Annotated in this window: 392 protein-coding genes, 6 tRNA genes, 3 pseudogenes and 3 riboswitches (2 of these 404 cut by a window edge); of the genes and pseudogenes, 195 read left to right on the forward strand and 206 right to left on the reverse strand. The window is 66.5% G+C overall.

The window, feature by feature from the left end:
• The 3 genes from SMCB_RS00290 to SMCB_RS00300 form a co-directional block, all read right to left on the reverse strand.
• Positions 1-673, reverse strand: the beginning of a protein-coding gene (locus SMCB_RS00290) for a DUF3375 domain-containing protein (RefSeq protein WP_045534234.1). The gene continues 800 nt to the left of window position 1, outside the view; the window shows 673 of its 1,473 coding nt (coding positions 1-673); its start codon is at positions 671-673; its stop codon lies off the left edge, out of view.
• Between the two features lie 175 nt (positions 674-848).
• Positions 849-1,112, reverse strand: coding sequence for a Txe/YoeB family addiction module toxin (locus SMCB_RS00295; protein WP_045534238.1), 264 nt, complete (start codon positions 1,110-1,112; stop codon positions 849-851).
• Positions 1,109-1,351, reverse strand: coding sequence for a type II toxin-antitoxin system Phd/YefM family antitoxin (locus tag SMCB_RS00300; protein WP_045534240.1), 243 nt, complete (start codon positions 1,349-1,351; stop codon positions 1,109-1,111). The genes SMCB_RS00295 and SMCB_RS00300 overlap by 4 nt, the downstream gene beginning before the upstream one ends.
• Positions 1,352-1,523: 172 nt before the next feature.
• On the opposite strand from SMCB_RS00300, the gene SMCB_RS00305 reads away from it, so the two are divergent.
• Both SMCB_RS00305 and SMCB_RS00310 read left to right on the forward strand, forming a co-directional pair.
• Complete coding sequence (locus tag SMCB_RS00305) at positions 1,524-1,787, forward strand: type II toxin-antitoxin system CcdA family antitoxin (RefSeq protein WP_045534241.1); 264 nt, start codon at positions 1,524-1,526, stop codon at positions 1,785-1,787.
• Positions 1,772-2,104: a CcdB family protein gene (locus tag SMCB_RS00310; RefSeq protein WP_045534243.1), complete on the forward strand. Its 333-nt coding sequence runs from the start codon at positions 1,772-1,774 to the stop codon at positions 2,102-2,104. Before SMCB_RS00305 ends, SMCB_RS00310 begins: the two co-directional genes overlap by 16 nt.
• On the opposite strand, the gene SMCB_RS12280 is transcribed toward SMCB_RS00310, so the two are convergent.
• Positions 2,067-2,486 (reverse strand): transglutaminase-like domain-containing protein, encoded by a 420-nt coding sequence (locus tag SMCB_RS12280; RefSeq protein ID WP_082027130.1) that lies wholly within the window; start codon positions 2,484-2,486, stop codon positions 2,067-2,069. The genes SMCB_RS00310 and SMCB_RS12280 overlap by 38 nt on opposite strands.
• Before the next feature lie 81 nt (positions 2,487-2,567).
• Between SMCB_RS12280 and SMCB_RS00320 the strand changes: the two are divergent.
• Together SMCB_RS00320 and istB (SMCB_RS00325) are read left to right on the forward strand one after the other, a co-directional pair.
• Positions 2,568-3,992, forward strand: a pseudogene (locus SMCB_RS00320) (Mu transposase domain-containing protein); the annotation flags it as partial.
• Positions 3,989-4,753: an IS21-like element helper ATPase IstB gene (gene istB / locus SMCB_RS00325; protein WP_045534247.1), complete on the forward strand. Its 765-nt coding sequence runs from the start codon at positions 3,989-3,991 to the stop codon at positions 4,751-4,753. The pseudogene SMCB_RS00320 and the gene istB (SMCB_RS00325), both read left to right, overlap by 4 nt.
• On the opposite strand, the gene SMCB_RS00330 is transcribed toward istB (SMCB_RS00325), so the two are convergent.
• The gene (locus SMCB_RS00330; protein WP_045534249.1) at positions 4,748-5,740 is read right to left on the reverse strand and encodes an IS481 family transposase; all 993 of its coding nucleotides are present in this window, start codon (positions 5,738-5,740) and stop codon (positions 4,748-4,750) included. The genes istB (SMCB_RS00325) and SMCB_RS00330 overlap by 6 nt on opposite strands.
• Before the next feature lie 296 nt (positions 5,741-6,036).
• Between SMCB_RS00330 and SMCB_RS00335 the strand changes: the two genes are divergently transcribed.
• Complete coding sequence (locus SMCB_RS00335) at positions 6,037-7,005, forward strand: arsenic resistance protein (RefSeq protein ID WP_284738211.1); 969 nt, start codon at positions 6,037-6,039, stop codon at positions 7,003-7,005.
• 50 nt (positions 7,006-7,055) lie between these two features.
• A pseudogene (locus tag SMCB_RS00340) lies at positions 7,056-7,582 on the forward strand (IS3 family transposase); the annotation flags it as partial.
• Here the strand turns inward: SMCB_RS00340 and SMCB_RS00345 are convergent.
• From SMCB_RS00345 to SMCB_RS00405, 13 genes are all read right to left on the reverse strand, one after another.
• A complete protein-coding gene (locus SMCB_RS00345; RefSeq protein WP_045534253.1) occupies positions 7,579-8,862 on the reverse strand; it encodes a D-amino acid dehydrogenase in 1,284 nt (427 codons plus the stop codon). The pseudogene SMCB_RS00340 and the gene SMCB_RS00345 overlap by 4 nt on opposite strands.
• Before the next feature lie 161 nt (positions 8,863-9,023).
• Positions 9,024-9,118: riboswitch (glycine riboswitch) on the reverse strand.
• Positions 9,119-9,219: 101 nt separating this feature from the next.
• Complete coding sequence (locus SMCB_RS00350; RefSeq protein ID WP_045534255.1) at positions 9,220-10,350, reverse strand: pyridoxal-phosphate-dependent aminotransferase family protein; 1,131 nt, start codon at positions 10,348-10,350, stop codon at positions 9,220-9,222.
• Between the two features lie 70 nt (positions 10,351-10,420).
• Positions 10,421-11,293 carry a class I SAM-dependent methyltransferase gene (locus SMCB_RS00355; RefSeq protein ID WP_045534257.1) on the reverse strand — a complete coding sequence of 291 codons (873 nt, stop codon included), beginning with the start codon at positions 11,291-11,293 and terminating at the stop codon, positions 10,421-10,423.
• On the reverse strand, positions 11,290-12,774 hold the full coding sequence (ubiD, locus tag SMCB_RS00360) for a 4-hydroxy-3-polyprenylbenzoate decarboxylase (RefSeq protein WP_034114071.1): 1,485 nt from the start codon (positions 12,772-12,774) through the stop codon (positions 11,290-11,292). Before ubiD ends, SMCB_RS00355 begins: the two co-directional genes overlap by 4 nt.
• A gap of 10 nt (positions 12,775-12,784) precedes the next feature.
• On the reverse strand, positions 12,785-13,402 hold the full coding sequence (locus tag SMCB_RS00365; RefSeq protein WP_034114073.1) for a UbiX family flavin prenyltransferase: 618 nt from the start codon (positions 13,400-13,402) through the stop codon (positions 12,785-12,787).
• Positions 13,392-13,775 carry a putative zinc-binding protein gene (locus SMCB_RS00370; protein ID WP_034114075.1) on the reverse strand — a complete coding sequence of 128 codons (384 nt, stop codon included), beginning with the start codon at positions 13,773-13,775 and terminating at the stop codon, positions 13,392-13,394. The genes SMCB_RS00365 and SMCB_RS00370 overlap by 11 nt, the downstream gene beginning before the upstream one ends.
• Positions 13,775-14,326 (reverse strand): ubiquinone anaerobic biosynthesis accessory factor UbiT, encoded by a 552-nt coding sequence (gene ubiT / locus SMCB_RS00375; protein WP_082027131.1) that lies wholly within the window; start codon positions 14,324-14,326, stop codon positions 13,775-13,777. Before ubiT ends, SMCB_RS00370 begins: the two co-directional genes overlap by 1 nt.
• Positions 14,327-14,336: 10 nt before the next feature.
• Positions 14,337-14,960, reverse strand: coding sequence for a PAQR family membrane homeostasis protein TrhA (gene trhA / locus SMCB_RS00380; protein ID WP_045534259.1), 624 nt, complete (start codon positions 14,958-14,960; stop codon positions 14,337-14,339).
• A 4-nt stretch (positions 14,961-14,964) separates the two neighbouring features.
• Positions 14,965-15,921 carry a U32 family peptidase gene (locus SMCB_RS00385; RefSeq protein ID WP_045534260.1) on the reverse strand — a complete coding sequence of 319 codons (957 nt, stop codon included), beginning with the start codon at positions 15,919-15,921 and terminating at the stop codon, positions 14,965-14,967.
• Complete coding sequence (gene ubiU / locus SMCB_RS00390) at positions 15,918-16,916, reverse strand: ubiquinone anaerobic biosynthesis protein UbiU (RefSeq protein WP_045534264.1); 999 nt, start codon at positions 16,914-16,916, stop codon at positions 15,918-15,920. Before ubiU ends, SMCB_RS00385 begins: the two co-directional genes overlap by 4 nt.
• Positions 16,917-16,996: 80 nt before the next feature.
• Positions 16,997-18,124 carry a YbdK family carboxylate-amine ligase gene (locus SMCB_RS00395; protein ID WP_045534265.1) on the reverse strand — a complete coding sequence of 376 codons (1,128 nt, stop codon included), beginning with the start codon at positions 18,122-18,124 and terminating at the stop codon, positions 16,997-16,999.
• Between the two features lie 2 nt (positions 18,125-18,126).
• The gene (locus SMCB_RS00400) at positions 18,127-19,347 is read right to left on the reverse strand and encodes a cation:proton antiporter (protein WP_045537273.1); all 1,221 of its coding nucleotides are present in this window, start codon (positions 19,345-19,347) and stop codon (positions 18,127-18,129) included.
• A 69-nt stretch (positions 19,348-19,416) separates the two neighbouring features.
• Positions 19,417-20,544, reverse strand: coding sequence for a 3-deoxy-7-phosphoheptulonate synthase (locus SMCB_RS00405; RefSeq protein ID WP_045534266.1), 1,128 nt, complete (start codon positions 20,542-20,544; stop codon positions 19,417-19,419).
• Between the two features lie 322 nt (positions 20,545-20,866).
• On the opposite strand from SMCB_RS00405, the gene SMCB_RS00410 reads away from it, so the two are divergent.
• On the forward strand, positions 20,867-22,840 hold the full coding sequence (locus SMCB_RS00410) for an ABCB family ABC transporter ATP-binding protein/permease (protein ID WP_082027132.1): 1,974 nt from the start codon (positions 20,867-20,869) through the stop codon (positions 22,838-22,840).
• On the forward strand, positions 22,837-23,940 hold the full coding sequence (gene pyrC, locus SMCB_RS00415; protein WP_045534267.1) for a dihydroorotase: 1,104 nt from the start codon (positions 22,837-22,839) through the stop codon (positions 23,938-23,940). The genes SMCB_RS00410 and pyrC overlap by 4 nt, the downstream gene beginning before the upstream one ends.
• 72 nt (positions 23,941-24,012) lie before the next feature.
• Here the strand turns inward: pyrC and SMCB_RS00420 are convergent, their stop codons facing one another.
• The 13 genes from SMCB_RS00420 to SMCB_RS00480 all read right to left on the reverse strand — a co-directional run bounded on the left by SMCB_RS00420 (position 24,013) and on the right by SMCB_RS00480 (position 43,811).
• Positions 24,013-26,535, reverse strand: a complete 2,523-nt coding sequence (locus SMCB_RS00420; protein WP_082027133.1) for an adenosylcobalamin-dependent ribonucleoside-diphosphate reductase — start codon at positions 26,533-26,535, stop codon at positions 24,013-24,015.
• On the reverse strand, positions 26,532-27,842 hold the full coding sequence (locus SMCB_RS00425; protein WP_082027134.1) for an NAD(P)H-dependent flavin oxidoreductase: 1,311 nt from the start codon (positions 27,840-27,842) through the stop codon (positions 26,532-26,534). The genes SMCB_RS00420 and SMCB_RS00425 overlap by 4 nt, the downstream gene beginning before the upstream one ends.
• A gap of 182 nt (positions 27,843-28,024) precedes the next feature.
• Positions 28,025-28,897: a peptidylprolyl isomerase gene (locus SMCB_RS00430; protein ID WP_045534268.1), complete on the reverse strand. Its 873-nt coding sequence runs from the start codon at positions 28,895-28,897 to the stop codon at positions 28,025-28,027.
• A gap of 58 nt (positions 28,898-28,955) precedes the next feature.
• Positions 28,956-29,675 (reverse strand): respiratory nitrate reductase subunit gamma, encoded by a 720-nt coding sequence (gene narI, locus SMCB_RS00435; protein WP_045534270.1) that lies wholly within the window; start codon positions 29,673-29,675, stop codon positions 28,956-28,958.
• Positions 29,672-30,376 carry a nitrate reductase molybdenum cofactor assembly chaperone gene (narJ, locus tag SMCB_RS00440; protein WP_034111589.1) on the reverse strand — a complete coding sequence of 235 codons (705 nt, stop codon included), beginning with the start codon at positions 30,374-30,376 and terminating at the stop codon, positions 29,672-29,674. Before narJ ends, narI begins: the two co-directional genes overlap by 4 nt.
• Before the next feature lies 1 nt (position 30,377).
• Positions 30,378-31,910 (reverse strand): nitrate reductase subunit beta, encoded by a 1,533-nt coding sequence (narH, locus tag SMCB_RS00445; RefSeq protein WP_045534273.1) that lies wholly within the window; start codon positions 31,908-31,910, stop codon positions 30,378-30,380.
• Positions 31,911-31,941: 31 nt separating this feature from the next.
• The gene (locus SMCB_RS00450; protein ID WP_045534275.1) at positions 31,942-35,760 is read right to left on the reverse strand and encodes a nitrate reductase subunit alpha; all 3,819 of its coding nucleotides are present in this window, start codon (positions 35,758-35,760) and stop codon (positions 31,942-31,944) included.
• 37 nt (positions 35,761-35,797) lie between these two features.
• Positions 35,798-37,180 (reverse strand): MFS transporter, encoded by a 1,383-nt coding sequence (locus SMCB_RS00455; RefSeq protein ID WP_045534277.1) that lies wholly within the window; start codon positions 37,178-37,180, stop codon positions 35,798-35,800.
• Between the two features lie 186 nt (positions 37,181-37,366).
• Positions 37,367-39,010 carry an MFS transporter gene (locus tag SMCB_RS00460; RefSeq protein WP_045534279.1) on the reverse strand — a complete coding sequence of 548 codons (1,644 nt, stop codon included), beginning with the start codon at positions 39,008-39,010 and terminating at the stop codon, positions 37,367-37,369.
• 30 nt (positions 39,011-39,040) lie between these two features.
• A complete protein-coding gene (locus tag SMCB_RS00465) occupies positions 39,041-39,511 on the reverse strand; it encodes a universal stress protein (protein WP_045534281.1) in 471 nt (156 codons plus the stop codon).
• 119 nt (positions 39,512-39,630) lie between these two features.
• Entirely contained in the window at positions 39,631-40,860 is a 1,230-nt protein-coding gene (locus SMCB_RS00470; RefSeq protein WP_231851265.1) for an MFS transporter, read from the reverse strand.
• A 333-nt stretch (positions 40,861-41,193) separates the two neighbouring features.
• Positions 41,194-41,928 carry a response regulator gene (locus SMCB_RS00475; RefSeq protein ID WP_045534287.1) on the reverse strand — a complete coding sequence of 245 codons (735 nt, stop codon included), beginning with the start codon at positions 41,926-41,928 and terminating at the stop codon, positions 41,194-41,196.
• On the reverse strand, positions 41,925-43,811 hold the full coding sequence (locus SMCB_RS00480) for a type IV pili methyl-accepting chemotaxis transducer N-terminal domain-containing protein (protein WP_034111578.1): 1,887 nt from the start codon (positions 43,809-43,811) through the stop codon (positions 41,925-41,927). The genes SMCB_RS00475 and SMCB_RS00480 overlap by 4 nt, the downstream gene beginning before the upstream one ends.
• A gap of 176 nt (positions 43,812-43,987) precedes the next feature.
• On the opposite strand from SMCB_RS00480, the gene SMCB_RS00485 reads away from it, so the two are divergent.
• Positions 43,988-45,268: an NnrS family protein gene (locus SMCB_RS00485; protein ID WP_045534288.1), complete on the forward strand. Its 1,281-nt coding sequence runs from the start codon at positions 43,988-43,990 to the stop codon at positions 45,266-45,268.
• A gap of 37 nt (positions 45,269-45,305) precedes the next feature.
• On the opposite strand, the gene SMCB_RS00490 is transcribed toward SMCB_RS00485, so the two are convergent.
• The 6 genes from SMCB_RS00490 to fdhD are packed head-to-tail and all read right to left on the reverse strand — an operon-like array spanning position 45,306 to position 51,390.
• Entirely contained in the window at positions 45,306-45,608 is a 303-nt protein-coding gene (locus SMCB_RS00490) for a formate dehydrogenase subunit delta (RefSeq protein WP_034111576.1), read from the reverse strand.
• Positions 45,605-47,740, reverse strand: a complete 2,136-nt coding sequence (fdhF, locus tag SMCB_RS00495) for a formate dehydrogenase subunit alpha (RefSeq protein ID WP_052468346.1) — start codon at positions 47,738-47,740, stop codon at positions 45,605-45,607. The genes SMCB_RS00490 and fdhF overlap by 4 nt, the downstream gene beginning before the upstream one ends.
• Positions 47,718-48,452 (reverse strand): 2Fe-2S iron-sulfur cluster-binding protein, encoded by a 735-nt coding sequence (locus SMCB_RS13260; RefSeq protein WP_420834896.1) that lies wholly within the window; start codon positions 48,450-48,452, stop codon positions 47,718-47,720. The genes fdhF and SMCB_RS13260 overlap by 23 nt, the downstream gene beginning before the upstream one ends.
• Complete coding sequence (locus SMCB_RS00500; protein ID WP_045534289.1) at positions 48,442-50,016, reverse strand: NADH-ubiquinone oxidoreductase-F iron-sulfur binding region domain-containing protein; 1,575 nt, start codon at positions 50,014-50,016, stop codon at positions 48,442-48,444. Before SMCB_RS00500 ends, SMCB_RS13260 begins: the two co-directional genes overlap by 11 nt.
• On the reverse strand, positions 50,013-50,531 hold the full coding sequence (locus SMCB_RS00505; RefSeq protein WP_082027136.1) for a formate dehydrogenase subunit gamma: 519 nt from the start codon (positions 50,529-50,531) through the stop codon (positions 50,013-50,015). The genes SMCB_RS00500 and SMCB_RS00505 overlap by 4 nt, the downstream gene beginning before the upstream one ends.
• A gap of 13 nt (positions 50,532-50,544) precedes the next feature.
• Positions 50,545-51,390 carry a formate dehydrogenase accessory sulfurtransferase FdhD gene (fdhD, locus tag SMCB_RS00510; protein ID WP_045530218.1) on the reverse strand — a complete coding sequence of 282 codons (846 nt, stop codon included), beginning with the start codon at positions 51,388-51,390 and terminating at the stop codon, positions 50,545-50,547.
• 482 nt (positions 51,391-51,872) lie between these two features.
• On the opposite strand from fdhD, the gene SMCB_RS00515 reads away from it, so the two are divergent.
• From SMCB_RS00515 to mobA, 5 genes are all read left to right on the forward strand, one after another.
• Positions 51,873-53,225 carry an MFS transporter gene (locus SMCB_RS00515; protein WP_045534290.1) on the forward strand — a complete coding sequence of 451 codons (1,353 nt, stop codon included), beginning with the start codon at positions 51,873-51,875 and terminating at the stop codon, positions 53,223-53,225.
• Between the two features lie 118 nt (positions 53,226-53,343).
• Complete coding sequence (locus SMCB_RS00520; protein WP_045534291.1) at positions 53,344-54,348, forward strand: sodium-dependent bicarbonate transport family permease; 1,005 nt, start codon at positions 53,344-53,346, stop codon at positions 54,346-54,348.
• A gap of 20 nt (positions 54,349-54,368) precedes the next feature.
• Entirely contained in the window at positions 54,369-54,683 is a 315-nt protein-coding gene (locus SMCB_RS00525) for a P-II family nitrogen regulator (protein ID WP_034111286.1), read from the forward strand.
• A gap of 60 nt (positions 54,684-54,743) precedes the next feature.
• Positions 54,744-55,364 carry a nitroreductase family protein gene (locus SMCB_RS00530; protein ID WP_045534294.1) on the forward strand — a complete coding sequence of 207 codons (621 nt, stop codon included), beginning with the start codon at positions 54,744-54,746 and terminating at the stop codon, positions 55,362-55,364.
• Between the two features lie 9 nt (positions 55,365-55,373).
• Entirely contained in the window at positions 55,374-56,096 is a 723-nt protein-coding gene (gene mobA, locus SMCB_RS00535; RefSeq protein WP_045534297.1) for a molybdenum cofactor guanylyltransferase MobA, read from the forward strand.
• Here mobA and SMCB_RS00540 read toward each other — a convergent pair whose 3' ends face one another.
• A complete protein-coding gene (locus SMCB_RS00540; RefSeq protein WP_045534298.1) occupies positions 56,097-57,692 on the reverse strand; it encodes a M48 family metalloprotease in 1,596 nt (531 codons plus the stop codon).
• A gap of 91 nt (positions 57,693-57,783) precedes the next feature.
• On the opposite strand from SMCB_RS00540, the gene moaC reads away from it, so the two are divergent.
• Complete coding sequence (gene moaC / locus SMCB_RS00545) at positions 57,784-58,296, forward strand: cyclic pyranopterin monophosphate synthase MoaC (protein ID WP_045534300.1); 513 nt, start codon at positions 57,784-57,786, stop codon at positions 58,294-58,296.
• Here the strand turns inward: moaC and SMCB_RS00550 are convergent.
• Positions 58,290-59,141: a 3-hydroxybutyryl-CoA dehydrogenase gene (locus SMCB_RS00550; RefSeq protein ID WP_045534301.1), complete on the reverse strand. Its 852-nt coding sequence runs from the start codon at positions 59,139-59,141 to the stop codon at positions 58,290-58,292. The genes moaC and SMCB_RS00550 overlap by 7 nt on opposite strands.
• A 239-nt stretch (positions 59,142-59,380) precedes the next feature.
• Positions 59,381-59,935 carry a phasin family protein gene (locus tag SMCB_RS00555; protein ID WP_045534302.1) on the reverse strand — a complete coding sequence of 185 codons (555 nt, stop codon included), beginning with the start codon at positions 59,933-59,935 and terminating at the stop codon, positions 59,381-59,383.
• Positions 59,936-60,220: 285 nt separating this feature from the next.
• On the opposite strand from SMCB_RS00555, the gene SMCB_RS00560 reads away from it, so the two are divergent.
• Positions 60,221-60,688, forward strand: coding sequence for a CopD family protein (locus tag SMCB_RS00560; RefSeq protein ID WP_045534307.1), 468 nt, complete (start codon positions 60,221-60,223; stop codon positions 60,686-60,688).
• An 86-nt stretch (positions 60,689-60,774) separates the two neighbouring features.
• Here the strand turns inward: SMCB_RS00560 and SMCB_RS00565 are convergent, their stop codons facing one another.
• Together SMCB_RS00565 and SMCB_RS00570 are read right to left on the reverse strand one after the other, a co-directional pair.
• Positions 60,775-63,447 (reverse strand): bifunctional acetate--CoA ligase family protein/GNAT family N-acetyltransferase, encoded by a 2,673-nt coding sequence (locus tag SMCB_RS00565; protein WP_045537291.1) that lies wholly within the window; start codon positions 63,445-63,447, stop codon positions 60,775-60,777.
• Positions 63,444-64,064 (reverse strand): DUF502 domain-containing protein, encoded by a 621-nt coding sequence (locus tag SMCB_RS00570; protein WP_045534309.1) that lies wholly within the window; start codon positions 64,062-64,064, stop codon positions 63,444-63,446. The genes SMCB_RS00565 and SMCB_RS00570 overlap by 4 nt, the downstream gene beginning before the upstream one ends.
• 141 nt (positions 64,065-64,205) lie before the next feature.
• Here SMCB_RS00570 and SMCB_RS00575 point away from each other — a divergent pair, with 141 nt between their 5' ends.
• Positions 64,206-64,595: a hypothetical protein gene (locus SMCB_RS00575; protein WP_045534311.1), complete on the forward strand. Its 390-nt coding sequence runs from the start codon at positions 64,206-64,208 to the stop codon at positions 64,593-64,595.
• Between the two features lie 76 nt (positions 64,596-64,671).
• On the opposite strand, the gene rsmI is transcribed toward SMCB_RS00575, so the two are convergent.
• Positions 64,672-65,622: a 16S rRNA (cytidine(1402)-2'-O)-methyltransferase gene (gene rsmI, locus SMCB_RS00580; RefSeq protein WP_045534313.1), complete on the reverse strand. Its 951-nt coding sequence runs from the start codon at positions 65,620-65,622 to the stop codon at positions 64,672-64,674.
• Between rsmI and SMCB_RS00585 the strand changes: the two genes are divergently transcribed.
• Entirely contained in the window at positions 65,621-66,112 is a 492-nt protein-coding gene (locus SMCB_RS00585) for a YraN family protein (protein ID WP_045534314.1), read from the forward strand. The genes rsmI and SMCB_RS00585 overlap by 2 nt on opposite strands.
• A gap of 110 nt (positions 66,113-66,222) precedes the next feature.
• Positions 66,223-66,894, forward strand: a complete 672-nt coding sequence (locus SMCB_RS00590; RefSeq protein WP_045534315.1) for a BON domain-containing protein — start codon at positions 66,223-66,225, stop codon at positions 66,892-66,894.
• A gap of 79 nt (positions 66,895-66,973) precedes the next feature.
• Here SMCB_RS00590 and SMCB_RS00595 read toward each other — a convergent pair whose 3' ends face one another.
• The 3 genes from SMCB_RS00595 to SMCB_RS00605 are packed head-to-tail and all read right to left on the reverse strand — an operon-like array spanning position 66,974 to position 70,111.
• Positions 66,974-67,876 carry an NAD(P)-dependent oxidoreductase gene (locus tag SMCB_RS00595; RefSeq protein ID WP_045534318.1) on the reverse strand — a complete coding sequence of 301 codons (903 nt, stop codon included), beginning with the start codon at positions 67,874-67,876 and terminating at the stop codon, positions 66,974-66,976.
• A 6-nt stretch (positions 67,877-67,882) separates the two neighbouring features.
• A complete protein-coding gene (locus tag SMCB_RS00600; RefSeq protein ID WP_045534320.1) occupies positions 67,883-69,019 on the reverse strand; it encodes a PilT/PilU family type 4a pilus ATPase in 1,137 nt (378 codons plus the stop codon).
• 48 nt (positions 69,020-69,067) lie between these two features.
• A complete protein-coding gene (locus tag SMCB_RS00605) occupies positions 69,068-70,111 on the reverse strand; it encodes a type IV pilus twitching motility protein PilT (protein ID WP_045534322.1) in 1,044 nt (347 codons plus the stop codon).
• Between the two features lie 33 nt (positions 70,112-70,144).
• Between SMCB_RS00605 and SMCB_RS00610 the strand changes: the two genes are divergently transcribed.
• Positions 70,145-70,849, forward strand: a complete 705-nt coding sequence (locus tag SMCB_RS00610) for a YggS family pyridoxal phosphate-dependent enzyme (RefSeq protein WP_045534324.1) — start codon at positions 70,145-70,147, stop codon at positions 70,847-70,849.
• On the opposite strand, the gene SMCB_RS00615 is transcribed toward SMCB_RS00610, so the two are convergent.
• Both SMCB_RS00615 and SMCB_RS00620 read right to left on the reverse strand, forming a co-directional pair.
• Positions 70,846-72,051, reverse strand: a complete 1,206-nt coding sequence (locus tag SMCB_RS00615; protein WP_052468347.1) for a PAS domain-containing sensor histidine kinase — start codon at positions 72,049-72,051, stop codon at positions 70,846-70,848. The two genes, SMCB_RS00610 and SMCB_RS00615, sit on opposite strands and share 4 nt — an antisense overlap.
• Positions 72,052-72,098: 47 nt before the next feature.
• Entirely contained in the window at positions 72,099-73,604 is a 1,506-nt protein-coding gene (locus SMCB_RS00620) for an FAD-linked oxidase C-terminal domain-containing protein (protein ID WP_045534325.1), read from the reverse strand.
• Positions 73,605-73,733: 129 nt separating this feature from the next.
• Here SMCB_RS00620 and SMCB_RS00625 point away from each other — a divergent pair.
• Positions 73,734-73,808: transfer RNA gene (locus tag SMCB_RS00625), tRNA-Val, on the forward strand.
• A 150-nt stretch (positions 73,809-73,958) separates the two neighbouring features.
• Here the strand turns inward: SMCB_RS00625 and SMCB_RS00630 are convergent.
• Together SMCB_RS00630 and purU are read right to left on the reverse strand one after the other, a co-directional pair.
• Positions 73,959-74,843: a LysR substrate-binding domain-containing protein gene (locus SMCB_RS00630; RefSeq protein ID WP_045534326.1), complete on the reverse strand. Its 885-nt coding sequence runs from the start codon at positions 74,841-74,843 to the stop codon at positions 73,959-73,961.
• 56 nt (positions 74,844-74,899) lie between these two features.
• Positions 74,900-75,748 (reverse strand): formyltetrahydrofolate deformylase, encoded by an 849-nt coding sequence (gene purU / locus SMCB_RS00635; RefSeq protein ID WP_045534327.1) that lies wholly within the window; start codon positions 75,746-75,748, stop codon positions 74,900-74,902.
• Between the two features lie 91 nt (positions 75,749-75,839).
• Here purU and glmU point away from each other — a divergent pair, with 91 nt between their 5' ends.
• Positions 75,840-77,384, forward strand: coding sequence for a bifunctional UDP-N-acetylglucosamine diphosphorylase/glucosamine-1-phosphate N-acetyltransferase GlmU (glmU, locus tag SMCB_RS00640; RefSeq protein ID WP_420834901.1), 1,545 nt, complete (start codon positions 75,840-75,842; stop codon positions 77,382-77,384).
• 46 nt (positions 77,385-77,430) lie between these two features.
• Here the strand turns inward: glmU and SMCB_RS00645 are convergent, their stop codons facing one another.
• Complete coding sequence (locus SMCB_RS00645; protein WP_045534331.1) at positions 77,431-77,889, reverse strand: SH3 domain-containing protein; 459 nt, start codon at positions 77,887-77,889, stop codon at positions 77,431-77,433.
• A 118-nt stretch (positions 77,890-78,007) separates the two neighbouring features.
• On the opposite strand from SMCB_RS00645, the gene glmS reads away from it, so the two are divergent.
• Positions 78,008-79,903 (forward strand): glutamine--fructose-6-phosphate transaminase (isomerizing), encoded by a 1,896-nt coding sequence (gene glmS / locus SMCB_RS00650; RefSeq protein WP_045534332.1) that lies wholly within the window; start codon positions 78,008-78,010, stop codon positions 79,901-79,903.
• A gap of 26 nt (positions 79,904-79,929) precedes the next feature.
• Here the strand turns inward: glmS and SMCB_RS00655 are convergent, their stop codons facing one another.
• Together SMCB_RS00655 and SMCB_RS00660 are read right to left on the reverse strand one after the other, a co-directional pair.
• Entirely contained in the window at positions 79,930-80,226 is a 297-nt protein-coding gene (locus SMCB_RS00655) for a type II toxin-antitoxin system RelE/ParE family toxin (protein WP_045534334.1), read from the reverse strand.
• Positions 80,223-80,450, reverse strand: a complete 228-nt coding sequence (locus SMCB_RS00660; RefSeq protein WP_045530301.1) for an addiction module protein — start codon at positions 80,448-80,450, stop codon at positions 80,223-80,225. The genes SMCB_RS00655 and SMCB_RS00660 overlap by 4 nt, the downstream gene beginning before the upstream one ends.
• 131 nt (positions 80,451-80,581) lie before the next feature.
• On the opposite strand from SMCB_RS00660, the gene SMCB_RS00665 reads away from it, so the two are divergent.
• The 5 genes from SMCB_RS00665 (at position 80,582) to SMCB_RS00685 (ending at position 86,515) form a co-directional block, all read left to right on the forward strand.
• On the forward strand, positions 80,582-80,761 hold the full coding sequence (locus SMCB_RS00665; protein ID WP_144400201.1) for a hypothetical protein: 180 nt from the start codon (positions 80,582-80,584) through the stop codon (positions 80,759-80,761).
• A gap of 186 nt (positions 80,762-80,947) precedes the next feature.
• Complete coding sequence (secA, locus tag SMCB_RS00670; RefSeq protein WP_045534338.1) at positions 80,948-83,710, forward strand: preprotein translocase subunit SecA; 2,763 nt, start codon at positions 80,948-80,950, stop codon at positions 83,708-83,710.
• A 62-nt stretch (positions 83,711-83,772) separates the two neighbouring features.
• Positions 83,773-85,002, forward strand: a complete 1,230-nt coding sequence (gene argJ / locus SMCB_RS00675; RefSeq protein WP_045534340.1) for a bifunctional glutamate N-acetyltransferase/amino-acid acetyltransferase ArgJ — start codon at positions 83,773-83,775, stop codon at positions 85,000-85,002.
• A gap of 64 nt (positions 85,003-85,066) precedes the next feature.
• The gene (locus SMCB_RS00680; protein ID WP_045534342.1) at positions 85,067-85,963 is read left to right on the forward strand and encodes an ATP-binding protein; all 897 of its coding nucleotides are present in this window, start codon (positions 85,067-85,069) and stop codon (positions 85,961-85,963) included.
• A 45-nt stretch (positions 85,964-86,008) separates the two neighbouring features.
• Positions 86,009-86,515, forward strand: coding sequence for a (deoxy)nucleoside triphosphate pyrophosphohydrolase (locus SMCB_RS00685; protein ID WP_045534344.1), 507 nt, complete (start codon positions 86,009-86,011; stop codon positions 86,513-86,515).
• Here SMCB_RS00685 and zapD read toward each other — a convergent pair.
• The 3 genes from zapD to SMCB_RS00700 are packed head-to-tail and all read right to left on the reverse strand — an operon-like array spanning position 86,512 to position 88,819.
• Positions 86,512-87,267 carry a cell division protein ZapD gene (gene zapD / locus SMCB_RS00690; RefSeq protein WP_045537295.1) on the reverse strand — a complete coding sequence of 252 codons (756 nt, stop codon included), beginning with the start codon at positions 87,265-87,267 and terminating at the stop codon, positions 86,512-86,514. The genes SMCB_RS00685 and zapD overlap by 4 nt on opposite strands.
• A 7-nt stretch (positions 87,268-87,274) precedes the next feature.
• Complete coding sequence (gene coaE / locus SMCB_RS00695; protein ID WP_045534347.1) at positions 87,275-87,907, reverse strand: dephospho-CoA kinase; 633 nt, start codon at positions 87,905-87,907, stop codon at positions 87,275-87,277.
• A gap of 15 nt (positions 87,908-87,922) precedes the next feature.
• Positions 87,923-88,819 carry a prepilin peptidase gene (locus SMCB_RS00700; protein ID WP_045534349.1) on the reverse strand — a complete coding sequence of 299 codons (897 nt, stop codon included), beginning with the start codon at positions 88,817-88,819 and terminating at the stop codon, positions 87,923-87,925.
• 183 nt (positions 88,820-89,002) lie between these two features.
• On the opposite strand from SMCB_RS00700, the gene SMCB_RS00705 reads away from it, so the two are divergent.
• Entirely contained in the window at positions 89,003-89,848 is an 846-nt protein-coding gene (locus SMCB_RS00705) for a KilA-N domain-containing protein (protein WP_034111989.1), read from the forward strand.
• A gap of 148 nt (positions 89,849-89,996) precedes the next feature.
• On the opposite strand, the gene SMCB_RS00710 is transcribed toward SMCB_RS00705, so the two are convergent.
• The gene (locus tag SMCB_RS00710) at positions 89,997-91,022 is read right to left on the reverse strand and encodes a 2-hydroxyacid dehydrogenase (protein ID WP_045534351.1); all 1,026 of its coding nucleotides are present in this window, start codon (positions 91,020-91,022) and stop codon (positions 89,997-89,999) included.
• A gap of 44 nt (positions 91,023-91,066) precedes the next feature.
• Entirely contained in the window at positions 91,067-91,861 is a 795-nt protein-coding gene (locus tag SMCB_RS12580; protein ID WP_171820264.1) for a Bug family tripartite tricarboxylate transporter substrate binding protein, read from the reverse strand.
• On the opposite strand from SMCB_RS12580, the gene SMCB_RS12585 reads away from it, so the two are divergent.
• Entirely contained in the window at positions 91,853-92,455 is a 603-nt protein-coding gene (locus SMCB_RS12585; RefSeq protein WP_171820265.1) for an IS1595 family transposase, read from the forward strand. The genes SMCB_RS12580 and SMCB_RS12585 overlap by 9 nt on opposite strands.
• Positions 92,456-92,812 carry a hypothetical protein gene (locus SMCB_RS12590; RefSeq protein WP_144400205.1) on the forward strand — a complete coding sequence of 119 codons (357 nt, stop codon included), beginning with the start codon at positions 92,456-92,458 and terminating at the stop codon, positions 92,810-92,812.
• A 169-nt stretch (positions 92,813-92,981) separates the two neighbouring features.
• Here SMCB_RS12590 and SMCB_RS12290 read toward each other — a convergent pair whose 3' ends face one another.
• From SMCB_RS12290 to SMCB_RS00745, 8 genes are all read right to left on the reverse strand, one after another.
• On the reverse strand, positions 92,982-93,659 hold the full coding sequence (locus SMCB_RS12290) for an RraA family protein (RefSeq protein ID WP_082027137.1): 678 nt from the start codon (positions 93,657-93,659) through the stop codon (positions 92,982-92,984).
• Positions 93,660-93,757: 98 nt separating this feature from the next.
• On the reverse strand, positions 93,758-94,930 hold the full coding sequence (locus SMCB_RS12295; RefSeq protein ID WP_082027138.1) for an alpha-hydroxy acid oxidase: 1,173 nt from the start codon (positions 94,928-94,930) through the stop codon (positions 93,758-93,760).
• A gap of 235 nt (positions 94,931-95,165) precedes the next feature.
• On the reverse strand, positions 95,166-96,443 hold the full coding sequence (locus SMCB_RS00720; protein WP_034111985.1) for a TRAP transporter large permease: 1,278 nt from the start codon (positions 96,441-96,443) through the stop codon (positions 95,166-95,168).
• Positions 96,444-96,457: 14 nt separating this feature from the next.
• Complete coding sequence (locus tag SMCB_RS00725; RefSeq protein ID WP_082027139.1) at positions 96,458-97,006, reverse strand: TRAP transporter small permease; 549 nt, start codon at positions 97,004-97,006, stop codon at positions 96,458-96,460.
• A 112-nt stretch (positions 97,007-97,118) separates the two neighbouring features.
• The gene (locus SMCB_RS00730; RefSeq protein WP_052468349.1) at positions 97,119-98,168 is read right to left on the reverse strand and encodes a TRAP transporter substrate-binding protein; all 1,050 of its coding nucleotides are present in this window, start codon (positions 98,166-98,168) and stop codon (positions 97,119-97,121) included.
• 91 nt (positions 98,169-98,259) lie between these two features.
• A complete protein-coding gene (locus SMCB_RS00735; RefSeq protein ID WP_045534353.1) occupies positions 98,260-99,735 on the reverse strand; it encodes an aldehyde dehydrogenase family protein in 1,476 nt (491 codons plus the stop codon).
• Between the two features lie 26 nt (positions 99,736-99,761).
• The gene (locus SMCB_RS00740) at positions 99,762-100,922 is read right to left on the reverse strand and encodes an iron-containing alcohol dehydrogenase (RefSeq protein ID WP_045534355.1); all 1,161 of its coding nucleotides are present in this window, start codon (positions 100,920-100,922) and stop codon (positions 99,762-99,764) included.
• 189 nt (positions 100,923-101,111) lie between these two features.
• The gene (locus tag SMCB_RS00745) at positions 101,112-102,038 is read right to left on the reverse strand and encodes a LysR family transcriptional regulator (RefSeq protein ID WP_052468350.1); all 927 of its coding nucleotides are present in this window, start codon (positions 102,036-102,038) and stop codon (positions 101,112-101,114) included.
• Positions 102,039-102,134: 96 nt separating this feature from the next.
• Between SMCB_RS00745 and SMCB_RS00750 the strand changes: the two genes are divergently transcribed.
• Positions 102,135-103,487 carry a glycerate kinase type-2 family protein gene (locus SMCB_RS00750; RefSeq protein ID WP_082027140.1) on the forward strand — a complete coding sequence of 451 codons (1,353 nt, stop codon included), beginning with the start codon at positions 102,135-102,137 and terminating at the stop codon, positions 103,485-103,487.
• Here SMCB_RS00750 and SMCB_RS00755 read toward each other — a convergent pair whose 3' ends face one another.
• The 5 genes from SMCB_RS00755 to SMCB_RS00775 all read right to left on the reverse strand — a co-directional run bounded on the left by SMCB_RS00755 (position 103,488) and on the right by SMCB_RS00775 (position 108,200).
• Positions 103,488-104,288 carry a metallophosphoesterase family protein gene (locus tag SMCB_RS00755; RefSeq protein WP_045534356.1) on the reverse strand — a complete coding sequence of 267 codons (801 nt, stop codon included), beginning with the start codon at positions 104,286-104,288 and terminating at the stop codon, positions 103,488-103,490.
• Positions 104,289-104,383: 95 nt separating this feature from the next.
• Positions 104,384-104,998, reverse strand: coding sequence for a diacylglycerol/lipid kinase family protein (locus SMCB_RS00760; RefSeq protein WP_045537303.1), 615 nt, complete (start codon positions 104,996-104,998; stop codon positions 104,384-104,386).
• A 44-nt stretch (positions 104,999-105,042) separates the two neighbouring features.
• A complete protein-coding gene (locus tag SMCB_RS00765) occupies positions 105,043-106,131 on the reverse strand; it encodes a DUF3616 domain-containing protein (RefSeq protein WP_045534358.1) in 1,089 nt (362 codons plus the stop codon).
• 39 nt (positions 106,132-106,170) lie between these two features.
• Positions 106,171-107,634 (reverse strand): tripartite tricarboxylate transporter permease, encoded by a 1,464-nt coding sequence (locus tag SMCB_RS00770; protein WP_045534360.1) that lies wholly within the window; start codon positions 107,632-107,634, stop codon positions 106,171-106,173.
• On the reverse strand, positions 107,631-108,200 hold the full coding sequence (locus SMCB_RS00775) for a tripartite tricarboxylate transporter TctB family protein (RefSeq protein WP_045534362.1): 570 nt from the start codon (positions 108,198-108,200) through the stop codon (positions 107,631-107,633). Before SMCB_RS00775 ends, SMCB_RS00770 begins: the two co-directional genes overlap by 4 nt.
• Before the next feature lie 291 nt (positions 108,201-108,491).
• Here SMCB_RS00775 and SMCB_RS00780 point away from each other — a divergent pair, with 291 nt between their 5' ends.
• Entirely contained in the window at positions 108,492-109,472 is a 981-nt protein-coding gene (locus SMCB_RS00780) for a Bug family tripartite tricarboxylate transporter substrate binding protein (RefSeq protein WP_045534365.1), read from the forward strand.
• Between the two features lie 129 nt (positions 109,473-109,601).
• Here the strand turns inward: SMCB_RS00780 and SMCB_RS00785 are convergent, their stop codons facing one another.
• Positions 109,602-110,714, reverse strand: a complete 1,113-nt coding sequence (locus SMCB_RS00785) for an ABC transporter ATP-binding protein (protein ID WP_045534366.1) — start codon at positions 110,712-110,714, stop codon at positions 109,602-109,604.
• Positions 110,715-110,848: 134 nt separating this feature from the next.
• Here SMCB_RS00785 and SMCB_RS00790 point away from each other — a divergent pair, with 134 nt between their 5' ends.
• Positions 110,849-111,970, forward strand: coding sequence for an HD-GYP domain-containing protein (locus tag SMCB_RS00790; RefSeq protein WP_338056278.1), 1,122 nt, complete (start codon positions 110,849-110,851; stop codon positions 111,968-111,970).
• 3 nt (positions 111,971-111,973) lie between these two features.
• Positions 111,974-112,111 (forward strand): hypothetical protein, encoded by a 138-nt coding sequence (locus tag SMCB_RS13225; RefSeq protein ID WP_338056279.1) that lies wholly within the window; start codon positions 111,974-111,976, stop codon positions 112,109-112,111.
• Positions 112,112-112,158: 47 nt separating this feature from the next.
• On the opposite strand, the gene SMCB_RS00795 is transcribed toward SMCB_RS13225, so the two are convergent.
• The 3 genes from SMCB_RS00795 to SMCB_RS00805 form a co-directional block, all read right to left on the reverse strand.
• Positions 112,159-112,233 (reverse strand) — tRNA-Arg (locus SMCB_RS00795).
• A gap of 59 nt (positions 112,234-112,292) precedes the next feature.
• Positions 112,293-113,483 (reverse strand): vWA domain-containing protein, encoded by a 1,191-nt coding sequence (locus SMCB_RS00800; protein WP_045534368.1) that lies wholly within the window; start codon positions 113,481-113,483, stop codon positions 112,293-112,295.
• 36 nt (positions 113,484-113,519) lie between these two features.
• Positions 113,520-114,362, reverse strand: coding sequence for an AAA family ATPase (locus SMCB_RS00805; protein ID WP_045534370.1), 843 nt, complete (start codon positions 114,360-114,362; stop codon positions 113,520-113,522).
• Positions 114,363-114,676: 314 nt separating this feature from the next.
• On the opposite strand from SMCB_RS00805, the gene SMCB_RS00810 reads away from it, so the two are divergent.
• The 3 genes from SMCB_RS00810 to SMCB_RS12050 are packed head-to-tail and all read left to right on the forward strand — an operon-like array spanning position 114,677 to position 119,020.
• Positions 114,677-116,665, forward strand: a complete 1,989-nt coding sequence (locus SMCB_RS00810) for a TonB-dependent receptor plug domain-containing protein (RefSeq protein ID WP_171820266.1) — start codon at positions 114,677-114,679, stop codon at positions 116,663-116,665.
• A 22-nt stretch (positions 116,666-116,687) separates the two neighbouring features.
• Entirely contained in the window at positions 116,688-117,674 is a 987-nt protein-coding gene (locus tag SMCB_RS00815) for a type 1 periplasmic-binding domain-containing protein (RefSeq protein ID WP_045534374.1), read from the forward strand.
• Complete coding sequence (locus SMCB_RS12050) at positions 117,671-119,020, forward strand: GGDEF domain-containing protein (protein WP_052468352.1); 1,350 nt, start codon at positions 117,671-117,673, stop codon at positions 119,018-119,020. Before SMCB_RS00815 ends, SMCB_RS12050 begins: the two co-directional genes overlap by 4 nt.
• A 45-nt stretch (positions 119,021-119,065) precedes the next feature.
• Here the strand turns inward: SMCB_RS12050 and argH are convergent, their stop codons facing one another.
• Entirely contained in the window at positions 119,066-120,544 is a 1,479-nt protein-coding gene (argH, locus tag SMCB_RS00825; protein WP_045534375.1) for an argininosuccinate lyase, read from the reverse strand.
• A gap of 220 nt (positions 120,545-120,764) precedes the next feature.
• On the opposite strand from argH, the gene SMCB_RS00830 reads away from it, so the two are divergent.
• The 5 genes from SMCB_RS00830 to SMCB_RS00850 all read left to right on the forward strand — a co-directional run bounded on the left by SMCB_RS00830 (position 120,765) and on the right by SMCB_RS00850 (position 126,315).
• On the forward strand, positions 120,765-121,661 hold the full coding sequence (locus tag SMCB_RS00830) for a LytR/AlgR family response regulator transcription factor (protein ID WP_338056280.1): 897 nt from the start codon (positions 120,765-120,767) through the stop codon (positions 121,659-121,661).
• Between the two features lie 95 nt (positions 121,662-121,756).
• A complete protein-coding gene (hemC, locus tag SMCB_RS00835; RefSeq protein WP_045534379.1) occupies positions 121,757-122,779 on the forward strand; it encodes a hydroxymethylbilane synthase in 1,023 nt (340 codons plus the stop codon).
• Positions 122,780-122,914: 135 nt separating this feature from the next.
• Positions 122,915-123,670, forward strand: a complete 756-nt coding sequence (locus SMCB_RS00840) for a uroporphyrinogen-III synthase (RefSeq protein WP_045534381.1) — start codon at positions 122,915-122,917, stop codon at positions 123,668-123,670.
• Positions 123,667-124,989 carry a uroporphyrinogen-III C-methyltransferase gene (locus tag SMCB_RS00845; RefSeq protein WP_045534383.1) on the forward strand — a complete coding sequence of 441 codons (1,323 nt, stop codon included), beginning with the start codon at positions 123,667-123,669 and terminating at the stop codon, positions 124,987-124,989. Before SMCB_RS00840 ends, SMCB_RS00845 begins: the two co-directional genes overlap by 4 nt.
• 21 nt (positions 124,990-125,010) lie before the next feature.
• Positions 125,011-126,315 carry a heme biosynthesis protein HemY gene (locus SMCB_RS00850; RefSeq protein WP_045534385.1) on the forward strand — a complete coding sequence of 435 codons (1,305 nt, stop codon included), beginning with the start codon at positions 125,011-125,013 and terminating at the stop codon, positions 126,313-126,315.
• A gap of 24 nt (positions 126,316-126,339) precedes the next feature.
• On the opposite strand, the gene SMCB_RS00855 is transcribed toward SMCB_RS00850, so the two are convergent.
• Positions 126,340-126,921, reverse strand: coding sequence for a DUF2062 domain-containing protein (locus SMCB_RS00855; protein WP_045534387.1), 582 nt, complete (start codon positions 126,919-126,921; stop codon positions 126,340-126,342).
• A 149-nt stretch (positions 126,922-127,070) separates the two neighbouring features.
• Here SMCB_RS00855 and SMCB_RS00860 point away from each other — a divergent pair, with 149 nt between their 5' ends.
• From SMCB_RS00860 to ntrC, 7 genes are all read left to right on the forward strand, one after another.
• Complete coding sequence (locus tag SMCB_RS00860; RefSeq protein ID WP_045537314.1) at positions 127,071-127,847, forward strand: 16S rRNA pseudouridine(516) synthase; 777 nt, start codon at positions 127,071-127,073, stop codon at positions 127,845-127,847.
• Between the two features lie 16 nt (positions 127,848-127,863).
• Entirely contained in the window at positions 127,864-128,802 is a 939-nt protein-coding gene (locus SMCB_RS00865) for an EI24 domain-containing protein (RefSeq protein WP_045534389.1), read from the forward strand.
• Entirely contained in the window at positions 128,799-129,620 is an 822-nt protein-coding gene (locus SMCB_RS00870; RefSeq protein WP_045534391.1) for a competence/damage-inducible protein A, read from the forward strand. The genes SMCB_RS00865 and SMCB_RS00870 overlap by 4 nt, the downstream gene beginning before the upstream one ends.
• A gap of 200 nt (positions 129,621-129,820) precedes the next feature.
• Positions 129,821-131,236 carry a type I glutamate--ammonia ligase gene (gene glnA, locus SMCB_RS00875; RefSeq protein WP_045534392.1) on the forward strand — a complete coding sequence of 472 codons (1,416 nt, stop codon included), beginning with the start codon at positions 129,821-129,823 and terminating at the stop codon, positions 131,234-131,236.
• A gap of 35 nt (positions 131,237-131,271) precedes the next feature.
• Positions 131,272-132,009 (forward strand): hypothetical protein, encoded by a 738-nt coding sequence (locus SMCB_RS00880; RefSeq protein ID WP_052468353.1) that lies wholly within the window; start codon positions 131,272-131,274, stop codon positions 132,007-132,009.
• 9 nt (positions 132,010-132,018) lie between these two features.
• The gene (gene glnL, locus SMCB_RS00885) at positions 132,019-133,113 is read left to right on the forward strand and encodes a nitrogen regulation protein NR(II) (RefSeq protein ID WP_045534394.1); all 1,095 of its coding nucleotides are present in this window, start codon (positions 132,019-132,021) and stop codon (positions 133,111-133,113) included.
• A gap of 89 nt (positions 133,114-133,202) precedes the next feature.
• Positions 133,203-134,831, forward strand: coding sequence for a nitrogen regulation protein NR(I) (gene ntrC, locus SMCB_RS00890; RefSeq protein ID WP_045534396.1), 1,629 nt, complete (start codon positions 133,203-133,205; stop codon positions 134,829-134,831).
• A 20-nt stretch (positions 134,832-134,851) separates the two neighbouring features.
• Here the strand turns inward: ntrC and xth are convergent, their stop codons facing one another.
• Complete coding sequence (gene xth / locus SMCB_RS00895) at positions 134,852-135,679, reverse strand: exodeoxyribonuclease III (protein WP_045534398.1); 828 nt, start codon at positions 135,677-135,679, stop codon at positions 134,852-134,854.
• Between the two features lie 155 nt (positions 135,680-135,834).
• Between xth and SMCB_RS00900 the strand changes: the two genes are divergently transcribed.
• Positions 135,835-136,866: a sensor histidine kinase gene (locus SMCB_RS00900; RefSeq protein ID WP_045534401.1), complete on the forward strand. Its 1,032-nt coding sequence runs from the start codon at positions 135,835-135,837 to the stop codon at positions 136,864-136,866.
• 36 nt (positions 136,867-136,902) lie between these two features.
• Here SMCB_RS00900 and miaB read toward each other — a convergent pair whose 3' ends face one another.
• A complete protein-coding gene (gene miaB, locus SMCB_RS00905; protein WP_045534402.1) occupies positions 136,903-138,264 on the reverse strand; it encodes a tRNA (N6-isopentenyl adenosine(37)-C2)-methylthiotransferase MiaB in 1,362 nt (453 codons plus the stop codon).
• Positions 138,265-138,325: 61 nt separating this feature from the next.
• A complete protein-coding gene (locus tag SMCB_RS00910) occupies positions 138,326-139,906 on the reverse strand; it encodes a CYTH and CHAD domain-containing protein (RefSeq protein WP_045534403.1) in 1,581 nt (526 codons plus the stop codon).
• 144 nt (positions 139,907-140,050) lie between these two features.
• Here SMCB_RS00910 and argB point away from each other — a divergent pair, with 144 nt between their 5' ends.
• The 12 genes from argB to SMCB_RS00970 all read left to right on the forward strand — a co-directional run bounded on the left by argB (position 140,051) and on the right by SMCB_RS00970 (position 153,026).
• Positions 140,051-140,968, forward strand: coding sequence for an acetylglutamate kinase (gene argB / locus SMCB_RS00915; protein WP_045537318.1), 918 nt, complete (start codon positions 140,051-140,053; stop codon positions 140,966-140,968).
• 128 nt (positions 140,969-141,096) lie between these two features.
• Complete coding sequence (locus tag SMCB_RS00920; RefSeq protein ID WP_082027144.1) at positions 141,097-141,777, forward strand: TetR/AcrR family transcriptional regulator; 681 nt, start codon at positions 141,097-141,099, stop codon at positions 141,775-141,777.
• A gap of 40 nt (positions 141,778-141,817) precedes the next feature.
• Positions 141,818-143,614 (forward strand): acyl-CoA dehydrogenase C-terminal domain-containing protein, encoded by a 1,797-nt coding sequence (locus SMCB_RS00925; RefSeq protein WP_045534404.1) that lies wholly within the window; start codon positions 141,818-141,820, stop codon positions 143,612-143,614.
• 31 nt (positions 143,615-143,645) lie between these two features.
• Positions 143,646-144,101: a DUF2147 domain-containing protein gene (locus SMCB_RS00930; protein ID WP_045534405.1), complete on the forward strand. Its 456-nt coding sequence runs from the start codon at positions 143,646-143,648 to the stop codon at positions 144,099-144,101.
• Positions 144,102-144,132: 31 nt separating this feature from the next.
• Positions 144,133-146,565, forward strand: a complete 2,433-nt coding sequence (locus tag SMCB_RS00935; protein ID WP_045534406.1) for a 3-hydroxyacyl-CoA dehydrogenase/enoyl-CoA hydratase family protein — start codon at positions 144,133-144,135, stop codon at positions 146,563-146,565.
• A gap of 19 nt (positions 146,566-146,584) precedes the next feature.
• On the forward strand, positions 146,585-147,820 hold the full coding sequence (locus SMCB_RS00940; protein ID WP_045534407.1) for an acetyl-CoA C-acyltransferase: 1,236 nt from the start codon (positions 146,585-146,587) through the stop codon (positions 147,818-147,820).
• Positions 147,821-147,852: 32 nt separating this feature from the next.
• A complete protein-coding gene (locus tag SMCB_RS00945) occupies positions 147,853-148,734 on the forward strand; it encodes an alpha/beta hydrolase family protein (RefSeq protein WP_045534408.1) in 882 nt (293 codons plus the stop codon).
• A 56-nt stretch (positions 148,735-148,790) separates the two neighbouring features.
• Entirely contained in the window at positions 148,791-149,555 is a 765-nt protein-coding gene (locus SMCB_RS00950) for an enoyl-CoA hydratase (RefSeq protein ID WP_045534409.1), read from the forward strand.
• Positions 149,556-149,568: 13 nt separating this feature from the next.
• Positions 149,569-150,063 (forward strand): thioesterase family protein, encoded by a 495-nt coding sequence (locus SMCB_RS00955; protein WP_045534411.1) that lies wholly within the window; start codon positions 149,569-149,571, stop codon positions 150,061-150,063.
• A gap of 131 nt (positions 150,064-150,194) precedes the next feature.
• Positions 150,195-151,712 (forward strand): hypothetical protein, encoded by a 1,518-nt coding sequence (locus SMCB_RS00960; protein ID WP_045534413.1) that lies wholly within the window; start codon positions 150,195-150,197, stop codon positions 151,710-151,712.
• A gap of 174 nt (positions 151,713-151,886) precedes the next feature.
• A complete protein-coding gene (locus SMCB_RS12055; protein ID WP_052468354.1) occupies positions 151,887-152,573 on the forward strand; it encodes a TorF family putative porin in 687 nt (228 codons plus the stop codon).
• Between the two features lie 132 nt (positions 152,574-152,705).
• Positions 152,706-153,026 (forward strand): hypothetical protein, encoded by a 321-nt coding sequence (locus tag SMCB_RS00970; protein ID WP_045537324.1) that lies wholly within the window; start codon positions 152,706-152,708, stop codon positions 153,024-153,026.
• Here SMCB_RS00970 and mpl read toward each other — a convergent pair.
• The 3 genes from mpl to SMCB_RS00985 are packed head-to-tail and all read right to left on the reverse strand — an operon-like array spanning position 153,020 to position 158,253.
• Positions 153,020-154,516, reverse strand: coding sequence for a UDP-N-acetylmuramate:L-alanyl-gamma-D-glutamyl-meso-diaminopimelate ligase (gene mpl, locus SMCB_RS00975; RefSeq protein ID WP_045534415.1), 1,497 nt, complete (start codon positions 154,514-154,516; stop codon positions 153,020-153,022). The genes SMCB_RS00970 and mpl overlap by 7 nt on opposite strands.
• Positions 154,517-154,525: 9 nt before the next feature.
• A complete protein-coding gene (locus SMCB_RS00980) occupies positions 154,526-156,928 on the reverse strand; it encodes a sensor domain-containing protein (RefSeq protein ID WP_045534417.1) in 2,403 nt (800 codons plus the stop codon).
• Entirely contained in the window at positions 156,925-158,253 is a 1,329-nt protein-coding gene (locus SMCB_RS00985) for a cyclic di-GMP phosphodiesterase (protein WP_045534419.1), read from the reverse strand. Before SMCB_RS00985 ends, SMCB_RS00980 begins: the two co-directional genes overlap by 4 nt.
• 101 nt (positions 158,254-158,354) lie before the next feature.
• On the opposite strand from SMCB_RS00985, the gene SMCB_RS00990 reads away from it, so the two are divergent.
• On the forward strand, positions 158,355-159,557 hold the full coding sequence (locus SMCB_RS00990) for an HD-GYP domain-containing protein (RefSeq protein WP_144400211.1): 1,203 nt from the start codon (positions 158,355-158,357) through the stop codon (positions 159,555-159,557).
• Between the two features lie 48 nt (positions 159,558-159,605).
• Here SMCB_RS00990 and SMCB_RS00995 read toward each other — a convergent pair whose 3' ends face one another.
• The 13 genes from SMCB_RS00995 to SMCB_RS01055 all read right to left on the reverse strand — a co-directional run bounded on the left by SMCB_RS00995 (position 159,606) and on the right by SMCB_RS01055 (position 177,519).
• On the reverse strand, positions 159,606-160,160 hold the full coding sequence (locus SMCB_RS00995; RefSeq protein WP_082027146.1) for a thermonuclease family protein: 555 nt from the start codon (positions 160,158-160,160) through the stop codon (positions 159,606-159,608).
• 36 nt (positions 160,161-160,196) lie between these two features.
• Entirely contained in the window at positions 160,197-161,114 is a 918-nt protein-coding gene (locus SMCB_RS01000) for a bile acid:sodium symporter (RefSeq protein ID WP_045534422.1), read from the reverse strand.
• A 36-nt stretch (positions 161,115-161,150) separates the two neighbouring features.
• Positions 161,151-162,941, reverse strand: a complete 1,791-nt coding sequence (locus tag SMCB_RS01005; RefSeq protein WP_052468356.1) for an AMP-binding protein — start codon at positions 162,939-162,941, stop codon at positions 161,151-161,153.
• 280 nt (positions 162,942-163,221) lie between these two features.
• A tRNA-Met gene (locus SMCB_RS01010) sits at positions 163,222-163,298 on the reverse strand.
• Positions 163,299-163,386: 88 nt separating this feature from the next.
• Positions 163,387-164,169 carry an enoyl-CoA hydratase gene (locus tag SMCB_RS01015; protein ID WP_045534424.1) on the reverse strand — a complete coding sequence of 261 codons (783 nt, stop codon included), beginning with the start codon at positions 164,167-164,169 and terminating at the stop codon, positions 163,387-163,389.
• 116 nt (positions 164,170-164,285) lie between these two features.
• Positions 164,286-166,301 carry a M61 family metallopeptidase gene (locus SMCB_RS01020; RefSeq protein ID WP_045534426.1) on the reverse strand — a complete coding sequence of 672 codons (2,016 nt, stop codon included), beginning with the start codon at positions 166,299-166,301 and terminating at the stop codon, positions 164,286-164,288.
• A gap of 19 nt (positions 166,302-166,320) precedes the next feature.
• Positions 166,321-167,025: a DsbC family protein gene (locus tag SMCB_RS01025; RefSeq protein WP_045534428.1), complete on the reverse strand. Its 705-nt coding sequence runs from the start codon at positions 167,023-167,025 to the stop codon at positions 166,321-166,323.
• Between the two features lie 169 nt (positions 167,026-167,194).
• The gene (locus SMCB_RS01030; RefSeq protein ID WP_082027147.1) at positions 167,195-168,427 is read right to left on the reverse strand and encodes an FAD-dependent monooxygenase; all 1,233 of its coding nucleotides are present in this window, start codon (positions 168,425-168,427) and stop codon (positions 167,195-167,197) included.
• Positions 168,428-168,477: 50 nt separating this feature from the next.
• Positions 168,478-170,016 (reverse strand): AMP nucleosidase, encoded by a 1,539-nt coding sequence (locus SMCB_RS01035; RefSeq protein WP_045534430.1) that lies wholly within the window; start codon positions 170,014-170,016, stop codon positions 168,478-168,480.
• 48 nt (positions 170,017-170,064) lie between these two features.
• A complete protein-coding gene (gene gorA, locus SMCB_RS01040; RefSeq protein WP_045534432.1) occupies positions 170,065-171,465 on the reverse strand; it encodes a glutathione-disulfide reductase in 1,401 nt (466 codons plus the stop codon).
• A gap of 70 nt (positions 171,466-171,535) precedes the next feature.
• A complete protein-coding gene (locus SMCB_RS01045) occupies positions 171,536-172,729 on the reverse strand; it encodes an ATP-binding protein (protein ID WP_045534434.1) in 1,194 nt (397 codons plus the stop codon).
• 90 nt (positions 172,730-172,819) lie between these two features.
• Positions 172,820-175,738 carry an excinuclease ABC subunit UvrA gene (gene uvrA, locus SMCB_RS01050; protein ID WP_082027395.1) on the reverse strand — a complete coding sequence of 973 codons (2,919 nt, stop codon included), beginning with the start codon at positions 175,736-175,738 and terminating at the stop codon, positions 172,820-172,822.
• Between the two features lie 305 nt (positions 175,739-176,043).
• Positions 176,044-177,519: an NADP-dependent isocitrate dehydrogenase gene (locus SMCB_RS01055; RefSeq protein WP_045534436.1), complete on the reverse strand. Its 1,476-nt coding sequence runs from the start codon at positions 177,517-177,519 to the stop codon at positions 176,044-176,046.
• 144 nt (positions 177,520-177,663) lie between these two features.
• Between SMCB_RS01055 and SMCB_RS01060 the strand changes: the two genes are divergently transcribed.
• Together SMCB_RS01060 and SMCB_RS01065 are read left to right on the forward strand one after the other, a co-directional pair.
• The gene (locus tag SMCB_RS01060; RefSeq protein WP_034114116.1) at positions 177,664-178,587 is read left to right on the forward strand and encodes a LysR family transcriptional regulator; all 924 of its coding nucleotides are present in this window, start codon (positions 177,664-177,666) and stop codon (positions 178,585-178,587) included.
• 79 nt (positions 178,588-178,666) lie between these two features.
• Positions 178,667-179,122 (forward strand): acyl-CoA thioesterase, encoded by a 456-nt coding sequence (locus SMCB_RS01065; RefSeq protein WP_082027396.1) that lies wholly within the window; start codon positions 178,667-178,669, stop codon positions 179,120-179,122.
• A 312-nt stretch (positions 179,123-179,434) separates the two neighbouring features.
• On the opposite strand, the gene SMCB_RS01070 is transcribed toward SMCB_RS01065, so the two are convergent.
• Positions 179,435-181,126 carry an AmpG family muropeptide MFS transporter gene (locus SMCB_RS01070; protein ID WP_197539307.1) on the reverse strand — a complete coding sequence of 564 codons (1,692 nt, stop codon included), beginning with the start codon at positions 181,124-181,126 and terminating at the stop codon, positions 179,435-179,437.
• Between the two features lie 26 nt (positions 181,127-181,152).
• Between SMCB_RS01070 and SMCB_RS01075 the strand changes: the two genes are divergently transcribed.
• Positions 181,153-182,064, forward strand: a complete 912-nt coding sequence (locus SMCB_RS01075) for a M48 family metallopeptidase (protein WP_082027148.1) — start codon at positions 181,153-181,155, stop codon at positions 182,062-182,064.
• 12 nt (positions 182,065-182,076) lie between these two features.
• Here SMCB_RS01075 and SMCB_RS01080 read toward each other — a convergent pair whose 3' ends face one another.
• The 3 genes from SMCB_RS01080 to SMCB_RS01090 form a co-directional block, all read right to left on the reverse strand.
• Positions 182,077-182,718: an MBL fold metallo-hydrolase gene (locus SMCB_RS01080; RefSeq protein ID WP_045534438.1), complete on the reverse strand. Its 642-nt coding sequence runs from the start codon at positions 182,716-182,718 to the stop codon at positions 182,077-182,079.
• 40 nt (positions 182,719-182,758) lie between these two features.
• Complete coding sequence (locus SMCB_RS01085; protein WP_231851267.1) at positions 182,759-184,171, reverse strand: TIGR03862 family flavoprotein; 1,413 nt, start codon at positions 184,169-184,171, stop codon at positions 182,759-182,761.
• Between the two features lie 152 nt (positions 184,172-184,323).
• A complete protein-coding gene (locus tag SMCB_RS01090; protein ID WP_144400213.1) occupies positions 184,324-185,982 on the reverse strand; it encodes a bifunctional aminoglycoside phosphotransferase/ATP-binding protein in 1,659 nt (552 codons plus the stop codon).
• 136 nt (positions 185,983-186,118) lie between these two features.
• On the opposite strand from SMCB_RS01090, the gene SMCB_RS01095 reads away from it, so the two are divergent.
• Positions 186,119-186,194 (forward strand) — tRNA-Asn (locus SMCB_RS01095).
• 118 nt (positions 186,195-186,312) lie between these two features.
• On the opposite strand, the gene SMCB_RS12915 is transcribed toward SMCB_RS01095, so the two are convergent.
• The 6 genes from SMCB_RS12915 to SMCB_RS01125 form a co-directional block, all read right to left on the reverse strand.
• Positions 186,313-187,035 carry an HNH endonuclease gene (locus SMCB_RS12915; protein WP_045534440.1) on the reverse strand — a complete coding sequence of 241 codons (723 nt, stop codon included), beginning with the start codon at positions 187,033-187,035 and terminating at the stop codon, positions 186,313-186,315.
• Positions 187,032-187,328 (reverse strand): hypothetical protein, encoded by a 297-nt coding sequence (locus tag SMCB_RS01105; RefSeq protein WP_045534442.1) that lies wholly within the window; start codon positions 187,326-187,328, stop codon positions 187,032-187,034. The genes SMCB_RS12915 and SMCB_RS01105 overlap by 4 nt, the downstream gene beginning before the upstream one ends.
• 1 nt (position 187,329) lies before the next feature.
• A complete protein-coding gene (locus SMCB_RS01110) occupies positions 187,330-192,018 on the reverse strand; it encodes an Eco57I restriction-modification methylase domain-containing protein (protein WP_045534444.1) in 4,689 nt (1,562 codons plus the stop codon).
• Between the two features lie 16 nt (positions 192,019-192,034).
• On the reverse strand, positions 192,035-193,555 hold the full coding sequence (locus tag SMCB_RS01115) for an ATP-binding protein (RefSeq protein ID WP_052468358.1): 1,521 nt from the start codon (positions 193,553-193,555) through the stop codon (positions 192,035-192,037).
• A 66-nt stretch (positions 193,556-193,621) separates the two neighbouring features.
• Positions 193,622-196,456: a helicase-related protein gene (locus SMCB_RS01120; RefSeq protein WP_045534446.1), complete on the reverse strand. Its 2,835-nt coding sequence runs from the start codon at positions 196,454-196,456 to the stop codon at positions 193,622-193,624.
• A 15-nt stretch (positions 196,457-196,471) separates the two neighbouring features.
• The gene (locus tag SMCB_RS01125; RefSeq protein ID WP_045534448.1) at positions 196,472-201,796 is read right to left on the reverse strand and encodes a DEAD/DEAH box helicase; all 5,325 of its coding nucleotides are present in this window, start codon (positions 201,794-201,796) and stop codon (positions 196,472-196,474) included.
• Between the two features lie 267 nt (positions 201,797-202,063).
• On the opposite strand from SMCB_RS01125, the gene istA reads away from it, so the two are divergent.
• Positions 202,064-203,677 carry an IS21 family transposase gene (istA, locus tag SMCB_RS01130; protein ID WP_045534450.1) on the forward strand — a complete coding sequence of 538 codons (1,614 nt, stop codon included), beginning with the start codon at positions 202,064-202,066 and terminating at the stop codon, positions 203,675-203,677.
• Entirely contained in the window at positions 203,674-204,438 is a 765-nt protein-coding gene (gene istB, locus SMCB_RS01135) for an IS21-like element helper ATPase IstB (protein WP_045534452.1), read from the forward strand. Before istA ends, istB (SMCB_RS01135) begins: the two co-directional genes overlap by 4 nt.
• 740 nt (positions 204,439-205,178) lie before the next feature.
• On the opposite strand, the gene SMCB_RS12060 is transcribed toward istB (SMCB_RS01135), so the two are convergent.
• From SMCB_RS12060 to SMCB_RS01145, 3 genes and pseudogenes are all read right to left on the reverse strand, one after another.
• A complete protein-coding gene (locus SMCB_RS12060) occupies positions 205,179-205,943 on the reverse strand; it encodes a hypothetical protein (protein WP_052468359.1) in 765 nt (254 codons plus the stop codon).
• Between the two features lie 466 nt (positions 205,944-206,409).
• Positions 206,410-206,550: pseudogene (locus SMCB_RS13265) on the reverse strand (hypothetical protein); the annotation flags it as partial.
• A gap of 283 nt (positions 206,551-206,833) precedes the next feature.
• The gene (locus SMCB_RS01145; protein ID WP_034114121.1) at positions 206,834-207,025 is read right to left on the reverse strand and encodes a YgaP family membrane protein; all 192 of its coding nucleotides are present in this window, start codon (positions 207,023-207,025) and stop codon (positions 206,834-206,836) included.
• 125 nt (positions 207,026-207,150) lie between these two features.
• Here SMCB_RS01145 and SMCB_RS01150 point away from each other — a divergent pair, with 125 nt between their 5' ends.
• Both SMCB_RS01150 and SMCB_RS01155 read left to right on the forward strand, forming a co-directional pair.
• Complete coding sequence (locus SMCB_RS01150) at positions 207,151-207,654, forward strand: arsenate reductase ArsC (RefSeq protein ID WP_034114123.1); 504 nt, start codon at positions 207,151-207,153, stop codon at positions 207,652-207,654.
• Between the two features lie 186 nt (positions 207,655-207,840).
• Positions 207,841-209,580 carry an alkaline phosphatase gene (locus tag SMCB_RS01155; protein ID WP_052468360.1) on the forward strand — a complete coding sequence of 580 codons (1,740 nt, stop codon included), beginning with the start codon at positions 207,841-207,843 and terminating at the stop codon, positions 209,578-209,580.
• Between the two features lie 104 nt (positions 209,581-209,684).
• On the opposite strand, the gene tldD is transcribed toward SMCB_RS01155, so the two are convergent.
• Both tldD and rodA read right to left on the reverse strand, forming a co-directional pair.
• Positions 209,685-211,145, reverse strand: coding sequence for a metalloprotease TldD (gene tldD / locus SMCB_RS01160; RefSeq protein ID WP_045534454.1), 1,461 nt, complete (start codon positions 211,143-211,145; stop codon positions 209,685-209,687).
• A 50-nt stretch (positions 211,146-211,195) separates the two neighbouring features.
• Entirely contained in the window at positions 211,196-212,353 is a 1,158-nt protein-coding gene (gene rodA / locus SMCB_RS01165; RefSeq protein ID WP_045534456.1) for a rod shape-determining protein RodA, read from the reverse strand.
• Positions 212,354-212,398: 45 nt separating this feature from the next.
• Here rodA and radA point away from each other — a divergent pair, with 45 nt between their 5' ends.
• The 3 genes from radA (at position 212,399) to SMCB_RS12065 (ending at position 215,424) form a co-directional block, all read left to right on the forward strand.
• Positions 212,399-213,799, forward strand: coding sequence for a DNA repair protein RadA (gene radA / locus SMCB_RS01170; RefSeq protein ID WP_045534458.1), 1,401 nt, complete (start codon positions 212,399-212,401; stop codon positions 213,797-213,799).
• Positions 213,800-213,963: 164 nt separating this feature from the next.
• Positions 213,964-214,518: a GspH/FimT family pseudopilin gene (locus SMCB_RS01175; protein WP_052468361.1), complete on the forward strand. Its 555-nt coding sequence runs from the start codon at positions 213,964-213,966 to the stop codon at positions 214,516-214,518.
• 186 nt (positions 214,519-214,704) lie between these two features.
• A complete protein-coding gene (locus SMCB_RS12065; protein ID WP_052468362.1) occupies positions 214,705-215,424 on the forward strand; it encodes a hypothetical protein in 720 nt (239 codons plus the stop codon).
• 29 nt (positions 215,425-215,453) lie between these two features.
• Here SMCB_RS12065 and SMCB_RS12070 read toward each other — a convergent pair whose 3' ends face one another.
• The 4 genes from SMCB_RS12070 to SMCB_RS01205 all read right to left on the reverse strand — a co-directional run bounded on the left by SMCB_RS12070 (position 215,454) and on the right by SMCB_RS01205 (position 219,326).
• Positions 215,454-216,749, reverse strand: coding sequence for an O-antigen ligase family protein (locus tag SMCB_RS12070; protein WP_082027151.1), 1,296 nt, complete (start codon positions 216,747-216,749; stop codon positions 215,454-215,456).
• Positions 216,746-217,657 (reverse strand): glycosyltransferase family 2 protein, encoded by a 912-nt coding sequence (locus SMCB_RS01195; RefSeq protein WP_045534464.1) that lies wholly within the window; start codon positions 217,655-217,657, stop codon positions 216,746-216,748. Before SMCB_RS01195 ends, SMCB_RS12070 begins: the two co-directional genes overlap by 4 nt.
• 3 nt (positions 217,658-217,660) lie before the next feature.
• Positions 217,661-218,314: a class I SAM-dependent methyltransferase gene (locus SMCB_RS01200; RefSeq protein WP_052468364.1), complete on the reverse strand. Its 654-nt coding sequence runs from the start codon at positions 218,312-218,314 to the stop codon at positions 217,661-217,663.
• A 76-nt stretch (positions 218,315-218,390) separates the two neighbouring features.
• Entirely contained in the window at positions 218,391-219,326 is a 936-nt protein-coding gene (locus tag SMCB_RS01205; protein ID WP_045534466.1) for a branched-chain amino acid transaminase, read from the reverse strand.
• A 203-nt stretch (positions 219,327-219,529) separates the two neighbouring features.
• Between SMCB_RS01205 and SMCB_RS01210 the strand changes: the two genes are divergently transcribed.
• On the forward strand, positions 219,530-220,318 hold the full coding sequence (locus SMCB_RS01210) for a hypothetical protein (protein WP_144400219.1): 789 nt from the start codon (positions 219,530-219,532) through the stop codon (positions 220,316-220,318).
• A gap of 28 nt (positions 220,319-220,346) precedes the next feature.
• Here the strand turns inward: SMCB_RS01210 and SMCB_RS01215 are convergent, their stop codons facing one another.
• The 6 genes from SMCB_RS01215 to SMCB_RS01240 all read right to left on the reverse strand — a co-directional run bounded on the left by SMCB_RS01215 (position 220,347) and on the right by SMCB_RS01240 (position 226,127).
• A complete protein-coding gene (locus SMCB_RS01215) occupies positions 220,347-221,441 on the reverse strand; it encodes a protein-glutamate methylesterase/protein-glutamine glutaminase (protein WP_045534470.1) in 1,095 nt (364 codons plus the stop codon).
• Positions 221,442-221,456: 15 nt separating this feature from the next.
• Entirely contained in the window at positions 221,457-222,083 is a 627-nt protein-coding gene (cheD, locus tag SMCB_RS01220) for a chemoreceptor glutamine deamidase CheD (protein ID WP_045534471.1), read from the reverse strand.
• Between the two features lie 6 nt (positions 222,084-222,089).
• Complete coding sequence (locus SMCB_RS01225) at positions 222,090-222,926, reverse strand: CheR family methyltransferase (protein WP_045534473.1); 837 nt, start codon at positions 222,924-222,926, stop codon at positions 222,090-222,092.
• A gap of 25 nt (positions 222,927-222,951) precedes the next feature.
• Entirely contained in the window at positions 222,952-225,231 is a 2,280-nt protein-coding gene (locus SMCB_RS01230) for a chemotaxis protein CheA (protein ID WP_045534475.1), read from the reverse strand.
• A gap of 69 nt (positions 225,232-225,300) precedes the next feature.
• Positions 225,301-225,663 carry a response regulator gene (locus tag SMCB_RS01235; protein WP_045534477.1) on the reverse strand — a complete coding sequence of 121 codons (363 nt, stop codon included), beginning with the start codon at positions 225,661-225,663 and terminating at the stop codon, positions 225,301-225,303.
• A gap of 68 nt (positions 225,664-225,731) precedes the next feature.
• Positions 225,732-226,127: a hypothetical protein gene (locus SMCB_RS01240; protein ID WP_045537347.1), complete on the reverse strand. Its 396-nt coding sequence runs from the start codon at positions 226,125-226,127 to the stop codon at positions 225,732-225,734.
• Positions 226,128-226,426: 299 nt separating this feature from the next.
• On the opposite strand from SMCB_RS01240, the gene SMCB_RS01245 reads away from it, so the two are divergent.
• Positions 226,427-227,518, forward strand: coding sequence for a hybrid sensor histidine kinase/response regulator (locus SMCB_RS01245; RefSeq protein ID WP_231851218.1), 1,092 nt, complete (start codon positions 226,427-226,429; stop codon positions 227,516-227,518).
• Between the two features lie 5 nt (positions 227,519-227,523).
• Positions 227,524-228,153: a response regulator gene (locus SMCB_RS01250; protein WP_045534479.1), complete on the forward strand. Its 630-nt coding sequence runs from the start codon at positions 227,524-227,526 to the stop codon at positions 228,151-228,153.
• 38 nt (positions 228,154-228,191) lie between these two features.
• Here SMCB_RS01250 and fliR read toward each other — a convergent pair whose 3' ends face one another.
• The 13 genes from fliR to fliF form a co-directional block, all read right to left on the reverse strand.
• Positions 228,192-228,959, reverse strand: coding sequence for a flagellar biosynthetic protein FliR (gene fliR, locus SMCB_RS01255; RefSeq protein WP_045534481.1), 768 nt, complete (start codon positions 228,957-228,959; stop codon positions 228,192-228,194).
• A gap of 26 nt (positions 228,960-228,985) precedes the next feature.
• Positions 228,986-229,255, reverse strand: a complete 270-nt coding sequence (gene fliQ, locus SMCB_RS01260; RefSeq protein WP_045534483.1) for a flagellar biosynthesis protein FliQ — start codon at positions 229,253-229,255, stop codon at positions 228,986-228,988.
• Positions 229,256-229,291: 36 nt separating this feature from the next.
• The gene (gene fliP / locus SMCB_RS01265; RefSeq protein WP_420834902.1) at positions 229,292-230,065 is read right to left on the reverse strand and encodes a flagellar type III secretion system pore protein FliP; all 774 of its coding nucleotides are present in this window, start codon (positions 230,063-230,065) and stop codon (positions 229,292-229,294) included.
• Positions 230,066-230,088: 23 nt separating this feature from the next.
• Positions 230,089-230,511: a FliO/MopB family protein gene (locus tag SMCB_RS12075; protein WP_052468365.1), complete on the reverse strand. Its 423-nt coding sequence runs from the start codon at positions 230,509-230,511 to the stop codon at positions 230,089-230,091.
• 45 nt (positions 230,512-230,556) lie between these two features.
• A complete protein-coding gene (gene fliN / locus SMCB_RS01275) occupies positions 230,557-230,967 on the reverse strand; it encodes a flagellar motor switch protein FliN (RefSeq protein ID WP_045534487.1) in 411 nt (136 codons plus the stop codon).
• The gene (fliM, locus tag SMCB_RS01280; RefSeq protein ID WP_045534492.1) at positions 230,960-231,961 is read right to left on the reverse strand and encodes a flagellar motor switch protein FliM; all 1,002 of its coding nucleotides are present in this window, start codon (positions 231,959-231,961) and stop codon (positions 230,960-230,962) included. Before fliM ends, fliN begins: the two co-directional genes overlap by 8 nt.
• A 47-nt stretch (positions 231,962-232,008) precedes the next feature.
• Positions 232,009-232,551 (reverse strand): flagellar basal body-associated FliL family protein, encoded by a 543-nt coding sequence (locus SMCB_RS01285; RefSeq protein WP_052468366.1) that lies wholly within the window; start codon positions 232,549-232,551, stop codon positions 232,009-232,011.
• A gap of 165 nt (positions 232,552-232,716) precedes the next feature.
• Positions 232,717-234,036 (reverse strand): flagellar hook-length control protein FliK, encoded by a 1,320-nt coding sequence (locus SMCB_RS12600; protein WP_045534494.1) that lies wholly within the window; start codon positions 234,034-234,036, stop codon positions 232,717-232,719.
• The gene (gene fliJ, locus SMCB_RS01295; protein ID WP_045534496.1) at positions 234,033-234,503 is read right to left on the reverse strand and encodes a flagellar export protein FliJ; all 471 of its coding nucleotides are present in this window, start codon (positions 234,501-234,503) and stop codon (positions 234,033-234,035) included. Before fliJ ends, SMCB_RS12600 begins: the two co-directional genes overlap by 4 nt.
• A complete protein-coding gene (fliI, locus tag SMCB_RS01300; protein WP_045537352.1) occupies positions 234,500-235,912 on the reverse strand; it encodes a flagellar protein export ATPase FliI in 1,413 nt (470 codons plus the stop codon). The genes fliJ and fliI overlap by 4 nt, the downstream gene beginning before the upstream one ends.
• A gap of 115 nt (positions 235,913-236,027) precedes the next feature.
• On the reverse strand, positions 236,028-236,744 hold the full coding sequence (locus SMCB_RS01305) for a FliH/SctL family protein (RefSeq protein WP_045534498.1): 717 nt from the start codon (positions 236,742-236,744) through the stop codon (positions 236,028-236,030).
• Positions 236,731-237,732, reverse strand: coding sequence for a flagellar motor switch protein FliG (gene fliG / locus SMCB_RS01310; protein WP_045534500.1), 1,002 nt, complete (start codon positions 237,730-237,732; stop codon positions 236,731-236,733). The genes SMCB_RS01305 and fliG overlap by 14 nt, the downstream gene beginning before the upstream one ends.
• Before the next feature lie 41 nt (positions 237,733-237,773).
• A complete protein-coding gene (gene fliF, locus SMCB_RS01315) occupies positions 237,774-239,495 on the reverse strand; it encodes a flagellar basal-body MS-ring/collar protein FliF (protein ID WP_045534502.1) in 1,722 nt (573 codons plus the stop codon).
• Between the two features lie 177 nt (positions 239,496-239,672).
• Between fliF and fliE the strand changes: the two genes are divergently transcribed.
• Entirely contained in the window at positions 239,673-240,008 is a 336-nt protein-coding gene (fliE, locus tag SMCB_RS01320; protein ID WP_045534504.1) for a flagellar hook-basal body complex protein FliE, read from the forward strand.
• A 50-nt stretch (positions 240,009-240,058) separates the two neighbouring features.
• Here fliE and SMCB_RS01325 read toward each other — a convergent pair whose 3' ends face one another.
• Positions 240,059-240,370, reverse strand: a complete 312-nt coding sequence (locus SMCB_RS01325) for a flagellar protein FliT (RefSeq protein ID WP_052468367.1) — start codon at positions 240,368-240,370, stop codon at positions 240,059-240,061.
• A 113-nt stretch (positions 240,371-240,483) separates the two neighbouring features.
• A complete protein-coding gene (locus SMCB_RS01330) occupies positions 240,484-240,831 on the reverse strand; it encodes a ComEA family DNA-binding protein (protein ID WP_082027398.1) in 348 nt (115 codons plus the stop codon).
• 225 nt (positions 240,832-241,056) lie between these two features.
• Here SMCB_RS01330 and SMCB_RS01335 point away from each other — a divergent pair, with 225 nt between their 5' ends.
• Both SMCB_RS01335 and SMCB_RS01340 read left to right on the forward strand, forming a co-directional pair.
• Positions 241,057-241,716 carry a CoA pyrophosphatase gene (locus SMCB_RS01335; RefSeq protein WP_045534506.1) on the forward strand — a complete coding sequence of 220 codons (660 nt, stop codon included), beginning with the start codon at positions 241,057-241,059 and terminating at the stop codon, positions 241,714-241,716.
• An 84-nt stretch (positions 241,717-241,800) separates the two neighbouring features.
• Complete coding sequence (locus SMCB_RS01340; RefSeq protein WP_045534508.1) at positions 241,801-242,742, forward strand: CobD/CbiB family protein; 942 nt, start codon at positions 241,801-241,803, stop codon at positions 242,740-242,742.
• A 93-nt stretch (positions 242,743-242,835) separates the two neighbouring features.
• Here SMCB_RS01340 and rsgA read toward each other — a convergent pair whose 3' ends face one another.
• Together rsgA and SMCB_RS01350 are read right to left on the reverse strand one after the other, a co-directional pair.
• Positions 242,836-243,777 carry a ribosome small subunit-dependent GTPase A gene (rsgA, locus tag SMCB_RS01345; protein ID WP_045534510.1) on the reverse strand — a complete coding sequence of 314 codons (942 nt, stop codon included), beginning with the start codon at positions 243,775-243,777 and terminating at the stop codon, positions 242,836-242,838.
• Positions 243,774-245,045: a M48 family metallopeptidase gene (locus SMCB_RS01350; protein ID WP_045534512.1), complete on the reverse strand. Its 1,272-nt coding sequence runs from the start codon at positions 245,043-245,045 to the stop codon at positions 243,774-243,776. Before SMCB_RS01350 ends, rsgA begins: the two co-directional genes overlap by 4 nt.
• 92 nt (positions 245,046-245,137) lie before the next feature.
• Here SMCB_RS01350 and orn point away from each other — a divergent pair, with 92 nt between their 5' ends.
• The 5 genes from orn to SMCB_RS01375 all read left to right on the forward strand — a co-directional run bounded on the left by orn (position 245,138) and on the right by SMCB_RS01375 (position 252,116).
• Positions 245,138-245,719: an oligoribonuclease gene (gene orn, locus SMCB_RS01355; RefSeq protein ID WP_045537358.1), complete on the forward strand. Its 582-nt coding sequence runs from the start codon at positions 245,138-245,140 to the stop codon at positions 245,717-245,719.
• Positions 245,720-246,098: 379 nt separating this feature from the next.
• Positions 246,099-247,805: a DEAD/DEAH box helicase gene (locus SMCB_RS01360; protein ID WP_045534514.1), complete on the forward strand. Its 1,707-nt coding sequence runs from the start codon at positions 246,099-246,101 to the stop codon at positions 247,803-247,805.
• 123 nt (positions 247,806-247,928) lie between these two features.
• On the forward strand, positions 247,929-248,798 hold the full coding sequence (locus tag SMCB_RS01365) for a motility protein A (RefSeq protein WP_082027155.1): 870 nt from the start codon (positions 247,929-247,931) through the stop codon (positions 248,796-248,798).
• Positions 248,795-249,682 (forward strand): OmpA/MotB family protein, encoded by an 888-nt coding sequence (locus SMCB_RS01370; RefSeq protein ID WP_197539308.1) that lies wholly within the window; start codon positions 248,795-248,797, stop codon positions 249,680-249,682. The genes SMCB_RS01365 and SMCB_RS01370 overlap by 4 nt, the downstream gene beginning before the upstream one ends.
• A gap of 79 nt (positions 249,683-249,761) precedes the next feature.
• Positions 249,762-252,116 (forward strand): UvrD-helicase domain-containing protein, encoded by a 2,355-nt coding sequence (locus SMCB_RS01375; RefSeq protein WP_045534516.1) that lies wholly within the window; start codon positions 249,762-249,764, stop codon positions 252,114-252,116.
• Positions 252,117-252,141: 25 nt separating this feature from the next.
• Here SMCB_RS01375 and SMCB_RS01380 read toward each other — a convergent pair whose 3' ends face one another.
• Both SMCB_RS01380 and SMCB_RS01385 read right to left on the reverse strand, forming a co-directional pair.
• Entirely contained in the window at positions 252,142-252,954 is an 813-nt protein-coding gene (locus SMCB_RS01380; protein WP_045534518.1) for a BPSS1780 family membrane protein, read from the reverse strand.
• Positions 252,951-253,907 (reverse strand): homoserine kinase, encoded by a 957-nt coding sequence (locus SMCB_RS01385; RefSeq protein ID WP_045534520.1) that lies wholly within the window; start codon positions 253,905-253,907, stop codon positions 252,951-252,953. The genes SMCB_RS01380 and SMCB_RS01385 overlap by 4 nt, the downstream gene beginning before the upstream one ends.
• An 81-nt stretch (positions 253,908-253,988) precedes the next feature.
• Between SMCB_RS01385 and polA the strand changes: the two genes are divergently transcribed.
• Positions 253,989-256,886: a DNA polymerase I gene (gene polA / locus SMCB_RS01390; RefSeq protein WP_045534521.1), complete on the forward strand. Its 2,898-nt coding sequence runs from the start codon at positions 253,989-253,991 to the stop codon at positions 256,884-256,886.
• 55 nt (positions 256,887-256,941) lie between these two features.
• On the opposite strand, the gene SMCB_RS01395 is transcribed toward polA, so the two are convergent.
• Positions 256,942-257,670: a hypothetical protein gene (locus SMCB_RS01395; RefSeq protein WP_045534523.1), complete on the reverse strand. Its 729-nt coding sequence runs from the start codon at positions 257,668-257,670 to the stop codon at positions 256,942-256,944.
• Between the two features lie 156 nt (positions 257,671-257,826).
• On the opposite strand from SMCB_RS01395, the gene SMCB_RS01400 reads away from it, so the two are divergent.
• Positions 257,827-258,918, forward strand: coding sequence for a nucleotidyltransferase family protein (locus SMCB_RS01400; protein WP_197539309.1), 1,092 nt, complete (start codon positions 257,827-257,829; stop codon positions 258,916-258,918).
• 8 nt (positions 258,919-258,926) lie between these two features.
• On the opposite strand, the gene SMCB_RS01405 is transcribed toward SMCB_RS01400, so the two are convergent.
• Positions 258,927-260,087 carry an aromatic ring-hydroxylating oxygenase subunit alpha gene (locus tag SMCB_RS01405; RefSeq protein WP_045534527.1) on the reverse strand — a complete coding sequence of 387 codons (1,161 nt, stop codon included), beginning with the start codon at positions 260,085-260,087 and terminating at the stop codon, positions 258,927-258,929.
• Positions 260,088-260,342: 255 nt separating this feature from the next.
• Here SMCB_RS01405 and xseB point away from each other — a divergent pair, with 255 nt between their 5' ends.
• The 7 genes from xseB to dut all read left to right on the forward strand — a co-directional run bounded on the left by xseB (position 260,343) and on the right by dut (position 267,847).
• Positions 260,343-260,588, forward strand: a complete 246-nt coding sequence (gene xseB / locus SMCB_RS01410; RefSeq protein WP_045534529.1) for an exodeoxyribonuclease VII small subunit — start codon at positions 260,343-260,345, stop codon at positions 260,586-260,588.
• 23 nt (positions 260,589-260,611) lie between these two features.
• Complete coding sequence (locus SMCB_RS01415) at positions 260,612-261,562, forward strand: polyprenyl synthetase family protein (RefSeq protein WP_045534531.1); 951 nt, start codon at positions 260,612-260,614, stop codon at positions 261,560-261,562.
• A gap of 15 nt (positions 261,563-261,577) precedes the next feature.
• Positions 261,578-263,437: a 1-deoxy-D-xylulose-5-phosphate synthase gene (gene dxs, locus SMCB_RS01420; RefSeq protein ID WP_045534533.1), complete on the forward strand. Its 1,860-nt coding sequence runs from the start codon at positions 261,578-261,580 to the stop codon at positions 263,435-263,437.
• 190 nt (positions 263,438-263,627) lie between these two features.
• Positions 263,628-264,770, forward strand: a complete 1,143-nt coding sequence (locus SMCB_RS01425; protein ID WP_045534535.1) for a TRAP transporter substrate-binding protein — start codon at positions 263,628-263,630, stop codon at positions 264,768-264,770.
• Between the two features lie 132 nt (positions 264,771-264,902).
• Entirely contained in the window at positions 264,903-265,538 is a 636-nt protein-coding gene (locus SMCB_RS01430) for a TRAP transporter small permease subunit (RefSeq protein WP_045534537.1), read from the forward strand.
• Entirely contained in the window at positions 265,535-267,382 is a 1,848-nt protein-coding gene (locus tag SMCB_RS01435) for a TRAP transporter large permease (RefSeq protein ID WP_045534539.1), read from the forward strand. Before SMCB_RS01430 ends, SMCB_RS01435 begins: the two co-directional genes overlap by 4 nt.
• 15 nt (positions 267,383-267,397) lie before the next feature.
• The gene (gene dut / locus SMCB_RS01440) at positions 267,398-267,847 is read left to right on the forward strand and encodes a dUTP diphosphatase (RefSeq protein WP_045534540.1); all 450 of its coding nucleotides are present in this window, start codon (positions 267,398-267,400) and stop codon (positions 267,845-267,847) included.
• Positions 267,848-267,868: 21 nt separating this feature from the next.
• On the opposite strand, the gene SMCB_RS01445 is transcribed toward dut, so the two are convergent.
• Positions 267,869-268,360: an FKBP-type peptidyl-prolyl cis-trans isomerase gene (locus tag SMCB_RS01445; protein WP_045534542.1), complete on the reverse strand. Its 492-nt coding sequence runs from the start codon at positions 268,358-268,360 to the stop codon at positions 267,869-267,871.
• 179 nt (positions 268,361-268,539) lie between these two features.
• Between SMCB_RS01445 and SMCB_RS01450 the strand changes: the two genes are divergently transcribed.
• On the forward strand, positions 268,540-269,607 hold the full coding sequence (locus SMCB_RS01450) for a cupin domain-containing protein (protein ID WP_045537363.1): 1,068 nt from the start codon (positions 268,540-268,542) through the stop codon (positions 269,605-269,607).
• 276 nt (positions 269,608-269,883) lie between these two features.
• Positions 269,884-270,117: a hypothetical protein gene (locus SMCB_RS12310; protein ID WP_082027159.1), complete on the forward strand. Its 234-nt coding sequence runs from the start codon at positions 269,884-269,886 to the stop codon at positions 270,115-270,117.
• Positions 270,118-270,218: 101 nt separating this feature from the next.
• On the opposite strand, the gene argA is transcribed toward SMCB_RS12310, so the two are convergent.
• Positions 270,219-271,565 (reverse strand): amino-acid N-acetyltransferase, encoded by a 1,347-nt coding sequence (gene argA, locus SMCB_RS01455; protein WP_045534544.1) that lies wholly within the window; start codon positions 271,563-271,565, stop codon positions 270,219-270,221.
• Positions 271,566-271,877: 312 nt separating this feature from the next.
• Here argA and hrpA point away from each other — a divergent pair, with 312 nt between their 5' ends.
• Positions 271,878-275,945, forward strand: a complete 4,068-nt coding sequence (gene hrpA, locus SMCB_RS01460) for an ATP-dependent RNA helicase HrpA (RefSeq protein WP_420834903.1) — start codon at positions 271,878-271,880, stop codon at positions 275,943-275,945.
• A gap of 87 nt (positions 275,946-276,032) precedes the next feature.
• On the opposite strand, the gene SMCB_RS01465 is transcribed toward hrpA, so the two are convergent.
• Genes SMCB_RS01465 through lptF form a run of 5 tightly spaced genes read right to left on the reverse strand, consistent with a single transcriptional unit; the run spans position 276,033 to position 280,769 of the window.
• Positions 276,033-277,205, reverse strand: a complete 1,173-nt coding sequence (locus SMCB_RS01465; protein WP_045534545.1) for a pyridoxal phosphate-dependent aminotransferase — start codon at positions 277,203-277,205, stop codon at positions 276,033-276,035.
• A complete protein-coding gene (locus SMCB_RS01470; protein WP_045534547.1) occupies positions 277,202-278,146 on the reverse strand; it encodes a CysB family HTH-type transcriptional regulator in 945 nt (314 codons plus the stop codon). The genes SMCB_RS01465 and SMCB_RS01470 overlap by 4 nt, the downstream gene beginning before the upstream one ends.
• The gene (locus tag SMCB_RS01475) at positions 278,143-278,511 is read right to left on the reverse strand and encodes a sirohydrochlorin chelatase (RefSeq protein WP_045534549.1); all 369 of its coding nucleotides are present in this window, start codon (positions 278,509-278,511) and stop codon (positions 278,143-278,145) included. Before SMCB_RS01475 ends, SMCB_RS01470 begins: the two co-directional genes overlap by 4 nt.
• Positions 278,512-278,544: 33 nt before the next feature.
• Complete coding sequence (lptG, locus tag SMCB_RS01480; protein WP_045537367.1) at positions 278,545-279,663, reverse strand: LPS export ABC transporter permease LptG; 1,119 nt, start codon at positions 279,661-279,663, stop codon at positions 278,545-278,547.
• Complete coding sequence (gene lptF / locus SMCB_RS01485) at positions 279,660-280,769, reverse strand: LPS export ABC transporter permease LptF (RefSeq protein WP_045534551.1); 1,110 nt, start codon at positions 280,767-280,769, stop codon at positions 279,660-279,662. The genes lptG and lptF overlap by 4 nt, the downstream gene beginning before the upstream one ends.
• Before the next feature lie 27 nt (positions 280,770-280,796).
• Here lptF and SMCB_RS01490 point away from each other — a divergent pair, with 27 nt between their 5' ends.
• Complete coding sequence (locus tag SMCB_RS01490) at positions 280,797-282,365, forward strand: leucyl aminopeptidase (RefSeq protein ID WP_045534553.1); 1,569 nt, start codon at positions 280,797-280,799, stop codon at positions 282,363-282,365.
• Positions 282,366-282,394: 29 nt separating this feature from the next.
• Complete coding sequence (locus SMCB_RS12080) at positions 282,395-282,883, forward strand: DNA polymerase III subunit chi (protein WP_052468369.1); 489 nt, start codon at positions 282,395-282,397, stop codon at positions 282,881-282,883.
• Between the two features lie 34 nt (positions 282,884-282,917).
• Here the strand turns inward: SMCB_RS12080 and SMCB_RS12315 are convergent, their stop codons facing one another.
• The 6 genes from SMCB_RS12315 to glnK form a co-directional block, all read right to left on the reverse strand.
• Positions 282,918-283,352: an SWIB/MDM2 domain-containing protein gene (locus SMCB_RS12315; protein ID WP_082027161.1), complete on the reverse strand. Its 435-nt coding sequence runs from the start codon at positions 283,350-283,352 to the stop codon at positions 282,918-282,920.
• Between the two features lie 224 nt (positions 283,353-283,576).
• Positions 283,577-284,404, reverse strand: coding sequence for a sulfite exporter TauE/SafE family protein (locus SMCB_RS01510; RefSeq protein WP_045534556.1), 828 nt, complete (start codon positions 284,402-284,404; stop codon positions 283,577-283,579).
• A gap of 352 nt (positions 284,405-284,756) precedes the next feature.
• A complete protein-coding gene (locus SMCB_RS01515; RefSeq protein WP_045534557.1) occupies positions 284,757-285,101 on the reverse strand; it encodes a cell division protein ZapA in 345 nt (114 codons plus the stop codon).
• The gene (locus SMCB_RS01520; RefSeq protein ID WP_045537373.1) at positions 285,098-285,316 is read right to left on the reverse strand and encodes a hypothetical protein; all 219 of its coding nucleotides are present in this window, start codon (positions 285,314-285,316) and stop codon (positions 285,098-285,100) included. Before SMCB_RS01520 ends, SMCB_RS01515 begins: the two co-directional genes overlap by 4 nt.
• A gap of 146 nt (positions 285,317-285,462) precedes the next feature.
• Positions 285,463-286,911, reverse strand: a complete 1,449-nt coding sequence (locus tag SMCB_RS01525; protein WP_045534558.1) for an ammonium transporter — start codon at positions 286,909-286,911, stop codon at positions 285,463-285,465.
• A 35-nt stretch (positions 286,912-286,946) separates the two neighbouring features.
• A complete protein-coding gene (gene glnK / locus SMCB_RS01530) occupies positions 286,947-287,285 on the reverse strand; it encodes a P-II family nitrogen regulator (protein WP_045534559.1) in 339 nt (112 codons plus the stop codon).
• A gap of 298 nt (positions 287,286-287,583) precedes the next feature.
• On the opposite strand from glnK, the gene SMCB_RS01535 reads away from it, so the two are divergent.
• Both SMCB_RS01535 and SMCB_RS01540 read left to right on the forward strand, forming a co-directional pair.
• On the forward strand, positions 287,584-289,131 hold the full coding sequence (locus tag SMCB_RS01535) for a YifB family Mg chelatase-like AAA ATPase (protein WP_045534560.1): 1,548 nt from the start codon (positions 287,584-287,586) through the stop codon (positions 289,129-289,131).
• Positions 289,132-289,855: 724 nt separating this feature from the next.
• Positions 289,856-291,730 carry a GspE/PulE family protein gene (locus tag SMCB_RS01540; protein WP_045537375.1) on the forward strand — a complete coding sequence of 625 codons (1,875 nt, stop codon included), beginning with the start codon at positions 289,856-289,858 and terminating at the stop codon, positions 291,728-291,730.
• A 5-nt stretch (positions 291,731-291,735) separates the two neighbouring features.
• Here the strand turns inward: SMCB_RS01540 and metH are convergent, their stop codons facing one another.
• Together metH and tyrS are read right to left on the reverse strand one after the other, a co-directional pair.
• Positions 291,736-294,435, reverse strand: a complete 2,700-nt coding sequence (gene metH, locus SMCB_RS01545) for a methionine synthase (RefSeq protein WP_045537377.1) — start codon at positions 294,433-294,435, stop codon at positions 291,736-291,738.
• 124 nt (positions 294,436-294,559) lie between these two features.
• Positions 294,560-295,813: a tyrosine--tRNA ligase gene (gene tyrS, locus SMCB_RS01550; protein WP_045534561.1), complete on the reverse strand. Its 1,254-nt coding sequence runs from the start codon at positions 295,811-295,813 to the stop codon at positions 294,560-294,562.
• A gap of 232 nt (positions 295,814-296,045) precedes the next feature.
• Here tyrS and SMCB_RS01555 point away from each other — a divergent pair, with 232 nt between their 5' ends.
• Both SMCB_RS01555 and SMCB_RS01560 read left to right on the forward strand, forming a co-directional pair.
• Positions 296,046-297,428: a M23 family metallopeptidase gene (locus SMCB_RS01555; RefSeq protein ID WP_045534562.1), complete on the forward strand. Its 1,383-nt coding sequence runs from the start codon at positions 296,046-296,048 to the stop codon at positions 297,426-297,428.
• Positions 297,429-297,430: 2 nt separating this feature from the next.
• Positions 297,431-298,573 (forward strand): anhydro-N-acetylmuramic acid kinase, encoded by a 1,143-nt coding sequence (locus SMCB_RS01560; RefSeq protein WP_082027163.1) that lies wholly within the window; start codon positions 297,431-297,433, stop codon positions 298,571-298,573.
• Positions 298,574-298,579: 6 nt separating this feature from the next.
• Here SMCB_RS01560 and erpA read toward each other — a convergent pair whose 3' ends face one another.
• The 3 genes from erpA to rplM all read right to left on the reverse strand — a co-directional run bounded on the left by erpA (position 298,580) and on the right by rplM (position 300,007).
• A complete protein-coding gene (gene erpA, locus SMCB_RS01565; protein ID WP_034111479.1) occupies positions 298,580-298,945 on the reverse strand; it encodes an iron-sulfur cluster insertion protein ErpA in 366 nt (121 codons plus the stop codon).
• A gap of 226 nt (positions 298,946-299,171) precedes the next feature.
• On the reverse strand, positions 299,172-299,564 hold the full coding sequence (gene rpsI / locus SMCB_RS01570; protein WP_034111481.1) for a 30S ribosomal protein S9: 393 nt from the start codon (positions 299,562-299,564) through the stop codon (positions 299,172-299,174).
• Positions 299,561-300,007, reverse strand: coding sequence for a 50S ribosomal protein L13 (gene rplM / locus SMCB_RS01575; RefSeq protein ID WP_034111483.1), 447 nt, complete (start codon positions 300,005-300,007; stop codon positions 299,561-299,563). Before rplM ends, rpsI begins: the two co-directional genes overlap by 4 nt.
• 249 nt (positions 300,008-300,256) lie before the next feature.
• Between rplM and SMCB_RS01580 the strand changes: the two genes are divergently transcribed.
• Positions 300,257-301,174 (forward strand): 23S rRNA (adenine(2030)-N(6))-methyltransferase RlmJ, encoded by a 918-nt coding sequence (locus tag SMCB_RS01580; RefSeq protein WP_045537379.1) that lies wholly within the window; start codon positions 300,257-300,259, stop codon positions 301,172-301,174.
• A gap of 71 nt (positions 301,175-301,245) precedes the next feature.
• On the opposite strand, the gene metF is transcribed toward SMCB_RS01580, so the two are convergent.
• Together metF and ahcY are read right to left on the reverse strand one after the other, a co-directional pair.
• Positions 301,246-302,079, reverse strand: coding sequence for a methylenetetrahydrofolate reductase [NAD(P)H] (gene metF, locus SMCB_RS01585; RefSeq protein ID WP_045534565.1), 834 nt, complete (start codon positions 302,077-302,079; stop codon positions 301,246-301,248).
• 114 nt (positions 302,080-302,193) lie between these two features.
• On the reverse strand, positions 302,194-303,630 hold the full coding sequence (ahcY, locus tag SMCB_RS01590; protein WP_045534567.1) for an adenosylhomocysteinase: 1,437 nt from the start codon (positions 303,628-303,630) through the stop codon (positions 302,194-302,196).
• Positions 303,631-303,703: 73 nt separating this feature from the next.
• Positions 303,704-303,812, reverse strand: a riboswitch (S-adenosyl-L-homocysteine riboswitch).
• 130 nt (positions 303,813-303,942) lie between these two features.
• Positions 303,943-304,208, forward strand: a riboswitch (cobalamin riboswitch).
• A 69-nt stretch (positions 304,209-304,277) separates the two neighbouring features.
• Here ahcY and SMCB_RS01595 point away from each other — a divergent pair.
• From SMCB_RS01595 to SMCB_RS01670, 16 genes are all read left to right on the forward strand, one after another.
• Positions 304,278-306,203 (forward strand): TonB-dependent receptor domain-containing protein, encoded by a 1,926-nt coding sequence (locus SMCB_RS01595; RefSeq protein ID WP_052468370.1) that lies wholly within the window; start codon positions 304,278-304,280, stop codon positions 306,201-306,203.
• 87 nt (positions 306,204-306,290) lie between these two features.
• Positions 306,291-307,106, forward strand: coding sequence for an ABC transporter substrate-binding protein (locus tag SMCB_RS01600; RefSeq protein ID WP_045537383.1), 816 nt, complete (start codon positions 306,291-306,293; stop codon positions 307,104-307,106).
• Positions 307,099-307,671, forward strand: coding sequence for a bifunctional adenosylcobinamide kinase/adenosylcobinamide-phosphate guanylyltransferase (locus SMCB_RS01605; protein WP_045534569.1), 573 nt, complete (start codon positions 307,099-307,101; stop codon positions 307,669-307,671). Before SMCB_RS01600 ends, SMCB_RS01605 begins: the two co-directional genes overlap by 8 nt.
• A 116-nt stretch (positions 307,672-307,787) precedes the next feature.
• Complete coding sequence (locus SMCB_RS01610) at positions 307,788-308,657, forward strand: ABC transporter substrate-binding protein (protein ID WP_045537384.1); 870 nt, start codon at positions 307,788-307,790, stop codon at positions 308,655-308,657.
• The gene (locus SMCB_RS01615) at positions 308,654-309,721 is read left to right on the forward strand and encodes a FecCD family ABC transporter permease (RefSeq protein WP_082027164.1); all 1,068 of its coding nucleotides are present in this window, start codon (positions 308,654-308,656) and stop codon (positions 309,719-309,721) included. The genes SMCB_RS01610 and SMCB_RS01615 overlap by 4 nt, the downstream gene beginning before the upstream one ends.
• A gap of 8 nt (positions 309,722-309,729) precedes the next feature.
• Positions 309,730-310,560 carry an ABC transporter ATP-binding protein gene (locus SMCB_RS01620; protein ID WP_045534573.1) on the forward strand — a complete coding sequence of 277 codons (831 nt, stop codon included), beginning with the start codon at positions 309,730-309,732 and terminating at the stop codon, positions 310,558-310,560.
• A 79-nt stretch (positions 310,561-310,639) separates the two neighbouring features.
• A complete protein-coding gene (gene cobO, locus SMCB_RS01625; protein WP_045534574.1) occupies positions 310,640-311,221 on the forward strand; it encodes a cob(I)yrinic acid a,c-diamide adenosyltransferase in 582 nt (193 codons plus the stop codon).
• 9 nt (positions 311,222-311,230) lie between these two features.
• The gene (locus SMCB_RS01630) at positions 311,231-311,578 is read left to right on the forward strand and encodes a nitroreductase family protein (protein WP_052468371.1); all 348 of its coding nucleotides are present in this window, start codon (positions 311,231-311,233) and stop codon (positions 311,576-311,578) included.
• A 1-nt stretch (position 311,579) separates the two neighbouring features.
• Entirely contained in the window at positions 311,580-312,605 is a 1,026-nt protein-coding gene (gene cbiB, locus SMCB_RS01635; protein ID WP_420834897.1) for an adenosylcobinamide-phosphate synthase CbiB, read from the forward strand.
• A complete protein-coding gene (locus SMCB_RS01640) occupies positions 312,602-313,666 on the forward strand; it encodes an aminotransferase class I/II-fold pyridoxal phosphate-dependent enzyme (protein ID WP_045534576.1) in 1,065 nt (354 codons plus the stop codon). The genes cbiB and SMCB_RS01640 overlap by 4 nt, the downstream gene beginning before the upstream one ends.
• Positions 313,663-315,141 (forward strand): cobyric acid synthase, encoded by a 1,479-nt coding sequence (locus SMCB_RS01645; protein ID WP_045534577.1) that lies wholly within the window; start codon positions 313,663-313,665, stop codon positions 315,139-315,141. Before SMCB_RS01640 ends, SMCB_RS01645 begins: the two co-directional genes overlap by 4 nt.
• 32 nt (positions 315,142-315,173) lie before the next feature.
• Positions 315,174-316,304 (forward strand): nicotinate-nucleotide--dimethylbenzimidazole phosphoribosyltransferase, encoded by a 1,131-nt coding sequence (gene cobT / locus SMCB_RS01650; protein WP_231851221.1) that lies wholly within the window; start codon positions 315,174-315,176, stop codon positions 316,302-316,304.
• Positions 316,291-317,193, forward strand: coding sequence for an adenosylcobinamide-GDP ribazoletransferase (locus SMCB_RS01655; protein ID WP_338056282.1), 903 nt, complete (start codon positions 316,291-316,293; stop codon positions 317,191-317,193). The genes cobT and SMCB_RS01655 overlap by 14 nt, the downstream gene beginning before the upstream one ends.
• Positions 317,194-317,215: 22 nt before the next feature.
• A complete protein-coding gene (locus SMCB_RS01660; protein ID WP_082027165.1) occupies positions 317,216-317,896 on the forward strand; it encodes a histidine phosphatase family protein in 681 nt (226 codons plus the stop codon).
• 166 nt (positions 317,897-318,062) lie between these two features.
• Positions 318,063-318,332 (forward strand): hypothetical protein, encoded by a 270-nt coding sequence (locus SMCB_RS01665; protein WP_045534579.1) that lies wholly within the window; start codon positions 318,063-318,065, stop codon positions 318,330-318,332.
• 1 nt (position 318,333) lies between these two features.
• Entirely contained in the window at positions 318,334-319,953 is a 1,620-nt protein-coding gene (locus SMCB_RS01670) for a sodium/solute symporter (protein ID WP_045534581.1), read from the forward strand.
• A 78-nt stretch (positions 319,954-320,031) separates the two neighbouring features.
• Here the strand turns inward: SMCB_RS01670 and SMCB_RS01675 are convergent, their stop codons facing one another.
• Positions 320,032-321,501 carry a putative nucleotidyltransferase substrate binding domain-containing protein gene (locus tag SMCB_RS01675; protein WP_045534584.1) on the reverse strand — a complete coding sequence of 490 codons (1,470 nt, stop codon included), beginning with the start codon at positions 321,499-321,501 and terminating at the stop codon, positions 320,032-320,034.
• Positions 321,502-321,705: 204 nt separating this feature from the next.
• Here SMCB_RS01675 and SMCB_RS01680 point away from each other — a divergent pair, with 204 nt between their 5' ends.
• Positions 321,706-322,713, forward strand: a complete 1,008-nt coding sequence (locus SMCB_RS01680) for a lytic transglycosylase domain-containing protein (RefSeq protein WP_082027167.1) — start codon at positions 321,706-321,708, stop codon at positions 322,711-322,713.
• Positions 322,714-322,779: 66 nt separating this feature from the next.
• Here SMCB_RS01680 and ppsR read toward each other — a convergent pair whose 3' ends face one another.
• A complete protein-coding gene (gene ppsR / locus SMCB_RS01685) occupies positions 322,780-323,586 on the reverse strand; it encodes a posphoenolpyruvate synthetase regulatory kinase/phosphorylase PpsR (protein WP_045534588.1) in 807 nt (268 codons plus the stop codon).
• A gap of 217 nt (positions 323,587-323,803) precedes the next feature.
• Here ppsR and ppsA point away from each other — a divergent pair, with 217 nt between their 5' ends.
• Positions 323,804-326,194: a phosphoenolpyruvate synthase gene (gene ppsA, locus SMCB_RS01690; protein WP_045534590.1), complete on the forward strand. Its 2,391-nt coding sequence runs from the start codon at positions 323,804-323,806 to the stop codon at positions 326,192-326,194.
• Between the two features lie 57 nt (positions 326,195-326,251).
• On the opposite strand, the gene SMCB_RS01695 is transcribed toward ppsA, so the two are convergent.
• The 3 genes from SMCB_RS01695 to mutS all read right to left on the reverse strand — a co-directional run bounded on the left by SMCB_RS01695 (position 326,252) and on the right by mutS (position 331,251).
• On the reverse strand, positions 326,252-327,721 hold the full coding sequence (locus tag SMCB_RS01695; protein WP_045534592.1) for a TolC family protein: 1,470 nt from the start codon (positions 327,719-327,721) through the stop codon (positions 326,252-326,254).
• A gap of 13 nt (positions 327,722-327,734) precedes the next feature.
• A complete protein-coding gene (locus SMCB_RS01700; RefSeq protein ID WP_045534594.1) occupies positions 327,735-328,433 on the reverse strand; it encodes a protein-L-isoaspartate O-methyltransferase family protein in 699 nt (232 codons plus the stop codon).
• Positions 328,434-328,509: 76 nt separating this feature from the next.
• On the reverse strand, positions 328,510-331,251 hold the full coding sequence (gene mutS / locus SMCB_RS01705) for a DNA mismatch repair protein MutS (protein WP_045534596.1): 2,742 nt from the start codon (positions 331,249-331,251) through the stop codon (positions 328,510-328,512).
• 328 nt (positions 331,252-331,579) lie between these two features.
• Here mutS and SMCB_RS13230 point away from each other — a divergent pair, with 328 nt between their 5' ends.
• Together SMCB_RS13230 and SMCB_RS01715 are read left to right on the forward strand one after the other, a co-directional pair.
• The gene (locus SMCB_RS13230) at positions 331,580-331,714 is read left to right on the forward strand and encodes a hypothetical protein (RefSeq protein ID WP_338056283.1); all 135 of its coding nucleotides are present in this window, start codon (positions 331,580-331,582) and stop codon (positions 331,712-331,714) included.
• A complete protein-coding gene (locus tag SMCB_RS01715; protein WP_338056284.1) occupies positions 331,708-332,337 on the forward strand; it encodes an EAL domain-containing protein in 630 nt (209 codons plus the stop codon). The genes SMCB_RS13230 and SMCB_RS01715 overlap by 7 nt, the downstream gene beginning before the upstream one ends.
• A gap of 67 nt (positions 332,338-332,404) precedes the next feature.
• On the opposite strand, the gene SMCB_RS01720 is transcribed toward SMCB_RS01715, so the two are convergent.
• Entirely contained in the window at positions 332,405-333,256 is an 852-nt protein-coding gene (locus tag SMCB_RS01720) for an inositol monophosphatase family protein (protein WP_045537397.1), read from the reverse strand.
• A gap of 600 nt (positions 333,257-333,856) precedes the next feature.
• Here SMCB_RS01720 and SMCB_RS01730 point away from each other — a divergent pair.
• Positions 333,857-335,418 (forward strand): IS3 family transposase gene (locus tag SMCB_RS01730; RefSeq protein ID WP_144400224.1). Its coding sequence is split into 2 segments (ribosomal slippage): positions 333,857-334,295 and positions 334,295-335,418, totalling 1,563 coding nucleotides; the frame shifts between segments, so codons are not numbered across the junction.
• 88 nt (positions 335,419-335,506) lie between these two features.
• Here SMCB_RS01730 and SMCB_RS01735 read toward each other — a convergent pair.
• Positions 335,507-335,974, reverse strand: a complete 468-nt coding sequence (locus SMCB_RS01735; RefSeq protein WP_045534602.1) for a helix-turn-helix domain-containing protein — start codon at positions 335,972-335,974, stop codon at positions 335,507-335,509.
• Positions 335,975-336,231: 257 nt separating this feature from the next.
• Between SMCB_RS01735 and SMCB_RS13015 the strand changes: the two genes are divergently transcribed.
• Positions 336,232-337,107: an RNA methyltransferase gene (locus SMCB_RS13015; protein WP_284738128.1), complete on the forward strand. Its 876-nt coding sequence runs from the start codon at positions 336,232-336,234 to the stop codon at positions 337,105-337,107.
• An 11-nt stretch (positions 337,108-337,118) separates the two neighbouring features.
• A complete protein-coding gene (gene cysE, locus SMCB_RS01745) occupies positions 337,119-337,892 on the forward strand; it encodes a serine O-acetyltransferase (RefSeq protein WP_045534603.1) in 774 nt (257 codons plus the stop codon).
• A gap of 98 nt (positions 337,893-337,990) precedes the next feature.
• Here the strand turns inward: cysE and mog are convergent, their stop codons facing one another.
• Both mog and yjgA read right to left on the reverse strand, forming a co-directional pair.
• Positions 337,991-338,590 (reverse strand): molybdopterin adenylyltransferase, encoded by a 600-nt coding sequence (mog, locus tag SMCB_RS01750; protein ID WP_045534604.1) that lies wholly within the window; start codon positions 338,588-338,590, stop codon positions 337,991-337,993.
• A complete protein-coding gene (gene yjgA, locus SMCB_RS01755) occupies positions 338,587-339,258 on the reverse strand; it encodes a ribosome biogenesis factor YjgA (protein ID WP_045534606.1) in 672 nt (223 codons plus the stop codon). Before yjgA ends, mog begins: the two co-directional genes overlap by 4 nt.
• 21 nt (positions 339,259-339,279) lie before the next feature.
• Between yjgA and pmbA the strand changes: the two genes are divergently transcribed.
• Positions 339,280-340,743, forward strand: a complete 1,464-nt coding sequence (gene pmbA / locus SMCB_RS01760) for a metalloprotease PmbA (RefSeq protein ID WP_045534608.1) — start codon at positions 339,280-339,282, stop codon at positions 340,741-340,743.
• Between the two features lie 40 nt (positions 340,744-340,783).
• Here pmbA and murI read toward each other — a convergent pair whose 3' ends face one another.
• Together murI and rpsU are read right to left on the reverse strand one after the other, a co-directional pair.
• Positions 340,784-341,662 carry a glutamate racemase gene (gene murI, locus SMCB_RS01765; RefSeq protein WP_045534611.1) on the reverse strand — a complete coding sequence of 293 codons (879 nt, stop codon included), beginning with the start codon at positions 341,660-341,662 and terminating at the stop codon, positions 340,784-340,786.
• 221 nt (positions 341,663-341,883) lie between these two features.
• A complete protein-coding gene (gene rpsU / locus SMCB_RS01770) occupies positions 341,884-342,096 on the reverse strand; it encodes a 30S ribosomal protein S21 (RefSeq protein ID WP_029463041.1) in 213 nt (70 codons plus the stop codon).
• A gap of 210 nt (positions 342,097-342,306) precedes the next feature.
• On the opposite strand from rpsU, the gene pap reads away from it, so the two are divergent.
• Entirely contained in the window at positions 342,307-343,824 is a 1,518-nt protein-coding gene (pap, locus tag SMCB_RS01775) for a polyphosphate:AMP phosphotransferase (RefSeq protein ID WP_045534613.1), read from the forward strand.
• A 37-nt stretch (positions 343,825-343,861) separates the two neighbouring features.
• Here pap and prmC read toward each other — a convergent pair whose 3' ends face one another.
• The 3 genes from prmC to hemA are packed head-to-tail and all read right to left on the reverse strand — an operon-like array spanning position 343,862 to position 347,209.
• Complete coding sequence (prmC, locus tag SMCB_RS01780; protein ID WP_045537402.1) at positions 343,862-344,782, reverse strand: peptide chain release factor N(5)-glutamine methyltransferase; 921 nt, start codon at positions 344,780-344,782, stop codon at positions 343,862-343,864.
• 26 nt (positions 344,783-344,808) lie between these two features.
• On the reverse strand, positions 344,809-345,924 hold the full coding sequence (gene prfA / locus SMCB_RS01785; protein WP_045534614.1) for a peptide chain release factor 1: 1,116 nt from the start codon (positions 345,922-345,924) through the stop codon (positions 344,809-344,811).
• Between the two features lie 7 nt (positions 345,925-345,931).
• Positions 345,932-347,209, reverse strand: a complete 1,278-nt coding sequence (gene hemA / locus SMCB_RS01790) for a glutamyl-tRNA reductase (RefSeq protein ID WP_045534616.1) — start codon at positions 347,207-347,209, stop codon at positions 345,932-345,934.
• Positions 347,210-347,284: 75 nt separating this feature from the next.
• Here hemA and SMCB_RS01795 point away from each other — a divergent pair, with 75 nt between their 5' ends.
• The 3 genes from SMCB_RS01795 (at position 347,285) to SMCB_RS01805 (ending at position 352,266) form a co-directional block, all read left to right on the forward strand.
• Entirely contained in the window at positions 347,285-347,584 is a 300-nt protein-coding gene (locus SMCB_RS01795) for a hypothetical protein (RefSeq protein WP_338056285.1), read from the forward strand.
• Positions 347,585-347,725: 141 nt separating this feature from the next.
• Positions 347,726-351,733, forward strand: coding sequence for a DUF3683 domain-containing protein (locus SMCB_RS01800; protein WP_045534620.1), 4,008 nt, complete (start codon positions 347,726-347,728; stop codon positions 351,731-351,733).
• 101 nt (positions 351,734-351,834) lie between these two features.
• The gene (locus SMCB_RS01805; protein WP_045537404.1) at positions 351,835-352,266 is read left to right on the forward strand and encodes an HIT family protein; all 432 of its coding nucleotides are present in this window, start codon (positions 351,835-351,837) and stop codon (positions 352,264-352,266) included.
• A gap of 30 nt (positions 352,267-352,296) precedes the next feature.
• Here SMCB_RS01805 and SMCB_RS13210 read toward each other — a convergent pair whose 3' ends face one another.
• Entirely contained in the window at positions 352,297-353,883 is a 1,587-nt protein-coding gene (locus SMCB_RS13210; protein WP_045534622.1) for a methyl-accepting chemotaxis protein, read from the reverse strand.
• A 310-nt stretch (positions 353,884-354,193) separates the two neighbouring features.
• Here SMCB_RS13210 and ubiE point away from each other — a divergent pair, with 310 nt between their 5' ends.
• The 18 genes from ubiE to SMCB_RS01900 all read left to right on the forward strand — a co-directional run bounded on the left by ubiE (position 354,194) and on the right by SMCB_RS01900 (position 371,067).
• Positions 354,194-354,925 carry a bifunctional demethylmenaquinone methyltransferase/2-methoxy-6-polyprenyl-1,4-benzoquinol methylase UbiE gene (gene ubiE / locus SMCB_RS01815; RefSeq protein WP_045534623.1) on the forward strand — a complete coding sequence of 244 codons (732 nt, stop codon included), beginning with the start codon at positions 354,194-354,196 and terminating at the stop codon, positions 354,923-354,925.
• A 24-nt stretch (positions 354,926-354,949) separates the two neighbouring features.
• Complete coding sequence (locus SMCB_RS01820) at positions 354,950-355,951, forward strand: Tim44 domain-containing protein (protein WP_045534624.1); 1,002 nt, start codon at positions 354,950-354,952, stop codon at positions 355,949-355,951.
• Between the two features lie 48 nt (positions 355,952-355,999).
• Entirely contained in the window at positions 356,000-356,602 is a 603-nt protein-coding gene (locus SMCB_RS01825; RefSeq protein ID WP_082027168.1) for an SCP2 sterol-binding domain-containing protein, read from the forward strand.
• Positions 356,602-358,155, forward strand: coding sequence for a ubiquinone biosynthesis regulatory protein kinase UbiB (gene ubiB / locus SMCB_RS01830; protein WP_045537409.1), 1,554 nt, complete (start codon positions 356,602-356,604; stop codon positions 358,153-358,155). The genes SMCB_RS01825 and ubiB overlap by 1 nt, the downstream gene beginning before the upstream one ends.
• A gap of 140 nt (positions 358,156-358,295) precedes the next feature.
• Positions 358,296-358,601 carry an FmdB family zinc ribbon protein gene (locus SMCB_RS01835; protein WP_045534625.1) on the forward strand — a complete coding sequence of 102 codons (306 nt, stop codon included), beginning with the start codon at positions 358,296-358,298 and terminating at the stop codon, positions 358,599-358,601.
• A gap of 128 nt (positions 358,602-358,729) precedes the next feature.
• Positions 358,730-360,529 carry an aspartate--tRNA ligase gene (gene aspS, locus SMCB_RS01840; protein ID WP_045534626.1) on the forward strand — a complete coding sequence of 600 codons (1,800 nt, stop codon included), beginning with the start codon at positions 358,730-358,732 and terminating at the stop codon, positions 360,527-360,529.
• Positions 360,530-360,580: 51 nt separating this feature from the next.
• A complete protein-coding gene (locus SMCB_RS01845; protein WP_045534628.1) occupies positions 360,581-360,892 on the forward strand; it encodes an ElaB/YgaM/YqjD family protein in 312 nt (103 codons plus the stop codon).
• 24 nt (positions 360,893-360,916) lie between these two features.
• A complete protein-coding gene (locus tag SMCB_RS01850) occupies positions 360,917-361,321 on the forward strand; it encodes a phage holin family protein (protein ID WP_045534630.1) in 405 nt (134 codons plus the stop codon).
• Positions 361,318-361,608, forward strand: coding sequence for a YqjK family protein (locus SMCB_RS01855; RefSeq protein WP_045534632.1), 291 nt, complete (start codon positions 361,318-361,320; stop codon positions 361,606-361,608). The genes SMCB_RS01850 and SMCB_RS01855 overlap by 4 nt, the downstream gene beginning before the upstream one ends.
• Positions 361,609-361,666: 58 nt before the next feature.
• A complete protein-coding gene (gene motA / locus SMCB_RS01860) occupies positions 361,667-362,527 on the forward strand; it encodes a flagellar motor stator protein MotA (protein WP_045534636.1) in 861 nt (286 codons plus the stop codon).
• Between the two features lie 46 nt (positions 362,528-362,573).
• Positions 362,574-363,578, forward strand: coding sequence for a flagellar motor protein MotB (motB, locus tag SMCB_RS01865; RefSeq protein ID WP_045534637.1), 1,005 nt, complete (start codon positions 362,574-362,576; stop codon positions 363,576-363,578).
• 62 nt (positions 363,579-363,640) lie between these two features.
• Positions 363,641-364,024 carry a chemotaxis response regulator CheY gene (gene cheY, locus SMCB_RS01870; RefSeq protein WP_045534639.1) on the forward strand — a complete coding sequence of 128 codons (384 nt, stop codon included), beginning with the start codon at positions 363,641-363,643 and terminating at the stop codon, positions 364,022-364,024.
• A 29-nt stretch (positions 364,025-364,053) separates the two neighbouring features.
• Positions 364,054-364,698 carry a protein phosphatase CheZ gene (locus tag SMCB_RS01875; protein ID WP_045534640.1) on the forward strand — a complete coding sequence of 215 codons (645 nt, stop codon included), beginning with the start codon at positions 364,054-364,056 and terminating at the stop codon, positions 364,696-364,698.
• Between the two features lie 119 nt (positions 364,699-364,817).
• A complete protein-coding gene (locus tag SMCB_RS01880) occupies positions 364,818-365,972 on the forward strand; it encodes an EscU/YscU/HrcU family type III secretion system export apparatus switch protein (protein WP_045534643.1) in 1,155 nt (384 codons plus the stop codon).
• A gap of 27 nt (positions 365,973-365,999) precedes the next feature.
• The gene (flhA, locus tag SMCB_RS01885; RefSeq protein ID WP_045534645.1) at positions 366,000-368,096 is read left to right on the forward strand and encodes a flagellar biosynthesis protein FlhA; all 2,097 of its coding nucleotides are present in this window, start codon (positions 366,000-366,002) and stop codon (positions 368,094-368,096) included.
• The gene (gene flhF, locus SMCB_RS01890; RefSeq protein ID WP_045534647.1) at positions 368,093-369,643 is read left to right on the forward strand and encodes a flagellar biosynthesis GTPase FlhF; all 1,551 of its coding nucleotides are present in this window, start codon (positions 368,093-368,095) and stop codon (positions 369,641-369,643) included. The genes flhA and flhF overlap by 4 nt, the downstream gene beginning before the upstream one ends.
• Positions 369,636-370,376, forward strand: a complete 741-nt coding sequence (locus SMCB_RS01895; protein ID WP_144400226.1) for a hypothetical protein — start codon at positions 369,636-369,638, stop codon at positions 370,374-370,376. Before flhF ends, SMCB_RS01895 begins: the two co-directional genes overlap by 8 nt.
• Positions 370,351-371,067 carry an RNA polymerase sigma factor FliA gene (locus tag SMCB_RS01900; RefSeq protein ID WP_045534651.1) on the forward strand — a complete coding sequence of 239 codons (717 nt, stop codon included), beginning with the start codon at positions 370,351-370,353 and terminating at the stop codon, positions 371,065-371,067. Before SMCB_RS01895 ends, SMCB_RS01900 begins: the two co-directional genes overlap by 26 nt.
• 29 nt (positions 371,068-371,096) lie before the next feature.
• On the opposite strand, the gene SMCB_RS01905 is transcribed toward SMCB_RS01900, so the two are convergent.
• The 3 genes from SMCB_RS01905 to flgA form a co-directional block, all read right to left on the reverse strand.
• Positions 371,097-371,546, reverse strand: a complete 450-nt coding sequence (locus tag SMCB_RS01905; RefSeq protein ID WP_045534653.1) for a hypothetical protein — start codon at positions 371,544-371,546, stop codon at positions 371,097-371,099.
• The gene (flgM, locus tag SMCB_RS12320) at positions 371,543-371,896 is read right to left on the reverse strand and encodes a flagellar biosynthesis anti-sigma factor FlgM (protein WP_082027169.1); all 354 of its coding nucleotides are present in this window, start codon (positions 371,894-371,896) and stop codon (positions 371,543-371,545) included. Before flgM ends, SMCB_RS01905 begins: the two co-directional genes overlap by 4 nt.
• A gap of 103 nt (positions 371,897-371,999) precedes the next feature.
• The gene (flgA, locus tag SMCB_RS01915; protein WP_052468373.1) at positions 372,000-372,677 is read right to left on the reverse strand and encodes a flagellar basal body P-ring formation chaperone FlgA; all 678 of its coding nucleotides are present in this window, start codon (positions 372,675-372,677) and stop codon (positions 372,000-372,002) included.
• Positions 372,678-372,957: 280 nt separating this feature from the next.
• On the opposite strand from flgA, the gene flgB reads away from it, so the two are divergent.
• The 11 genes from flgB (at position 372,958) to SMCB_RS01970 (ending at position 383,271) form a co-directional block, all read left to right on the forward strand.
• Positions 372,958-373,386, forward strand: a complete 429-nt coding sequence (flgB, locus tag SMCB_RS01920; RefSeq protein ID WP_045534657.1) for a flagellar basal body rod protein FlgB — start codon at positions 372,958-372,960, stop codon at positions 373,384-373,386.
• A gap of 12 nt (positions 373,387-373,398) precedes the next feature.
• Positions 373,399-373,806, forward strand: a complete 408-nt coding sequence (flgC, locus tag SMCB_RS01925; RefSeq protein ID WP_045534660.1) for a flagellar basal body rod protein FlgC — start codon at positions 373,399-373,401, stop codon at positions 373,804-373,806.
• Positions 373,807-373,826: 20 nt separating this feature from the next.
• The gene (locus SMCB_RS01930; protein WP_045534662.1) at positions 373,827-374,483 is read left to right on the forward strand and encodes a flagellar hook assembly protein FlgD; all 657 of its coding nucleotides are present in this window, start codon (positions 373,827-373,829) and stop codon (positions 374,481-374,483) included.
• A 31-nt stretch (positions 374,484-374,514) separates the two neighbouring features.
• On the forward strand, positions 374,515-375,789 hold the full coding sequence (gene flgE, locus SMCB_RS01935; protein WP_045534664.1) for a flagellar hook protein FlgE: 1,275 nt from the start codon (positions 374,515-374,517) through the stop codon (positions 375,787-375,789).
• Between the two features lie 38 nt (positions 375,790-375,827).
• Positions 375,828-376,571: a flagellar basal body rod protein FlgF gene (locus tag SMCB_RS01940; protein WP_045534666.1), complete on the forward strand. Its 744-nt coding sequence runs from the start codon at positions 375,828-375,830 to the stop codon at positions 376,569-376,571.
• A 30-nt stretch (positions 376,572-376,601) separates the two neighbouring features.
• Positions 376,602-377,384, forward strand: coding sequence for a flagellar basal-body rod protein FlgG (flgG, locus tag SMCB_RS01945; RefSeq protein WP_045534668.1), 783 nt, complete (start codon positions 376,602-376,604; stop codon positions 377,382-377,384).
• A gap of 90 nt (positions 377,385-377,474) precedes the next feature.
• Positions 377,475-378,197 carry a flagellar basal body L-ring protein FlgH gene (locus tag SMCB_RS01950; protein ID WP_045534670.1) on the forward strand — a complete coding sequence of 241 codons (723 nt, stop codon included), beginning with the start codon at positions 377,475-377,477 and terminating at the stop codon, positions 378,195-378,197.
• A gap of 206 nt (positions 378,198-378,403) precedes the next feature.
• On the forward strand, positions 378,404-379,483 hold the full coding sequence (locus SMCB_RS01955; RefSeq protein WP_171820313.1) for a flagellar basal body P-ring protein FlgI: 1,080 nt from the start codon (positions 378,404-378,406) through the stop codon (positions 379,481-379,483).
• 2 nt (positions 379,484-379,485) lie between these two features.
• Positions 379,486-380,385 carry a flagellar assembly peptidoglycan hydrolase FlgJ gene (flgJ, locus tag SMCB_RS01960; protein WP_045534672.1) on the forward strand — a complete coding sequence of 300 codons (900 nt, stop codon included), beginning with the start codon at positions 379,486-379,488 and terminating at the stop codon, positions 380,383-380,385.
• A gap of 12 nt (positions 380,386-380,397) precedes the next feature.
• Positions 380,398-382,308: a flagellar hook-associated protein FlgK gene (gene flgK / locus SMCB_RS01965; RefSeq protein ID WP_045534673.1), complete on the forward strand. Its 1,911-nt coding sequence runs from the start codon at positions 380,398-380,400 to the stop codon at positions 382,306-382,308.
• Between the two features lie 12 nt (positions 382,309-382,320).
• Positions 382,321-383,271, forward strand: coding sequence for a flagellin N-terminal helical domain-containing protein (locus SMCB_RS01970; RefSeq protein ID WP_045534674.1), 951 nt, complete (start codon positions 382,321-382,323; stop codon positions 383,269-383,271).
• Between the two features lie 115 nt (positions 383,272-383,386).
• On the opposite strand, the gene groL is transcribed toward SMCB_RS01970, so the two are convergent.
• From groL to ampD, 3 genes are all read right to left on the reverse strand, one after another.
• Positions 383,387-385,033, reverse strand: coding sequence for a chaperonin GroEL (gene groL, locus SMCB_RS01975; RefSeq protein WP_045534675.1), 1,647 nt, complete (start codon positions 385,031-385,033; stop codon positions 383,387-383,389).
• A 43-nt stretch (positions 385,034-385,076) separates the two neighbouring features.
• Entirely contained in the window at positions 385,077-385,367 is a 291-nt protein-coding gene (groES, locus tag SMCB_RS01980; RefSeq protein WP_029463242.1) for a co-chaperone GroES, read from the reverse strand.
• A gap of 175 nt (positions 385,368-385,542) precedes the next feature.
• Positions 385,543-386,100 carry a 1,6-anhydro-N-acetylmuramyl-L-alanine amidase AmpD gene (gene ampD, locus SMCB_RS01985; RefSeq protein WP_045534676.1) on the reverse strand — a complete coding sequence of 186 codons (558 nt, stop codon included), beginning with the start codon at positions 386,098-386,100 and terminating at the stop codon, positions 385,543-385,545.
• 167 nt (positions 386,101-386,267) lie between these two features.
• Here ampD and pssA point away from each other — a divergent pair, with 167 nt between their 5' ends.
• The 3 genes from pssA (at position 386,268) to SMCB_RS02000 (ending at position 390,381) form a co-directional block, all read left to right on the forward strand.
• Positions 386,268-387,131, forward strand: a complete 864-nt coding sequence (pssA, locus tag SMCB_RS01990; protein ID WP_082027172.1) for a CDP-diacylglycerol--serine O-phosphatidyltransferase — start codon at positions 386,268-386,270, stop codon at positions 387,129-387,131.
• A 220-nt stretch (positions 387,132-387,351) separates the two neighbouring features.
• Complete coding sequence (locus SMCB_RS01995) at positions 387,352-388,902, forward strand: 2-isopropylmalate synthase (protein ID WP_045534677.1); 1,551 nt, start codon at positions 387,352-387,354, stop codon at positions 388,900-388,902.
• Positions 388,903-389,085: 183 nt separating this feature from the next.
• Positions 389,086-390,381 (forward strand): D-alanyl-D-alanine carboxypeptidase family protein, encoded by a 1,296-nt coding sequence (locus tag SMCB_RS02000; protein WP_052468374.1) that lies wholly within the window; start codon positions 389,086-389,088, stop codon positions 390,379-390,381.
• 79 nt (positions 390,382-390,460) lie between these two features.
• On the opposite strand, the gene SMCB_RS02005 is transcribed toward SMCB_RS02000, so the two are convergent.
• The 4 genes from SMCB_RS02005 to nth form a co-directional block, all read right to left on the reverse strand.
• The gene (locus SMCB_RS02005; protein ID WP_045537416.1) at positions 390,461-391,267 is read right to left on the reverse strand and encodes an IclR family transcriptional regulator; all 807 of its coding nucleotides are present in this window, start codon (positions 391,265-391,267) and stop codon (positions 390,461-390,463) included.
• Between the two features lie 185 nt (positions 391,268-391,452).
• Positions 391,453-392,199 (reverse strand): arginyltransferase, encoded by a 747-nt coding sequence (locus tag SMCB_RS02010; protein WP_045534678.1) that lies wholly within the window; start codon positions 392,197-392,199, stop codon positions 391,453-391,455.
• Complete coding sequence (gene aat / locus SMCB_RS02015) at positions 392,196-392,981, reverse strand: leucyl/phenylalanyl-tRNA--protein transferase (RefSeq protein WP_045537417.1); 786 nt, start codon at positions 392,979-392,981, stop codon at positions 392,196-392,198. The genes SMCB_RS02010 and aat overlap by 4 nt, the downstream gene beginning before the upstream one ends.
• Positions 392,978-393,634 (reverse strand): endonuclease III, encoded by a 657-nt coding sequence (nth, locus tag SMCB_RS02020; protein ID WP_045534679.1) that lies wholly within the window; start codon positions 393,632-393,634, stop codon positions 392,978-392,980. Before nth ends, aat begins: the two co-directional genes overlap by 4 nt.
• A gap of 47 nt (positions 393,635-393,681) precedes the next feature.
• On the opposite strand from nth, the gene SMCB_RS02025 reads away from it, so the two are divergent.
• Positions 393,682-394,899, forward strand: coding sequence for an aminotransferase-like domain-containing protein (locus SMCB_RS02025; RefSeq protein ID WP_045537419.1), 1,218 nt, complete (start codon positions 393,682-393,684; stop codon positions 394,897-394,899).
• A 20-nt stretch (positions 394,900-394,919) separates the two neighbouring features.
• On the opposite strand, the gene SMCB_RS02030 is transcribed toward SMCB_RS02025, so the two are convergent.
• The gene (locus SMCB_RS02030) at positions 394,920-395,486 is read right to left on the reverse strand and encodes a redoxin family protein (protein WP_045534681.1); all 567 of its coding nucleotides are present in this window, start codon (positions 395,484-395,486) and stop codon (positions 394,920-394,922) included.
• Positions 395,487-395,642: 156 nt separating this feature from the next.
• Here SMCB_RS02030 and SMCB_RS02035 point away from each other — a divergent pair, with 156 nt between their 5' ends.
• Positions 395,643-397,016 carry a TrpB-like pyridoxal phosphate-dependent enzyme gene (locus SMCB_RS02035; RefSeq protein WP_045534683.1) on the forward strand — a complete coding sequence of 458 codons (1,374 nt, stop codon included), beginning with the start codon at positions 395,643-395,645 and terminating at the stop codon, positions 397,014-397,016.
• Here SMCB_RS02035 and serB read toward each other — a convergent pair.
• From serB to mfd, 4 genes are all read right to left on the reverse strand, one after another.
• Positions 397,013-397,741, reverse strand: a complete 729-nt coding sequence (gene serB, locus SMCB_RS02040) for a phosphoserine phosphatase SerB (protein ID WP_045534685.1) — start codon at positions 397,739-397,741, stop codon at positions 397,013-397,015. The two genes, SMCB_RS02035 and serB, sit on opposite strands and share 4 nt — an antisense overlap.
• Positions 397,738-398,175 carry a type II toxin-antitoxin system VapC family toxin gene (locus SMCB_RS02045; protein ID WP_045534687.1) on the reverse strand — a complete coding sequence of 146 codons (438 nt, stop codon included), beginning with the start codon at positions 398,173-398,175 and terminating at the stop codon, positions 397,738-397,740. Before SMCB_RS02045 ends, serB begins: the two co-directional genes overlap by 4 nt.
• A 4-nt stretch (positions 398,176-398,179) precedes the next feature.
• Complete coding sequence (locus tag SMCB_RS02050) at positions 398,180-398,431, reverse strand: hypothetical protein (RefSeq protein ID WP_045534688.1); 252 nt, start codon at positions 398,429-398,431, stop codon at positions 398,180-398,182.
• A gap of 118 nt (positions 398,432-398,549) precedes the next feature.
• On the reverse strand, positions 398,550-402,164 hold the full coding sequence (gene mfd, locus SMCB_RS02055) for a transcription-repair coupling factor (protein WP_045534689.1): 3,615 nt from the start codon (positions 402,162-402,164) through the stop codon (positions 398,550-398,552).
• A 300-nt stretch (positions 402,165-402,464) separates the two neighbouring features.
• On the opposite strand from mfd, the gene ispF reads away from it, so the two are divergent.
• On the forward strand, positions 402,465-403,913 hold the full coding sequence (gene ispF, locus SMCB_RS13270) for a 2-C-methyl-D-erythritol 2,4-cyclodiphosphate synthase (protein WP_045534691.1): 1,449 nt from the start codon (positions 402,465-402,467) through the stop codon (positions 403,911-403,913).
• Positions 403,914-403,952: 39 nt separating this feature from the next.
• Here ispF and SMCB_RS02065 read toward each other — a convergent pair whose 3' ends face one another.
• Both SMCB_RS02065 and ompR read right to left on the reverse strand, forming a co-directional pair.
• Positions 403,953-405,329, reverse strand: coding sequence for an ATP-binding protein (locus SMCB_RS02065; protein WP_045534693.1), 1,377 nt, complete (start codon positions 405,327-405,329; stop codon positions 403,953-403,955).
• Positions 405,316-406,062, reverse strand: coding sequence for an osmolarity response regulator transcription factor OmpR (gene ompR / locus SMCB_RS02070; RefSeq protein ID WP_045534695.1), 747 nt, complete (start codon positions 406,060-406,062; stop codon positions 405,316-405,318). Before ompR ends, SMCB_RS02065 begins: the two co-directional genes overlap by 14 nt.
• Positions 406,063-406,287: 225 nt before the next feature.
• Here ompR and SMCB_RS02075 point away from each other — a divergent pair, with 225 nt between their 5' ends.
• On the forward strand, positions 406,288-407,061 hold the full coding sequence (locus tag SMCB_RS02075) for an SIMPL domain-containing protein (protein ID WP_052468375.1): 774 nt from the start codon (positions 406,288-406,290) through the stop codon (positions 407,059-407,061).
• Positions 407,062-407,117: 56 nt separating this feature from the next.
• Here the strand turns inward: SMCB_RS02075 and SMCB_RS02080 are convergent, their stop codons facing one another.
• On the reverse strand, positions 407,118-407,897 hold the full coding sequence (locus SMCB_RS02080; RefSeq protein ID WP_045534697.1) for a 3-hydroxybutyrate dehydrogenase: 780 nt from the start codon (positions 407,895-407,897) through the stop codon (positions 407,118-407,120).
• A gap of 99 nt (positions 407,898-407,996) precedes the next feature.
• On the opposite strand from SMCB_RS02080, the gene SMCB_RS02085 reads away from it, so the two are divergent.
• The 3 genes from SMCB_RS02085 (at position 407,997) to SMCB_RS02095 (ending at position 411,379) form a co-directional block, all read left to right on the forward strand.
• Positions 407,997-408,980, forward strand: a complete 984-nt coding sequence (locus SMCB_RS02085; RefSeq protein ID WP_045534699.1) for an alpha/beta fold hydrolase — start codon at positions 407,997-407,999, stop codon at positions 408,978-408,980.
• Positions 408,977-411,265 (forward strand): RelA/SpoT family protein, encoded by a 2,289-nt coding sequence (locus tag SMCB_RS02090; protein WP_045534701.1) that lies wholly within the window; start codon positions 408,977-408,979, stop codon positions 411,263-411,265. Before SMCB_RS02085 ends, SMCB_RS02090 begins: the two co-directional genes overlap by 4 nt.
• Before the next feature lie 37 nt (positions 411,266-411,302).
• Positions 411,303-411,379, forward strand: a tRNA-Val gene (locus SMCB_RS02095).
• A gap of 228 nt (positions 411,380-411,607) precedes the next feature.
• Here SMCB_RS02095 and SMCB_RS12920 read toward each other — a convergent pair.
• On the reverse strand, positions 411,608-412,051 hold the full coding sequence (locus SMCB_RS12920; RefSeq protein WP_082027174.1) for a cysteine-rich CWC family protein: 444 nt from the start codon (positions 412,049-412,051) through the stop codon (positions 411,608-411,610).
• A 30-nt stretch (positions 412,052-412,081) separates the two neighbouring features.
• On the opposite strand from SMCB_RS12920, the gene SMCB_RS02105 reads away from it, so the two are divergent.
• The 13 genes from SMCB_RS02105 to dnaQ all read left to right on the forward strand — a co-directional run bounded on the left by SMCB_RS02105 (position 412,082) and on the right by dnaQ (position 424,820).
• Complete coding sequence (locus SMCB_RS02105) at positions 412,082-412,348, forward strand: helix-turn-helix domain-containing protein (protein WP_045534705.1); 267 nt, start codon at positions 412,082-412,084, stop codon at positions 412,346-412,348.
• Between the two features lie 75 nt (positions 412,349-412,423).
• A complete protein-coding gene (locus tag SMCB_RS02110; RefSeq protein ID WP_045534707.1) occupies positions 412,424-413,521 on the forward strand; it encodes a PDDEXK nuclease domain-containing protein in 1,098 nt (365 codons plus the stop codon).
• Positions 413,517-415,616 (forward strand): excinuclease ABC subunit UvrB, encoded by a 2,100-nt coding sequence (uvrB, locus tag SMCB_RS02115; RefSeq protein ID WP_082027405.1) that lies wholly within the window; start codon positions 413,517-413,519, stop codon positions 415,614-415,616. Before SMCB_RS02110 ends, uvrB begins: the two co-directional genes overlap by 5 nt.
• Positions 415,617-415,670: 54 nt before the next feature.
• The gene (locus tag SMCB_RS02120) at positions 415,671-416,327 is read left to right on the forward strand and encodes a LuxR C-terminal-related transcriptional regulator (RefSeq protein WP_171820270.1); all 657 of its coding nucleotides are present in this window, start codon (positions 415,671-415,673) and stop codon (positions 416,325-416,327) included.
• Entirely contained in the window at positions 416,324-418,273 is a 1,950-nt protein-coding gene (locus SMCB_RS12085) for a sensor histidine kinase (RefSeq protein ID WP_144400230.1), read from the forward strand. Before SMCB_RS02120 ends, SMCB_RS12085 begins: the two co-directional genes overlap by 4 nt.
• A gap of 208 nt (positions 418,274-418,481) precedes the next feature.
• On the forward strand, positions 418,482-419,015 hold the full coding sequence (gene iscR / locus SMCB_RS02130; protein WP_045534712.1) for a Fe-S cluster assembly transcriptional regulator IscR: 534 nt from the start codon (positions 418,482-418,484) through the stop codon (positions 419,013-419,015).
• The gene (locus tag SMCB_RS02135) at positions 419,012-420,232 is read left to right on the forward strand and encodes an IscS subfamily cysteine desulfurase (protein ID WP_275451290.1); all 1,221 of its coding nucleotides are present in this window, start codon (positions 419,012-419,014) and stop codon (positions 420,230-420,232) included. The genes iscR and SMCB_RS02135 overlap by 4 nt, the downstream gene beginning before the upstream one ends.
• A 42-nt stretch (positions 420,233-420,274) precedes the next feature.
• The gene (gene iscU, locus SMCB_RS02140) at positions 420,275-420,706 is read left to right on the forward strand and encodes a Fe-S cluster assembly scaffold IscU (protein ID WP_045534716.1); all 432 of its coding nucleotides are present in this window, start codon (positions 420,275-420,277) and stop codon (positions 420,704-420,706) included.
• Between the two features lie 26 nt (positions 420,707-420,732).
• Complete coding sequence (gene iscA, locus SMCB_RS02145; RefSeq protein ID WP_045534718.1) at positions 420,733-421,056, forward strand: iron-sulfur cluster assembly protein IscA; 324 nt, start codon at positions 420,733-420,735, stop codon at positions 421,054-421,056.
• Positions 421,057-421,141: 85 nt separating this feature from the next.
• Positions 421,142-421,654, forward strand: coding sequence for a Fe-S protein assembly co-chaperone HscB (hscB, locus tag SMCB_RS02150; protein ID WP_045537424.1), 513 nt, complete (start codon positions 421,142-421,144; stop codon positions 421,652-421,654).
• A 9-nt stretch (positions 421,655-421,663) separates the two neighbouring features.
• Complete coding sequence (gene hscA / locus SMCB_RS02155) at positions 421,664-423,574, forward strand: Fe-S protein assembly chaperone HscA (protein ID WP_045534720.1); 1,911 nt, start codon at positions 421,664-421,666, stop codon at positions 423,572-423,574.
• A gap of 33 nt (positions 423,575-423,607) precedes the next feature.
• Positions 423,608-423,946, forward strand: coding sequence for an ISC system 2Fe-2S type ferredoxin (fdx, locus tag SMCB_RS02160; protein ID WP_045534722.1), 339 nt, complete (start codon positions 423,608-423,610; stop codon positions 423,944-423,946).
• 7 nt (positions 423,947-423,953) lie between these two features.
• Complete coding sequence (dnaQ, locus tag SMCB_RS02165; protein ID WP_045534724.1) at positions 423,954-424,820, forward strand: DNA polymerase III subunit epsilon; 867 nt, start codon at positions 423,954-423,956, stop codon at positions 424,818-424,820.
• Between the two features lie 73 nt (positions 424,821-424,893).
• Here dnaQ and SMCB_RS02170 read toward each other — a convergent pair.
• Positions 424,894-424,970: transfer RNA gene (locus SMCB_RS02170), tRNA-Pro, on the reverse strand.
• A 267-nt stretch (positions 424,971-425,237) separates the two neighbouring features.
• On the opposite strand from SMCB_RS02170, the gene SMCB_RS02175 reads away from it, so the two are divergent.
• Genes SMCB_RS02175 through SMCB_RS02215 form a run of 9 tightly spaced genes read left to right on the forward strand, consistent with a single transcriptional unit; the run spans position 425,238 to position 437,750 of the window.
• Positions 425,238-425,924, forward strand: a complete 687-nt coding sequence (locus SMCB_RS02175; protein WP_045537426.1) for an LSm family protein — start codon at positions 425,238-425,240, stop codon at positions 425,922-425,924.
• Entirely contained in the window at positions 425,921-427,438 is a 1,518-nt protein-coding gene (gene nusA, locus SMCB_RS02180) for a transcription termination factor NusA (protein ID WP_045534726.1), read from the forward strand. The genes SMCB_RS02175 and nusA overlap by 4 nt, the downstream gene beginning before the upstream one ends.
• Before the next feature lie 29 nt (positions 427,439-427,467).
• Positions 427,468-430,518, forward strand: a complete 3,051-nt coding sequence (infB, locus tag SMCB_RS02185) for a translation initiation factor IF-2 (protein ID WP_045534728.1) — start codon at positions 427,468-427,470, stop codon at positions 430,516-430,518.
• A gap of 32 nt (positions 430,519-430,550) precedes the next feature.
• Entirely contained in the window at positions 430,551-430,922 is a 372-nt protein-coding gene (gene rbfA / locus SMCB_RS02190; RefSeq protein WP_045534730.1) for a 30S ribosome-binding factor RbfA, read from the forward strand.
• A gap of 55 nt (positions 430,923-430,977) precedes the next feature.
• Positions 430,978-432,000 (forward strand): tRNA pseudouridine(55) synthase TruB, encoded by a 1,023-nt coding sequence (truB, locus tag SMCB_RS02195; RefSeq protein WP_045537428.1) that lies wholly within the window; start codon positions 430,978-430,980, stop codon positions 431,998-432,000.
• A complete protein-coding gene (typA, locus tag SMCB_RS02200; protein ID WP_045534732.1) occupies positions 431,997-433,823 on the forward strand; it encodes a translational GTPase TypA in 1,827 nt (608 codons plus the stop codon). The genes truB and typA overlap by 4 nt, the downstream gene beginning before the upstream one ends.
• 3 nt (positions 433,824-433,826) lie before the next feature.
• Positions 433,827-435,227, forward strand: a complete 1,401-nt coding sequence (locus SMCB_RS02205) for a phosphomannomutase/phosphoglucomutase (protein WP_045534733.1) — start codon at positions 433,827-433,829, stop codon at positions 435,225-435,227.
• A 2-nt stretch (positions 435,228-435,229) separates the two neighbouring features.
• A complete protein-coding gene (locus tag SMCB_RS02210; protein ID WP_045534735.1) occupies positions 435,230-436,291 on the forward strand; it encodes a glycosyltransferase family 4 protein in 1,062 nt (353 codons plus the stop codon).
• Positions 436,260-437,750 (forward strand): 3-deoxy-D-manno-octulosonic acid transferase, encoded by a 1,491-nt coding sequence (locus SMCB_RS02215; RefSeq protein ID WP_231851222.1) that lies wholly within the window; start codon positions 436,260-436,262, stop codon positions 437,748-437,750. Before SMCB_RS02210 ends, SMCB_RS02215 begins: the two co-directional genes overlap by 32 nt.
• A gap of 19 nt (positions 437,751-437,769) precedes the next feature.
• Here SMCB_RS02215 and SMCB_RS02220 read toward each other — a convergent pair whose 3' ends face one another.
• On the reverse strand, positions 437,770-438,333 hold the full coding sequence (locus tag SMCB_RS02220; RefSeq protein ID WP_045534736.1) for a dihydrofolate reductase: 564 nt from the start codon (positions 438,331-438,333) through the stop codon (positions 437,770-437,772).
• A gap of 121 nt (positions 438,334-438,454) precedes the next feature.
• On the opposite strand from SMCB_RS02220, the gene alaS reads away from it, so the two are divergent.
• Positions 438,455-441,106: an alanine--tRNA ligase gene (gene alaS, locus SMCB_RS02225; protein ID WP_045534738.1), complete on the forward strand. Its 2,652-nt coding sequence runs from the start codon at positions 438,455-438,457 to the stop codon at positions 441,104-441,106.
• A 76-nt stretch (positions 441,107-441,182) separates the two neighbouring features.
• Here the strand turns inward: alaS and SMCB_RS02230 are convergent, their stop codons facing one another.
• The 8 genes from SMCB_RS02230 to SMCB_RS02265 form a co-directional block, all read right to left on the reverse strand.
• The gene (locus tag SMCB_RS02230; RefSeq protein ID WP_045534740.1) at positions 441,183-442,127 is read right to left on the reverse strand and encodes a pseudouridine synthase; all 945 of its coding nucleotides are present in this window, start codon (positions 442,125-442,127) and stop codon (positions 441,183-441,185) included.
• Between the two features lie 94 nt (positions 442,128-442,221).
• Positions 442,222-443,424 (reverse strand): bifunctional diaminohydroxyphosphoribosylaminopyrimidine deaminase/5-amino-6-(5-phosphoribosylamino)uracil reductase RibD, encoded by a 1,203-nt coding sequence (gene ribD / locus SMCB_RS02235; RefSeq protein WP_045534742.1) that lies wholly within the window; start codon positions 443,422-443,424, stop codon positions 442,222-442,224.
• 10 nt (positions 443,425-443,434) lie between these two features.
• Complete coding sequence (gene trmB, locus SMCB_RS02240; protein WP_082027176.1) at positions 443,435-444,310, reverse strand: tRNA (guanosine(46)-N7)-methyltransferase TrmB; 876 nt, start codon at positions 444,308-444,310, stop codon at positions 443,435-443,437.
• 65 nt (positions 444,311-444,375) lie between these two features.
• Positions 444,376-445,410, reverse strand: a complete 1,035-nt coding sequence (locus SMCB_RS02245) for a glutamyl-Q tRNA(Asp) synthetase (RefSeq protein WP_231851223.1) — start codon at positions 445,408-445,410, stop codon at positions 444,376-444,378.
• Entirely contained in the window at positions 445,407-446,516 is a 1,110-nt protein-coding gene (locus tag SMCB_RS02250; protein ID WP_045534744.1) for an NAD(P)/FAD-dependent oxidoreductase, read from the reverse strand. Before SMCB_RS02250 ends, SMCB_RS02245 begins: the two co-directional genes overlap by 4 nt.
• 141 nt (positions 446,517-446,657) lie before the next feature.
• The gene (locus SMCB_RS02255) at positions 446,658-447,068 is read right to left on the reverse strand and encodes an ExbD/TolR family protein (protein ID WP_045534746.1); all 411 of its coding nucleotides are present in this window, start codon (positions 447,066-447,068) and stop codon (positions 446,658-446,660) included.
• A gap of 17 nt (positions 447,069-447,085) precedes the next feature.
• Positions 447,086-447,847 (reverse strand): MotA/TolQ/ExbB proton channel family protein, encoded by a 762-nt coding sequence (locus SMCB_RS02260; RefSeq protein ID WP_045534748.1) that lies wholly within the window; start codon positions 447,845-447,847, stop codon positions 447,086-447,088.
• Positions 447,848-447,856: 9 nt separating this feature from the next.
• A protein-coding gene (locus tag SMCB_RS02265) for an energy transducer TonB (RefSeq protein WP_082027407.1) crosses the window boundary here: on the reverse strand, positions 447,857-448,307 show its 3' portion. 425 nt of this gene lie beyond the right edge of the window; the window shows 451 of its 876 coding nt (coding positions 426-876); its start codon lies off the right edge, out of view; the stop codon is at positions 447,857-447,859.

Below are 448,307 nucleotides of genomic sequence, written 5' to 3' on the forward strand. Positions count from 1 at the left end.
CCCCCTTGCTGCCCTCCCAGAGCGCGATTTTTTCGCGCACCTTGCGGTCAAGCTGGCGAAAGTTGTGCTCCACCTCGCGAAAATCGGCCAGCAGCTCGCGCGCCACCTGCTGGAACTGCTGGAAGCGGTCTTTGACCGCGGTGTCGTCCAGCAGCGGCAGCTCGCCCGCCTGCACCCGGGCGATTTCGGCATCGAGCGCGTCGCGCTTGGCGCGCAGATCGTCCACGCGCTTGACCGGGTCGGCTTCGGTGCCGGCGCTGATCTGCTCGAGCAGCGCAAACAGGGTGAGCAAGCGCGATTCGGTGCCGACAAAGGCGCGCTCGCTCAGCTGCCCCAGCCAAGCGATGGCTTTTTCGGTGGCCGGCGTGAGGTCAAACTGCGCCTCGTCGGTGCCCGGCTTGTAGAACTTGCGCAGCCAGCCCTTGTCGGGCGCGGCCCAGTCGTTCAAGTAATCCAGCGCGCCCTTGGGGTAGGCCTCGGGCCCCAGCTGCTCACGCAAGGCGTAAAGCTCGTCTTCCAGCGCCTCGGCCAGATCGGCGGCGTTCATCAGGCGCACGTTGGGCAGCACGAACACCCGGTGCAAAAAACCCGCCACCAGCGGCGCGTGCGCCGACGCCAGCAGCCGCCAAGCGGGGTGGCGCTCGCGCAGGGCGCTCAGGGTGTGGTGGTCCATGGGCCGGGGGGTGTGGCTGAGCCCGGTGGCTAGCGTGGGTTTTGCAGGGGGGGCTAAAGGGCGGGGTGGCCGCGTAGTTTATCCGGGGCTATGGGGGTCGAGCGCGCGTGCCGGGTGCGCGACAGGGGCAGGCTAATCAGCGATGGCGGCAGATGGCCCCTACGCCAGCGTGCAGCTACTCGTAGTGCGTCCACATGCGCAACACTTTGACTATTTTGGACTCTGGCAGCACTTGGTACACCAGCCGATGTTGAATGTTGATGCGCCGCGAATACGCTCCCGACAGATCGCCTACCAGCTTTTCAAGCGGTGGCGGGCTGCGAAAGGGGTCGTCTTTGAGCAGCACGAGCAATGCTTGGGCCTTGCCTTTGAGGCCGCTGGCTGCAATTTTCTGGGCGTCTTTGAGTGCGTGCTTGGTGTAAACGACCTTCCAGCTCACCAGTCCAACTCCTGGACGCAGGCCTCTGGGGCCTGATCCATGCCTTCCTTGATGGACTCACGCATACCTGGCACGGCGAGCAAGTACAGCGTTTCTTGGATGGCCTGCCAGTCTTGGGCGGAAATCAGCACGGCGTCAGAGTGCTTGCCGGTGATGGCGATGGGCTGATGCGACTCGGCTGCCTGATCCATGAGGCGGTACAGGTTGGCGCGTGCTTGGCTTGCGGTGAGTGTGTGCATGATAGGCTCCGGTCGCGCAAAGCGTACGCCAAATGATACGTTTGGTCAAGCGGAAAATCTGCGAGTCGAATCACGGCGCCCAAAGGAAAGCCGGGCTTCAGGCCAAGATTTATCCAGCAAGCGAGTCGGTGGGTTAAGATGTGCGCATCCACACATGCGCACGAAGCTCGCTATGCCCGACCTGCACTCTACTCGCCGCCCGCGCACGGGCACGTCGGTCAAGCGCGCAACCAACCTGAGCCTGAGCGCGGATGTGCTCGAGGGGGCCAAACAGCTCAATATCAACATTTCGCAGGTCTGCGACAACCACTTGCGCGAAGTCGTGCGGCGCGAGCAGGGGCGCAAATGGCGACTAGAGCACGCCGATTTCATTGGCGCCTACAACGCCAGCATCGAGGCCGAAGGCTTGCCGCTGGACGAGTGGAAGAGTTTTTGACGGCGCGCTTCGATGTCTATGCCAACCCTGGCAGCCATGCGGTTACCACGCCCTACCTGCTTGATGTGCAGAGCGATTTGCTCGATGGCCTTGAGAGCCGGATGGTGATCCCGCTGCGCAGCCTCAAGCACTTTCCCCAAGTCAAATTCCCAGATCGGCTGACTCCGGTATTCACCATCGAAGGCCAAGAGCTCCTGCTCGAGACGCCGAAGATGGCCGCAGTTCCAAGGCGCCTGCTGAAGCCGCCCGTAAGCTCTCTGGCGCACGCGCAAGCGCAGATCACCGCTGCGCTGGATTTTTTGTTCCACGGCTACTGATGCTGCGGAACAATCGGTGCCCGAAAAATTGAGAACAGGCTACGACTTCCTCAACCCAGCAAAGCCTCGAACTCGTCTTCCGGCGCCACCGTGACGGCAACTTTCTGATGTGCGCGAAGTCTTGGCACACGCCTTTGCGCTGCTCCAGGGCTTGCAGCACCGGGGTGTGGATGTCGGTGCTGGCGCTCTCGTAGCGGCAGTCTTGGTGGATGCGCTCCATCAGCGCCCGGCAGGCTTGCAGCAGCAGCGGGCGCTTGGCCGGGAAGGCCTTGCGCGCGTAAGCCGCCAGCGCGTCGTGGCGGGGGATGTAGGGTGATGGGTAAATGAACTCGGCCGCCGGCTGGTGCGGCTGGTGCGCGTGGTACTGCAACGCGGCGCGCACACGCCCTGATGGCCACCCAAATTCCCCCGGTTATGGCCACCTCAAACTCCCCCACCTGACCGCCAGCGCTGGCTGCAGCAGCCGTCAATTTCCCCCGGGGTGGCCACCGGCTCGGCCGAGCAAATTCCCCCACCCTGGCCACCGGCTCCTGTGCCGGCGGCCACCTCCCTATGCGAACCCCTCCGCGAGTTCATCGAAGCCCAGTTGCGTCTGAAGCGCAACGCCACGGCCATCTTCCAAGACCTGGTCGACCAACACGGCTTTGCCGGGCAGTACAACTCCGTCAAACGGTTCTGCGCCAAGCTGCGCCACAAGGAGCCCGAGCAGTTCGACCGCCTGTCCTTCCTGCCTGGCGAGGAGATGCAGGTGGACTACGGCGAGGGCGCGCCCACCCGAATGCCCGGCAGCGAGCGGTACCGCAAGCCCCGCTTGTTCGTGGCCACGCTGCGCTATTCCCGTGCCAGCTTGCGGCGCGTGGTCTGGAAGTCCAGCCAGCAGATCTGGGCCGAGCTGCACGAGCGGGCCCTGCGGTACTTCGGCGGCTGCCCGCAATACGTGGTGCTGGACAATCTGAAGGAAGGCATCCTCAAGCCCGACCTGTACGAGCCCGATCTCAACCCGGTGTACGCCGCGGCCCTGAAGGGTCGTCGCTTTGAGTCCATCGAGGCCCAGAACGAGTTCCTCGCCCACTGGGAGAAGAACTGGGCGGCCAAGCGCATCCACGGCACCGAGCGGCGCCAGGTGCAGGCCATGTTCGAGGAGGAGCGCACCCACCTCAAGGCGCTGCCGCTCTTGGGCATGCAGTATTTCAATGAGGCGGTGCGCACCGTCTGCGACGACAGCTGTGTGCGGGTGGATCACAGCAGCTACGCCGCGCGCCCGGCAGCCATCGGCTCCAAGGTCTTGGTGCGCATCTACGCCCAGCGCATCGAGATCCGTGACATCCACACCGGCGCCCTGCTGCGCACCCACGCCAAGGCCGAGCGGCCCGGCACGGTGGTGCTGCCCCAGGAGGAGCGGGTGTTCAATCCCTCGCGCGAGACCCGTCTGATCCTGCGCCAGGCCAGCGAGATCGGTGAGCACGCCAGCCGGCTGTGTGAGCTGCTCTTTGCCATTGAAGGCCGGGTGGGCCAGCGCAAGCTCTGGGGCATCGTGGGTTTGGTGCGGCGCTACCCCGCGCACTGCGTCGAAACCGCCTGCGCCCAGGCCCTGGAGCAAGGGGGCTACAGCTACAAGCGCGTTCTGGCTTTGGCAGAAGTCATCTTTGCCCAGGCACTGGCGGCCATCGAGACCGAGTCCACCGGTGCGTCCAGCAGTGCGTCCGCCGCCGGGGCCCGAACGCTGACCCAGCAGCATGAGCTCATCCGCGACGCGGATGAGTACGCAGATCTGTTTGCGCACGCTGCGGCCGTCACAGCCACGAGCACGCTCGCCGCCGCCACTGCAAACACCACCACCACCACCACCACCAACACCAACACCAACACACCTGGAGTTCAGCCATGAACATGATCGAGATCGAACGCGCGCTGCGCGAGCTGCGTCTGTCCGGCATTGCCGAGACCCTGTCCACCCGCGTGATGCAGGCTCAGGCCGCTCAGGAGCCCTTCCTGGAGACCTTCGCCGCCATGCTGCAAGACGAGCTGGACCGCCGGCGCTCTCGCCTGACCGAGCGCCGCTTCAAACGCTCGGGCCTGGATGAGCGTCCCTCGCTGGTTGACTTCGACTGGCGCTTCAACCCGAAGCTGCCGCGCAGCGCCTGCTTCGAATTGCACACCCTGAAGTTCATCGGCGAGGGCGCCAATGCGCTGATCATCGGCAAGCCGGGCACCGGCAAGAGTCATGTGGCCAAGGCCGTGGCCTACCAGGCCACGCTGCAGGGCTATGACGCGCGGTACCTGCAAGCCGACACCGAGTTTGCTCACTACGCGTTGGCCAGCGACTCAGAGCGCACCGAGCTGCTCAAGGACTGGGTCGCGCCGGACCTGCTCGTCCTCGATGACCTGTTCCTGGCCAGGCGCATCAGCGAGCACGCCGCCGAGGTGCTGCAGGCCATCGTGCACCAGCGCTACAAGCTGCGCCGCTCCATCGTCATCACCTCCAACCGCGTGGTGCAGGACTGGGGCAAATATCTGGGCGACGCCACCATGGCCACCACCATCCTGGACCGACTTATGCACCGCTGCGCGATGCTGGAGTTCGAGGGCAAGAGCTACCACCTCAAGGAGGCCGCTGCACGCATCGCCGTTGGACCTGAGTCGTCATAATCCGGCGGTCCTGCCTGGGGTGTCACATCCCGGACGATCATACGGGCGTTTATGGAACAGATCAGGGCGAGAAGCGTACCATTCTTTCATGGCTTGCATCGGCGTTTTGCTCTTCAACGCTGACTGTGGCAGTTGGTGGTTGTACAAAGTCACGTAGCGCATCAAGGTCTGCTCCAGATCCTGCCCACTGTGGAAGTGATGCGTCTTGAGCACATCGGCAATGCGGCCGTTGAAGCGCTCGACCATGCCATTGGTTCTGGGCGTTCTGGGTTTGGTCAAGCGGTGTTCAATGCCCAAGGCTTGGCACAACTGATCAAACTCATGTTGACCCGTGGGCTGCCTGGCACGCGAGGCAAAGAGCCTGTCCGTGAACTCTTTGCCGTTGTCAGTCAACAACTTATGAATCTTGAGCGGACAGGCTTTGTGCAAGGCGCCAAGGAAAGCCTTGGCACTGGCTGCGGTCTTGTTGCTCTTGATCGCCACGTACACCCAGCGCGTGGCGCGGTCGATGGCCACGAACAGGTAGCGCCACTTTGTCTCATCGGCCATTTGCGGCAGGTACTTCACGTCGACGTGCAGGTAGCCCGGCTCGTAGCTATTGAAGCGCTTGTGGGGCTCACGGGGCGTGGCGGGCTTGAGGGCATTGAGGTTGCCCACGCCATGGCGGCGCAGGCAGCGGTCAATACCAGAGCGGCTGGCTTTGGAGCAGAGAAATTCGCGCGTGACGGCAAGCAGGTCGTCCAGAGGCAACAGCAGGGTGCGCCGCAGTTGCACGACCACATGCTCTTGGGCAGGCGTGAGGGTGGTCTGAAGACGGTGTGCGGTGTGCGAACCGTCCTGCACGCTGCTGCGATTTTTCCACTTGTAGACCGTGGCTAGGGTGATGCCAAAGCGCTGGGCTAGGCTGGCGGCACTGGCGCTGCTGGCAGCGATTTCTGCGCGGATGGCGGGCGTGGTGCGCGCGTTCTTGTGCAGGGCTATCATCATGTAGACTCTCCTTGAGCTTGCGTCAGATCGTACACCAGCGCCCTCATCGCCTCACGAGCGATGAACAACGGATAACGCTTCGAGTCTATACAATCATCGGGGATGCGACAGCTATCCGCAATCGCTTCCTCGGTTTCTTTCCGTCCCATCACACCCCCACACTGAAATTGTCTTGCTCGGATCATTGAGGTTATCACTTGGAGCTAGGTTCGGATAGATTGTGCTTTTGCAAATGAGCCTGCCGGGTTAGAGTGGGCGCGTTTAGTTATACCCAAATGAACCGAAGGGAAAGTGCGTTGACAAACATCAGCCTGGCGCTCCGAGATCGCCTAGAACACCATCAAATCATCATCTACTTCGCGGCCGTCGTAGTCGCGGCGGCCGTCGCGCTCCTGGTACCGGGCACCGACGCGCTGGAAGGGGCGATCAATCCGGCGCTGGCCCTGATGCTCTTCGTCACCTTCTTGCAGGTGCCGCTTGCTGACCTGGGCCGCGCCTTCACACGCATTCGCTTCTTGGGTGCGTTGCTGACCACCAACTTCCTGATCGTGCCGTTGCTGGTCGCGCTCCTGGTGCAGTTCCTGCCGGCCGACCCGATGGTGAGGCTCGGCGTGCTGCTCGTGCTCCTGACGCCCTGCATCGACTACGTGGTGACGTTCTCGCACATCGGCCGCGCCGACGCCCGTTTGCTGCTGGCCGCCACCCCGATGCTGCTCATTGCGCAAATGCTGCTGCTGCCGGCTTACCTGCGCGTGTTCCTGGGCGACGCAGCGGCCGAGCTGGTGCATCTAGGCCCGTTTGTTCATGCGTTTGTGTGGCTGATCGCCATCCCGCTTGTCCTGGCCGCCCTGGTGCAGTTATGGGCGGCCCGCAGCGGGGCCGGCCAGCGTGTCGCGGCGGGCCTTGGTCTGCTGCCGGTGCCGGCGACGGCGCTGGTTCTGTTCGTCGTCGTGGCTGCGATGGTGCCCCAGCTCGGGGCCGCCATCGAACCCGCTTTGCGGGTGATTCCGCTCTATGTGGCGTTCGCAGTGGTCGCACCCCTCATTGGCTGGACGGTTGCCCGTCTATCGCGCCTCGATGCACCGGCTGGCCGGGCCGTGGCGTTCAGTGCGGGCACGCGCAATTCCCTGGTGGTGCTGCCGCTGGCCCTGGCGGTGCCGGGAGCTATTCCGGTGCTGCCGGCCATCATCGTGACGCAAACGATGGTCGAGCTGGTCGCCTCGGTGATCTACATGCGCCTGATACCGAGGCTCGGGGTGGCCTGAACCGCCCCGGGAATTGAGGAGGCTCCAACGTCTGAGAAGATGGAGCCATGACCACGCCAGACAAGTCGGCACCGTGTCCGCTGGACCATGTCAACCGGCAGTTTCAGGCCAGCCGACCCAATGAGCTGTGGGTGTCAGACTTCACCTATGTCTCCACCTGGCAGGGCTGGTTGTACGTGGCGTTTGTCATCGATGTCTACGCCCGGCGCATCGTGGGCTGGCGGGTCAGCCGCAGCATGCAGACGGACTTCGTGCTGGACGCGCTTGAACCGGCGCTGTATGACCGCCAGCCGGCAGCCCATGCTTTGACGCATCATTGCGACAGGGGCAGTCAATACGTCAGCATTCGCTACACCGAACGCTTGGACCAGGCGGGCATACAGCCCTCGGTTTGATTCACCGCCGGGGACCCTGGAAGACCAAGGAATCCGTGGAGCTGGCCACCCTGCAATGGGTGCACTGGTTCAACCTCGTCCGACTGCTCACGCCAATTGGGGGCATCCCTCCGGCAGAAGCTGAGGCAAACTACTGGGGGCAACTCGCCAACAGCAACACCTCTGAAGAGGTGTCAACTTAAACCAATCGGCCTCCTCGATTCCCGGTGCGGTTCACCGGCGCTACAGTATGCGCGGTGGCTGAGCCGCTGGCACTGGCGACCAAGCCCGCGACCCAATCGGCGGTACCGGCCGACAGCGTCCAGCCCAAGTGGCCGTGTCCGGTGTTGTAGTAAACGTTGGGTTTTTTGCCTCGGCCCACGCGCGGCATCATGTCGGGCATCATCGGGCGCAAACCGGCCCACGGCACCACTTGGCGCGTGTTCACGCCCGGGAAGCACTGGTTCACCCAATCGATCAGGGGCTTGATGCGGTCCGCCCGTATGTCTTTGTTGGCGCCGTTGAATTCGGCTGTGCCCGCGACGCGAAAGCGGTCTGGGCCCAGGCGGCTGGTCACCAGTTTGGTTTCATCGTCCAGCAGGCTCACCCACGGGGCAGCTTGCTGGCTGGCTTCGTCTGGCAGCTGCACGGTGATGGAATAGCCTTTGACCGGGTAGATGTTGACGCGGTCACCCAGTTGGGCGGCCAAGTCGCGGCTGGTGATGCCGGCGCACACCACAAGGCCGTCGAAGCGGTGGGTGGTTTCCCCGGCAGCGTCTTGGGCTGTGACCCAAGCGCTTTGGCCGTCGCTGCGCAGGCGGCGCACTGGCTGCCCGTAGCGGATCGCTGCGCCCAAGCGCTCGGCCGCAGCGGCCAAGCCCACGGTGTATTTGTGGATGTCGCCGGTGGAATCGCTTTCGGTGTAGTAGCCGCCGTAGTACTGGCCAGCCAGCGTGGGTTCGATGGCGCGGATTTCTGCCGGCGTGACGGCCCGGCGCTGCAAACCGCCCGCGGCCAGCAGCTGGCTCACGCGGCCGGCGTGCTCAAAGCCGTTTTGGTCGCGGTATATGTGCAAAATGCCGCGCTTTTCGCTGTTGAAATCTAGCCCTTCGGCGTCGGCCCAAGCAAAAAAGTGCTCGCGCGCGGCAATGGCCAGCTTGGCGGTTGCGGTGGTGTTGCGCTCATAGTGCGGGATGTTGGCCATGAACTCCAGAAACCACGACAGCTTGTGCCAGCTCGGCTTGGGGTTGACCAGCAGCGGTGCATCGCTTTTGAGCATCCACTTGAAGCCCTTGAGAATGGTGGACCAGTGCGTCCACACCTCGGCGTTGGAGGCCGACAACTGACCGCCGTTGGCAAACGAGGTTTCCATGGCCGCGTAGCGGTTTTGCTCGAATAGGGTGACGCTCAAGCCGCGCTTGGCCAAGGCGTAGGCCGTGGTGACGCCGGTGATGCCTCCGCCAACGACTGCGATCGACTTCATGAGTGGGCTCCAAAGTGTCAGAAAGGGCAGGCACACTCCGCTCTGTGCGGAATGCGCGCCCCCTCTGTTTGGAACCTGAGAGATTCATGACCCGTGGCTTTGGGTCACTTGCTCCTGCGGTGGGTCGGGCGATGAGGCCGACCACTCTTCAGAGATTTGCATGGCAAGCGCCGGTCCTTTGGCCTGAGAGTTTCCGGGGCGGTTGCTCCTTCGGCGCCCACCTCAATGAAGGGTGGATCTCTCCCGACGCTTGTGCAGGTAGTGATACCGCAGATGTTACTGCAATACCGGGATTTGTGGCTTAACTGTAGAAAAAAATGCTGGGGCAAGCCCCAGCCCCAGCCCCAGCCCCACCGCCTACAACCCGAGCTGATCGAGCGCCGCCGCGAGTTGCGCCACGCTGCGCTCGGGCTGCGCCAGTTTGTCGAGGCCAAACAGGCCAATGCGAAAGGTGCGCCAGTCGGCCGGTTCGTCGCACATCAGCGGCACACCGGCGGCGCTCTGGATGCCGACGGCGCGAAACTTTTGCCCGTTGTGCAGCAGCGGGTCGCTGGTGTGGCTCACCACCACGCCGGGCGCCTGGTAGCCGGCTGTGGCGACGCTGCGCAGGCCGCGCGACTCGAACAGGGCGCGCACTTGCCGACCGAGCAGGTTTTGCTGCGCACGCGCGCGCTCGAAGCCAAAAGCCTGGGTTTCGAACATGACCTCGCGCAGCCGCACCAGCGCGTCGGTGGGCATGGTGCTGTGGTAGGTGTGGCCGCCGGCTTCGTAAGCCTGCATGACTTGCAGCCATTTTTTCAGGTCGCAGGCAAAGCTGCTGCTGCGCGTGCCCTCGATGGCGGCGCTGGCGCGTTCGCCCAGCACCACCATGGCGCAGGCGGGCGAGCCGCTCCAGCCTTTTTGCGGCGCGCTGATGAGCACATCGACGGCGCAGGCCTGCATGTCCACCCACAGCGCCCCCGAGGCGATGCAGTCGAGCACGAACAGGCCATCGACGGCGCGCACCGCTTCGCCGACGGCGCGCAGGTAGTCGTCGGGCAACAGCAGGCCGGCGGCGGTTTCGACGTGCGGGGCAAACACCACGGCCGGGCGCTCGCGCGCAATGGTGGCCAGCACCTCGTCGAGCGGGCACGGCTGCCAAGGTGCCTGCGGTTCATCGGCGCAGGGGCGGGCTTTGAGCACCAGTTCCTGCGCCGGGATGGCGCCCATCTCGAAAATCTGCGACCAGCGGTAGCTGAACCAGCCGTTGCGCAGCACCAGCACCTTGCGCCCACCGGCAAACTGGCGCGCCACCGCTTCCATGCCAAAGGTGCCGCTGCCCGGCACCAGCGCGGTGGCGTGGCCGTTATAGACCTGTTTGAGCAGGGCCGAGATATCGACCATCACGCGCTGGAAGCGCTGCGACATGTGATTCAGGGCGCGGTCGGTATAGACGACCGAGAACTCGAGCAGGCCGTCGGGGTCGATTTGGGGCAGCAAAGCGGGCATTGGGGCTCCTGTCCTGAAAAAGGGGGGCGTTTGGAGCTTAGCACGTGGCGCCGGGCTGCCGTGCAAGGGCCTACGCGGCTGCGGTGGAATGCCCGGGCGCCGGCACGCCGAAACGCTGCTGCAACGGCGGCAGGTTGAACTGCTCCAGCACCTGCAGCAGGCGCTGGCGCGCGTGGGCGCGTGGCGGGCCGACTTTGCGCGCCAAAATCAGTTCGTTTTTCAGTGAATGCTCCCAGCCCACCAGTTCGGTCACCGTGACCTGGTAGCCATGGGCCTCGAGCTGCAGGCAGCGCAGCACGTTGGTCAGGTGGCTGCCAAACTCGCGCGTGTGCAGCGCGTGACGCCAGAGTTCGCTCAACGGCGCGCGCGGCTGGGGCGCAGCCGCCGACAGGCCCTTGTACTGGCGCAAGGCGGAGGCGACTTCGGCCTGGCAGCACGGCACCAGCACCAGGTGTTGCGCCCGGTGCGCCAGCGCAAAGGCGATGGCGTCGTCGGTGGCGGTGTCGCAGGCGTGCAAGGCGGTGACCACATCGACCACCGGCGCCAGCTCGGCCTGCAGCGCCTGCTGCACCGTGGCGGCGACAAAGCCCATGCGCGCAAAGCCCAGCCGCTGCGCCAGCGCCTGCGCGCTGTGCACCAGTTCGGCGCGCGCCTCGACGCCGATCACCCGGCCTTGGCTGCGCGCCTTGAAAAAACGGTCGTAGAGCAGAAAACCCAAATAGGATTTGCCGCAACCGTGATCGACCAGCGTCACGTCGCCGCGCCGCTGCAGCACGTCGAGCAGCAGCGGCTCGATAAAGTGCAGCAGATGCTGCACCTGCTTGAGCTTGCGCCGGCTGTCCTGGTTCAGGCGGCCGTCGCGCGTAACAATGTGCAGGTGCTGCAGCAGCTCGATCGACTGCCCGCTCAGCAGCGGGTCGGGGGTGTGGGGCGGGGGGCTCATAAGCCCAGCGATTGTGCCAGCGCGTCCATGCGCTGGGTTACCGCGGGGCTCATGTGGATGCTGCGGCCCCATTCGCGCGTGGTTTCGCCGGGCCATTTGTGGGTCGCATCCAGCCCCATCTTGCTGCCCAGGCCGCTGACGGGCGAGGCAAAGTCGAGGTAGTCGATCGGGGTTTGTTCCACCAGCATGCAGTCGCGCGCCGGGTCCATGCGGGTGGTGATGGCCCAGACCACCTCGCGCCAGTCGCGCACGTCGATGTCGTCATCGACGACGACGATAAACTTGGTGTACATGAACTGGCGCAAATGGCTCCAGATGCCCATCATCACCCGCCGCGCGTGGCCGGCATACGCCTTGCGGATGCTGACCAGCGCCAGGCGGTAGCTGCAGCCCTCGGGCGGGAGATAAAAATCCACCACCTCGGGCAGGGCGCGTTGCAGCAGCGGGATGAAGAGCTCGTTGAGCGCCTGCCCGAGCACGGCCGGCTCGTCGGGCGGCTTGCCGGTGTAGGTCGAGTGGTAGATCGGCGCCGTGCGCTGGGTCAGGCGCTGCACCGTGAACACCGGGAACTCGGCGCGTTCGTTGTAGTAGCCGGTGTGGTCGCCATAAGGGCCTTCGAGCGCGTGCTGCCAGCCGCTGGGGTGCAGGGGATCGGGCAGGATATGCCCTTCGAGCACGATTTCGGCTTGGGCCGGCACCTGCAGCGGCACGCCGATTGCGGACGCGACTTCGGTGCGGGCGCCACGCAGCAGGCCGGCAAATTGGTATTCCGAGAGCGCGTCGGGCACCGGTGTCACGGCACCGAGCAGGGTCGCCGGGTCGGCGCCGATGGCCACGGCCAAGGGGAAGGGCTGGCCCGGATGCAAGCGGCAGTGGTCGCGAAAGTCGAGCGCGCCGCCACGGTGCGCCAGCCAGCGCATGATGAGCTGGTTGCGCCCGAGCAGCTGCTGGCGGTAGATGCCCAAGTTCTGGCGCGGCTTGTGCGGCCCGCGTGTGATCACCAGGCCCCAGGTCAGCAGCGGGGCCACGTCGTCGGGCCAGCAGTGCTGTATGGGCAACTGCTGCAGATCGACGTCGGGGCCCTCGAACTGCACCTGTTGGCACGGCGGGCGCTGCAGCACCTGGGGCCGCATGCGCCAAAGCGCGCGCGCCATGGCCGCCAGCTGGGGGGCGTCGCGCAGGCCGCGCGGGGCCTCGGGCTCTTTGAGCTGGGCCAAAAGCTGGCCAAACTGGCGCAGCCCCGCCACCGAATCGAGGCCGCAGGCGCGCGCCACCCGCGCCGGGGTGCCAAACAGGTTGGCCAGCACCGGCATCGGGTAGCCGCTCGGGTGTTCAAACAACAGCGCCGGGCCGCCGGCGCGCAACACCCGGTCGCACAGCGCCGTCATTTCGAGCTTGGGCGAGACCGGCGCGGCGATGCGGCGCAACTCGCCCGCCGCTTCGAGCTGGCTCATGAAGTCGCGCAGGTCGCGGTAGGGCATGGTGGTGTTTTTAAGTTCCGGCGTGGCTAGGGGCCGCGCTGCTGAGCCCGGTCCAGCGCTGGGCGCGTGGGTGCGCCAGCCCGAGCAAGTCGAGCACGCGCATCAGGCTGGCGTCCACCAGATCCTCGATGCTGCGCGGGTGCTGATAAAAAGCCGGCATGGGCGGGCAGATGATGCCGCCCATCTCGGTGACTTGGAGCATGTGGCGCAGGTGGCCCAAGTGCAGCGGCGCTTCGCGCGGCAGCAGGATCAGGCGCCGGCGCTCTTTGAGCATGACGTCGGCGGCGCGCACGATCAGGTTGTCGGCCAAGCTGAGGGCGATCGCTGCCAGGCTGCGCATCGAGCACGGGGCCACCACCATGCCGTGGCAGCGAAAGGAGCCGCTGGCGGGCGCGGCCCCGATGTGGTGCACGTCGTGCAGTTGCGCCACCGCTGCGCGCACATCGTCTGGCCCGAGGTCCAGCTCGTGCTGCAGGGTCAGCCAGCCGGCATCGGAGACCAGCGCATGAACCTCGAGCGCGGGCAGTTCGCGCAGCAGTTGCAGCAGCCGCCAGCCATACACCGCCCCGCTGGCCCCGGTGATGGCCACCAGCAGGCGCTGCACGCTGGGTGGGGCCTCAGGCTGCATGGGGCTGCAGGTGCTCCAAGCCGCGCCGCACCCGGTACAGCACGGCTTCGGCCTGCTCGGGGTCGAAGTCTTCGTGGCGGCGTTTGCGCACGCCGTAAATCTGCAGCTGATGGTGTTGCGCCGGCTCAATGCCGTGGCGGCGCAGGCAGTGCGCGGCGCATGACAGCGGGCAACCGTCGAGCACGACGATCGGGCGCTGCGCGTGGGCGAGCTTGAGCAGCGAGGGCACGTCGCCGCCGACGCCGGCAATGCACGACATCTCGGCCACGCCGCTGCGATCGAGCCGCAGCGCCACGTGGTTGGCCAGTTGCGCGGCACTCGAGCAGCCCGAGCAAGCGTAGATCAAGGGCTTGGGTTTGGAGTCGGGTGCCATTATTGGGCCTGTTCGTGGGGTGCGGGGCGGGATGGGGCGCGAGGTGGCGGCGGGGCTGTGGCGCAGCGGGCATCGAGGCGCTGGCGCAGCCGCTGCAGCAGCGCCGGGGGCGTCCAGTCCGCGTGCCCAAACAGCGGCCAGTCGAGCGCATCGAGCGCGTTCTTGACCACCAGCCCGAGTTCGGTGTCGCCCTGCAGCGACAGGCGGCGGTTGAAAAACAGCGTGTCAGGGTCGTCTAGGCGCTGGGCCAGCCGCAGCAGGTCGCAGGCGTCGGCGCTCAGGGTCAGGTCGGGCTCGGGTTGTGGCGCACAGGGCAGAAACAGGCTGCGCTGCCAAGCGAAGTCAAAGCGCAGACCGGCGTCGCGCACCTGGATGCAAAAACGCTTGCCCTGCATGTGCGCGGCGACGTCGGGCGGCAACTGGCGCGCCAGCACCGCGTTCAAGCCCAGCACCAGCAGCAGCGAGCCGGGGTAGCGCGGCAGCCGGGACAAGACGGCCGCCAGCGGGGCCGGAACGCGCGGGCGCGCAGCGGGTGCCAAGCTGGGGTTCATATGCAGTCGTTCATCCGTTGAGGTAGAGCAAAAGGGCCACAAAGTGGCAGGCGCTGCCACCGAGCACAAACAGGTGCCAGATGCCGTGGCTGTGGCGGATGCGCTCTTTGGCGACATAAAACAGCACGCCCAAGGTGTAGAGCACGCCGCCGCCGAGCAGCCAAGACAAACCGGCCCAACCCAAGGCTTGCCAAAGCGGCCCGATCACTACCAGGGCCAACCAGCCCATGCCTAGGTAGATCGCCAGCGAGAGGATGCGTGAGCCCCGAGCCAGCGGACTGAGCTCGAGCGCAACCCCTAGAGTCGCCAGCGACCAAGATGCAGCCAGCACGAGCCAGCCGGTGCTGCCGGGCAGCGCCAGCAGCGCAAACGGCGTGTAGCTGCCGGCGATGAACAGGTAGATGCTGCAATGATCCAGCTTCTGGAACACGGCTTTGGCCTTGCCACGCAGGCTGTGGTAGAGCGTCGAGGCCAGAAAGAGCGTGACCAAGGTCGCGCCGTAGATGCTGAAGGCCACGATGCGCCAAGGGTCGCCGCTGAGCGCGGCCAAGGTGATGAGCAGCGTGGCCCCAATCAAGGCCAGCGCAGCCCCGACCAAGTGGCTGATGCTGTTGAAGCGTTCGCCGCTGTACATAAACTCAGCTCCGGGCCCAAGGGGCGGTGGCGACACGCGCCAACCCGGGCTGGCCATGCCAGTAGCCATTGCAGTCGGCGCTGGGCAGCAGCTCGAGCAGGGCGCTGCGCGCCGCGGCTGCATCCAGCTGGCCGCTGCGCACGGCGTGGTACAGGTCGATCACGTCGGCCGTGTGCAGCGCCTGCGGCACGATGCGCGCCACTTCCACGCCCAACGCCACCAGATCGGCCCAGCAGTCGATCAGGCTGTGCACTTGCGCCGACTGGGTTTGCAGGCCGTTGAGCACCAAAAACTCGCTTTGCTCGCGCGTGCGCAGCAGCAGGCCCTCGGGGTGTTCGAGGCAGCGAAACTGGCAATCGTCTTTGGGCAGGCGGTGGTGCCGGGCGGTGAAGCAGCGCGCCGAAAAGGCCAGCGGCAGGCGGCCGTGCACCAGCACCTCGGTCTGCAGCGCCGCCGGGCGGCGCGCTTGCAGCAGCGCCAAATCCTCGCGCCGCAGTTCGAGCGCCGCCACCCAGCGCTTGGCGCCTAGGGCGGCGATCCACTCCAGCGCCGGGCCGTTGTAGAGGTTGAGGTGCGGCCCAGCGACGAAAGGCAGCCCCGCAGCCGACAGCACGCCGACCGCGCCCATGTCGTTGGCCTCGACCTCGAACTCGCCATTGGCGACGACGCGCTGCATGGCGCTGACCTCGGAGCCCGATTCGAGCAGCACCTGGGTGGACAGCAGCACCGTCTTGCCGCTCGAGCGCAGCAGCCGCGCGAGCTCGATCCAGTCGCTCAAACGCAGCTCGTGGCGGCGCGAGCACACGGTCTCGCCCAGATAGACCAGATCGACGGGCGTGGCGGCGATGGCGGCGTAGAAATCAAACACCTGCGCGCGCGGCCAGTAGTAGGGCAGGGGTGCCAGCGCCAGCGCCGGGGCGGTGGCCGCAACGGGGCTCGGAGCCAAGGCGGTGGCGCTCATTTCCAGGCCCTCTGATAAGCGCCCAAAGTGTGTTGCTGGCCTTCGGCCACGGCGTCGAGCGCGGCCAGCCACTCGCCCCGCGGGCGGTAGTGCTGCGGCTGGGCCTTGCAGGCGTCGATGGCGGCGCGCCAGACCTGCGTCACCTGCGCCACGTAGGCCGGGCTGCGCTGGCGGCCCTCGATCTTGATGGCGCGCACCCCCATCTGCAGCAGTTGCGGCAGCAGGCTCAGGGTGTTGAGGCTGGTGGGCTCTTCGATGGCGTAGTCGTGGGCGCGCTCGGCGACGTCGTAGCGGCCCTTGCACAGGGTCGGATAACCGGCGTTCTCGTCTGGGCCGTAGCGGTCGATCAGCACCCCGCCTAGGCGCGCTTCTAGGCCAGAGGGTGTTTCGTGCCAGCGCACCGCCTTGGCCGGCGAGCACACGCCGTGGGTGTTGGGCGACTCGCCGGTGACAAAGGACGACAGCGCGCAGCGGCCCTCGACCATCACGCACAGGCTGCCAAAGCCGAAGACCTCGATCTCAACCGAGGTCTTTTGCACCACCTGGCGCACCTGTTCGAGCGCCAGCACGCGCGGCAGCACGGCGCGCACGATGCCAAACTGGCGCTGGTAAAAGTTGATGGCCTCGAAGTTGGTGGCCGAGCCCTGCACCGACAAATGCAGGCGCAGCCCCGGGTGGCGCTGGCAGGCGTAGCGCAGCAACCCCGGGTCGGCCAAAATCACGGCATCGACCCCCAGCGTGACGGCCTGATCCAGCGCCTGCTGCCAGCGCTCGGGCTGCGCCGCTTGGGCGTAGGTGTTGATCGCCAGGTACACTTGGCAACCGCGCGCGTGCGCGTAGGCCAAGCCGCTGGCCAAGGCCGCTTGGTCGAAGTTTAGGCCGGCGAAGTTGCGCGCATTGGTGGCGTCGCGCAGCCCCAGATAGACCGCGTTGGCACCGTGGTCCACGGCTTGCTTGAGCGCGGCCAAGCTACCGGCAGGGCAGATCAAATCCATGCCAGCCACTATACCCCCAGCGCAGGCTGCACAGCGGGGGTAGTAGTGCCTCAGGACGATAGGCCTAGGGGATGATGCCGCTACCGTGGCCCCAAGCGCAGGGCATCGACGGCAGCGCGCACCACGGCCTGGACGTTGCCGTTGGCGCCAAAGCTGCGCCGCAGATAGGTGGCGTGGTTGCCGTCGCGGCCGGCTACGCGCTCGATCTCGTCCAAGCCGGCTTGCGACTCCAGCGCTTGGGCATGCGGGGCCAGCCGGCGCAGCGTGGCCAAGATGTCTTCCCGGATGCTGATGGGCTCGCGCGTCTTGGGGTGCACCAGCAAACCGTCGAGCCCAAAGCGGCAGGCCTGAAAACGGTTGTAGGTGTAAACCAAGTAATCGTCTTCGGCTGGCGGCTCCTCGAGCCGATGCAAGAGGTGGCGGCACAGGGTTTGCAAATAGGCCGCCAAGGCGGCGGCGCGCTCGACCGTCAGCGGCGTGTCGCAGACGCGCAACTCGATGGTGCCGTATTCGGGCTTGGGCCGGATGTCCCAGTAAAAATCTTTCATCGAGCGCACCACGCCGGTCGATTCCATTTTGCTGAAATAGCCTTCGCTGAACTCGTCCCAGCGCAGCACGAAAGGGGCGCGGCCGCTGAGCGGGAAGGCAAAGACCGAGTTCAGGCGCGCCGAATCGAACAAGGTGTCCACCCCTTGCGAGTAGGGCGATGAGGCCGACAAAGCGATGAAATGCGGCACAAAGCGGTTGAGCGAGTGCAGCAAAAACAAAGCCTCGTCGGCCGACTCGCAGCCGATGTGGACGTGCTGACCAAAAATCGTGAATTGCTTGGCCAGATAGCCGTACAGGTTGGAGAGCTGCGCGAAGCGCGGGCGCGCAAAGATGCGCTGCTCGAACCAGCGCTGAAACGGGTGGGTGCCGCCGCCTGCGATTTCAAGGTTGAGCCGGTCGCAGCCCTGCACCAGCGCATCGCGCATGGCGTGCAGTTGCGTCAGCAAGCCGGCGTGGCCGGTGTGGATGCCGGTGGCCACTTCGATCATGCTCTGCGTCATCTCGGGCGTGACCGTGCCCGGGAAGGGCTTGCGTGCGAGCAGCTCGAGCAGGTCGTCGGCGCTGCTCGAGAGGTCGTGGTCGTAGGTGTTGACGAGCTGCAGCTCGAGCTCGACGCCCATGGTCAGGGCGTTGCTGGATTTGAAGGCTTCGAGTCCCATGGTCAGTCTCGGGGTGGGGTTGCAGGGTGGTCGGTCGCCGCCGTCACGTGGGTCTCACGGGCGGCTCTCAGGCAGAGCTGGGTCACCCAGGGCCCGAGCAGGCCCAAGAGCACCATCAGCGCCGCCATGGCGGCAAAGGCGCTCTGGGCGGGCTCGAAGCCGTACAGGCGCGTCTGTTCGAGCAGCAGCACGAAAAAGGCCGACAGCGGCACGAGCGCCAAGCCGCTGAGCAGCCCTTTGCGCAGGGTGATGCCGCTGATGCGGGCCACGGCCAAGCTGCAGGCGGTTTTGCTCAACAAGCGCAGGCCCAGCAGGACCAAGGCGATCCAGATCGATGACCAGACGTCGGCCCAGACGATCAGCGAACCCACATAGACGAACAAAAACACGCCCAGCAATTCACCGATGGAGCCAAAGCCGCGCTGAGCGTTGGTGAGCTGGATGCGGCGCTCGCGCGCCACGATGCCAAACACCAGCGCCGCCAGCAGCGGCGACAGCATCAGGGCGTAGGCGGCGGTGGTCAGCAGCAGCACGGCGAGCGCAAACACCACCGACAGGCTCTGGCTGTGCGCGGCCACGCGGCGCAGCAACCAGGGAATGGCCACACCGATGGCGGCTCCAAGGGCGACCGAAACCGCCAGCGCGTAAACGCTGCCGATGGCGGCGGCCTGCCAGTCGCCGACAGCACGCACGTGCCACAGGCCCACCACCAGTTTGACCAGCAACACCGCCACCAGGCAATTGATGGCGCACAGGTGCATGATGCGCTCGGTCACTTGACCGGCGGCGCGGGTTTCGTGGGCCACGCGCAACAACACCGCCGGCGAGGTCGAAACCGCCAACGCCGCCAGAATCAGCCGCACCTCGAGGCTGAGCTCGAACCAGCCGGTGGCCCAAAACACCACGGCAAAAGTCAGGGCCGACTCAACCAAGCCCAGCAACAGCACCCAGGGGTTGTGGCGCAGCCAGCGCAGGTTGATGCGGTAGCCGAGCTCGAACAGGATCAGCGCCAAGGCCAGGTTGGCCAAAAACGACAAGCCGGTGACGGCGGCGGTCAGGCCGTGCAGGTTGAGCCAGCCGCCCAGCAGGCCGACGGCAAAGTAGGTGCTCACGCGCGGCACGCGCCAGAGCGTGTGCAGGCGTTCGCCGGCCAGCCAAGCCAGCAGCAAGGCCAGCGGCCAGCCCATGGCCTGTACGAAGAAGGGCAGTTCTTGTAGCTGCATCAAATCCATGCTCCTTGCTGTCAAGCAAAAGGTGGTGAGCGATGGCCGGGCGGTACGGCGCCAGCGGGCTTAAGTCTGCTTGCGTCGCGCCGCCACGGCGTCGGCCAGTCCTTGCAGCAGGCCGACGGTGTCGTCCCAGCCGATGCAGGCGTCGGTGATGCTCTGGCCGTAGCACAGGGTGCCGATGGCGTCTTGGCCAGGCGTGAATTTTTGTGCCCCGGCGCACAGGTGGCTTTCGACCATCACGCCCATGATCTGGCGCGATCCGGCGGCGATCTGCTGTCCGATGTCGGTGGCCACTTCGAGCTGGCGCTGGTGCTGCTTGCTGCTGTTGGCGTGGCTGCAGTCTATCATCAGGCGCGGCGTGAGTTTGGCGGCGGCCAATTCGGCGCAGGCGCTGGCCACGTTGGCGGCGTCGTAGTTGGGCGCTTTGCCGCCGCGCAAAATCAGGTGGCAGTCGGGGTTGCCCTTGGTCTGCACGATCGCCACCTGGCCGTTTTTGTGCACCGACAAAAAGTGGTGCCCGCGCGCCGCCGCCAAAATGGCGTCGCTGGCGATGCGGATGTTGCCATCGGTGCCGTTTTTGAAGCCGATGGGCGCGCTCAGGCCCGAGGCCAGTTCGCGGTGCACCTGGCTTTCGGTGGTGCGCGCGCCGATCGCGCCCCAGCTGATCAGGTCGCCGATGTACTGCGGGCTGATGACGTCGAGGAACTCGCTGCCGGCGGGCAGGCCGAGGCGGTTGATGTCGATCAGCAGCTGGCGCGCAATGCGCAAGCCCTCGTCGATGCGAAAGCTGCCGTCGAGGTAGGGGTCGTTGATCAGGCCCTTCCAGCCGACGGTGGTGCGCGGTTTTTCGAAATACACCCGCATCACGATCTCGAGCTGCTCGCGGTGCTGCTCGCGCAGCGGCTGCAGGCGCCGGGCGTAGTCGAGCGCGGCGGCGGGGTCGTGGATCGAGCACGGGCCGACCACCACCAGCAGCCGCTCGTCTTGCCCTTGCACGATGCGGTGGATGTTGCGCCGCGTCTGGCCGATGAGTTGCTCGACCGCGGTGCCACGGATCGGGAAAAAGCGGATCAGGTGTTCGGGAGGCGGCAGCACGGTGATGTCCTCGATGCGTTGGTCGTCGGTCAGGCTGGTGCGATCGATCGGGTGCGTGTGCCAGTAGTCGGCGGGGGCGGCGGCGGTAGTGCTCATGGTCAAACTCCTTGAAGGGGGTGGCTGCGAAAGGGGTGGGGTGTCGCTTAGGGGCGAGGGCAAAAAAAAACCGCCGGAGGGTTTCCGACGGTTTTTTGGGCGCCTGCGGCCGGTTTTATGGGGCCGCACTCATCGCTCTCTGCCGTCGGTGACGCGTGAGAACCAAAAGCTGGCAAAATAAAAGCGGGCGGCTTGCATGGGCGACAATGTAGCACATTTGCAGTGCCCCAGCCTGCTGCCTTCGTATCCCCCGCGCGCTCCCCCGGTGCTGCCTGCGCGGACCCTTACACGGGCCGGCAAAGCGGGTAGAGTGCCCACCCTGATGAGACCCAGCCCCCCAGCCACCGCCGCCGCGTCCACCGACAGCCCCAGCCCCAGCCCCAGCGATGACGCAGCCCCCGTCGCGGCCGGCGTGAAAACGCCTGCCCCCGAAGCCCACGCCAACTGGTCGGCCCTGCGCCGCCTGCTGCCTTACCTGTGGCAGTACCGCTGGCGGGTGGCGGCGGCGCTGGCCTTCATGGTGGCGGCCAAGCTGGCCACGGTCTCGGTGCCGCTGCTGCTCAAAGAGCTGGTCGATACCCTAGTCCCGCCCGGTGGGCCGAACCGGCTCGGGCTGCCCGAGGCCGGGGTGGCGCTGGTGGTGCTGCCGCTGGGGCTGCTGCTGGCCTACGGGGCGCTGCGCTTTTGCACTGCGCTCTTTACCGAGCTGCGCGAGCTGGTCTTTGCCAAGGCCACCGAGGGCGCCACCCGCGCCATCGCCTTGCAGGTGTTTGGCCACCTGCACGACTTGAGCCTGCGCTTTCACTTGCAGCGCCAGACCGGCGGCCTGACGCGCGACATCGAGCGCGGCGTGCGCGGGGTGCAGTCGCTGGTGTCGTACCTGCTCTACAGCATCGTGCCCACGATCCTCGAAGTCACGCTGGTGCTGCTGCTGCTGGGTTTGAAGTTCGACCTCTGGTTTGTCTGGATCACGCTCGCTGCGCTGGTGCTGTACGTGTTTTTCACGCTGCGCGTGACCGAGTGGCGCATGGAGCTGCGCCGCCACATGAATGAGGCCGAGTCGCTTAGCCAGAGCCGCGCCATCGACTCCTTGCTCAATTACGAGACCGTGAAGTACTTTGGCAACGAGGGCTTCGAGGCGCAGCGCTACGACGCGGCGTTGGAGGGTTTGCAGCGCACCCGACTCAAAACCCAAGCCACCCTGTCGCTGCTCAACGCCGGGCAGCAGCTCATCATTGCGCTGGCGCTGGTGGCCATGCTTTGGCGCGCCACCGAGGGCGTGCTGGCCGGGCGCATGACGCTGGGCGACCTGGTGATGATCAACGCCTTCATGATCCAGCTCTACATCCCGCTCAATTTTCTGGGCGTGCTGTACCGCGAGATCCGCCAAGGCCTGATCGACGTCGAGCGCTTGTTCACGCTGCTCGACAGCCAGCGCGAGATCGCCGACCGCCCCGATGCCACCGAGCTGCAGCTGCAGCAGGCGCCCGAGATCCGCTTCGAGGACGTGCACTTTGGCTACGAGCGCGAGCGCGAGATTTTGCGCGGCCTGAGCTTCACCATCCCGGCTGGGCAGACGGTGGCGGTGGTGGGGCCGTCGGGCGCGGGCAAATCGACGCTGGCGCGGCTGCTGTACCGTTTTTATGAGGTCGGGCAGCCGGGGCAGGGGCCGCAGGCGTCCGGGCGCATCACCATCGACGGTCTAGACCTGCGCGCTTGCACCCAAGCCAGCCTGCGCCGCGCCATCGGCATCGTGCCGCAAGACACGGTGCTGTTCAACGACAGCATCGAGTACAACATCCTGTACGGCCGCCCCGATGCCGGGCCCGAGGAGGCACGGCGCGCAGCGCAGGCGGCGCACATTCACGACTTCATCAGCGCCCTGCCGCAGGGCTACCAGACCGCGGTGGGCGAGCGCGGGCTCAAGCTCTCGGGCGGCGAAAAGCAGCGCGTGGCCATCGCCCGCACCCTGCTCAAAGACCCGCCGATCCTGATCTTCGACGAGGCCACGTCGGCGCTGGACTCGGCCAACGAGCGCGCCATCCAGGCCGAGCTGCGCCAGGTGGCGCGCAACAAGACCACGCTGGTGATCGCGCACCGGCTCTCGACCGTGGTCGATGCGCACCAGATTCTGGTGCTGGAGCAGGGCCGGATCGTCGAGCGCGGCCGCCACGCCGACTTGCTGGCCGCCGGGGGCCGCTACGCGCAGATGTGGGCGCTGCAGCACCACGGCGCTGGCGCGGCGAGCCCCTCGCCTGAGCTGCCCGGACACGAAGCTGCGACAATTCCGCCATGACCGACGCCGCTGCCCCAACCCCTGCTTCCACCGCTGTTTCCACTGCGGCCTCGCCCGAGGCCCTGAGCCTGATTCGCCCCGACGACTGGCACCTGCACGTGCGCGACGGCGTGGCGCTGCAAGCCGTGCTGGCGCACTCGGCGGCGCAGTTTGGGCGCGCCATGATCATGCCGAATCTGAACCCGCCGGTGCGCACGCTGGCCGACGCCAGCGCCTACCGCGAGCGCATTTTGGCGGCGCTGCCACCGGGCTCGAACTTCGAGCCGCTGATGACGCTGTACCTGACCGACCAGACCGCGCCCGACGAGATCGTGCGCGCCCAAGCCAGCGGCATCGTGCACGGTGTGGGCGAGGCCTTTTTGGCCGGCGCCACCACCAATTCGGCCTTTGGCGTGAGCGATTTTGCGCGCTGCGACGAGGTCTTTGCCGCCATGCAAGAGGTCGGCCTGCCGCTGTTGCTGCACGGCGAGGTCACCGACCCGGCGGTGGATGTATACGACCGCGAGCGCGTGTTCATCGACCTGCACCTGAGCCGCATCGTGGCGCGCTTTCCGCGCCTGAAGGTGGTGCTCGAGCACATCACCACGCGCGAGGCGGTGGAGTTCGTGACCCAGGCCGGGCCGCTGGTGGCGGCCACCATCACCGCGCACCACCTGCTCTACAGCCGCAACGCGCTCTTTAGCGGCGGCCTGCGCCCGCACTACTACTGCCTGCCGGTGCTCAAGCGCGAGCAGCACCGCCTGGCCCTGCTCGAGGCTGCCACCAGCGGCAACCCGAAGTTTTTTCTGGGCACCGACAGCGCCCCGCACGCGGCCCACCTCAAAGAGCACGCCAGCGCCTGCGCCGGCTGCTACACCGCGCACGCCGCGCTCGAGCTCTACGCCGAGGCCTTCGAGTCGGTGGGGGCGCTGGAGCGGCTCGAGGGCTTTGCCAGTTTTTACGGCGCCGATTTTTATGGCTTGCCGCGCCACACCGAGCGCGTGACGCTGCGGCGCCAGCGCTGGGAAGTGCCCGCTTCCTACCCCTTTGGCCAAGCCGAGCTCAAGCCGCTGCGCGCCGGCGAGGCACTGGACTGGCGGCTCGACAACACAGCGGGTTGAATTAAGAAAGAAGCGGCCCCCACAAGTAGCAGGGGCCGCAGGCGCCCACGCCCTGCGGCTGGGGCGCTGCGCCTAGCCGCAGACGCCGACGTGGCCGCAGGCGGTGCAGTAGTCGCAGCCGTCGCGCCGGATCATGGCGTGGGCGCCGCACTCGGGGCATTTCTTGCCCGCCATCAGGCCCGGGCCGCTGGGTGCGGCGGCCGGTTCGGGCTCGGGGTCGGCCTCGGGCTCGGGCAGCGCCAGGCTGAGCTGGTCGGCGTTCAGGTTGCGCCGGGCGCGCAGCTCGAGGATGTTCTGGATCGCGTAGGCGATGGCCGCCACTTCGGAGTCGTGCCACAGCGGCACTTGGGTGCCATCTTCCTTGATCTTGTGGCCATGGCGCACCGGGCCGCGGTCCCAAGCGACTTTGCGCATGTCGCTCAGCGCCCGCTCCAGAAAACCGCCGCGCGCAGCCAGCGACAGCAGCCGCATGCTGGCCGTGATCCACTGCTGCGATTCGCCGTACTGGCCCACCGGCATGAAAAACTCGATGGCGCGATCGACGTGGCCCGAGCCATCGGGGCGCGGCAGGGGCAGGAACGAGACGATCAGGTACAGGCGTTTGTGGCCTTCGTGGGTCCAGTACTCGATTTTTTCGGCCACGGCGTCGAGCGCGCCCTTGGGGCGGCTCTCGATCACGCTGCGCATCGGGTCGGCTGGGGCGGCGGGTGCGGGCGCGGCGGCCGGGGCTGGGGTGGCGGCGGGGCTTTCCGGCAGGGTTTCGAGCACCGAACCCAAGATGGCGTTCGGGCGGTAGGTGGCCAGCCCTTTGAGGCCGGCGCGCCAGGCGTGCAGGTACAGGTCTTTGAAGTCGGCGTAGGGGTAATCGGCGGCGACGTTGACGGTTTTGGAGATCGCGGTATCGACAAAGGGCTGCACCGCCTCCATCATGGCGATGTGGTCGTGCGCGCTCATCTCGAGCGCGTTGACGAAGCAGTCGGGCAGCTGGCGCGTGTCGTGGCCGAGCGCGCGGTACAGGCGCCAGGCGTGGTCTTGCACCTCGTATTCGCTGCGGCTGCCGTCGGCTTCGCGTTTTTTGCGCAGATAAGTCCAAGAAAACGCCGGCTCGATGCCGTTGGAGGCGTTGTCGGCAAACGCCAGGCTGACGGTGCCGGTGGGCGCGATGGAGAGCAGGTGGCTGTTGCGGATGCCGTGGGCGCGAATGCTGGCTTGAATGTCGGCCGGCAGGCGGCTGGCGAAGCTGCCGGCCTCGAGGTAGCGTTCGGCGTCAAACAGCGGGAACGCGCCTTTTTCGCGCGCCAGCTCGACCGAGGCGCGGTAGGCGGCGTCGCGCATGCAGGCCGCGATTTCGCGCGCCATCTCGCGCCCGGCGGCGCTGTCGTAGCGCAGCCCCAGCAGCACCAAGGTGTCGCCTAGGCCAGTGAAGCCGACGCCGATGCGGCGCTTGGCCTGCGCCTCGCGCTGCTGCTGCGGCAGCGGCCAGTGCGTGAGCTCGAGCACGTTGTCGAGCGCGCGCACCTGCACGGCCACGCAGTCGGCAAAGCGCTCGAAGTCAAAGCGCGCCGTGCCGCCGTGGTCAAAGGGGTGCAGCACGAAGCGCGGCAGAATCACCGGCCCAAGGTCGCAGCAGCCGTAGGGGGGTAATGGCTGCTCGCCGCACGGGTTGGTGGCTTCGATGCTTTCGCAGTAGCGCAGGTTGTTGTCGCGCGCGATCTGGTCGAGGAACAGGATGCCGGGCTCGGCAAAGTCGTAGGCCGAGCGCATGATGGTGTCCCACAGCGTGCGCGCCGGCAGCTGGCGATAGACCCACAGGCCATCGGCGCGTTGCTGGGCGCCAGCGGCCACTTGGTCGGCGCCGGGGGTGGCCGGGTGCACCAAGTCCCACGGGCGGTCGTGCAGCACGGCTTCGATGAAGGCGTCGCTCACGCCCACCGAGACGTTGAAGTTGTTCCAGCGCCCCGGGGTGCGCTTGGCGGTGATGAACTCGAGCACGTCCGGGTGGTCGATGCGCAGCACGCCCATCTGGGCGCCACGGCGCGCGCCGGCGCTCTCGACCGTGGCGCAGGACTGGTCAAAAACGTTGATGTAGCTGCAGGGCCCGCTGGCGGTCGAGGCCGTGCCCTTGACGCGCGCGCCCTTGGGTCGGATGCGCGAAAAATCGTAACCGACACCGCCGCCGCGGCGCATGGTCTCGGCGGCTTCGCGCAGCGCCTCGTAGATGCCGGGGTAACCAGCGTCGTCCATGCCCTGGATGCAGTCGCCCACGGGCTGTACAAAGCAGTTGATCAGGGTGGCGCTGATGCCGCTGCCGGCCGCGCTCATGATGCGCCCGGCGCCGATGCCGCCGGCGGCGAGGTTGCGCCTAAAAAGAGCCTCGAATTCGGCGCGGCGCTCGGGCGCCTCGACGCTGGCGAGTGCGCGCGCGAGGCGGTCAAACAGATCGTCGGCGTTGCGCTCGTCGCCCTTGAGGTATTTTTCGCGCAGGACGTCGAGGCTGATCGGTTGCGGCGGCAGGTCGGGCAGCGCGCCAGCGCGGGGAGCGGGGCTGGAAATAGAAGCGGTGGGGGCGGAGGAAGTGGGGGTAGCAGAGGTCATAAGGGCAGCGTGAGTCGGGCTGCGGTGATTTTAGGCTGCAAGCACCGGGCGGGCCGGGCGTAGGGTTGGGCAGGCTCGAGCTCGGCCAACCAAGCCGCTTTGGGGTCGCCGCTGACGCCTTCGCGCACGCCTTCGATGAGCCAGCGCAGCAGGTCGCGCACTGGGCGGATCTGGTCGCCAAAGGGCAGCGGGCCGGCGCCGCGAAAAAACAGGCCGCGCTGCGCGTCGCCCTCGAGCGCGTGCCCGAGCTGCTGGTCGATGCAAAACTGGCCCATCTCGGCCTTGCCGTCGCGCAAGCCGCAGTGGGTGAGGCAGTCAAAGCCCATGTTGCAGTGGCCCTTGGCGTGCGCCACCGCCTTGAGCTTGGGCTCGATGCGCAGGTATTTGCTCAGCCAGTGGTTGCGCACCCCGCGCGCCGGCAGCCCAGCGACGCTGATGAACTCGGCCAGATCGCGTGGCCGCGCCCGCGCCAGAATGTGCTTGAAGCCCAGATCGGCATCGCATTCTTGGGTCACGGCAAAGGCGGTGCCCAGCTGCACCGCATCGGCTCCCAAGCCCTGCAGGCGCTGCACATCGGCGCGCTCATAGACGCCGCCGGCGGCGATCAGGGGGATGGCGCGCTCGATGCCAGCCGAGCGCAAAAAGGCGCGCACCGCCGGCAGCACCTGCTCGAAGTCGAAGCGGCTGTCGCGCAAATCTTCGACCTTGGCCGCGCCCAAGTGGCCACCGGCCCAGCGCGGGTGCTCGATCACGATGGCGTCGGGCAGGCGGCCTTTTTTCTCCCACTTGCGCACGATCAGCTGCACACCGCGCGCGTCTGACAAAATCGGGATGAGCGCGGTTTTGGGGTGGTCTTGCGCCATTTCGGGCAAATCCAGCGGCAGCCCGGCCCCCACCACCAGCGCGTCGATGCCGCAGGCCAGCGCCTCGCGCACGTGCGCGCTGTAGGCGCTGATGGCCTTCATGATGTTGATCGCCAGCAGGCCGCCGCCTTGTGCGAGATCGCGCGCGCGCGCGATCTCGCGCCGCAGCGCCACGATATTGGCGGCGTCGATCAGCGGCCGCGCCTCGGGGCCGGTGCCCAGATGCGCGGTCTGTTCCATCAGGTCGGGGTGTTTGCGCCGCAGATCGACCGACGACAGCGTGCCCACCGCCCCCAGCGCCGCCACGTTGCCGGCCAGGCTCGAGGCCGATACCGCCACGCCCATGCCGCCTTGCACGATCGGCAGCAGAGTGCGGCCAGCCAGTAGCAGCGGCTGCAAGCCGGTTTGGGAGAGCCATTCGGTGACGCTGGGCGTGCTGGGCATGGGGTTCATTTCGGGTGGGTCGTTGTGGTTCCCAGGCCAGCTCAGGGGTCCGGAGGGCTTGGCGTCGGTTAATTCTACGCGCATGGCACGCGCCTGCGGCTGCGCTGGCGCATCAAGGCCAGCCGTGGGGCTTCATCGGGGCGCAAATACGCCCGCCCCTCGTCGGCTGGCGGCGTTGCCCCTCACTGCAGCAGCGGCGCGCTGCTGGTCTCGAGATCGAGGCCCTCGATCTGCGCCGCGCCGGCCAGCAGCAGCATGTAGTGGCGCAGCGCCGTGGCGCGCGACTTGAGGCGCAGCTGGCGTTCGATGCGCTCGCGCACTTCGTCGAAAGCGAGCTGGCGGCCCTTGCGCCTGCCCAGCACCTCGACGATGTGAAAGCCAAAGCGCGTGTGCACCAAGCGCGGGTGCAGCCCCATGCCGCCGAGTTGGTCGGTCTGGAAGAACAGCTCGTTGGCCAGTTCGAGTGCGCAGTCGTCGGGGCCGATCCAGCCCAGTTCGCCGCCTTGGGCGCCGCTGGGGCAGTTGGAGAGCTCGCGCGCCAGTTCGCCGAAGCGCTGCGGCGCGGCTTCTTTGCGCGACAGCTCCAGCAACGCGGTTTCGGCGCGCTGCGCCAGCGCGTGCACATTCACCCCCGGGGTGACGGCAAACAGGATGTGGCGCAGGTTCACCGCCTGCCCGACCACGAACTGCAGGCTCTGGGCCTGGTAGGTGCGCTCGCACGCCTCGAGGTTGGGCTCGGGCGTTTGCACCTCGGCCTCGAGCATGGCTTGGATGCACTCCTGCTGCGCCTCGTCCAAGGTCGGGGCCAGATCGGTGTGCTCAGCGGCGGGCAAGAGGCCACGGCGCACCGCCTCTTGGCGCAGCAGCTCGGCGTAAGCGCGCTCGCGCAGTTCGGGCGGCGACAGGGCCTCGTCGGCGCGTTGCAGCGCCACGCCGTTGATGCGCGGCAGCGGCGGCGCGGTGGCGGCCGCTGCCTCGGCGGCTTGGGCGGCACACTGGCAGCCACCACCACCGCCACCGCAACCCGTGCGCGTGGCTTCAGTCAAGTCGTTCATAGTGGGTCTGGCTTTCAGGTTTGGGTGGGATGTCCGTGGTTGTGGGGGTGCAGGCGGTTCAGCGTGGCGCGTCCGAGCGCTCGCCCAGACCCAAGCGGCGGCTGCGCACCAGTTGGTAGGGGCGCCGCAGGTAGGCCAAGGTGCCAAAGCCGCTCCAGACGTGCACCAAGCGGCTGAACGGAAACACCAAGAACAGCGTCATGCCCAGCACCAAGTGCGCCTTGGTGATCCAGCCGATATCGACCAGCAGCTCGGCGGCGCCGGCGCGCAAGGTCACGATGTGCTGCGCCCAAGCCGACAGCTGCGCCATCTTGGCACCATCGAGGTGGTACTGCACCGAACCCCAGATCGTGGCCAAGCCGAGCGCGAACTGGGCCCACAGCAGCCACAGAATCAAGATGTCGGCGCCCTTGCTGGTGGCGCGGATGCGGGGATCGCTCAGGCGCCGGTGCAGCAGCAGGCTCAGGCCGATCAGGCCCAGCACCCCAGCCACGCCGCCGACGCTGATGGCCATGAGCTTTTTGTCGGCGGTGCTGATAAAAATCTCATAGATCCAAGGCGGGGTCAGCAGGCCGACGGCGTGGCCAAAAAAGATCACCAGAATGCCGATGTGAAACAGGTTGCTGCCCCAGCGCAACTGGCCGGTGCGCAGCAGCTGCGACGAATCGGTCTTCCAGGTGTACTGGTCGCGATCGAAGCGCAGCAGGCTGCCGACCAAGAACACGGCCAAGCAGATGTAGGGGAAGTAGCCAAAGAAGAACTGGTGCAGCGAGTTCATGTCTGCGCTCCTTGATGCGACGGTTTGGACGGCTTGACAAAGCGTATCGGTTGCGGCTGATCGGGCCGCGTTTGGCCGCTGCTGGCGCAGCCGTCAAACGCCGCCGGCTCGGCCCAGGCCTGATCGAGATCCGGGTCGGCGGCCACCGGCACCGGTTCGGCGGCCTCGCCGGCGAGCTCGAGCACCGCCGCCAGCACGCAGGCGTAGGGGCTTTGGCGCTTGAGCAGGGCGCTGAAGATGGCGCGCACGATGTGCGCGGTCTCGTGCAGAAAGGCCCGCGCTTGCTCGGCCGGCTGGGTCGAGGCGAACTCGAGCAGCACCGGCAGGTAGTCGGGCAGGTCGTCGGCGTCCAGGTACAGGCCGGCTTGCTCGTAGGTTTGCAGCAGGTCGATCATGGCCGGGCCGCGGTCGCGGCTGTCGCCGTGCACGTGCTCGAACAGGTGCAGCGCCGTGCCACGGCCGCGGTCAAAGAGCTCGACGTACTCGGCCTCGACCGTCAGGCCGCTGCTGTGCTGCAGGCGCTGCAGCAGCTGCTCGAGCTCGGCCAAGCGCGGCGCGGCGAGCGCGGCCTCTTGTTGCAAGGCGGCGCGCAGCTCGGGCAGGTGCGCGCGCAGGGCCGCGTCGGGGTAGCGCAGCAGGTGCGCCAGCGCGCGCAGCGTCAGCTGCATGCTCGGGGCCAGTGGGGGGCTGTGGTGGCTCATCTCAGGCTCCTACCTTGATGGGGATGGTGCGCTTCTTCTCGGCCCCGAACAGGCTGGTTTCGGTTTCGCCGTCGGAGCAGCCGTTGCCAAAACTGAAGCCGCAGCCACCGCGCAGGTTGTAGGCGTTTTCGGCGTACTCGCGGTGCGTGCTCGGGATCACGAAGCGGTCTTCGTAGTTGGCGATGGCCATGATGTGGTACATGTCTTCGACCGTGGCCGCATCGAGCCCGACCTGATCGAGCACCTCTTGGTTCACCACGCCCTCGACGTGCTTGGCGCGCTGGTAGGCGCGCATGGCCAGCATGCGCTCGAGCGCCTTGACCACCGGGAACGGGTCGCCGGCGGTGAGCAGGTTGGCCAGATACTTGACCGGGATGCGCAACTGGCTCACGTCGGGGATGACGCCGTTGAGGTTGAGCGCGCCGGCGTTGGCCGCGGCGCTGATGGGCGACAGCGGCGGGATGTACCAGACCATGGGCAGGGTGCGGTATTCCGGGTGCAGCGGCAGCGCCACCTTCCAGTCCATCGCCATCTTCCACACCGGGCTCACACGGGCGGCGTCGAGCCAGTTCTGCGGCACGCCGTCGCGCAGGGCTTGGGCGATGACCTCGGGGTCGTTGGGGTCCAGAAAGACGTCGAGTTGCGCCTGGTACAGGTCGGTGTCGCGGGCCACGCTGGCGGCTTGCTCGATGCGGTCGGCGTCGTAGAGCAGCACGCCGAGGTAGCGGATGCGGCCCACGCAGGTCTCGGAGCACACCGTGGGCTGGCCGGCTTCGATGCGCGGGTAGCAGAAGATGCACTTCTCGGCCTTGCCGCTTTTCCAGTTGTAGTAGATTTTTTTGTACGGGCAGCCCGAGACGCACATGCGCCAGCCGCGGCACTTGTCTTGGTCGATCAGCACGATGCCGTCTTCTTCGCGCTTGTAGATGCTGCCCGATGGGCAGGAGGCGACGCAAGTCGGGTTCAGGCAGTGCTCGCACAGCCGCGGCAGGTACATCATGAAGGTGTTTTCGAACTCACCCACCATGGCTTTCTGCGCCGCCTCGAAGCTGTCGAGGTTGGAGTCCTTGCTGCGCTTGGAGAACTCGCCGCCCAGGATTTCTTCCCAGTTCGGGCCCCATTCGATCTTCTCCATGCGCTGGCCGGTGATGAGCGAGCGCGGGCGTGCCGTGGGCGCGGTCTTCATTTCGGGCGCGCTGTGCAGGTGCTCGTAGTCGAAGGTGAAGGGCTCGTAATAGTCGTCGATTTCGGGCAGGTTGGGGTTGGCAAACAGCTTCATCAGCAGCGACCACTTGCCCCCTTGGCGCGGCACGATCGAGCCGTCGCTCTTGCGGGTCCAGCCGCCGTTCCAGCGATTTTGGTTTTCCCACTCCTTGGGGTAGCCGATGCCGGGTTTGGTCTCGACGTTGTTGAACCAGGCGTACTCGACGCCGGGGCGGTTGGTCCAAACGTTCTTGCACGTTACCGAGCAAGTGTGGCAACCGATGCATTTGTCCAAGTTCAGGACCATGCCGATCTGTGCGCGTACTTTCATTGCATTGCTCCTTGTTCGCGGTGCGTGGGCATCAGGGGTTTTCGCCCTGCGACAAGACGGCGCTGGCGCGCTGCGGGTCGTCCGGGGTGTCGAGCCAATCGACCTTGTGCATCTTGCGCACCACCACGAACTCGTCGCGGTTGGTGCCGATGGTGCCGTAGTAGTTGAAGCCCCAGCTCAGCTGCGCGTAGCCGCCGATCATGTGCGTCGGCTTGGTGACGGCGCGCGTGACCGAGTTGTGGATGCCGCCGCGGTGGCCGGTGATTTCGGAACCCGGCGCGTTGATGATCTTCTCTTGCGCGTGGTACATCATCACCATGCCCTGGTTGACGCGCTGGCTGACCACGGCGCGCGCCGAGATGGCGCCGTTGACGTTGAACAGCTCGACCCAGTCGTTGTCTTCGATGCCGGCGGCCTTGGCATCGACTTCGGACAACCAGATCACCGGTCCGCCGCGGTTGAGCGTGAGCATCATCAGGTTGTCGGAGTAGGTGCTGTGGATGCCCCACTTCTGGTGCGGGGTGATGAAGTTGAGCAAAATCTCCTTGTTGCCGTTGGGCTTGCGGTTGTGGATGGCGTCGGTGGTGTTGAGGTCCACCGGCGGCCGGTAGCTCGAAAAGCCCTCGCCAAAGGCGCGCATCCAAGCGTGGTCTTGGTAGAACTGCTGGCGCCCGGTCAGGGTGCGCCATGGAATCAGTTCGTGCACGTTGGTGTAGCCGGCGTTGTACGACACCTTCTCGGATTCCAGCCCGGACCAGATCGGCGAGCTGATGATCTTGCGCGGCTGCGCCTGGCAGTCGCGGAAGCGGATTTTTTCGTCCTCGCGGTGCAGCGCCAGGTGCGCGTGCTCGCGCCCGGTGACCTTGGACAGCGCCTCCCAAGCCTTGACGGCGACGTGGCCGTTGGTCTCGGGCGCCAGCTGCAAAATCACTTCGCAGGCGTCGATGTCGCTGACGATGCGCGGCATGCCTTTGGTCGGGCCTTCTTCCAGCGTGATGCCGTTGAGCTCGCCCAGCTGCGTGACTTCGGTCTCGGTCTTCCAGGCCATGCCCTTGCCGCCGTTGCCCAGTTTGTTGAGCAGCGGCCCGAGCGCGGTGAAGCGCTTGTAGGTGTTGGGGTAGTCGCGCTCGACCACGGTCATGGCCGGTGCGGTCTTGCCTGGCACCAAATCGCACTCGCCTTTTTTCCACTCCTTGACGTCGAAGGGCTGCGCCAACTCGGCCGGGCTGTCGTGCATCAGCGGCGTCAGCACCAGCTCTTTTTCTACGCCCAAGTGGCCGACGCAGACCTGGCTGAACGCTTTGGCCAGGCCCTTGTAGATCTCCCAGTCGGAGCGGCTCTGCCAGACCGGATCGACCGCCACCGACAGCGGGTGGATGAAGGGGTGCATGTCGCTGGTGTTGAGGTCGTTTTTCTCGTACCAGCTGGCCGTGGGCAGCACGATGTCGGAGTACAGGCAGGTGGTGCTCATGCGAAAGTCGAGCGTCACCAGCAAGTCGAGCTTGCCTTCGGGCGCTTGGGCGTGCCAAGCGACTTCGGTCGGCTTGGCGTCGGCGGCGCCGAGGTCTTTGCCCTGCACGCCGTTTTGCGTGCCCAGCAGGTGCTTGAGGAAGTACTCGTGGCCCTTGCCCGACGAGCCCAGCAGGTTCGAGCGCCAGACGAACAGGTTGCGCGGCCAGTTTTGCGGCGCATCCGGGTCTTCGCAGCTCATCTGCAGGCTGCCGTCCTTGAGCGCCTTGACGGCGTAGTCCTTGGGGTCCATGCCGGCGGCGGCGGCGTCCTTGACCACCTGCAAGGGGTTGGTCTTGAGCTGCGGTGCGCTGGGCAACCAGCCCATGCGTTCGGCGCGCACGTTGTAGTCGATCAGGCTGCCGCCGTAGGCTTTGGGGTCGGCCAGCGGCGACAGGATGTCGGCGACGCCGATCTGCTCGTAGCGCCACTGGTCGGTGTGGGCGTAGAAGAACGAGGTCGAGTTCTGCTGCCGCGGTGGGCGCGCCCAGTCGGTGGCAAAAGCCAGCGGAATCCAGCCCGACTGCGGGCGCAGCTTCTCTTGCCCGACGTAGTGCGCCCAGCCGCCGCCGCTTTGGCCGATGCAGCCGCACATCATCAGCAGGTTGATGACGCCGCGGTAGTTCATGTCGGCGTGGTACCAGTGGTTCATGGCGGCGCCGATGATGACCATGGATTTGCCGTGCGTCTTGTGCGCGTTGTCGGCAAACTGGCGCGCCACCGTGATCACCTGCTGACGCGGCACGCCGGTGATGGCCTCTTGCCAAGCCGGGGTGTAGGGGGCGTTGTCGTCGTAGTTTTTGGCCCCGCTGCCCAGCCCGCGGTCGATGCCGTACTGCGCCACCTGCAAGTCGAACACCGTCGCCACCAGTGCTTGGGGCGCGCCGTCTTCTTTACTCAGCGGCAACTTGACCACCGGCACGCGCACGCGGTTGATGTCTCCTCCGCCCATTTTGTTGGAACTGAAATGCGGCACGTCGCGGCCGGCGAAGTAGGGCAGGGCCACTTCGGCGATCTGGTGTTCTTGGGCGCCGTCTTCAAGCACCGAGAGCTTGAGCCGCACTTCTTCGTTGGTGCGCGCTTCTTTGGCTTCTAGGTTCCACTTGCCGAGGTCTTCGCGGCCTTCGGGGCCCCAGCGAAAGCCGATCGATCCGTTGGGCAGCACCGCCTTGCCGGTGGTGTCGAAGGCGACGGTTTTCCACTCCGGGTTGTTGCTTTGGCCGAGCTTGCCGGCAAAGTCGCTGGAGCGCAGGTAGCGGTCCGGCACCAGCGTGGTGCTGCCGTCGGCTAGGGTGTGCTCCTTGAGCAGCACCAGCAAGGGCAGGTCGGTGTAGCGGCGCGCGTAGTCGTCGAAGTAGGCGCTGCGCACGCCGCTGTCGGGGAAGTAGAACTCCTTCAACACCACATGGCCCATGGCCATGGCGAGTGCGGCGTCGGTGCCCTGCTTGGGGTGCATCCAGATGTCGGCCAGCTTGGCGACTTCGGAGTAGTCGGGTGTGACCGCCACCGTTTTGGTGCCCTTGTAGCGCACCTCGGTGAAGAAGTGGGCATCCGGGGTGCGCGTCTGCGGCACGTTGGAGCCCCAGGCGATGATGAAGCCCGAGTTGTACCAGTCGGCCGATTCGGGCACGTCGGTCTGCTCGCCCCAGATCTGCGGGCTGGCCGGGGGCAGGTCGCAGTACCAGTCGTAAAAGCTCATGCTCACGCCGCCGAGCAGGCTCATGTAGCGCGAGCCGGCTGCGTAGGAAACCATCGACATGGCCGGAATGGGCGAAAAGCCGATGATCCGGTCCGGCCCATACTTCTTGATCGTATAGACGTTGGCGCTGGCGATGAGCTGGTTGACTTCGTCCCAGGTCGAGCGCACGAAGCCGCCCATGCCGCGCACCTGCTGGTAGTCGCGCCGTGCTGCCTCGTCGTCGGCGATCAGCGCCCAAGCATCGACCGGCGTCTTGGCCACCTTGAGCGCGGCGCGCCAGCGCTCCAGCAGCCGGCCGCGCACCATCGGGTACTTGACCCGGTTGGCGCTGTACAGGTACCAGCTGTAGGAGGCGCCCCGGGCGCAGCCGCGCGGCTCGTGGTTGGGCATGTCCCAGCGCGTGCGCGGGTAGTCGGTCTGCTGGGTTTCCCAGGTGACGATGCCGCCCTTGACGTAGATTTTCCAGCTGCAGGAGCCGGTGCAGTTGGTGCCGTGGGTCGAGCGCACGATCTTCTCGCTCGCCCAGCGGTTGCGGTAGGCGTCTTCCCAGGTGCGGTCTTCGGCGGTGGTGCGGCCGTGGCCGTCGGCAAACGGTTCGCGTGCCAGCTTGAAGAAGGTCAAACGGTCAAGGAAATGGCTCATGGCTGGGTCTCCAGTGTGAAAGGTGGCTTGGGCGGGATCAGCAGGGCTTCTCGGCGCCTTTGCGCCAGTAGTACCAGTAGTTGAGCGCGATGCCCACGAAGTACAGGAAGGCGAAGAAATAGAGCGCGGCATTGGGGCTGCCGGTCATGGCAAACGAGCGACCAAACAGGATCGGCACAAAAAAGCCCAGCAGCAACACCGCCATCGCCGCCGTAAAGCCCAGCACCGGGCTGGCTTGCTTGGGCTCGAAGATCATCACGATCTGCTTGAACACGCTGGCGTTGCCGATGCCAGCACCCAAGAAGATGCCCAGCAGCACGATGAAGAACAGGGTGAACTGCTCGGATGAAGTCGGTGCGGTGAGGAAGGTCAGGCCGATGGCCGAGCTGGCCATGATCGCGAACACCAGCATGGTCATGTTCGAGCCGCCAAACTTGTCGGAGAAGATGCCGCCGATGGGCCGAATCAGCGCCCCCACCAGCGGCCCGATCCAAGCGTAGGCGAGGGGGTCGGGGGCGTTGGGCAGGCCGTGGAACACTTCGCGGATCAGCAGCGGCGTCGAGGCGACAAAGCCCGAAAAGGTGCCGAAGGTGAAGGTGTAGAGGATGGTCTGCACCCAAGTGTGCTTGAGCTTGACGATCTGCATCTGCTCCATGAAGTCGCCGCGCGCCGGGTGGTTCTTCATGCCAAACAGCACCAGCACGGCCATGATCAGGGTCGGGATGAGCCAGATGTAGGCCGCGTTTTGTGGGTACATCAGAACCTCGCGCACCACCTCGCGCGTCGCTGGGTTGAGCACCCTGAACATCATCGAGTCGCCGGCAATGGCGCCAAACAGCCCCACGCCGATGGCGGCGGGCACCAAGAACTGCGCCGTCGAGGCCCCCAGGTTGCCAAAGCCGATGGTGAAGCCCAGCGCCGAGCCGCCGATGCGCTTGGGAAACCACAGGCTGATGTTGGCCGCGGTAGAAGAGATCTGGCCACCGGCACACAGCCCCGCGACACCGGCCCAGAACAGCAGCACCCAGAACGGTGTGGTCGGGTCTTGCACCACGTGCCCGATGCCAAAGATCGGGATCAGCAGCGCCAGCGTGAAGATGAAGGTGGTCCACATGCCGCCGATCTTGAGCACCAAAAAGGTGTGCGGAAAGCGCGCCACCGCGCCCATGAGCAGCGCCATCGCCGGCAGCCAGAAGCGCTGATCGACGGTGAGCTGAAAGCCCAAGCCCGGCAGGCGCACCACCAGCGCGCTCCAGGTAAACCAGACCGCAAACGCCAAGTGCAGCGCCAAGAAGGCGATGATCAGGGTGCGGATCGCCAGCCACTTGCGGCTGTTCCAAAAAACCGGGTCCTCGGGGCGCCATTCGGTCACGTTGGGCGACCAGATCGGTTTCGACTGGGCGCTGGTTCGGTTGTTCATACTGTGCTCTCCGTTAAAAATGAGCTGCAGCGCGTGCGTAATCGGTTGCAGGCGCTGGGGGCGCAAACGCCCCGGTGGCTGGGTTCGACTGTGCCGCTTGCGGCACGACTTGAACATCCTTCGAAGGGGCTGGCGCGCCGACTCTGAAAGAGCGATGGCACGCGGCGCCGCCATCGGTCGAAGGAACTAATGCCCTTTGAGGCCCTTTTGCTCGAGTTGCTGCACCAAGGTGCGCAGGTCGTCGAGGTCGCGGAACTTGGCCGTGAGTTGGAAGCCGTCGTTCTTCTGGCTCAGCTCCACGCCTTGGTTGCCGGCTAGGAACTGGCCCAAGCGGCTGCGCGCGTCTTCCTTGAGCCGGTTCTCCTCGGCGATCGCGTGGTCCACCGACGACAGCACGTAGTTCTCGTCAAAGCCGCCCTTGGGCTCTTGCAGCCAGATCACGCACACCAGCCAGCTGAAGAAGGCCCCGGCGGCGATGATGAAGAAGAACTGCTGCGGCGTGACGTACATGAAGATGAACAGGTAGAACACCGCACCGGCGTTGCCGTAGGCCCCGCACATGCCCGAGATCTGGCCGGTCACGCGCCGCTTGATCGAGGGGATGATGCCGAACGTCGCCCCTTCGGCACCCTGCACGAAGACCGAGAACAGGATCGTGAAGCAGACCGCGATCACCAGCGGCCAGCTGCTGTCGAGCAGGCCCATCAGCACCGCACCGATTCCGATGCCGAACATGTAGGCCGCCATGACGAAGCGCCGGTTGCCAAAGCGGTCTGAAACCAGCCCGCCCAACGGACGCGCCACCAGGTTGACGAAGGCGAAGGTCGAGGCCACCAGACCCGCCTGCACCGGCGACAAACCCCAGGTCATGAGGAAGAACATCGGCAGGATCGAGACCACGGCGATTTCGGCGCCGAAGTTGGCGAAGTAGGTCACGTGCAGCGCCGCCACCGACTTGTAGGGGTAGCGGTCGTCTTCGGGCACGCCGCGCTTGAGGATGGGCAGATTGACGCGCAGGATCTGCACCACCTGGTAGATGATGATGAGCGCGATGCCCAGATAGAGCGCGTAGGACAAGTTGTCGCCGATGAAGCCCGACAGATGGATGCGATAGACCACGATCGCCAGCACGCCGGTGAGGAAGATGGTGAACAGGATGTGCAACACCATGTCGCCGTAGGACGAGACTTCCAGCGCCGAGGCCTTGCGCGGCTTGCGCTGGGTGCCGGGCTTGGGGCCGTCGGTGATGGCGAACCAGTAAAACACGCCATACAGCGCCATCACCGTGCCCGACATGGCGATGGCGTAGCGCCAGCCGTCGTCGCCGCCAAACACGTACATGGCGATCGAGGGGATGGTGAGCGCCGCCCCGGCCGAGCCGAAGTTGCCCCAGCCGGCGTAGAAGCCTTCGGCAAAACCGATGTCGCGCGGTTTGAACCACAGCGCCGTCATGTGGATGCCGATCACGAACGAGGCCCCGACACAAGACATGACCAAGCGCGAGACGAACAACACCTCGCGGCTGTCGCCAAAGGCGAAGACGAAGGTCGGGATGGCCATGACCACCAGCAGGACGGAGAACACGCGCCGCGGACCCCAGCGGTCCAGCGCCATGCCGACGAAGACGCGCGCCAGAATGGTCAGCGCGACGTTGGCGATGGCAAAGATCTGGATGTCCTCGCGCGTCAGCCAGTCTTCGGACTGGAGCATCATGGCCGCCAGCGGCGCCATGTTGAACCAGACGTAGAAGGTCATGAAAAAAGCGATCCACGTCAGGTGGAGGGCTTTGATTTCCGGGTTTTTGTAGCGAAATAAGTCGGCGACTTGCATGATGGGTATGGGCTGGCGGGTTGTTGGCCCTTAGCCTTCTTGGGTCGGGATGATGAGCAAGGGGCACTGGGCGCGGCGCGCCAAGAAGGCGCTGACGGTGCCAAAGGTCATGTGGTCGAGCTCGTCGAAGAGCGCGTCGATGCGCCGGGCGATGAAGTTGCCATCGGGCTTGTACGAGTGGCGCGCGATCACCAGCACGTCGGGCCGGTGCTGCTCGGTGGCTTGCAGCAGCATCTTGCGCGCGTCGCCCTCGGCCACCAGCACCCGGGTCGCAAAGCCGGCCAAGGCCAGTTCGGCGGCGGCCGCTTCGGTGCCGGCTTTTTGCTCTTGGTACTGGGCGCTGAACAGCTCGTCACCCGAGTTGGCGTTGCTGCCGGGCTCCTCGATCACGGTGACCAAGGTGACGCGGGGCAGTTCGCGCGCCATGAGAAACATTTTTTTCACGGCCTCAAGCGCAATGCGGGCATTGCGTGAGTGGTCGTAGGCCAACATCACTTCCATAAGATTCCCCTCGGGTTAAGCCACGGCCATAAAGCGGCCGGGGTTGGGCATCAACTCTGCCGCTTTGGCAGGGTTTTGCCCATTCTCCCGAAGGGCGCCTGGGGTGTTGTGCCGAAGAACTAGGGTGCGGTGGCGGGCGCGGGGGTGTGGGCTTTGGGGCGCTTGAGGTAATCCGAGTTGCGCACTTCGGTCCAGTACATCCAGATCAGCGACACCCAGACCACGCCAAACAGCAGCATGAAGGCGGTCGAGCGCACGCCGGTCAGGTCTTGCAGCATGCCGAACATGATCGGCAGCACGAAGCCGCCGAGCGCGCCGATGCAGCCGACGATGCCCATGATGACGCCGATGTTGCTCGGGTAATCGTCGGCGATGTATTTGCACACCGATGCCTTGCCAAAAGCCCAGGCAATGCCGAGCACGAACATCAGCACCGTGAAGCTCCAGACGTTGTGCGCGAGCGTGAAGGTGACGGGGCCGCCTGCAGTTTGGATGGTGTAGGTGGTGGCCGGGTACGAGAGCAGGAACAAACAGACCCAGCTCACCCACATCACCCACCAGGTGGTGCGGTGGGCGCCGTAGCGGTCCGACAGCCAGCCACCGACGCCGCGCAGCACGCCGCCGGAGAGCGAAAACACCGAGGCCAGCAAGGCGGCGATGCGGATATCGAGGCCGAACTCGCCCACGTAGTACTGCACCATCCACAGCGACAGCGCGACGTAACCACCGAGCACCACCGAGTAGTACTGGCAGTATTTCCAGACCGTGGGGTCTTTGAGCGCCTGCAGTTGCTCGCGCCAGGTGATGCGCGCATCGACTTTGTGCTGCGGGTCGCTGTAGGTCAGGAACCAAAACAGCAAGGCCATGGCCAGCATCGACAGCGCATAGACCTGCGGCACGAAAATCCAGCCAAAAGCCACCAGCAGGCTGGGTGCCACCAGTTTGCCCAGCCCCGCGCCCATGTTGCCGGCGCCAAACACGCCCATGGCAAAGCCCTGGTTGCGCGGCTCGAACCAGCGCGCCACGTAGGGCGTGCCGACCGAGAACGAACCACCGGCCAGGCCGACGAACAGCCCGAGCACCAAGAATTGCCAAAACTCGGTGGCGTGGCTGATGAGCCAGATCGGCACCACGGTCGAGAGCATGAGCAGGAAAAAGACGATGCGCCCGCCGAACTTGTCGGTCCACATGCCGAGCGGAATCCGGATCAGCGCGCCGGTGAGCACCGGGGTGGCGGTGAGCAGGCCGAACTCGGTCGCGCTCAGTTGCAGCTCTTGCTTGATCGGCACACCGATGACGCCAAACATCATCCAGACCATGAAGCAGACCGTAAAGGCGAGCGTGCTCATGATCGCCACCGACAATTGCTTGCGCCTGAGGCCGGTGCCGCTGTGCGTCTGCGTCTGCGCCTGAACGTGAACTGGGCGCGGGTTCATGGGGTGGCCCTCGTGCGGGGTGGGTGGGTGGGCATGGTTTGGGCTCCGTTGGGCTGGGGAGCGGGCACGGGTGGCTGCTTGCCTAGGATGCAGCGTTGAGTGGGCCCGCAACCCGCACTGTGTCCGCTGCCGCCCGCTTTGCCCATCCTGCTCAATGATGTCGGGCGCCCCTGCCGCATGGCCGACCCCGGGGCATGCCTACCCTGGCCGTTGGGAGTAGATCGGGTGCAGGAGCAGGGCGCAGCGCTAGCTCAGCCCGCGCTCGCTGGCATAGACGGCGGCGTGGACGCGGTTGCTCAGGTTGAGCTTGCGCAAAATGTGCTGGACGTGGATTTTGACCGTGGTCTCGGCGATGCCCAGCGCGCGCGCGATGTGCTTGTTGCTGTCGCCCTTGGCGATGAGCTTTAGGATTTCGCTTTCGCGCGGCGACAGGGTGTGGATCGGGTCTTTGGGGTTGAGCGCGTGCAGCGCTTGGCTGCGCGCCGCCGCCGGCGCGGAGTCAGCGGCCGGGTTGGCTGGAGCAGCGGATGGGGTGTCGGGGGGGTGGCGCAAAAGCCCGACCAGTTTGCCCATCATCTCGGGGCTGATGACCGAGTCGCCGTCCCAGACGCGCTGGATCGAGTCGCACAGGGCGTCGGTGTTGATGGTCTTGACCAAGTAGCCGTCGGCACCGGCGCGCAGCCCGGCGGCCAGGTCTTCGACGTTTTCGCTCACCGTCAGCATGAGCACGCGCACGCCCGGCTGGGCGCGCTTGAGGTCGGCAATGGCCTGCACCCCGAGCACACCCGGCATGTGGTTGTCGAGCAAGACCAGATCGGGGCGCTGCTGGCCCAGCACCTGCAGGGCTTGCGAGGCGTCGGCGGCCTCGCCCACGACTTCAAAGCGCGCATCCTGCGCCAGCAGCGCGATCAGGCCGCGTCTAAACAGGTTGTGGTCATCGACCACCAGCAGGCGGATGGGCGGGGTGGGGGCTGGGTTCATGCGGCGTTGCTTTGAGTGGCGGTTGGGAGTTCGAGGCAGACTTCGGTGCCGTGCGCCGGGCGCGATTCGATCTGCACCCGGGCGCCGATGCGCTCGGCGCGTTCGCGCATGATATGCAAACCGACGTGGGTGTCGTCGGCAGCGGGTGGCTTGGGCTCGAAGCCGCAGCCGTCGTCGCGCACCTTGAAGCGCCACACTGGGCCGCGTTCGACGCTGAGCCAGACCCGGTTGGCGTGGGCGTGCTTGCGCACGTTCGACAAGGCTTCCTGCAGCACATGCAGCACCTGCAGCTGCACGTCGGAGGGCAGCTCGATCGCCTGGCCCTGCAGCTCGAGCTCGGTTTTGATGCCGCTTTGGTGCTCGAACTTGCTCAGGGTGGCGCGCAGGGCCTGCGCCATGTCGTCGCTGTTGGTGCGGGTGCGAAAGTGCACCAGCAGTTCGCGCACGTCGCTGGTGCTCTCGCGCACGCCGGCGTCGATTTCCTCCAGTGCCTGCTGCACCAGCTGCGTGTCGGCGCGCTGCAAGGCCTGGCGCAGCAACGTGACCTGGATCTTGAGGAAAGCCAGCGACTGGGCGATCGAGTCGTGCAGTTCGCGCGCCAGCAGGGTGCGCTCCTCGCTCACCGCAGCTTCGCGCAGCAGGGCGGTGTTGCGCAGGTGTTCGAGGGCGGCGGCCAGTTGGCTGGCTAAGGCTTCGTAGAGCGCGCGGTCGGCCTCGGTCAGGGTGGCCGGGTGGCGAAAGAACAGGTCGATCTCGCCCAGCAAACGCTCCTGGACCCGAATCGGTACCGTGATCAGGCTGACAAAGCCGGCCTTGGCGCAGTTGCCCAAGCGCGCGTCGGTGGCGCTGACGATGGGTATCACGCGTGTGCGCGCCTGCTCGGGCAACTGGCCGCAGGCGCAGGCGCCGGCCTCGATGCAGTGTTCGCCCTCGACCAGTTCGGGCGGCAGGGCCTCGCTGCCCAGCATCAGGTAGCGCTGGTTGGCCGGGTCGGTCCAGCGCAGGGCCAGGCCATCGGCCTGGCTGAAGGCGCGCACGCGCTGGGCAAATCCGCGCGTGATTTCGTCCATCGAGCGGGCGTCGATCAGAAAGCTGCTGACTTCGTACAACACGCGCAGGCGCTCGCGCTCGGCGCGCAGGTCGCGCGTCTTGTTTTCGACCCGGCGCTCCAGCCCTTGGTAGAGCTCGCCCAAGGTCTGGGTCATGTGGTTGAAGCCGGCGGCGAGCTGGTTGAACTCGTCGTGCGCCTCGGGCGGAATGCGCGCGCCGAACTCGCCCGCTTGCACCCGGTTCTGGGCCTCGATCAGGCGGCGCACGGGGAAGGCGACGTACAAATGACCCATGTAGAGCGCCAAGATCGCCCCAGCGACCGCCAGCGCCATCATCACGAACTGAAACAGGGTCAAGAGGGCGCCAAAGCGCACCAATACGCGTTCGATCGCCAGCACCAACAGGTCCACCTCATCGACGAAGGCATCGACCTCGGTGACCAATTGCCCATGGCCGAGCGCTGGGCCGTATGCGCCCGATAGCACCGGACGCAGCTGCAGCCAAGAGGTCTGCAAGGCTTCAAACTTGGCCCGGGTGGCGGCGTTCCAAGGCACGAGCAGGGGGCGTTGCGGGTCGCCCCGGCGCAGCAAATCCAAGCTGTGCTCGAACTCCTGCACCAGCACGGCGCGCGCCTGCAGGTCGTGCTGCGCCAGTTCGGCGCTCAGCAGGCGCCAGGCTTGCATGCGCAAGCGCCCGGCTTCGTTCACGGCGGCGGCGCCGCCGTCGAGCTTGCGCGTGACCCACATGGTGGAGGCGATGGAGACCAGCGCCAAACCCAGCAGCGCCAAGCCCAGCACCAAAAACTGGGTCGAAAGTCGGCGTTTGGGCATCATAGGGGCGTACTCGGGGGCTATTGTCGCCGCTGGGGCCGCCCTGGGTTCTAGTTCCAAAGAACTAGGGCGCAACCCGCAGCATCCTCCTCTTGCACGGCACAGGCCCGGCCGCAGAAGGATGGCGCCGTGTCGGTCTGGGTGCCATGATGGCGCGTGATGTGCATCGATTATTTGCCATGAACGCGCCGCCCCCACCTGCTGCTGCGCCAGCGCGCTGGAGTTGGCGCGCCCTGTACTGGGCGCCGCACCGGCTGGCCTTTGCGCTGGCGTGCGTGCTGCTGATTTTGTCGAGCCTGTGGTGGCTCAACGTGCAGCTGGTGCGCAGCGCCTGGCTGCCCGAGGCGCTGGTGTGGCCGCTGGTCTGGTACCCGAGTCTGGTTCATGGCGCGGTCATGACCTATGGCTTCGTGCCGCTGTTTTTTCTGGGGTTTTTGTACACCGCCGGGCCGCGCTGGCTCGGCATCGAGGGGCCGACGGCGCGCCAGATCGCGCCCGGGCTGTGGCTGCAGGGGTTGGGGTGGTGCCTGTGGCTGCTGGGAGCGCAATTGGGCGGCACGGTTGCCTTGGTTGGGGGTGCCCTAGCGTGGCTGGGGCTGTGCGCGGGCCTGTGGCATTTGCTCGCCATGCTGCGCCAAAGCCGGGTGGCCGATCAGGTGCACGCGCGCCTGATCGCTGGCGCTTGGGGCCTAGGGCTGCTGTGCTTGGCCGGTATGTTGCTGGCGCTGGCTTGGGACCAGCCCTCGCTGGCGCGGGCGTGGCTGACCAGTGGCTTGTGGGGCTTTGTGGTGGTGGTCTATGTGACGGTGGCGCACCGCATGATCCCGTTCTTCACCTCCAGCGCCTTGCCCATGATCAGCATCTGGCGCCCGCTCTGGGTGCTGCTGTTTTTGCTGCTGGCGATCGCGCTGCGCCTGCTCATGGTCTGGGTCGAGTGGCTGGAATGGGAGCTGCGCCTGTGGGCGGCGCTGGGCAGCTTTTGGTTGTTGGTCTCGGGCATGGTGCTGCTGGGGCTGGCCTTTGTCTGGGGGTTGGTGCAGAGCCTGCGCATTCGGTTGCTGGCGATGCTGCACATCGGTTTTTTGTGGCTCGGGCTGGCGTTTTTGATCGATTCGATCGGCCACTTCTGGATGCTGCTCTCGGGCGATGCGCCTTGGACGCTGGGGGCCATGCACGCCATCACCATGGGTTTCATGGGTTCGCTGTTGCTGGCGATGGTGACCCGGGTCTCGTGCGGGCACAGCGGGCGCTTGCTGGTGGCCGACCGGCTGGTGTGGAGCCTGTTTTGGTTGCTGCAGCTGGCCACGGTGCTGCGGGTGGTGTCGGACTTGGTCGATCTGCGCTACCTGCTGGGCCTGACGCTGGCCGCCGCGCTGCTCTGGACGCTGGCACTGCTGCCGTGGGCGCTGCGCATGCTGCGCTGGTACGGCTTGCCGCGCATCGATGGTCGGCCGGGCTGAGGGGCAGCATGGCTCACGCCCGCCCCCCGCACCAGCCTCAAGCCTTGGGCGGCCCGTAGTAGCTTTTTTTTGCCGCAGCCTCGTCTTGCAGCAGGCGCGCGCCGGCCACCACTTGGGGCGCTAGGCCGTGGGCGCCGGCTTCGATGTGCGCCAGCAGCGCCGCGCGCATGCGCGGCTCCCAGTAGCTACGCAGGTGGTTGCGCACGCCCTCGGCGGCGCGCTCGGGCGGGTAGGGGGCAAAGAAATCGCCGATCTGCCCGGCCATGGTCAGCAGGCGCTCGAGCTCCATCACGGCCGGCTCGGCGCTGGGTGGGGCGTGGAGGTGCGCGGGGCTGCTCATGCCAGCACCTCGCTGGCTTGGGTGCTGGCAGCGCTCACGCCCGCCGGCGCGGCGACGCGCAGCACCTCGACCGCCGTGACCTTGTACTCGGGGCAGTTGGTGGCCCAGTCGGAGCGGTCTGAGGTGAGCGCGTTGACGCGCGACTCGGCGTGGTGGAAGGTGGTATAGACCACGCCCGGGTTGACGCGCTGCGAATACACCGCCTTGAGCTGCGTGCTGCCAAAGCGGCTGCTCACTTGCACCTGCTCGCCGTCGCGGATGCCGCGCGCGATGGCGTCGGCGGCGCTGATTTCGAGCACGTCTTCGGGGTGCCATTGGCTGTTGGCGCTGCGCCGGGTCTGGGTGCCGGCGTTGTATTGCGTGAGGATGCGGCCGGTGGTGAGCAGCAGCGGGTAGCGCTCGCTGCTGCGCTCGGTGGTGGGCACGTAGCCGGTGAGCATGAAGGTGCCCAAGCCGTTGGCGCGCGGGAAGCGCTCGAGGTGCAGCACCTCGGTGCCCTCGGGCGCCTTGGCATCGACCGGCCACTGCGCCGAGCCGACGCGCTCGAGCAGCTCGAACGACAGGCCGCTGTAGGCGGGGGTGAGGCTTGCCAGCTCCAGCAGCACCTCGCCGGCGTCGCGGTACTGGGTGGCGTAGCCCATGGCGTTCATCAGCCGCACCACGACCTCCCAGTCTTGCAGGCCGGCCAGCGGCGGCACCACCTGGCGCACCCGACTGACGCGGCGCTCGGCGTTGGTGAAGGTGCCGTCTTTTTCGAGCGCGGAGCTGCCCGGCAGCAGCACGTGCGCGTACTTTGAGGTTTCGTTGCGGTACAGGTCTTGCAGCACCACAAACTCCATGTTGCGCATGGCGGCGATGACGTGGTTCTGGTTCGGGTCGCTCTGCACCGGGTCTTCGCCCATGATGAACATGCCGCGAAAGTCGCCGCCCACGGCGGCGTCAAACATATTGGGCAGGCGCAGACCCGGCTCGGGGTCTAGGGCCACGCCCCAACCGGCTTCGAAGCTGGCGCGCACCTCGGGGTCGGAGACGAAGCGATAGCCCGAATAGACGTGTGGCCAGCTGCCCAAGCAGCTGCCGCCCTGCACGTTGCCCTGCCCGCGCAAGGGGTTGACGCCCACGCCTTCGCGGCCCAGCATGCCGCAGGCCAGCGCCAGGTTGCCCAAGCACATGACGCCGGTCGAGCCTTGCGAATGCTCGGTCACGCCCAGGCCGTAGTAGATGGCCGAGTTGGGGCCGGCGGCATAGCGCCGCGCCAGCGTGCGGATGGCCTCGGGGTCGAGCCCGGCCTCGGGGCCGGCGACTTCGGGGGCGTAGCGCGGGTCGGATACCAGCGCCTGCCAGCGCTCGAACTCGGGCCACTCGCAGCGCTCGCGCACAAAGGCTTCGCGGTACAGGCCTTCGGTCACGATCACGTGCGCCACGCTGTTGAGCACAAGCACATTGGTGCCCGGGCGCAGCGCCAGATGCACCGTGGCCTGGCAGTGCGGCGACGACACGGTTTCGGTGCGCCGCGGGTCGATCACCAGCAGCGTGGCGCCTTGGCGCACGCGGCGCTTGAGCAGCGAGCCAAACACCGGGTGCCCCTCGGTGGGGTTGGCTCCCACCACCAAAATCACGTCGGCTTGCAAGATCGAGTCGAAATGCTGGCTGGCCGCGCCCGCGCCGATGGTGGCCGAGAGGCCAAACTGGGTCGGGGAGTGGCAGATGCGCGCGCAGTTGTCGATGTTGTTGTTGCCAAACACGGCCCGCGCCAGTTTTTGCGTCAGGTAGATTTCTTCGTTGGTGCAGCGCGAGCTCGAGACCGCGCCGATCGAGCGCACACCGTGGCGCTGCTGCACCCCGCGCAGGCCGGCGGCGGCAAAGGCGATGGCCTCGTCCCACGAGGCTTCGCGCCAAGGTTCGTCGATCGAATCGCGGATGAGCGGCGTGCGCACCCGGTCCGGGTCGTTGTAGTAGTTGTAGGCAAAGCGGCCTTTGACGCAGCTGTGGCCGTGGTTCGATTTGCCCTCTTTCCAAGGCAGCATGCGCACGATGCGGCCGGCTCGGGTTTGCGCCTCGAGGGCGCAGCCCACGCCGCAGTAGGCGCAGACGGTGACGACGCTGCGTTCAGGTTGCAGTGGCAGTGGCATGATCGTTGGCTCCATCAAAAAGGCTTTTTTCAACTAGGGCTTGGCTCGGGCAGCTCTGCACACAGGCACCGCAGCTGACGCAGTCGGATTCGAAAAAGGGCTGGTTCTGCCCGGCCACGACTTGGGTGTCGAAGCCGCGCCCTTGCAGGGCCAGGGCAAAGGTGCCCTGGATTTCTTCGCAAGCGCGCACGCAGCGGCTGCAGACAATGCACTTGGCCGGGTCGAACAAAAAGTAGGGGTTGGACTGATCGACTGGCGCCCCGGCGTGGCTGGCCCCGTTGTGGCCGTAGGGGTGGCTGCGCACACCCACTTGCTCTAGGGTTTGGTGGAATTCGCTCCAGCCGCCCGCGATTTCGTCGGCCGGAAAGTCGGACAGGTACAGCTCCAGCACACCGCGGCGCAGCGCCTGCAGCCGCGGCGTGGCGGTGCGCACCACCATGCCCGCTTCCACCGGGGTGGTGCAGCTGGCCGGGTAGCCGCGCTTGCCCTCGATCTCCACCAAGCAGACGCGGCAGCTGCCAAAGGGCTCGAGCGTGTCGCAGGCGCACAGCTTGGGCACCTGCGAGCCGGCCTCGGTGGCCGCCAGCAGCACCGAGCTGCCCGCAGGCACCGTGACCGCCACGCCATCGATCTCTAGGGCCACCGGGGCGCCGTCGCGCGGTGGTGTGCCGTAGTCGGTATCGGCTTTGAGCCGGCGCAGTTCACTCCACATGGGCGCTCTCCTTGGCTGGGTTGGGGCGGGGCAGGCCGAAGTCGGCCGGGAACAACCGGATCGCCGAGCGCACCGGGTAGGGGGTCATGCCGCCGAGCGCGCACAACGAGGCGTGTTCCATGAGGTCGCACAGCGCTTCGAGTTCGGCCGCCCGTTCGGCGGCCTGTGCGGGCGCGTGCTGCATGCGTTCGATCAGCTCGCGCCCGCGCACGGCGCCGATGCGGCACGGCGTGCACTTGCCGCAGCTCTCGATGGCAGTGAAGTGCATGGCATAGCGCGCCAGTGCGGCCATGTCGGCGCGGTCGTCAAAGACCACGATGCCGCCGTGGCCGACCATGGCCTGATGCTGCGCCAGCGTTTCGTAGTCGAGCGGCAGGTCGAGCTCGGCCGCGCTCAGATAGGCACCGAGCGGGCCGCCGATCTGCACCGCCTTGACTGGCCGGCCACTGGCGGTGCCGCCGCCAAAGTCCTCGATCAGCTCGCGCAGGCTGACGCCAAAGGCCTTCTCGACCAGGCCCGGGGTGCGCAGGTTGCCAGCGAGTTGGATGGGCAGCGTGCCGCGCGAGCGCCCGGCGCCGTAGTTGGCGTAAAAGGCGGCGCCGCGCGCCACGATCACCGGCACGGTGGCCAAGCTGATGACGTTGTGCACCAGCGTGGGCTGGCCAAACAGGCCGCGCACAGCGGGCAGCGGCGGGCGCGCGCGCACGAGGCCGCGTTTGCCCTCCAGGCTTTCGAGCAAGGAGCTCTCTTCGCCGCAGATGTAGGCGCCGGCGCCCACGCGCAGCTCGATGTCAAAGGCAAAGCTGCTGCCGGCCACGCGCGCGCCCAGCCAGCCGGCGGCGCGTGCGCGCTCCAGTGCCTGCTTGAAGGTGGCGATGGCGTGCGGGTATTCCGAGCGCAGATAGACGTAGCCCGAGCTGGCGCCGACGGCATAAGCGGCGATGGCCATGCCCTCGATCAGCTGGTAGGGGTCGCCCTCGATCGCCATGCGGTCGGCGTAGGTGCCCGAGTCGCCCTCGTCGGCGTTGCAGACCACGTATTTGGGCGCTGCCGTTTGTGCCGCCACGGTGCGCCACTTGATGCCGGCTGGAAAAGCCGCGCCGCCGCGCCCGCGCAAGCCCGATTGCGCGATTTCTTCCACCGTGGCAGCTGGGCCCAGCTCGAGCGCGCGCAGCAGCCCGGCCCAGCCGCCGTGGCGCGCGTAGTCGTCTAGGCACAGCGGGTCGGTCAGGCCGGCGCGGGCAAAGGTCAGGCGCTCTTGGCGCTGCAACCAGTCGAGGCGCTCGACCAGCCCGATGCAGCTCGGGTGCGCGCCGCCATGCAGAAAGTCGGCGTCGAACAGCGCCGGCACCTGCTCGGCGCTGACGCGGGCGTAGCCCACGCGCCCAGCGGGCGTATCGACTTCGAGCAGCGGCTCGTGGCTGTATAGGCCGCGGCTGCTGTTGCGCACCAGCCGCAACGGGCTGCCGCGGCGCAGAGCGTGCAGCTGCAAGGCGGCGGCGAGCGCGTCGGCACCCAGCGCCAGCGCCACCGAATCGTTGGGTACATAGACAGTGGGGCTCATGCGCGCTGCTCCTCGGTGTGCTGGATCAGGGCCTGGGCTTGCTCCAGCCCGACCCGGGCGTGCAGTTGGCCATCGAGCATCAGCGCCGGCGAGGCCGCGCACAGCCCGAGGCAATAGACCGATTCGAGCGCCCAGGTGCCATCGGCGCGGGGCTGGTCGAGCTTGCAGCCCAGGCGCTGCTCGAGCGCGGTGGTGAGCGCTTGGCTGCCCATGGCCTGGCACGATTCGGCTTGGCAGACGCGCAACCGGTGCTGCGCCGGCGGTTGGCTGCGAAAATCGTGATAGAAGCTGATGACGCCGTGCACCTCGGCGCGCGAGAGCCCCAAGGCACGCGCGATGCGCGGCACGGTGCTGGAGGGCACGTAACCGAAGGCGGCTTGCACCTCGTGCAGCAGCGGCAGCAGGCCGCCGGGCACCTTGCGCCAGCGCTCGAGCAGCGGAGTCAGCTTGTCGGGCGCCGCTTGGTCGGGATGGGGTGCGGCTGGCGCGGCCGCGGGGCTTGGTAGGGTGCTCATGCGTCTCCTTGGGCTAGTTGTCGATGGGGGCGGTGAGGGAGGTGTAAATGGGTTCGAGCGCGGCGATGCGCCCGGCCGCGCTGTAGGCGGTGAACGAGCGGCCACGGGCAAAGCCGATCAGGGTCTGGCCGCACTGGTTGGCCAAGCTGACGCCGAGCTTGGTGGGTGCCGACACCGCCACCAGCACCGTGATGCCAAAGGTGGCGGCCTTTTGCACCATCTCGAAACTGGCGCGGCTGCTCACCAGGGCAAAGCCGCTGGCCGGGTCGGTGCCGCGCGCGGCCAGGGCGCCGATGAGTTTGTCCAGCGCGTTGTGGCGCCCCACGTCTTCGCGCACGCAGCAGATGCGGCCGTCAGGCTGGCACCAGGCGGCGGCATGCGTGGCCCCGGTGCGGTTGCGCAGCGCTTGCAGCGGCTCCAGCTCGGTCAGCGCGCGCTCGATGGCCTCGGTACCCAAGCGCGGGCCGCGACCGCGCAAATCGGGCAGCGGCCGCAGCACGCCGGGCAGGCTTTCGGTGCCGCACAGGCCGCAGCCGCTGCGCCCCACCAGGTTGCGCTGGCGCAGCGCCAGCAAAGGCTCCAGCGCCGGTGTGGCGATCTCGATCGCCAAGCGCGCACTGCTGCTGCCCACCCAGGTCTGCACGGATTCGTATTGATCCTGCCGTGCAATGCCTTCGCTGAGGGTGAAGCCGAGCGCCAGATCGTCTAGGTCGGCCGGGCTGGCCATCATCACCGCGAAAGGCGTGGCGTTGTATTCGATGGCCACGGGGATTTCCTCGGCCAGTTCGTCCAGCGCAGCCCGGCGCGTGCCGTCGCGCCAACACCAGACCGGTTGAGTGCTTGCACTAGAATAGCTCATGGGGGAAACCCTAATTAACGCATTCAAAAACCAAAGCTTGTATTCGCGGATTTTATCCAATAAAAAAACCTGCCGTGTTGTGTGTCTTTTGTAGGGTCGCGAAAGCGTCAACAAGATTGGCTTGCAGTGCGGATGCAAATGACCTGGAAGTCGCGAAAAATTCAGAAAAAGCTTATATATTTCTTTTCTGAGAACTTTAGTTCCGATTAAATAGATTGGGACTTTCCCTAGTGTGTTTTTGATGCTTCTAGGGCATATATTCGCACGTCCGCAGGGCAAGCCCAGCGGCGCGTTTAAGCTCTGGTCTTGCTGATCCATCCACTTGTCGCTGTTCGGGTTAAGTGTTGATGGGTGCTTGATGAATACCAGCAAGTCCCTGAATCACAAGGTTTTTTTCAATCAGATGTGGTAGGCGAACTGAGGGGCATCAGCTCACTTGTCCATGCCTAACCTGAACAGCGCCATCCACTTGAGGAGACACAATGAAATCCAACGCCTCCCCGGCCCCCACCTGGCTGGGTATCGATCTGGTTAAAAACCGCTGGATCTTTCCCCTATTGGGCGCGCTCACCACCTTGATCGGTGGCGCCGCCTATGCCTTTAGCGTGTTTGTGCGCCCGCTCGAAGCCGAATTCGGCTGGACCCGCGCCGAAACCGTTGCCGCCTTTTCCACCGCCATGTTCGTGTTTGGCATTCTGATGTTCGTCGGCGGTTATTTCGTGGACAAATACGGCCCAAAAATCGTGTTCTTTGTGGGCGCGGCCTTTTTGGCCACGTCGCAGATTCTTTCGGCGCAAATCGACACCGTGGTTGAACTGGTGCTGACCTTTGGCGTGGTCGGCGGCATCGGTTTGGGCCTGACTTACACCGCGGCCACGGTGGCGGTGAGCTCGCGCTGGTTCCCGGACAAAAAGGGCACGGCGATCGGCTTTGCGGTGCTGGGTTTTGGTTTGGGGGCGGCGGTGGCGGGGCCGGTCTGGACCGCCAGCATCGCCGCCATCGGCTGGCGTGAAACCTATATGTGGACTGGGGCCGTGTTTGCAATCGGTCTATTCATCATCGGCACGGTACTGCGCTTTCCACCCGCCGACTGGCATTTCGTGCCCGGCCGCGGCTGGGAGCCCATGGACGATGCCACCGCCGCTGCCGCCCGTGGCAAAAACGAGGTCGCCATCAACCCGAACGACCTAACCTTCGCCGAGGCCGCACGCACACCGCAGATGTGGCTCACCGGAGCCATGTTCTTCCTGAGCATCTTTGGTGGCCTGATGGCGGTTTCGCAACTGGCGGCCTTTGCCCGCGACGCCCAGCCGACCGGCATCGGCATGGCCGCCGCCGCCGCCGGCTTGGTGGTGATGACCATGGCCATCTTCAATGGCGCGGGGCGCCCGACTTGGGGCGCCATCTCCGACATCATCGGCATCCGCAACGCCTACATGATCGTGATCTGCCTCATGATCGCCGCCATGCTGACCCTGAGCATCGCCGCCACGCCGACCGTGATGTTCGTGGCTGCTGGGCTCACCGGCTTTGCCTTTGGCGGCATACTGGCCCTGAACCCGATCCTGACCACGGCCTTCTTTGGCTCCACCTACGTCGCGCGCATCTACGGCTTGGTGTATTTGATCGGCTTTGGCGGCGGCGGCTTCTTCGGGCCGATGGTGGGCGGCATGGTGCGCACCCAAACCGGCAGCTACGACATGGCCTTCCTGAGCGCGGCCGCCACCGCCACCGTGGCGCTGGTGCTGGCCTTTTTCCTGGTGCCTAAGAGCGGCCAGGAACACCTCAAGCGCCCGGGTGCGGCGCCTGCTCCGCGTACCGATGTGGCGGCCTGAGCCCCCACGGTTACACTCAAGAGCCGCGCCCACCACTGCAAGCCGTGCAGTGGTGGGCGCGCGCGCGGCGCACCAAAGGGCAGCCGCTTGATCAACGGCCTGAGGTGAGGCGCTGTCCATGGATGTTTTGCTCGAATTTTTCCACACCTTCCTGACCCAGTTCCAAACCCCCACGCTGGCGTTTTTGCTGGGGGGTATGTTGGCGGCGGCATTGGGCAGCAAGCTCGATATTCCAGACGCCATCTACCGCTTCTGCGTTTTCATGCTGCTGATGCGCATCGGCATTCAGGGCGGCATGGAAATACGCGGCGGCGACATCGGCGCCATGCTGTTGCCGGCCTTGTTCAGCGCCGTAATCGGCATGACGATCGTGGTATTGGGTTGGTTGACCTTGGCGCGCATGAATGGCGTAAAAAAAGACGATGCCCTGGCCACCGCAGGCCTATTTGGCGCCGTCAGTGCGTCCACCATGGCTGCGGCCATGTTTATGCTCGAAGACGAAGGCATTTATTTCGAAGCCTGGGTGCCGGCTTTGTATCCGTTCATGGATATTCCGGCGCTGGTGCTGGCCATCGTATTGGCCAATATGTACTTGAGCAAAAAGGACGGCTCCACCAAGCGGGTGGCGATTTGGCCCATCGTCAAAGAAAGCCTGCAAGGCCCAGCGCTGTCGGCCATGCTGCTGGGTGTGGCGATCGGGCTGTTTACGCGCCCCGAGGCGGTATTTGAAGGCTTTTACGACCTGCTGTTTCGTGGCCTATTGACGGTGTTGATGATCACCATGGGCATCGAGGCCTATCAGCGCCTGAACGAATTGCGCAAGGTCGCGCATTGGTACATCGCCTACGCCTTCGTGATGCCGATCGTGCACGGTTTGATTGCATTTGGTTTGGGTTACGTGGCGCACGTGCTGGTGGGTTTCAGCCCCGGGGGCGTGATCTTGCTGGCGATCATCGCTGCGTCCAGTTCCGACATCTCGGGCCCGCCCACGCTGCGCGCCGGCATCCCCACGGCCAACCCGTCGTCGTACATCGGCTCATCGACCGGCATCGGCACGCCGGTGGCGATCGCCATCTGCATCCCCTTGTTCTTGATCCTCGGGCGCTGGGTTTTTGACCTATGATAAGGATTTTGGGTACAGAAATGCTGAACAAGGCCAAGAAGGTGGTGGTGGTCACCGAAAAGATTTTGCTCGACAAGGTGGTGACGCTGGCCATGGCAGCCGGGGCCACCGGTTACACGGCGGTGTACGCCAACGGACAAGGGCACCGCGGTGTGCGCTCCGACGCCCTGAGTGGGCATGGTGAGATTTTTAGCAACGTCAAGATCGAATTCATCACCGCCAGGCCCGAGGTGGCGCAAAAGATCATCGATGGGGTGGTGTCGACCTATTTCGGCAACTACTCCGGTATCTCGTACGTGGAAGACGTCGAAGTGGCGCGTACAAGCCAGTTCTGACGGGCACCCTAGCGTGCCCTGCGCGGTCCAGCGACGGCGACAAAATCCAAACCAGCTTCGATGCAAGACCGCACCGCCAGCGACCATGGGCACTGGGCCCAAGCCCTGATACAGGGCCGACACAGCACCTCGCCTAGGCGCCTGTGCGCGCCGGGGCCCGACGCGGCGCAGCAGCAGCTGATCTTGGCGGCGGCGGCGGCCGGGCCCGACCATGGGCGCATTTTGCCGTGGCGCCTGATTGAGGTGCCGCTGGCGCAGCGCGCGCGCTTGGGGGCGGCTTTTGCGGCGGCCTTGCTGGAGCGCGACCCCCAAGCCAGCGCCGAGCAACTGGCGCAGGCCGCCGACAAAGCGCAGCGCGCGCCTTGGCTGCTGCTGGCGCTGCTGCGCCTGAATGCTGCGGGGGCCGAGATTCCCCAAATCCCCGATCACGAGCGCCTGTTGTCGGCCGGCGCGGCCTTGCAAAACATGCTGCTGCAAGCCAGCGCGCTGGGCTTGGGCTCGAGCCTCACCAGCGGCCAAGCGTTGCAATCGGCCCCGCTGCGGCGTTTGTTTGGCTTGGCCGACGATGAAATGGCGCTGTGCTTTGTCAACATCGGCCATGTGGTGCAGCCCCGGGCAGTGCGCGAGCGGCCCGCCGTGGACGCTTACTTTAGCCGCTTGGCTGCGCCGACTCCAAGCTGACGCGCCGCAATGACCTTGGCCTCTGATGCAAACTGGCCCGTGACGGCCTTGGTGCTGGCTGGCGGGCGCGGCAGCCGCATGGGCGGGGTGGACAAGGGGCTGGTGCGCTTGCAAGGGGTGCCGCTGGTGCAGTGGGCGCTGCAGCGCTTGCGCGCGCAAGTCACCGATGGCGCCGATGCTGGAGCCGGGCCGCTGCAACTGGCGATCAATGCCAACCGCGAATGGGCCGACTACGCCGCCTTCGGGCTGCCGGTGTGGCCGGATCCGGTGGGGCATTTTGCCGGCCCGTTGGCGGGTTTTGCCGCCGGTTTGCAGCACTGCCGCACGCCTTTGCTGCTCACGGTGCCCTGCGATGTGCCGTTGTTTCCGCTCGATCTGCTGCGGCGCTTGCACCACGCCCTGCTGCAGGAACAGGCCGACATGGCGCTCGCCGCTGCGCCCGATGAGTGCGGAACCCTGCGCTGGCAACCGGTTTTTTGTCTGATGCGCGCCAGTCTGCGCCCCAGTCTGCTCGATTACATCGCCCAAGGGGGCGGCAAGGTGCAGGCGTGGGCGCGCACGCAGCGTTGCGCCGTGGTGCCCTTCGATGCCCCCACCGACAACCCGCTGGCTTTTCGCAACCTGAATACGCCGCAGGAGCTGCGCGAGTTGGAGGCGCAGCTGGCCGCGCTCGGCGCGGGGGCCGGCCTCCCGTTGGACCGACCGATGGCACCGCAACCGGCGCCGGGGTGATCATTGCCAGGGCAATGCCTGCAAGCGCGCCACTTCTTCAACGTGGCGCAGCCGCGCATCGATGATCGACTGCTCGATGTGATCGGCGGCACCCGGTGCCTGTCCCAACCGGCGCGCGGCGCGCAACCGCTCCAGGGCGCCGGGGGCGTCGAGCAGGGCCAGCCGGGCCTCGGCTTCGGCGCGGGCGGCGCGCACGGGCTGCTGCTGCGCCAGATGCAGCCCGGCCAGGGTTTGCCAAGCCAAGGCGTCGTTGGGGTGCAAGCTGGTGCGCGCTTGAAGGCGCGCGATCGCCAGCCGCTGCAGTTCGGTGCCGTGCTGCAAGCTGGCTTGGGCCCCGAGCAGCAGCGCAGCCCGGCGATCTGATTGCAGCGCGGCTTGCAGCAGGGTGCCGAGCTGTTGCTGTTGTGCCAGGGGCAGCGCCTGCGCTGGCAGCAGCAGCAACAGCTCCAGCTGCAACCAGCGCAACTTCTCTTGGGTGGCGGGTTCGGTGGGGGCCAGCGCCTGCAAGCGCTGCAAGCCGTGCAGCGCCAGCGCCGGTTCGCGCAACCGCGCCGCAGCCAAGGTGGCGGCGTAGAGGCGGCCCAGTTCCTCATTCTCTAGGGCCGTTGGCAAGTGGCTGGCTGACCGCCCAGCGCTGGACGCGCGCAGGGTGGCGGCCAAGGCTTGCAGCCGATCGCTGCCGGTTTCAGACAGCACACGCGCCCGCGCGGCCATGAGCGCGTGCACCGGCGCCGGTACCGGGCTTTGGGCTTGGCGCGCCGGCCCCAGATCGTGCAACCGTGCTTCGATGTCGGCGCTGCGCTCGGCGGTCATGGGGTGGGTGCGCAGGTAGGGGAAGGACCCGCCGTCGTTGAGCCGCGCAGCGGCTTGCAGTTTGCTGAACAGGGTGACAAAACCGCGGCCATCGAAGCCGGCTTCGGCCATGATGTCCAGCCCCACGCGGTCGGCCTCGCGCTCCATGTCGCGCGAAAACGCGAGCTGACCTTGCAGCGCCACCGCTTGCCCGCCGGCCATGGCGGCGTTGGCGATGTCGGCGTTGCGCGCGGCGTTGGCGGCCAGCGCACCCAAAATCATGGCCCCGATCACCCACGGCGTTTGCTGCTGGCCGTGCTCGATGCGGCGCGCGATGTGGCGCTGCGACACATGCGCCAGCTCGTGCGCCAGCACGGCGGCGATTTCGTCGGCGCTGGTGCTGATGGCCAGCAGCCCCAAGTGCAGGCCCAAGTAGCCACCCGGCAGGGCAAAGGCGTTGACGCTGCGCTCGCGGCTGAACAGCAGCTCCCAGGCAAAGCGCTCGGCCAGCTCGGGCGAGACTTCGCCGCGGCGCTGGGCCGCTTGCATCAGCGGCTGCCAAATGCTTTGCAGGTAGTCGTGCAGCAGCGGGTCGTCGATGAAGTCGGGGCTGCGGTAGAGCGAGCGCGCGATTTCGTCGCCCAAGCGCCGCTCCTGCGCCAACGACAGCGCGCTGGCGCCGCCCAAGGCGGGCAAATTGGGGGTGGCCGCCGCAGTGGGTAGCGTGGCTGCAGGCAGCACCAGCACCGCCAGCCCCAAGACCAACAACCATGGGCGGCAGCGTTGCAACAGGTTCGTTCTCATGGCCGTATGATGCCAGCATGGCGCAAAAGTGCGCTCCATCCGTCGTCGCCAGCCCTCCAGGCCCCTGCACCACCCCTCTTGCCGCCAGAACATGTCCGAGCCATCAACCCATTTAACCCATTTCGACTCCCAAGGCCAAGCCCACATGGTCGATGTGGGGGCCAAGCCGGCCAGCCACCGCGTGGCGGTGGCTCAGGGCCTGATCCGGCTCGAAGCGGCCACCTTGGGGTTGATCGAGGCCGGCAGCGCGAAAAAAGGCGATGTGTTGGGCGTGGCGCGGCTGGCCGGCATCATGGCGGCCAAAAAAACCAGCGATCTCATCCCACTGTGCCACCCGGTGGCGCTGAGCCACGTCGGGCTCGATTTCGAGCTCTTGGCCGAAGGGCCGGCCGTGCGCTGCACCGCCCGCGCCGAGACGGTGGGGCCGACCGGGGTCGAGATGGAAGCGCTCACTGCCGTGCAAGTGGCGCTGCTGACGATCTACGACATGTGCAAGGCGGTGGACCGGGGCATGGAGATCACCGGCGTGCGCCTGCTGCACAAAGCCGGCGGGCGCTCGGGCGACTACCGGGCCCCAGACCGGCCCGCCGCAGAGGTTCAGTAGCTAAACACGCCGCGCCCGCTCTTGCGGCCCAAGCGGCCGGCGGCCACCAGTTCTTTGAGCAGCGGGCAGGGGCGGTATTTGCTGTCGTTGAACTCGGACACAAAGACGTTCATCACCGCCAAGCAGACGTCGAGCCCGATCAGGTCGGCCAGCGCCAGTGGCCCAATGGGGTGGTTGCAGCCCAGTTTCATGCCCGAGTCGATGTCTTCGGCGCTGGCCAGCCCTTCGGCGAGCACAAAAAAGGCCTCGTTGATCATCGGGATCAGCACCCGGTTGACGACAAAACCGGGCGCGTTTTTGACCGTGATCGGCGTTTTGCCGAGCTTGAGCGCGAGCGCATGCACGGCGGCATGGGTGGCGTCGCTGGTCTGCAGGCCACGGATGAGCTCGACCAGCGCCATCATCGGCACCGGGTTGAAAAAGTGCATGCCAATGAAGCGCTCGGGCCGCCCGCTCAAGGCCGCCAGCTGGGTGATGCTGATCGAGCTGGTGTTGGTGGCGACCACGGTTTCGGCCGGCAGCAGCGCGTCGAGCTGGCGCAGGATGCTGAGCTTGAGCTCGAGGTTTTCGGTGGCGGCTTCGATCACCAGTTGCGCCCCTTGCAGCGCGGCGTAGTCGGTGCCGACCTGGATGCGCGCCAGCGCGGCGTCTTTGTCGGCGGCGCTGATTTTTTCTTTTTTCAGCAAGCGATCGAGGTTGCTGGTGACGGCGGCCAAGCCTTTTTGCACCGCAGCGGCGTTGATGTCAACCATCACGACCGCGACGCCGTTGAGCGCGCAGACCTGCGCGATGCCGTGGCCCATGGTGCCGGCGCCAAGGATGCCGACGGTGTGGATTTCGCTCATGTGTGCTCTCCTGAAGGGTTGGATAAGGCGGTTGGCAATAGGGTCATTATGCCGTTGCGCGCTCCCCGAGCATGACAATTCGGTGGCGCCAGCGCGTCCCTTTGGCGCCATGCCGCGCGCCCAAAGCCAAAGCCCCGAGGGCGGTGACGCACTCGGGGCTTTGGGGCCACCTCACCAAGGCACGGAAATCATCCGGCCTAGGTGGGGAGCAGATCGGTGCCGATCAGGCAACCGATAGATCAGGCAGCCGATTTGCTGGAACGGGCAGCCGGTTTGGCGCTGGCAGCAGCGGTGCTGGTGACGGCGTTGAAGTTGGCTTCGGCCAGCTCGGTGGCTTGCTTGACGCCTTTTTGCACCAATTCCATGGCGGCGCTGGCGGTCGAGACGGCGCTTTTCACGGCAGCCACGGCCGACTCCGAACCCTGGGGCGCGTTTTTCACGGCGCTGTCCACGGCGGCGACGAACTGCTTTTGCGCGTCCGAGGCTTGGGCTTCGGCGACTTTGCTCAGCTCGGCGCCCATGCCGGTGGCGATTTCGTACAGGTGGCGGCTGTAGGAAGCGGCTTTTTCGGCCAGGGGTTGCAGTGCGGCGCTTTGCAGGGCGACCACGTCTTGCAGGTCTTTGGCACCCAGCACGGCTTGGGCGTGGCTGGCGCTTTCCGACAGCGAAGCGCGGGCGGCTTGCAGGTTCAGCTCGTTCAGGCGCTCGACGCTGGCCAGCGCCTTGCTGCTCAGATCAAACAGGGTGGAGACTTGGGCTTTTTGGGCGGCGAGGATTTGTTCAACGGTCAACATGGCAGGGTTCCTTAAAAAAAGGGTGAGGGCAAAAGATCTGACAGTTCGAAAACTGTAGCGCGCGTTTGCTTCAAAACCGTGTCAGCCCGGATTTGCTGCGCTGCAACATGAAACGAAGTATAGGGGCTGTGGCGCGCTTTGCAAGTCTTTTTTGTTGCGGTGCAACAAAAACCCCCAAAAACCCTCAGAGCACGTGCCCGACCGGCTTGTGCCACAGTCAAAGGGAACTCTGCCGCTGGGCGGTGTCGAATCGCAGCCTCTCAACCTCAACCTCACAGGATCTTTATGCTCTACGCCTCCCTCAAAACCGTGCACCTGCTGGCCATCATCGTTTGGCTGGGCGGCATGGTGTTTGCCATGTTCTTCTTGCGCCCGGCGCTGGCCACGCTCGAACCGTCGGTGCGCCTGCCGATCATGCACGAGGTCATGCGGCGCTTTGCCAACGCGGTGGTGGCGGTGTCGCTGGTCGCGCTGTTTACCGGGTTGTGGATGATCGGCAACGTGGCGCGCGCCGCTTCCGAGGGCGGGGGCAGCTTCACCATGCCGCTGGACTGGAAAGTGATGTCTACTTTGGGCGTTCTGATGCTGCTGATCGTCGGCCACATCCGCTTTGCCCTCTTTAAGCGCTGCGACAAAGCGGTGCAAGCCAAAGACTGGCCAGCCGCCGCGGCGGTGATGGACAAAGTGCGCACTTGGGTGCTGGTGAACTTGGCCATCGGCGTGTTCATCGTCGGCTTTACGCTGCTCAACTAAGCGCTGAACCCGCTGCCCCTTGGGCAGCAGGCTACAACCAGCCGCCTCCAGAACCCACCCGCAACGTGCCCTCAGAGCGTCTGGCTTTAGGCGCGTTGGGCGGTCTGCAGCGGCAGCTCGAGGTGGCGCAGATCCGGGTCTTCGGGGTGCACGCTGATGTGAAAGCCGAGCTTGCGCCCCAGCCCCAGCATGCCGTCGTTTTCGCGCAGCACCGCGCCCACGATGCGCTGGGTGCCGTGGGCGCGCAGGTAGCGGATCAGTTTGTCCATCAGAATCCAACCCAGCCGGTGCCCCTTCATGTCGGAGCGCACCAGCACGCCGAATTCGGCCTCGAGGTTGTCGGGGTCGCCTAGGCCGCGCACGTCGCCGATCATCTCCTCGCTGCCGTCGGGCAGGGGCAGGGTGGCGATGAAGGCCATCTCGCGCTCGTAGTCGATCTGCGTCATGCGCGCCAACTCGCTGTGCTCGAAGCTGCGCCGGCTGTAGAACAGGCGCAGGCGGATGTCTTCGGGGTCGAGTTGCTCAAAAAAGCGCTCCAGCAGCCCCTCGTCCTCGGGCCGGATCGGGCGCAGCGTGAGCGTGCGGCCGTCGGCAAAGGGCAGGGTTTCGATCAGCTCGAGCGGGTAGGGTCGGATGGCAAAGTTGGCCGCTCCGGCCGGGCGCTCGCGGCTCAGGCGTAGCCGCGCATCGAGCACCAGCGCGCCCTCGGGGTTGAGCAGCAGCGGGTTGATGTCGAGTTCGGCGATTTCGGGCACCTCGGCCAGCAGCTGCGACACCGCCACCAGGGCGTCGATGAGCGCCTCCAGCTTGGCCGCGGGCACGTTGCGGTAGCCCTGCAGCAGCCGCGCCACGCGGGTGCGCTCGACCAGCGAGCGCGCCAGCTTGCCGTTGAGCGGCGGCAGCGCCACCGAGCGGTCCGACAGCACCTCGACGGCGACGCCGCCTTGCCCGAACACCATCACCGGGCCAAACAGCGGGTCGATGCGCGCACCGATGATCAGCTCATGCGCGTGCTGGCGCCGCACCATGGGCTGCACGGTGAAGCCTTCGATGCGCGCCTGCGGCAGGAGTTGCAACACGCGCTCGAGCATCGAGCGCGCCGCTTGCTCCACTTCGGCGGCGTTGTGCAGGTTCAGGCGCACGCCACCGACATCGGACTTGTGCGTGATGTCGTGCGACAAAATCTTGAGCGCCACCGGAAAGCCCAGCGTGCCGGCAGCATAGACGGCCGCCTCGGGTTCGGGGGGCACGACCCGGGTGGGCGTGACCGGCAAGCCGGCGCGTTTGAGCAGTTCTTTGGTTTCGGGCTCGGTGAGCCACTCGCGCCCGTCGGCCAGCACGAACTCGACCAGTTCGCGGATGCCGGGCAAGTCCATGCGGCTGTGCAGCGGCGCAGCGGGCGGGGTCTCCATCAGGTCGATCTGGTGGTGCCGGTGCAGGCGCAGCGAGGCGAAGGCGCGCACCGCGTCTTCCGGGGTGTCGTAGTCGGGGATGCCGGCAGCACGAAACAGCGCGCTGGCCTCGGCCACGGCCTGCGTGCCCAGCCAGCAGCCAAGCACGCGCACCGGTTTTTCGCTCGCCAGCGGCAGCAGCGCCTGGGCGATGTCGAGGCTGGGCACGTGGCCGGTGGGGGCGTGCACCAGCAGCACGGCGCAGTCGCGCTCGCGCAGCAGGATGCGCAGGGCGTCGAGGTAGCGCTGCGGTGGCGCATCGCCGCCGATGTCCACCGGGTTGGCGCGCGACCAGCCGACGGGCAGCACCGCGTCGAGCTCGGCGATGCGCTCGGGGCTCAGGGGCGCCAGCTGCACGCGGGCGTAGTCGGCGGCGTCGGCGGCCAGCACGCCGGCCCCGCCGCCGTTGGTGAGCACGATCAGCTGTTCGCTGCGGTTGTCGCGAAAGCGCGCCAGCAGCTCGGCCGCCATGAACAGGTGCTGCAGCCGGAACACGCGCAACATGCCGGCGCGCGACACGGCGGCGTCAAAGACGCGGTCGCTGCCGGCCAGTGCCGCGCTGTGCGTCGAGGCGGCCTGCTGGCCCTGGCCCGAGCGCCCGCCCTTGACCACGATCAGCGGTTTGTTGCGCGCCGCCACCCGCGCGGCGGACAAAAATTTGCGCGGCTCGTCCAGCGTCTCGACGTAGAGCATGATGGCGCGCGTGCGCGCATCGCTGGCGAGGTAGTCGAGCACGTCGGCAAAATCGACGTCGGCGTGCTCGCCCAGGGCAATGAAGTGCGAAAAGCCGATCTGGCGCGAACTGGCCCAGTCCATCATGGCGGTGACCAGCGCCGCCGACTGCGACACGAAAGCCACCGACCCGGGTTGTGCGCCCACCTGCGTCAGGCTGATGTTGAGCCCCAGGTGGGGCACCAGCAGGCCGGTGCAGTCGGGGCCGAGGATGCGCAGCGCGTAGGGCTGGGCCGCCGCCAGCATGGCCTGCTTTTGCGCCGCGCTCAAGCCCGTGCTCACCACCACCGCCGCCTTGCAGCCGCGCGCGCCCAAGGCACCGATCAGGCTGGGTACGGTCGCCGCTGGGGTGCAGATCACGGCCAGATCGGGCGTTTGCGGCAACTCGGCCACGCTGTGCCAGACCTTGTGCGCGCCCAGCTGGCGCAGGCGCGGGTTGACGGCATGCAGCGTGCCCTTGAACTCGGCCGCAAGCCGGTTCCAGATCGCGGTGCCGTCGCGCTGTGGCCGGTCCGAGGCCCCAAAAACCGCGACGCTGCGCGGGGCTAGCAAGGCGTGCAAATGGCGGGTCATCATGGTGGTTTGCGCGGTGGCATCCAAGCGATCAGGGCCGAGCGCATGGCTTCTTCGACGCTCATGTCGATCGGTGTCAGCCAAGCGCGCGGAACGAACACAGTGTAGCCGCCGATCATGTAGCCCATGGGCAAATAGACCGCCACCCGGTCGCCCTGCAAAAAACCGGTGGGCAGGCCGGCGACGTGGTTGCGCGTGACCAAGCCCACCACTTCGAGCGGCTGCTCGGGCCAGCGCACAATCACCACCTGCTGCGTGGTTTCGCCGGGGCTTTGCGGTGAAAAATAGTCGGCAAAGCTTTTGAGTGAGTTGTAGATGCTGCGCACCACCGGGATGTTGGTGAAGGGCAGCTCGACCCAGTTGAGCAGGCGCGATGTGTCTTGGCGCGAGATCAGGTAGCCGGTCAGAATGATGATGCCGATGGCCACCAGCAGCCCCAAACCGGGGAGGTAGAGGCTGCCCAGCAGCGGGCGAATCAGGTAGGAAGCCAGCGACTCCGACCATGCCACCAAGGCAAACAGCAGATAAACGGTGAGCAACAGCGGCAAAATGGTGATCAGGCCGCGCAGAAAGTACTGCGGCAGGCGTTTGACGAGGGCGGTCGGGCGGGTGGAATCCATGTGAGGCGCTCGGTTGAAAGCCGCAAGCATGACAGTTTCATGCAGCAGAGCCGATTGTGCGCGATGATTGCAAGCCGGTGTCGATGGCACGCGGTCGGGTGTCTGTGGGTGGCAACGGGCCAATCGGCCAAGAAAGGGGATATGGGCAAATTGCTGGATGGCTTGGCGTGGCTGCTGGGCGCGTTGCTGCGCCTGGTGCTGTGGCTGTTTTTGATTGGGATCGGGGTTTTGCTGCTGGTCGTGGCGCTGCCTTTGCTGCTGCTGGGCGCTCTGTGGGCCTTGCTGCGCGGGCGGCGCGTGGCCGTGCCGCTGGCCGCCGAGCTGCTGCGCCGGCAGATGCAGGAGCGGATGCGCGCACGCGGGCGCGGTTGGGGTGGGCGGGCCGGTCGCGGCCCCGGCGCTGCCGCTGGGCGTGGCGACGAGGTGGTCGATGTGGAGGCGCGCGATGTCGAGGTGCGCGAGGGCCAGACCCCCAACCCGACCTTGCCCGGCGACGGCCCAAGCAGGCCCCCCGACGACCCGCGCCCATAACAGCGGCCGACGGCGCCACCACGCCGGCCCCTCTAGGCTGTGTGCGGCCGCAGGGCAGGGCGCAGAGGGCTTTGGCCTAGCTGGCTTGGAGCGCTTGGCGCTGCAGCGCCGCCTCGTAGAGCGCGTTGCGCGGCGCGCTGGTGATCTCGGCACACAGGCGCACGGCGGTTTTCAGGGGCAGTTCGGGCAGCAGCAGATCGAGCACGCGCAGCGCCTCGGCACCTAGGCCGGCATCTGGGCCGGCCTCGGGGTCGGTGGCCGGCGTGGCCTCGGGTGGGTGCAGCAGCAGGGCAAATTCGCCGCGCAGGCGCTGCGGCTTGGCCGCCAGCCAAGCAGGCAGGTCGGCGCAGGGCAGGGTGGCGATTTCTTCGAACTGCTTGGTGAGCTCACGGCCCACGGTGAGGCGCCGCGCACCCAAGGCCGCCAGTTCGCGCGCCAGCGCCGGGATGCGGTGCGGGGCCTCGAGCAGCACGCCGGTTTGCGGCAGCTGCGCCAGCCGGCGCAGCGCGCGCTCGCGCGCCGCCCCCTTGGCGGGCAAAAAACCGAGGAAAACAAAACCCGGCGCCGCCTCGCTCTCGACCCAACCGGCCACGCTGAGCAAGGCGGTGAGGCTGCTGGCGCCAGGCAGCGGCACGCAGCGCAGTCCGGCGGCGGCCACGGCCTGGCACAGCCGGGCGCCGGGGTCGCTGATGCCGGGGGTGCCGGCGTCGCTCACGTAGGCGATGCGCGCGCCGGCTTGCAGCCGCGCCACCACGGCGGCGGCGGCTTCGCGCTCGTTGTGCTGGTGCAGCGCCAGCAAGGGGCGCTCGATGCCATAGGCGCGCAGCAGCGCGGCGCTGTGGCGCGTGTCTTCGCAGGCCACGGCATCGACTTGCTGCAGCAGGTGCAGCGCGCGCAAGCTGATGTCGGCCAAGTTGCCGATCGGGGTCGCCACCAGGTACAGGGTGGCAGGCGGATAATGCTGCGCACCGGCCACTGCTTGGGCGGCTTGCAGGGCAAGTGCGCCCGAGGGGTTGACAGAGACCATGAGCGAAATCTTAAAACCGGCCACCGATGCGGCAACCAAGGCAGCGGAAACCAAGCCGAGGCCAGCCAAGCCAGCGCCAGCCGCCACGGGACAGAAGGCTCAGAGCACCAAAGCCCCAAGCACCAAAGAACGGGGCGCCGCCGCCGAGGCGCTGGCCCTGGCCTTCCTGCAGCGCCAAGGCTTGCGCCTGCTGGTGCGCAATTTTCGCACGCCGGGGCGTGGCGGCGGCGAGATCGACCTGATTCTGCGCGAGCGCGACGGCACGCTGGTGTTTGTGGAGGTGCGTCAGCGCCGCCAGCGCAGCCACGGTGGTGCGGCGGCGTCGGTCTCGGCGCTCAAGCAGCGGCGCCTGCTGTTTGCGGCGCGGCATTATTTGCTGCGCTGGGCGCAGCTGCCGCCGTGCCGCTTCGATGTGGTGGCCGTGCAAGGCGAAGGCGAGGCGCTGGAAATCGAATGGTTGCGCGCCGCCTTCAACGCCGACGGCCTTTAACGGATGCTGTCCGCAAACAAAGGGTTACGCCTGCAGCGCGGGGCCAAGGTGGGCGCTGCCCACCGCACAGGTATCATAGGCGGATTGATTCATCTGTAAGGAATTTGGCCATGGCTTTAGACAAGGGTTCGCACAACGCACGGCTGTTGGCGGTGGCGGCGCTGGTGCTGGCGGCGGCGATGGGCCTGTCGGCCTGCGCGCCGCTGATCGCGGGCGGCGCGGTGGCCGGTACGGTGCTGGTGGCCACCGACCGCCGCACCTCGGGCGCCATGGTCGAAGACCAAGGCATCGAAATGCGCGCCGCCAGCCGGCTGCGCGCCGAGATCGGCAACCGCGGCCGCGTCAACGTCACCAGCTACAACCGGCGCGTGCTCATCACCGGCGAAGTGGCCACCGAAGCCGACCGTGCGCTGGCGCTGCGCGTGGTGGCCGGGGTGGAAAACGTGCTGGCGGTGGTCGATGAGCTGGCCGTCATGGGGTCGCCTTCGCTCACCGCGCGCTCGGCCGATCTGCTAGTGAGCGCGCGCGTGCGCGCTGGCCTGATCGACGCCGCCGACCTGTCTTCCAACGCGTTTTTGATCGTCACCGAGCGCGGCACCGTCTATCTGCTGGGCCGGGTGACGGCGCGCGAAGCCGACCGGGCCACCGAAATCGCACGCCGCACCGCTGGCGTGCAGCGCGTGGTGCGGGTGTTCGAGCTCATCACCGAAGAAGAACTGGCGCGCATTGCACCGGCACCGGCGCCGGCCAGCGCGGCCCCCCGAACCCCCGCAGGCAACTAAAGGGCGCAGGGAAAGAGCGCAGGGAAAGGGCGCAGAGGCAGAGGAGACGCGCGGGCAACAAGCGCGCCCCGCAGCGCCTCTAGCGCAGCCGCCGCACCAGGCTCGAGGTGTCCCAGCGGCCGCCGCCTATGCGCTGCACGTCGGCGTAGAACTGGTCCACCAACGCCGTCACCGGCAGCGAGGCGCCGTTGCGCTGCGCCTCGGCCAGCACCAGCCCCAAGTCTTTGCGCATCCAGTCCACCGCAAAGCCGAAGTCGAAGCGATCGGCCACCATGGTCGGGCCGCGCTGCTGCAGCTGCCAGCTCTGCGCCGCGCCTTGGCCGATGACCTCGAGCACCTGCCCCATGTCCAGCCCGGCGCGCTGGCCAAAAGCCACCGCCTCGCTCAAGCCCTGCAGCAGCCCAGCGATGCAGATCTGGTTCACCATTTTGGTGAGCTGCCCGGCGCCGCAGGGCCCCATCAGCGTCACGGCGCTGGCGTAGGCCTGCAAGGTGGGGCGCACGCGCTCGAAGGCCTCGGGTGCGCCGCCGCACATCAGCGTGAGTTGCCCGTTTTGCGCCCCCAGTTGGCCGCCCGAGACCGGGGCGTCGAGAAAATGCAGCCCGCGCGCCCGTGCCAGCGCGTCGAACTCGCGCGCCAGCTCGACCGAGGCGGTGGTGTGGTCCACCAGCAGCGCGCCCGCGGCCAAGCCGGCCATGGCGCCGTGCTCGCCCAGCAGCACCGCGCGCACGTCGGCGTCGTTGCCCACGCAGCACAGCACCATGTCAGCCCCAAGCGCGGCCAGCCGCGGCGTGGGCTGGCTGGCGCCACCGAACTCGGCCACCCAGGCCTGCGCCTTGGCGGGGTTGCGGTTATAGACCGTGACCTGGTGCCCGGCTTGCGCCAGGTGGCCGGCCATGGGAAAGCCCATCGCGCCCAAGCCGATAAAGGCCAGCTTGAGCGGCGCCACAGCGGCGTGGGTTTTGGGGTTCAGACTGGGCATGGTGGTTTAGAGGATTTGCAGGTGTTCGGTGCCCGCCCCCAGATCGGTGTTGCGGGCGCGCTGGCTTTGCAGCTTGATGCGCAGCTTGAGGTCGTTTTGCGAGTCGGCGTTGCGCAGGGCTTCTTCGTAGCTGATCAGGTTGGCCTCGAAGGCCGTAAAGAGCGACTGGTCGAAGGTCTGCATCCCGACCTCGACGCTCTTTTTCATGGTCTCCTTGAGCTCGTTGATCTCGCCCTTCATGATCTGGTCGGCGATCAGGCCGCTGTGCAGCAAAATCTCGACCACGGCGTAGCGGCCCTTGCCGTCTTGGCGCGGCAGCAGGCGCTGCGCCACCATGCCGCGCAGGTTGAGCGAGACGTCCTTCAGAATCTGGGCGTGCACCGCTTCGGGGAAGAAGTTGATGATGCGCTCCATGGCCTGGTTGGCGCTGTTGGCGTGCAGCGTGGCCAAGCACAAGTGCCCGGTTTCCGAGAACGAGATCGCGTGCTGCATGGTTTCGCGGTCCCGGATCTCGCCCATCAAAATCACGTTCGGCGCCTGGCGCAGCGAGTTTTTGAGGGCAACGTCCCAGCCGTCGGTGTCGAGCCCCACTTCGCGCTGCGTCACGATGCAGTTTTTGTGCTGGTGCACGAACTCCACCGGGTCTTCGATGGTCACGATGTGCTCGTGCGTGTGCTCGTTGCGCCAGTCCACCATGGCGGCCAGCGTGGTCGATTTGCCCGAGCCGGTGCCGCCCACCAAGATGCAGATGCCGCGCTTGGCCAGCGCCAGGTTTTTGAGCACCTGCGGCAGCCCCAGGCTGTCGATGGTCGGGATTTTGGCCGGAATGGTGCGCATCACCAGACCGACCTTACCCATCTGCACAAAGGCGTTGACGCGAAAGCGCCCAATACCTCCGGGGGAAATGGCAAAGTTGCACTCCATGGTGCGTTCGAACTCGGCCGACTGCTTGTCGTTCATGAGCGCGCGCGCCAGCGCCTGCGTGTGCTGGCCCGAAAGCGGCTGCGGCGAGACCTTGGCGATCTTGCCGTCGACCTTGATCGCCGGCGGGAAGTCGGCGGTGAGAAACAAATCGCTGCCGTTGCGGCTCACCAGCAGGCGCAGCAGGTCGTTGACGAATTGGCTGGCTTGATCGCGTTCCATGGCGGCCTCTTTGGGGGGTAACTAAGCGGGGTTGGGGCTGGGCGGGGTTCAGCCGGGGAAGTTTTCCGGGATTTTGGCTTTGGCACGGGCCTCTGCCACGTGCACGCGGTTGCCACGCACCAGGTTCATCAGGCTCTGATCCAGCGTCTGCATGCCAAAGCCGTTGCCGGTCTGGATGGCCGAGTACATCTGCGCCACCTTGTTTTCGCGGATCAGGTTGCGGATCGCCGGCGTGCCCATCATGATCTCGTGCGCGGCCACGCGGCCGTTGCCGTCGGCGGTCTTGAGCAGGGTCTGCGAGATCACGGCCACCAGCGACTCCGACAGCATGGCGCGCACCATCTCTTTTTCTTCGGGCGGAAAGACGTCGATGATGCGGTCGATGGTCTTGGCCGCGCTCGAGGTGTGCAGGGTGCCAAACACCAAGTGCCCGGTTTCGGCGGCGGTCATGGCCAAGCGGATGGTTTCAAGGTCGCGCATCTCGCCCACCAGCACCACGTCCGGGTCTTCGCGCAGGGCCGAGCGCAGCGCCGCCGCAAAGCTCAGCGTCATGGTACTGACTTCGCGCTGGTTGATCAGGCTTTTTTTGGATTCGTGCACGAACTCGATCGGGTCTTCGATCGTCAGGATGTGGCCGTAGTCGTTTTCGTTGCGGTGGTTGACCATCGCCGCCAGGGTGGTCGATTTGCCGGAACCGGTCGGGCCCGTGACCAGCACCAAGCCGCGCGGCTTGAGCGCGAGGTCGGCAAAAATTTTGGGGCAGTTGAGGTCTTCGAGCGAGAGGATTTTGGATGGAATGGTGCGAAACACCGCCGCCGCGCCGCGCTTTTGGTTGAAGGCGTTGACACGAAAGCGCGCCAAGCCCTCGATTTCGAATGAGAAATCGACCTCGAGGAACTCCTCGTAGTGCTTGCGCTGGGCGTCGTTCATGATGTCATAGACCATGGCGTGCACCTGCTTGTGCTCGAGCGGCTCGACGTTGAGGCGGCGCACGTCGCCGTGCACCCGTATCATTGGCGGCAGGCCAGACGACAGGTGCAAGTCTGAGGCTTTGTTTTTGTGGCTGAAGGCCAGCAGCTGGGTGATGTCCATCGACTCGTCCAAATTTGATATGACCACAACATTATGACAACGATTGACCACCGGCTGCTGCAGGTGCGGGCGCGCATCGCCCGGGCCTGTGCCCAGCACGGCCGCGATCCGGCCGGCGTGGCCTTGCTTGCGGTGAGCAAAACCATGAGCCCGGCGGCGGTGCGGGAGGCGGTGCACGCCGGTCAGCGCGCCTTTGGCGAGAACTACGTGCAAGAAGGGGTGGACAAAATCGCCGCCTTGCGCGCCTTGGGTTGCACCGGTTTGCAGTGGCATTACATTGGCGCGCTGCAAAGCAACAAAACGCGTGCCGTGGCCGAGCACTTCGACTGGGTGCACGGCATCGAACGGCTGGCCATCGCCCAGCGCCTGAGCGCGCAGCGCCCGCCCGGGCTTGCGCCGCTGCAGGTGTGCATCCAGGTCAACCTCGACGGTGGGCGCAACAAGGCCGGCGTGTCCGCGCCCGAGGCGCTGGCGCTGGCGCAGCAGCTGCTGGAGCTGCCGCGCTTGCGCCTGCGTGGCTTGATGTGCATCCCCGAGCCATTGCCCGACTTTGCCGCCCAGTGCGCGCTGTTTGGCCAGCTGCGCGCGCTGCTGGCCCAGCTGCAAGCGGCGTGGCCGCCGGGTGCGGCCGCGCTCGACACCCTGTCGATGGGCATGAGCGCCGACCTCGAGGCGGCCGTCGCCAGCGGCAGCACGCTGGTGCGCGTGGGCAGTGCGATCTTTGGCCCGCGCGCTTAAGGGGTTGTGGCAGCGCCCGCCTCGGGCAAGGAGAAGTAGAAGGTGCTGCCTTGGTCGGGGGCGCTGTCGGCCCAGATGCGACCGCCGTGGCGCTCGACGATGCGCCGGCACAGCGCCAGCCCGATGCCCACGCCCTCGAAGTCGCGCGCGCGGTGCAGGCGCTGGAACACGCCAAACAGGCGCTCGGCGCGCTGGGTGTCGAAGCCGACGCCGTTGTCTTGCACCCAGAACACCAGCTCGGGCGCGCCCTCGGGGCTGGTCTGCGGGCGCCAGCCGACGCGGATTTCCACCCGCGGGCGCGGTCGGCTGTATTTGAGCGCGTTGGCCAGCAGGTTGTCCCACACCTGGCTGAGCAGCCGTGGGTCGCCTTGCACCTGCGGCAGCTCGGGCGGCAGCTGCCAGCACAGGCTGTCGCTGGGGCGTTGCAAGGCGGGGTCGTGCAGCACGCGGTTGCGGCTGGAGTGCAGCAGGTCGGTCATCGACAGCTCGCGCCGTTGCAGCGCCGAGCGGCCCAAGCGCGAAAAGGCCAGCAGACCGTCGATGAGCTGGCCCATGTGTTCGGCCGCCGAACCGATGGTGGCCAGGTGCCGCTGCACCTCGGGCCCCAGTTCGGGCCCCAGGTCTTCGCGCAGCAGCTCGAGGTAGCTGCTGATGTGGCGCAACGGTGCGCGCAGATCGTGCGACACCGAGGCGCTGAAGGCTTCGAGGTCGTGGTTGATTTCTTGCAACTGGCGCGTGCGCTCTTGCACCCGGGCTTCGAGCGCGCTGTTGAGCTGCTCGAGCAGCTCGAGCAGGCGCTTGGTCTCGGTCTGGTCGCGCATCAGGCAGGCGTAGCCCTGCAGCTCGCCCGCCTCCGGGTCGTGCAAGGCGGTGAGCACGGTCTGGGCCCAGAACAGGCTGCCGTCGGCGCGCTGCTGCCAGCCCGGGGTTTCGCTCTGGCCCAGCAGGGTGGCGCGCTCGATGCCCAGCGTCATCGGGTCGGCGGCGTCGTCGGCTTGCGGACCGGGCTCGGTGTGGGGCTCGGCACCGGGCTGCGTGCCGGGCTGGGTAGCGCTGGCCTGCGGCTGGCGCACCGGGGCAAAGCAGGCCACGCTCTGGCCCAGCATCTGCGGCGCGCTCCAGCCCAGCAGGCGCTCGGCGCTGGGCGTCCAGTCGCTGACGCGGCCGTCGGCGTCGAGGAAAAAAATGGCCGCGTCGCGCAAGGCCTCGGCCAGCAGCGTCCAGTGCTCGGCCCGGGTCTGGGTGCGGTTCAGAAGCGCTCCAGTTCGGGAAAGGCCAGGCGGCCGCCGCGCACCAGCATCTTGCCGTATTCGGCGCAGCGGTGCAGCGTCGGGATCACCTTGCCGGGGTTGAGCAAGCCCTTGGGGTCAAAGGCGCGCTTGACGCCAAACATCTGCTCGCGCTCCTCGGGGCTGAACTGCACGCACATGCTACTGAGTTTTTCCACCCCCACGCCGTGCTCGCCGGTGATGGTGCCGCCCATGGCGACGCTGGTCTCCAAAATGTCAGCCCCGAACAGTTCGCAGCGGCGCAGTTGGTCCGGGTCGCTGGCGTCGAACAAGATCAAAGGGTGCAGGTTGCCGTCGCCGGCGTGAAACACGTTGGCGCAGCGCAGCCCGTACTTGATCTCCATGGCCTGGATGGCGAGCAAGATGTCGGCCAAGCGCTTGCGCGGGATGGTGCTGTCCATGCACATGTAGTCGGGGCTGATGCGGCCGCTGGCCGGGAAGGCGTTTTTGCGCCCGCTCCAAAAACGCAGCCGCTCGGCTTCGTTCTGGCTCACGCTGATGGCACTGGCACCGCATTCGCGCAGCACCGCGCTCATGCGCCCGATTTCTTCTTCCACCTCTTCGGGCGTGCCGTCGCTCTCGCACAGCAGAATCGCCGCCGCCGACAAATCGTAGCCGGCGTGCACGAAGTCTTCTACCGCCGCCGTCATGGGCTGGTCCATCATCTCGAGCCCGGCCGGGATGATGCCGGCGGCAATCACCGCCGCCACCGCGTCGCCGGCGGCGCGCACGTCGGCAAAGCTGGCCATGATGCAGCGCGCCAGTTGCGGTTTGGGTGTCAGGCGCACCGTGACTTCGGTCACCAGCGCCAACATGCCCTCGCTGCCCACCAGCAGCGCCAGCAAATCCAGCCCCGGGCTGTCGAGCGCCGTGCCGCCGAAGCGCACCGGCTCGCCGGCCATGGTGTAGCCATCGACTTGCAGCACGTTGTGCAGCGTCAGGCCGTACTTGAGGCAGTGCACGCCACCCGAGTTTTCGGCCACGTTGCCGCCGATGGTGCAGGCGATCTGACTGCTCGGGTCGGGTGCATAGTACAGGCCATGCGCCGCCGCCGCTTCGCTGATGGCCAAGTTGCGCACCCCGGCTTGCACCACGGCGGTTTGCGCCAGCGGGTCGATGCGCAAAATGCGGTTGAACTTGGCCAGGCCCAAAGTCACGCCCAGGGTGTGCGGCATGGCCCCGCCCGATAGCCCCGTGCCAGCGCCGCGCGCCACCACCGGCACGTCCAGCAGGTGGCAGGTGCGCAGCACGGCCTGCACCTGGTCGTAGTTTTCGGGCAGCGCCACGCACAGCGGCCGCTCGCGGTAGGCGGTCAGGCCATCGCACTCGTAGGGCGTGGTGTCTTCGGGGGTGTAGAGCAGCGCGTGCGCCGGCAGCACGGCGGCCAGCGCGCGCACCACCTCGGCTTGGCGCTGGGCGCGCACGCCGGGGCCGGGTCGATTAGGGGTGAGGGTGGCGGTTGCCATGGCGGGCCTCTGGGGTTGGTTGCATGTTCCCTGCTCCTGACTGCTTTTTTGGGATTCTATCTGTCTGGTTGAGGTGTGGATTAGGCCAGGCCAAAGCGGACGAAATTGCGCTATAATTTGAGGCTTGATGGGTGATTAGCTCAGCGGTAGAGCACTGCCTTCACACGGCAGGGGTCACATGTTCGATCCATGTATCACCCACCACCAAGCCCTTGCTGCGCAAGGGGCGGCCAAGCCGATTCAGCGCTGGTGCCGGTGCCTTCTTCACATCCCAAATCCTGCTTCGCTTTTGGCGCAGCTGTGCCCGCGCCGCCCGCCTTGCCGGGGCTGCGCGCCGATCGAATCGGATCGGCTTTAATCCAAAGCTTTCTTGAGCCACTCGGCAAAAGCCGCACATTCCCAGCGGTCCATGGTGCCGGTGCGCCAGCACAGGTAGTGCGCGTGCGGGCTGGGCACCGGGGCGCGAAAGGCGTCGGCTTCCCCTAAGCGCACCAGCGCGCCGGTCTCGAGCCAGGGTGCGCCTAGGCGCAGCCGCACCAGCGCCACGCCCATGCCGGCGGCGGCGCCGTCGCACATCAGGCCGATGTCGTTGAACTGCGAGCCGTCGCTGGGTTCGGGCCAGTCGAGGTGCTGGGCCGCAAACCAAGTGCGCCAGGGCTCGAGCGGGCTGCGCAGCAGCGGCACGCCTTCGAGGTCGGCGGCGCAATCGAAGGGGCCGTGCGCGCGCACAAAAGCCGGTGAGGCCAGCGGCAGCACCGCGTCTTTGACCAGGCAGATGTGCTCCACGTCGGCGTAGCGCCCGGTGCCGAAGCGGATGGTGAGGTCGGCGTCTTCGGCCACCACGTCGAGCAGCGGGATGCTGATCTGTAGCGTTAGGTCGATCTCGGGGTAGGCTTGGGCAAACTGCTGCAACCGCGGCATCACCAGCGAGCGCGCAAAGGTGGGCGTGACCGCCAGCCGCAGCTTGCGCCGCCCCGGGCTGGGCTGGTGGCTGGGAAAGCGCTGCAGGGCCAGCAGGCCCTCGCGCACGTGCGCCAAGTATTCGCTGCCCTCGGTGGTGAGCGAAAAATCGGCGCGGCCAAAGAGCTTGACGCCCAAAATCTGCTCGAGTTGCTTGACGCGGTGGCTGACCGCGCTGGGGGTGACGCACAGCTCTTCGGCCGCCTGCGTGACGCTGCGCAGCCGCGCCAGCGCCTCGAAGGTGAGCAGGCACTGGATGGGGGGGATGCGGGCGGGCATGGGTCGGATTTTGTGGGTGCGATTTCGGCCGTTGGGCGCAGTTGCCTCTAGGCCCCTCAGCGAAAGACCACGGTCTTGTGGCCGTTGAGCAGCACCCGGTGCTCGCAGTGCCACTTGACGGCGCGCGCCAGCACCGCGCATTCGGTGTCGCGCCCCTGCGCGGCCAAATCGTCCACCGTGAAGCTGTGGTCCACCCGCGCCACGTCTTGCTCGATGATCGGGCCTTCGTCGAGCGCCGCCGTGACGTAGTGCGCCGTGGCGCCGATGAGCTTGACGCCGCGCTCGTGCGCCTGTTGGTAGGGCTTGGCGCCCTTGAAGCTGGGCAAAAAACTGTGGTGGATGTTGATCGCGCGCCCGGCCAGCTGCTCGCACATCGGGTCGGACAAAATCTGCATGTAGCGCGCCAGCACCACCAGTTCGGCCTGTTCTTGTTCGATGAGCTCGAGCTGGCGCGCCTCGACCTCGGCCTTGAGCCCCGGGCGCAGCGGCAGGTGGTGAAAGGGGATGTTGTAGCTGGCCGCGAGCTGGTAAAAATCGCGGTGGTTGCTCACAATGGCGCGGATGTCGAGCCGCAGCAGGCCGCTTTTCCAGCGAAACAGCAAATCGTTGAGGCAGTGGCCCTGCTGACTGACGAAGATCACGCAGCGCATGGGCTCGTGCCAGGCGTGCAGCGCGCAGCGCATGGCGTGCGCCTGCGCCAGCGCCTGCACCTGCAAGCGCAATTCGGGCTCGCTCAAGCGCGCACACACAAACTGCACGCGCATGAAAAACAAGCCGGTGGTGTGGTCGTTGTACTGCGCCGCTTCTTCGATGTTGCCGCCGTGCTGCAGCAAAAAGCCCGACACGGCGTGTACGATGCCGGGTTTGTCGGGGCACGACAGCGTAAGCACATAAGTCGCATTCATGGGCCGATTGTCGCCGAACGGGCTGGGCCCAAGAGTCCGCAAGCAATCTAAAAGGAGTATCTGGATGCAGGGTGTAGTCGATGTGGTGATCATGGCCGCGGGCAAGGGCACGCGCATGAAAAGCAGCCGCCCCAAGGTGTTGCAAACCCTGGGCGGGCAGCCGCTGCTGGGGCATGTGCTGGCATGCGCGGCCCAGCTCGGTGCGCGCCGCGCCGTGGTGGTGACCGGCCACGAGGCCGAGGCGCTGGAGGCGGCCTTGCCGGCTTTGCTGGCGTCGGCGTCGGCCAGCGTGCCGCTTGGTGTGCCGCCTGGTGCGGTGTTTGTTGCGGACTCTGCTGCGGCGCAGTCCCTGCCCGGCCAGCCCCTTGCGCTGCAAGCCGTGCGCCAGCAGCCGCAGCTGGGCACCGGGCACGCGCTGCAGCAGGCGGTGCCGCTGCTGGCCGACGACGGCCTGACGCTTGTGCTCTCGGGCGACGTGCCCCTGACCGAGCCCGCCACGCTGCGCGCGCTGCTGGCCGTGTGCACCGGCGCGGCCGGGGAAAGAGCAGCGCAGGCGCAAGGAGCCGGTGCCGGAGCCACAGCGCCCGCAGCCGAAGGCGCCGCCGCAACCGACGGCGCCGCCCTGAGCCTGCTCACCCTAACCCTGCCCGACCCCAGCGGCTACGGCCGCATCGTGCGCGGCGCGGGTGGCGAGGTGCGCGCCATCGTCGAGCACAAAGACGCCAGCCCCGAGCAGCGCGCGCTGACCGAAATCTACAGCGGCATCATGGTGGCACCGACGCGGCTGCTGCGCGGCTGGCTGGCGCGGCTCGACAACCGAAACGCCCAGGGCGAGTACTACCTGACCGATGTGGTGCGGCTGGCGGTGGCCGACGGCTGCCCGGTGCGCGCGCACCGCATCAGCGACGCGCTGCAGGTGGCCGGCGTGAACAGCCCGGCGCAGCTGGCCGAGCTCGAGCGCGCCTTGCAGCGCCGCCGCGCCCAAGCCCTGCTCGAGCAAGGCGTGCGGCTGGCCGACCCAGCGCGCCTAGACGTGCGCGGGTGCCTGCACTGTGGGCAGGATGTGGAGATCGACGTCAACTGCATTTTTGAGGGCACGGTGCAGCTGGGGGATGGGGTGCGCATCGGCGCGCACTGCGTGATCGCCAACGCCCGCATCGAAGCCGGGGCGCAGATTCTGCCCTTCACCCACATCGACGGCGGTGCCAGCGGTGTGCGCGTGGGGCCGCTGGCGCAGGTCGGGCCCTTTGCGCGCTTGCGCCCGGGCACCGAGCTCGGGCCCGAGGTGCACATCGGCAATTTTGTCGAAGTGAAAAACAGCCAGCTGGCCGCCGGGGCCAAAGCCAACCACTTGGCTTATTTGGGCGACGCCACGGTGGGCGAGCGCGTGAACTACGGCGCCGGCTGCATCACCGCCAATTACGACGGTGCCACCAAGCACCGCAGCGTGATCGAGGCCAACGTGCACGTGGGCAGCAACAGCGTGCTGGTGGCGCCGCTCACGCTGGGGGCGGGCGGCACCGTGGGGGCGGGATCGACCCTGACCAAAAACACGCCACCGGGCGCGCTCACCGTGGCGCGCAGCAAGCAGATCAGCCTAGCCAACTGGCAGCGGCCCAAGAAGGGCAAGGGCTGAGGCAGCGCTAGGCGCGCCCCCTGGGTGGCGCTGGCGCAAGCGGTGGCTACCAGCCCCAGAGCAGCTCGCTGGCCACCCAGGCGTTGCCGCGGCCGTCGGGGCGCTGCACCTGCACCCAGTCGCCTTGGCGGCGCACGGTGCGCAAAATGTCGCCATAGACGGCGGTGTGCACCACGCGGTGCTGGGTGCCGGGGCCGGCGCGCAGGTTGGCGCGCGGGCTGCGCACGATGTGGTGCGGGGTGTCGCCCACCACGCTGCGCGCCACCCAGCCTTGGTCGCCTTCGAAGTCTTGCACGCGCAGCCAGTCGCCACGGCGCTCGAGCACCTGCAGCGGGTAGCCTCGAGCAAGGCGCCAGAGCACCTCGGCATCGGTGCTGGGGGCGGCGCGCATGTTGATGGTCGGGTTGCGCGCGCTCACCAAGTCTTGCGCCCAAACCGGGGCCAGCGCGGCCAGCCCCAAGGCGGCGGCAAGAAACAGAAGGCGGATGTGGGCCAGCCAGGACATGCGTGAAACTCCTCGAGACACAGGGGGGGCGGGTCGGGCGGTGAAGCCGGGCGGTGCGCGCTGTTTTTGCCGTTAGCATCGTGACCTCTGAATTCTATTCTCAAGAAGGCTATTTCCTATGTGCGGCATCGTGGCAGCGGTTTCGGGTAGCAATGCGCTACCGATCTTGGTTCAGGGTTTGCAGCGGCTCGAGTACCGCGGCTACGACTCGTGCGGTGTGGCCGTGCACACCAGCGCTGGCCTGGTGCGCAGCCGCAGCACCGCGCGCGTGGCCGAGCTGCGCGCCCAAGTGCAGGCCGACGGGCTGGTGGCGGGCACCGGCATCGCCCACACCCGCTGGGCCACCCACGGCGCCCCGGCCGAGCACAACGCCCACCCCCACTTCAGCCACGGCCCAGGCTCGCTGGCCGCTGTGGCGCAGCAGCCGGCGCGGGTGGCGCTGGTGCACAACGGCATCATCGAAAACCACGAAGAGCTGCGCGCCGAGCTGCAAGCCCAAGGCTACGCCTTTGCCAGCCAGACCGACACCGAGGTGATCGTGCACCTGATCGATGCGCTCTACCAGGGCGACTTGCTGGCGGCGGTGCGCGCAGCGGTGGCGCGGCTGCACGGCGCCTACGCGATTGCGGTGCTGCACCAGGCCGAGCCCGAGCGCGTGGTGGGTGCACGCGCCGGCTCGCCGCTGGTGTTGGGTGTGGGTGCGGCCGATGCGCCCGGGGCCGCGCACTACCTGGCCAGCGACGCCATGGCGCTGGCCGGCGTGACCGACCAGATCGTCTATCTGTCCGAGGGCGACGTGGTCGATCTGCGCCTAGGCAGTTATCAGATTTTTGCTGGCAGCGGCCAGTTGCTCGGTGCCGCCGAGCGCCCGCTGCGCACGGTGCAGGCGCACACCGGCGCGGCCGAGCTCGGGCCCTACAGCCACTACATGCACAAAGAGATTTTTGAGCAGCCGCGCGCGCTCGCCGACACGCTCGAGGGCGTGGAATCGATCGGCCCCGAGCTGTTCGACGGCTTGGGCGAGCAACCGGCCAAAGCGGCGGCGGTGTTCGCGCAGATCGACCGCGTGCTCATTTTGGCCTGCGGCACCAGCTACTACAGCGGCTGCGTGGCGCGCTACTGGTTGGAAGACATGGCCGGTGTGCCGACCACGGTCGAAGTGGCGAGCGAATACCGCTACCGCACCAGCGTGCCCGACCCGCGCACGCTGGTGGTGGCCATCAGCCAGAGCGGCGAAACCGCCGACACCCTGGCGGCGCTGCGCCACGCCCAAAGCCTAGGGATGCGGCACACGCTGGCCGTGTGCAACGTGGCCACCAGCGCGCTGGTGCGCGAAACCGCGCTCAGCTACCTGACGCGCGCCGGGGTCGAGATCGGCGTGGCCAGCACCAAGGCCTTCAGCACCCAGTTGGCTGGGCTATTTTTGCTCACGCTGGCCTTGGCCCAAGTGCGCGGGCGGCTCGACGCGCAGCAGCAGGCGCAGCAGCTCAAGGCCATGCGGCATCTGCCGCTGGCACTGCAAGCCGTGCTGGCGCTCGAGCCACAGCTCATCCATTGGGCCGAGGCCTTTGCCCAGCACGAGCACGCGCTGTTTCTGGGCCGCGGCATGCACTACCCGATCGCGCTCGAGGGCGCGCTCAAGCTCAAAGAGATCAGCTACATCCACGCCGAGGCCTACCCGGCCGGCGAGCTCAAGCACGGCCCGCTGGCGCTGGTGACCAAGGAAATGCCGGTGGTGGTGGTGGCACCGAATGACGCGCTGCTGGAAAAGCTCAAGAGCAACATGCAAGAGGTGCGCGCCCGCGGCGGCGTGCTCTACGTGCTGGCCGACGCCGACAGCCACATCCGCAGCGCCGACGGTCTGCACGCGATCCGTCTCCCCGAGCACTACGGCCACTTGAGCCCGATTTTGCACGTGGTGCCGCTGCAACTGCTGGCCTACCACTGCGCGTTGGCGCGCGGCACCGACGTGGACAAACCGCGCAACCTGGCCAAAAGCGTGACGGTGGAGTGAGGGGGCTTGGGTAAGTGCGTACGGGATCAGTCGCTGCGCAACTGGCGCCGGGTGGTGCTGGGGCGCTGGCGACAATCCAGCACGCGCCAGACTTGGATCTCCTCGCCCTCGAGGCGGTAGTAAATGGCGTACGGAAAGCGGCGCGACAACGCGCGGTAGCAGCCCAAGACCTTGGCGTGCACGCCGGCGTAAAGCAGCAAGGATTCGATGTCGGAGTACAGGGAATCGAGAAAATAGTCGCCCAAGCCGGCTTGCTGGCGTTCGTAAAAGCGCCGTCCAGCGTCCAAGTCATCGAGCGCCAAGGACAGCAGGCGGATGGTCATGCCCGGCTGCGCGCACTCAAGATTTGTTTGGCGGCTTGCCAGTCGATGAACTCGGCTCGGCCCGCGCGCAGCGCAGTTTCAGCCTCCTGCAAGGCCTGCGCATGCCAATCCGGGGCGGCCTCGCTGTCGGGGGCGTCTAGGGTTTGGGACAGCGACTCCCACAGCGCCTCCATCAAACGCAGTTTTTGGGCCACCGGCATGGAGTCGATTTCGATAGCGTTCATGGAAGCAACCTATGGTGCGGTAGTGTGGTTTGGTGGCGCCATGGTAGCAAAATCCCATGCTGTTTGGGTTTTTGGGTGCGGGCCAAAAGCGTGACGGTGTAGCAGATCAATGCTTCCGTAAAAAACCCGCTTTGGTCGAAGAAGGCGCCGCCGCTGCTGAGAGCCTGCATGGCCAAGCGCTGCGCCTAGGCGAGGCTTTGGCGGTGTACCGAGCCGATGCAGAGCAGGCCCCAAGCGCACGGGCAGCGCAGCCCCAACGCACCCAGTCCACAGCCAAGGCACCCCTGCGGCTGGCGGCCAAGGCGGCCTGAGCCACGGCACCAGACGCAGTGCGACGCAGCGCGGGCTCTGGGCAGCGCAGGCTTTGGGCGGGCTGGGTGGACGGGGGCTAAAATGCATGTTTGGTGCGCTCGCACGGCGTGCGCGCACCCAGCCCGGCCCGGTCGGCCGCTTTATTGAACCGCTTGCGCCGCCGGACGCGAGACCAGCTTTTTGCCATGCCTCTTCAATTCCTGACCCAGCTCTTTGGCAACCGCAACGAGCGCCTGCTCAAAACCCACCGCAAGACGGTGGCCCGCATCAACGCCCTCGAGACCGAGTTCGAGCGCCTGAGCGATGCCCAAGTGCAAGCCAAGACGGCCGAATTCAAACAGCGGCTGGCGCAGGGCGAGACGCTGGATGCGCTGCTGCCCGAGGCCTTTGCCACCGTGCGCGAGGCCAGCAAGCGCGTGCTCAAAATGCGCCACTTCGACGTGCAGCTGATAGGCGGCATGGCGCTGCACAGCGGAAAGATCGCCGAAATGCGCACCGGTGAGGGTAAAACCCTGACCTCGACGCTGGCGGTCTATCTCAACGCCTTGGCCGGCCAAGGCGTGCACGTGGTCACGGTCAACGACTACCTGGCTGGGCGCGACGCCGAGTGGATGGGCCGCATCTACAACTGGCTTGGGCTCTCGGTCGGGGTCAACCGCTCGCAGACCACGCGCGAGCAAAAGCAGGCCGCCTACGCCGCCGACATCACCTACGGCACCAACAACGAATACGGCTTTGACTACCTGCGCGACAACATGGTCTATGAGGCCCGCGACCGGGTGCAGCGCGGGCTGTATTACGCCATCGTCGATGAGGTCGATTCGATTCTGATCGACGAGGCGCGCACGCCGCTGATCATCAGCGGCCAGGCCGAAGACCACACCGACGAATACATCGCCATCAACAAGCTGGTGCCGCACCTCGAGCGCCAAGAGGGCGAAGAAGACATGCGCACCGGCGAGGGCGTGATCAAGCCGGGTGATTTTTTGGTCGATGAAAAGGCGCAGACCGTCAACCTGACCGAGAGCGGGCACGAAAAAGCCGAGGCGCTGCTGGCCCAAGCCGGCCTGCTGCCCGAGGGCGCTTCGCTCTACGACCCGGCCAACATCGCGCTCATGCACCACCTGGTGACGGCGCTCAAGGCGCAGCACCTGTACCACCGCGACCAGCAGTACGTGGTGCAAAACGGCGAGATCATCATCGTCGATGAATTCACCGGCCGCCTGATGGTCGGGCGGCGCTGGAGCGAGGGCCTGCACCAAGCGGTGGAGGCCAAAGAGGGCGTGCGCATCCAGCCCGAGAACCAGACCCTGGCCTCGATCACCTTTCAAAACTACTTCAGGCTCTACGCCAAGCTCTCGGGCATGACCGGCACCGCCGACACCGAAGCCTTCGAGTTCCAAGAAATCTACGGTCTGGAAACCGTGGTGGTGCCGCCCAACCGGCCCAGCCAGCGCAAAGACGAGCTCGATCGCGTGTACAAAACCACGCCCGAAAAATACGTCGCCGCCATCGCCGACATCCGCGAGTGCCACGAGCGCGGCCAGCCGGTGCTGGTGGGCACCTCGTCGATCGAAAACTCCGAGATCATCGCCGATCTGCTCAAAAAAGCCCAGCTGCCATTTGAGGTGCTCAACGCCAAACAGCACGAGCGCGAGGCCGACATCATCGCCCAAGCCGGCCGGCCCGGCGCCATCACCATCGCCACCAACATGGCCGGGCGCGGCACCGACATCGTGCTCGGCGGCAACCTAGAAAAAATGTGCGCCGCCATCGAGGCCGACCCGGCGCTCGACGAAGCGGCGCGGGCGAGCAAGATCGCCGCTGCGCGCGCCCAATGGCAGCTCGACCACGAGCGCGTGGTGGCGCTGGGGGGCTTGCGCATCATCGCCACCGAGCGCCACGAGAGCCGGCGCATCGACAACCAGCTGCGCGGCCGCGCCGGCCGCCAGGGCGACCCGGGTTCGAGCCGCTTCTACCTCAGCCTCGACGACTCGCTGATGCGCATTTTTGCCGGCGACAAGGTGCGCGCCATCATGGAGCGCTTCAATATGCCCGAGGGCGAAGCGATCGAGCACCGCATGGTGACGCGCTCGATCGAGAACGCGCAGCGCAAGGTCGAAGCGCGCAACTTCGACATCCGCAAGCAGCTGCTCGAGTACGACGACGTGGCCAACGACCAGCGCCGCGTGGTCTATCAGCAGCGCAACGAGTTCATCGACACGCAAGAGGTGGGGCCACAGATCCGCAACCTGCGCAGCGGCGCGCTCACGCATGTCGTGCGCCAGTTTGTGCCGGCCCAGAGCGTGGAAGAGCAGTGGGACTTGCCTAGCCTAGAAAAAGCCTTGGCCGAGGAGTGGGGCCTGCCCCTGCCGCTGGTGCAAGAGGTGCACGCGGCCAGCGAGATGGACGACGCCGATGTGGTGGAGAAGGTGCTGCAAGCCGCGCACGCCCACTACGAGGCCAAGGTGCAGCTGGCCAGCCCGGGCAGCTTTGCCGCCTTCGAGCGCGTGGTGCTGCTGCAAAACCTCGACAGCCACTGGCGCGACCATTTAAGCGCCCTTGACTACCTGCGCAAAGGCATCCACCTGCGCGGCTACGCGCAAAAGCAGCCCAAGCAGGAGTACAAGCGCGAGGCGTTCCAGTTGTTCTCGCTGATGCTCGACCAAGTGCGCGGCGAGGTCACGCGCATCCTCATGAACGTGAAGGTGCAGACGCCCGAGCAGGTGAGTGCCGCCGCGCAGGAGCTCGAAGCCGCCGCCGAGCGCTTCAGCAACGTCACCTACACCGCCCCGAGCGAAACCGGCGAGGCCGAAACCGTGGCCGACCGTGGCCTGCTCGGTGGTCGCGCCACCCCGGCCGGCGCACTGCCGCGCGTGGGCCGCAACGACCCCTGCCCCTGCGGCAGCGGCAAAAAATACAAGCATTGCCACGGCAAGCTGGCCTGAGAGGTCTTAGTGGCCTAAGTGGCTAGAGCTTAAGCGGCCCAAAGGCCCAAAGGAGTAAAACCATGCCCGTCAACTGGAGCGCCCCTGCCGTCGAGAGCCTGCTGCCCGTGCCCGGGGTGCGCATCGGCGTGACCGAAGCCTGGGTGCGCAAGCCCAACCGCAAAGACCTGACCGTGCTGCTGCTCGACCCCGGCAGCGCCGTGGCTGGGGTGTTCACGCGCAACCGCTACTGCGCCGCACCGGTGCAGGTGTGCCGCGAGCACCTCGAGGCCGGCGCGGCGGTGCGCGCGCTGCTCATCAACACCGGCTGCGCCAACGCCGGCACTGGTGAGCCGGGCCTTGCGCACGCGCGCCAGAGTTGCGCCGCCCTGGCCGCGCTGCTGGGCCTAGCACCCGAGCAGGTGCTGCCCTTTTCCACCGGCGTGATCATGGAGCCGCTGCCGATCGAGCGCATCGTCGCTGGCCTGCCGGCAGCGCTGGCCGACGCCCAGCCCACGCACTGGCTGCGCGCCGCCGAAGGCATCATGACCACCGACACCGTGGCCAAGGCCGCCAGCCGCCAGCTGCAGCTCGGTGGCCAACGCGTGACCTTGAGCGGCATGTCCAAGGGCGCCGGCATGATCCGGCCCAATATGGCGACCATGCTCGGCTTCGTTGCCACCGACGCCTGCATCGCACCCGCGCTGCTGCCCGAGCTGGCACGGCGCTTGGCCGACGCCTCGTTCAACCGCATCACCATCGACGGCGACACCTCGACCAACGATTCTTTCATCCTGATCGCCACCGGGCAGGCCGGGCACGCCCCCATCACCGACCTAGCCAGCCCAGACGGCGTGGCCTTGCAGGCGGCCCTGACCGAGCTGGCGCAGACGCTGGCGCACGCCATCGTGCGCGATGGCGAGGGCGCGACCAAGTTCATCACCGTGCGCGTCGAAGGCGGGCGCCACGCCGATGAATGCCTGCAGGTGGCCTACGCCATCGCGCATTCGCCGCTGGTCAAAACCGCGTTTTACGCCAGCGACCCGAATCTGGGCCGCATCCTCGCGGCGGTGGGCTACGCCGGCATCGCCGACCTAGACCAAAACCGGATCGAGCTGCACCTCGACGACGTGCACGTGGTCACGCGCGGCGGCCGCCACCCCGGCTACACCGAAGCCGAGGGCGCGCGCGTCATGCGCCAGAGCGAGATCACCATCCGCGTCGGCCTGGGCCGGGGCGCGGCCACCGAGACCGTCTGGACCTGCGACTTCAGCCTCGACTACGTGCGCATCAACGCCGATTACCGTTCTTGATCCGCTCCTGATCCGCTTTGGATGCCCTTCGCCTAGCCCCAGATCAAAGCCCTGACCGCAACCCATGAACGAAGCCTTTGAACGCGTGCTGCTGCGCGCCGAAGCACTCCTGGCGCGCCTCGAGACCGTGCTGCCGCAGCCGCTGGCTGCCCCCGACTGGGGCGCCGCCGTGGCCTGGCGCTACCGCAAACGCGGCGGCCACGGCCTGCTCGAGCCGGTGCGCCACATCGGGGCCATGGCGCTGTCCGATTTGCAGGAAATCGAGCCGCAAAAAGAGCGTCTGGTGCGCAACACCGCGCACTTCGTGCAGGGGCTGCCGGCCAACAACGTGCTGCTCACCGGCGCGCGCGGCACCGGCAAAAGCTCGCTCATCCGCGCCTGCCTAAACGCCTTTGCGGCCCAAGGCCTGCGCCTGATCGAAGTCGATAAAGCCGACCTGGGCGATTTGCCCGACTTGGTGGCGCTGGTGGCCGAACGCAGCGAGCGCTTCCTGATTTTTTGCGACGACCTGAGCTTCGAGGACGGCGAGAGCGGCTACAAGGCGCTCAAGTCGATCTTGGACGGATCGGTGGCCGCCAGCAGCCCCAACGTGCTGATCTACGCCACCAGCAACCGGCGCCACCTGCTGCCCGAGTACCTGCGCGACAACCTGAGCCACCGCCGCGACGAGGACGGCGAACTGCACCCTGGCGAAGCGGTGGAGGAAAAAATCTCGCTGTCCGAGCGTTTCGGGCTGTGGATCAGCTTTTACCCTTTCGGTCAAGACGAGTATCTGAGCGTGGTGCACCAGTGGCTGGGGCACTTTGGCGTGCCCGAGGCAGCGATCGAGGCCGCACGATCGCAAGCGCTGGTCTGGGCGCTCGAGCGCGGCGCGCGCAACGGCCGCGTGGCCTACCAGTTTGCGCGCGATTACGCCGGCAACCACCCGAGCAGCGCCGTCGCGGGTTCGGCGCTGGCCTAGCCCCCTTATCCTCTAGCCATCCCCAGCCAGCCTGTGGCCCCATACATGAGCCTGCCGCCGCCGTTGCCAGAGTGGACCTTGCCAAACGTGCCACCGGCGCTGGTGGTGGACGCCGAGCGACCGCGCGCCCCGGGCCACGGGCAGCGCCTGATCGAAGTCGCGGTGGGCGTGCTGGTCGACGCCCAAGGGCGCGTTTTGCTCACCACGCGCCCGCCGGGCAAAGCCTATGCCGGTTGCTGGGAGTTCCCCGGCGGCAAGATCGAAGCCGGCGAGAGCCTTGAGGCGGCGCTGCGGCGCGAGCTGCAGGAAGAAATCGGGCTGCAGATCGGCGCCGTGCAGCCTTGGCGCAGCCTCGTGGTGGACTACCCGCACGCCTTGGTGCGCCTGCAGGTGTGCCTGGTGCGCGACTGGAGCGGCACCCTGCACATGCACGAAGGCCAAAGCTGCGCTTGGCAGAGCCTGCCGGTGCAGGCGGCACCGCTGTTGCCGGGTTCGGTGCCGCTGTTGCAGGGGTTGCAGGGACTGGTGCTACAGCCCCCCTTGGCCCCTTAAGCGCAGAGCGTGAACTCCAGCTCGGCCTCGCTCTCGCTGGCCAGGTGCAGCTTGCCGTCGACGCCGCGCTGCAGCAGGCGCACAGCAAACAGCATCCGGTTGCCGCTGATCTCGGGCACCAGGCTCAGCTCTGGGGCGATCCACAGCCGCAGCATCTGGTAGCTTTTGCCTTGGGCCAGGTTTTGCTGGAACTGGCCGTGGCTGGCCCAGACCTTTTGCGCTTGGGCCGAGTTGCGCAGCACGTTCATCAGCAGCTGCACCGGTTCGAGCAACGGTTCTAGGGTCTGCGCCCACGGCTGCAGATCTTGCTGGCGCAGCTCGGGGCTGCGCTGTTGCCAGTCGTGGTAGGCGGGCAAGTCGAACTCGAAGCTGCCGCCGGGAATGGCCAAGCGGCTGCGCACCGCTGTCAGCCATTCGTTTTCGGCCAGCGACTGCCCGACCTTGCCGCACTCCTGCAAGGCGGCGTAGCAGCCTTCTAGGCGGGCGATGAACTGCTCCAGCGCGGCCTCGGAAATGGCCGGGTTGCCGCGGTAGCCCAGGTACTGCTGCTTGAGGCGCTCGAGGTCTTTGAGGATTTCGGATTTCAAATCGGAGCGCGCCCCGATTTCGAGCAGCTCGAACAGGGTGTGCAGCGCAAAGTGGTGATCGAGGGCGCTGGGGCGCAGCAGCAACTGGCCCAAGCGCTCGGCCAAGCGCTCGAGCCGCAGGTAGGTGCGGATGCGTTCGTTGAACGGGTACTCGTAGAGGATCACCGCTCGATCATAGCCCGAAAAGCTGGCGCTGCCGGGCATAAGCCGCCGCCACTTGCGCTTGCAACTGGGGCAGGGTGGTGGTGGCGTCGTTGTCGAGCACCGTGTCGGCCAGCGCCAGCCGCTGCGCGCGGCTGGCTTGGGCGTCGAGCACGGCTTGTATTTGCGCCCGCGGCCAGCCGTTGCGCGCGCGCACGCGCTCAATCTGCGTTTGCGCGCTGCAGTCCACCACCCACACCGCATCGACTTGCTGCAGCCAATGCGCCGATTCGGCCAGCAACGGGATGTCGAGCACCACGCAGTCGCTGTGGCCTTGCAGCTGTGCGCAGGCCTGCTCGATCGCGGCGCGCACGAGCGGGTGCACGATCGCCTCCAGCCGCTGGCGCGCCGCGGGCTGGGCAAAAACCAGCGCCCGCATCTGCTCGCGGTCCAGCGCCCCGTCGGGCCCGATGTATTGCGGGCCAAAGGCGGCGCGGATGGGCTCGATGGCGGTGCCACCGGGGGCGGTGCAGGCGCGCGCCAGAGCGTCGGCGTCGAGCACCGGCGCGCCCAGCGCCTGCAGCATCGCCGCCACCGTGCTCTTGCCGCTGCCGATGCCGCCGGTCAGACCGATGCGCCAAGGGGGCTGGGGGTGGGCGCGCATGGTGGGCGGTGCGGTTTAAAGCCCGATCCAGCCCAGCAGCGTGGCCGGCCCCAGCGCCAGCGCCAGCAGGCCGCCAAAAGCCAGGAACGGCCCAAAGGGCACGTAGCCGCCCTCGCGCAAGCCGCTGCTGTACTTCATGGCGATGCCCACGACCGCGCCCAGCACCGAGGCCAGCAGCAGCACCGGCAGGAGCGCCTGCCAGCCCAGCCAGGCCCCGAGCGCGGCCAAGAGCTTGAAGTCGCCATAGCCCATGCCCTCTTTGCCGGTGAGCAGCTTGAAGGCCCAGTAGATCGACCACAGCGTCACGTAGCCCACCACCGCACCCCACAGGGCGGTGCCGAGGTCGATGGTGTTCCAGCCCAGCGCGGCCACGATCAGCCCGGCCCAAACCAGCGGCAGCGTGATGTCGTCTGGCAGCAAGGTGGTGTCCCAGTCGATGAAGGCCAGCGCCAGCACGGCAGCGACGAAACCCATCCAGGCCAGAGTGGCCAAGCCCGGGCCGTGCAGGTGCATGACCCAAGCAAAGCCGATGCCGGTGAGCAACTCCACCAGCGGGTAGCGCAGCCCGATCGGGGCCGCGCAGGCGCTGCAGCGGCCGCGCAGCAGGGCGTAGCTGAGCAGCGGCAGGTTGTGGTACCAGGCGATGCCGGCACCGCAGGCCGGGCAGCGCGAGCGCGGCGTGATTAGGTTGAGCGCCGGGGCTTGCGCCGCCGTGGCCGGGGCGGCCAGCCCTGAGCCCGGCAGGGTGGATGGGGCGGTGGCCGGGTGCATCTCGGCACACTCAGCGGCCCAGCGCCGCTCCAGCATGAGCGGCAGCCGGTGGATCACCACATTCAGAAAGCTGCCGATCAACAGGCCCAGCACGGCGGCCAAGGCGATGCCCAACGGGCCAGTGAGGGTGTCCAGTGGCATGGTGCGATGGTGGAGTGGTGGAGGTGTGGGGAGTGTAAACGGGGGTGGTGTGTCACAGGGCAGTTGATTAATGATAAAGTCACACGAGCAGAACGGCGCCTTCTGGGTGTCGTGCGCAGTTTGATAACTCTTTGATTTAATTATTTAAGCCGGTTTGTTTGAGGCTCATCGAACGGATTCAGGATGAAGAATCGCATCATCAACGTCAAAGGTACAGAGGTTACGATCGCCACCCGGAACGAGCACGACTACCTTTCGCTGACTGATATGGTGAGGAACTTCGACGGCGGCAGCGCCCTGATTGAGCAATGGCTCAAGAACAAGGACACCGTGCTGTTCTTGGGCGTGTGGGAGCAACTCAACAACCCAGGGTTTAATTCCATCGAATTCGAGGGAATTAAAAACGAGGCTGGGCGCAACAGCTTCTTCCTGTCGGTTAAAAAATGGATCGAGGGCACCGCCGCCATCGGCCTGCATGCCAAGGCTGGACGGTATGGCGGAACCTATGCCCACAAGGACATCGCTTTCGAGTTCGGCTCTTGGCTCAGCCCGGAGTTCAAGCTCTACCTCATCAAGGAGTTCCAGCGCCTCAAGGATGAAGAATCCCGCACCACTTCCTTGGAGTGGAGTTTTCAGCGTACCTTGGCGAAGGTCAATTACAAGATTCACACCGATGCCATCAAGGAGCGGCTGATCCCGCCGCTACTCACGCCGAAACAGACTGGCATCATCTACGCCAGCGAGGCCGACTTGCTCAATGTTGCCCTGTTCGGCATCACGGCGGCCCAGTGGCGACAAGTCAATGCAGACCAGAGCGGCAACATGCGGGATGCGGCCACACTGGAGCAACTGGTGGTGTTGTCAAACCTCGAAAGCATCAATGCGGTGCTGATTCACCAAGGGCTGGCCGCTCCAGAGCGGCTGGCGCAGTTGAACGCCATCGCCATCAGGCAGATGCGTTCGCTGGTTGGCCTCAATGAAATCAAGCAACTGAGTGGCCCCAAGGCCGGTGAAAGGCGTAGTCGGTGACTGAATTCGCTTTGACTGCCACCGCCCCCCTGCTACGCCAGCTCTTTGCCGCCGCCGTGGCCGCTGCGCAACCGGCGCTGTGCCTGCCGCCGCGATGGCGCAGGCGGTCGAGGCGGACTTTGCCGACAGCCCTCCAGTGCGCTTCGACTTACACCTGATTGCAGGCCTGAATCGATTTGATTGGAGTCAAAATTTCTCCTTTTTCATGAAAGGCGATCAAGTTGTCCGCCGCCAGCAGCGCCATGGCAAGCCGGGTGCCCCGGGTGGCGCTGGCGATGTGCGGCGTGAGCACCACGTTGATGAGCGCCAGCAGCTCGGGCCGCACCTGCGGCTCGCCCTCGTACACATCCAAGCCGGCGGCGGCAAGCTGGCCGCTTTGCAGCGCCTGCGCCAGCGCCAGCTCATCGACGATGCCGCCGCGCGCCAAGTTGACCAAGGTAGCGCTGGGTTTCATCTGCGCCAGCTCGGCCGCGCCGATGGCGTGGTGGTTGGCCGGCGTGTAGGGCAACACCAGCAGCAGGTGGTCAGACTGGCGCAGCAGCTCGGCTTTGCTCACCCAGCGGGCGGCGCAGGCGCGCTCGGTGGTGGCGTCGAGCGGGTTGCGGTTGTGGTAGATCACCTGCATGGCAAAACCGTGCGCGGCCCGGCGCGCAATGGCTTGCCCGATGCGCCCCATGCCCAAAATGCCGAGCGTGCTGTGGTGCACCTCGGCCCCCAGCAGCATGTCGGCGGCCCACTGCTTCCAGCGCCCGGCACGCAGGTAGCGTTCGCCCTCGGTGATGCGCCGGGCCGTGGCCAGCAGCAGCGCCAGGCCAAAGTCGGCGGTGCTCTCAGTCAGCACGTCCGGGGTGTTGCTGGCTTGCACGCCGTGGCGCTCCAGCGCGTCAAGGTCGAGGTTGTTGTAGCCGACCGCCATGTTGGCGACCACGCGCAGATCGGGGCAAGCGGCCAGCACGCTGGCGTCGATGCGATCGCCCTGCGTGGCCAGCACGCCCCACTGGCCTTGCAGGCGCTCGATCAACTCGGCTGGGCTCCAAACCACATCGTCCGGGTTGTCGCGCAGCTCGAAGTGCTCACCCAAGCGCTGCTGCACCTCTGGGAACAGGCGGCGTGTGATCAACACGCCGGGCCGTTGAGTCACCTTTTGACCTGAATAGTTTGATTCAGTTGGCATGAAAAAATCAATGAAGTGTTGTGAATCAATTAGCTGCCATAAATTTAATCCCCTACAATTTTTCTGGTTTCGATGATTTGCTTCCACCGACTGAATTCGGATTGTTGAAATGTAGCGAACTCTTCAGGAGTGCTTAGCACGATTTCCAAGCCTTGTTGGGTAAGTCTAGAGTGCATTTCTGGATTTCTAAGTGTAGCGGATAGAAGTTCATGCATACGACGCCTTGCCTCAGCTGGAATTCCTCTCGGGCTGGCAAATCCCTGCCAAGAATAAGAAGTAAAGTTAACACCTTGTTCCATTAACGTGGGCACCTGTGGTAGCGCAGATGATCTAGTGGCGCTACTGATAACTAGGGGACGAAGCCGGCCAGACTGAATATGAGGCATGACAGCGTTGATACTCATGAAAAGAGCATTAACTTCACCGCCCAGTACAGCAGTCACGGCTGGAGCGCCACCTCGATAAGGTATATGAATGCCAGTAGTCCGAGTTTCCTGCCAGAAAAGCTCTGCGGTTAGGTGGTCGCTACTGCCATTACCCGCGGATGCAAAAGATGCACTCCCTGGATTAGCCCGCTTCCAACTGATAAAATCCGAAAGATTTCTATGTGGAGAAGCTGTAGGTACAACTAGGACCTTCGCCGCCCGAACAACGAGTGAAATCGGTTCGAGATCCCGAACGGCATCATATTGAACTCTCATTAGGTGTGGCGCAGTCACAAATGGAGCCATGCCAGCAACCATGAAAGTGTAACCATCTGGAGGTGAGCGGCTGAGTTCGCTTAAACCGTGTACACTCCCATGGAGTTCATTTTTCCCAGGAAAATCAACATGGAACAAGCCCAGTACAAGCAGTTGGTGGCCAGCATCGAAGGTCTGACACAGGCGCAGCTTGATGAGCTGCGACAGACCCTGCGCCAGCGCCAGGAGGCCGACGGTGTGCAGCGCCTGCTCATGGCGCGCATGGCCGAACAAGGCTCTTGCCCGCGCTGCCAAAGCACCCGCAAATACAAGCACGGCACCGAGTTTGGCTCGCAGCGCTTTCGCTGCAGGGACTGTGGCAAGACTTTCACCGCCACCACAGGCACCCCGTTTCACCGTCTGCGCGACAAGGCCAAACTGCTGGAGAACGCCGCTTGCATGGCCGATGGTCTGTCGGTGCGCAAGACCGCTGCGCGCATGGATATCTCGGTGCAAAAGGCCTTTCGCTGGCGGCACAAGTTTCTGGCTTTCCTCAACCAGCAAAAACCCAGCGCCCTCGCTGGCATTGTGGAGGCCGATGAAACCTTCTTCCCCGTGTCCTACAAGGGTCAGCGCAAGGCCATGCCGCGACCACCGAAGGAGCGCGGCGGCAAGGCCCGGGACGGCTCTGGCACCGACAAGACCGCGGTGGTCGTGGCGGTGCAGCGTGGCACACAGGTCGCCTTTGACTAGGTGCTGGAGCGGGCAACGGCCCATGCGCTGACCGAGGCGTTGCGCCCGCTGCTGGGCGCAGATGCGGTGCTCAGCACCGACGGCAACGCCTCTTACTGGACGGTGGCCGAGCAACTCAAGGTGGAGTCTGGCTTCTTTGTTTCGCAGTATCACGGCAAGGGCGGAAATGGCCCTTGGCATGTCCAGAGCGTCAACCGCTACGACTCCAGTCTGAAGTCCTGGATGACGCGCTTTCGCGGTGTCGCCACCAAATACCTGGCGAACTACCTGGGCTGGCGCCGTCTCTTGGACCGCTTCAAGGACAACCTCACACCCGAACAATTCATGTTTCATGCGTTGCGGACTTCATATCAATGACGGTGTACACGGGTAACACGAACTCAGCCTTTTGTTGGCCATGCCATAGCCGTTGATGCTGCTATTGCAGATACTAAGCCAAAAAGAAATTTGCGGATAGTCATCAGTGTCTCCTTGATGTGGTTGAGCCGAGGCAAAGGGTGGTGAGAAATTTGAATCTGCGTGTTGTTTACTGCGGCGTTGGGTCGCAGCCCAGTGACTTTAGGCGTGCGTCAACCCAAGAAGTGTCATGCACTCCAGCAGCAATGTTTGCCATTGTTATTTGTTCTTGTTTTAGTTTCTCGAGTGCCGCTTGTAATACTTGATCTGCATCGTCGATTTTGATGCATAAAAATCCATCAAAATCACCAATAATAAGGTCGCCTGGATGAATCACCATGCCATCAATGGCAATCGGCACATTGATTTCTCCTGGGCCGTCCTTGTATGGGCCGCGGTGCGTCACGCCTGCAGCATAGACTGGTAAGCTGCTGGCTGCAATATCTTTTGCATCTCGGATTGCGCCATTCAGCACAATACCACCAATTTTGCGGGTAATTGCATAATTTAACATTATCTCGCCAAAAAGTGAATTGGTTAGATCGCCGCCAGCATCTACTACGATAATATCCCCGGGTGCAGCCATGTCCAGTGCCTTATGGATCATTAGGTTATCGCCGGGGCGCGTCTTCACTGTTAAGGCAGGGCCTGCAAGGCGGCCGCTTTTGTGCATAGGCCGAAGCCTAGGTCCACCAGATGTAATTCGCATCATGCAGTCGCTCACATTGGCAACCGGAATATCAAAGAAGGCTCGAATGAGTTTATCGCTCACTTGGCGGGGGCGATGGTGGATTTGAAAACCAATCATGTTATGAATCCTTTGATATAGAGCAGTGGGGTTGAAGGGAACTGTTTCAGAAAAATACCGAGCTGTTGGTTGTCTTGCGACATCAACTCAAGACTGCATCATGGTAAATCTTTACTGTCTCCTCCAAGGAGAAAACTTGCATCCAGTTCGCTTAAGTGATTGATGCCTAACATTGCCATATCACGCGATATTTCATCACGTAGTAGTGAAATACCTTTACGCACTCCGACCGAACCACCAACTGCACTTGCGTAGTTAAAAGGTCGGCCCAGAAAGACGAACTTTGCCCCGAGCGCTAGTGCCTTAAGTACGTCAGTACCACGTCGGAGACCGCTATCGATCATTACCGGAACCTCGGAGCAGGAACGTACGATTCGGGGTAGAACTTGTAGCGGTGCCACTGTGCCATCTAGTTGGCGACCGCCGTGGTTTGAAATAATGATGCCGTCAACACCGGAGTCCACCGCCAGTCGCGCATCGCGAAAATCTAGGATGCCTTTGATCACCATTTGGCCTGGCCACTGTTTGCGAAGCATACGTAAATGGCTCCAATTTAGGTGGCCACGATCAGAGAAATCCCGTGATACGTTGGGCGACATGATTGGTGCACCCCGGTGTGCAAAATTATTTTCAAAGTGTGGCATACCGTGGAGAGCGATCGTTTTAAGGAATGTGCCAAACAGCCAACGTGGGTGTGTGAGCCCCTGCCAAGCGAGAGAGAGGCTCGGACGCATCGGGGTAGAAAATCCAGCTCTGATGTTATGCTCACGGTTGGCGGCAATCGAAGCGTCTACTGTGATGACAAGGGTACGGTATCCTGCAACCTTGACACGCTCTACGAGTGCCAGGATATTTTTTTCGTCGCCAGGTAGGTATGCTTGGAACCAAGCGTTTGGGTTGACCTTTATCACTTCCTCCATCCGTATCAGTGAGGAGCCACTCATGATCATTGGGATATTTTCACGTTCAGCTGCCTGAGCTAAGACGATATCGCCGCGGTAAGCTGATAAAGCGCAAATTCCCATCGGGGCGATGCCGAAAGGTGCAGAATACTGCATTCCTAACACGGATGTTGAAGTGGTGCGCTTGGATATGTCGATCAAAACCCTTGGAAGGAACTCGTATCTCTCGAATGAGGTGGCGTTCGCTCGCAGCGTGTGGTTTCGTTCTACTCCACCAGAAATATAGGCGTAAATTGGCTTTGGAAGGTGCTGTTTAGCAGCCTTATCAAAGTCATCTAAGCAAAGAATGTGCTCAAGGCCAGATGGCATTTTTTTAATACCGTCAGAATGTGGTTTTGTATTATTGGCCTGTCTAGGCAAAGTGGCTACTTCGCTGATTGAGTGGTTCTGTTTTTTCATTGATGATGGCAATTTGTGAATAGTGCAATGTGATGCGGAAGGTTCATGCATTCAAAATTATACAAGTGTAGGAATTTCGTGCTCGTGTTTCATTTGCGTTACAGAGTTTTGATCAATAGCAGTAGATGGTGTTGCATCTAAAATCTTATCGCATTAACAGAGTGGGTAGAAACAGAACCAGTTCTGGCAGAAAGGTGACTGTAAGAAGAGTCGCGAGCAGCGCGAGCAGGAATGGCCATATCTCGCGTACGAAATCCAAGATATTTACCTTGAGGAGGTTGCATACCACAAACATCACGATTCCGAATGGCGGTGTCACTAGACCGATCATTAGGTTCAAGACAACCACCACACCCATGTGAACTGGGTCTAGGCCGAGTGCAGCAAATACCGGCACTAGTACAGGGACCACGATGATCAGAAGCGCAGTAGCATCAAGGAACATGCCGAGCACCAGCAGAATTGCGTTGAGGAGTAGAAGGAACACAATCTCGTTGTCGCCGATCAATGCCAGCATTTGCACCACATCTTGGCCCACTTGCTCGCGCGCTAGCAACCAGCTGAACGGGGAGGCGGCGGCAATCACAAGCATGATCACGCCTGTTTGGACGCTTGTTTCCAGCAGGACTTTGGGTAGGTCCGCAACTCTCAGGCTGCGGTAAAACATCGTCGTCAGGACTATGGCGTAAAGGACTGCCACCGCTCCAGCTTCAGTTGGAGTGAATACTCCTGAAAGAATGCCGCCGATTATGATCACCAACATCATCAGTGGTGGCCCTGAAGTGCGCAGCGCCCCTAAGATCCTACTCAAGTTAGGCTGCTCTCCGCGTGGTAAATTACGTCGGCGAGCAATCACATTTACTGCGATCATGAGAAAAACTCCCATCATGATGCCAGGTACGACACCTGCCAAGAACAGCTGTCCAATGGAGGTTCCTGCAATTGATCCGTAAATGATGAAGGGAATGCTGGGTGGGATCATAGGCGCAATTGCTGCAGACGCGGCGGTAAGGGAGGCAGCAAACCGGGGACTGTAGCCGGACTTCAGCATAACAGGCACCAAGATCTTACAATCAGACACCGCGTCGGCGATTGCTGAGCCGGTCATGCCTCCCATCATCATGCTGTTTACAACATTGACCTGTGCCAGCCCGCCTCGAAGGTGCCCCACCAGTGCTAGGGCTAGGTTGCTCAGTTTTTGTGTCAAGCCACCACTGATCATTAGGTTGCCAGCCAGCAGGAAGAACGGGATCGCCATCAGGGGAAAGCTGTCCGCGCCGGTCAGAATGCGTTGTGGAAGCACCATCAGAGGCACGTTGCCTAGGAAGAGGAAGGCGGCCGCTGCGCTTAACACCATGGCGAAGGCGACGGGCATGCCGATTGCGAACAGCAGAAGGCTGCTTACCAGTAGAATGGTGACCATGTTGCTGCGTTTCCTCAGGCAAGCGAAGTGGGCTTTGCGCTCTTGATTTTGCGAATGGTGCGTTCAACCTGGTAGGCCAACATAATGGCTGCGCTCACGGGGATGGCTGCGAACACCCACGACATTGGAATCTCTAGCATCGTCGCTTTCACGCCTGAAGTCACCTCCATGATTTTCAGACCTTGAACAAGCAAGATCAAGAGGGCAACCACGATCAGCACATCCACCACCCAAGCCAATATTGATTGCGCACCACGGGGTAACATCATTACGAGGGTGTCGATTACAATGTGACCGCCATGGCGGAAGGCTACCGCAGCGCCGAGAAAAGTGATCCACACCAACGAGTAGCGCGCTAATTCCTCGCTCCAAGCGAGCGGGTCGTTTAATACGAAACGAAAGAACACCTGCAAAATGATGGTGCCTACCATAATTGCCATCAAACAAGTGACAACTGTCTCTGTGCCCCAGCGCCATGCTAGAAGCGCAGCCTTCAGGGGAAGGCGGATCCATTCAGTGCCATCGTTTGGCTGCGGCTTGTAGTGAGGTTCCTGTTCTTTCATGATTTTAACCTCTGATGTAATTGGCAGCCAAATTTCAGATCAATGGGCTAAGCTTGGCCTTTGCTGATGCGCTCCTTGCAGCCGAAACCCTAGTGACAAGTATGCTTCAGGCTCATCCTGCGGTCCTGATGACCGCGTCCAGCAGACCGGGTAGCCATCTGTCTGCAAACCTTGGCGGTACCTCGCGTTGCACCACGGTTGAGAAGGCATTGATGTCGGGTTCAATAACGTTCATCCCTCTTTGACGCAAAGTTGCGAGCAGCCCGACTTCCCGTTGCGCAATTTGTTCATCTGCGTGCGCGGAGGCGTCGTTTACCGCCTGCTGCAGCAGCCTACGGTCTGCTTCGGTCAATGATTGCCAGAAACGCTCACTGGCGATCATCCAGCCATTACCGCGCACGTGTGTCGTCAGCACGAGATGCCTCTGCACTTCATGAAAACTATTTCCATGAATGGTCGACAACGGGTTCTCTTGGCCGTCGATCGTGCCCTGCTGAAGCGCAGTAAACACTTCAGGAAAAGCCATTGGGGTTGGGCTCGCCCCTAGAGCACGCCATGCAGCCAAATACACGGCTATTTCGGGTACACGCAGCTTAAGCCCCGCCAAATCAGCCGGAGTCCTTACGGGGCGGTTGCTGGTGGTAAGGTGGCGTGGTCCGCGGTTCACGATGCCCAGCACGCGTATGCCCCTCCGCGTTAGAAATTCTTGGTGCATGGCCTGACCGATCGGTCCGGAGAGCACGTTGCGCAGATGTTGCTGGCTGCGAAACAGGTATGGCATATCCAGTGCAGCATACAGAGGGGCAGCCACGCTGATGATGAGTGAGCCAGAACGGCCCATTTCAATGGCCCCGATCTGCATCGAGTCGTACATGTCTCTCTCCGCGCCAAGCTGACCAGAATGGGTGTTCTGCACTTGGATACGTCCGTTGGTGCGTTCTGCAAGCAGACTTTTGAGTTTCTCAGAAAAATGGTAACCGTCGCCACCTGGGCCGTCGGTATGGTTGAAACGGATGGTGATCTGACGTGCACCGAAGACAGGGCTACTGCTGAGTCCCACTGTTGCAGCGACACCCATCGCGGCGAGGACATTACGCCGATTAAGGCGCATCTGAAAGGACGTGTTCATCTTTGTCGTCTCCATTTTAATGACTTTGCTCATGAAAAAGAAAGTGGGCAGAGCCGTTCGGCTTCGGCGCACTGCTTTACGCGCCCAGCCACTGCCTTGGCTGTTTTCACTGTGTTTGACACGGTCAACCTTGGAAGTATGCAACCTTTAATTTGGTGAAGAATTCAAGATTGCTGTGGCCGATCGAGAAGGCACCTAACCCTGAGCCCTTCATGCCACCGAAAGGCATGTGTGCTTCGCTGTTGGTCCCATGGTTTACATGCACCATGCCGCTTTCGCTCTCTCGAACGAAGCGCAATGCCTCGTCAACATCACGGGTAAAAACGGATGCGGCGAGACCGTATTCGACCGAGTTCGCTACAGCGATCGCCTGCTCCGAGTCTCGAACGGTGATGAATGAAAGTACCGGGCCGAAGATTTCCTTGTTAGCCAGCAAGTTTTCCGGGGTAATGTTCTCAATGAGAGTAGGCTCTAGGAAGTTGCCCTGCGCTAGTTCGCCTTCTTCTGGTACGCGGCCGCCGTATCGGATGCGGGCACCTTGGTTGAGGCCAGCGGCAACGTTGCGCAGTACTGACGTGCGATGCTGATCAGATATGAGGGGCCCCATCGTGCTAGACGATTCCCATGCAGGACCGATCTTGATCAACGACATCTCCCCAACGAGTGCCTCACTTAATTCGTCCGCGAGGCTCTGAAGTACGATGACGCGGCTGATAGCGGTGCAACGCTGTCCGGAGGTGGTGAACGCGGCCTGCGCGATCTGTCTTGCTATGGTTCCAGCGTCCCTGTAGCTCAGAACGATGGCTGGGTTCTTGCCGCCCATTTCGAGTTGAGATTGAACCATTCGTTGCCCGGCTAGAGCGTTGATGTCAGACCCTGTCTTTGTTGAGCCCGTGAAGCTTATACCACGCACGTGCGGGTGCATGACCAGTGCCTCACCAACCTCTCGACCAGTTCCGAGCACCAAGTTCACTACACCCTTCGGTGTTCCAGCTTCCCGGAACAGCTCGACCAGCTTAACCGAGCACCATGGGGTTTGATTGGAGGGCTTCAAGACTGTCGTGCAGCCGTAGGCCAGCGCTGGTCCAATTTTTCGGACCGGCGTTAGCAACGGAAAGTTCCACGGTACTATAGATGCAATGACACCCACAGGCTCTCGAAAGCTCATGGCTAGGCCATTGCGCTTTTCACTGGGAAGGGTGTAGCCCTCCATGCGGCTGGCCTCACCAGCAACGAATCGCAGCTCTTTAACCGCTCGGATAACTTCTCCTCGCGACTCGGATAAGATCTTGCCCTGTTCGGCGGATACAAGAAAAGCAAATTCATCAGCGCGCTTCTCAATCATTTCAGCTACCCGAAACAGAATAGATCCGCGCTCAGGGCCAGGTACATTGCGCCATTCCTTCCAAGCACAGTAGGAAGATTTGACAGCGCGGTCAACGTCTTCCCTTGTGCCTTCGGTGAAATGGCCGAGTATTTGGTCGCGGCGGGCTGGGTTGGTCAATGTCATCGCATTAGACCTTGCCTCTTCCCATTCGCCATCGATGTAGTTGCCGTAACGCTTACCTATGTGATCGTTGAGCCAAGTTTGCATATCCATGGGGGGGGTTCCTCGTTATTGGTGTGCTACAGCTCGGCGCGTAGCAGCGTTTTGATATCTTCCAGCGTAGGCTGGCGCGGATTGACCGGGACATTGCCCGATAACATTGCATCTGCCGCTACGTCATTCAGGTCGGACTCGGTCATGCCGAATTCACCGAGCCTAGCGTTTATACCTATGTCCAATTTCATCTTTTCAATGGCGGACACCGAGCGCTCGGCCGCTTGCTGCAGGCTCAGCCGCTCTATGGGTTCACCGAATATTTGCGCGATCCGCGCGAACTTGGCCAAGCTTCCCGGTAGGTTGTAGCGCATTACCCCGGGTAGCATGATTGCGTTGACCAGCCCATGAGGGATATGGAAGCGTGTTCCGAGCGGCATGGCGAGGGCGTGTACCAAGCCGAGTCGGGTACTGTTAAATGCCATTGCAGCGATGGTGCTTGCCAGCAGCATATCGGCACGAGCTTGGCGGTTGCCCGGTTGCATGACGGCCAAGCGTAGGCTGCGGGCAATCAGTGTCATCGACTGCTCCGACATCGCTTCAGAGATTGGCTGAGTCGTCGTGTTTACGTACGACTCCAGCGCGTGGGTCAAGGCATCGATGCCAGTGGCGGCCGTGATGGCAGGCGGTAGCGACATCGTCAGCTCGGGGTCTAGCAGGGCAATGCGCGGACAGTTTAAGATGCTACCAATACCAAATTTCTGGTTTTTCTCCCGGTCGGAAAGCACCGACCAGATAGTCATCTCACTGCCCGTACCAGAGGTGGTTGGGATCGCGATCACGGGAACGCCGGGCTTGCTGATCTTCCCCATGCCGGCGTAATCGCGGATGTTGCCTGGGTTGGTTAGCATCACCCCGATCGCCTTGGCTACATCCATTGCGCTGCCACCGCCAATACCTATGATCACGTCGCAATTCCAAGGCTTCGCCAGTTTTACGCCAGCGTCAACAGACCGGGCATCGGGGTCGCTTTCAACCTCTGTGAAGGTTATTACCGGAATGTCGTCACCCAAGGCAGCTATCACCCGGTCTACTAGGCCGGCCTTGTGCACGCCTGGGTCGCCAACCACCAGTGCCCGTTTGCCGCCGAGGTTCTTCACGAGTTCAGGGAGGCGGGCAAGTGCACCCATGCCAAACTCGATCGCCGTTGGGTTGTGGAAAGAAAAGGGGGCAATGCAAGCACTCATGCTGTCTCCGGTCTTTTTTGTTTGGCATTGCTGCTTTTCGAGCAGCCAGTCATCAGAACTTTATACTGCACTAGAACTAAAGTCCAATGCATAATATGTGGCGTATTGATGCGCTAAAAGCATCAATGCGGGAAGAGACTGCCTGCGCCCTGTGGACGCGCCATGCGTCGTATGCGATAGGGCGGGGGGTTATGACCTTTGCGTTCTTACTTGGTCTTTACCGCCAAGCTGGGCTGCCACTGCTAGTGTTACCTCGCGAAAGACGCGAATGGATGGCGTGTCTCCCTTGCCGCGCAACCAGCTGAGCCCGACCTGCAAGGGTTCAGGGCGGTCAAGGATCTCAAGGAACTGGACCCCCTGCGGCTGCAGATTGCGGGCGGAACCAGGGATGATTGCTAGGCCGACACCAGCACTGACCAGTCCAGCTACAGTGTGAATTTGGGTGGCTATTTGTGCCACGCGTGGTGTGAACCCAACACGTTCGCACATCGCCACTATCCGAGAATGAAACAGCGGGCTTCCGCGTGAGGAGAACATCACCATCTCTTCTCCTTTGAGCTCTGACAAGCTTACTGCGGTCTGCGCCGCCAGCCGGTGCGAGTGTGGTACGGCGACGAGGAAAGGGTCCTCCAGCACCGGTTGAAACTCCAAATCAGCAGGTGCTGGTTGAATCCGCAAGAGCCCGATGTCGATCACGCCCCGTACGAGGGCCCCATGCTGTTCAACAATGGTCATTTCTTGCAGTTCGAGTTCGATGGCCGGATAGAGGTGGCGGAAGCGCTCGATGATCAAGGGAAGTATCCCGTAAGTTGATGAGTGAATGAAGCCTACCAACAGACGACCCAGCTCCCCGGCGCCCGTGCGCCGCGCATCGATCACCGCTCGCGCCACGTCTTGGAGTACCAAGTTGCTTCGGTCTAGTAGCAGTTGTCCAGCCGGCAGCAGCTCAACGCGTCTTTGTGTGCGCAGCAACAGTGGTGTCCCGATTTCAGATTCCAACTGCTGAATTTGTCGTGACAGCGCAGGTTGTGAAATGTGCACCCGTGCAGCCGCTCGCCCGAAGTGGAGTTCTTGGGCGACGGCTTGAAAATACCGAAGATGTCGTAGGTCTATCATTTGATGCCATATTATGTGAGATCAGGGTGAGTACCTTAACAGCACGCTGCGCTTTCGGCTACAGTGGTAACGGTGTACTTAACCCACCCGCAACCTATGACCACCACTTCGCACACTGAAACATTGCTGCATTCTGCGCATGTTGCAACCGACCACTTTGGCAGCGCCCCCGCCCCCCTGCTGCGCCAGCTCTTTGCCGCCGCCGTGGCCGCTGCGCAACCGGCGCTGTGCTTGCCGCCGCACCTGCCGCGCGCGGCCGAAATCGGCTCTGGCCGCCTGTGGGTGGTAGGGGCGGGCAAGGCCTCGGCGGCGATGGCGCAGGCCGTGGAGGCGCACTGGGATGGCGACCCGCAGGCCTTGGGTGGCTTGGTGGTGACGCGCTACGGCCACGAAGCGCCGTGCTCGCGCATTGAGATCGTGGCTGCGGCGCACCCGGTGCCCGACTTGGCGGGCTGGCGTGCCGCCGAGCGCGTGCTGGCCAGCGTGCAGGGTTTGAGCGCCGCCGATACCGTGCTGTGCCTGCTCTCGGGCGGGGGTTCGGCCTTGTGGCCGCTGGCGCTGCCCGGCTTGGGGCTGGCCGAGCAGCAGGCGCTGGCGCGCGCCATGTTGGCCAGCGGGGCCCGCATCGGCGAGATCAACTGCCTGCGCCGCCACCTCTCGGCGCTGCAGGGTGGGCGGCTGGCGGCGGCTTGCTACCCGGCGCGCGTGCTCACACTGCTGATCTCGGATGTGCCCGGCGACGACCCGGCCGACATCGCCTCCGGCCCCACCGTGCCCGACCCCAGCACCTGCGCCGATGCGCTGGCGATCGCGCAGCGCTACCGCCTGCCCCTGCCAGCGGCGGCGCTGGAGCTGCTGCACAGCGGGCGCGGCGAAACGATTAAACCGGGTGATGCGCGGCTGGCACGCAGCGAGCTGCGCTGGCTCGCCACCCCGCAAATGGCGCTGGAAGCCGCGGCCAGCGCCGCGCGCGCCGCCGGTTTTGAGGCGCACATACTGAGCGACGCGCTGCAAGGCGAGGCGCGCGAAGTGGGCAAGGTGCTGGCGGCGCTGGCGCGCCAGATCGCGCAGCGCCAGCAGCCCTTTGCCGCGCCGTGCCTGCTGCTCTCGGGCGGCGAGACCAGCGTCACGCTGCGCACCCCCAGCCCCGGCCAAGGCGGGCGCAACGTCGAGTGCCTGCTGGCTTGCGCGCTCGAATTGGTCGGCCAGCCGGGTGTGCATGCCTTGATGGCCGACACCGACGGCATCGACGGCAACGGCCCCGCCGCCGGAGCCCTGATCGGCCCCGACACGCTGGCGCGCGCGCAAGCCCTGGGGCTGGATGCGCAGCACATGCTCGACCAGCACGACGCGCACGGCTTTTTCGCCGCCTTGGGCGACGCGCTGCACAGCGGCCCCACGCGCACCAATGTGAACGACTTCCGGGCGCTACTGATTGCTCCGCCCTGATCAGGCCCGCGCCGGCCGGACTTCGGTGACGGCTGCGCGCACAAAGGCGCGCTGCGCGGCGGCGTAGTCCCATTGCTCGATCTGGCAGCAGCCCGGGCTTGCATGCGGTGCGCCCCAACGCAGCAGATTGACCGAATTGGGCAGGCCTTCGCGCACCCGCGCCGACACCGCCGTGCCCGCCTGCACCGCCCACAGCGGCCGCGCCAGCCCGTCAACGGCCCGCACATAAGGCAGGTGGATGTGTCCGCCCAGCACCAGATCGGCACCGGCGGCGGCCCAGCGCTGCAGCGCCGCTTCGTGCCCGCGCAGAAGGTTCACCACATCGCTGCTCCGGATCACGGCCACCGGCTGGTGCACCACCACCACGCGCAACTGCGCCGCAGTGGCCGCTTCGAGCCGCTGGGCCACGCGCTCGATCTGTGCCGCCGACACCTCGCCATGCTTGTGCCGCCAGGGCCGTGTGGTGTTGAGGCACAGCACCAGCAGCTCGGGCGAACTGTGCAGGGGTTCGAGTTCCGGCCCAAAGGCCGCCAGATACCTGGCGTAGGGGCGACGCAGGCGCGTCCAGAGGTCGAGCAGCGGGATGTCGTGGTTGCCCGGAATCGCCAGCAGTGGTGCGCCCAGCCGGTCCATGAAGGCGCGGGCGGCGCGAAACTGCCCCGGCCGCGCGCGCTGTGTGATGTCGCCCGAGAGCACCGCCAAATCGGGGCGCAGCTGCTGCGCCAGCGCCGCCAGCGCCTCGAGCACCGGGGGCTGTTCGGTGCCAAAGTGCGTGTCCGAGACCTGCAGCACGAGGCTCACGGCTGCGTCCTAAGGTCGGGGGCAGGGGGCGGCTTGAGCAGCAGCAGCGGTTGTTCCAGCACGCGAAAGTCGAGCGGTGCGCGCATGCGCGTCACTTACAGCACCAGCGTGCGCACATCGCGGGCCTCAATGCCCTGTTCGATGTGCAGGCGCAACTGGCGCTGCGCGCGCAGCAACGTGACGCAGGCAGACCAGAACGCCACCCAGCGGCTGCGCCCGAAGCGCGCCTTGTAGGCCTCGCGGTCTTCCAGCAGATCGGTGTACAGGCCCATGCTGGCGTTGACCAGGAACAGGCGCTGGTTGATGGCCGCCACCTGCACCGGTTGCGCGGCCCAGCCCAGCAGCCCACGCACCGCCTCGGCCGGGTCGGTGGGTATGCCGTGCGTGCGCGCAAAGTAGTTGAAGGTGCCTTGGGGCACGGCCCCCATGGGGCAGCCGGCCGCGTGCGCGTACTGCGCCACCGTGTTCAGGGTGCCGTCGCCGCCCACGGCCACCACCGCCGTGCCGGTGGCCAGCGCCTTGGCCGTGGCTTGTTGCGCCACCGCGCTCAGCTCAGCCGGCTGGCAAAAATGCAGCTCCCCGCGCCGTCCAGCGGCCTGCAACACGCTGTCGATGAGCGCGCCCTTGGCGTCGGCGGCGCTGCGGCCCGAAGCCGCGTTGATGACGAGCTGCAGCGCCGCGGCGGGGTCGATGGTGGGGCTGGGGCTCATGGCGCGCACGCCATCCGGGTGGAGACGATCGGATGCAAGCGAATTCAATCGTGGCGCAGCAGGTCGCCAAAGACGGTGTGCTCGCCCTCTCGGCGATCGGCACCGGGTGCGTCGTACAACACCAGCCAGCTGGGCTTGCGCCCCGCAAGGTCGGCCGGCAGATCGCAGATCGCTTCGGCGCGGTTGCTGCCCTGGCCATGCGGCAGCACCACCGATTCGCTCAGCGCCGACTCGAACCGCACCGGCTCCAGGTTGGCTTCGAGAAGCAGCCGCGCGGCCGGCCATTTATAGACGCGGATTTCGCCGTTGAGCACCATCGTCGGGCCGGCCAGCAGGTACAGGTCGTCGCCAGAAAAATGCAAATCGCGCACACCCAAGCCATCGAGCTGCAAAAAGTGTTTGCGCAGCAGCGTGCCGTTGTCGTCCAGCGGTACCAGGCGCAGTTCGTCGCCGCGCGCCTGCACTTCGATCTCGAGCAGCGCCGACCAGCCGCGCAGCACCGGCCCGCGCAGGCCCAGCAGCAGCCGGCGCCCGAACACCGCCAGGCCTTCGATGTCAAAGCCGTTGTCCTTGCCCGGGATTTGCAGGTAGGGCCCGAAGTGCGGGTCGTCGGCCAGCGCCCGCGTGAGCAGGTTGTGTTGGGCATCGCCCTTGATGCGCAGGGCGCGGCGGCCGTCGGCGGCCAAGCGCACCAAGCAAGGCGCGCCGCTGGCGTCGGGCTCGATCGGCAGGCAGGCCAGCAGGCGCCGGTTGCCGTCTAGGGCCAGCTTGGCCAGCCGCCGGGCGTTGTCGGCGTGGCTGCGCTCGGGTTTGGCGTTTTTGCGCTTCAGGCCATGCGAGCCCACCAGCCACAAAAAGCCGTCCACCACCGCCATGCCCTCGATGTCGGCCTCTTCGTCGGGGGCGCCGGGCAGATCGAGCAGGTCGGCCAGCGGGAAATCGCACACCTCGCCAAAGCGCAGCGTCTCGCGTCCCACCGGCTCGAGCCGGCGCAGGCGCTCGACGCCACAGGCTTCGTCGCCCGCCACCCAAAGCCAGTCGCCCGTAAAGGCCGCCCCCGAGAGGTTGGTTTTAACCAGGCAGTCGGCGCTGAACTCCAGCCGCACGGCATTGGCGCTTCGGGTGTTGGGCATGGGGGGCTCCGGGGTTGGTGGCGTGCACGGACGCACGGTTTAGCGCTGTATAGCATACATTTTGCGCCAGCGCGCCAGCAGCGGCCACAGCAGCAACAGCAGCGCCAGCCCCAGTGCCGGCAGCACCAGCGGTTGCGCCAGCAGCACCAGCCCATCGCCGCGCGCGTGCATGAAGGCGCGGCGCAGGTTGTCCTCGAAGATCGGCCCGAGCACGACGCCAAAGACGATCGGGGCCAGCGGATAGTCGGCCTTGCGCAACACATAGCCCAGCAGACCAAAACCGGCCAGCAGCGCGACATCGAAGGCCAGCCGGCTTTGGGCATAGACCCCAAGCACGCCCACCAGCACGATCAGCGGCGTCAGCCAGCCCAGCGGCAGCGCCAGCAGCCGCACCCAGAGCCCGATCAGCGGCAGATTGAGCACCAGCAGCGCCAAGTTGGCCAGCACCATGCCCCAGATGATGGCCTCGAACAGCTCCGGCGAGCGCTCGAACATGACAGCGCCGGGGGCGATGCCGTGCAGCATGAAGGCCCCCAGCAACACCGCCATGGCCGGGTTGCCGGGCAGCCCGAGGCCGATCAGCGGCACCAGCCCGGCTTGGGCGCTGGCGTTGTTGGCGGCCTCGGGCCCGGCCACGCCCGACAGCGCGCCGTGCCCGTACTGGGCGCGGTCACGCGCCACGCGCCGCTCCAGCGCCAGGCTCATCATCGAGGCCAGCAGCGTCTTGCCGCCCGGCAGCATCCCCACCAGTGCGCCCACCGCCGTGCCGCGCAGCGCCGGCGCCAGACTGGCACGCAGTTCGCTCACGCGCGGCCAGATGCGGCCGATGGGGGCGATGCGCGTGCCGGCGCGCAGCCCGGCGTGGCTGGCCAGCACCTCGCCCAGACCAAACAGGCCGACGATCAGCGGCACGAGGCCGATGCCGTCGCGCAGTTCAGCCAGCCCGAGGGTAAAGCGCGGCGCCCCGCCGCCGAAGTCGGTGCCCACCAGCCCGAGCATCAATCCCAGCAGCAGCATGGCCAGGGCCTTGAGGCGCTGCGGCTGGCCGATGCAGACCAGCGCCACCGCCGCCAGCAGCACCAGCGCGGCCACATCGGCCGGCCCCAAGCCCAGCGCCAGCCGCGCCAGCGCCGGTGTCAGCGCCGCCACCAGCGCCGCGGTGATGAGGCCGGCCAGAAACGAGGCCAGCGCCGCCACCGCCAGCGCCACCCCGGCCTGCCCCTTGAGCGCCAGCCGGTGCCCTTCTTCGGCCGTGACCACGCCCGAGGCCTCGCCCGGCAGCTTGAGCAAAATGGCGGTGGTCGAGGAGCCATACTGGGCCCCGAAATAGACCCCACACAACAGCACGATGGCCGCCTGCGGCTCGAGCAGAAACGAGGCCGGCAACAGCAAGGCCATGGTGGCCGCCGGCCCGATGCCGGGCAACACCCCAACCAGTGTCCCCAACCCGGCGCCGAGCAAGGCCGGGCCCGCCAGCGCCCACGCCAGTTCGAGGCTCATCATGGATGCAAGGCCGCTGCCAGGGCCGGCGGCAGCAGCTGAAACGGCACCTGCAAGCCGAGCACAAACACCAGCAGCCAGAGCAGGCTCAAGGCCGATCCGATCAACAGCGCGTGCGGCCAGCGGTTGGCGGCGGCGCGCGCCGCCAGCAGCGCCAGCAACCAGGTGGCCAGCGCCACCCCCAGCACGGGCACCAGCAGAGCAAAGCCCAGCACCGCGGCCAGCGTCAGAGCGGCGGCGCGCGGCTGGCCGGCGTTGGGGGCCTCGGCGGCGCAGACCGCCGATTCGGTATCAGCGGCGCAGACCGCAGATTCGGTCTCAGCAGCGCCGGCCGCCGTTTCGGCCTTGGCCCAGCCGGCCCGATGGCTGCGCCAGAGCAGCAGCAGCGCCACGCCCAGCAGGGCAACGGCCAACAGCCCCGGCCAGTAACCCGGCCCCATGCGCGTGAAGCTGCCCAGCGCCAGTTCGGGCCGCTGCCCGACCTGCGTCAGCACCCACACCGCCAGCAACAGCAGCGCCCAAGCCACCGCGCGCAGGCCCCAGAGCTGGGCGGTGGGTGCGAGCTCCAAGGGACCTAAGGGGGCCGAGGAGGTGACGGTGTTCCTACTGCCGGCCGCATCGCCGCTGCCAGACCAAGCCCAAGCCGCAGCGCCAACCGTTGTGTGGGCCGGGCTGCAGGGGGCATCGGGTGGGGGTGCGGGCGCGGGGTTATCTGACGGCCGCATACTGATCAATAACAAGAACCATTCGCATTAGCGTTATTTTATGGTCTAATGCCGTTTCCGTCAAGGGACAGACTGTGGCCGTTTGCGCTGCCGATCGTCGCCTCACCCAAAGCTAATTTTTTCGGAGTTGTCTGCATGAGCACCCGCCGTACCCTACTCAAATCATCGGCCGCTGCGGCGGCCCTGGTCGTCGCCCCAGCGATTGTGCGCGCCCAGAATTTTCCTTCGCGCCCGCTGCGCCTGATCGTCGCTTCGGCGGCCGGTGGCAATGCCGACGTGGTCACGCGCCTGATGGCGCCCGAGCTCGAGCAGCGCCTCGGGCAGCGCATCGTGGTTGAAAACCTCGCCGCTTCGTCGGGCATGCAGGGCACCGAGGCGGTGGCGCGCGCCGAGCCCGACGGTCACACGCTGCTGGTGGGCACCGCCTCGCAACTGGTGTTCAATCTGGCGCTGTTCGACCCCATGCCCTTTGACCTCGTGGGCAGCTTGCGTGGCGTGGCCATGATCAACAAGGTGCCGCTGGTCATGCTGGTCAACCCCAATGATCCGGCCGCCAACATGCGCGACTACATCGCGCGCCTGCGCGCTGCACCGGGGCGTTACCAGTACGGTTCGGGCCCGCGCGGCACCACCACCCACATCACTGGTCTGATGTGGGCGCGTGCGGCCGGGGTCGAAGTCCAACACGTGCCCTACCGCGCCGGCGCCGAGGGGCTGCGCGATCTCATGGCTGGGCGCATCTCGCACCAGTTCGACGTCGCCGTGACCGCCATCCCGCACGTGCAGTCGCGCGCGCTGCGTGCGCTGGCCGTGACCAGCCGCCGCCGCTTGCAGGTGCTGCCCGATGTGCCCACGGCCGCCGAACAGGGCCTGCCAGGTTTCGAGGGCTTTACCTGGAACTCGATCGCCGCGCCGGCGGGCACGCCGCAGCCCATCGTCGAGCGCCTGAACCGCGAAATCGCGGCCGTGCTCGAAGTGCCGGCGCTGCGCGAGCGCCTCGTGGGCTGGGGCAGCGAGTTCACCGGTGCCATGAGCCCGTCGCAGGTCGATGCCTTTTACGCCGAAGACCGGCGCATCTGGGTGCCGCTGGTGCGCGAAGCCAGCCGGGCGGTTTAGGCGCTTCGATTCACCCCAGCAGGTGCGCAGCCGCAGGCGCATGCATCTGCTTGGGCTCTTGCACCTGTGCGCGCTCCCGGAGATGCCGGCGGTTACAGGACCGTGTTGGTGTGCAGGCCGCCGGGGGGCCTAGCCGCCGTTGCAAACCACCGCCTGCGCCGGCGGTGCGCCAGCCGCAGCGCCGCGCTCGAAGGTGACGACGTGATCCACCGCCGCCTTAATCCCGATCCACTCGCCGACGGCGTGGTCGTGGTGCGAAGGCACGTGCGTCATCACCGTCTCGCCGCTGTTCAGTTGCAGGGTGTAGAGGAACTCGGAGCCGCGAAACGATTTGCGCACGATGCGCGCCTTCACCGGTGCGGCGTCGTCGTGCACGATGTCGTCGGCGCGCAGCAGCACGTCGCACAGGCCGTCGGGGTAAGCGCTGGGCAGCGGGCACGCGGCCACGTCTTGCAGCGGCCCTAGGGGGGTTTGCACCTGCACCTCGGCGCCCAAATGGGCGATCTGCGCCGGGGCAAACACGCCGTGGCCGATGAATTCGGCCACGAAGCGCGTGGCCGGGCGGTGGTAGAGCGTGTAAGCGCGGTCCCACTGGTGCAGCTCGCCCTGGTGCATCACGCCGATCATGTCGCCAATAGCAAAGGCTTCGAGCTGGTCGTGCGTCACCAGCAGCGCGGTGGCCCCGGCGGCCTTCAAAATCCCGCGCACTTCGTGCGCCAGGCGCTCGCGCAGGTCCACGTCGAGGTTGGAGAAAGGCTCGTCGAGCAGCAGCAGGCGTGGGCTGGGGGCGAGTGCGCGCGCCAGCGCCACACGCTGCTGCTGGCCGCCCGAGAGCTCGTGCGGGTAGCGCCCGTGCAGCCCCTCGAGCCCGACCAGCGCCAGCACCTCTTGCACCCGCTGCAGCCGCGCTGGCTTGGGCAGATGGCGCAGCCCGAAGGCCACGTTGGCGCGCACGTCAAGGTGCGGAAACAGCGCGTAATCTTGGAATACCATGCCGACGCGGCGCTGCTCGGGCGGCATATGCGTCTGGGCGTTGCTGACCACTTCACCCCCAAGCGCGACTTGTCCACCGCTGGCGCGCTCGAGCCCGGCCACGGCGCGCAGCAAGGTGGTTTTGCCGCAGCCCGAAGGGCCGATCAGCACCCCGATCTGGCCCGCCTCGAGGCCGAAAGAAACAGAGCGCACCGCAGGCTGGGCGGTGTGGGGGTATTGAACCGAGAGTTGGGACAGGGTCAGGAACATGGTGCTTTATTCTAGACGATTGTTGTTCTCATTCATAATGATGAAAGAGCGTTTCTCGCCTCCGTTTACCCTGCGTCGGCCCACCTCCCGCTTTATACTTTGAGGGCATTTACGCGCCGCTCAACCCGATTCCCATGGCCAAACCCAAGCTGAAAAAAATTCCGACTGCCCAAGTGCGGCTCGGTATGTACATCGAGGGTTTTTGCGGCTCTTGGATGGATCACCCGTTCTGGCGCAGCAAGTTCGTCATCACCGATGCGCACGATCTGAGTTTGGTGCACGGGTGCGCGATCAAGGAGGTGCTGATCGACGTCAGCCAGGGCTTGGATGTCGCACCAGCCGCCGCCACCAACGCCGATCCCGCTTCCGTCGCCGCAGAGCCCCAGCCGCCTGCCGCCAGCCCTGAGGTGCTTGCCAGCTCCGACACCGAGGCGGTCTCGATGCGCGACGAGTATCAGCGTGCAGCCGCCATCTGCAAAGCCGCCACCGGCGCGGTGCGCCACATGTTCGCCGAGGTGCGCATGGGCCGCGCCATCGACCCAGAGGTGGCGCGCCAAGTGGCCGAGGAGATCACCGATTCGGTGTTGCGCAACGGCGGCGCCCTGATCAGCCTCGCGCGCCTGAAAAGCGCCGACGGCTACACCTACATGCACTCGGTGGCGGTGTGCGCGCTGATGGTGGCGCTGGCGCGTCAGTTGGGTTTGAGCGCAGCCGAGACGCGCGCGGCGGGCTTTGCGGGCCTGATGCACGACCTAGGCAAGGCCGACGTGCCGCTGGAGGTGCTCAACAAAGCCGGCCGCCTGACCGAAGCCGAATTTGCCCAAGTGCGCCTGCACCCAGAACACGGGCACCGGCGCTTGCTCGCCGCCGGCGTCGATGACCCGATGGCGCTCGACGTCTGCCTGCACCACCACGAGCGGCTCGACGGCAAGGGCTACCCAAAGCGGTTGGCGGGCGAGGCCATCAGCCGCATGGCGCGCATGGGGGCGGTGTGCGATGTCTATGACGCCATCACCTCGAACCGGCCCTACAAAGAGGGCTGGGACCCGGCCGAATCGCTGGCCAAAATGGCGCAGTGGACCCACGGCCACCTCGATGCCGCGATTTTTCAGGCCTTTGTGCGCAGCCTCGGCATTTACCCCACGGGTTCGCTGGTGCGGCTGAGCAACGGCAAGCTGGCGGTGGTGGTGGAGCAGTCCAAGGCGTCTTTGCTCAAGCCGGTGGTTAAAACCGTGTTTTCCACCACGAGCAATTAGCGCGTGCAGCCGCAACTGATCGACCTCTCGGCACCCGACTGCCGCTGGCAGATCGAAAAGCGCGAAAACCCCAAAGACTGGAAAATCCCCGACCTCGACGCGGTCTGGATGGATGAGCTGGCGAATCCACAGGGCGCATAGGGTGGGTGCAGCAATAGCGGCACCTGGATCCGAGAACTGGCAGGGTGTGGCCCCACCGACAGGAATCGAACCTGTATTTGCCGCTTAGGAGGCGGCCGTTCTATCCATTGAACTACGGCGGGTGGTAGCTGCGCAAGATTATCCCCGATGCCCGCTGCTGAGGGCGACATTGCTGGGGGCGCTATTTCGAGAGCACCCGCGTGGCCTCTTCGAGCCCGCGCAGCGTCAGCGGGTACATGCGCTGGCCAAGGATTTGCTGGATCAGCTCGATGCTGCGCTGGTAGGGCCACAGGCCCGCCGGTTGCGGGTTGATCCAGGCGTGGCGCGGGTAGTGGTGCGCGAGGCGCTGCAACCAGTCGGCCCCGGTTTCGGCGTTGGCGTATTCGACGCTGCCGCCGGGCTGCAGGATTTCGTAGGGGCTCATGGTCGCGTCGCCGACAAAAATCAGCTTGTAGTCGCGGTGGTAGGTGTGCAGCAGGTCGAGTGTGGCGGTGCGCTCGCTGTGGCGGCGCTGGTTGTGCTTCCAGACGAAGTCATAGACGCAGTTGTGGAAGTAGTAGATTTCGAGGTGCTTGAACTCGGCCTTGGCGGCCGCAAACAGGGCCTCGACCTGATGCACGTGCTCGTCCATGCTGCCGCCCACGTCGAGCAGCAGCAGCACCTTGACCAGGTTGTGGCGCTCGGGCACTTGGCGCAGCTCGAGCCAGCCGGCGTTGGCAGCGGTGGCCCGGATGGTGTCGGGCAAGTCGAGCTCGAGCGCGCTGCCTTGGCGCGCGAATTTACGCAGCCGCCGCAGCGCCAGCTTGAGGTGGCGCGGCCCCAGCGGCGCGCTGTCGTCGTAGTCGCGCCAGAGGCGCTGCTCCCACACCTTGAAGGCGCTGCGCTGGCCGCCGGGGCCGCCGATGCGGATGCCCTGCGGGTTGTGGCCGCCGTGGCCAAAGGGGCTGGTGCCGCCGGTGCCGATCCACTTGCTGCCGCCGGCGTGGCGCTCGGTTTGCTCGGCCAGCCGCTGCTGCAGGGTGCGCATGAGTTCGTCCCAGTCGAGCTTCGGGGCGTTGGCCTTTTGCTCGTCGCTCAGCAGCCGTTGCAGCTCCTGTCTTAGCCAGTCGGCTGGGATGGCGCGCGCGCCCTCGCCCGCCACGGCCTGCACGCCTTTGAAGTGGGCGGCAAAGGCGCGGTCGAAGGGGTCGAACAGGGATTCGTCCTTGACCAGCGTGGTGCGTGCGAGGTAGTAGAAATCATCGAGCGAGCAGGCGTCGGGGTTGGCCGGGCCCACGAGGCCGGATTGCAGCGCCTGCAGCAGCGTGAGGTATTCGCGCACCGACACCGGCAGCCGGGCGGCGCGCAAGGCATAGAAAAAATCGATCAGCATGGGTGGGCTGGGCTGGGTTGAGGGCGCCAAACCGCCTCAGCGGTGGCGCTGGTTCATGAACACCAGGCGCTCGAGCAGGCCGGCATCCTGCTCGTTTTTGAGCAGCGCGCCCGCCAGTGGCGGCACCACCAGCTGCTGCTCTTTGCCGTGCAGCGCCTGGGGCGGGATGTCTTCGGCCAGCAGCAGCCGGATCCAGTCGAGCAGCTCCGAGGTACTGGGCTTTTTCTTCAGGCCCGGCAGCTGGCGCAGCTCGAGAAAGGCTTTGAGCGCCGCCGTGAGCAGCTCGTCTTTGAGGCCGGGAAAGTGCACGCCCACGATGCGGCGCAGCGTGGCCGGGTCGGGGAACTGGATGTAGTGGAAAAAGCAGCGGCGCAAAAAGGCGTCGGGCAGCTCTTTTTCGTTGTTCGAGGTGATGAACACCAGCGGCCGGTGCCGCGCCCGGATGGTCTGGCGCGTCTCGTAACAGTGGAACTCCATGCGGTCGAGCTCGCGCAGCAAGTCGTTGGGGAATTCGATGTCGGCCTTGTCGATTTCGTCGATCAAGAGCACCAGCGGCTGCTCGGCCGTGAAGGCCTGCCAGAGCACGCCTTGCACGATGTAGTGGCCGATGTCGCGCACGCGCTCGTCCCCGAGCTGCGAGTCGCGCAGGCGGCTCACGGCGTCGTACTCGTACAGGCCCTGCTGCGCCTTGGTGCTGCTCTTGATGTGCCATTGCAGCAGCGGCAGCCCCAAGGCCGCCGCCACCTCTTCGGCCAGCAGGGTTTTGCCGGTGCCGGGTTCGCCCTTGATGAGCAAGGGCCGCTGCAAGGTGATGGCGGCGTTGACCGCGAGCAACAAATCGGGGCTGGCGACGTAGTGGGGGGAGCCGGAGAATTTCATGGGCAAGAAAGGAGCTTCAAGGAGGTGGGCTGGGTTGGCCAAGGGCCGGAGGAGCCCATTGCTGGCGGGTGGTGCAGGTCGTTGGCGGGGTGCCAAGCCAGATGGTAGGCAGGAAGTGGGTAACTTGCAACAGCCTATGGTAGCGCCAAAGTACCCAAGCAGCATAGAATCACAATTTCCATCTTCCAGCCCCCCCCTTGCAGCGCATCATGCAGCCACCCAGCCCCAGCCTGCGGCCACCTGCCGCCTGCCACCGGCCCTGCAGCCGTGGTGAATGCGCCAGCCTGCGCGCGCATCAAGCTATGCAGGCATGGATGAGCGTGCTGGTTTTTTTGGCCACGGTTGCGGGCGCGACGGTGCATGCCCAAGCCCTGCCCGGGGCGGCCGATTCTGCGCAAACGCCCCTACTGGCCCAAGGAGTACAAGCTTCCCAGTTTGATTTGATGGCGCAAGCCGAGCCCGATTTTTTTGCCGATCAGGCGCCGCTGCAGGTGCTGTCGGTCACGCGCTTGGCACAGCCGCTGGCCGACACCCCCGGTGCCGTCACGGTGCTCGACCGCCAGACCCTGCGCCGCTCGGGTGCGCGCAATATCACCGAGGCGCTGCGGCTGGTGCCGGGTTATATGGTGGCAGGCCTAAACGGTGCCAACTTGGTGGCGGCTTACCATGCGCCGGTGGACGAATACGGGGTGCGCAGCCTGATTTTGGTCGATGGGCGCTCGCTATACAGTCCCAGTTACTTTGGTGGCGGCTTTAGGGCGCTCAACGCGGTGCCGATCGAGGAGGTCGAGCGCATCGAGGTGCTGCGCGGCAGCAACTCGACCGCTTTCGGCGCGCACGCCCTGTTTGGCGTCATCAACGTGGTGACGCGCCACACGCTCGACACGCTCGGTCAGGCGGTGAGCTTCACTGCCGGTGGCGGTGGTGTGGCCGACGTCTACGCTCGCATCGGCTGGGGAGCGCCGGGGCTGGCGCAGCGCCTGAGCGTGAACCGCAGCGCCGACCACGGCCTGCGCGACCTGCGCGACAGCCACGAGCGCGTGCAGCTGCTTTGGCGTGCCGACCTTAAGCCCCGCCCCGCTACCGAGTTGATGTTCCAAGCCGGCTTGAGCGAGTTGGATGCTGGTCATGGGTTTGCGAGCAATCCCGACGACCCGCAGCGTGACGTGGCGTTGCGCAAATCCCACGCGCTGCTGCAATGGCGCCATGCCGATGGCCCTGAGGCCACGTGGAAGGCCACCTTGTCGTGGGACGAAGAGCGCCTCAGCGATCCGAGCCAGACGGATTCGATTGGATTTAGTTTTTCGCCCACACCAGACATCGCCGACCTAATCTACCACGAGCAGCGGCTGGCGCTGGAGCTTGAGCACACGCGCGTGATCTCGCCGAGCTGGCGCTGGGTGCTGGGGGGTGGTGTGCGCGACGACAGCAGCTTTGCGCCGGTGTTGTTTACCACCACCGAGCGCGTGGGCGTGCGCGATTGGCGGGTGTTCGGGCATGCGGAATGGGCGCCGGCACCGCGGTGGCTGCTCAACGCCGGACTGTTTGCTGGCTACCGCAGCGACACCGGCAGCTACTTGGCCCCGCGCCTGATGCTCAACCACGAGCTTGCGCCCGGCCACACGCTGCGCGCCGGGCTGACGCGCGCCGAACGGCCGCCGCTGTTGTTCGAGCGCAGTTCCGATGTGCGCGCTTACATCAACCGTACGCCAGTCGGTACGGTCCACCGCCCGAACCCGGCTTTGCGCAACGAGGTCTTGCAAGCGCAGGAGCTGGGCTACCACGCCAGCTTGGCCGAGGGGCGCGTGAATCTGGATGTGCGGCTATACCAAGAGCGCATGGGCGATTTCATCCAGTTTCGCTCAGGTGTGCCGCGCCAGTACGTCAACGCCCCCGGCTTCACATTGCGCGGGCTCGAGTACCAGCTGATCTGGCGCCCCAGTGAGCGCACCGAACTGCGCCTGAACCAGTCCTTCAACCAGATGCGCTGGCACCAAGCCGGGCCTATAGGCCGCGAGCCGCCCGCCCGTCTGAGCACCGTGGCCTGGTTTCAGCGGCTGGACGACGGCTGGGACGTGGCCCTGATGCTGCACGAACACAACGGCATGTCGTGGCGCCCACCGGCCAGTGCGGTGGGATCCGTCACCCGCGTCGATGCCCGCCTAGCGCGCGCGTTCGACTGGGGTGGCGCGCGCGCCGAAGCCGCCTTGGTGGTGCAGTCGCTCGGCGGCGACATCGACGAATTCGTGCCCAATCGGCTTAGCAACCGGCGCGTCTATGCGAGCCTGCGCCTCGAATTCTGATCCCGAACAGCCCGCCCGGCGCATGGGTTTGCTGGCCGGCTTGGGGCTGCTGGGCTTGGGCCAGCTCGCCAGTGCCGACCTGTGGGCGCAAGGGATAGCCCCCGCTGTGGCGCAGCCCGCCACAAATCCAAATCCTTCGCCCCTGTGGGTGGTGATGTCAGAGCGCAACGCGGCCCAGGACGAGGCGCTGCGCGTGCTGCGCAGCGGTGCGGCGCTGCCCTTGCAGGCGGGCCTGTGGTCCGATTGGGCGCAGTGGGAGCAGCTGGCTTCGGGTTCGGCCCTGATGCTGTTGGGTGCGCGCGCGCTGGCGGCCTGGGCGCAGCGCCAGCCCCCCGCCTTGCCAGCCATGCCGTGGGTGGCGGGGCTGCTGTCGCAAGCGGCATGGGCGGGATTGCCCGCTGCGCTGCGCGGCCGCACCCACGTGGCTTGGTTGGATCAGCCGCTGCCGCGCTTGGCCGAGCTGCTGCGGCTGGCCTTGCCCGATCGCTCGCGGGTGGCTGTGCTGTTTGGCCCCGCCACCCGCGTCTGGCGCGAGCCGCTGCAAGAGGCCCTGCATGCGCGCCACTGGCAGATGCAAGCGGCGCAGTTGCACGAATCCGACGGGCCGGCCGAGCTCTTTGCCGCCCTGAGCCGTGTGCTCGATAGCAGCGAGGCGCTGCTGCTGTTGCCCGACGCCCAAGTGGTGCAGCCCAGCCAATTCCAGAATTTGCTGATCGCAGCCTACCGCCAGCGCCTGCCGGTGGTGTCGTTCTCCCAGGCCCATGTGCGTTCGGGAGCCTCCTTGGGCTTGTACACCACCCCCACCCAAGCGGCGCTGCAGATGCTCGACCTGCTGCGCAAAGCGCAGCAGCCCGGGGTGCGCTTGCAACAGCAGTGGGCCAGCCAGTTCGAACTGGCCATCAACGAGCCGGTGGCACGTTCGCTCAACCTCCTGTTGCCCTCGGTGGCCATGCTGGCCGGGGCGCTGATGCAGCGCACCGGTGCCGCGCCAGAGGGGGGTGCTCGATGAACCCCGACCCCATGCTGCGCCAGATGCGCCTGCGCCTGTGGCTGGCTGCCGCCTTGCCGGCGGTGCTGGTGATGTTGGTGCTTCTGGTGCTGTTCGTGCAGCGCCACAGCTTCGAGCTCCTCCAAGCCCAGCAGCATCAGGCGCAAGCCGTGGCCAAGCAACTGGCCAGCCAAGCCGAGTTTGCTCTGTTTGCCGCCGACGTGCAGACCCTGCAGCGCCTGGCCGGCGCCACCAAAGACAGCGACGACGACTTGGTGGCGGTGGCGCTGCGCGCCGCCAACGGGCATTTTCAGGCCGGAGCAGGGCGCTTTGGCGCCCAATTGCCCGATTTTTCAGGCAACCGCGTGCACCTCAATGGCGACCGCTTGTGGGTGATCTACGAGGTGCGTTCGCAATTGATGGCGGTCGATGATCCGCTGGCCGCCGGCTTGCTGGAGTCTGGGGTGGCAGAGTCGGTGGTGCTCGGTTACGTGGCGCTCGAATACGACCTGAGCGCGCTCCAGCGCAGCAGCCGGCAGTTGCTGCTTTGGGCGCTGGCGGCCACCGGCCTAGCCTTGGTGTTGGCGGCGCTGCTGTCGGCCCTGATCGCCTCCAGCGTGACGCGGCCGGTGGCCCACATCAGCGACGTGGTGCGCCGCATCGGCGGCGGGCAATTGCAGGCGCGCGCCGACGTGGAGCGCTGCGGCCCGATGGCCCAGTTGGCCAGCGGCATCAACCGTATGGCCAGCCAGGTCGCCGTGACGCAAGAAGAGCTCATGCAGCAGGTGCAGCAAGCCACCGACGAACTGCGCCTGCAAAAGCTCGAGGCAGAGCGCACGGCGCGCACCGATGGCCTGACGGGTTTGCTGCGCCGGCGTGCCTTCATCGAGTTGGCCGAGGCCGAAATCCAGCGCAGCCTGCGCTACGAAGATCCGCTCTCGTTCATCATGTTCGACGTAGATCATTTCAAGTTTATCAACGACAACCACGGCCACCCCTGTGGCGACGCAGCCCTGGTGCACTTGGCTGAGCTGTTGCGCGAGCAGATGCGCGATTCCGATCTGCCTTGCCGCTGGGGTGGCGAGGAGTTCGTGGTGTTGCTGCCGCGCACCAGCGCCGACGTGGCGCGCCACGCGGCCGAGCGCATCCGCAGCCATTTTGAGGCCAACCCGGTGCGCTGGAAAGATCGCAGCCTGCGTGTGACGGCCAGCTTCGGCGTGGCCGCCTTTGATGCGCGCGACATCAGCCTGTCGAGCATGGTGGCGCGCGCCGACACAGCCCTGTACCGCGCCAAACGCAACGGTCGCAACCGGGTCGAGGTGGCCGAAGGCGGTTTTGCTGCGGGCTTGGAGCAGCCGACGGCTTAAGGCGGCTCGCGCAAGGGACACCGCGCAGCAGCAGCGGCGCGGTTTTTAGGTGGGTGTGGTGGCCGGTGCATCCAACCCGAGCCGCGCGCGCTGGCACGCCAGCTGCAGCCGCACTTGGGCCGGCGCCGTGCCGCCCACGGTCGAGCGCGCCTCGAGCGAGCCGCGCAGGCTCAGGCAGTCATAGACATCGGCCTCGATCAGCGGGTGAAAGCCTTGCAGCACCGCCAGCGGCAGCTCGGCCAAGCCGCAGGCGTGGCTGCTGGCGGCCTTGACGGCGTGCGCCACGCACTCGTGCGCGTCGCGAAACGGCAGCCCCTTTTGCACCAGGTAGTCGGCCAGGTCGGTGGCGGTGGCGTAGCCTTTTTGCGCCGCCTGCTCCATGGCAGCGGCGTTGACGCGCAAGCCCCCTTGCTTGAGGCCGGTGGCCGCATCGGGCGTGCCACCGATCATCTCGGCAAAAATGCGCAGCGTATCGCGCAGCGTGTCCACGGTGTCGAACAGCGGCTCTTTGTCTTCCTGGTTGTCTTTGTTGTAGGCCAGCGGCTGGGCTTTCATGAGTACCAGCAGGCCCATCAGGTGGCCGATCACGCGCCCGGTCTTGCCGCGCGCAAGTTCGGGTACGTCGGGGTTTTTCTTTTGCGGCATGATCGAACTGCCGGTGGTGTAGCGGTCGGCCAGCGCCACAAAGCCAAAGTTTTGGCTCATCCAGATGATCAGCTCTTCGCTCAGGCGGCTCAGGTGCACCATGCACAGGCTGGCGGCGGCGCAGAACTCGAGCGCAAAGTCGCGGTCGCTCACGGCGTCGAGGCTGTTGAGGCACAACTGCGGCTGGCCGTGCTCATCGACCATGCCCAGCGTGCGCGCCACGCGCTCGCGGTCCAGCGGGTAGCGGGTGCCGGCCAGCGCCGCGCTGCCCAGCGGCAGCCGGTTGGTGCGCCGGCGCACGTCGGCCAAGCGCTCGGCGTCGCGCGCAAACATCTCGACATAAGCCAGCAGATGGTGCGCAAAACTCACCGGCTGCGCCACTTGCAGGTGGGTAAAGCCGGGCATGATCACGTCCACGTGCTGCTCGGCCACCTCGACCAAGGCGCGCTGCAGTTGTTGCAGCAGCGCCTGCAGGCCGTCGATCTCGTCGCGCAGCCACAGGCGCACGTCGGTGGCCACTTGGTCGTTGCGGCTGCGCCCGGTGTGCAGGCGCTTGCCGGCGTCGCCCACGAGCTGCGTCAGGCGCGCTTCGATGTTCAGGTGTACGTCTTCGAGCTCGAGCTTCCACTCGAAGCGCCCAGCTTCAATCTCGGCCGCGATGCCGGCCATGCCGCGCTCGATGGCGGCCCAGTCGGCGGCGCTGATGATGCCTTGCGCCGCCAGCATCTCGGCGTGCGCTAGGCTGGCGCGGATGTCGGCGCGCCACAGGCGCTGGTCAAATCCCACGCTGGCGGTGTAGCGCTGCACCAGCGCGCTCACGGGTTCGCTGAACAGGGCCGACCAGGCCTGGGTTTTGGAGTCGAGTTGGCTGGCAGTCATGGTGCGGGTGTGGGGCAGGGTGGGGGCAGGGTGCGGAAGCTCAGGGCGTGCAAGGCGAGCGGGCAACAGGGCGCGGGCAGGGCAAAATTGGCGAAAATGGATGCGGCTGTAAACGCCAGCCCGAATTTTACGTGGCCCGGCTGGGCTGAGCAGGCTGAGCAAGCCGAGTGGGCTGAGCAGGGTGTACGGGCTGTACGTGTGCGGAGAAAGGGCTGCCGTGGTGTTGCGGGTGTTGCTGGTGGATGACGAGGCGCTGGCGCGGGCGCGGCTGCGGGCGCTGCTCGATGAGCTGAGCTTGGCCGAGGCGGGCGCGCCGCTGGAGGTGGGCGAGGCCGCCAACGCGGTGCAGGCCATGGAGCGCTTGCAGCACGCCGCTTGGGATGTGCTGCTGCTCGACATCCAAATGCCAGGCCTCAACGGGCTGCAACTGGCCGAGCGCTTGCGCCATTGGCCCAGCGACTGGCCGGCGCCGCCGGCGCTGGTGTTCGTGACTGCGCACACCGCGCACGCGCTGGCGGCCTTCGAGCTGCAGGCCATCGATTACCTGACGAAACCGGTGCGGCGCGAGCGCCTGCAGCAGGCGCTGGTCAAAGCGGCGCGCTGGCGGCAGGCGGCTGGGCAGGCGGCGGCTGGAGTGGCCGTGGCTGATGTGGCGGCTGCCGCAGCTGCCGTGGCGGGCGGCTCCCCGCCCCCCGCGCCGGCGCCCGCCCCGCTGCCCGAGGCGCTCACGATCCACGACCGCGGCAGCCTCGTGCGTGTGCCGCTGGCCGATATCCTGTACATCAAGGCCGAGTGCAAGTACCTGACGGTGCGCACCGCCGCCCAGAGTTACCTCTACGAGGGCGCGCTGAACGAACTGGACCAGGCTCACCCGGGGCGCTGGCTGCGCATCCACCGCAACGCGCTGGTGGCGCGGCACCGCGTGCGCACGCTCGAAAAAGCCGGTGCGCACAGCGGCCACGACGAGCCCGAGGGCTGGTGGTTGCGCCTCGATGCGGTGCCCGAGGCGCTGGCAGTATCCAGGCGCCAGTTGCCGCTGGTGCGCGAGCTGCTCAATGGCTCGCGCCCGCAGGCTGGGGCCGACAAGCCCGCCAAGCCTGGTGCCGGCAGCGGATAATTGCAGGCGTAGGTCCCAAGTCCTACGGTCGGGCGTGGTGCCTGCGCTGCGGCCCCGACCCGTATTTGGCCCCATTTTTCGCTTGTGCCCGCCCTATGACCCTTGTCGCCTCCCGCTCACTTACCATCGCCACCCGCGAAAGCCGCCTAGCGCTGTGGCAGGCCGAACACGTGCGCGCCCTGCTGCGCCAGCGCGGGCACGTGGTCGAGCTGCTGGGCATGACGACGCTGGGCGACCAGATCTTGGACCGCTCCTTGAGCAAGGTCGGCGGCAAGGGCCTGTTCGTCAAAGAGCTGGAGCTGGCGCTGGAGCAGGGCCGTGCCGACTTGGCGGTGCATTCGCTCAAAGACGTGCCCATGGAGCTGCCACCCGGCTTCGAGCTGGCGGCGGTGCTGCCGCGCGAGGACGCGCGCGATGCCTGGGTCTCGCCGCACTGCGCCAGCTTGGCCGAATTGCCCCGTGGTGCCGTGGTGGGCACCTCGAGCCTGCGCCGGGTGGTGCTGCTGCGCGCCCTGTTGCGCGATCTGGGCCGCGACGACGTGCGCATCGAGCCCTTGCGCGGCAACCTCGATACGCGGCTGCGCAAGCTCGACGCCGGCCAGTACCATGCCATCGTGCTGGCGGCGGCGGGCCTCGTGCGGCTGGGGCTGGAGGCACGCATCCGGCAGCGCTTCGAGCCCGAGCAGATGCTGCCCGCCGCCGGGCAGGGCGCGCTGGGCATCGAGGTGCTGTGCAGCCGCCCCGAGCTGCTGCAGGCGCTGCAGCCGCTGGCCCACGCGCCCACTTGGGCGGTGGCGACGGCCGAGCGCGCCGTCTCGCGCACCTTGGGCGGTAGCTGCTCCATGCCGCTGGCGGCCTACGCCACTTGGGCGCAAGCGCCCGCGCAGGAGCACCTGCCAGCCGGGGGCACGCTGCATTTGCAGGCCGCCTGGGGCGAACCCGAAGGTGCTGCTGCTGGGCAGCCGCCGCTGCTGCGCGCCAGTGCCAGCGCTTGGGTCGATAGCCTGGAGGCGGCAGACGCGCTCGGGGTGCAGGTGGCGCAGCAGCTGCTGCGTGCCGGAGCGCGGGCGGTGGGGGCGTTGGGTGTGGCCGCCCAGGCCCGCGCCAGCGGCGCTTGAGCGCCCCCGAAGCCGAAATCGACACCTTCCTCGCCCCACAAACGCGGCAAACCCCCCGTCACGCCAGGCCAGACTTCTTTCATGCCTCAAGATAGCCCTGCGACCCGCCTTGCGAGTGGCCACTCCCACCGCCGCATGTTGCTCGTGACGCGGCCGGCGCCCGAGGCCACCGCCTGGGTGCAAGCCGTGCAAGCCGCCGGTTGGCCGGCTGAGGCGCTGGCGCTGATTGAAATCTCCTCCGCGCTCGACCCGCAGGCCCGCCACCAAGCGCACCTGCAGGCGGCGGGCTGCGATGCCCTGATGTTCGTCAGCACCCAAGCAGTGCGGCACTTTTGCAGCCCCGATGGGCCACCGATCACCGCGCGTTGCTGGGCGCCGGGCCCGGGCACGGCGGCCGCGTTGCAAGCGGCCGGAATCGCGCCCGAGCAGATCGACCAGCCGCCGGCGAATTCGGCGCAGTTCGACTCCGAAGCCCTGTGGGCCGTGGTGCAGCCCCAATTGCACCCTGGCCACCGCTTGTGGGTGGTGCGCGGTCAGTCGGCCGATGGCCGTTTGGGCCGCGACTGGCTGGAGCAGCAATGCCGGGCGCACGGCGGGCAGGTGCACAGCTGCGTGGCCTACAGCCGCCGCGCGCCGCAGTGGGATGCGGGTACCGCCGAACGGGTGCGCGAATGGGTGCGCAACGGGGCGGTGTGGTTGCTCAGCAGCTCCGAGGCGATACAGCATCTGCAGCAACTGCTGCCCGATGGACCGTGGGCGCAATCGGTGGCGCTGGTGTCGCATCCGCGCATCGCGGCGTCAGCCAAACGACTGGGTTTTGGCGAAATAATGGCTCACCGCCCGACAATCGACGATTTGTTGCGCGCCTTGTCCGAATTGCCTGCCCCATGACCGAACCACCCAGCCCCGATCGGCCCGCGGCCCCTCCTGCTGCTGCGGCCCCCGCGCCGTCGCCAGAGCCGGCGCGGGCGTACAGCGCGAGCAGCCTCAGCGGCCCAAGCAGCGGCGAGGGCACCAGCGCGACCCCGCTAGCCGCCGCCGCCGCTTCGCGCCCAGAGCGAGCCAGTGGGTTTTCGTCCCCGACGTGGCTGCTGGGCTTGGCTTTGGTGTTGGCGCTGGTGGCATTGGCCTGGACCTACACGCTGGTGCAACGGGTGGAGCGCAGCGAGCAGGAGATGGCGCGCCGCGCCGCCGACAGCTTGGCCGAGGCGGTGGCGGCACGCGAGCTGGCTGCTGCGGCCGAGGCACAGTCCAAAGACCTGGCAGCGCGCTTGGGCTTGGCCGAGTTGCGCTTGTCCGAAGTGGCGTTGCAGCGCAGCCAGCTCGAGGAGCTCATGCTCGCCGTGGCGCGCACGCGCGACGACTCGCTGGTGCACGATCTCGAGTCCAGCGTGCGCTTTGCCCAGCAGCAAAGCCAACTCACGGGCAGCGTGCAGCCGCTTATTTCGGCCTTGCGCGGAGCCGAGCAGCGCATCGCCCGCGCAGCGCAGCCGCGCCTCAATCCGGTGCAGCGCGCGATCGCCGCCGACATCGAGCGCCTGCAAGCCGCCCAATGGGCCGATGCCCCCGCGCTGGCGCAGCGGCTGGACGCGCTGGCGCGCCGAGTCGATCAGTGGCCGCTGCTCAATCAGCCCTTGCCGGCTGCAGCGCTTGCCCCGGGCCCTGCAACGCTGCTGCTGGCCGCTCCAGCGGCCCAGGCCCCTGCCGAGGCAGCGGTTGTGGCGGCCAACGCGGCGGCCCCAGCGGCCAATGAACCGGCCCCGGTTGCCGCCGATCCGACCCCAGCAGTTCCCGAAGAGGCCTCGATTTGGGCCCGCGCCTGGGGCTGGGTGGGGCAGACGGGCAGCGGCGTGGGCGCAGCGCTGTGGCAGCAACTGCGCCATAGCAGCGCCGACCTGATCCGCATCAGCCGCATCGACGAGCCCGAGGCGGCCCTGTTGGCGCCCGAGCAGGCCTATTTTTTGCGTGAGAACATCCGCATCAAATTGCTCAGCGCGCGCTTGGGCGTGTTGACGCGCCAGTTCGACGCCGCCCGGGCCGACGTGCAAGCGGTGCAGGCGCTGATGCAGCGCTACTTCAACCCCGACGCCCCCGAGACCCAACGCGCGCTCGAACAACTGGCGCAACTGCAAGCCGACATGCAACAGCCCGATCTGCCCCGGCCCGACGCCACGCTGGCGGCGCTGCAGATCGCCGCGGGCGGCCGCTGACCACGGGGGCCCGGTACCGACATGAAAAACGTGCTCTGGTTTTTGCTGCTGGCCGCCGTGGCGGTGGTGGCAGCCTTGCTGCTGGGTGACAACCAGGCGATCGTGAGCGTTTTCTGGCCGCCGTGGCGCGTCGATTTGTCGCTCAACCTGGTGCTGATCGGCTTGCTGCTGGGTTTCGTGCTGCTGCATCTGGCGCTGCGCGGCATTGCCCTGCTGCGCGCCTTGCCGCAGCGGGCCCAGCGCTGGCGCCAGCGCCAGCAAGAAAAGGCGGTCTATGTCGGGCTGCTCGAGGCCTTGGTCCAGCACTGGGCGGGGCGGTTTGTGCGCGCCCAAACCAGCGCCGAGCAGGCGCTGCAGGTGCTCGAGCGCTTGCCCGAAGGCACACTCGCGCACCAGGGTCGCTGGCTGCTGCTGGCCCGCCTGCTGCTGGCCGAGAGCGCCCACAGCTTGGGCAACACCGGGCGGCGCGACGCCACCATCGAAGCCGCGCTGGCCGGCGCTGGACCCGATGCGGCGGCGGCGCGCGAGGCCGCCCTGCTGCGCGCCAGCGCCTGGGCGATCGAGGCCCGCGACGCGGTGCAAGCGCGCCACTGGTGGCAGCAATTGCCCCAAGGCGCGGCGCGGCGCATCCAGGCGCTGCGGCTGCGCCTCAAGCTGGCGCAGCTCGAGCGCGACAGCGTGGGCGCGATCGAGATGGTGCGCCAGCTCAAAAAACACAAGGCTTTTTCCAGCGCCATCGCCGCGCGCTTGCTGCACACGCTGGTGAGCGAGGCCTTGCAGCAAACCCACGACGCCGAGCAGTTGCTGCGCGTCTGGAAAGGACTGGACGCCCGGGAGCGCGCCGATGCCGGGCTGGCGCTGGAGTTTTTGCAGCAGGGGTTGCGTCTGTGGCCCCAGGGGTCTGAGGGAAGCGATGGGGTTGCCGGCGTTGCTGCGGCTGTGCCCCTGCCCGAGGCCTATCGCTGGCGCGACGAGGCCCTGCAAACCCTGCTGGCGGCCTACCCGCAACTCGAGGGCTTGGCGCAGCAGCGCAGCATCCGGGTGTTGCAAGACTGGCTGCCCGCGCTCGATGCGCGCTGGTTGGCGCAGCTGGATGCGGTGCAGGCCGCCCGCCCAGCCGACGCCGGGCTGCAGTACCTCTGCGGCCTGGCCTTGCTGCAGCGCCAGCTCTGGGGCAAGGCGGGCCAGATGCTGCAACAAGCCAGCCGCAGCCTGCAAGATGCCGGATTGCGCCGCCGCGCTTGGTGTGCGCTGGCGCAACTGGCCGAGCAGCGCGGCGACGAGGCGGCGGCGCAACAGGCCTGGAAGCAAGCCGCTGCCTGCTGAAGGAGGAACCCGCCGGCGGCCGAGTCAATCGGGGTTGCGCATTTTGCGCAAGCGCTGCCGGCGCGCTAGGCGCACCCGCAGCGTCCAGATGGCGCTGACCCCAAAATACACCGTCAAACCGAGGGTAACGGCCAAGATCGACAGCCCCAAGATCAGCGGTCTGCCTATTTCGCCCAATCTGCTCCAGCCTTGTTGGATCTGCTGTGTCAGGGTCAGCTCGCCGGCCTGCACGTGGTCCTCGGCTTTGCGCTCGACGATGCGGGCCAACTCCTCTTCGGTGGCGGCGCTCTCTTGCAGGATCACCCGGCCCAGTTCATACGCGGCGTAGTACACCGGGGCAAAGGTGACGGGGTTGGTCACCAGCGTGCTGGCCGCCGCCGCAGGCAGGTGCGCGCGCAGCAGCACCGAGACCACCGCCGAGGCCGGAATTTGCGCCACCGGGATCAAAAGCCCAAAAAAAACCCCGATCGCCATGCCCAGCGCCACACCCTTGCGGCTCAGGTGCCACAGCCGTGGGTGCCCCAACCAAGGCCTTAGCCAGCGCAGCCAGCGGTTTTGCTGCAGGCGTTCGCGCTCGGGCATGAGCTTTTTGAGGCGGTCGAGCATGGAGGGGGAGGGATAAGGCGCTGGCTTGCGCTCAGTCCACCTATTGTCGTCGAAGGGCTATCAGGGCAGACGGCGCAAAACGGAAAAATCGGCCCCACAGAGCACAGCTGTGGCATTGGCGCCGGTCAAAGCCCGCTATGCTCGCCCCCATGCAACTGCAAGAAATTTTGTATAGCCAAGGCTTTGGCACGCGGCGCGTGTGCAGCGGACTGGTCGAGCAAGGTTGGGTGGCGCTGGGCGAGCCCGCCCAGATCTGCCGCGACCCGTGGCTGGAGTGCGAGCCCGAGGGGCTGGTGTTTTGGGTGCAAGGCCAGCGCTGGACGCACCAGCGTCTGGCGTATCTGATGTTGCACAAGCCCGCCGGCTACGAATGCTCGCAAAAACCGGGCGCGTGGCCCAGCGTTTATAGCCTGCTGCCCAGCCCCCTGCGCCAGCGCCCGGGGGGCGCGGCCAGCGGCGTGCAGGCGGTGGGCCGGCTCGATCAAGACACCACCGGCCTGCTCTTGCTCAGCGACGATGGCGCCTTCATCCACCGCATGGCCTCCCCGCGCCACCACGTGCCCAAGGTGTACGAGTTGACTTGCAAACACCCGCTGCAGGCGGACCAGATCGAGCGCCTGCTGCAAGGCGTGGTGCTCGACGACGACCCGAAGCCGGTGCGGGCCGCGGCCTGCGAGGCGGTGGACGCGCACCACCTGCGCCTGACGCTCACCGAGGGAAAGTACCACCAGGTCAAGCGCATGCTGGCGGCCGTGGGCAACCGGGTCGAGGCCCTGCACCGCAGCCGCATCGGCCCCGTGACCCTGCCCGACGACCTTAAAGCCGGCGAGTGGCGCTGGTTGACGCCGGAGCAGGTGCAGTCCTTGCAGGCCCGTCAATCCACCCCCCTTGTGGCGGCGGCGCACGTGCACCCCGACGCTATCTGATACACAATGGTTCCCTATGCGCTTGGCCCTCGACTCCTTCTGGCGCGCGCTGGCCTATAGCCTGCACCCGCGCGTCATCGCTTGGTCTCTCATCCCGCTGCTGCTGATGGTGCTGGCGGCCTTTGCGCTGGCCTATTTTTTTTGGGATGGAGCCATCGCTTCGGTGCAGCTCTGGCTCGAGCAGTGGGCGCTGGTGGTGTTTGCCCTGCAGTGGCTGGAGTCGGTCGGGCTGGGTTTTCTGCAAGCCGTGCTGGCGCCGCTGATCGTGCTGCTGCTGGCCACGCCGCTGATCGTGCTCGCCACCTTGCTGCTGGTGGCCGTGGTGCTCACGCCGGTGGCGGTCGAGCTGGTGGCGCGGCGCCGCTTTGCCACCCTAGAGCGGCACCGGGGCGGCTCGTGGCTGGGCAGTTTGGGCTGGTCGCTGGGGCACACCGTGCTGGCGCTGCTGGCGTTGCTGGTGTCGCTGCCGCTGTGGCTGGTGCCCCCGCTGGTGCTGGTGCTGCCGCCCCTGATCTTGGGCTGGCTGAGCTACCGCGTGCTGGCCTTCGACGCGCTGGCCGAGCACGCCAGCCGCGCCGAACGGCACGAGCTGCTGCGCCGCCACCGCACCGTGCTGCTGCTCATGGGCGTGTTCAGTGGCCTGCTGAGTGCGGCCCCCGGTTTGCTGTGGGCCTCGGGCGCCATGTTCATCGCCATGGCCCCGCTGCTGGTGCCGGTGGCGGTGTGGGTGTACACGTGGGTGTTTGCGCTGGCCGCGCTGTGGTTTGTGCACTACTTGCTGGCGGCGCTGCAAGCGCTGCGCGCTGAAACCATTACCAGTGCCGCCTTGCAGCCCGATCTGCAACTGGCCCACGCCGCCACGGTCGAGCCCGAGCCAGAAGCTGCCCAGCCCGCCGCCCTGCCATTCAACCCGCCCGACGCCGCGGCCCCGGGCTTGCCGCCACAGCGCCCATGAGCCCGGTTCCGCGTTTTGGTTTGCTCGTCGTCGGCGATGAGATTTTGTCGGGCAAGCGCGCCGACAAGCACATGCCGCGGGTGATCGAGCTGCTGGCCGCGTGCGGTCTGGCTTTGGCTTGGGTGCGCTTTGCACCCGACGACCGATCCGCCCTGACCCACACCTTGCGCGAGGCATTGGCGGGCCGCGACGTGGTATTTGCTTGCGGCGGCATCGGCGCCACACCCGATGACCACACCCGCCAAGCGGCGGCCAGCGCGCTCGGGGTGGGGCTGCAGTTGCACCCGCAGGCGCGCGAGCTGATCGAGGCGCGCTCGCGCCAGTTGGCGGCACTCAAGGGTCACGCCTTTGAGCCCGAGCACCCCGAGCACCTGCAGCGCCTGCAAATGGGCGAATTTCCGCAGGGCGCGCGCATCATCCCCAACCCCTACAACCAGATTCCGGGTTTCAGCTGCACCAGCCCCAGTGGTGCCACCTTGCACGCCGTACCCGGCTTTCCCGTCATGGCTTGGCCGATGATCGAGTGGCTGCTCGAGCAGCACTACGCGGCCCATTTTCAGCGCGGCGCGCAGGGCGAGCGCTCGGTGATCGTGTACCAGGGCATCGAGGCCCAGCTGACGCCGCTGATGCGGCAGATCGAGGCCACGCACCCGCAGTGCAAGGTGTTCAGTCTGCCCAGCGTGGACCATCCCGAATACGGCCGCCACCTCGAGCTCGGGGTCAAGGGGCCGTTGCAGGCCGTGCAGGCCGCCTACGCCGATTTGCTGGCCGGCTTGCGTGCCGCTGCCGCCCACCTAGGCCCCGAAGTGGTGCGCTAGGGCCGCTGGAGCGCGTGCGCCCCACGGTGGTGCGCGTGCGCACCAAAAAAGTGCGCAAGGGCGGCTTGTGCGCGCGATGGCTTGTCCGCCGCAAAGCGCCGCACCGGCCGCTGGGCAGTCACCAAGTTGGCACAGTTGCTGCTATAAACTGTGCACAGATTTCTGGCCCCCCTTTTTTCAACGCAACCGGAGTATCCCAAATGAGCAAAAGCGTCGCCGACGTGATGAGCATGGTGCAAGAAAACGAAGTCAAGTTCGTTGACTTTCGCTTCACCGACACCCGTGGCAAAGAGCAGCACGTCACCGTGCCGATTTCGCACTTCGACGAAGACAAGTTCAGCTCGGGCCACGCCTTCGACGGCTCGTCGATCGCTGGCTGGAAGGGCATCGAGGCCTCGGACATGCTGCTGATGCCGGACCCGAACACGGCCCAGATCGACCCGTTTTTTGAAGAAACCACGGTCTTCATCCAGTGCGATGTGGTCGAGCCCAGCGACGGCAAGGCCTACGACCGCGACCCGCGCTCGATCGCCCGCCGCGCCGAATCCTACCTTAAGGCCTCGGGCTTGGGCGACACCGCCTACTTCGGCCCTGAGCCCGAGTTTTTCCTGTTCGACAACGTGCGCTGGAGCACCGAGCCCGGCCGCAGCTTCTACGAAATCGAAGAATACGAAGCGCCTTGGAACACCGGCACCAAGCTCGAAGGCGGCAACCGCGGCCACCGCCCGCGCACCAAGGGCGGCTACTTTCCGGTGCCACCAGTCGATAGCACGCACGACATGCGCGCCGAGATGGTGCTGATCCTCGAGAGCCTGGGCATCCCGGTCGAGGTCTTTCACCACGAAGTGGCCGGTGCTGGCCAGTGCGAGATCGGCACCAAGTTCAGCACCTTGGTCGAGCGCGCCGACTGGACGCAAAACCTGAAATACGTGGTCTGGAACGTGGCCAACAGCTACGGCAAAACGGCGACCTTCATGCCCAAGCCCTACCACGGCGACAACGGCAGCGGCATGCACGTGCACCAGTCGGTCTGGAAAGACGGCAAAAACCTGTTTGCCGGCGACGGCTACGCCGGCCTGAGCGATTTTGCGCTCTACTACATCGGCGGCATCATCAAGCACGCGCGCGCCCTCAACGCCATCACCAACCCCGGCACCAACAGCTACAAGCGCCTGGTGCCGCACTTCGAGGCCCCGGTGAAGCTGGCGTACTCGGCCAAAAACCGCTCGGCCTCGATCCGCATCCCCTACGTGGCCAACCCCAAAGGGCGCCGTGTGGAAGCGCGCTTCCCCGATCCGCTGATGAACCCCTACCTCGGTTTTGCCGCGCTGCTGATGGCCGGGCTCGACGGCGTCGAGAACAAAATCCACCCCGGCGAAGCCGCGACCAAAGACCTCTACCACCTGCCGCCCGAAGAGGACAAGCTGGTGCCCACGGTCTGCCACAGCCTCGATCAAGCGCTGGACTACCTGGACAAAGACCGCGCCTTCCTGACCAAAGGCGGTGTGTTCAGCGACGCCATGCTCGACGCCTACATCGAGCTCAAAATGGGCGAAGTCACGCGCGCCCGGGTCGAAGTCACGCCGACCGAGTTCGATCTGTACTTCAGCAACTAAAGGCGGGGCGCGCCGCCTGCTGCTATCATGGCCGGATGATGAGCAAGGCCTTGAAAACAGTGGGTGCGCGCAGGCTGCGGCTGCTGGCTGGGGCGGCTGCTGCGGCCGCCGCTGCCATTCTGGTGGCGCCCCCGGCGCTGGCGCAGGGGCAGATCTGGCGCTGCGGCAACGAGTACACCAACCAGCCCGGCGAGCGGCCGGAAGCCCGCGGCTGCCGCTTGCTTCAAGGTGGCAACCTGAGCATCGTCGAGGGCCGCCGTCCGGCAGCGAATCAGGCGGCGGGTGCGGCTGCCAGCAGCCCCGTTGCCTCCAATTCCGCTCCGCGCGCTCCAGCCAGCACCGAGCCGCGCCCCCCGAGCCAGCGCGTGGATCGCTCCGAGCAACAAGCTCGGGACCGCGATGCGCGCCTGATCTTGGAAACCGAACTGCGCCGTGCGCAAGAGCGCGTGCGTGAACTGCAAGCCGAATTCAACCAAGGTCGACCGCAGCCGCTGCCCAGCGAGCGCGGCGACGAAGCCCGGCTGGCGCAGCGCACCGAGGAGCTGCGGCGCCGGCTCGAGCGCGCCCAAGGCGACGTGACGGCGATCGAGCGCGAAATCGGCCGCTTGCCGTCGGTGCAAACGACCGCTGCTGCTGCTCAGGGTGGCGCTGCGGCGGGCCCCTCGGCCAGCGTGGTCGGTACTGGAACTGCGGCGCGGGCGGTGGCTGGGCCAGCGGCTGGGCAGTTTATTCCTCTGCCCGCAGCGCCCTCTGCGTCTGGCCCTGCCCGTTAGGTCCGGCGCATGAAGGCCACCACGCGGCCACGTACTGTGCCCGCCGTCGCCGGCGGGCCCCATTACCAAGCCCTGGATCGGCTCGCCACCCTGGTGGCGGTGGTCGATGCCGGCGGCGCCATCCGCTACGCCAACAACGCGCTCGAAGACGCGGTGGGTCTGTCGCGGCGCACGCTGGCAGGCTTGCCCCTGGCCGACTGGTTTACCGAGCCAAACCTGCTGCAAAATGCCGTTTCAGGCGCCAACAGCCACGAATACGCCGTCATCCGCTACGACGCGTGGCTGGTGCGGCTCAACAACGAGCCGCTGCCGGTGCATGTGGTGCTGGCCAAAACCGAGCACGGGGGCGAGTTGGTGGTGGAGCTGCTGCCGCTGGAGCAGCAAACGCGCCAAGAGCGCGAGCAGCGCCTGCTCGAGCAGGCGCACGCCAACAAAGAGCTGATTCGCAACCTCGCGCACGAGATCAAAAACCCCCTGGGGGGCATCCGCGGCGCGGCGCAGTTGCTGCAGCTCGAACCCGATGCGCGCGAATTGGCCGAATACGCCCAAGTCATCATCCACGAAGCCGACCGGCTGCAGGCCTTGGTCGATCGCTTGCTGGCGCCGCACCGGCGTGCCCGGGTGGTGGACGATGTCAACATCCACGAGGTCTGCGAACGCGTGCGCGCGCTGGTGCTGGCCGAGTTTCCGCGCGCCTTGCGCGTGCAGCGCGATTACGATCCTTCGATCCCCGAGTTTCGCGGCGACCGCGAACAGCTCATCCAGGCCGTGCTCAACCTGGCGCAAAACGCCGCCCAAGCGCTGCGCGCACGCATCGCCGCCGGCGACGCCGAGATCGTGCTGCGCAGCCGGGTGCTGCGCCAGGTCACGTTTGGGCGCCAGCGCTACCGCCTGGCATTGGAATTGCATGTGATCGACAACGGGCCCGGCGTGCCCGAAGCGATCAAAGACCGCATCTTCTACCCCCTGGTGTCGGGGCGCGAAGGCGGTTGCGGCTTGGGGCTGACGTTGGCGCAGACCATCGTGCAGCAACACCACGGTTTGATCGAGTGCGACAGCGCGCCGGGCCGGACCGATTTCAAGCTGCTCATCCCCCTGCCTTGAGCGCGTGCCGGCTGCCGGTTCAGGCCGCAACCGAGGCCGCAACCGGGCTGGCTGCAGGGGGGCACCCAAACGACGAAAGGAACGCAGGCATGAAACCCATCTGGATCGTCGATGACGACCAATCGATCCGCTTCGTGCTCGAAAAAGCGCTGCAGCGCGAGGGCCTGCCCACGCGCAGCTTCAGCCAGCCGCGCGAGGTGATGGAGGCGCTGGTGGCGGGCGACGACGCCGGCCCGCAGGTACTGGTGAGCGACATCCGCATGCCGGGCGGCTGCGGGCTGGAGCTGTTGCAACAGGTCAAGCAGCACCTGCCGGGTCTGCCGGTGATCATCATGACCGCCTATTCCGACCTCGACAGCGCCGTGGCCTCGTTCCAGGGCGGGGCCTTCGAATACCTGCCCAAGCCCTTTGACCTGACGGCGGCGGTCGAGCTGATCCGGCGCGCCATGCAAGAGAGCCAGCGCGAGCAGGTGGCCGATGAGGGCGCGGCCGGCGCGCCCGAGATGCTGGGCCAAGCCAGCGCGATGCAAGACGTGTTTCGCGCCATCGGGCGCCTGAGCCAAAGCCTAGTCACGGTGATGATCACGGGCGAATCGGGCACCGGCAAAGAGCTGGTGGCGCGGGCGCTGCACAAGCACTCGGCGCGCGCGCGCGGGCCGTTCGTGGCCATCAACACCGCCGCCATCCCCAAAGACCTGCTCGAGAGCGAGCTCTTTGGCCACGAACGCGGTGCCTTCACCGGCGCCCAGACCATGCGCCGCGGCCGCTTCGAGCAGGCCGAGGGCGGCACCTTGTTCCTCGACGAAATCGGCGACATGCCTTTTGAGCTGCAAACGCGGCTGCTGCGCGTGCTCTCCGACGGGCAGTTCTACCGCGTCGGCGGCCACAGCGCCGTCAAGTCGCAGGTGCGGGTGATCGCCGCCACGCACCAAAACCTCGAGCAGCGGGTGCGCGAAGGCGCCTTTCGCGAAGACTTGCTGCACCGCCTCAACGTCATCCGCCTGCGCCTGCCGCCGCTGCGCGAACGGCGCGAAGACGTGCCGCTGCTGACGCGTTTTTTCTTGCAGCAAAGCGCCAAGCAGCTCGGGGTCGATCCCAAGCGCATCAGCACCCCAGCGCTGAACGCCTTGGCCGCCTTTGATTTTCCGGGCAATGTGCGCCAGTTGGAGAACATCTGCCATTGGCTCACCGTCATGGCGCCGGCCCAAGTGGTGGAGCGCAAAGACTTGCCGCCCGAGGTGCTGCAGGCCTTGGCGGCTTCTGGAGCGGGTGCTTCGGCTGCGGCTTCGGCTGCAGTGGGAGCGGGGGCTGGCGCGGCTGGGGTAGGGGATGGGGTTGGTGCGGCCGGTGCGGCGGATGGGGCGGGCTCAGCAGGTGGGGTGGGTGCAGCGCTCGCCGCCAGCGGCACGGGCTGGGTCGGCGCGCCACAGGACAGCGCATCGCCGGGAAGTGCGCCGCCGGGAAGCGCATCCCAGAGCAGCGCACCATCGGCCTGCGCCGACGGCGCGGCGTGGGAGGTGGGCCTCTATGCCCAGGCGCAAGCCCTGCTGGCGGCCGGCCACGACGGGGTGTGGGACGAGCTGCTGCACCGTTTCGAGGCGCGTTTGCTCGAGGCCGCGCTGGCGCACACCCAAGGCCGGCGCATCGAAGCGGCGCAGCAGCTGGGCATCGGGCGCAACACCCTGACGCGCAAGCTGCACGAGCTCGGTCTGGGCTAGCAGGGAGCCAGCCCCCCGGATCAAAGCCCTTGCAACTGCACCCACAGCGGCGCGTGGTCGCTGGGTTGTGGGTTTTTGCGCGGGCTGCGGTCGATCTGGCAGGCCGTGGCCAGCGGGCGCAGCGCATCGCTGAGCAAAATGTGGTCGATGCGCAGGCCGCGGTTTTTTTGAAAGCCGAGCTGGCGGTAGTCCCACCACGTATAGCTCTTGGGCGGCTGCGCAAACAGGCGGTGCGCGTCGTGCAAGCCCAGCGCCAGCAAGGCCTGCAACTGCGCGCGCTCCACGCTGCTGCAGTGGATGCTTTCGCGCAGGCCCTCCGGGTCCCAGACGTCGGCGTCGTCAAAGGTGATGTTGAAGTCGCCCAGCAGCAGCAGCCGTGGGTGGCGCCGCATTTCGTCGGCCAGCCAAGCGCGCAGCGCCTCGAGCCAGCGCAGCTTGTAGGCAAACTTGTCGCTGCCCAGCGCCTGCCCGTTGGGAAAATAGGCGCCGACCACGCGCAGCGCGGGCGCGCTGGCGCCCCCTTCGCTGCCTTGCGTGTCATCGGCGCCAAGGGTGGCGGCGATCAGCCGCGCTTGCTCATCCTCAAAGCCGGGGAGGTTGCGCTGCACCGCGTTGAAAGGCGAGCGCGCCAGCAAGGCCACGCCGTTGTAGGTTTTTTGGCCGTGCCAGACGGCGTGGTAGCCGGCCTGCTCGAAAGCGGCGGCGGGAAACTTGTCGTCGCTGAGCTTGAGCTCTTGCAGCGCCAGCACCTCCACCGGCGCACCGGCGCTGGCCTGCGCCGCCAGCCAGTCCAGCACCTGCGGCAAGCGCACGGTGAGCGAGTTCACGTTCCAGGTGGCGATTTTCATGGTCGAGGCAAGTATAGGGCCCCGGCAGATAGCGCTGTGTGCGGCTCCTAATCGCGCGTCCAGACAGGGTGCGCTCTGGCCACAGCGCACGCCCCAAACGCCTGCAGCCAAGCCGCGATCGGCCACAATGGAGCGTGTCCCTGCACCAGACGCCCATGAAACCCCCCGCCACCCTGCCCGATTTTCGCAACCTTGGGGTGTGGCTGCGCATCTTGCTGCTGGCGCAGGCGCTGCGGTTGGCTTTTGTGGTGCTGGGTGGGCCCGGCGGCCAGCCGTGGCTGGAGCAGCTGCTGCAGCAGTCGGTGCGTTTTGATCCGCCCTTGTTGGCGACCGTGTTGCTGCTCTATCTGCTGCAGCCGCTGCTGGCACGAACCAGCTACCGGCGCGGGCTGGTGCTGGTGCTGTTGCTGGCGGCGAGCGTGGCGGCGCTGTGGCACGTGGCGGTGGAGCAGGGGCTGGGGCTGGCGCTGGCCGGGTCGGCGGCGCACAGCGCCAGCGTGGCCGCGCTGCTGACCGGGGCGCTGTTGTTTTATTTCGATTGGCGCCAGCAGCGCCTGTCGCCGGCGCTGGCCGAGGCGCGGCTGGCGGCGTTGCAGGCGCGCATTCGGCCGCATTTTTTGTTCAACAGCCTCAACAGCGTGCTGGCGCTGCTGCGCCGCCAGCCGCAGCAGGCCGAGGCGGTGCTGCACGATCTGGCCGATTTGTACCGCGCGCTGCTGTCGGATGCGCGCACCCTGGTGCCGCTGGGGCAGGAGCTGGCGCTGGCGCGCGCCTACATCGAGATCGAAACCCTGCGCTTGGGCGCGCAGCGTTTGCGCATGCAGTGGCGCACCGAGCACGCGCCGCTGCAGGCGCTGGTGCCGCCGCTGCTGCTGCAGCCCTTGCTCGAAAACGCGGTGCGCTACGGCGTCGAGCCCGCGCCCGAGGGCGCCGAGGTGTCGTTGGAGGTGTACCTAGACGGCAGCGAGCTGCGCCTGTTCGTGCGCAACACGCTGGCGCCGGGGCCGTTGGCGGCGGCAGCGGCTGCCGCCGGGGGCAACCACATGGCGTTGGGCAATATCCGCGAACGGCTGCAGCTGCATTTCGATGCCGAGGCGCAGATCAGGCGCTACCACACCGACTGCGAGCACGTGGTGCTGGTGCGGTTGCCGCTGCGCAAGGGCGCGGCTGAATCAGCGGCTGAATGAGTTGCTGCAAGGGCGTAAAACCGACGGCAGGCGGGTTCAATGCGCCAGCACAGCCTCGGTCAAACACAGCTCACCGCGCAGCGAATGCGCCCGCGCCTCGGTGATGCGCACGTCCAGCAGCTGCCCGATCAGGCGCGTGCCTTGGGTGCCGGCGTCGAAGTTGACGCTGCGGTTGCACGCGGTGCGGCCGGTGAGCTCGTGCGCGTGTTTGCGCGATGGGCCTTCGACCAAAATGCGCTGCACGCTGCCCACCAGGCGCTCGGCGATGGCCTGCGCTTGCTGCTCGAGCAGGGCTTGGAGTGTGTGCAGGCGCTGCAGCTTGAGCGCCGGCGGCGTGTCGTCGGGCAGATTGGCTGCCGGGGTGCCGGGGCGCGGGCTGAAGACAAAGCTGAAGCTGGAATCGAAACCCACATCGCGCACCAGCTTGAGCAGCTGCTCGAAATCGGCCTCGGTCTCGCCGGGGAAGCCGACGATGAAGTCGCTCGACAGCGCCAAGTCGGGCCGCACGGCGCGCAGTTTGCGCACCGTGCTTTTGTACTCGAGCGCGCTGTAGCCGCGCTTCATGGCCGCCAGCATGCGGTCGCTGCCGTGCTGCACCGGCAGGTGCAGGTGGCTCACCAGCTTGGGCAGGCGCGCGTAGGCTTCGATCAGGCGCGGCGTGAACTCTTTGGGGTGGCTGGTGGTGTAGCGGATGCGCTCGATGCCGGGGATTTCGTGCACGCACTCGAGCAGCAGCGCAAAATCGGCAAAGTCGGCCACATCGGCGCTGGGCGCCATGGCGCCTTGGTAGGCGTTGACGTTTTGCCCCAGCAGCGTGACTTCTTTCACGCCCTGCTCGGCCAAGGTGGCGACTTCGAGCAGCACCTCGTCGAGCGGGCGGCTGAACTCCTCGCCGCGGGTGTAGGGCACCACGCAGTAGCTGCAGTACTTGCTGCAGCCCTCCATGACGCTGACAAAGGCGCTGACGCCTTCGACCCGCGCCGGCGGCAGGTGGTCGAATTTTTCGATCTCGGGAAAGCTGATGTCCACTTGCGGCCGCTGCTGCGCCGCCCGCGCCTGCAGCAGCTCGGGCAGGCGGTGCAGGGTCTGCGGGCCAAACACCACATCCACATAGGGCGCGCGGCGGATGATTTCCTCGCCTTCTTGGCTGGCGACACAGCCGCCGACACCGATGAGCACGCCCTTTTGCTTCAGGTGGCGCACCCGGCCCAGGTCGGAAAACACCTTTTCTTGCGCCTTTTCGCGCACCGAGCAGGTGTTGAAAAGAATCAGGTCGGCCTGTTCCACGTCGCTGGTGGGCTCGTAGCCTTCGGCGGCGGCGAGCACGGCGCCCATTTTGTCCGAGTCGTACTCGTTCATCTGGCAGCCGAAGGTTTTGATATAGACTTTTTTGCTCATGGCGGGCAGCGGTTCGTGGTGTAGATCCAGAGGCTGTCGGGGGGCAGCAGGGTCGCGGATTTTAGCCCGGGCTGGCGGCTTCCTGCGCGGCGCGCTCCATGGCTGCGGCCACGCCTTGCATGAAGCCCAGCAAGGCGGGCGGAGCGTGGGTGTGTTGCTGCAGCAGCAGGGCCAGCTGCCAGGCGTCGCGCGCCTGCCCGATGCGGGTTTGCCACAGGGTGGCATCCTTGACCCACTGCTGGCTCTGGCGCAGTCGCTTGGCCGGAAGGGTGCTGGCCATGGCCTCGCTGCCGTAGCGCAACCGTTTGGCCAGCAGGCGCGCTTCGTGCAGGGTGGCCACGTCGAGCAACTGGGCCTTTTCGCCTTGCAGCAGGCGGTGCAGGCGGCGGTTCCAGCTTGCGAGCCTTGCGCCGATAGCGCGTTTTTCGATCGCCATGGGTTGCTGCCCCGCCTGCCACAAATAGCGCGTCAGCGCCAGCAGCGCTTGGCCGGTGGCGGGCTCGAGCAGGGTCTGGCGCAAGCGCGTGCGCTGGGCGCTGCGCGCCGCTTGCAGCTCGGCCAAGGCTTGTGCGCAGGCGTTGGTGGTGGCGTCATCGGGCGGGGGCGACAAGGCTGCCTCGCCGCCGGCTGCGCCGGCCTGCGCACAGGCCCAGGCACCGCTCCAAGCGGGCAGGGTTTCGCTGCAGCCCACGTCGAGGTTGCGCTGTGCGCCCAAGGCATCGAGCAAAGGGCGCAGCTCGGTGAAATCGGGGCCGGGCCCCACCCACGGGCGCAGCAGGCGCAGCAGGCTGCGCCAGCGCCGCCAGCCCACCCGCGCCTGGTGCACCCATTCGGGCGCATCGCTGTGCAGCAGGCCCTCGAGGTTGCGCAGAAATTGATCCTGCGCCTCGCCCAGCACGCGCAAGGCCAGCGCCGGCAGGGCCTCGCCGCGCTGGCGCTCTAGGCGGCGCGCGCGCACCGGCTGCAGCAGTTGCCCGTTGGCCAGCAGACCGGCGCGCTCGGCCTTGCTCAGGTTGCAGGGCAGGCAGGGCAGGCGCCGGGCCAGTTCGTCGGCCAGATCGAACAAGACCGTGGGCGCGCCGGCCAAGAGTTCGAGCTCGAGCTCGAGCAGCGGCTGCGTCTGCCCGTCGGCGAGCACTTCGCCGGCGTCGAGCGAGACTTCGAGCAGCGTGCCGTCGCGGCGCGCCACCAGCCAAGTGGTGCGCAGGCAGCGGGTTTCGAAGCAGGGTTGCAGGCGCTCGAACAGCGCGCCATCGGGGTCGAGCGCGTCCCAAGCGGTGCCGCGCAGCCCGGCGCGCTCGGGCTGGTCGGTTGCCACCAGGCACTCCCACTCGCCGCGCTGGCTTAAACCCGCGCTGGATGAGCCCGCCGTCTTGAGGGTTTGCACCCACACCGAAGCGCCCGTGATGGTGTCGCCCTCGGAGCCCGTGCCGGCGTGCACGTCGCGGCGCTGGCGCACGCGCAAGGCGCAGCGCTGCTGCTGCAGCAAGCGCTCGGGGGTGTCGAAGTAGCGGTTCACCAGCTGCTGCTGACGCAGCTTGCGCCGCGCCAAGCTGGGTGCGCGGCGCAGCAACTGCAGGGCCGCCGCGGCCGTCAGGCCCGGCACCAGCAGCTTGAGTTCGATTTCTTGCGGATTGCTCATGTCGGGTCTGTGGTGCTTGGGGGCCGAAGGTTCCTCTGCCTGTTCATTATGGGCCGGCGGGTGGTCTTTTGGCAAGCTCAAAGCAGCGGCCAAGCACGGGCTAGGCAACGGCCAAAGGGATGCGCTTGCGGCACAATGCGCAGCATGGATGCGACCCCACCACCCCAACCGACCCCAACTCAGCCCACCCTAACCCCAGCCGAGCGCGCCGCCGTGCTGGCCGAGCTGTTGCCCAGTTTGCGCGCGCAGCAGGGCCAGACGCTGGTCATCAAGTACGGCGGCAACGCCATGACCGAGCCCGCGCTGCAGCTCGCTTTTGCCCAAGACGTGGTGCTGCTGCAGCTGCTGGGCATGCGCCCGGTGGTGGTGCACGGGGGCGGCCCCCAAATTGAAAACCTGCTGCAGCGCCTAGGCAAGCAGGGCCGTTTCGTGCAGGGCATGCGCGTGACCGACGCCGAAACCATGCAGGTGGTCGAGTGGGTGCTGGCCGGCCAAGTGCAGCAAGAAATCGTCGGCCTGATCAACCAAGCCGGGGGCCGGGCGCTGGGGCTGACCGGGCGCGACGGCGGCCTGATCCGCGCCCAGGCGCTGCGCCTGCCCGACGCCACCGACCCCAGCCGCTGGCACGACATCGGGCAGGTGGGCGATATCGTGGCCGTCGATCCGGCTTTGCTGCACACCGTGCAGGCGCAGGGCTACATCCCGGTGGTGAGCCCGATCGGCTATGGCGCCGGCAACGAGCGCTTCAACATCAACGCCGACGTGGTGGCGGCGCGGCTGGCCACCAGCTTGCAGGCCGACAAGCTGCTCATGCTCACCAACATCCCCGGCGTGCTCGACCGCCAGGGTCAACTGCTGGCGCGCCTGAGTATGGCGCAGATCGAGGCCCTCATGGCCGACGGCACCATCAGCGGCGGCATGATCCCCAAGATCGCCGGCGCGCTCGAGGCCGCCCAGAGCGGCGTCAAGGCGGTGCACATCATCGACGGCCGGGTGCCGCACGCCATGCTGCTCGAGGCGCTGGGCCAGCACGCCTGCGGCACCACCATCTGCGTGGATTGAGCATGGGCCCCGCCACGGGCCAGCAAAGCCGAAAATTTAGGGAAAACCCTAGGCATATGGGGTGCGCTGCGCGCCTTGACAGGCTGCGGCTTGGGCATAAAATAGCACGATCGTTCGTATTTTTTGCCATGCCCTTGATGCCTCCCGTCCCTAAAGCCCAAAACGCAGTCGCCCAGCGCTCGCGCAGGGCGGCCGCTGTGGGCGCCCGTGCCGGGCGGGCGTTGCAAAAGGGCCAGCAAACGCGCGCCGCCATTCTGGATGCGGCGCTGGCGCTGGCGGCGCCGGTCGGGCTCGAGGGCTTGAGCATCGGGGCCATCGCCGAGGTGATGGGCATGAGCAAGTCGGGCGTGTTTGCCCATTTTGGCTCGCGCGAAGAATTGCAGATTGCGGTGGTGCGCGAATACCACCAGCGCTTTGAGCGCGACGTGTTCTACCCGGCGCTGCAGCAGCCGCGCGGGCTGCCGCGGCTGCGCGCCCTGTTCGATTTGTGGATGCACCAAACGGCGATCGAGATCGATGCGGGTTGCGTCTACATCAGCGGCGCGGTCGAGTTCGACGATCGCCCTGGCCCGGTGCGCGACGAGCTGGTGCAGACCGTCAAAACCTGGCAGGATGCCATCCGGCGGGCGGTCGAGCTGGCCATCGCCGAAGGACATCTGAAACCCAGCGCGCAGCCGCAGCAGATCGCTTTCGAGATCCATGGCCTGATCCTGGCGCTGCACTACGACGCCCGTTTTTTGCGCAATCCGCAAGGGTTGAGCCTGGCTCGGCAAGGCTTTGAGCACTTGCTCGAGCGCCACATCTGTTGACTCCCTTTCCACCGTCCTTTTCCATCAGGAGATCTGTCCCATGCCCGCTTACACCCCGCCGCTGCGCGACATGCAGTTCGTGTTGCACGAAGTGTTGCACGCCGTTGATGCGCTCAAGGCTTGCCCGGCGCACGCCGACGCCGATGTCGATACCCTCAATGCGGTGCTCGAAGAGGGCGGAAAATTTGCCGCCGAGGTGGCGTTTCCGCTCAACCTCAGCGGCGACCAAGAGGGTTGCACGCTGGACAAAACCACGCACGAGGTGCGCGCGCCCAGCGGTTTCAAGGCCGCCTACGAGCAGTACGTGGCCGGCGGTTGGCCAGCCCTGAGCTGCGACCCCGAATACGGTGGCCAAGGGCTGCCGTTCGTGGTCAACCAGTGCTTTTACGAAATGCTCAACAGCGCCAACCAGGCTTGGGCCATGTACCCGGGCCTGAGCCACGGCGCCTACGAGTGCCTGCACGCCCACGGCACCCCCGAGCAGAAAAAAACCTACTTGGCCAAGCTCGTGAGCGGCGAGTGGACCGGCACCATGTGCCTGACCGAACCGCATTGCGGCACCGACCTCGGGATGCTGCGCACCAAAGCCGAGCCGCTGCCCGATGGCACCTACCAGATCAGCGGGCAAAAGATATTCATCAGCGCCGGTGAGCACGACCTCACCGCCAACATCCTGCACTTGGTGCTGGCGCGCTTGCCCGGCGCTCCGGCGGGCAGCAAGGGCATCAGCCTGTTTCTGGTGCCCAAATACCACGTGCAGCCCGACGGCTCGCTGGGCGCGCGCAACCCGATCTACTGCGCCGGTCTGGAGCACAAAATGGGCATCCACGGCAACTCCACGGCGCAGCTGGTGCTCGACGGCGCCATCGGCACGCTGGTCGGGCAGCCCAACAAGGGTCTGCAAGCCATGTTCGTGATGATGAACGCCGCCCGCTTGGGCGTGGGCAACCAGTCGCTGGGCCTGACCGAGGTCGCGTACCAAAATGCGCTCGCCTACGCCAAAGACCGCATCCAGATGCGCTCGCTCTCGGGCGTCAAGGCCAAGGACAAACCGGCCGACCCGATCATCGTGCACCCAGACGTGCGCAAAATGCTGCTCACCGCCAAGGCCTACGCCGAAGGCGGGCGCGCGCTCATGAGCTACTGCGCGCTGTTGCTCGACCAAGAAATCAACCACCCCGACGAGAAAGTGCGCAAAGACAGCGCCGAGCTGCTGGCGCTGCTCACGCCGATCGCCAAAGCCTTCGTGTCCGACAACGGCTGGCAAGCCACGGTCATGTGCCAGCAGGTGTACGGTGGCCACGGCTACATCAAAGAGTGGGGCATGGAGCAATACGTGCGCGATGCCCGCATCAACATGATCTACGAAGGCACCAACACGGTGCAAAGCCTGGATCTGCTTGGGCGCAAAGTGCTGGGCAACAACGGCGCCTCGCTGAAAAAATTCGGCAAGCTGGTGGCGGCGCTGGTGGAGCAAGAAGGCACCAACGAGAAGATGGCCGAATTCATCAACCCGCTGGCCTACCTGGGCGAGCAGATGACCAAGTTCACGACCGAAATCGGCTTCAAGGGCATGCAAAACCCCGACGAAGTGGGCGCGGCGGCGGTGGACTACCTGCGCGTGGCCGGGCACTTGGTGTTTGCCTACTTCTTTGCCCGCATGGCCTCGGTGGCGCTGCGCCAGATCGCCACCGGCAGCACCGATCCGTTTTACACCGCCAAGCTGCAAACGGCGCGCTTCTACTTTGCCAAGCTGCTGCCCGAAACCGCTATGCTGATGCGCACCGCGCGCGCCGGCAGCGCCGCGTTGATGGACACCGAGGCCGCCTTGGCCTGATGACCTGCCCACCCCACCCCGGAGATACGACATGAAACACGCACTTCGCACCCTTGGGCGCTCGTCCCTGCTGGCCGCTGGCCTGTTGTTGGCCGCATCGGCCTGGGCCCAGATGACCCCGGTCGGCACTTGGCAGTCGATCGACGACCAGACCAACCAGCCGCGCACCGAAGTGGTGATCAGCGAGCAGGGCGGCGTGCTCAGCGGCCGCATCACGCGCCTGCTGCGCCCGGGTGCCGACCAAGCCGCGCGCTGCACCGCCTGCACCGACGACCGCAAGGATCAACCCCTGATCGGGCTCGAGATCATCCGCGGCGCCCGCCAAGCCGAAGGGCGCGCCGTGTGGGAGGGTGGGCGCATCCTCGACCCCGAAGACGGCCGCAGCTACACCCTGCGCCTGACGCCGATCGAAGAGGGGCGCAAGCTGCAAGTGCGCGGCTCCATCGGCCCCTTTGGCCGCACCCAGACCTGGGTTCGCGTCCAGTGACGGCAGCCCGCTTTAACGCAAGGAACATTCCGTGAGCCGATTTCAAATCAAACAAGTCGCCGTGCTCGGCGCCGGTGTGATGGGGGCGCAGATCGCGGCGCACCTGGTCAACTGCAAGGTGCCGGTCATTTTGTACGACCTGCCCCAAGCCGATGCGGGCACGGGCGACCTGAACGCCATCGCCAACCGCGCCATCGCCAACCTCAAAAAGCTCAAGCCCGCGCCGCTGGGTGTGGCCGACGACGCCGAGCTGATCGAGGCCGCCAACTACGAGCAGCACCTCGAGCGCCTGCGCGGCTGCGACCTGATCATCGAGGCCATCGCCGAGCGCATGGACTGGAAGCGCGAGCTCTACGCCAAGATCGCGCCCTTTGTCGCCGAAGGCGCGCTGCTGGCCTCGAACACCTCGGGGCTGTCGATCGGTGCGCTCTCAGATGCGCTGCCGGCCCAATTGCGCGCGCGCTTTTGCGGCATCCACTTCTTCAACCCGCCGCGCTACATGCCGCTGGTCGAGCTCATCGCCACCCCAGGCACCGGGCCGCTGGTGCTCGATCAGCTCGAGACCTTTGTGACCAGCGTGCTGGGCAAGAGCGTGGTGCGCGCCAAAGACACGCCCAACTTCATCGCCAACCGCATCGGCATCGCCGGCATGCTCTCGACCATGCAAGAGGCCGAGCGTTACGGCCTGACGTTCGACGTGGTCGATGACCTGACCGGCAAGCGCCTCGGGCGCGCCAGCAGCGGCACCTTCCGCACCGCCGATGTGGTGGGCCTGGACACGATGGCGCACGTCATCAAGACGCTGCAAGACACCCTCAGCCCGGCCACCGACCCGTTCTACCCCAGCTTCCAAACCCCCGAGGTGCTCAAGGCCCTGCTAGAACTCGGGCACCTGGGCCAAAAAACCAAGGCCGGTTTTTTCAAGAAGGTGGGGCGCGACATCCACCGCTTCGAACTCGAAAGCCGCGACTACGTGCCCTGCGCCGACGGCAAGGGCCAGAAGGCCGACGAAGTCTATGGCCGCATGCTCAAAAAGCCGGCGCCCGAGCGCCTCAAGCTGCTGCGCAACGCCGAAGGGCCGCAGGGGCGTTTTCTGTGGGCGATACTGCGCAACAGCTTTCACTACGCCGCGCTGCACTTGGCCACCATTGCCGACTGCGCGCGCGACGTCGATCAGGCCATGCGCTGGGGCTTTGGCATGCAGCAAGGCCCATTCGAGCTCTGGCAAGAAGCCGGCTGGCTCGAGGTGGCGCAGATGGTGCAAGCCGACATCGACGCCGGGCTGGCGCTGTGCCGCACGCCGCTGCCCGATTGGGTCTTTAACGGCCCGGTGGCCGCGCGCGGTGGCGTGCACCAGCCCGAAGGCTCGTGGAACCCCAGCCTGGGCCAGTTCCAGCCCCGGCGCGAACTGCCGGTGTATGGGCGCCAGCTGTTCCGCGAGACCTTGCTCGGCGAGGGCGCTCAGACCTTCCACAGCGCTGGCCAAACCGTTTACGAAGACGCCGACATCCGCCTCTGGACGCTGGAGCAAGGCGACGTGGCTGGCGTGCTCATCGCCAGCATCAAGAGCAAGATGCACGCCATTGGCCCCGGTGTCACCGAGGGCTTGAGCCGCGCCGTCGATCTGGCCGAGGCCGGCTACCAAGGCTTGGTGATCTGGTCGGGCGACGAGCCGTTCAGCGTCGGCGCCGATTTGCAAGCCGTGATGCCGGCCTTTTTGGCGGCGGGCGTGGCGGCGATCGAAGACGTGGAAGCCGAGCTGCAGCGCGTCATGCTCAAACTGCGCTACGCCCAGGTGCCGGTGGTGGCGGCGGTGCGCGGCATGGCGCTGGGCGGCGGCTGCGAGCTGCTGCTGCACTGCGCACACCGGGTGGTGCACCTCGAGAGCTACATCGGGCTGGTGGAAGTGGGCGTGGGCCTGATCCCGGGTGCCGGCGGCCTGACCTATATCGCCCGGCGTGCGGCCGAAAACGCCCGCGCCAGCACCGGCACCGATATGCTGCCGTTCCTGAGCGAAGGCTTCAAGGCCGCGGCCATGGCCAGCGTGGGCACCAGCGCCCTCGAGAGCCGCAAGCTCGGCTACCTGCTGCCCAGCGACACCATCGTGGCGCACAAAGACGAGCTGCTGTACGTGGCCATCGGGCAGGCGCAGGCGCTGCAGCGCGCCGGCTACCGGCCGCCGCTCAAGCGCCTGTTCCCGGCCGCAGGGCGCTCGGTCAAAGCCACCATCTTGGGCTCGCTGATCAACATGCGCGACGGCGGCTTCATCAGCCAGCACGACTTTTACATCGCCAGCCAGATCGCCCACGTGGTCTGCGGCGGCGAGGTCGAGGCTGGCACGCTGGTGAGCGAGGAGTACCTGTTGCAACTCGAGCGCCAGGCTTTTTGCAGCCTGATCGTGCACCCCAAAACGCAGGCGCGCATCATGGGAATGCTGCAAACCGGCAAACCGCTGCGCAACTAAATACCCGGAGCCCTCCCCGATGAAACCCCTACAAGACGCCTACATCGTTGCGGCCAAGCGCACGCCGATCGGCAAATCGCACCGCGGTTATTTCAAGCACACCCGCCCCGACGACCTGCTGGCGCATGTGCTGCGCGCCGTGCTGGCCGAGGTGCCCAACCTCGACCCGGCGGCAATCGAAGACGTAATCTGCGGCTGCGCCATCCCCGAGGCCCAACAGGGCCTGAACGTGGCGCGCATTGGCGCCGTACTGGCCGGCCTGCCCGACAGCGTGGGCGGCATCACCGTAAACCGCTTTTGCGCCTCGGGCCTGAGCGCGGTGCAAATGGCGGCCGACCGCATCCGCGTTGGCGAGTCCGACGTGATGATCGCCGCCGGCGTGGAGAGCATGAGCATGGTGCCGATGATGGGCAACGCGCCCAGCCTGTCGCCAGCGGCGTTTCGCAACACCGAGCGCATTGAAGACTACGGCATCGCCTACGGCATGGGCCTGACGGCCGAAAAAGTGGCGCAGCAGTGGAAGGTGAGCCGCGCTGACCAAGACGCCTTTGCCCTGCAATCGCACCAGCGCGCGCTGGCGGCGCAGGCGGCGGGCGAATTCAGCGCCGAGATCACGCCGGTGACGGTCACCGAGCGCAAGCTCGACCTCGCCAGCGGCCAGGTGCACGAAAAACAGCGCGTGGTGAGCCTAGACGAAGGCGCGCGCCCCGACACCTCGCTCGAAGGGCTGGCCAAGCTCAAGCCGCCGTTTGCGGTGCCGCGCCGCGCCGACGGCAGCCCGACCGGGCTGGGCAGCGTCACCGCCGGCAACAGCTCGCAGACCTCCGACGGCGCCGGGGCGCTGCTGCTGGCCAGCGGTGCGGCCGTGCAGCGCTTTGGCCTCAAGCCGCTGGCCCGCTTTGTGGGTTACGCCTCGCGCGGCGTGCCCTCGCACCTGATGGGCATCGGCCCAATCGAGGCCATCCCGGCGGCGCTCAAGGCCGCTGGCATCGGCCAGCACGACCTGGGCTGGATCGAGCTCAACGAAGCATTTGCCGCGCAGGCGCTGGCGGTGTTGAACACGCTCGGGCTCGATCCGGCGCGCGTCAACCCCATGGGCGGGGCCATCGCCCTGGGGCACCCGCTGGGGGCCACCGGCGCCATCCGCGCCGCCACCGTGGTGCACGCCCTGCAGCGGCACCAGTTGCGCTACGGCATGGTGACCATGTGCGTGGGCATGGGGCAGGGCGCAGCCGGCATTTTTGAGCGGGTTTAAGCTGCCATTCCTCCACCAGATACCCACACCACGTGAGAACGCAACAGATCAAGGCCAAAGACGGTTGCAAGCTCGGGGTGCGGGTGTTCGAGTCCACAGGGCCGGCGGCGGGCAGCGTGGTCATCGCGGCGGCCATGGGCGTGCGCCAAGATTTTTACACCCCCTTTGCCCAGTGGCTGGCGGCGCAGGGCTGGCGCGTCCTGAGCTTCGACTACCGCGGCACCGGTGATTCGCTGCCCGCCGGGGTGCGGCTGCGCGGCTTCAAGGCCGATCTGCACGACTGGGTGCGCGACTTTGAGGCGGTGATCGACTTTGCCCACACCGACCGCCCCAAGCTGCCGCTGCTGCTGCTGGGCCACAGCTTGGGCGCGCAACTGCCGGGGCTGCTGGCCAACGCCAACAAGGTCAGCGGCTTGTTGAGTGTGGCCGCCGGCAGCGGTTACTGGCGCGAAAACACGCCGCGGCTGCGCTTCGTGGTGCCCTACTTTTGGTTTTTCGTGGTGCCGCTGGCCACGCGCCTGTGCGGCTACTTCCCTGGCCGCAGCCTGCGCATGGTGGGCGACATTCCAGCCGGCGCCATGCTGCAGTGGCGCCGCTGGTGTCTGCACCCGCGCTACAGCGTGGGCGCAGAGGGCGAGGCCGCACGCCAGCGCTACGCCGGCGTGCGTTTCCCGCTGCTGGCGCTGTCCATCAGCGACGACGAGCTGATGACCCTGCAAGGCACCCGCAGCCTCGTGCGCTTATACGAAAACGCCCCGAGCGAGGTGCGGCGCATCGTGCCTGCCGATCTGGGGCTGCGCCGCATCGGGCATTTTGGGCCCTTCAAGGCCGAGCACGAGCTGGGGCTGTGGCCCCTGATGCAGCAGGCCCTGCACGAGTTGTTGCAGCGGCCCGTGCGGCTGGGGCAAGATTGATTCACGCATTGATTTTAGGCATTGATTCCAAGCACATACCCAAGGAGACCGCTTCCATGTCCGACATTCTGAACCACCTCGAAAGCGGGGTGCAAACCCTGACCCTGAACCGCGTGGCACGCAAAAACGCGCTCACCGGCGCCATGTACAGCCAACTGGCCGAGGTGCTGGAGCAGGCCGCCACCGACCCCGCGGTGCGCGTGCTGGTGCTGCAGGGCGACGCCACCGTGTTTTGCGCCGGCAACGACCTCAATGACTTCTTGCACAGCCCGCCGCTGGGCGCCGATTCGCCGGTGCTGCGTTTTTTGCGCGCCATCGCCAGCTTTCCAAAGCCCTTGCTGGCGGCGGTCTGCGGCCCGGCGGTGGGCATCGGCACCACCTTGCTGCTGCACTGCGACCTGGTCTATGCCGGCGACAACGCAGCCTTCTCGATGCCCTTCGTAAACCTTGGGTTGTGTGCCGAAGGGGCTTCGAGCCTGTTGCTGGCGCAGCTTATGGGGCAGCAGCGCGCCGCCGAGGCGCTGCTGCTCGGTGAACCCTTTTACGCCGAAGCCGCGCTCGAAGCTGGGCTCATCAACAAGGTGCTGCCCCCGACCGAGGTCAACGGCTACGCCCAGAGCGTGGCGCGCAAGCTCGCCGCCAAGCCGCAGCCCTCGCTGCTCGAAACCAAGCGCCTGATGAAGCAAGGCCAGCAAGCGCTGGTGCTGCAAACCATCGAGCAAGAGGCGATGGTGTTTGGCCGCATGCTGCGCGAGCCGGCGGCGAAAGAGGCTTTTGGCGCCTTCATGCAAAAGCGCCAGCCGGATTTTTCGCGTCTGTGAGCCGCACACCTTCATGAGCAAAAACCCATCCGGCGCAGCGCCAGCGCCGCACGTTTTCGAGCCCGAATTCATCGACGGCGTGCGCGAGATTTTCGAGCGCCGCATCCTGTTCAACGCCTTGCTGGGTTTGCAGATCAGCGCCATTAGCCCCGAGCTGGTGACGGCGCAGATCGCCATGCGCCCCGATCTGATCGGGCACTTTGCCCACAACCGCATCCACGGCGGCGTGATCAGCGCTGGGCTCGACGCCATGGGCGGGCTGGCGGTGATGGCCGCCATCGGCGCGCGCCACCTCGACGAGCCGGTGCTGGCGCGCCTGCACCGCTTTGCCAAGCTGGGCACCATCGATCTGCGCATCGACTACCTGCGCCCCGGCATCGGCGAGCGCTTCGAGCTGCGCGCCGAGGTGCTGCGGCTGGGCTCGCGCGTGGCCTCCACCCGCATGGGTTTTCACGCCGCCGACGGCAAGCTGCTGGCCACCGGCGCGGCGGCCTACATCGTGTCCTAGAACTCTGTCGGAATTTGGGGGGCTGCTGGCTGCAAACCGGCCGCAGCGCGCGGTGTCATGGGCGGCACGCGCGGGCTTGTTATGCTTGGCGGCTAAAGCCCCGCCCCTAGCCACCCACGGAGAGCCTCGCCTTGCCGCAATTCGACCTGTTCAACCAGCTCTGGCTGACGCTGTTTCTGGTCATCCCCATGGTGCTGATCGCGCGCACCGTGGTCGCCGGTTCGTGCTATTCGCCGATCCTGATCATCGTCATCTTTGGGCTCGCGCTCGGCCATGTGCTGGTGGCCACTGGGGCCGGTGCGCCGGGTTTGGCCGAGTTCTCGCTCTTGGGGCTGCTCAGCGGCACCACGGTGGTGGTGCTGACGGCGGCCTTTTTTGCCGGCGGGCAGCAGTTGCGGCGCATCTTTGGCCAGTTGCAGGTGCCCCCCGACGACTCGATGCAGCCTTGCACCGAAGAAACCCTACTCGGCACCAACCGCACCCAGCTCATGTTCGTGCTGCGCTCGGTGTTTTTGCTGCTCGGCATCGAGGCCGCCCGGCGTGTGCTCATGGGTGCCGACAGCGGGCCGCTGGTCGCCTACTACCCGCTGATCGCCTACATCGGTCTGTTGCTGGCCTTCATCCTGATCGACCACAAGGCACAGCTGCGCAACAAGCGCGAGTACTTGGGCAAGGGCGTGCTCGAACTCGGTGCGCTGGTGGCGCTGCTGCTGGCGGCTTGGCTGCTGGCGCAAAGCGTGCGCCCCCTGATCGCGCTGCCGACCATCTTCTTTGCCATGCTGCTGGCTTGTGGCATGGGCGCGCTGGCTTGGCGCTGGCAGTTTGGCCCGACGCTGCGTGCGCTGTTGTTTGCCGGCATCCCGGTGGTGCTGGCGGCCAACTTCGTCATCGGCGGCTCGCGCATCGCCGATGCGTTCCAGATCGAGGGCATGAACGCGGTGCTGGCCTACGGCTTCTTTGGCCAGATGCTGTGGATGTTTGGCGGCATCGCGCTGCTGATGTGGTTGGGGCGCACCAATCAGGTGCGCAACCTCGCACCCGGAATGGCCGGCGCGCTCTCACACGCCGGCCTGACCGGGGCCTGCACGGCGGGCGACTTGGGGCCTACGGCGGCGCAGCGGGCGCCGATCATGATCAACGTGCCCTTTGTTGGCCACATCTTCGTCTTTTCCATTCTGGCCGTCAGCATGGAGTATGGGCAGTTGCTGTGGCCGGCGGCGCTGGCGGTGCTCGTGGGCGGGGTGCTGCTCACGGCGCTGGCGCTGCGCAGCCTGAGCCGCGCCGATGGGGCCGATGCGCAAGAGGTCAAGGGCCTGATGCAGTTCTCGCTCGGCTGGCAGCTCACGGCCATGTTCGGCGGCTTGCTGCTGCTGGCGCTGTTTGCCATGCCGCTGGAACATTCGGCCTTGGCCAAGGCGGCCTCGATGTCGCATTTTGGGCTCTTTGCTGCCACCCAAGACGGCATGTTTGGCGCCGAGGCGGCGGGGCTGATCGCGCTCATCTTCTCCATGCCCTTTTTGGTGCACCCGTTCGTGTTCTTCATGTTTGGCCGCGCCATGGCCAACGGCGGCGCCATGCCGCGCTGGCCGGTGTTCGTGCTGGCGGGCGTGGGGCTGCTGGGGGTGGCGCTGACGCTGGCGCGGTTTTGAGCGCAGGGCGGGGGCAGGCCACGCTGGGGCGCAGCCGACCGGGAGCAGGAAATTTGCGCGGCTTGTGGCAGCCCAGCCACAGTCCGGTCCCTTGCTGGTTTTCGTGATTGCACGTTGGCACTTTTTTTGCTTCAATCTGCTGGCGTAGTCCCGAATTTTTACTAGGAGCTTTCCATGCGCACTTTCCCTTTTGCCCTCTCTGCTCTGGCTGTTGCGGCGGCCTTGGCCCTGCCCGCTGCGGCGCAGGCCCAGCTCTCGTTCAACATTGGCGCGGTGTCGCTGTACAAATACAACGGCATCGATCAAGACAGCCGCCAAGGGGAGCGTGCGCGCGACTTCCGGCCGGCCTTGCAAGGCGGGGTCGATTACGATTTCGGCAACGGCTTCTACATCGGCAACTGGAACTCCACCGGGCGCTTTGGCGAGGCCAACCTGGAGATCAACCTCTACGGCGGCTACAGCGGCGAATTCGCCAACGGCATGGGCTTCGATGTGGGCTACATCGCCTACATCTACCCCAACAGTGGCGCCAGCTTGAACGGCAGCGAGGTTTATGGCAGCCTGAGCATGGGCATTTTGACGACCAAGCTCAGTTGGGGCACCAGCGGCTCAATCGATGAGCATGCACGCCTGAGCTTTTTGATCGAGCAGCCCCTGACCGAGCGCCTGACGCTCGAGGCCGGCGTGGGTTTTCGCAACCGCGAAAACCTCAACTCGGGCGCCACCGACTACCGGCTCGGCCTCACCTACGCCCTCACCGAAAGCCTGAGCACCTCGGCGATCTGGTCCGGTGCCGACACCGACCGCGCCGGCCCCGCGGGCAAAGGCCGCTTGGTGCTGGGTCTGACGCAGTCGTTCTGATGTGCTGATTCTGAGTGACTTCGGGTTGTTGCCAGTTGCCGCGCTGCAACACGCAGGGCACAATGGGCCCTGGTGCATCCCGGCATGGGGCCGGAGGTGCGCCGCTTTCAAGCACCACAGGAGCCCGGTTTCATGCGCAGTCAAGTCATCGTCAGTTGGGGTGAGGCCCAAGAATACAAATTCGACTTAGAAGAAATGGAGCCCATGCCCAACGGTTTGGCGCGCGAGTGGCTGGACCAGCAGTTCGTCGATCTGGGGTGCGAGCCGTTGCGCCTGTCGGGCAAGGTGTTGCTGGCCGACAAGGTGGCGGTGATCGCCCGCACCGCTGGCGAGGCCCATTTTTCCGACCCGGCCCATCGCGCTTGGGCGCAGGCCTTTGCCCAAGCCGCCAGCGCCACGCTGGCGCGGCCCGTGGTGCACATCGATGTGCCCACGATGACCGTGAGTTACTGAGCGCTTTTGGGCTTGGCGCAAGCGGGCGCATCAAAGCGCTGCCGCAGCGCTTGCAGCAGCTTGTGGTGCACGCCGCCAAAGCCGCCGTTGCTCATGCACAGCAGGTGGTCGCCGGCTTGCGCGGCGGCCACCGCTTGCTGCACCAGGCTGTCGATGTCGGCGGCCACCACGGCCCGCTCACCCATGGGGGCCAGCGCCGCAGCGGCGTCCCAGCCTAGGCCGCCGCTGTGGCAAAAAGCCAAGTCGGCGCGTTCTAGGCTCCAAGGCAGTTGCGCCTTCATGGTGCCCAGCTTCATGGTGTTGGAGCGCGGCTCGAACAGCGCCAGGATGCGCTGCCCACTGCCGCCGCGGCGGTCGAGCTGGCGCCGCAGGCCATCGATGGTGCTGCGCATGGCACTGGGGTGGTGCGCAAAGTCGTCATAGACCGTGATCGGGCTGGCCTCGTGGGCATTCTCGGGAGCAGCCCCGGCGCCTGCGGGCAGCCCCGGCGCGGGCTTGGCCACGTGCACCCGCCCGCGCACTTCGAGGCGCCGTTTCACGCCCGCAAAGCGGCCCAGCGCCTCGGCCGCCAGCGCCACCGGCACGCCCAAGTGCTCGGCGGCGGCGGCAGCAGCCAAGGCGTTGAGCTGGTTGTGCACCCCGCTCAGCCCCCAGCGCACGCGGCCGCTGGCGTGGCCGCGCTGGCGCAGCACGAAGTCGTCGGCTTCGCCTTCGGCAAAAAAATCGCTCACCGCGCTGCCAAAGCTGCGCTGTTCGCTCCAGCAGCCCTGGTGGAGCACGCGCGCCACGCTTTCTTCGAGGCCGTTGTAAATCACGCGGCCGCTGGCCGGAACGGTGCGCAGCAGGTGGTGAAACTGGCGCTCGATGGCCGCGAGGTCGTCGAAGATGTCGGCGTGGTCGAACTCGAGGTTGTTGAGCACGGCGGTGCGCGGCCGGTAATGCACGAACTTGCTGCGCTTGTCAAAGAAGGCGGTGTCGTATTCGTCGGCCTCGATCACGAATGGGGCCGAGGCCGCCCCCAGCCGCGCCGAGACGCCAAAGTTTTGCGGCACGCCACCGATCAAAAAACCTGGCTGCAGCCCGGCATGCTCCAAAATCCAAGTCAGCATGGCGCTGGTGGTGGTTTTGCCGTGCGTGCCGGCCACCGCCAGCACGTGGCGGCCGTGCAAGATGTGCTCGCTCAGCCACTGCGGGCCGCTGCTGTAGCGCGCGCCCGCATCCAAAATGGCTTCCATGAGCGGGAATTTGGGCGCACCGTCGGGGCCCCGGGCGCGTGACACCACGTTGCCCACCACGTACAGGTCGGGCTGCAGCGCCAGTTGCTCGGCTCCAAAGCCTTCGATCAGCTCGATGCCGAGCGCCTGCAGCTGCTCGCTCATGGGAGGATAGACGCCGGCGTCGCAGCCGGTGACGCGGTGCCCGGCGGCGCGCGCCAAGGCGGCCAGACCGCCCATGAAAGTGCCGCAAATGCCTAAGATGTGGATGTGCATGGAGCGCGATTATCGCGGCTGGAGCCAGCAGGCATGGAACTCCGACGCGGGCACGGCACGCGAGCACAAAAAACCCTGATACTGGTCGCAACCGAGCTCACGCAGGTGCTGTCGCTGTTCTTCCAGCTCCACCCCTTCGGCCACCACCTCCATTTTGAGCGCCCGCGCCAACTGGATGATCGAGGTGACGATGGCGGCATCCACCGCGTCGCTGTGCATGGTGGCGATGAAGCTGCGGTCGATCTTGATCTGCTGCAGCGGGAAGCGCTTGAGGTAACCCAGGCTGGAGTAGCCGGTGCCGAAGTCGTCGAGCGAGAGCCGCACGCCCAAGGCGCGCAGCTCCTGCATCCGCGCCAGCGCTTCGTCGGCGTCCTCGATCAAAATCGACTCGGTCAGCTCCAGCTCCAGCAGATGCGCTTGCAGCCCATAGGTGCTGAGCAGCTGCTGCACCCGCATGACCAAGCCGCCTGGGTGAAATTGCAGCGCCGAGAGGTTGACCGCCACCGGGCACGGCGTGCCCGCGTCCTGCCAGGCGGCAGCTTGGCGCACAGCTTGCTCCAGCACCCAGTCGCCCAAGGCGACGATGAAGCCGGTTTCTTCGGCCACGCCGATGAACTCCCCCGGCAACACCAGGCCGCGCTCCGGGTGTTGCCAGCGCAGCAGCGCCTCGCACGAGCGCATTTGGCCGTTGTGCAGGTCGATGCGCGGCTGGTAGTGCAGCACAAACTGCTGCGCCCGCAAGCCTTGGCGCAGGGCGTGATCGAGCTGCAGGCGCGCCAGCAGGTTGGCGTTCATTTCGGGCCGGTAAAAGCGGTAGTGGCCTTTGCCGCGCCCTTTGACCTCGTACATGGCGGTGTCGGCGTGGCGGATGAGTTCGTCGAGCGTGTCGCCGTCGTCTGGATAGAGCGCAATCCCTAGGCTGCACGACAGGTTGAAGTGCATCTCGTCGATCTCGATCGGGCGCACCATGGCGTCGATCAGCCGCTGGGCGCTGATTTCGGCCCCGATGGCATCGGTCTCATGCAGGTGGACGACGAACTCGTCGCCGCCAAGGCGGCACAGGGTGTCGGTCTGGCGCAGACAGTGCTTGAGCCGGCTGGCGATCTCGATCAGCACCTTGTCGCCAAACAGGTGCCCGAGCGAGTCGTTGATGCTTTTGAAGCGGTCCAGGTCGAGGAACAACACGGCAAAGCCCAAACCACTGCGCTGCGCCAGCCGGATCGCGTGCCCTACGCGTTCGGTCAGGGTCAGGCGGTTGGGCAGGCCGGTGAGCGCGTCGGTGTAGGCGAGCTGTTCGATGCGCTGCTGCGCCGCCACTTTCTCTGATAAATCCTTGGCAAACAGCACCGTGTTCAGCGTCCGCCCCTCGGCGTCGCGCAGCACCACCCAGGAAACCTGCAGGGCCAGCGCAGCACCGTCGGCACGGCGGTGCCAGAGCTCGCCTTGCCAGTAGCCCGCGCCCTCGAGATGCTGGCGCAGAATCTCTAGCCAGTCGATCTGGCTGGGGGCAAAAAACAGCGAGGTGGCAGGCGTGCCCAACAGATCGCTTTCCTGGGTTCGCGTCAAGCTCAGCGTCGCCGGGTTGCAGGCCAGGATGCGTTGCTGTGGGTCGGTGATGAGTATCGCATCGAGGCTGGACTCGAACACCTTGGCGGCGAGCTTGAGCTGTGACTCGGTGGCGTAGCGTTCGGTGATGTCGCGAAAGGCGTAGATGCGCCCGATCGGGCGCCCGCGCGCCAGTTGCGGCCGCGTGATGCGCTCGAGCAAGCGCCCGTTCTGCAACAGCAGCACGTCGGTGGTCTGGAGCAAGGGCGAGCGCTGCAGCAGCCCGAGCTGCAGCCGGTAGCCCTCGGGGTCGGTGACACGGCTTGCGAGCCAGCGGTGGATCGATTCGTCGTTTTGTTGCGTCAGCAGCGTGTTGGGCAGATCCCACAGTTGCGCAAACAGGCGGTTGAAAGCGCGGATGCGGCCGTCGAGGTCGCACACCAGGATGCCGTCGGCGGTGGATTCGAGCGTGGCGCGCAGTTCTGCCAGCAGGTGTTCGAGCCGTTGCTGGGTGGCGTGTTGAACGCTGAGGTCTTGTATGGCGACCAGGCGCAAGGTCGTGTCGGGGTCGTTGGGCAATGCAGTGATGCGACGCAACACCTGCACCGTGCTGCCATCGCGGCGGCGCAAGAGGGTTTCGGATTGCAGCAGGGTCTGCTCAGGCTGCGCCAGTGTGTCCCAGTAGAGCGCGTCTTCGGGGCTGACGGTCCAGTCGGTGACCAAGGTGCCACAGATTTCTTGCGCTGGTGCACGCTGCAGGACCGAGGCGGCTTGGTTGGCATACAGGATGCGCCGTGTCTGCGCATCGACCAGCCACACCGCTTCGAGCAAGCCTTCGATCAAGGGTGGCCAATGAAAAAAACTCATTCGGGCTCCGCGGGGCGCTCGGCGGGGCTGAGTGCGCGCTCGAAAAAATAACAGTAACGCGGTTTGGGCGAAAGGCACAGCAGCACAGGACGCGGCAGATGCTGTGGCCGCAGGCTGCGCGCAATGCTCAGTTGCGGTTCTTGCTGCAAGTCGAGCAGGTGCACCACATCGGGATTGTCGGTTTGGCGCTCGTAGACCATTACCTCGGGTTTGAGCGGACGCGCTGCGTTGACCGACACCACCACGGCGTAGCGCTCGTCGCTGAGTTGCACCACCGAGCCCGGAGGATAAATCCCCATCATGCGGATAAAGGCGCTTAAGGTGCGGTGATCGTGCTGCGCCTTGTGTTTGGCAAACAAAATCGACAGTGCCTCGTGCGGCGTGACGGCGCGCAGCGGGTTGTGCGGGTTGCACAGGGAATCGTAGTGGTTGACCAGCGCCAGAATACCGCCGGCAGCGCCAATCTGCTCGGCGCGCAGGCCCTGCGGGAAGCCGCTGCCGTCGGCGTATTCGTGGTGCTGCGAGATGGTCTGCAGCACCGGCTCGGTTAGGCCCATGCGCTTGCCCCAGGCTAGGCTATGCCCAACGTGTTCTTGGTAGACCTTCAGGTGGGCGGCGCTAAGGTCTGGGTCGCGGTAGCGGACCAACGTAGGCAAGTCGAATTTGCCGATGTCGTGCAGCAAGCCTGCCAAACCCAGGGTATGCAGGTCGGCTTCGGGCAGCTGCAGCGCCCGCCCCAGCAGCAGGCAGAGCACCGAGACGTTGAGCGCGTGCTGGGCACGGTGATCCGAAGAAGTGTCGGCCAGCAGGCGCAGGGCCGACTCCTCTTGCCCGAGCATCTCATCGAGCAGGTTTTGCACCAGTTGCTTGCTCGCTGTGCCGGCGCTGGCCGGGTTGGATTGAAGTTGCGCGAAAACCGCCTTGACGGCGCGGCTGGTCTGGGCGTGCTGGCGCTCGCAGTGGCTACAGGATTTTTTCCAGGGATCTGAAAGCGTTGAGTTGCTTTGGGGAGTGGTTGCACCAACGGGTGCGGGGGGTGCTGGTGCCGCAGCGAGCGCAGGGCTGACAGGGGTGGCTGCGGCCGTCTGGTCGGTGGGGCCAACTTCTGGTGCCGCAGCGCCGGGCAGGGCGTGTGCATCGCTGAGTTCGGGGGCGTAGCGCAGCGACTGCAGCCCGAGAGAGCGGATGGTGTCGATCTGCTCTTGCGTGCTGATCTTGAAGCGGTTGAGAGGGAAGGGGTGGTCCATCCAACCCAGGTCGAGATAGACGTATAACCCCAGGCGCAGATCGGAAACTGCGATGGTGGGGGGGAGGGCTTCAGGCACGAATCGGGTTCCTCGAGTGAAACGGGGTTTTCTTGCATTATCTTCAAAACCGACGGCCCGAGCAGGGCGCATGTGGCTGTGCCTACTGCTAGCATACGCGCATGCGTGTCCCCTTGTCATTGGATCAGATCGAGCTCGAGGCGCCATTGCCACTGAATATCTGGGACGGCAGTGGCGTGCTGCTGCTGCGCCGCGGAGAAGTCATCCGCAACTTCGAGCACCGGGAGTTGCTGCGGTCGCGCGGCCCGATGGTTGACGAGGAGGAGTATCGCCAGTGGACCTTTCGGTATACCGCCGAAATCGACCGCAAACTGCGCGGCAACGCCAGCTTGGAGAGCATTGCCAGCGTGGCGCGCCCCATGGGGCTTGGGCCTGATCGCGACGAGCAAGCCGTGCCCGTGCACATGCGCTGGGCCGATCTGCACACCAGCCTCGGGTTGCTGCTGCACCAAGGTGAGCAGGCGCAGGATTTTTTGCGCCGCTTGGGGCTGATCCGCATGCGCATCGACGAGGTGCTGCAGTCGCGCACCGACGACAGCTTGTTCGTGCTGGTGCAGATGCTTCTTGATCGCACCCTGGGCTACAGCACCGGTCATGCCTTGCTGTGCGGGCTTTTGTGCCGGATCGTCGGCAAGTTGCTGCTCAAAGAGCCCAGCCAGATCGATGCCCTCATCAACGCCGCGCTGACCATGAACATCGGCATGACGCGCCTGCAAGACGAGCTGGCCTTGCAAGCCGAGCCGCCCAGTGTCGAGCAGCGCATTCGCATCGAACAGCACCCATTGCTTGGAGAGCGCTGTCTGCAGCACCTGGGTGTGCAGGACCCAACCTGGTTGCGCTTGGTGCGACTGCACCACACCAAGCTCCACGCCATGGGCAGCCTTGAGGGCGCCGAGCCGCTGTTGCTGATGGCACATCTGATCAGCTTGATCGATGTGTTTGTGGCGCGCATCAGCCCACGTGTCAGCCGCAAGGGCTTGCCTTCGCAGCGGGCGGCGCGCGACGCCTACCTGGCCGCCGACGGCCAGCCCAACCCCCTCGGAGCGGCGCTGATCAAGGCCGTGGGTGTCTACATCCCGGGCAGCTATGTGCGGCTGGCCAGCGAAGAACTGGCGGTGGTGGTGCGGCGTCAGCGCCGCGCCAACGAACCGTTGGTGTTTGCACTGGTCGGGCGCAGCGGTATGCCGCTGGGTGAGCCGGCGCTGCGCGACACCAGCGAGGCGGCGTTCGAAATCAAGTCCGGCGTGGCGGCCGACGAGGTGCGGGTGCGCGTGCAAAGCGCCAAGCTGCTGGCGCGGCTTTGAGGCCGGAGCAGCGCAGCGTTTGGTGAGTTCGCAGCCGGGCCACCCCGCTTAGCGCGGCTTGGCCCGCTGTTGCTGGCGGTATTCCCACGGTGGCGTCGGGGCTGGGTCGGCCCAGAGTCCACGCCGTTCGCGCTGCGCTCGGCGTTCGGCGCGGGCGTAGCGCCAGCGCTCCAGCCATTTTTGTTCCTCGGCATAGCGCTTGTAGTGCCAAGCCAGCCCGGCGCGCAGCAGTTGCAGGTTCACGTCCTGCCCCTGCAGACGCAGCGTGCCGACCAAACGACCATGGCGGTCGGTCTTGGCAAAGTCCACCTGCACCTCGTGCTGCAAGACCAGGGCTTTAAGGTGCGCGCCCGCTTCGGCGCCCCAAGGCTGCGCTTGCTCAGGCGCGTCGATGCCCAGCAGCCGCACCCGGTGGCGCCGTTGCTGGGCATCGAGCACGGTGACGCTGTCGCCGTCGGCCACCGCAATCACCCGGCCGTGCAGCGGGCTGGATATGGCTTGGGCCCGCAGTGGCGCGCTGCCCAGTGCCAAGCCGGCGGCCAACCACAGCCAGAGCCAATTCCGAGGCAATGGCGTCAAGGCGGCGGCGCGGACAGCGTTCATCCGCCGCAGTTTAACCCGCAGCTTTGACGCGTGGGATCAACGCCCAGCTTGCAGCATGCTGCCGGTTTTGGCTTGGTCACGGGCCAGCGCTTCGCGGTCGGCGATGCGGCGAAACGCCAGCGTGACGATGGTGCTCGTGATCACGATGAAGAGCGAGTACAGCACCGGGATCAGCAGCACGTCTTGCTGCATGGTGCCGGTGAAGGTCAGGGTGACGATCAGCACCGCCAGCGGGCCGTTCTGAATGCCGGTTTCGAGCGCGATGGTGCGGCTGCGGCTGCGGTCTTGGCGCAGCAGGCGCGACAGCCAAAAGCCCAGCGCCATGCCGATCAGCCCCAAGCCGATGACCGCAAAATAGACCGAGAACGGGGTCGCGGCCAGCAGCATGTGGTTGCGCGGCACCCAAGTCACCACCAAGAACAAGATCACAAAAACGCCCATAAAGCTGCCGATCAGCTCCATGGTGGCGCCGATGTTGGGATTGAGCTTGCGCGTCACCATGCCAATGATCGTGGGCACCAGCAACACCAACAGCACCTGCGCCACGTTGCTGGCGGGCACCGCAAATTCGCTGCCAATACCGGCCACACCGGTGTAGAAAGCCAGCAGAGCTGGCACCGCCACCAGCGCCACCAAGGTCGAGATGCTGGTCATCATGATCGACAACGCCAGCACGCCTTTGCTGAAGTAGGCAAAGATGTTTGACGTGGTGCCGCCCGGCATGCAGCCCATCAAAATCAGGCCCACGGCGAGCGCGGGCGGAAAGTTGAGCACGATGGCCAGCGTAAAACCCAGAAAGGGCATGATGCCGTACTGGCACACCAGGCCCACCAGCACGCCTTTGGGTTTGCGAAAGGCGATTAAAAAGTCGCGGTAGGTGAGCGAGGCGCCCATGCCCAGCATGATGACCATCATCATCAAGCCGAGCAGCTGGGTTTCAAATTCGGTAAGCATTTTGTGTGGTCTCCGGTTTCTTGGGGTTGCAGGCGTTTAATGCTGCAGGTTGGCTTTGAGTTGTGCTTGCCATTCGGCCTTGACTTCGGCCTTCAGGTTTTTGCGCAGCACCTTGCCGACCGCCGTTTTGGGCAGTTCTTCGCGGATCACAATGCTCTTGGGTACCTTGTAAGCGGCCAGAAACTTGCGGCAATGGGCGATCACGGCGTCGGCTTGCAAAGCCCCGTCGTGTTCTGGGTTGTGCACCACGTAGGCGCGCACCGCTTCGCCGGTTTTTTCGTCGGGGGTGCCCACCACAGCCACCTCGAGCACGGCGTCCATCTGGGCGATCACGTCCTCGATCTCGTTGGGGTAGACGTTGAAGCCCGAGACCAGGATCATGTCTTTCTTGCGGTCGACGATGTGCATGAATCCCTGGTCGTCCATCTCGGCCACGTCGCCAGTGGCGAGCCAACCGTCGCGCAACACCTCTGCGGTTTCGGCCGGTTGGTGCCAGTAACCCTGCATCACTTGTGGGCCGCTGACGTAAATTTCGCCGGCTTGCCCGAAGGTTACATTTTGGCCGTCTTCGCCCACCAGTCGGATGTCGGTGCCTGGAGCGGGGATGCCGATGCTGCCCAAGCGCGGCTCACCATGCAGCGGGTTAAAGCTCACCACGGGCGAGGTTTCAGTCAAGCCGTAACCTTCGGCGATCGGCGTTTTTGTGACTTCGCGCCAGCGCTTGGCCACAGCGCTGTGCAGCGAGGTGCCGCCCGCGATGGAGGCCTTGAGCTTGCGCGGCGGATAGGCGACGAACCACTCCTCATTGAGCAGGCCGTTGTAGAGCGTGTTGACGCCCGTCATCCAAGTGATGGGGTAGTTCTCAATCGCGCGCTGCAGGTTTTGCACCGGGCGCGGGCTGGGGATGAGGATGTTTTGCGCGCCGATGGCGAGAAATCCCAGCAAATTGGCGGTAAAAGCGAAAATATGGTAAATTGGGAGCGCGGTCAACACGCATTCCTTGCCGGGCTCCATGTGCGTGCCCCCCATGGCCAGCATCTGCTGCACGTTGTGCAACAGGTTGCTGTGGCTGATCATGGCGCCCTTGCTCACCCCGGTGGTGCCGCCGGTGTACTGCAGCAGCGCGAGTTCGTGTGGCTGGATGCCTTTCCAGTAGTTCTGGGCGTGCACGCGACCGCCGGCTTTTTGCAACGCGGCGCGGCCTTGGGCCAGCGCGGCGGCCAAGCGCGTGTGCGGCACCGTGACCGGGGGCAGCACCTGCGCCCAGACCTTTTGCACCCCACGGATGATGAGCTTGGGGATGATCGGGAAAAACTCCGGCACCCCAGCCAGCACCACGTGCTTGACGGTGGTCATGGCCAGCACCGAGGGCAGTTTGTCGGCAAACATGTCGATCAGCACCAAGGCCTTGACGCCGGCATCTTTGTACTGATGCACCATTTCGGCCGGGGTGTAGAGCGGGTTGGTGTTGACCAGCACACAACCGGCCTTGAGGATGCCAAATACCACCACCGGATAGGACAGGCCATTAGGCATCTGCACCGCCACCCGGTCGCCCACGTGCAGGCCCAGTACCTCGCGCAGGTAGGCGGCAAAATAGTCTGACAACTCATCAACCTTGGCAAAGCTCAGGCTGCCGTTCATGCCGTTGGGCACCACGCAGGTGAAGGCGGCCTTGACCTTGCTCTCGCGTGCCCAGCGCGTGCAGGCATCGTGAATGAAGGCCCCCAGGTTGGGGTGGCTCAAAGGCGGCAGTTCAGGCGCAATGCCAACTTCTCGGTACACGGCTACCCAAGGGCGAGGCGTGTAGGTGAACGGGTGTTGCATGATCGGTAAGGGGGTGAAGCGAACGATCGTGCTATTTTGCCTGAAGCCGGGCCGCCTTGAACAAAAAAATGTCATTGCAATGGCTTAATTGCACCATTTGATGATAGGTGTAAACCCTGATAGCTGGCGACGGTATAGCGAGCAGATGCTAAATACTGTCTGCTTTGAGGTGTGCTGCGATGGAGCAACTTTGCAGCTTTTGTGCTCCCAGCCCCTTGGGGATGGTGGCAAACCTGAACGAAAAAAGCCCGCGTCTTTGAGGATGCGGGCATTGGTGTCATGGTGGCGCTTCAGGGATTCGAACCCCGGACCTGCGGATTATGATTCCGTCGCTCTAACCGGCTGAGCTAAAGCGCCACTAGCCCTGCATTGTAGCAGGTCTGCGAAGCGGTACGCCAGCACCGCGGGCGCCAGCGCATGAGCCCGCACCTGAGCCGGCGCTGCCTCACTGATGCTTGAACTGCGCCGGGCGTTTTTCGACGAAGGCGGCCATGCCTTCTTTTTGGTCGGCGGTGGCAAACAGGGCGTGGAACAGGCGGCGCTCAAAGGCCATGCCGTCGGCTAGGGTGCCCTCGAAGGCTTTGTTGACCGCCTCTTTGGCCGCCATGACGGCGATCTGCGAGTAGCCGGCGATGGTCAGGGCGGCGGCCAGGGCTTCGTCTTGCAGTTTGTCTAGGGGCACCACGCGGCTGGCCAAGCCGGCGCGCTCGGCCTCGGCGGCGTCCATCATGCGGCCGGTGAGCACCAGCTCCATGGCCTTGGACTTGCCGACGGCGCGCGGCAGGCGCTGGGTGCCGCCGGCGCCGGGGATGATGCCGAGCTTGATTTCGGGCTGGCCGAACTTGGCGTTGTCGGCGGCGATGATGAAGTCGCACATCATGGCCAGTTCGCAGCCGCCGCCCAAAGCAAAACCGCTCACCGCGGCGATGATGGGCTTGCGGATGCTGCGCATGGTTTCCCAGTTGCGCGTGATGTAGTCGCCTTTGTAGACGTCGGCAAAGCTGTACTGGGCCATGGCGCCGATGTCGGCGCCGGCGGCAAAGGCTTTTTCGCTGCCGGTGAGCACGATGCAGCCGATGTCGGCGTCGGCATCGAAGGCCTTGAGGGCGGCGCCGAGCTCATCCATGAGCGCGTCGTTGAGGGCGTTGAGTTGCTTGGGGCGATTCAGGGTGATGAGGCCGACGCGGCCCTCGGTGCGCACCAAAATGTTTAGGTAAGTTTGGCTCATGGGTGGTGTCTCTGGTTCAAGGTTCGGCGGGAGCTGCCACTATAGCGCGCCGGCAAGGCGGTTCTAACGCGGCTTGGGCCGGATTTAGGGCGGGATCAGGACAGAACTGGGGGGCGCTAAGGGCGGTCGCTGGAACTCGCAGCTAGGGGCCAGCCTAAAAGGCTGACGGGATGGGCGCCAGCAGCTTGGGTGGGTGTTGGGCTGGCCGGTGCAGGGCTGGCCGGTTTAGATGGGCGCTGCAACCGCACCGTGTGCGCTTGCGGCTGCTCGGGCGTGGGCCAGCGCAGCGGCAGGCGCAGCAGCCGGCCGTCGCGCGCCACCAGCGCTACGACGCTGTGCTGCCCGTGGGCGTGGCGCGCAGTTTCGTCGAGTTTGCGCACGCGCCACGCGCTGGGGGTGGCGCTGGTGCTGCCGTTGCTGCAGCCGTTGCTGCAGCCGTTGCTGCAGCCGTTGCTGCAGCCGTTGCTGCAGCCGTTGCTGCTTGCGCTATCCACTTCCAGGCCCAGCCATTCGTCGCCAGCGGCCAGCCCGGCCTGCTCGGCCAGCGAGCCGCGCAGCACGTTTTTGATCATTAGGCCCTCGGTTTCACTCACGCGCAGCCCCAGCCGCTGCGCCAGCGGCGCGGGTTCGGTGAGCCAGTCTATGCCTTGGGTGCGCAACAAATCGGGCAGCGGCAGATCGGCGCAGCCACGCACCCAGGCCGCGATTTCGGGGGCGTAGCTGCGCCCGCCACACTGCTCGAGCACGGCCAGCAGGTCGGCCTCGTGCATCGGGCCGCCTTGGCAGCGCCCATAGAGCGCGCGCAGCACCGCGTCGAGGCTGCTGCGGCCCTCGGCGCGCAGTTGCAAGTCGAGCGCCAGCGCCACCAAGGACCCTTTGGCGTAGTAGCTCACGGTGGCGTTGGGGCTGTTTTCGTTGACGCGGTAGTACTTGGTCCAGGCCTCGAAGCTGGATTGGGCCAAGCTGTGCACCAGCCGACCCGGGCTGTGCAGCACTTGGTTGAGGGTTTTGGCGAGCAGCTGCAGGTAGCAGGCTTCGTCGATCAGGCCGGCACGCAGCAGCAGCAGGTCGTCGAAGTAGCTGGTGAAGCCTTCGAACAGCCACAGCAGCTCGGTGTGCTGTTCGCCGTCGTAGTCGTAACGGGTGTATTCGGCCGGGCGCAGGCGCTTGACGTTCCAGGCGTGAAAGTATTCGTGGCTGATCAGGCCCAGCAGGCTGGTGTAGCCGTCGCTGGCGCCAAGCGTGGGTGCTTGGGCGGGCGCTGGGGCGCCGCCTAGGGGCAGCTGCGGCAGGTCGGCGCGGCGGCAAATGAGGGCGGTGCTGTGGCGGTGCTCGAGCCCGCCGTAGCCCTCGTGGCGGGCGTTGAGCATAAACAGGTAGTGGTCGAAGGCAGGAGCCTCGTGTGCGCCGTGCCAAAAGCCGATGGCAGCCTGGCAGATGGCTTGGGTGTCGCGCAGCAGGCGTTCGCCATCAAAACCCGGCCCGGCGCCGCTGACTACGAGCCGGTGCGCGACGCCGCGCACGCTGAACGCTGCGCTCCAGAACCGGCCCAGCTCGAAGGGGCTGTCGGCCAGTTGGTCGTAGTCGGCGGCCTGCCAGCGGCCTAGGCTGTGGGGGGCGTCGGCATGGGCCGCATTGGGGGTGACGGGCGCCAAGGCCGTGGCCACTTGCCAGCCCAGGGTGGCGGCGCTGCCCCAGAGCTCGAGTGTGTGCGCCAGCGCTTCCTGCCCGTGCACGCGCAGGCACAGGCTGGTGGGGTTGAAAAAGCCACGTTCGGCGTCGAGCCAGGCGCTGCGCACCGAGGCGTCGTAGGCATAGACCTGATAGCGCAGCCGCAGCACTTGGGTGCCGGCTGGGGTGGTGGCTTCCCAGGTGTTTTTGTTGAGCTGGCGCAGCGGCACGACGCAGCCGTCGCAGCCGTCGCAGTCGGCGTGCAGGCCGTGCAGGTGCTGGGCGAACTCGCGCACCAGATAGCTGCCGGGAATCCACACCGGCAGGCTGACGCGCTGCTGCCGCGCCGGTTGGCTGATGTGCAGGGTGAGCGTGTACAGGTGGGCGTGCAGCTCGACCAGTTCGACGCGGTAGTGTGGGCCGGAGAGGTTTGAAGGACGGGCGCAGGCAGTGGTGGGCATGGGCGAGGGCGAAAGCCGATCAACGCGCCGCCGCCGCCGCGCTCAGGCGCTGCTCAAGCAACTCGAAGCCGGCAGCGCCCGAAAGGCGCGAGCCGTCGGCAAAAAAGGTGGTGGGGGTGCCGGTGATGGCGTGCCGTTGACCAAACGCCATGTTGCGCTGCAGCGCGGCGGTGTCGCAGGTGGCGGCAGGCGGATCGACGTTGCGCAGCATCCAGTTCTCCCACACTTGGGAGCGGTTGCGCGCGCACCATATATGCTGCGACTTGGCGAGCGAGTCGCGCCCCAGAATCGGGTACAAAAAGATGTGGATGGTGACGTGGTTCAGGCGGCTCAGGTCGCGCTCGAGCCGTTTGCAAAAGCCGCAGTTGGGGTCTTGGAACACGGCTAGGCGGCGCTGGCCGTTGCCGCGCACGATGGTGAAGGCGTCGCGCAGCGGCAGCTGGTCGAAGGCGATGGCGTTGAGTTGCTCGATGCGCTGCTCGGTCAGGTTGTTGCGGCTGCGGGTGTCGATCAGTTGGCCTTGGATCAGGAAGTTGCCCTCGGCATCGGAGTAAAAAATCTGGTTGGCGCCGATGCGCACCTCAAACAGGCCGCGCATGGGTGCGGCGCGCACCTCTTCGATCGGGGGCAGGTTGGGCAGCCGCTCGGCCAAGTTGGCGCGGATGGTGGCTTCGTTGGCGCTGGCCAGCGAGCCCAAGGTGAGCAAGGCGGCTAGGGCGGCCATGGCGCCGGCGCGCCAATACGATCGCCACCCACCAAGCCACCCGGTGCATCGCGCTGGCGCCGGGTGCGCGGTTTGAGCCGCTGGTGCCGCGGCGCTGCAGTAGGCATGGGCGGCAGCGCTGCGAGTTGGGGCGGCGGTGACGGTGGGTGAGCTGTGCATCTGGAGGAGGCTAGGGTGGGGTGGGGGCCCAAGCGGCTGCGGAGGGCGCAGCAGGTGGTTGGCCAGAGGCGGTAGCAGAGGCCGCAAAAGCAGCGGCAGCAGGAGCAGCAAACGGCGCGCAGGGCGAATCCACCTCAGGGCCGCCCATCGCTAGGCGGATGGCGTGGTGTTTGAGCGGCGTGAGGCCATCGAAGCGCCGCAGCCCCCAGCGCCGCAGTGCGCCTACGCGATCGTCGCCATGGCCAAACAGGCTGTAGAGGCCGTCGGTGAGGGTGGCCATGCGCTCGAAGTCGGCGCGGCGCGCGCGCTCGTAGCGCCGCAACAGGCGCCAGTCGCCGGGGCTGCGCCAGTATTCGCGCTCGCGCAACACGCGGCCCAGTTCGGCTACGTCACCCAAGCCCATGTTCAGCCCTTGGCCGGCCAAGGGGTGCATGGCGTGGGCGGCGTCGCCCGCCAGCGCCAAGCCGGGCCGCACCCAATGCCGGGCGCGCGACAGCTGCAAGGGCCAGCCAGCGGGGGTGCCTTCGGTGCTCATGGTGCCCAAGGCGTGGTCGCAGGCTTGGGCTACGGCGGCGGCAAAGGCGGGCGCGGATAAGGCCAGCAGCTCGGCCGCGCGCGCGTGCGGCACCGACCAGACCAGGGCCACGAGGTTGCCCTCGGGGCCGTCCATGGGCAACAGCGCCAGCACCTCGCCGTGCCGGAACCACTGCCGCGCCACGCCCTCATGCGCGCGCGCGCAGCGCAGCCGCGCCGCCACGGCGGTGTGGGCGTAGGGCTGTACCTCGTATTCGATGCCAAACTGGGCCCGCGTGCGGCTGTGCTTGCCCTCGCAGATCACGGTCAGTTCGGCCGGTGGGGCGCTGCTGACGAGGTCGATGCCACTCTGAAACGGCAGCGCTTGCGCCAGCCGCTGTTCCAGCGCCGGCACATCCACGATCCAAGCCAGCGGTTGCTGCGCGGTGAGTGCGTGCAGGTTGAGGGCGGCAGGCCGCTCGGCGTCGGGCTCGCAGACCCACATTTGGCGCACAGCCGTGGTGGCCGGGGCCTCGGGCCAAACGCGCAGATCGCTCAGCAGCGAGACCGCGGCTTGGTTGAGGGCGTAGGCGCGGATGTCGGGGCCGGCCGCCGGGGCCGCTGGCTGGCTCAGCAGCGCCACCCGCAAGCGCTCGCGCGCCAGCAGCAGCGCCAGCGTGTGCGCCACCACACCGCTGCCCAAAATGGCTACGTCGTACCGTGGGTTCATGTGCGCATTGTAGGCCGGGGCGTCACCTTTTGGGCCTCAGGCGGTGGGCATCATTGAAACGCCACCTCGGCAAAGCTGCGCAGCTTGCGGCTGTGCAGCTGATCGACGCCACCGGCGCGCAGGCGTTCGATGGCGCGCAGGCCGATGCGCAGGTGCTGATCGACGCGCTCGCGGTAAAAGGCGTTGGCCATGCCGGGCAGCTTGATTTCGCCGTGCAGCGGCTTGTCGCTCACGCACAGCAGGGTGCCGTAGGGCACGCGCAGCCTGAAGCCGTTGGCGGCGATGGTGGCGCTCTCCATGTCGAGCGCCACGGCGCGGCTCTGGCTGAAGCGGCGCTGCGGCGTCTGGCCGGGCAGCAGCTCCCAGTTGCGGTTGTCGGTGCTGGCCACGGTGCCGGTGCGCAAAATGCGCTTGAGTTCGGCGCCGCTCAAACCGGTCACGTCGGCCACTGCGCCTTCGAGCGCGAGCTGGATTTCGGCCAGCGCGGGGATGGGCACCCACAGCGGCAGTTCTTCGTCCAGCACGTGGTCTTCGCGCACGTAGGCGTGGGCCAGCACGTAATCGCCCAGTTGCTGGCTGTTGCGCAGCCCGGCGCAGTGGCCCAGCATCAGCCAAGCGTGCGGGCGCAGCACGGCGATGTGGTCGGTGATGGTCTTGGCGTTGCTGGGCCCAACGCCGATGTTGAGCAGCGTGATGCCGCTGCCGTCGGCGCGCAGCAGGTGGTAGGCCGGCATCTGCGGCAGGCGCGGCAAGGCGCGGCCCGGTTGGCCTAGTCCGAGTTCATGCAACAGCTGTTGTTCGGCGGCGCTCAAACCCGCGCGCGGCGTGAGCACGTTGCCGGGCTCGACCAAGGCCAGGTATTCGCTCTCGGGGTTGGCCAGCGCCTCTAGCCCGAGGCGGATGAACTCATCGACGTAGAAGGGGTAGTTGGTAAACAGCACGAAGCCCTGAAACCAAGCCGGCGCGGTGCCGCTGTAGTGGCGCAGCCGCTGCAACGAGTAATCGACCCGCGCCGCGCCAAACAGCGCCAGCGGCTGCGCCTCGTGAGCGGCGCTCTGGTGCGTGCCGTTGGCGATGCCGTCGTCCATCAGGCTCAGGTCGGGCAGGTCGAAGCAGTCGCGCAGGGCGGCGCGCTGGGCCGGGTTCAGCTCGCCCTCGAGGTGCTCGTGCTCGGCCAGCGCGAAGTGCAGCGGGATCGGCTGGTTGCTCACCCCCACCTCGAGCGCACCGCCGTGGTTGTGCAGCAGCAGTTCGAACTGCTCTAGGTAGTAGCTGGCAAACAGATCGGGGCGAGTGAGGGTGGTTTCGTAGCGGCCGGGGCCGGCGACGAAGCCGTAGCTCAGGCGGCTGGGCGCACCCGCGCCGGGCCCGCCGTGGGCGTGCTGGCAGTGCAGGCGCACGAAGGGGTAGCAGGCGCGCACGCGCTGGGGTGCGTTGGCGCCGCCGGCGCGCACGTACTGGTGCAGCGCCTGGCGCAAATGCGCCACCGCGCGCTGGTACAGCGCCTGCACCTGAGCCAGCGCGGCGGCGGCGTCGGTGTAGCTTTGGGGCGGGGTGAAGGGTGGGCTGTGGGGCGGGCTGTGCGGCATGGTGGGGGCATTGTGGCGCAGGTGTGTGGCGGTGCGCTGGATTGCACATCAGCCCCCACCCACCGGCGTGCGCAAGGTCACGAACTCCTCGGCCACGGTCGGGTGGATGCCCAGCGTGGCGTCGAACTGCGCTTTGGTGGCACCGGCTTGCAGCGCCACGGCAAAGCCTTGCACGATCTCGCCGGCTTCGGCGCCGACCATGTGCAGACCGAGCACGCGGTCGTCGGCGTCGTTGACGATCAGCTTGATGAGCGTGCGCTCGCTGCTGGCGCTCAGGGTGTGGCGCAGGGCGCGAAACTCGCTGCGATAGACACGCACGCGCTCGCAGCGCTGGCGCGCCTGCTCCTCGCTCAAGCCCACCGTGGCCAGGCTGGGGTGGGTGAACACGGCGGTGGGCACCAGATCGAGGTCGAGCGCCGGGCGAGCGTGGCCGCTGCCGTAGAGTTGATCGATCAGCCTCATGGCCTGCGCCAGCGCCACCGGGGTGAGTTGCATGGGCCCGGTGACGTCGCCCAGCGCATAGACGCTGGGCACGCTGCTTTGAAACTGCGCATCGACCACGATCTCGCCTTGCGCCCCCAGCGCCACGCCCAGCTCCTCGAGGCCCAGCCCCTGCACGTTGGGTCGGCGCCCGGTGGCGTAGAGCGCGGCATCGACCACCAGGTGGTTGCCGTCTTCCAGCGCCACGTGCAGGCCGTCGGCGTGGCGCTCCAGCCCCAGCACGCCGGCTTGCAGGCGCAGATCCAGACCTTTTTTCAGCAGTTCGGCGGCCAGGAAGTGGCGCAGCTCGTCGTCGAAGCCGCGCAAAATCTGCTCGCCGCGGTAGAGCTGCGTCACCTGCGCGCCCAAGCCATGAAAGATGGAGGCGAACTCGCAGGCGATGTAGCCGCCGCCGACCACCAGCAGCCGCTGCGGAAAGGGCTCGATCTCGAACAGATCGCTGGAGTGCAGGGCGTGTTCGCGGCCTTTGAAGTGCGGCAGATGCGGCGCGGCTCCGGTGGCCACGAGGATGCGCGCGGCGCTGAAGCGGCGCTGGCCCGGCGAGCCGTCGGCGTTGAGCGTGGCCAGGCTCACCGTGTGGGGGTCGAGCAGGCGCGCCCAGCCTTCGAGCAGCGCCACGCCGCTGGCGCGCAGCAGATCGGCATAGACGCCATTGAGCCGCGCCAACTCGCGCGCGCGGTTGGCCTTGAGGGTGGCCCAGTTGAGCCGCGCCGGCGCTGCCTCCCAGCCGTAGCCCTGCGACTCGCGCTGCGCGGTCGCGTAGTGCGCGGCGTAGCCGTAGAGTTTTTTGGGGATGCAGCCGGCGTTGACGCAGGTGCCGCCCAGCCCGGCCTGGCCGTGCGCCTCGGCCAGCGCCACGCGCACACCGCGCTGCGCCGCCATGCGCGCGGCGCGCACACCGCCGCTGCCGCCGCCAATCACAAAAAGGTCGAAGTCGTAGGGGTTCATGGCGGCTGTGGTGGTGGGGTTGCTAGGGGGAAATTATGCCGCGCTGTGGGCGCTGGCAAAGTGTGCCGATTCAGCGCCAGCTTGCCGTGAGCAGGGCTTCGAATGCGCTGTCGGCATGCAGCGTGCTCAAGCTTTGCAGCGGCAGGGCGCTGATGCCATCGGCCAAAGGGGCAATGGGCCCGTCGCCGTGGCAAAGCACATACAGATGGGTTAGACCCAAGGCTTGCTGTGCGGAGCGCATGGACGGGGTGGCTTTGGGCGAGCGGGTGAGCTTGACTTCAAAGCCTAGGCGCTGACCTTGTCTTTCGATCAGCAGGTCGAGCTCGGCACCCGAGTGCAGGCCCCAGAAGTGCGCTTCGTCGCGCCCCGCGCCGATCTTGTGCATGATTTCGCGCACGGCCAGCCCCTCCCACGAGGCGCCGCATTTGGGGTGGGCCAGCAAGTCGTGCTCGGCCGCGATGCCCAGCAAGCTGTGCAGCAAGCCGGTGTCGCTCAGGTACACCTTGGGCGCCTTGACTTCGCGCTTGCCTTGATTGCCGTGCCAAGGCCGCAGGCGCCAAGTCATGAAGGTGCCCTCTAGAATGTCGAGGTAACGCGCTACCGTCTTGTCGCTCACCCCCAAGGCCCGAGCGAGTTCGCTGCCGTTCCAAGTTTGCGCGTGGTAGTGGGCCAGCATGGTCCAGAAGCGACGCAGCGTCAGTGCCGGCAGGTTGATACCGAGTTGCGGCAGGTCGCGCTCCAGATAGGTGCGTATGAATGACTCGCGCCAGGCGCGGCTGGCCGCGTCGCTTGGGGCCAGCAGCGAGCGCGGGAAACCGCCACGCAGCCAGCGCGCATCGAGCATGGGGCTGGGCAATTCATCCAGCATCAGGCCCTCGAGCTCGTGGAACACCACCCGCCCGGCCAGACTTTCAGCGGTGTTGCGCAGCAACTCGGGCGCCGCGCTGCCGAGCAGCAAAAACCTAGCCGGTGTATCGGCCCGGTCAGCCAGCACGCGCAGCAAGGGAAACAGGTCGGGCCGCAACTGGATTTCGTCCAGCACCACCAAACCCGTGAGGCGCCTGAGCACAAATGAGGCGTCGCTCAAGCGGGCTTGGTCCTCAGGGTCTTGTAGGTCGAAATGGTGCGCGGGTTCGGTCCACTCCTTGGCCATCTCGCGCGCCAGCGTGGTTTTCCCTACCTGACGGGCGCCCAGCATGGCCACGACCGGGAATAGGCTCAAGGCGGTGCGGAGGGCCTGCAGATGACGGCTGCGGTGAATCATCTGCGCATCTTACCTTGAAAATTCGGATTGAGAGTCCGAGATATCGTGGTGAATGACTGGCGGCCCGTTTCAGCCGGCTGCTGGCTGTGCCTAAGCCACCGCCGCGCTGCCCGCAGCCTGCGGCCCAAGCAGGCCACGCTGCAAAAAGCGCCCGGTGTGGCTGCCGGGGCAGGCCGCCACTTGCTCGGGGGTGCCGCAGACCAGGATCTGGCCGCCGCCGGCACCGCCTTCGGGGCCGAGGTCGATGAGCCAGTCGGCGGTTTTGATCACGTCCAGGTTGTGCTCGATCACCACGATGGTGTTGCCGGCGTCGCGCAACTGGTGCAGCACCTTGAGCAGCAGCTCGATGTCGGCGAAGTGCAGGCCGGTGGTGGGTTCGTCCAGCACGTAGAGGGTGCGGCCGGTGTCGCGCTTCGACAGCTCGAGCGCCAGCTTGACGCGCTGCGCCTCGCCGCCCGAGAGCGTGGTTGCGCTCTGGCCCAGGCGCAGGTAGCCCAGCCCCACGTCGAGCAGGGTTTGCAGTTTGCGCTGCAGCGCCGGCACGGCCTGAAAGAAGGCGCTGGCCTGCTCGACCGTGAGCTCCAGAATCTGCGCGATGTGCTTGCCCTTGTACTGCACAGCCAGCGTTTCGCGGTTGTAGCGCTGGCCCTGGCAGACCTCGCACGCCACATAGACATCGGGCAGGAAGTGCATCTCGACCTTGACCACGCCGTCGCCCTGGCAGGCTTCGCAGCGGCCGCCGCCGGCTGACTGCGCCACGTTGAACGAAAAGCGCCCCGGGCCGTAGCCGCGCTCGCGCGCCGCCGGCACCTCGGCCAGCAGCTCGCGGATGCCGGTAAAAAGGCCGGTGTAGGTGGCCGGGTTGCTGCGCGGGGTGCGCCCGATCGGGCTTTGATCGACGTTGATGACCTTGTCGAAATGCTCCAGCCCCTCCAGGCCCTGGTGCGGCGCCGCTTCGTCGTGGCTGCGGTAGAGGTGGCGCGCCACGGCGCGGTACAGGGTGTCGTTGACGAGGGTCGATTTGCCCGAGCCGCTGACGCCCGTGACGCAGGTGAACAGCCCCACGGGGAAGGCGGTGCTGACCGCGCGCAGGTTGTGGCCGCTGGCCTGCAGCAGGCGCAGCGCCGGGCCGCTGGCCGGGTCGAAGGCTTTGCGTTGCTTGGGCACCTCGATGCGCCGCGCGCCCGAGAGGTAGGCGCCGGTGAGCGAGCCCGGCGTGGCCATGAGCTGGGCGCAGCTGCCTTGGGCCATGACACGCCCGCCGTGCACGCCGGCGCCGGGGCCGAGGTCGATGACGTGGTCGGCGGCGCGGATCATGTCTTCGTCGTGCTCGACCACCAGCACGCTGTTGCCAAGCTCGCGCAGACGCATCAGGGTGCCGATCAGGCGCTCGTTGTCGCGCTGGTGCAAGCCGATGCTGGGCTCGTCGAGCACGTACAGCACGCCCGAGAGCCCAGAGCCGATCTGGCTGGCCAAGCGGATGCGCTGCGCCTCGCCGCCGCTCAGGGTCTCGGCGCTGCGCTCGAGGCTCAGGTAGCCCAGCCCGACGTCGTTGAGAAAGCGCAGCCGCGCCGCGATTTCGCGCTGCACCCGGGCCCCGATCTCAGCTTTGGCGCCCTGCAACTGCAACTGTTCGAACCAGTGCAGCGCTTGCGCCAGCGTGATCTGGCCGATCTGGTAGATGGCGCGGGCTTGCTCGCCTTCGCCAATGTACACGTGGCGCGCTTGCGGCCGCAAGCGGCTGCCGTGGCACTGCGGGCAGACTTGGGTGCTGCGCAAGCGCGCCAGTTCTTCGCGCACGGTCGGGTTGCTGCTCTCGCGCCAGCGCCGCTCGAGGTTGGGCAACAGGCCCTCGAAGGGGTGATTTTTGCGCACCGTCTGGCCGGCGTCGAAGGCGTAGTCGAAGCCGATGGCTTGCGCGCCCGAGCCGTGCAGCAGCACCTGGCGCACCGGCTCGGGCAGGTTCTCCCAGGGGGCTTCGAGGTCGAAGCCGTAGTGCGCGGCCAAGTTTTGCAGCACGCCAAAGGCCTGGGCGTTGCGCCGATCCCAGCCTTTGATGGCGCCAGCGGCCAAGCTCAGGCTGGGGAAAGCCACCACCCGCGCCGGGTCGAAGCGCTCCACGTGCCCCAAGCCCTCGCAGCCGGGGCAGGCCCCGAGGGGTGAGTTGAACGAGAACAGGCGCGGCTCGAGCTCATCGAGCGCGTAGGCGCACAGCGGGCAGGCAAAGCGCGCGCTCAGAACGTGTTCGCGGCCGCTGTCGAGCTCGAGCACCAGCGCCTTGCCGTCGCCCAGCCGCAGCGCGGTCTCAAAGCTCTCGGCCAACCGCTGGCGCTGGTCGGCGGCTTCGTCTGGTGCGGGCGTTGCGCCCAAACCGGCTTCGGGCGCGCGCACCTTGAGGCGGTCGATCACCACGTCGAGGTCGTGTTTGCCTTGGCGCTTGAGTGCCGGCAGGCGCTCGGCCTCGAGCACTTGGCCGTCGAGCCGGAAGCGCACGAAGCCCTGCGCTTGCAGCTCGGCCAAGGTGTCGGCAAACTCGCCCTTGCGGGCGCGCGCGATCGGGGCCAGCAGCAGGATTTTGCTCCCCGGCGGCAGCGCCAGCACCTGATCGACCATCTGGCTCACGGTTTGCGCCCGCAGCGCCTGGCCGTGCTCGGGGCAGTGCGGGCTGCCGATGCGGGCGTAGAGCAGCCGCAGGTAGTCGTGGATTTCGGTCACCGTGCCCACGGTCGAGCGCGGGTTGTGGCTGGTGGCTTTTTGCTCGATGGCGATGGCCGGCGCCAGGCCGTCGATGCTGTCCACGTCGGGCTTGTCGAGGCGCTGCAAAAACTGGCGCGCGTAGGCGCTCAGGCTCTCGACGTAGCGGCGCTGGCCCTCGGCGTACAGGGTGTCGAAGGCGAGGCTGGATTTGCCCGAACCCGACAGCCCGGTGATCACCACCAGCGCGTTTTTCGGGATGTCGAGGTCGATGTTTTTCAGGTTGTGCGTGCGCGCGCCACGCACGCGCAGCATCGGCAGCGCAGCCGGCTGGCGCAGCGCCTGCGCCAGCGGCAAGCCATCGTCGGGCGGCGCGGCTGCGGCGACGCTGGAGGCAAGGGCAGCAGCGGCGGTGGAGGGGTCGGGGTTCAAGGGCTACTCGATCAGGGGCAAACCCTTGATCATAGGAGCTTAGGCGCAGCGGTGCGCGGCCCAAGCCCTGTATCCCGCGCGGTTGCTCGTCGGTGTGCTGTGGCATCGACCGGCGCGCGCAAGCCTGCCGGCAAACCCACCATCTCGGGCGGCGGGCTTGCGCCCCACCGCCGCCCGTGGCGTACCCCTTACTGCCCCTGCCCGAGCGCGAAGCCGCGTTCGCCGTCGAAGGTGCAGAGGTTTTCGGTCTTGATGAAGTCGATGCCGCGATGCGCCAGCACCTGCATCAGCTCGATCAGGTCGGTGTGCGTCACGCTGGTGCCGTTGGCGGCGACGAAGCGGCAGCGCCAGTGGTCGGTGCAGAAGGTTTCGGGGAAGCCGCCCGGCCAGACCTTGACGCCGCGGTTGGTGATCATCTGCAGGTGAAACGCCGGTGTCACCAGCGCGCTCAACTGGCCGGCCAGAAAGTCGGCGCTGCAGCGCGCGTTGACGAACACATCGACCCCCACCAGCGCCTTGACCGAGACCGGGTCGGGCAGTGGCGCGTGCAGCCCCGAGTTGGCGGCCGCCGCCGAGGCCTCGAGGGCGGTTTGGGTGGGCGTGACGTAGCGCACCGGCTTGAGCTTGGTGGGCTCTTGGCCCAGGCGGTCGATCACGGCGTCGGCAAAGTCCATGCTGCCAAAGGGCCGGCCGACGCTGAGCGAGCCGCGCAGGTCGGCGGTGATGATGCCGTCTTCGATCGTGCGCAGCCAGGCGTTGTGCACCTTTTCGGCCACTTCGGACTGGCCGATGTGGATCAGCATCATCACGCCCGCCAGCAGCAGGCCCGAGGGGTTGGCGATCCCTTTGCCGGCGATGTCGGGGGCGCTGCCGTGGATGGCCTCGAACATGGCGATGCGCTCGCCGATGTTGGCGCTCGGGGCCAGCCCGACCGAGCCGGTGATCTCGGCCGCGATGTCGCTGATGATGTCGCCGTAGAGGTTGAGGGTGACGATGACGTCGAAGCGCTCGGGCCGCGTGGCCAGCCGTGCCGCGCCGATGTCGATGATCATGTGCTCGGTTTCGATCTGCGGGTACTCTTTGGCGATCTCGTCGAAGACCTTGTGGAACAGGCCGTCGGTCATCTTCATGATGTTGTCTTTGGTCATGCACGTGACCTTGCGCCGCGCGTTGTTGACCGCGTACTCAAAAGCGTAGCGAATGATTTTTTCGCAGCCGGGCCGGGTCACGAGCTTGAGGCACTGATAGACCTGATCGGTCTGGCGGTGCTCGATGCCGGCGTAGAGGTCTTCTTCGTTTTCGCGCACGATCACCAAGTCCATCTCGGGGTGCAGCGTCTTGACGAAGGGGTGGTAGGTGACGCAGGGGCGCACGTTGGCGTACAGGCCCAGCGTTTTGCGGATGGTCACGTTCAGGCTCTTGAAGCCGCCGCCTTGCGGGGTGGTGATGGGGCCTTTGAGCAACACGCGGGTGCGGCGCAGGCTGTCCCAGCTCTCGGGTGCGATGCCCGAGCTGTGGCCGGCCAGATACTGCGCTTCGCCGACGCTGATGGTCTCGGGCGCGATCTGCGCTCCGGCGGCGCGCAGCACGCGCAGCGTGGCTTCGGTGATCTCGGGGCCGATGCCGTCGCCCGGGGCGACGGTGATGGGAACCAGGTTGCTCATGGGGGATGCTCCTCTTGGGGGTGGGTGAACCGATGCGGACTGGGGCGCAGCAGCGCTTGTGGGCTGCGGGCCAACGCGAAGTATGGCGCCTTTTTGCATCGCAAACCAATTATGATTAAGCATAATATGCATAGATCTTAAGCTATGAATAAACTGCGCCCGCCCCGCGTCACCTTTGCCCAAATGCGCACCTGGGAGGCGGTGGCGCGGCTGGGTTCGATCACCGCCGCGGCGCGCGAGTTGCACCTGGCGCAGCCCACGGTGTCGGCGCAGGTGCACGAGATGCAGACGGCACTCGGGCAGCCGTTGCTGGCCCCAGCCGGGCGCGGCGTGCGCGTCACCGACAGCGGGGTGCTGCTGCGCGAGGCGGTGCTGGATATGTTCACGCGCTGGCAGGCGCTGCAAGAAGAGCTGCTGGCGCTGCAGGGGCTCAAGCGCGGCACGCTGCGCATCGCCGGCGTGACCACCACCGAGTATTTCATCGCCCAGTGGATCAGCGCGTTTGCGCAGGCGCACCCGGGGATCGACATCGAACTGGCGGTGCACAACCGCGACGCCGTGGTGGAACTGCTGCACAGCGAGCGCGTGGATCTGGCGCTGATGATGCGCCCGCCCAGCTTTCCGCCGCTGCACGCGCTGCCGGTGCTGGACAACCCGCTGGTGCTGATCGGCCCGGCCGGGCACCCGTGGGCGCAGCGGCGCCGCTTGCCGCTCAAGGCGCTCAAGGGCCAGACGCTGCTGTGGCGCGAGAGCGGCTCGGGCACGCGCCAGGTGGTGTTGGAGCACCTGCGCGCCCACGGCCTGGAGCCCGACGAGCGCCTGACGCTGGGCAGCAACGAGGCCATCAAGCACGCTGTGGCCGCCGGGCTGGGGCTGGCGGTGCTGTCGCGCCACGCGCTCGATGCCGATCCGGCGCAAGAAGGGCTGGCGCTGCTGCCCATGACCGGGTTCCCGATCTGCCGCACCTGGCAACTGGTGTGGCGGCGCGACCGCCGCCTGCCGCTGGCGGCCAGCGCTTGGATCGAACACTTGCGCGCCGCCCTGCCGGCCGGGCTCGGGGTGGGCTGAGAGGCTGAGAGGCAGGGCCGCGTGCCCGCCCAGCGTGACCATGCTGCCCTGTTCCCTGCCAATGCCCGACAATGCGGCCATGAACACGACCCCTGCTTCACCCGCTCCCGAAGGGGGCGCTGCGCCCGCACACAGCGAGCGCCCCGCCCACATCCCCCGGCCCGCCTCCGAGCACGAACTGGTGCTCAAGGTCATCCCCATGCCGGCCGACTGCAACCCCAACGGCGACATTTTTGGCGGCTGGGTCATGGCCCAGGTCGATCTGGCCGGTTCGGTGCTGCCGGCGCGGTTGGCGCAGGGGCGCATCGCCACCGTGGCGGTGAACCAGTTCATCTTCAAGCAGCCGGTGCGGGTGGGCGATATTTTGAGCTTTTACGCCACCCTGACGCGCATCGGCAAGACCTCGATCACGGTGCAGGTGGAGGTCTATGCCGAGCGCTTTGCGGCACAGGGCAGCTATGTCAAGGTGACCGAGGCCTCGCTCACCTACGTGGCGATCGACGAGCAGGGGCGGCCGCGACCGGTGCCCAAATAGACGGCCAGCACTCACGCAGAAGCCACGCGCTGCACGGTGACTTTGCCATGCGGGTAAAAAAAAGCCGCCCGAAGGCGGCAATGACGTCCATCAAGGCGTCGTTGGGAAACCATGTAGTCCTCTAGTGGCGGCCATCTGAGGGCCTCCAAACCCTGCGGGCAATCTGTTGCGCCCTTCATCCGACTGTGTTGACAGCGACAGGTGCCGATTGTGCAGGTGCAGCAAAGGCTTGACTATCCCCTGTTTGGGGGAGCGCAGGGCGATAAGCGCCAGGGTGGCTTAAGAATCGTCTTAAGTGCCGATGTTCCGGCTTTATGGCGGCCGCTCGGCGATTTGCAGCCGCTGCTTGGCCAGCAACACCAGCGCGATCACCGGCACCCCGAGCAGCGCCGTGAGCATGAAGAAGCCCGGGTAGCCCATGCCATCGACCATGGCGCCCGAGTAGCCGCCCAGGGTTTTGGGCAGCAGCGTCATGAGCGAGCTAAAGATCGCGTACTGCACGGCGGTGAACTGGATGTTGGTCAGGCTCGACAAAAAGGCGACAAAGGCGGCGCTGGCAAAGCCGGCGGCGAGGTTGTCGAGCGACACCACCCAATAGAGCAAAGTCAGGTCGCGCCCGGCGTAGGCCAAGGCGATGAAGGCCAGATTGGTGAGGGCAGACAGAATCGCGCCCCAGAGCAGCGCCCGCATGACGCCGATGCGGTAGGCCAGAATGCCGCCCAGAAAGCCGCCAAAAATCGTGATCGCTAGGCCGTAGGTTTTGACCGCCGTGGCGATTTCGGGCTTGGTGAAGCCCATGTCTTGGTAGAAGATGTTGGAGATCACGCCCAGCACGATGTCGGAGATGCGGTACAGCCCCACCAGCGCCAGCAGCAGCGCGGCCGTGTGCCAGCCGTAGCGCTTGAAAAAGTCGAGCAGCGGCTCCACCCACGTGATGCGCGCCTGTTCCCGGTCGGCCAGCCCGAGCCGAATCAGCACCGCGCCCAGCGCAAAGGCGCTGCCCAGCGCCAGCGCCATGCGGCTGGCCTCGAGCAGCAGGTTTAGCAGCGCGCCGGCGCCGCGCTCCGACTGCCAGCCCAGCGTCCCCAGGCCCCAAAACACGCCCACAAAGCCGGCGACGCTGAACAAAAACACCCCCAGCAGCCGCAGGTGCTGCCCCGCGGGCGCCAGCTGCGCCTGCTGGCGCGAGCTCTCGGGCTCGGGCGTGAGCAAGGTGGTGAGCATGCCGATGCCCATCACCGCCGCCATGATCAGGTAGGCCGACTGCCAAGCCTCGAACTGGTAATTGTCGCGCGAGGTGCCCCAGTGCGCGGCCAGAAACAGCACCCCGGCCCCGGCCACGATCATGCCCACGCGGTAGCCGGCGATGTAGGCCGCCGACAGCAGGCCCTGCTGCTCGGGGCGTGCGATCTCGATGCGGTAAGCGTCGATGACGATGTCTTGCGTCGCCGACATGAAGCCCAGCATGACCGCAAACAGCGCCATCGCCACCAGCGCCTGCGGGCCTTGGGCCGGATCGGTCATGGCCATGCCGACGATGGCGCAGGCCACCCCGACTTGCGCCAGCAACATGTAGGCGCGCCGGCGCCCCAAGCGCGCGGTGAGCCACGGCAGCGGCAGCCGATCCACCAGCGGCGCCCAGACGAACTTGAACGAATAACCCAGTGCCGCCCAGCTAAAAAAGGTCACGGCGCGGCGCTCGACACCGGCCTCCATGAGCCAGAGTGAGAGCGAAGAAAAGATCAGCAGCAGCGGCAAGCCGGCAGAAAAACCCAGCATCAGCAGGCTCAGGACGCGCCAATCCCACAGCGCTCGCAGGGTCTCGCCCCAGGTGTGCAGGGGGGGGGCTGCGGCGGAGTCGGCGTCGGGCGCGCCGGCGGGTGCGCCGGCGGGCAGGGCCACCGAGGGCGCATTGCCGGAAAGCGCGGCAGGGGGCACCGCACCGGCCGTGGCCAAGGTCGGGTCGGCCGGGCTGGGGTTTGTTACAGAAGCTGACACACGCATGCCGCGATTGTGCCTATGATTGCGCCATGTGCTGGCTATGTGAACTCAAAACTCCGCTTGCCCCCATCGCGCCGCTGGCGCACGCCGATGATGGGGCGCCCCCGCAGCGCTGGACTTCGCGCCGCGGCTTCATGCTGGCCGCTGCGGCCGGCACAGCCACGGTCGCCGCCGGCGGTTTGTTGCCCACGGCGGCGAAGGCCCAAGTCAGCGTGGGCGAGGGCTCGCGCCTGCGCCACTTGGTGCCGGCGGCCCAGCTCGAAGCGGCGGCGGCGCAGCAGTACCGCCAGATGATGGAGCAGGCGCGCCAGCAGGGCGCGTTGGCCCCGGATTCGGACCGTCAGTTGCGCAATCTGCGCGCCATCGCGCAGCGCCAGATCCCCTTTGCCCACCCTTGGAACGCGCGCTCGCGCCAGTGGCAGTGGGAGGTGAACCTGATCCGCAGCGAGCAGATCAACGCCTTTGTCATGCCCGGCGGCAAGATCGCTTTTTTTACCGGCATCCTCGACCAGTTGCGCCTGAGCAACGACGAGATCGGCATGATCATGGGCCACGAGGCCGCGCACGCGGTGCGCGAGCACGCCCGTGCGCGCTTGGCCAAAACCCAGGCCACCAGCCTCGGGCTATCGCTCGGGGCGCAGCTGCTGGGCTTGGGCGATTTGGGCAACGTGGCGGCCAACCTCGGCACCCAGTTGCTGGCGTTGCGCTTTAGCCGCGAAGACGAATCCGACGCCGATCTGGTGGGTCTAGAGATCGCCGCCCGCGCCGGCCACCACCCGCAAGCCAGTGTGACGCTGTGGGAGAAGATGATTGCGCGCAACCGCAGCGCGGGCATCAACTTTTTGTCCACGCACCCGGCCGGGCCTGAGCGCATTGCTCAATTGCAAGCCAATGCGCCCAAGGTCATGGGCCTGTTCGAGCAGGCGCGGCGGCGCGGCTGAAGGGCAATAGCCTCAGAGCGGGTCGCGCACGTAGGGGTTGCTGCGGCGCTCGCGCCCAAAGCTGCTCTCGGGGCCGTGGCCGGGGATGAACACGGTCGCGTCACCCATCGGCCACAGGCGCTCGCGGATGCTGGCCAGCAGTTGCTCGTGGTCACCCTGCGGAAAATCGGTGCGCCCAATGCTGCCGGCAAACAACACATCGCCCACAAAAGCGCGCCCGATCTCGGGGCTGTGAAACACCACATGGCCGGGCGTGTGGCCGGGGCAGTGGCGCACCTGCACGCTGCTGCGTCCGAGCGTGACCGTGTCGCCGTCGTGCAGCCAGCGCGTGGGCGTGAAGGGGCGCGCCTGCGGGAAGCCAAACATCTGGCTTTGCTGCGCCAGCGCGTCGATCCAGAACTGGTCGCCCGGGTGCGGCCCGATGATCGGCAAACCCAGCTGCTGCGCCAGCTCGCCGGCGGCCCCGGCGTGGTCGATGTGGGCGTGGGTGAGCCAAATCTGCTCGAGCTTGAGCCCCAGGCGCTGCACCTCGGCCAGCACCTCGTCGAGGTCGCCACCGGGGTCGATCACCGCCGCGGCTTGGGTCTGGTCGCACCACAGCAGGCTGCAGTTTTGCTGAAACGGCGTGACGGTGATGGTGTGGTAGTGCAGCATGGGCTGGATTGTAGGCAGGGCGGCGGGCGGTGGGGGCGCATCAGCCCAAAGCAGCAATGTCCCCTGTGATGTTCGGGGGCGGTTGCTCGGCGGTTTGAGATGCAGCGGCTGTAGGCGCGCAGGTTGAGGCAGAAGTTGGCTGCGCCTGCAGCCAAGCCGCCAGCCCCAAGCCCGCCACGCGCCCGCTGGCCATGCAGGCGGTGAGCAGGTAGCCGCCGGTGGGGGCTTCCCAGTCCAGCATTTCGCCGGCGCAGAACACGCCGGGCAGGGGTTGCAGCATCAGGGCGTCGTTCAGGCGCTCCAGCGCCACCCCGCCGGCGCTGCTGATGGCCTCGGCTATCGGGCGCGGGGCCACCAAATCGATCGGCAGGTTTTGCAGGGTGGCCGCCACGTGGGCCGGGTCGTGGCGCTGTTCGGGGGGCAGCACCTCGTGCAGCAGCGCCACTTGCGCGGGGGGCAGGCCCAAGCGCTTGCGCAGCAGCGTGCCCAGCGACTGGCCGCTGCGCTCGCGCTCCAGCTCGGCTTGCAAGCGGCTGCGGCTCCAGTCGGGCTTGAGGTCGAGCGCGATGCGCACCCGGCCTGCGGTTTCAATGGCGTCGCGCAGTTGCGCGGAGGCGGCGTAGATCAGGCTGCCTTCGAGCCCGGTTTGAGTCAGCACGCATTCGCCCCGGCGCTCGAAGGCCTGCCCGTTGGCGTCGGTGAAGCGCAGCAGCACGCCCTTGAGCGCGGCGCCGGCAAAGCGCTGTTGCAGGTGCGCGCTCCAGCCTAGGCGCGTGCCCACGGCCACGTCGAAGCCGCAGTTGCTGGGGCGCAGCGGTTGCAAGGCCACGCCGTGCTGTGCCAGCCACGGCATCCAAGCGCCGTCGGAGCCCAGCCGGGGCCAGCTCGCACCGCCCAGCGCCAGCAACACGGCGCGTGCGTGCACCTCGGTCTGGCCCTGTGGGCCCTGCAGGTGCAGGCAGTAGCCGGGTGGCGCGGCGTGTGCGCTCTGGGGTGTGGTGGGTGTGGTGGGTGTGGTGGGTGTGGTGGGGGGTGTCGAAGGCGTTTGCTGTGGCGCTGCTGGGGCCAACGGCTGCAAATGGCCGCTCCAGCGCTGGCGCATGTGAAACCGCACCGGCACGCCGCTGGCTGGATGGCGCAGCCGCTGCAACCAAGCGCGCAGCAAGGGCGCGGCCTTCATGTCGCGCGGGAACACGCGCTGTGAGCTGCCCACAAAGGTGTCTATGCCCAGCCCGGCGGCCCAGTCGCGCAGCGCCTGCGGGCCAAAGACGTCGAGCCAGCGGCCGCAATCTGCAGCGCGGGCGCCGTAGCGGGCCTTAAAAGCCGGCAGCGGCTCGGCGTGCGTCAGGTTCAGGCCACCGATGCCGGCGAGCAAGAGCTTGCGCCCCACCGTGGGCATGGCGTCGAACAGGTGCACCTCAAAGCCGGCGGCGCTCAAGACCTCGGCCGCCATGAGTCCCGCCGGTCCGGCACCGACGATGGCCACCGGGCAGTGCAGGGGGGGGTGGGGGGTGATGCCGATAGGCACCGCGTGGATCGCCCCACCGGTCGTGGGCGGGGGCAACGGGCTCTGCGCCGCCGCGCTGATTGAGCTGTGGGCACTCATCATGACGCATTCCCCTCTCGCAGGGCGGTGCGCACTTGCGCTTCTAGCGCCACTAGGTCGCCGTCGTTGTGCAAGCGCCACAGCCCAGCTTCTTCGCTGGCCTCGAGGGGCTCAAAAAACCTTTGCTGCAGCGCCAGAACGGCCGCGTCGGCGTCGGAGGGGTCGTGGTTGTCGGCCTGGCGCGCGGCCATGCGCCGTTGTGCCTGCTCGGGGTTGGCGCTGCAATGCCATAGGTGAAACGGCACCTGCTGTTGCGCAGCCAGCGCGCGCAAGGCCTGGCGCTCGTGGCGGCGCAGGCAGGCGGCGTCGATCAGCACCGAGCAGCCAGCTTGCAGCAGCTGCTGCGCCGCTTGCTGCAGCCGGGCGTAGGTGCGCTGCGTCGTGTCTGGGTGGTACCACTGCGCTTGCTGCGCCGCACTCGGGCGCGCCGTGGCGGCCACGCCCAGCAAGCGCTTGCGCTCAAGGTCGGAGCGCAGACACAGGGCGGCGCGCCCCTGTTGCGCCAGGGCATCGCGAAGCAGCCGCGCCACGGTCGATTTGCCGCTGCCGCTCAGCCCCATGATCAGCCACACGCCGGGTGGCGCGGGTGCGGCCAGCAGGGCTTGGGCGCAGGCGAGGTAACTGGCGTGGGGGGCTCCGATGAGGGCGGTGGCGGTGTTGTTGCTGCTGGTATAACAATTGCCGTGGTCGTTTTGGTCGATGCACTCACAGCAGGCGCCGCTGTCATCGGTAGCAGCGCTGCCGCACGCAGCCCCCGGCCCACCGTAGCCACTCAGCAAAGCCACGCGCGCGCGCACCAGCGCACGGTAGGCGGCCCATGGGCGCAGGGCGCGCACGCCGTCGAAATCGCCCGTGGCATCCAGGTAGCCGTTGAGGAAGCGCCACGCCAACGCCGGCAGTTGGTACTGAAGCAGATCCATGAAGGCAAAGGCGGCGTCGTGCATCACGTCGAGGGCGCGCAGATCGGGCTCGAATTCGAGTGCATCGAAAGCGCGCACCCCGCCTTCCCACTCGATCAGGTTGCCCAGATGCAAGTCGCCGTGGCACTCGCGCACTTGCCCCGCAGCCGCGCGCGCCTGCATCCAAGGGTGCAATGCCTGCAATTGCGTCTGCAGCGCAGCACCTAGCGCCTGCACGGCAGCCCGCTCCGGTGCCGCCAGCGCCGGGTGCGCCAGCATGGCCTGCACGCTTTCATGCGCCCAATGGGCGGTGTCGCGCTGCGGCAGCGCCTCGAGCGGCAGCGGTGCCAGCGACTGATGAAAGGCCGCCACGTGGGCCGCCAAGGCGTCGATGGTTTGCGGGCGCAAGCAGCCACGGCGGGCCTGCTCGGCCAGCAGCGCATCGGGGGCAAAGCGGCGCATGCACAGCACCCAGTCAAGCGCGGTGTGCACGCTGCTGGCGTGCAGCGCGGCCTCGGGGTCGGCGGCAAACACCTCCCAGCTGGTGCTCAGAGGGCGCAGCCCCAAATACAGCTCGGGCGCCGTGCGTCGGTTCAGGCGCAGTTCTTCCAGCCCAAACCAGCGCCGCCGCTCCGTGCTGGAAAAATCCAGAAAAGGCAGGCGCAGCGGCTTTTTGAGCTTGTAAGCGCACGCGCCATGCAGCAGCACGCGCGAAATGTGGGTCTCGATGCACACGGTCATGTGGGCAGTGTAGGGCACAGAGTAGGCCAAAAGCGTGCAGCCAGTACCATCAGTGGGCTGAGAGGCTGGGTGGCAGCAGGCCTCGCGCCAAGGTGCTGCACGACAAGCTGCCGCGTCCAAAGTGGCCGAAAAACGGTGCTACAATGCGGGTTCTTCCCCGATAGCTCAGTCGGTAGAGCGCCGGACTGTTAATCCGTAGGTCCCTGGTTCGAGCCCAGGTCGGGGAGCCAGATATACAGTGTCTTAAGCTGTTAGAAACAAAGGCCTTTATCGAAGGGCCTTTGTCGTTTCTGGCGATAGCACAGGCTGTGTCGCTGCATTGATAGCGCGACTGATAGCGATAGCGCATCAGTCATATCGAAGCTCGTTCTCGCGGTGATAGGCCAAGTACACCATATGAGCACTCTTCAGACTTTTGATGGACCAACTGGGGTCGATGCCAAGTTGGGTACGCGCAGCTGCACTCAACAGCTTGGAAACCAACATCCCGCCCTGTTCAGAGAATGAAATCCATCCACCATCAAAGAGGGCATCAAGGTGGGGTGCCAGCAACAAGCCATTGAATACATCCAGCCTTTCGTCGTCAGACTCGCACTTGGCCCAGGGCTTGATGTGAGACGCCCTCAACAGTGACGGTACGGCCAGGCCGGTGACGCAGCAACGACCCTGCCAATAGTCAAGCAAAGCACTGCGGAACAGGTCTTGGCCGACACGCTGTACCACTAGGCGCTCGGCCTCGGTCGATTTGGGTAGGGTCTTTGTTTTGGCTCGGAACTGGTCAGCAACCCGATTTGGCATGGTGCGCGCAGTGGCAGCCGCGTGCTGTAGTGCTTGGTAAAGCTGCTCAATGCCTTCAACCAGCAGCACGCCATCGCCAGAACCAGTGGCAAGCAAAGTGGGCACCGATACCGTCAACTGGTAGCCCAGCGGTGTTGCTACACGAACAAACACGACTTCAGGGAACGTGGCCGACCTAAGTTCCAGTTGGCCGTTTTGATTCAAGATGGCTTGGCGTTCAAAGCCGCAGTCGGAAGCAGCCTTCTCGATACGAATGCGTTCAAGCGGTGTCACTTGTCTTCATCCAGCAACTTATGATAGCCCGCTCTGATGACGCCTGCAATCAAAGGGCGGCGTGCTTTCAAAAAGTCGTCGTAGGAAAGCGTCCACCAGTCGGCGGGCAACGCGTGCCAGTTTGCCATTGCGGTCAACTCGGCATCTGTAAAGCGCTTGGCGTATTCAGGCCAGTACGCAGAGGGAGGACCGTCAGAGATGGCGACGTTGTCGCCCCACTCCACCAAGGCGTAGTTGGCTATCTGGTTGATGTCACGGACACTTTCAATGCCTTTTTTCTTCAGGTATTGCATGTCACCTACCGGAGTTCAAAACATCCCACGCCGCCAGCACCAGCCGTTGTGTTCGGTACTCGCCAAACTCGCGCAGCTCGTTGTTTTTGAGGACGCGGAAGGTTTCGCTGGGGTAGTCGTCGCCCATCATATCGGCGGGGTCGAGGATGTAGCGGAGTTCGTCGCGTGTGAGGCCGTACAGGCGGGCGTAGTAGGCGTCGAGTTCGGCGCGCAGTTGGGCGCGGCGATTGGCGTTCCAAGGGAATGGGGGCAGTGGCGTGCCGTGTTGCTCGGGCGGGCGCGGGTCGGCGCTGGGCAAGGCGGCCAGCAGGTCGTCGGCCCAGGCTTGCATGTCGTGGGCGGTGTGGGTGAGCTCCAGCACACGCGGGACGATGTAGGCCAAGTCGGTGGGGGTGTAGCGGTTGGGGGGTAGGACGGGGAGCTGTTTCGGGATGAAGAAATTGAAGTTCGCGCCACCAATCTTTTGTCGCGCCACGAAATCAAATACGAGGGAAGTCACATTTCCCACAAGCCCGCTGACCAAGGCTGCGGAGTGAACGTGAGACGGTGTGACGATATGGATGCTGTTCCCCATACCCGCACGAGGCATAACAGATGGAATCACACTGCGTTCGTCAGTTGTCCGTGCGATGCCGCGCCACCCCATCAACCACCTAGGGCTACGCCGGTCCATCCAGACGTCCAACCACTGCAGTTCAAAGCCTTTGCTGTCGGGGCCTTGCAGGGCTGCCAATTGGGCGAGTTCGTCGGCACTCAGGCCCAGACCTTGGGCCCGGTCGTCTTGCAGCGCCCATTTCTGGAACAGCGGCAGGGCTTTTTTGCCGGTGGTGCCGTCGGCTTTTAGGGCGTCGGCCAACCGGCGGTGTTGCTTGGCCATCTGGGCTTCCGCTTGCTGTGTCAGTGCCCAAGCGGTGGCGGCGTTGGTCAGGCAGGCCAAGGGGCTGGTGGCGATTCCCGCTGGGGTGCTGGCCGCCTCGTCGATAGCAGGTGCGGCAAACAAGTTGGCTGTGACCGATGCTGATGGCGAGGGCGCGTGGGCCATGCCTTCGGCACGCGCTCGCAGCAGTGCGCCGGCCACCCACTGCGCCACGGCCAAGGTCAAGGTGGTGCGGCAAGTGGCCAGCGCCGCCAGCTCGTCGTCCCCGCCTTCGTCGCTCAAGGCAGCATCGGTGGCGGTTTTGAAGGCCAACCAGGCGTTGGCCACACGGCTGGGCACGCGGGCGATGCGGGCCAGCACCTCGCGCTCGTCCACCCAGTAGCGGGGGCGTACGGTGAAGGCGGGGTCGGCTTTCTGCGCCCGGGTCACGTCGTCGGTGTCTAGGCCGTTGGGTTTGTCCGGGTTGTCCACGTATGTCGCCCAGCGGTGGTCGAACTGGTGAATCATCTTTGCCTCGTACAGCGGCAGGCGCTTGGGTGCGTTGCCGGCGTCTGCGTCGGCTGGGTTGTCGGCAAAGAGGTGGCTGTCGTTGGACATGTGGAACATCGTTGAAAAACGAATGCCCCACGGGTTGTCTTCGGGCGCGATGCAGCGGGCGTGTTTGCCCTCGCCATCCCATTCGGCCTCGCGGATGAGCACAGGCGCGGCGCGGTAGAGTTTTTTGGTCAGCTCGGCGTCGCGCTGGCTGCGGAACACCGGGCAGGTGCGGGTGTTGGGGTTGATGAGGCGGAATTCGTCGGGCGTGAGGGTGAAGCGGCGGCGGGCGTCGGTCACCTGCGGCACCTGGGTGGCAAAGCAGACGAATTCTGAAACCTCGGCGGCTCCCAGTGTCATCAGGCTGAATTTGTAGCTTCGGTGGACGGCCGGGAAGATGGCGTCGCTGTTTTCAAAGTCCACCAGACTGACCAATCTCCCCGTTTGCGACACATGGCCGAAGTAGGCTTTTGTGGAATCGTCGGTGGCGATGCCGGTGGGCACGATGAAGCCCGCGCGGCCCTGCGGGGCGGTGAGCTGGAACAGGCTTTCGGCAAACAGGGCGTAGGTGTTGACGTCGCCCACGCCGGTGAGTGGGTAGCGGCCACTGTCGTGCGCGTACAGGCTGGCGGCTTCGGCCCCACGGCGGGCAGCGATGAACTCTTCGTGCAAACGCATCTCAGCCCGGTTGGGTGGGCTCAAGCCTTCGGCGGCTTCCACGTCGGGGTACAGGGTGTGCAGCAACAGGCCCTGGCGCAGCAGTTCGATGCGCTTGGCCCGTTCGGCCTTGTTTTTGGCGGCGGCCACCAAGGGGCTTCGGGTGGCAAAGAACTCTTCTTCTTGCAGCTTGATGCGCTCCCACGGCGGGTTGCCCAGCATGACAGCAAACCCGCCCTTGGCCGCCACTTGCGGAAAGGCCAACCACCAGTGGAACACGCTGTGAGTGCGGCACAGGTCGTGCGCGGCCTCGGCCAGCTCGGGCTTGGCCGCGTGGTGCGGGTTGGGGTGCAGCAAGCTCCACAGGTGGCCCGACAGCGGAATTTTCCCCTGGCCTTGCGGCACTTTGGGGGCCAAAAATGCGGCCACGTAGGTATCGGCCAGCTTGGCTAGGGTGCTTTGCTCCGCTTGCTGGTGAGCGTGGGCCCAAGCGCTGCGCTTGGCGGCAATGCCGTCCAGCGTGTCGTCGGCCAGGTGTTCCACGGCATTGGCGTCTTGCACCAGCGTGGTGGCGGCAAACAGGTCGCTGGCCACCACTTGCTTCCAGCTTTTCAGCTCGGCTTTGTTTTGCTTCTTCAGGGCGGCGGCGGTGGCTTTGTCGTCGCCGCTGAGCACAGCATAGGCTTCGTCGGGGATGCCGTGTTCCAGAATTTTGGGGTCCAGCACGCCCAGCAGCGCATCGCCCACTTGCAGGTGGTGGTCGATGAAGGTGAGGGGCCGGTCGGGGGTGTAGGCTTCTAGCCACAGAGCGGTTTTGGCCAGGGCAATGGCCATGGGGTTTTTGTCAACTCCGTAGATGCAATGGCCCACCACGTCACGCAGGGCGTGGCGGTAGTCGGCCGGTGTGGGGGCGCCGCCGTTGGCAGCGGCGCGCAGATTGGCCACTTCGTCTGCCAAACGGCGAGCGGCGGCCAGCAGAAAGTGGCCACTGCCGCAGGCCGGGTCGCACACGGTGAGCGCTAGCAGGGCCTGCACCGGATTGGTGGGGTTGGTTTGCAGGGTTTGCTCAATCACCGGCTCCAGCGCGCTCTTGATGAGTTCCTGCACCAGGCTGTCGGGCGTGTAGTAGCTGCCGGTGAGCTTGCGGGCGTTGCCTTTGTTGCTGGCATCGTCGTCATCGCCCACAAAGGCCAAGCGGGCGGCATGGGGCTGGCTCAGGTGTTGCAGGTCGGGCACCAGCTCCAGCAGGCTTTCGTACACGCTGCCCAGTTCTTCGGCGCCCATGTCGCGGTAGTTGACGCGGGTCAGGCCCGTGGGCTGGCGGAAGAAGCCCAGCTCAAACACGGCGGCTAGCAGGTGGCGGTTGTCGATGTGCGACCCGTTGAGCAAGGGGCACTGCTCGGTGGCGAACAGCCCACCCAAGGCAGGCAACCCCAGGGCGGGCTGGCCGGTGGCGAGGCCGTTGAAGGTGATGCTGAGGGCTCGCCACAGGTCGCTGTGGGTATCGTGAGCGCTGCGGCGCACGGCACGCTCGCGCAGCCAGGTGAGGCTGTAGCCTTGCCAGTAGCGTTGCTGCTGCTCTTTGGTGGAGTCGGGCGTGAAGATGAGCGAGCGGCCCGTGCTGGGGTCGGTGCGGTCTTCTACCGTGGCCAGGAAGATGAAGCGGTACACCAAGCTGAGCAATTCTTCGAAGAAGGCCTGCTTGGTGGCGCTGCTGGTGTCGGGGTGTTGCAGTTGGGCGCGCAGGTCGGCATTGGCCGGGTGGCTGACGAATCCGGTGCCCAAGCTACGCAAGGCCTTTTCCACTTGGAAGCGCAGGTTCATGCGAACCGTTTCGCCGCTCTTTTGGCCGGCGTTGCGCCACCGCTCCCAGGGGCAGTCGGTGGGTTCGGTCGCGGTGCCGCTGGGCAGGGTTTTGCCAAAGCGGCTGGCGTGGGCAAGCAACCAGAAAGCGGTGAAGTCGGCGTACAGCTCTTCGGTGAAGATGGCCTCGAGGTCCACCTCCACGTAGGCCGGGCGGGTCAGGCTGGGGTTGTCGCGCAGGATGCGCAGCTTCAGCCCGTTGGTGACGATGGCCCACAGCGCTTTGTCAGAGGCGTTGAGCGCCTCTTGCGCCAGCATGTAGGGGCTGCGTTTGCGGGTGCGGCCGGTCTCGGGGTTGGTGTCACCAAAGCGTTCGGCGGCTTGGTCCAGCGGTTGGTCGTGGCCGGCCATGATGACGGGCAAGCGGCCACCCAAGGCGGCATGGCCTATGTTGTAGGCTTGCTGGCCACTGGTTGCTGCCACGCTGCTCACACTGGTGAGGTCGCCCATGCCCAACACGTGGCGACACAGGGGCAGCAACCAACCGAATTCGGTGACCTGGTGGGCGCGAGCGTCTTGCCGTATGCGCTGCTGCTGGAAGTCTTGCCACAGGTGCTGGGCAATTTTGAAATGGCGCGCGATTTCATCGCGCAGCTTCAGACCTTTGGGGATGTCGTAATACGCCTCGGTCTGCTCGGTGGCCTCGGGCGCAGCCAGGGCGGTCAAGCGGGTGAGCTCTTCGGCCGGAATCAGGCCGCCCTCGATTCGGATGGCGGTGTAGGCCAGTTGGGTGGCGGTGCGCTTGGTGGGGCGTGACATGAAGGCGTGGCAAAGATTAGGTGCACAGCCAGGTGCGGTAGTCCATCAAGTCCACGCAAGTCCAGCCCTGTTGCTGCAGGGCCTTGCGGTGGTCGGCTGAGAACCGTGGGGCGTAGAGAGCTTTTTCCTGCTTCCAGTATTTGAAGCGTTTGCCACTGCTGGTGGCCAGAAAGTCGTGGATGTGCTGTTCGGTTTTGGCCAATGAAGCGCGGTCGTGTTTGGTTTCCGAACGCTTGCAGCTGCCAAATCGCACGGTTTGGTTGTCGTTGTTGACGGCAACGATGTCGATTTCAATCAGCCTCGTCGAGTCGCGGGGGCGGTTCCAGTAGCCCGTGACCATGTCGGTCAAGGCAAAATCCCCCACATCCCGGCGTGAGGCTTCGGCCATGAGTTTGCGCACCATGCGCTCAAACACATGCCCTTCGTGGGTGGCCAGTTTGCTGGACGTGATGGTCAGGGCCCTGGCAAGGGGCTGCACCCTGGCGGCTTGTACCCCCGGCTCTACCGCCGCCAACCAGGCGGCCAGAAAGTTGTCGCTTATTTGGTAGCGTGCCTGGCGACTGCCGGTGGTTTGGGCAAACACGGGTTGCTGCCGTTCAATGAGCCGGTAGCGGTCAATCAGGGTATTGAGGTAGTTGGCAATGGGTTTTTCGTCGCCAGTGCTGTGCTGGTAGGCGTCGCTGAGCTGCTGGTGGGCACACGGCTGCTGCTGGGCCAGCAGGCGCAGGATGGACACGCTGGCACCACGCAACTCTCGCATGAACCAGGTACCGGCTTCTTCGGCCAAGGGGGCCGAGGCGGAGAAGAACAAGGCTTGGACGGCCCGCATACCCAGGTGCGGCTGCGAGGCTTGGGCCTGGTCGGCAAAAACGTTCTGATTGGAGCAGTCGCGGTAGAACTTGGGCACTCCCTCGAACAGACCCCACAAACTCAGCCAGTCTTCGGGCTCGGTCACGTACTGGTCATCAAACACGTCGAACAGGGTACGAAAGTCCCAGTGGTCGAGCGCCATGCGGTCGGTCACCCGCGCGTAGAGCGGGGAGCCGCGGTCTTCGAGCAGCGCCGTCATTTCGGTGTGGATGGAGCCTAGGACAAAGACACCGCCTTGGGCACTACCGGTGAGCTGGTCCACCTCGGCCTGCAGCAACGAGGTGAAAGCCGACAGCGACTTGCGGTTGAAATACTGGAACTCATCCAGGATGACGACCCAGCCAGCACGGCACAGGACACCGATAGCCTTGGCCATGTCCGAGAACCGGCGCAGCTGGGCCGGCTGGACCTCAGGGGGTAAACCCAGTGGGGCCGCGGCTTTGAGCGCATCGGCAAACACCGAGACGACGTCGCGCTCGTCACTGTCGGGGACTTGCAGGTACACCGCCTGGCGGGCCTGTGGTAACGATTGCAAGGCTTCGCGGATGAGCGACGTTTTGCCAATCCGACGTCGACCGCTGATGGCGCAAAAGAACCAGCGGGGCTGAGACAGCAGCTTGCGCATGCTCTGCAGCTCGGTGTTGCGGCCGTAAAATTTCCAGGTCATAGATTAAGATGATTTGTTTATTGCTATTTGATTTTCGGCTATATTTATTTATTTATCAATGGTTTATTAAGTAGGTTCACGCGTCGGTTGTGCTGGCACCAGCACATAAACCCCCATCACATCCACCGGCAAGCTGGCGGTGACTTGGTAGCTGCCGCGGGCCTCGGCGGCTTCACGCACGCGTCGGTGGTCGGCCAAGAGGGCTTGAGCACGGGCTTTGGCGATGTCTTCCAGGGCGCCCTGCCAGCCGGGCAGGCTCTCGACCGCTTGCTGGATGTGGCGGTCGCGAATAACGGGGGGCATGTTGCGAACGGCTTCGGTACCCAGCAAGGTACGGGCTTCGTTGAGACTGAGTTCAGCCAGACCCGCTGTGCCCGCTGCACTGACAGCCACGGTTTCTTCACACAGCATGAGCCGGGTGTTGCCTTCGCGGGTGACGCTGAGCTGGTGACGCAGGCGCAGCAGCAGCACCGTGGTTTTGAGCGTGACGTTGCCCACAAAGGCGGCGCCTGCACGGGCCACGCCATCGGCGTCCTCGTTCTGGCTGTCTAGAGCCTGCTCCAGCAGGGTATCGGCCAAGGCCGCCACCAACGGGTGGGTGCGCTGGATGAGCACAGCACCTTGGGCGGCAGGTTGTTTGAAGTCGATACGGATGGTGCCCGCCATGCCTTCGGCAGCCAAGCGTTCTTTCAAGGCAAGTGGTAACTCGCCCAGCGGCGCCTTGAAGTGGCTTTTGTAGGCTTCCAGACCTGCGCCGAGTTTGGACATGGCGCGGATGACGAAGCGTTGAACCTCTTCTGGTCCGCCCAGTACGGCTGCGGACTTGCGCCATTCGGGCAGCACGTCTTCTGGCTTCAAGCGGCGCTGAGCAAAGATGGAGCGGTTCTTGGCGGCCTTTTCGCGGGCGCTTTGCCAGGCCGTTTCAATCTGCTGTGCAGGCTCGCCAAAATCAAAGCCGATTTGGGCTTGCTTCCCCACCGTGTTGTGCTTGCGCAGCAGCACGGCGTTGAGCAAAGCCTGGGTGAGCTTGCCTTCGTCGTCGGGCATGGGCACCAACACACCCAGCTCTTTGCGGATGCTCTCAGCCTTGCGCAGGATGACCTGAAGCACCGCGCCATCGACCGGGTTGTCTTCGCCGTACAGCATGGTGCTGCGCACCTCTTTGGCCTGCTGACCAAAACGGTCCACACGGCCCTCCCGCTGTTCGTGGCGGGTGGGGTTCCAGCTCAGGTCGTAGTGCACCACCGCCGTGAACAGGCTTTGGAGGTTGATACCCTCCGACAAGCAGTCGGTGGCGACCAGGATGCGTTGCTCGGTGTCGCCCAGTTCGGCCACTGCGGCTTCGCGTTCGCCAGGGGTGAGTTCACCGGTCACGGCCTTGACCGTGGCATGTTTGAACTTGCCCCGAAGGAAATCGGCCAGGTAGTGGGCTGTGGCGATGTAGCGGCAGAACACCACGGGCTGGAAGCCTTCTTTGACCAGGCCTTGCAGGTGGTCGTAGAGCTTGGCCAGCTTGGGGTCGTTGGCGGCGCCGGCCAGTTTGTCGGCGGCGGCAATGAGGTCTTGCAAACGGGCGGTGTCTTCGGTTTGGGCTGCTGGTTCGATGTCGTCGGTGGACAAGGCGTCGTCTAGGCCGTCCATGACACGTTCGCTGGCTTGGGCTTCCAGCTCCTCCAACGACAGGTCGTCATCCTCTTGCTGGCCACTTTTGAGACGGGTACGCAAGGCGTTGACCGCTGCTTGTGGCGATGAGGAAATGCAACGCAACAGGGCCAAGGCGGCCCACCAGTTCATGCGCTGTTCGCGCTGGCCTTTGCCTTCAGACCGCTCCACCAGCTCGCGGGCGTAGTCGAGCACATCATTGAACAGTTGTCCCCAAGCACCCGTCAGGCGGTAGGTGATTTCCGCTGTCTTGCGGTCGGGGAACATGCTTGAGTCCTGCCATTCGGCAATGTCCGGGCGGCGGCGCTGGACGAAATGGCGCGACAGGTCTTCGCGCAAGTCGGTACGGGCGCTAGGCGGCAGGTCTTTCAGCTGGGTGAAATCGGTACGCAACAGGCCCAACAGGTTGAAGAAGGCGTCTTCGTCGCCGCTGTGTGGTGTAGCGGTGAGCAGCACCATGTGACGCTGGGTGTTTTCAGCGAGGCCTTTGAGCAGTTGGTATCGCTGCTGACGACCCTGGCCCCCTTGGGTGCAGGTGTGGGCTTCGTCCACGATGACGAATTCAGGGCAGAAGCGCTGAAACGCCTCGCGGCGGCGTTCGGACTTGATGTAGTCCAGACTGACCACGGTAAAGGGGTGGGCGTCGAACACCGATGTGCCCGGGGGCAGGTCTCTTTCCAGCCGGGTAGCGGAGCTGGTTCGCACCACCACGGCCTGGATGTGGAAGCGTTCTTCCAGTTCGCGTTGCCACTGTTCGCACAGGTGGGGCGGGCACAGCACGGCCATGCGCTGGATTTCGCCACGGTCGAGCATTTCGCGGGCAATCAGGCTGCCCTCGATGGTCTTGCCGATACCCACGTCGTCGGCAATCAGCAGGCGTACGGTGCTCTGCTTCATAGCCATCAACAGTGGCACCAACTGGTAGGCACGGGGTTCCACCGCGATGTTGCCAAAACTGCGGAACGGGCCAGCACCACTGCGAAGCTTGAGCTGCAGGGCGTCCATCAACAACTGGCTGGCCGAGTGGTTACGGGCTTGCTCGACCGTGGGCCATGGAAAGGTGGCCGGACCGACAGGTTGGCGCTCCAGCGGCAGGTAGATGAGGGACTCGTCTTTTTCGCCGCCACCCAGTGGGCGAAGGCGCAAAGTGTCGGTGGTGGATTCGGGCAGCACTATCCATTCGCGGCCACGGGCTGAGACGAGATTGCCAGGGTAAAACTCAGCAACGGGGGCGTTCATTCAGGTTGCTCAGGTTCAGTTGTTCATGCCAAGACCAAACAGGTCAGCGTTGGCTTTGAAGATGGAAGGCCACTGCTCTTGTTCTTTGGGAAACCGCACGACTATAAGCCCCAAGTCTTCCAGTTTGCGGTTGGCTTCAGCATCCTTGGCCTTTTGGCTGTCGGAGTCGTGGTGGGGGCCGTCGATGAATACCGCTAGGCTGTAGTCGTCGTAATAAAAATCGGCATTGACCCCGGCAGCGGTCAGTGTGTGCTGCGCCCGGTCGGGCTTGAGGTAGCCGTGTGCCTCCACATGAGCAAGCCAGGCCTTTTCCAATGAGCTGGAAGACGAGCGTTCTAGCTCCGCGCTGTGTTGCTCAGGCGCACGGCCCTGGGAGCCTAGCGCCGAGGTGGATTCGGTCAGCCGGCACAGGATGTCGAGCAATTGACCGCCAGCCTGCTTGTCCTGGCGGTCAATCAACGGATGGTCGGGCTGGTTGTAGTACGACAGCAGGCAGCGGTAGCAGCCTGCCTCGCACATCGGTTGACCGTGCTCGTCCAGTTCCTGGGTGAGTTCGGACTTCGTCCAACCCGTGCCTTCGGACCCCTTGCGAAAGTGCATGATGCTTAGCGCTTCTGCCGCTACCGCCCGCAGGGCTAGAGGTTCGGTGGCGATGCGCGTGAGGACGCCTGCGCCGCCCTCTGCCGCCTCGAAGAACAGAATCGATTGGCGGTTGCTGCGCCCGGGCAGCGGCTCAGCCACGAGTTCGCTTTCCTCTAACTGATAGACCGCCTCAATGCCGCGCTTCAAGGCGTACTGCAAGGTGGTCATGGTGGACTCTTCCAGCACACCCAAACGGTGGTGCGGCATCACCACCAGGATGTTGCGGCGGTCTTCCACGAAGGGCACGATGCGTTGGGGCGGGGTTTTATCTGGCGGCGCATCCTCGCCTTCACCATCTCCGGCTTCGTTTTCGCCACCGACCCAGTGCCCGGTGACAGGGTTAATCATGAACCCGAGAACCTTTTTGTCCTTGCGCCGCTTCCAGCCGTAGTTCATACGCCAGATGGTCGCCGCAGGGCCGTACTGGAGCTCCAGCAATGGGCCTTGCTCATCGGAGACGATGGAAGTGACCATTTGCAACTTACCGTCGGCCTGAGCGAACTGCAGGGTGGTCTGCATTTCGTAACCCTGGCGCATCCGCTCTTCTTCGTTGGCGGTGATGCGCTCCGCCCGCTTGGTGGAGACGTTTTCGATGCGGTAGAGGTTCTTGACCTCTTCTGCGCCGTCCAAGGATGCGCCACAGGACACACAGCGGTCGGCATCCCGCTGGGTACGGAAATGGCCATAACCACACATGGGGCACAAGCGCGCCACCTCGGTGGGCAACTTGGCGCCGTCGGCCACCTGGTCCTGCCCACTGATGGTGAGCAAGGCTTTGGTGACCCTGTACTGGCTGCCTTCGTGATAAATCAGGCTGTACGGACCAAATTCGCTCAAGGCTAGGAAGCGGGGGCGAGACAGGAAGCTCTCGCGCCCGATGTTGCCGCGGCGAGCCGGAATGTAGGCCATCAGCGGCAGGCGTGGGAAGTTGTATCCCGGCAGGAAACCCTGACTGGCCAGGTAGCGGTAGGTGTAGAAATCGCTGTTGAAGGCGCTGTCACCTGCCAGCAGCAGGTCGCGCTGCTTGCGGGCCTCGTTGTGGCGCTGCTGAGCCTCACGCCGCTCACGCTCGCTGGCTGCGGGGTTGTTTTCTTTCTTGTAGTTGAGTTCGATGGCTTGAGCAGTAGCCTTATAAAGGTCACGCCAGCGGTCCAGCGACTTGTCGAACTCGTTGAAGGCGCGCTGAAATACCGATTCTGGCCAGGTCGGCGTGAACCAGGGAGCTCGCTCGGGCGTGAGCTCGTCTTTGAGCATGCCAAGCACGGCCAAGCCGCGCTCGTGGGCCTTGCGCTGGGCAGCTGGCTTGGACAGCTCGTCTGCCAGGTCTGTAGTGAGCGGCAGGTCCTGAGGCTTCTCCATGTCGAGCAGGTCGCGAATGCTGTTGCCCAACTTCTTGCCCGTCTCGGCCAGCCAGATGGCTTGAAGATGGCTTTGCACCAACTCCCGATTGGCCAAATCCAGTGTTGGGGCGTTGACCTGACCGTGCACCATGCGAACAGGGTCACGGAAGTAATACTGGTCGTGTGGCGACTGACTGGCACAGTAGGTGATGACCAACGCAGGCTGCCCTGCACGGCCTGCACGACCGCTGCGCTGAGCATAGTTGGCCGGCGTGGGCGGCACGTTGCGCATGTAGACCGTGTTGAGCGAGGAAATGTCCACGCCCAGTTCCATAGTGGGTGAGCAGAACAGCACGGGCAGCCATTCGAGCTCATGCCCCTCCTTCGCTCGCCACTCTTCCCGGTCTTTGTCGGTAAAGCGGAAACGCGCTTCACGCTCCATGCGGTCGCCTTGTTCGACCTGGGCCGTGTGTTCGCGGGCTTCGAAATCGAACAGTCGGTGCGCCGGTTCACTTAGCAGCTTGGCGATGTTGCGGTAGAGATTGCGGAAGAACGCGTTTTCATGGGCTTGGCGGCCAGCGGTACCGTCACCGATGGTCCACAGCATGGCACTTCCATTGAGCTGCCAGCCCGCCAACCCGAAGTCGGTTTCTTCCTTTCGGACCAAGCCATAGCTTTCTGCCGCCTTGAGTAAGGCCCAGATGACATCGCCGTAATTGGCGTCCTTGATGTCTTTGTAGTAGGGGTTGCCACCAACCCAGGTGCTGCCTTTTTTGAGCTCTTTGCCGAGGCGCGAACGGCTGGAGCCGATGACGAGGTATTCCTCCAGCTTTTGCCGCTTGATACGCGCGTTGGTGTCGTCTTTCGGGCGGCTGGTGACAAACCACTTGGCAGGTACCGGACGCTCGTCCTCGGTAAATCCCCAGGGCTCGCACAGGTTAGCGAAGCTGACGGTGCGCAACTGGTCGAGTTCCGTGCGGTCTAGGTAGCGGGATGCTACGCACAAGCCCTCACGCATGAAGCCAAACAACAAACGCAGCACATGTGCTCGCTCCGCCGGCCTCGCCGCGCGAAGAACCTGGGGGGCTTCGCTCCATTCCTGTTCGTCGGAGGCTAGGTCATCAATGTCTTGGTACTGGATTTGCATCAACCCCAGCTGTTCCAAGTTGGGGTTGTTGAAGCGCCAGCCCCTACGCAGGTCGTAAAACGCCCGATAGCCCAGAATGGACCGCATGGCGTCTTGCACCTGACGACGGCTGTTGCCCTTGACCTCGGGCTGCTGCATGTACTCAGCGCGGACGGCATGGTCGTCGCGATGAAAGCCCAGGGCCTCAAACACCGCATTCGCAATATCTTTTTCTGACAGGGTTTGCTGCGGCGCCGCCTCCAAGGCAGAGAACAAGGCTGCCCGGGTTAGAAGAACCTGCAGAAAGTCGTTGAAGTGACCCGCCTGCAAGGCAGCGTCTTGGCGGTTGTCTGAGAAGCCCAGGACCTTTTTGGCCTCGGGCGACAGCTCATGGTCTTGCTCGTACAGGTAACGCAATGACGCCAAGGTCAGCATGGTGGTCGCTGAACTCCGGCCCTCGCCAGACAATGACGTCAACCTAAGCGCGTCCTTTCCATTGCTGGTGTGGGTCACACCACAGGACAAGCAGAAGCGGAAGCTGCCTGGTATGAACCAGGCAGATAAGCCGCCCTCGTGAGTCAGAACACCGTCCGACCAAACTTTGACCGCCTGGGGAACAAATTTCTTGTAAGTAGGCTTCACGCGCCACTCACCATCGGCGCGCTCTTCCACCCAGGTCTCGGGGTAGTTTTCGGGATTGGCCTCGTCCCAGGCACGGGCCACATCGGGCATAAGGAAGCCGGCCTTGATACCGTCGTCTTCGTGCTCGCGCTCTTCGATGCTACGGACCGAGAAAGTCCGCCCCTCTACGGCGTCTTGGTCCCAAACTGGGATGTACTCCTGTCCACAATCCCGACAAAAGTGGACTTTGTAGAGGTTCCGGCTTCTGTCGCCAGAGACATATTGCTGACCATCCAGCGTGACCGTACGGTGGCCAGGGGCCTCCAGAGTGGCAAAAACCTTACCCCCACCAGAGATGAATTGGTGCAGCTTGAAAGCGAACAGTGACTTGCCCGAAGGGTCTGGAACGTTGTAGGCTCGGAGCAAGAAGCGTTGCAGGTAGTCGCTGCATTGCGCTTTATCAAGCCCAGATGCATCTGCCAGCAACTGTGCAGCATCGTCCAGGGTTTTTGGCTTAGCGCGCCGGGGTTTTCCGCTCTCGTAGGTCAAGCCCAGCGTGAGCTCCACCCAAATCGATACTGGGTGCTGCGCCATGGCAGCAAAATCGAGGTCTTGGGGTGCCCCTGCTTGGATGGCCTTCGCTAGCTTAGGGGTGACTGTTTCGAGGGTCTCAGTCTCTGGTGTGGTGCGCTTGAGCGTTTCGGTGATGATGTTGGTCACCGGAATCTTGGTGCCAAACAAGCGACTAGCCACCTCTGCCACCTTGGCATTGCGCTCCACCTCAGTGCCATCGGTGGCCATGGTGGCCGACGTTCCGATACAGACCAACTGGTCAGCCAAGGTCTCTCGAACCCGGCGTACGAGCAGTGCCACATCTGCACCCTGTCGGCCACGGTAGGTGTGCAGCTCGTCCAGCACCAAAAATTTGAGTCCTTTGGCATTGGCAATGACTTGCTGGTCTATCGCGTTTTGCCGGGTGAGCAGCAACTCCAGCATCATGAAGTTGGTCAGCAAGATGTCCGGCGGATTGGCCTTCACGGCCTCCCGCTCTTCGGTGCTTTCTTGCCCCGTGAAGCGGCCAAATGTGACTGGACGGGTGCCCGGGTCAGCGCCGAGGAATTTTTTCAGCTCCTCGAGCTGGCTATTGGCCAACGCGTTCATCGGGTAGACCACGATGGCTCGAGTTCGAGGGGTCTTGTCGACCTGCCTGGCTTTGAGGCAATGGTCAATGATGGGGATGAAGTACGAGAGGGACTTGCCAGAGCCTGTGCCGGTGGTAAGGACGTAGCTTTCGCCTGCTGAAGCGAGGCTGATGGCTTCGACCTGATGCTTGTACAGGGGCAACGAATGGCCGGCCGAGGCTGCGCTTTTGCCGAAACGGAAAATCTGGGCGCAGGCTTGACTGAGCTGCCCCGCCTCGCACAGGGACTCGACCGTGCCGCCTGGTTGAAAGTTGGGATTGACTTGGACGAGAGGCTCTGGCCAGTACTTTTGGGACGCGTACTCTGTGTCTACGAAAGCACGGATGTCATCGGCCTTGATGCGCGTGAAGCTTCGAGTGAACTCGGCGTACTCGTTGACTAGGTTCTGGCGAAACTCAAAAACGTTCAAAGTTTGCTCCCCGCATTTTCAGTTGAGCCAAGCAGTCCAAGGCGCTTGACTTTTAATCACTTGGCTCACTATATCAAGTCCAGCCTTGGAAGCTGAACTCGTCAGTGTGAGCCCCCGGCGGCCACCCAAAGTGCCCCACTTATGGCCACCCAAACTGCTCCACCCGGCTGGGGGTGACCTGATGCATTGAGCTTGGCATGTTGGTCGCCTAAAGGCCGATGGGCAGGACGTTACTTTCACCCCCTCATCAACGAGGGGACCACTGGAGTGAACGTCTTGAAGCCACATCTGCAAACCACCATCTGGACTCTGCTACGGGCCAACGCCAGCCAGCGAGAGATCGAGCGGGTCACGGGAATTTCCCGCCACACCATCCGCACCTACCAACAGCGCTTTGCTGCCGAGCGGGCAAACTGCCCCGGGGTGGCCACCGGCTCTGAGACTGTGGCCAGTCAAACTTCCCCACCCCGGCCACCGGCGTTTGCTGCTGCCCCGGCACCGGTGGCCACCTCCCTGTGCGAACCCTACCGCGAGTTCATCGAAGCCCAGTTGCGTCTGAAGCGCAACGCCATGGCCATCTACCAGGACCTGGTCGACCAACACGGCTTTACCGGGCAGTACAACTCGGTCAAACGGTTCTGCGCCAAGCTGCGCCAAAAGGAGCCCGAGCAGTTCGACCGCCTTTCCTTCCTGCCTGGCGAGGAGATGCAGGTGGACTACGGCGAGGGGGCCTACACCTTGGTGCCGGGTTCTGATCGATACCGCAAACCCCGCCTGTTCGTGGCCACGCTGCGCCACTCGCGTGCCAGTTTCCGGTACGTGGTCTGGAAGTCCAGCCACCAGATCTGGGCCGAGCTGCACGAGCGGGCCTTTCGCTACTTCGGTGGCTGTCCGCAGTACGTGGTGCTGGACAACCTCAAGGAAGGCGTCATCAAACCCGACCTGTACGAGCCCGAGCTCAACAAGGTTTATGCCGCCACGCTGGCGCACTACGCCGTGGTGGCCGACCCGGCACGGGTGCGCGACCCCAACCGCAAGGGCACGGTGGAGCACGCCATCGGCCACACCCAGGCCACGGCCTTGAAGGGGCGACGCTTTGAATCCATCGAGGCCCAGAACGAGTTCCTGACGCACTGGGAGAAGAACTGGGCGGCCAAGCGCATCCACGGCACCGAGCGGCGTCAGGTGCAGGCCATGTTCGAGGAAGAGCGGTCTCACCTCAAACCCTTACCGCTGCTGGGCATGCAGTATTTCGACGAGGCTGAGCGCACCGTCTGCGACGACAGCTGTGTGCGGGTGGATCACAGCAGCTACGCCGCGCGCCCGGCCGCCATTGGATCGAAGGTACTGGTGCGCATCTACGCCAAGCGCATCGAGATCCGGGATCTGGCCTCAGGTGCCTTGCTGCGCACCCACGCCAAGGCCCAGCGCCCTGGCACGGTGGTGCTGCCCATGGATGAGCGGGTGTTCAATCCTTCCCGCGAGACCCGTCTGATCCTGCGCCAAGCCAGCGAGATCGGGGAACACGCCAGCCGGCTGTGCGAGCTGCTCTTTGCCATCGAGGGCCGGGTGGGCCAGCGCAAGCTCTGGGGCATTGTGGGACTTATGCGCCGTTACCCGGCGCACTGCATCAATGCCGCCTGCGCTCAGGCCCTAGAGCAAGGGGTCTACAGCTACAAGCGCGTTCTGGCTCTGACCGAAGCCCTCTTTGCCCAGGCGATGGCGGCCATTGAGGCCGAGTCTAGCAGTGCCCCCGCCGCCGGTGCCCACGCGCTGACGCAGCAGCATGAGCTCATCCGAGACGCTGAGGAGTACGGCGATCTCTTCGCGCACGCCGCCGCCGCCACCAACACCAACATCGCACCTGGAGTTCAGCCATGAACATGATCGAGATCGAACGCGCTCTGCGTGAGCTGCGCCTGTCGGGCATTGCCGAGACCCTGTCGACCCGCGTGATGCAGGCCCAGGCCGCCCAGGAGCCGTTCCTGGAAACATTCGCTGCCATGCTTCAGGACGAGTTGGACCGTCGGCGCTCACGCCTGAGCGAGCGCCGCTTCAAGCGATCCGGGCTGGATGAGAAGGTCAGCCTGGCCGATTTTGACTGGCGTTTCAATCCGAAACTACCGCGTAGCGCCTGCTTCGAGTTGCACACCCTGAAGTTCATCGGCGAGGGTGCCAACGCGCTGATCATTGGCAAGCCCGGCACCGGCAAGAGCCATGTGGCCAAGGCCGTGGCCTACCAGGCCACGCTGCAGGGCTATGACGTGCGTTACCTAGAAGCCGACACCGAGTTCGCCCGTTACGCGTTGGCCAGTACGGCAGAGCGCACCGAGCTGCTCAAGGACTGGGTCGAGACGGACCTGCTCGTACTCGATGACCTGTTCCTGGCTAGGCGCATCAGCGAGCATGCCGCCGAGGTGCTACAGGCCATCGTGCACCAGCGCTACAAGCTGCGCCGCGCCGTTCTCATCACGTCCAACCGGGTGGTGCAGGACTGGGGCAAATACCTGGGCGAGGCCACCATGGCCAGCACAATCCTGGATCGGCTCATGCACCGCTGCGCGATGCTGGAGTTCGAGGGCAAGAGCTACCGCCTCAAAGAGGCAGCCGCTCGCATAGCCATCAGCCCGGAATCGTCATAATCCACCCTGTCCTGCCTGGAGCAGTTTGACCGGCCATAAGTGGAGCAGTTTGGGGTGGCCATCGGGGGTGTGAGCTTCTGCAGGAACACATATTTTTAAGCTTTTTCCTTGGCTGCGCGTATCTTTTTTCTGCTTCTACTCTCAGCCAGTTGTAGCCACTATAGACCAACGCCTAGTTCGACCTAGGCTGGGCCCCTAGATGGACGGCGGTGAGGTTGATTTTTGGGCAAAACTCCCCCCACCCGCCGCAAGACAGGTAGCGAGGTTTTACCCAAATGAATCTGGACGGCGGAGCCGGCGTCATTACGGGCGTCACAGACACGCAGCTGCTGTGACACGACTAGACTTTGACTGTTGCTGCACAGCCCCATCTGCCCCTCTGGTCGTTCCTCCCAGGGCTGCACCCTCGATGCCCGCTCGGTGCCATGGCTGCGCGCGGTGTGTTGAGCCCCCTCCAGCAGCCTTACATACAGCGAACGGTGTTTATCTGACGACCTGACCACCGACCCTGCCGCTGCTGGTGCGCCCAAGCTCTTGCCATGAGGCTCAAGATGGGTACAAACGGGACGTCGCCGCCAAAAGCATTTGATAGCGCTGTTGATAGCGATGGGGCCGTCGGCGGGCTTCGGACGACTGCGGAGCAAGACGCGCCGGTTCGCGTGTCAACCCAAAGTAGAAATGTCCCCTATTTGCACAAAGTAGAAATGTCCCCTTGCTGTGAGGCCAAGCGTGCTCAAGACTCAGCCGCTGGGGCAGGCTGGCGCAGGGCGTAGCCCGTAGCGGGCCTGCCCCAGCGGGGGCGGGCTGATGTGGGTGTCGGGCTGCAAGATGCCCTGCTGGCGCATGGCGTCTTGCATCTCGACTTGCGCCCTGACCTTAAGCGCTCTGCGATCCTCTGCGCTCAACGCATCCACACGCTGGTTGACCTCCTTGTCGTCGGCCACCTTCTTGTGGCGCAGGTGCTCGTGCACCAAGTAGCCTTGGTAAGCCAAGGGCTGGCCGCGGTAGAGCAGCTCCAGCCGCCCGTCGCCGTACTGGGCGATATCCACCTTGGCCTTGGCTTTGGGCGCATGGGCCTGCCCCGGGGTGATCCACAACTGACTGCCCTCGAACTGGCACGACAACTGCGCACTGAGCTGGCGCTGGTGGTGCCGCGCACATATGCGCGCCAACGCCTCTGGCGTCCCTGTATAGGGCCGGTGGGCGTCTTCAGGCGCTTGGGGCTGGATGGCAAAGCGTGCGTTGTGCTGGGCGATGTAACCACCCAGCCACGCATTGGCGTCTTGCATGGTGCTGATGCCCGCCAACCGCATGGCTTTGCACAACCGGTCTTGCAAGGTCTGGAACAACCGCTCCACGCGGCCTTTGGCCTGTGGGCTGTGGGCGCAGATGGGCTCGATGCGCAGTTGCAGCAGCGCACGCTCGAACTGGGTCGGGTCGGGGTCTTCGCTGTCGTGTTTGGGTGTTGATGCTGTGGCGGTCGCTGTAGTAGGCCAGCGGCGCACCCAAGGTGCCTACGTGCTCTTGCAGCAGCGCCAGGTACGCCTGCGTGGTCTCGGCCGCTGAAAAGCGCGCGGCCAGCACCCGCCCGGTGGCGTCGTCGATGAAGGCGATTAGGCAGCATTTGTCGCAGCGCCCCTCGAACCAGTCGTGGTGGCTGCCGTCGATTTGCACCAGCTCGCCTAGGCGCTCTCGGCGCGCACGTGGGCTGTGCTGGCGCACTGGCCGGCGCTGCTTGGCCCTCCACAAGCCCGCTTCGATCATCCAGCCTCTGAGGGTCTCGGCGCTGATGCGCTGGCTGTGCTGGCTGAGCAGGTACTCGCTGGTCAGCTGCGGGCCAAAATCAGCATAGTGCTCGTGCACCAAGCTCATGATGGCGTCTTTGCGCTCAGGACCTATGCGCCGCTTGCTGGGCTGTCCGCGCAGCTTGTTGACCACGGCCTGCGCCCCTAGGCTGCGCACGCCTTGGCACAAGCGCTTGACTTGGCGCACCGATAAACCCAGTTGCTGCGCAGCCAAACCCTGCGTCAGCTCTCGCCCTAATACCCGCCGTATCACCAGCAACCGTTCGGCTTCCTGCACACTCATCATCACCCTCGCTTGCACCACCATCCGCTGCCCCTTCACACATGAAAGGGGACATTCTTATCTGGGGCAAAGGGGACATTACTACTTTGGGCTGGCAGACGCGCCGGTTCGCGTAAGATTTTGATATAATTAGACTTGCGATGACGCGGATGGTGGCGTCACAGCCTTTGTTAAGCACTGTTAATCCGTAGGTCCCTGGTTCGAGCCCAGGTCGGGGAGCCAAAAAAGTCGAGCACTCAGCCCAGTTTCTTAGCTGGGCTTTTTGCTTTCAGGAGCTGGCTGCATTGTTGCCAGCGCCCGCCGGCGATCAATCCCGGGTCTTGCAGGTGTTGATGCCAAAGGGCAGATAAGCCGGGCACCAGCCCACTGCCGCAGTCAGGATCGGCACGACGCCGATGTAGCCCCAAGCGCCCACGGTGCCCGTGGCGGCCAGCGCGATCAGCGCCACCCCACCCACCACGCGCACGATACGATCTGCGCTGCCTACGTTGGTTTGCATTGCTGCTCTCCTGAATAAACGAAACCGTTTCATTTTGGCACAGCCATTCTGGCCTTGCTCAGGGCGCAGTCTTTATACTTGAGCGGCTTAGGCGAGCACACTCAACCAGCCAAGGGGATACGACCATGATCAAGCCGCTCAACGTCCTGTTTTTGTGCACCCACAACGCCGCGCGGTCCATCATGGCCGAGGCGGTGCTCAACCATCTGGGTGGGCATCGTTTCCGGGCTTATTCGGCTGGCACGCAAGCCCGTGCTGACCATCGGCCGCACCCGCTGACGCTCGAGGTGCTGCGCGCGGCCAGTGTGTCCACCGACGGGCTGCGCAGCAAGAGCTGGACCGAGTTCAGCGCCGCCGATGCGCCCGCGATGGACTTGGTGGTCACGGTGTGCGATATGGCTGCTGGTGAGTCGTGCCCGGTCTGGCCAGGGCACCCCGCCACAGCGCACTGGAGCTACCCGGATCCGTCCAAGGCGGCAGGCGATGTGGAGCAGCAACGCGAGGCCTTCCGCCAGACCCTGCACGCACTGCACCAGCGGCTTGAGCTGCTGGTGCAACTGCCGCTGTCTGGGGTGGACCGCTTGGTGTTGCAAAGCGAGGCGCGCCGCCTGGGACAAAAAACCCCATGAGCAATTGCGCCCAGCACTCCATCTGCCCCGACACATGACACGCTTTTGACGCTGAAGCGTCACGCAATTTTCATCAATTCGCTTTACGCTCCAAACGGTGCAAAACAATGCGGCGCTGCTTGCGGGTGCGCCGGGGTTTTGTGCGTTTTTCATCCCCCAAAAAATCGTGTCGCAAGGAGCGCATTGATGTTTAACTTGAATCTGCGTGCGGTTTCAGCCGCTTGTGTGTTGGCGCTGGCCACTGGTGTGGCTGCAGCCAGCGCGGCCAGTGCGGCGCGCGCCCCGGCTGCCGACCCAGGCCGTGCTGCTATGACGCAAGCGGTGCCCACCGGCAACGTGATCTTCTTTCACCCCGACGGCACCGGGCTTAACCACTGGAATGCCCATCGCATGTACTTCCACGGTCTGGACGGCATTTCCAACAAAGACCGCCTGCCCCACATGGCGGTCTATCGCGGCCACATGCACAACCTGATCAACGGCACTTCGCACGCTGGCGCCACCACGCACGCCTTTGGCTACAAGGTTGATGCCTTTGGCTCCTTTGGCATGGACGGCGACGGCAACGCCAACCCGCCGACCAACCGCGCCATCCGCAGCCTGTCGGGCTTTCGCGGCTCGGTGATGCGCGAAGCCGCCAACGCCGGCATCCCGGTGGGGGTGGTCAACGACGGCCACGTCGGCGAGCCCGGCACCGGCGCCTTCTTGGCCGAAGTGGGCAACCGCGACAACTGGCAGGAAATCACGCGCCAGATGATTTTGGGCCGCCCCGGCATGAACGACACCACGCCTTGGGTCATCATGGGCGGTGGCGAGGCCGACGCGCTGCCGCAGGGCACCACCACCGTGCACCGCAACGTCAACGAAGAGCGCCGTGCCCCGGTCAACAGCCGCCAAAGCCTGCGCACCGACGACCTCAACCTGATCGCAGCCTGGAACGCCATGGGCAGCGGCAACCTGAGCAACGACCCGACTCAGCGCGACGATTTCATCGTGCTGCGCACCCGGGCCGAGTTCGAGCGCCTCAAGCAAGCGCTGCAAGCCCACCCGCGCTATGCCCCGCGCGTGCTGGGCCTGTTTGCCTTCCAAGACACCTTCAACGACCGCAACGAGCAAGACCTGATCAACCGCGGTTTCGTGCGCGCGGGCATGGCGGCTGGCACCACCGGCGCGGGCCCGCAAAAGCAAAGCCGCCTGGTGCTGTGGGGCGACCACGACGCCGCCGAGCCGGGCTTCAACCCGCCCACCTTTGCCGAGATGACCGAGGTCGCCCTCACCATCCTGAGCCGTGCCGCCGCACAGCGCCCGCAAGCCGCGCAGCGCCGCTTCTTCCTCGTGGCCGAGCAAGAGTCGATCGACAACTTTGGCAACAACACCAACGCCATCGGCATGTTGCACGCCATGCAAGACACCGATCGCGCCATCGGTGCAGCGCTAGACTTTTTGCGCCGCAATGAGCGTACCCTGATCGTCACCGCTGCCGACAGCGACGCCGGCAGCATGACGGTGGTTTCGGGCCAAGTGTCGGGCATCACGCCCCCGACCAACATCCTGCCGGCCGGGCGCGCGCCCGACAACGTGGCCTCCGTGGCCACCAACCCGTCGTCGGCCATCCCTGCGGGTGCCACCGGCCCCGACGCTGCGGTGGTCAACAACTTCCTCGACGGCGTCGAGGGCCGGCAGTCGCCGATGTTTGTCACCGAGCCGGATCAGTTTGGCAACCGGATGCAGTTTGGCATCGCTTGGCCGGGCACGGCCGACTACTTTGGCGGCGTGTTGTCGCGCGCCGCCGGCCTAAACGCCGGCCTGCTCAACAGCCGCTTCAGCCAGCGCTTCGACAACGTGGACGTCTATCGCCTCAAGCACGCCACCCTGTTTGGCCGCATGCTCAACTACCCCACCGCCACCGAGGCGCCTGGGCGTTGATTTTTTAGCTTCGGGAAAGCGCGTGGGCTCTAGCCCACGCCTTGATGCCGCCTGCTCCTGCATGGGGTGGGCGGTTTTTTTTGGTGTTGCGCTCAGGCTCAGGCTCAGGCCGTGCCGCCCACCGTCAGCCCGTCGATGCGCAGCGTCGGCTGGCCCACGCCCACCGGCAGGCTCTGGCCTTCTTTGCCGCAGGTGCCTACGCCGCTGTCGAGCGCGAGGTCGTTGCCGATCAGGCTCACTTTTTTGAGCGCTTCGGGGCCGCTGCCCACCAGGGTGGCGCCCTTGACCGGGTATTGCAGCTTGCCGTCTTCGACCCACCACGCTTGGCTGGCGCTAAAGACGAACTTGCCGCTGGTGATATCGACTTGGCCGCCGCCAAAGTTGCTGGCGTACAGGCCGCGCTTGATGCTGGCGATGATTTCTTGCGGCTCTTTGTCGCCGGCCAGCATGTAGGTGTTGGTCATGCGCGGCATGGGCAGGTGGGCGTAGCTCTCGCGCCGGGCGTTGCCGGTGGGGCCCACGCCCATGAGGCGCGCGTTCAGGCTGTCTTGCAGGTAGCCGCGCAAAATGCCGTCTTCGATCAGCACGTTGCGCTGGCTGGCGCAGCCTTCGTCGTCGATGTTGAGCGAGCCGCGCCGGTCCGCTAGGGTGCCGTCGTCGAGCACGGTCACGCCCTTGGCTGCCACCCGCTTGCCGATGCGGCCGGCAAAGGCGCTTGAGCCTTTGCGGTTGAAATCACCCTCGAGCCCGTGCCCCACGGCCTCGTGCAACAGCACGCCCGGCCAGCCGGGGCCCAGCACCACCGTCATCTCGCCCGCCGGGGCGGGGCGGCTCTCGAGGTTGGTCAGGGCCGACTGCACCGCCTCGCTCACATACTGCGCGATCTGCGCTTCGTCAAAGCGCGCCAGCCCAAAGCGGCCGCCACCGCCAGAGGAACCCGATTCGCGCCGCCCGCCCTGTTCGGCGATCACGGTCAGCGACAAGCGCACCAACGGGCGCACGTCGGCGGCCAGGGTGCCGTCGGCGCGCGCCACCAGCACCACGTCGTACTCGCTGGCCAGGCTGGCCATGACCTGCACGATGCGTGGGTCGTGCGCCTTGGCCAGCGCCTCGACGCGCTCGAGCAGTGCCACCTTGGCGGCGCTGTCGAGGCTGGCGATCGGGTCGTGCTCGGGGTAGAGCGAGCGCGCCTTGGCGACTTTGCGCGCGCCCACCTTGGTGCGGCCCTGCTGCCCTTGGGCGCCGATGCTGCGCACGTTTTGCGCCGCGTCTTGCAGGGCGGCCCACGACAGGTCGTCGGAGTAGGCGAAGGCGGTTTTGTCGCCGCTCACGGCGCGCACGCCCACGCCTTGGTCGATGCTGAAGCTGCCGCTCTTGACGATACCTTCTTCGAGGCTCCAGCCCTCGGAGCGGGTGTATTGGAAGTAGAGGTCGGCGTCATCGACCCCGGGGGCCATGAGCAGGCTCAGGGTGCGGCGCAGATGGGTTTCGTCGAGCCCGTAGGGTTCGAGCAACAGGCTGTGGGCAGTGGCCAGCCGGGCCAGGGTGGGTTCGCGTGCGATCATGGGCCCCATTGTAGGAACTTGCGCCCGCCGCTGCAGCGCGCGCGTAAGGTCTAGGACTGCAGCAGCCGCTTGGAGCGCCCGATGGCGAGCAAAATCCCCAAGCTGGCGCCGAGCGTGAGCATGGCCGTGCCGCCAAAGCTCATGAACGGCAGCGGCAGCCCGACCACCGGCAAAATGCCGCTGACCATGCCGATGTTCACAAAGGCATAGACAAAATGCACCAGCGTCAGCGCGCCGGCCAGCAGGCGGGTGAACAGGGTCGGGGCTTCGAGGGCGATTTTGAGGCCGCGCCAGACCAGATAAAAGTACGCTCCCAGCAGCAGCAGCACACCCAAAAAGCCAAATTCCTCGGCGTAGGCGGCAAAAATGAAGTCGGTGGTGCGCTCGAGCACGAAGTCGAGCTGGGTCTGGGTGCCTTGCAGCAGCCCTTGGCCCCAGAGCCCGCCCGAGCCGATGGCGATCATGCTCTGGATGATGTGAAAGCCGTTGCCCAGCGGGTCGGCGGTGGGGTTGAGCAGGGTGCAGACGCGCACCTTTTGGTAGTCGTGCAGCAGCACCCAGTCCACCCCGCGCTGGCACCAGTGCGGCTCCATCACCACCAAGGTGACGATGCCCGCCAGCCCCAGCAGCACCGGCGGGACGATCAGCTTCCAGCTCAAACCGGCAAAGTAGATCACGAACAGGCCCGAGGAGGCGATGAGCAGGCTGGTGCCGAGGTCGGGCTGGCTCATGATCAGCGCCGTGGGCATGGCCACGATCACACCAGCCACCAAAAAATCGGGCCAATGCAGCTGGCCCTCGCGTTTGTGAAACCACCAAGCCAGCATCATCGGCATGGCCAGCTTCATGATCTCGCTCGGTTGCATGACGATGAAGCCAAGGTCGAGCCAGCGTTGCGAGCCATTGCGCTCGATCCCCACCAGTTCCACCGCCAGCAACAGCAGCAGGCCGCCCACGTACAACGGCGCAGCCAGCGCCAGCCAGCGCTGCGGCGGAATCTGCGCCACCACGAACAGCGCGGCGGCGGCGATCAGCAGGTTGCGCACATGCAGCTCAAAGCGCCCTGGCATTTCGAAGGCGGCCGAATACATGGCCAGCAGCCCGAGCGTGCTCAGGAGCGCAATCGCCAGCAGCAGCGGGCCATCAAAGCCCTGCACCAGCGGCAAGGCCCGGCGCCACAAAGGAGGGTTTTGGATCACGACGGCCATGGCGGCGCATTATCCTCTGTGCGCGGCGCTGTTACATTGCGCCCCATGGCCAAAGACAAGTCCCACTACAGCTGCCAGCAATGCGGCGGCACGACGCCGCGCTGGCTCGGCAAATGCCCGCACTGCGGGGCCTGGAACAGCCTGCTCGAAACCGCGCCCGAGCCGCAAACGGCGGGCAAAAACCGGCTTAGTGCCGCGGGGCCTACCGGGTTGGTGGCGGCGGCCGAACTGGCGCCGATCTGCGATATTGAGGCCAGCGAGGTCGCGCGCACCCCCACTGGGCAAGAGGAGCTGGACCGCGTGCTCGGCGGCGGCATCGTGGCTGGGGGCGTGGTGCTGATCGGTGGCGACCCCGGCATCGGCAAATCGACCCTGCTGCTGCAAGCGCTGGACGCCATGCAACGCCAAGGCCTGCCCACGCTGTACGTGAGCGGCGAAGAGAGCGCGGCCCAGGTGGCCCTGCGCGCGCGCCGCCTTGGGCTGGCGGCCAGCCCCGTGCCGGTGCTGGTCGAGATCGGGCTCGAGGCCATATTGGCCACGCTGGCGCGCGAGCGCCCGGCGGTGGCGGTGATCGACTCGATCCAGACCCTGTACTCCGATCAGCTCAGCTCGGCGCCCGGTTCGGTGGCCCAGGTGCGCGAGTGCGCCGCCTACCTGACGCGCGCCGCCAAGGCCAGCGGCAGCGCCATCGTGCTGGTGGGGCACGTGACCAAAGAGGGCACGCTGGCCGGGCCGCGCGTGCTCGAGCACATGGTCGATACGGTGTTGTATTTCGAGGGCGACAGCCACGGCCCCTACCGGCTGATTCGGGCGATCAAAAACCGCTTTGGCGCGGTCAATGAGATCGGCGTCTTTGCCATGACCGAGCGCGGGCTCAAGGGCGTGAGCAACCCGAGCGCAATTTTTTTGAGCCAGCACAGCCAGCCGGTGCCTGGCAGTTGCGTGCTGGTGACGCTCGAGGGCACGCGGCCGCTGCTGGTCGAGATTCAGGCGCTGGTGGACAGCGGCGGCCCGAGCCCGCGCCGCCTGAGCGTGGGGCTGGAGCGCGAGCGCCTGGCGATGCTGCTGGCGGTGCTGCACCGCCACGCCGGGGTGTCGTGCAGCGACCAAGACGTGTTTGTTAACGCCGTGGGCGGGGTGCGCATCAGTGAGCCGGCGGCCGATCTGGCGGTGCTGCTGGCGATCGCCTCGTCGCTGCGCAACCGCGCCTTGCCGCAGGGTTTTTTGGCGTTTGGCGAGGTCGGGCTGGCGGGCGAGGTGCGCCCGGCGCCGCGCGGGCAGGAGCGGCTGCGCGAAGCGGCCAAGCTGGGTTTTACGGCCGCTCTGTTGCCCAAGGCCAACATGCCCAAAAAGTCAGATCTGGCGCAAAACAAGGCGCTGGCCGGCATGACGCTGCACCCGGTCGAGCGCATCGAAGAGGCGCTGGACTTGGCGCGCGGCTTTTGATGAGCCCAGGTGGCTCCCAGCTAGGCCGCGGACGGTGTCGGCCCATGCGCTGGTGCGTGTCTAGGATCGCCCTGCTGTAGTCTGCAAAAGAGGTATGAGCCTGGTGGGGGCTTGTGCCGCTTTTCTTGCTGGCCTACACTGGCCCCAAACACAAGGGAGGGCAGATGAAGCGCATGCGCACGGCTGGGGCGGGGGTGACGTTGATCGAGTTGTTGGCGGTGCTGGGGTTGCTGGCCATTCTGGCGGCGCTGGCTGCTCCGGCGCTGGGGCAGATGGTGCTCAACCAGCGCCAAAGCACGGCTGCCAGGGACATTTGGCTTGCGTTGGCGCTCACGCGCAGCGAAGCCATCCGCCAAGGTCGCCGCATGGTTTTGTGCCGCAGCCCAGACGGCAGCGGCTGCGCGCCAGCTGGCGATTGGTCGCAAGGCTGGATCCTGTTTGCCGACCCCAACCACAATGCACAACGCGATGCGAGTGAAGCGGTGCTGCAGGTCTGGGCCGCGGTCGCGCCAGGCGTGCGGGTGCGAGGCAACACCCCGGTCATGCGCTACGTCTCCTACATGCCTCAGGGGCATACCGAATTGGTCAGCGGCGCCTTTCAGGCCGGCACCATCACCGTCTGCCGTGCCGGCGCCAGTTCGAGCCCGGCGCAGCAGATCGTGATCAGCCGCAGCGGGCGCCCTCGCTTGCAACAGAGCACCGTCGGTTCATGCCTTTGAGGGGTGGAAGCTTGTGCGGCAGCTGCCTGGCGCCGGTCTGTGCATCGACCTGAGCTTTCTGGCTGCCTTGTTCATGCCGCACCCGCCGGGCCTTGTGCCAAAATCCCGACCACAATCTTGGCCTGCTCCAAGCCTGCACACCCCACCCCCAACTCCCTGAGATTCCAAGCCGCTGGTGCCCTGAACATGATTGCAACCCCGCTAAACCCGATCAGGCGCCTGTGCGACACCGTGGTCTGCGTCTGCAAGAGCGGTGGCGAATACGGCGTGGCGCAGGTGCAGGCGCTGCAGCGCCAGTTGCGGCGCCATGCGCCCGGCGCGCGCCTGATCTGCCTGAGCGACCTGCCGAGCATGCCCGAGGGCGTCGAGTTGCGGCCGTTGCGCCACGATTTGCCGGGCTGGTTTTCCAAGCTCGAAATCTTTGCCTTGCCTGAGCGCTGTTTTTTGTACCTCGACCTCGACGTGGTGATCACGCGCAACCCGTTGGTTGACGCACCGCCTGGGCTGTGGCTGCTGCGCGGCTTCAAGGGCCACGACTACAACTCGAGCCTGATGCTGGTCAACGGCAACTTTGGCTCGATTCTGGAAGACTTTTTGCTCGATGTGCAGGGCCATATCGCAGCCTATTCGGGCGCCAAAGGCTGGGGCGACCAAGACTTCATCCGCGACAGCGGCCTGGTGAGCGGCAGCCTGCAAAAGCTGCACCCCAATCTGGCGGCTTCGTGGAAGGTGGACTTGCGCTACCGCATGGACTGGATCGAGCCCGCGCCCGCCGTGCTGGTGTTTCATGGCCGCCCCAAACCCGAAGAGCTGCGCATCGACAACCCCCGGCCCGGCCGGGTGCGGGTGCGCAGTTGGCGTTACCGGTTGCTGAGCTGGCTCAAGGCGCTGCGGGCACGGATGTAGCTGGCGGGGCGGGCGTGCCCTGCGGGGCTTCAGATCGAGCGCGATACCGGCTGGGTTGAGGCAGAAGCTGCCACGGGGCGGCTGCCCAAGGTGCAAACCGCCAGCAGCCAAAGCAGCGACAGCCCGAGGTTGGCGTCGCGAAACGGGGCGTTGACTAGGGTGGTGAGCAGCAGCGTCCAGAGCAGCAGCTGGGCCACGCCGGCTAGGGGGTCGCCGCGCTGGCGCAGGCTGTGCCAGCCCAAGGCCGCCAGCAGCGCCAGCAGCAACAGCAGGCCAGGCACGCCTTTTTCCATGCCGGTGAGCAAAAAATCGTTGTGCGGGTTGTTGATTTCCCCCATGGCTGGGTTTACCTCGGCCATGGTAGCGCGCCAGCTGGGCAACCAACTGCCCAAGCCGGTGCCCAGCAGCGGCTGCGCGGCCATGCCCTCGAGGGCGTGCTGGTACATGCGCAGACGCACGCTGGTGCTGCCGTCAAAATTGCCGGTGGCGGCAAAGTGCTGCACCTCTTGCGCGGCTTGCTCGAAGCGCGGCTGCACCGTGGGGCTGAACTGCCAGACCAGCAGCGCGCCCAGCAGCAGAGCCACCGCAGCGCTCAACAGCGGCCGCCAACTGTGCCAGCGCAGCACAAACACCGCCAGCGGCAGCAGCAGCAACAGCAGTTGTGCGTTGCGCGAAACACCAAAAATCGCCACCATGGCGGCAAACAGCAGCCAGCCCAGCAGCGCCAGCGCCCGCTGCGCAGGCCGCAAACCCGGCTGCAGCGCCAGCCAGAGCGCGGCAGCGGCGGCGGCAGCGAGCAGGATGAACTTTTGGCTCGTGCTGTTGCCCGTGGTGCCGCTGACCAAGGCGCGCCAGAGCGCGGCGTCGGGCAGCGGCCAGACCTGGTGCAGCAGCAGCAGGGCGCTGGCCAAAACGGCCCCGGCCAGCAAGCCATAGAGCGCGTACCAGCGCTCGGCGGGCAGCAACATCAGCCCCAAGCCCAGCACCAGCGCCACCCGCAGCAGGTGAAACAGGCGCGAGGCGCTGTCTTCGTGCCAGCCCTGGGTGGCCAGCACCAGCAGCGCCCACAGCAGCGGCAGCAGCAGCAGCCACAGCCACGGCCGCAGTTGCTGCCAGCGCGCCTGCCACTGCGGCCGATCGAGCAGCAGCAACAGCAGCAGCACGAGCAAGCCGAGGTAGCTCAAGCCCACCGGAAAAAAGGTGAAAGCGCCCAGCGCACACGCCACCCAAGCGATGCTGCGACTAGAGCCGGCGGCGCGGTGGCTGGGGGTGGCTGCAGCGCTGGGGGTAGCGCCAAGGGCGGCGTTTGGGGGGGCTGGATTCATGGCGCGGGATGGGGTTCGGGGGCTTTGACGAAGCCGTCGGCGCGCCAGCGCCACAGGCCAGCCAAGCGGCCCAAGGCGCGCGCCACCAAGCGCGGTGCCGGCAGCAGCAGCCGCAGCAGCAAGGCCGCCAGCGCCAGCACCAAGGCACGCTGGCGCTTGCGCTGCGCCGCGGGCACGCCGGCGTATTTGGCCAAGTAACGCAGCTTGGACTGGGCGTGGTGCAGCCCGCGCGCGTACTCGCTGCGCCAAGGGGTGGGCGAGCGCGTTGAGCCGCGCGAGTGGTGCGCGATCCGGATGGCGGGCTCGAGCACGATCGGCAGGCGCGCAGCCAGCAGGCGCGCACACAGGTCGTCGTCTTCGTAGTACAAAAAGAAGCCGGTGTCAAAAAAACCGATGGGGCGCAAGGCCGCCAGCCGCAGCAGCATCACGGCACCGCACGCCGCACCCACGCAACACGGGGCATCGGCCGCTGGGCCGCTCGGGGCCCAGAGGTGGCGCGGCCAGCCGTAATTGAGGGTTGGCCGGCCGCGCGCGTCGAGCAGTTGCGGCACCAGCAGCGCCGCCTCGGGCCAGCGCTGGGCCGCTTGCATCAGGGCAAGCACGGCGGCTTCGGTCAGGGCGCAGTCGGGGTTGAAGAGCAAGGCATAAGGGGTCTGCACCCGCTCAAGGGCCAAATTGTTGGCGCCGCCAAAGCCGAGGTTGCTGGGGCTGGCCAACACCAGCGCCTGCGGCAGGGTGCGTGCCAGCTCGGCGCGGGTGCCGTCGGCGCTGGCGTTGTCCACCACGATCAGGTGCGGCAGCGCCGCCAGCGCGCCGGCCAGCGGCGCCAGGCAGTGGGCGCTGTGGTGGGTGACCATGATGAGCGTGACCTGCTCGAGCAGGGCGCGCGGGTCGGCAGCGGCGGCCATGCGCTAGTGCGGCGGCTTGAGGGCGCGCCACTCCCAGACCAGGTGCGCGGCTTGGCCCGTGAGGCGGTCGGCGCCGCGAGCCAGCCAGCCGCCCAGCGCTGGCCGGGCGGGTTCGTAGTCGCGCTTGAAGCGGCAGCGGGTCTGGCGCAGCTGCTCAAACTCGCCCTTGAAGCCGTACATGCGCGCCCCGAGTTCGGGGCGGCAAAAGTAGCGCCAGGTCTTGGGCGTGATCGGGTTGACGTGGGTCGGGTCGCGCCACATTTTTTCGTGGTCGAACAGCGGCGTGACGGCGTACAGGCGGCCATCGGGCTTGAGTACGCGCCAGATTTCGTTCATCAGCTCGATGAATGGTAGCCGGCTGCTGCCGCTGGCCACGTCGAGCGCCACGCGCGGAATGTGCTCGATGAAGTCGTAGGCCGAGACGCTGTCGAACTGCGCGTCGGCAAAGGGGATGGCTTGCAGCGCCAAGTTGGCTGCAACGATGGCTTGTACGCCGGGGGCTTGCAAGCCGGAGCGGATGTCGATGCCGTAGAGCAGCGGCGCCGCGTAGGGGTTGCGCGGTCGGGTGCCACAGCCGAGGTCGAGGTGGCGGCGCTGTGTGGACGTGTCCGATCCAGTGCCCGGCCGGTCAGCCGTCGCGGGGCTGGGGGGGTTCATGGTGCTGCTAATGGGGTGTGGGGTGGGGCCAGCGGTTGGGTCGGGTTGCAGGCAGTCTAGGCGCGACAGCCTAGCCTCAAACCGCCGTCAGCCAGTGCGCGTAGTCGGGGTTGCGGCCGCTGACGATGTCGAAGAACGCGCTCTGGATGCGTTCGGTGATCGGGCCGCGGCTGCCGCAGCCGATCTCGATCCGGTCGAGCTCGCGGATGGGGGTGATTTCGGCGGCGGTGCCGGTGAAGAAGGCCTCGTCGGCGATATAGACTTCGTCGCGCGTGATGCGCTTTTGCACGACCTCGAGGCCGAGGTCGCGCGCGATGTGGAACACGGTGTTGCGCGTGATGCCGTTGAGCGCGCCGGCGGATAGGTCGGGGGTGTAGATCTGGCCGCCTTTGACGATGAACAGGTTCTCGCCCGCGCCTTCGCTGACAAAGCCGCTGGCGTCCAGCAGCAGCGCTTCGTCGTAGCCGTCGTCGGTGGCTTCCATGTTGGCCAAAATGCTGTTGGTGTAGTTGCTCACCGCCTTGGCCTGCGTCATGGTGATGTTGACGTGGTGCCGGGTGTAGCTGCTGGTCTTGACGCGGATGCCGCGGCGCAAGCCTTCTTCGCCCAGATACGCGCCCCAGGCCCAAGCGGCGACCATCAGGTGCACGCGGTTGCCTTTGGGGCTGACGCCGAGTTTTTCGCTCCCGATCCAAGTCAGCGGGCGCAGGTAGCCGCTGGCCAGGCCGTTGGCGCGCACCACTTCGCACTGCGCGGCGTTGACCTGCTCGGGCGTGAACGGGATTTTCATGCGCAAAATCTTGGCGCTGTTGAATAGGCGCTCGGTGTGCTCTTGCAGCCTGAAGATCGCCGGGCCGTCGGCGGTGGCGTAGGCGCGCAGGCCCTCGAAGGCGCCGCAGCCGTAGTGCAGGGTGTGGGTGAGCACGTGCACTTTGGCATCGCGCCAGTCGATGAGCTGGCCGTCGAGCCAGATTTTGCCGTCGCGGTCAGACAGGGGCAGGGGGGCGTTCATGGGCGGGGTCTCGCTTGCTTGGAGGTGTAAGAGTTGGGCTGCGCAGCCATTTTAATCGGCTGGCGCGGCAGGCCGGTGGGTTTTCTGGCTGCAGCCGGGCGGGCACAAAAAACCGCTAAGGGCCTAAAGTTTGGGCTTCGGTGGCCGAAATACCACTTGAATGCCGTGAGTCCGTCCGGCGCTCACCCGTCTTGGAGTCTGCCATGTTGAACATCTCATCTGTAGCCGTAGCTCCTGTGCCAGCCCAAGGGCCGGTGTCGGCGCGTGTGCAGCCCACCACACCCGCCCGCGCCAGCGAACATGTGTCGCCGCGCAACCAAGGGGTGAATGCGCCGGTGGCGCCGGCCGGTGAGGGTTCGCGCACTCAGGCGGTGTACGCCCCGCCGTCGCTGCCCCCGGTGAACCCGACCGACCAGGCACTGCGCGCCAACATGTACGACAACGCGGCGGCGCCCGAGCGCTTCAACTTTCAAGCCAGCGTGGCAACGGCCCATATGGCATCTTCCGTGGTAGCGCAACGACAAGCGCTCGCGGTGCCTGCTCAGGCAGCAGAGCAGGGGCTGTCTGAGCAGCGGATTCCAGAACAAGGCACGGCAGAACCAGACCGTGCCGCACTGGGCTTGGGTCAGCTGGCCCCGAATCCACAACGCGCAGAGCAAGAACGCACCGAGCGCACGCGCACGCAGGACGCGCGGCAGACGCAGGCGATCGAAGGTCAGATGCCGCCACCGCCACCGAACCCGGTCGATGAGGCCCGGGCCAACCAGATTCGCGATCTGCTGCCCAATGTCTGGAGTGCCAGCCGCTTTGCCGCCGACCAGTTGATCGGCGAAGAAGCGCGCGAGGCGGCGCAGCGGCGCGCCGAATTGCTTGCCCCGGCGCAGCCTACACCGATCGAGCGCGCGCTCGAAGCCGCCGCCGAGAATTACCAGCTCACCTCGTCGTTGCCGCTGCCGCCCAGTGCCGGTGTCAACGTCGATCGCCTGATTTGACGCGGCCGCAGGCAGCCTAAGGCTGCACTTAAATTCGGTGCCGCACGCCGGCGCTCTGCAAGCGCTCCAGCAGCGCCTTGGCGATGCTTTTGAGTGGCAGCACCTCGCTGGCAGCACCGTGCTGAATGGCCACCTTGGGCATGCCAAAGACCACGCAGCTGGCTTCGTCTTGCACGATGTTGTGGCTGCCGGCGTCGAGCATTTCTTTCATGGCCGCGCCGCCGTCGCCGCCCATGCCGGTGAGCATGACGCCGATGGCGTTGGGCCCGAGCACGCGCGCGCAGGATTTGAACAGCACCTCGACCGATGGCTTGTGGCGGTTCACGGGCGGTGAATCATCGACCACCGCCACGTAGTTGGCGCCGCTGCGCGCCAATGAAAACTGTTTGCCGCCGGGCGCAATGTAGGCGTGCCCGGGGAGGATGCGCTGCCCATCGACCGCCTCTTGCACGCGAATGCGGCACAGCGAATCGAGCCGGGCCGCAAAGCTGGTGGTGAAGCCCGGCGGCATGTGCTGGGTGATGACGATGGCGGGGGCGTCGGCTGGCAATTCGACCAGAATTTCCTTGATCGCCTCGGTGCCGCCGGTGGAGGCGCCGATGCAGATGATTTTTTCGGTCGACAGGCGGCTAAAGCTGTTTGCGTTGGGGGCGGCGCTGGTGCCGCCTTCGGGCGTGCGCACCGCAGTCGGCGTGGGGGCTGCTGCCACGTGGCGCCTCACGCGCGCCTGGCTCGCGATGCGGATTTTTTCTACGATCTCAGTGCCTAGGGCTTTGAGGCCGCTGCTCACGCCGATGCGCGGCTTGGCGACGAAATCGACCGCCCCCATTTCGAGCGCGCGCAAGGTGGTGTCGGCGCCCTGCTCGGTCAGGGTCGAGACCATCACCACCGGCATCGGACGCAGCTTCATGAGGCGCGAAAGGAACTCGAGCCCATCCATTTTGGGCATTTCAACGTCGAGGGTGATCACATCCGGGTTGAGCTCGCGGATCATCTCGCGCGCTTGCAGCGGGTCGTTGGCCGCTCCGATGCACACCATGTCGGGCTGCTGGTTGATGATTTCGGTGAGCAGGCTGCGCACCAGCGCCGAATCGTCCACCACCACCACTCTGATTTTTGCCATGGGGGTTTACCAGCCTTAGAACAGATCGACCGAACCGCCGGCCGTGGACTGCACCACTTTGGTGGCCACACCTTGGCGCTCTTGGGCTTCGAGCGTGTCGGGGTGGGCGTGCGCCAGGCGCTTGACCATGGCTTTGCCGGTCACGGGGAAAAACACCACTTTGCGCGGGTAGATGTCGAGCACGTCTTTGGACACCACCGGAATGCGCTCGGTGGCCAAATAGTCGAGCACGAACTTGGTGTTGCGCTCACCCACATTCATGGTGGTAAAGCCCGCGATCACCGCGCCGCCGCCAAACACCTTGGCCTGCATGTAATCCCGCGTCGAGCCCTTTTTGATCATTTCATTGATCAGCAGCTCCATGGCGTAGGAGCCGTAGCGGCCGCAGGCGTCGGCGCCACCTTCGGGCAACATGAAGTGGTTCATGCCGCCGATGCGCAAGCGCGAGTCCCAGATGCAGGCGGCGATGCACGAGCCGAGCACGGTCATGATGACCAAGTCTTCTTGGGCCACGAAGTACTCGCCCGGCAGCACCTTGGCAGCGTTGTACTTGAAGTTCTGGTCGTGAAAGAAAAACGACGCTTCGCCCGGCCGGCGCGCGCGGGTTTTAAGGGTCTGCAAGTATTCGAGGCTGCGGTGCATGGGGCTTCAGACTTTTTCGTAAATGGTTTTGCCGCGCAGGACGAACTGGGACTTGAGGTCGGAAAAGTTCTCGGCATGCCCCACGAACAGCATGCCGCCGGGCTTGATGAGGCGGTGCATGCGCGTCAGCACCTGGCGCTGGGTGGCGTGGTCGAAGTAAATCATGACGTTGCGGCAAAATACCACGTCAAAAGTCTCGCGCAGGCTCCAGTTGTCTTCGATCAGGTTGAGGCTGAAAAACTCGATGTGCCGCTGCAGCTCGGGGCGCACCCGCGCCAGCCCGGCGTTGTCGCCTTTGCCCTTGAGAAAGTATTTCTGCAGCTGCGCCTGGCTGAGGTTTTTCAGGCCCTCGAGCTTGTAAACCCCTTGCGCGGCGGTGGCCAGCACTTTGGTGTCGATGTCGCTGGCCCAGATCTGAAAGCGCCCGCTTAGGCCGAGCGCGTCGGCCAGGGTGATGGCGATCGAGTAGGGCTCTTCCCCGGTGGAGGCGGCCGAGCACCAGATTTTCCATTCGTGGCCGGGCGGGGCCTCGCGCACCATCCGAGCGAGTTCTTCGAAGTGGTGGTTTTCGCGGAAAAACGAAGTCAGGTTGGTGGTCAGCGCGTTCACAAAGGCCTGCCACTCGTCGGCATCGCCTTGGGTCTCGAGCCACTTGATGTAGTCGGCAAAGCTGCGGTGACCGGTGTCGCGCAGCCGCCGCGAGATGCGGCTGTAGACCATGGCCTGCTTGCCCTCGTGCAGGCTGATGCCCGCATGACGGTAGATCAGGTCTTTGATGCGGTTGAAGTCGGCCGCCGTCCAGGTGAATTCCCGGCTTTGTGGTGCGGCGCTGGCGTCGTTCATTTGGGGGCGAGCAAAGGTTTGGGTTTTAGTGGCGCGAGCGCCGCACCAAGGTCGAGGTGTCGAGGATCAGCGAGACGCTGCCGTCGCCCAAAATGGTGGCACCAGACACATTGGGCACTTTTTTGTAGTTCGATTCGAGGTTTTTGATCACCACCTGCTGCTGCCCGAGCAGCTCATCGACCATTAGCGCCACCCGGGCGCCATCGGATTCGATCACCACCATGATGCTGTTGGCGCTGGCATCACCCGCTTGGCGCGGCACGCCAAAGGTGCGGTCGATCTCGATCACCGGCATGTATTCTTCGCGCACCTTGACCAGACGCGAGTTTTGCGCCACGGTGTTGATGGTGTTGGATTCGACCTGGAACGATTCGACCACCGACGACAGCGGCAGGATGTAAACCTCGTCGGATACACGCACTGTCATGCCATCCATGATGGCCAAGGTGAGCGGCAGCCGCACCTTGACGCTCATGCCAAAGCCCTCGGCCGAATCGAGCTCGACCGTGCCGCCCAGCGAGGCGATGTTTTTCATCACCACGTCCATGCCCACGCCGCGGCCCGAGACGTCGGTGACCACGTCGGCGGTAGAAAAACCGGGCGCAAAGATGAGCTGCCAGACCTCTTGGTCGCTCATGTCGTCTGGGGCGTCGATGCCCTTGGAGCGCGCTTTGTCGATCAGTTTTTGGCGCGACAGGCCCTTGCCGTCGTCGCGCACCTCGATCAGGATCGAGCCGCCCTGGTGCGCCGCGCTCAGGGTGATGGTGCCGGTTTCGGGCTTGCCACGCGCCAACCGGTCGGCGGGCAGTTCGATGCCGTGGTCGCAGCTGTTGCGGATCAGGTGGGTGAGGGGGTCGGTGATTTTTTCGATCAGGCCCTTGTCGAGCTCGGTGGCTTCGCCTTGGGTGACGAGATCGACTTTTTTGCCTAGCTTGCTGGCCAGGTCGCGCAACATGCGCGGGAAGCGGTTGAAGACAACCGACATCGGGATCATGCGGATCGACATGATCGACTCTTGCAAGTCGCGCGTGTTGCGCTCGAGGTCGGCCAAGCCAGCCAGCAGTTGCTGATTCAGCCCAGCATCGAGGGCGCGGCTGTTTTGCGCCAGCATGGCTTGGGTGATGACGAGCTCGCCCACCTGGTTGATGAGCTGGTCGATTTTGCTCACCGACACGCGCAGCGTGGTGGCCTCGGGCTGGGCGGCCATGGCGGCAGCGGTCGCTGGGCGAGCGGCTTTGCTGGCTTCGGCCGGCCTGGCATCGGGGCCGTTGTCGGCGCCGCTGGCGTGCGGTGTTTCTTGCAGCAGGGTCTGGGCATGGATTTGCGGCGTGAGCGGGTTGCCCGGCGCGCCGGCAAACAATCCGTAGCCCTGCACCAGATCGGGCTCGGGCACCGTGGCGCCGCTGGCCGTGACGCTGCTGCCCGGCACCGGGCTGCCCGGCGCGCCGGCAAAGAGGCCGTAACCTTGCTCGATGACGTCGGAAAAGCTTTCCGGTGCCGGGTTTGGGGTGTTGTGGCTGGCGCTGCTGTGGCCCGTGGTGCCTGGGCTGGCTTGCAAACGGATGGCGTCTTTGGCGACGTGGAAGGCGAACAGGTCGATCAAGTCGGCATCGCTGCTGGTGGTTTCGATCTCGTACACGCGGCAGCCGTCTTGTTCGCTCTCAGCGCAGATTTGGCCCAAGCCCACGATCTCACGAAACAGGTCTTTGATCGGGTCAGCCAGCCGGATGTCGCTCAAGGGTCCGATCACGGCTTGCAATTGGCGCAGGGCTCCGGGGGCGCTGGCCGCTGGCATGCCAGCCGGGCCGGCCGGAGCGGGAGCGGGAGCAGGGGCCGGGGCCGGGGCAGGAGTGGGGGCCGGGGCTTTGGCCGGTGCGGAAGCTGGCGCAGGCGCAGGCGCCGCACCGCTGGCCAGCACGCGGATGCGCTGCACCAGAGCGGTGGTTTCGGGCGCGGCGCCGCCGGTGCCTTGGTGTCGAGCCAGCAGGCCCTTGAGCGCGTCGGACGACTCCAACAACACATCGACCATGGGCGCGGTGGGCTTGAGCTCGTGGCGGCGCAGCTTGTCGAGCAGGCCCTCCATTTGGTGCGTGAGCTCGGCCACGTCTTCAAAGCCAAAGGTGGCGGCGCCGCCCTTGATCGAGTGGGCGCAACGAAAGATGGCGTTGAGCTCCTCGTCGTCCACCGTGTCGAGGTCGAGCTGCAGCAGCTGCTGCTCCATCTGCTCCAGATTCTCGCCGGCTTCTTCGAAGAAGATCTGGTAGAACTGGGTCAGGTCGAAGGCGTCGTTTTTCGCTTCTGCCATGGTCTGAATGTCTCGTTCGATGCGGTTGTGGGCGCAGAGGGGCTGCGGGGGGATTCGGGCGCGGCTGGTTTAGGCGATCACTTTGCGGATCACCTCGATGAGGCGGCTGGGATCGAAGGGCTTGACCAGCCAGCCGGTGGCCCCGGCGGCGCGCCCGGCCTGTTTCATCTGGTCGCTCGATTCGGTGGTCAGGATCAGGATCGGGGTGGACTTGAAGTGCGGGTGCTCGCGCAGTTTGCGCGTCAGGCCGATGCCGTCGAGGCGCGGCATGTTCTGGTCGGTGAGCACGAGGTCGAAGCTTTGCTTTTGGGCTTTCTCGAAGGCGTCGATGCCGTCGATGGCCTCCACCACCTTGAAGCCGGCGCTGACCAGGGTGAAGGAAACCATCTTGCGCATGGAGGCCGAGTCGTCAACGGCAAGGATCGAGTGCATGGGGAAGTGCCTTGGAGTGGTGTGGGGTGGGGTTGCGTTGTGGGTATCGGGCTGCGCTGCAGCGGTGATCAGAACAGCTCGACCGAACCGGCGTCCATCTCGCTTTGCGTGACCGGATTGGGGTTGCGCGGCATGTGGGTCACCACCAGACCGGTTTCGTCGGCGTCGGGCTCCAGTGCCTGATCGGCCAAGACGTAGGCGCAGCCCTTGAGCATTTTGCCGATGTGCACCAGCAGCTGCGAAGACATGTCGTGAAATTGCAACTCGGTCACGGCCTGGTGCAGGTTGGCCTGCAGCGCGCTGCGCTGGTCGGCATCGGGCAGCTGCTCGACTGTGAGCAAGGCGCTGTTGAAGCGGTCCAGCAAGTTGGCGGTGGCGTGGTCGAGCAAGCCTTCGAGCCGCTTGAGGTCGTTCATGGCCACCAGCAGCGAGTCTTGCAGGTCGGCCAGCACCGACACCGACATCTGGACCACCGGCTCGTCGCTGGGGACAACGGGAAAGGGCTCGACGCAGGTGTACTCCTCGCGCGGCCAGCGTCGGTGTTCGTGCGTGGCGGTTGGGGTGGTAGGCATAGGCGAGTGCGGCGCTTGGGTGTCAGATCGGTTGCTTGATCCCGTATATTAGCCTGCGCCGGGGGTATAAACTCCAGACTGCACCCACCCGTTGTTTCAGTAAATGCAAAAAACCCCTGCTTCGTGGCCCGCTAGGGCGTTGGCGATGCGCTTATTGGTCGGTCGCGGAAGCTTCGATTGCGGGGTGTTCCTTGGCTGAGCTGCATCTGCTGCACTTGGAAGACAACCCCGCCGACCACGAGTTGCTGCGGCGCTGCCTGCAGCGGGCCGATTTTGAAGCGCGCCTGACGCTGGTCGAGACGCTGGAAGAATTTGCGGCGCAGATCGAAGCCGGTGGCGTGGATGCGGTGTTGGCCGACTACCACTTGGCGGGCTTCAGCTGCCTGCAGGCTTGGGACTGGTTGCAGGCGCGGGGGCTGGAGCTGCCCTTTGTGATTGTCTCGGGGGCCATCGGCGAGGCCACGGTGGCCGAGGCGCTGCTGCGCGGGGCGAGCGACTACGTGGACAAAAACCGGCTGGCGCGCCTGCCGGCGGCCTTGCAGCGGGCGCTGGAGCTGCACGCCACGCGCCGGGCCCAGGCGCAGGCGCAGGCCGAGCTGGCCGAATCGCGCCGTCGCCTGGTGGATTTGACCGAGCATTTGCAGCTCGGGCTGGAGCGCGAGCGCGCCGACATCGCGCGCGAAATTCACGACGACATCGGTGGCGCGCTGGCGGCGGTCAAGCTCGATCTGGCGTGGCTCGGGCGGCACGTGCCGCAGCCCGAGGCGCAGGCGCACGTGCGCGCGGCGCTGGAAATGACCGAGCACGCGCTGCTGGCCAGCCAGCGCCTGATGCGCAACCTGCGCCCGGCGGTGCTGGACCAAGGCCTGCAGCCGGCTTTGCAGTGGCTGGTGCACACCTTTGCCGAGCGCACCGGGCTGGCGCTGCGGCTCGAGGGCACGCTGCGCGCCCCGGTTGATCCGCAGCGGGCGATGGTGGTCTATCGCACCGCGCAAGAGGCGCTGACCAACGTGCTCAAACACGCGCAGGCGCAGTCGGTGCGGCTGGAATTGAGCGACCTCGAGGGCGTGCTCACGCTCGAGGTGAGCGACGACGGCCGCGGCGCCAGCGCCGCCGAACTGGCCAAACTGCAGTCCTTTGGCCTGCTGGGTTTGCGCGAGCGCGCGCAGGGGGCCGGTGGCTGGATCGACGTGGTTACGGCGCCGGGGCAGGGCCTGACGCTGATTTTGTCGCTGCCTCTGGCTGGGGCGCAGGCCGACGCAAAAGCCACAGACTGGAAATGAATTCGATGATTAAAGTAATTTTGTGTGACGACCACGCCATGCTGCGCCGCGGGGTGCGCGACACGCTGGCCGAGGCCACCGATGTGCGCGTGATCGGCGAAGCCGACGGCTACGCCAGCCTGCGCGAGCTGCTGCGCCAGCAGCGCCCCGACGTGCTGCTGCTCGACGTCGATCTGCCCGGGCGCAGCGGCCTAGAGATTTTGTCGGCGCTGCAACTGGAGCCGGCGCCGCTGCGCACGCTGATGGTGTCGATGTACCCCGAAGACCAGTACGCGCTGCGCTGCCTCAAGGCCGGAGCCATGGGCTACCTCAACAAGGGTGGCGACCCGGCGGCGCTGCTCACGGCGGTGCGCACGGTGGCGCAGGGGCGCAAATACATCACGCCCGAGGTGGCCGAGCTGCTGGCCAGGCACCTGAGCGCGCCCGAGGCGGCGCAGCTGCACGACATTCTGTCGGAGCGCGAGCTGCAGACGCTGCGCCTGATCGCCTCGGGCAAAATGCTGGCGCAGATCGCCGAGGAGCTGATGATCAGCCCCAAAACGGTGAGCGTTTACCGCGCCCGCACGCTGGAAAAGCTGGGCCTGAGCAACAACGCCGAACTCACCGTCTATGCGATCCGCAACCAGCTGGTGTAGCGCGAGGCAGGCACAACCGCCCTTCAGCAGCCCATGTTTTAGCCGCCCATGAACAGGTCGGTGACCACGCGCATGAGCTGCAACACCGGCTGATCGAGCAGCGGCAACGTGAAGGCGATGCCCACCAGCCCGACCGAGAGCGTGAGCGGAAAGCCGATCGCAAACACGTTCATCTGCGGCGCGATGCGCGTGATGATGCCCAGCACCAGGTTGACGAACAGCAGCATGCCGATCATCGGCAAGGCGATCCACAGGCCGTAGTAAAAGATCAGCCCCCCGAGCTCGTGCAGGCGCATGGTTTGCACCACCGCCAGCATGTCGCCCCCCACCGGAAAGGTGTGAAAGCTGGCGGCCACCGCCATGATCAGCATCAGGTGGCCGTTGAGCACGACGAACAACAACATGGCCATGTTGCCGAAGTAGCGCCCGACCGGGCTCGAGGCGGCGTTGGTGGCGGGGTCGAAGAAGCCGGCGAAGTTCAGGCCCATCTGCAAGCCGATGATCTCGCCCGCCATTTCCACCGCTGCAAAGACGATGCGCACCGCCAGCCCGATCGAAATGCCGATGGCCAGTTGCTGGATCACCGCCGCCAGCGCCTCGGGGCTGGTGAGCGAGAGCATGGGCGGCTCGGGCAGGGCCGGCTGGATACAGACCGCGATCAAAAACGCCAGCGCCACTTTGAGGCGCATGGGCACCGAGCGCGAGGAAAAAATCGGGGCGCTGGCGAACACACCCAAAATGCGCAAAAAAGGCCAGAAGATGGGCGCCACCCAGGCCATGATCTGGGCCTCGGTGAAAGTGATCATGGGGCCGTCCACGGCTGCCCCTGCGCCTAGACCGCATACTCGGGGATCGAGAGCAGGATGCGGCGCAGAAAGTCCACCAGCGTCGTCAGCATCCACGGCCCCGCGACCGCAAACACCACCACCGCCGCCACGATCTTGGGCACAAACGAGAGCGTGGCTTCGTTGATCTGCGTCAGCGCCTGAAACAGGCTCACCACCAGCCCGACCACCAGTATCACCGCCAGCAGCGGGGCCGAGACCGCCAGCAGGATGAACAGGGCGTTTTGCCCGACGGCGAGGGTGGCTTGGGTATCCATGGCGTTTTTATCAATTTTTGGATAAAATGGGCGCAGCTAGACCACGAAGCTCGCCGCCAGCGACCCGATCAGCAGGTTCCAGCCATCGGCCAGCACGAACAACATCAGCTTGAAGGGCAGCGCCACCAGCACCGGCGAGAGCATCATCATGCCCAGCGACATCAGCACGCTGGCCACGATCAGGTCGATCACCAAAAAAGGAATGAAGATCAAAAAGCCGATCATGAAGGCGGTTTTGAGCTCGCTGATGACGAAGGCCGGCACCAGCACCCGAAAAGGGGCGTTTTGCACCGTCACGTTTTCGTCCAAGCCGGCCAGGTTGGCGAACATGCGGAAATCGGACTGGCGCGTTTGCTTGCTCATGAACTCGCGCATCGGCGCTTCGGCGCGCTGCACCGCCTGCTCGAAGCTGATCTCACCCCGGGTGAAGGGCTGGTAGGCCTCGGCGTGCACGCGGTCTAGTGTGGGCGCCATGACGAACAGGGTGAGGAACAAGGCCAACCCGACCAGCACCTGGTTGGGCGGCGCGGCCTGCGTGCCCAGCGCCATGCGCAGCAGCGAGAGCACGATGATGATGCGCGTAAAGGCCGTCATCATCAGCAGCACCGCCGGCAAAAACGACAGCGCGGTGAAGAACAGCAGGGTTTGAATGGGCACCGAGAAGCTGGTGCCGCCCGCGCCTTGGCCGATCAGGATCGGGAACGCGCCTGGGGGTGCGGCGGGGGCAGCGGGCGGCGCCACCTGCGCCAAGGCCAGCGCGCAACCGCCCAACAGCAGCGCCGCCAGCGCCGCCTGGGCGCCAGCGCGCACCCAGCCCCTTGGGGAGGCAGTTTTCACGCGCGGGGCTCCGCAGGGGTTGGGCGGTTGAGCGAGCGCGCCAGCTTTTGATACAGGGTTTCGGGGGCGGGCGGGGTGGTTGCGGCCATGGCGGCAGCAAAGGTCTCGGCGTGGGCGGCAGCGGGCGCGGTCGCAAGCAGCCTAGGGGCATCCAAGCCCTGCACGTACAGGGCGCTGATGTGTTGCGGCGTTATGCCCAATGTGAGCTGCACCGGGCCGGTGGGGCCGTTGACTTCGACCACCGCCACGCGCTGCTGCGGCCCCACCATGAGCTGCGACACCAAGCGCAGATCGGCGCCCAAGCCGCTGCCTGCTGGGGTCATGCGCTTGCGCACCCAATGCACGCCCCAAGCCAGCAGCGCCATAACCAGCAGCAAGCCCAAGGCCGGCAGCATGGCGGTAAAGATCGATTGGTTCATGGCAGGGGTTCAGGCAGGCACAGCCGCGGTCGGCATCTCAACGGCTTAGTTTCGACTTAGGCGGCGCAGCCGTTCCGAGGGGGTGACGATGTCGGTCAGGCGGATGCCGAATTTTTCGTTCACCACCACCACCTCGCCTTGGGCGATCAGGTAGCCGTTGACGAGCACGTCCATGGGTTCGCCGGCCAGCGCGTCGAGCTCGACGATCGAGCCCTGTGCCAGCTGCAAGATGTATTTGATCGGCACCTTGGTGCGGCCGAGCTCGACCGAGAGCTGCACCGGGATGTCGAGCACCATCGAGATGTCGTTGGGGCTGCTGACGGCGCTGCTAGGGCTGGCATCGAAGTGCGGCGCACCGGCGGCCAAGTCATCGGTCGCGCCCTTGGTGGATTGCTCTTGCAGTGCCTGCGCCCAGTCGTCGGCGATGGCGTCGTTGGGGTCTTGCTCGTTACTCATGTTGATCTCCGTGCCAGGTGGACGATTGCTCGCGCCGCAATTGCACCACCTTGAGGGCGTATTTGCCGTTGTGGGTGCCGTACTCGGCCTGCAGCACCGGCACGCCATCGACGCGCGCCTCGATCACGCGCTCGCGTTCGAGCTCGATGAAGTCGCCCACTTTCATGGCCAGCAACTGCTCGACCGTGGTGCGGGTGCGCGCCAATTCGGCGCAGAGCTCGATTTCGGCCGACTGGATTTCTTGGCCCAGCAGCCGCACCCAGCGCCGATCCACCTCCATCGAGTCGCCCTGCGAGGTGGAGTAGAGCAGATCGCGGATCGGCTCCAGCGTGGCGTAGGGGATGCACAGGTGCAGCGAGCCGGAAATGTCGCCGATTTCGAGCGTGAAGCTGGTGCTGATGACGATCTCGCTCGGGGTGGCGATGTTGGCAAACTGCGGCTGCATCTCGGAGCGCTGATACGCCAGTTCGAGCGGGTAGACGCCTTTCCAGGCTTTTTTGTATTCTTCCGACACCACGTCGACCAGCCGGTTGATGACGCGCTGTTCGGTGGGGGAGAAGTCGCGCCCCTCGATGCGGGTGTGGAACTTGCCGTTGCCGCCAAACAGGCTGTCGATGACACCAAACAGCAGCGTGGGCTCGCACACGATCATGCCGCTGCCGCGCAGCGGGCGCACCGCCATGATGTTGAAGTTGGTCGGCACCACCAACTCGCGCAGGAACATGCTGTACTTTTGCACCTGCACCGTGCCGACCGAGATTTCGGGGCTGCGCCGGATGAGGTTGAACAGGCCGACGCGCAGGTTGCGGGCGAAGCGCTCGTTGATCACCTCCATGGTGGGCATGCGCCCACGCACGATGCGCTCTTGCTTGGAGAGGTCGTAGCCGCGCACTGAGCCGGAGTCGACCTCCTCTTTGGCGAGTTTTTGGCTCTCGCCCGTGACGCCCTCGAGCAGGGCGTCGATCTCGTCCTGGGACAAAAAAGCGTCGCTCATGGTGCGGGTATGCGGGGCGGTTGAGGTGTCTGCAAAGGACGGCGGGTTTACTGCACGATCAGGCTGGTGAACAACACCGCCTGCACCGGGCTGGGGGTGGTGCCCCGATCGGGCAAGCCTGTGGTTTCGCGCACCATGGCCAAGATGTCAGCGGCCAGCGCGTCTTTGCCGGCCGGGGTGAGCAGTTCGGTGGCACTGCGCTGGGCTGCCAGGCGCAACATGCCGTTGCGGATCGCCGGCATGAAGGCGGTGACGCGCGCCGAAGTGGCGGCATCGGCCAGCTGCAGCGTGACGCCGAGCTGCGCAAAACGCATGGCACCCGGGTCGGCCAAGTTGACGACCATGTTTTCAAGTGGCAAAAAGGCCGGGGGTGCCTGCGGGGCGGCAGCGGCAGCGGGCGCCAGTGGCTGGCCGTCGGGGCCCAGTTCTTCTTCAGCCGCTGGCTGCAGCAGGAAAAAAGCAGCCACCGCCAGAACCAGCAGCAACGCCACAGCACCCAAAATGATGATGAGCAGCTTTTTGCTCTTGGGTTTGGCCGGTGCCGCGTCGGCGTTGGCGGCGGGTGCAGAAGCGGAGGGTTTGGCAGCCATGGGTTTTGCCTTTAGGTTCTAGCAAGCACAAAGAGCGCGCGGATTCGGTCGAATCCGCAGACCGCCTTATTGTGTCACGGCTATTGTGCCGGGCCGACGGCGCCGGCTTGAGCAGGAAAAGCAGGCGCTTGGGCCGGCTATTTGCGATTTACTGCCGCACGTCGATCAGGCGTACACGCTCAGGCCGGCACGACCGGCACCCAGTTGCCATTGCAGCGTGGGCGCTTGGGCCGCCGAATCGGCTTGCTCGGCCCCATCGGAACGGGCCTGAGCCCATTCAGGGCGCGGCTGCGCCGGGCGGTCCGATTGGCCCGAGGCGCGCGAGCCGATCGACAGGCCCACCAGTTCGAGCCCGCTCTGACCCAGCAGTTCGCTCAAGGCCTCTGGTGCCTGGGCTTGCAGGGCTTCGAGCAGCGCCGCGTCGTCGGTCAGGAAGTCGAGCCGGGCCTGGTTGCCGTCGAGCTGCATGCCGATTTCCAGCGGTTGGCCCAAGCCCTCGTGCAGCACCAAGTTGGCGCGTTTGACCTGCCCGGCCAGCCATAGGCTGATGTGCTGGTTGAGGGGTTCTAGGACCGCCTCTAGCCCCTGGCCCGCAACCTGCTGCTCGAGCAGTTGGCCAAACTCTGCGCCGACCGCCGAGGCTTCGCCCGCGCTCGCGCTTGACGCTTGGTTGTCGACCCAGGTTTGGGCGGCGTCGCCGCCGCGTGTGCCTTGGCCCGAACCCTCGCGGGAGCCGGCGTCGGAGCGTGCGCTGGAGCTTGCGGTGGTCAACGCGGTGGCGCCGGCTTCGTCTGCCATGCCGGCGGCGGAATCGGTGCTGGCCCAGGCGTACTGGGTGGCCACTGCGGCCGACCCGGCCGCGGGTGCCGCAAAACGCAGGGCAGCGGCTGCAGCCGGACCTGCCGCAGCCAGGAAGTTGGCACTGGGGGCGGCGGGCAGTTCGGCGCCCGGCTTGGGCGCTGCCGCAGCGCCGGCATTGGCGCCGGCTGAGGCGCGCGCCCTAGCCAGTGTGGATACCCATGCGGCTGAGGCTTGGGTGGCCCCGGCTTTGCGGCCCGCAGGGCCTTCGGCGCTTGCGGGACCGGCAGGCGCTGCTGTGGTGGCCTGGGCATCCGGTGCAGCCGGAGTGGCTGGGGTAGGTGCTGTAGCCGGTGTTCCGTTGGCTTTGGGTTCCAGGCGGGCCATGAGTGCGGTGGATTCGGCCGGGTCTGAGCGCGGCGGCGCCTGGACGGTGGTGGCGGGGTCGCTGGATTTGCCTTGAGAGAGCTCGGGGTCTGGGCTGGCCTTGGGGTCGGCTTGGGCCAGGGGTGCCGGGGCTTGAGCCTCGTGGCCTGCGTCGGCAGCGAGCAACATGGCGGCAAAGGCGCAGCTTGAGGCACCCGCTTTGGGTGTGCCTGGGGTCGCCGCCGAGGCTGCCGCAGCCGCTGCGGTGCGGCGCGGCGCGGGCTCGGGCGTGCGCGGGCTTTGGGGGGAATCGGTTCTCATGGCGTGGACCTCCAAGGGTGCGAATCGGCGTGCAGGCGGTGTTGCACGGCAGCCATTTCGTCGTTGCTCTTTTGCTCTTTGCGTTGCTGCTGCAGCAGCCAAACTTGGTGGCGGCGCTGCTGAAATTTGCGCAGGCTGGCCAGCTCGCGTTCGGCCTCGTACACCCTTTGCTGGCCCTGCTGCAGCCGGTGCGCGATCTGCTCCAACACGGTTTGCTGGTAGTTTTGCGCGTGCTCGAGTTTGCCCATGAACACCCGGTGGGTGTGCAACTGCACGCCGTCGAAACCGTTGGCCGCGCGCTCGCTCCAGCGCACGTGGGTTTCGGCGCAGTAGCCTTGCAGTTGGTTGAGCTGCAGCAGCGCCTGGCGTTGCTCGTGCTGGATCTGGGCCAGCGCCTGCAGGGCCTGGTCGCGCTTGCGCAGTGCGACGTCGAGCACCACGCTCAAATCTTGCTCTGCGGTTTTCATGGTTGCGCGTTGAAGGAGTGGGTGCCGCGCCCGGGGGCGGCTTCGCCTATGGCTTGGGCCAACTGCTGCACGCTGGCCTCGAAGGGGGCTTGTTCGCGCATGTCTTGCATCAAAAACTGCTGCAGGGCCGGGAAGAGGGCGATGGCGCGGTCGGTTTCCGGGTCGCTGCCGGCGGCGTAAGCGCCCAGCTGGATCAGGTCGCGGCTTTTTTGGTAGCGGGCATAGAGCTGGCGGTAGCGCCGCGCCCACTGCTGGTGCGCAGCGCTGGTGACGTTGTGCATCACGCGCGAGGCCGAGGCCTCGATGTCGATCGCCGGGTAGATGCCGGATTCGGCCATGCTGCGCGAGAGCACGATGTGGCCGTCCAAAATGGCGCGGGCGGCGTCGGCGATCGGGTCTTGCTGGTCGTCGCCTTCTGAGAGCACGGTGTAGAAAGCGGTGATCGAGCCCTTGCCCTGGGCGGCGTTGCCGCTGCGCTCGACCAGTTGCGGCAGCTTGGCAAAGCAGCTCGGGGGGTAGCCCTTGGTGGCCGGGGGCTCGCCGATGGCCAGTGCGATTTCGCGCTGCGCCATGGCGTAGCGGCTGAGCGAGTCCATGAGCAGCAGCACGTCGAGCCCGTCGTCGCGAAAGCGCTCGGCGATGGCGGTGGCGTAGTGCGCGCCTTGTAGGCGCAGCAGCGGCGGCGAGTCGGCCGGTGCCGCCACCACCACCGAGCGCGCCAGCCCGTCGGCGCCCAGAATGTCTTCGATGAACTCTTTGACCTCGCGCCCGCGCTCACCGATCAGGCCGACCACGATCACGTCGGCGCGGGTGAAGCGCGCCATCATGCCCAGCAGCACGCTTTTGCCCACGCCGGAGCCGGCAAAGAGCCCGATGCGCTGCCCACGCCCGACGGTGAGCAAGGCGTTGATGGCGCGCACGCCGGTATCGAGCGGCTGGCGCACCGGGGCGCGTTCCATGGCGTTGATGGGGTTGCGCTCGAGCGGGTCTATGGCCACCGCGCGCAGCGGCCCTTGGTGGTCGAGCGGTTGCCCGCGCGCGTCCACCACCCGGCCCAGCAGCCCGGCACCGAGCGGCAGGCGCAGCACGCCACGGTCGTTGGGGGGCTGCGGCTTGAGTGGGTCGCCCAGGCGCGGCTGTGGCCGGTAGGGGGGCAACTGGCGCACCCGCGCGCCGCTGGCTAGGCCTTGCACGTCGCCCGCTGGCATCAGGAAGGCGCGGTCGCCGTTGAAGCCCACCACCTCGGCCAGCACCGCGCTGTCGGGTTCGCCAGGGGTGTCGATCACGCACTGCGAACCCACCGGCGCGCGCACGCCTTGGGCTTCGAGCACCAAACCGGCCAAGCGCATCAGCCGGCCGCTGGTTTCCAGCGCGGTGTGCTGGGTGGCGGCTTGCTGCGCCAGCGCCATGAAGCTTGCCCAGCGCGGCGGCAGCGCCGGGCTTGGGGGCGCTGCGGCCAGGAGTTCAAAGGCGTGGGGTTCAGCGGCTTGGAGTTCAGGGGCTTGGAGTTCAGGGGCTTGGAGTTCAGACATCGGCTTGCCCTCCGGGCTGCCAGGGCTGCTCAAGCCCCAAGTTGGCCAGCGCCCGCTGCCAGCGTTTTTCGAGCCGTGCATCGACGCCGCCGTGGGCGCTCTCGACCACGCAGTCGCCCGGGCTCAGGGTGGGGTCGGGGTGCACCTGCACCGGCGTCTGCAGTGCCATGCCGTGCGCCTCCAGGGTTGCTTGATCGGCCAGCAGCGCGGCATCGAGCGGGTGCAGGCGCAAGGTGGCCGGGCGACCGTCGTCGATCAGCAGCGCCAGCGCTTCTTGCACCACGCTGCGCAAGGGTGGCAGCGGGGTGCTCAGCTCGCACCGCACCACCTGGCGCGCTAGCGCGCAAGCCAGCTGCAGCACCTGCTCGGCCAGCGCTTGCTCGAGCAGATCAAAACCCGCTTGCGCCTGGCGCAGCATGGCGTCGATGCGCTGCACCTGCTCGCGCTGCACTTGCAGGGTTTGCTGCTGCAGTTCGGTGCGCGTGCGTTCGGCGCCAGCCAGCAGGCCGGCTTCGTAGCCTTCGTCCCAAGCCTGCTGGCGCAGGGCCAGTGCCTGCTGGACATCGAGCACCTGTTCGGCATCGGTGGCTTGGGTCTCGCGGCCGGGTGTGCCGTCGCCGATGGCACCAAACAGCACCGCCTCTACCTCTTGCACCTCCTCTTTGGGGATGAAGCGCTGGTAATGCGAGGCGCGGCTAGACGAAGGCATCGTCGCCTCCGCCACCGATCGTGATTTGGCCCTCGTCGGCCAGGCGGCGCACCACTTTGAGGATGTCTTTTTGTTGCGCCTCGACCTCGGACAAGCGCACCGGCCCGCGCGACTCCAGGTCTTCTTTGAGCGCTTCGGCGGCGCGGCTCGACATGTTGCCGAGGATTTTTTCTTTGAGCTCGTTGCTCGCACCCTTGAGGGCGATCACCAGCGCATCGGAGGACACCTCTTTGAGCACCGACTGGATGGCTTTGTTGTCGAGCTTGTTCACGTCTTCGAAGGTGAACATCTTGTCCATGATTTTTTGTGCCAGGTCGGGGTCGGATTCGCGGATGGAATCGACCACGCTGGTCTCGAGGCTGGTGCCGAGCAGGTTGATGATCTCGGCCGCTGCCTTGGCACCCCCGAGCGAGCTTTTGCGGATTTTGTCGCCGCCGGCCAGCACTTGGTAAAGCGCTTCGTTGAGGTCTTTGAGGGCCATCGGTTGAATGCCCTCCATGGTGGCGATGCGCAGCATGACGTCGTTGCGCGTGCGCTCGGTGAACTGTTTAAGGATGCTGGCAGAATGGTCTTGGTCGAGGTGCACCAAAATGGCAGCCAGAATCTGCGGGTGTTCGTTGCGCAGCAGTTCGGCGACCGAGTTTGGGTCCATCCACTTCAGGCTTTCGATGCCGGAGACGTCGCCGCCTTGCAAAATGCGGTCGATCAGCAACGCCGCCTTGTCGTCGCCCAATGCACGCTTGAGCACGGCACGCACGTAGTTGTCGGTGTCCGAGACCAGCAGGCTTTGCGAGGCCGCTTCGGCGGTGAACTTGTCGATCACCCCATCAACCTTGTCTTTGCTCACGGCGCGCATGCGCGCAATCGTCTCGCCCAAGCGCTGCACCTCTTTGGGCGAGAAATGCTTGAATACTTCGGCCGCTTCCTCTTCGCCGAGCGACATGAGGAAGATGGCCGCGTCCTGCAGTCCGTCGTCTGTGTCAGCCATTGCGCGCTACCTTTGGGCTTGTCAAGGTCTTGATTGTCGCCTCAGCTGGCCGTCGCTGTCGATTCTCCGGTCATCCAACCGCGCACGATGTTGGCCACGGCCATCGGGTTTTCGCGTGCCAGCCGACGTGCGTCTTCAAGCCTCAGCTGCTCCACAGTCGTTTCGTTGGATGCCGGCGCGGGCAGGCCTGGGCGCTGGGGTGTATCGTCCACCAAGGCGTTGAGCTGGCTGCCGGGTGGTGCGCCCTCTGCGCCGGCCTCTGGGGGCGGCGCCGCCATGAGCTTGAGCGAGGGCCGCACCATGCCCAAGAAGACGATCAGAGCCAGCAGCAGCAAGCCCAACGGCCAAACCAGGGAGCGGATCAGGTCTTGCAGCCAAGGCTGCTGCCACAGCGGCAGCTCGACCGTTTCGACCACGGTGCGGTTGAAGGCGGCGTTCATCACGTTCACGGTGTCGCCGCGCGGTTCGCTAAAGCCGATGGCTTCGCGCACCAGCGCGTTGATCTGCGCCATCAGCTCGGGCGACAAGGCGGTGGTGGTGGGTTCTCCGCGCCGATCGGTGCCCTCAGCGTGGTTGAGCACCACGGCGGCGCTCAGGCGCCGGATGTTGCCGGTGGCCCCCCGGGTGACGGCCACGGTGCGGTCGACCTCGAAGTTGGTCACTTGCTCGCGCCGGCGGTTGGCTTCGGCGCTGCCGCCGGGCACGTTTTGCCCGGGCACCACACCCAAGGGGCCGGCGTCGGGGGCGTTGATCGGAGCCGCTGCGGCCCCCGGGGGCAAGTTGGCCACGGCGCCCGGCACGCCAGCCGGCGTTTGTTCGGTTTGGCTGCCGCTTTCGAGCAACTGGGCGCTGCGCACCGCGGCTTCGTTGGGGGCTTGGTTGGGGCGGAACTGCTCGCTGGTCTGGTCGGTGACCGAAAAATCGACGTCGGCCGTGACTTGGGCGCGCACGTTTTGGCGCCCGACCAAGGGCTCGAGCAGATCCAGGATGCGCTGGGCGTACATCTGCTCGACCATGCGCCGGTATTCAAGCTGGCGCGAGTCGATGCCGCTTTGGGCGCCGTCGGCGCTTTGCGACAACAGGTTGCCCTGCTGGTCCACCACGCTCACCGCCGCCGGGCGCATTTCGGGCACGCTGCTGGCCACTAGGTGCACGATGCCGGCGACTTGGGCGCGGTCGAGCACGCGGCCGCCGTGCAGGGTGAGCAACACGCTGGCCGAGGGCTTTTGCTGTTCCCTAAAAAAACCGGTCTGATTCGGCAGGGCCAGGTGCACGCGCGCCTCGGCCACGGCGTTGAGCGACGAGATGGAGCGCACCAGCTCGCCCTCGAGCCCGCGCTGAAAATTGAGCCGCTCCTGGAACTGCGTCATGCCCAGCCGGGCGGTGTCCATCAGTTCAAAGCCGACCACGCTGCCGCGCGGCAGGCCCTGCGCCGCCAGCTGCAAGCGCACATCGTGCACCCGGTCAGCGGGTACCAAAATGGCGGTGCCGCCTTCGGAGTGCTGGTAGGGTACGCCCAGTTGCGACAACTGTTCGATCACCGCGCCGCCGTCTTGAGGCGAGAGGTTGGCGTAAAGCACCCGAAACTCGGGTCGGCCGGCCATCAGGGCGGCCGCCACCAGCAGCGCCAGCAAGGCGGCCGCGCCCAGCCCGAGCATGAGCTTGCGGCCGCTGTCGAGGCGCGCAAAGCCCTGCACCAAGCGGTTGGGTGGGCCCGCAGTTTGGAGGGGTGGGGCGTCAACGGTGGCGACGGCGGTGTTCATGCGGGTGGGTGCGGGAGGACGGTTTTGGGGGCTGAGGGCATTGTGTGTGGCCCGGCCCCGAATCTAAAGCGGAAAAAGCCCTGCGAACGGGCGCTTTATCGGCCTCAAGTCGGGGTGTGAGCGGCCGTAGCATTGCCACTCATCGCATTGAGCCACCCGCCCTGCAAGGATCTAGCCATGGAATTGCGCCTCACCCCTCCCACGACCGTCGGCGCAGGCGCCCCGCGCCCCGCACGCCTGCCCGGCTTGGACTCGGGCGCCGGTGGATCGGCTGGGGCGGTGCCCGAAGCCGGCGGCTTTGGACAAGCCTTCAAGACCGCATTGCAAAACGTCAGCGCCGCCCAAGAGCGCGCGAGCCAGCTGCAGACCGAATTCCAGCTCGGCAACCCCAACGTGAGCTTGGAGCAAACCATGCTTGCGATGCAAAAATCACAGATCGGCTTTCAGGCCGCCTTGCATGTGCGCAACCGCATGATGCAGGCGTACACCGATGTGATGAACATGCAGGTATGAGGGCGTTTGTATGTTTCTAGATGGTGCGGCTGCAGCCCGATAAGGGAGCGTCAATGCAGCAGAGTGGACCGAGTCGGCCCCAGGTTGGCCCACAAATCATCGACGCAGGGCTCAACCAGTTCCCGAATCTGGGCATCATGGCGCAGCAGCGTGAGCATGATGCGTTGTTTGCGGGCGCGCTCTGTGGGCGTCAAATCTCCCTCTTGGCCGAGTTCGCGCAGGCGTTCGATCAGCACGGCGCAGGCGCTTTCGAGCCGCATCACGGCGTCCCAGTCGTGCGCCTGCGCGGCGTCGAGCATCGCTTGGCTGGTTCTTTCGATCGCTTGGTAGTGCTCGAGCAGGTCAGTAGGCATGGTGGACATGGTGGGCAGGTGGGTCGAAGGGCCAGATGAGATCTGTACAAATTCTCAAGTCGTGCTATCTATATCGTAGTGTTCTGCGCCAACTTGAGCGCTTACTGGGTGGAATGTGCCGCTCAGTTCTGGGCTTTGGTGGCTGCGCTGGCAGGGTGCACCGGCTCCAGCGGCTGCGGCACCATGGGTTGCCAACGCACCGGATTGGTCGGTGCATCCTGCCCCAAGGCTTTGCCATTGACCCGCAGACCGTTGGCTGACAGACGCGCGGCGGTGGTGGGGCCGACTCCACGCACCCGGTTGGAGAAATCGCTCCAGTTGGCGAATGGGCGCTGTTGCCGCGCCGCCACGATGCGCTCAAGCATCACCGGACCGATGCCTTTGATCGCATCCAAGTCGGAGGCGGAGGCGCGGTTGGCCTCTACGGCGTTGGCACCGGCCGAGGCCAGCAACAGCAAAACGCCGATCATCAACGCTGCCGCCACCAGGCTCCACCTCGATTGCCGCTGCACACGCCACTGCAATGGCCTCTGCAGCCCCCTGCGATTTACTGCTTTGCCTACGTAGACCATGGCTGCCTCTCCTGTGGTGCATACCCCGACACTGCACAATTCGAAGATCTTAACTGCAGCGGGCGCCTTGGGGCTGATTGGGGCGCCTGGTGCCTGCAGCGCCGACGCCCCCACCAACCGACGATGTTTGACCCCACCCAAGTGCCTGTGCTGGGCACCGATGCGCATCTGCCCGCCGTGGCGCCCGCCGAGTGCCAGCCGCTGGCGCTGCGGCGCCGTTTGGCGGCGCCGCCGCCGTGGCAGCCCGAGCTGTGGCATGAACCCCGCTTCATCGAGCGTGCGCCCAGCCGCGCTGCGGTGCTGATGGCGGTGCGCACCGGGCCGCAACCCACGCTGCTGCTCACCGAGCGCAGCCCCGAGTTGCCCGACCACCCCGGCCAGATCGCCTTTCCCGGCGGCAAGATCGACGCCAGCGACGCCAACGCCCAAGCCGCCGCTTTGCGCGAAGCGCAAGAGGAAATCGGGCTGCCACATCAGGTGGTGGAGGTGCTGGGCCAGCTGCCCGACTACACCACTGGCAGCGGCTTCATCGTCACGCCGGTGCTGGCCTTGGTGCCTGCCAGCCAGCGCCTACAACCCGACCCGCGCGAGGTGGCGGCGGTGTTCGAGGTGCCGCTGGTCTATCTGATGAACCCGGCGCACCACCGCCGCCACGAACTGCTCTGGCAAGGCCGCCGCCGGCAGTGGTTTTCTATGCCGTGGCACGACGGCACGCGCGAGTGCTACATCTGGGGCGCCACGGCGGCCATGCTGCGCAACCTGTACCGACTTTTGAGTGCTTGAGCCTAGGGCGCACCGCATCAAGCTGCCGGGCATGGCTGGCCCAAAGCTGGCCCAAAGCATCCGCGCTGGTTATGATGCCGACCCATGACCTTGTTTGCCCTCATTTTTGCATTGGTGCTCGAACAGGCGCGCCCCTTGCACGACGACAACCCGGCGCATGCTGCGTTGCGCGCGTGGGCGGCTGCGGCCCGGCGCTGGCTTGATGCCGGGCAATGGCACCACGGCTGGCTGGCGTGGGCGCTGGCGGTGCTGGGGCCGGTGGTGCTGGCGGTGTTGATCTACGGGCTGCTCAACTGGGTGCACGGCCTGCTCGGTTTTGCGTGGGCGGTGTTGGTGCTCTACCTGACCTTGGGCTTCAGGCAGTTCAGCCACCACTTCACCACCATCCGGGTGGCGCTGGAGTCGGGCGACGAGGCCGCGGCGCGGGCCGAGCTGGCGCGCTGGCAGGGGGTGGAGGTGGCCGAGCTGCCGCCGCAAGAGCTGCTGCGGCACGTGATCGAGCACTCGGTGCTGGCCGCGCACCGCCATGTGTTTGGCGTCATGGTGGCGTTCGTGGCCTTTGCCGCCATCGGGCTGGGGCCGGCGGGGGCGGTGTTGTACCGCATGGCCTTGCACTTGGCGCGCCACTGGCCGGTGCGCACCACGGTGCAGGCCGAAGACGCCTCGGCCGCGGCGGCGCGGCGCGGCTGGCACGTGGTGGATTACTTGCCGGTGCGTGCCACGGCGCTGGCTTTTGCGGTGGTGGGCAATTTTGAAGAAGCGATCGCCAACTGGCGCCAAGACGGCGCCCTGAACAAGGGCAACGATGGCTTGCTGCTGGCTGCCAGCGCCGGAGCCATGAACGTGCGCCTAGGCAGCGGCCCCCCGCTGGGCGAGCCCCTGTACACGCCCGAGCTGGGCTGGAGCGAGTCGGACGCACGCGTGCCCCAGCTGGCGCACCTGGCCAGCATGGTGGGGCTGGTGTGGCGCGGCGTGCTGCTGTGGCTGCTGCTGCTGGCGCTGGCGCTGTTTGCCCGCGCTTGGTAGAGAGGTATGAGAGCTAAGGGCTGGGCTGGGCGCGTTTAGGGGGTCTAGGCCTTGGCCCCTGCGTGTGCAAACCCGTGCGCACCACCGCCGGCGTCAATAGCGCGGCGCCGCGCTGAGCTCGCGGTGCAAATCCACATAAAGCCGGTAGCGCTGCTCGTGCACCGCCTGGCCCACGGCGGCGCGCACCGCGCAACCGGGCTCGTGCAGGTGGGTGCAGTTGTAAAAGCGGCACTGCCCGCAGTGCGCGGCCAAATCGGGCATCAGCTGCGCCAGTTGCTGCGGCTCGAGGTGGCGCAGGCCAAACTCCTGGAAGCCGGGGGAGTCGATCAGCGCCGAACGCCGTTGCCCATCGAGCCAATACCAGCTGCTGCTGGTGGTGGTGTGGCGGCCCGAATTGAGCGCCCGCGACACCGCCCCCGTGGCCGCCATGGCGCTGGGGATGAGCCGGTTGATGAGCGTGCTTTTGCCGGTGCCCGAGGGGCCCAGCACCAAGGTCGTGCGGCCTTCTAGACGCTGGCGCAGGGCATCTAGCGTGCTGGGGTCGCTGCCCTCGTGCAGGCACAGGGGCAGCACGTCTTGCCCAAAGGCGCGGTAGGGTGCCAAGCGCTGCCAGGCGCTGTCGAAGGCCGGGCCCAGGTCTAGTTTGTTGAGCACCACCAACGCGTCGATATGGGCCGCAGCAGCCGCCACCAGCGCCCGGTTGAGCTGGCTTTCGGAAAACACCGGGTCGGCGGCCAGCAGCACCAGCACCAAGTCGAGGTTGGCGGCAAAGGATTTGGTGCGCAGTTCGTCTTGCCGATACAGCACGTTGCGCCGCGGCAGCGTGCGGCTGATCGAGCCGCCGTCGCCGCTGGGCTGCCAGCAGACCCGGTCGCCCACCAGCGGCGCGTCTTTGCGGCCAGGCAGGTGGCACAACAGGCGCCGGCCGTCGTCGGTCTCGATCCAGCAGTGGCGGCCGTGGGTGCCTACCACCAAGCCTTGCAGCTCGTCGCCCAGCGCCGCGCCGCCGGAAGCGCCGCTCGGTGGGAGCCTCATGCGCCCAAGCGCGCCAAGCGCTCGCTCGCCGGCGGGTGCGAGTAGTAAAAGCGCACGTAGAGCGGGTCGGGGGTGAGGGTGCTGGCGTTGTCTTGGTACAGCTTAAGCAGGGCGCTGGCGAGGTCGCGTGGGTCGGCGTGCGCCGCCGCAAAGGCGTCGGCCTCGAACTCTTGCCGGCGCGACAGCGCGCTCATCCAAGGCGAGGCAAAAAAACCGACCAGCGGCGTCACCAGCAAAAACAGGATCAGCGCCAGCGCCCCGTTGGGCTGCATCAGGTTGGGCGTCACGCCCAAGCCGGTGTAGAACCAGACTTGCTGCGCCAGCCAGCCCAGCAAGGCCAAGGCGCCCAAGCTCAGCACGGCCATGAGCACAATGCGCTTGAGGATGTGGCGGCGCTTGTAGTGCCCGAGCTCGTGCGCCAGCACGGCGTCGATCTCGCCGGGCGCGAGTTGCTGCAACAGGGTGTCAAAAAACACCACCCGCTTGGCGGGCCCAAAGCCGGTGAAGTAGGCGTTGGCGTGGGCGCTGCGCTTGCTGCCGTCCATCACGAACAAGCCTTGGGCCTTAAAGCCGCAGCGCGCCAACAGGGTTTCGATGCGGGCTTTGAGGGCCGGGTCTTGCAGCGGCTCGAAGCGGTTGAAGAGCGGGGCAATCAGGCTCGGGTACAGCACCAGCAGCAGCAGATTGAAGGCCATCCACAGCGCCCACGCCCACAGCCACCACAGCGGGCCGGCGGCCTGCATCAGCCACAACAACAAGGCCACCACCGGCAGGCCGATCGCCGCCCCAACCAGGGCTCCTTTGAGGCCGTCGCTGAGCCACAGACGCGGCGTCATGCGGTTGAAGCCGTGTTTTTGCTCGAGCACGAAGGTGCGGTACCACGACAGGGGCAGCTCCAGCAGCGCACCCAAGGCGGTGAAGGCCGCCAGCAGCGCCACCTGCTGCAGCAAGCCCGGCCCCAACCACGCCAGCAAGGCCAAGTTGAGGGCATTGAGCCCCCCCAGCAGCGTCCAGCCGATCAGCAGCGCGGCCCCGAAGCTGCCCTCGAGCAACCCGAGGCGGGTTTTGGCGATGGTGTAGTCGGCCGCTTTCTGGTGCGCCGCCAGCCCGATGCGCTCGGCAAAGGCGGCGGGCACGCTGGCGCGGTGTTGCGCCACGTGGCGCATCTGGCGCCCAGCCAGCCAGAGCCGGGTGAGCAAGCCGGCGGTGAGCAGCAGGCAAAACACGGCCGTCCACAGCAGGGGGGCATAAGCAGCTAGAAAATCCATAGGGTGCAAGTATAGGAGCCGGCGCAAAAGGCTGCAGGAGTTGGCTGCAGGGAAGGCGCAGGGATGCGATTGAATCGGCGAGAATGCGGGCCATGCAAACCCCCGACGAACCCAAGGCCGCAACGGCCGAACTGCACCACAGCGACCAAAACCTGGTCTGGATCGACTGCGAGATGAGCGGGCTCGACCCGGAAAAAGAGCGCCTGCTGGAGATCGCCGTGGTGGTGACCGGGCCGCAGCTGAGCCCGCGCATCGACGGCCCGGTGCTGGTGCTGCAGCAAAGCGAGGCGCTGCTGGCGGCAATGGACAACTGGAACAAAGGCACGCACGGCAAGAGCGGCCTGCTCGACAAGGTGCGCGCCAGCCGCCTGAGCGAGGCCGAGGCCGAAGCCGAGCTGCTGGCCTTCCTGCGCCGCTATGTGCCCAAGGGCGGCTCGCCCATGTGTGGCAACAGCGTCGGCCAAGACCGGCGCTTTTTGCTCAAGTACCTGCCCAAGCTCGAGGACTACTTCCACTACCGCAACCTCGACGTGAGCACGCTCAAAGAGCTTGCCAAACGCTGGCGCCCCGAGGTCTATGCGGCCTTCAAAAAACAACAGCGCCACACCGCGCTGGCCGATGTGCACGAGTCGATCGACGAGCTGGAGCACTACCGCCAGCACCTGCTGCGCTAAATAATTCTTGCACGCCGCGCGAAAATACGCGATAATCAAAGGCTGCGCTGCAAAAGCAGCGTAAACCTTGCATCTGCCTCACGCTTTTTGGGGGTGGTTTCATGGGGAAGTGGTTGGGCCTTGCTTGATTTGCATGCGCCCGATCGGGCAGTCAGCAGTGGCTGCCCGCAGCCCGGCTTTCGAGCGGCGGCTGCCTGGCCCCATCCAACCCCAGCCCGGTCGCACTGCCCCAAATAGGGCAGAGTCCTCCGGGCCGATTTGTTTGTGGTCGATGTGTTTTTTCACCACGAACGAATCGGGCGCACCCGCGCAGCCTGTCACGGCTGGGCGGCCTTCCGTTTTTGTTCCTTTGCGCCCACAGTGCGCATGGACGAACGACATGACAGACATCACCTGCAACCCTGCGGCCATCGACGCCGCGACCCCGTTGGCCACTCCTTTGGCCACCCCCACCACGCCTTCGGCTTTTGCCGCGCTGGGCCTGGCACAGCCGCTGCTCAAAGCCGTGGCCGACCTGGGTTTCACCCAGCCCACGCTGGTGCAACAAGCCGTGATCCCCAAAGCCATGCAGGCCGAAGGCAGCGCGCGCCCGGGCGGCCACGCCTTCACCGACCTGATGGTCTCGAGCCAGACCGGCAGCGGCAAAACCGCCGCCTTCCTGCTGCCGGTGCTGCACACCCTGCTGGTGCAGATGGAGCAACAAGAGGCCGCCGAGCGCGCCGAATGGGAGCGCCTGCAGGCCGAGGCCGCTGCGGCCGGCCAGCCCGCGCCCAAGCGCGCCAAGCGCCAAAACCCGCTGCTGGCGCGCCACTTCAAGCCCACCATTCCGGGTGCGCTGGTGCTGTGCCCGACGCGCGAGCTGGCGCAGCAGGTGGCCAACGACGCCATCGACCTAGTGCAGCACTGCCGCGGCCTGCGCATTGCCAACGTGGTCGGCGGCATGCCCTACCAGATGCAGATCGCCAAGCTGCAAAACGCCAACCTCGTGGTGGCCACGCCGGGCCGCCTGCTCGATTTGCAGCGCAGCGGCCAGCTGGTGCTCGATCAGGTGCAGTTTTTGGTGGTCGATGAGGCCGACCGCATGCTCGACCTCGGCTTTGCCGACGACCTAGCCGAAGTCAACCGCCTCACCGCCGCGCGGCGCCAGACCATGATGTTCAGCGCCACCTTTGCGCCGCGCATCCAGGCGCTGGCCACGCGCGTCATGCGCGAGCCGCAGCGGGTGCAGATCGACACCCCGCAAGACCGCCATGTGAACATCGAGCAGCGCCTGTACTGGTGCGACAGCCCGGAGCACAAGCGCCAGTTGCTGGATCACTGGCTGCGCGACGCCAGCATCGAGCAGGCGATCGTGTTCTCCAGCACCCAGATCGAGTGCGACGCGCTGGCCGCCGACCTGCAGCAAGCCGGCTTTGCGGCCGTGGCGCTGCACGGCGCACTCAGCCAAGGCTTGCGCAACCGCCGCCTGACGGCGCTGCGCAGCGGTCAGGTGCAGATTCTGGTGGCCACCGACGTGGCCGCGCGCGGCATCGACGTGCCCAGCATCACCCATGTGTTCAACTTTGGGCTGCCCATGAAGGCCGAAGACTACACGCACCGCATCGGCCGCACCGGCCGCGCCGGGCGCCAAGGGCTGGCGGTGACCATGGCCGAAATGCGCGACCGGCGCAAGATCGGCGAAATCGAAGCCTACAGCCAGCAAGTGATCGACACCCACACCGTGCCCGGCATGGAGCCACGCAAGCCCGTGTACGAGAGCCGCGATACCCGTCGTGCCCCCGGCGGCCGCCCGCCAGCCGGCCGCGGTGCCCGCCCGGGGCCCTACAGCGGTCCGCGCGAAGGCGGTTTTGGCGCCCGCCCCACACAGCATCAGCCGCACCACCCACCGCGCACCCCCGGCGAGGGGCCGCGCCACGGCTTTGGCAAACCGGCCCCGGCACGCCAGGGCGACCGCCCGGCCTTTGGCGACCGTCCGGCGTTTGCCGAGCGCCCATCCTTCGGCGACCGCCCGGCTTGGGGCGACAAGCGCGAGCGCCCGCAAGGCGGGGCCAAGCCCTTTGCCGGCAAAGGGCGCCCGAGCCGCTGAGCCCAGCCTGCCCTGACCCCAGCACCTAGGGGGGGGGCGGTGGCGCTGGCGCTGGCGTGCCCCGATGCGGCACAATGGTGGCTCAAAGGCGGCGTGCATGTGCCGCGCTAGGAGCCCCTCCAGATGAATCCCTCCACCCTGATCGGGATGGTGGCCAGCGTGCTGCTGCTGGTCGTCGTGATGATTTTTGCGGCCGAAGACCCGCTGCTGTTCATCGACCTGCCGGGCTTGGGGATCGTGCTCTTTGGCACCTTGGCCGCCACCTTCATGAGCTACCCGCTGCGCGAGGTGCTGCGCGTGTTCAAGCTCTTTGGCACCGTGATCCGCAACGAGCGGCTCTACACCCAGAGCGCCATCGACGAGCTGGTCGATGTCTCGCGCTTGTGGATACGCGACGACCTCGCCGCGGTCGAGCGCGCGCTCAAAAATGTCAACAACCCCTTTTTGCGCACCGGGGTGCAGTTGGTGATCGAGCGCACGCCCGAGGCCGACATCTTGGACCTGATGCAGTGGCGCATCTCGCGCCTGCGCGCCAAAGAGGCGGCGGAAGCGCAACTGTTTCGCGTCATGGCCAGCTACGCGCCCGCCTTTGGCATGATCGGCACCTTGGTCGGGCTGGTCAACATGATGGACATTCTGGGCACCGGCGACATGCTGGTGATCGGCGGCCATCTGGCAGTGGCCCTGATGACCACCTTTTACGGCATCTTGCTGGCCAATCTGGTCTTCAAGCCGGTGGCGGTCAAGCTCGAGCGCCGCACCGAGCAGCGCGTGATCTTGATGAACATGGTGATGCAGGGCATCGCCATGATGACGGCGCGGCGCAGCCCGTCGCTGATGCGCGAAACGCTCAAATCCTTTGCGGCCCACCACGAGGATGAAATTTTTGACGGTGCGCAGCCAGCGGCCCGATCGGGGGGCTGGTGGCCCTTTGGGGCGCGCAAGTCCAATCCAGCCAGCAAACCCGGCCCCAGCGCAGCCGGGCGGCCATGAGCCCTCCGACTTTGCTCGAAAGCATGCTGGCCCGAATGCCCTCCGGGCCGGGTGCGGCGGCCAAAGCCGCGCCAGGCCAAAACGCGGCCTCGCCCAGCGAAGGCAGCGCCAACCAGTCCATCAGTGCCTTGCACAGTGGGCGCTTCGAGCGCTGGCATGTGGACCCAGCGCCGGTGCAGGAGGAAGAAACCTGGCTGATCACCTACCTCGACGTGGTCACGCTGCTGCTGGCGATGATGGTCGTGATGCTGGCTTTTTCCGAGCCGGTGAGCGAAGCCTTTAGGGGCGAGCGGCGCGAAATCGCGCTCGACCGCATGCACCCGCAGGTGCAGGCCGCGGCCGATGCGGGCACCACCATTTTGCCGCCGGTGCCGCTGCCGCACCCGGCCACGGCCCCGGCGCGGGTCGAGGGCGACCCGGTCGATATCCGCGCCGCCCCGGTGCCGCCCGAGCCACCCGCGCTCAATGTGGGCGAATTGGGCGAGAACGTGGAAGTGGTCACCGAAGCCAAGGGGGTGACGCGCTTTCGCATCAGCAGCGAGCTGCTGTTTGCACCCGGCCAAGCCGCACTCACTCCGGCCGGCCAGCGCGTGATCGACGAGCTGCTGCCGGTGCTCAACCAAGCCCTGGGCCACACCATCGTGGTCGAGGGTCACACCGACAACGTGCCCATTGCCACCGCGCGCTTTCCCTCCAACTGGGAGCTGGCGGCGGGTCGCGCCGGCGCCGTGGTGCGCCACCTCGAGACGCGCGGCGTCAACCCGATGCGGTTGCGCGCCACCGGCGTGGCCGATACGCGCCCGCTGGCCGACAACGCCAGCGCGCAGGGGCGGGCGCAAAACCGGCGCGTCGAAATCGTGCTCGAAGCGCCGCCGGTGAATTAGGCTCCCACAGCCAAGGCCAAGCGCACCAGGCCCTAGCGCAACAGCCCAAGGGTGCGGGCCAGCAGCCGATAATCGGCGCATGACCCTTCAATTTGCGCCCGAAACCGCTGCCACCCCAGCCACCCTGCCGCCGCTGCTGCAAGCGCTCAACCCCGAACAACTCGCCGCCGTCACGCTGGGGCCGGAGCCGGCGCTGATTCTGGCCGGGGCCGGTTCGGGCAAAACCAAGGTGCTCACCACCCGCATCGCGTGGTTGCTGAGCACCGGCCAGCTCAGCCCGGCCGGGGTGCTGGCCGTGACCTTCACCAACAAGGCCGCCAAAGAGATGCTCACGCGCCTGGGGGCGCTGCTGCCGCTGAACGTGCGCGGCATGTGGATCGGCACCTTTCACGGCCTGTGCCACCGCATGCTGCGCGCCCACTGCAAGCTGCTCAACCTGCCGGCCACGTTCCAGATTCTGGACATGCAGGACCAGCTCAGCGCCATCAAGCGGCTGCACAAACAGCTCGCGCTCGATGAGGAGCGTTTCAAGCCCAAGGAGCTGCAGTGGTTCATCAACGCCTGCAAAGAGGAAGGCCAGCGCGCGCACCAGGTGCCGGTGCGCGACGCCGATCAGCGCCACAAGGTCGAGTTTTACCGCCTCTACGAGGAGCAGTGCCAGCGCGAAGGCGTGCTCGACTTTGGCGAGCTGCTGCTGCGCAGCTACGAACTGCTGCGCGACCACGACCCGGTGCGCGAGCACTACCAGCGCCGTTTCAGGCACATCTTGGTCGATGAATTCCAAGACACCAACAAGCTCCAGTACGCTTGGCTCAAGCTGCTGGCCGGGCGCATGGAGGGCGGCCGCTTCGTGCCCGCCGGCAACGCCGTGCTGGCGGTGGGCGACGACGACCAGAGCATTTACGCCTTCAGGGGCGCGCGCGTGGGCAATATGGCCGACTTTGTGCGCGAATTCGGCGTGCGCCAGCAAATCAAGCTCGAGCAAAACTACCGCAGCCAGGCGCACATCCTGGAAGCCGCCAACCGCCTGATCGAGCACAACCAAGGCCGGCTGGGCAAAAACCTGCGCACCGACCAAGGCTGCGGCGAGCCGCTGCGCGTCTATGAGGCGCCGAGCGACTACGCCGAGGCCAACTGGGTGGTCGATGAGGTGCGCCAGCTCATCGGCCGCGACGGCTTGCCCGCGCACGAGGTGGCGCTGCTCTACCGCAGCAACGCGCAGAGCCGGGTGCTCGAGACGGCGCTGTTCAACGCCGGGCTGCCGTACCGGGTGTACGGCGGGCTGCGTTTTTTCGAGCGCGCCGAGATCAAGCACGCGCTGGCTTATCTGCGCCTGATCGACAACCCGCACGACGACACCAGCCTGCTGCGGGTGGTCAATTTTCCGCCGCGCGGCATCGGCGCGCGCAGCATCGAGGCCTTGCAGGCCGCTGCGGCTTCCGCCGGTTGTTCGCTGCACGATGCGGTCAGCGCCGTGCCGGGCAAGGCCGGCTCCCACTTGGCGGCCTTCGTGGCCTTGCTCGACGTGCTGCGCGAGGGCAGCCAGGGCCAGCCGCTGCGCCAGATCGTGGCGCTGGTGTTGCAGCACAGCGGCTTGCTGGCGCACTACCGCGCCGAGCGCGACGGCAGCGAGCGGGTGGAAAACCTCGAGGAGCTGCTCAACGCCGCCGAGAGCTTTGTGCTGCAACAAGGCTTTGGCCGCGATGCGGTGGCGCTGCCGCTGGACGAGACCGCCGCCGCCGAAGCCCGCGCTGCCGCCTCCGATTCGGGCTTTGAGGAGCCCAGCGGCGAAACCCTCAGCCCCTTGCAGGCCTTCCTGAGCCACGCCGCGCTCGAGGCTGGCGACAACCAGGCACAGAGCGGGCAAGACGCGGTGCAGCTGATGACGGTGCACGCCGCCAAGGGGCTGGAGTTCGACGCCGTGTTCATCACCGGGCTCGAAGAGGGGCTGTTCCCGCACGACAACTCCAGCGCCAGCCCGCAGGCGCTGGAAGAGGAGCGGCGGCTGATGTACGTGGCGATCACGCGCGCGCGCCAGCGGCTCTACCTGAGCCACGCCCAGACGCGCATGTTGCACGGCCAAACGCGCTACCACCCGCGCAGCCGCTTTGTGGACGAACTGCCCGCGCAGTGTCTGCAATGGCTCAGCCCCAAGCCGGGCAGCGGCTTGGGCGCAGCGGGCTTGGGCAAAGCGGCAGTCGGGCTGCAGCCGGCTTGGGGGCGCAGCGCCTTGGTGTCCGAGGCGCCCAGCCGCGCGGCGGCAGACGCAACGCACGGCCTCCGCGCCGGCATGCAGGTGTTTCACCCAAAATTTGGCCAAGGCCAGGTGCTGGCGGTCGAGGGGCGCGGCGACGACGCACGGGCGCAGGTGAGCTTCACGCGCCACGGCAGCAAGTGGCTGGCGCTGGCGGTGGCCAAGCTCACGCCGCTGTGACGCTCAGTGGCTGAGCTTGGGCCGCTCAGGCCGGGGGTTGCCCCTCGTCGGTCTCGAAGCTGTCGCGGAAGGTGAAGTAGAGCGAGGTGAAAAAGATCGCGCTCATGAGCATGGCCACCGGAAACAGCAGCATGCTGATGAAGCGTGGCCCACCCACCAAGCTGCCCAGCAGCACCAGCACCAAGGCCACACCGAAGAACACCGCGGCCCAGCCCAAAAAGTAATACAGCAGCGCCGCCTTGTTGGTCCAGCAGGCCAGCGCGCTGAAAAACAGGCTCTTGAGCGGCGACACCCCGTGCCAGTGCACCAGCGCCGGGGCGTGCCAAAACAGCAGCCCGAGCGGCACGTGCAGCAGCGCGCTGACGAGCATGCGGTTGATGGCCTCGGGTGCGAGCATCAGGTCTTGGGGCGTGGGGCTGGCACCGGGCTCCACCGGCACGGCCGCTGGGTCTGGCAGCACCGCGGGCGCGGCCGCGCCGCCGGTGATCAGCAGCGTCAGGCCCAAAATCAGCAGCGATCCGGCGGCGTAGATCAGGCCCAGCACCAGCATGGCGCGCGCGCGCTCGCGCCCGGCGGCAAAGGCGCTGGCCAGCACCGCGGGCATGGGGAACTGGCCCGAGTTTGCGATGCGCGTGGCTGCCATCAGGCCCAGCGTGGCGGCGGGCAGCAGCGCCAGCGCCAGCGCCTGCCCGAGCAGCGGCACCAGCGACAGCACCGAAACCACCAGCATGAACAGAAAAAACAACCCGGCCAGCGCCAGCGGTTGCTTGAAAAACGTGCTCAGGCCCAAGCGCACCCACATCAATCCGGTGCGCGCCGGTACGCGGTGCAGCCTCATGCGTGCGCCACCCGCGCGCACAGCACGCGCTCAAAGTGGGTGGGGTCGTGCGGCACCAGCATGGCGGCATCGCGTGGCAGATACCAGTCCCACAGGCGCGAGAGCCAAAAGCGCAGCGCCGCAGCGCGCAGCAGCAGCGGCAGCAGCTCGTGCTCGGCGGCGCTCAAGGGGCGCAGGTTTTGGTAGGCAGTCAGCAGGGCGTGACTGCGCGACGCGTCGGGCTGGCCGCTGGCCAGGTCGATGCACCAGTCGTTCAGGGCCACGCTCAGGTCGAACAACCAAGTGTCGCAGCCGGCGAAGTAAAAATCGAACACACCGGTGAGCCGGTCGCCCTCGAACAGGGCGTTGTCACGGAACAGATCGGCGTGCACCGGGCCGCGCGGCAGGCTGTGGTAGCGCGGCTGCTGCGCCAGCTCGTTTTGCAGCGCCAGTTCGCTGCGCAGCAAAGCGGCTTGCGCCGGGCTTAAATGCGGCAGCACCTCGGGGGCGGTCTGGTTCCACCACGCCAAGCCGCGCAGGTTGGGCTGCTGGCGCGGGTAGTCGAGTGCCGCCAAGTGCATGCGCGCCAGCAGGGTGCCCAGTTGCGCGCAGTGCGCGGGGTGCGGCGCCAGCACGCTCTGGCCGGGCAGCTTGTTGACCAGCGCCGCCGGTTTGCCGAGCAGCCGGTGCAGGATCTGGCCGCTGGCGTCTGGGGCCGGGTTGGGCACCGGGATGCCCTTGGCGGCCAGATGCTGCATCAGGCAGAGGTAAAAGGGCAGTTGCTCAAAGCCCAGGCGCTCAAACAGCGTCAGCACGTATTCGTGCCGTGCGCCATCGGGTGCCTGCACCGAGGCAAAGTAGTTGGTGTTCTCAATGCCGCCGGGGCAGCCGCGCAGCTCGAGCAGTTCGCCTAGGCCCAACTGCTGCAGCAGCGCCGCGGCTTGGGCCGGTGTGACTTCGGTATAGACCGCCATGGCTAGGGGGAGCAGGGCGCGCGCAGGGCGCCAGACAGGGGGGCTTGCATAGGCTGCGATTGTAGGCGGCACAATGCGGGCATGACTGAATCTCCCCCCACCCTGCTGCTGGTCGATGGCTCGAGCTACCTCTACCGCGCCTTTCACGCCATGCCCGATTTGCGCGCCGTGCCCGGCGACCCCAGCAGCCCGGCCACCGGCGCCCTGCGCGGCCTCATCAACATGGCGCAGGCGCTGTTGCGCGAGCACCCGGCGCAGAGCGCCGCCTTTGTGTTCGACGCGCCCGGCCCCACCTTTCGCGATGCGCTCTACCCGGCCTACAAAGCGCAGCGCAGCCCCATGCCCGACGATTTGCGCGCCCAGATCGAGCCCATCCACACGGTGCTGCGCCTGCTCGGCTGGCCGGTGCTGTGCGTGCCCGGGGTCGAGGCCGACGATGTGCTGGGCACGCTGGCGCAGCGCGCCGCCGCGGCCGGGGTGCAGGTGGTGATTTCGAGCGGCGACAAAGACATGAGCCAGCTCGTGGGGCCGCGGGTGATGGTGATCGACACCATGAGCGGCAAGCGGCGCGACGTGGCCGGGGTGCAGGCCGAGTTTGGCGTGCTGCCGCAGCAAATGGTGGACTACCAGTGCCTGGTGGGCGACACGGTCGATAACGTGCCCGGCGTCGAGAAGGTGGGCCCGAAAACCGCCGTCAAATGGCTGCTCGAATACGGCTCGCTCGAGGCCATCGTGGCCCACGCCGAGCAGATGCCCGGCGCCGTGGGCGCCAAGCTGCGCGCGGCGCTGGACTGGTTGCCCACGGCGCGCCAGCTGCTGCGCATCAAAACCGACTGCGACCTGAGCGCGCACCTGAGCGCGCCGGACGTGCAGCAAGCGTTGCGCTTGCAAGCCCCCGATCGGGCGGCGCTGCGCGATTTTTACCAACGCTACGGCTTTAAGACGCTGGTGCGGGCGCTGGAGGAGGGCGGGGCGGCTGATGGGGCGCAGCGGGAGGCAGGGGCCAAGCCGGGGGGCTGGGCTAGGCGTGGAGAAGGCGCCAAACTGGCTGGCGTCGAAGCGGCCAGCGCCGCGCCCGCCGACCAAGCCTCTATGTTTGACATCGCCGGGCCAGATGCCGCATCAGCTTCAGCTCAGGCCGCCGAGGCGGAATCAGCACACGCCCCCACCCCCCCACCGCGCCACTACCAGACCGTGCTCACCTGGGAGGCGCTGCACGCCTGGTTGCCGCGGCTGCAGGCGGCGCCGCTGGTGGCGCTCGACACCGAGACCACGGGCCTCGACCCCATGCGCGCCGAAATCGTCGGCCTGTCGTGGAGCCTCGAAGCCGGCGCGGCCGCTTATCTGCCGTTGGCGCACGACTACCCCGGCGCGCCCGAGCAGCTGCCGCGCGCGGCGGCGCTGGAGTGCCTGCGCCCTTGGCTGGAAAACCCGGCCGCGGCCAAACTCGGCCAGCACCTCAAGTACGAGCGCCACGTGTTCGCCAACCACGGCATCGAGCTGCGCGGCCTCGAGCACGACACGCTGCTGCAAAGCTATGTGCTCGAAGCACACCTGCCGCACAGCCTCGAGAGCCTGGCCGAGCGCCACTTGGGCCAGCGCGGTTTGAGCTACGCCGAGCTGTGCGGCAAGGGCGCGCAGCAGATACCGTTTGCGCAAGTCGATATCGAGCGCGCCAGCACCTACGCCTGCGAAGACAGCGATTTCACGCTTCAGGTGCACCAGCGCCTGTGGCCGCGGCTGCAGGCCGAGGCGCCGCTGCGCGCCGTCTATGGGCTCGAAATCGCGTGCTCCGAGGTGCTCTACCGCATCGAGCGCCACGGCGTGTTGATCGATGCCGCCACCTTGGCGCGTCAGAGCCACGAATTGGGCCTGCGCCTGGTCGAGCTCGAGGCGCGCGCCCACGCCTTGGCCGGCCAGCCGTTCAACTTGGCCAGCCCCAAGCAGCTGGGCGAGATTTTGTACGACCGGCTGGGCCTGCCGGTGCTCAAAAAAACCGCCACCGGCGCGCGCAGCACCGACGAAGAAGTGCTCGAAAAACTGGCCGAAGACTACCCGCTGCCGGCGCAGATTTTGCAGCACCGCTCGCTGGCCAAACTCAAGGGCACCTACACCGACAAGCTGGCGGCGCTGGCGCACCCGCGCACCGGGCGCGTGCACACCCACTACGCGCAGGCCGTGGCCGTGACCGGGCGCTTGTCGAGCAACGAGCCCAATCTGCAAAACATCCCCATCCGCACGCCCGAGGGCCGGCGCGTGCGCGAGGCGTTCGTGGCCGCGCCCGGGCATCTGATCGCCAGCGCCGACTACTCGCAGATCGAGCTGCGCATCATGGCGCACCTGAGCGACGACCCGGCCCTGCTGCGCGCCTTCCACGACGGGCTGGACGTGCACCGCGCCACCGCCGCCGAAGTCTTTGGCCTGGCGCCCGAGCAGGTGAGCGCCGAGCAGCGCCGCTACGCCAAGACGATCAATTTTGGCCTGATCTACGGCATGAGCAGCTTTGGGCTGGCCAAGGCGCTGGGCATCGACACCGGGGCGGCGCGCAACTACATCGAGCGCTATTTTGAGCGCTTTGCCGGCGTGCGCCGCTACATGGACGCCACCCGCGCCGAAGCCAAAGCGCGCTGCTGCGTGCACACGGTGCTGGGCCGGCGCCTGCACCTGCCCGAGATCAACTCGCCCAACGCCGCGCGCCGCGCCGCCGCCGAGCGCGCCGCCATCAACGCCCCGATGCAGGGCACGGCCGCCGACCTGATCAAGCTCAGCATGGTGGCGGTGCAGCAGGCGCTCGACGCCCAAGGCCGCGCCAGCCGCATGATCATGCAGGTGCACGACGAGCTGGTGTTCGAGCTGCCCGCAGCCGAGCAAGATTGGCTGCGCACCGAGGTGCCGCGCCTGATGGCCGGCGTGGCCGCGCTCAAGGTGCCGCTGCTGGCCGAAGTGGGTTTTGGCGCCAACTGGGAGCAGGCGCATTGAGAAGCTGGTGGGGCTGGGAGGCTGAGCGGTCCGAAGGCTGGGGCCGGCACGCGCCCTAGCGCCGCGCCGCGGTCGAGGTGGCCAGCCCTAGGGCCAGCGCTTGCTCCGGGCCGAGGCGGGCCGAGCCGTTGCAGTCGGCGGCCAGCACCTGGCGCAGCACGGTGCTGGAGGTGGGTTCGGGCAGCATGGCGTTGAGGTAGCGCGCCAGCGTGAGCTGCTGCGCCGCGTTGGGTTCGCTGCGGCAGCCGCGCTGGCCAAAATCGGCGTCGGGCGGCAACTGGGTGATGGCCAGTTGCGCCGGTTGGGCGCCGTGCGCCAGCGTGCGCTGGATGCCGGCCGCAAACACCAGCAGGCACGGCGTGTCGCAGACCCGGCCCGCCGGCACCAGGGTGTCGAACCGGCGGTTGCGCAGCATCGCCCCCAAGGTGATGGCGCTGCCCACCTGAGCCGCGCCGGTTTCCAGTTGCAGCAAGCGCTGCGCGCAGCGTGCAGCCTCGATCCGCTGCATGGCGCTGTGCATGCGCCGCACGGTGTCTTCGTGGATGGCGCCGCTGAGCGTGATGCGGCAGGCCGTGGTGCGGGTATCGACCAGCAGGCTGCCGCCGTCGAAGCCGATGGTGTGCAAGCTGCCGGGCGCGGGCACGGGGGGCGCCGCCGCTTCGGGTGCCGCGCGCGGGGGCTGGGTGACGGGCGCCGCACAGCCGGCCAGCAGCGCAGTCAGCAACAGGAGCGCAGCCCCGAGCAGGGCGGGCCAGCGAGCCAGAAAACGGGGTCTGATCGACATCGGGGGTGGGATATAAGGGCGCCAGAGGCGTGCAGGCAGCGGGATCGCTGCCCCAATGTGCTGCATTCTCGCCGATCGGGCGCTGCCGTATGATCGCCGGGTTTAAACGGTTTCCGGCTCCCACGCCGGCTCGCGAGCGCGCACATGGCAAAAGCAATGATCCTGGCCGCTGGCCAAGGCACCCGGGTTCGGCCCCTGACCAAAGACCTGCCCAAACCGATGGTGCCAATTTTGGGCAAGCCGGTGATGGAATACCTGATCGAGCATCTGGCGCGCCACGGCGTGACGCAGATCATGGTCAACGTGGCCTACAACCACCGCAAAATCGAGGAGTATTTTCGCGACGGGCACCGCTGGGGCGTCGAGATCGGCTACTCCTACGAGGGCGTTTATGACCACGGCGACATCTTGCCGCGCCCGCTGGGTTCGGCCGGCGGCATGCGCCACATCCAAGACCAGAGCGGTTTTTTTGACGACACCACGCTGGTGCTGTGCGGCGACGCGCTGATCGACCTCGACCTCGGGGCCGCGCTGGCCCAGCACCGTGCCCAAGGCGCGCTGGCCAGCGTGGTCACGCTCGAGGTGCCGCGCGATCAGGTGAGCAACTACGGCGTCGTGGTTGCAGACGCCAGCGGCCGCGTGCAGTCGTTCCAAGAAAAGCCGCAGCCGCACGAGGCCAAATCGACCTTGGCCAGCACCGGCATTTACATCTTCGAGCCGGCGGCACTCGAGCTGATTCCGCCCCGGCAGGTGTTTGACATCGGCAGCCAGCTGTTCCCGCTGCTGGTGCAGCGCGGCCTACCCTTTTACGCCCAGAGCCGACCGTTCAACTGGATCGATATCGGGCGCGTGAGCGATTATTGGTCGGTGCTGCAGCGCGTGCTGCGCGGCGAAGTGGAGCAGATGCACATGCCCGGCACCGAGGTGCGCCCGGGGGTCTGGGTGGGGCTCAACACCCGCATCGACTGGGCCACGGTGCAGGTGCAAGGGCCGGTGTATTTTGGCTCCAGCGTGCGCCTCGAGCCCGGCTGCAGCGTGATCGGGCCGTGCTGGATCGGCCACGGCAGCCACTTGCGCGCCAGCTCGCGCGTCGAGCGCAGCATCTTGTTCGAGTACACGCGCATCGGCGCCGGCATGTTGTTCCAAGACATGATCGTCTCGCCCAGCTACTGCGTCGATCGGCTGGGCAACGCCACCTACGTCGGCGACGACCGCTTTCCGCTGCGCTGGGGCGACGCGCGCGCTTAAAACGCCGCTCAGCCCAGCAAGCGCGCCCCCATGCGCGCGCGGTACCACTCGTGGAAGTGCTGCATGCCGTCTTCCATCGGGCTTTGGTAGGGGCCGACTTCGTTCTCGCCGCGCGCCAGCAACGCCTTGCGTCCGGCGTCCATGCGCTCGCCGATCTCGTCGTCTTCGATGCAGGTCTCCATGTAGGCGGCGCGCTGCGCGGCCATGAACTCGGGCTCGAAGGCGGCGATGTCTTCGGGGTAGTAGAACTCGACCCGGTTCAGGGTTTGGTTCACGCCCAGCGGGTGCACGGTCGAGACCGTGAGCACGTGCGGGTACCACTCGATCATCAGGTGCGGGTAGTAGGTGAGCCAGACCGCGCCGCGCTCGGGCAACTGGCCGTTGCGGTAGCGCAGCAGCACCTCGTGCCAATGTTTGTAAACCGGGCTGCCGCCGCCTTGTTGCAGGTTTTGCACGCCCACGGTTTGCACCGAATACTCGGGCTTGAAGGTCCAGCGCAGGTCGTCGCAGGTCACGAAATGACCCAGCCCGGGGTGGAACGGCACCACGTGGTAGTCCTCGAGGTACACCTCGATGAAGGTTTTCCAGTTGTAGTTGCACTGGTGCAGCTCCACATGCCCAAGCACCATGCCCTCGAAGTTGAGCTCGCTGATCTGCTCGAGGCCAGCCAGGTCGGCGCCGATGTCGCGCCCGTTGTCCTCGAACAACAAGCCGTTCCACTCGCGCAGCGGGTAGCGCTGCAGGTTCAGGCAGGGGTCGTGCGCAAAGTGCGGTGCGCCCAGCAGTTGGCCAAGGCGCTGCCCCGGCTGGGCCGCGCCGCCGCCGTCGTAGGTCCAGCGGTGCAGCGGGCAGACGATGTGGCCGCTGGCGTGGCCACTGCCACTTTGCTGCAGGTTGCCGCGGCCTTTGAGCATCACGGCTTGCCGGTGGCGGCAGACGTTGCTCACCAGTTCCACGCCCTGCGCGGTGCGCACCAGAGCCCGGCCCTCGCCTTCGTGCGGTAGGGCGTAGTAGTCGCCCACGTTGGGCACCGAGTTCACATGCCCCACGTAGCGGGGCCCGCGCTGAAAGATATGCTCCAGCTCGCGCTGCAACAGCGCCTCGTCAAAGTAGCTGGAAACGGGCAATTGGCTTGTGGCCTGCTGCAATGGAAGACTCAAATCAGACATGATGGTCCTGACCTCAAGAGACTCCCCCTATGAAGGGGCAGGGAAAGCGCGTGTCGGTGCGGGGCAGCGGTTCGGCGCGAACTAAGGGTGTGTACAACTCCCATCGAGTTGAAAACAAGGGAGCGCGATTGTACCCCTGGGGTTCCCGTGGCTGGGTGCTTTTTAGGCAAATCCGCACCCAAGCGGGCGCGAGCGCCTAAAATCCGCAGTTCATTGTCGCCGCCTTGGCGCAACCCCGGTTTACTTGCCATTCCCATGCCCAAACCCAAAGCTGGCCAAGCCGCTGCCGATGTCCCCCCATCGTACGAAGCCGCGGCGCAAGAGCTCGACGCCCTGCTGGCCCGGCTCGATGGCGGCCAGTTGCCGCTCGACGAGTTGCTCACGCAGCACCAGCGCGGCAACGAGCTGCTGGCCTACTGCCGCGCCCGGCTCGAGGCGCTGGAGCAGCAGCTCACGGTGCTCGAAAACGGCGCCGAGCGCCCCTGGACGCCCCAGCCGTGAACGCCGCGTCTATGCAGACCCCCATGCAATCCGCATTGCAAACACCCAACCCAGCACCTACCACGGCCCCAGCCCCTGATTTCAGCGCCTGGAGTGCGGCCCGCTTGGCCGAAGTGGAGCGCGCGCTGGACGCTGCCTTGGCGCCGCAGGCGCCGGCCGCGCTGGGTTTGGCGATGCGCTACGCGGTGCTCGACGGCGGCAAGCGCCTGCGGCCGTTGCTGGTGTGGGCGGCGGCCGAGGCCGCAGCCGGTGCGCCCGCAGCCGCCTTGGCATCAGCCACGCACACTGCCGTGCTGCGCGCGGCGTGCGCCGTCGAGCTGATCCACGCCTACTCGCTGGTGCACGACGACCTGCCCTGCATGGACAACGACGTGCTGCGCCGCGGCAAGCCGACCGTGCACGTGCAATATGGCGAGGCCACGGCGCTGCTGGCTGGCGATGCGTTGCAGGTGCTGGCGTTTGAATTGTTGCTGGAGCAGCCCGATGCCGCCCTGGGGGCCGCGCTGGCGCTGCAGTTGGCCCGGGCTGCCGGGCACCTAGGCATGGCCGGCGGGCAGGCGATCGATCTGGCCAGCGTCGGCCGCCGCCTGAGCCTGGCCGAGCTCGAAGACATGCACCGCCGCAAAACCGGCGCCCTGCTGCTGGCCAGCGTGCAGATGGGGGCGCTGGCCGGTGGGGCCGATGCCGCTGCGCTCGCCGCCCTCACGCGCTATGGCCAGGCGCTCGGGCTGGCGTTTCAAGTCATCGACGACGTGCTCGACGTGGTGGCCGACTCCGGCACCCTGGGCAAAACCGCCGGCAAAGACGCCGCCGCCGACAAACCCACCTTCGTCTCCCTCATGGGGCTGAACGGGGCGCGCCAGTACGCCCACGACCTGCTGGCACAGGCCCACGCCGCCTTGCACGAGCGCCCCGTGGCGGCGGCGCAAACCCTGCACGATCTGGCCGACTGGGTGCTGCACCGCTCTCACTAAAACCCCTCACACCCCATGACTGGCTTGCTCGACACCATCCAATCCCCGGCCGACTTGCGCCGCCTCACGCGCGCCCAGTTGCGCCCGCTGGCCGACGAACTGCGCCAATTTTTGCTGCACAGCGTGGCCCAGACCGGCGGCCACCTGAGCTCCAACCTCGGCACGGTCGAGCTCACGGTGGCCTTGCACTACGTCTTCAACACGCCGCAAGACCGGCTGGTGTGGGACGTCGGGCACCAGACCTACCCGCACAAAATCCTCACCGGCCGGCGCGAGCGCATGCACACGCTGCGTCAATTGGGGGGGGTGAGCGGCTTTCCGGTGCGCACCGAGAGCGAGTACGACACCTTTGGCACCGCGCACTCGTCCACCAGCATCTCGGCCGCGCTGGGCATGGCGGTGGCGGCGCAGCAGCAGGGCGCCGACCGGCACGCCGTGGCCGTGATCGGCGACGGCGCCATGACGGCCGGAATGGCCTTCGAAGCCCTCAACAACGCCGGCGTGCTCGAGCAGACGCGGCTGCTGGTGGTGCTCAACGACAACGACATGTCGATCAGCCCGCCGGTGGGGGCGCTCAACCGCTACCTCGCGCAGCTGATGAGCGGGCGTTTTTACTCGGCCGCCAAGCAGGTGGGCAAACAGGTGCTGGGGGTGGCGCCGCCGCTGCTCGAGCTCGCCCGCCGGCTCGAGGAGGGCGCCAAGGGCATGGTGGTGCCGATCACCCTGTTCGAAAAATTCGGCTTCAACTACATCGGCCCGATCGACGGCCACGACCTCGACGTCCTGATCCCGATGCTGGAGAACCTGCGCCGCCTCAAGGGGCCGCAGTTCCTGCACGTGGTGACGCGCAAAGGCCAAGGCTACAAGCTGGCCGAAGCCGACCCCATCGCCTACCACGGCCCGGGCAAGTTTGACCCGGCGGTTGGCCTGCCCACCCCGCCATCCAGCAGCAAGCTCACGTTTAGCCAAGTATTCGGGCGCTGGCTGTGCGACATGGCGGCGCACGACGAGCGCTTGGTCGGCATCACCCCGGCCATGCGCGAAGGCTCAGGCATGGTCGAGTTTCACCAGCGCTTCCCCGAGCGCTACCACGATGTCGGCATCGCCGAGCAGCACGCCGCCACCTTTGCGGCTGGGCTGGCTTGCGAGGGCCTCAAGCCGGTGCTGGCGATCTACTCCACCTTTTTGCAGCGCGCCTACGACCAGCTGATCCACGACGTGGCCCTGCAAAACCTGCCGGTGGTGTTCGCGCTCGACCGCGCCGGCATCGTCGGTGCCGACGGCCCCACCCACGCCGGCGCCTACGACATCGCTTTTCTGCGCTGCATCCCCAACGTGTCGATCGCCTGCCCGGCCGACGAGGCCGAGTGCTACCAACTGCTGTGCACCGCCTATCAGCAAGCGCACCCGGTGGCGGTGCGCTACCCACGCGGCAGCGGCGCCGGCACCGCCTTGCCGAGCGACTTGCAGGGCCTGCCCTTTGGCCGCGGCGAACGGCGCCGCCAAGGCAAGCGCGTGGCGCTGCTGGCGTTTGGCACCTTGCTCTACCCGGCCTTGCAAGCGGCCGAGCGGCTCGACGCCACGGTGGCCAATATGCGCTGGGCCAAGCCGCTGGACCGTGAGCTGCTGCTCGAGCTGGCGCAGCAACACGACTGCCTGGTCACAGTCGAAGACGGAGCGCTCAATGGCGGCGCAGGTTCGGCGGTGCTGGAGGCGCTGCACGAGGCCGGCCTGCTGCGCCCGGTGCTGCGGCTGGGCCTGCCCGACCGCTTCATTGAGCACGGCGATGCGGCCAAACTGATGGCGCTGCTGGGGCTGGATGCGGCGGGCATCGAGGCCAGCGTGCGCGCTTGGCCGGCCTGCTCAGGCTTGTAGGGCACAGCGGATGCTTGAAAGCCGGTTCTGTTGAATTGATATTTTTTCAACCCGCAACGCCTTTCCCTAGGGTTTACACGGCCAAAACCGGCTCTGTGCGGGTCCTACAATGCCCAGCAGCCATCCATCAGCCCAGCACATGGGGTGGTCGGTGGTAGCTAACCCAAAACCAGTCTATCGGAGTCAATTAATGGATCGTCGCTCAATCATCGCCGGCACCGGCGCAGTTGGTGTAGCCGGCTTGTTGGCCGCTTGCGGCCCACGCGAACAAGCCGCTGCTCCGGCGGCCGCCCCCGCAGCCCCCGCGGTCATCACGGGTGAGACCGTGCGCTGGCGCTTGGCTTCGACCTTCCCGCGTGCGCTCGACACCATCTGGGGTGCGGCCGAGGTGTTCGCCAAGGCCGTCTCCGACGCCACCGGCGGCAGGTTTCAGGTCAGCACCCACCCGGCTGGCGAACTGGTGCCCGCCATGGGGGTGTTCGATGCGGCGCAGGCCGGCACCATCGAGTGCGCCCACACTGCCAACTACTTCTTCTTCGGCAAAGAAGACGCGCTGGCACTGGCCAACGGCGGCATCTCCTTTGGCCTCAACGGGCGCCAGATGACCTCTTGGTTCTACGAGGGCAACGGGCTGGCCCTGAGCCGCGAGCTGCTCGACACCTTCAACCTCGTCAACTTTGCTTGCGGCAACACCGGGGCGCAGATGGGCGGCTGGTTCCGGCGTGAAATCCGCTCCCCCGCCGATTTGCAGGGTATGCGTTTCCGTGCCGGTGGTTTCGCTGGCCGGGTGCTGGAGCGCCTGGGCGTGGTGCCGTTGGCCATGCCGGCTGGTGAAATCTATCAGGCGTTGGAGCGCGGCACCGTCGATGGCGCCGAGTTCGTCGGCCCCTACGACGACGAAAAGCTGGGCTTTCACCGCGTGGCCCCGTTCTACTACTACCCCGGCTTCTGGGAAGCCGGCACGCAGCTCGACTTGCTCATCAACAAGACCGCGTTCAACGCCCTGTCGCCCGAGTACAAGGCCATCGTCCACAACGCGGCCGCCTTTGCGCACACCACCATGCTGGCGCGCTACGACGCGCTCAACCCGGCGGCGCTCAAGCGCTTGGTGGCGGGCGGCACGCGCCTGATGCCGTTCCCGCGTTCGGTCATGGACACCGCGTTCCGTGCCGCCCACGAGCTCTACGCCGAGCTCAACGCCACCAACCCGCGCTGGAAGAAAATCTACGACGACCAAATCGCCTTCCGCCGCGACCAGGTCTTGTGGCACGGTCTGGCCGAAGCCAGCTTCGACAGCTACATGCAGTTGCAGGGCCGCAACAACCGGCTCTGATCGGGGTGTTCGGGCCTAGTGCCTAAGCAGTCCACGACGCCCCGCTGCTGGGAAGCGGGGCGTTTTTGTATCCTAGGAACGTTGGGTTCAAGAATAAATCACAGTGCCTACCGGCTGTGAAGGTTTGCTCTTATGAAATACTTGATGATGTTTTCGCGCGCCATCGATGCCCTCAATGGGGGCTTGGGCAAGGTGCTGATGTGGCTCATTTTGCTCACCGTGCTCATCAGCGCCGCCAACGCGATCAGCCGCTACGCATTCAGCATCAGCTCCAACGCTTGGCTCGAAATCCAGTGGTACCTGTTTGGGGCCGTGTTTTTGCTCGGTGCCGGTTTTGCTTTTTTGCGCAATGCCCACGTGCGCATCGACGTGGTCTCGAGCCGCCTGTCGGCGCGCGCGCGCAACTGGATCGATATCGTCGGCATCTTGGTCTTCTTGCTGCCGCTGTGCTACCTGATGATCGCGCTGGGCTGGCCGCTGTTCGAGCGCTCTTGGGACACCGGCGAAATGTCGCCCAACGCCGGCGGTTTGATCCGCTGGCCGGCCTACCTGATGATCCCGCTCGGCTTTGCGCTGCTGGCGCTGCAAGCCCTGTCTGAGCTCATCAAGCGCTTCAATTTCCTCTACTTTGGTGGCCCCGATGCGCTGGCCCAAGGGGTGTCGAGCGACGTGCAGCAACTGGCGCGCGAACTGGCCCTGACCGAACACGATCGGATCGAGGGCGAATTGGCTGCGCGTGCGCAGGCCCAGGGCGCGAGCAAGACATGATCGAATTCATTATCAGCATCTTCGTGCCCCTGATGTTTCTGGGGCTGATCTTCTTTTTGCTCACCGGCTTTCCGGTCGGCTTTGCGCTCTCGGCCGTGGGTTTGCTGTTTGGCTTGCTCGGGATGGAGCTCGGGCTGTTTCCGGCCACCCTGTTTCAGGCGCTGCCGCTGCGCGTTTTTGGCATCATGCAGAATGAAATCCTGCTCGCCATCCCCTTCTTTACGCTGATGGGCATCATTCTCGAGCGCAGCGGCATGGCCGAAGACTTGCTCGAAACCGTGGGTCAAGTCTTTGGCCCGCTGCGCGGCGGCCTGGCGGTGGCGGTGGTGCTGGTCGGGGCGCTGATGGCAGCCACCACTGGCGTGGTGGCGGCGGCGGTGATTTCGATGGGCCTGATCTCGCTGCCGATCATGCTGCGCTACGGCTACAACCGCCCCATCGCCGCCGGCACCATCACCGCTTCGGCCACGCTGGCGCAGATTTTGCCCCCGTCGCTGGTGCTGATCGTGCTCGCCGACCAGCTTGGCGTGTCGGTGGGTGACATGTACGCCGGCGCCATGCTGCCGGCGTTGATGCTGATCGGCATCTACCTGTTGTTCGTGATCGGGGTGGCGATCGTCAAGCCGCAGTGGGTGCCGCCGCTGCCGCCCGAGGCGCGCATCTACAACGAGGCCAACGGCGCCAGCGGCCACAAATCGCTGATCGGGGTAATGGTGCTGGCCGTAGCCGCCGGCTACGCCTGGTCGCAGGTGCACAACCAGATGATGCACCGCTGGTTCGATCGCATTGCCGATGCCCCGGGCGACGAAACCTTCATCATGTCGATGCTCGCTGGTGCCCTGTTGGCGCTGGTGCTGGCGCTGGCCAACAAGGGTTTGCGTCTGGGCCTGCTGTCCAAGTTGGCCGAGCGCGTCACCTTTGTGCTGATCCCGCCGCTGGTGCTGATCTTTCTGGTGCTGGGCACGATCTTTCTGGGCATCGCCACGCCCACCGAGGGCGGCGCCATGGGGGCCGTGGGAGCGCTGATCATGACGCTGGCGCGCCGGCGTCTGAGCCTGCCGCTGTTGAAGCAGGCGCTGGAAAACAGCGCCCGGCTGGCGATCTTCGTGATGTTCATCCTGATCGGCTCGACCGTCTTTGGCTTCACCTTCAACGCCGCCGACGGCCACATCTGGGTCAAGGAACTGTTCAGCGGGCTGCCGGGCGGACAGCTGGGCTTTTTGATCTTTGTCAACACGCTGGTCTTCCTGCTGGGCTTTTTCATCGACTTCTTTGAGATCGCCTTCATCGTCGTGCCCTTGCTGTTGCCGGTGGCCAAGATGCTCGACATCAACCTGGTCTGGTTCGGCATCATCCTGGCCATGAACCTGCAGACCTCGTTCCTGACGCCGCCCTTTGGCTTTGCGCTGTTTTACTTGCGCAGCGTGGCGCCGCGCAACGACTACCTCGACTCCATCACCAAAAAACGCATCGCCGGCGTCACCACCGAGCAGATCTACAAGGGCTCGATCGCTTTCGTGTTGATGCAAGTGATGATGGTGGCGGTGCTGATCACTTACCCGAACTTGGTCACGGGGCAGTTGGAGCAGGTGGAGTTGGCCGATGAGGCCGAGGTGCAGCGGCGTTTGCAGCAGATCCCCGGTTTCATGGGGGCCGGCGAAGGGGCCAACCAAGAGCCCGGGCAGGAGCAGGGGCAGTGGGGCGGGCCCGGCATGTGGGATGAGCCCGCTCCGGCCGAAGGTGCAGCGCCGGCCGATGCGCCTGCGGATGCGGCGCCCGCCGATGCAGCGCCCCCCCAAGGCGGCGCGCCGGATGGGCCGGCCGGCGCATTGCCGGCGCGTTGAGGGGGTACCTAGCGCATGCGCATAGATTGCCGCTTGCTCGATGCGCGCTTGCGCCAGTTCCAGCCCGCCTACGCCACCGGGGGCAGTGCGGGGCTGGACTTGCGCGCCTGCATCGAGGCACCACTCACACTGGCCGCCAACGCCTGCAGCCTGCTGCCCACCGGGCTGGCGATCCACCTGGCCGACCCGGGCTACGCGGCGCTGATCTTGCCGCGCTCGGGGCTGGGGCACAAGCACGGCATCGTGCTGGGCAACCTGGTGGGGCTGATCGACAGCGACTACCAGGGCCAGCTCATGGTCAGCGCTTGGAACCGCAGCAGCCAGCCCTACACCATCGAGCCGCTCGAGCGCATCGCGCAGTTGGTGATCGTCCCGGTGCTGCAGGCGCAGCTCAACTGGGTCGATGATTTTGAGCAGCCGAGCGCGCGCGGCGCCGGGGGCTATGGTTCCACCGGCCGGGCTTGAGCCCGCTGCCTAATGCCCAGTTCAGGCTTGCAGCCTGAAAAAACCCGCGCCGAGGCTGCCGCGGCCCACTTCTTCCTCGGTGGCTTCGCGCACGGCGTGGATTTTGAGGTCGAGGCGCAGCGCGATGCCGGCCAGCGGGTGGTTGGCGTCGAGCACCACGTGTTCGGGGTAGATTTCGCTCACAAAATACAGCCGATCGGGGCCGGCACCGGCGCTGCAGCCCGGTGGCAAGCCCTCAAAGGCCATGCCCACTTCGAGTTCGGCCGGAAAAGCGCTGCGCGGCTCGAGCAGCAGCAGCTGGTCGTCAAAATCGCCAAAGGCGCGCTCGGGCTCCAGGTGCAGCTCCATTTCCTCGCCCGCGCCGTGGCCTTGCAGGGCGGCTTCGATAGACTCTAACAGGTCGCGCCCGCCGAGCAAAAACTCGACTGGCTCGTCGAGGGTGTCCAGTTCTTCGCCCAAGGTGTCGGAAAGCGTCCAGGTGAGGGCGGCGACGCATTGCGGGGTGATTTTCATCGCACAATTGTCCCATGAGTTCTCAGCCCAAACCCAGCACCACGCCCTTGGCCGCCGTCCAAGTCCCCAAACGCTCCAGGGCGCGTAGCGGCCAGCCCTTGGCGCCGCCAGCACCCCCCGCGCTCCCTGCGCCTGATGTGTCCACGCCCTTGCTCGGCGGCCTGACGCCGCAGCAGTTCATGCGCCGCCACTGGCAGAAAAAACCGCTTTTGGTGCGCCAGGCCGTGCCCGGCTTTGCACCGCTGCTCAAGCGCCCCGAGCTGTTTGCGCTGGCGCAGCAAGACGGCGTAGAGTCGCGCCTGATTGTGCGCGAGGGTGATGATTGGAGCCTGGCTTCGGGCCCGTTCAAGCCGCGCCAGCTGCCGCCGCTCAAGCAGCCCGGCTGGACGCTGCTGGTGCAGGGGGTTGACTTGCACCACGACGCGGCGCACCAGTTGTTGCAGGGTTTCCGCTTCGTGCCCGACGCGCGCCTCGATGACCTGATGATCTCGTGGGCCACCGAGGGCGGCGGCGTGGGGCCGCATTTCGACAGCTACGACGTGTTCCTGCTGCAAGCCAGCGGCCGACGGCGCTGGCGCATTGGGCGCCAGCGCGACCTGACGCTGCAGCCCGACAAGCCGCTCAAAATCCTGCAACACTTCGAGCCCGAGCAGGAGTGGGTGCTGGAGCCCGGCGACATGCTGTACCTGCCACCCGAGTGGGCGCACGACGGCGTGGCGCTCGACGACGGCTGCATGACCTACTCGGTCGGTTTTCGGGTGCCGCAACGGGCCGCGCTGGCCGCCGAGCTGGTGCAGCGCTTGGCCGAGGATTGGACGGATGAGTCGCTCTACCGCGACCCGCAGCAGCGGGCTTGCGCGCATCCAGCCGCCGTCCCCGACGCGCTGACCGACTTTGCAGCGGCGGCGCTGCAAGCCCTGCTGGCCGACCGCAAGGGGCTGCAGCTGGCGCTGGGCGAGGTGCTCAGCGAGCCCAAGCCGCTGGTGTGCTTTGAGCCGCAGCAGCAGCCGTGGGCGCTGGGCGCGGTGGTGCTGGATCGGCGCACTCGCATGCTCTACGACGAACGCTGCATCTACATCAACGGCGAGGCGCTGCGCGCCAGTGGCCCAGACGCGCGCCTGATGCGGCGTCTGGCGGATCGGCGCTGGCTCAAGGAGCGTCAGGTGCTGGCGGCGAGCCCGGCTGCGCAGGCTGCGCTGGCCGATTGGTACGCGGCGGGCTGGTTGCGGCGCGGTCTGGCGGGCTGAAACAGGGTACAAGCACAGCCACTAGGGTGCCAGAGAAAAAAGCCGGCACCAGCGCAGTCAATTTGTATCTATTTTGCAACAACCCTTTGGTTCAGTAAAATTTTTCCACCTAGGGTTATCCCGGCGCCTGACTGTCAATTATGATGCCGATGTGTGGCAGACACTTGGGTCTTTACAGGTGTCGTAGCCGCCGTGGATCGAGCGCTGAGTTTGCTTGTAGAACCCTGTGTATCGTCCAAAATCGCCTAATCCCCAACTCTTTCGAATGACATCCCCATGAAAATCTCCGCCCTGCTCGCCGCCCTGTTCGCCGCCGTTGCCCTGACCGCTTGCGGCCCGCAAGCTCCTGCACCAGCCCCGGCTCCGGCCCCTGCACCGGCTCCGGCTCCGGCTCCTGAGCCAGCCCCGGCTCCAGCTCCGGCTGCTCCTGCCGACGCTGCCGCTCCGGCCGCTCCTGCTGCCCCGGCTGACGCTGCTGCTCCAGCCGCTCCTGCTGCCCCAGCTCGTTAATTCTCGAGCCCTCTGGGTGGGCACTTCCTCCGGGAAGTGCTCAAAAAACCGCCTTGCGTACGCTGGGCGGTTTTTTTACGCCTGTACAAGATGGCTGCGGTTCAAAGCCGCTTCACCAGCACCCGGCTGCGCCGGTCCCAGTTGTACTTGCGTTTGCGCGCCTCGGGCAGCCAGTCGGCATCCACCGGCGCAAAGCCGCGTTTGATGAACCAGTGCATGGTGCGCGTGGTGAGCACGAACAGGCTCTCGAGCCCCATCAGGCGCGCGCGCTGCTCGATGCGCTTGAGCAGTTTTTCGCCGTCGCCCTGGCCTTGCGAGTGCGGTGACACGGTGAGCGCGGCCATTTCGCCGGTCTTGGCCTCGGGGTAGGGGTAGAGCGCGGCGCAGCCAAAAATCACGCCATCGTGCTCGATCAGGGTGTAGTTGGCGATGTCGCGCTCGATTTCGGTGCGGCTGCGCTTGACCAAAGTGCCGTCTTTCTCAAACGGCTCGATCAGTTGCAAAATGCCGCCGACGTCGTCGGCGCTGGCTTCGCGCAGGCTTTCGAGCTTTTCATCGACCACCATGGTGCCGATGCCGTCGTGCACATAGACCTCGAGCAGCAGCGCGCCATCGACGGCAAAGGGGATGATGTGGCTGCGCTCGACCCCGCCCTTGCAGGCCGCGACGCAGTGCTGCAGATAAAAGCCGGGGTCGGTGGGCAACTGGCTGGGCGGCAGCTCGGCCAGCAGCTGCTCGGCTTGGGCCAGCGGCAGCTCGGTGTCGATGGGGTTGTCGTCGCTGGGCGGCTGGTGCGGCTGCACGCGGATGCCCGGCACCTCGGTGACAAAAATCAGCTTGTCGGCCTGCAAGGCGATGGCCACGCTGGTGGCGACTTCTTCCATGTTGAGGTTGAAGGCCTCGCCGGTGGGCGAAAAGCCAAAGGGCGAGAGCAGCACCATGGCGCCCATGTCGAGCGTGCGCATGAGCCCTGCCACATCGACGCGGCGCACCAGCCCGGAATGCTGGAAATCGATGCCATCGACGATGCCCAGCGGGCGTGCGGTGATGAAGTTGCCCGACAGCACGCGCACTGTGGCCCCGGCCATGGGGGTGTTGGGCAGGCCCTGGCTGAAGGCGGCCTCGATCTCGTAGCGCAACTGACCGGCGGCCTCTTGGGCGCAGTCCAGCGCCACCTCGTCGGTGATGCGCGTGCCCTGGTGGCTGCGCGCCGGGTGCCCCTTGGTGCGCAGTTGCTCGTTAACCTGCGGCCTGAAGCCATGCACCAGCACCACGCGCACGCCCATGCTCTGGATCAGCGCCAAGTCTTGGGCCAGATTGGGCAGCTTGCCGGCGGCAATCGCCTCGCCGGCCACACCGACGACGAAGGTCTGGTTGCGAAACTTGTGGATGTAGGGCGCCACCGAGCGAAACCAGGGCACGAAGGTGAAGTTGAAGACCGTGGACATGGGCGGCTGTGTGGCTGGGGCGATGAGGGCTTGGGCGCGAGGGACGGAGTTAAAAGGCGAGCAAGCTGCGAGCATACGCCAGACCCGGGCTGCAGACTAGGCTAGGGGCGCCGATCCTGCAGGCGCGAGAGAGCCCCCGGCTGGCCACACGCGCTGCTTTAGTGCCCCTAGGCGTTGCTTGCATCCCAAAGGCACCGACGCTGTGCGCCAAGGTGCGCTGCCTTATGGGCAATCTCGGATAATCGCACAGCCCCATCCCCCCTGTACGGTCTGCCCGCCGCCCGCGCCTTGATTATCGAATTTCCCGAATCCCTGCCTGTGAGCGCTCAGCGCCAGGCGATCGAAGCCGCCTTGCGCGCGCACCAGGTGATCGTGGTGTGCGGCGAGACCGGCTCGGGCAAAACCACCCAGTTGCCCAAAATCGCGTTGAATATGAGGCGCGGCCGCCTGCACGCGCGCCCGGGCGAGCGTGGGCGCTTGATCGGGCACACGCAGCCGCGCCGCATCGCCGCCAGTTCGGTGGCCAGCCGCATCGCGCACGAGCTCGGCACGGCGCTGGGCGAGGTGGTGGGCTACAAGGTGCGTTTCCAGGATCGGCTCAGCCCCAAGGCCTCGATCAAGCTCATGACCGACGGCATTTTGCTCGCCGAAACCCAGACCGACCCGTTGCTGCAGGCCTACGACACGCTGATCATCGACGAGGCGCACGAGCGCAGCCTGAACATCGATTTTTTGCTCGGCTACCTGCGGCAAATCCTGCCGCAGCGGCCCGATCTGAAGGTGGTGATCACCTCGGCCACCATCGACGCCGAGCGCTTTGCGCAGCACTTCGCCTCGGCCCAGGGGCCGGCGCCGGTGCTCAACGTGGCCGGGCGCAGCTACGCGGTGGAACTGCGCTATCGCCCCTACGAGGACAGCCGGGACTACGGCCTGAACGAAGCGATTGCCGACGCCGTCGATGAGCTCTGGCGCGGCGGGGCGCTGGCCGGCGATGTGCTGGTGTTTTTGCCCGGCGAGCGCGAAATCCGCGAGTGCGCCGACCATTTGCGCCAGCACCTGAGCCACCAGCCGGTGCTGCGCGACACCGAGGTGCTGCCGCTGTACGCGCGCCTGAGCCAGGCCGAGCAAGACCGAATTTTTAGGCCCAGCGGCGCGCGGCGCATCGTGCTGGCGACCAACGTGGCCGAAACCTCGCTCACCGTGCCCGGCATCCGCTACGTGATCGATTCGGGGCGCGCGCGCGTCAAGCGCTACAGCCTGCGCAGCAAGGTCGAGCAGTTGCTGGTCGAGCCCATCAGTCAGGCGGCCGCGGATCAGCGCGCCGGGCGCTGCGGCCGTGTCGCCGACGGCGTCTGCATCCGCCTCTACGATGAGGCCGAGCACCTGGCGCGGCCGCGCTTTAGCGCCCCGGAGATTTTGCGCTCCTCGCTGGCGGCGGTGATTCTGCGCATGAAGTCGCTGCGCCTCGGGGCGGTGGAGGATTTTCCTTTTCTCGAGGCGCCCTCGCAGCGCGCCATCAGCGACGGCTACCAGCTGCTGCAAGAGCTGGGCGCGCTCGACCACGCCCAGCAGCTCACCGCGCTGGGCAGCGAGCTGGCGCGCCTGCCGCTCGATCCGCGCCTGGGGCGCATGATTCTGGAGGCGCGCGACCGGCACGCGCTCGACGAGGTGCTGGTGCTGGCCAGCGCGCTCACGGTGCAAGACGTGCGCGAGCGCCCGCTGCAGGCGCAGGCGCAGGCGGACCGGGCGCAGGCGCCGTTTGACGACGACAAGAGCGAGTTCGTGGGCTACCTCAAGCTCTGGCGCTGGCTGGAGCAGGCGCGCAGCGGCAAGCCCAGTGTGGGTGCGGTGGTTGAAGCGGATGCTGCTGGAGCTGGAGCAAGCGCAAGCGCAAGCGCAAGCGCAAGCGCGGGTGCGGGTGCAAGCGCGGGTGCGGGTGCGGGTGCGGGTGCGGGTGCGGGTGCGGGTGCGCGCCTAGCCGCCAAAGCGGGAAGAGCCGGGCAGCCGGGGCAGCAGAGGCAGCCAGGGCTGCAGCCACCGCCCCAGCACAAGCCCAGCCAGCGCCAGTACGAGGCGCTGCTGCGCCAGCACTACCTGAACCCGCGCCGGGTGCGCGAGTGGCGCGACATCCACAGCCAGTTGCACACCGTGGTGGCCGAGCACGGCTGGAAGCTCAACACCGCGCCGGCCAGCAGCGAGCAGTTGCACTTGTCGCTGCTGGCGGGGCTGCTTGGGCACGTGGGCTGCAAGCACGAGAGCGAGGCGCATTACCAAGGGGCGCGCGGCATCCGTTTTTACCCGCATCCGGGGGCGCGGCTGAGCAAAAAGCCGGGGCGGTGGATCGTTTGCGCCGAACTGGTCGAGACCACGCGCCTGTTTGGCCGCGGCATCGCCGCCATCGAGCCGCAGTGGCTGGAGCAGGTGGGCGCGCATTTGCTGAGCAAGCAGGTGCTCGATCCGCGCTGGGAAAAAAACGCCGCGCGCGTGGTGGCCTCTGAGCGCGCCACCCTGTATGGCTTGCTGATCTACAGCCAGCGCCGCGTCGACTACGCGCGCGTCGATCCGGCCGGGGCGCGCGCGATCTTCATCCGCCAGGCGCTGGTGGCGGCTTTGCAAGATGACGTCTGGCCGCCCGAGTTCGAGCGCCGCCTGCCTTTTCTGGCCGCCAACCGGCAGGTGCTGGCGCAGGTGCAGGCGTTGGAGCACAAATCGCGCCGCCAAGACGTGCTGGTCGATGAGGAGCTGATCTACGCCTTTTACGACAGCCAGTTGCCGCCCGACCTGAGCAGCGGCACCGAGCTCGAGCGCTGGTACCGCGCCCACGTGCGCCAGCAACCCGAGCTGCTGCGCCTCAAGCGCGAGGAGCTGATGCGGCATCAGGCCGCGGGCGTGACCAGCCTGGCTTTTCCGCCCACGCTGGCGCTGGGCGGCACCGAATGCAGCGCCAGCTACCTGCACCAGCCAGGCGAGGCGCGCGACGGCCTGAGCGTGGCGCTGCCGATCTTCGTGCTCAACCAGGCCAGCGAGGAGCGCTGCGAGTGGCTGGTGCCGGGGATGCTCAAAGACAAGATCGCCGCCTTGCTCAAGAGCCTGCCGCAAAAGCCGCGCGCGCGCCTGCTGCCGCTGCCCGAGACCGCCGCGCAACTGGCCGCCGAGCTGTGTCAGCCCGAGCACTGGGCCCAGGGCAGCCTGATCGAGGCCTTGCTGGCGCGGGTGCGCGCGCGCAGCGGGGTCGATGTGAAGCGCAGCGACTTCAAGCTCGACCAGCTGCCCGCGCACCACTTCATGCACCTGCGCGTGCTCGACGAGCACGGGCGCCAACTGGGCCAAGGGCGCAGCTTGGCGGCGCTCAAAGCCGAGCTGGGCGCGCAGGCGCGCGGGGCCTTTCAGGCGCTGGCGGGCTTGCAGCTGGCGCTGCGCACGGGGGAGGGTGCAGCCCCCGCATCGGCGCCTGCCTCTGCGCCCGCATCGGCTCCGGCACGGATGCAGGTCGTCCAAGCTGTGCCAGCCGCCCCAGCACCGCAAGCCGCCAGCGAGCGCCACCGCGCCTGGACTTTTGGCGACTGGCCCGAGCTGATGGAGCTGGCCAGCGGCGAACACACGGTGATCGGCTTTCCGGCGCTGCTCGACGCCGGCGACGCCGTCACGCTGGCGGTCTATGACGAGCCCGAAACGGCGGCACGCAAGCACCGCGCCGGGCTGCGGCGCCTGTTTGCGCTGCAGCTGCGCGAAGCGCTCAAGCAGCTGGAGAAAAGCCTGCCCGGGTTGCAGCAGATGGCGGTGTCGTACATGGCGCTGGGTTCGCTCGAGGAGTTGCGCAGCCAGATCATCGAGGTGGCGCTGGAGCGCGCCTTCATGGCCGAGCCGTGGCCGCGCACGGCCGCCGAATTCCAACAGCGGCTGGAGCAAGGGCGCGGCCGCCTGGGGCTGATCGCGCAGGAGGTGGCGCGCCAGACGGCGGCGGTGTTGCTCGAATACGCCGCCGTGGTGCGCAAGCTCAAAGAGGGCAAGTTCGAGGCCCAGCCGCTGGCCGACGTGCGCGAGCAGCTGGGGCAGCTGGTGGGCCCGCGCTTCGTGGCCGAGACGCCGTGGGCGGCGTTGCAACACCTGCCGCGCTACCTGAAGGCGATCTTTTTGCGCCTCGACAAGCTGCGCGCCGACCCGGCGCGCGACGCCGCGCACATGGCCACGGTGCGCGCCCAAGAGCAGCGCTACACGCGCCTGCTGGCCGAGCGCAAGGGTGTGCCCGATGCGCGCCTAGACGAGCTGCGCTGGCTGCTGCAAGAGCTGCGCGTGAGCCTGTTTGCGCAAGAGCTGCGCACGCCGCAGCCGGTGAGCGTCAAGCGGCTGGACAAGCTCTGGGCGCAGCTGGTGGTTTAAGGAGGCTGTGGGGGGCAGGCGTTGATGCTCGCCCCGCCTTGACGCAGCCAAATTACCGCCTACGGCTGCCGCCTAAAGCGCACAAGCTCACAAGCGCGCCAGCCGCGCCAGCGCCGCATCCAAGGTGGCTTCTTGCTTGGCAAAGCAAAAGCGGATCAGGCGCTGCGCCGCCGGCGGCTGGGCATAAAAGGCCGACAGCGGGATCGCCGCCACGCCGACGGCGCGCGTGAGCCAGCGGCAAAAGGCATCGGGCTCCAGATCGCGCTCGGGCACGGCCAGCGCGCTGTAATCGACGCACTGGAAGTAGCTGCCCTCGCAGGGCAGGAGCCCAAAGCGCGTGCGCGCCAGCCCAGCGCGAAAGCGATCGCGCTTGGCGGCATAAAAATCTGGCAGTTGCAGGTAGGGCGCTGGGTCGTGCAGGTACGCCGCCAGCGCGTGCTGCATCGGCGTGTTGACGGTAAACACGTTGAACTGGTGCACCTTGCGAAACTCGGCCATCAGCGGCGCCGGCGCCAGCACGCTGCCCACCTTCCAGCCGGTGACGTGAAAGGTCTTGCCAAAGCTGCTCACCACCAGCGCGCGCGCCGCCAGATCGGCAAAACGCGCTGCGCTCTGGTGCGGCTGGCCGTCGTACACCATGTGCTCATAGACCTCGTCGCTGATCAAAATCACCTCGGTGCCGGCCAGCAGCGCCTGCAGGCGCAGCATATCGGCCTGCTGCCAAACGCGGCCGCTGGGGTTGTGCGGGCTGTTGATGAGCAAGGCGCGCGTGCGCGGCCCGATGGCGGCGGCCAGGGCATCGAAGTCGGGCCGGAAATCGGCGCCCAGCGGCACCCGCACCGGCAGCGCGCCCGCCAGTTCGATGTTGGGCACGTAGCTGTCGTAGCAGGGCTCGAGCACGATCACCTCGTCGCCCGGCTGCACCACGGCCAAAATGGCGCTGAAAATGGCTTGCGTGGCCCCGGCGGTGACGGTGATTTCGTGCTCCGGGTCGTAGCGGCGGCCATACAGCGCTTCGGTTTTGCGCGCCAGCGCCTGGCGCAGCGCCGGCACGCCGGGCATCGGCGGGTACTGGTTGTGGCCGGCGCGCAGGGCCGCCTCGACCGCGTCCAGCAGGCGCGGGTCGCAGTCGAAGTCGGGGAAGCCCTGCCCGAGGTTGACGGCTTGGCACTCGGTGGCCAGCGCCGACATCACGCTGAAAATCGTCGTGCCCACGTGGGGCAGGCGGCTGCAAACCGCGGGGGTGTGGGCGTGCGTCATAGCTCGTAATCCGTGCCGCCACCGAGCATCGCTTTGTGGATCAGCTCACGCGACAGGCGTTCGCTCAAAAACTCGGCAAAGCGCAGCACAAACTGGCGCAGGTAGGCGCCGCGCTTGAACGCCACCCGGCTCACGTTGTGCCCAAACAGGTAGCCGAGCGGGCGCGACACCAGATCTGGGCTGCGCTCGTCGCCCTGCATGGCCATTTCGGCCACGATGCCCACGCCCAGCCCGAGCTTGACGTAGGTCTTGATGACGTCGGAGTCGATGGCGTCGAGCACGATGTGGGGCTTGAGTTGGCGCTGGGCAAACGCCTGATCGATGCGGCTGCGCCCGGTGTAGGAGGGGTGGTAGGTGATCAGCGGCACCTGCGCCAGGTCTTCGAGCGCGATGCGCTCGCGCTCCAGCAGTGGGTGGCCGGTGGGCAGCACCAGCGCGTGCTGCCAGTCGTAGCAGGGCAGGGTGATGAGCTCGGGGTGGTCGGCCAAGGCCTCGGTGGCGATGCCGATGTCGGCCACGTCGTCGAGCAGCATGCGCGCCACCTGCTCGGGCGCGCCTTGGTGCAGGCTGATGGACACCTTGGGGTAGGCGTGGCGCAGCTTGGCCACCGCCGCCGGCAGCACGTAGCGCGCCTGGGTGTGGGTGGCGGCGATGCTGAGCGTGCCGCTGTCTTGGGTGGCAAACTGGGCCCCGATGCGCTTGAGGTTGCTGACCTCGCGCATGATGATCTCGATGCTGCGCAGCACCTCGTGCCCGGGTTCGGTGACGCGCTTGATGCGCTTGCCGTGGCGGGCGAAGATGTCGATTCCCAGCTCGTCCTCGAGTTCGAGGATGGCCTTGGACACGCCCGGCTGCGAGGTGTGCAGCGCCTTGGCTGCTTCGGTCAGGTTGAGGTTGCGGCGCACCGCCTCGAGCACGAAGCGGAATTGGTGCAGGTTCATGGCGGCGATTCTGCCACGGCCAATTCGGCCAGCAACGCCAGCAGGCGCGGCTGCTCGGTGGGCGTGGGCAGCCACTCGAAGCGCACCTGCGGGTGCGCCTGTTGCAGCGCCTCGGCCAACAGGGGCAGGTCTTGCCGTGCGTGCTTGCCCAAGCCAAAAAACAGCGGCAGCACGCGCAGCCGGGTGGCACCCTCGGCCACCAGCCGCGCCGCGGCCTCGGGCAGCGTGGGCGCACACAGCTCGAGGTAGGCGCAGCACACCCTGGCCTCAGGCAGGCGCGCGGCCACGGCCTGGGCCACGGCCTCGATGGGCCCAAACCACTGCGGGTCGCGCGAACCATGCGCCAACACGATCACTGCCAACATACAGCCATTCCCTTGCAAAAGCGGCCAACGGCGCTAACGGCGCAGCACCAACCAACCAAAAGCCCCGAGCGAGGCCACCGAATACAGCAAGGCCGGTGCGGCCGCAGCCAGCCACGGCCGCCAGGCCAGCAAATTGCCGATGTAAACAAACATGTTGCTCAGCAGCACAAAGCTCAAGCCCAGCATGACGCCGACAAACACATAAGCCGCCAGCCCCTTGGAGCGAAAGTGCAGGTAGGCAAAGGGCAGCGCCAACACCACCATCACCACGCAGCTCAAAGGGAAAAACAGCTTGCGCCAAAGCTCGATTTCGTAGCGCTGCGTGGCTTGGCTGTTGGCTTGCAAATGCTCGATGTACTGGTACAGGCCCCAGGCGCTCATGCGATCGGGGCGCAGCAGGGCCACCGAGACCATGTCGGCACTGAGTCCGGTGGGCCAATCGAGGCTGGGCAGTTGCTGCACCAGCAGGCGCGGTGGGTCGGCCTGGGTGTCGAACTGGTGCAACTGCACCTGGTGCAGCTGCCACAGCCCGCGCTCGGGCACCACGGTGGCGCGCTCGGCGCTTAGGGTGCGCGCGATGCGGCCGCTGGCGTCGAACTCAAACAGGCGCACGCCGCGCAGTTCGTTAGGCCCTTCGAGCGCCGCGACATTGACCGACACCTGGCGCTGGTCACCGCGCTCTTTGAGCCAAGCGCCGGTCTGCCCCAGGCGGATCTGGCCCTCGAAGGTGGCTTTGAGCTGTTGCGCCTGGCGGTCGCTCCACGGGGCGACGTAATCGCCCAGCACGAAGGTCAGGGCGGCAAAAGCCATGCCCAACACCAGCATCTGGCGCAAAGCCAAGCCGGGCCCGAGGCCGCTGGTGCGCAAGATCGTGAACTCGGACGACTGCGCCAGCCGCACCAAACCGAACACCGCGCCGATCAGCACCGCGATCGGCAGCAGCTCGTAGAGGTGGCTGGGCAGCAGCAAGGCCACGTAGAGCAGGGCTTGCCACAGGCCGTATTCGAGCGCCGGATCGAAAGGCGAGCGCTGGCCCAGCGCGGGCAGTTCTTCGATCAGGTCAAAGAAGGCGAAGAGCGCCAAAAAAGCCAGCGCCACGAAGCCGATCGCCCACAGCAGTTCGCCGTAGATCAGTTTGCGCATGGTCTTCATGCCGGGGCCCCACGCCGCCACAGCCGCGCCGCGTTCAGCTCCCAGCCCCAATGGCGTTTGGCCAGCCAGAGCGCGCAGGCCAGCCCGGTGCCGCCGTGCAAGGCCAGCACAAAGGCCAGGGCGGAGATCTCGCCGGTGCCGATCCAGCGCTGGCCCATGGTCATCAGGTTGTAGTAAAAAATGAAGCCAAACAGCAGCAGCAAAACGTTGCCGCTTTTGTTGGCGCGCGGGTTGCTGGCGGCCAGCGCCAGTGCCATGAGCACAAAATTCACTGCGGCCAGCGCCAGCCCCAGCCGCCACGCCAGCTCGCCTTGGTTGGCCGGTGTGGGTTCGGCCACCAGCGTCCAAGTGGGGCGCGATTTGAGCCCTTGCGCCACGCCCATGGGCAGCGCCGGCGCGTCGATGAGCACGCGGTAGGAGGCAAATTCGCTCACCTGCACCTGTCCCGGCTGGTCGGGTTGGTCAAACAGCAGGCGCTGGCCTTGGTGGATGTGCAGCCACTGCTGCGAGTCGACCCACTCGATGCGCCCGCTGCCGGCGCTGAGCACGGTGCGGCTGCCGTCGGCCTCGGTGCTGGAGACAAAAATGTTGCGCGCCAGCGTCGGCTGCTGCGGGTCTTGCTCGATGAAGAACACGCGCCGCCCGTCGGCGCTTTCGATGAACTGCCCGGCCTGCACGCGCTCGAGTTCGCCACGCTGGGCAAAGCGGTCGCGCAACTGCTCGGCCTGCTGGTTGGCCCAAGGCCAGATCAGCAGCACCATCAGGGCGATCACCGCCAGCACCGGCCAGGCAAAGCGAAACACCGGCTTGAGCAAGGCCGCCAAACCTTGGCCGCTGCAGTGCCAGATCACCATTTCGCTTTCGCGGTGCATGCGCGTGAGCGTCGAGGCCACGGCGATGAACAAGGCGATGGTGAGCACGATCGGCAGCCGGCCGACCACGGTGTAGGTCAGGACCAGCAAAATTTCTTGCGGATTGACGCGCCCCTGATCGGCTTGGCCGAGGGTGCGTATGAGCAGCATGGTGACGACGATCACCAGCAGCACCAGCAAGGTGGCGCCAAAACTGCGCGCCAGTTCACGGCGCAGGGAAGAATGGAATAACATCGTCAAAAAACCATGTGAGCCTAGATTATGGACTTTGAACTGCAATCGCTGCATTTGTCGCAAGCCGCCACCCTAGAGGCCGACGCGCTGGTCTTGCTCTGGCCCGATGCGGCCGACCCCGCCAAAACCGGAAATGCGGCCAACGCCGCAGCCAACGGCACGGCGCGCCCGGTGGCTTCAGACGACTCCTTGACGAACTGGGCCCGTGCCGCCGTGGCCCAGGCCGACATCGAGCCCGCGCTGGGCAGCGTGCTGCTGGCGCACCGCCTGCCGGGGGTGCAGGCGCGCAAGGTGGCTCTGGTGCGCAGCGGCGATGGCAGCCCGGCCGCTACGCGCAAGGCCGTGCTGGCGGCGCTGGCAGCGCTCAAGCTCGCTGGCGCCAAACGCTTGCTGTTGTGGGCTGGCGAGGTGGGTGCCGGAGCGCTGGCGGCGCTGGTTCAGGCCAGCGCCGAGGCCAGCTACAGCTACACCACCACCAAGTCTGCGTCCAAGGCGCAGCCGCGCAGCCTGCAAACCGTGCTGGTGGGGGTGAGCGACGCCAGCGCCTTGCGCAGCGCCTTCGCCCAAGCCCGGGCCACCGTCAAAGCCGTGGAGTGGGCCAAAGAGTGGGCCAACCGCCCCCCCAACCACGCCACGCCCAAGCTGCTGGCCGAGGCGGCGCAGCAACTGGCACAAGGCAAGCGCCTGCAGGTTGAGGTGCTGGGCCCCAAAGAAGTGGCCAAGCTGGGCATGGGCGCCTATCTGGCGGTGGCCCAAGGCGCCGAGGAGCCGCTGCGCTTCATCGTGCTTCGCTACCAGGGCGCACCCAAGGCCAGCGCGCCGGTGGTGCTGGTGGGCAAGGGCATCACCTTCGACACCGGGGGCATCAGCCTCAAGCCCGGCCCCGAGATGGACGAAATGAAGTTCGACATGGCCGGCGCCGCCGCCGTGCTGGGCAGCTTCGTCGCGCTGGCCGAGCTGCAACCGGCGCTCAACGTGGTCGGCTTGGTGCCGTGCTGCGAGAACATGCCCGATGGCCGCGCCGTCAAGCCGGGCGATGTGGTCAGCAGCCTGAGCGGGCAGACGATCGAGATCCTCAACACCGACGCCGAGGGCCGGCTGATTCTGTGCGACGCGCTCAGCTACGCGGCGCGCTTCAAACCGCGCGCCCTGATCGACGTCGCCACCCTCACCGGGGCCTGCGTGATCGCGCTGGGCAACCTGCGCGCGGGCCTCTACAGCAACCGCGACGAGCTGGCGCAAGCCCTGCAGGACGCGGGGGCGGCGGCGCTCGATCCGTGCTGGCGCATGCCGCTCGACGAAGAATACGCCGAGGGGTTGAAATCGAACTTCGCTGACATGGCCAACATCGCCGGCCGCCCGGCGGGCTCGGTCACGGCGGCCAAGTTTTTGCAAAAGTTCGTGGACCCCGAGCAGGCTTGGGCGCACCTAGACATCGCCGGTGTGGCCTGGAAGGGCGGCAGCGCCAAGGGCGCCACCGGGCGCCCGGTGGCGCTGCTGGTGCAGTACCTGCTCGACGAGGCCGCGCGCATGGTCAACGACCAACCGGCCATGGCGCCCAAGGCGGCCACCGGCGCCAAAGGGCGCAAGCGCTGAATGCGCCCGCACCCCTCGAGCGCGGTGGCATGAAAACGGTGGTTTTCCACTTCAATGTGGGGGCACCCGTGCCCTACCTGTGTCGGCTGCTGCGCAAGGCCAACCACGCGGGCCAGCGCACGTGGGTGCTGCTCGCGCCCGGGCTGGCGCACGAGCTCGACGCCGCGCTCTGGACCTTCAGCCCCGACGAGTTCATCGCCCATGGGCGCTACGAGGCAGACCACGAGGGCGGCCTCGGGGGCGGAGAGTCGGCGGGTGCAAAGGGCGCTGCGGGTCGGGGGCAGGCCGGGTTGTGGCAGCGCGCGCCCGTGGTGCTGTCAGAGCAGTTGGTGGCGCAAAGCAGCAGCTGGCCCTTGCTGATCAATCTGCAAGAGCCGGTGCCACCCGACGTGGAGCGCTTTGAGCGCCTGATCGAGATCGTGCCAGCAGACGAGGCGCTCAAGCAGGCGGCGCGCCTGCGCTGGCGCCACTACAGCCAACTGGGTTGGACGCTGCAACACCACGACGCGTCCGCCTGAGCTGCCCTTTATGGGCCCCCAGACGAAGCGGTGCTTAGGACAGCTGCGTGCTGATCAGCTTGGTCATCTCGAACATCGACACCTGCGGCTTGACGAAGATCGCCTTGAGTTTGGCGTCGGCGTTGATCATGCGCTTGTTGGCTGCGTCTTGCAGGTTGTGTTTTTTGATGTATTCCCAGACTTTTTTGGTCACTTCGGTGCGCGGCATGGGCTTGCTGCCGATCACGGCCGCCAAAGCCGCGCTGGGGGTCATGGGTTTCATGAAGGCCGCATTGGGGGTGCGCTTGGCAGGAGCAGCCGGGGCCGCCGGCGCACTGGCCTTGGCGGCTGCCTTGGGTGCGGCCTTTGCAGCCGGGGGGGCGGTGCTGGCCGCAGGAGCTTTGGCCGCAGGGGCCTTGGCTGGGGCCTTGGCAGCGGGTGCTTTGGGGGTGGGAGCCTTCGCAGCAGGCGCTTTTTTCGCAGTTGCCATTTGTTGATTCCTTCTGTGGGTTGGGTTTCGCTGCAACGGCGGCATAACGCCCAGCGCAGCGCCTTGGCATCCTAAACCCAAAGTGGGTATTTGGATCGACTTGCAGCGGTAATTTTTTTGTCATTCGGTGTGCCTTAGCCTCTCAGTGGCGCCCGGCCGCCCGAAGTCAATGAAGCGCCTCCTTGGGGGGCAGCGAGCGTAGCGAGCGTGGGGGCAGTTTCATTTCAGCCTCTGAGGCCTTGGTAGAGCATAAAGGCCGCCAGCGCATACAGCACCAGCGCAAACAGGCGCTTGAGCGGCCGCACCGGCAGCGCATGCGCCGCCCGCGCCCCCAGCGGGGCGCCGAGCACGCTGGCCAAGGCGATCACCAGCAGCGCCGGCAGAAAAATGTAGCCCAGCGACGCCGCGGGCAGACCCGGCGTGTTGTGCCCGGCCAGCGCATAACCGATTGAATTGGCCAGCGCGATCGGGAACCCCAGCGCGGCGCTGGTGGCCACCGCTTGGTGCATGGCCACGTTGCACCAGACCAGCAGCGGCACGCTGATGAAGCCGCCGCCGGCGCCCACCAAACCCGAGACAAAGCCGATGCCGCCGCCAGCCGCCAGCTGGCCCGCTGGGCCGGGCAGGGTGCGGCTGGCGGCGGGTTTTTGGTCCAGCCACATCTGGGTGGCTGAAAAAGCCACGAACAGCGCAAAAACCAGCGCCAGGGTCTGGCCGTTGAGCGCCGCAAAGACGCCTAGGCTGGCCAGCGCCGCACCCAGCACGATGCCGGGCACGAAGCGGCGCCAGATGTCCCAGCGCACCGCCCCGCGCAGGTGGTGCGCCCGCACGCTCGAGAGCGAGGTAAAGACGATGGTGGCCATGCCGGTGGCAATCGCCATTTTGACGGCCAAGTCTGCATCGACGCCTTGTTTGGTCATGATGACCGTGAGAAAGGGCACCAGCACCATGCCGCCACCTATGCCCAGCAGCCCGGCCAAAAACCCCCCGCACAGGCCCAGCAGCAGCAGTTGCAGCACCAGCAGCGGGTCGAGCACAGCCAAGAAAGACAAGGGGGTTAAGCTGAGAGGGGAAGTATAGAGCGCGAAGCGGCGTGCGCTTGCAATAGAAGGTGTCTGCCACCGGGCCGGGCCCGCATCCTGAACGGGGGGGTTCAGGTGGGCAAGGGCAGAGCAGCTTCGGGTTCATCTGACGCGAGACGATCACACCCACTGCACAATGTACCTAGCCCGGGCTCAGAGAGCATTGGTTCAAGGAAATATAGAACCCGGCCACGGTGACAGACGGCTCCATTCTAGACGCAAAAATCAGAGCAACCAAAGATTTTTGAGTCTCATTGGGGGCTTTGCTTGTGTGTGCCGCGCAGGGTTTGAGCGTGTGCCAGCAGGCAGACGTTCCCTGCGCTTAAAGCAGCTGCCCGTCGTGGGCCAGCGCTTGGTCGAGGCGCTCGATCAGATGCTGCAGGCGTTCGCTGGGCTCTGGCCATTCGCCCGATTCGGTCTGGCCAAAGGAGGTGTTGCGAAAGCCGCCGGGTTCTTTTTGATGCAGCTCGTAGGCGATGTTGAGCGCGGCCAGCACGGCGATGCGGTCGCGCGCTTTCACTTTGCCGGCGTCGCGGATGCGGCACATGGCGTGATCGACCTTGGTCACCGCCTCGCGCAAGGCCGCTTCGCCATCGGCTGGGCAAGCCAGCAGGTAGGTCTGCGCCATGATCTGGACTTCAATTTGCTTGTGGGCAGGCTGGTTCATGGGCGGCTGTCGTCTGACTCGGTGGGCAGTTGCTCGATCAGCGCATCGAGCCGTTGCCGCACGGCTTGGCTTTGCAGGCGCAACAAATCGCGCTCTTGGCGCAGCGCCTCGACTTGCTGCTGCAACAACTGGTTGGCGCGCAGCAGTTCCTCGTGGCGCACCAGCAAGCGGTTGACGCGCTCGGAAATCTGGTCGATAGGGGTCTGGGAAGGCATACAGAGCGCATTGTAGGCTGCGGCGGTGCTGCCGGGGCGCGGCAAGCCGGGTGCACAAAAAAGCCCGCCACGCTTGTCGCGCGGCGGGCTTAAACCCCCGTCTTTCGTCTTCAATCTTTGGGGATGCAATCAGTGGGTGGCGCAGATCAGCGGTTGTAAGCGCTCTCGCCGTGCGAGCTGATGTCCAGACCTTCGCGTTCTTCGTCTTCGGTCACGCGCAGGCCCACCAGCATGTCGGCCACCTTGAAGGCGATGAACGCCACCACGCCCGCCCAGACCGCCGCCACCAGCATCGACAGCGCTTGCACAGACACTTGGCTTACGATGCTGAAGTCGGCATCGCCACCACCGCCCAGCAGCGGGGATACAAACACGCCGGTGAGCAAGCCACCCACAATGCCGCCCACACCGTGCAGGCCGAACACGTCGAGTGTGTCGTCAGCGCCGAGCATTTTCTTCAGGCCATTGACGCCCCACAGGCACAGGAAGCCGCCGGCCAAGCCGATCACGATCGCTCCCTGCGGCCCCACATAACCGCAGGCTGGGGTGATGGCCACCAAGCCGGCCACGGCACCCGAAGCAGCACCCAGCATCGAGGCCTTGCCCTTGAGCAGCACCTCGCCCAAGCACCAGGCCAGCACAGCGGCGGCGGTGGCGATCAGGGTGTTGAGGAAGGCCAGCGTGGCGTTGCTGTTGGCTTCCAGGGCCGAGCCGGCGTTGAAACCAAACCAGCCCACCCACAGCAGCGCGGCACCGACCAGGGTCAGGGGCAGGCTGTGCGGAGCCATGGCCTCTTTGCCGTAGCCGACGCGTTTGCCAATCATGTAAGCACCCACCAAGGCTGCGACGGCGGCAGTCAAGTGCACCACAGTGCCACCGGCGAAGTCCATTTTGCCCATGCCGATCAGCAAGCCGCCCGAACCCCAGACCATGTGCGCCACCGGGATGTAGCTGAAAGTGAACCAGATGGTAGTGAAGATCAGCACGGCGCTGAACTTGATGCGCTCGGCAAAGGCGCCGACGATAATGGCGCAGGTAATGCCGGCAAAGGTGGCTTGAAAGGCGACAAAAATCAGCTCCGGAATCACCACGCCTTCGGTGAAGGTGTTGGAGACCGAATCCATGGTGATGCCCATCAAGAAGGCTTTGTCGAGGTTGGCGATGATCAGCCCCTCGCCACCAAAAGCCAAGCTGTAGCCATAGAGCGTCCACAGCACGATGACGAGCGAAAACACCACGGTGACTTGCATCAGCACCGAGAGCATGTTTTTGCTGCGCACCAGGCCGCCGTAGAACAACGCCAGGCCGGGGATGACCATCATCACCACCAGCAAAGTGGCCACCAGCATCCAAGCAACGTCGCCCTTGTGCGGGGTGGGTTCGGCGGCGGGTGCTTCGGCGGCGGCGGCTTCAGCGGCAGGTGCAGCAGCCACAGCCATGGCGACAGCATCGACGACCGGAGCGACCGCAGCGGGGGCTTCGGGTGCCATCATCGGGGCAACGGCCGGCGCGGCGTCGGTGGCTTGGGCCATGGCCGCCGATGCGCCCAGCAGCAACCCCAGGCCCACACACATACTGAGTAGAAACTTTTTCATGATTGATGCTCGGAGTTTGAAAAAGGGTTGATGGGTCAGAGGGCTTGCGCGCCGGTCTCGCCGGTGCGGATGCGCACCACCTGCTCCAGCGGAAAGACGAAAATCTTGCCGTCGCCGATCTTGCCGGTGCGCGCCGCGCCCTCGATGACCTCGATCACGCGCTCGACCAGGTCGTCGGCCACGGCGGCGTCGATCTTGACCTTGGGCAGAAAATCGACCACGTATTCGGCGCCACGGTAGAGCTCGGTGTGCCCTTTCTGGCGCCCAAACCCTTTGACTTCGGTGACGGTGATGCCCTGCACGCCCAGACTCGATAGCGCTTCGCGCACCTCGTCGAGCTTGAAGGGTTTGATGATCGCGGTGACCAGCTTCATGTTCAACCTTTCTTTAACTGTCGATAGTGAGCTGATCGGCCTTGCGGCCAGACCAGCGGCGGTTGTGGGTGCCCAACCTTGGGGGTTGGGCCATTGACACGCCTAGCTTTAAGCACATAGCGTGCCAACCCGACCGAAGCCATGCCGACGCCCAGCGCATGCCCAGCGCAGCGCCAGCCGCTACACTGCGGCCAGATAGTCCGCTTCCCGATGCACCAACTTGGTGCAATGTAGCGGCGGATGCCGCAGCCAGCGGGTATTGGCCCGGTCTGTGTCCTACACAACAAGGGAGCTCAACGTGGATTTGTGCGTGGTTCAAAGTCGCACGCTGGTCGGGCTCGAGGCCCTGCCGGTGAGCGTGGAGGTGCATTTGGCCAACGGCCTGCCCAGTCTGACGCTGGTGGGCTTGGCCGACACCGAGGTCAAAGAGGCGCGCGAGCGGGTGCGCTCGGCCATCTTGAACGCCGGGCTGGAGTGGCCGCACAACAAGCGCATCACGGTTAACCTAGCCCCGGCCGACCTGCCCAAGGAGTCGGGGCGCTTTGATTTGCCCATCGCCTTGGGCATTTTGGCCGCCAGCGGCCAGATCGACGGCGCGGCGCTGGCCGGGCACGAATTTGCTGGCGAGCTCTCGCTCAGCGGCGCCTTGCGTCCGATCCGGGGCGCCCTGTGCATGGGGCTGGCTTTCTTGCGCGCGGCCGGTGCGGGTCAAACCGTATGCACCGCTTTGGTGCTGCCCCCGGTCAGCGCCGAAGAGGCCGCCTTGGTGCGCCAAGCGCGCGTGTACCGGGCGCGCCACCTGCTCGATGTGGTGCAGCGCTTTGCTCCAGCCGGCATGGTGTTGCCCGAGCCGGCGCACCCCGACGGCTGGGTGCTGCTGCAGGGCAGCGCTGCGGTGCAGGGGCAAGATTTGCCCGATTTGGCCGATGTGAAGGGCCAGGCCGGTGCGCGGCGGGCACTGGAGATCGCTGCCGCGGGCGCGCACAGCCTGCTGATGAGCGGCCCGCCGGGCTCGGGCAAGTCGATGCTGGCGCAGCGCCTGCCCGGCATCCTGCCGGCGCTGGACGACCAGCAGGCGCTGGAGGCGGCGGCGGTGGCGTCGCTGGCGGGGCGCTTCAGGCCCGAGCACTGGGGCCAGCGGCCTTTTAGCGCGCCGCACCACAGCGCCAGCGCCACCGCGCTAGTGGGCGGCGGCAACCCGCCGCGGCCGGGCGAGATATCGCTGGCGCACCACGGCGTGCTGTTCCTCGATGAGCTGCCCGAATTCCCCCGCGCCGCCCTCGAGGCCTTGCGCGAGCCACTCGAGAGCGGGCAGATCCGCATCTCGCGCGCGGCGCGCCAGACCGATTTTCCGGCCCGCTTCCAGTTGGTGGCTGCCATGAATCCCTGCCCCTGCGGCTATCTGGGGGCCAGCCACAGGGCCTGCCGCTGCACCCCCGACCAAGTGCAGCGCTACCAGGGCAAGCTCAGCGGCCCCTTGCTGGACCGCATCGACCTGCACGTGGAGGTGCCGCTGCTGCCGCCCGGGCAGTTGCTCGACAGCGCGGCGGCGGAGACCAGCGCAGCGGTGCGCGAGCGCGTCGCCCAAGCGCGCGAGCGGGCGCTGCAGCGCCAGGGCCACGCCAACCACACCCTGCACGGCCCAGCGCTGCAACGCCATGCGGCGCTGGAGCCCGCTGCCGCACAGTTGCTGCAGCAAGCCGCCACGCGGCTGGGCTGGTCCGGGCGCGCCACCCACCGCGCGCTGCGCGTGGCGCGCACCATCGCCGACTTGGCCGCCAGCGAGCGCATCCACGGCGCGCACCTGGCTGAAGCGGTTCAATACCGACAGCCGGGAAACCCTTGAGGCTGCCGCATAATCCCATCCCTATGATGTCAGCCGCGAGCCCTTGCCCTCAATCCAGACCATGAACTTTGCCGCCACCGCCATACCCGAGCCTCAGTTGGTGACGCGGCCAAGTTCATTTGCATTGCGTTGGCCCACTCCACCCTATGCCTGCTACGGCACGCCTGAAAGCAGTTCCGAAAATCCAGACACCTCTGGCCTCGACTGCCAGGTTGAGGGAAGCAACAGCCAAGTGCGCCCCTGTCGGTTGATAGGACTGGATTTGCCAGCCGGTTTGGCTCACATCCAGGTGCCCCCCTCGCGTGCCGTCATGCCGCTGCGCTTCGACATGTTTAGGCGCATCAGCCTGACACAGCCGCTGGCACCATTGCCGCACACCCAGGGCAACGCCAGCCCAGAGGTTGGAAGCCATCCCAGCAGCGCCGACGATTTGCTGCGCCACCGCCCGCGCTTGCCCTACCGCCTCGAGCTCAGCGATGGTTCGGTGCAAACGGGGTTGACGATTGGACACCTCGAGTCTGCCGTGGGCGTGTTCCTGTTTGTGCCGCTCGACGCGCAAGACCGGGTGCAACGGGTTTTTTTGCCGGCCCACGTGCTGCGCCGCGTGCAGGTCGGGGAAAGCATCGGCCAGGTGTTGGTCGAGCAACACATAGTCACCACCGAGCAGGTGGAGCAAGCGGCGCGCACCCAAGAGCAGCTGCGCAACCGCAAACTGGGCGACTACCTGGTGCTCAAGGAGGTGGTCAAGCCCGAGCAGTTGCTGCAGGCACTCGAAGAGCAGTCGCGCATGCCCATGGTGCGAATAGGCGAGGCCTTGACCGCGCTTGGGCTCATTACCCCAGAGCAACTGCAAGACGCGCTGGAGCGCCAGAAATCCGAGCGCAGCGTGCCGCTGGGCGAGCTGCTGGTGCAAAGCGGCCAGCTCACGCGCGACGACCTGCGCATCGCGCTGGCGCGCAAGATGGGTTACCCGGTGGTCGATCTGGCGCGCTTTCCGATCGATCCCGAGGCCTTGCGCCGGGTGCCGATCGCGCTGGCGCGCAAGCACCGCATCGTGCCGCTTCTATGGCACAACGGCACCGTGGTGGTGGCCGCCGAAGACCCGTCGCGGCGCGGCATGCTCGAAGAGCTGGATTTTGTGTTGCAGGCCAAGGTGGTGGCCACGCTCACCAGTGCCCCGCTCGGGGCACAGAGCATCAACGAGGCTTATGCCCGCTTTGGTCTCGACGATACCCAAGCGGCACTGGCGGCTGGCGGCGAATTTGCCCCCACCAGCTCCGACAAGCTGCTCGAATCGCTCGAGCAAGAAGCCAGCGACGACGCCGACCCCAAGCTCGGCGCCATCGAGCAGTCCGACAACTCGCTCGTCAAGCTCATCAACAGCCTGATCATCGAGGCCCATGGCCAAGGGGCCTCCGACATCCACATCGAGACCTTTGCCAGCAAGCGCAAGGTGCGCATCCGGCTGCGCAAAGACGGCCGCCTGAGCCCCTTCATGGAGCTGCCACCGGGCTACCGCAACGCCATCATCGGCCGCATCAAGGTGATGTGCGACCTCGACATTTCCGAGCGCCGCAAACCCCAAGACGGCAAGATCGATTTTGCCAAGTTCTCGCCCACGCACAAGCTCGAGTTGCGGGTGGCCACCATCCCCACCAGCAACGGCGCCGAAGACGTGGTGCTGCGCTTGCTCTCATCGGCCAAGCCGCTGCCGCTGGATCAACTCGGCCTGACCCTCGCCAACCTGCGCCAATTGCAAACTGCGGTGGCACGCTCCCATGGCATGGTGCTGTGCGTGGGCCCCACGGGCTCGGGCAAGACCACCACGCTGCACTCGGTGCTGCAGCACATCAACACGCCCGACCGCAAGATCTGGACCGCCGAAGACCCGATCGAGATCAGCAACCCCGAGTTGCGCCAGGTGCAGGTCAATCCCAAGATCGACTGGACTTTTGCCAAGGCACTGCGGGCCTTTTTGCGCGCCGACCCCGACATCATCATGGTGGGCGAAATTCGCGACCAAGAAACCGCCCAGATGGCGATCGAGGCCTCGCTCACCGGCCACCTGGTGCTCTCGACGCTGCACACCAACAGCGCGCCCGAGACCGTGGTTCGGCTGCTCGACATGGGGATGGATCCGTTCAACTTTGCCGACTCGCTCGCTGCCGTGCTGGCGCAGCGTCTGGTGCGGCGCTGGTGCAAGGGCTGCGTGCGCAGCGAGCCAGCTGACGAAACCTGGGTCGATGAGCTGCTGGACGACTACCTGCACGTGCTGCCCGGAAGTCTGCGTCCCGGCAAAGCCGAGCTGCGTGCGCAGTGGCTGCACGATTACGGCCTAGACGGACGCATGTTCCGGCACCATGCCCCCGGCTGCCCGGCCTGCGACCAGACGGGCTACAAGGGACGCGTCGGCGTGCACGAGCTGTTGCTGATCGACAGCCCTCTGCGCCGCCTGATCCAGCAAAAGGCCCCCTCCGAGGCGCTGCTGGAGGCGGCTCAGATCAGTGGCGGGCTGCGCACCCTGCGCCAAGACGGCATCCTCAAGGTGCTGCAGGGGCTGACTGGCATCGACGAGGTGCGCGCCCACTGCGCCCACTGAGGCGCTTAGAGGTTGGGCGCCAGCCAGCGCGCCAGTTCGTCTTCGCTCAGGTGGCGGCGGTGCGCTTGATCCGCCAGTTGGTCGCGCCCGATGGGGCCGACGTTGAAGTAGCGGCAATCGGGGTGCGCGAGGTAGAAGCCGCAGACGCTGGCGGCGGGCGTCATGGCCAGGCTTTCGGTCAGGCCCATGCCGATGTCGGCGCTGCCCAGCAGCGCCAGCAGCTCGCGCTTGACGGTGTGGTCGGGGCAGGCCGGGTAGCCCGGGGCCGGGCGGATGCCTTGGTACTGCTCGGCGATGAGCTGCTGCGGGCTCAAATTTTCTTGCGCGGCGTAGCCCCACAGTTCGGTGCGCACGCGCCAGTGCAGGTATTCGGCGGCGGCTTCGGCCAGCCGGTCGGCCAGCGCCTTGAGCAGGATCGCTTGGTAGTCGTCGTGCGCGGCCTCGAAGGCGGCGGCGCGCGCTTCGGCCCCGATGCCGGCGGTGACGGCAAAGGCACCCACATAATCGGCCACGCCGCTGCCCTGCGGCGCCACAAAGTCGGCCAGGCAGCGGTTCGGGCGCGGCGCGCCATCGACCACCGGTTTTTCGCTCTGCTGGCGCAAGCCGTGCCAGACCAGCACCGGGCTCTGGCGCGTTTCGTCGGCGTAGAGGGCGATGTCGTCGTCGGCCACGCTCTGCGCCGGGTACAGGCCCAGCACCGCGTTGGCCACCAGCCAGCGCCCATCGACGATTTTTTTCAGCAGCGCTTGCGCGTCGGCATAGACCTTGCGCGCCTGCGCGCCCACCAGTTCGTCGTCGAGGATGGCGGGGTAGGGGCCGGCCAAGTCCCAAGTCTGGAAGTAGGGGCCCCAGTCGATGTAGCGCGCCAGCTCGGCCAGATCGAGGTTTTTGAACACGCGCCGGCCGATGAACTTGGGCCGCGCCGGGGTGTAGGCAGCCCAGTCGAGCTGGGCCTTGTTGGCGCGCGCCTGCGCCAGCGACAGCAGCGGGGTTTTCTTCTTGTTGGCGTGCTGCTGGCGCACGCGCTCGTAATCAACTTGCAGTTCGTGCACGAAGGCAGCGCGCCCCTGCCCCAGCAGGTTTTGCGCCACGCCCACACCGCGCGAGGCGTCGGGCACATAGACCACCGGGCCGCGGTAGTGCGGTGCAATCTTCACCGCCGTGTGCACGCGGCTGGTGGTGGCGCCGCCGATCATCAACGCTACGCCGTGGGCGCCGAAGTAGGCGTCTTTCTCCATCTCGGCGGCCACGTATTGCATCTCTTCTAGGCTGGGGGTGATCAGGCCCGACAGACCGACGATTTCAGCCCCCACCTCTTTGGCCTTGGCCAGAATCTGGTGGCAGGGCACCATCACGCCCATGTTCACCACCTCGAAGTTGTTGCACTGCAGCACCACGGTGACGATGTTTTTGCCGATGTCGTGCACGTCGCCCTTGACGGTGGCGATGACGATCTTGCCCTGGCTGCGCGTGGCCGTGCCGGCGGCCTCGAGCTGGCGTTTTTCTTCTTCGATGTAGGGCAGCAGGTGCGCCACCGCCTGCTTCATCACGCGCGCGCTCTTGACCACCTGCGGCAAAAACATCTTGCCGGCGCCAAACAGGTCGCCGACCACGTTCATGCCGTCCATCAGCGGGCCTTCGATCAGGTGCAGCGGGCGCGCCCCCTCGGCGCGCATCTGCTGCCACAGGGCTTCGGTGTCGGCCTCGATGTGCTCGTTGTTGCCATGCACCAGCGCGTGCGTCAGGCGCTCGCGCAGCGGCAGCGCGCGCCAGGCGTTTTTGGCGCTGTCGTCGCGCGCCGCGCCGCGCACGCTGTCGGCGATGTCGAGCAGGCGTTCGGTGGCGTCGGGGCGGCGATTGAGCACCACGTCTTCGACGCGCGTGCGCAGCTCGGGCTCGAGCTCGTCATAGACGCCGACCATGCCGGCGTTGACGATGCCCATGTCCATACCGGCCTGGATAGCATGGTACAAAAACACGGTGTGGATGGCCTCACGCACCGGGTCGTTGCCGCGAAAGCTGAAGCTCACGTTGCTCACGCCGCCCGACACCTTGGCCCCGGGCAGGTTGGCCTTGATCCAGCGCGTGGCCTCGATGAAATCGACGGCGTAGTTGTCGTGCTCGGCAATGCCGGTGGCGATGGCGAAGATGTTGGGATCGAAGACGATGTCTTCGGCCGGAAAACCCACTTCATCGACCAGAATGCGGTAGGCGCGGGCGCAGATCTCGGTCTTGCGCTGGAAGGTGTCGGCTTGGCCCTGTTCGTCGAAGGCCATGACCACGGTGGCGGCGCCGTAGCGCCGGATCAGGCGCGCCTGGCGTTTGAACTCGGCCTCGCCCTCTTTGAGGCTGATCGAGTTCACCAACCCCTTGCCCTGCACGCACTTGAGCCCGGCCTCGATCACGCTCCATTTAGAGGAGTCGATCATCACCGGCACGCGCGCGATGTCGGGCTCGCTGGCCATGAGGTTCAAAAAGCGCACCATCGCCGCCTGGCTGTCGAGCATCGCTTCGTCCATATTGACGTCGATGATCTGGGCGCCGTTATCCACCTGCTGGCGCGCCACCGCCAGCGCCTGCTCGTAGTCGCCGTTGAGGATCAGGCGCGCAAAGGCCTTGGAGCCGGTGACGTTGGTGCGCTCGCCGATGTTGACGAACAGCGTGTCGGCGTCGATGCGCAGCAGCTCCAAGCCCGAGAGCAACATCGGGCCGGGCTGGGGGCGCTTGGTGGCGCCGCTTGGGGTGGCTGGGCGGGGGGCGGGGGTAGGGTGTGCGTTCACAAAAAATGGCTTAAGGGTGCAATAAAGGCGCAGGATGCGGTGGCCAGATTCAAGACAGTGTGACACGGACGAACTTGCGCTTGCCCACCTGCAGCACGTAGGTGCCCGGGCCCAGCCGCAGCCCTTTGTCGCTGATCAGCGCGCCATCGACGCGCACGCCGGCGCCGTCAATGAGCCTATTGGCTTCGCTGCTCGAGGGTGCGAGCCCAGCGGCCTTGAGCAGCGCCGCGATGCCCAGCGGCGCGCCGCCCAGCGCGCGCTCGGGGATGGCGTCGGGCACACCGCCTTGGCTGCGGTGGATGAAATCTTGCTGCGCCGCCGCTGCCGCCGCCGCGCCGTGAAAGCGCGTGGTGAGTTCGAGCGCCAGCTGCACCTTGGCGTCTTTGGGGTTGCGCCCGGCGGCCACTTCGGCGCGCAGCGCCGCGATCTGCGCCTCGGTCTGGAACGAGAGCAGCGTGTACCAGCGCCACATCAGCTCATCTGAAATGCTCAGCACCTTGGCGTACATGGTGGGCGCCGGCTCGTTGATGCCGATGTAGTTGCCCTTGGACTTGCTCATCTTCTCGACGCCGTCCAGCCCCTCGAGCAGCGGCATGGTCAGGATGCACTGCGGCTCCAGCCCGTACTCGGCCTGCAGGTGGCGGCCCATGAGCAGGTTGAACTTCTGGTCGGTGCCGCCCAGCTCCAGGTCGGCTTTGAGCGCCACCGAGTCGTAGCCCTGCATCAGCGGGTACAAAAACTCGTGCACGCTGATTGGGCTGCCGGCCGTGTAGCGCTGGTGAAAATCGTTGCGCTCCATCATGCGCGCCACGGTGTACTTGGCCGCCAGCCCAATGAGGCCGCGCGCGCCCAGCGCATCGCTCCACTCGCTGTTGTAGCGCACCTCGGTGCGCGCCGGGTCCAGCACCAGGCTGGCCTGCTGGTAGTAGGTCTGGGCGTTGGCCTGTATCTGCTCGGGCGTGAGCGGTGGGCGGGTGCTGTTGCGCCCCGAGGGGTCGCCGATCAGGCTGGTGAAGTCGCCGATCAAAAAAATCACCGTGTGCCCTAGGTCTTGCAGCTGGCGCAGCTTGTTGAGCACCACCGTGTGCCCGAGGTGGATGTCGGGCGCGGTCGGGTCCAGCCCGAGCTTGATGCGCAGCGGCTGGCCGCTGGCTTGGCTGCGCTGCAGCTTTTGCACCCAGTCGGCCTCGGGGATGAGCTCCTCGCAGCCGCGCCGCGTCACGGCCAGCGCGTGTTGTACGTCAGCGTTGAGCGGGGCAGTGGGGGGCGCCGCAGCGATGGGTGGGGCAGTGGTTGGACTCATTCGGGTTTCTACAGATGGCCGCGCGCGGTGAGCGCGTTATACTGATGTTTTACTTGTGGTCGGATTTTAGTCGGCGCGCCGCCTGCCGGGCTCATCGGCAGCTGTGTGGTGTGCGGTGGCTTATCATCCGCCCTGCAGCTGCGCCCAGTTCTCGGCGCCCTGCTCCTTTTTTTACTCGCCGCCCTGTTGCGCCCGTCCAAGCGCAGCAGGTAGGCCTTGATGTTGATCTTGAATGAACGAACTGGCCCAGCACATCAAGCGCACATTGGTTAAGTACCCCAAGCATTTCATCGCTGGACTGGGTGCTGTTTTGCTCGGCACGGGCGTCACGGCGTTTGGCGTGGCCCCCCTCGAGGCCGAGATTGCCAACCTGCCGGTGCAGCAAATCGTCGAGACGGTGCCGCACGCAGCGCTGCAGCCCCTCGCTTTGGCCGCACCCATCGCTGCCTCTGCCTCAGCCTCCGCCACCCCGGCCGAGCTGCAAGCCCCGGTGCCCTTCGTGCTGTTTCGCACCGATTTCACGCGCCGCGACGACACCGTGCAAAGCTTGCTGCAGCGCCTAGGGGTCAACGACAGCGCCGCCCATCAGTTCGTGCGCAGCCACCCCGACGCGGCCGTGCTCATGCGCGGCCCCGCCGGCAAACTGGTGCGCGCCGAAACCGACGACGACCAGCGCCTGCTGCGCCTGAGCGTGCGCTGGTTGCCCAGCAACGATTCCGACCGCTACCAGCGTTTGCTGATCGAGCGCAGCGGCAGCGGCTTTGTGGCCCGGGTCGATCAAGTCGAAGCGCAGCGCTCGGTGCGTGTGGCCAGCGGCACGATCCGCAGCACCTTGTTTGCCGCCACCGAAGCGGCCGATTTGCCCGACCGGGTGGCTTCGCAACTGGCCGATATTTTCAGCGGCCAGATTGATTTCCGCCGCGACCTGCAACGCGGCGACTCGTTCCGTGTGGTCTATGAGGCCATCGAGTCCGAGGGCGAGCTGTTGCGCTACGGCCGCCTGCTGAGCGCCGAGTTCGTCAACAAGGGCCGCGCGCACCAGGTGCTGTGGTTCGAGGCCGAGGGCCAGCCCGGGGCTTACTTCACTTTTGCCGGCGAGAGCACGCGCCGCGCCTTCTTGGCCTCGCCACTCGAGTTCTCGCGCATCAGCAGCGGCTTTGGCTTGCGTTTTCACCCCGTCACGGGGTTGCGCCGCCCGCATTTGGGGGTCGATTTCCCGGCGCCCATCGGCACCCCGGTGCGCAGCGTGGGCGATGGCGTGGTCAAGTTCGCCGGCAGCCAGCGCGGTTTTGGCAACGTGGTCTTCATCCAGCACCGCAACAACATCGTCACCGTCTATGCCCACTTGCACCGCATCGACGTGCGCCAAGGCCAAAGCGTGGCGCAAAGCCAATACATCGGCCAAGTGGGTTGCACGGGGGTCTGCACCGGCCCACACGTGCACTTTGAATACCGCTTGAACGGCATCCACCGCGACCCGATGCTGCTGGTGGCCGAAGGCGGCGGCAGCGCTCCGCTCACTGCCGCCTTGCGCCCGGCGTTTGAGCAGGCCGCTGCCGACATGAAGCAAAAGCTGGCCGCCGCCGCCACCTTGGTGCAAGCCAGCGCCCAATAACTCTGAGCCCGCCCACCACCTCCACCTACACCATCGGCCTGATGTCGGGCACCTCGCTCGACGGCGTCGATGGCGTGCTGCTGGAATGTGGCACCAGCCCTGCGGCTTTCAAAGTGCACGCCGCCGCCAGCGCCGATCTGCCCGATGCGCTGCGCCAAGCCCTGCTGAGCCTGAATCAAAGCGGCCCAGACGAACTGCACCGCGCCGCCGTGGCCGCCAGCCAACTGGCCGAGCTCTATGCCGAGGTGGTGGCGCAGTTGCTCCAGCGCAGCGGCTTGGCCGCCGCGCAGATCCGCGCCATTGGGGCGCACGGGCAAACGGTGCGCCACCGCCCGCCTAGGGATGGCGAACCGTGGCCCTACACCTTGCAGATCAACCAGCCCGCGCAGCTGGCCGAACGCACCGGCATCAACGTGGTGGCCGATTTTCGCAGCCGCGACATCGCTGCCGGGGGTCAAGGCGCGCCCCTGGTGCCGGCCTTTCATCAGCGCCTGTTTGGGCACGCAGGGCAGTCGGTTCTGGTGCTCAACCTAGGCGGAATGGCCAACATCACGGCGTTGCCGGCCAACGGCGCCGTCTATGGCCTCGACAGCGGGCCCGGCAATGTGCTGCTCGACCTCTGGTGCCAGCGCCACACCGGCGCTTGGTTCGACCGCGATGGCGCTTGGGCTGCCAGCGGACGCGAGCAGCCCGAGTTGCTGGCGCACCTGCTCGTCGAGCCCTATTTTTTGCAGCGCGGCATTAAAAGCACCGGGCGCGACCTGTTCCATGCCGGCTGGCTGGACGAGCGCCTGCGCGGCTTTGCCGGCCTGCCCCCTGCCGACGTGCAAGCCACCTTGGCGTGCCTGACCGCGCGCAGCGTGGCCTTGGCGGTGCAAGGCATAGCTTGGGGCGGCGCGGGGCCGCAGCAGGTTTGGGTGTGTGGGGGCGGCAGCCGCAATGCGCATCTGATGCGCCTGCTGGCTGCAGAACTGCCGCAAGCCCAAGTGCAAGCCAGCGACGAAGCCGGTTGGCCAGCGCAGTGGGTCGAGGCCGCGGCCTTTGCTTGGCTGGCGCTGCAAACCCTAGAAGGCAAACCGGGCAACCTGCCGAGCGTCACCGGGGCGCGCGGCTCGCGGGTGCTGGGCGCGATTTACCCGGCCTGAAGGCCTTTAGGTGCTGAAGCTCGAGCCGCAGCCGCAGGTGGTGCTGGCGTTGGGGTTTTTGATCACGAACTGCGCCCCCTGCAGGTCTTCTTTGTAGTCGATCTCGGCGCCCACCAGATACTGGTAGCTCATGGCGTCAATCAGCAGGCTGACGCCGTTTTTGCTCATGGTGGTGTCGTCTTCGTTGACCACTTCGTCGAAGGTGAAGCCATACTGGAAGCCCGAGCAGCCGCCACCTTGCACGAACACGCGCAGCTTCAGGTCGGGGTTGCCCTCTTCGGCGATCAGATCGGCCACCTTGGCCGCCGCGCTGTCGGTAAACACGAAGGGTGCGGGCATTTCGGTGGTGGGGTGTTCTGCGACTGCGCTCATGGTGCGGTGTTCCGATAAGTAAACCTGTGCAGCAATACTAAAGCAAAAAACTCAAGATAGTGCCTAGTCCGGCGATTGTCTGCGCTGGCGCCGGGGTTTTTGGCCGCTCGCAATGCGCCCACCCGCAGCCCGCCGTCCACCGGCCCGCAAGCAGGCACAAAAAACCGCCCTGCGGCTTGTGACCAGAGGGCGGTGATGCACAAAGGCCCAAAGCCCTTGCAGCGGTTTAACGCTTGGAGAACTGCTTGCGCCGGCGTGCCGAACGCAGACCGACCTTTTTGCGCTCCACTTCGCGCGCGTCGCGCGTCACGTAGCCGGCTGCGCTCAGAGCGGGCTTGAGGGCCGCGTCGTAGTCGATCAAGGCGCGCGTGATGCCGTGGCGCACCGCGCCAGCTTGGCCCGATTCGCCGCCGCCGTGCACGTTGACTTGGATGTCAAACGTCAGCTCGTTGCCGGTGAGCAGCAGCGGCTGTTTGGCGATCATGATCGAGGTCTGGCGGCCAAAGAAGTTTTCGATGTCTTTGCCGTTGATCGTGATCTGACCCGTGCCTTTTTTGAGGAACACGCGGGCGACGCTGGATTTGCGCCGGCCGGTGCCGTTGTTCCATTCGCCGATCATGTGCGCTCCTCGAGGATGGCCAACACTTTGGGTTGCTGGGCGCTGTGGGGGTGCTCGGCACCGCCATAGACCTTGAGCTTTTTGATCATGGCATAGCCCAGCGGGCCTTTGGGCAACATGCCCTTGACCGCTTTTTCCAGCGCCCGACCGGGGTGCTTGGCCTGCATGTCGCGGAAATTGGTGCCGTAGATGCCGCCGGGGAAGCCCGAGTGGCGGTAGTAGATTTTGTCTAGGGACTTGTTGCCCGTGACTTTGAGTTTGGCCGCGTTGACGACGACGATGAAGTCGCCCGTGTCCACGTGAGGGGTGTAAATGGCTTTGTGTTTGCCGCGCAACCGGAGTGCCACTTCGCTGGCGACACGTCCGAGCACCTTATCGGTGGCGTCAATCACAAACCACTCGTGCACCACCTCGGCCGGTTTGGCGCTGAAGGTTTTGGTCATGAGTTTGCTCTGAATAAAGCGGGTTTGGCAGGCGTCTTTTCCACGGTCGGTGCGGCTCTGTTGGCCGCCTCTTAGGTGGGTTTGCGCAGCATCAGCCCCCCGCAAAGGGAAAAAGCCTCGGCCACGCCTTCGCCGCGGACACCCAAAGCGCTGCGAAGCCCGCCATTCTAACTGCAAACACACAACTCAAGCAAGCAAAATTCAAGGCCGCTGCGGTTTGCGCGCATGGCTGTGGTTTACCATGCGCCCATGTTCAGTTATCGCCACGCCTTTCATGCCGGCAACCACGCCGATGTACTCAAACACCTGACGCTGGTGGCTTGCCTGCAATACCTGGCCCAAAAAGACGTGGGTCTGCTGCTGGCCGACACCCATGCGGGCGCGGGCATCTACCGGCTCGACCAAGAGCTGGCGCGCACCTCGGGCGAATCCGGGCGCGGCATCGTGCGCGTGGCCGCCGCGGCGGTGCAAGCGCGGGCGCAGGGCCAGACGCTGCCGGCGGCGGTGCAGGCCTACCTCGAGCTGGTGCAGACCTACAACCTGGGCAGCGACAGCTTGCGCCACTATCCCGGCTCGCCTTGGATCTGCCAGACGCTGCTGCGCCCGCAGGACCAGCTCAAGCTGTTTGAGGTGCACCCGACCGACGCGCGCCTGCTCGAACGCCACGTGGCCGACCTCGGGCGCGGCAAGCAGATCGAGTTGCGCCGCAGCGACGGTTTTGCCGGCCTGCGCGCGCTGTTGCCACCGCCTACGCGGCGCGCGCTGGTGCTGATCGACCCCAGCTACGAGCTCAAAACCGACTACGCCGCCGTGCTCGACTGCCTCGAAGACGCGCTCGAGCGCTTCCCCACCGGCTGCTACGCGGTCTGGTACCCGGTGATCGCGCGGCCGGAGTCGCACGCGCTGGCGCGCAAGCTCAAGGCCTTGAGCACGCGGGTGCAACGGCCCTGGGCGCAGGCGCTGCTCGATGTCGGGCAGGCACCCACCAGCGGCCGCAGCGCCGAAGTGGCGCGTGGCCAAGCCCGCACGCCCCTGCACGCCAGCGCCATGCACCTGATCAACCCGCCCTTCGCCTTGGCCGAGCAGTGGCGCGCGGCACTGCCGTGGCTGAGCGCCACCCTCAAAGAAGGCCCGGGCGCCCAGTGGCAGGTCGAATCCGGCGGCTAGGGTTCTCAGATTGTCGATGCACCCGATTGCGTAAGTGGGCAGCAGCCCGCCATCGCCCACCTGCACAAGCTCTACTGCCGCAACCGCGCGCACAGCGCCAGCGTGGGCGCGCTCTGGTTCATGGTGTAAAAGTGCAGCCCCGGCACCCCGGCCCGCTGCAGCTGCTCGCACAAATCGCCCACCACCTCGCGCCCAAAGGCCTGGATGCTGGCCACGTCGTCACCGTAGCCCAGCAGGCGCAAGCGGATCCAGCGCGGCACCTCGGCCCCGCAGGCGTCGGAAAAGCGCAGCAACTGGCCCGAGTTGGTGATGGGCATGATGCCGGGCACGATCGGGATCTCGATGCCCAACGCCTGCGCCTCATCCACAAAACGAAAATAAGCGTCGCTATTGAAAAAATACTGCGTGATGGCGCTGTCGGCGCCGGCGCGCACCTTGGCCAGCAGCGCCTGCAGATCGGCCTGCGGCGAGCGCGCTTGCGGATGCACCTCGGGGTAGGCCGCGACCTCGATCTGAAAGGCGCCGCCAAACTCGGCCCGTATAAAAGCCACCAAGTCGCTGGCGTATTGGAACTCGCCCCCTGAGCCGTAGCCGCTGGGCAAGTCGCCGCGCAGGGCCACCAAGCGCCGCACCCCCATGCCCTGCAACTGGCGCAACTGCTCGCGCACGCTGGCGCGGGTGGCACCGATGCACGAAAAATGCGCCGCCGCCGGCACGCCCTCGGCCAAAATCTCGGCCACGGTGGCAAATGTGCCTTCTTGGGTCGAGCCCCCGGCACCGTAGGTGACCGAGCAAAACTCGGGCCGCCGGGCGTAGAGCTGCTGGCGCACGGCGCGCAGCTTGACCGCGCCCTCGGGCGTCTTGGGCGGGAAAAATTCAAAACTGATGGGCAAAGCTTGGGCCATGATCGTGCTCCGTGGGGCCGGGCCGCCACGCCGCAGCGGCCCGATGCAAACCCGGCGCTGTCGTGCAGCCCCCTGCTGGGGCGCAGCAACGCACAGCGCCAGCCTGAGATGGGCTTAGTAGCGGTAGCTGTCGGGCTTGTACGGGCCCTGCTTGGGCACGCCGATGTAAGCCGCTTGATCGTCCGACAACTCGGTGAGCATGGCGCCGACTTTTTTCAGGTGCAGGCGCGCCACTTTTTCGTCCAGGTGCTTGGGCAGCACATAGACCTTGCCGGCGTCGTAGCCGTCGGGGTGGCCGTAGAGCTCGATCTGGGCGATGGTCTGGTTGGCAAAGCTCGACGACATGACGAAGCTCGGGTGCCCGGTGCCGCAGCCCAAGTTCACCAACCGGCCCTTGGCCAGCAAAATGATGCGCCGCCCCGAGGGGAAGATCACGTGATCGACCTGTGGCTTGACTTCATCCCACTGGCAGCGGGCCTCGAGCTCGGTGACTTCGATCTCGTTGTCGAAGTGGCCGATGTTGCACACGATCGCTTGGTCTTTCATGCGCGCCATGTGCTCGTAGGTGATCACGCCCTTGTTGCCGGTGGCGGTGACGAAAATGTCGGCGTGCTCGGCAGCGTAGTCCATGGTCACCACACGGTAGCCTTCCATGGCGGCTTGCAGGGCGTTGATGGGGTCGATCTCGGTCACCCACACCTGGGCCGAGAGCGCGCGCAGCGCCTGCGCCGAGCCCTTGCCCACGTCGCCGTAGCCGGCCACCACGGCCACTTTGCCGGCGATCATCACATCGGTGGCGCGCTTGATGCCATCGACCAGCGACTCGCGGCAGCCGTAGAGGTTGTCGAACTTGCTCTTGGTGACCGAGTCGTTGACGTTGATGGCGCGAAACAGCAGCGTGCCCTTGGCCGACATTTCCTTGAGCCGGTGCACGCCGGTGGTGGTCTCTTCGGTCACGCCGATGATCTGCGCGCCCTTGCGGCTGTACCAGGTGGCGTCGCTGGCCAGCTTGGCGCGGATGGCGGCAAACAGAATGCGCTCTTCGTCGCTGCCGGGGTTGGCCAGCACCTCGGGGTGGCGCTCGGCCTGCTTGCCCAAGTGCATGAGCAGCGTGGCGTCGCCGCCGTCGTCGAGAATCATGTTCGGGCCTTCGCCCTCGGCGCCCGCTGGGCCAAACTCAAAAATGCGGTGGGTGTAGTCCCAGTACTGCTCCAGCGTCTCGCCCTTGAAAGCAAACACCGGCGTGCCACTGGCGGCAATGGCGGCGGCGGCATGGTCTTGGGTGCTGAAGATGTTGCACGAGGCCCAACGCACCTGCGCGCCCAGCGCCTGCAGGGTCTCGATCAGCACGGCGGTCTGGATCGTCATGTGCAGGCTGCCGGTGATGCGCGCGCCCTTGAGCGGCTGGCGCGCGGCGTATTCTTCGCGTATGGCCATCAGGCCGGGCATTTCGGTTTCGGCAATGCGGATTTCTTTGCGCCCCCATTCGGCAAGGCCGATGTCGGCGATCACGCAATCGGCGAGGAGGGGGGATTTCAAGGCAGCGTTCATGTAAGGCTCCGGCACAACAGGGTTGGGTTCAAACCACTGCTCGCGGCTGGCACAAAGCGCTCACCGCACGAGGAGTGGGTGAGCGTCGTTGCGGGTGGGCCAACGGCAGCGGGTGTCGTGACCGGTTCCGAGCCTCACACCGCCGCCGCATGGGGCTCGGTGCTGCAACGCTCCTCGAAACACTCAGAAATTATAGGCCAAGCGGATGGATGTGCGGCATGGATGTGCGGCACAAAGGGGATTTGGGGCAGCCCCGGCTTGACATCCTCTGCGGTGTCCAGATCATCGGTTCCAGATCATCGGATACAGGCCGTTACAATCTGCAACGTTGGTGCTCGCTGCGCCGGTTCTGGTGCGGCGGTTAAACGGGAAGCAGGAGGACCCTAGGCGCGTCTAGCGCATGGGTCTAACCTGAGCTGCCCCCGCAACGGTAAGTGGACGAGCCGCCCGCACAGGCGGCTTCGCTGCGCGTCTCCAAAAGCCACTGGAACGCCTTTTGCTCGCGCAAAGGGCTTTCCGGGAAGGCGGCGCCGGTCGCATCCACCAGCCCGGATACCGGCCAACAGGGTGGTCCCCTTCGTGGGGGCCGTTGCGTCCAAGCAGCGTCGGGGAAGGCGCTGAGGACACGCTCTGTGGTGTTAACTTTCATGAAAAATTCGTTTTTGCGCGCCCCTGTCGCGGCTCGGGCAGCGCTGCCCGCCGCCCTTTTCGGCCTCGCTGGCGTGTGGGCGGCTGCCCCCGCTGCGGCCAGCCCCGAAGCCGCCACGCCGGCGGCTTTGAGTCCGGTGGTGGTGACGGCGACGCGCACCCCGGTGCCCAGCGATCAATTGGTCGCTCAGGTGGTGGTGATCGAGCGCGAAACCATCGAACAAGCCCAAGGGCAGACTTTGGCTGCGCTGCTGCAACAAGCCGCTGGGGTGCAGATCAGCAGCAATGGCGGGCTGGGCAAGGCCTCCACCGTATTCTTACGCGGTACCGAAGGGCGCCATGTGCTGCTGCTGATCGACGGCGTACGCTACGGCTCGGCGACCCTGGGTGCGCCCAACTGGGACAACCTGCCGCTGGCGGCGATCGAGCGCATCGAGGTGCTCAAAGGCCCGGCGGCGGCGCTCTACGGCAGCGACGCCGTGGGCGGGGTGGTGCAGATTTTTACCCGGCGCGGGCTAGAGGGCTTTCATCCCCACGCCGGCCTCACTTTGGGGGCGCACGGACACCGCGCCGCCCAGGCCGGAGTGGCCGGGGGCCAAGGGCGCTGGCAGTATCGGATCGGGGTCTCGACCCTGCGCGAAGACGGTTTTTCGGCCACGAATCCTGCGGTGCCGCCGGGCTGGGTAGCGTATACGGTGCCACCGGACCCGGTGCCCCGTTGGAGGACGCGGGACCGGCATAACCCCGACGCCGATGGCTTCGAGCAAGACGCGCTCAACGGCAGCCTGCGCTTCGAGCCCAGCCCCGGTTGGCTGCTGACGGCGCACGGGCTAATTTCCAGTGGCAATAGCGCCTTCGACGACGGCACGCAGGTGCAGGATGTGCGCGGCCTGACCAGCACCCGGGTACTGGGGCTCGGCCTAGAGCGCGCTTGGGACGGCGGTGCGCGCACCAGCCTGCGCCTGAACCGCGCCGACGACTTGACGCGCAATTTTGATTTCGAGGGCAATACGCGCTTTGACACCGAGCGGCGCCAGTGGACGCTGCAGCACGACCAACCCAGCCCCATCGGCACCCTGACGCTGGGCCTAGAGCACAGCCGCGAAGAGGTGGACAGCAGCACCGCCTACACGGTGCGCGAGCGCAGCATCGAGGGCGTTTTCGTGGCGCTGCAAGGCAGCGCGGGCCGCCACGCCTGGCAGGCCAGCGCCCGGCGCGACGACAACTCGCAGTTTGGTTCGGCCAACACTGGCGCGCTCGCCTACGCCTTTGAGTTTGCCCCAGGCTGGCGCGTGCGCGCCGCGCACGGCACCAGCTTCAAGGCCCCCAGCTTCAATCAGTTGTATTGGCCGCAGTGGGGTAACCCCACCACCCAACCCGAGCGCGGGCGCAGCAGCGAGGTCGGCCTGAGCCATACCTTTGGCCGCCAGTCGCTGCAACTGACGCGCTTCGAGCAGCGCATCCGCGGCTTCATCACCACCGCGCCCACTGTGACCAACGTGCCCCAGGTGCAGATCGACGGCTGGAACCTGGTCTGGCAAGGCAGCGAGGGCGACTGGCGCTGGCGCGCCGACCTCGAGCTGCTGGAAGCCCGCAACCGCACCCCGGGTCCGAACTTCGATCGACGCTTGGCCCGCCGCGCTGAGCAGCAGCTGGCCTTGAGCCTAGAGCGGGCCTGGAGCGATGCCTGGTGGTTCGGGGCCCACGCTGTGCTGGCAGGGGATCGTTTCGACGACGCCGCCAACACCCGGCGCCTGCCGGGCTATGGCCGGCTGGACCTGAGTGCCGAGCACCAGTTGTCCAGCGACTGGCGGCTGCAACTGCGCCTCAACAACGTGGGCGACAAGCGCTACGAAACCGCACTGGGCTTTAACCAGAGCGGGCGCGCGCTCTTTGCCAGCCTGACCTGGCAGCCCCAGCGCTGACTGCCGGTGTCAAACTGCCCCGCTCCTGTGATCGCTGCTCCGGCGTCGGGGCCGGGCCACACCTGCGCCACCGGTGGCTGGGCGCGTTTGCACCTGCCCGGCCCGCAGCGCATCGTCTGCCTGACCGAAGAAACCACCGAGTGGCTCTACCTGCTGGGGCAGGAGTGGCGCATCGTGGGCATCAGTGGCTACACCGTGCGGCCGCGCCGGGCGCGCGACGAAAAGCCCAGGGTCAGCGCCTTCCTCAGCGCCAAGATCGACAAGATCCTGGCGCTGGAGCCGGACTGCGTGTTCGGCTTCTCGGACTTGCAGGCCGACATCGCAGCGGCGCTGATTCGTGCCGGGGTGCAGGTCACCGTGTTCAACCAGCGCAGCGTGGACGGGATTTTTTCCATGCTGTTCCAGGTGGCGGCCATGGTGGGCTGCGCCGACGCGGGGCTGGCGCGCATCGCGCTCATGCGCGCGCGGCTGGACGCGATCCGGGCCGAGGTGGCGGCGCTCGGTGCCTTGGGCAAGCGCCGGCCGCGCGTGTTTTTTGAAGAGTGGGACGAGCCGCACATCAGCGCCATTCGTTGGGTGTCGGAGCTGGTTGGCATTGCAGGGGGGGTCGACGTGTTTCCAGAGCTGGCTGTGCAAGCCATGGGCAAAGACCGCATCATCGCCGACGGCGCGCAGATCGTGGAGCGCGCGCCCGATATCGTCATCGGCTCGTGGTGTGGCAAAAAATTCCGGCCGGACAAGGTGGCGGCCCGGCCCGGCTGGGCTGATGTGCCGGCCGTGCGCCATGGGCAGCTGTTTGAAATCAAGTCGGCAGACATTTTGCAGCCGGGCCCAGCGGCGCTGAGCGATGGCGTGGAGCAACTGCACCACCTCATTCACCATTGGCGTTTGCATCATGGCTGAGCCGGCGCGCATCGAGCTGATCGTGGGCGGGCAAAAGAGTGGCAAGTCGCGCTTGGCTGAACAGCGGGCCAGCGCGTGGTTGGCCGCTGCCCCCGATCGGCAAGCGCTGCTGCTGGCCACCGGTCTGCCTAGCGATGCTGAAATGCGCCAGCGCATCGCGCAACACCAGCGCGACCGTGCCGAGCGCTTGCCCGGTATGCGCACGCTCGAAGAACCCTACGAGCTGGCGGCGGCTTTGCGCCGGGCCAGTGCGGCCGATGCGTTGGTGGTGGTGGATTGCCTGACGCTGTGGCTGACGCAGGCGCTGCTGCCGCCACCGGGCGTGAAGCCCGTGGCCGATGCGGCGGCCATCCGCGCCGACCTGTGCGCCACCCTGCAAGGTCTGCCCGGCCCGGTGGTGCTGGTGGGCAACGAAATTGGGCTGGGGGTGATACCCATGGGGGCTCACGTGCGCCATTTTGTCGATGAACTGGGCCTGCTCAACCAAGCCGTGGCGGCGTTGGCCGAGCGCGTGACCCTGATGGTGGCTGGTTGCCCGCTGCAGATCAAAGGAGTGTGCGCATGAAGGAAGCTCTGGCGCTGGCGCCGGCCCGGGCGCTGCGCGCTTGCTGCTGGCCGTTGCAACGGGTGCGGGCGTGGGCCTTGGGTCGGGCAGGGCGCGCCCTCTGCGGCGCTGTGCTCATGCTCGGAGCACCGTGGCTGGCCCCAGTGCAAGCCGCAAAACCAGCCCAAGCCCAAGCCCAAGCCATCTCGGTGCTCGACGACCGTGGCCGCACCGTGCTGTTGCCCCAGCCGCCGCAGCGCGTGGTCTCGGTGCTGCCTTCGCTCACCGAAACCGTGTGCGCGCTCGGCCAGTGCCAGCGGCTGGTGGGGGTGGACCGCTTTTCCGATTGGCCGGCGGCGGTGCGCGCTTTGCCTCAGGTGGGTGGCGGCATCGACCCCAATATCGAGGCCATCGTCACCCTGCGGCCCGACTTGGTGCTGATGGCGCGCTCCAGCCGCGGCAGCGAGCGGCTGGAGGCGCTGGGCCTGACGGTGCTGGTGCTAGAGCCGCAAACCCACGCCGACGTACGCCGGGTCATGGGCCGGGTGGCGCAGGCGCTGGGGCTGCCGGCGCAGCAGGCCGAGCAGTTGTGGCAGCGCATCGACGCCGAGCTGACGGCGCTGGCGGGCGCTTTGCCGCCCTCGGTGCGGCAGACGCGGGTGTATTTTGAGGTCAACCGCGCCCCGTTTGCCGCCGGGGCCTCGTCGTTCATCGGCGAGTCGCTGGCGCGCCTGGGGGCGCAAAACATCGTGCCGCCCGAACTCGGGCCCTTCCCCCAGCTCAACCCCGAGTTCGTGGTGCGCGCCAACCCCGACCTGATCATGGTCGGCGCGCGCGACCGCGCCAGCCTGCACGAGCGCCCGGGCTGGGGCCGCATCCGCGCCGTGCGCGAGCAGCGCCTGTGCGTGTTTGCCGACGCCGAGCTCGACGCCCTCGTGCGTCCCGGGCCGCGCCTAGCCGAAGGCGCGCGCCTGCTGGCCGACTGCCTGCGCCGCCATGCCCCATGAAGCAGCCGCCGCCAGCCCTTAATCACAACAGCGCAGCCGCTGTTGCGCCACTGCCCAGCGGCCCTGGCTCCGCTGCCACGGCTCCACGCCGCCCCTGGGCCTTGGGGCTGGGCTTGTGCCTGCTGGCGGCGCTGTTGGCCTTGCTCGGCTTGGGGGTGGGCAGCAGCGGCCTTGAGCCCATCTGGCGCCTCTGGGCCGACCCGGTGGCGGCGCAGATCGTCTGGGATATCCGGGCGCCGCGCACCCTGGGCGCTTGGGCTGCGGGGGCGCTGCTGGGGCTGGCTGGGGCGGTGGCGCAGGGCCTGTTTCGCAACCCGCTGGCCGACCCCTTTTTGCTCGGCAGCGCTGCCGGGGCCGCGCTGGCGGTGGCTTTGACGCTGGCTGGATTTGGGGTGTCGCTGTTTGCGCTCGAATGGTTGGTGCGGCTGGGCCTGACGGCGGCCGCCTTTGTGGGTGCGGTGACGGCGGTGCTGCTCACACTGGCGCTGGCGCGCGGCGTGCAGCACACCTTGCGCCTGCTGCTGGCCGGGGTGGTGGTGGGCATGGTGCTGGGGGCGCTGGGCTCGATGGTGACGCTGGCCGCGCCCGCAACGCTGGCGCCGATGCAGGCCTTCATGCTGGGCTCGACCGGCTTCATCGGCTGGCCGGCGCTGGGGCTGATGGCCGCCGTGGGTGCGCTGTGCGTGTGCGCCGGCGTGGCGCTGGCCAAGGTGCTCGACGGCCTGAGCCTGGGCGAGGACACGGCGCAGAGCCTGGGCCTGCCGCTGGCGCCGCTGCGCGTGGCGCTGGTGGTGCTGCTGGCGCTGGCCACGGGCACGGCGGTGGCCCAGACCGGGCTCATCGCCTTCGTTGGGCTGGTAGCGCCGCATCTGGTGCGCGCGCTCATCCAGACCACGCACGGCTGGCTGCTGCCGCTGGCCAGCCTGATGGGTGGCGTGCTGCTGTTGGCGGCCGATTTGCTGGCGCGTGCGCTGCTGGCGCCGCAAGAGATTCCGGTCGGGGTGCTGACGGCGGTGCTCGGCGGCGGCTATCTGCTCTGGCTGATGCGCCGGCGGGCGCCATGAATCGCACCATGAACACCAGCGCCAGCGCCGCCGCGCCCAGCCTTGCAAGCGCCCCCGCGGCCTTGCAGTGCCGGGGTTTGAGCGCCGTGCTCGGGCAGGGCGCGCAGGCGCACACCGCGCTGCACGGGGTGGACGTGCGCTTTGCCGCTGGGCGCTGGACCAGCATCGTCGGCCCCAACGGCGCCGGCAAATCGACCCTGCTGCGGGCGCTGGCCGGGCTGCAAGCGGTGCAGGGCACGGTCGAGCTTTTGGGGCGGCCGCTGCCGCACTGGGGCGCGCGCGAGCGCGCCCGCACCTTGGCCTGGCTGGCGCAGGGCGGTGCAGCCAGTCAGAACGCCGCCGACGACCTCACCGCCTACGACGTGGCGATGCTCGGGCGGCTGCCGCATCAGGGCTGGCTGGCAGCGCCCAGCGCCACCGACCGCGCTGCCGTGGAGCGCGCCTTGCGCCAGACCCAGGCCTGGGACTGGCGCCAGCGGCCTTTGGGCGGCCTGTCGGGCGGCGAGCGCCAGCGCGTCTTGCTGGCGCGCCTGCTGGCGGTCGAGGCCCAGGTGCTGCTCATGGACGAGCCGTTGCTCAACCTCGACCCACCGCACCAAGCCGACTGGATCGCGCTCGTGCGCGACTTGGTGGCTCAGGGGCGCACGGTGGTGAGCGTGTTGCACGAAATCGGCACCGCCTTGCTGGCCGACGAACTGGTGCTGCTGCAGCAGGGCCGCATCGTTCTCCAAGGCCGTTGCAGTGCGCCCACCACGCAGCGCGCGCTCGAGGCGCTGTTCGAGCAGCGCATCGCCATCCACGCCCTGCACGGGCAGTGGGTGGCGCTGCCGAAGATATGAATATCGTTTGTTATCCGGGACCACGATGCGGGGTCCGGGATGACAGCTAAAAAATCGTCTCTTAAACGAAGGTGACATCATGCAAATAGAAACACCTCCTACGGTCAAACCCTATGCCAAACCTGAGGGCGAGCGGCGTGGCCTGATCATCGTCAATACCGGCGATGGCAAAGGCAAAAGCACTGCCGCCTTCGGCCTGGCACTGCGCGCCCACGGCCGCCGCCATGTGCATGGCAAAGCCGTGAGGATTTTCCAGTTCATGAAGGTGCCGAGCGCGCGCTTCGGCGAACACCGCATGTTCGAGCAACTCGGCATTCCAATCGAAGGGCTGGGCGACGGCTTCAGCTGGAAAAGTCCGGACCTGGAACATTCGGCCCAACTGGCGCGCAACGGCTGGGAAAAAGCCAAAGCCGCCATCCTGAGCGGCGACTATTTTCTGGTGGTGCTGGACGAGCTGACCTACCCGCTGATTTACAGCTGGATGCCGCTGGACGATGTGCTGCACACCTTGCAGAGCCGGCCCAAGGAGGTGCATGTGGTCATCACCGGCCGGCGCTGCCCACCTGAAATCATCGCGCTGGCCGACACCGTGACCGAGATGACGAAAATCAAACATGCGTTCAACGCGGGCATTCCTGCGCAGCGCGGCATCGAAGATTAGGAACGCGCAGTGAGCGCACCCGCAGAACCCCACGCCTTCAGCGCCGCCGATCAGCAGGCTGTGTACCGTGCTGTTTGCGATCGGCGCGACATGCGCCACTTCAGCGGAGCTACGGTGGCTGACGGCGTGCTGCAGCGGCTGTTGTCTGCCGCGCACCACGCGCCCAGTGTTGGCTTCATGCAGCTCTGGCGCTTTATCCGCGTGTGCAAGTCTGTTTTGTGCCTGGGTCCGGTCGAAATGTTTTATCAAGAGCCCATGCTGCAAACCGAAAACTGCGCACGCTGTTCCGCGCACGCCGACCTGGTGTTTGAAAACTGCTGGGGCCAGCCGGCCGGGCATGGCAAACCAAGCGCCTGACATGCTGATGGTCTGGACCTGCTGCGACCAGCCGTTGAGCCTCGGCGGCATGGCGCTGGTATTGGTGCTGGTCTTGCTGCTGGCCCTGTGGATTGATCACGGTTTTGGCGAGCCACGTACAAGCCTTCATCCCGTGGTGTGGATCGGTCTTTACCTCAAAATTTTCGGCCGCATGACTGTGCGTTTCCCGCCTGTGCTCGCGTTTGTGCTGGGGGCACTGGCTTGGGCGTTGGGCGCTGTCTTGACGGGGGTGTTGGCCTGGGGGCTGCAGGCTCTGGTTTTCTGGCAGCTTGCCGACTTTTCCGCAATGCCGGGCCTGCAGAGCGGGGTGAGCGCTGTGGTGATTGCCTTGTTGATGGCCTGGCTGCTCAAGTCGATGTTGTCCTGGCGCATGCTGCACGAGGAAGTGAGCGCGGTCGAGGCCGCGTTGCGGCAGTCGCTGGATGCCGGTCGCGAACGCCTCTCAATGCTGGTGAGCCGCGACACGTCTCAGCTCACCGCCAGCGAGGTGCGTGAAAGCGCGATTGAGTCGCTGGCCGAAAACCTCAATGATTCGGTGGTCGCGCCCATTTTCTGGTTTGTTCTGTTCGGCCTGCCGGGTGCCGCGATTTACCGCTTTGCCAACACCGCCGACGCCATGTGGGGCTACCGCGGTGTGTACCGCGGGGAGCACTGGGAATGGGCGGGCAAGTGGGCGGCGCGGGCCGACGATGTGTTGTCGTGGCTGCCGGCGCGCCTGACGGCTTTGCTGCTGGCGCTGCTGGCAGGCGGTCTGCCGATTGCAACCCTGCGGGCCGAAGCCGGCAAAACGCCGTCGCCCAACAGCGGCTGGCCGATGGGGGCCATGGCTTTGGCGTTGGAAGTCAGCCTGCGCAAGAGCGGTGTTTACACACTCAATCCCACCGGCCGGCAGCCGCAGGCGTCAGATCTGGTGGCGGCGCAAAAATATGCATCAAATGTGGTCCTAGCCCTTATTCCAATTGCGCTAATAGCCATTGCATTGATAGCAAATTGGGGGCACGCATGAGTGCAGAAAAATCCGCAGCCGCGCGTGGCCACGGCGGACCCGACCACCTCGGGGTGCCGCTTCACGATTTTTCGAGCAACAGCAACGCCTGCGGGCCCTGTCCTTTCGCGCTGGCTGCCGTGCAGCAAGCCGATGCCAGCCGGTATCCCGACGCCAGCTACACCGCTTTGCGCCAGCAGCTGGCTGGGTTTCACGGTGTGGACGCGCAGCGCCTGGTGTTGGCCGCCAGCGCCAGCGAGTTCATTTTCCGCATCACCGCGCTCGCCGCCCAGCGCGGCGCCGGCGCCGTCTGGCTGCCGCCGTACAGCTACGGCGACTACGCGCAGTCAGCCCAGAGCTGGAAGTTGCCGGTGGTTGCGCAGCCGGCGCAGGCGCAATTGCGCTGGGCATGTGATCCGTCCAGCCCGCTGGGCGTCGCTCATCAGGGACTGGCTGAATTACCCGTCACAGCGGCGCTGTGCGTGCTGGACCGTGCTTACGAACCGCTGCGGCTCAGCGGCGCGCTCGCACTGCCCGACGAAGCGCTGCAAAAGTTCTGGCAACTCTGGACGCCGAACAAGGCGCTGGGTTTGACTGGTGTGCGCGCGGCTTATGCGATTGCGCCGCCGGGTGCGAACGACGCAGTGATGCAGTTGGAGAGCCTGGCCCCTTCGTGGCCGGTAGGTGCGCATGGTGCGGCGATGTTGCGAGCCTGGTGCGAACCGGCGGTCCAGCAATGGCTGGCTGATAGCCTTGTCACGCTGCGCGAGTGGAAAGAGCGGCAGAAGCAGGTTTGTGAATCAATCGGCTGGACCGTGCTGCCGAGCAACGCGAACTTCTTCGTCTGTCATGCCGGAATTGAGCAGCTTGTGCCGGACCCCGATCCGGGTACGTCCCTGTCTGTGCACCGAGATGGATTGCGGATCAAGCCCGCAATGACAGATCTGCGCGAACGCGGCATCAAGCTGCGCGATTGCACATCCTTCGGTTTGCCGGGCCATCTGCGCCTGAGCGTGCAAACGCCTGCGGCGCAGGACGCGTTGCACCATGCATGGCAAAACATTAGCAAGGCAAGTTCATGAGCGCAAAAAGCGTGATGGTTTTAGGCACCACCAGCGGTGCCGGAAAAAGTTGGCTGAGCACCGCGCTGTGCCGTTATTACGCACGTCAGGGTCTGAAGGTCGCGCCCTTCAAGGCGCAGAACATGAGCAACAACGCCCGGGTGGTGGCCGCCGCGTCGGGCTTAGCGGGCGAGATCGGCTCGGCCCAGTACTTTCAGGCCCTTGCCGCCTGCGCCCAGCCCGAAGTGCGCATGAACCCGCTGCTGCTCAAGCCCGAGGCCGACACGCACAGCCAGGTGGTGCTGCTGGGCGAAGTCAGCCGCGAGCTCAGCGACATGCCTTGGCGCGCGCGCAGCGTACGGGTCTGGCCGCAGATCAGGGCCGCGCTCGATGCGCTGTGCGCCGAAAACGACGTGGTGGTGATCGAGGGCGCCGGCTCGCCGGCCGAGATCAACCTGCACGCCAGCGACATCGTGAATATGCGCGTGGCCCGCCACGCCCAGGCGCGCTGTTTGCTGGTGACCGACATCGACCGCGGCGGCGCTTTTGCCCACCTCTACGGCACCTGGGCCCTGCTGCCCGAGGACGAGCGCGCGCTCATCTGCGGCTTTGTGCTCAACAAGTTCCGGGGCGATGCGGCGTTGCTCGCGCCGGCGCCTCAGATGCTGCACGACTTGACCGGCGTGCCGGTGGTGGCGACCTTGCCCATGTGGTGGCAGCACGGCTTGCCCGAAGAGGATGGGGTTTTTGATGACCGCAGCCGTGTCGCTGGCGCGCTTAGCCAGACCATCGCCGTGATCGCCTACCCGCGCAGCAGCAACCTTGACGAGTTTCAGCCGCTCAAGAACGTGCCGGGTCTGCGCCTGATCTGGGCGCGCACGCCGGCCGACTGCTCCGGGGCCGACTGGATCGTGCTGCCCGGCATCAAAGCCACAGCAGCCGACTTGGCTTGGCTGCGTGCGCAGGGGCTGGACCAGGCGCTGGCCGCGCACGCCGCACAGGGCCGGGCCGTGCTGGGCATCTGCGGCGGGCTGCAGATGCTGGGCGAGGCGCTGATCGACCCCCACGGCATCGAACCGCTGGCGCTGGGCAACACCCCCGGCCTGGGCTTGCTGCCGCTGGTGACGGTGTTTGCGGAGCGCAAAACCGTCTGCCACACGAGCACGTCCTTTGCTGAACTGACCGGCTGCTGGGCGGCGTTGTCGGGCGTGCGCGTGACCGGCTACGAAATCCATCACGGTCAAACGGTGCAGCACCCCGACATGGCGGCCCAAGGCCTAATCGCGCGCGAGGTCATGCCCGGCCTGGCGTGGCAAAACGCGGCCGGCAACGTACTCGGCTGCTATGTGCACGGCCTGTTCGAACAGCCAGCCGTGCTGCGCGCCCTGTTTGGCAGCAGCGCGCCCACGCTGGAGAGCGTGTTCGATGGCCTAGCCGATTTTGTGCAAAGCCACTTTGCCCCCGGTGTGCTCGACGCCCTGATACGCAAGCCCTGACCCTGCAAGCCCCAACCACGCAAGCCCTGACCATGCAAAAACTGATGACCATGCCCTTCACCCCGCCCACCCTAGAAGACCTCTTCCAGCCGGCGCTCTCAGCGCGCCTGCAGCACCGGCTCGACCACAAGACCAAGCCGCTGGGCAGCTTGGGCGGGATCGAAGCCCTGGCGCTGCGCATCGGCCTGATTTTGGGCAGCGAAAAGCCCACGCTGCAGCAGCCGCAGCTGGTGGTGTTTGCCGCCGACCACGGCTTGGCGGCGCGGGGCGTATCGGCTTATCCGAGCGCCGTCACGGCGCAGATGGTGCAGAACTTTCTGGCCGGCGGCGCGGCGGTGAGCGTGCTGGCACGCCTGCACGGCTTGGCGCTGACGGTGGTGGACTGCGGCGTGGCCAGCCCACTGTCGCCGCAGCCAGGTTTGCAGCTGCGCAAGGTCGCCAGCGGCAGCGCCGACGCCAGCGTCGAGCCGGCCATGACGCCCGCGCAGTGCGCCGCCGCGCTGGCGCACGGCGTGGCCGTGGTGCAGGGCCTGCCCGGCAACGCCTTGTTGCTGGGCGAGATGGGCATAGGCAACACCTCGGCGGCGGCGCTGCTGCTGGCGCGGCTCGGGGGTTTGCCGATCGAGGACTGCACCGGGGCCGGTACCGGGCTCGATGCCGCCGGGGTGGCGCACAAAACCGCCGTCTTGCGCGGCGCCTTGGCTTTGCATGCACAGGCCCGCGAACCGCTGGACGCGCTGGCGGCGCTGGGCGGCTTCGAGATCGCCGCCTTGGTCGGGGCGGTGCTGCAGGCGGCGGCCGAGCGGCGCGTGATCGTCGTCGATGGCTTCATCACCAGTGCCGCGGTGCTGGTGGCGGCGCGGCTGCAGCCGCGGGTGTTGCAGCGCTGTGTGTTTGCGCACCGCAGCGGCGAGCGCGGCCACGCCGCCATGCTGCGCTTGCTGGGGGCCGAGCCGCTGCTCGATCTGGGGCTGCGCTTGGGCGAGGGTTCGGGCGCGGCGCTGGCTTGGCCGCTGCTGGTTTCAGCCTGCGCTTTGCTCAACGAGATGGCCAGCTTCGAATCGGCGGCGGTGAGCGGGCCGGTGGTGGCCACAGCCTCGGGCGAGGCGGCATGCACCCTCGACGGCGGCGCTGCGCCAAGGCGGACCGATGATGGCGCATGAGCTGCGTTGCCTGCTGCTGGCGCTGCAGTTCTTGACACGCATCCCGGTCACGGGGCGGCTGGCGCACTGGGTGGGCTACAGCCCGCAGCTGCTGCGCGCATCGGCGCGCTATTTTCCGCTGGTGGGCGCAGGGGTGGGGGTGCTCACGGCGGCCGTGCTGGGGCTGGCTTGGTGGCTGCTACCCCCGGTTCCAGCGGCGGCTTGGGTAGCGGCCGTGGCGGCGCTGGCGGCCGGTTTGCTGCTCACCGGGGCCTTGCACGAAGACGGGCTGGCCGACACCTTCGACGGCCTCGGCGGCGGCACGACGCCCGAGCGCGCGCTCGAGATCATGAAAGACTCGCGCATCGGCAGCTACGGCGCGCTGGCGCTGGGCGTGGCCCTGCTGGCCAAATGCGCCTTACTGGCAAGCCTGCTGCAGATCGAGCCGCTGCTGGCGCTGCTGGGGCTGCTGTGGGGGCACACCGTGTCGCGCTGCGCGCCTTTGTGGCTGCTGTACCGGCATCGCCACGTGGGCGATCGGGCCGGAGTCAAAGCCAAGCCGCTGGCCGACGGCATCGGTTTGGGCGGCCTGCTCTGGGCGGCGATGTGGGCGCTGCTGGTGCTGCTGGGCAGTGGGGCGGCGGCCGTGGCCTTGGGCGCAACGCTGGGTGCAACGCAGTTGGTGCAGGGCGGCGGGTCTGCGCTGGCCCTGGTTGTAGCGCTGTCGGCGGCTTTGAGCGGCGCGCTGCTGGTGGCGGCCCCCATGGCGCGCTGGTTGCTGCGCCGCCTCGGGGGCTACACGGGCGACGGCTTGGGGGCCACGCAGCAGGCGGCTGAACTGGGTTTGCTGCTCGGGCTGGTGCTGGCTGGGCCGCTGCTGGTTGGGCCTGTGTTGGGTGCGGGTGCTTGAGCGTGGCCGCTGGGGCTGGGGCATGAATCGCGGCGCATTAAGCGCGGGCGCAGGGCAACCCGGCCAGTTGTGGCTGGTGCGCCATGCACGGCCGGTGCGCCCCGACGGCAGCCCGGTGTGCGGCTGCTGTTATGGCCGGCTCGACTGGCCGGCCGACCCGCTCGCCAACCAGCGCTTGGCGCAGCACCTGGCCGACTGGTTGCCGCGCGCGGCCACGGTGCGCAGCAGCAGCCGCCAGCGCACCCGTGCCTTGGCGCAGGCGCTGCTGGCCCTGCGCCCCGATCTGCAGTGCGCCGGCAGCGATGCGCGCCTCGATGAGCTCGATTTCGGCGGCTGGGAAGGGCAGCGCTGGGACGCCATTGGCGAGCCGGCGGTCTCGGCTTGGGTGCGCGATTTTGCCGACCACGCGCCCGGTGGCGGCGAAACGGTGCGGCAGTTGCTGGCGCGGGTCGGGGCCGCTTGGCGCGCATGGCAGGCCGCGGCGGAGTACAACACAGTCTGGCTCGGTCATGCGGGTACGTTGCAGGCCGTGCAGTGGCTGACACAGCGCGCGCCGCTGTCAACCGGGGCAAACTGTCCGATCACGTCCAGCCCAAGCAGCACCAGCTCGCAGATCTGTCCTGAGCCGCAAGCCCAATCGTGGCCGCGCTCAAGCGTTTCCTTTGGTGGCTGGCGGGTTTTTCCTAGGACATACCCTAGGTAATGGGAGCTTTGGGCGTCGGCATAAGCTGGCTGTAAGGCTCGGGTTCGACAGTGCCTGCCTGAGCGTTGCTAGGCCTTGATTCGGCAGCGTTCTGGCGCGGCTGCGCAAGCTGCCGTTTCAGAGTTGATTCGACCCATCCCGGGCTGATTCAGAAAGGAACCCATTCATGACAAACCCCAGTACCAAAAGCGCGGCGCCGCCCGGCCCCGTGTACGACGAGGCCTTGATCAAGCGCAAGCTTGGCGCGGCCATCGGCCTGTTGGCCATCTTTTGCGTCACCTACTTCACGGCGGCCGTGATCGCCACGCGCGATTTCCGCGCCATTGGTCAGATCGACATCCTTGGCATGCCGCTGGCGCTCTATGCCGCCACGCTGGTGTTCATCGTCGGCCTGGTGGTGACGCGCATGTGCCTCAACCAAGACAAAGGGGACTGAGATGGGCTTTGAAAATCCGATTGCCTTTTCCATCCTGGTCGTCAGCCTGATCTTGGTGGTTTACATCAGCTGGTGGGGCAAGAAGCAGACCAGCACCACGACCGACTTTTACGTCGCTGGCGGCAAAATCTCGCCGCGCCTCAATGGCTGGGCGATGTTCGGCGACTACTGCAGCGCGGCCAGCTTCTTGGGTGTGGCCGGCGCCATCGCGCTGGTCGGCATTGACAGCTGGTGGATCGCCATTGGCTTCTTTGGTGCTTGGATCTTTGTGCTCGTCGCGCTGGCTGGCCCGCTGAAAAGCTCGGGCAAGTTCACCGTGGCCGACGTGCTGGTCGGGCGCTTTGGCGGCCGCAGCCTCAAGTTCCTAGCCATGTTCACCACCGTCGTCATCGGTACGCTGTACCTGGTGCCGCAGATCGTGGGCGCGGGTCACCTGTTCCAGTTGCTGCTGGGCTGGGACTACATGGTCACGGTGTTCGTCTCGGCGTTCATCATGGGCCTGATGGTGATTCTGGGCGGCATGATGGGCACCACCTACAACCAGGCCATCCAAGGCGTGATTCTGCTCGTGGCGATGCTGCTGTTGTTCGTGCTGGCCACTTTCGTGTACTTTGGCGGCAACCCGTTTGCCATCATCAGCCAAGCCATGGACACCGTGCCACCCACCGCAGCCGCTGGTGTGATGGCGCAAGTTGTGGTGCCGCCTACGCCCGAAGGCGCCTATGGCCCGTTCGTGCTGGCCGAAGCCGTGCGTGCGGGTTTTGCCAACCTGCCTGACGCCCTGACTCCGGGTGTGGCGACGCCCGACGTCTGGAACCAAGTCAGCTTGGTGCTCGGTCTGCTGCTGGGTGTGGCCGGTCTGCCGCACATCCTGATCCGCTTTTACACCGTCAAAGACGCCAAAGACGCCAAGAAAGGCGCCGAAATCACCATCATCGGCTTGGCGGTGTTCTACATCGCGGTGCTGTTCGTCGGCTTTGCCACCATGATGATCCTCTACCCAGAGCTGATCAAAATGCTGCAAGCGGGCCAACGCGGGCAAGCCACCAACTTGGCGATCCCGATGCTGGGCCAAGCCATGGGCGGTGAAGTGGTGCTCGGTCTGATCGCTGCCGGTGCCATGGCCGCGATGCTGAGCACGGCGGTGGGTCTGTTGATCTCGATGACCACCAGCCTGTCGCACGACGTCTATGCCGGCGTGCTGCGCCCCAACAGCACCGACCGCGAGCGCTTGGTGTTTGCCAAACTCGGCGCCGTGGTGCTGACGGTGATCGCGCTGCTGGCCTCGATCTGGCTCAAAGACCAGAACGTCGCGATTCTGGTGGCCATGTGCTTCGGTATCGCTGCCTCGACCTTCGCCCCGGTGCTGATCCTGTCGGTCTGGTGGACGGGCCTGACCAAAGAAGGCGTGATTGCCGGCTTGGTGGTGGGCCTGATCGTCTCGCTGACCTTCACCTTCGCCCGTTTCTCGGCCGTGCCCGATATCATGGGCATCCGCGTGCTGGGCAACCCAGCGCTCTACGGTGTGCCGGCGGCCCTGCTGTCGATCATTGTGGTGAGCCTGTTGACCAAGAACACGGGCAACGCCCGCGAGTTCCTCGCCGCTGCGCACCGCAACTAAAGCGCTCTTTACGACCGCTTGAAAACCCGCCGCAAGGCGGGTTTTTTTATGGATGCACGGCCCGCCGCAAGGCGGGTTTTAGAGCTGATTGACCGGGTACAGCCGCGCCAGCGAACCCTGCACGCTCTTGACCACGGCAAAGGCGTTTTTGAGGTGTCCGCGTTCGAGGTTGGAAAGCTCGTCGGGGCGCAGGTAGTTGTCGGCGGCGTGGCCTTCGGACATGCGCTGCGCCTGGTGCTGCAGCCGCAGCGTGCCCAGGAACTCGTGCGCGTCGATCAGGTCGCGCACCCGTTCGGCGGTGATGGCGCCGCTGTCGGCGGCGATCTGCAGCCGGTCGCGGGTGTTGACCGCATCCGAGCCCGCGGCGAGCGCATAAAAGCGCGCCATGTCGGTGATCGGCACGATGCCCTGCATCTTCAGGTCCACGCAGCCCTCGTGCGCGCCGCCTTTGATGAGGCTGATGTTGCCGAGCCAGTTCAGCGGCGGCTGGCGCTGCAGCGCGTTGCCGGCCAAGGGCACCAAAAAGCTCTTGTTGCCGCGGGTGCGCTGCACCACTTCGGCGCGCAACTCATCGATCAGGGCCGCCTTGCCATAGACGAAACGCTGGTCGAAAAACACGCCGGTGAGCATCAGCGCCTCGGGCTCGGGGAAGGCGATCCAGTGGTGAAAATACCCGCGCCACTTTTGCAGCGGCTGGCGCCACTGGTCGGTCATGGCCATCATCTCGCCCGGGCAATGGACGTAGCCGCAGGCATCGAGCCCGTCGCAGACGAAGCGCGACAGTTGTTTGAAATACTCACCATGCTGCGCTTGGTCGTAGTCGTCGGCCAGCACCATGCAGTTGTCTTGGTCCGACTTGGCGGTCTGCTCGTTGCGCCCTTGCGAGCCGGCCGCCACCCAAGCGTATTCGACCGGCGCCGGGCCGAATTGCAATTCGCCCAGTTGCAGCAGGCGCGCGCTCAGGGCGTCGGTGATGGCGCTCACGATGTGGCCGGTGCTGTAGGCGCTGGCTTCGGCAGCGGCCAGGCTCTGCTGCAGCAGCTTGATGCGCGCACTGGTCTGCACCAGCGCTTGCAGCGAGTCCTGGTTGTAGATGGCGCCGGCCAGATAGACCGCCGAATTGCTCTGGCGCTCGTTCAAATCGCTGCCGGTGATCATGCCCGCCACGGCCTGCCCGTCGAGCACCGGCACGTGGTGGATGTTGTGGCGTGCCATGAGCAGCAGCGCATCGAAGGCCGGGCGTTCGATGTCGATGGTCAGTGGCGCCAGGGTGGCGATCTCCAAGATCGGGCGCGAGGTATCGAGACCGGTCGCCACCACGCGGTTGCGCAGATCGCGGTCGGTGATGAGGCCAAACAGGGCCCCGTCTTGCACGATCAGCACCGAGGAGATGCGGTGCTCGCGCATCAGGCGCGCGGCTTCGATGATCGGGGTTTGCGGCGGCAGCGTCACCGGCGCGCGCTTGAGCAGGCTGCGCACCGGGGTGGTGATCAGGGTGGTGGTGGCGTCGCTGCCGGGCGTGGGGGTGGGGTCGGTCTGGATGTTCATGCGTGTGCGCGGGGAATACCCAAAACCGCATCTTAAACCCAGGCCGTATCCGTGGCTGCTGGCTGGAATTTTTATCAGAGTGGCGCAGGTCGGCCGGGATTGGGTGACAATGTCACAACCAGCTACAGACAGGGAAAACCCCATGCCCAGCGTTCCCCAATCTCTTTGGGCCCGCTTGCTTCATCGGCAAACGAGGTCCGCACCATGACGCAGCCACCCCCACTCGCGGCGCGTGCGCTGCGGGCATGGGCTGGGGTTTGGCTCTTGCTTGGGCTGCTGGGTGCTGCGGCCGGTGCGGGGGCTGCCACGCCCGCTCCTGTCCTGCAGCCATCGCTGTCTGCTGCAGCGTTGCCCACCCCCGCGGCAGGCGCGGCGCATTTGCCCCCCCTGGGGCCGCCGCCCTGGACCGACGAAGCACCGCAGCTTTCGCGTTGGATCGAGCAGGGTTTCGCGGCGCAGCAGCGCGGCGAGGTGCTGCTGGCGGCCGAGCGCTACTGCGCGGCCGCGCGTTTTGGCAGCACCGAGGCCCAGTACCGGCTGGGGCGGCTGTTTTTGGAGCGCATCGATGCCCAAGGCCGGCTCGAGGGGCGCGCGTTGCTGGCCATGGCGGCGCAGGGTGGGCACGAGCAGGCCGTGCTGGCCGTGATGCACACCGGCTTTGCCGAGGCGGTGCCCGATTGTCTGCTGACAGGTGCCGCACCGCAATTCGCCCTTGCGGCCGCACCAGCGGCCCCCGCATCGCCGGTGGCCGAGGCGGTGGTGCCCTTCGAGGTGGTGCATCGTTTCATCGACGCGCTGCCGCCCGAGCGCCAGCGCTACGCCGAGCTGATCCAGCGCTTGGCGCCGCACTTCCAAGTCGATTACCGCTTCGCGCTGGCGGTGGCACGGGCCGAATCGAACTTCAACCCCAGCGCCGTGTCGCCCAAAAACGCCATGGGCCTGATGCAGCTCATCCCCGAAACCGCCGCCCGCTTTGGCGTGCGCTACCCCTTCAACCCGGAGCAAAACGTGCGCGGGGGCCTGAGCTACTTGCGCTGGTTGCTGGAGCGCTTCAATGGCGACGTGGCGCTGGCGGCGGCGGCCTACAACGCCGGCGAAGGCGCGGTGGACCGTTTTGGCGGCATCCCGCCGTTTCGGGAAACGCAGGATTACGTGCGCCGCATCCTGAACTTTTACCGCGCCCCGCTGCACGTCTGGCCGCCGCAGCGCTGAGCGCTGGGCACGGCACCTGTGCCGCTGCGGGCGTGCATGCAACGCCCGCCCACACAGATCCAGATCTCACAGCTCCAGCTCTTGCCGGATCAGGGTGGCGATCTCTTCGATCGATTTGCTGGTGGTGGACAGGGTGCGGATGCCGGTGCGGCGCATCATGGCTTCGGCTTCGGCCACCTCGTAGCGGCAGTTCTCGAGGCTGGCGTAGCGCGAATTCGGGCGCCGCTCGTGCCGGATTTCGCTCAGGCGCTGGGGCTCGATGGTCAGGCCAAAGAGCTTTTTCTTGTGCGGCAGCAGCGGCGGTGGCAGCTGGCGGCGCTCGAAGTCTTCGGGGATGAGCGGGTAGTTGCTGGCCTTGAGGCCAAACTGCAGCGCCAGATAGAGCGAGGTCGGCGTCTTGCCGCTGCGGCTCACGCCCACCAAAATCACGTCGGACTGCGCCAGGTCTTTGTTGGTTTGGCCGTCGTCGTGGTCGAGCGTGAAGTTGATGGCCTCCATGCGGTCGTGGTACTCGCGGCTTTTGGCGACGTCAGAAAAGCGCCCGACGCGGTGGTTGGACTTGATCCCAAGCTCGTGCTCAAGCGGCGCGATGAAGGTGCCGAACATATCGATCAGCATGCCCTTGCAGTGGCCGTGCAGCACCTGCAGCACCTCGGGGTTGACCACGGTGGTAAAGACCAGCGGCCGGCGGCCATCGACATCGGCCGCGTGGTTGATCTGGCGCAGCGCCTGGTGCGCTTTGTCGGCGTCGTCGATGAAGGGCAGGCGCACGCGGCGCGGCTCGATCTCGAACTGCGCCAAGATGGCTTTGGCAAAGGTTTCGGCGGTGATGCCGGTGCCGTCGGAAACAAAAAAGGCGGTGCGGTGCGACATGCGGTGCGACACAGGGTGCGGGTTTTACAATCCACGCATTATCCCGCCCCGGCGCCGGGCCCCGCCGTTGCTCGCTTAGCTGTCCTTGCCGCCCCCACGAACGATGGGGCGCTGGTCGGGCTGTGCACGCCAGCGCCCGGCCAGCCGCGCGCCGCACGCTGCGCGCTGCGGCCGGCCGTGGGCGGGTGACCGATTTTTAACTTTGGAGCCCTGCATCATGTCGCAACTGTTTGACCCGACCGCTCTGGTCGTGCCGTTCGAGCAACTCAGAATGACCGACGTCGAGGCCGTGGGTGGCAAAAACGCCAGCCTCGGCGAGATGATCTCGCAGCTGCCGCAAGGCGTGCGCGTGCCCACCGGTTTTGCCACCACGGCGCACGCGTTCCGGCAATTTTTGGCCGCCGACGATCTGCACCAGCGCATCCAGGCCAAGCTCGACGCGCTCGACACCGACGACGTGCGCGCGCTGGCGCAGTGCGGGGCCGAAATCCGCGCCATGGTCGAGGCGCAGCCCTTGCCGGCGGCGCTCGAGCAGGCCATCCGCGCCGCCTTTGCTCAGCTCGACGGCGCCAGCAGCCACGCCAGTTATGCGGTGCGCTCGTCGGCCACGGCCGAAGACCTGCCCGACGCCTCGTTTGCCGGGCAGCAGGAAACTTTTTTGAACGTGCACGGCATCGACGCGGTGCTGCACAAGATCAAAGAGGTCTTTGCCAGCCTCTACAACGACCGCGCCATCAGCTACCGCGTGCACAAGGGTTTTGCGCACGCCGAGGTGGCGCTCTCGGCCGGGGTGCAGCGCATGGTGCGCTCCGACTTGGGCGCGGCCGGCGTGGTGTTCACCATCGACACCGAATCGGGCTTCGAAGACGTGGTGTTCATCACCAGCAGCTACGGGCTGGGCGAAACCGTGGTGCAAGGGGCGGTGAACCCAGACGAGTTCTACGTCCACAAACCGATGCTGCAAGCCGGCAAGCAGGCCGTGATCCGGCGCAACCTGGGCTCCAAGCTGTTGCAGATGGTGTTTGCCACGCCCGAGCAAAAAGCGCGCAGCGGCAAGCTGGTGCAGACCATCGAGGTGCCGGTGGAGCAGCGCAACCGCTACAGCCTGAGCGAGGCCGAGGTGCTGCAGCTGGCCCACTACGCGCTGGTGATCGAGCGCCACTACGGCCGCCCGATGGACATCGAATGGGGCAAAGACGGGCTCGACGGCCAGATCTACATCCTGCAAGCGCGCCCGGAAACCGTCAAGAGCCAGGCCGCCGGCCAGGTGGAGCTGCGCTACCAGCTCAAGGGCCAGGGCGCGGTGCTGGCCACGGGGCGCGCCATCGGGCAAAAAATCGGCACCGGGCCGGTGCGCTTGGTGCAGCACATCAGCGAGATGGACCAGGTGCAGCCCGGCGACGTGCTGGTGACCGACATGACCGACCCGAACTGGGAGCCGGTGATGAAGCGCGCCAGCGCCATCGTCACCAACCGCGGCGGGCGCACCTGCCACGCCGCCATCATCGCGCGCGAGCTCGGCATTCCGGCTGTGGTTGGCTGCGGCGACGCCACCGAGGTGCTCAAGGACGGCACCCTGGTGACCGTGAGCTGCGCCGAGGGCGACACCGGCCACATTTACGACGGCCTGCTGGAGACCGAAATCTCTGAAGTGCAGCGCGGCACCATGCCCGAGCTCGACCTGAAGATCATGATGAACGTGGGCAACCCGCAGCTGGCTTTCGACTTTGCCCAGATTCCCAACGCCGGCGTGGGGCTGGCGCGGCTCGAGTTCATCATCAACAACAACATCGGCGTGCACCCGAAGGCGATCCTCGACTACCCGCAGATCGACCCCGACCTGAAGAAAGCGGTCGAATCCGTGGCTCGCGGCCACGCCAGCCCGCGCGCGTTCTACGTCGATAAAGTGACCGAGGGCGTGGCCACCATCGCCGCCGCCTTCTGGCCCAAGCCGGTGATCGTGCGCTTGAGCGACTTCAAGAGCAACGAGTACCGCAAACTGGTGGGCGGCAGCCGCTACGAGCCCGACGAAGAAAACCCGATGCTGGGCTTCAGGGGCGCGGTGCGCTACCTGAGTGCCGACTTTGGCGAGGCCTTTGCCATGGAGTGCGAGGCCATCCGGCGCGTGCGCGAGCCCATGGGGCTGGACAACGTGCAGGTGATGGTGCCCTTTGTGCGCACCCTCAAGCAGGCCGAGCAGGTGGTGGAGCTGCTGGCCAGCTTTGGTTTGAAGCGCGGCGTCAACGGCCTCAAGCTGATCATGATGTGCGAAATACCTAGCAACGCCATTTTGGCCGAGCAGTTTTTGCAGTATTTTGACGGCTTTTCGATCGGCTCCAACGACCTGACCCAGCTCACCTTGGGGCTGGACCGCGATTCTGGGCTCGAGCTGCTGGCGCAGGACTTCGACGAACGCGACCCGGCGGTGACGGCGCTGATCGCGCAAGCCATTCAGGCCTGCCGCGCACAGGGCAAGTACATCGGCATCTGCGGCCAAGGCCCGAGCGACCACCCCGACTTTGCGCGCTGGCTGCTGCAGCAGGGCATCGGCTCGATCTCGCTCAACCCCGACACCGTGATCGAGACTTGGAAGCAGTTGGCGCAGTGAGGGGGCTTTAGCCGCTCATGGTGGGGGGGCGAGAGCCGCCCCTACCCGGCCCCTCGCCTAGTGCTTGGGCTGTGGTGCCCGCAGCAGCGCGGCGATGGGTTGCAGATCGTCGGCGCTGAGCACGCCGCTGGCTTGGCGCAGGCGCAGGGTGCCCAGCAGCACCTCGTAGCGGGCGCGCGCCAGCTGGGTTTTGGTGTCAAAGAGCTGGCTTTGGGCGTTGAGCACGTCGAGGTTGATGCGCACCCCAACCTCGAGGCCGAGCCGGTTGGCATCCAGCGCGCTCTGGCTGGAGGCTTGCGCGGCTTGCAACGCCTGCACCTGCCCGATGCCGGAGGCCACACCGAGGTAGGCGCTGCGCGTGGCTTGGGTGACGCTGCGCTGGGCTGCGTCGAGCTCGGCACGGGCGCGGGTGTGCAGGGCCACGGCTTCTTCGATGCGGTTTTGCAGCGCACCGCCGCTGTAGAGCGGCAGGTTGAACTGGATGCCGACGCTGGCATCGCGCTGGCGCACGTGGCCGCTGGCCGGCTGTGCCGGGTTGGGGCTGCGGGCAAGCTGGAGCTGGGCCGTGGCATCGACGGTGGGGCCGCGCGCGGCCTGCGCCCGCTGCACCTCGAGTGCGGCGATCTGCAAGCCGGCCTCGGCCTGGCGCAGCAAGGGGTGCGCGGTTTGCGCGCGCTCGACCCAACTGGGCAGGGCGGTGGTGGGCGATGCTGCAGGGGAGGAGGTAGCAGCGGGTGTGGTGCCTAGGCCGGCGGCTGGGGTGGTGGCGGTAGCAGCAGGGGCACCGGGCAAACCCGGCAGCGCGGGCAGGGCCACGCCTTCGGGCAGGTGCCACGGGCGCACCGGGCTGCGGCCGACCAGTTGCTCGAGCGCGAGCTGGTTCACCTGCAGCTCGTTGGCGGCGGCGATCTGCTGCGCGCGCACGAGGTCGAAGCGCGCCTGCGCCTCGCGCACGTCGGTGACGGTGGTGGCGCCGACTTCGAACATGCGCCGGGCGGCGGCGAGCTGCTCGGCCACGGCTTGCTGTTGCGCTTCGATGAAGCGCAGCCGGTCTTGCGCCGCCAGCACGTCGAAGGTGGCTTGGGCGGTGCGCACGATCAGGTCTTGCTCAGCGCTTTGCAAGCGCGCCTGCGCCGCCTGCAAGGCCCATTGCGCCTGTTGCAGCGCCAGTTGGTTGGCCGGGCGAAACAGCGGCTGGCTGGCGCCCAAGGTGAGCTGCTGCTGGTTGAGCAGGCGGTCGGGCCCGGGCAGGCTGCTGTCGCGGTGCGTCCAAGAAGCGCCGCCGCTCAAAGCCACGCTGGGGCGCACGCCGGCTTGGGCTTGGGCGGCGCGGGCGCGGTCGGCCTCAAATTGGGCAAGTGCGGCCTCAAAACTGGCGTCGTGGGCGCGTGCGGCGGCAAAGAGCTCGGGTAGGTTCTGGGCTTGGGCGCTGCCTAGCGCAAACAATCCGGCCAGCAAGCCAGCCAAGGCGCAGGCCACCGGCGCCCGTTTAAATGCGCTAGAGCGGGCGCGCCGCAGGGGGTTCATGGCTAGGGGCGGATCAAAACTGGAAACGCGGGGCTTCGGGGAAGCCGCGCAGTCGCGGGGCCACGGTGTCCCACGGCTGCTCGGTGTAGTAGCTGGCCGGGCCGGTGCGGCGCACCAAGGTGGCGCGCATGATCGGCTCTTGACCGACGATGGCAAACAGGCGCCCGCCGGTCTTAAGCAAGGCCAGCAGATCAGCGGGCACCTCGGCCACCGAGCCGCTGAGCACAATCGCATCGTAGGGGGCGTTGCTGCCGCAGGCGGCGCAGCGCTGGGCGGCGGCGTCGGCGCAGCGCACCTCGACGTTGTCGATGCCGGCGGCGTGCAGCTTCTGGCGCGCCTGCTCGGCCAGCGCCGGGTCGATCTCCAGGCTCAGCACGCGCGCGCTCAGGCGGCCCATGAGTGCGGCCATGTAGCCGGAGCCAGTGCCGATTTCGAGCACGGTGTCGGTGTCTTGCAGGGCCAGATCTTGCAGCGCACGGGCTTCGATCTTGGGTGCCAGCATGCACGCGCCTTCGACCGCCGGCTGGCACAGCGGGATTTCAACGTCGGCCAGCGCCAGCGAGCGGTAGGGGGCGGGGGCGAAATCTTCGCGCTTGAGCTGGCCCAGCAGCTGCAACACCCGCGCATCGAGCACCTCCCAAGGCCGAATCTGCTGTTCGATCATGTTGAAGCGGGCTTGTTCGAAGTCGAAGGCGGGTAGGGCGGGGCTCATGGCAGACTCCAAGGGGGCAGAGGGTAAGTTTGCAGGCGATTTTAGCGGACGGTCTGCAAGGGCTCTCGAGCGTTGTTCAATGCCCGGCCCCAGGTGCAGCCCCGAGCAATGCATTCCCGAGCAGCTGGCGCAAGCGGTACAGCGCCTCGAGTGCCTCGCGCGGGCTCAAGGCGTCGGGGTCGAGCGCAGCCACGGCTTGCTCGAGGGCGCTTGGGGGCAGCGCAGCGGCGACCTCGGGTGCTGGAGGCTGCGCGTCTGGGGTCTGCGCGGTGTCCCAGGGCTCGGCGGCTTCGAAGGCGGCGCTGGGCGCGGGGGCAAACAGGTCGAGCTGCGCCTGCGCCGCCGCGCTGTGCGCCTCGAGCGCGTGCAAGAGCTGGCGCGCGTGCTGCAGCACGGCGGCGGGCACACCGGCCAGCCGCGCCACCTGCACGCCGTAGCTGCGGCTGGCTGGGCCAGGCTCGATCTGGTGCAAAAACACGATCTCGCGCCCGTTTTCGACCGCGCTCACGTGCACGTTGAGCGCGGCGGCGTGCTCGGCCGGGAAGCGGGTGAGCTCGAAGTAGTGGGTGGCAAACAGGGTGCAGGCGCGCACCTTGTCGTGCAGGTGGCTGGCGATGGCGCTGGCCAGCGCCAGGCCGTCAAAGGTCGAGGTGCCGCGGCCGATCTCGTCCATCAGCACCAGGCTGTGCGCGCTGGCGCGATGCAGGATCTGTGCCGCCTCGCTCATCTCGACCATGAAGGTGGACTGGGCGTTGGCCAGATCGTCAGCGGCCCCGATGCGGGTGTGGATGGCGTCCAGCGGCCCCAAGCGGCAGCGCTGCGCCGGCACGTAGCTGCCCATGCTGGCCAGCAGCGCGATCAGCGCCACCTGGCGCATGTAGGTGGATTTGCCGCCCATGTTGGGGCCGGTGACGATCTGCAAGCGCGCCTTGGGGCCGAGCACGGTGTCGTTGGGGGTAAAGGCGGTGTGGCTCTCGGCCAGCCGCGCCTGCACCACCGGGTGGCGGCCGGCACGGATTTCGATACCGGGCTCGAGGCTGAACTCGGGCGCGCACCAGTCCAGCGTGAGCGAGCGCTCGGCCAGCGCGCACAGGGCGTCGAGCGTGGCCAGCGCGCGCGCCAGTTCGGTGAGCGCGCTCAAGTACGGTTGCAGCTGTTCCAGCAGCGCCTCGTAGAGCCATTTTTCGCGCGCCAGGGCGCGCTCTTGGGCGCTCAGCACCTGGTCTTCAAAGGCCTTGAGCTCTGGGGTGATGAAGCGCTCGGCGTTTTTCAGGGTCTGGCGGCGCCGGTAGTCGGTGGGCACCCGATCGAGCTGGCCTTGGGTGATTTCGATATAAAAGCCGTGCACCTTGTTGTATTGCACGCGCAGGTTGGCAATGCCGCTGCGCGCGCGTTCGCGCGCCTCGAGCTCGAGCAAAAAGGCGTCGCAGTTGGACTGCAGGGCGCGCAAGCCATCGAGCTCGGCGTCGTGGCCGTGGTTGATCACGCCGCCTTCGCGCAGCTGCGCCGCCGGTTCGGGCAGCAGGGCGCGCTGCAGCAGGTCGGCGCAGCCGGGTGGCGGGATCAGGTGCTGCGCCACCCGTGTCAGCAGCGCGGATTCGGCCGGTGGGACGGTGCGGGCCGGCTGCGGCACAGCGCCGCTTTGCAGCAGCTGCGCCAGCACGGCGGCGCGCTGCAGCGTCTGCGCCAGACCTGCCAGCTCGCGCGGGCGCACTTGGCGCAGCGCCAGCCGCGCCGCGATGCGCTCCACGTCGGCCGCGCCGGCCAGCGCCTGGCGCAGCGGCTGCTGCAGGTGCTCGCGCAGCACGCCGATGGCTTGCAGGCGCTCGAGGGCCGGCGTGCGGTTGCGCGGCGGCTCCAGCAGCCAGCGCCGCAGCAGCCGGCTGCCCATGCTGGTCTGGCAGCTGTCGAGCAGCGCAAACAGCGTCGGGCTGGGTTCGCCGCGCAGGGTCTGCGTCAGCTCCAGGTTGCGCCGGGTGCTGGGGGGCAGCTCGATCAGTTCGTCGGGCCGCGCCACGCGCAGGGTGGCCAGGTGCGCCAGCGCCCGCCCTTGGGTGTGCTCGGCATAGTCCAGCAGCGCCGAGGCGGCCGCATGGGCCAGCGGCAAATCCTGCGCGCCCCAGCCGGCCAGGCTGGCGGCCTGCAACTGCGCGCACAGCTTGCGCAGCCCCAAGGCGCTATCGAAGGCCCAGGCCGGGCGCGCTGCCAGGCTCAGGCGTGCTGGCCCGGCCGCGCCCGTGCCTCCTGCCAGAGCCGGCCACTGGCGCTGCAGCTCCTGCAGCTCGCGGGTGCTGGAATCGGCCAAGTCGGCGCTGTAGAGCAGCTCGCTGGGCCCGATGCGCACCGCCCAAGTGGGCAGCTCGTCGCTGCGGCACTGCGCCAGCTGCAGCTCGCCCAGCGTCAGGTTGAGCCACGCCAGGCCCAGCGTCTGGCGCGGCCCCCAGTGCAGCGCCAGCAGCACCGGCTCGGCTTTGTCGGGAAGCAGCTCGGCCTCGGTCAGGGTGCCGGGCGTGAGCACGCGCAGCACCTGGCGCTCGACCGGCCCCTTGGCCGTGGCCGGGTCGCCCACTTGCTCGCAAATGGCCACCGACTCACCGTGCTTGAGCAGCCGCGCCAGGTAGTTTTGCGCCGCATGAAAGGGCACGCCGGCCATGGGGATCGGCTCGCCGGCCGAGTGGCCGCGCCGTGTCAGGGTGATGTCGAGCAGGCGCGCGGCCTTGTGCGCGTCTTCGTAAAACAGCTCGTAAAAATCGCCCATGCGGTAAAACAGCAAGGCGTCGGGGTGCTGGGCCTTGAGCGCGAGGTACTGGCGCATCATGGGCGTGTGCGTGCTGAGCTCGGCGGCGCTGGGGGCTGTGGCGGCTGTGCTGGCCGATGCGCTGGATGCGCCGGGCTTAGTCGAGGCGTCGGCGGCGCTGGCGGCGCTGGCGGCGCTGGCGGCGCTGGCGGCGCTGGCGGCCAAAGGGTGGGGGGTGCTCATGGGGGCCGATTTTGCCTGCAAGCGTGCGCGGCCAGGGCTGGGCGGCGCTGCGTAGGCAGACCCGTGAGCCAGGCCCGACTTGCGGCCGTGGCTGCAGAGTGGGGTGTTGTCGCACTTGCTTGGACGCTGCTTGGACGCTGCCCCCAGGATGTGTAAGATATTCACCATGCAAGAATTGATTCCTCCTCACCCCGCCTGCCGCAAGTGTCAAGACCGTCCGCCACTGGACTTTGATTTCAGCATGGCTTTTCAGCCCATCGTCGATGTGCGCACGCAGCAGGTCTATACGAAGCCTTGGTAAGGGCACAAGCTGGCGGCTCGGCGGCCGAGGTGCTGGATCGTGTCAACGACGACAACCGCTACTTTTTTGATCAGACTTGCCGCGTCAAGGCGGTCGAATTGGCTGCTCGCTTGGGGCTAACGGCTCGCCTGAGCATCAACTTTATGCCCAACGCGGTCTATGAGGCCGCCACCTGCATACGTGCTACGTTGCAAGCGGCACAACAGTGCGGCTTTCCAACCCAGCAACTGGTTTTTGAAATCACCGAAAACGAACGCCTGGTCGATAAAGAGCACCTCAAGCGCATCATCAAAGAGTACAAACGCCAGGGCTTCAAGACCGCCATCGACGACTTTGGTGCCGGCTACTCGGGCCTGAACCTGCTGTCCGAGTTTCAGCCCGACCTGATCAAGCTCGACATGGACCTGACGCGCCACATCGACAGCGACCAAGTGCGCCAAGCGATCGTGCGCGGCATTTTGGGGGTCTGCCAGGCGCTGCAGATCGAGGTCGTGGCCGAAGGCATCGAGACCGTCGCCGAATTCAAGACCCTGCGCGGCATGGGTGTGCCCTACATGCAAGGCTATCTGTTTGCACGCCCGGCCTACGAGAAACTGCCAGCGGTGCATTGGCCAGCGGGCTAGATGGCGCCGCTGGTTCCGCCTGCGTTCGCTGGAAGCCCTAAGTTGCTGGAAACCGGGATTCCTCGGGTCAGGCTGGGCTGGCCGGGCTGGGTTTGGGCGCAGGTGGCGCAATCCGGCTATAGCCGTGCAGCAGGCTGACCATTTGGCCGTAGATGCGCGGGTTGGCGGCCAGACATTCGCCCTGTTCCAGAAAATCGGATTCGCCGCTGAAGTTGCCCACCAGACCGCCGGCTTCGGTCACCAGCAGCGCGCCGGCGGCCACGTCCCAAGGGCTCAGGCCGGTCTCGAAAAACCCGTCGGCAAAACCAGCGGCCACGTAGGCCAGGTCGAGCGCGGCCGAGCCTGGGCGGCGCACCCCGCGCACCTTGGGCATGACCTCGCCCAGCATCTGCATGAAGTGCGGTAGCGAGTCTCCGGGCCGAAACGGAAAGCCGGTGCTCACCAGGCAGTCGCTCAACTGGGTGCGTTTGGCCACGCGGATGCGGCGCTCGTTGAGGTAGGCGCCGCGGCCGCGGGTGGCGGTGAACAGGTCGTTGCGCGTCGGGTCGTAGATCACGGCCTGCTCGAGCTTGCCGTGCACCTGCAGCGCAATGCTGACGCAATAGACCGGAAAGCCGTGGATGAAGTTGGTGGTGCCATCGAGCGGGTCGATGATCCAGACGAAGGCGCGATCGCGCCCCTTGCCCTCGCGCCGGCCCGATTCTTCGGCCCACAGGCCGTGGTCGGGGTAGGCCTCGTGCAGGGTGGCGATGATGGCTTGCTCGGCCGCTTGATCAACTTCGGTGACGTAGTCGTTGGTCTGCTTGGCCGATACGCGCACCGCCTCGATGTCGAGCGCGGCGCGGTTGATCAGGTTGCCGGCTGCGCGCGCGGCCTTAATGGCCACATTGAGCATGGGGTGCAGGTGCGGAGAGGTCATGGTTGTGTAGGAGCGCAGGGTGGGGGCGCGATGGCCGCAGGAAGGAGGCCATTTTAGCGGGCTGGTGCCGAGGCGGTGGGGGCAAGCCTGTGTGGCGTGTGGTGGGGGCGGTGCGTCGGTGGGGTAGGGGCTGGGGCGCTGGGGGCAGCCGGCCTCATGCCGTCCGCTGCGCGGCCAGAAATCGGCCAACTGCCCCCAGCGCCCCAGCCCCGCGAGATTGGTCAGTTGCCCCCAGCGCCCCAGCGCCATGAGATTGACCAGTTGCCCCAGCGATGAACAATGGATAACGCCCAGTGTCTATGCAATCGTCGGGGATGCGACACGTATCCTCAAACCGGCGGGTAACTTTTATACCGACTGCCCCCCATGTCAGAATACTTGTCGCCTCGATAGAACCCGGCTGTTCCTGACTTCAAAGTCATGAACCTTGGTGGTAGGAGGCTGTGGAGCTTGTGGTCGAAGGTCGGTGCGGTGGGCAACGCGTCAGCGTTGTCCACGGCCAGCCGACCGGTGCGCGCAGCGCATCGTCCACAAATCCACAGCCTGCACTGGCGCCGGGTGGCACAGCACACACTCGGGGGCGAGTGAAGAGAGAACGAAGTGGCTCGATACGGACAAGCATTCAAAAACCGCGTGGTAGCCCGGCTGCTGCCACCAGAGAGCGCCCCACTGGCGGCGCTGGCACAAGAGTTTGGCGTGAGCGCCGACACCCTAGAGCGCTGGCGCAGCGCCGCTTTGGCCCAGCCCGCGCAGCAGCGCAGTTGGACGGCGGCGGCGCGCCTCGAAGCGGTGATCAGCACAGCGGCGCTGGACGAGGCAGCGCGCAGCGCCTGGTGCCGCCAGCACGGCCTGTACCCGCACGATCTGGCGCAGTGGCACAGCAGCGCTGCGCAGGCCCTGGCCAGCCCCGAGGAGGCCCGCGCCAGCCCGCAGCAGACCAAGGAAGACCGGCGGCGCATCAAAGAGCTCGAACGCGAGCTGCGCCGCAAGGACAAGGCCCTGGCCGAGACGGCAGCGCTGCTGGTGCTGTCAAAAAAAGTCGAGGCGATCTTCCACAAGGGCGCGGCCGAATGATCGGCCTCGAAGATCGCCGCAGTTTGGCCCAAGACATCCAAGCGGCTCACGCAGCCGGTGCACGGCTGCACAAGGCCTGCGAGGTTGCCGGCATTGACGTGCGCACCCTGCAGCGCTGGCGCGCCGGTGCGGGCTTGCAACGCGGCGACGGCCGCCCACAGGCCGTGCGGCCTACGCCCGGGCATGCCTTGAGCCCCGTCGAGCGTGAGCAGATCCTGCGTGTGGCCAACCAGCCGCGCTTTGCCGACATGCCCCCGGCGCGCATTGTGCCGGCCTTGGCCGACGAGGGCGTGTATCTGGCCAGCGAATCCAGCTTTCAGCGCGTGCTGCGCGCGCATGGTCAGACGCAGCACCGCGGGCGCGCCAAGGCGCCGCGCGCCAGCCGCGCGCCAACCACCCACGTGGCCACGGCGCCGCGCCAACTGTGGTGCTGGGACATGAGCTACCTGCCGGCGCAGGTCACTGGGCGTTGGTTCTATCTGTACCTGATTCTGGACGTCTACAGCCGCAAGATCGTGGGCTTTGAAGTCCATGAGCGCGACGACTCCGTGCACGCCACGCAGTTGGTCAAGCGCACGGCGCTGGCCGAGGGCATCCACGCCTTGGACAACAAGCCCGTGCTGCACGGCGACAACGGCGCCACGCTCAAGGCCACCACCGTGCTGGCGATGCTGCACTGGCTGGGCGTCAAGCCCTCGTACTCGCGGCCCCGCGTCAGCGACGACAACGCCTTTGTGGAGAGCCTGTTTCGCACGGCCAAGTACAGGCCGCAGTATCCTGAAAAAGGGTTTGCCGACTTGCAGGCTGCGCGCCAGTGGGCGAGCGATTTCGTGCATTGGTACAACCATGAGCACCGCCACAGTGGCATCCGCTACGTCACGCCGGCGCAGCGCCATGCCGGACTGGACCAAGAGATTCTGCAAGCACGCCACGCCCTCTACGCCCAAGCCCGCGAAGACAACCCGCGGCGCTGGTCTGGCCCCACGCGCGACTGGTCACTCATCAAAACCGTCACCCTCAACCCTGAACGAACGGAGGTGCAAAACGCTGCCCTGACGCGCAGCATTACGCAGCCAATGGCTGCTTGAGGACGCGACAAGTTGCTTGACATGTACCGACTGGTCTGCCGCCGCCAGCCCAGAGCGAGAAAATGGTGGATTGAACCCGATTTTTTCTTCACAATGGACGCCCCAACTGTTTTTCTACTTGCTTTCGCTCCCACTTGGCACCGAAAAATGGGATGAACTCAAATGTGGCTGCAGCATGCGCCAAGATGGCGACACCCCAACCAAATGCAGGCCAGAAAAACCACAAGTTGGATGGATGCATAATGAGGTTGATAACAGCCAGCACGCTGATGACGACCACGTACTGCACCAAGTGATAATAGAAGCCTTTGATCTTACGTACCTTGGCAAGTGCCAGTTGTTCATCCTGCTGTGAATTGCTGTGCGTGCTCATGTTTTGCTCACTGGTGAGAGTGGAGAAGTCGATCTCGAAGACCGACGCCAGTGATTTCAAGGACTCCGTACTGGCTGGCTGCCCGTTTTCGAGTCGCTGAATAGTACGGGCGCTAAGCCCGCTCAGTTCAGCGAGTTGTTGTTGAGACCAGCCACGTTGCAAGCGCAATTTTTGAATGTTCATAAGAAGTCCTTGTCGTCACGCAGCACAGGTTACAGCAGTTGATCAAAGCACGCCACGACACGAGCACGACAGCAAGGCGACACCGACACGACACATCGCGAAAACGCCCCAGGCATGCGACACCGGAGTGCTAAACGCCTAGCTACGCAGGGATATCATCGGGGCATTGTGGCCGCCAAGGTTGCACCACACCAGCCGCACCGCAGCGGCGGCTCATGGACAATCCGGGTTCAACCCGTCCACCCCCCCTAGAGTCCATGCGCAACCAGCCGATCGTCAGCCGTTTCATTTTGATCGAGCCCAGCCACGCTGGCAATGTGGGCGCGGTGGCGCGGGCGCTCAAGGTGATGGGCTTTGCCGATCTGGTGCTGGTGCGGCCGCGCTGGGCCGATGTGTTGCAGCGCCCCGAGGCGCTGGAGCGCGCCAGCGGTGCCGCCGACGTGCTGGCGGCAGCGCGGGTGTGTGCCACGCTCGACGAGGCCTTGGGCGGCATCACGCACCTGTGCGCCACCGCCATGACGGCGCGCGACTTTGGCCCGCCCACTCTGGCCCCGCGCGAGCATTTAGGCGCTTGGGTGCAGGCGCAGCGGGCTGCGCCCGCCGCGGCGCACGGGGTGGCGTTTGTCTTTGGCCCCGAGCGCTATGGCCTGAGCAACGGCGACGTGTACCGCTGCCACGCCAGCCTGCGCATCCCGACCTCTCCCGGCTACGGCTCGCTCAACCTGGCTGCTGCGGTGCAGCTGATCGCCTACGAGTGGCGGCTGGCTTTGGGTGGATTTGAGCCTCACACCAACGACCGCGCCGGCGACCGTGCGCACGATCGCGCCGGACAACATACCGATGATCGCGCCATAGATCACACCGACGACCGCCCCGATCAGCTCCCCGGCGCTCCCGCGCCGACACCGCGCAACGCCGCCGACACCCCCGCCGACGCCGCCACCGTGGCCGCGGCGCTGGCGCATTGGCAAGAGGCGCTGGTGGCGCTGCAATACCTCGACCCAGCCGCCCCCAAAAAACTGCTGCCGCGCCTGCAGCAGTTGCTCAACCGGGCACAGCCCACGCTGGCCGAAATCCATATTTTGCGCGGGGTGGCGCGCGCGGTGTTGCGTTTGGCGCAGACCAAGGGTTAGACTGCACGGCTATGTTTGCCCGACTCAAGTCCGACCTCGATTGCATTTTGGAGCGCGACCCGGCGGCGCGTTCGCGCTGGGAGGTGCTGACCTGCTACCCCGGCTTGCATGCGCTGCTGCTGCACCGCATCGCGCACCGGCTGTGGGGCCGGGGCTGGAAATGGCTGGCGCGCTGGCTGGCGCACTGGAGCCGCTGGCTCACCGGCATCGAAATCCACCCCGGCGCGCAGATCGGTGCGCGCGTGTTCATCGACCACGGCATGGGGGTGGTGATCGGCGAGACGGCCGAAATCGGCGACGGTTGCACCATCTACCACGGCGTCACGCTGGGCGGGGTGGCGCTGCACAAGGGGGCCAAGCGGCACCCGACGCTGGGGCGCGACGTGGTCATCGGGGCCGGCGCCAAGGTGCTGGGCGGCTTTGTGGTGGGCGACGGCGCGCGCGTGGGCAGCAACGCGGTGCTGACCAAGGCCGTGCCGCCCGGGGCCACGGCGGTGGGCAACCCGGCGCGCATCATCTTGGCCCAAGCCGACGCCCGGCGCGAGGAGCAGGCCGCGAAGCTGGGTTTTTCGGCCTACGGCATCACGCAAAACGACGACCCGCTCAGCCAAGCGCTGCGTGGCCTGGTCGACAGCGCCGCCAGCCAAGAGCACCAGATCGCGCTGCTCTGGCAGGCGCTGGAGCAGTTGTCGGCCCAGCAAGGACTGAACCAGCCGCTGCCGCCCGACGCCGCCCGGCTCGAGCAGTTCGAGGCCCAAAAGCTCAACGATCTGGTGGGTAAGTAGGGGGCTGGCCCGCGAGTAGGGTGCTTACGGGGCCGGTTCCAGCGGGACAGGGCAAAGGGCTGGGCTTACGGGGCAGGCAGCCTACGGAGCCGGATTTGCTAGGTCGGGCTCGCCGGCCGCTGCGCGCTCTTGGGTCTGAAGGCGGCGCAGACGGCGGGGTCGGTCTCGAGGTAGGGGCCGCCGATCAGGTCGATGCAGTAGGGCACGGCGGCGAAGATGCCGGGCAGCAGCACCTGGCCGTTGGGGTCGCGCAGGCCCTCGAGCGTCTCGGCGATGCTCTTGGGCTGCCCCGGCAGGTTGATGATCAGGCAGCGGCCGCGCAGCACGGCTACTTGGCGCGACAAAATGGCCGTGGGCACGAAGCGCAACCCGATCTGGCGCATCTGCTCGCCAAAGCCGGGCAGCTCACGCTCTGCCACGTCGCGCGTGGCCTCGGGCGTGACATCGCGCGGGGCCGGTCCGGTGCCGCCGGTGGTGAGCACCAACGCGCAGCCGGCCGCGTCGGCCAGCTCGATCAGGGTCTGGCCGATGCGCTCGCGTTCGTCGGGGATCAGGCGCGGCTCGAAGTGCAGCGGGTTGCGCAGCGCCCGGCGCAGCCAGTCTTGCAGCGCGGGCAGGCCCTGGTCGGCATAGACGCCGGCGCTGGCGCGGTCGCTCACCGACACCAGCCCGATGCGCACCGGCTCCAGCGCGCTCATGCGGCCTCCAGCGGTTGCGCGGGGGCCGCAGCGGCAGGGTCGGGCGGTGGCTCTAGGCCGGCGCGCACCAGCTGGTAGATTTCGCGGTAGCTTTTGCCCTGGCGTGCGGCTTTGCCGGCGGGTGCAGCGCCCGGCTCGGCGGCGCGCTGCGACTGCGCGTCTTTGCGCGCCTGCCGGATGAGGGTGCGCAGGTGTTGCAAGTCGGTGTCTGGGGCGATCTGCAGCCAGGCGCTCAGCGCCTCGTCGTCGGTCAGCAGGCGCTCGCGCCACTGCTCGGCCTGGTGCAGGCGCAGGGTGTCGGCGGCGCTGCCTTGGTGCTGCTCGGCCAGCGCCTGCTCGACCGCTTCCACGGTGGCGGCGTCGAGCCGGCGCATGAGCTTACCGACGTACTGAATCTGGCGCCGGCGGCCTTCGAAGTCGCTGATGCGCCGCGCCTCGGCGAGGGCGTCGAGCAGAATGCCGGGCAAAGCCAACCGGTCGAGCAAGCCGCTGCGCAAGCCCAGCAGCTGCTCGCCCAGCTGCTGCAGGTGTTCGCTGTGTTTTTTGAGGTCGGTCCTGCTGGCCTCGGTGTCGCCTTTGAGTTCGCGCTTGAGTTCAAGGTCCAGTTCGCTGCCTGCAGCGACGAAGTGGCCTTTGACGAAGTAGCCTTTGGTGGGTTTGCGTGCCATCCGGCTATCATAGCGCCCAGCATGAAAAAATCCCGATCTACTGGACCCGCCTCCGGCCCAAATAGCCCAACAGGCACGAATAGCCCGGCTGGCCCGCACACCCCCCCCGCTCCCGAAGCGGGTTTTCAGTACCACCGGCAGCAGTTTGAGGCCTTGGCCGATCTGGCTTTGCAGCACGCCAAGCAGCTCGGGGCCGCCGATGCGGCGGTCGAGGTCTCGGAAGGCGCGGGCCTCAACGTCTCGGTGCGCATGGGCGAGCTAGAAAACGTGGAGCGCAACCGCGACAAGTCGCTCGGCGTCACGGTCTATTTGGGGCAGCGCCGCGGCAACGCCTCCAGTTCCGACTTCAGCCCGCAGGCCATCCGCCAAGCCGTGCAGGCCGCTTACGACATCGCCCGCTACACCGCCGAAGACCCGGCGGCGGCCCTGCCCGACGAGCAGGACGTGGCCCGCGACGCCCCCGAGCTGGAGCTGTTTCACCCTTGGGCCATCGACGCGCAGCAGGCGCAGCAACTGGCGCTGCGCTGCGAGGCGGCGGCGCTGCAAACCAGCAAACACATCCGCAACAGCGAAGGCGCGGCGGTGTCGGCGCAGCAGTCGCACTTTTACGCCGAGCACATGCGCGGCGGCGAGCGCGGGCGCGAGGGCATTTTTCGCGGCGGCTACGCCAGTTCGCGCCACAGCCTGTCGGTGAGCCCGATCGCCGGCAAGGGCGCGCAGATGCAGCGCGATTACTGGTACAGCTCGATGCGCAGCCCGCACGATTTGGCCAGCCCCGAAGCGGTGGGGCGCTACGCCGCCGAGCGCGCGCTGGCGCGGCTGGCGCCGCGCAAAATTGCCACCACCGAATGCCCGGTGCTGTTTGAGTCGCCGCTGGCGGCAGGGCTGCTGGGGGCCTTTGTGCAGGCCATCAGCGGCGGCGCGCTGTACCGCAAAACCAGTTTTTTGCTCGACAGCCTGGGCCGCCAAGTGTTCCCCGAGCACATCGATTTGCACGAAGACCCGTGGGTGGTGCGCGGCAAAGGCAGCGCCCCGTTCGACAGCGAAGGCGTGCAAACGCAGGCCCGCGAGGTGCTGAGCGGCGGCTGCGTCAAGGGTTATTTTCTGAGCAGCTACTCGGCGCGCAAGCTCGGCATGCGCACCAGCGGCAACGCGGGCGGCTCGCACAACCTGTACCTGCGCAGCCGCCTGACGCAGCCCGAAGACGATCTGCCGGCCATGCTGCGCCGGCTCGGCACCGGCTTGTTCGTCACCGAACTGATGGGGCAGGGCGTGAACTACGTCACCGGCGACTACTCGCGCGGCGCCAGCGGCTTTTGGGTGGAAGGTGGCGCCATCGCCTACCCGGTGCAAGAGATCACCATCGCCGGCAACCTTAAAGACATGTTTTTGGGCCTGCAAGCGATCGGGGCCGACGAGTTTGCCTTTGGCTCCAAAAACGTGGGTTCGGTGCTGATCGAGCGCATGAAGGTCGCGGGCACCTGATTGCCGCTGCTGGCGCTGCGCCGGCGTTGAGCTGGGTGGGTTAAACCGGCAGCGCGGCGGCCACCACCGGCGCGCCCCACAGGCGCGAGATCAGCCTCGAGGCATGGGCGCAGTCGCCGCTGCTCCAAAAATGCGTGCAGCCTGCGCCTAGTAGGGTCTGGGCCGCAGCAATCGGCGTGGTACCTAGCGCAGCGTTCGACGCAGCAGCCGGCAAGCGGCGCAGCAGCTCGCGCGCCACGGCGGCTGCCGGGTCCAGCACCTGCACGCCGGGGCCGGCGTGTTGCTCGATCAGCGGGCGCAAAAAGGGGTAGTGGGTGCAGCCCAGCACCAGCACATCGGCCCCTTGTGCCAGCAGCGGATCGAGGCAGGCAGCCACCGCCGCCCTAGAGGCGGGGCCATCGAGCTCGCCGCGCTCCACCAACTCGACCCAGCCCGGGCAGGCTTGGGCCAGCACCCGCACCGGCCCGGCGTGGGCCGCGATCAGGCGCGCCAGGCCCGGGCTGTGCACGGTGTTGTGGGTGGCGAGCACGCCCACGGTGCCGCTGCGCGTGGCGGCCACGGCGGGCTTGACGGCCGGCTCGATGGCCACCAGCGGCAGCTGCGGGAAGCGCTGGCGCAGCGCTTGGATCGACAGGCCGGTGACGGTGTTGCACGCCACCACCACCGCTTGCACCGGCTGCGCCGCCAAAAATTCGATGATGCGCTCAGCGCGCGCCTGCACCTGCTGCGCCGCCTTGTCGCCGTAGGGGGCATGGCCCGAATCGGCCACGTAGCGCAGCGCCTGCGCCGGCAGCAGCGCGCGGATTTCGCGCAGCACCGACAAGCCGCCGACGCCGGAGTCGAACACGCCCACGGCGGCACCGGCGTCGCCGTGTGGCAGCGCTGGGGCGGCTGGAGGGTGCGGCGGCAAGGTTGGCATGGGGGGTGAATGCTGGGCGAATGTTGGGGAAATTTTGGGCCAATGTTGGGGAAATAGGGCGCGAATTCGAGGCGAGTGGCGCGGGTGCGGCGGCCGGGCGAGTGGGGCTGGTGGGCCAGGAGCCACGTCCTGCGGGTCTGCCAAGCAAAGCAGCCCGCCAAAGCAAGCTCTAGCGGGCTGTTGTCGGGCTGTTGTCCGGTGCCCCAAGTGGGGCGGCCTGATCAGTACATGCGTTTGGGCAGTTGCATCGAGCGCACGCGCTTGTAGTGGCGCTTGACGGCGGCGGCCTTCTTGCGCTTGCGCTCGGCGGTGGGTTTTTCGTAGAACTCGCGTGCGCGCAAGTCGTTAAGTAGGCCCAGTTTTTCGATGGTGCGCTTGAAGCGGCGCAGAGCGACATCAAAAGGTTCGTTGTCTTTAACGCGGATGGTGGTCATTAGCCAAAAGTTTCCAGGATTGCGCCGCGCCGGTTCTAGGGCAAGATCGAGCCCCTAGGCCGCGCTGCAAAAATTTTTCCCCGTCTTGTGGTGGATCAAGGCCGACGGGGGGATTGCCAGCAAAGCTTGGAATTATATGCATCTGCGCCAGGTTAGGGAAGGGCTTTGTGTGTTTTTGGCGCTACAGTGCGTTTGTAGGAGGCAGTTTAGATGTTTGAATCGGCAGAAATTGGGCACCGGGTCGAAAAAGAGCGCTGGAAGCAAGAGTCGGCGCGCCTGCGCCAGGCGCTGTTGCAAGCCCAGTACCGGCTGCTGCATGAGGCGCACACGGCGGTGCTGATTTTGGTCAACGGCGTCGATGGCGGTGGCCGCGGCGAGACCGTAAACACGCTCAACGAGTGGATGGACCCGCGCCACATCCGCACCGAAGCCTTTGGCCCGCTCACGCCCGAAGACCGCAAGCACCCCGAGATGTGGCGCTTTTGGCAGGTGTTGCCGCCCAAGGGCCGCATCGGGATTTTTTTCGGCTCCTGGTACACCGACCCGGTGTACTCTTATGCCCGGGGCGGCGAGCCCCACGACCGTTTCGTGCAGCGGCTGGAGCGCATCCGCCAGTTTGAGCGCATGCTGGTTGCCGAAGGGGTGGTGCTGGTCAAGCTGTGGTTTCACTTGTCCAAAAAAACGGCCAAGGAGCGCCTCAAAGCCCTGCAATCCGACCCCAAAACCGCTTGGCGCGTCACGCCCCAAGAAAAAGACAACCTGCGGCACTACGACCGCTTCATCGAGGTGAGCGACGAGGCGCTGCGCAAGACCAGCATCGGTGAGGCCTCGTGGCTGGTGATCGACGGCAGCGACCCAGCCTACCGCACCCTGAGCGCCGCGCAGCACCTGCTGCAGGTCATGCAGGCGGCGCTCGCCCGCCCGGTGGCCGCAGGCGAGGCTACCCCGGCACTCGCCGCCGCCGACCGGGTGTTGCAACAACCGCCATTTCTAGCGCTCGACCAGCGCAGCCTGCTCAAGGCGCAGGATTACTCGCGCAGCCTCAAGCGCAGCGTTTATGAAGACGAACTCGAACAATGGCAAGGCAAGCTGGCCTTGCTCAGCCGCGACGCGCGCATGCAAAAACGCGCGCTGGCGCTGGTGTTCGAGGGCATGGACGCGGCCGGCAAGGGCAGCACCATCCGGCGCGTCACGCAGGCGCTGGATGCGCGCTTTTACCGCGTGGTGCCGGTGGCGGCCCCGAACGAAAACGAACGCGCCCAGCCCTACCTGTGGCGCTTTTGGCGCTACATTCCGGCGCTTGGGCGCGCGGTGATCTTTGACCGCTCGTGGTATGGCCGGGTGCTGGTCGAGCGCGTCGAAGGCTTGTGCGCTCCGGCTGACTGGCTGCGCGCCTACGGCGAGATCAACGAGTACGAAGAGGAGCTGAGCGATGCCGGGGTGGTGATCGTCAAGTTCTGGCTCGCCATCACGCCCGAGGAACAGCTGCGCCGTTTTCGCGAGCGCGAGCAAACGCTGTACAAAAACTTCAAGATCACGCCAGACGACTGGCGCAACCGCGAAAAATGGCCGCAGTACGAGCGCGCCGTGGAGGAGATGATCGACCGCACCTCGACCCAAGTCGCGCCGTGGCACATCGTGGCCAGCGACAACAAACACTGGAGCCGCATCGAGGTTTTGCGCCACCTGTGCCAGCGGCTGGAGGCGGCACTGGAGCGAGTGGCGTGATGGTCTACGCGCAGGACTGGTCTGCGCTCACAGCCACTCAAGCCGGCGCTTGCTGCCCGCCGCTGCAGCGCCGGTGGCCGGCGAGGTCGAGCCGGTGCGTCACGCTCTGGTAGCCGTGCGTGCGCAGCAGGGCGGCCACGGCGTCGGCCTGATCCCAGCCGTGTTCGAGCAACAGCCAGCCACCGGGCTGCAGGTGGGCGCGGGCGCTGGCGATGATTTCACGCAGGTCGTCTAGGCCATCGGGCCCGGCCACCAGCGCCTGCTGCGGCTCGTGGCGCAAGGCGGGCAGGTGCGGGTCGGCGGCGCGGATGTAGGGCGGGTTGGACACGATCAGCCCCAGCGCGGCTGGGGGCGTGTGCGGCTCGTCTAGAGGGGGCAGGGCGCTACCTGGGTCTGCTTGGGCTGGCGGGGAGCCAGCCGCTTTCGGCCAGCCGCGCAGCCAGTGGCCGTGGCGCAAGCGCAGCGGCAGGCGCAGCCGCGCGGCGTTGGCGCGCGCCACCTCTAGGGCATCGAGGCTGGCGTCGAGCGCCCACACTTGGGCCAGCGGCCGCTGCTGTTGCAGCGCCAGCGCGATGGCGCCGCTGCCGGTGCCCAGATCGAGCACCGGCACGGCCTGCCCCAGGGGCAGCAGCTCGAGCGCCCAGTCAACCAGGGTTTCGGTGTCGGGGCGCGGGTCGAGCACGCGCGCGTCGATCTGCAGCGCTAGGCCGTAGAACTCGCGTTGGCCGCTCAGGTAGGCCAGCGGCTCGCCGCTCAGGCGGCGCGCGCACAGGGCGTGGTAGCGCTGGGCGGCGGTGCTGGGCAAGGGCGCATCGCCATGCGCCAGCAGCCAAGCGCGCTCGTGCGGTTGGCGCCCGAGCGCGTGTAGCAGCAGCAGCTGGGCTTCGAGCCGCGGCAGCCCGGCTCGCTGCGCGCTGTGGCAAGCGGCCTCGGTGCTGGTCGATTCGGTGCGGGCCATTTCGGTGCTGGCCGCGGGCAGGCCGGTCACGCCAGCGCCCCGCGCTCGCTCTGGGCGGCGCGCTGCTCCAGTTCGCCCAGCAGCTCGGCGCCGCGTGCCAGCCGCAGCGCCTGCAGCACTTCGTCTAGGTCGCCCTCTAGGATTTGCCCCAGTTTGTAGAGCGTGAGGTTGATGCGGTGGTCGCTCAGGCGCCCCTGCGGGTAGTTGTAGGTGCGGATGCGGTCGCTGCGGTCACCGCTGCCGATCAGGCCCTTGCGCTCGGCGGCTTCGCGGCTGGCGCGTTCGCTGCGCTCTTTTTCCTGCAGGCGCGCTTGCAGCACCTGCAGCGCCTTGGCCTTGTTGCTGTGCTGGCTGCGCCCGTCTTGGCATTCGGCCACCAAGCCGGTGGGCAGGTGCACCACGCGCACGGCGGAGTCGGTTTTGTTGATGTGCTGGCCGCCGGCGCCGCTGGCGCGGAAGGTGTCGATGCGCAGCTCGGCCGGGTTGAGGGTGATGGCCTGCGTCGGGTCGGGTTCGGGCAGCACCGCCACGGTGCAGGCGCTGGTATGGATGCGCCCTTGCGCTTCGGTGGCCGGCACGCGCTGCACCCGGTGCCCGCCAGATTCAAAGCGCAGCATGCCGTAGGCGCCGCGCCCCTCGAGGCGCAACACCAGCTCTTTGTAGCCCCCCAGCTCGGCCGGGGTTTCGCTCAGGGTTTCGACGCGCCAGCCCTGGCGCTCGGCAAAGCGGGTGTACAGGCGCGCCAGGTCGCCGGCAAAGAGCGCGGCCTCGTCGCCGCCGGTGCCGGCGCGGATTTCGAGGAAGGCGTTGCGCACGTCGTCGGGGTCGCGTGGCAGCAGCAGGGTTTGCAGTTCGGCTTCGAGCTGCGCCAGTTCGGCTTGCAGCTGCGCCGCTTCGAGCTGCGCCAGTTCGGCCAGTTCGGGGTCGGGGTCGAGGCTCAGGCTGTGCGCATGCTGCAGCGCGGCTTCGCGCTCGAGGTAGCGCAGGTAGGGTTGCACCACGGCGTCGGCCTCGGCGTGCTCGCGGCTGAGCTGGCGAAAGCGCTCGCGGTCGGCCACGGCGTCGGGCGCGCCCAGCAGGGCGTCGAGTTCGTGCAGGCGCAGCCGCTGGCGCTCCAGCGTGTGGCGGATGAAGGGCTTCACAGACGGTTCACAAGCGCCCGGGCCCGCGCAGGAACAGGCGCGAGACCGCTTCAGCGGTGGCGGCGCGGGTGTGTTCGTCGCCGGCGTGCAGCTCGGCCAGCGGGCCGTGCAGCATTTTTTGCGTCAGGCCGCGCGCCAGCGCTTGCAGCACGGCCTCGGTGTCCTCGCCGCGCGCCAGCCGCTTGCGCGCCCGCTCCAGTTCGAGCGCGCGCCAGTCTTCGGCCTGCGCGTGCAGCTGGCCGATCAGCCCGACCACGCCCTGGGCCGGGTCGCGCTGCTGCAGCCAGTGCATGAAACCCTGCACGCCAGAGTCGATGATCGCTTCGGCCTGCGCCACCGCCGCCTGGCGCTGGCTTTTGCCGTTTTGCACCACGTGCGCGAGGTCATCGACGGTGTAGAGGTACACGTCGTCGAGCCCCTTGACTTCGGCCTCGATGTCGCGCGGCACGGCCAGATCGACCATGAACATGGGCCGGTGGCGGCGCTGCTTGAGCGCGCGCTCGACCGCCCCGAGCCCAATCAGCGGCAGGGTGGAGGCGGTGCAGCTGATCACGGCGTCGAACTCGTGCAGCCGGTTGGGCAAATCGGACAGCCGCAGCGTTTCGGCCCCGAAGCGGCTGGCGAGCTTTTCGCCGCGCTCCAGCGTGCGGTTGGCGATGGCCATCGAGAGCGGCTGCTTGGCGGCAAAGTGGGTGGCGGCGAGTTCGATCATCTCGCCGGCGCCGACGAACAGCACCCGGATCTGGTGCAAATCTTCAAACAACTGGCCCGCCAGGCGCACGGCGGCGGCGGTCATGCTGATGGACTGCGCGCCGATGGCGGTGCTGCTGCGCACCTGCTTGGCCACCGCAAAGGAGCGCTGAAACAACTGGTGCAGCGTGCGGCCCAGGGCGCCGGCTTGTTCGGCGGCGCGCACCGCGTCTTTCATCTGGCCCAAGATTTGCGGCTCGCCCAGCACCATCGAGTCGAGCCCGCTGGCGACGCGAAAGGCGTGCCGTGCTGCGGCGTCGTCGTGCAGCACGTAGGCGTGGTGCAGCAGCTGCTGTGGGCTCACACCGCCGGTGTCGGCCAGCCAGTGCAGGGTGGGTTCGAGCGCGGCCTGCTCGGCGGCGCAGTAGATTTCGGTGCGGTTGCAGGTCGAGAGCAGCGCCGCCTCGGGCCGCTGCGCCAAGCCGGCGCGAAAGCGCTGCAGGGTGGGGGGAAGCTGGTCGAGCGCGAACGCGAACCGACCGCGCACGTCGAGCGGCGCGGTTTGATGGTTGATTCCTAGCGCCCAAACTGCCATAAGGGCCGGATTATAAAATCGAAGCGGATTTGCCCCTAGTTTGCCCCTAGTTTGTTGCCCCTACAGCAGGCCTGCGTGGCCGCACCACCCCACATGAGCTTCTTCGACGGCCTGCTGCATCTGTTCCATTTCTTCCTGCCGGCCTTAGGCATGGCGGCGCTGCTGGCGCCGGCGCTGGTCTGGGGGCAGGGCGCGGGCAGCCGGCGCGGTTCGCGCTTCAAAAGCCTGCTGCTGGGCTGGCTTGCTTTGTCGGCGCTGGGCGCGCTGGTGCTGCTGGCCGGGCTGTGGTGGCACGGGCGCGACGGCCGCATGGCCACCTACGCGGCGCTGGTGGTGGCGCTAGGCTCGGCAGTGGCCTACTGGCGCTCGCGCTGACTTCAAGGTTGGCAGGGGCGGCAACGGCGGCATGGGGATCACCGCATACCCTTGCGCGGCGCAGGCACAGCGCCGCAATGCCGCCCGGTGCAGGAAGGCGCTGCGTTAATATCGGCAACCCAGCCTGACGCTTTGGCCCTTATGAACGCCCCGATCCCGATGCAGCAGCTGCTCGCCGCCGCCGACGTGCAGCCGCGACTGCGCGAAATCCCCTACAACTACACCTCGTTTTCCGACCGCGAGATCGTCATCCGGCTGCTCGGCGCGCGCGCTTGGGAGGTGCTCAACCAGCTGCGCCAGGAGCGCCACACCGGCCGCTCGGCGCGCATGCTCTACGAGGTGCTGGGCGACATTTGGGTGGTGCAGCGCAACCCCTACCTGCAAGACGACCTGCTCGACAACCCCAAACGCCGCAGCGCGCTGGTGCAGGCGCTCGAACACCGTTTGTGCGAGATCGAAAAACGCCGCCGCCCGCTCGAAGACGGTGCGCGCGACGCGCTGGTGGGCGAACTGCTGGCGGCCGCGCAGCAGGCGGTGCGCGAGTTCGAGCGCCGATTCGTGGATGTGGCCACCCTGCGCCAGCGCGTGGCCAAGGCGCTGCGCCGCCACACCGCACGCGACAACGTCAAGTTCGACGCCCTGAGCCGCGTCAGCCACGTCACCGACGCCACCGACTGGCGCGTCGAATACCCCTTGGTGGTGCTCACGCCCGACAGCGAGGCCGAAACCGCCGCCTTGGTGCGCGCCTGCTTCCAGCTCGGGCTGACATTGATTCCGCGCGGCGGTGGCACCGGCTACACCGGCGGCGCGGTGCCGCTGTGCTGGAACAGCGCCGTCATCAACACCGAAAAACTCGAAACCCTGAGCGCCGTCGAAATGACTGCGCTGCCCGGCGTGGCGCAGCCCGTGCCCACGATCTGGAGCGAGGCCGGCGTGGTGACGCAGCGCGTGGCCGACGCCGCCGAGCGCGCCGGTTTCGTGTTCGCTGTTGACCCCACCAGCGCCGAGGCCTCGTGCGTGGGCGGCAACATCGCCATGAACGCCGGCGGCAAAAAAGCCGTGCTCTGGGGCACCGCGCTCGACAACCTGGCCAGCTGGCGCATGGTCACGCCCGACGCCGAGTGGCTGCAAGTCACGCGCCTGAACCACAACTTGGGCAAGATCCACGACGCCGAAATCGCCAGCTTCGAGCTGCAATACTTTGGGCCCGACGGCAAAACGCTGCTGCGCACCGAGGGCCTCGACATCCCCGGCGGCACCTTCCGCAAGGCCGGGCTGGGCAAAGACGTGACCGACAAGTTTCTCGCCGGCCTGCCCGGGGTGCAAAAAGAGGGCTGCGACGGCCTCATCACCAGCGCACGCTGGGTGTTGCACCGCATGCCGGCGCACACCCGCACCGTGTGCCTCGAGTTTTTTGGCAACCCCAAAGACGCGGTGCCCAGCATCGTTGAAATCAAAGACTACCTCGACCGCCTGCAACGCAACGGCAGCGCGCAGCCGGTGCTGCTGGCCGGGCTCGAGCACCTAGACGACCGCTACCTCAAGGCGGTGGGCTACAGCACCAAGAGCAAGCGCGGCGGCCTGCCCAAGATGGTGCTGATCGGCGACGTGGTGGGCGACGACCCAGACGCGGTGGCGCACGCCACCAGCGAGGTGGTGCGGCTGGCCAATGGCCGTGCCGGCGAAGGCTTTGTCGCCGTGAGCCCCGAGGCCCGCAAAAAGTTTTGGGCCGATCGCAAGAAAACCGCCGCCATCAGCCGCCACACCAACGCCTTCAAGGTCAACGAAGACGTGGTCATCCCGCTGGCGCGCATGGGCGAATACACGCTCGGCATCGAGCGCATCAACATCGAGCTGAGCCTGCGCAACAAGATTGAGCTGGCCGATGCGCTGCTGGCCTTCTTTGAGCGCGCCGCGCTGCCGCTGGGGCCGGTGGAAGACGCCGCCGACCGCCCCGGGCCGCAAGCGCAGCTCGAGCGGGCGCAGCAGGCGCGGGCGCTGATCGAGCGCGTGCGTGCGCAGTGGCAGGGGTGGCTCGACAGCCTCGACGGCTTCGCCGCCGCCCCCAGCCCGAATGTCTTGGATACCCTCGATGCCCTCAATGCCCTAGACGGCGTGGATGGCTCGAACGGCGCGCCCGCCGAGCGCAACAGCTTCGAGCCCTTGCAAGAGCAGCGCTGGCGCGCCAGCTGGAAGACGCAAATTCGCGCCCCGCTGCGCGCCCTGTTCACCGGCAGCGTCTGGGCGCCGGTGCTGGCCGAATGCGAGGCCATCCACCAGCGCGTGCTCAAGGGCCGGGTCTGGGCGGCGCTGCACATGCACGCCGGCGATGGCAACGTGCACACCAACATCCCCGTCAACAGCGACGACTACGCCATGCTGCACACCGCACACGAAGCGGTGGCGCGCATCATGGCGCTGGCGCGCAGCTTGGGCGGCGTGATCAGCGGCGAGCACGGCATCGGCATCACCAAGCTCGAATACCTGACTGAGGCCGAACTGGCCCCCTTTGCCGACTACAAGCAGCGCATCGACCCCGAAGGCCGCTTCAACCGCGGCAAACTGCTGCGCCACAGCCCCTTGTTCGAGCAGGCCGAGCAGCGCCGCGCCGACCTGAGCCAAGCCTACACCCCCAGCTTTGGCCTGATGGGCTACGAGTCGCTGATCATGCAGCAAAGCGACATCGGCGCGATTGCCGACTCGGTCAAAAACTGCCTGCGCTGCGGCAAATGCAAGCCGGTGTGCTCGACCCACGTGCCGCGCGCCAACCTGCTCTACAGCCCGCGCAACAAAATTTTGGCCACCAGCCTGCTGATCGAAGCCTTTTTGTACGAGGAGCAAACCCGGCGCGGCATCAGCCTGCGTCACTGGGAAGAGTTCGAAGACGTGGCCGACCACTGCACCGTCTGCCACAAGTGCCTGTCGCCCTGTCCGGTGAACATCGACTTTGGCGACGTCACCATGAACATGCGCAACCTGCTGCGCAAAATGGGCAAAAAGAGCTTCAGGCCGGGCAACGCCGCCGCCATGTTCATGCTCAACGCCACCCGGCCCGAGACCATCAAACTCGCGCGCAGCCTGATGGTGGGGGTGGGCTTCAAGCTGCAGCGCTGGGCGCACGGGCTGCTCAAAGGGTTGGCGAGAAAGCAGACCAACGCCCCACCCGCCACCCTAGGGACGGCCCCGATCAAAGAGCAGGTGATCCACTTCGTCAACAAAAAGCTGCCCGGTGGCCTGCCCAAAAAAACCGCGCGCGCCCTGCTCGACATCGAAGACCGGGCCTACGTGCCCATCATCCGCGACCCGCGCGCCACCAGCAGCGACACCGAGGCCGTGTTTTACTTCCCCGGCTGCGGCTCCGAGCGCCTGTTCAGCCAAGTGGGGCTGGCGACCCAAGCCATGCTCTGGCACGCCGGCGTGCAGACCGTGCTGCCGCCGGGCTACCTGTGCTGTGGCTACCCGCAGCGCGGCTCGGGCCAGTTCGACAAAGCCGAGCAGATCATCACCGACAACCGGGTGCTGTTCCACCGCGTCGCCAATACGCTCAACTACCTCGACCTCAAAACCGTGGTGGTGAGCTGCGGCACCTGCTACGACCAGTTGCAGGGCTACCAGTTTGAGCAAATCTTCCCCGGCTGCCGCATCATCGACATCCACGAATACCTGCTCGAAAAAGGCATCACCCTGCCCAAGACCGACGGCAGCTACCTGTTTCACGACCCCTGCCACAGCCCGATGAAGCTGCAAGAGCCGCTGCAAACCGTGAAGGCGCTGCTTGGCCCCAAGGTGCTCAAAACCGAGCGCTGCTGCGGCGAGTCGGGCACGCTGGGCGTGACCCGGCCCGACATTTCGACCCAAGTGCGCTTTCGCAAAGAGCAAGAACTGAAGCAAAACGCCGCCGATCTGGCCGCTTTATCGGTTCAGGCGGGCCCCGGCGCCGGCACGCGCCCCAGCAAGACCAAGGTGCTCACCAGCTGCCCGAGCTGCCTGCAAGGCCTGAGCCGCTACGGCGACGACCTAGGCGGCAACGGCCTGCTCGAGGCCGACTACATCGTGGTCGAGATGGCGCAGCAGATCCTAGGCCCCAACTGGCTGCCCGAGTACGTGGCGCGCGCCAACGCTGGGGGCATCGAACGGGTGCTGGTGTGAGCGGTGCCGCTGCGCCTCCTGCCCAAGCGGTGGCTTCGGCCCCGGCCGAGGCTGCGGCCCACGAACTGATCTGCCCCTTGTGCGCGCACGCCGGTGGCGTGATGCTGCTGCGCCAGCACAAGCTGCGCCTCGTGCGCGTGGCCAGCGTGCTCGATGGCAGTTTGCCCGCCGGCGTGCAGGCCGAGGCATTGGCAGAGCCCTTCCCGGCCTTTTACCGCGTGATCTGGAATGCCCACGTGCCCGAGTGGTCCGACCTCACCGAGGCCGAGCAGGGCTTGTGCATGCGCGCCGTCAGCGCCGTCGAGCGCGTGCTGCGGCGCCAGCTGCAACCGAGCAAGATCAACCTCGCGGCGCTGGGCAACATGGTGCCGCACCTGCACTGGCACATCGTGGCGCGCTTCGACTGGGACAGCCACTACCCGGCCCCGATCTGGGCGGCTGCGCAGCGCCCGCCGGACACGGAACGCTTGGCCCAGCTGCGCCTGCGCCTAAAGGCCTGCGACGCCGAACTGGCTGCTGGGCGCTGGTTGTGAACCGAGCCAAGTGGTCGCGGCTGCTGTTGTTTAGGCCGGGAGCGCGCTGCGGCCGGGGGCCCTACCCGCATCAGACGCCAAGGTAAAGCCGCGCACCAGCTCGCTCAAGTGCTCGGCCTGGCCCTTGAGGCTGGCGGCGGCGGCGGCGCTTTCTTCGACCAGCGCGGCGTTTTGCTGCGTCACCTGATCGAGTTGCTGCACCGCTTCGCCCACTTGCGTGATGCCTTCGGACTGCTCGTGGCTGGCGGCGCTGATCTCGGCAATCAGGTCGGTCACGCGCTGCACTTGGTTCACGATTTCGCTCACGCTCTGGCCGGCTGCCGCCACCTGTTGCGTGCCCGCACCCACCTTCTCGACGCTGGCGCCAATCAGGGCTTTGATTTCTTTGGCCGCCTGTGCGCTGCGCCCGGCCAGGCTGCGCACCTCAGAGGCCACCACGGCAAAGCCGCGCCCCTGCTCGCCGGCGCGCGCCGCCTCCACAGCGGCGTTGAGCGCCAAAATGTTGGTCTGAAACGCGATGCCGTCGATGACGTTGATGATGTCGGCAATTTTTTTGCTGCTGGCGGCAATCTCGTCCATGGTGCCCACCACCTGCGCCACCACGGCGCCGCCGCGTTGGGCTGCGGCACTGGCACCGCTGGCGATCTGGCTGGCCGAGCGTGCAGTTTCAGCGTTTTGCTTCACGGTTGCGGTGAGCTGCTCCATGCTGGCCGCGGTTTGTTCGAGGTTCGAGGCCTGGGTTTCGGTGCGGCTCGACAAATCGGCGTTGCCGCTGGCGATTTGGGCCGAGCCGGTGGCAATGGCGTCGGCGCTCTGGCGCACCTCGTGCACCACGCGGCTCAGGCCGGAGTTCATGGCGTCAAGCGCGCGCAGCAGGGCCGCGCTTTCATCGCGGTTGGTGGTGGGTGTGATGCGCGTGCTCAAGTCGCCCTGGGCTGCGCTTTGCACCAGCGCCAGCGCTTGCTGCAGCGGCCGTGTGATCGAGCGCGTGATGGCCCAGGCCAAGCCCGCCCCCAGCAGCAGCGCCAGCAGGGTGCCGAAAATGATGATCAGATTCACCCACTGGTTGAGGCTGGTGGTGGCATCGTACTCAGCGCGGGCCATATCCACGTTGTACTGAATCAGGGCTTCGAGGTCGGTGCGCGACTGGCGCGCCAAGCCCGACATGCGCTGGTCGTAAATCTGACGCGCTTGATCCAAGTTGCCAGCCAGGGCGGCGGCGATCATGGGGCGCAAACCCTCATCGATAAAGGCCTTGCGCGAACGCGCCAAGGCGTCGGCGAGCCGCTGCTCTTGTGCCGATAGTTTGGTGGCCAAATAGGCCTGCCATTCTTGCTCGATGGTTTGTAGATTTTTTTGGAACTCGTCTGCGCGCGCTTGCACGTTGGCGGTCGGGTCGGCTACCGTGTCCATGGCCAGAATGCGGTTGCGCTGCATCAAGAATCCGATGCGCTCAAAGTGCTGCAGCGGCACCAGGTTGTTGTGATAGACGTTGTTGATGTTGCGGTACATCAGATCAGTGGCCACATAGGCCAGAGCCGACAGCGCCAGCATCAGGCTAAGCAAAACGCCGCTCAGCAAGCCTAAGCGTGGGCCGAAACGCAGGTGTTGAATCATGTACCAAAAACCTCAGATGTGTTGGAAGAGCAAGCCGCACAAATCCCAAAATGGACTGACCCCGAAACGGCGCGCTGAGCGTGCGCTGCAAGTGCCTCAAAAGTCTATGGCAGCCAACCCAGCAGGGGAATCTAGCATCTTGACCCTATAGATCCGTGCGCTGTGGAGAATATGATACACGATGCCGGTGACACTGCTGGCGCTCCCTGGATACCCCTCGGCGCTTCACCGCCCAGCTTGCCGGCGCAGCTGCGGCTTATGGGTGCCCAGATACCGCGCCCCAGCCCCAAACCCGCTACCATAGCGCCCCATGAGCCAGACCCATTTCGGATTCGCCGCCGTCGAGGAACAAGACAAGGCGCGCCACGTGCGCGCCGTGTTCGATTCGGTGGCGCCGCGCTACGACCTCATGAACGACCTGATGTCGGGCGGCCTGCACCGCTTGTGGAAGCGCTACGCGGTGGCGGTGGCCAATGTGCAGCCGGGGCAGCGCGTGCTCGACCTCGCTGGCGGCACCGGTGACTTGGCGCGCGCCTTCGCGCCGCTGGTGCAGCCCGGCGGCGTGGTGGTGCACACCGACATCAACGAGGCCATGCTGCGCGAGGGCCGCGAGCGCCTGCTCGACGCCGGTGTGCTGCTGCCCACGCTGGTCTGCGACGCCGAGCGCCTGCCCTTCGACGAAGGCGCGTTCGACCTAGTCACGGTGGCCTTTGGGCTGCGCAACATGACGCACCAGCAGCACGCGCTGCAAGAGATGCACCGGGTGCTGCGCCCGGGCGGCAAGCTGCTGGTGCTGGAGTTTTCCAAAGTGGCGCCGCCGCTGCAAGCCGCTTACGACTGGTACAGCTTCAACATCCTGCCGCGGCTGGGCCAGTGGGTGGCCGGCGATGCTGGCAGCTACCGCTATTTGGCCGAATCGATCCGCATGCACCCGGATCAGGAAACTTTGCGTGGCATGATGCGTCAAAGCGGCTTCGGGCATGTGGACGTGCACAACCTCACGGCCGGCGTCACGGCCTTGCACGTGGGCATCAAGTGTTGATTTTTCAATGAAAGTGAGCGAGACATGAAGTTTTGGTCGATTTTTCTGGCGCTGATGCTGGCGCTCACCTCCTTTGATGCCTTTGCGCAAAAACGCTTTGGCGGCGGCGGCTCCTTCGGGCAGCAGTCGGGCAATGTGCAGCGCAACGCCACCCCAGCGCAACCGGCGCAAGCCCCGGGCCAGCGCGCTGGGCAGGCCACACCCAATCAGGCCCCGGCTTCGCGCCCTTGGGGGGCCATGCTGGGCGGCTTGGCCGCGGGTCTGGGCTTGGCTTGGCTGGCTTCCTCGCTCGGTTTGGGTGAAGAGTTTGCCACCCTGCTGCTGTTCCTGCTCGCTGGTTTGGCGATCATGGTGGTGGTGGGCCTGATTCTGCGTGCCCGCGCGGCTTCGTCGGGCCGTTCGCCCTTCGCCCTGCAAGGCGCCGGTGGCCAGTACACGGCGCGCAGCTACCAGCCCGGCAACGTGGGCAACGACGCCTCGGCCCGGCCTTGGGAGCGCAGCCAGAGCGGCTTTGGTGGCAGCCCGGCCCCGACCCATGGTGGTGGCAATCAAGGCGGTAGCCAAGGCGGCAGCCTGATCGGCTCGGCCTTGGGCGGTTCGGCGCTGGGCGGCAGCCAAAGCTGGGGCGTGCCTGCAGACTTCGACACCGAAGGTTTCCTGCGCGCCTCCAAAGCCAATTTCGTGCGCATCCAAGAGGCTTGGGACCGCGCCGACATCGCTGCCCTGCGCACCCTGATGAGCGACGAGATGGTGGGCCACATCCAGGCCCAGTTGGCTGAGCGCGCCGCCGAGCGCGAGCGCGCAGGCGCCCCGCTGGCACAGAAAAACGAAGTGCTGATGCTCGAAGCGCAGCTGCTGGGCATCGAAGACCGCGGGCACGACTACATGGCCAGCGTCGAGTTCTCGGGCATGATGCGCGAAGAAGGCTCCGCCGGCCCCACGCCGATGCGCGAAGTCTGGAACATCACCCGCCCCAAACAAGGCCCCGGTGGCTGGGTGGTGGCGGGCGTGCAGGCCATGCACTAAGAGGCTGGATGCGATAGGCCAGGCTTTATGCGCCAAAATCGAGGGGCCATGAAACAGCCCCCCTTTACTTTTCCGCCGCCGCCCGAAGCGCTGCAGCGCTTCCTAGAAGCGCTGCCCAAGCTGCCCGCCCTAGATGCGCTACCCGGCGCGCTGCCCAGTTTGGCGGCCTTGCCCGAGCCCCCCGAGTGGTTGCGCCTCGAGCTGCACAACCGCTTGCTGCTGCTGCTCAACCACGTGCTGCAGCAAGAGCCACAAGCCATGGAGCGGCTGCGCCGCCAGCAAGGCAAGGCGGTGCAGGTGCAATGGGGGCCGTTCGCGCTCAAGCTGCAGGCCACGCCGGCGGGCTTGCTGGCGCTGGCGGCGTCCGAGCGCACCCCCGATCTGCGCATCGAGCTCACCGACCCCTCGCCGCTGGCGCTGGCCCAGGCGGCCCTGAGCGGCACCAAGCCCGCGCTCGAAATACAGGGCGACGTGCAGCTCGCCGCCGAAGTGGCATGGCTGTTCGACAACGTGCGCTGGGACGCCGAAGAAGACCTTTCCCGCCTGCTGGGCGACGCGCTGGCGCACCGGCTGGTGAGCGCGGTGCAGGCCGGTTTGGCCGAGCTCAAGCGCTTTGGTGCCGGCCGCGGCGAGCGCGGGGCGCCAGCGTGATTCGGCGCTTTTTTCGCGGCGCTTTCATCGTCTGGGTGGTGCTGCGCTACGGCCTTGACGAGCTGGTGCTGTCGGGCTTTGACAACCCGCTGCTGGCCTTGCTGCGCCGCATCGTCTCGGTGGGGCGCGACCTGCGCGCCCCGCGCGGCCAGCGCCTGCGCGAGGCGCTCGAGCGGCTCGGGCCGATCTTTGTCAAATTCGGCCAAGTGCTCTCGACCCGGCGCGACCTCATGCCGCCCGACATCGCCGAAGAGCTCGCGCACCTGCAAGAGCGGGTGCCACCTTTTCCCAGCGCGGTGGCGGTGGCCACGATCGAAAAAGCCTTTGGCAAGCCGCTGCAGCAGATATTTACCCAGTTCGAGCAAACGCCGGTGGCCAGCGCCTCGATCGCCCAGGTGCATTTTGCTACGCTGCACGACGGGCGCGAGGTGGCAGTCAAGGTGCTGCGCCCGGGCATGCAGCCCGTGATCGAAAAAGACCTCGGCCTCATGCGCCTGATGGCCGGCTGGGTGGAGCGGCTCTCGGTCGATGGCAAGCGCCTGAAACCGCGCCAAGTGGTGGCCGAATTCGACAAATACCTGCACGACGAGCTCGACTTGGTGCGCGAAGCCTCCAACGCGGCCCAGTTGCGCCGCAACATGCAAGACCTCGATCTGGTCTTGATCCCCGAAATGCATTGGGACTGGTGCCGCAACGACGTGCTGGTGATGGAGCGCATGCGCGGCGTGCCCATCAGCCAAGTCGAGCGGCTGCGTGCGGCCGGGGTGGACATCCCGCGCGTGGCGCGCGAAGGGGTGACGATCTTTTTTACCCAGGTGTTTCGCGACGGGTTTTTCCATGCCGACATGCACCCCGGCAACATCCAGGTCAGCCTCGAGCCCGCGACCTTTGGGCGCCTGATCTCGCTCGACTTTGGCATCGTCGGCACCCTCACGCCGACCGACAAAGAGTATCTGGCGCAAAACTTCACCGCTTTTTTCAGGCGCGACTACAAGCGCGTGGCCGAACTGCACGTGGAAAGCGGCTGGGCCCCGCCGCACACCCGCATCGACGAGCTCGAGGCCGCCATCCGCGCCGTGTGCGAGCCCTATTTCGACCGACCTTTGAAGGACATCTCGCTCGGCATGGTGCTCATGCGGCTGTTCCAGACCTCGCGCCGCTTTCAGGTCGAAATCCAACCGCAGCTGGTGCTGCTGCAAAAAACCCTGCTCAACATCGAAGGCTTGGGGCGCGAACTCGACCCCGATCTCGACCTCTGGAGCACGGCCAAGCCTTTTCTGGAAAAGTGGATGCTCGAGCAGGTGGGGCCGCAGCGCCTGTGGCAGCAGCTCAAGGCCGAAGCGCCGCTGTACGCCAAGCTGCTGCCCGCCCTGCCGCGGTTGCTGCACGACTACCTGCAGCAGCGCCCGACCGACCTGCGGCGCGAGGTGCAGGAGCTGGTGCAAGAGCAGCGCCGCACCAACCGGCTGCTGCAGGGCATCATTTATGGCGGCGTGGGCTTCGTGCTGGGGCTGCTGGCGATGCAGCTTTATGTGCGCGTCAGCTTGTGGTGAGGGCAAGCGCCAAAGCCCCGAGCAGCTAGGCCCAAGCTGCGTCTAGGGGCTTGAAATGGTGTGCGCCGGCCCCAGCTAAAATGCTGGGTTCGAACCCGTTTCAAACACCCCCCATTCCCCGATTTGCACAGGTACACCCCATGCCCATCTACGCCTATCAGTGTGAGTCCTGCGGCCACGCCAAAGACGTGCTGCAAAAAATCTCGGCCGACCCCCTCAGCACCTGCCCGGTTTGCGGGGCCGAGAGCTTCAAGAAGCAGCTCACCGCCGCCGGTTTCCAGCTCAAGGGCTCAGGCTGGTACTGCACCGATTTTCGCAACGGCTCCGGTGCCGCGGCCAAGCCGGGCGCTGCTGCCGAGCCTGCCGGCCAGCCCGCGGCGGCTGCGGCGGCACCCCCACCCTGTGGCCAGCCCGCCTGTGCGGCCGCGTGCCAAGGCCAAGCCTGATGCCCACCTTGGCGCTACGCCTTGCCGTGGCCCAAGTCCTGCGCGCACCCTCTGGGCCGGGCGCGCCACCGCTGCGCCTTTGAGCCCTTGCTTCACCTGTTTGATCACCTGTTTTTGAAAGCCTTTACATGTCGATGCGCAGCCACTATTGCGGTTTGGTCACCGAAGCCCTGCTGGGCCAAGCCGTCAGCCTGTGCGGCTGGGTCAACCGCCGGCGCGACCACGGCGGCGTGATCTTCATCGACCTGCGCGACCGTGAAGGCACGCTGCAAGTGGTCTGCGACCCCGACCGGCCCGAGATGTTTGCCAGCGCCGAGGGCTTGCGCAACGAGTTTTGCGTCCAAATCCAGGGGGTGGTGCGCGCGCGCCCGGCCGGCACCGCCAACGAAGCCATCAAGAGCGGACAGGTGGAGCTGCTCTGCCACGCCATCACGGTGCTCAACCCCTCGGTCACGCCGCCATTCACGCTCGACGACGACAACCTGAGCGAGACCACGCGCCTGACGCACCGTGTGCTCGATCTGCGCCGCCCCGCCATGCAGCGCAACCTGATGCTGCGCTACCGCGTGGCGATGGCGGTGCGTCAGTTCCTCGACGCGCACGGCTTCATCGACATCGAAACCCCGATGCTCACCAAGAGCACGCCCGAGGGCGCGCGCGACTACCTCGTGCCCAGCCGCGTGCACGACGGCCACTTTTTTGCGCTGCCGCAGTCGCCGCAGTTGTTCAAGCAGCTGCTCATGGTGGCCGGCTACGACCGCTACTACCAGATCACCAAGTGCTTTCGCGACGAAGACCTGCGCGCCGACCGCCAGCCCGAGTTCACCCAGATCGACATCGAGACCTCGTTTCTGAGCGAGCAAGAGATTCGCGACCTGTTCCAGCGCATGATCACCGAGGTGTTTCGCAGCACGCTGGGTGTGGAGTTGGGCGCGTTCCCGGTCATGGCCTACGCCGAAGCCATGCACCGCTTTGGCTCCGACAAACCCGACTTGCGCGTGCAGCTCGAGTTCACCGAGCTCACCGACATCATGGCCGGCGTCGAGTTCAAGGTCTTTAGCAGCGCGGCGCAGATGAAGGGCGGGCGCGTGGTGGCGCTGCGCGTGCCCGGCGGCGCGGCCCTGAGCCGCTCCGAGATCGACGCCTACACCGAGTTCGTGAAAATCTACGGCGCCAAAGGGCTGGCCTGGATCAAGGTCAACGACCTGGCTGCGGGCCGCGACGGCCTGCAAAGCCCGATCGTGAAAAACCTCGACGACGCGGCGCTGGCGGCGGTGCTGGCGCGCAGCGGCGCGCAGAGCGGCGACTTGTTGTTCTTCGGTGCCGACAAGGCCAAGATCGTCAACGACGCCATCGGCGCCTTGCGGCTCAAGATCGGCCACAGCGACTTTGCCAAGGCCAACGGCCTGTTCGAGCAGCGTTGGGCGCCGCTGTGGGTGGTCGATTTCCCGATGTTCGAATACGACGACGACGCGGCGCGCTGGAACGCCGTGCACCACCCTTTCACCGCCCCCAAAGCTGGCCACGAACCCTACATGGCCAGCGAGCCCGGGCGCTGCGTCGCGCAGGCCTACGACATGGTGCTCAACGGCTGGGAACTGGGCGGCGGCAGCGTGCGCATCCACCGCGCCGAGGTGCAAAGCCAGGTCTTCGCCGCGTTGGGCATCGGCCCGGAAGAAGCGCAGTCCAAGTTCGGCTTTTTGCTCGACGCGCTGCAGTACGGCGCACCGCCGCACGGTGGGCTGGCGTTTGGGCTCGATCGCCTGATCACGCTCATGACCGGGGCCGAGTCGATCCGCGACGTGATCGCCTTCCCCAAAACCCAGCGCGCCCAGTGTCTGCTGACGCAGGCCCCGAGCGCCGTGGACGAAAAGCAACTGCGCGAGCTGCATATCCGACTGCGCAACCCGGATGCCGTGCGGGCCTGATATAGTGGTTTAATTGCTTTCTTCGTTCCTCAACCCTGCTGGAGTACACCCATGTCCGACGCCATTCAACCCTCCAAAGACAAACTGGTCGCCGACCTCAAAGTCGTGGTCGCCGACGCCGAAGATCTGCTGGCCGCCACCGCGCACCAGACCGGCGAGCGCGTGGCCGAACTGCGCGAGCGCATGCAAGACAACCTGCGCAACGCGCGCCACAAACTCGGCAGCCTCGAAGACGACCTGCGCCTCAAAGCGCGCGACGCCTGCCGCGCCACCGACCACTATGTGCACGAGCACCCATGGACCTCGATCGGCGTCGCCGCCGGTGTCGGGCTGCTGCTGGGCCTGCTGATCAGCCGCCGCTGAGCGCAGCGCTGGCCTGAAGCCTTCATGCCCTCGCTGACCCCCGAGGGCGGGCCGCAAGTCGCCCGCCCCACTTGGACTTCGGCCCTGCGTGGCGTGGTGCGCGACACGGTCGCGCTGGCGCGGGTGCGGCTGGAGCTGGTGGCGCTCGAAGGCCGCAGCCACGCCCAAGCCGTGGTGGCGCTGCTGCTGCTGGGCTGGGCGGCGCTGTGCTTGCTCCTGCTCGGGCTGGCCTTTCTGGCGGTGTTGCTGACCGTGCTCTGGTGGGACACGCCCATGCGCGTGCTGGCCTTGGCCGCTTTTACCTTCATCTTCCTCACCTTAGGTGCGGTGGCTGCGGTTTGGGCGTGGCGCAACTGGCAGCGCGAGCGCAACTGGTTCGAGGCCACACGCGCCGAACTCGCGGCTGATGCCCAAAAGCTGCGGCCATGAATGCCAGCCGCGCCGCCTACTGGCAACGCCGCGCCTTGCTGCAGCAGCAGTCGGCCCAGTTGCGTCACAGCCTCGAGCAGCAGGTGCAGGCGCTGGCGCCGGCTTGGCAGGTGCTCGACGGCACCCAGCGCGGCGTGGCTTGGGTGCGCCAGCGCCCTTGGGTGCTGGCTTTGGGCCTGCTGGTGCTGGCGCGCAAGCCGCGCACGGCGCTGCGCTGGGGTTGGCGCTCGTGGCGCGCTTGGCGCTGGGCGCAGCAGTGGCTGGGCGGCTCTGCAGGCTCGAAATGACTCGGCTCGAGCGGGTCTATAGCTCAGGCAGCAACATCTGCACAAGGCGGCAAGACGCATGAAGCTGATCTTTGGTTTGTTATTTGGCATAGGCTGCATCTTCGGCGGTTATGTGATTGCCGGCGGCAAGATGGGCCCGATTTTGATCGCGCTCCCGGTCAAGATGATGATCATCATGGGCGGGGCCTTGGGCGCCTTCGTCATCAACAACGAGCCCAAGGTGCTCAAGGGCGCGCTGGCCGGCATTGGCCGCGCCATGAAATCCTCCAAGTACACCAAGGCGCGCTACATGGAGCTGCTGGCCTTGCTCTACGACATCTTGCAAAAAGCGCGCAAAGAAGGCCTGATGGCGATCGAGTCCGACGTCGAAAATCCGCAAGATTCGGCCTTGTTCCAGAAATACCCGGCGATCGCCACCGACCACCACACAGTCGAGTTCATCACCGACTATTTGCGCATGATGGTTTCGGGCAACCTGAACGCGCACGAGATCGAGTCCATCATGGACAGCGAGATCGAAGCCCACCACAACGAGGGCCATGTGGTGGTGGCGGCGTATGCGCGCTTGGCGGGTGCGCTGCCGGCTTTTGGCATCGTGGCGGCGGTGTTGGGGGTGATCCAAACCATGGGTTCGGTGACCGAGCCGCCCGAGGTGTTGGGGGCCAAGATCGGCGCGGCCTTGCTGGGTGCGTTTTTGGGGATTTTTCTGGGTTATGCGATTTTCGAGCCGCTGGCAGGCACCCTCGAGCAAAAGCTCGACGAGGACACCAAAGAACTGCAGTGCATCAAAACCACCTTGCTGGCCAGCATGCAGGGCTACCCCCCCATGACGGCGATCGAGTTTGGGCGCAAGGTGCTTTACTCGGCGGAACGCCCCAGCTTCGTCGAGCTCGAAGGACACGTGAAGCAAAAGAAATGAAAAGCCAGCGCCTTCCAGCCAGACCCAGCCCTGTTGAGACGCAACCATGAGCGCCACCGGCAAGCCGCTACAGCCCATTATCATCAAGCGCATCAAGAAAACTGCGCATGGTGCGCACGGCGGTGCCTGGAAGATCGCCTATGCCGACTTTGTGACGGCGATGATGGCGCTCTTTTTGCTGCTCTGGCTGTTGGGCGCGACCACCGACGAGCAGCGTGGCGGCATTGCCGATCACTTCAATGTCCCGATCATGGTGGCGTTGTTTGGCGATCCGGCAGCGGGCGCGGCCACGATCTTGCCTGGTGGCGGCGCAGACTTGCTGCGCCCCGAAGCGCCGCTGACGCCGCCCGACGATCCGGCCCAGCAGCCGCCGCAGATAGTCATCCACGAACAGCAACTGCGCCAAGCCCAACTGGCGCTGGACCGCCAGCGCATCGAAAACCTGCGCGGCCAGATCGAGCAGGCGATTGCGGCCAATCCGCAGTTGGCCGAGTACGGCGAACAGATCCGGCTCGAGATGGTGCAAGATGGGCTCTACATCCAGATCGTCGATGAGCTCAATCGCCCTATGTTTGGTACCGGCAGTCCGGTGGTCGAGCCCCATTTGCGCAGCATTTTGCGCCAAATCGCGGTGTCGATGGGAACGGTCGAGAATCGGATTTCGATTTCCGGCCATACCGACGCCGCCCCCTTTGGCCGCGGCGCACTGGGCTACAGCAACTGGGAGCTGTCGGCCGATCGCGCCAACGCCTCGCGGCGCGAACTGATGGCGGCTGGTTTGCCCGAAACCAAAATCGCTCGCGTGGTGGGTATGGGACCGAGCCAACCCTTGCTGCCCGAGGAGCCGCTGGACCCACGCAACCGCCGCATCAGCATTTTGGTGCTGACGCAAGAGGCTGAGGATCGCATGACGCGCGCCATAGAAGGCGTTGCTCCAGCTGCTCCTGCTCCACCTGACGCAGCGCCTGACGCTACCAGACAAGGTGCCACTCCGGGTGCCGTCAATCTGCCGCCTCTCCCTAACTTATTGCCGCCGATGGGGGCCCGTTGAATGTCCGCCTGCTGCAGGTATAGTTACACTCGACACCCGCGTACCCCGTACTGGATATAGCCATGCCCGAATTGCGTTTTCTTATCGTCGACGACTTCTCCACCATGCGCCGCATCGTGCGCAACCTGCTCAAGGAAATCGGCCATGCCGATGCCGACGAGGCTGAAGACGGCGTGGTGGCCTTGCACAAGTTGCGCAACGGCAAGTTCGATTTTGTCGTCTCCGACATCAACATGCCCAATATGAACGGTTTTGAGCTGCTGACGCAGATCAAGGCCGACGACAAGCTCAAACACCTGCCGGTGCTCATGGTCACGGCCGAGGCGCGCAAAGAAGACATCATCGCTGCTGCTCAAGGGGGTGCGGCCGGCTACATCGTCAAGCCTTTTACCAAAGCCACGCTGGAAGAAAAGCTGGCCAATATTTTCAAAAAAATGGGCTGGTGAGCGCAGCAAGGCAAGTACAGGGCAGGGATATGGATCAGCACACGCACGAACATCAGGCCGAAATGTTTCAGCGACTCGGGCGCATCACGCGCCAGTTGCATGATGCGCTCAACGAGCTGGGCTACACCCCGGTGCTCAAGGGGGCCGTCGATGAACTCCCCGACGCCCGCAGCCGTCTGCAATACATCGCGCGCCTGACCGGCGATGCGGCCGAAAAGGTGCTCAACCGCGTCGATGAGGCCAAGGCCGAGCAAGACGCCGTGCGCCTGCACAGCCAGCAACTGCTCGACACCATCGGGGCTGTTCCGGGCCTCAAATGGGCCATGCCTGAGCTGCTCGAGTGGTCGCAAAAAATCCAGCACAGCACCGAGCGCACCGACGCGCACCTGACCGATATCATGTTGGCGCAAGACTTTCACGACCTCACCGGGCAGGTGATCAAGAAAGTGGTGACGCTGGCCGCCACCATCGAGGAGCAACTGCTGCAACTGCTGCTCGAATCGGCCGCGCACGCGCAGTCCGAGGCGGCGCCGCAGCCCGCCGCGCTTGCCGCGCCGGCCCCTGCGGTGCGGCGCGAGCAGTTGGCCGGCCCAGTGGTCAACCCCGAAGGCCGCACCGACGTGGTCACCGACCAGTCCCAAGTGGACGATCTGCTCGCCAGCCTAGGGTTCTAAAAAATCGCGCCTGCCTGAGGCGCGTGTTAAGTGCAAACAGCTCGGTTTAGGTGGGGCTAATCGGGCTTTAGAAATCTGGTGCGCACCAGACAATGCGGTCAACCCAGCGTCGGCCGCCCATGGAATCCTCCCAAGACAAAAACCTACCCGCTACCCCGCGGCGCCTGCAAAAGGCGCGCGAGGACGGTCAGGTGCCGCGCGCCAAAGATTTAAGCAATCTGGTGGTGGTGGCCGGCGGCATGGTGCTGCTGTGGCTCAGCACCGCCTGGGCCTACGAGCGCATGGGCCAGGTCATGCGCATCAGCTACCGCTTCAACGCCGAGTCGCTGCGCCACCCGGAGGTCATGCTCGAGGTGCTGGCGCTGGCCATGTACACCGCCCTGCTGTACTACCTGCCGCTGGCGCTGGCTGTGGCGGTGTTGGCGGCTCTATCGATGGTGGCGGCGGGCTCCTTCGCCTGGAGCTTCAAGCCGCTGGAGCTCGATTTGAGCAAAATCGGCCTCATCAGTGGCTTTGGAAGGCTGTTTTCGATGCAGCAGCTGTTCGAGCTGCTCAAGCTGCTTGCGGTTTCGGTCTTGTTGGCGCTGGTGGGGTGGTGGTTTGTGAGCAGCCATTTGCCGGCTTTTGGCTCCCTGTTGCTGCGCCCGCTCGAGAGCTCGATCGTGCAGTTGGGGCAGTGGTTCATGCTGGGTGTCGGTGGCTTGCTGCTGGTGATGCTGCTGGTGGCCCTGATCGATGTGCCGCTGCAGCAGTATCTGCACCGGCGCAACCTCAAGATGTCGCACCAAGAGGTGGTCGAAGAGCACAAGGAAACCGAGGGCAACCCGTGGTTGCGCGCCAAGCGCATGCAACGCCAGCGTGAACTGGCACAAGGCAGCAGCGTGGCCCAGGTACCGGCGGCCGACCTGGTGCTGATGAACCCGACCCACTACGCCGTGGCGCTCAAGTACGACGAAAAAACCATGGCTGCGCCGCACGTGATCGCCAAGGGGGCCGACCTGAACGCGCTGCGCATCCGCGACATGGCCAAGCTGCACCAGGTGCCGGTGTTGCAGTCGCCCATGCTGGCGCGCGCGCTGTACACCCACACTGAAATCAACCAGCAGGTGCCGGCGGCGCTGTTCACCGCCGTGGCCCAGGTGTTGGCCTATGTGTACCGCCTGCGCGCTGCGCTGCGCGGCCAAGGCTCCATGCCGGGCCAGCCGCCCAAGCCCCACGTGCCCCCCGAGCTCGACCCGCATCAGGGCCACGACGTGGCGCCAGCGCAGGCCTAAGCCAGCGCGCTCAAACACGATGCTCCCATGAACGCCCTATTGCAAACCCTACAACGCTGGTTTGGCCCCGGCAGCGGTTATGCCGCCGTGATCGCCGTGCCCATTCTGGTGATGCTGGTGCTGGCCATGCTGGTGCTGCCGCTGCCGCCGTGGCTGCTCGACCTGCTCTTTACCCTCAACATCGCCATCGCCCTGATGGTGATGATGGTGGCGGCTTATATGCGGCGGGCGATGGACTTCATCGTCTTTCCGACCGTGCTGCTGCTGACCACGCTGATGCGGCTGGCGCTCAACGTGGCTTCGACCCGCGTGGTGCTGATGGAAGGGCACCAAGGCACAGGGGCAGCCGGCAACGTGATCGAGGCCTTTGGCACCTTTTTGGTGGGTGGCAACTTCGCCGTGGGCGTGATCGTGTTCCTGATCTTGGTGGTGATCAACTTTGTGGTGGTCACCAAAGGCGCCGAGCGCATCGCCGAAGTGGGCGCGCGCTTCACGCTCGACGCCATGCCGGGCAAGCAGATGGCGATCGACGCCGACCTCAACGCCGGCATCATCACCGACAAAGAGGCCAAGCAGCGCCGCGCCGAAGTGGCCGAGGAAGCCGACTTTTTTGGCAACATGGACGGTGCCGCCAAGTTTGTGCGCGGCGACGCCATTGCCGGCATCCTGATCCTGCTCATCACCATGATCGGTGGTTTTGCGATCGGCATGTTGCAGCACAGCATGAGCGCCAGCGATGCCTCGGCCACTTACATCACGCTGGCCATCGGCGACGCGCTGGCGGCGCAGGTGCCGGCGCTGCTGATCTCGGTGGCGGCGGCGATGGTGGTCTCGCGCGTGGGCAAAGAAGAAGACCTGGGGCAGCAGATCGTCGGCCAAGTGTTCGATTCGCCCAAGGTGCTGGGAATCAGCGCGCTGGTGCTGTTTTTGCTGGGCATCATTCCGGGCATGCCCAATGTGGTGTTCCTCAGCTTTGCCTTTGCCCTCGGGGGGGCGGCGTTCTGGATCGGTTGGCAGCAGCGCCAGGCGCAGGCGGCCAGCGAGCTGGCGCAGCAGCAGGCCAATGCGCCCGCCCCCAGCGACGGTGAGGCCTCGTGGAACGACATGCAACCGGTCGATCTGCTGGGCCTGGAGCTGGGCTACCGCCTGATTCCGCTGGTGGACAAAGCGCGCCAGGGCGATTTGCTCACGCGCATCAAGGGCGTGCGCAAAAAATTCGCCCAAGACGTGGGCTTCTTGCCGCCGCCGGTGCACGTGCGCGACAACCTCGAGCTGCGCCCCAGCAGCTACCGCATCGCGCTGCGCGGCGTGGTGGTGGGCGAGGGCGAGGTGTTCCCGGGCCAGTTCATGGCCATCAACCCGGGGCACATCCGCACCCCGCTCATCGGCACCGCCACCACCGACCCCGCCTTTGGCCTGCCGGCGCACTGGATCGAGGAGCGGCAAAAAGAAAACGCGCAAATGGCCGGTTACACCGTGGTTGATTCCGAGACCGTGCTGGCCACGCATTTGTCACACTTGATGCAAGTCCATGCCGCCAGATTGCTGAGCCGCACCGAGGTGCAGGAGCTGGTGGCGCACGTGGCCAAACTGGCCCCCAAACTGATCGAGGAAGTGGTTCCGGCCATGGTGCCCATCGGCGTATTTCACAAGGTGCTGCAGCTGCTGCTCGAAGAGTCGGTGCACATCCGCGACGTGCGCACCATCGTCGAGGCCTTGGCCGAACACGCCGGCCAGACGCAAGACCCGGCCGAACTGGCGCGGCGCATTCGGCAGGCGCTGGCGCCCGCCATCGTGCAGCAAATCTACGGCCCGGTGAGCGAACTGGAAGTGATCGCCATCGAGCCCGGGCTCGAGCGCTTGCTCACCCAGGCCCTGAGCGGGCAGGGCTCGGGTGCGCTCGACCCCGGCGTGGCCGAACTGCTCACCCAGTCGGCGGCCCAGGTCTCGAACCGGCAGGAAGAGAAAGGCATCCCGGCCTGCCTGCTGGTGCCCGACGCCATTCGCAGCGCCATGGCGCGCCTGCTCAAACGCGCGGCGCCCCGCCTGCAGGTGCTGGCGCACAGCGAAATTCCTGACACCCATTTGATCCGCATCGGCCCAATACTTGGAGAGCCCGCATGAACGCCCAACGCTTTATAGCCCCCAACTCGCGCGAAGCCATGGCGCTGGCCAAGGCCACTTTTGGCGACAGCGCCGTGATTTTGTCGAGCCGCTCCGTTGATCAGGGCTTTGAAGTGGTGGCCACCAGCGAGGAAGACTTGGGGCAGTTGCGCACGCAGGTCGCGGCTGCCCCCAAGCCGGCGCAGCGCCCCGAGGAACGCACGCAGCGCGCCAACCTGCAGCAGCGCGCCGAGAGCCAGTTGCCGCGCCAGCCGGCGGGCGGCAGCGTGGCCCAAGACACCGAAACCATGGCCATGAGCACCTTGTCGTTCCAAGACTACGTGCGCGAGCGCATGCTGCGCAAGCGCCGCGAAGCCATGCAAAGTCCCCAGCGTTCGGAGCCCATGCCCAGCGAGCCCACTCACGCCCAGGGCGCGGCGCCTCCACGCCTCGCAGCGCCCGAGCGCGATGGCTTTCGGGTCCAGCCAGACGAGCACGACTTCCGCTTGCGCTTCACCCAGTCCGCGCCTGAAGCAACCAAGCCCAAAGCTCGGCCTGCGCAGTCCAGTCCGGCGCCCGAAGCGCCCAAAATTCCCAAGGCTGAAGCCACGCCCAATGCCGCTGCGCGCCTGACCGAGCAAATCGACAAGCTGCAAACGCTGATGGAAGAGCGCCTGAGCACCTTGGCTTGGCTCGGTCAGGCCAAGCAAAACCCGATCGAGGCCGGTCTGCTGCTCAAACTCATCCGCTGCGGTTACTCGCCCACGGTGGCGCGCGCCGTGATGGAGCGCCTGCCCGAGCGCTACGCTCCTGCCGAGGCCTTTCGCTGGACGCAAGAGGTGTTGGCGCGCAACCTGCGCACCCACCGCGAAGCGGGCCAGCTGTGCGACGAGGGCGGGGTGTTTGCGCTGGTGGGAGCCACCGGAGTGGGCAAAACCACCACCGCCGCCAAGTTGGCGGCGCAGTGCGTGCAGACCTATGGGCCCAGCAGCGTCGGCCTGATCACGCTCGACAGCTACCGCGTGGCCGGCTACGAGCAGCTGCGCTCCTATGCCCGCATGCTGGGCGTGGTGGCGCACCTGGCGCACGACCGCGCGGCGCTGCAAGACTTGCTCGAGCTGCTGGCCAACAAGCGCATGGTGATCATCGACACCGCCGGGCTTGGGCAAAAAGACCCACGCATCGCCGAGATGATGGAGCTGCTGGACTCACCCAGCATCAAAAAACTGCTGGTGCTCAACGCCGGCGCCCACGGCGACACGCTCGACGAGGTGGTGCACGCCTACGTGGGCAGCGGCCTACACGGCGTGATTTTGTCCAAACTCGATGAAGCCGCGAAGCTCGGGCCGGCGCTCGACACCTTGATCCGGCACCAGCTGGTGCTGCGCGGCCTGAGCACGGGTCAGCGCGTGCCAGAGGACTGGCAGCGCCCTGATGCCCCGACGCTGGTGCGTTTATCAATGGCCACCAGCAGCAAATCGTCTTTTGACCCCAAAGAGGCCGAGCTGCCCTTCTACTTTACCGAATCGGGCCAGGTGCGGGTGCCTTTGGATGGCCGCCATGTTTGAATCCGGCTTCGACCAAGCCACAGGGCTCGCGGCCCTGCACTTGCAGCCCCCCAAGCGCTTGTTGCCGGTGGTGCACAACCCCGACCCGGCGCTGGCGCAGGCGGCACTGCTGCGGCTCGAAGACGGTTTGATGGATTTGGGTTTAAGCGTGCTGCCGCTCGATGGCATGCCCGAGACCGGTGGCGCGCTTTCCAAGTCGAGCGTTTGGCTGGAGCAGTCGGAGCAGGCGCTGCCCGAATCTGGGGTGTTGCTCTGGCAGGCCCCGCTGGAGGCGTGGGCGGTGCGGTTGGCCGATACCCAGGCGCGCCCGCTGGTGCTGCTCAATGCGGCCCCGGCGAGCTTGGTGAGCGCCTACAACGCCATCAAGGTGTTGTGGCAGGTGGCGGCCCTGCAGGCGCTGGTGCTGTGGCTGCCCGATGCCGACCTAGCCGCGAGCCAGTCTGCGAATTGGGATCGAGGCATAGAGCCAGATCCGGTTCGAACACTGCGTCAGCAGGCTTTGCGTCACCTGGGTCTGAGGCCAGCGGTGTGGCCACTCGGGTATGATCGTCAGCGGGGTGTCTTGGACCCAGCGGCTGGCGAATCCTGCATGCAACGGGTTCTGGAAACGGCGTTGGTGCTGCAAGATAGCGTGAGACAACCCCATGTACATTCCTTTTCACACCAGTTTTTCGCGCTTTCAGCCGACCAGACCCGCTCAGTTTCTGATGTACACCGCCAAAGGCACGCTTGACCGCGATGCCCAACTCAGACGCCATAGCCCTTTGGTGCTCCGTTTGGCGCATCATTTGATGGCGCGACTGCCCGCCAGCGTCGATATCGATGACCTGATCCAGGTTGGGATGATCGGTCTCAACGAAGCCCTGACGCGCTACGACCCGGCGCAAGGGGTGCAATTCGAGACCTTTGCCAGTCAGCGCATCCGTGGCGCCATGCTCGACGAGTTGCGCGACGGCGACTGGCTCTCACGCAGCTCGCGCAAGCAACAAAAAGACATCGAGGCGGCGGTGCAACGGCTGGAACAGCGCCTGCAGCGGGCACCGCGTGAATCCGAGATCGCGCTCGAGCTCGGGCTGTCGCTGCCCGAATACCAGGAGATGCTGGGCCGGGTGCGCGGCTCGCAGCTGGTCTATCTCGAGGACTTGACCGGCGGGACGGAAGACGAGCCGTTTCTTGACCGCTTTTTGCCCGCCGACGAAGGTGCCAACCCACAGGCTCAGTTGAGCGTGCAGCGCATGCGTGCGGCCTTGGTCGAGGGCATCAACAAACTGCCCGAGCGCGAGCAGCACGTGATGAGCATGTATTACGAACATGACATGAACCTCAAAGAGATCGCTGCCGTATTGGGTGTGACCGAGTCGCGCGTGAGCCAGTTGCACAGCCAGTCGATCGCCCGGCTGCGGGCCCGGCTTCGTGCCCACTAAAGCACGCGGGCCCAAACAGCTTCGGCGTTTCAGGTTTTGAAGTAGCCCGATGCTGCCCCGTTGCTCGAGGCAAACGGGCTGGCGCGCCCAGCCAGGCGGCTATAGGCTTTGACGGCGTCGGCTGGGAAAAGCACATCAAGCGCACGCTGCGCTTGTGCCGACAGGCGGGTGTTGGTCTGGCTGATTTGCTGGATATCGGCGCCTAGGCGCTGCAATTGCAATGCAACCTCAGCAGGTACGGCCGCGCCCTGCGTGGCGGTTTTCTGCAGCAGCGGCAGGTGGTGGGCCATAGACCGGTTCAGTTCTGCGACGGCAGCAACCAAGGCATCCGCGTTTTCGCCATCTATAGATTCCAGCGCCAAGCGCTGCACCGCAGCAACAGCCCCGCGCAAGGCCGTCAAGGTCTCAAGTGCCGCGCGCCAACCGGGGTCGCCAGCAGGGGTGGGCGGGGGCTTGCGCACCAAACCCGGGTTGCTCATCGCATGGGGGCAGAGCCGGTTTCAGAGCGGGGTGCAGAGGCCGCCACGCCGAGCATTTCACGCGCCTGAACCAGCACCTGATCGGCGATGGCTTCGGCGTTGACCGAAAACGAACCGTTTTGGATTGCGCTGCGCATGGCCTGCACCTTTTCGGCGTTGAAAACGTCGGCGCCGGAGCGCGCCACGTTATTGGTCATGGTCTGGGTCACGGCCGAAAGCCGCACCTCGACACTGGCCGCGGTTGCGGACCCGGTGCTGCCAACCGCCTGAGCGGGCACGGCTGCCCGATCCAACATTCGCGTGGACGGACTAACTGCAGCAGGCTTGTCGGTGAGGTGATTGACGTTCATGACGCGCTCCAAACCCCCAGATAAGAGGGGCACTTGAGAGCCTTATCGGCCGAATGAAGCCCGACTTTAACCTTTTTTTGCGGTTCTGGCTATGGCGCTGGTGTCACAGGCGTACAGCGACTGTGTCGGCGTTGATGACCACCCCGTTGACGATTTGCCGATTCGGTAGCCGCACCCGCACCGCTTGGCCGAGCACCCCGTGGCTGAGCGCGGTACCACTGGCGCTTAGTGTAAAGCCCGCGCCATCGAGTTGCAATTTTACTTGGCTGCCCGAGGCAAACATTTGCGGTGCGCGCACCATGCCGTTGCGCAGCACTTGCCCAGGTTGCAGCGCGCTGACCGCCGCCAGGCCCAGCCATTGCTCGGAGCGGGTCAGCGGTGGCGAGGGGTGCGCGGCCCAGTCGATCTCGGTGAGCTCTAAGTCGGACTGGGTCAAGGTGGTACCGGCTCGCACTGGCTGGCGGATGACCCAAGCCGGGCCCCAGGCGCGCACCTCGATGGGCAAAAACACCGTCCAAGCCACCGGGCCTTGCACGCAGCGCAGCCCGATGCGGGTGCGGCCCCAGAGCCGCGTGTTGTTGGGCATAAAGGGTTCGACACGGGCGCATGGGGCCAATTGCAGACGGCTGTCGAAGCGCCCAACCACCACCTCGGGGCGCAAGGGCAAGTCGGAGCTGGCTTGGGCGATCAGCTGTTCGTTGATCCAGCGCTCGGTCTGTTGCGACCAGGCCTGGTGTGCCGGGCTGGGCTGGGTGGAGGCGGCGGCACCGCTCAAGCCCATTGCGAGCGCCAATACCCACCCCAGCAGCAGGGCGGCACGCCGCACGTGGCTGCGCTGCGGTCTTTGGCAGGAGCAGAGTGGGTTCGGGCGCATGGGGGCAGGTATGGGCATGAACTGTGTTGCAGCACTGTAGCCCGGTCGTGGGCGTGAGTTGAGCGGAAATAACCGGCTTACAGGCCGCTTATTCAGGGCTTAACCAGGGCTCAAGTTTTCCACAATCGCGGCATCGGGGCCGGATTCGCTGCAAGCGCCCCCCAACCGCAAGCCGCAGGAGCGCAAGATGTTTGAGCCACTGACCCGGCGTCTCGAGTTCTTCTCGGACGCGCTGCAGTTGCGGGCCCACCGCCAGCAGGTGTTGGCCAGCAACATCGCCAACGCCGACACGCCCGGCTTTGTGGCGCGCGACTTCGATTTTCGCCAAGCAATGGACAGCGTGCGCTCGCGCGGCCCCGAGCTGCGCGCCGGGGCCATGCCAGTGCTCACCGGCGGCAACGCCCAGCATCTGCGCACAGCATCGGCCCTGGCCGACGTACCCGACCGCAACCGCGTGCAGTACAGCGTCCAGACCCAGCCCAGCCTCGACGGCAACACCGTGGACCTAGACCAACAGCGCGCCAACTTCATCCACAACGCGGTGCAGTACGAGTCCACGCTGCGCTTCATCAACGGCCACGTGCGCACCATGCTCAGTGCCATCCAAGGCCAGTAAAGGAGCACCATCATGTCGATGTTCACCATTTTCAGCGTCTCGGGCAGCGCCATCAGCGCCCAAGCGCAGCGCCTCAACACCGTGGCCAGCAATTTGGCCAACGCCGACGCCGTGGCCGGTCCCGATGGCCAGGCCTTCCGCGCGCGTCAGGTGGTTTTTCAGACCGTGCCTATGGGCAACAACCCGGCTTCGCAAGGGGTGCGGGTGCAAGACGTGATCGAAAGCCAAGTGCCCAACCGGCGCGTGTTTAACCCGCAGCACCCCAACGCCGACGGCGAGGGCTACGTGACGCACTCCAACGTGAATCCGGTCGAAGAAATGGTCAACATGATCTCGGCCTCGCGCTCGTACCAGAACAACGTCGAAGTCATGAACACCGCCAAACACCTGCTGCTGCGCACGCTGCAGATGGGCCAATAAGCGCACACCGGAGCCTCGCCATGTTTATGTCTGCCCTGAGCCGCACCGAGATCGATGCCTACAACGCCAAAGGCGGCGCGCAAGGCCAGGCCACCGATCCGCAAGCGGCGCAAGACCGCTTCCTCAAGCTCTTTGTGGCCCAGTTGAGCAACCAAGACCCGCTCAATCCCATGGACAACGCGCAGATGACGAGCCAGATGGCGCAGATCAACACCGTCACCGGCATCCAGCAGCTCAACCAGACCGTCAAGTCGTTGGCCGAGCAGTTTGGCCAGACGCAGGCGGCACAAGCCGCGAGCTTGGTCGGGCGCCAAGTAGTGTCCCAAGGCAACGCGCTGAGTGTGCACAACGGCGTGGTGCAGGGCAGCTTCAGCCTGCCCCAAGCCAGCGACAGCGTGCGCGTCGATGTGCTCGGCCATGCGGGCGAGTTGCTGGGCAGCACCAGTCTGGGCCCGCGCGGTGCCGGCTTGCAGCACTTTGACTGGGTGCCCGAAGGTGTGGATGCGGCGCGCGTGGCCTCGATGCAGGTGCACGCCATGGCCAATGGCCAGGCGCTCACGGCCATGCCGCTGGCGCGCCAGCGTGTCGAATCGGTCGGCATCATCGAAGGCCAAGTGCACCTGCGCGCCGCCGACGGCAGTACCCTCAAGCAGCAAGACGTGCTGGCCTTTTTTTGAACCCAATTTCCAGCATTGATTGGAGCACGACATGAGTTTTCAAACCGGTTTGTCAGGCCTGAACGCGGCTGCACGCAACCTCCAGGTGATCGGGCACAACATCGCCAACGCCAACACCACCGGCATGAAAGCCAGCCGGGCCGAGTTCGCCGAGGTTTATGCCGCCGCTTTGGGCGCGACTGGCGGAGCCAGCGCCGGCATGGGGGTGCAAGTGGCCGCGATAGCGCAACTGTTTACGCAGGGCAACCTAAAAATAACCGGCAATCAGCTCGATCTGGCCATCAACGGGGCCGGGTTTTTCCAAGTCAATGCCCCCGATGGCAGCCCACTGTTTACCCGAAACGGTGAGTTCAAACTCGATAAAGACGGTTTTATCGTCACCAACACCGGCGCGCGCCTGCAAGGTTTTGACACCGACGCGTTGGGTCAGCGCACCAGTGCCGTGACCAGAGACCTGACGCTGCCTACCGGTCAGCCGATTCCGCCACGAGCCTCTGGCATCACTGCGGCCAACCCCTTGAGTCGAGGCATAGAGATCACGGCCAACCTCGACGCGGGTGCGGCGATTGAGTCGCCTCCGACGGCCCCCCTGACGGAGGCCCAAAAGCGCTTTGGTACCGCGCTCAATGCGTTTGATGAGCAAGGCAGCCCGGTTGCCGTGCAGCTTTATTTCGTCAAGACGGCTGCCAACACCTGGCAAATTGCAGCCAGCTTGGACAATGGCAACAGCTTGTTGGCAGGCGGCGGCGCCCTGACTTTTGGTGCCAATGGCCAGTTGGTTTCTTCAGCCATCTCGAACATCACGATTCCGGCTGCGGTCGCTCCCGCCACCGTACCGAGTTCAGCGCTGACCATTCCCCTCACTCTGGCAGACCCTGCCGGCACCCCCACCCTGACCCAGTTTGGCTCCCGTTTTGGCGTTTTTGCCCTGACCCAAGATGGTTATGCCGCCGGCGATCTGACATCGATCGATATCGCTGAAAACGGCGTGGTCATGGCGCGCTACTCCAACGGCATTTCGCGTGCCGAAGGCCAGGTCGCTTTGGCCAACTTTCGCAACTTGCAGGGCTTGCAGCCGATCAATGGCGGCTTCTGGGCGCAGACCTTTGCGTCGGGACCTCCCACATTGGGCGGTCCGCAAGAAGGTGGAGTGGGTTTGGTGCGCCAAAATGCGTTGGAGGAATCCAACGTCGAACTGACCCAAGAGCTGGTCAACATGATGGTCGCGCAGCGTTCGTACCAGGCCAACGCGCAGACCATCCGCACGCAGGACCAGGTGTTGCAGACCCTGGTCAATATGCGCTGATGCCACAAGCTGCGCACTAAACGCCAAGGAGCCCGAGCATGGACCGCATGATCTATCTAGCCCTGTCGGGGGCCAACGCGGCCATGCACCGCAAGCAGGTGCTCACGCACAACCTGGCCAACGTGAGCACCAACGGCTTTCGCGCCGAAATGTCCACCTTCCGCTCGGTGCCGCTGCGCGGCGAGGGGGCGAGCACGCGTGCCTTTGCGCTCGAAGCCACCGCTGGCCACCTCGACACCCCTGGGGCCATCAACCAGACCGGACGCAACCTCGATGTGGCCGCAGCCGGACGCGCCTTTTTTGCCGTGCAGGCGCTCGACGGCACCGAGGCCTACACCCGCGCCGGTGCCTTGCAGGTGTCGGCCCAAGGGCAGCTGGTGGGCGTCAATGGCTTGCCGATGCTCGACGACGGCGCGGCACCGATCGCGGTGCCGGCCAACGCCCAGGTGATGATCGCCAGCGACGGCACGGTGAGCGCGCGCGTGGGCGAGGAGCCGCCGCAGGCGCTCGGGCGCCTCAAGCTGGTCACGCCCGACGACGCAGCGCAGCGCCTGGTGCGTGGCAACGATGGCCTGTTTCGCAGCGCCGACGGCGGCCCGCTGCCGGCAGACGCCACCGCCACGCTGATCGACGGCGCCCTCGAGGGCTCGAACGTGAACCCGGTCGAGGCCATGGTGGGCATGATCAGCGTGGCGCGCCAGTTCGAACTGCAACTGCGCATGCTGCAAAACGCCGAGCGCAACGACCAAACCGCCGCCCGCCTGTTGAATCTGCAGGGCTAAACCCGGCCCTTTGCACCCTAGGAGCACACCATGATTAACTCACTGCAGATCGCCAGCACCGGCATGCGCGCGATGCAAACCCAGCTCGACGTGATTTCGCACAATCTGGCCAACGTCTCGACCACGGGTTTTAAGCGCAGCAGCGCCATGTTCGAAGACTTGATCTACCAAAATCTGCGTCAGGTCGGGGCCCCCAACTCCGAGCAGGCCGAGCTGCCCACCGGTTTGCAGCTCGGGCTGGGGGTGCGCACCGTGGCCACCGCGCGCACCTTCACCCAAGGCAGCTTGCAAAAAACCGAAAACCAGCTTGACGTGGCGATCAACGGCGACGGTTTTTTCCAGATCGAAATGCCCGACGGCAGCACCGCCTTCACGCGCGACGGCAGCTTCAAGATCACCGCCGAGGGCCGCTTGGTGAACAACAGCGGCATGCCAGTGATCGGCGCGGTGACCATTCCGCGCGATGCGCGCAGCGTCACCATCGGCGCAGACGGTCAGGTGACGGTGCTGGTGGGCACCAACCCGGCGCCACAGCCGGCGGGCACGATCACGCTCGCCACCTTCATCAACCCGGCGGGGCTGGAGCCGCGCGGTCAAAACCTATTCACCGAAACCGCGGCCTCAGGTGAGGCGGCTGTGGGTGCACCCGGCAGCGAAGGGCGCGGCCCGGTGCTGCAGGGCTTTTTGGAAAGTTCCAACGTGAATGTGGTGCAAGAGCTGGTGGCCATGATCCAGACCCAGCGCGCCTACGAACTCAACTCGCGCGCCGTCCAGACCTCGGACCAGATGCTGGCGCGGCTGGCGCAGATTTGAAGCGGGTTGAAGCGATTCCGCAACCGCGCCCTTAAACCCAGCCGACCTTCCGGATTACGCATCATGAATCCCTTACTGCCGCGCAGGCCCATGGCTGTGCATTTTGTACGACCCGTACGCAGCGGCCCACGTGGGTCGGTGCTGCTGGTGACCCTGCTGGGCGCGCTGGTCTTGAGCGGCTGCGAAACCCTGTCGCAAGTGCCCCAAGTCGATCTGGTGCCGGCGCCGCGCACCCTCGACTTCCCGCAGGCGCAGGCCGCACCGGCGGCACCGCTCAACGGCAGCCTGTTTGCCGCCGCCACCTTTCGTCCGGGCTTTGAAGACCATCGCGCGCGCTTGGTGGGCGATGCGCTCACTATCCAGATCAGCGAACGCGTCAGCGCCACGCAAGAGAGCGCGACCACGGTCAACCGCAATTCGGAGCTCAGCGCTGGAGTGACCGCTTTTCCGCTGGCGCGTGCACGCGAGCTCGGGCGCTTGCGCACTGCGGCCGAGACCGAAAACAGCTTCAACGCCGACGGCTCGACCGAAGCCACCCACACCTTTGCCGGCAGCATCACGGCGGTGGTGACGCAGGTGCTGCCCAACGGGCACCTGGTGGTGGTGGGCGAAAAACAGATCGGTGTGAACCAGAACGTGGATGTGCTGCAGTTTTCGGGCACGGTCGATCCGCGCACCATCCGACCCGGCAACACGGTTCAGTCGACCCAAGTGGCCAACGTGCGCGTGCTCTCGCGCGGCCGCGGCGCGCAGGCCGATGCGCACACATTTGGCTGGTTGGCACGCTTCTTTTTAACGCTTATGCCGTTCTAAAGTTTTACACAATGGGCTCATCGGCTGCTGTTTGCAGCCGCATGCGCCGCACCGGAGTTTGTACGATGAATCGCCTACCCACCCCACGAGCCACCCGGCCCCGCGTTGCCGCAGGGCCTCTGGGTGCGGTGTGGGCGCTGGGGCCAGCGCGCCGCCGCCTAGGGTTGGCTGGGCTGTCGCTCTGGGCCGCGCTGGCTGTGTTGGCCATGGGGCTGCTGGCCGCCGCCCCCCTGCAGGCCAGCACGCGCATTCAAGACGTGGCCTCGGTGCAGGGCGTGCGCAGCAACCCGCTGACCGGCTATGGGCTGGTGGTGGGGCTCGATGGCACCGGCGACCAAGCGGCCCAAATGCCCTTTAGCGCGCAGTCGCTGCGCAACTACCTCGAGCAACACGGCCTGAGCCTGCCGCCGGGCGCCAACTTTCAGCCGCGCAACGTGGCGGCGGTGCTGGTCACGGCGCAGCTGCCGGCCTTTGCCCAGCCGGGGCAGGCCATCGATATCACGGTGTCGTCGATCGGCAATGCGCGCTCGCTGCGCGGCGGCACCCTCATCACCACGCCCTTGCGCGGGGTCGATGGCCAGATCTACGCCTTGGCACAGGGCAATTTGATCGTCGGCGGCGCCGGGGCCGCAGCCGCCGGCGCCCAGGTGGTGATCAACCACTTGAGTGTGGGTCGCATCCCCAACGGCGGCCAGGTGGAGCGCAGCGTGCCCACGCCTTTTTTGCTCGGCACCACCATCGACCTGAACCTGAACGCCGCCGACTTTCAAACCGCGCGCCGGGTGGCGCTGTCGATCAACCAAGCCAAGGGCGCGGGCACGGCGCAAGCGCTCGACGGCCGCGTGGTGCGCCTGCGCGCCCCGACCGACCCCAACGAGCGCGTCGCCTTTTTGGCCGATATCGAGCAGTTGCCGCTGCAGCTGGCGCCGCCCACGGCGCGCGTGGTGGTGAATTCGCGCACCGGCTCGGTGGTCATGAACCAGAGCGTGACCCTGGCCCCGGCGGCGGTGGCGCACGGCAACCTCACGGTCACCATCCGCGTTACGCCGCAAGTGGCCATGCCACCGCCGTTTGCCCCGCCCGGCACGCCACCGGTGGTGGTCGAACAGGCCGAGGTGCAGATCGGCCAAGAGGGCGGGGCGCTGATCCAACTGCCCGCCAGCACCCAACTCAGCGAGGTGGTGCGCGCCCTCAACGCCATGGGGGCCACGCCGATGGATCTGGTCTCGATTCTGCAAGCCTTGCGCGCGGCCGGCTCGCTGCGCGCCGAACTCGAGGTGATCTGAGCATGAACACCCAGCCTGCCGCTGCCTCGGGCGCTGCGCTGGTGCTGGCGCAGCAGCGCGGGCTGGCCGCCGACAGCAACTCGCTCAACCAACTCAACCAGCTGGCCGGGCGCGACAGCCGCGCCGCCATCCGCGAGACCGCGCGCCAGTTCGAGGCCCTTTTTATGCGCGAACTGCTCAAGAGCATGCGCGAAGCGACGATGAGTACCGGACTGATGGGCGACGAAGCCGGTGGCTTGGGCAGCCAGTTGCTCGACGAGCAATGGGCGGTCAAGCTCACCGGCCTGCCTAGGGGCTTGGGTGAAATGATCGAACGCCAACTGATGCAACAAACCCAGGGCGCGCAGGAGCCTGCCAGTGCCGGCCCGGCAGCGGCCCATGCGCCCGCTGCAGCCGTTGCCGCGCGGCCGCCGTTTGCCACCCCGAGCCAAGCCCAAGCCAGCTTCGTGGCCCAGCACCGCCAGGCGGCGCAGCAGGTCGAGCGCGAGAGCGGCATCCCGGCCAGTTTCATGATCGGCAAGGCCGCGCACGAGACCGGCTGGGGCCGCAGCCCGATCCGCAACGCCGACGGCTCCGACAGCTTCAACCTCTTTGGCATCAAGGCCACACCGGGCTGGCGCGGGCGCGTGGCCGAGATCACCACCACCGAGTACGTCAACGGCGCGCCGCAGCGCATGGTGCAGCGCTTTCGCGCCTACGACAATGCCGTCGATGCCTTTCGCGACTACGCGCGCCTGATCGGGCGCAGCCCGCGCTACGCCGAAGTGATGCAAAACCTGCACTCGCCCCACGCCTTTGCCCGTGAGGTGCAAGAGGCCGGCTACGCCACCGATCCGCGCTACGCCGCCAAGCTCGAGCGCATGATCAACGCCACCCTCAACGTCAAGCGAGCCCTGGGCTAAGCGGAGGCTGTCATGAGTTTCAACATCGGCGTCACCAGCTTATTGAGCAACCAGGCCGCGTTGCAGGTGGTTGGGCACAACATCGCCAACGCCAACACGCCCGGCTTTTCCCGCCAAACCGTGAGCTTGCAGCAAGTGCCAGGGCAGCAGTTTGGTATCGGCTATTTCGGTCGAGGGGTGCAGGTGGCTGGGGTGGAGCGTGCCTTCAACCAGTTCCTCACGCGCGAGGCCAACATCACGGCGGCGGCTTCCGAGGCATCCAAACTGCGCTATCAACGCTTGCAAGCGCTCGAAGCCCTGTTCCCCATGGGTGCCGCTGGCCTAGGGCAGCAGCTCAATGGTTTTTTGAATTCGTGGGCAGATGCCCTGGCCTCGCCCACCAACCAAACGGCACGCGCCGTGGTGCTCACGGGCGCCGACGACCTTGCACGGCGCCTCAATGGCAGCGCCGAACAGCTCGAGCAGTTGCGCACCACCACCCGCGCCCAGCTAGATGCCAGCCTTGCCCAAATCAACCAGCTCAGCGCCGGGGTTGCGCAGATGAATCAGCGCATCGTCGATGGTTTTGCTGCCGGTGTTCCGCCCAACGACTTGCTCGACCAGCGCGACCGGTTGCTGGCAGACCTGAATCGCATCATCCAAGTGCATACTTTGGAGGCCGACGACCGTTCGATGACGGTGTTTGTCGGAGGAAGCATGCCGCTGGTGCTGGGTTCACGCGCCACGGCGCTGGTGGGCTCCGAGAGCATCAGCCCCGATGGCCGTTACACCGTGGGCTTTGGCAACGCTGCCACCGTGCTCAACGACGATTTGATCGGTGGCGGCACGCTGCGCGGGGCCCTGACTTTTTTCAATGACGATGTGGCTGGCGTGAGCAACCAACTCGGGCGCTTGGCCCTGGCCACACTCGAGCTGACGAATCGCCAGCACCGTCAAGGTCTGGATTTGAATGGTCAGGAGGGGCAGGATTTTTTCCGGCCCCTTGCGGCCAGCTACTGGACCCAGGCCGTGGTGCCAGTGGTCAACACCGTGACGCCTCCTACGGCATTGAACGTGAGCGTGGGCATGGACCCTGCCGCTGACACACCGACGCAGTTTCGGGCATCGGACTACCGGGTCACTTTCACGGGTGCTGGTGCTGGCAACCTGACCCGCATCAGCGATGGCTTCAGCGTCTCCTTTGCCGCGCCGACCACCGATTTGACCTTGGACGGACTGCGCTTTGGCGGTCTGGCCAGTGGTGCTGCAGGAACCGAGGTGCTGCTGCGTCCGTTTCGGGGCGTGGCTGCTGCCATGGCGGTGAATCTGTCTGCGCCTTCGCAGCTGGCGCTGTCCAGCCCGGTGGTGGTTGCGGCGGCGGCGGGCAATTCTGGCAATGCACAAGTGGAGGCCCTGTATCGGCCCACCGGGCAAATGCCACCGTTTGCTGATGTACCGGCCACGATCACCTTTGTTGCCGGCGGCTACACCATCAACGGCGGACCTACGCAAGCTTTTGTTTCGGGCCAAGCAATAGTGGGCAGCGGTTTCAGCCTCACCCTGCGCGGCGCGCCAGCCGTCGGCGACACCTTTAACGTGCGTGAGCCGCTGCCCACAGAAAACTTGCGCCAGAATGCCGGCAACGGCCAAGCGCTGCTGGCGCTGCGCGACCTAGCGACCATCGACGGTTTTATGCTGTCGGATGGGTACATCCCGGTCTTTAGCGCCGTGGCGGCTGGTTTGCAGCGGGCGCAAACCGATTCCGAATTTCACACCCGCTTGGCGCTCAATGCCGAGAGTGCGCGCGCCAATCAGGCTGGCGTCAACCTTGACGAAGAGGCGGCGCGGTTGCTGCAGTTCCAGCAGGCTTACCAAGCCAGTGCGCGCTATCTGCAAAGCATGCAGTCGATTTTTGATACCTTGCTGGCCAGCTTTGGTCGTTAAAGGAGGGGAACCATGAGCATCACACGCGTCGCCACTGCCAATGCCTTTGATGCCAGCATCGCCCGCATTAGCCAGCGCAGCGCCGAATTCTCCGATTTGCAAGAAAAGCTCTCGGCCGGCAAGCGCGTGCTGCGCGCCAGCGACGACCCGGTGGCCGCCACCATGGCCGAGCGCGAGCACAACCGGATCTTGCGCACCGATGCCGATTTGCGCGCGCTCGAGCGCTCGCGCTCCAGTCTGCAATTGGCAGAAGGGTCCGTGGCTCAAATGGGCGAATTTTTGGCACGTTTTCAAGAACTGCTGGTGCAGGGCAGCAATTCGGTGCTGACCAGCAGCGACCGCAATTCCATCAGCCTCGAGATGCGCGGCCTGCGCGAACAGGTGCTGAACCTGGCCAATGTGCAAGACGCCGAGGGCAACGCTTTGCTCGGTGGTTTGGGCGTGACCAACGCCAGCGGTCGGCCGTTTGAGCAAGTCGGGCCGCCGACCGGCGTCACGACGCGCCTGCTCGCCGGGCAAGCGGCGGCGACCGAAGTCGGGCTGCCCAACCGCGTCGATGGCGATTTTGCCTTGAACAACTTGGCCTCAGCCGACCCTGGAGTGGTGGGCAACACCGACCTGTTTGCCATCATGCAGCGCGCCATTGACACGCTCGAAGACACGGGCTTGAGCGCAACCGCGCGCACGGCAGCGCTGGCGCATGTCAACGCCGATTTACAAACCGGCCAAGACCGTTTGCTGCTGGTGCGCGGCCGTTTGGGCGAATTGCTGCAACGTGCCGACAGCATCGACAGCATGTTGCAAGACCGCTCGCTGGCTGGGCAGCAGGCCCTGTCGCAACTCACCGACCTCGACATGGTGCGCGCGATCTCCGATTTCCAAACGCGGCAACTGGGGCTGCAAGCAGCGCTGCAGTCTTACGCTCAGGTGCAGCGTTTGTCGTTGTTTCAGTTCATCGCCTGAGTTTGCGGCGCGCACAAAAAAAGCCGGGAGGCTCTGCAGCTCCCCGGCTATTTTGGTTCGCCAGCCCCGAACCCAGAAGGCCCGTGCTGGCGACCAGTGGCTCACGCCAGCGACATCACATGTCCATGCCGCCCATGCCGCCCATACCACCCATGCCGCCGCCCGGCATGGCCGGTGCGTCGTCTTTGGGGGCTTCGGCCACCATGGCCTCGGTGGTCAGCATCAGCGCCGCCACCGACGCAGCGTTTTGCAGCGCCGTGCGCGTGACCTTGGTCGGGTCCAGAATGCCCATGTCGATCATGTCGCCATAGGTGTCGTTGGCGGCGTTGAAGCCGTAGTTGCCCTTGCCGGCCAGCACCGAGTTGACGACCACGCTGGGCTCGCCACCGGCGTTGGCGACGATGATGCGCAGTGGCTCTTCGACCGCGCGCAGCACCAGCTTGATGCCGGCTTCTTGGTCGGCGTTGTCGCCCTTGACCGCGCCGATGGCTTGGCGTGCACGCAGCAGCGCCACGCCGCCGCCGGCCACAATGCCTTCTTCCACGGCCGCGCGGGTGGCGTGCAGCGCGTCTTCAACGCGGGCTTTCTTCTCTTTCATCTCGACTTCGGTGGCGGCACCGACCTTGATCACCGCCACGCCGCCGGCCAGCTTGGCCACGCGCTCTTGCAGCTTCTCACGGTCGTAGTCGCTGGTGGCTTCTTCGATCTGGATGCGGATCTGCTTGACGCGCGCTTGGATGTCGTCTTCAGCGCCGGCACCGTCGATGATGGTGGTGTTTTCTTTGCCCACTTCGATGCGCTTGGCTTGGCCCAGATCGGCCAGCGTGACCTTCTCGAGCGTCAGGCCGACTTCTTCGGCGATCACTTTACCGCCGGTCAGGATGGCGATGTCTTCCAGCATCGCTTTGCGACGGTCGCCAAAGCCCGGGGCCTTGACCGCCACCACTTTCAGGATGCCGCGGATGGTGTTGACCACCAGCGTGGCCAGCGCCTCGCCTTCCACGTCTTCGGCAATGATCAGCAGCGGGCGGCCGGCCTTGGCCACGGCTTCGAGCGTGGGCAGCAGGTCGCGGATGTTGCTGATTTTCTTGTCGAACAGCAGCACGAAGGGGTTGTCCAGCAGCGCCGCTTGTTTTTCGGGGTTGTTGATGAAGTAGGGCGAGAGGTAGCCACGGTCGAACTGCATGCCTTCGACGATGTCGAGCTCGTTGTCCAGGCTCTTGCCGTCTTCAACCGTGATCACGCCTTCTTTGCCGACCTTGTCCATCGCCTTGGCGATGATGTCGCCGATGCTGGCGTCGGCGTTGGCCGAGATCGCGCCCACTTGAGCGATTTCTTTGCTGGTGGTGGTGGGCTTGGAGGCTTTCTTCAGCTCTTCGACCAGGGCGGTGACGGCCTTGTCGATGCCGCGCTTGAGGTCCATCGGGTTCATGCCGGCGGCCACGTACTTCATGCCTTCGCGCACGATGGCTTGGGCCAGCACCGTGGCGGTGGTGGTGCCGTCACCGGCGTTGTCGCTGGTCTTGGAAGCGACTTCCTTGACCATCTGCGCGCCCATGTTTTGCAGCTTGTCTTTGAGCTCGATTTCTTTGGCCACCGAAACACCGTCTTTGGTCACGGTGGGAGCGCCGAAGCTGCGCTCGAGCACCACGTTGCGGCCTTTGGGGCCCAGGGTCACCTTCACGGCGTTGGCCAGGATGTTCACACCCTCGACCATGCGGGCGCGGGCTTCACCGCCGAAAACTACATCTTTTGCTGCCATTTGTTGCTATCCTTGAAATTTGTGGGGGTGGATGGGGCGCGCTTCAGCGCACGACGACCGCGAACAGGTCGTCTTCTTTCATGACCAGCAGCTCGTCGCCATCGACCTTGACGGTCTGGCCGCTGTACTTGCCAAACAACACGCGGTCGCCGACCTGCACGCTCAGGGCTTTGGTTTCGCCTTTGTCGTTGGTCTTGCCCGGGCCGACGGCCAGCACTTCACCTTGGTCGGGTTTTTCGGCGGCGTTGTCGGGGATCACGATGCCCGAAGCGGTTTTGGTTTCCTGTTCCAAGCGCTTGACGATCACGCGATCGGCGAGGGGGCGAAGTTTCATGGGTTCTCCTGTCACAAAAAAGGCACACACAAAGGTGCGGTTGCTACGAAAGTCGTGGGGGCCGGCCGCGGCTGCCTTGGGCAGGCCGCCGACCGAGGCCGTTGTTAGCACCAACCACCAACGAGTGCTAATGATAAGGGCGCAGCGCCGCTTTTCAAGGGGGGGTGGCGAAAATCTACGCTTGGTCTTGCGGCCACAGCCCGGCCAAGCGTTCGCGCGGCCAGCCGGTCAGGCGCTGCAGCAGCGCCCAGTCGAAGCCCGGCCCGGGGTCGGCCTTGCGCCCAGGGGCGATGTGCTGGTGCCCGGCCACGTGCTCAATCGGGTAGCGCGCCGCGAGCTCGAGGCACAGCGCGGCCAGCGTTGGGTACTGGGCTGGCTCGAAGGGCTCGCCTTCCAGGCCTTCGAGCTCGATGCCGATGGAAAAATCGTTGCAGTTGGGCCGGTCCTGCCACTGCGAGGCCCCGGCATGCCAGGCGCGGCGCTCGCAGTCCACAAACTGCAGCAGCTCGCCGCAGCGGCGAATGAAGTAGTGCGCCGACACCTGCAGGCCCCGGATCGACTCAAAGTAGGGGTGCGCGCCCCAGTCCAGCGTGCCAGCAAACAGTTGCTCGACCTGCGGGCCGCCGTACTGCCCCGGCGGCAGGCTGATGGAGTGCAACACCAGCAGCGTGATGCGCGCCTGCGGCGGGCGCGCGCCGTGGTGCGGGCTGGGGCAGCGGCGGGGGGTGGGCATGGGCACGGCGGAAGGGCTTTAGGACAAAGGCGGGTTGGGGGCGGTGAGGTTCAGGATATTGAGTCTAGCTGGAGTGGGCGGCACATTTACCCGAGTCAGTCCAGATAAGGGTGTCAGCCCAGATGTCGATGTCCAGATGCCGAGCGCACTGGCTTACACTTGCCGCCATGCAAGCCGATGCCAGCCCCCCACCTGCCCCCAAGCCCGAGCCCGATTCGGGGGCCTGTGGAGCTGCCGCACCGCCCCCGCCCCCAAGCCTACCCCCGCCACGGCGCATCAAGGGCATCTACGTGCTGCCCAACCTGATCACACTGGCAGGGCTGTTCGGTGGGTTTTATGCCGTGGTCATGGCCATGAACGGCCGTTTTGATCTGGCCACGCTGGGTATTTTTGCGGCCATGGTGCTCGACAGCCTCGACGGCCGGGTGGCGCGCCTGACGCGCACGCAAAGCGCCTTTGGCGAGCAGATGGACTCGCTGGCCGATATGGTCTCGTTTGGCGCCGCGCCGGCGCTGGTGGCTTACGAGTGGGCGCTGTACGACCTGGGGCGCTGGGGCTGGATTGCGGCTTTTGTCTATTGCGCCTGCGCGGCGCTGCGGTTGGCGCGCTTTAATGTGAACACCGCCGTGGTCGATCGGCGCTACTTCCAGGGCCTGCCCTCGCCGGCGGCGGCGGCGCTGGTGGCGGGCTTCATCTGGCTGGCGACCGAGTTCGAGGTCAGCCCCCCCGATCTGGTCTGGCCGATGTTCGCCCTCATGCTTTACGCTGGGCTGACCATGGTCTCCAACATCCCCTTTTACAGCTTCAAAGACCTCAACCTCAAGCGCAGCGTGCCGTTCGTGGTGATCGTGCTGGTGGCGTTGGGGATCGCGGTGATCAACATCCATCCGCCGCTGGTGCTGTTTGGCCTGATCGCCGGCTATGCCGCCTCGGGCTACGTGGTGTATGGCTGGCGCAAGCTGCGCGGCGAGCCCACCAGCGTGGTGAGCACCAGCACCCACGACCCAGACGAAAAAGACCTTCACCGCTGAAGGTGATAGGCAGGGGCAATCATCCGCCCGGCTGGGCATGTTATATTGACTACATGCAAAACCTGCGCGCGCTATCGCTACTACCCTTGTTCCACCACGGGTCGGCGAGCTAGCGCACGCCTTTTTTGCACAACGGCCCGTTTGCACCCGCAGCGGGCCGTTGGTGTTTTAGGGGCTGCGGGCAACACCAGGTTGCGGTCACACCGCTTGGAGCACTCACATGAGCGACAAACTGATCATTTTTGATACCACCTTGCGCGACGGCGAGCAGTCGCCCGGCGCTTCCATGACCAAGGACGAGAAGCTGCGCATCGCGCGCCAGCTCGAGCGCCTGAAGGTGGACGTGATCGAGGCTGGCTTTGCCGCCGCCTCCAACGGCGACTTCGAAGCCGTCAAGGCCATCGCCGACGCCATCAAAGACAGCACCGTCTGTTCGCTGGCGCGCGCCAACGAACGCGACATCAGCCGCTCGGCCGAGGCGCTGGCCGGCGCGCGCAGCGCCCGCATCCACACCTTCATCGCCACCAGCGCGCTGCACATGGAAAAAAAGCTGCGCATGACGCCCGAGCAGGTGTTTGAGCAGGCGCAGCAGGCGGTGCGGCTGGCGCGCCAGCTCTGCCCCGACGTCGAGTTCAGCCCCGAAGACGGCTACCGCAGCGACCCCGACTTTTTGTGCCGCGTCATCGAGGCGGTGATCAGCGCCGGCGCGCGCACCATCAACATCCCCGACACCGTGGGCTACGGCGTGCCCGAACTCTACGGCCACTTCATCCGCGACCTGCGCGAGCGCGTGCCCAACTCCGACCTCGCGGTCTGGAGCGTGCACTGCCACAACGATCTGGGCATGGCGGTGGCCAACTCGCTCGCCGGCGTCAAGATCGGCGGCGCGCGCCAGGTCGAGTGCACCATCAACGGCTTGGGTGAGCGCGCCGGCAACTGCGCGCTCGAAGAAATCGTCATGGCCATCAAAACGCGGCGCGATTACTACGGCCTTGAAGTCGGCATCGACACCACGCAGATCGTGCCCGCCAGCCGCATGGTCAGCCAGACCACCGGCTTTGTGGTGCAGCCCAACAAGGCCGTGGTCGGGGCCAACGCCTTTGCCCACGCCAGCGGCATCCACCAAGACGGCGTGCTCAAGGCGCGCGCCACCTACGAGATCATGCGCGCCGAAGACGTGGGCTGGAGCGCCAACAAGATCGTGCTCGGCAAGCTCAGCGGCCGCAACGCCTTCAAGCAGCGCCTCGACGAGATCGGGATCGCGCTGCACAGCGAAGTCGAGCTCAACGCCGCCTTTGCCAAGTTCAAAGAGCTGGCCGACCGCAAGTCGGAAATCTTTGACGAAGACATTCTGGCGCTGGTCAGCGACGAGAGCGTGACCCCCGATCAGGAGCATTACGCGCTGGTGGCGCTGGCCCAGCACAGCGAGACCGGCGAGCGCCCGCAGGCGCGGGTGGTGTTCACCATCGGCGGCAAAGAGTACTGCGGACAAGCCGAGGGCAACGGCCCGGTGGATGCGTCGCTCAAAGCCATCGAGACCCACGTGCACAGCGGCGCCGAGTTGCAGCTGTATTCGGTCAACGCCATCACCAGCGGTTCGACCGAGAGCCAGGGCGAAGTCACGGTGCGGCTGCAGCACGCAGGCCGGGTGGTCAACGGCGTGGGCTCCGACCCCGACATCGTGGTCGCGTCGGCCAAAGCCTACCTGAGTGCCCTCACCAAACTGCACAGCAAGGCCGAGCGGGTGCAGGCGCAGGGCTGGCCGGTCTGAAGCGCAAGCCGCCCGGGCTGCGCTGCGTGGGCCTTGAGCGGCCTAGGGAAAACCCTTAAACGGCCGCAAAAATCTTGTGATGAGGGCTTAAAAACCCCTCACAAGCGCCTGAATCTGGATTGGTTTTTGATTTTTCTCTCTATACTGGCAGGCCCAGCGCCTGTTTCTAGAGGGTAGAAAAACATGAACCGATACCAATTTGTGCTGCGCCCAGGCTGGTCGGCGGCCCTGCTGCTCGGGTGCACGGGTTTGCTGCTGCCCGTGCACGCCCAAACGCCTTTTCCTGCCAAGCAGCGCGTGGCGGCGCCCGAGGTGCGCATCGAGGGGGCTCGGGCCGCGCCTGTTCAGGTGAACAGCCCCCGGGCCGAGCGCGATCGCGCCACAGCGCCGCAGGCCAGCCGCCCCAGTGTCGCCCCAGCCAGTGCGGCTAGGCCCGAGTCTGCAGGGCAGCGCTTCGCCGCCAAAGAACAAATCGCAACCGACGCGCAGATCGAGCGTGCGCGCCATGCGGCGGCACAGTCGCAGCGGGTGTCGGTGGTGGTTGCGACGGCACCGACCCAGCCGCTGCCTGCAACTGCGCTTGCCGCCCCCGCTGCGCCTGCTGCGGCCAGCGAGCGCGCCAGCCCGATGCAGGCCGAGCGCTTGGGCTTGCGTGTGGCCGACGACCCGCTCGAGCTCGATTCGGGCGTGGCGCTGCTGGTGGATGCCAACACGGGCGAAATTTTGCTCGGCAAAAACGACACCGTGGTGCTGCCCATCGCCTCCATCACCAAGCTCATGACCGCGATCATCGTGGTCGATGCCCGGCAGGATTTGAACGAAGTCCTGACCATCTCCCAGGCCGACGTCGATCGGCTGCGCGGCAGCGGCTCGCGCTTGCCGGTGGGGGCCGAGCTCACGCGCGGCCAAGCCCTGCATCTGGCGCTGATGTCGAGCGAAAACCGCGCCGCCCACGCGCTGGCGCGCCATTTCCCCGGTGGGGTGCAGCAGTTCGTGCGGCAAATGAACCGCAAGGCGGTGGAGCTGGGCATGCACGACACCCACTTCGCCGACCCCACCGGTTTGTCGGGCGGCAACCGCTCCAGCGCCCGCGACTTGGCCATGCTCACGGCGGCCAGCTCGCACCGCCCCTTGGTGCGCGAGTTGTCGGTCTCGCCGCAGTACCAACTGGCGCTTGGGCCGCGCACGATCACCTACCGCAACAGCAACATGCTGGTGCGCAACGGCGACTGGGAAATCAACCTGCAAAAAACCGGCTTCATCCGCGAGGCCGGGCGCACGCTGGTGATGCAAGCCGATGTGTCGGGGCGTTCGCTCATCTTGGTGCTGCTGGGCGCCAGCGGCAGCCAGGCGCGCGCCACCGACGCCGAGCGGCTGCGCCGCTGGGTGTTGCGCAGCCTGTTTTCGAGCGGCCCGCTGCCGGCCGATGCGGTGTCGGCCAGTGAGCGCGAGCGCTCGGGGCTGCGGCAACCGAGCTAAACGCCAGACGCGGCACGCTTGATCGGGGGTCTGCCCTGCAGTGGGGCACCCAATCAGGCCATGGCACCAAGCATGCGCATCAGGGCAGGTTCGGTTCGGCTTGCCAGCCCAGCGCGGCGCTGATCTGCCCCGCAGTGGCGCGCAGCTTGGGCAGCCAGCTTTCTTCGAGCCGATCGGCCGGGGCCGAGATCGACAAGCCCGCCACCAGCCGGCCTTGGTCGTCGTATATGCCGGCGGCCATGCAACGCACCCCCAGCTCCAGCTCCTCGTTGTCGCGCGCCACGCCGTGGCGGCGGCACAGCGCCAGTTCGCGCTCCAGCAAGGGCAGCTGGGTGATGCTGTTGCGCGTTTGGCCCATCAGGCCGGTGCGGCTGGCGTAGGCGCGCAGGCGCTGCGGATCGTCGGCGGCCAAGAACAGCTTGCCGACCGAAGTCAGGTGCAGCGGCGCCCGGCCCCCGATGGCGCGCACCACCTGCATGCCCGAGCGCTCGCTGTAGGCGCGTTCCACGTAAATGATTTCGTCGCCTTGGCGCACGCTCAGGTTGACCGGTTGCTGGATTTGTTTGTGCAGCTCGCGCATGGGCAGCAGCGCCGCGTCGCGCACGCTCAGGCGGCCCTTGACCAAGTTGCCGAGCTCGAGCAGGCGCATGCCCAGCCGGTAGGCCCCGGGTTCGGGCCGCTCGACCAAGCGCCCCAAAGCGAGGTCGTTCAGGATGCGGTGCGCCGTGGAAGGGTGCAAGCCGGTGCGCTCGCTGATCAGCTTGAGTGGCACCGGCTCTTCGTGCGCGGCCAGCACCTCGAGCAGCTGAATGATGCGTTCGATCACCTGCACGCTGGGCTTGGGCGGCGAGATGGGCAGGGGAGCGCTGTGCGGAATGCGGTTCATGGTGCGTAGCCCTTGGCAGAAAGCATGGCAGCGCATTTTACTTGGTGAAAAGCCATCCCGCGCTAGCCATTCCACGCTAGGTATGGCGCGCTTGTGTCGGTGTGCACGCGGTGGCGCGCGATGGGTGGTGTGCATGCGCCGGTACACCCAAGCCACGCACCAGGCTGGTACACCGCCAGCGCAAGCTAACTGGCAGGCGGCGTTTGCCAGCGCCCACCGAGCAGCAACTGGTGCGGCTGAAAGCGGCTTTTGTAGCTCATCTTGGGGCTGGCCTCGATCCAGTAGCCCAGATAGAGGTAACGCAGCCCCAGCTGACGCACCTGTTCGAGTTGCCACAGCACGCTGTAGCTGCCGTAGGCGGCGCTGGGGTCGGCGGGGTCGTAGAAGGTGTACACGGCGGACAGGCCGTCTTCGAGCACATCGAGGATCGAGACCATGCGCAAGGCCTCGGCGCCGCCATCGGGCGCCGGCTCGTTGAACTCGACCAGCCGCGTGTCGGCGCGGCTTTGCAACAGAAACTGGCGGTACTGTTCGAGGTCGTCGTGGTCCATGCCGCCACCGGGGTGGCGCTGGCGTTGGTAGCGCAAGTACAGATCGTAGTGCGCCGGCCGCAGGCCCAGCGTGAGCACGCGCGCTTGCAGGTGGGCGTGGCGCTTCCAAGCGCGGCGCTGGCTGCGGCTGGGCGCAAAGGCTTGCGCGTCCACGCGCAGCGGCACGCAGGCTTGGCAGCCGTCGCAGTGCGGCCGGTAGGTGTAGAGCCCGCTGCGCCTAAACCCTTGGGCCACCAGTTGCGCGTAGGTGTCGCCCCGGATCAGGTGACTGGGCGAGGCCACGAGGGAGCGCGCCGTGCGCTCGTTCAAGTAGCTGCACGGGTAGGCGGCGGTGGCGTAAAACTGCACGGCTTGCAGCGGGAGTTCCTGCGGGTGCGTCACGGCGGTGGGGGTTGGGTGCTGGGGTTGGGAGCCAACAGGGTTTGCCAGTGTACGGTTTCGAAGCGCCAAAGCGGGCTGGGCGCAGCCATGGCCTGTTGGGCGCTGCGCAAAAATTCGCTGCGCGACAGGGTGCGGGCACCGAGTGAGGCCAGGTGCGCGGTGTCTTGCTGGCAGTCGATCAACGGCACCTGCCAGGCGCGGGCGCACGCCACCAGCGCCGCCAGCGCGATTTTGGAGGCGTTGGGGCGGCGGCTGTACATCGATTCGCCAAACACCATGCGCCCCAAGTTGACGCAGTACAGGCCGCCGACGAGTTCGCCCCGGTGCCAGGTCTCGACGCTGTGCACGCTGCCGGCCTGGTGCCAGGCCAGATAGGCGTCGATCATCGGCGGCACGATCCAGGTGCCGCGCTGGCCGTGGCGCGGGCTGTGGGCGCAGGCGCGCAGCACGTGCTCGAAGGCGCTGTCGATGCGGATCTCGAGCTCACCCGAGCGCAAGCCGCGCCGGATCTCTTTGCGCAACGAGGGGTGGAGCCTAAAGTCGGCCGGGCGCAGCGCCATGCGCGGGTCGGGGCTCCACCACAGGATGGGTTGCTCGCCGCTGAACCAGGGAAAGATGCCGCTGGCATAGGCGCGCGTCAAGGTGGCGCAGTCGAGCGCGCCACCGGCGGCCAGCAGACCCGGAATCGGGTCGCCCTCTGCCCAAGCCTGCTCGACCGGCGGAAAAGCCTGCCCCGGCTCCAACCAAGGCAGGGCGAGGCGTGGGCCGGGCGGGTGGCTCATGGGCGTGGTGGGGCTGAGGCCGCCGCATTTGGTGGCGCCGAGTCGCACCATGCTACCACGTGGCACTGGCCGCACAGGGGCGCGCGCGCCCGGCAGACGTAGCGCCCGTGCAGGATCAGCCAGTTGTGGGCGTGGCGCAGATACGCCGGCGGGATGCGCGCCAGCAAGCCGTGCTCCACCTCGAGGGGCGTGCGCCCCGGCGCCAAGCCGCTGCGGTTGGCGAGCCTAAACACGTGCGTGTCCACCGCCAGCGTGGGCTCGCCAAAAGCCACGTTGAGCACCACATTGGCGGTCTTGCGCCCGACGCCGGGCAGGGCCTCGAGCGCGGCGCGGCTGCGCGGCACCTGGCCGCCGTGGCGCTCGATCAGCAGCTGGCAGGTTTGCAGCAAATGGCGCGCCTTGCTGCGGTACAGCCCGATGGACTGGATGTGCGCCTGCACCCCCTCGAGCCCGAGGGCCAGCATCTGCGCCGGCGTGGAGGCGGCGGCAAACAGGGTGCGGGTGGCGCGGTTCACGCTCACGTCGGTGGCTTGGGCGCTGAGCAGCACCGCGCACAGCAGCTCAAAGTCGCTCTTATACTCCAGCTCGGTTTCGGGCTCGGGGTTGGCTGCCGCCAAGGCGGCAAAGAACGGCTCGATGTGTACTGGTTCCATGGCGAGGATTTTCACCCATGAGCGCACCCCATGCGACACCCAATGCGATCCGTTTTGCTGATCGCCTATCGCAGGTCGAGACATCGGCCATCCGCGAGCTGTTCAAGCTGCTGGGCCAGCCCGGCATCATCAGCTTGGCGGGCGGCTTCCCCGACGCGGCGCTGTTTGACGTCGAGGGCATTCGCGCCGCCAGCGAGCGCGCCCTGAGCACCGACCCAGCCGCCGCCTTGCAGTACGGCGCCACCGAAGGCTACCAGCCGCTGCGCGAGCAGCTGGCGGCGCTCATGGCCGGCAAGGGGGTGCAGGGGCTGGCGCCCGAGCAGCTCATCGTCACCACCGGCAGCCAGCAGGCGCTGGACCTGATCGGCAAGACGCTGATCTCGCCCGGCGACAAGGTGATCGTCGAGGGGCCGACCTTTTTGGCCACGATCCAGTGCTTTCGCCTCTACGGCGCGCAGTTGATCACGGCCCCGATCGACGCCGACGGCGTCGATGTGCAGCGGCTCGAGGCGCTGATCGCCGAGCACCGGCCCAAGTTCGTCTATCTGGTGCCCAGCTTTGGCAACCCCAGCGGCGCGCTTTTGAGCCTGGAGCGGCGCCGGCGCGTGCTCGAACTGGCGCTGCGCACCCAAACCCCGATCGTCGAGGACGACCCCTACGGCGACCTGTATTTTGGCGCCGCGCCGCCGCCAAGCCTGCTGGCCCTGAGCGCCGAAGTGGCGGGCAGCCGCGACTGGCTGCTGCACTGCGGTTCGCTGAGCAAGGTGCTCAGCCCCGGGCTGCGCATCGGCTGGCTGGTGGCGCCGCCCGAGCTGCTGGCCAAGGCGGTGATGTGCAAGCAGTTCAGCGACGCCCATACCAGCACCTTTGCCCAAGCCACGGCGGCGCAGTACCTGCAAGGCGGCCGCTTGGCGGCTGCGCTGGCGCGGGTGCGCGTGGTCTATGCCGAACGCGCCCAAGCCTTGGGTGCCGCGCTGCGCAGCGAGCTCGGGGCGGCGATCGACTTTGTGCAACCACAGGGCGGTTTGTTCATCTGGGCGCGCCTCACCGGGGCCGGCGGGGCCTGCGCCGACGGCCAAGCGCTGGCGCAGCGCGCCGTGCAGCAAGGCGTGGCCTTCGTGCCGGGGCGGCCCTTTTATGCCTGCGACCCCGACTTGGCCACGCTGCGCCTGAGCTTTGCCACCGTGGATGCAGAGCGCATCCGCGAAGGGGTGGCGCGGCTGGCGCGGGCGCTCAAAGCGGGCTGGGAGGCTGGGAGAAAGTAGGCTGAGAGGCCGCGGCGCCCCTAGAACCAGTGCGCCAGCCACAGCCGCAGCCGCATCCCGGCCCCGGTGGTGAAGCCCACGGTGGCAAAGCGCAAGCGGCCATCGGTGTCGATCACCGCAAAGGCCGGCACCGAGCGGTAGCCCAGCGCCTGCGCCAGCGTGCCGCGCGCGTCGATCACGCTCAACCACGGCAGCCCGCGCTGCTGCTGATAGCGCAGCACCTGCGCCGCCGGGCCCGATTGCATGGCCACCGTGAGCAGCGGCCAGTCCTGCCCCAGCCGCGTCACGCTGCCCTCCATGCCGCGGCAGATGGGGCACCACTCGGCCCAGAGGTAGAGCGCCACCGGCCGCGTGCCGGCGTCGGGGTGCACTAGGCGGGCAGCGGCCAAGGCCTGCGCCAAGCTGCCGCTGTGGCTGCTGCCATCGCGGCCCAGCCACTGCACCGGCTGGTTGAGGTCGAGCACGGCCGGCACCGCGCGCGTCTGCCAGGCTTGCACGCCCAAAAACACCGCCAGCACCAGCGCCACGGTGAGCAGACGCGAGCGCCAGCGTTGCCAGCGCGAGGGTGGGGTGGCGGGGGTATTCATGTGTGCCCGATTGTCGCCGCTCTGGCCCCGGTGTGCTGGCGTGCTGGCCAGTAGGCTCCAACGGCGTGCTACATTGGCGCTGTGCAGCAGCAGAGCTGTGCCCACTGGTGTCTGCGCGCTCGCCCCTACTGCCATTGCCACCAAGGAGATCGCATCTTGACCCAAACCACCAAGTACCTGCTCGACGAAAGCCAGCTGCCGCGCAGCTGGTACAACATCGCCGCCGATTTGCCGCAGCCCGCGCCGCCTGTGCTGCATCCGGGCACCTTGCAGCCCATAGGCCCCGACGACTTGGCGCCGCTGTTCCCGCTCGAGCTGATCAAACAAGAGGTGAGCACCGAGCGCGAGATCGAAATCCCCGAGCCGGTGCGCGACATCTACCGCCTCTGGCGTCCGGCGCCGCTGTACCGCGCGCACCGGCTGGAAAAACTGCTGGGCACGCCGGCCAAAATTTTTTACAAATACGAGGGCGTGAGCCCAGCCGGCAGCCACAAGCCCAACACCGCCATCCCGCAGGCTTTTTACAACCAGCAAGCCGGCGTCAAGCGCCTGACCACCGAGACCGGGGCCGGCCAGTGGGGCACCTCGCTCGCCTTTGCCGGCTCGCTCTTCGACCTCGAGGTGCTGGTGTTCCAGGTGCGCGTGAGCTACGACCAAAAGCCCTACCGCCGTGCCGTCATGGAAACCTACGGCGCGCGCTGCGTGGCTTCGCCCTCCACCGAGACCGTTTATGGCCGCAGCGTGCTGGCGCAGCGCCCCGAGCACCCGGGTAGCCTCGGGATTGCGATCTCTGAAGCCGTGGAGCTGGCGGTGCAGCGCGAGGACACCAAGTACGCACTCGGCTCGGTGCTCAACCACGTGCTGTTGCACCAGACCGTGATCGGGCTGGAAGCGATGCAGCAATTGCAGATGGCCGACGCCTGGCCCGACGTGGTGGTGGGCTGCACCGGGGGCGGCTCGAACTTTGCTGGCTTGGCCTTTCCGTTCATGGGCGACGCGCTGCGCGGCGGCCGCAAGGCGCGCATCGTGGCGGTGGAACCGGCGGCTTGCCCGTCGCTCACGCGCGGGCGCTACGCCTACGACTTTGGCGACACCGGCCACCTGACGCCCCTGACCAAGATGCACACCTTGGGCAGCACCTTCACGCCGCCGGGTTTTCATGCCGGGGGCTTGCGCTACCACGGCATGGCGCCGCTGGTGAGCCACTGCAAAGAGCTGGGTTTGCTCGAAGCCGTGGCCTACACCCAAGGCGAGTGCTTTGCCGCCGGGGTGGCGTTTGCGCGCGCCGAAGGCATCGTGCCCGCACCCGAGGCCAACCACGCCGTCAAGGGCGCGATCGAAGAGGCGCTGCGCTGCAAGCGCGAGGGCCGCAGCGAGACGATTCTGTTTGGCCTGTGCGGCCACGGCCACTTCGACATGGCCTCGTACCAGAAGTACTTTGCCGGCGAGCTCAAGGACGAAGCCTACGACGAGCAAGAGCTCGCCATGGCGCTGGCCGGGCTGCCCAGCGTGCCGGGGGGTGGGGTTTAAGGCCGCACGACTTCGAGCAGGCGCTCGAGCCCGCCTTGGTTGATCGCCACGTGCGCCTGCGCGCGCACCACCGGCTTGGCCTGAAAAGCCACCGATAGCCCGGCGGCGGCCATCATGGGCAGGTCGTTGGCGCCGTCGCCCACGGCGATGCACTGCGCCGGCTCCAGGCCCAGCAAGCTGGCGACCTCGAGCAGGGTGCGGCGCTTTTCGGCGCCGTCGCAGATGTCGCCCCAGCACTGGGGCAGCAAGCGGCCAGTGAGGGCGCCGCAATTGGGGCCGCTGCGCAGTTCGAGCACGTTGGCGCGCACGAAGTCGATGCCCAACTCCGCGCGCACGCGCTCGGCAAAAAAAGTGAAGCCGCCCGAGACCAGCAGCGTTTTGAGCCCGGCAGCGCGGCAGGCGGCCGCGAGCGCGGCGGCGCCGGGGTTGAGGCGCAGCCGCTCGGCATAGACGCGCTCCATGTCGGCCACGGTCACGCCCTCGAGCAGCGCCACGCGCCGGCGCAGGCTGTCTTTGAAGTCGGTGATCTCGCCGCGCATGGCGGCCTCGGTGATGGCTGCCACCTCGGCCTTGCGGCCTACGGCGTCGGCGATCTCGTCCACGCACTCGATGTTGATCAGCGTCGAGTCCATGTCGAAGGCGATGAGCCCAAAGTCGCGCAGGCGCAGCGGTGGGTTGAAGCCCTGCACGGTCAGGCCGGGGGCGAATTCGGTGGCGGCGGTCATAAGGCGTGTGGGCTAAGCAGGGGGAGGGCGGCGCCGTCGTCGAACCAGTTGACGAGTTGCAAGCCCGGCACGCGCCCGAATTCGCGCGTGTTGCGCGTCACCAGGCACAGGCCGTGGGCCAGCGCGATGCCGGCGATGAGGGTGTCGATGGGGCCGATGGGGCTGCCTTGGGCCTCGAGCTGGGCGCGGATGCGGGCGGCTTTTTCGGCGGCGGGCGGGTCGAAATCGTGGATCCGCAAGCGCCCTTGCAGCGCCGCCAGCTTGAGCAGTTGGGTCTGCGGCTGGGCCGATTTGTAGGCGCCGCTGAGCAGTTCCCATAGCACCGGGGTGCACAGGCGGATGTCGGTGTCGCGCTGCTGCGCCATATGCTGGCGCACGGCCCCTTGGTTTTTGAAGAAGTAAATCAGGATATTGGTGTCGAGCAGGTAGGGCATGGGCTCACCAGCTTTCGCGCGGTAGGTCGGGCACCTGGCCCGCGCGCAGGGCCTCGAGGGTGGGGAAGTCGTCGTCACCGGGGTGGCCCAAGGCGTCGAGTTCGGCGTAAAAGGTGGCCCAGTCGCTCTGGTGGCGGCGCTTTTCGGCGGCCGCAAACTGGGCAAACCATTGGCTGAGCGAGAGCTGCTGGCGCGCCGCCGCTGCGCGCGCCGCTTGCAGGGCCTCGTCTTCGACGTAAATGGTCACTTGCGCCATGGCACGCTCCACAATCGATCAGGGATGCAGGCAATTATAGGTGCGAGCCACTTATATGTGTGCGCCTGTCAGCCCAAAGATATGTGTGCGCCTATGCGTGCGCGCCTCTTGTGCGTGCTTATCCCTGAACCCCCGCCGGCTCCGGCACGGCCCGCGGGGCCCCGAGCGCGCGCAGCACATCGCGCACCAGTAGCGCGCGGTCTTTGGCTTCGGGTAGGGCGCGCTCGATGCGCAGTTTGTCGTTGCCGGCGAGTTTGATGTGGCGGTTTTTTTGCACCAGGTCGATGATGCGCTGCGGATCTAGCGGCGGGTTGGGCTTGAAGCCGATCAGGATCAGGCCCGGCGTGGCATCGACCTTTTGCACGCCGTAGGGGGCGGCGAGCACGCGCAGGCGGTGCACGTCGATCAGCGTTTGCGCCTGCGGCGGCAGCTTGCCAAAGCGGTCCACGATTTCTTCGAGCAAGGCGTCGATCTGCGCGCTGGTCTTGGCGCTGGCGAGCTTTTTGTACAGGCTCAGGCGCAGGTGCACGTCGCCGCAGTAGTCGCTGGGCAGCAGGGCCGGGGCGTGCAGGTTGATGTCGGTGGTCACGCCCAAGGGGCTGAGCAGATCGGGTTCGCGCCCGGCCTTGAGGGCATCGACTGCTTCGGCCAGCATCTCGTGGTAGAGCTGAAAGCCGACTTCGAGCATGTTGCCGCTCTGGTTTTCGCCCAGCACCTCGCCCGCGCCCCGGATTTCGAGGTCGTGCATAGCGAGGTAAAAACCGCTGCCCAAGGCCTCCATCTGCCCGATGGCTTCGAGCCGCTGCTGCGCCGTTTTGCTCAGGCTGTCGATCTCGGGCACCATCAGGTAGGCGTAGGCTTGGTGGTGGCTGCGCCCGACGCGGCCGCGCAACTGGTGCAGCTGCGCCAGCCCAAACTTGTCGGCGCGGCTGATGAGGATGGTGTTGGCGCTGGGCACGTCGATGCCGGTTTCGATGATGGTCGAGCACAGCAGCAGGTTGTGGCGCTGGGCCACGAAGTCGCGCATCACGCGCTCGAGCTCGCGCTCGGGCAACTGGCCGTGGGCGACGGCGATGCGCGCCTCGGGCAGCAGCTGTTCCAGCTTTTGCTTGCGGTTTTCGATCGTTTCGACTTCGTTGTGCAGAAAATACACCTGCCCGCCGCGCTTGAGCTCGCGCAGCACGGCCTCGCGGATCACGCCATTGCCTTCGTTGCGCACGAAGGTTTTGATGGACAAGCGGCGCTGCGGCGCGGTGGCGATCACGCTCAGGTCGCGCAGCCCTTCGAGCGCCAGCCCGAGGGTGCGCGGGATCGGGGTGGCGGTGAGGGTGAGCACATCGACTTCGGCGCGCAGCGCCTTCATGGCCTCTTTGTGGCGCACGCCGAAGCGGTGCTCTTCGTCGATGATGAGCAGCCCGAGGTTTTTGAATTTCGTTTTTTCGCTCAGCAGCTTGTGGGTGCCGACGACGATATCCACGGTGCCGGCGGCGGTGCCTTGCAGGGCGGCGGTGATTTCGCGCGCACTGCGAAAGCGGCTCAGTTCGGCGATCTTCACCGGCCAGTTGGCAAAGCGGTCTTGCAGGGTCTGGTAGTGCTGCTCGGCCAGCAAGGTGGTGGGGGCCAGAAAGGCCACTTGCTTGCCGCCGCTCACCGCCACGAAGGCGGCGCGCAGCGCCACTTCGGTCTTGCCAAAGCCGACGTCGCCGCAGACCAGCCGGTCCATCGGGCGTGGGCTGATCAGGTCTTGGATCACGGCGTGGATGGCGGCTTTTTGGTCGGGCGTTTCTTCGAAGCCGAAGTCGTTGGCGAAGGCTTCGTAGTCTTTGGCCGGGAAGCGAAAGGCGTGGCCCTCGCGAGCGGCGCGGCGGGCGTAGAGGTTGAGCAGTTCGGCGGCGGCGTCGCGCACCTGTTCGGCGGCTTTGCGCCGCGCTTTATCCCACTGGCCCGAGCCCAGCCGGTGCAGCGGCGCTTCGTCGGCGCTCACGCCGGTGTAGCGGCTGATCTGGTGCAGTTGGCTCACCGGCACGTAGAGCACGGCGGCTTGGGCGTACTCGAGGTGCAAAAACTCTTGCAGCACGGGGCTGCCGTCGGGGTTTTTTTCGCCCAGATCGAGGTTGAGCAAGCCCCGGTAGCGGCCGATGCCGTGCTGGCTGTGTACCACCGGGTCGCCCAGTTGCAGCTCGCTCAGGTCTTTGATCAGCGCTTCGACGTCGCTGACCTGCTCTTGCTTTTTGCGCCGCCGGGTGCCGGGCTGGCTGGCAAAGAGCTCGGTTTCGGTGACGAAGTCGATGCCGCTGGGGGCGCTGCCTTGCTGCACCCACGCAAAGCCGCTGGCCAAGGCCGCCGTGGCTAGGCCAATGGGGGCCGGGCTGGCTTGGAAGTCGGCCAAGGACTCGAACAGCGGCGGGTTGAGGCCGCTGGCGCGCAAAAAATCGAGCAAGGTGGCGCGGCGGCCCTCGCTCTCGGCCAGCAGCAGCGCGCGCCGGGGGCTGCGCGCCAGGTGCGCTTTGAGGCGCTCGAGCGGGTCGTCGGCGGCGCGCTGGGCGGCCAGGTCGGGCAGCGGCTCGAAGGCGCTCGAGCCGGTGGGACTCGTGGCGGAGGCTTGGCTGGCGGCGGCTGGCGCTGGGTTGGTGCCGGGCCGGCCGCCTGGGTTGGACGGACTGGACGGTTCGGTTAGGCTGCTCGGGCTGGTCGGCTCTTTGGGTGGGCGCAGCGCCACTTGGGGCAGCGCTTTGGCGGCGAGGTAGAAGCCTTCGGCATCCAGAAACAGGGTCTCGGGCGGCAGCGGCGGGCGCTCGGGGTCGCCTTGGGCCAGGCGGTGGCGCTCGGCGGTGTCCAGCGCAAAGCGCTGGAAGGCCGGTTCGAGCTCGCCGTGCAGCACCAGCGTGGTGGCGCTGCCGAGGTAGTCGAACACGGTCGCGGTCTGGTCAAAAAACAGCGGCAGGTAGTACTCGATGCCGGCGCTGGCCACGCCCGCGCCCATGTCTTTGTACAGGCGGCTGCGGCTCGGGTCGCCTTCGAGCAGTTCGCGCCAGCGGGCGCGGAACTTGGCGCGGCCGGTTTCGTCGAGCGGAAACTCGCGCCCGGGCAGCAGCCGCACCTCGGGCACCGGGTACAGGCTGCGCTGGGTGTCGGGGTCGAAGGTGCGGATCGAGTCGATCTCGTCGTCGAACAGGTCGATGCGGTAGGGCACCGCAGAGCCCATGGGGTAGAGGTCGATCAGGCTGCCGCGCACCGCGTATTCGCCCGGGCCCACCACCTGGCTCACGTGCTGGTAGCCGGCGAGCGTGAGCTGGGCCTTGAGGCGGGACGCATCGAGCCGTTGCTGTTGCTTGAACTCGAAGCTGTAGGCGGCCAGAAAGGCCGGCGGCGCCAGCCGGTAGAGCGCGGTGGTGGCGGGCACCAGCACCAGATCGGCACCTTGGGCGCGGTCGCGCTGCACGATGCGCCAGAGCGTGGCCAAGCGCTCCGAGATCAGGTCTTGGTGCGGCGAAAAGCTGTCGTAGGGCAGGGTTTCCCAATCCGGGAACAGAGCGCAGCGCAGCGTGGGCGCAAAAAACGGGATTTCTTCCAGCAGGCGCTGGGCGTCGGCGGCGTCGGCGCAGACCACGGCGGTGAGCCGGCCGGTGCCGCGTTCGCGTTCGGCCAGCTGCGCCAGCCACAAGGCGTCGGCGCTGCTGGGGGGGCGGGGCACGTGCAAGCGCTTGCCGGGGCTGAGTGGGGGCAGGTTCATCGGGGGGTCTGGCGGGGTGCAGTGGCTAAGGCAAGGGCAGAGGCAGAGGGATGCGGGGCGAGGTTGTGGTTGCGGTTGCGGACGAGGACGAGGGCGAGGGCGAATTTGGCGGCGATAAAGGGCGCCTAGGGTGCAACAACGCAGCGGCTGATTTTAAAATCACGCACCGTGACCGATCCTACCGCGCCCGCCATACCCGCTTGCCCGCCACCCCCCGAAACCGGGGCATCTGACGGCCCGCCGCCCATGCCCCCAAGCGCCCCTGGGCCGGCGAGGGGGGCTGCCTCTGAGGACGGGGCCGTGTGGGAGGGGGCAACCGCTTGGCAGGTCGCCAGCACCGATGCCCCGCCGCGCTGCTACGCCCTGATCACCAGCGCCGGCAACGGCAGTCGGGCGGTGCGATCGGATCAACCCACCCCCAAGCAATACCAGCTGCTCGCCGGCCAGCGCGTGATCGACCACACGCTGGCGGCTTTTTTGGCGCTGCCGCACTGGGCCGGGGTGGCGGTGGTGGTGGCGCCCGGTGACGCCGCCTACCAGGCGCCGGATGCGCGGGTGCGCGTGTGGCCTGTGGGCGGCGCGGTGCGCGCCCAGACGGTGCTCAACGGCTTGCAGCAACTGGCAGCCGCTGGGGCGCGCGACGCCGACTGGGTGCTGGTGCATGACGCTGCGCGCTGTCTGATCGAGCCGGCGCAGATCGAGCGCCTGATCGCGGCCTGTTGGCTCGACCCGGTGGGCGGCCTGCTGGCGCTGCCGCTGCCCGATACGCTCAAGGCGGCGGTTCCAACCCCAGCCCAAGCAGCGGCGCTCGGAGCCCCCGAAGCCCCAGCCTCGACCCCAGTCCAAGCCCAAGCCCAAGCCCAAGCTGCCGAGCCCGCGCCCATGCCCCGGGTGGCGGCCACGCTTGAGCGCGCCGACAAGTGGCTGGCGCAAACGCCGCAGATGTTCAGGCTCGGCGCTTTGCGCGCGGCGCTGGAGGCGCACCAAGGCAGCGGCTTTGCCGGCATCACCGACGAGGCCAGCGCCATCGAGCGCAGCGGCGCCCAGCCGCTGCTGGTGCCGGGCAGCGCGAGCAACTTCAAAATCACCTACCCGGCTGATTTCGCCTTGGCCGAGGCGCTGCTGGCGCAGCGGCAGGCAGCTCCCGCCCCCTGTGCACCAGCCAATCCGCTTGTCCCAGCCGCTCCGTCCACACCCGAGGCCCCTGCCGCCATGAACCCAGTCAACCCTGCGCCAACCCCCTCTGCTCCCAGCCAATCATTAGGCCTAGGCCTGCGCATCGGCGAAGGCTGGGACATCCACGCGCTGGTGCCGGGGCGGCCGCTGATTTTGGGCGGCATCCACATTCCGCACCCCAGCGGCCTGCTCGGCCATTCCGACGCCGACGCGCTGCTGCACGCCATCACCGACGCGCTGCTGGGTGCGGCGGCGCTGGGCGACATCGGCACCCTGTTCCCCGACACCGACGCGCGCTTTGCCGGTGCCGATTCGGCTCAGTTGCTGGCGCACGCCATGCAGCGCGTGGCCGCTCAGGGCTATCTGGTGCTCAACCTCGACACCACCGTGATCGCCCAAGCCCCCAAGCTGGCCCCCTACAAGGCGGCCATGCAGGCGCGCATTGCGGCCGTGCTGGGGCTGCAACCCAGCCAAGTCAATGTCAAAGCCAAGACCGCCGAAAAAATGGGGCCGGTCGGGCAGGGCTTGGCGATCGAATGCCGGGCCGTGGCCTTGTTGCAGCGCGTGGGCTGAGGCGCTGGGTGCGTCCGAACATCCTCAAAGCCGCGCCGACTAATCAGCCGCCGGCAAACGCAGCCGCGCCAGCAGGCCACCGGCGACGCCGTTGCGCAGCTCCAGCGTGCCGCCCATGATTTGCAGCGTTTTGTCGGCGATCGCCAGCCCCAGGCCGCTGCCGTTGGCGGCGGTGCGGGCGCTGTCGGCGCGAAAAAAGGGCTCGGTCAGGCGCGCCAGCAGCTGCGGCGGCACGCCCGGGCCTTGGTCGGCCAGTTGCAGCGTCACCGTCTGGTCTGGCCCGGCGGCCGCGCTGATTTTCAGCCGCAGCAGGCCGTCGGGGCTGCGGCCGTAGCGCGAGGCGTTTTGCAGCAGGTTGTCGAGCACGCGGCGAAGTTCCACCGGCTCGGCCAGCACCCGCAAACCCGGGGGCAAATCGAGCGCCACCGCGCAGTCTGGCGCACCCTGATAGGGCAGCAAGGCGGTGGCGATCAGGTCGGCCAAGGCCACCGGCTGCAGCTGCGGCGTGTGCTCGACACGGGCGTAGTCGAGGAACTTGTCGATGATGGCGTTGGCCTGCTCGATGTCGGCCGCCATCAGCTGCCGGGTGGCCTCGTCGGGCACGCTCAGCTCGATTTCCAGCCGCAGCCGCGCCAGCGGGGTGCGCAGATCGTGCGAAATGCCCGCCAGCATCAGCGTGCGGTCGGCCTCGGCCTTGGCCAGTTGCTCGGCCATGCGGTTGAAGCCGATGTTGACGGCGCGGATCTCGTGCGTGGCCTCGGTTTCATCGAGCCGCGGCCCCGTGAAGTCGCCCGCGCGCACGCGTGCCGTGGCGGCGCTGAGCTGCAGCAGCGGCCGATTGATCAGGCGTGCAAACACCGCCGCTCCCAGCAAGGACAAGGCCGCCGCAATGCCGAGCCAGACCAGCCAGGTGGCGCCGCCCACTTGCCCCACCCGCGCTGGGTCGGCCAGCAGCCAAAAGTTGTCGCCCCCGATTTCAAAGCCGATCCACAGACCATCAAAACCATTCACCTGGCGCGCCACCAGCGTTTGCGGCCCCAGCATCTGGGCCAATTCGGCGCTGATGCGCCGGCTCAAGCGGTCTTGGTCGTAGGGCAAGTGGGTGTCGGCGCTTTCGCGCACCGCAATGCGCAGGTTTTCCTGCTGCAGCAAGGTGGTGACGAGCGAAATGCGAGCAATTGGGTCGGCGTGCGCGAGCGCGGCGCGCGTCAGGTTCACGAGCGAGGCCAGCTGCTGCGCGCTTTGCACCGCACGCGGTTCTTCTTCGAGGGTGCGCAGGGTTTGAAACCAGGCCAGCACCGAACCCAGCAACAAAACGCCGAGCAACAAAAAAGTGCGGCCAAACAGGCTCAGACCCACGCCGCCGGGTTTGCGGCCCGCCTCGGGTGCGGGCAGCGGCGGATTAGCTTTGGCCATCGGGGACGAATACGTAGCCCACTCCCCAAACCGTTTGCAGGTAGCGCGGTGCGCCGGGGTCGGTTTCGATGAGTTTGCGCAGGCGCGAGACTTGCACATCGAGGCTGCGGTCAAAGGGCTCGAACTCGCGCCCACGTGCCAGTTGCGCCAGCTTGTCGCGCGACAGCGGCTGGCGCGGATGCCGCACCAAGGCTTTGAGCATGGCAAATTCGCCGCTGGTCAGGCTGATGTCGGTGCCGTTTTTTTGCAGCGTGCGCTGCCCAAGGTCGAGCACGAAGGGGCCGAATTGCACCACTTCGTGCGCGCTCGATGGGGCGCTGGGCACTTCGGGCGGGGGGCGGCGGCGCAGCACGGCGTGAATGCGCGCCAGCAGTTCGCGCGGGTTGAAGGGTTTGCCCAGGTAATCGTCGGCCCCAATCTCAAGCCCCACGATGCGGTCCACGTCTTCGCCCTTGGCAGTGAGCATGATGATGGGGGTGCGCAGCCGGCCCGCGCGCAAGCGCCTGCAAATGCTCAACCCGTCTTCGCCGGGTAGCATGAGGTCGAGCACGATCAGGTCGAAGGTCTCGCGTTGCAGCAGTTTGTCGAGCGCGCGCGCATCGGCCGCCAGCAAGACCTCGAAGCCCTGCTGGCTCAGGTAGCGGTTGAGCAGCTCGCGGATGCGGGCATCGTCATCCACCACCACGATGCGGTCGGGGCGAGAGGGTGGCGGTTCTGGGGTGGCGTATGGCATGGCAGGCTTTGGTGCGTGGGCTGGGGCGGCGAAAGCAATTGTGACACCGGGCGGCCCGGGCCGGGTGCTTGATCGGCATGGGGGATACGCGCCGTTACAGTTGTTGCGCTTGTGTGCTGCCCGATCGGGGGCGGCAGAGGGCGCTTGGTGGCACACTGGGGGCGCACCGGGGCGGGCAGATGAGCCTGTGTAGGGTTTGCCTCGGAATTTTTTAGGAGCGCACCGATGATTTTGAACAAGCTTTTACCACCTGGCCGCTACAAGCACGCCATGGCGGCTGCGGCATTGGGGCTGGGCCTAGGCTTGGGTTTGCTGGGCGCGGGTACCGCCTTGGCGCAAGCCCAGCCCAGCCCGGCTTGGATGCAGCCGCTGCCCCACAACGTGGTGCAACTGAGCGCCACGGCGCGCCAGCAAGCGCGCCAAGACTGGCTCACCCTGACGCTGACCCAGCGCGTGCAGGGCACCGACCCGGCGGCCTTGCAGCGCCAGCTCAGCCGCAGCGTGGAGGCGGCGTTGCAACAGCTGCGGCCCCAGGTGCGCAGCGGCGAATTCGAGCTCAGCTCGGGCGGCTTCAGCTTGCTGCCGCGCCACAACGCCGAGGGCCAGATCGTGGGCTGGCATGGCTCAGCCGAGGTGCTGGTGCAGGGGCGCGATCTGGCGGCGTTGGCGGCGGTGCCGGCCCAAGTGCGCGGCCTGAGCGTGTCGCAAATGCAGTTCACGCTCAGCCCACAAGCGCGCCAGCAGCTCGAGGCCGGGGTGCGCAGCGCCGCCATCGAGCGCTTTCGCGCCAGCGCCCAACTGGTGGCGCGCGACTTCGGCTTTGGCGGCTACAGCTTGCGCGAAGTCACGATCAGCGCGGCGGAGCCCGAGTTTGCCGGGCGTCCGCGCCTGATGATGGCGGCGCAGGCCCGCTTGGATGCGGCCGAGGTGGCGCTGCCCGCCGAACCTGGATCGGAATGGGTGCACATCACGGTGTCCGGGGCGGTGCAGTTGCAATAGCCACCGGCGACCCCGGCAACGACAGGTTCAGGGCTGCGGGCGACAGATTGGCGGTCTTACTGCGCTGCCCAGCCGCCGTCCATGTTCCAGGCCGCGCCGCGCACATTGGCGGCCGCCGGCGAGCAGAAAAACACCGCCAGCGCACCCAGCTCTTCGGGCGTGGTGAACTGCAGCGAGGGCTCCTTCTCGCACAGCAAATGCTTGGTGGCTTCGGCGTTGCTCAAGCCCAGCGCAGCGGCGCGTTCATCCACTTGCTTTTGCACCAGCGGCGTGAGCACCCAGCCGGGGCAGATGGCGTTGCAGGTCACGCCCGTGGTGGCGGTTTCGAGCGCCACCACCTTGGTCAGGCCCACCAGCCCGTGCTTGGCCGCCACATAGGCCGACTTGTAGGCCGAGGCCACCAGCCCGTGCACCGAGGCCACGTTGATGATGCGGCCCCAGTTGGCGGCCTTCATGGCCGGCAGCGCCAGCCGCGTGGTGTGAAAGGCGCTGCTCAAGTTGATCGCCAGCACCGCGTCCCAGCGCTCGGGCGCAAAGTCCTCGATCGGGGCCACGTGCTGGATGCCGGCGTTGTTGACCAGAATGTCGACGCGCCCAAACTCGGCCGCCGCGGCGCGCAGCATGGCTTCGATCTGCTGCGGCTGGCTCATGTCGGCGCCTTGGTAGCTCACCCGGGCCCCCGGTGCGGCCACGGCCGCCACTTCGGCGCAGGCCGCTTGCGCGTCGCCAAAGCCATTGAGCACCAGGTGCGCGCCTTGCTGCGCCAGCGCCTTGGCGATCCCGAGGCCAATGCCACTGGTGGAACCCGTGACCAAAGCCGTCTTGTTTGCGAGCATGAACCGTCTCCATTTGATTTACGATAGGTGGCATTATCCAATGGAGCTGGGCGGCCACCGGTGCCCTGCGCCACCTGCATAGGGAGACAAGGCTACGACATGGAACCTGTATTGCATCATCTGGCCGTACCCGGCCCGCTGGCCACGCACGGCGAACCGCGCCGCATCGCTTGGTGGGAGTGGGGCAGCGAGGCCGCCGCACCCAAAGGCCCGGCGCAGGTGGTGCTGTGTGTGCACGGCCTGACGCGCCAGGCGCGCGACTTCGACGTGCTGGCGCAAGCCCTGCTGGCACAGGCGCAGCGGCCGCTGCGGGTGCTGTGCGTCGATGTGGCCGGGCGCGGCCACAGCGACTGGCTGGCCGACCCGGCCGCCTACGGCGTGCCCACCTACGCCGCCGATCTGGCGCTGCTGCTGGCGCACCTGCGCGCCAACCACGCCGCGGCCACTGGCAGCGCCGAGCCCGCCGAACTGGCCATCGACTGGGTGGGCACCAGCATGGGCGGCCTGATCGGCATGGCGCTGGCGGCCCAGCCCGGGTTGGGCTTGCGCCGGCTGGTGCTCAACGACGTCGGGCCGGTGATCGAGGCCGCCGCGCTGCGCCGCATCGCCACCTATGTGGGCACGCAAGGGGCCTACGCCAGCGAGCAAGACGCGGTGCAGGCGCTGGCGCAGTTGCACCGGGGCTTTGGCCCGCACAGCCCCGAGCAGTGGCTGGCCCTGTCGCGCCCCATGCTGCGGCCGGTGCAAGGCGGCTGGGCGCTGCACTACGACCCAGCGATCGCGCAACCGCTGCGCGCTCTGGTGGCGGCGGGCGAGGCCGTGGGCAGCGCTCCAGACCCCAGCGCGGGCGCCGCCATCCACGCCGGCGAGGCGCTGCTGTGGCAGATGTATGAGGCCATCACGGCCCCGGTGCTGCTGTTGCGCGGGGCCGAATCCGACTTGCTCAGCCACGCCACGGCGCTGGCCATGACGCAGCGCGGCCCGCGTGCGCGCCTGCTCGAGTTTGCGGGCGTGGGCCACGCGCCCACGCTGGTGGCGCCCGAGCAGGTGGCGCCGGTGTGCGAATTTCTGTTGGCGCCATGAGATCGGCTCCCCCAGCGCCCGATCCGTCGGTTGCTCCGGACGCCCCGGCAGACGGAGCAGCCGTTGCGCAGTGGCAGGCCCGCGTCGCCGACGAGCAGGCCGCGGTGCTGCGCGCGCGCGCCTTTGCCGAGCCACTGTTGGCCAGCGAAACCCTCGATACCGGCGAGAACACGCTGGCCCATGCCGACGGCGTGGCCGCCGTGCTCGACCTCATCGGTGGCGGTGCCGAGCTCAAAGTCAGCACCTATCTGGTCTATGCCTGCGAGCACCTGAACCGCCCGCGCGAGCTCATCACCAAAGCCTTTGGCAGCGATCTGGCTGCGGTGGCTCTGGAAACCACCAAGCTGGTGCAACTGCAGCGCCAGACGCGAATCAAGGCGGCCCAGGTGCGCCAAGAGCGCGCCAGCGCGGCCGAACCCGGCAGCACCCAGCGCGCCGCCCCCAGCGAGCTCGAAGCCAGCCAGCACGAAAATATTCGCAAGATGCTGCTGGCGTTTTCGCGCGATCTGCGCGTGGTGCTGCTGCGCCTGGCCTCGCGTCTGCAAACGCTGCGCTACATCGCAGCCGCCAAGCTCTCCCCCGACCCCGCCCTGGCCAGCGAATCGCTGCACGTGTTTGCACCCTTGGCCAACCGCTTAGGCATCTGGCCGATCAAGTGGGAGATCGAAGACCTGGCCTTTCGCTTCCTCGAGCCACAGACCTACAAAGAGATCGCGCGCCTGATCGACGAAAAACGCATCGAGCGCGAGAGCCACGTCGAACAGGTGCGCCAGCGCCTGCAGCAGGCGCTGCGTGCCCAAGGTATCGACGCCGAGGTGCAGGGGCGGCCCAAGCACATTTACAGCATCGTCAAAAAAATGCGCGGCAAGGCGCTCGATTTCGAACAGGTGTTCGACCTGCGTGCGCTGCGCGTGGTGGTGCCGCAGATCGAGGACTGCTACCGCGTGCTGGCCTACGCGCACGCCCACTACAGCCCGGTGCCCGAGGAGTTTGACGACTACATCGGCAAGCCCAAACCCAACGGCTACCAGTCGCTGCACACCGTGATCCGCGACGCGCAGGGCCGCGCCTTCGAGCTGCAGATCCGCACCCAGGCCATGCACGACCACGCCGAGAACGGGGTGGCGGCGCACTGGGCCTACAAAGAGGCCGGCAGCAAAGGCTACGAGGGTGTGCACGCCGATTCCGACTACGACGCCAAAATCGCCGTGCTGCGCCAGCTGCTGGCTTGGCAGAGCGACGTTGAGAGCGAGCGCCGCAAGCAGGCCACGCAGCCGCTGTTTGACGACGCCATTTACGTGCTCACGCCGCACGCGGCCATCGTTGAACTGCCCAAGGGGGCCACGGCGCTCGATTTTGCTTACACCGTGCACACCGACCTCGGGCACCGCTGCCGTGGCGCGCGCGTCGATGGCGCCATGCTCGCCCTCAACACGCCGCTGCAAACGGGTCAGACGGTCGAGATCATCGCCAGCAAAGACGGCGGCCCCTCGCGCGACTGGCTCAACCCAGAGCAGGGCTATCTGGTTAGCCACCGCGCCAAAAGCAAGGTGCGGGCCTGGTTCAATGCCCAAGCGGTGCACAGCACCATCCAGCGCGGCCGCGAGCTGCTCGACAAATGGTTGCAGCGCGAGGGCAAAACCGCGCTCAACCTCGACGAGTTGGCCAACCGCATCGGCTACGACCACGCCGCCGGCCTGTGCGAGGCGCTGGGCAAAGAGGAAATCACGCTGCGCACGGTCGAGCAGCTGCTCAACCCCACCCCGGCGCTGCAAGCCCCGGACGAGGTGCAGCTGCGCAAGGCACGCCACAGCCCGGCCCGCGCCCCGCAGGGCAGCGTGCTGGTGGTGGGGCTGGACTCGGTGCTCACGCAACTGGCGCGCTGCTGCAAACCGGCGCCGCCCGACGACATCCGGGGCTACATCACGCGCGGCAAAGGGGTGGGCGTGCACCGGGCCGACTGCCCCGACTACGCCACGCTGGCGCAGCGCCACCCGGGCCGGGTGATCGAAGTGCAGTGGAACGGCGTGGCCGCCAAAGGCGATGTCGCCACCCACTACGCCGTCGACGTGGCGATCGAGGCCCAAGACCGCCAAGGCCTACTGCGCGACATTTCCGACACCTTTGCCAGCCAGAAAATCAACGTCATCGGCGTGCAGACGCAAAGCGTGAAAGGGGTGGCCTGGATGACCTTCACAATCGAAGTCACCGACGCCAGCCGGGTGCAGCGCGTCATGGCGGCGCTGCAAGACGTGGCCGGGGTGCGCAGCGTGCGCCGACGCTAAAAAGCCGTGCTACAATCGCAAGCTTGCAACCGACCTCAGGCGCGTAGCTCAGCTGGTTAGAGCACCACCTTGACATGGTGGGGGTCGTTGGTTCGAGTCCAATCGCGCCTACCAAAACAATATCAGCAGATTGCGCAAATTCTCGCTCGATTTTGTTGGCCCGTGCGGAGTTCAATGCAGCTCTGCTACGGGTTTTTTCTCACGCACCGCCCCACATCGAAATTTTACGTGCCTTGCGCGTTTCGGGTGCGGAGCCGCTCGCCCCGAGCCTTGCGGTTGTCATGCCGTGGGGTGATTCTGCAGATTTCCCCAAGTGTGTAAAAACCTCAGTCTGGCCTCGAGTTACAGGGCCTTTTCTTGATCTGCACGACTGACATGGCCGCCCTCAGCACACCGGCGGCAGATGCAGGCGCGGTGCTGTTGCTCCAGTGCCACCTGCGCCAGCAGTTCAGGGCTGAAGCTGACGCCGGTGCACCAGCACGCGGTGTCAAAGCTGCCGCTGGCCGAGGCCGCGCACTCGTTGGCTTGGCCGCACAGCGGGCACAGTGGGGCGTGTAGCGGGGCTTTTAGAGCGGTGTTTGGGGTTGTGGGCGACACGGTGTTGGCTGCGCTGGTTGGTGCACAAGGAGCAAGCCTAGGCGCTGTGCACAGGCCAAGGTTGAACCCTACTGTAGCCGAGCTTGGGCAAGCCGCCAAGGCGCCAGCGGCACAGCAGCGCACGGCATGGTGTGCGCACAGAACACCTGGAGTGGCGATATTTTTGACTTTTGCGTCAAAAAAAGGCATAAAATACAGCTTTCTTGATTTAAAAATCAAATGCAAACCCTGCCAGAACTCGGTGCTGCCGTGGCCACACGCCGCAAGCTGTTGGGCCTGAAGCAAGGCGTCGTCGCGGCCCAAGCCGGGGTAACGCCAGAATCGCTGTCGCGCCTTGAGCGTGGGCGGGTGCTTGAGTTTGGCGCGCGCAAGCTGTTGGCCGTGCTGGCGGTGCTGGGTGCCGAGCTCGACATCGTCGCCCAAGGGCAGGGCGGCAACCTAGATCAACTGCGTCGCGAGCGGGCGCAGTCAGTCGACCGACCTTGAGAGCGTACTCACGCGCCAAAGAGGGCTTAAGCAATTGAGCTTATATTGTTCCGAGATCTCTGCCGGCTCACTCTCATGACCCAACTTTTTAAGGTCCAGCCTGCTGCGCTGGCCGAATACCAGGCGTGGCTAGGACGCATCAAGCAGAAAATTCATGCCGCGCGCATGCACGTGGCGCTGGCCGCCAACGGCGAGTTGATAGCCCTTTACTACGAGCTGGGCGCGCAAATCGTGGACCGGGAGACCAGTGCCCAGTGGGGCAGCGGTTTCATTGACGCCTTCAGCAAAGACCTGCGGCACACCTTTCCAGAGGTCGGCGGTTTTTCAGCCAAGAATCTGCGCTACTGCCGGGCTTTTTTCCGCTTTTACGGCGACGCGGCAATTTGGCAACAGGCTGTTGCCAAAATGGGCGCAGCGCCTTGGGGTGGCGCAGACGGCGAGCTGGCAGCCTTGCTGGCTCGGATTCCATGGGGCCACCACATCCAGATTTTCACCAAGTGCCAGCGCGTAGACGAAGCCCGCTTTTACCTCGCGCAAACGCTGGAACAGGGCTGGAGCCGCGACGTATTGGCTTTGCAACTCAAGTCCAACTTGTATGAGCGCACAGGCAAGGCCGTCACCAACTTTGCCCGTACCCTGCCGGTGCCGCAGTCCGACTTGGCCCAGCAAACGCTGAAAGACCCCTACACATTCGACTTCATGGCCATGACCGGGCCATTTAACGAGCGCGATGTGGAGCATCAGCTTACCCAGCACATTACGCAGTTTCTGCTGGAGCTGGGCAAGGGCTTTGCCTTCATTGGCCGCCAGTACCACCTCGAGGTGGCGGGTAACGACTATTACATCGACCTACTTTTCTATCACGTCACGCTGAAGTGCTACGTGGTGGTGGAGCTGAAAAACCGCAAGTTCATGCCCGAGTACGCGGGCAAGCTCAACTTTTACCTGTCGGCGGTGGACAGCCTGCTCAAGCGCAGCGACGACAACCCCACCATTGGCCTGCTGCTGTGCCGCGACAAGAACAACATCGAGGTTGAGTTTGCCCTGCGCGACATGAACAAACCCATGGGCGTGAGCGAGTACACACTGGTCGAAACCCTGCCCGACAACCTGAAGGGCGCCCTGCCCACGGTGGAAGAAATTGAAAACGACTGGCTGCAGTTGCAGCATTAGCCAGGTGGTCCCCCAAACCCCTCTAGAGCTCAGCCCGGCGGCGCCCCCAGCCGCTGGCCAGTGCCTGCGCTTCCCCGACTCGCCCTTCGAGCTCTTTCAGCCCTTTGAGCCGGCGGGGGATCAGCCGGCGGCGATCGAGCAGCTGGTGCAGGGCGTGCGCGCCGGCGAGGTCTATCAGACCCTGCTGGGCGTGACCGGATCCGGCAAGACCTACACCATGGCCCATGTGATTGCGCGGCTGGGCCGGCCGGCGATCGTTTTTGCGCCCAACAAAACGCTGGCGGCGCAGCTCTATAGCGAGTTTCGCGAGTTCTTTCCCCACAACGCGGTCGAGTACTTCGTCAGCTACTACGACTACTACCAGCCCGAAGCCTACGTGCCGCAGCGCGACTTGTTCATCGAAAAAGACAGCGCCATCAACGAGCACATTGAGCAGATGCGCCTGTCGTGCACCAAAAGCCTGCTCGAGCGCCGCGACGTGGTGATCGTGGCCAGCGTGTCGGCGATCTACGGCATCGGCCAGCCCGAGAGCTACCACCGCATGATCATGACGCTGCGCGTGGGCGACCGCTTGGGCCAGCGCGACGCCATCGCGCAGCTGGTGCGCATGCAGTATGAGCGTAACGAGCAGGATTTTGCTCGCGGCCTGTTTCGGGTGCGCGGCGACACCATCGACGTCTTTCCGGCCGAGCACTCGGAGCTGGCGCTGCGCATCGAGCTGTTTGACGACGAAGTCGAAGCGCTGCAACTGTTTGACCCGCTCACCGGGCGCATCCGCCAGCGCATCCCGCGCTTTACGGTTTACCCCAGCAGCCACTACGTGACGCCGCGCGAGCAGGTGTTGGCGGCGGTCGAGGCCATCAAGCTCGAGCTGGCGCAGCGCCTGCCCGAGCTGGTGGCGGCGGGCAAGCTGGTCGAGGCCCAGCGGCTGGAGCAGCGCACGCGCTTCGACCTCGAGATGCTGGTCGAGGTTGGCCACTGCAAGGGCATTGAAAACTACTCACGCCACCTCTCGGGCGCGGCGCCGGGCGAGCCGCCCGCGACCCTGATCGACTACCTGCCGCCCGATGCACTCATGTTCCTCGACGAGAGCCACGTGATGATCGGCCAGCTCGGCGGCATGTACCACGGCGACCGCTCGCGCAAGCAGACGCTGGTGGAGTACGGCTTCAGGCTGCCCAGCGCGCTCGACAACCGGCCGCTCAAGTTCGACGAGTTCCAGGCCCGCATGCGCCAGTGCGTGTTCGTTTCGGCCACCCCCGCTGATTTTGAGCGCCAGCACGCCAGCAGCGTGGTCGAGCAGGTGGTGCGCCCCACCGGCTTGGTGGACCCCGTGCTCGAGGTGCGCCCAGCCACGCATCAGGTCGATGACGTGCTGCAAGAAATCCGCCTGCGCGTGCAGCGCAGTGAGCGCGTGCTCATCACCGTGCTCACCAAGCGCATGGCCGAGCAGCTCACCGAATACCTGGGCGAAAACGGCGTGCGCGTGCGCTACCTGCACTCCGACATCGACACTGTGGAGCGGGTCGAGATCATCCGCGACTTGCGCTTGGGCACGTTCGACGTGCTGGTGGGCATCAACCTGCTGCGCGAGGGGCTGGACATCCCGGAAGTGAGCCTGGTGGCGATTTTGGACGCCGATAAAGAGGGCTTTTTGCGCTCCGAGCGCAGCCTGATCCAGACCATCGGCCGCGCCGCGCGCCACCTCAACGGCATGGCGATCCTGTACGCCGACCGCGTCACCGACTCGATGCGCCGCGCCCTCGACGAAACCGAACGCCGCCGCCACAAGCAGCTGGCTTTCAACGCCGTGCACGGCATCACGCCGGTGGGGGTGGTCAAGCGCATCAAAGATTTGATCGACGGTGTGCAGAGCGACAAAGCCAGCGAGCAGGCGCAGCGCACCGAGCTGGCGCGGGTGCAGCAGGCCGAGATCGAAGACATGAGCGCCAAAGACTTGGCGCGCGAGCTCAAGCGGCTGGAAAAGCTGATGCTCGAGCACGCGCGCAAGCTCGAGTTCGAGCAGGCGGCGCAAGCGCGCGACCGGCTGGCGCAGCTCAAAGACCGGGTGTTGGGCGCGCACGGCGTGCAGTAGCCACTCCCCTGTTTTGGGGAGTGGGGGGGGTCCGGCATGGCCCACAATCGCCGCATGCCCAGCAGCACGCGCATTTACCTGATCGAAGACGACCGCACCGTGTTGCAGTTCGTCCATCACGCCTTGGCGCTGCGGCCCGACTGGCGCTTGGTCGGGCATTCCGCCACCTACTCCCACGCTCGCATCATGGCCCCCAACAGCTTGGCCGATGTCTATCTGGTTGATCTGGGTCTGCCCGATGGCCGCGGCGAAGACATGCTGCGTCTGCTTTCACTCACCAAGCCCGAGGCCGAGCTGCTGGTGTTCACCGTGTTCGGGGACGAGTCGCGCCTCGTGCACGCCCTGCAATCGGGGGCCACCGGCTACGTGCTCAAGGGCTGCAACGACGCCGAACTGATCGAGGCCATCGAACAGATCTGCGCCGGCGGCGCCCCGATTTCGCCGCTGCTGGCACGCCTGTTGCTCAAGCAGTTGCGCAACAACGCGCCAGCCCAGGTGGCGGACAGCGTCGCTGCGGCCCCGGCGCTGTCGGAGCGCGAATCCGAGGTGCTCAAGCTGGTGGCCCAAGGCTACGTGAACAAGGAGATCGCCAGCCGGCTCGGCATCGGCACCGCCACCGTGAGCACGCACATCAAAAACCTGTACCGCAAGCTGGCGGTGCACACCCGCGTGCAAGTGGTGCGCGCGGCACAGGATCGGGGTTTGTTGTGAGGGCTTTGCCTCCTGCGCCGCCACCGCCCGGGCAGAGCGCCAAGCGGGTGCCGCATTACCTCTGGGTGGGGCTGCTGCTGCTCGGTTTGCTGTGGGCGCTGCACAGCGTGTCAATGCCGGCGGGGCTCGAAAACGCCGTGACCTTGCGCGAGGCGCAAGCGAGCCTGCCGCAGCACCCGCAGCAGCCGCCGCAGCAGGTGAGCCTGCCCCACATTCTGGACGATCAGCCTGCCGCTTGGTCGGGCTGGGTGGATTACCGGCTCGACTGGCCGGCAGCCCTGCACTACGACGACCCCGCCCAAACCCGGTTGGCGCTGCTGTTGCCGCGCGTCGGCACCCGCTTTCGGGTGCTGCTCAACGGCCACGAGATCTACCAGGTTGGCTGGTACGCTGCGCCCGAGCGCAACATCCTGAGCGCCTGGTTCCCCTACCTGGTGAGCCTGCCCCCGGGGCTGCTGCAGCCGCAGCCACAGCAAAACCAGATACACATCCAGGTGCAGGGCCAGTTGCTCGAGCGCAGCGGTTTGTGGCCGTTGCAGATCGGCTACCACGGCAGCCTGTTCGAGCGCCACCAGGTGCTCGAAGTCTGGCAGGTCAAAGGCACTTGGATGATGCTCATCAGCTCGCTGCTGATGGGCTTGCTCTCGCTGCACCTGTGGCGCACCTTGAACGAGCGCCTGTTCTTGCTCATGGCGGTGGCGGCGCTGGCGCATTCGGTGCGCTTGGCCCTGTCGGTTTCGCTCGAGCCGCCCTTGAGCTTTGGTTGGTACTTTTATCTGCACCGCCTGGCCTTCACGTGGTACGTGGGGTTTTTCTTGTTGTTCGTGGCCGAGCTGCTGGCTTTTCGGGACCGCCTGGTGCACGGGTTGGCCTGGTTTTTGATCGGCGTGGGTCCGTTCTGGCTGGCCTGGACGCTGCACACACAAGACTACGATTTGTATCGGATCTGGGCCGGTGCCATGGCCGTCTGCGGGGCGCTGTCGTTGCTGAGCCTGCTGTTCAGGTCGCTCCAACGCGGCGCGCTGGAATCCGATCAGATTTTGGTGCTGCTGGTGGCGTCTTTTACGCTGGCCACCGGCGTGCGCGATTTTTTGGTGGTGCAGCTCAACTTCCCCGGCGACGCCGACCTGCGCTGGACTTCGCTGGGCAGCCTGGCCTTGCTCTTTACCCTCAGCTGGGTGCTGGCGCAGCGCGCCACCGCGTCCACGCGCGAGGTGCATCGGCTGAATCAGTCTTTGGCCGGGATTTTGGCCAAGCGCGAAGCCGAGCTGCGCCAGGCTTTCGACCAGTTGCGCGCCTCCGAGCAGCAACGCGCCATCGAGGGTGAGCGCCGGCGCCTGATGCGCGACATGCACGATGGCCTAGGCAGCCAACTGGTGCAGACGCTCAACATGGTGCGCAGCCAGAAACACACGCTGGACGCGGGCTCGGTCGAATCCATGATCCACCACGCGCTCGAAGAGCTGCGGCTGATGCTCGATTCGCTCGAGCCCATGGAGGGCGACCTGGCCACCATTTTGGGCACCTTCCGCCAGCGCATCGAGCCGGCGCTGGTGGCCGCCGGGATCGAGCTCGATTGGCAGGTGCAGGACGTGCCGGCCCTGTCCAGCCTCGATGCGCAGGGCGTGATGCACCTGTTTCGCTGCATGCAAGAGATTTTTGCCAATGTGGTCAAACACGCCCAAGCGCGACGCGTGTGCGTGCGCACGCGCAGCGACGCAGCGCATGTGTACCTGACGGTGACCGACGACGGCTTGGGCATGCAGCGCCCTCACACCAAGCCCCAAGCCCAGCGGGGTTTGGGCAATCTGCGCGCCCGCGCGGGCAAGCTCGGGGCCCAAGTGCGTTTTTTCGATGCCCACCCAGGAACCGGGATCGAATTTGCCTTTCCAATCCATCGCACCTTCACGCCGGAGGCGGGCGACACCGTGCCCTCGGTCGAGTAACTAGCCCCAATCCCTTGCGCATCGCAAGACCAAGCAAAAGACTCGGATATTGGGTATACTTCGGGTTAACGATCGGTTGTCGATGCGGTTGTTGATGCTTTTGGGCACACCGGTTCTCACACTCCGCAAGGGGTGACGAACGCTGAACCTGCAGGTCTGATCGCCGGCCACGAGAGGGTGTACTCAACCAAACGCCAAGGAAAGCACCATGCGCCTCACCACCAAAGGGCGGTTCGCCGTCACCGCCATGATCGACTTGGCCCTGCGCCAAGCCGGTGGCCCCGTCACGCTGGCGGCCATCAGCCAGCGCCAGCAGATTTCGCTTTCGTACCTCGAGCAGTTGTTTGGCAAGCTGCGCCGGCACGATCTGGTCGAATCCACCCGCGGCCCTGGGGGCGGTTACACGCTCGGGCGCAAGGCCAGCGACATCACCGTGGCCGATATCATCGTCTCGGTCGATGAACCGATCGACGCCACCCAGTGCGCCGGCAAAGAAAACTGCCACGGCGAGGGCGAGCGCTGCATGACGCACGAGCTGTGGGCGGCGCTGAATGCGAAAATGGTGGACTTTCTGGATTCGGTTACCTTGCAAAAACTGGTCGATGAGCAGCTCGCCAAGGGCATGGTGATCGAGGCCACACCCTCGCTCAAGCGCGCCATTTCGAGCGCGCCGGTGCTCAAGCCCATCCGCGTCAACGCCCCCAACTCGGTTTTTGCACTGGGTACGGCAGCAGGAAAATAAACATGACCCCGCACTTCCCCATCTACCTCGACTACAGCGCCACCAACCCCTGCGACCCACGGGTGGTGGACCTGATGGTGCCGTGGCTCTACGAGCACTTTGGCAACCCGGCCTCACGCAGCCACGCCTGGGGCTGGGAGGCCGAACGCGCGGTGGAGCAGGCGCGCGAGCAGGTGGCGTCACTCATCGGCGCCGACCCGCGCGAAATCGTCTGGACCAGCGGCGCCACCGAATCCAACAACCTCGCGCTCAAGGGCGCGGCCCACTTTTACCGCGACAAGGGCCGGCACCTGGTCACCGTCAAGACCGAGCACAAGGCCGTGCTCGACACCTGCCGCCAGCTCGAGCGCGAAGGCTTTGAAGTCAGCTACCTCGACGTGCAGCCCGATGGCTTGCTCGACCTCGACGCCTTCGCCGCCGCGCTGCGCCCCGACACCGTGCTGGCCTCGGTGATGTACGTGAACAACGAGATCGGGGTGGTGCAAGACATCGCCGCCATCGGCGCCCTGTGCCGCGAGCGCGGCGTGCTGCTGCACGTGGATGCGGCGCAGGCCACCGGCCGGGTCGAGGTGAACCTGCAGCAGTTGCCGGTCGATCTGATGAGCCTGACGGCGCACAAAACCTACGGCCCCAAAGGCGTGGGCGCGCTCTATGTGCGGCGCAAGCCGCGCGTGCGCCTCGAGGCGCAGATGCACGGCGGCGGGCACGAGCGCGGCATGCGCTCGGGCACCTTGCCCACGCACCAGATCGTCGGCATGGGCGCGGCCTACGCCTTGGCGCAAGCCGAAATGGCAACCGAGCTGCCGCGCATCCGCGCCTTGCACCAGCGCCTGCTCAACGGCTTGTCGGGCATCGAGCAGGTGTTTATCAACGGCCACCCGACCCAGCGTGTGCCGCACAATCTGAACATGAGCTTCAACTACGTCGAGGGCGAATCGCTGATCATGGGCATCAAGGGGCTGGCGGTGTCCAGCGGCTCGGCCTGCACCTCGGCCAGCCTCGAGCCCAGCTACGTGCTGCGCGCCCTGGGCCGCTCCGACGAACTGGCCCACAGCAGCCTGCGCATGACCATCGGGCGCTGGACCACCGAGGCCGAGATCGACTACGCCGTGCAGACCATCCGCGAGAACGTGGCCAAGCTGCGCGAGCTCTCACCACTGTGGGAGATGTACCAGGACGGCGTCGATCTGTCCACCATCCAGTGGGCCGCGCACTAGCAGCATCCCGCGGCAAATCGTCTCATTTGACAGGAGTACACCATGGCATACAGCGACAAGGTCATCGACCACTACGAGCACCCGCGCAATGTGGGCGGCTTTGACAAGGGCGACGACACGGTCGGCACCGGCATGGTCGGGGCCCCGGCCTGCGGCGACGTGATGAAGCTGCAGATCAAGGTCAACCCGGCCACCGGCCTGATCGAGGACGCGCGCTTCAAAACCTACGGCTGCGGCTCGGCCATCGCCTCGAGCTCGCTCATCACCGAATGGGTCAAGGGCAAATCGCTCGATCAGGCGACACAGATCAAAAACAGCCAGATCGCCGAAGAGCTGGCGCTGCCGCCGGTGAAAATCCACTGCTCCATTCTGGCCGAAGACGCCATCAAGGCGGCGGTAGAAGATTACCGGCAAAAGCACGCCGCTGCAGCCCCGGCTGCCGCTGCGGCCCAGCCAGCGTCCTTGGCCCACTGACACCACCATTTTGAGGGTTTGAGTCCATGTCCGTCACGGTAACCGAAGCCGCTGCCAAGCACGTGCGCAAATACCTGGCCCGGCGCGGCAAGGGGGTGGGGGTACGGCTGGGCGTCAAGACCACCGGTTGCTCGGGCCTGGCCTACAAGCTCGAGTACGCCGATGCGCTGGCCCCCGACGACGTGGTGTTCGAGAGCGCCGGTGTGCAGGTGCTGATCGACCCCAAAAGCCTGCCCTACCTCGACGGCACTGTGCTCGATTTCGTGCGCGAGGGCCTCAACGAGGGCTTCAAGTTCAGCAACCCCAACGAACGCGACCGCTGCGGCTGTGGTGAATCGTTCCGGGTCTGAGGCCCAGGTGGGCGTGCTGCCGGAGGCCGGGGCGGTGCCAGCCGGAGCCGGCGAAGCCTCTGGCGCGGCAGCGCTGGGCGACGAGATCAGCCTGCGCGCCGACGACTACACCCTGTTTGCCTTGCCGCCGGGTTTTGCGCTCGACCGCGCCGCGCTCGAGCAGCGCTGGAAGCAGTTGCAGCGCCTAGCGCACCCAGATCGCCACGCCGCCCAAGGCGCGGCGGCGCAGCGGCTGGCCTTGCAGTGGTCGGTGCGCATCAACGAAGCCTACCAGCGCCTCAAAGACCCGCTCAAGCGTGGCGCCTACTGGTGCGAGTTGCAGGGGCAGAGCGTGGGTGCGCACGACAACACCGCCATGCCGGCCACTTTCTTGGTGCAGCAGATGCAATGGCGCGAGGCCTTGGCCGAAGCCGGCAGCGCCGCTGACCTGAGCCCGCTGCAAGCCGAACTCGAGGCCGAGCGGGCGCAGCGGCTGGCGGCCCTGCAAACCGCCATCGACGTGCAGCACGACGCCCGCGCCGCCGCGCAGCAGGTGCGCGCGCTGCTGTTCATCGAGCGCTTCGAGCAACAATTGCACGAGCGCCTAGACCGTTACTGAACCCCATTTATGGCTTTGTTGCAAATCTCCGAGCCCGGTCAAGCGCCGGACCCGCACCAGCGGCGCATCGCCGTGGGCATTGACCTAGGCACCACGCACTCGCTGGTGGCGGCGCTGCGCCATGGCCACAGCGTCTGCCTGCCCGATGCCCAAGGCCGGGTGTTTCTGCCCAGCGTGCTGCGCTTTCTGCCCGCCGCTGCGCCCCACCGGAGCCCGAGCCGCCAGATCGGCTGGGAGGCGCTGCAGGCGCAGACGCAAGACCCAGCCAACACCATCAGCTCGGTCAAGCGCCTGATGGGCCGCACCCGCGCCGACCTGCAAGCCAGCGGCGTGCTGGAGCGCCTGCCCTACACCGTGGTCGATGGCGCGGGCATGGCGGCGGTGCGCACCGTGGCCGGCGACATCAGCCCGGTCGAGGTGAGCGCCGAGATTTTGGCCACCTTGCGCCAGCGCGCCGAAGACAGCTTCGACGCCGAGCTCTACGGCGCCGTGATCACCGTACCGGCCTATTTTGACGACGCCCAGCGCCAAGCGACCAAAGACGCCGCGCAACTGGCCGGGCTCAAGGTGCTGCGGCTGCTCAACGAACCCACCGCTGCGGCGCTGGCTTACGGGCTCGACCAAGCGGCCGAGGGGCTGTACGCGGTGTTTGACCTCGGTGGCGGCACCTTCGATGTGTCGCTGCTGCGCCTGAGCCGTGGCGTGTTCGAGGTGTTGGCCACCGGCGGCGACTCGGCCCTGGGCGGCGACGACTACGACCGCGCCTTTGCCGACGCCTTGCTGCTGCGCTGCGGCCACCGCGGCCACGCCAGCGAGCTGCCGCTGGCCGAGCGCGCGGCGCTGCTGGCCGAGGCGCGGCGCCTCAAAGAAGCGCTGTGCAATCTGGACGATGCGGCCCAGACCTTGCCTTTTGCCGCCACCCTGCACGGGCAGGCGCTGCAGTGCCCGGTGAGCCGCGCCGAGTTCGACGCCGCCACCACCGCGCTCACCGAGCGCACCGTGGCCGCCTTGCGGCGCGTGCTGCGCGATGCGCGCGTCACGCCCGAGCAGGTGCAAGGCGTGGTGCTGGTGGGGGGGGCTACGCGCATGCCGGCGCTGCGCCAAGCCGTGGCCACGTATTTTGGCCGCGCCCCGCTCACCGATCTCAACCCCGACGAGGTTGTGGCCCTGGGCGCAGCCCTGCAAGCGCAGCAACTGGCTGGCAACCCGGACAGCGGCGAGGGCTGGCTGCTGCTCGACGTGACGCCGCTCTCGCTCGGCCTCGAGACCATGGGCGGGCTGGTCGAGCGCATCGTGCCGCGCAACACGCCGCTGCCGGCGGCGCTGGCGCAAGACTTCACCACCTACCAAGACGGCCAGACCGCGCTGGCGCTGCACGTGCTGCAAGGCGAACGCGACCTGGTGCAAGACTGCCGCAGCCTGGCGCGCTTCGAGCTGCGCGGCATCCCGCCCATGGTGGCCGGGGCGGCGCGCATCCGCGTCACCTTCCACCTCGACGCCGACGGGCTGCTGAGCGTGAGCGCGCGCGAGCAAAGCAGCGGCGTCGAGGCGCACATCGAGGTCAAACCCTCGTATGGCCTGAGCGACGAACAAATCGCCGCCATGCTGCAAGAGGGCAACGCCAGCGCCGAGCAAGACATGCGCGCGCGCGCCTTGCGCCAGGCGCAGGTGGAGGCCGATCGCATGGCCGCCGCCACCCGCAGCGCGCTGGCCGCCGACGGCGCGCTGCTGCAGCCCGAGGAGCGCGCCGCCATCGAGGCCTTGTTGCAGGCGCAGGCCCGAATCCGGTTGCTAGACGATGCCGCCGCGCTTGACGACGCCACCGAGGCGCTGGCCCAAGGCTGCGAAGAATTTGCTGCCCGGCGCATGAACCGCAGCATCGCCACCGCGCTGGCCGGGCAAAATATCGACCAGTTCTGAACCTCGACCCGTTTTAAGGCCACCCCGCTCGCCATGCCGACCCTCACCGTTTTGCCACACCCCGAACTCTGCCCCGAAGGGCGCCAGATCGAGGGCCTGAGCGGCAGCACCCTGTGCGAAGCCTTGCTCGACCACGGCGTGGCTATAGAGCACGCCTGTGACATGAGCTGCGCCTGCACCACCTGCCACGTGATCGTGCGCCAGGGCTTTGCCACCCTCGAGCCCGCCAGCGAAGAAGAAGAAGACCTGCTCGACAAAGCCTGGGGGCTGCAACCGCAGTCGCGCCTGAGCTGCCAGGTGCGGCTCGGGCGCCAAGACTTGACGGTGGAAATCCCGCGCTACACCATCAACCACGCGCGCGAAAACCACTGAAGCCGCCATGCGCCAAATCGTCCTCGACACCGAGACCACTGGGCTGTCGCCCGCCAACGGCGACCGCATCATCGAAATCGGCTGCATCGAGCTGCTGGGGCGCAAGCCCAGCGGCAACAACCGCCACTACTACCTCAACCCCGAGTGCGAGATCCACGCCGAAGCGCAGCGCGTGCACGGCCTGACGCTTGATTTTTTGGCCGATAAACCCAAATTTGCCGAAGTGGCCGCCGATCTGCTCGACTACCTCGCCGGGGCCGAGCTGATCATCCACAACGCCCCCTTCGACCTTGGCTTTCTCGACGCCGAATGGCAGCGCCTAGGCCACGGCCCCACGCGCCAGCTGGCCGGCGGCGTGATCGACACCCTGCTCATGGCCAAGGAGATTTACCCCGGCAAGCGCAACGGGCTCGATGCCCTGTGCGAGCGGCTCGGGGTGGACAACTCGGGCCGCAAGCTGCACGGCGCGCTGCTCGACGCCGAGCTGCTGGCCGATGTGTACATCTGCCTCACGCGCGGCCAAGATTCGCTGCTGATGGAGCTCGACCTAGGCGCCGCGGGCAGCCCTATGGGCAGCCCTATGGGCAGCGCTGCGGCTGCGGGCGTGAACGGTGGCCAAAATGGCAGCCAGAAGGGCAGCGCGCACGGTAGCCAGAGCGGCCACCCGAACGGCAGCAGCCACGCGGCAGGCGCAGCTGCGTCCGGCGCACAGGCCGACGCCGCAGCGGCCCACGATTGGGCGGCCCATCTGGCGCTGCCATTGCTGCGCGCCAATAAGCTCGAACTGCAAGCCCACGAGGCCTTGCTGCTCGAGCTGGACCGGGCCAGCAAAGGCCAAACCGTGTGGCGCCGCAGCGTGGCGCCGCAGCAATGAGGGCGGTGGCGCAGGTGACCGCATAAAAAAACCCGCCCAGCGCATGCACCGGGCGGCGTTTTCCATCAAAGAATGGTCGGAGCGGCGGGATTCGAACTCGCGACCCTCTGCTCCCAAAGCAGATGCGCTACCAGGCTGCGCTACGCTCCGACTAAGCCTCGAATTGTAAGGCCCACCAGCGCCGTTGCAGGCAGGATGCACAAAAATATTTGCTTTGGCCAGCCTCGGGTGCTACAATGCAAGGCTTCACGACCGATTGGGCGGGTTTTTACCGGCCCTTTTTTTTTGGCTCGGTCGCAAGCCGCAAGGCAGCGCAACAAAGACCACCGCAACAAAGGCCTCCGAAGCTTTTACCGCAATTTTTTGGCAACCTCGCTATCCAGCCGCCTTGTGGCAGCTGGGGCACACCTGAAACGCATGAGCTGGCAGCACACCGTAGAGCAGACCGTCATTGGGATGGGTTTCGATCTGGTGGATCTGGAACGATCCGCCGGCGGGCTGTTGCGCGTCACCATCGACTGGCCGTGGGTTGCGGCCAGCAGCCCGGAGCGCGCGATCACGGTGGAAGACTGCGAGCGCGTGACGCGCCAGTTGCAGCTGCTGCTCGAAGTCGAGGCGGTGGACTACAAGCGGCTCGAAGTGGGTTCGCCCGGCATCGATCGGCCGCTGCGCCACGCCGCCGATTTTGAGCGCTTTGTGGGTTCGGTGATCGATGTCACGCTCAAGCAACCCATCGGCGCGGCGGTGGCTGCGGGTGGGGTGGCCGTGGCCGCCAACCGCAAGAAATTCCGTGGCACGCTCGAGCGCGCAACGGCTCCCGAGGCTGCGCCCGAATCCCCCCCCGAATCCGCCCCCGAGCCCGGCGCCGCCCCCGTCAGCCACTGGCAGATCGTCTGGCGCGATGAGCCGGTGCGCAAACCGGGCCAACGCCCGAGCAAAAAATCCCAGCCCCTGCCGTTGCAGGTGCTTGGTTTCGAGTTGTCCGAGCTGCGCGAGGCGCGGCTGGCACCGATCGTCAACTTCAAGGGCCGCAGCGCAACCGCGCCGGCCGCACCCACCGCCGAAGCAGGTGGCAGCCATACTGGAAAGGCAGACCCCAAATGAACCGCGAAATGTTGATGCTCATCGACGCCATTTCACGCGAAAAAAACGTCGAACGCAGCGTGGTCCTGAGCGCGGTCGAGTTCGCGCTGGCCTCGGCCACCAAAAAGTTCTACAAGGGTGAGGTGGACATCCGCGTCAGCGTCAACCCCGACACCGGCGCCTACGACACCTACCGCCGCTGGCTGGTGGTGCCCGACGAAGCCGGCCTGCAAAACCCAGACGCCGAAGAGATGCTCTCCGATGTGGCCGACGAACACCCCGGTATCCAAGTGGGCGAGTACATCGAGGTGCCGATCGAATCGGTGCCGATCGGGCGCATCGGCGCCATGGCCGCCAAGCAGGTGATCTTGCAGCGCATCCGCGACGCCGAGCGCGAGATGCTGCTCAACGACTTCATGAGCCGCGGCGACAAGATCTTTGTCGGCTCCGTCAAGCGGCTTGACAAAGGCGACCTGATCGTGGAGAGCGGGCGCGTCGAGGGGCGGCTCAAGCGCTCCGAAATGATCCCCAAAGAAAACCTGCGCAGCGCCGACCGCGTGCGCGCCATGATCATGGAAGTGGACTTGAGCCTGCGCGGCGCCCCGATCCTGCTGTCGCGCGCCGCCCCCGAGTTCATGATCGAGCTCTTTCGCCAAGAGGTGCCCGAGATCGAACAGGGCTTGCTCGAGATCAAATCCTGCGCCCGCGACCCCGGTTCGCGCGCCAAGATCGCCGTCAAATCCTACGACAAGCGCATCGACCCGATCGGCACCTGCGTCGGTATGCGCGGCTCGCGCGTCAACGCCGTGACCAACGAGCTGGCCGGTGAGCGCGTCGATATCGTGCTCTGGAGCGAAGACCCGGCGCAGTTTGTGATCGGCGCGCTGGCGCCGGCCAACGTGCAGTCGATCGTCGTCGATGAAGAGCGCCACGCCATGGACGTGGTGGTCGATGAGGAAAACCTGGCGATCGCCATCGGCCGCGGTGGCCAGAACGTGCGCTTGGCCGCCGACCTGACGGGCTGGAAGATCAACATCATGACCGCCGACGAATCGTCGGCCAAGCAGGCGCAAGAGACCGACGCCATCCGCACGCTGTTCATGAGCAAGCTCGACGTCGATCAAGAGATGGCCGACATCCTGATCGGCGAAGGCTTTACCAGCCTCGAAGAAGTGGCCTACGTGCCGCTGCAAGAGATGCTGGAGATCGAGGCCTTCGACGAAGACACCGTGACCGAACTCCGCGCCCGCGCCAAGGCGGCTTTGCTCACGCTGGCCATCGCCAAAGAAGAGAGCGTGGAAGACGCGGTGCGCGAACTGCGCGACCTCGAGGGCCTCAACGCCGAGTTGTTGGCCCAATTGGCCGCAGCCGGCGTCCACACCCTCGACGAACTGGCCGATCTGGCCAGCGACGAATTGATCGAAATCACCGGGCTCAGTGCCGACGAAGCGACCGCGCTGATCCTGCGCGCGCGCCAACACTGGTTTGCCGCCGATCAGGCCCCCGAGCAATCCTCGCAACCCTCGCAGTCCTGAACCGAGCGGCGACACGGAGAATCGTACACATGTCAAGCAACACCGTCGCAGAATTTGCCGCTGAATTGAACCGGCCCACCCACGTCGTGCTGGAGCAGTTGGCTGCGGCCGGGGTGCGCAAGCTGTCCGGCAGCGATGCGTTGGCAGAGTCCGACAAGCAACGGCTGCTGAGCTTTTTGCAGGCCAGCCACGGCACGGCCAGCACCGAGCGCAACAAAATCACCCTCACCAAAAAATCGACCAGCGAGATCAAGCAGGCCGATGCCTCCGGGCGCGCGCGCACGATCCAGGTCGAGGTGCGTAAAAAACGCACCTTCGTGCGCCGCGACGACGAGCCGCTCGCCGGCCCTGGCTCTGCCGAGGGCGCGGTCGCAGCCGCCGAGGCCGCCGCTGTTGCAGCCGCCGCCGAAGCCGAGGCCGCCGAAGCCCGCGCGCAGCAAGCGCAGCAGGCCGAGCTCGAGCGGCGCGAAGAGCAAGCGCGCCAGCAGGCCGAGCAGATTCGGCTCCAAGAAGAAGAGCTGGCGCAGCAGCGCCAAGCGCGGCAACAAAGCGAGGAGCGCGAGGCGCGCGAGACGCAAGAGCGCTCTGCCACCCTCGACCAAGAGCGCCAGCAGCAGTTGGTGCAGCAGCGCGCCCGCGCCGACATGGAGGTGCAGCAAAGCCGCCAGCGCTCGGTCAAGCTGTCCAAGCCCGTGCCGACCGAAGCGGCGGCTGTGTCTGCAGCCAACCAGCCCGGCGCGGCGGTGGCCGAGCAGGCCGCTGCAGCGCAGCAGGCCGCTGCGCAAGCTGTCCAGCAGGCAGCCGAGCAGGCCGCGCAACAAGCCGCCGAGTTGGCGCAGCGCCAGTCGGCGCAGCGGCTGGCCGACGATCAACGCGCGAGCGACCTCGATGAGCGCCGGCGCAAGGCGCTGGCCGAGGCGCAGGCGATCCGCGACATGATGGCCGCCCCCAAAAAGGTGCTGCTGGCCAAAAAACCCGAAGAGCCCAAGCCGGCCCCCGTGGCCGAGGCCAAGCCCGGAATCAAGGGCACCTTGCACAAACCGGCCGGCACACCAGCACCGGCCAAAGCCGGTGCCGCCAAACCGGCCGCGCCGGGTACTGCGGCTGCCGGGGCGGGCAAGAAAGAAGTCAAATCCGAAGCCTTGTCGTCCACTTGGAAAGACGAAGCGGCCAAGAAAAAAGAAGTCAAAGGCCGAGGTAGCAACACCAGCGCCGTGCGTTCCAGCGGCACCGCATGGCGCTCCAACGCCAAAGGGGGCCGTGGTGGCCGCGGTGGCCGCGACGAGCGCTCGCACGGTTACGAGCCGGCCCAGTCTGAAGCCAAGGTGCTCGAGGTGCACGTGCCCGAGACCATCACCGTGGCCGAGCTGGCGCACAAAATGGCGCTCAAATCGTCCGAGGTCATCAAGCAGTTGATGAAGCTGGGGCAGATGGTGACCATCAACCAGTCGCTGGACCAAGACACGGCGATGATCGTGGTCGAAGAACTCGGGCACCAAGCGGTGGCCGCAGCGCTCGACGACCCCGAGGCCTTCACCGAAGAAGAAACCGCGCTGCAAAGCGCCGAATTCCTGCCGCGCGCGCCGGTGGTCACGGTCATGGGCCACGTCGATCACGGCAAGACCTCGCTGCTCGACTACATCCGCCGCACCAAGGTCGCGGCGGGCGAGGCCGGCGGCATCACGCAGCACATCGGCGCCTACCACGTCGAGACGCCGCGCGGCATGGTCACCTTCCTCGACACCCCGGGCCACGAAGCCTTTACCGCCATGCGCGCCCGTGGCGCCCAAGCCACCGACGTGGTGATTCTGGTCTGCGCCGCCGACGACGGCGTGATGCCGCAGACCAAAGAAGCCATCAAGCACGCCAAGGCGGCCAATGTGCCGATCGTGGTCGCGCTGACCAAGGCCGACAAACCCGACGCCAACTTCGAGCGCGTGCGCGCCGAACTGATCGCCGAGCAGGTGGTGCCCGAAGAGTTCGGCGGCGAATCGCCGTTTGTGCCGGTGTCGTCCAAAACCGGTCTGGGCATCGACGCGCTGCTCGAGCAGGTGCTGCTGCAAGCCGAGGTGCTCGAGCTCAAGGCCCCGGTCGGAGCCAACGCCAAGGGGCTGGTGATCGAAGCCCGGCTCGACAAAGGCCGCGGTGCCGTGGCCACGGTGCTGGTGCAATCGGGCACGCTCAAGGTGGGCGACGTGGTGCTGGCGGGCCAGACTTCGGGCCGGGTGCGCGCCATGCTCGATGAAAACGGCCGCGCGGCCAAAGAGGCCGGACCGTCGATCCCGGTCGAAATCCAGGGCTTGTCCGAAGTGCCCCGGGCGGGCGACGAGTTCATGGTGCTGGCCGACGAGCGCCGGGCACGTGAAATCGCCACCTACCGCGCCGGCAAATTCCGCTCCACCAAGCTGGCCAAGCAGCAAGCCGCCAAGCTCGAAAACATGTTTGCCGACATGCAAGCCGGCGAAGTCCAGACCCTGCCGATCATCGTCAAGTCCGACGTGCAGGGCTCGCAAGAGGCGCTCACCACCTCGCTGCTCAAACTCTCGACCGACGAGATTCGGGTGCAGCTGGTCTATGCGGGCGTGGGTGGCATCAGCGAGAGCGACGTCAACCTGGCGATCGCCTCCAAAGCGATCGTGATCGGCTTCAACGTGCGCGCCGACATCGGGGCGCGCAAGCTGGCCGAATCCAACGACGTCGATCTGCACTACTACAACATCATCTACGACGCGGTCGATGAGATCAAAGCGGCGATGTCGGGCATGCTGGCGCCCGAGAAGCGCGAAGAGGTGATCGGCGCGGCGCAGATTCGCACCGTGTTTGTGGCCTCCAAGATCGGCACCGTGGCCGGCTGTATGGTCACCGAAGGCCGCGTCACGCGCAACGCGCACTTCCGCTTGCTGCGCGACAACGTGGTGATCTACACCGGCGAGCTCGAATCGCTCAAGCGCATGAAAGACGACGTGCGCGAGGTCAAAGAAGGCTTCGAGTGCGGCATCAAGCTCAAAAACTACAATGACATCAAGGAAGGCGACCTCCTCGAGTTGTTTGAGATCAAGGAAGTGGCGCGTACACTTTGATCAGCGCAATCTGATCAGCGCGCCTGCCCACCATGCCGAGCAAAAAAGCCCCCTCCAACCGCAGCTTCAAGGTCGCCGATCAGATTCAGCGCGACCTGAGCGAGCTCATTGCGCGCGAGCTCAAAGACCCGCGCGTGGGGCTGGTGACGCTGCAAGCGATTGAGCTCACGCCCGACTACGCCCACGCCAAGGTCTATTTCAGCGTGCTCACGGGCGACCCCCAGCTCGCGTTTGAGGCGTTGAACCAAGCTGCCGGCTTTTTGCGCAGCGGCTTGTTCAAGCGCCTGCACATCCACACCGTGCCGACGCTGCATTTTGTCTTCGACCGCACCCCCGAGCGCGCCGCCGACATGAACGCCTTGATCGCGCAGGCCGTGGCTTCGCGTTCCAAAGAAAGCGACTAAATTGAGCGCCGTCGGGTTCACCTTGGGTGCCGACGCCGCCCAGGGGGGCGGTGCCGTGCCAGACCGCGCTGCGAGTGCAGCGGCACCACCGCGCCAGCGCCTTCAGCGCCGCCCGGTGCACGGCCTGCTGCTGCTCGACAAGGCGCTGGGCGTCAGCAGCAACCAGGCGCTGCAACGCGCCAAGTGGCTGCTGCGCGCCGACAAAGCCGGCCACACCGGCACCCTGGACCCGCTGGCCACCGGGCTGCTGCCGCTGTGCTTTGGTGCGGCGACCAAGTTCAGCCAACTGCAGCTCGACGCCGACAAGGTCTATGAGGCCACCTTGCGCCTGGGTGTGCGCACCCACGGCGGCGACGCCGAAGGCGAAGTGCTCGAGCGCCGCCCGGTGGCTTGCAGCCCCGAGCAGGTGCAGCAGGTGCTGGCGCGCTTTAGTGGCGCGATCGAGCAGTTGCCGCCCATGCACAGCGCGCTCAAGCACCAGGGCCGGGCCCTGTACGAATACGCACGCGCCGGGCTGGAGGTGGAGCGCGCGCCACGCCGGGTCAGCATCCACGTGCTGGAGCTGCTCGCACTAGCGCTCGAGGGCCCCGAGCCGGCGCTGCGCCTGCGCGTGCACTGCAGCAAGGGCACCTACATCCGCAGCCTGGCCGAGGACATCGGCGCCGCGCTGGGCTGTGGCGCCCACTTGAGCGCCTTGCGCCGCCTGCGCAGCGGCAGTCTGGGTCTGGAGCGCAGCCTCACGCTCGAGCAGCTCGAAGCACTGCCCGAGGTCGAACGCCTGCGCGCCCTGCTGCCGGTGGATGCGCTGCTGGCCGGTCACGAGCGCGTCACGCTCGACGACGACAATGCAGCCCGCTTCCTCACCGGCTTGCGGCGTCGCGGCACCTGGCCCGACAGCGAGCGCGTGGCCGTGTATGCAGCGTCTGCTGCTTCTACCGAGCCTGCAGCGTCTGCCGCAGCTGGCCCGCAACCCGGCGCCTTGCTGGGCAGCGCCCACATCGTGGGCGGCGAACTCATCCCCGGGCGGCTGTTGAGCCCGATCGAAATCCAACAAATCACCCTGCAAACCCAGTCATGAGCACTCCGATACGCAACATCGCCATCATCGCCCACGTCGACCACGGCAAAACCACCATGGTCGACCAACTGCTGCGCCAGAGCGGCACCTTTGCCGAGCACGAAAAAGTCGTGGACACGGTGATGGACAGCAACGCCATCGAGCGCGAGCGCGGCATCACCATCTTGGCCAAAAACTGCGCCGTGAGCTGGAAGGGCACCCACATCAACATCGTGGACACCCCCGGCCACGCCGACTTTGGCGGCGAAGTCGAGCGCGCGCTGTCGATGGTCGATGGCGTGCTGCTGCTCATCGACGCCCAAGAAGGCCCGATGCCCCAGACCCGCTTCGTCACCAAAAAAGCGCTGGCGCTGGGCCTGCGCCCGATCGTGGTGGTCAACAAAGTGGACAAACCCGGCGCCAACTGCGACAAGGTGGTCAACGCCGCCTTCGACCTGTTCGACAAGCTCGGTGCCAACGACGAGCAGCTCGACTTCCCCATCGTCTATGCCAGCGGCATCAACGGCTGGTCATCGCTCACCGAAGGCGAGCCGGGGCAGCAGTGGGGCCCCGATATGTCGGCGCTGTTCGACACCGTGCTGCAGCACGTGCCGGCGCACCAGGGCGACCCCGAGGCGCCGCTGCAGCTGCAGATTTCGGCGCTCGACTACTCCAGCTTCGTCGGGCGCATCGGCGTCGGGCGCATCAGCGCCGGCCGCATCCGCCCCGGCATGGACGTGCTGGTGTGCGAAGGCCCCGAGGGCAAGCCGGCCAAGGGCCGCGTCAACCAGGTGCTGACCTTTCAGGGGCTGGACCGGGTGCAAACCGCCGAAGCCGGGCCGGGCCACATCGTGCTCATCAACGGCCTAGAGAGCATCGGCATCGGCGTCACCGTGACCGACCCGGCCGACCCGCGCCCGCTGCCCATGCTCAAGGTCGATGAGCCCACGCTGACCATGAACTTTTGCGTCAACACCAGCCCGCTGGCCGGGCGCGAGGGCAAGTTCGTCACCAGCCGCCAGATTTGGGACCGGCTGCAAAAAGAGCTGCAGTCCAACGTCGCGCTGCGCGTGCGCGAAACCTCGGAAGACGGGATTTTTGAAGTCTCGGGCCGCGGCGAGCTGCACCTGACCATCCTGCTCGAGAACATGCGGCGCGAGGGCTACGAGCTGGCGGTGAGCAAGCCGCGCGTGGTGTTTCGCGAGGTGGGCGGCGAGCGCCACGAGCCGATCGAGCTGGTCACCGCCGACATCGAGGAGCAGCACCAGGGCGGCGTGATGCAGGCGCTGGGCGAGCGCAAGGGCGATCTGGTGAACATGGAGCCCGACGGCCGTGGGCGTGTGCGGCTCGAATACCGCATTCCGGCGCGCGGGTTGATCGGTTTTTCGAATGAGTTTTTGAACCTCACGCGCGGTTCGGGCCTGATCAGCAACATTTTCGACGGCTACGAGCCGCACAAGGGCGAGATCGCCAGCCGCAAAAACGGCGTGCTCATCAGCATGGACGATGGCGAGATTTTCACCTACGCGCTGGGCAAGCTCGACGACCGTGGGCGCATGTTCGTGCGCCCCAACGACCCGGTCTATGAGGGCATGATCGTGGGCATCCACAGCCGCGACAACGACCTGATCGTCAACGCCACGCGCACCAAGCAGCTCACCAACTTCCGCGTCAGCGGCAAGGAAGACGCGATCAAGATCACGCCGCCGATCGAGCTCACGCTCGAGTACGGGGTCGAGTTCATCGAAGACGACGAGCTGGTCGAGATCACGCCCAAGAGCATCCGGCTGCGCAAGCGCCACCTCAAAGAGCACGAGCGCAAGCGCGCCAGCCGCGAGGGTTGAGGCATGAGCCGCGCATCCCCATTCCCGGCCAGCGCCTTCAAGGCCTACGACATCCGTGGCGTGGTGCCCGAGGCGCTGAACCCGGCTTTTGCGCACGCGCTGGGGCGCGCTTTTGGGGCGCGGGCGCTGGCGCTGGGTGAGCGCACCGTGGCCGTGGGGCGCGATGGCCGCCTGAGCAGCCCGGCGCTGGCGGCGGCGCTGATCGAGGGCCTGCGCCAGGCCGGGGTGGCGGTGCTCGACATCGGCCTGTCCACCACGCCCATGCTTTACTACGCCGCGCACACGCGTTGCCACAGCGGCATCCAGGTCACGGGCAGCCACAACCCCAAGCAGCACAACGGCTTCAAGATGGTGCTGGCCGGGCGCGCGATCTACGGCGACGAGATTCAGGCGCTGCGCTTGGCGATGGCGGCACTCGCGCCGGAAGCGGCAGCGGAGCCCGAGGGCAAGCTCGAGCGCATCGACGTGCTGCCCGACTACGTGGCGCGCATCGTCGCCGACGTGCAGCTGGCGCGGCCACTCAAGATCGTCATCGACAGTGGCAACGGTGTGGCCGGGGCCAGCGCGCCGGGGTTGTTTCGCGCCCTAGGCTGCGAGGTGATCGAACTGTACAGCGAGGTCGATGGCGAGTTCCCGAACCACCACCCGGACCCGTCCAAGCCCGAGAACCTGCGCGACCTGATCGCGGCCGTGCAGCGCAGCGGCGCCGAACTGGGCTTGGCTTTCGACGGCGACGGGGATCGGCTCGGCATCGTCACCCCGAGCGGGCAAAACATCTACCCCGACCGGCAGATGCTGCTTTTTGCCCAAGACGTGCTCGCGCGCGTGCCCGGCGGCACCATCGTCTTCGACGTCAAATGCAGCCAGCGGCTGGCACCGGCCATCCGCGCCGCCGGCGGTGTGGCCCTGATGTACAAAACCGGGCACTCGCTCATCAAGGCCAAAATGCGCGAACTGGATGCGCCCCTTGGCGGCGAAATGAGCGGCCACATCTTTTTCAAAGAGCGCTGGTTCGGCTTTGACGACGGCAGCTACGCCGGCGCGCGCCTGCTCGAAATCCTGAGCCGCGCAGCCAACGCCGCCGCGGTGCTCGAGGCCCTGCCCAACAGCTTTGCCACGCCCGAGCTCAACGTGGCCTGCGCCGAAGGCGAGCCGCACCGGCTGGTGGCCGAGCTGCAGGCGCTGGCCGACTTTGCCGCCCCGGCCCAAGTCAACACCATCGACGGCCTGCGCGTCGATTGGCCCGACGGCTTTGGCCTCATCCGCGCCTCCAACACCACGCCGGTGCTGGTGCTGCGCTTCGAGGGCCAAACGGCGGCGGCGCTGGCACGCATCGAAGCCGAGCTGCTGGCGCTGCTGCGCCGCGTCAAACCCGAGGCCCACGTGGGCGCTGCCGCGCACTGAACATGGCCAGCCCCAGCCCCGACCCCGAGGTCATCGTCTTCAACCTCAAGCAGCGCTACACCGGCGTGTCGGCCACGGTGAACGCGCTGGTGCCGCTGCAGTTGCACCAGTGGCCGCTGGCCTATTGCGGCACGCCGCTGTCCAACGGTGTGCCGGGCCTGAGCCTCAAGCAGGCGATCGCGCTCTCGCGCCGGCCGGCGCCGGGGCGGCGCTTTCGCATCTGGCACGTGCGCCGCGACCCCGAGATGCTGGCCGGTCTGTGGGCGCGCGACGTGTTGCGGCTGCCGATCAAGCTCGTGTTCACCTCGGCGGCGCAGCACCGGCACGGCTGGTTTCCGCGCTGGCTCATCAGCCGCATGGACGCGGTGATTGCCACCACCCCCAAGGCCGCCAGCTTCGTGCCCAACACCAGCGCCGTGGTGGCGCACGGCATCGACCTGGCGCGCTTTGTGCCGCCGCCCGACAAGCTCAACGCTTGGGCCGACAGCGGCTTGCCCGGGCGCTACGGCGTGGGCGTGTTTGGCCGCGTGCGGCCCGACAAAGGCACCGACGTGTTTGTGCAAGCCATGATCGCCGCGCTGCCGCATCTGCCCGAGGTCACGGCGGTGATCGCCGGGCTGGCGCAGCCGCAGCACCAAGACTACCAGCGCGGCTTGCAGGCCCAGATCGCCGCCGCCGGGCTCGAGCAGCGCATCGTTTTTTTGGGCGAGGTGCCGGCCGGCGAGGTGCACCGCTGGTACCAGCGCTGCCTGCTGTGCGTGGCCTGCCCGCGCTACGAGCCCTTTGGCCTCACCCCCTTCGAAGCCGCGGCCACCGGCTGCGCGCTGGTGTGCTCGCGCACCGGCGCCTTCGAGGAGCTGGTGCAGCCGGGCGTCAACGGCTACCTGGTGGGCACCGACGACGCCGAAGGCCTGGCGCAGGCGGTGCGCCAGGTGCTGCAAGACCCGCAAGCGGCGCTGCGCTTGGGCGAGGCGGCGCGGGCGCGGGTGGCGTCGGCTTTTAGCCTCGAGCAAGAGGCGGCGGGCATAGGCCGTGTCTATCAGTCCCTGTTCGATGGTGCCTGAGGCCGCGCCCCAGCCTGCGCCCAAGCCCGCCCCGGCGCCGGCGATACCCCCGGCTGCGTCTGCGGCTGATGCGGCTGATGCGCCACCCCAAACCCTGAGCCGCTGGGAGCGCGTGGCGCTCGCGCTCTACGGCCTGCTGCAGCGGCTGCTGTGGCCTTTGGTGCGTCTCAAGCTGCGCTGGCGTGGCCGGGCCGAGCCGGGCTATCTGGAGCACGTCGAGCAGCGCCTGGGCCGCTACCCCGGTCTGGTGCCCTCGAGCGGCTGGCTCTGGGTGCACGCGGTGTCGCTGGGCGAAACGCACGCCGCGGCGCTGCTGCTGGCCGAGCTGCGCGCCCAGATGCCGGGGCTGCGCCTGCTGCTCACCCACGGCACCGCCACCGGGCGCGCCCAAGGGGCGCAGCTGCTGCGCCCCGGCGACCTGCAAGTCTGGCAGCCGTGGGACACGCCCACTGCGGTGGCGCGTTTTCTGGCGCATTTCAAGCCCGCCGTGGGGCTGCTGATCGAGACCGAAGTCTGGCCGCACTGGGTGCAAGGTTGCCGCGCTCAGGGCGTGCCGCTGCTGCTGGTCAATGCGCGCCTGAGCCCGCGCTCGGCCCGTGGTGCCCAGCGGCTGCGCGTGCTGCTGCGCCCCGCTTACGCGGGCTTGAGCGCGGTGCTGGCGCAATCCGAGGCCGACGCGCAGCGCCTGCGCCAGGCCGGGGCCGCTGCGGTGCAGGTCATGGGAAACCTCAAGTTCGACCTGCAAACCGACGCCGCGCTGATCGAGCGCGGGCGCCAATGGAAGCAGGCCCTGGGCGGGCGGCGCGTGCTCATGCTCGCCAGCAGCCGCGCCGGCGAAGAAGCGCTGTGGCTGCAGGCCCTGCGCGAGGCGCAGCGACAGGAGCTGGAGCCGGAGCAAGGCCCCCCAAATCTCCCCCCCGATGCGCTCTGGCTGCTGGTGCCGCGCCATCCGCAGCGTTTCGACGCCGTGGCCGCGCTGCTGCACGAAGCCGGCCTGCGCGTCTGGCGCCGCAGCCAGTGGCAGCAAGGCACCGATCTGCCGCCTGAGGCCCGCGCGGCCCAAGTCTGGCTCGGCGACAGCTTGGGCGAGATGCAGGCTTACTACACGCTGGCCGATCTGGCTTGGCTGGGGGGCAGTTTTTTGCCGCTGGGCGGGCAAAACCTGATCGAAGCTGCGGCCTGCGGCTGCCCCATCGTCATGGGGCCGCACACCTACAACTTTCATGATGCCGCCGCCCAGGCCGAGCAGCTCGGCGCCGCCCAGCGCGTGCCCGACATGGCCGCCGCCCTGCACGCCAGCGCCCAACTGCTGCACGACGCCAGTGCCCACCGCGCCGCACAAAGCGGCTGCGCCGCCTTGTGGCAGCAGGGCCAAGGCGCCGCCCAGCGCTGCGCCACCACCGTGCTGGGCGTTTGGGGGCGTTCAGGGACGCCCAGGGACACAAGCGGGCAACTCTAGCCAGAGGTTGTGGCCGTTCTCATGTGCAAATCTGCGATTGCACCGATGCCGACTGCCCGGCTGCCGCGCTGGCACTCGAGTTGCAGTAGGTGACAAAGGCAAAACGCAGCCCGCTGGTGCTGGTGTGCGGCTCGCGCGCGCATTCGCGCCACTGCGGGCCCAGTGGCGGGGCATGGGCGTCGCCCTCAAAGTCGGCGTCGATCTCGGTGGCCAACACACGCTGCGCCAGGGGCAGGGCCTGGGCATAGATCTGCGCGCCGCCGATCACCCACAGCTCGGGCGGCGCGGGCTCGAGGGCGGCGCAGTGGGCCAGCGCGTCCTCTAGGCTGGTGCAGGGCTGGGCGCCTTCGGCGCGCAAGGCGGCGGCGCGCAGCGCATCGCGCGTCAGCACCAGATTGAGCCGCCCAGGCAGGGGCCGAAAGCGCGGCGGCAGGCCATCCCAAGTGGCGCGGCCCATGAGCACCGGGCAGCCCAAGGTGTGGCGCTTGAAGTGCGCCAGGTCTTCGGGCAGGTGCCAGGGCAGGCGGTTGTGCAGGCCGATAACGCCATTGGCGGCGCGGGCGTAGATCAGGTTGATGCGCATGGGGGCAAGCATAGCCTAGAGGGGCAGGTTAGGGGTGGCTGTTGGGGCCGCCAGCGCCAGCTGAAAAATCAGCATCAGCCCGCGGTGGCGAATAAAATCTGTGGTTTAACCGAGCCCGACCATGACCTCCAGCACCCTCAACCTGCCCGTGGCCAGCGTGGCCGCGATCCGCCAGACCTTTTTGGACTACTTTGCCCAGCGCGGCCACAGCGTGGTGCCCTCGAGCCCGCTGGTGCCGGGCAACGACCCGACGCTGATGTTCACCAACTCGGGCATGGTGCAGTTCAAGGACGTGTTTTTGGGCACCGACCGCCGCCCCTACGTGCGCGCGGCCTCGGTGCAGGCCTGCCTGCGCGCCGGCGGCAAGCACAACGACCTCGAAAACGTGGGCTACACCGCGCGCCACCACACCTTTTTCGAGATGCTGGGCAACTGGAGCTTTGGCGACTACTTCAAGCGCGAATCGCTGCGCTGGGGCTGGGAACTGCTGACCGAGGTCTATGGCCTGCCGCCGGAGCGGCTGTGGGCCACGGTCTATATCGACGACGACGAAGCCTACGAGATCTGGACGCAAGAGATCGGCCTGCCACCTGAGCGCGTGGTGCGCATCGGCGACAACAAGGGCGCCAAATACCAGTCGGACAACTTCTGGATGATGGCCGACACCGGCCCCTGCGGCCCGTGTTCCGAGATCTTTTACGACCATGGCCCCGAAGTGGCAGGCGGCCCCCCCGGCAGCCCCGAGGCCGACGGCGACCGCTACATCGAAATCTGGAACCACGTGTTCATGCAGTTCGACATGCAGCCCGACGGCACGCTCAAGCCGCTGCCCGCGCCCTGCGTCGATACCGGCATGGGGCTGGAGCGGCTGGCGGCGGTGTTGCAACACGTGCACAGCAACTACGAGATCGATTTGTTTCAGGCCCTGATCGGCGCGGCGGCGCGCGTCACCGGCTGCGCCGACGCCAGCAGCCCCTCGCTGCGCGTGATTGCCGACCACCTGCGCGCCAGCGCCTTCCTGATCGCCGACGGCGTGCTGCCGGCCAACGAAGGCCGCGGCTACGTGCTGCGGCGCATCATCCGGCGCGCCATCCGCCACGGCTACAAGCTCGATTGCAAGCTGCCATTTTTGCACCGGCTGGTGGACGAACTGGTGGCGCAGATGGGGGGCGCCTATCCGCATCTGGCGGCCAGTGCGGCGCGCATCGCCGGGCTGTTGCAGATCGAGGAGGAGCGCTTTTACGAAACGCTGGAAAACGGCATGGAGATGCTGGAGCGCGCCTTCACCGAGCTGGCGGCTTCGGGGCAGGCGGTGCTGTCGGGCGAAGTCGCGTTCAAGCTGCACGACACCTACGGTTTCCCGCTCGACCTCACGTGCGATGTCTGCCGCGAGCGCGGTTTGCGGGTGGACGAAGCCGGCTTTCACGCCGCCATGGAGCGCCAGAAAACCCAGGCGCGCGCGGCCGGCAAGTTCAAAATGGAGCGCGGGCTCGACTACGCGGGCAGCGGCAACGAGTTCGTCGGCTACGGCGCCTTGCAGGCCAGCGCCAAGGTGCTGGCGCTGTACCGCGACGGGGTGCCGGTGGCCGAGCTCAAGCACGGGCAGGCCGGGGTGGTGGTGCTCGAGGCCACGCCGTTTTATGCCGAATCCGGCGGCCAAGTGGGCGACAGCGGTCGCCTGCACAGCGGTTCGGCCCACTTTGCCGTGGCCGATACGCAAAAAATCAAGGCCGACGTGTACGGCCACCACGGGCAACTGGAAGCGGGCACGCTGGCCGTGGGCGATCACGTGCTGGCCGAGGTGGACGGGGACCGACGCGCCGCGATCGCGCGCCACCACAGCGCCACCCACCTGCTGCACCTGGCGCTGCGCGAGGTGCTGGGGGCGCACGTGCAGCAAAAGGGCTCGCTGGTCACGCCCGAGCGCACGCGCTTCGACTTTGCCCACCACGCACCGCTCACGCCAGCCGAATGCGTGGCCATCGAAGCGCAGGTGAACGCGCAGATTCTGGCCAACCAGCCCACCGAGGCGCGGCTGATGGACCTCGAACGCGCCCAGCAGTCGGGCGCGCTGATGCTGTTTGGCGAAAAATACGGCGAAACCGTGCGCGTGCTCGACATCGGCAGCAGCCGCGAACTGTGCGGCGGCACCCACGTGCGCGCCACCGGCGACATCGGGCTGTTCAAGATCGTCGCGGAAGGCGGGGTGGCGGCCGGGGTGCGGCGCATCGAGGCCGTGACCGGCGCGCACGCGCTGGCCTATCTGCAACAGCTTGAGGCCCAAGCGGGCGCAGCGGCCGAGGCGCTCAAGGCCCCGGTGGCCGAGCTGCTGCCGCGTCTGCACACCGTGCTCGAGCAGGTGCGGGCGCTGGAAAAAGAGCTGGCCGCACTCAAGGGCAAGCTGGCGGCCGCGCAGGGCGACGAGCTGCTGGCGCAGGCCGTGCAGGTGGGCGCGGTCAAGGTGCTGGCGGCCAGCCTGCAAGGGGCCGACGCCAAAGCGCTGCGCGAGACGCTGGACCGGCTCAAGGCCCGCCTAGGCAGCGCCGTGATCGTGCTCGCCGCCGTCGAGGGCGGCAAGGTGCAGCTGGCCGCTGGCGTCACGCCCGACTGCATGGCGCGCCTCAAGGCCGGTGAACTGGTGAACTTCGTCGCGCAGCAGGTGGGCGGCAAAGGCGGCGGCAAGCCCGATCTGGCCATGGCCGGCGGCACCGACGCCGCCGCCGTGCCGCAGGCGCTGGCCAGCGTGGCGGGCTGGGTGCGCGAGCGGGTTTGAGGGGGGCTCAGTGCAGTGTGCAGGCGTTGCGGCGCTTGCCCCGCACGTCCCTCGCGATCCTCGCGCACCAGCTAGATCAGTCTGCCGGCCAATCGAGGTTGCGCTGGCTTTGGAATTGGCGCGGCTGGCCGCTTAAGGGGTCGGTGAAGGCCAGCGTGCGCGCCAGCAAGCGCAGCGGTTCGGCGTAGTCTTCGGCCTCGTCGGGCTGGCGCCGCACCTCGGGGTAGAACTGGTCACCGACGATCGGTAGGCCCAGCCCCAGCATGTGCACGCGCAACTGGTGGCGACGCCCGCTCAGCGGTTGCAAGCGGTAGCGCGCCCACGGCCCGCGCTGCTCGATCGGTTCGATGCGGGTTTCGCTGTTGGGCGGCAGGGCTTCGGCGGCGCTGGCTTCGCGCATTTTGTAAAAGGCATGCTCGCGCTCGAGGATGTGGCTGCGGCGCACGATCGGCCACGGCAACTGCGGCGCTGCCGGGGCGATGGCTTCATAGACCTTGTCCACTTGGCGCTGCCGAAACAGGCGCTGGTAGGCGTCGCGGTCGCTGGCGCGCACGGCAAACAGCACCAGCCCGGCGGTTTCGCGGTCGATCCGGTGCAGCGGGCTCAGGTCGGGCAGGCCCAGCGCCTGCTTGAGCCGCACCAGCAAGGTCTGCTGCACGTAGCGCCCGCCGGGCGTCACGGGCAAAAAATGCGGCTTGTCGGCCACCACCAGGTGCGCGCACTGGTGCAGCACGGTGGCCTCAAATGGAATCCCGCGTTCCTCGGGCAGGTCGCGCCAATAGTAGATGCGCGCTCCGCCCAGGTAGGGGCTGTCTGGCGCCAGTGGGCGGCCGTCTTCGGCGCACACCAGGCCGTCGGCCAAGCGCTGCTGCCACTGGGCGCGGCCGATGCGCGGCAAGCGCTGGCACAGGTGGTCGAGCAGCGTCAGCCAAGGCGGGCAGCGCATCTGCGGCAGCGCCAAGCAGCTGGGCGCCACGCCGGCGCGCAGCGCGATGGCGGGGTTTTTGGGGCGGTGGGCCATGGGGCTTGCGTGTGTTGAGCGCAGATTGTGCACAAGGCGTAGCCGCGCTGCGGTTGGGGGATGGATAGCCCAAACCGACGCGGTGCAGTAGCGCCTAGGCGGTTGGGGGCGGTGGCTGCGGCGCTGGAGCTTGTGGCGCCAGCACCTGGGCGCGGATGCGCAGGTCGGGCCCCAGCGGGCTGACCTCGGTGTAGGCCAGCGCCACGCCTTGGGTGAGCGCGCTCAGGGGGCCGATTTGGGCCAAGCCCGCGCCGCCTTGGCCCAGCAGCGTGGGCGCCAGATAGAGCAGCAATTCGTCGGCCAAGCCGGCTTGCAGCCAAGCGCCGTTGAGGCGCTGCCCGGCTTCTACGTGCAGCTCGTTGATCTCGCGCGCGGCGAGGTCGAGCAGCAGCGCCGCTAGGTCGATGCGCGGGCGAGTGCGGGGGGGGCGGTCGGGGGTGGCGGCGATTTCCTGCACGCGGGCCCCTGTGGCCTCGAGGGCAGCGCGGCGCGCGCGCAGGGCGGCGGCGTCTGCCGGCTGGGCCGGGGTGTGATAGACCCAGACTTGGCCCGGCGGTTGCAACACGCGCGCCGCTGCCGGCACGCGCAACTGCGAGTCGAGCAGCACGCGCACCGGTTGCACCTCGGTGGGCACCAGGCGCACGTCGAGGCGCGGGTCGTCGGCGAGCACGGTGCCGCTGCCGCTGAGCACGGCACCGGCGCGCTTGCGCCAGAGGTGGCCGTCGCGGCGCGCCGCCGTGCCGGTGATCCATTGGCTGGCGCCGTTGGCCAGCGCCGTGATGCCGTCGAGCGAGGCCGCGATCTTGAGCCGCACCCACGGCCGGCCGCGCTCCATGCGGCTCAAAAAACCCACGTTCAGGGCGCGCGTGGCGGCGGCCAGCGGGTGCTCGGGCGGCAGCAGCTCGACGGTGATGCCGGCCGCGCGCAGGCGCTCGATGCCGCGCCCGCTCACCAGCGGGTTGGGGTCGCGCAACGCCACCAGCACCCGCGCCAGCCCGACCTCGATGAGCGCGTCGCAGCACGGCGGGGTGCGGCCGTGGTGGCTGCAGGGCTCGAGCGTGACCACGGCGCTGCCGCCGCGCAGATCGGCCCCGGCCGCCGCCGCTGCGCGCAAGGCCACGATTTCGGCGTGCGGCCCGCCGGCGCGCTGGGTGTGGCCCTCAAAGGCGCGGCCGTCGGGGGCGATGATGCGGCAGGCCACGCGCGGATTGGGCTCCGACAGGCCGGTGGCTTGCTCGGCCAAGGTGTCGAGCCCGGCCAGCCAGCGGGGGTCAAAGGCGCTTTGGGGGGCGGTCATGGGGGCAGCCTCAGCGGCGCACAAACACCAAATCCCACACGCCGTGGCCCAGGCGCAGACCGCGCTGCTCGAACTTGGTCAGGGGGCGATAGTCGGGTTTGGGGGCGTAGCCGCCTTGGCCTAGACCCGAGCCCGAGCCGGATTTAGCGGTGGCGTTTGCAGTGACAGCGTCACCAGCAACAACAGCAGCATTTGCACCACCAGCACCACCAGCACCAGCGGCAGTGTTGACCAGCAGCGGCTCGGCCCCCAGCACCTGCAGCATCTGCTCGGCGTAGGGCTGCCAGTCGGTGGCGCAGTGCAGGTAGCCGCCGGGCTGCAGGCGTTGCGCCAGGCGCGCCACCAGTGGCGGCTGGATCAGGCGCCGTTTGTGGTGGCGCAGCTTGTGCCACGGGTCGGGGAAAAACACGTGCACGCCGGCCAGCGTCGCCGGCGCCAGCATGTGCTCGAGCACCTCGACGGCGTCGTGGCGCACGATGCGCACATTGCTCAAACCCAGCGCGTCGATGCGCTTGAGCAGCGCGCCCACGCCCGGTTCGTGCACCTCGCAGCAGAGAAAATCGTGCTGCGGGCGCAGGGCGGCGATGTGCGCCGTGGCCTCGCCCATGCCAAAACCGATCTCGAGCACCAGCGGCGCGCTGCGGCCAAACACGGCGCGGGCGTCGAGCGGCTGGCGTGCAAACGGCAGCAGCCAGCGCGGCCCCAGGGTGGCCAAGGCTTGGGCTTGGGCGGTGGTGGTGCGCCCGCCGCGTTTGACGAAGCTCTTGATGGTCTTGGGGTGCGGCACCCTCGCGGCGCCGGGCGCTGGGGCGGCGTCGCCGTCGGGGTTGGGGGCGGCGGGTGCGCTGTGCAGGCCCAATTCTGGGGGGGCGGGTGGGGCAGCCATCGTGTGTGGGTCTATGAGTGCAGCGCGCCGTGCGCTGCCGGTGGCCGATGATACGGCTTGTGTGCCTAGGCTTGGCCGCTGGCGCACCAGCGCTGGCGCCACTGCGCCACCCAAGCCGCGAGCGCCTCGGGCACGGGCCCGTTGCTGGGGTGCAGCTCGAGCACGGCGGCGGCTTGGTTGAGGGCGGCCAGGGGCGCGTGCAAGTCCAGCGCGGCGGCGCCGTTTTGCTTCGAGAGCTTGCTGCCGTCGGGGCCCAGCACCAGCGGCGTGTGCAGGTAGCGCGGCGTGGGCATGCCGAGTGCGGCTTGCAGCAGCAGCTGGCGCGCGGTGTTGTCGGCCAAGTCGGCGCCGCGCACCACGTGCGTGATGCCCTGTGCGGCGTCGTCAGCCACCACGGCCAGCTGGTAGGCCCACAGGCCGTCGGCGCGCTGGAGCACGAAGTCGCCCACCTCGAGCGCCACCAGTTGCTGCTGCGCGCCCAAGCGCCGGTCGTGCCAACGCGTAGGGCTAGGCAGCGCCAGCGCTTGCTGCACCGCGGCTACGTCGAGCCGCCAGGCTGGCGCGCCCACACCCACACCCACACCCGCCCCCGCCCCCGCCCCCGCCCTCGAGCCTGAGCCTGAGCCTGAGCCTGAGCCTGAGCCTGAGCCTGAGCCCGCCCCCAAACGCCCCGGCGGCCGGCACGTGCCGGGGTAGATGCGCTCGCCGTGGAGCGGGCGCAGCAGCCCTAGGGCGGCAATGGCGGCGTCGATGGCTTTGCGGCTGCAGCGGCACGGGTAGGCCCAGCCGTGGGCCTGCAGGCGCTGCAAGGCAGCGGCATAGCGCGCCTCATGGGCGCTCTGCCACGTGGGGGGCTGGTCGGGCAACAGGCTGCAGGTGGCAAGCTGCTGCACGATCAGGCGGTCGGCGCCGGGCACGCAGCGCGGGCGGTCCACGTCTTCGAGGCGCAGCAGCCAGGTGCCGCCGTGGGCGCGGGCGTCGAGCCAGCTGGCCAGCGCCGCCACCAGCGAACCGGCGTGCAGCGGCCCGCTGGGCGTCGGCGCAAAGCGGCCGCGGTAGCCGCCGCTTGGGGCCGCCGTCGTTGCGCCCGTGCCGATCAAGCCGCAGCCAGGGCCAGCTCCAGCCCCGAGACAAAGGCGTTTTCAACCCGGTACCCTAGGCACCAGTCGCCACACAGGCCCAAGCCAGCGGCGGCGTCGTACAAAAACGGTTGCCCCAGCGCGTGCTGCGTCTGCGCGTAGCGCCAGCGGTGCACCTGCGCCAGCGTGGGCTCGGCGCGGATGCCGGTGACTTCGGCAAAGCCCTTGAGCAGCTTGGCTTTCACGCGTTCGGCGTCGTCCTCTAGGTGCTCGGCGGACCACTGTGGGCTGGCCTGCACCGTCCAGCGCTCGATCGCCGCGCGCCCGGGCTTGCTGTTTTCGCGCGCCACCCAGCGGATGCGGTGGTGGTCGCTGCTGGCGGCGTGCCAGGGCGGGCCAAAGGGTTCGGCTCCGCCCGGGGCGGCTTGGGCAAAAGCCAGCATCAGCGTCCAGCAGGGCGCGGTTTGAACTGCGTCCAGCGCCGTGACCCAAGCAGGCGCCAGTGCGCTGGCGCGCAGCAGCGCCTGCGCCTGCGGGGCCGGCAGCGCCAGCAGCACGCGGTCCAGTCCGCCTATCACCTGTTGCGCGCCGGCGGCACCGGCGCAGCGCAGTTGCCACTGCTTGGGGTGCAGGGCGTCGCGCTCTATGCCCACCACTTGGGCGTGGTAGTGGCTGCTGGCGTTGAGCGAGCCATTTGCCAGCGGCAGCGCCCACTGGCGCAGCAACTCGTTCATGCCGCGCACCCCCACCCAGCGCGCTTTCTCGACCGGGCTGGCACTGGCCAGCGCCTGCCCCAGGGTGTCGAGCACGCGCACGGTGGGCACCCGCCACTGAGCAATCAGCTCGGGCTGCAGCGCCAGCGCGGCCTTGAAGCGCTCGTCGGTGACGGTGAAAAACTGGGCGCCGTGGTCGAAGCCACCAAACTCGGTCAGGCGCGTGGACATGCGGCCACCGGGGCTGTGGTGTTTGTCGAGCAGCAGCACCTCGTGGCCAGCTTGCGCCAGCGTGCGCGCTGCGGTGATGCCGGCCATGCCCGCCCCGACGACGGCGATGCGGCGCGCCCGTGGGGTGCCGTCGGTGGCAGAGGCGCGGGGGGTGCCGGCGTTGCGGCGAGGTTTGGTGCTCATGTCGGTCTCCTGTGGATGCGACAGTGTAGCGAAGCGCTCGACCTGTGCGGACGCATCAAGCCGGACCAGGCGTTGCAGATCAAGCAATCAGGACCAGACGATTTGGTCAGCAAGGGGCAATCGGCTTCAATTTCAAGTGCTTCAGGGCTGGGTCACGAACACCAGCCGCTCGATGCCGGCGCGCTGGGCGGCGGCCAGGGCCATTGCCACGCGCTCGTGGCGGGCGGCGGCGTCGCCTTGCAGGTGCAGCGGCGGTTGCGGCACCTGCTGCGCCAGCGCTTGCAGGCGCGGCATCAGTTCGGCGTCGGGCACGGCGGCATCGTTCCAATGAAAGCCGCCCTGCGCATCGACGCTCAGGCGCACGGCCTCGGGCGCGGGCGCGCTGGCTGTGGCAGCCGCGTGGGGCAGTTGCACCTGGATCGAATGCGTGATCACCGGCACCGTGACGATGAACACGATCAGCAGCACCAGCATCACGTCGATGAGCGGGATCATGTTGATCTCGCTGTGCAGTTCGCCTTGGTCGGGCTCGAGGTTGGATGGGGGGGCCATGGTGCGTGCGCCTTGGGTCAGTGCGGGCAGGCCGGTGCGGTTGCCGGAGCGGATGAAGGGGCGGATGAAGGGGCGGCCGCGCCGGGGCGGTTCGAGGCCACCCGGTGCCCGGTCACGAAGTAGGCGTGCAGGTCGTGGGCGAAGCGGTTGAGCCGGTGCAGGATGGCTTTGTTGCCGCGCAGTAAGGCGTTGTAGCCCAGCACGGCTGGGATCGCCACCACCAGCCCGAGCGCGGTCATGATGAGCGCGGCCCCGATCGGCCCGGCGACCTGGTCGATGGTGGCGCCGCCGCCCGCCCCGATGCCGACCAAGGCGTGGTAGATCTTCCACACCGTGCCAAACAGCCCGACGTAGGGCGCGGTCGAGCCGATCGAGGCCAAGATGGCCAAGCCGGATTGCAGGCGCGCGCTGCTGTCGTCGAGCGCGTTGCGCAGCGAGCGCGTGACCCAGTCGCTGACGTCGAGGTTGTCGTGCAGCTGGCGCGTGGGTGTGCCGTCGAGGTGCAGGATGTGGCTGGTGGCTTCGCGCCCCTGCAACGCCAGCAGGTAAAAGGGGTTGTGGCCGTCGGGCCCGAGTTTGTTCAGGCCTTCGGCAAAGTCTTTGCTGTGCCAGAAGCTCTCGAGCAATTGCGCGCGCGCGCGCAGCTGGCGCAGGTGCAGCGCCTTGAGCACGATCACCACCCAAGTGGCGATCGACATGCCCAGCAGCGCGAGCGCGGTGCCGCGTATCACCCAGTCGCCTTGGTGCCAGACGTAGGCCAGTCCAAAATGAGTTTCCATGCTTGCTTTTTACTCCAACACAAAATGAATCGGCACCAGGTGCCACATGGCTTGCGGTTCGCCGTTGCGCGTGCCGGGCACAAAGCGCCAGCGCAACACCGCCTGCTGCGCCGCTTGGTCTAGGCGCACAAAGCCGCTCGAGCCATAGACCTGTGCCGCCGAGGCGCTGCCGTCGGCTTCGATGCGCACGCGCAGCAGCACCCGCCCCTGTTCGCCCAAGCGGCGGCTCAAAACCGGGTAGGGCGGGGCCGGGTTGTGCAGATGGGCCGCGCTGCTCGACGGGGGCACGATCTGCGCTGGCGCTTGACCCTGCCCAGACGATGCTCGGCCGGCAACCGCATGGGCTGTTGTATCCAAGGCGCCAGTGCCGCTGCTGCGCTGATCTTGCGCTGCGCTGTGGGGTGCTGCGCTGCCTTGTGTGCTGTGGTGGAGGGCGCTGTGCGGGTTGGATTCTGCACCT

Origin of the sequence: Serpentinimonas maccroryi, from assembly GCF_000828915.1 — a bacterium.
In the GTDB taxonomy this organism is placed as follows: Bacteria; Pseudomonadota; Gammaproteobacteria; order Burkholderiales; family Burkholderiaceae_C; genus Serpentinimonas; species Serpentinimonas maccroryi.

What these genes read in the sequence shown, in the direction of transcription:
- yjgA (WP_045534606.1), bottom strand. Translation starts at nt 339,258, where the DNA reads ATGGCACGCAAACCCACCAAAGGCTACTTCGTCAAAGGCCACTTCGTC.
- motB (WP_045534637.1), top strand. Translation starts at nt 362,574, where the DNA reads ATGAGCGCCACCGGCAAGCCGCTACAGCCCATTATCATCAAGCGCATC.
- SMCB_RS00730 (WP_052468349.1), bottom strand. Translation starts at nt 98,168, where the DNA reads ATGAGCAAAGTCATTAAAATGGAGACGACAAAGATGAACACGTCCTTT.
- SMCB_RS01020 (WP_045534426.1), bottom strand. Translation starts at nt 166,301, where the DNA reads ATGCCCACCACTGCCTGCGCCCGTCCTTCAAACCTCTCCGGCCCACAC.
- mpl (WP_045534415.1), bottom strand. Translation starts at nt 154,516, where the DNA reads ATGCACATCCACATCTTAGGCATTTGCGGCACTTTCATGGGCGGTCTG.
- SMCB_RS01875 (WP_045534640.1), top strand. Translation starts at nt 364,054, where the DNA reads ATGGATCAGCACACGCACGAACATCAGGCCGAAATGTTTCAGCGACTC.
- SMCB_RS01695 (WP_045534592.1), bottom strand. Translation starts at nt 327,721, where the DNA reads ATGAACCCCCTGCGGCGCGCCCGCTCTAGCGCATTTAAACGGGCGCCG.
- uvrA (WP_082027395.1), bottom strand. Translation starts at nt 175,738, where the DNA reads ATGCTGCGCGTGCGTGGCGCGCGCACGCACAACCTGAAAAACATCGAC.
- aat (WP_045537417.1), bottom strand. Translation starts at nt 392,981, where the DNA reads ATGAGCCACCCGCCCGGCCCACGCCTCGCCCTGCCTTGGTTGGAGCCG.
- SMCB_RS01115 (WP_052468358.1), bottom strand. Translation starts at nt 193,555, where the DNA reads ATGACCTGGAAATTTTACGGCCGCAACACCGAGCTGCAGAGCATGCGC.
- SMCB_RS01350 (WP_045534512.1), bottom strand. Translation starts at nt 245,045, where the DNA reads ATGGATTTTCTAGCTGCTTATGCCCCCCTGCTGTGGACGGCCGTGTTT.
- SMCB_RS00770 (WP_045534360.1), bottom strand. Translation starts at nt 107,634, where the DNA reads ATGATGAGCCTCGAACTGGCGTGGGCGCTGGCGGGCCCGGCCTTGCTC.
- SMCB_RS12050 (WP_052468352.1), top strand. Translation starts at nt 117,671, where the DNA reads ATGAACCCCGACCCCATGCTGCGCCAGATGCGCCTGCGCCTGTGGCTG.
- SMCB_RS00760 (WP_045537303.1), bottom strand. Translation starts at nt 104,998, where the DNA reads ATGAGCCCCAGCCCCACCATCGACCCCGCCGCGGCGCTGCAGCTCGTC.
- SMCB_RS01895 (WP_144400226.1), top strand. Translation starts at nt 369,636, where the DNA reads ATGTTTGAATCCGGCTTCGACCAAGCCACAGGGCTCGCGGCCCTGCAC.
- SMCB_RS01105 (WP_045534442.1), bottom strand. Translation starts at nt 187,328, where the DNA reads ATGCAATACCTGAAGAAAAAAGGCATTGAAAGTGTCCGTGACATCAAC.
- SMCB_RS02080 (WP_045534697.1), bottom strand. Translation starts at nt 407,897, where the DNA reads ATGCTCGCAAACAAGACGGCTTTGGTCACGGGTTCCACCAGTGGCATT.
- iscR (WP_045534712.1), top strand. Translation starts at nt 418,482, where the DNA reads ATGCGCCTCACCACCAAAGGGCGGTTCGCCGTCACCGCCATGATCGAC.
- SMCB_RS01055 (WP_045534436.1), bottom strand. Translation starts at nt 177,519, where the DNA reads ATGAGCAACCTGGTTCCCATCACCGTCGCCCCGGGCGACGGCATCGGC.
- SMCB_RS00900 (WP_045534401.1), top strand. Translation starts at nt 135,835, where the DNA reads ATGAAACCCCCCGCCACCCTGCCCGATTTTCGCAACCTTGGGGTGTGG.
- SMCB_RS01900 (WP_045534651.1), top strand. Translation starts at nt 370,351, where the DNA reads ATGTACACCGCCAAAGGCACGCTTGACCGCGATGCCCAACTCAGACGC.
- erpA (WP_034111479.1), bottom strand. Translation starts at nt 298,945, where the DNA reads ATGAGCGCAGTCGCAGAACACCCCACCACCGAAATGCCCGCACCCTTC.
- cobO (WP_045534574.1), top strand. Translation starts at nt 310,640, where the DNA reads ATGCAAATAGAAACACCTCCTACGGTCAAACCCTATGCCAAACCTGAG.
- SMCB_RS00925 (WP_045534404.1), top strand. Translation starts at nt 141,818, where the DNA reads ATGCCCGCTTACACCCCGCCGCTGCGCGACATGCAGTTCGTGTTGCAC.
- istB (WP_045534247.1), top strand. Translation starts at nt 3,989, where the DNA reads ATGAACATGATCGAGATCGAACGCGCGCTGCGCGAGCTGCGTCTGTCC.
- SMCB_RS01080 (WP_045534438.1), bottom strand. Translation starts at nt 182,718, where the DNA reads ATGCTGCACTACCACACCATCACCGTCACGCCGTTTCAGCAAAACTGC.
- SMCB_RS02250 (WP_045534744.1), bottom strand. Translation starts at nt 446,516, where the DNA reads ATGAGCACCAAACCTCGCCGCAACGCCGGCACCCCCCGCGCCTCTGCC.
- lptF (WP_045534551.1), bottom strand. Translation starts at nt 280,769, where the DNA reads ATGTTATTCCATTCTTCCCTGCGCCGTGAACTGGCGCGCAGTTTTGGC.
- fliN (WP_045534487.1), bottom strand. Translation starts at nt 230,967, where the DNA reads ATGAGTAACGAGCAAGACCCCAACGACGCCATCGCCGACGACTGGGCG.
- ubiU (WP_045534264.1), bottom strand. Translation starts at nt 16,916, where the DNA reads ATGGATTTGATCTGCCCTGCCGGTAGCTTGGCCGCGCTCAAGCAAGCC.
- SMCB_RS00450 (WP_045534275.1), bottom strand. Translation starts at nt 35,760, where the DNA reads ATGAGCCATTTCCTTGACCGTTTGACCTTCTTCAAGCTGGCACGCGAA.
- ubiD (WP_034114071.1), bottom strand. Translation starts at nt 12,774, where the DNA reads ATGCCCTACCGCGACCTGCGCGACTTCATGAGCCAGCTCGAAGCGGCG.
- ppsA (WP_045534590.1), top strand. Translation starts at nt 323,804, where the DNA reads ATGTCGCAACTGTTTGACCCGACCGCTCTGGTCGTGCCGTTCGAGCAA.
- SMCB_RS01200 (WP_052468364.1), bottom strand. Translation starts at nt 218,314, where the DNA reads ATGAACCCCCCCAGCCCCGCGACGGCTGACCGGCCGGGCACTGGATCG.
- SMCB_RS00800 (WP_045534368.1), bottom strand. Translation starts at nt 113,483, where the DNA reads ATGCTGATCGATTTTTTCTATGCCTTGCGCGCCGCCCGGCTGCCGGTG.
- SMCB_RS01110 (WP_045534444.1), bottom strand. Translation starts at nt 192,018, where the DNA reads ATGTCACGCCCCACCAAGCGCACCGCCACCCAACTGGCCTACACCGCC.
- SMCB_RS01680 (WP_082027167.1), top strand. Translation starts at nt 321,706, where the DNA reads ATGACGCAGCCACCCCCACTCGCGGCGCGTGCGCTGCGGGCATGGGCT.
- SMCB_RS02030 (WP_045534681.1), bottom strand. Translation starts at nt 395,486, where the DNA reads ATGAATACCCCCGCCACCCCACCCTCGCGCTGGCAACGCTGGCGCTCG.
- SMCB_RS01030 (WP_082027147.1), bottom strand. Translation starts at nt 168,427, where the DNA reads ATGAACCCACGGTACGACGTAGCCATTTTGGGCAGCGGTGTGGTGGCG.
- ribD (WP_045534742.1), bottom strand. Translation starts at nt 443,424, where the DNA reads ATGACCGCCCCCCAAAGCGCCTTTGACCCCCGCTGGCTGGCCGGGCTC.
- narJ (WP_034111589.1), bottom strand. Translation starts at nt 30,376, where the DNA reads ATGAGCCACCACAGCCCCCCACTGGCCCCGAGCATGCAGCTGACGCTG.
- SMCB_RS00350 (WP_045534255.1), bottom strand. Translation starts at nt 10,350, where the DNA reads ATGCCCGCTTTGCTGCCCCAAATCGACCCCGACGGCCTGCTCGAGTTC.
- SMCB_RS00460 (WP_045534279.1), bottom strand. Translation starts at nt 39,010, where the DNA reads ATGCAAGTCGCCGACTTATTTCGCTACAAAAACCCGGAAATCAAAGCC.
- SMCB_RS02210 (WP_045534735.1), top strand. Translation starts at nt 435,230, where the DNA reads ATGGCCAGCCCCAGCCCCGACCCCGAGGTCATCGTCTTCAACCTCAAG.
- SMCB_RS01365 (WP_082027155.1), top strand. Translation starts at nt 247,929, where the DNA reads ATGAATCCCTCCACCCTGATCGGGATGGTGGCCAGCGTGCTGCTGCTG.
- cysE (WP_045534603.1), top strand. Translation starts at nt 337,119, where the DNA reads ATGTTTGCCCGACTCAAGTCCGACCTCGATTGCATTTTGGAGCGCGAC.
- coaE (WP_045534347.1), bottom strand. Translation starts at nt 87,907, where the DNA reads ATGCGCGCCCACCCCCAGCCCCCTTGGCGCATCGGTCTGACCGGCGGC.
- SMCB_RS01610 (WP_045537384.1), top strand. Translation starts at nt 307,788, where the DNA reads ATGCTCGGAGCACCGTGGCTGGCCCCAGTGCAAGCCGCAAAACCAGCC.
- SMCB_RS01675 (WP_045534584.1), bottom strand. Translation starts at nt 321,501, where the DNA reads ATGAACATCCAGACCGACCCCACCCCCACGCCCGGCAGCGACGCCACC.
- purU (WP_045534327.1), bottom strand. Translation starts at nt 75,748, where the DNA reads ATGAATGCGACTTATGTGCTTACGCTGTCGTGCCCCGACAAACCCGGC.
- SMCB_RS00555 (WP_045534302.1), bottom strand. Translation starts at nt 59,935, where the DNA reads ATGTTGACCGTTGAACAAATCCTCGCCGCCCAAAAAGCCCAAGTCTCC.
- istB (WP_045534452.1), top strand. Translation starts at nt 203,674, where the DNA reads ATGAACATGATCGAGATCGAACGCGCTCTGCGTGAGCTGCGCCTGTCG.
- SMCB_RS00305 (WP_045534241.1), top strand. Translation starts at nt 1,524, where the DNA reads ATGCCCGACCTGCACTCTACTCGCCGCCCGCGCACGGGCACGTCGGTC.
- SMCB_RS01070 (WP_197539307.1), bottom strand. Translation starts at nt 181,126, where the DNA reads ATGCGTGTGTCAGCTTCTGTAACAAACCCCAGCCCGGCCGACCCGACC.
- SMCB_RS01835 (WP_045534625.1), top strand. Translation starts at nt 358,296, where the DNA reads ATGCCCATCTACGCCTATCAGTGTGAGTCCTGCGGCCACGCCAAAGAC.
- trhA (WP_045534259.1), bottom strand. Translation starts at nt 14,960, where the DNA reads ATGTACAGCGGCGAACGCTTCAACAGCATCAGCCACTTGGTCGGGGCT.
- fliG (WP_045534500.1), bottom strand. Translation starts at nt 237,732, where the DNA reads ATGGCTGACACAGACGACGGACTGCAGGACGCGGCCATCTTCCTCATG.
- SMCB_RS01325 (WP_052468367.1), bottom strand. Translation starts at nt 240,370, where the DNA reads ATGTCCACCATGCCTACTGACCTGCTCGAGCACTACCAAGCGATCGAA.
- SMCB_RS01415 (WP_045534531.1), top strand. Translation starts at nt 260,612, where the DNA reads ATGCAATCCGCATTGCAAACACCCAACCCAGCACCTACCACGGCCCCA.
- SMCB_RS01845 (WP_045534628.1), top strand. Translation starts at nt 360,581, where the DNA reads ATGTCCGACGCCATTCAACCCTCCAAAGACAAACTGGTCGCCGACCTC.
- motA (WP_045534636.1), top strand. Translation starts at nt 361,667, where the DNA reads ATGAAGCTGATCTTTGGTTTGTTATTTGGCATAGGCTGCATCTTCGGC.
- rplM (WP_034111483.1), bottom strand. Translation starts at nt 300,007, where the DNA reads ATGACCAAAACCTTCAGCGCCAAACCGGCCGAGGTGGTGCACGAGTGG.
- SMCB_RS12295 (WP_082027138.1), bottom strand. Translation starts at nt 94,930, where the DNA reads ATGCCATCTGGCCTTGAGCACATTCTTTGCTTAGATGACTTTGATAAG.
- SMCB_RS00575 (WP_045534311.1), top strand. Translation starts at nt 64,206, where the DNA reads ATGGGCAAATTGCTGGATGGCTTGGCGTGGCTGCTGGGCGCGTTGCTG.
- SMCB_RS01995 (WP_045534677.1), top strand. Translation starts at nt 387,352, where the DNA reads ATGAGCGACAAACTGATCATTTTTGATACCACCTTGCGCGACGGCGAG.
- SMCB_RS01620 (WP_045534573.1), top strand. Translation starts at nt 309,730, where the DNA reads ATGAACACCAGCGCCAGCGCCGCCGCGCCCAGCCTTGCAAGCGCCCCC.
- SMCB_RS00515 (WP_045534290.1), top strand. Translation starts at nt 51,873, where the DNA reads ATGAAATCCAACGCCTCCCCGGCCCCCACCTGGCTGGGTATCGATCTG.
- SMCB_RS02220 (WP_045534736.1), bottom strand. Translation starts at nt 438,333, where the DNA reads ATGCGCATCAACCTGATCTACGCCCGCGCCGCCAATGGCGTTATCGGC.
- metH (WP_045537377.1), bottom strand. Translation starts at nt 294,435, where the DNA reads ATGTTGCTCTCGGGCTTGGAGCTGCTGCGCATCGACGCCGACACGCTG.
- iscU (WP_045534716.1), top strand. Translation starts at nt 420,275, where the DNA reads ATGGCATACAGCGACAAGGTCATCGACCACTACGAGCACCCGCGCAAT.
- SMCB_RS01045 (WP_045534434.1), bottom strand. Translation starts at nt 172,729, where the DNA reads ATGATTCACCGCAGCCGTCATCTGCAGGCCCTCCGCACCGCCTTGAGC.
- SMCB_RS01335 (WP_045534506.1), top strand. Translation starts at nt 241,057, where the DNA reads ATGTTTGACCCCACCCAAGTGCCTGTGCTGGGCACCGATGCGCATCTG.
- fliM (WP_045534492.1), bottom strand. Translation starts at nt 231,961, where the DNA reads ATGAGCGACGCTTTTTTGTCCCAGGACGAGATCGACGCCCTGCTCGAG.
- SMCB_RS01475 (WP_045534549.1), bottom strand. Translation starts at nt 278,511, where the DNA reads ATGTTGGCAGTGATCGTGTTGGCGCATGGTTCGCGCGACCCGCAGTGG.
- SMCB_RS00910 (WP_045534403.1), bottom strand. Translation starts at nt 139,906, where the DNA reads ATGAGCAATCCGCAAGAAATCGAACTCAAGCTGCTGGTGCCGGGCCTG.
- fdx (WP_045534722.1), top strand. Translation starts at nt 423,608, where the DNA reads ATGCCGACCCTCACCGTTTTGCCACACCCCGAACTCTGCCCCGAAGGG.
- SMCB_RS01850 (WP_045534630.1), top strand. Translation starts at nt 360,917, where the DNA reads ATGCCCTCGCTGACCCCCGAGGGCGGGCCGCAAGTCGCCCGCCCCACT.
- SMCB_RS01005 (WP_052468356.1), bottom strand. Translation starts at nt 162,941, where the DNA reads ATGCAACACCCGTTCACCTACACGCCTCGCCCTTGGGTAGCCGTGTAC.
- SMCB_RS00600 (WP_045534320.1), bottom strand. Translation starts at nt 69,019, where the DNA reads ATGGAACGCGATCAAGCCAGCCAATTCGTCAACGACCTGCTGCGCCTG.
- SMCB_RS00685 (WP_045534344.1), top strand. Translation starts at nt 86,009, where the DNA reads ATGAGCCTGCCGCCGCCGTTGCCAGAGTGGACCTTGCCAAACGTGCCA.
- trmB (WP_082027176.1), bottom strand. Translation starts at nt 444,310, where the DNA reads ATGGCTGCCCCACCCGCCCCCCCAGAATTGGGCCTGCACAGCGCACCC.
- SMCB_RS00385 (WP_045534260.1), bottom strand. Translation starts at nt 15,921, where the DNA reads ATGAGCGCCACCGCCTTGGCTCCGAGCCCCGTTGCGGCCACCGCCCCG.
- SMCB_RS12310 (WP_082027159.1), top strand. Translation starts at nt 269,884, where the DNA reads ATGAAAATCTCCGCCCTGCTCGCCGCCCTGTTCGCCGCCGTTGCCCTG.
- SMCB_RS00370 (WP_034114075.1), bottom strand. Translation starts at nt 13,775, where the DNA reads ATGGCACCCGACTCCAAACCCAAGCCCTTGATCTACGCTTGCTCGGGC.
- SMCB_RS01250 (WP_045534479.1), top strand. Translation starts at nt 227,524, where the DNA reads ATGATTAAAGTAATTTTGTGTGACGACCACGCCATGCTGCGCCGCGGG.
- SMCB_RS01060 (WP_034114116.1), top strand. Translation starts at nt 177,664, where the DNA reads ATGAATAAACTGCGCCCGCCCCGCGTCACCTTTGCCCAAATGCGCACC.
- SMCB_RS00365 (WP_034114073.1), bottom strand. Translation starts at nt 13,402, where the DNA reads ATGCAGCCTGAGGCCCCACCCAGCGTGCAGCGCCTGCTGGTGGCCATC.
- tldD (WP_045534454.1), bottom strand. Translation starts at nt 211,145, where the DNA reads ATGATCGCACGCGAACCCACCCTGGCCCGGCTGGCCACTGCCCACAGC.
- ppsR (WP_045534588.1), bottom strand. Translation starts at nt 323,586, where the DNA reads ATGTCGCACCGCACCGCCTTTTTTGTTTCCGACGGCACCGGCATCACC.
- flhA (WP_045534645.1), top strand. Translation starts at nt 366,000, where the DNA reads ATGAACGCCCTATTGCAAACCCTACAACGCTGGTTTGGCCCCGGCAGC.
- SMCB_RS00605 (WP_045534322.1), bottom strand. Translation starts at nt 70,111, where the DNA reads ATGGACATCACCCAGCTGCTGGCCTTCAGCCACAAAAACAAAGCCTCA.
- SMCB_RS01515 (WP_045534557.1), bottom strand. Translation starts at nt 285,101, where the DNA reads ATGAACCAGCCTGCCCACAAGCAAATTGAAGTCCAGATCATGGCGCAG.
- SMCB_RS00725 (WP_082027139.1), bottom strand. Translation starts at nt 97,006, where the DNA reads ATGAAAGAACAGGAACCTCACTACAAGCCGCAGCCAAACGATGGCACT.
- cbiB (WP_420834897.1), top strand. Translation starts at nt 311,580, where the DNA reads ATGCTGATGGTCTGGACCTGCTGCGACCAGCCGTTGAGCCTCGGCGGC.
- SMCB_RS00735 (WP_045534353.1), bottom strand. Translation starts at nt 99,735, where the DNA reads ATGGATATGCAAACTTGGCTCAACGATCACATAGGTAAGCGTTACGGC.
- SMCB_RS12075 (WP_052468365.1), bottom strand. Translation starts at nt 230,511, where the DNA reads ATGAACCAATCGATCTTTACCGCCATGCTGCCGGCCTTGGGCTTGCTG.
- SMCB_RS13260 (WP_420834896.1), bottom strand. Translation starts at nt 48,452, where the DNA reads ATGTGGAGTGAACTGCGCCGGCTCAAAGCCGATACCGACTACGGCACA.
- SMCB_RS00560 (WP_045534307.1), top strand. Translation starts at nt 60,221, where the DNA reads ATGCTCTACGCCTCCCTCAAAACCGTGCACCTGCTGGCCATCATCGTT.
- argJ (WP_045534340.1), top strand. Translation starts at nt 83,773, where the DNA reads ATGCCCGTCAACTGGAGCGCCCCTGCCGTCGAGAGCCTGCTGCCCGTG.
- SMCB_RS00970 (WP_045537324.1), top strand. Translation starts at nt 152,706, where the DNA reads ATGCGCAGTCAAGTCATCGTCAGTTGGGGTGAGGCCCAAGAATACAAA.
- hemC (WP_045534379.1), top strand. Translation starts at nt 121,757, where the DNA reads ATGACCCTTGTCGCCTCCCGCTCACTTACCATCGCCACCCGCGAAAGC.
- xseB (WP_045534529.1), top strand. Translation starts at nt 260,343, where the DNA reads ATGCCCAAACCCAAAGCTGGCCAAGCCGCTGCCGATGTCCCCCCATCG.
- SMCB_RS02005 (WP_045537416.1), bottom strand. Translation starts at nt 391,267, where the DNA reads ATGAACCGCATTCCGCACAGCGCTCCCCTGCCCATCTCGCCGCCCAAG.
- SMCB_RS00300 (WP_045534240.1), bottom strand. Translation starts at nt 1,351, where the DNA reads ATGCACACACTCACCGCAAGCCAAGCACGCGCCAACCTGTACCGCCTC.
- fliE (WP_045534504.1), top strand. Translation starts at nt 239,673, where the DNA reads ATGGAATTGCGCCTCACCCCTCCCACGACCGTCGGCGCAGGCGCCCCG.
- ubiT (WP_082027131.1), bottom strand. Translation starts at nt 14,326, where the DNA reads ATGAACCCCAGCTTGGCACCCGCTGCGCGCCCGCGCGTTCCGGCCCCG.
- SMCB_RS01720 (WP_045537397.1), bottom strand. Translation starts at nt 333,256, where the DNA reads ATGACCTCTCCGCACCTGCACCCCATGCTCAATGTGGCCATTAAGGCC.
- fliI (WP_045537352.1), bottom strand. Translation starts at nt 235,912, where the DNA reads ATGGCGCTGGCGCAGCAAGCCGCCACCCAGCACACCGCGCTGGAAACC.
- metF (WP_045534565.1), bottom strand. Translation starts at nt 302,079, where the DNA reads ATGGCCCAAGCTTTGCCCATCAGTTTTGAATTTTTCCCGCCCAAGACG.
- prmC (WP_045537402.1), bottom strand. Translation starts at nt 344,782, where the DNA reads ATGGCCCGCACCGAATCGACCAGCACCGAGGCCGCTTGCCACAGCGCG.
- SMCB_RS01445 (WP_045534542.1), bottom strand. Translation starts at nt 268,360, where the DNA reads ATGAAAATCACCCCGCAATGCGTCGCCGCCCTCACCTGGACGCTTTCC.
- SMCB_RS01360 (WP_045534514.1), top strand. Translation starts at nt 246,099, where the DNA reads ATGACAGACATCACCTGCAACCCTGCGGCCATCGACGCCGCGACCCCG.
- SMCB_RS12065 (WP_052468362.1), top strand. Translation starts at nt 214,705, where the DNA reads ATGATTGCAACCCCGCTAAACCCGATCAGGCGCCTGTGCGACACCGTG.
- SMCB_RS01735 (WP_045534602.1), bottom strand. Translation starts at nt 335,974, where the DNA reads ATGAACATTCAAAAATTGCGCTTGCAACGTGGCTGGTCTCAACAACAA.
- SMCB_RS01395 (WP_045534523.1), bottom strand. Translation starts at nt 257,670, where the DNA reads ATGTCGATCAGACCCCGTTTTCTGGCTCGCTGGCCCGCCCTGCTCGGG.
- alaS (WP_045534738.1), top strand. Translation starts at nt 438,455, where the DNA reads ATGACCTCCAGCACCCTCAACCTGCCCGTGGCCAGCGTGGCCGCGATC.
- mfd (WP_045534689.1), bottom strand. Translation starts at nt 402,164, where the DNA reads ATGAACCTGCCCCCACTCAGCCCCGGCAAGCGCTTGCACGTGCCCCGC.
- SMCB_RS01000 (WP_045534422.1), bottom strand. Translation starts at nt 161,114, where the DNA reads ATGCTTACCGAATTTGAAACCCAGCTGCTCGGCTTGATGATGATGGTC.
- SMCB_RS01615 (WP_082027164.1), top strand. Translation starts at nt 308,654, where the DNA reads ATGAAGCAGCCGCCGCCAGCCCTTAATCACAACAGCGCAGCCGCTGTT.
- SMCB_RS00700 (WP_045534349.1), bottom strand. Translation starts at nt 88,819, where the DNA reads ATGCCACTGGACACCCTCACTGGCCCGTTGGGCATCGCCTTGGCCGCC.
- SMCB_RS01700 (WP_045534594.1), bottom strand. Translation starts at nt 328,433, where the DNA reads ATGAGCCCCGCCCTACCCGCCTTCGACTTCGAACAAGCCCGCTTCAAC.
- SMCB_RS02110 (WP_045534707.1), top strand. Translation starts at nt 412,424, where the DNA reads ATGACCCAACTTTTTAAGGTCCAGCCTGCTGCGCTGGCCGAATACCAG.
- SMCB_RS00955 (WP_045534411.1), top strand. Translation starts at nt 149,569, where the DNA reads ATGAGCAAAAACCCATCCGGCGCAGCGCCAGCGCCGCACGTTTTCGAG.
- SMCB_RS01905 (WP_045534653.1), bottom strand. Translation starts at nt 371,546, where the DNA reads ATGAGCAACCCGGGTTTGGTGCGCAAGCCCCCGCCCACCCCTGCTGGC.
- fliQ (WP_045534483.1), bottom strand. Translation starts at nt 229,255, where the DNA reads ATGGATACCCAAGCCACCCTCGCCGTCGGGCAAAACGCCCTGTTCATC.
- SMCB_RS01605 (WP_045534569.1), top strand. Translation starts at nt 307,099, where the DNA reads ATGGCTGAGCCGGCGCGCATCGAGCTGATCGTGGGCGGGCAAAAGAGT.
- SMCB_RS00805 (WP_045534370.1), bottom strand. Translation starts at nt 114,362, where the DNA reads ATGAAATTCTCCGGCTCCCCCCACTACGTCGCCAGCCCCGATTTGTTG.
- SMCB_RS00810 (WP_171820266.1), top strand. Translation starts at nt 114,677, where the DNA reads ATGAGCGTGCTGGTTTTTTTGGCCACGGTTGCGGGCGCGACGGTGCAT.
- serB (WP_045534685.1), bottom strand. Translation starts at nt 397,741, where the DNA reads ATGACCGCCGCCACCGAATTCGCCCCCGGCCTGACCGTGCAGGGCTTC.
- SMCB_RS00630 (WP_045534326.1), bottom strand. Translation starts at nt 74,843, where the DNA reads ATGCCCGCCCGCATCCCCCCCATCCAGTGCCTGCTCACCTTCGAGGCG.
- SMCB_RS00655 (WP_045534334.1), bottom strand. Translation starts at nt 80,226, where the DNA reads ATGACCATCCGCCTGCTGTCCTTGGCGCTCGATGACTTGGACGCTGGA.
- rbfA (WP_045534730.1), top strand. Translation starts at nt 430,551, where the DNA reads ATGCCGAGCAAAAAAGCCCCCTCCAACCGCAGCTTCAAGGTCGCCGAT.
- SMCB_RS01955 (WP_171820313.1), top strand. Translation starts at nt 378,404, where the DNA reads ATGGGGCTGCTGGCCGCCGCCCCCCTGCAGGCCAGCACGCGCATTCAA.
- SMCB_RS01155 (WP_052468360.1), top strand. Translation starts at nt 207,841, where the DNA reads ATGTTTAACTTGAATCTGCGTGCGGTTTCAGCCGCTTGTGTGTTGGCG.
- SMCB_RS01525 (WP_045534558.1), bottom strand. Translation starts at nt 286,911, where the DNA reads ATGAAAAAGTTTCTACTCAGTATGTGTGTGGGCCTGGGGTTGCTGCTG.
- typA (WP_045534732.1), top strand. Translation starts at nt 431,997, where the DNA reads ATGAGCACTCCGATACGCAACATCGCCATCATCGCCCACGTCGACCAC.
- SMCB_RS01940 (WP_045534666.1), top strand. Translation starts at nt 375,828, where the DNA reads ATGGACCGCATGATCTATCTAGCCCTGTCGGGGGCCAACGCGGCCATG.
- SMCB_RS01340 (WP_045534508.1), top strand. Translation starts at nt 241,801, where the DNA reads ATGACCTTGTTTGCCCTCATTTTTGCATTGGTGCTCGAACAGGCGCGC.
- narI (WP_045534270.1), bottom strand. Translation starts at nt 29,675, where the DNA reads ATGAACTCGCTGCACCAGTTCTTCTTTGGCTACTTCCCCTACATCTGC.
- SMCB_RS01230 (WP_045534475.1), bottom strand. Translation starts at nt 225,231, where the DNA reads ATGGCAGAAGCGAAAAACGACGCCTTCGACCTGACCCAGTTCTACCAG.
- flgE (WP_045534664.1), top strand. Translation starts at nt 374,515, where the DNA reads ATGAGTTTTCAAACCGGTTTGTCAGGCCTGAACGCGGCTGCACGCAAC.
- SMCB_RS02230 (WP_045534740.1), bottom strand. Translation starts at nt 442,127, where the DNA reads ATGGCCCACCGCCCCAAAAACCCCGCCATCGCGCTGCGCGCCGGCGTG.
- SMCB_RS00980 (WP_045534417.1), bottom strand. Translation starts at nt 156,928, where the DNA reads ATGAGTTTTTTTCATTGGCCACCCTTGATCGAAGGCTTGCTCGAAGCG.
- SMCB_RS02065 (WP_045534693.1), bottom strand. Translation starts at nt 405,329, where the DNA reads ATGGCCAAAGCTAATCCGCCGCTGCCCGCACCCGAGGCGGGCCGCAAA.
- SMCB_RS02050 (WP_045534688.1), bottom strand. Translation starts at nt 398,431, where the DNA reads ATGGCGCAAGTGACCATTTACGTCGAAGACGAGGCCCTGCAAGCGGCG.
- SMCB_RS01330 (WP_082027398.1), bottom strand. Translation starts at nt 240,831, where the DNA reads ATGATCGGCGTTTTGCTGTTGCTGGCCTCGGCCGGTGCCAACGCCGTA.
- SMCB_RS12600 (WP_045534494.1), bottom strand. Translation starts at nt 234,036, where the DNA reads ATGAGAACCGATTCCCCCCAAAGCCCGCGCACGCCCGAGCCCGCGCCG.
- SMCB_RS02105 (WP_045534705.1), top strand. Translation starts at nt 412,082, where the DNA reads ATGCAAACCCTGCCAGAACTCGGTGCTGCCGTGGCCACACGCCGCAAG.
- flgC (WP_045534660.1), top strand. Translation starts at nt 373,399, where the DNA reads ATGTCGATGTTCACCATTTTCAGCGTCTCGGGCAGCGCCATCAGCGCC.
- SMCB_RS01240 (WP_045537347.1), bottom strand. Translation starts at nt 226,127, where the DNA reads ATGTCGGTGTCGGTGCTGGCCGACCTGCAAGACTCGCTGCTGGTGGCC.
- SMCB_RS00680 (WP_045534342.1), top strand. Translation starts at nt 85,067, where the DNA reads ATGAACGAAGCCTTTGAACGCGTGCTGCTGCGCGCCGAAGCACTCCTG.
- SMCB_RS00570 (WP_045534309.1), bottom strand. Translation starts at nt 64,064, where the DNA reads ATGGATTCCACCCGCCCGACCGCCCTCGTCAAACGCCTGCCGCAGTAC.
- SMCB_RS01595 (WP_052468370.1), top strand. Translation starts at nt 304,278, where the DNA reads ATGAAAAATTCGTTTTTGCGCGCCCCTGTCGCGGCTCGGGCAGCGCTG.
- orn (WP_045537358.1), top strand. Translation starts at nt 245,138, where the DNA reads ATGCAAACCCCCGACGAACCCAAGGCCGCAACGGCCGAACTGCACCAC.
- SMCB_RS00480 (WP_034111578.1), bottom strand. Translation starts at nt 43,811, where the DNA reads ATGATGCCCAAACGCCGACTTTCGACCCAGTTTTTGGTGCTGGGCTTG.
- SMCB_RS01950 (WP_045534670.1), top strand. Translation starts at nt 377,475, where the DNA reads ATGGCTGTGCATTTTGTACGACCCGTACGCAGCGGCCCACGTGGGTCG.
- SMCB_RS00740 (WP_045534355.1), bottom strand. Translation starts at nt 100,922, where the DNA reads ATGAGTGCTTGCATTGCCCCCTTTTCTTTCCACAACCCAACGGCGATC.
- SMCB_RS00750 (WP_082027140.1), top strand. Translation starts at nt 102,135, where the DNA reads ATGACCACCACTTCGCACACTGAAACATTGCTGCATTCTGCGCATGTT.
- SMCB_RS01640 (WP_045534576.1), top strand. Translation starts at nt 312,602, where the DNA reads ATGAGTGCAGAAAAATCCGCAGCCGCGCGTGGCCACGGCGGACCCGAC.
- SMCB_RS01145 (WP_034114121.1), bottom strand. Translation starts at nt 207,025, where the DNA reads ATGCAAACCAACGTAGGCAGCGCAGATCGTATCGTGCGCGTGGTGGGT.
- SMCB_RS00855 (WP_045534387.1), bottom strand. Translation starts at nt 126,921, where the DNA reads ATGCTCGACCGCCTCAAAAAGCTCATGCCCGAGCGCGAACGCCTGCAG.
- SMCB_RS00840 (WP_045534381.1), top strand. Translation starts at nt 122,915, where the DNA reads ATGTTGCTCGTGACGCGGCCGGCGCCCGAGGCCACCGCCTGGGTGCAA.
- SMCB_RS00565 (WP_045537291.1), bottom strand. Translation starts at nt 63,447, where the DNA reads ATGATGACCCGCCATTTGCACGCCTTGCTAGCCCCGCGCAGCGTCGCG.
- flgB (WP_045534657.1), top strand. Translation starts at nt 372,958, where the DNA reads ATGTTTGAGCCACTGACCCGGCGTCTCGAGTTCTTCTCGGACGCGCTG.
- SMCB_RS01205 (WP_045534466.1), bottom strand. Translation starts at nt 219,326, where the DNA reads ATGAACGCCCCCCTGCCCCTGTCTGACCGCGACGGCAAAATCTGGCTC.
- cheY (WP_045534639.1), top strand. Translation starts at nt 363,641, where the DNA reads ATGCCCGAATTGCGTTTTCTTATCGTCGACGACTTCTCCACCATGCGC.
- SMCB_RS01025 (WP_045534428.1), bottom strand. Translation starts at nt 167,025, where the DNA reads ATGGCCGCCCTAGCCGCCTTGCTCACCTTGGGCTCGCTGGCCAGCGCC.
- SMCB_RS01425 (WP_045534535.1), top strand. Translation starts at nt 263,628, where the DNA reads ATGGATCGTCGCTCAATCATCGCCGGCACCGGCGCAGTTGGTGTAGCC.
- hscA (WP_045534720.1), top strand. Translation starts at nt 421,664, where the DNA reads ATGGCTTTGTTGCAAATCTCCGAGCCCGGTCAAGCGCCGGACCCGCAC.
- SMCB_RS01435 (WP_045534539.1), top strand. Translation starts at nt 265,535, where the DNA reads ATGATCGAATTCATTATCAGCATCTTCGTGCCCCTGATGTTTCTGGGG.
- SMCB_RS00500 (WP_045534289.1), bottom strand. Translation starts at nt 50,016, where the DNA reads ATGAGCCCCACTGTCTATGTACCCAACGATTCGGTGGCGCTGGCGCTG.
- SMCB_RS00610 (WP_045534324.1), top strand. Translation starts at nt 70,145, where the DNA reads ATGACAACGATTGACCACCGGCTGCTGCAGGTGCGGGCGCGCATCGCC.
- rsgA (WP_045534510.1), bottom strand. Translation starts at nt 243,777, where the DNA reads ATGAGGCTCCCACCGAGCGGCGCTTCCGGCGGCGCGGCGCTGGGCGAC.
- rsmI (WP_045534313.1), bottom strand. Translation starts at nt 65,622, where the DNA reads ATGGTCTCTGTCAACCCCTCGGGCGCACTTGCCCTGCAAGCCGCCCAA.
- mog (WP_045534604.1), bottom strand. Translation starts at nt 338,590, where the DNA reads ATGAGCGCGCTGGAGCCGGTGCGCATCGGGCTGGTGTCGGTGAGCGAC.
- SMCB_RS00920 (WP_082027144.1), top strand. Translation starts at nt 141,097, where the DNA reads ATGCCCTTGATGCCTCCCGTCCCTAAAGCCCAAAACGCAGTCGCCCAG.
- rpsI (WP_034111481.1), bottom strand. Translation starts at nt 299,564, where the DNA reads ATGATCGGCGAATGGAACAACGGCACCGGCCGGCGCAAATCCAGCGTC.
- SMCB_RS00425 (WP_082027134.1), bottom strand. Translation starts at nt 27,842, where the DNA reads ATGCCCAGCACGCCCAGCGTCACCGAATGGCTCTCCCAAACCGGCTTG.
- SMCB_RS12585 (WP_171820265.1), top strand. Translation starts at nt 91,853, where the DNA reads ATGGAACAAGCCCAGTACAAGCAGTTGGTGGCCAGCATCGAAGGTCTG.
- fliR (WP_045534481.1), bottom strand. Translation starts at nt 228,959, where the DNA reads ATGATCACTTTCACCGAGGCCCAGATCATGGCCTGGGTGGCGCCCATC.
- SMCB_RS01195 (WP_045534464.1), bottom strand. Translation starts at nt 217,657, where the DNA reads ATGGCCGCCGCTGCCGACCCGCGCGCCCTGCTCGAGCAGGTCACGCTC.
- glnL (WP_045534394.1), top strand. Translation starts at nt 132,019, where the DNA reads ATGAAGGCCACCACGCGGCCACGTACTGTGCCCGCCGTCGCCGGCGGG.
- SMCB_RS01375 (WP_045534516.1), top strand. Translation starts at nt 249,762, where the DNA reads ATGACCCTTCAATTTGCGCCCGAAACCGCTGCCACCCCAGCCACCCTG.
- SMCB_RS01645 (WP_045534577.1), top strand. Translation starts at nt 313,663, where the DNA reads ATGAGCGCAAAAAGCGTGATGGTTTTAGGCACCACCAGCGGTGCCGGA.
- SMCB_RS01555 (WP_045534562.1), top strand. Translation starts at nt 296,046, where the DNA reads ATGAACGAACTGGCCCAGCACATCAAGCGCACATTGGTTAAGTACCCC.
- ubiE (WP_045534623.1), top strand. Translation starts at nt 354,194, where the DNA reads ATGAGCCAGACCCATTTCGGATTCGCCGCCGTCGAGGAACAAGACAAG.
- radA (WP_045534458.1), top strand. Translation starts at nt 212,399, where the DNA reads ATGGCCAAAGACAAGTCCCACTACAGCTGCCAGCAATGCGGCGGCACG.
- flgJ (WP_045534672.1), top strand. Translation starts at nt 379,486, where the DNA reads ATGAACACCCAGCCTGCCGCTGCCTCGGGCGCTGCGCTGGTGCTGGCG.
- fdhD (WP_045530218.1), bottom strand. Translation starts at nt 51,390, where the DNA reads ATGAGCTATTCTAGTGCAAGCACTCAACCGGTCTGGTGTTGGCGCGAC.
- SMCB_RS01405 (WP_045534527.1), bottom strand. Translation starts at nt 260,087, where the DNA reads ATGTCTGATTTGAGTCTTCCATTGCAGCAGGCCACAAGCCAATTGCCC.
- SMCB_RS01175 (WP_052468361.1), top strand. Translation starts at nt 213,964, where the DNA reads ATGAAGCGCATGCGCACGGCTGGGGCGGGGGTGACGTTGATCGAGTTG.
- dxs (WP_045534533.1), top strand. Translation starts at nt 261,578, where the DNA reads ATGACTGGCTTGCTCGACACCATCCAATCCCCGGCCGACTTGCGCCGC.
- SMCB_RS01075 (WP_082027148.1), top strand. Translation starts at nt 181,153, where the DNA reads ATGTGCTGGCTATGTGAACTCAAAACTCCGCTTGCCCCCATCGCGCCG.
- SMCB_RS01580 (WP_045537379.1), top strand. Translation starts at nt 300,257, where the DNA reads ATGTTCAGTTATCGCCACGCCTTTCATGCCGGCAACCACGCCGATGTA.
- SMCB_RS00345 (WP_045534253.1), bottom strand. Translation starts at nt 8,862, where the DNA reads ATGAAGTCGATCGCAGTCGTTGGCGGAGGCATCACCGGCGTCACCACG.
- fdhF (WP_052468346.1), bottom strand. Translation starts at nt 47,740, where the DNA reads ATGCCACTGCCACTGCAACCTGAACGCAGCGTCGTCACCGTCTGCGCC.
- SMCB_RS01235 (WP_045534477.1), bottom strand. Translation starts at nt 225,663, where the DNA reads ATGCACTCGATCCTTGCCGTTGACGACTCGGCCTCCATGCGCAAGATG.
- narH (WP_045534273.1), bottom strand. Translation starts at nt 31,910, where the DNA reads ATGAAAGTACGCGCACAGATCGGCATGGTCCTGAACTTGGACAAATGC.
- rpsU (WP_029463041.1), bottom strand. Translation starts at nt 342,096, where the DNA reads ATGACCACCATCCGCGTTAAAGACAACGAACCTTTTGATGTCGCTCTG.
- flgK (WP_045534673.1), top strand. Translation starts at nt 380,398, where the DNA reads ATGAGTTTCAACATCGGCGTCACCAGCTTATTGAGCAACCAGGCCGCG.
- SMCB_RS01225 (WP_045534473.1), bottom strand. Translation starts at nt 222,926, where the DNA reads ATGAACGACGCCAGCGCCGCACCACAAAGCCGGGAATTCACCTGGACG.
- SMCB_RS01035 (WP_045534430.1), bottom strand. Translation starts at nt 170,016, where the DNA reads ATGCCGCACAGCCCGCCCCACAGCCCACCCTTCACCCCGCCCCAAAGC.
- SMCB_RS00505 (WP_082027136.1), bottom strand. Translation starts at nt 50,531, where the DNA reads ATGAGCACCCTACCAAGCCCCGCGGCCGCGCCAGCCGCACCCCATCCC.
- SMCB_RS02175 (WP_045537426.1), top strand. Translation starts at nt 425,238, where the DNA reads ATGAGCTGGCAGCACACCGTAGAGCAGACCGTCATTGGGATGGGTTTC.
- SMCB_RS00845 (WP_045534383.1), top strand. Translation starts at nt 123,667, where the DNA reads ATGACCGAACCACCCAGCCCCGATCGGCCCGCGGCCCCTCCTGCTGCT.
- secA (WP_045534338.1), top strand. Translation starts at nt 80,948, where the DNA reads ATGCCTCTTCAATTCCTGACCCAGCTCTTTGGCAACCGCAACGAGCGC.
- ahcY (WP_045534567.1), bottom strand. Translation starts at nt 303,630, where the DNA reads ATGAACGCTGCCTTGAAATCCCCCCTCCTCGCCGATTGCGTGATCGCC.
- glnA (WP_045534392.1), top strand. Translation starts at nt 129,821, where the DNA reads ATGAGCAAAAGCGTCGCCGACGTGATGAGCATGGTGCAAGAAAACGAA.
- SMCB_RS00995 (WP_082027146.1), bottom strand. Translation starts at nt 160,160, where the DNA reads ATGAACGCTGTCCGCGCCGCCGCCTTGACGCCATTGCCTCGGAATTGG.
- SMCB_RS00585 (WP_045534314.1), top strand. Translation starts at nt 65,621, where the DNA reads ATGAGCGAAATCTTAAAACCGGCCACCGATGCGGCAACCAAGGCAGCG.
- glmS (WP_045534332.1), top strand. Translation starts at nt 78,008, where the DNA reads ATGTGCGGCATCGTGGCAGCGGTTTCGGGTAGCAATGCGCTACCGATC.
- SMCB_RS00455 (WP_045534277.1), bottom strand. Translation starts at nt 37,180, where the DNA reads ATGAACAACCGAACCAGCGCCCAGTCGAAACCGATCTGGTCGCCCAAC.
- SMCB_RS00660 (WP_045530301.1), bottom strand. Translation starts at nt 80,450, where the DNA reads ATGAACGCTATCGAAATCGACTCCATGCCGGTGGCCCAAAAACTGCGT.
- SMCB_RS00940 (WP_045534407.1), top strand. Translation starts at nt 146,585, where the DNA reads ATGAAACCCCTACAAGACGCCTACATCGTTGCGGCCAAGCGCACGCCG.
- SMCB_RS00930 (WP_045534405.1), top strand. Translation starts at nt 143,646, where the DNA reads ATGAAACACGCACTTCGCACCCTTGGGCGCTCGTCCCTGCTGGCCGCT.
- SMCB_RS00490 (WP_034111576.1), bottom strand. Translation starts at nt 45,608, where the DNA reads ATGAGCAGCCCCGCGCACCTCCACGCCCCACCCAGCGCCGAGCCGGCC.
- cobT (WP_231851221.1), top strand. Translation starts at nt 315,174, where the DNA reads ATGCAAAAACTGATGACCATGCCCTTCACCCCGCCCACCCTAGAAGAC.
- SMCB_RS12055 (WP_052468354.1), top strand. Translation starts at nt 151,887, where the DNA reads ATGCGCACTTTCCCTTTTGCCCTCTCTGCTCTGGCTGTTGCGGCGGCC.
- SMCB_RS01210 (WP_144400219.1), top strand. Translation starts at nt 219,530, where the DNA reads ATGTTGAACATCTCATCTGTAGCCGTAGCTCCTGTGCCAGCCCAAGGG.
- SMCB_RS00530 (WP_045534294.1), top strand. Translation starts at nt 54,744, where the DNA reads ATGCAAGACCGCACCGCCAGCGACCATGGGCACTGGGCCCAAGCCCTG.
- SMCB_RS00880 (WP_052468353.1), top strand. Translation starts at nt 131,272, where the DNA reads ATGATGAGCAAGGCCTTGAAAACAGTGGGTGCGCGCAGGCTGCGGCTG.
- SMCB_RS00540 (WP_045534298.1), bottom strand. Translation starts at nt 57,692, where the DNA reads ATGAGAACGAACCTGTTGCAACGCTGCCGCCCATGGTTGTTGGTCTTG.
- SMCB_RS00475 (WP_045534287.1), bottom strand. Translation starts at nt 41,928, where the DNA reads ATGAACCCAGCCCCCACCCCGCCCATCCGCCTGCTGGTGGTCGATGAC.
- iscA (WP_045534718.1), top strand. Translation starts at nt 420,733, where the DNA reads ATGTCCGTCACGGTAACCGAAGCCGCTGCCAAGCACGTGCGCAAATAC.
- SMCB_RS00720 (WP_034111985.1), bottom strand. Translation starts at nt 96,443, where the DNA reads ATGGTCACCATTCTACTGGTAAGCAGCCTTCTGCTGTTCGCAATCGGC.
- ntrC (WP_045534396.1), top strand. Translation starts at nt 133,203, where the DNA reads ATGAAACCCATCTGGATCGTCGATGACGACCAATCGATCCGCTTCGTG.
- glnK (WP_045534559.1), bottom strand. Translation starts at nt 287,285, where the DNA reads ATGAAGCTGGTCACCGCGATCATCAAACCCTTCAAGCTCGACGAGGTG.
- pssA (WP_082027172.1), top strand. Translation starts at nt 386,268, where the DNA reads ATGCAAGCCGATGCCAGCCCCCCACCTGCCCCCAAGCCCGAGCCCGAT.
- SMCB_RS02205 (WP_045534733.1), top strand. Translation starts at nt 433,827, where the DNA reads ATGAGCCGCGCATCCCCATTCCCGGCCAGCGCCTTCAAGGCCTACGAC.
- mutS (WP_045534596.1), bottom strand. Translation starts at nt 331,251, where the DNA reads ATGATGCGCCAGTACCTCGCGCTCAAGGCCCAGCACCCCGACGCCTTG.
- SMCB_RS00410 (WP_082027132.1), top strand. Translation starts at nt 20,867, where the DNA reads ATGAGACCCAGCCCCCCAGCCACCGCCGCCGCGTCCACCGACAGCCCC.
- SMCB_RS00990 (WP_144400211.1), top strand. Translation starts at nt 158,355, where the DNA reads ATGCGTGTCCCCTTGTCATTGGATCAGATCGAGCTCGAGGCGCCATTG.
- SMCB_RS00950 (WP_045534409.1), top strand. Translation starts at nt 148,791, where the DNA reads ATGTCCGACATTCTGAACCACCTCGAAAGCGGGGTGCAAACCCTGACC.
- SMCB_RS02085 (WP_045534699.1), top strand. Translation starts at nt 407,997, where the DNA reads ATGGAACCTGTATTGCATCATCTGGCCGTACCCGGCCCGCTGGCCACG.
- SMCB_RS01465 (WP_045534545.1), bottom strand. Translation starts at nt 277,205, where the DNA reads ATGACGCACGCCCACACCCCCGCGGTTTGCAGCCGCCTGCCCCACGTG.
- SMCB_RS00430 (WP_045534268.1), bottom strand. Translation starts at nt 28,897, where the DNA reads ATGAACGACTTGACTGAAGCCACGCGCACGGGTTGCGGTGGCGGTGGT.
- SMCB_RS00520 (WP_045534291.1), top strand. Translation starts at nt 53,344, where the DNA reads ATGGATGTTTTGCTCGAATTTTTCCACACCTTCCTGACCCAGTTCCAA.
- SMCB_RS01655 (WP_338056282.1), top strand. Translation starts at nt 316,291, where the DNA reads ATGATGGCGCATGAGCTGCGTTGCCTGCTGCTGGCGCTGCAGTTCTTG.
- gorA (WP_045534432.1), bottom strand. Translation starts at nt 171,465, where the DNA reads ATGAACCCCTACGACTTCGACCTTTTTGTGATTGGCGGCGGCAGCGGC.
- SMCB_RS01880 (WP_045534643.1), top strand. Translation starts at nt 364,818, where the DNA reads ATGGAATCCTCCCAAGACAAAAACCTACCCGCTACCCCGCGGCGCCTG.
- SMCB_RS00620 (WP_045534325.1), bottom strand. Translation starts at nt 73,604, where the DNA reads ATGGCAACCGCCACCCTCACCCCTAATCGACCCGGCCCCGGCGTGCGC.
- tyrS (WP_045534561.1), bottom strand. Translation starts at nt 295,813, where the DNA reads ATGAGTCCAACCACTGCCCCACCCATCGCTGCGGCGCCCCCCACTGCC.
- SMCB_RS01520 (WP_045537373.1), bottom strand. Translation starts at nt 285,316, where the DNA reads ATGCCTTCCCAGACCCCTATCGACCAGATTTCCGAGCGCGTCAACCGC.
- SMCB_RS01800 (WP_045534620.1), top strand. Translation starts at nt 347,726, where the DNA reads ATGAACGCCCCGATCCCGATGCAGCAGCTGCTCGCCGCCGCCGACGTG.
- cheD (WP_045534471.1), bottom strand. Translation starts at nt 222,083, where the DNA reads ATGCACCGCAGCCTCGAATACTTGCAGACCCTTAAAACCCGCGCGCGC.
- SMCB_RS12290 (WP_082027137.1), bottom strand. Translation starts at nt 93,659, where the DNA reads ATGATTGGTTTTCAAATCCACCATCGCCCCCGCCAAGTGAGCGATAAA.
- nth (WP_045534679.1), bottom strand. Translation starts at nt 393,634, where the DNA reads ATGGAACCAGTACACATCGAGCCGTTCTTTGCCGCCTTGGCGGCAGCC.
- dnaQ (WP_045534724.1), top strand. Translation starts at nt 423,954, where the DNA reads ATGCGCCAAATCGTCCTCGACACCGAGACCACTGGGCTGTCGCCCGCC.
- SMCB_RS00815 (WP_045534374.1), top strand. Translation starts at nt 116,688, where the DNA reads ATGGGTTTGCTGGCCGGCTTGGGGCTGCTGGGCTTGGGCCAGCTCGCC.
- SMCB_RS00590 (WP_045534315.1), top strand. Translation starts at nt 66,223, where the DNA reads ATGGCTTTAGACAAGGGTTCGCACAACGCACGGCTGTTGGCGGTGGCG.
- SMCB_RS01285 (WP_052468366.1), bottom strand. Translation starts at nt 232,551, where the DNA reads ATGGCTGCCAAACCCTCCGCTTCTGCACCCGCCGCCAACGCCGACGCG.
- SMCB_RS00780 (WP_045534365.1), top strand. Translation starts at nt 108,492, where the DNA reads ATGAGCACCCGCCGTACCCTACTCAAATCATCGGCCGCTGCGGCGGCC.
- SMCB_RS02120 (WP_171820270.1), top strand. Translation starts at nt 415,671, where the DNA reads ATGCCCAGCAGCACGCGCATTTACCTGATCGAAGACGACCGCACCGTG.
- SMCB_RS01215 (WP_045534470.1), bottom strand. Translation starts at nt 221,441, where the DNA reads ATGGCAAAAATCAGAGTGGTGGTGGTGGACGATTCGGCGCTGGTGCGC.
- SMCB_RS12920 (WP_082027174.1), bottom strand. Translation starts at nt 412,051, where the DNA reads ATGCCTTTTTTTGACGCAAAAGTCAAAAATATCGCCACTCCAGGTGTT.
- SMCB_RS01825 (WP_082027168.1), top strand. Translation starts at nt 356,000, where the DNA reads ATGAAACAGCCCCCCTTTACTTTTCCGCCGCCGCCCGAAGCGCTGCAG.
- SMCB_RS01820 (WP_045534624.1), top strand. Translation starts at nt 354,950, where the DNA reads ATGAAGTTTTGGTCGATTTTTCTGGCGCTGATGCTGGCGCTCACCTCC.
- SMCB_RS00785 (WP_045534366.1), bottom strand. Translation starts at nt 110,714, where the DNA reads ATGTTCCTGACCCTGTCCCAACTCTCGGTTCAATACCCCCACACCGCC.
- SMCB_RS01660 (WP_082027165.1), top strand. Translation starts at nt 317,216, where the DNA reads ATGAATCGCGGCGCATTAAGCGCGGGCGCAGGGCAACCCGGCCAGTTG.
- SMCB_RS00330 (WP_045534249.1), bottom strand. Translation starts at nt 5,740, where the DNA reads ATGATGATAGCCCTGCACAAGAACGCGCGCACCACGCCCGCCATCCGC.
- SMCB_RS00355 (WP_045534257.1), bottom strand. Translation starts at nt 11,293, where the DNA reads ATGAGCCCCCCGCCCCACACCCCCGACCCGCTGCTGAGCGGGCAGTCG.
- SMCB_RS02045 (WP_045534687.1), bottom strand. Translation starts at nt 398,175, where the DNA reads ATGCCCTACCTGCTCGACACCAATATCCTGATTTACTTCTTCAAAAAC.
- SMCB_RS01470 (WP_045534547.1), bottom strand. Translation starts at nt 278,146, where the DNA reads ATGAACCTGCACCAATTCCGCTTCGTGCTCGAGGCGGTGCGCCGCAAC.
- fliJ (WP_045534496.1), bottom strand. Translation starts at nt 234,503, where the DNA reads ATGAAAACCGCAGAGCAAGATTTGAGCGTGGTGCTCGACGTCGCACTG.
- polA (WP_045534521.1), top strand. Translation starts at nt 253,989, where the DNA reads ATGACTGAATCTCCCCCCACCCTGCTGCTGGTCGATGGCTCGAGCTAC.
- dut (WP_045534540.1), top strand. Translation starts at nt 267,398, where the DNA reads ATGCGCATAGATTGCCGCTTGCTCGATGCGCGCTTGCGCCAGTTCCAG.
- flgA (WP_052468373.1), bottom strand. Translation starts at nt 372,677, where the DNA reads ATGGGCTTGAGCGGTGCCGCCGCCTCCACCCAGCCCAGCCCGGCACAC.
- SMCB_RS13015 (WP_284738128.1), top strand. Translation starts at nt 336,232, where the DNA reads ATGCGCAACCAGCCGATCGTCAGCCGTTTCATTTTGATCGAGCCCAGC.
- SMCB_RS00465 (WP_045534281.1), bottom strand. Translation starts at nt 39,511, where the DNA reads ATGGAAGTGATGTTGGCCTACGACCACTCACGCAATGCCCGCATTGCG.
- moaC (WP_045534300.1), top strand. Translation starts at nt 57,784, where the DNA reads ATGTCCGAGCCATCAACCCATTTAACCCATTTCGACTCCCAAGGCCAA.
- SMCB_RS00850 (WP_045534385.1), top strand. Translation starts at nt 125,011, where the DNA reads ATGAAAAACGTGCTCTGGTTTTTGCTGCTGGCCGCCGTGGCGGTGGTG.
- mobA (WP_045534297.1), top strand. Translation starts at nt 55,374, where the DNA reads ATGACCTTGGCCTCTGATGCAAACTGGCCCGTGACGGCCTTGGTGCTG.
- SMCB_RS00710 (WP_045534351.1), bottom strand. Translation starts at nt 91,022, where the DNA reads ATGCCAACTGAATCAAACTATTCAGGTCAAAAGGTGACTCAACGGCCC.
- SMCB_RS01065 (WP_082027396.1), top strand. Translation starts at nt 178,667, where the DNA reads ATGAACACGACCCCTGCTTCACCCGCTCCCGAAGGGGGCGCTGCGCCC.
- SMCB_RS13230 (WP_338056283.1), top strand. Translation starts at nt 331,580, where the DNA reads ATGCAAGAATTGATTCCTCCTCACCCCGCCTGCCGCAAGTGTCAAGAC.
- glmU (WP_420834901.1), top strand. Translation starts at nt 75,840, where the DNA reads ATGGCCGCGGGCAAGGGCACGCGCATGAAAAGCAGCCGCCCCAAGGTG.
- SMCB_RS00595 (WP_045534318.1), bottom strand. Translation starts at nt 67,876, where the DNA reads ATGCCCAGTCTGAACCCCAAAACCCACGCCGCTGTGGCGCCGCTCAAG.
- SMCB_RS01400 (WP_197539309.1), top strand. Translation starts at nt 257,827, where the DNA reads ATGATCCTGGCCGCTGGCCAAGGCACCCGGGTTCGGCCCCTGACCAAA.
- SMCB_RS12315 (WP_082027161.1), bottom strand. Translation starts at nt 283,352, where the DNA reads ATGGCAACTGCGAAAAAAGCGCCTGCTGCGAAGGCTCCCACCCCCAAA.
- rodA (WP_045534456.1), bottom strand. Translation starts at nt 212,353, where the DNA reads ATGGCCGTCGTGATCCAAAACCCTCCTTTGTGGCGCCGGGCCTTGCCG.
- SMCB_RS00645 (WP_045534331.1), bottom strand. Translation starts at nt 77,889, where the DNA reads ATGTCCTGGCTGGCCCACATCCGCCTTCTGTTTCTTGCCGCCGCCTTG.
- SMCB_RS00395 (WP_045534265.1), bottom strand. Translation starts at nt 18,124, where the DNA reads ATGGGACTCGAAGCCTTCAAATCCAGCAACGCCCTGACCATGGGCGTC.
- SMCB_RS02075 (WP_052468375.1), top strand. Translation starts at nt 406,288, where the DNA reads ATGATTTTGAACAAGCTTTTACCACCTGGCCGCTACAAGCACGCCATG.
- SMCB_RS01450 (WP_045537363.1), top strand. Translation starts at nt 268,540, where the DNA reads ATGCGCCGCCACTGGCAGAAAAAACCGCTTTTGGTGCGCCAGGCCGTG.
- SMCB_RS01370 (WP_197539308.1), top strand. Translation starts at nt 248,795, where the DNA reads ATGAGCCCTCCGACTTTGCTCGAAAGCATGCTGGCCCGAATGCCCTCC.
- SMCB_RS12070 (WP_082027151.1), bottom strand. Translation starts at nt 216,749, where the DNA reads ATGAATCCAGCCCCCCCAAACGCCGCCCTTGGCGCTACCCCCAGCGCT.
- flgG (WP_045534668.1), top strand. Translation starts at nt 376,602, where the DNA reads ATGATTAACTCACTGCAGATCGCCAGCACCGGCATGCGCGCGATGCAA.
- SMCB_RS00745 (WP_052468350.1), bottom strand. Translation starts at nt 102,038, where the DNA reads ATGATAGACCTACGACATCTTCGGTATTTTCAAGCCGTCGCCCAAGAA.
- infB (WP_045534728.1), top strand. Translation starts at nt 427,468, where the DNA reads ATGTCAAGCAACACCGTCGCAGAATTTGCCGCTGAATTGAACCGGCCC.
- SMCB_RS00790 (WP_338056278.1), top strand. Translation starts at nt 110,849, where the DNA reads ATGGCCAAACCCAAGCTGAAAAAAATTCCGACTGCCCAAGTGCGGCTC.
- nusA (WP_045534726.1), top strand. Translation starts at nt 425,921, where the DNA reads ATGAACCGCGAAATGTTGATGCTCATCGACGCCATTTCACGCGAAAAA.
- argH (WP_045534375.1), bottom strand. Translation starts at nt 120,544, where the DNA reads ATGACTGCCAGCCAACTCGACTCCAAAACCCAGGCCTGGTCGGCCCTG.
- SMCB_RS00705 (WP_034111989.1), top strand. Translation starts at nt 89,003, where the DNA reads ATGAAGAATCGCATCATCAACGTCAAAGGTACAGAGGTTACGATCGCC.
- argB (WP_045537318.1), top strand. Translation starts at nt 140,051, where the DNA reads ATGGATGCGACCCCACCACCCCAACCGACCCCAACTCAGCCCACCCTA.
- SMCB_RS01305 (WP_045534498.1), bottom strand. Translation starts at nt 236,744, where the DNA reads ATGCCTTCGTCTAGCCGCGCCTCGCATTACCAGCGCTTCATCCCCAAA.
- miaB (WP_045534402.1), bottom strand. Translation starts at nt 138,264, where the DNA reads ATGAGCAAAAAAGTCTATATCAAAACCTTCGGCTGCCAGATGAACGAG.
- SMCB_RS00470 (WP_231851265.1), bottom strand. Translation starts at nt 40,860, where the DNA reads ATGAGCACGCTCGCCTTTACGGTCTGCTTCATGGTCTGGATGATGTTT.
- ompR (WP_045534695.1), bottom strand. Translation starts at nt 406,062, where the DNA reads ATGCCATACGCCACCCCAGAACCGCCACCCTCTCGCCCCGACCGCATC.
- xth (WP_045534398.1), bottom strand. Translation starts at nt 135,679, where the DNA reads ATGAAAATCGCCACCTGGAACGTGAACTCGCTCACCGTGCGCTTGCCG.
- SMCB_RS02260 (WP_045534748.1), bottom strand. Translation starts at nt 447,847, where the DNA reads ATGGAAACTCATTTTGGACTGGCCTACGTCTGGCACCAAGGCGACTGG.
- SMCB_RS01855 (WP_045534632.1), top strand. Translation starts at nt 361,318, where the DNA reads ATGAATGCCAGCCGCGCCGCCTACTGGCAACGCCGCGCCTTGCTGCAG.
- SMCB_RS00860 (WP_045537314.1), top strand. Translation starts at nt 127,071, where the DNA reads ATGCAACTGCAAGAAATTTTGTATAGCCAAGGCTTTGGCACGCGGCGC.
- SMCB_RS01930 (WP_045534662.1), top strand. Translation starts at nt 373,827, where the DNA reads ATGTTTATGTCTGCCCTGAGCCGCACCGAGATCGATGCCTACAACGCC.
- flhF (WP_045534647.1), top strand. Translation starts at nt 368,093, where the DNA reads ATGAACGCCCAACGCTTTATAGCCCCCAACTCGCGCGAAGCCATGGCG.
- SMCB_RS01490 (WP_045534553.1), top strand. Translation starts at nt 280,797, where the DNA reads ATGGACTTTGAACTGCAATCGCTGCATTTGTCGCAAGCCGCCACCCTA.
- SMCB_RS01805 (WP_045537404.1), top strand. Translation starts at nt 351,835, where the DNA reads ATGCTGCTGCGCCAGCACAAGCTGCGCCTCGTGCGCGTGGCCAGCGTG.
- SMCB_RS00485 (WP_045534288.1), top strand. Translation starts at nt 43,988, where the DNA reads ATGAACGCGCCGCCCCCACCTGCTGCTGCGCCAGCGCGCTGGAGTTGG.
- ampD (WP_045534676.1), bottom strand. Translation starts at nt 386,100, where the DNA reads ATGCCCACCCCCCGCCGCTGCCCCAGCCCGCACCACGGCGCGCGCCCG.
- SMCB_RS02090 (WP_045534701.1), top strand. Translation starts at nt 408,977, where the DNA reads ATGAGATCGGCTCCCCCAGCGCCCGATCCGTCGGTTGCTCCGGACGCC.
- SMCB_RS00400 (WP_045537273.1), bottom strand. Translation starts at nt 19,347, where the DNA reads ATGCAGCTACAAGAACTGCCCTTCTTCGTACAGGCCATGGGCTGGCCG.
- murI (WP_045534611.1), bottom strand. Translation starts at nt 341,662, where the DNA reads ATGCCAACCTTGCCGCCGCACCCTCCAGCCGCCCCAGCGCTGCCACAC.
- SMCB_RS01670 (WP_045534581.1), top strand. Translation starts at nt 318,334, where the DNA reads ATGGGCTTTGAAAATCCGATTGCCTTTTCCATCCTGGTCGTCAGCCTG.
- fliF (WP_045534502.1), bottom strand. Translation starts at nt 239,495, where the DNA reads ATGAACACCGCCGTCGCCACCGTTGACGCCCCACCCCTCCAAACTGCG.
- SMCB_RS01085 (WP_231851267.1), bottom strand. Translation starts at nt 184,171, where the DNA reads ATGGCGGCCGAGGTCTTGAGCGCCGCCGGCTTTGAGGTGCACCTGTTC.
- SMCB_RS01380 (WP_045534518.1), bottom strand. Translation starts at nt 252,954, where the DNA reads ATGAGGCTGCACCGCGTACCGGCGCGCACCGGATTGATGTGGGTGCGC.
- SMCB_RS00420 (WP_082027133.1), bottom strand. Translation starts at nt 26,535, where the DNA reads ATGACCTCTGCTACCCCCACTTCCTCCGCCCCCACCGCTTCTATTTCC.
- SMCB_RS01385 (WP_045534520.1), bottom strand. Translation starts at nt 253,907, where the DNA reads ATGGCGGTCTATACCGAAGTCACACCGGCCCAAGCCGCGGCGCTGCTG.
- lptG (WP_045537367.1), bottom strand. Translation starts at nt 279,663, where the DNA reads ATGAAGACCATGCGCAAACTGATCTACGGCGAACTGCTGTGGGCGATC.
- groL (WP_045534675.1), bottom strand. Translation starts at nt 385,033, where the DNA reads ATGGCAGCAAAAGATGTAGTTTTCGGCGGTGAAGCCCGCGCCCGCATG.
- SMCB_RS00865 (WP_045534389.1), top strand. Translation starts at nt 127,864, where the DNA reads ATGCGCTTGGCCCTCGACTCCTTCTGGCGCGCGCTGGCCTATAGCCTG.
- SMCB_RS01430 (WP_045534537.1), top strand. Translation starts at nt 264,903, where the DNA reads ATGAAATACTTGATGATGTTTTCGCGCGCCATCGATGCCCTCAATGGG.
- SMCB_RS01150 (WP_034114123.1), top strand. Translation starts at nt 207,151, where the DNA reads ATGATCAAGCCGCTCAACGTCCTGTTTTTGTGCACCCACAACGCCGCG.
- pmbA (WP_045534608.1), top strand. Translation starts at nt 339,280, where the DNA reads ATGAAAAAATCCCGATCTACTGGACCCGCCTCCGGCCCAAATAGCCCA.
- SMCB_RS01665 (WP_045534579.1), top strand. Translation starts at nt 318,063, where the DNA reads ATGACAAACCCCAGTACCAAAAGCGCGGCGCCGCCCGGCCCCGTGTAC.
- SMCB_RS01970 (WP_045534674.1), top strand. Translation starts at nt 382,321, where the DNA reads ATGAGCATCACACGCGTCGCCACTGCCAATGCCTTTGATGCCAGCATC.
- SMCB_RS02000 (WP_052468374.1), top strand. Translation starts at nt 389,086, where the DNA reads ATGAACCGATACCAATTTGTGCTGCGCCCAGGCTGGTCGGCGGCCCTG.
- SMCB_RS00765 (WP_045534358.1), bottom strand. Translation starts at nt 106,131, where the DNA reads ATGCCCAACACCCGAAGCGCCAATGCCGTGCGGCTGGAGTTCAGCGCC.
- SMCB_RS13210 (WP_045534622.1), bottom strand. Translation starts at nt 353,883, where the DNA reads ATGATTCAACACCTGCGTTTCGGCCCACGCTTAGGCTTGCTGAGCGGC.
- argA (WP_045534544.1), bottom strand. Translation starts at nt 271,565, where the DNA reads ATGTCCACGGTCTTCAACTTCACCTTCGTGCCCTGGTTTCGCTCGGTG.
- groES (WP_029463242.1), bottom strand. Translation starts at nt 385,367, where the DNA reads ATGAAACTTCGCCCCCTCGCCGATCGCGTGATCGTCAAGCGCTTGGAA.
- SMCB_RS00525 (WP_034111286.1), top strand. Translation starts at nt 54,369, where the DNA reads ATGCTGAACAAGGCCAAGAAGGTGGTGGTGGTCACCGAAAAGATTTTG.
- SMCB_RS02255 (WP_045534746.1), bottom strand. Translation starts at nt 447,068, where the DNA reads ATGGCCCCCCCATCCAACCTCGAGCCCGACCAAGGCGAACTGCACAGC.
- SMCB_RS01015 (WP_045534424.1), bottom strand. Translation starts at nt 164,169, where the DNA reads ATGAGCCAAACTTACCTAAACATTTTGGTGCGCACCGAGGGCCGCGTC.
- pyrC (WP_045534267.1), top strand. Translation starts at nt 22,837, where the DNA reads ATGACCGACGCCGCTGCCCCAACCCCTGCTTCCACCGCTGTTTCCACT.
- SMCB_RS00550 (WP_045534301.1), bottom strand. Translation starts at nt 59,141, where the DNA reads ATGAGCGAAATCCACACCGTCGGCATCCTTGGCGCCGGCACCATGGGC.
- pap (WP_045534613.1), top strand. Translation starts at nt 342,307, where the DNA reads ATGTTTGAATCGGCAGAAATTGGGCACCGGGTCGAAAAAGAGCGCTGG.
- SMCB_RS00870 (WP_045534391.1), top strand. Translation starts at nt 128,799, where the DNA reads ATGAGCCCGGTTCCGCGTTTTGGTTTGCTCGTCGTCGGCGATGAGATT.
- SMCB_RS12080 (WP_052468369.1), top strand. Translation starts at nt 282,395, where the DNA reads ATGAAAACGGTGGTTTTCCACTTCAATGTGGGGGCACCCGTGCCCTAC.
- hemA (WP_045534616.1), bottom strand. Translation starts at nt 347,209, where the DNA reads ATGGCAGTTTGGGCGCTAGGAATCAACCATCAAACCGCGCCGCTCGAC.
- SMCB_RS00405 (WP_045534266.1), bottom strand. Translation starts at nt 20,544, where the DNA reads ATGAGCACTACCGCCGCCGCCCCCGCCGACTACTGGCACACGCACCCG.
- flgM (WP_082027169.1), bottom strand. Translation starts at nt 371,896, where the DNA reads ATGAACGTCAATCACCTCACCGACAAGCCTGCTGCAGTTAGTCCGTCC.
- SMCB_RS01120 (WP_045534446.1), bottom strand. Translation starts at nt 196,456, where the DNA reads ATGAACGCCCCCGTTGCTGAGTTTTACCCTGGCAATCTCGTCTCAGCC.
- aspS (WP_045534626.1), top strand. Translation starts at nt 358,730, where the DNA reads ATGTCGATGCGCAGCCACTATTGCGGTTTGGTCACCGAAGCCCTGCTG.